This is a genomic window from Agromyces lapidis (assembly GCF_009749405.1).
In the GTDB taxonomy this organism is placed as follows: domain Bacteria; phylum Actinomycetota; class Actinomycetes; order Actinomycetales; family Microbacteriaceae; genus Agromyces; species Agromyces lapidis.
The window spans coordinates 56126-506853 of sequence record NZ_WBIQ01000002.1; the positions used below are offsets into that span (position 1 = coordinate 56126).

446 protein-coding genes, 5 tRNA genes and 1 riboswitch (1 of these 452 cut by a window edge) are annotated in these 450728 nt (G+C 69.8%); of the genes, 306 read left to right on the forward strand and 145 right to left on the reverse strand.

Annotation, left to right across the window (positions count from 1 at the left end; all coding sequences use genetic code 11):
- The 4 genes in view from GQQ93_RS03475 to GQQ93_RS03490 are tightly spaced (at most 4 nt apart) and all read right to left on the reverse strand, a layout consistent with a single transcriptional unit that may run on beyond the window.
- Positions 1-666, reverse strand: the 5' portion of a protein-coding gene (locus GQQ93_RS03475) for an ABC transporter ATP-binding protein (RefSeq protein WP_157422856.1). It extends 39 nt beyond the left edge of the window; 666 of the gene's 705 nt are visible here — the first part of the coding sequence; it begins with the start codon at positions 664-666; its stop codon lies off the left edge, out of view.
- On the reverse strand, positions 663-2693 hold the full coding sequence (locus GQQ93_RS03480; RefSeq protein ID WP_157422857.1) for a branched-chain amino acid ABC transporter ATP-binding protein/permease: 2031 nt from the start codon (positions 2691-2693) through the stop codon (positions 663-665). Before GQQ93_RS03480 ends, GQQ93_RS03475 begins: the two co-directional genes overlap by 4 nt.
- Position 2694: 1 nt before the next feature.
- Positions 2695-3564, reverse strand: coding sequence for a branched-chain amino acid ABC transporter permease (locus GQQ93_RS03485; RefSeq protein ID WP_157422858.1), 870 nt, complete (start codon positions 3562-3564; stop codon positions 2695-2697).
- A 4-nt stretch (positions 3565-3568) separates the two neighbouring features.
- Complete coding sequence (locus GQQ93_RS03490) at positions 3569-4762, reverse strand: ABC transporter substrate-binding protein (RefSeq protein WP_170296110.1); 1194 nt, start codon at positions 4760-4762, stop codon at positions 3569-3571.
- A gap of 186 nt (positions 4763-4948) precedes the next feature.
- On the opposite strand from GQQ93_RS03490, the gene GQQ93_RS03495 reads away from it, so the two are divergent.
- Complete coding sequence (locus GQQ93_RS03495; protein ID WP_212277244.1) at positions 4949-5818, forward strand: sulfurtransferase; 870 nt, start codon at positions 4949-4951, stop codon at positions 5816-5818.
- Positions 5819-5839: 21 nt separating this feature from the next.
- Here GQQ93_RS03495 and GQQ93_RS03500 read toward each other — a convergent pair whose 3' ends face one another.
- Positions 5840-6655 carry a class I SAM-dependent methyltransferase gene (locus GQQ93_RS03500; RefSeq protein ID WP_157422861.1) on the reverse strand — a complete coding sequence of 272 codons (816 nt, stop codon included), beginning with the start codon at positions 6653-6655 and terminating at the stop codon, positions 5840-5842.
- Positions 6656-6768: 113 nt separating this feature from the next.
- Here GQQ93_RS03500 and GQQ93_RS03505 point away from each other — a divergent pair, with 113 nt between their 5' ends.
- Positions 6769-7731 (forward strand): FKBP-type peptidyl-prolyl cis-trans isomerase, encoded by a 963-nt coding sequence (locus GQQ93_RS03505; protein ID WP_157422862.1) that lies wholly within the window; start codon positions 6769-6771, stop codon positions 7729-7731.
- 195 nt (positions 7732-7926) lie between these two features.
- Here the strand turns inward: GQQ93_RS03505 and GQQ93_RS03510 are convergent, their stop codons facing one another.
- Both GQQ93_RS03510 and GQQ93_RS03515 read right to left on the reverse strand, forming a co-directional pair.
- Complete coding sequence (locus GQQ93_RS03510; protein WP_376862905.1) at positions 7927-8781, reverse strand: energy-coupling factor transporter transmembrane component T family protein; 855 nt, start codon at positions 8779-8781, stop codon at positions 7927-7929.
- Complete coding sequence (locus GQQ93_RS03515) at positions 8778-10553, reverse strand: ABC transporter ATP-binding protein (RefSeq protein ID WP_157422863.1); 1776 nt, start codon at positions 10551-10553, stop codon at positions 8778-8780. Before GQQ93_RS03515 ends, GQQ93_RS03510 begins: the two co-directional genes overlap by 4 nt.
- Positions 10554-10736: 183 nt before the next feature.
- Here GQQ93_RS03515 and GQQ93_RS03520 point away from each other — a divergent pair, with 183 nt between their 5' ends.
- A complete protein-coding gene (locus tag GQQ93_RS03520; protein ID WP_170296111.1) occupies positions 10737-11153 on the forward strand; it encodes a transferase in 417 nt (138 codons plus the stop codon).
- Between the two features lie 78 nt (positions 11154-11231).
- On the opposite strand, the gene GQQ93_RS03525 is transcribed toward GQQ93_RS03520, so the two are convergent.
- On the reverse strand, positions 11232-13598 hold the full coding sequence (locus GQQ93_RS03525) for an arylsulfatase (RefSeq protein WP_157422865.1): 2367 nt from the start codon (positions 13596-13598) through the stop codon (positions 11232-11234).
- 132 nt (positions 13599-13730) lie between these two features.
- Positions 13731-14780 carry an LLM class flavin-dependent oxidoreductase gene (locus GQQ93_RS03530; RefSeq protein WP_157422866.1) on the reverse strand — a complete coding sequence of 350 codons (1050 nt, stop codon included), beginning with the start codon at positions 14778-14780 and terminating at the stop codon, positions 13731-13733.
- Positions 14781-15042: 262 nt separating this feature from the next.
- Between GQQ93_RS03530 and GQQ93_RS03535 the strand changes: the two genes are divergently transcribed.
- On the forward strand, positions 15043-16515 hold the full coding sequence (locus tag GQQ93_RS03535) for an FAD-binding oxidoreductase (protein WP_157422867.1): 1473 nt from the start codon (positions 15043-15045) through the stop codon (positions 16513-16515).
- Positions 16516-16631: 116 nt separating this feature from the next.
- A complete protein-coding gene (locus tag GQQ93_RS03540) occupies positions 16632-17831 on the forward strand; it encodes a baeRF11 domain-containing protein (RefSeq protein ID WP_157422868.1) in 1200 nt (399 codons plus the stop codon).
- A 169-nt stretch (positions 17832-18000) separates the two neighbouring features.
- Here the strand turns inward: GQQ93_RS03540 and GQQ93_RS03545 are convergent, their stop codons facing one another.
- Positions 18001-18345, reverse strand: coding sequence for a hypothetical protein (locus tag GQQ93_RS03545; RefSeq protein ID WP_157422869.1), 345 nt, complete (start codon positions 18343-18345; stop codon positions 18001-18003).
- Positions 18346-18463: 118 nt separating this feature from the next.
- Here GQQ93_RS03545 and GQQ93_RS03550 point away from each other — a divergent pair, with 118 nt between their 5' ends.
- Positions 18464-19468 carry an LLM class F420-dependent oxidoreductase gene (locus tag GQQ93_RS03550; protein WP_157422870.1) on the forward strand — a complete coding sequence of 335 codons (1005 nt, stop codon included), beginning with the start codon at positions 18464-18466 and terminating at the stop codon, positions 19466-19468.
- Between the two features lie 21 nt (positions 19469-19489).
- On the opposite strand, the gene GQQ93_RS03555 is transcribed toward GQQ93_RS03550, so the two are convergent.
- On the reverse strand, positions 19490-20017 hold the full coding sequence (locus GQQ93_RS03555) for a hypothetical protein (protein ID WP_157422871.1): 528 nt from the start codon (positions 20015-20017) through the stop codon (positions 19490-19492).
- 109 nt (positions 20018-20126) lie between these two features.
- The gene (locus GQQ93_RS03560) at positions 20127-20360 is read right to left on the reverse strand and encodes a glutaredoxin family protein (protein ID WP_246192118.1); all 234 of its coding nucleotides are present in this window, start codon (positions 20358-20360) and stop codon (positions 20127-20129) included.
- A 143-nt stretch (positions 20361-20503) separates the two neighbouring features.
- Between GQQ93_RS03560 and GQQ93_RS03565 the strand changes: the two genes are divergently transcribed.
- Positions 20504-20962, forward strand: coding sequence for a PPOX class F420-dependent oxidoreductase (locus tag GQQ93_RS03565; protein ID WP_157422873.1), 459 nt, complete (start codon positions 20504-20506; stop codon positions 20960-20962).
- A 65-nt stretch (positions 20963-21027) separates the two neighbouring features.
- Here GQQ93_RS03565 and GQQ93_RS03570 read toward each other — a convergent pair whose 3' ends face one another.
- Both GQQ93_RS03570 and GQQ93_RS03575 read right to left on the reverse strand, forming a co-directional pair.
- Positions 21028-24699 (reverse strand): TM0106 family RecB-like putative nuclease, encoded by a 3672-nt coding sequence (locus GQQ93_RS03570; protein ID WP_157422874.1) that lies wholly within the window; start codon positions 24697-24699, stop codon positions 21028-21030.
- An 84-nt stretch (positions 24700-24783) separates the two neighbouring features.
- Positions 24784-25428, reverse strand: a complete 645-nt coding sequence (locus GQQ93_RS03575; protein ID WP_157422875.1) for a TetR/AcrR family transcriptional regulator — start codon at positions 25426-25428, stop codon at positions 24784-24786.
- Positions 25429-25518: 90 nt separating this feature from the next.
- Between GQQ93_RS03575 and GQQ93_RS03580 the strand changes: the two genes are divergently transcribed.
- Complete coding sequence (locus GQQ93_RS03580) at positions 25519-26553, forward strand: agmatine deiminase family protein (RefSeq protein ID WP_157422876.1); 1035 nt, start codon at positions 25519-25521, stop codon at positions 26551-26553.
- Complete coding sequence (locus tag GQQ93_RS03585) at positions 26550-28274, forward strand: amidase (RefSeq protein ID WP_157422877.1); 1725 nt, start codon at positions 26550-26552, stop codon at positions 28272-28274. Before GQQ93_RS03580 ends, GQQ93_RS03585 begins: the two co-directional genes overlap by 4 nt.
- Here the strand turns inward: GQQ93_RS03585 and GQQ93_RS03590 are convergent.
- From GQQ93_RS03590 to GQQ93_RS03605, 4 genes are all read right to left on the reverse strand, one after another.
- Entirely contained in the window at positions 28271-28837 is a 567-nt protein-coding gene (locus GQQ93_RS03590; RefSeq protein ID WP_157422878.1) for a hypothetical protein, read from the reverse strand. The genes GQQ93_RS03585 and GQQ93_RS03590 overlap by 4 nt on opposite strands.
- Before the next feature lie 271 nt (positions 28838-29108).
- Positions 29109-30728 (reverse strand): molybdopterin-dependent oxidoreductase, encoded by a 1620-nt coding sequence (locus GQQ93_RS03595; RefSeq protein WP_157422879.1) that lies wholly within the window; start codon positions 30726-30728, stop codon positions 29109-29111.
- 29 nt (positions 30729-30757) lie between these two features.
- On the reverse strand, positions 30758-31447 hold the full coding sequence (locus GQQ93_RS03600) for an alpha/beta hydrolase family protein (protein WP_157423364.1): 690 nt from the start codon (positions 31445-31447) through the stop codon (positions 30758-30760).
- An 8-nt stretch (positions 31448-31455) separates the two neighbouring features.
- Entirely contained in the window at positions 31456-32538 is a 1083-nt protein-coding gene (locus GQQ93_RS03605; protein WP_157422880.1) for a DUF2207 family protein, read from the reverse strand.
- Positions 32539-32628: 90 nt separating this feature from the next.
- Between GQQ93_RS03605 and GQQ93_RS03610 the strand changes: the two genes are divergently transcribed.
- Positions 32629-32847, forward strand: a complete 219-nt coding sequence (locus GQQ93_RS03610) for a hypothetical protein (RefSeq protein ID WP_157422881.1) — start codon at positions 32629-32631, stop codon at positions 32845-32847.
- A 72-nt stretch (positions 32848-32919) separates the two neighbouring features.
- Here GQQ93_RS03610 and GQQ93_RS03615 read toward each other — a convergent pair whose 3' ends face one another.
- The 4 genes from GQQ93_RS03615 to GQQ93_RS03630 all read right to left on the reverse strand — a co-directional run bounded on the left by GQQ93_RS03615 (position 32920) and on the right by GQQ93_RS03630 (position 39349).
- Complete coding sequence (locus tag GQQ93_RS03615; protein ID WP_157422882.1) at positions 32920-35856, reverse strand: aminotransferase class III-fold pyridoxal phosphate-dependent enzyme; 2937 nt, start codon at positions 35854-35856, stop codon at positions 32920-32922.
- 69 nt (positions 35857-35925) lie between these two features.
- The gene (locus GQQ93_RS03620; protein ID WP_246192071.1) at positions 35926-36216 is read right to left on the reverse strand and encodes a response regulator transcription factor; all 291 of its coding nucleotides are present in this window, start codon (positions 36214-36216) and stop codon (positions 35926-35928) included.
- A gap of 192 nt (positions 36217-36408) precedes the next feature.
- Positions 36409-37446 (reverse strand): FUSC family protein, encoded by a 1038-nt coding sequence (locus GQQ93_RS03625; RefSeq protein WP_157422884.1) that lies wholly within the window; start codon positions 37444-37446, stop codon positions 36409-36411.
- A 19-nt stretch (positions 37447-37465) separates the two neighbouring features.
- Entirely contained in the window at positions 37466-39349 is a 1884-nt protein-coding gene (locus GQQ93_RS03630) for a BCCT family transporter (RefSeq protein ID WP_157422885.1), read from the reverse strand.
- A 62-nt stretch (positions 39350-39411) separates the two neighbouring features.
- Between GQQ93_RS03630 and GQQ93_RS03635 the strand changes: the two genes are divergently transcribed.
- Positions 39412-40335: a 5'-3' exonuclease gene (locus GQQ93_RS03635; RefSeq protein ID WP_157423365.1), complete on the forward strand. Its 924-nt coding sequence runs from the start codon at positions 39412-39414 to the stop codon at positions 40333-40335.
- 181 nt (positions 40336-40516) lie between these two features.
- On the opposite strand, the gene GQQ93_RS03640 is transcribed toward GQQ93_RS03635, so the two are convergent.
- Both GQQ93_RS03640 and GQQ93_RS03645 read right to left on the reverse strand, forming a co-directional pair.
- Positions 40517-40963 (reverse strand): hypothetical protein, encoded by a 447-nt coding sequence (locus tag GQQ93_RS03640; RefSeq protein WP_157422886.1) that lies wholly within the window; start codon positions 40961-40963, stop codon positions 40517-40519.
- Entirely contained in the window at positions 40960-41958 is a 999-nt protein-coding gene (locus tag GQQ93_RS03645) for a hypothetical protein (RefSeq protein WP_157422887.1), read from the reverse strand. Before GQQ93_RS03645 ends, GQQ93_RS03640 begins: the two co-directional genes overlap by 4 nt.
- 119 nt (positions 41959-42077) lie before the next feature.
- Between GQQ93_RS03645 and GQQ93_RS03650 the strand changes: the two genes are divergently transcribed.
- Entirely contained in the window at positions 42078-43031 is a 954-nt protein-coding gene (locus GQQ93_RS03650) for a GlxA family transcriptional regulator (RefSeq protein WP_157422888.1), read from the forward strand.
- Positions 43032-43049: 18 nt separating this feature from the next.
- Here the strand turns inward: GQQ93_RS03650 and GQQ93_RS03655 are convergent, their stop codons facing one another.
- Positions 43050-43595 carry a GNAT family N-acetyltransferase gene (locus GQQ93_RS03655; protein WP_157422889.1) on the reverse strand — a complete coding sequence of 182 codons (546 nt, stop codon included), beginning with the start codon at positions 43593-43595 and terminating at the stop codon, positions 43050-43052.
- Between the two features lie 131 nt (positions 43596-43726).
- Here GQQ93_RS03655 and gap point away from each other — a divergent pair, with 131 nt between their 5' ends.
- Positions 43727-44728 carry a type I glyceraldehyde-3-phosphate dehydrogenase gene (gap, locus tag GQQ93_RS03660; protein ID WP_157422890.1) on the forward strand — a complete coding sequence of 334 codons (1002 nt, stop codon included), beginning with the start codon at positions 43727-43729 and terminating at the stop codon, positions 44726-44728.
- A gap of 163 nt (positions 44729-44891) precedes the next feature.
- Here gap and GQQ93_RS03665 read toward each other — a convergent pair whose 3' ends face one another.
- Together GQQ93_RS03665 and GQQ93_RS03670 are read right to left on the reverse strand one after the other, a co-directional pair.
- The gene (locus GQQ93_RS03665) at positions 44892-45938 is read right to left on the reverse strand and encodes a DUF389 domain-containing protein (RefSeq protein WP_170296112.1); all 1047 of its coding nucleotides are present in this window, start codon (positions 45936-45938) and stop codon (positions 44892-44894) included.
- Positions 45939-46054: 116 nt separating this feature from the next.
- A complete protein-coding gene (locus GQQ93_RS03670) occupies positions 46055-46909 on the reverse strand; it encodes an NAD(P)H-binding protein (RefSeq protein WP_157422892.1) in 855 nt (284 codons plus the stop codon).
- 112 nt (positions 46910-47021) lie between these two features.
- On the opposite strand from GQQ93_RS03670, the gene GQQ93_RS03675 reads away from it, so the two are divergent.
- Together GQQ93_RS03675 and GQQ93_RS03680 are read left to right on the forward strand one after the other, a co-directional pair.
- Entirely contained in the window at positions 47022-47393 is a 372-nt protein-coding gene (locus GQQ93_RS03675) for a winged helix-turn-helix transcriptional regulator (RefSeq protein ID WP_157422893.1), read from the forward strand.
- Between the two features lie 484 nt (positions 47394-47877).
- Complete coding sequence (locus GQQ93_RS03680; RefSeq protein ID WP_157422894.1) at positions 47878-48405, forward strand: hypothetical protein; 528 nt, start codon at positions 47878-47880, stop codon at positions 48403-48405.
- A gap of 92 nt (positions 48406-48497) precedes the next feature.
- On the opposite strand, the gene GQQ93_RS03685 is transcribed toward GQQ93_RS03680, so the two are convergent.
- The 4 genes from GQQ93_RS03685 to thiM form a co-directional block, all read right to left on the reverse strand.
- A complete protein-coding gene (locus tag GQQ93_RS03685) occupies positions 48498-49841 on the reverse strand; it encodes an MFS transporter (RefSeq protein ID WP_157422895.1) in 1344 nt (447 codons plus the stop codon).
- On the reverse strand, positions 49838-51469 hold the full coding sequence (locus tag GQQ93_RS03690) for a bifunctional hydroxymethylpyrimidine kinase/phosphomethylpyrimidine kinase (RefSeq protein WP_157422896.1): 1632 nt from the start codon (positions 51467-51469) through the stop codon (positions 49838-49840). Before GQQ93_RS03690 ends, GQQ93_RS03685 begins: the two co-directional genes overlap by 4 nt.
- The gene (thiE, locus tag GQQ93_RS03695; RefSeq protein ID WP_157422897.1) at positions 51466-52128 is read right to left on the reverse strand and encodes a thiamine phosphate synthase; all 663 of its coding nucleotides are present in this window, start codon (positions 52126-52128) and stop codon (positions 51466-51468) included. Before thiE ends, GQQ93_RS03690 begins: the two co-directional genes overlap by 4 nt.
- Positions 52125-52991, reverse strand: a complete 867-nt coding sequence (gene thiM / locus GQQ93_RS03700; RefSeq protein WP_157422898.1) for a hydroxyethylthiazole kinase — start codon at positions 52989-52991, stop codon at positions 52125-52127. Before thiM ends, thiE begins: the two co-directional genes overlap by 4 nt.
- Positions 52982-53077, reverse strand: a riboswitch (TPP riboswitch). It overlaps the preceding gene by 10 nt.
- Positions 53078-53197: 120 nt before the next feature.
- On the opposite strand from thiM, the gene GQQ93_RS03705 reads away from it, so the two are divergent.
- Together GQQ93_RS03705 and GQQ93_RS03710 are read left to right on the forward strand one after the other, a co-directional pair.
- Positions 53198-53770, forward strand: coding sequence for a dihydrofolate reductase family protein (locus GQQ93_RS03705; protein WP_157422899.1), 573 nt, complete (start codon positions 53198-53200; stop codon positions 53768-53770).
- Positions 53771-54097: 327 nt separating this feature from the next.
- Positions 54098-55822, forward strand: coding sequence for an LVIVD repeat-containing protein (locus GQQ93_RS03710; protein ID WP_170296113.1), 1725 nt, complete (start codon positions 54098-54100; stop codon positions 55820-55822).
- A gap of 87 nt (positions 55823-55909) precedes the next feature.
- Here the strand turns inward: GQQ93_RS03710 and GQQ93_RS03715 are convergent, their stop codons facing one another.
- A complete protein-coding gene (locus GQQ93_RS03715; RefSeq protein ID WP_170296114.1) occupies positions 55910-56563 on the reverse strand; it encodes a DUF305 domain-containing protein in 654 nt (217 codons plus the stop codon).
- A 99-nt stretch (positions 56564-56662) separates the two neighbouring features.
- Positions 56663-57136, reverse strand: a complete 474-nt coding sequence (locus GQQ93_RS03720) for a DUF4442 domain-containing protein (RefSeq protein WP_157422902.1) — start codon at positions 57134-57136, stop codon at positions 56663-56665.
- Between the two features lie 146 nt (positions 57137-57282).
- Between GQQ93_RS03720 and GQQ93_RS03725 the strand changes: the two genes are divergently transcribed.
- The 3 genes from GQQ93_RS03725 (at position 57283) to GQQ93_RS03735 (ending at position 61090) form a co-directional block, all read left to right on the forward strand.
- Positions 57283-57723 (forward strand): VOC family protein, encoded by a 441-nt coding sequence (locus tag GQQ93_RS03725; RefSeq protein WP_157422903.1) that lies wholly within the window; start codon positions 57283-57285, stop codon positions 57721-57723.
- A 149-nt stretch (positions 57724-57872) separates the two neighbouring features.
- Positions 57873-59957, forward strand: coding sequence for a hypothetical protein (locus GQQ93_RS18025; protein ID WP_246192073.1), 2085 nt, complete (start codon positions 57873-57875; stop codon positions 59955-59957).
- 320 nt (positions 59958-60277) lie between these two features.
- Positions 60278-61090 carry a CPBP family intramembrane glutamic endopeptidase gene (locus GQQ93_RS03735; RefSeq protein ID WP_157422904.1) on the forward strand — a complete coding sequence of 271 codons (813 nt, stop codon included), beginning with the start codon at positions 60278-60280 and terminating at the stop codon, positions 61088-61090.
- A 51-nt stretch (positions 61091-61141) separates the two neighbouring features.
- On the opposite strand, the gene GQQ93_RS03740 is transcribed toward GQQ93_RS03735, so the two are convergent.
- Complete coding sequence (locus tag GQQ93_RS03740; protein WP_157422905.1) at positions 61142-63613, reverse strand: cellulase family glycosylhydrolase; 2472 nt, start codon at positions 63611-63613, stop codon at positions 61142-61144.
- Positions 63614-63834: 221 nt separating this feature from the next.
- On the opposite strand from GQQ93_RS03740, the gene GQQ93_RS03745 reads away from it, so the two are divergent.
- The 4 genes from GQQ93_RS03745 (at position 63835) to GQQ93_RS03760 (ending at position 67835) form a co-directional block, all read left to right on the forward strand.
- Positions 63835-64305 carry a pyridoxamine 5'-phosphate oxidase family protein gene (locus GQQ93_RS03745; protein ID WP_212277245.1) on the forward strand — a complete coding sequence of 157 codons (471 nt, stop codon included), beginning with the start codon at positions 63835-63837 and terminating at the stop codon, positions 64303-64305.
- Between the two features lie 228 nt (positions 64306-64533).
- Positions 64534-65880 (forward strand): hypothetical protein, encoded by a 1347-nt coding sequence (locus GQQ93_RS03750; protein ID WP_157422906.1) that lies wholly within the window; start codon positions 64534-64536, stop codon positions 65878-65880.
- Between the two features lie 133 nt (positions 65881-66013).
- Positions 66014-67270 (forward strand): hypothetical protein, encoded by a 1257-nt coding sequence (locus GQQ93_RS03755; protein WP_157422907.1) that lies wholly within the window; start codon positions 66014-66016, stop codon positions 67268-67270.
- A 190-nt stretch (positions 67271-67460) separates the two neighbouring features.
- Positions 67461-67835 carry a PH domain-containing protein gene (locus GQQ93_RS03760; RefSeq protein WP_157422908.1) on the forward strand — a complete coding sequence of 125 codons (375 nt, stop codon included), beginning with the start codon at positions 67461-67463 and terminating at the stop codon, positions 67833-67835.
- Positions 67836-67864: 29 nt separating this feature from the next.
- On the opposite strand, the gene GQQ93_RS03765 is transcribed toward GQQ93_RS03760, so the two are convergent.
- Positions 67865-68629, reverse strand: a complete 765-nt coding sequence (locus GQQ93_RS03765) for a hypothetical protein (protein WP_157422909.1) — start codon at positions 68627-68629, stop codon at positions 67865-67867.
- 207 nt (positions 68630-68836) lie between these two features.
- On the opposite strand from GQQ93_RS03765, the gene GQQ93_RS03770 reads away from it, so the two are divergent.
- The 3 genes from GQQ93_RS03770 (at position 68837) to GQQ93_RS03780 (ending at position 71448) form a co-directional block, all read left to right on the forward strand.
- Positions 68837-69757, forward strand: a complete 921-nt coding sequence (locus GQQ93_RS03770; RefSeq protein WP_157422910.1) for a DMT family transporter — start codon at positions 68837-68839, stop codon at positions 69755-69757.
- Positions 69758-69910: 153 nt separating this feature from the next.
- A complete protein-coding gene (locus GQQ93_RS03775) occupies positions 69911-70597 on the forward strand; it encodes a hypothetical protein (protein ID WP_157422911.1) in 687 nt (228 codons plus the stop codon).
- 107 nt (positions 70598-70704) lie between these two features.
- Positions 70705-71448 (forward strand): DUF429 domain-containing protein, encoded by a 744-nt coding sequence (locus GQQ93_RS03780; protein ID WP_157422912.1) that lies wholly within the window; start codon positions 70705-70707, stop codon positions 71446-71448.
- A 27-nt stretch (positions 71449-71475) separates the two neighbouring features.
- On the opposite strand, the gene GQQ93_RS03785 is transcribed toward GQQ93_RS03780, so the two are convergent.
- On the reverse strand, positions 71476-71658 hold the full coding sequence (locus GQQ93_RS03785; RefSeq protein WP_157422913.1) for a hypothetical protein: 183 nt from the start codon (positions 71656-71658) through the stop codon (positions 71476-71478).
- 125 nt (positions 71659-71783) lie between these two features.
- On the opposite strand from GQQ93_RS03785, the gene GQQ93_RS03790 reads away from it, so the two are divergent.
- From GQQ93_RS03790 to GQQ93_RS03800, 3 genes are all read left to right on the forward strand, one after another.
- On the forward strand, positions 71784-73082 hold the full coding sequence (locus tag GQQ93_RS03790; RefSeq protein WP_157422914.1) for an FAD-binding oxidoreductase: 1299 nt from the start codon (positions 71784-71786) through the stop codon (positions 73080-73082).
- Between the two features lie 80 nt (positions 73083-73162).
- On the forward strand, positions 73163-73483 hold the full coding sequence (locus GQQ93_RS03795) for a nucleotide pyrophosphohydrolase (protein WP_157422915.1): 321 nt from the start codon (positions 73163-73165) through the stop codon (positions 73481-73483).
- A complete protein-coding gene (locus GQQ93_RS03800; protein ID WP_343032738.1) occupies positions 73386-75191 on the forward strand; it encodes a DNA/RNA helicase domain-containing protein in 1806 nt (601 codons plus the stop codon). Before GQQ93_RS03795 ends, GQQ93_RS03800 begins: the two co-directional genes overlap by 98 nt.
- 406 nt (positions 75192-75597) lie before the next feature.
- On the opposite strand, the gene GQQ93_RS03805 is transcribed toward GQQ93_RS03800, so the two are convergent.
- Positions 75598-76761 (reverse strand): DNA cytosine methyltransferase, encoded by a 1164-nt coding sequence (locus GQQ93_RS03805; RefSeq protein ID WP_157422916.1) that lies wholly within the window; start codon positions 76759-76761, stop codon positions 75598-75600.
- Between the two features lie 138 nt (positions 76762-76899).
- Between GQQ93_RS03805 and GQQ93_RS03810 the strand changes: the two genes are divergently transcribed.
- Positions 76900-78102 carry a hypothetical protein gene (locus GQQ93_RS03810; RefSeq protein ID WP_212277246.1) on the forward strand — a complete coding sequence of 401 codons (1203 nt, stop codon included), beginning with the start codon at positions 76900-76902 and terminating at the stop codon, positions 78100-78102.
- Positions 78099-79790 carry an ATP-dependent nuclease gene (locus tag GQQ93_RS03815; protein WP_157422917.1) on the forward strand — a complete coding sequence of 564 codons (1692 nt, stop codon included), beginning with the start codon at positions 78099-78101 and terminating at the stop codon, positions 79788-79790. Before GQQ93_RS03810 ends, GQQ93_RS03815 begins: the two co-directional genes overlap by 4 nt.
- Positions 79791-80307: 517 nt before the next feature.
- Here GQQ93_RS03815 and GQQ93_RS03820 read toward each other — a convergent pair.
- Positions 80308-80850 carry a hypothetical protein gene (locus GQQ93_RS03820; protein ID WP_157423369.1) on the reverse strand — a complete coding sequence of 181 codons (543 nt, stop codon included), beginning with the start codon at positions 80848-80850 and terminating at the stop codon, positions 80308-80310.
- A gap of 174 nt (positions 80851-81024) precedes the next feature.
- Here GQQ93_RS03820 and GQQ93_RS03825 point away from each other — a divergent pair, with 174 nt between their 5' ends.
- Both GQQ93_RS03825 and GQQ93_RS03830 read left to right on the forward strand, forming a co-directional pair.
- Complete coding sequence (locus GQQ93_RS03825; protein WP_157422918.1) at positions 81025-82287, forward strand: sensor histidine kinase; 1263 nt, start codon at positions 81025-81027, stop codon at positions 82285-82287.
- A complete protein-coding gene (locus GQQ93_RS03830) occupies positions 82284-82931 on the forward strand; it encodes a response regulator transcription factor (RefSeq protein ID WP_157422919.1) in 648 nt (215 codons plus the stop codon). The genes GQQ93_RS03825 and GQQ93_RS03830 overlap by 4 nt, the downstream gene beginning before the upstream one ends.
- Here the strand turns inward: GQQ93_RS03830 and GQQ93_RS03835 are convergent.
- On the reverse strand, positions 82889-83398 hold the full coding sequence (locus GQQ93_RS03835) for a hypothetical protein (RefSeq protein ID WP_157422920.1): 510 nt from the start codon (positions 83396-83398) through the stop codon (positions 82889-82891). The two genes, GQQ93_RS03830 and GQQ93_RS03835, sit on opposite strands and share 43 nt — an antisense overlap.
- Positions 83399-83645: 247 nt before the next feature.
- Between GQQ93_RS03835 and GQQ93_RS03840 the strand changes: the two genes are divergently transcribed.
- Together GQQ93_RS03840 and GQQ93_RS03845 are read left to right on the forward strand one after the other, a co-directional pair.
- Positions 83646-83939: a helix-turn-helix transcriptional regulator gene (locus GQQ93_RS03840; protein WP_157422921.1), complete on the forward strand. Its 294-nt coding sequence runs from the start codon at positions 83646-83648 to the stop codon at positions 83937-83939.
- Complete coding sequence (locus GQQ93_RS03845; protein ID WP_157422922.1) at positions 83936-85234, forward strand: type II toxin-antitoxin system HipA family toxin; 1299 nt, start codon at positions 83936-83938, stop codon at positions 85232-85234. The genes GQQ93_RS03840 and GQQ93_RS03845 overlap by 4 nt, the downstream gene beginning before the upstream one ends.
- A 110-nt stretch (positions 85235-85344) precedes the next feature.
- Here GQQ93_RS03845 and GQQ93_RS03850 read toward each other — a convergent pair whose 3' ends face one another.
- The 3 genes from GQQ93_RS03850 to GQQ93_RS03860 form a co-directional block, all read right to left on the reverse strand.
- Complete coding sequence (locus tag GQQ93_RS03850) at positions 85345-86688, reverse strand: hypothetical protein (RefSeq protein ID WP_212277247.1); 1344 nt, start codon at positions 86686-86688, stop codon at positions 85345-85347.
- Between the two features lie 336 nt (positions 86689-87024).
- Complete coding sequence (locus GQQ93_RS03855) at positions 87025-87837, reverse strand: alpha/beta fold hydrolase (protein WP_157422924.1); 813 nt, start codon at positions 87835-87837, stop codon at positions 87025-87027.
- A 120-nt stretch (positions 87838-87957) separates the two neighbouring features.
- Complete coding sequence (locus tag GQQ93_RS03860; RefSeq protein ID WP_157422925.1) at positions 87958-88227, reverse strand: DUF1876 domain-containing protein; 270 nt, start codon at positions 88225-88227, stop codon at positions 87958-87960.
- Between the two features lie 267 nt (positions 88228-88494).
- Here GQQ93_RS03860 and GQQ93_RS03865 point away from each other — a divergent pair, with 267 nt between their 5' ends.
- The 3 genes from GQQ93_RS03865 (at position 88495) to GQQ93_RS03875 (ending at position 90125) form a co-directional block, all read left to right on the forward strand.
- Complete coding sequence (locus GQQ93_RS03865; protein ID WP_157422926.1) at positions 88495-88680, forward strand: hypothetical protein; 186 nt, start codon at positions 88495-88497, stop codon at positions 88678-88680.
- 150 nt (positions 88681-88830) lie between these two features.
- Positions 88831-89604, forward strand: coding sequence for a hypothetical protein (locus GQQ93_RS03870; RefSeq protein ID WP_157422927.1), 774 nt, complete (start codon positions 88831-88833; stop codon positions 89602-89604).
- Positions 89601-90125, forward strand: coding sequence for a DUF5684 domain-containing protein (locus GQQ93_RS03875; protein ID WP_157422928.1), 525 nt, complete (start codon positions 89601-89603; stop codon positions 90123-90125). The genes GQQ93_RS03870 and GQQ93_RS03875 overlap by 4 nt, the downstream gene beginning before the upstream one ends.
- A 21-nt stretch (positions 90126-90146) precedes the next feature.
- Here the strand turns inward: GQQ93_RS03875 and GQQ93_RS03880 are convergent, their stop codons facing one another.
- Positions 90147-90569 (reverse strand): nitroreductase/quinone reductase family protein, encoded by a 423-nt coding sequence (locus GQQ93_RS03880; RefSeq protein WP_157422929.1) that lies wholly within the window; start codon positions 90567-90569, stop codon positions 90147-90149.
- A 127-nt stretch (positions 90570-90696) separates the two neighbouring features.
- Between GQQ93_RS03880 and GQQ93_RS03885 the strand changes: the two genes are divergently transcribed.
- Complete coding sequence (locus GQQ93_RS03885; protein WP_157422930.1) at positions 90697-91116, forward strand: hypothetical protein; 420 nt, start codon at positions 90697-90699, stop codon at positions 91114-91116.
- A gap of 227 nt (positions 91117-91343) precedes the next feature.
- On the opposite strand, the gene glsA is transcribed toward GQQ93_RS03885, so the two are convergent.
- Positions 91344-92585: a glutaminase A gene (glsA, locus tag GQQ93_RS03890; RefSeq protein WP_157422931.1), complete on the reverse strand. Its 1242-nt coding sequence runs from the start codon at positions 92583-92585 to the stop codon at positions 91344-91346.
- Positions 92586-92649: 64 nt separating this feature from the next.
- Complete coding sequence (locus GQQ93_RS03895; protein ID WP_157422932.1) at positions 92650-93150, reverse strand: hypothetical protein; 501 nt, start codon at positions 93148-93150, stop codon at positions 92650-92652.
- A 324-nt stretch (positions 93151-93474) separates the two neighbouring features.
- On the opposite strand from GQQ93_RS03895, the gene GQQ93_RS03900 reads away from it, so the two are divergent.
- Positions 93475-94125: an NADPH-dependent F420 reductase gene (locus tag GQQ93_RS03900; RefSeq protein ID WP_157422933.1), complete on the forward strand. Its 651-nt coding sequence runs from the start codon at positions 93475-93477 to the stop codon at positions 94123-94125.
- 331 nt (positions 94126-94456) lie between these two features.
- Positions 94457-98017 (forward strand): alpha-L-fucosidase, encoded by a 3561-nt coding sequence (locus tag GQQ93_RS03905; protein ID WP_157422934.1) that lies wholly within the window; start codon positions 94457-94459, stop codon positions 98015-98017.
- 141 nt (positions 98018-98158) lie between these two features.
- Here GQQ93_RS03905 and GQQ93_RS03910 read toward each other — a convergent pair whose 3' ends face one another.
- Positions 98159-99268 carry an epoxide hydrolase family protein gene (locus GQQ93_RS03910; protein ID WP_157422935.1) on the reverse strand — a complete coding sequence of 370 codons (1110 nt, stop codon included), beginning with the start codon at positions 99266-99268 and terminating at the stop codon, positions 98159-98161.
- 246 nt (positions 99269-99514) lie between these two features.
- Here GQQ93_RS03910 and GQQ93_RS03915 point away from each other — a divergent pair, with 246 nt between their 5' ends.
- The 7 genes from GQQ93_RS03915 to GQQ93_RS03945 all read left to right on the forward strand — a co-directional run bounded on the left by GQQ93_RS03915 (position 99515) and on the right by GQQ93_RS03945 (position 108164).
- Positions 99515-99736, forward strand: coding sequence for a hypothetical protein (locus tag GQQ93_RS03915; RefSeq protein WP_157422936.1), 222 nt, complete (start codon positions 99515-99517; stop codon positions 99734-99736).
- A 98-nt stretch (positions 99737-99834) separates the two neighbouring features.
- Positions 99835-100200: a hypothetical protein gene (locus tag GQQ93_RS03920; protein WP_157422937.1), complete on the forward strand. Its 366-nt coding sequence runs from the start codon at positions 99835-99837 to the stop codon at positions 100198-100200.
- Positions 100201-100346: 146 nt separating this feature from the next.
- Positions 100347-101549: an ROK family protein gene (locus tag GQQ93_RS03925; protein WP_157422938.1), complete on the forward strand. Its 1203-nt coding sequence runs from the start codon at positions 100347-100349 to the stop codon at positions 101547-101549.
- Between the two features lie 295 nt (positions 101550-101844).
- Positions 101845-103197 (forward strand): extracellular solute-binding protein, encoded by a 1353-nt coding sequence (locus GQQ93_RS03930; RefSeq protein ID WP_157422939.1) that lies wholly within the window; start codon positions 101845-101847, stop codon positions 103195-103197.
- Between the two features lie 4 nt (positions 103198-103201).
- A complete protein-coding gene (locus GQQ93_RS03935; RefSeq protein ID WP_157422940.1) occupies positions 103202-104161 on the forward strand; it encodes a carbohydrate ABC transporter permease in 960 nt (319 codons plus the stop codon).
- Positions 104158-104994 (forward strand): carbohydrate ABC transporter permease, encoded by an 837-nt coding sequence (locus GQQ93_RS03940; protein WP_157422941.1) that lies wholly within the window; start codon positions 104158-104160, stop codon positions 104992-104994. The genes GQQ93_RS03935 and GQQ93_RS03940 overlap by 4 nt, the downstream gene beginning before the upstream one ends.
- A gap of 8 nt (positions 104995-105002) precedes the next feature.
- Positions 105003-108164, forward strand: coding sequence for an alpha-mannosidase (locus GQQ93_RS03945; protein WP_157422942.1), 3162 nt, complete (start codon positions 105003-105005; stop codon positions 108162-108164).
- Between the two features lie 239 nt (positions 108165-108403).
- Here GQQ93_RS03945 and GQQ93_RS03950 read toward each other — a convergent pair whose 3' ends face one another.
- Together GQQ93_RS03950 and GQQ93_RS03955 are read right to left on the reverse strand one after the other, a co-directional pair.
- Complete coding sequence (locus GQQ93_RS03950; protein WP_157422943.1) at positions 108404-109504, reverse strand: hypothetical protein; 1101 nt, start codon at positions 109502-109504, stop codon at positions 108404-108406.
- 91 nt (positions 109505-109595) lie between these two features.
- Positions 109596-109910, reverse strand: a complete 315-nt coding sequence (locus GQQ93_RS03955; protein WP_246192075.1) for a DUF1905 domain-containing protein — start codon at positions 109908-109910, stop codon at positions 109596-109598.
- 124 nt (positions 109911-110034) lie between these two features.
- On the opposite strand from GQQ93_RS03955, the gene GQQ93_RS03960 reads away from it, so the two are divergent.
- The 3 genes from GQQ93_RS03960 (at position 110035) to GQQ93_RS03970 (ending at position 112100) form a co-directional block, all read left to right on the forward strand.
- Positions 110035-110547, forward strand: coding sequence for a methylated-DNA--[protein]-cysteine S-methyltransferase (locus GQQ93_RS03960; RefSeq protein ID WP_157422944.1), 513 nt, complete (start codon positions 110035-110037; stop codon positions 110545-110547).
- A 144-nt stretch (positions 110548-110691) separates the two neighbouring features.
- On the forward strand, positions 110692-111171 hold the full coding sequence (locus tag GQQ93_RS03965) for a MarR family winged helix-turn-helix transcriptional regulator (RefSeq protein ID WP_157422945.1): 480 nt from the start codon (positions 110692-110694) through the stop codon (positions 111169-111171).
- Between the two features lie 68 nt (positions 111172-111239).
- Positions 111240-112100, forward strand: a complete 861-nt coding sequence (locus tag GQQ93_RS03970; protein WP_157422946.1) for a 3-hydroxyacyl-CoA dehydrogenase — start codon at positions 111240-111242, stop codon at positions 112098-112100.
- An 86-nt stretch (positions 112101-112186) separates the two neighbouring features.
- Here the strand turns inward: GQQ93_RS03970 and GQQ93_RS03975 are convergent, their stop codons facing one another.
- The 4 genes from GQQ93_RS03975 to GQQ93_RS03990 form a co-directional block, all read right to left on the reverse strand.
- Positions 112187-115288 carry a M14 family metallopeptidase gene (locus tag GQQ93_RS03975; protein WP_157422947.1) on the reverse strand — a complete coding sequence of 1034 codons (3102 nt, stop codon included), beginning with the start codon at positions 115286-115288 and terminating at the stop codon, positions 112187-112189.
- Between the two features lie 167 nt (positions 115289-115455).
- Positions 115456-116799 (reverse strand): MFS transporter, encoded by a 1344-nt coding sequence (locus GQQ93_RS03980; RefSeq protein ID WP_246192076.1) that lies wholly within the window; start codon positions 116797-116799, stop codon positions 115456-115458.
- A gap of 89 nt (positions 116800-116888) precedes the next feature.
- Positions 116889-119024 (reverse strand): ABC transporter ATP-binding protein, encoded by a 2136-nt coding sequence (locus tag GQQ93_RS03985; RefSeq protein WP_157422948.1) that lies wholly within the window; start codon positions 119022-119024, stop codon positions 116889-116891.
- Positions 119021-120754 (reverse strand): ABC transporter ATP-binding protein, encoded by a 1734-nt coding sequence (locus tag GQQ93_RS03990; protein ID WP_157422949.1) that lies wholly within the window; start codon positions 120752-120754, stop codon positions 119021-119023. The genes GQQ93_RS03985 and GQQ93_RS03990 overlap by 4 nt, the downstream gene beginning before the upstream one ends.
- A 397-nt stretch (positions 120755-121151) precedes the next feature.
- Between GQQ93_RS03990 and GQQ93_RS03995 the strand changes: the two genes are divergently transcribed.
- The 3 genes from GQQ93_RS03995 (at position 121152) to GQQ93_RS04005 (ending at position 122930) form a co-directional block, all read left to right on the forward strand.
- The gene (locus GQQ93_RS03995; RefSeq protein ID WP_157422950.1) at positions 121152-121718 is read left to right on the forward strand and encodes a hypothetical protein; all 567 of its coding nucleotides are present in this window, start codon (positions 121152-121154) and stop codon (positions 121716-121718) included.
- 470 nt (positions 121719-122188) lie between these two features.
- A complete protein-coding gene (locus tag GQQ93_RS04000) occupies positions 122189-122572 on the forward strand; it encodes a PKD domain-containing protein (RefSeq protein ID WP_157422951.1) in 384 nt (127 codons plus the stop codon).
- A 55-nt stretch (positions 122573-122627) separates the two neighbouring features.
- Entirely contained in the window at positions 122628-122930 is a 303-nt protein-coding gene (locus GQQ93_RS04005; protein ID WP_157422952.1) for a putative quinol monooxygenase, read from the forward strand.
- Positions 122931-123041: 111 nt separating this feature from the next.
- On the opposite strand, the gene GQQ93_RS04010 is transcribed toward GQQ93_RS04005, so the two are convergent.
- A complete protein-coding gene (locus tag GQQ93_RS04010) occupies positions 123042-123992 on the reverse strand; it encodes an N-acetylglucosamine kinase (RefSeq protein WP_246192078.1) in 951 nt (316 codons plus the stop codon).
- 152 nt (positions 123993-124144) lie between these two features.
- Between GQQ93_RS04010 and GQQ93_RS04015 the strand changes: the two genes are divergently transcribed.
- The 7 genes from GQQ93_RS04015 (at position 124145) to GQQ93_RS04045 (ending at position 131910) form a co-directional block, all read left to right on the forward strand.
- On the forward strand, positions 124145-125437 hold the full coding sequence (locus GQQ93_RS04015) for a sugar ABC transporter substrate-binding protein (RefSeq protein WP_157422954.1): 1293 nt from the start codon (positions 124145-124147) through the stop codon (positions 125435-125437).
- 4 nt (positions 125438-125441) lie between these two features.
- A complete protein-coding gene (locus tag GQQ93_RS04020) occupies positions 125442-126410 on the forward strand; it encodes a carbohydrate ABC transporter permease (protein WP_157422955.1) in 969 nt (322 codons plus the stop codon).
- A gap of 74 nt (positions 126411-126484) precedes the next feature.
- Positions 126485-127330 carry a carbohydrate ABC transporter permease gene (locus GQQ93_RS04025; RefSeq protein WP_157423372.1) on the forward strand — a complete coding sequence of 282 codons (846 nt, stop codon included), beginning with the start codon at positions 126485-126487 and terminating at the stop codon, positions 127328-127330.
- Positions 127327-128784 carry a glycoside hydrolase family 3 protein gene (locus GQQ93_RS04030; protein ID WP_246192079.1) on the forward strand — a complete coding sequence of 486 codons (1458 nt, stop codon included), beginning with the start codon at positions 127327-127329 and terminating at the stop codon, positions 128782-128784. The genes GQQ93_RS04025 and GQQ93_RS04030 overlap by 4 nt, the downstream gene beginning before the upstream one ends.
- Positions 128781-130025 carry an anhydro-N-acetylmuramic acid kinase gene (locus GQQ93_RS04035; protein ID WP_157422956.1) on the forward strand — a complete coding sequence of 415 codons (1245 nt, stop codon included), beginning with the start codon at positions 128781-128783 and terminating at the stop codon, positions 130023-130025. The genes GQQ93_RS04030 and GQQ93_RS04035 overlap by 4 nt, the downstream gene beginning before the upstream one ends.
- Entirely contained in the window at positions 130022-130984 is a 963-nt protein-coding gene (gene murQ / locus GQQ93_RS04040; RefSeq protein ID WP_157422957.1) for an N-acetylmuramic acid 6-phosphate etherase, read from the forward strand. Before GQQ93_RS04035 ends, murQ begins: the two co-directional genes overlap by 4 nt.
- Positions 130985-131025: 41 nt before the next feature.
- The gene (locus tag GQQ93_RS04045) at positions 131026-131910 is read left to right on the forward strand and encodes a MurR/RpiR family transcriptional regulator (protein WP_157422958.1); all 885 of its coding nucleotides are present in this window, start codon (positions 131026-131028) and stop codon (positions 131908-131910) included.
- 65 nt (positions 131911-131975) lie between these two features.
- Here the strand turns inward: GQQ93_RS04045 and GQQ93_RS04050 are convergent, their stop codons facing one another.
- From GQQ93_RS04050 to GQQ93_RS17830, 3 genes are all read right to left on the reverse strand, one after another.
- Positions 131976-133088 carry a carboxylate-amine ligase gene (locus GQQ93_RS04050; protein WP_157422959.1) on the reverse strand — a complete coding sequence of 371 codons (1113 nt, stop codon included), beginning with the start codon at positions 133086-133088 and terminating at the stop codon, positions 131976-131978.
- Positions 133089-133160: 72 nt separating this feature from the next.
- Positions 133161-133604: a DUF2510 domain-containing protein gene (locus GQQ93_RS04055; protein ID WP_157422960.1), complete on the reverse strand. Its 444-nt coding sequence runs from the start codon at positions 133602-133604 to the stop codon at positions 133161-133163.
- Between the two features lie 50 nt (positions 133605-133654).
- On the reverse strand, positions 133655-134215 hold the full coding sequence (locus GQQ93_RS17830) for a VanZ family protein (protein ID WP_170296115.1): 561 nt from the start codon (positions 134213-134215) through the stop codon (positions 133655-133657).
- 341 nt (positions 134216-134556) lie between these two features.
- Here GQQ93_RS17830 and GQQ93_RS04065 point away from each other — a divergent pair, with 341 nt between their 5' ends.
- From GQQ93_RS04065 to GQQ93_RS04075, 3 genes are all read left to right on the forward strand, one after another.
- Positions 134557-134760 (forward strand): cold-shock protein, encoded by a 204-nt coding sequence (locus GQQ93_RS04065; protein ID WP_022888560.1) that lies wholly within the window; start codon positions 134557-134559, stop codon positions 134758-134760.
- A gap of 228 nt (positions 134761-134988) precedes the next feature.
- Positions 134989-135195 carry a cold-shock protein gene (locus GQQ93_RS04070; protein WP_022888559.1) on the forward strand — a complete coding sequence of 69 codons (207 nt, stop codon included), beginning with the start codon at positions 134989-134991 and terminating at the stop codon, positions 135193-135195.
- 172 nt (positions 135196-135367) lie between these two features.
- Positions 135368-135715 carry a TFIIB-type zinc ribbon-containing protein gene (locus GQQ93_RS04075; protein ID WP_157422962.1) on the forward strand — a complete coding sequence of 116 codons (348 nt, stop codon included), beginning with the start codon at positions 135368-135370 and terminating at the stop codon, positions 135713-135715.
- 70 nt (positions 135716-135785) lie between these two features.
- Here the strand turns inward: GQQ93_RS04075 and GQQ93_RS04080 are convergent, their stop codons facing one another.
- Positions 135786-136619, reverse strand: coding sequence for an aldo/keto reductase (locus tag GQQ93_RS04080; protein WP_157422963.1), 834 nt, complete (start codon positions 136617-136619; stop codon positions 135786-135788).
- 35 nt (positions 136620-136654) lie between these two features.
- Positions 136655-137896, reverse strand: a complete 1242-nt coding sequence (locus GQQ93_RS04085; protein ID WP_157422964.1) for an MFS transporter — start codon at positions 137894-137896, stop codon at positions 136655-136657.
- A 120-nt stretch (positions 137897-138016) separates the two neighbouring features.
- On the opposite strand from GQQ93_RS04085, the gene GQQ93_RS04090 reads away from it, so the two are divergent.
- Positions 138017-138469 (forward strand): MarR family winged helix-turn-helix transcriptional regulator, encoded by a 453-nt coding sequence (locus GQQ93_RS04090; protein ID WP_157422965.1) that lies wholly within the window; start codon positions 138017-138019, stop codon positions 138467-138469.
- Positions 138470-138531: 62 nt separating this feature from the next.
- Here GQQ93_RS04090 and GQQ93_RS04095 read toward each other — a convergent pair whose 3' ends face one another.
- Positions 138532-138957 (reverse strand): VOC family protein, encoded by a 426-nt coding sequence (locus GQQ93_RS04095; RefSeq protein ID WP_157422966.1) that lies wholly within the window; start codon positions 138955-138957, stop codon positions 138532-138534.
- A 194-nt stretch (positions 138958-139151) separates the two neighbouring features.
- Between GQQ93_RS04095 and GQQ93_RS04100 the strand changes: the two genes are divergently transcribed.
- From GQQ93_RS04100 to GQQ93_RS04110, 3 genes are read left to right on the forward strand one after another with little or no spacing between them, the layout of a single operon-like run.
- Positions 139152-139562, forward strand: a complete 411-nt coding sequence (locus tag GQQ93_RS04100) for an ArsR/SmtB family transcription factor (protein ID WP_157422967.1) — start codon at positions 139152-139154, stop codon at positions 139560-139562.
- The gene (locus GQQ93_RS04105; protein WP_157422968.1) at positions 139559-140029 is read left to right on the forward strand and encodes an SRPBCC family protein; all 471 of its coding nucleotides are present in this window, start codon (positions 139559-139561) and stop codon (positions 140027-140029) included. The genes GQQ93_RS04100 and GQQ93_RS04105 overlap by 4 nt, the downstream gene beginning before the upstream one ends.
- Before the next feature lie 28 nt (positions 140030-140057).
- The gene (locus GQQ93_RS04110; protein WP_157422969.1) at positions 140058-140498 is read left to right on the forward strand and encodes a VOC family protein; all 441 of its coding nucleotides are present in this window, start codon (positions 140058-140060) and stop codon (positions 140496-140498) included.
- 118 nt (positions 140499-140616) lie between these two features.
- On the opposite strand, the gene GQQ93_RS04115 is transcribed toward GQQ93_RS04110, so the two are convergent.
- From GQQ93_RS04115 to GQQ93_RS04125, 3 genes are all read right to left on the reverse strand, one after another.
- Positions 140617-141231, reverse strand: coding sequence for a GyrI-like domain-containing protein (locus GQQ93_RS04115; RefSeq protein WP_157422970.1), 615 nt, complete (start codon positions 141229-141231; stop codon positions 140617-140619).
- Positions 141232-141363: 132 nt separating this feature from the next.
- Positions 141364-142608 carry an MFS transporter gene (locus GQQ93_RS04120; RefSeq protein WP_170296116.1) on the reverse strand — a complete coding sequence of 415 codons (1245 nt, stop codon included), beginning with the start codon at positions 142606-142608 and terminating at the stop codon, positions 141364-141366.
- A gap of 97 nt (positions 142609-142705) precedes the next feature.
- Entirely contained in the window at positions 142706-145174 is a 2469-nt protein-coding gene (locus GQQ93_RS04125; protein ID WP_157422972.1) for a phosphoketolase family protein, read from the reverse strand.
- 112 nt (positions 145175-145286) lie between these two features.
- On the opposite strand from GQQ93_RS04125, the gene GQQ93_RS04130 reads away from it, so the two are divergent.
- From GQQ93_RS04130 to GQQ93_RS04145, 4 genes are all read left to right on the forward strand, one after another.
- Positions 145287-146207: an AEC family transporter gene (locus GQQ93_RS04130; RefSeq protein ID WP_157422973.1), complete on the forward strand. Its 921-nt coding sequence runs from the start codon at positions 145287-145289 to the stop codon at positions 146205-146207.
- Positions 146208-146252: 45 nt separating this feature from the next.
- Entirely contained in the window at positions 146253-147005 is a 753-nt protein-coding gene (locus GQQ93_RS04135; RefSeq protein ID WP_157422974.1) for a DUF1353 domain-containing protein, read from the forward strand.
- A 207-nt stretch (positions 147006-147212) separates the two neighbouring features.
- Positions 147213-147905 (forward strand): LGFP repeat-containing protein, encoded by a 693-nt coding sequence (locus GQQ93_RS04140; protein ID WP_170296117.1) that lies wholly within the window; start codon positions 147213-147215, stop codon positions 147903-147905.
- Between the two features lie 35 nt (positions 147906-147940).
- The gene (locus tag GQQ93_RS04145; RefSeq protein WP_376862950.1) at positions 147941-150487 is read left to right on the forward strand and encodes a DEAD/DEAH box helicase; all 2547 of its coding nucleotides are present in this window, start codon (positions 147941-147943) and stop codon (positions 150485-150487) included.
- A gap of 34 nt (positions 150488-150521) precedes the next feature.
- Here GQQ93_RS04145 and GQQ93_RS04150 read toward each other — a convergent pair whose 3' ends face one another.
- Positions 150522-151418, reverse strand: coding sequence for an EamA family transporter (locus GQQ93_RS04150; RefSeq protein WP_157422976.1), 897 nt, complete (start codon positions 151416-151418; stop codon positions 150522-150524).
- 246 nt (positions 151419-151664) lie between these two features.
- Here GQQ93_RS04150 and GQQ93_RS04155 point away from each other — a divergent pair, with 246 nt between their 5' ends.
- Positions 151665-155942 carry an ExeM/NucH family extracellular endonuclease gene (locus GQQ93_RS04155; RefSeq protein WP_170296118.1) on the forward strand — a complete coding sequence of 1426 codons (4278 nt, stop codon included), beginning with the start codon at positions 151665-151667 and terminating at the stop codon, positions 155940-155942.
- Positions 155943-156038: 96 nt separating this feature from the next.
- Positions 156039-158090 carry a DNA helicase RecQ gene (gene recQ, locus GQQ93_RS04160; RefSeq protein ID WP_157422978.1) on the forward strand — a complete coding sequence of 684 codons (2052 nt, stop codon included), beginning with the start codon at positions 156039-156041 and terminating at the stop codon, positions 158088-158090.
- Between the two features lie 16 nt (positions 158091-158106).
- On the opposite strand, the gene GQQ93_RS04165 is transcribed toward recQ, so the two are convergent.
- Positions 158107-159399, reverse strand: a complete 1293-nt coding sequence (locus tag GQQ93_RS04165; protein WP_157422979.1) for a TetR/AcrR family transcriptional regulator — start codon at positions 159397-159399, stop codon at positions 158107-158109.
- A gap of 124 nt (positions 159400-159523) precedes the next feature.
- Here GQQ93_RS04165 and GQQ93_RS04170 point away from each other — a divergent pair, with 124 nt between their 5' ends.
- The 6 genes from GQQ93_RS04170 to GQQ93_RS04195 all read left to right on the forward strand — a co-directional run bounded on the left by GQQ93_RS04170 (position 159524) and on the right by GQQ93_RS04195 (position 166921).
- The gene (locus tag GQQ93_RS04170; protein WP_170296119.1) at positions 159524-160330 is read left to right on the forward strand and encodes a histidine phosphatase family protein; all 807 of its coding nucleotides are present in this window, start codon (positions 159524-159526) and stop codon (positions 160328-160330) included.
- 123 nt (positions 160331-160453) lie between these two features.
- Positions 160454-162292, forward strand: coding sequence for a glycoside hydrolase family 3 protein (locus GQQ93_RS04175; RefSeq protein ID WP_157422981.1), 1839 nt, complete (start codon positions 160454-160456; stop codon positions 162290-162292).
- Between the two features lie 104 nt (positions 162293-162396).
- On the forward strand, positions 162397-162792 hold the full coding sequence (locus tag GQQ93_RS04180; RefSeq protein ID WP_157422982.1) for a DUF7144 family membrane protein: 396 nt from the start codon (positions 162397-162399) through the stop codon (positions 162790-162792).
- Positions 162793-163037: 245 nt separating this feature from the next.
- The gene (locus GQQ93_RS04185) at positions 163038-165155 is read left to right on the forward strand and encodes an acyl-CoA dehydrogenase family protein (RefSeq protein ID WP_157422983.1); all 2118 of its coding nucleotides are present in this window, start codon (positions 163038-163040) and stop codon (positions 165153-165155) included.
- Positions 165156-165304: 149 nt separating this feature from the next.
- Positions 165305-166048 (forward strand): alpha/beta hydrolase, encoded by a 744-nt coding sequence (locus GQQ93_RS04190; protein WP_157422984.1) that lies wholly within the window; start codon positions 165305-165307, stop codon positions 166046-166048.
- Positions 166049-166150: 102 nt separating this feature from the next.
- Positions 166151-166921, forward strand: coding sequence for a TetR/AcrR family transcriptional regulator (locus GQQ93_RS04195; protein ID WP_157422985.1), 771 nt, complete (start codon positions 166151-166153; stop codon positions 166919-166921).
- Between the two features lie 9 nt (positions 166922-166930).
- On the opposite strand, the gene GQQ93_RS04200 is transcribed toward GQQ93_RS04195, so the two are convergent.
- The 3 genes from GQQ93_RS04200 to GQQ93_RS04210 form a co-directional block, all read right to left on the reverse strand.
- On the reverse strand, positions 166931-167104 hold the full coding sequence (locus GQQ93_RS04200; protein ID WP_157422986.1) for an HPP family protein: 174 nt from the start codon (positions 167102-167104) through the stop codon (positions 166931-166933).
- Between the two features lie 38 nt (positions 167105-167142).
- Positions 167143-167484, reverse strand: coding sequence for an SHOCT domain-containing protein (locus GQQ93_RS04205; RefSeq protein ID WP_157422987.1), 342 nt, complete (start codon positions 167482-167484; stop codon positions 167143-167145).
- Between the two features lie 74 nt (positions 167485-167558).
- Positions 167559-168569: a malate dehydrogenase gene (locus GQQ93_RS04210; RefSeq protein ID WP_157422988.1), complete on the reverse strand. Its 1011-nt coding sequence runs from the start codon at positions 168567-168569 to the stop codon at positions 167559-167561.
- An 82-nt stretch (positions 168570-168651) separates the two neighbouring features.
- On the opposite strand from GQQ93_RS04210, the gene pip reads away from it, so the two are divergent.
- From pip to GQQ93_RS04225, 3 genes are all read left to right on the forward strand, one after another.
- Positions 168652-169746, forward strand: a complete 1095-nt coding sequence (pip, locus tag GQQ93_RS04215) for a prolyl aminopeptidase (protein WP_157422989.1) — start codon at positions 168652-168654, stop codon at positions 169744-169746.
- Between the two features lie 9 nt (positions 169747-169755).
- Positions 169756-170634, forward strand: coding sequence for a KPN_02809 family neutral zinc metallopeptidase (gene ypfJ / locus GQQ93_RS04220; protein WP_157422990.1), 879 nt, complete (start codon positions 169756-169758; stop codon positions 170632-170634).
- Positions 170635-170730: 96 nt separating this feature from the next.
- Complete coding sequence (locus tag GQQ93_RS04225) at positions 170731-170961, forward strand: hypothetical protein (protein ID WP_157422991.1); 231 nt, start codon at positions 170731-170733, stop codon at positions 170959-170961.
- Here the strand turns inward: GQQ93_RS04225 and GQQ93_RS04230 are convergent.
- The gene (locus GQQ93_RS04230; RefSeq protein ID WP_157422992.1) at positions 170951-171649 is read right to left on the reverse strand and encodes an alpha/beta fold hydrolase; all 699 of its coding nucleotides are present in this window, start codon (positions 171647-171649) and stop codon (positions 170951-170953) included. The two genes, GQQ93_RS04225 and GQQ93_RS04230, sit on opposite strands and share 11 nt — an antisense overlap.
- A 134-nt stretch (positions 171650-171783) precedes the next feature.
- Here GQQ93_RS04230 and GQQ93_RS04235 point away from each other — a divergent pair, with 134 nt between their 5' ends.
- Both GQQ93_RS04235 and GQQ93_RS04240 read left to right on the forward strand, forming a co-directional pair.
- Positions 171784-172776: an NAD-dependent epimerase/dehydratase family protein gene (locus GQQ93_RS04235; protein ID WP_157422993.1), complete on the forward strand. Its 993-nt coding sequence runs from the start codon at positions 171784-171786 to the stop codon at positions 172774-172776.
- Positions 172773-173897, forward strand: a complete 1125-nt coding sequence (locus GQQ93_RS04240) for a DegT/DnrJ/EryC1/StrS family aminotransferase (protein WP_157422994.1) — start codon at positions 172773-172775, stop codon at positions 173895-173897. Before GQQ93_RS04235 ends, GQQ93_RS04240 begins: the two co-directional genes overlap by 4 nt.
- Positions 173898-173942: 45 nt before the next feature.
- Here the strand turns inward: GQQ93_RS04240 and GQQ93_RS04245 are convergent, their stop codons facing one another.
- Positions 173943-175112 carry a DegT/DnrJ/EryC1/StrS family aminotransferase gene (locus GQQ93_RS04245; protein WP_157422995.1) on the reverse strand — a complete coding sequence of 390 codons (1170 nt, stop codon included), beginning with the start codon at positions 175110-175112 and terminating at the stop codon, positions 173943-173945.
- A gap of 108 nt (positions 175113-175220) precedes the next feature.
- On the opposite strand from GQQ93_RS04245, the gene GQQ93_RS04250 reads away from it, so the two are divergent.
- From GQQ93_RS04250 to GQQ93_RS04300, 11 genes are all read left to right on the forward strand, one after another.
- Complete coding sequence (locus GQQ93_RS04250) at positions 175221-175721, forward strand: VanZ family protein (RefSeq protein ID WP_157422996.1); 501 nt, start codon at positions 175221-175223, stop codon at positions 175719-175721.
- 90 nt (positions 175722-175811) lie between these two features.
- A complete protein-coding gene (locus GQQ93_RS04255; RefSeq protein WP_157422997.1) occupies positions 175812-176651 on the forward strand; it encodes a glucose-1-phosphate cytidylyltransferase in 840 nt (279 codons plus the stop codon).
- The gene (locus GQQ93_RS04260) at positions 176648-177739 is read left to right on the forward strand and encodes an NAD-dependent epimerase/dehydratase family protein (RefSeq protein ID WP_212277248.1); all 1092 of its coding nucleotides are present in this window, start codon (positions 176648-176650) and stop codon (positions 177737-177739) included. The genes GQQ93_RS04255 and GQQ93_RS04260 overlap by 4 nt, the downstream gene beginning before the upstream one ends.
- Positions 177736-179073, forward strand: a complete 1338-nt coding sequence (locus tag GQQ93_RS04265) for a UDP-glucose dehydrogenase family protein (protein WP_157422998.1) — start codon at positions 177736-177738, stop codon at positions 179071-179073. Before GQQ93_RS04260 ends, GQQ93_RS04265 begins: the two co-directional genes overlap by 4 nt.
- The gene (locus GQQ93_RS04270; RefSeq protein WP_157422999.1) at positions 179070-179621 is read left to right on the forward strand and encodes a dTDP-4-dehydrorhamnose 3,5-epimerase family protein; all 552 of its coding nucleotides are present in this window, start codon (positions 179070-179072) and stop codon (positions 179619-179621) included. The genes GQQ93_RS04265 and GQQ93_RS04270 overlap by 4 nt, the downstream gene beginning before the upstream one ends.
- Before the next feature lie 23 nt (positions 179622-179644).
- Positions 179645-180565 carry an NAD-dependent epimerase/dehydratase family protein gene (locus tag GQQ93_RS04275; RefSeq protein ID WP_170296120.1) on the forward strand — a complete coding sequence of 307 codons (921 nt, stop codon included), beginning with the start codon at positions 179645-179647 and terminating at the stop codon, positions 180563-180565.
- Positions 180566-180653: 88 nt separating this feature from the next.
- Positions 180654-181706: a Gfo/Idh/MocA family protein gene (locus GQQ93_RS04280; protein WP_157423001.1), complete on the forward strand. Its 1053-nt coding sequence runs from the start codon at positions 180654-180656 to the stop codon at positions 181704-181706.
- Complete coding sequence (locus tag GQQ93_RS04285; RefSeq protein ID WP_157423002.1) at positions 181703-182356, forward strand: NeuD/PglB/VioB family sugar acetyltransferase; 654 nt, start codon at positions 181703-181705, stop codon at positions 182354-182356. The genes GQQ93_RS04280 and GQQ93_RS04285 overlap by 4 nt, the downstream gene beginning before the upstream one ends.
- Entirely contained in the window at positions 182353-186900 is a 4548-nt protein-coding gene (locus GQQ93_RS04290; protein WP_212277249.1) for a DUF4082 domain-containing protein, read from the forward strand. Before GQQ93_RS04285 ends, GQQ93_RS04290 begins: the two co-directional genes overlap by 4 nt.
- The gene (locus GQQ93_RS04295; RefSeq protein ID WP_157423003.1) at positions 186900-188135 is read left to right on the forward strand and encodes a glycosyltransferase family 4 protein; all 1236 of its coding nucleotides are present in this window, start codon (positions 186900-186902) and stop codon (positions 188133-188135) included. The genes GQQ93_RS04290 and GQQ93_RS04295 overlap by 1 nt, the downstream gene beginning before the upstream one ends.
- Positions 188132-189622, forward strand: a complete 1491-nt coding sequence (locus GQQ93_RS04300; RefSeq protein WP_157423004.1) for an oligosaccharide flippase family protein — start codon at positions 188132-188134, stop codon at positions 189620-189622. The genes GQQ93_RS04295 and GQQ93_RS04300 overlap by 4 nt, the downstream gene beginning before the upstream one ends.
- On the opposite strand, the gene GQQ93_RS04305 is transcribed toward GQQ93_RS04300, so the two are convergent.
- Together GQQ93_RS04305 and GQQ93_RS04310 are read right to left on the reverse strand one after the other, a co-directional pair.
- Positions 189534-190955, reverse strand: coding sequence for an O-antigen ligase family protein (locus tag GQQ93_RS04305; RefSeq protein WP_157423005.1), 1422 nt, complete (start codon positions 190953-190955; stop codon positions 189534-189536). The two genes, GQQ93_RS04300 and GQQ93_RS04305, sit on opposite strands and share 89 nt — an antisense overlap.
- Before the next feature lie 4 nt (positions 190956-190959).
- Complete coding sequence (locus GQQ93_RS04310) at positions 190960-191946, reverse strand: hypothetical protein (RefSeq protein ID WP_157423006.1); 987 nt, start codon at positions 191944-191946, stop codon at positions 190960-190962.
- An 86-nt stretch (positions 191947-192032) separates the two neighbouring features.
- Between GQQ93_RS04310 and GQQ93_RS04315 the strand changes: the two genes are divergently transcribed.
- Complete coding sequence (locus GQQ93_RS04315; protein WP_157423007.1) at positions 192033-192686, forward strand: hypothetical protein; 654 nt, start codon at positions 192033-192035, stop codon at positions 192684-192686.
- Here GQQ93_RS04315 and GQQ93_RS04320 read toward each other — a convergent pair.
- A complete protein-coding gene (locus GQQ93_RS04320; RefSeq protein WP_157423008.1) occupies positions 192669-193847 on the reverse strand; it encodes a glycosyltransferase in 1179 nt (392 codons plus the stop codon). The two genes, GQQ93_RS04315 and GQQ93_RS04320, sit on opposite strands and share 18 nt — an antisense overlap.
- On the reverse strand, positions 193844-194695 hold the full coding sequence (locus GQQ93_RS04325; protein WP_157423009.1) for a glycosyltransferase family 2 protein: 852 nt from the start codon (positions 194693-194695) through the stop codon (positions 193844-193846). Before GQQ93_RS04325 ends, GQQ93_RS04320 begins: the two co-directional genes overlap by 4 nt.
- A 101-nt stretch (positions 194696-194796) precedes the next feature.
- On the opposite strand from GQQ93_RS04325, the gene GQQ93_RS04330 reads away from it, so the two are divergent.
- On the forward strand, positions 194797-195978 hold the full coding sequence (locus GQQ93_RS04330; RefSeq protein WP_157423010.1) for a glycosyltransferase: 1182 nt from the start codon (positions 194797-194799) through the stop codon (positions 195976-195978).
- A gap of 3 nt (positions 195979-195981) precedes the next feature.
- On the opposite strand, the gene GQQ93_RS04335 is transcribed toward GQQ93_RS04330, so the two are convergent.
- A complete protein-coding gene (locus GQQ93_RS04335) occupies positions 195982-197187 on the reverse strand; it encodes a GNAT family N-acetyltransferase (RefSeq protein WP_157423011.1) in 1206 nt (401 codons plus the stop codon).
- Positions 197188-197297: 110 nt separating this feature from the next.
- On the opposite strand from GQQ93_RS04335, the gene GQQ93_RS04340 reads away from it, so the two are divergent.
- On the forward strand, positions 197298-198206 hold the full coding sequence (locus GQQ93_RS04340) for a glycosyltransferase family 2 protein (RefSeq protein ID WP_170296121.1): 909 nt from the start codon (positions 197298-197300) through the stop codon (positions 198204-198206).
- Positions 198207-198258: 52 nt separating this feature from the next.
- Here GQQ93_RS04340 and GQQ93_RS17835 read toward each other — a convergent pair whose 3' ends face one another.
- The 10 genes from GQQ93_RS17835 to GQQ93_RS04400 form a co-directional block, all read right to left on the reverse strand.
- Entirely contained in the window at positions 198259-199818 is a 1560-nt protein-coding gene (locus GQQ93_RS17835) for a DUF4082 domain-containing protein (protein WP_170296122.1), read from the reverse strand.
- A 134-nt stretch (positions 199819-199952) separates the two neighbouring features.
- A complete protein-coding gene (wecB, locus tag GQQ93_RS04360) occupies positions 199953-201233 on the reverse strand; it encodes a non-hydrolyzing UDP-N-acetylglucosamine 2-epimerase (protein WP_157423015.1) in 1281 nt (426 codons plus the stop codon).
- Between the two features lie 14 nt (positions 201234-201247).
- A complete protein-coding gene (gene wecC, locus GQQ93_RS04365; RefSeq protein ID WP_157423016.1) occupies positions 201248-202504 on the reverse strand; it encodes a UDP-N-acetyl-D-mannosamine dehydrogenase in 1257 nt (418 codons plus the stop codon).
- The gene (locus GQQ93_RS04370; protein ID WP_157423017.1) at positions 202497-203327 is read right to left on the reverse strand and encodes a WecB/TagA/CpsF family glycosyltransferase; all 831 of its coding nucleotides are present in this window, start codon (positions 203325-203327) and stop codon (positions 202497-202499) included. Before GQQ93_RS04370 ends, wecC begins: the two co-directional genes overlap by 8 nt.
- A complete protein-coding gene (locus GQQ93_RS04375) occupies positions 203324-204484 on the reverse strand; it encodes a prenyltransferase/squalene oxidase repeat-containing protein (RefSeq protein WP_157423018.1) in 1161 nt (386 codons plus the stop codon). Before GQQ93_RS04375 ends, GQQ93_RS04370 begins: the two co-directional genes overlap by 4 nt.
- Before the next feature lie 231 nt (positions 204485-204715).
- Positions 204716-205723, reverse strand: coding sequence for a TolB-like translocation protein (locus GQQ93_RS04380; RefSeq protein ID WP_170296123.1), 1008 nt, complete (start codon positions 205721-205723; stop codon positions 204716-204718).
- Positions 205720-206970 (reverse strand): MFS transporter, encoded by a 1251-nt coding sequence (locus GQQ93_RS04385; protein WP_157423019.1) that lies wholly within the window; start codon positions 206968-206970, stop codon positions 205720-205722. Before GQQ93_RS04385 ends, GQQ93_RS04380 begins: the two co-directional genes overlap by 4 nt.
- Before the next feature lie 9 nt (positions 206971-206979).
- Entirely contained in the window at positions 206980-207642 is a 663-nt protein-coding gene (locus GQQ93_RS04390; RefSeq protein WP_157423020.1) for a hypothetical protein, read from the reverse strand.
- A gap of 21 nt (positions 207643-207663) precedes the next feature.
- Entirely contained in the window at positions 207664-209220 is a 1557-nt protein-coding gene (locus GQQ93_RS04395; RefSeq protein ID WP_157423021.1) for a sugar transferase, read from the reverse strand.
- A 320-nt stretch (positions 209221-209540) separates the two neighbouring features.
- The gene (locus tag GQQ93_RS04400) at positions 209541-210533 is read right to left on the reverse strand and encodes an EamA family transporter (RefSeq protein WP_157423022.1); all 993 of its coding nucleotides are present in this window, start codon (positions 210531-210533) and stop codon (positions 209541-209543) included.
- Between the two features lie 87 nt (positions 210534-210620).
- Here GQQ93_RS04400 and GQQ93_RS04405 point away from each other — a divergent pair, with 87 nt between their 5' ends.
- The 4 genes from GQQ93_RS04405 (at position 210621) to GQQ93_RS04420 (ending at position 213092) form a co-directional block, all read left to right on the forward strand.
- Positions 210621-210857: a hypothetical protein gene (locus GQQ93_RS04405; RefSeq protein ID WP_157423023.1), complete on the forward strand. Its 237-nt coding sequence runs from the start codon at positions 210621-210623 to the stop codon at positions 210855-210857.
- Between the two features lie 160 nt (positions 210858-211017).
- Complete coding sequence (locus GQQ93_RS04410; protein WP_157423024.1) at positions 211018-212058, forward strand: zinc-dependent alcohol dehydrogenase family protein; 1041 nt, start codon at positions 211018-211020, stop codon at positions 212056-212058.
- Between the two features lie 74 nt (positions 212059-212132).
- Positions 212133-212843 (forward strand): DUF2510 domain-containing protein, encoded by a 711-nt coding sequence (locus GQQ93_RS04415; RefSeq protein WP_212277250.1) that lies wholly within the window; start codon positions 212133-212135, stop codon positions 212841-212843.
- Between the two features lie 48 nt (positions 212844-212891).
- Positions 212892-213092, forward strand: a complete 201-nt coding sequence (locus GQQ93_RS04420; protein WP_157423026.1) for a hypothetical protein — start codon at positions 212892-212894, stop codon at positions 213090-213092.
- 63 nt (positions 213093-213155) lie between these two features.
- Here the strand turns inward: GQQ93_RS04420 and GQQ93_RS04425 are convergent, their stop codons facing one another.
- Positions 213156-214595, reverse strand: a complete 1440-nt coding sequence (locus GQQ93_RS04425; RefSeq protein ID WP_157423027.1) for an MFS transporter — start codon at positions 214593-214595, stop codon at positions 213156-213158.
- Positions 214596-214701: 106 nt separating this feature from the next.
- Between GQQ93_RS04425 and GQQ93_RS04430 the strand changes: the two genes are divergently transcribed.
- From GQQ93_RS04430 to GQQ93_RS04440, 3 genes are all read left to right on the forward strand, one after another.
- The gene (locus tag GQQ93_RS04430) at positions 214702-215721 is read left to right on the forward strand and encodes a PHP domain-containing protein (RefSeq protein WP_157423028.1); all 1020 of its coding nucleotides are present in this window, start codon (positions 214702-214704) and stop codon (positions 215719-215721) included.
- Between the two features lie 71 nt (positions 215722-215792).
- Positions 215793-216698 (forward strand): hypothetical protein, encoded by a 906-nt coding sequence (locus GQQ93_RS04435; protein ID WP_157423029.1) that lies wholly within the window; start codon positions 215793-215795, stop codon positions 216696-216698.
- Positions 216699-216857: 159 nt separating this feature from the next.
- Positions 216858-218783, forward strand: coding sequence for a glycoside hydrolase family 5 protein (locus GQQ93_RS04440; RefSeq protein ID WP_157423030.1), 1926 nt, complete (start codon positions 216858-216860; stop codon positions 218781-218783).
- A 61-nt stretch (positions 218784-218844) separates the two neighbouring features.
- On the opposite strand, the gene GQQ93_RS04445 is transcribed toward GQQ93_RS04440, so the two are convergent.
- From GQQ93_RS04445 to GQQ93_RS04455, 3 genes are read right to left on the reverse strand one after another with little or no spacing between them, the layout of a single operon-like run.
- A complete protein-coding gene (locus GQQ93_RS04445) occupies positions 218845-219963 on the reverse strand; it encodes a metallophosphoesterase family protein (RefSeq protein ID WP_157423031.1) in 1119 nt (372 codons plus the stop codon).
- A complete protein-coding gene (locus tag GQQ93_RS04450) occupies positions 219960-222044 on the reverse strand; it encodes a DUF5054 domain-containing protein (protein ID WP_157423032.1) in 2085 nt (694 codons plus the stop codon). Before GQQ93_RS04450 ends, GQQ93_RS04445 begins: the two co-directional genes overlap by 4 nt.
- Positions 222041-223711 carry a glycoside hydrolase family 13 protein gene (locus GQQ93_RS04455; RefSeq protein ID WP_157423033.1) on the reverse strand — a complete coding sequence of 557 codons (1671 nt, stop codon included), beginning with the start codon at positions 223709-223711 and terminating at the stop codon, positions 222041-222043. Before GQQ93_RS04455 ends, GQQ93_RS04450 begins: the two co-directional genes overlap by 4 nt.
- Positions 223712-223863: 152 nt before the next feature.
- Here GQQ93_RS04455 and GQQ93_RS04460 point away from each other — a divergent pair, with 152 nt between their 5' ends.
- From GQQ93_RS04460 to GQQ93_RS04475, 4 genes are all read left to right on the forward strand, one after another.
- Positions 223864-224847 carry a carbohydrate ABC transporter permease gene (locus tag GQQ93_RS04460; protein WP_157423034.1) on the forward strand — a complete coding sequence of 328 codons (984 nt, stop codon included), beginning with the start codon at positions 223864-223866 and terminating at the stop codon, positions 224845-224847.
- On the forward strand, positions 224844-225788 hold the full coding sequence (locus GQQ93_RS04465) for a carbohydrate ABC transporter permease (RefSeq protein WP_157423035.1): 945 nt from the start codon (positions 224844-224846) through the stop codon (positions 225786-225788). Before GQQ93_RS04460 ends, GQQ93_RS04465 begins: the two co-directional genes overlap by 4 nt.
- Before the next feature lie 51 nt (positions 225789-225839).
- Positions 225840-227171, forward strand: coding sequence for an extracellular solute-binding protein (locus tag GQQ93_RS04470; RefSeq protein WP_157423036.1), 1332 nt, complete (start codon positions 225840-225842; stop codon positions 227169-227171).
- A gap of 79 nt (positions 227172-227250) precedes the next feature.
- Positions 227251-229026, forward strand: coding sequence for a glycoside hydrolase family 35 protein (locus tag GQQ93_RS04475; protein WP_157423037.1), 1776 nt, complete (start codon positions 227251-227253; stop codon positions 229024-229026).
- 53 nt (positions 229027-229079) lie between these two features.
- On the opposite strand, the gene GQQ93_RS04480 is transcribed toward GQQ93_RS04475, so the two are convergent.
- The gene (locus GQQ93_RS04480) at positions 229080-230132 is read right to left on the reverse strand and encodes a LacI family DNA-binding transcriptional regulator (RefSeq protein WP_157423038.1); all 1053 of its coding nucleotides are present in this window, start codon (positions 230130-230132) and stop codon (positions 229080-229082) included.
- A 46-nt stretch (positions 230133-230178) separates the two neighbouring features.
- Here GQQ93_RS04480 and GQQ93_RS04485 point away from each other — a divergent pair, with 46 nt between their 5' ends.
- The 3 genes from GQQ93_RS04485 (at position 230179) to GQQ93_RS04495 (ending at position 233999) form a co-directional block, all read left to right on the forward strand.
- Entirely contained in the window at positions 230179-232392 is a 2214-nt protein-coding gene (locus GQQ93_RS04485; RefSeq protein WP_157423039.1) for an alpha-galactosidase, read from the forward strand.
- A complete protein-coding gene (locus GQQ93_RS04490) occupies positions 232389-233264 on the forward strand; it encodes a DMT family transporter (RefSeq protein WP_157423040.1) in 876 nt (291 codons plus the stop codon). Before GQQ93_RS04485 ends, GQQ93_RS04490 begins: the two co-directional genes overlap by 4 nt.
- 102 nt (positions 233265-233366) lie before the next feature.
- Positions 233367-233999: a VOC family protein gene (locus GQQ93_RS04495; protein WP_157423041.1), complete on the forward strand. Its 633-nt coding sequence runs from the start codon at positions 233367-233369 to the stop codon at positions 233997-233999.
- 93 nt (positions 234000-234092) lie between these two features.
- On the opposite strand, the gene GQQ93_RS04500 is transcribed toward GQQ93_RS04495, so the two are convergent.
- Positions 234093-234428, reverse strand: a complete 336-nt coding sequence (locus GQQ93_RS04500) for a DUF3467 domain-containing protein (protein WP_157423042.1) — start codon at positions 234426-234428, stop codon at positions 234093-234095.
- A 355-nt stretch (positions 234429-234783) separates the two neighbouring features.
- On the opposite strand from GQQ93_RS04500, the gene cls (GQQ93_RS04505) reads away from it, so the two are divergent.
- Entirely contained in the window at positions 234784-236256 is a 1473-nt protein-coding gene (gene cls / locus GQQ93_RS04505; protein WP_376862976.1) for a cardiolipin synthase, read from the forward strand.
- A 61-nt stretch (positions 236257-236317) separates the two neighbouring features.
- The gene (locus tag GQQ93_RS04510) at positions 236318-237379 is read left to right on the forward strand and encodes a hypothetical protein (RefSeq protein ID WP_157423043.1); all 1062 of its coding nucleotides are present in this window, start codon (positions 236318-236320) and stop codon (positions 237377-237379) included.
- A gap of 107 nt (positions 237380-237486) precedes the next feature.
- On the opposite strand, the gene GQQ93_RS04515 is transcribed toward GQQ93_RS04510, so the two are convergent.
- Genes GQQ93_RS04515 through GQQ93_RS04525 form a run of 3 tightly spaced genes read right to left on the reverse strand, consistent with a single transcriptional unit; the run spans position 237487 to position 239335 of the window.
- Positions 237487-238227, reverse strand: a complete 741-nt coding sequence (locus GQQ93_RS04515) for a hypothetical protein (protein ID WP_157423044.1) — start codon at positions 238225-238227, stop codon at positions 237487-237489.
- Positions 238224-238985, reverse strand: a complete 762-nt coding sequence (locus tag GQQ93_RS04520) for a hypothetical protein (protein ID WP_157423045.1) — start codon at positions 238983-238985, stop codon at positions 238224-238226. Before GQQ93_RS04520 ends, GQQ93_RS04515 begins: the two co-directional genes overlap by 4 nt.
- Positions 238982-239335, reverse strand: coding sequence for a PadR family transcriptional regulator (locus GQQ93_RS04525; protein WP_157423046.1), 354 nt, complete (start codon positions 239333-239335; stop codon positions 238982-238984). Before GQQ93_RS04525 ends, GQQ93_RS04520 begins: the two co-directional genes overlap by 4 nt.
- Positions 239336-239461: 126 nt before the next feature.
- On the opposite strand from GQQ93_RS04525, the gene GQQ93_RS04530 reads away from it, so the two are divergent.
- The 7 genes from GQQ93_RS04530 to GQQ93_RS04560 all read left to right on the forward strand — a co-directional run bounded on the left by GQQ93_RS04530 (position 239462) and on the right by GQQ93_RS04560 (position 249410).
- On the forward strand, positions 239462-240625 hold the full coding sequence (locus tag GQQ93_RS04530) for a DUF4232 domain-containing protein (protein ID WP_157423047.1): 1164 nt from the start codon (positions 239462-239464) through the stop codon (positions 240623-240625).
- A 169-nt stretch (positions 240626-240794) separates the two neighbouring features.
- The gene (locus GQQ93_RS04535) at positions 240795-244001 is read left to right on the forward strand and encodes an ABC transporter permease family protein (RefSeq protein WP_157423048.1); all 3207 of its coding nucleotides are present in this window, start codon (positions 240795-240797) and stop codon (positions 243999-244001) included.
- Positions 244002-244902: 901 nt separating this feature from the next.
- Positions 244903-245868: a PstS family phosphate ABC transporter substrate-binding protein gene (locus GQQ93_RS04540; RefSeq protein ID WP_157423049.1), complete on the forward strand. Its 966-nt coding sequence runs from the start codon at positions 244903-244905 to the stop codon at positions 245866-245868.
- A gap of 8 nt (positions 245869-245876) precedes the next feature.
- Positions 245877-246863: a phosphate ABC transporter permease subunit PstC gene (gene pstC / locus GQQ93_RS04545; RefSeq protein ID WP_157423050.1), complete on the forward strand. Its 987-nt coding sequence runs from the start codon at positions 245877-245879 to the stop codon at positions 246861-246863.
- Positions 246864-246865: 2 nt separating this feature from the next.
- Positions 246866-247777, forward strand: a complete 912-nt coding sequence (gene pstA / locus GQQ93_RS04550) for a phosphate ABC transporter permease PstA (RefSeq protein WP_157423051.1) — start codon at positions 246866-246868, stop codon at positions 247775-247777.
- An 89-nt stretch (positions 247778-247866) separates the two neighbouring features.
- The gene (gene pstB, locus GQQ93_RS04555; protein WP_246192126.1) at positions 247867-248637 is read left to right on the forward strand and encodes a phosphate ABC transporter ATP-binding protein PstB; all 771 of its coding nucleotides are present in this window, start codon (positions 247867-247869) and stop codon (positions 248635-248637) included.
- The gene (locus tag GQQ93_RS04560; RefSeq protein ID WP_157423053.1) at positions 248634-249410 is read left to right on the forward strand and encodes a winged helix-turn-helix transcriptional regulator; all 777 of its coding nucleotides are present in this window, start codon (positions 248634-248636) and stop codon (positions 249408-249410) included. The genes pstB and GQQ93_RS04560 overlap by 4 nt, the downstream gene beginning before the upstream one ends.
- Positions 249411-249413: 3 nt before the next feature.
- On the opposite strand, the gene GQQ93_RS04565 is transcribed toward GQQ93_RS04560, so the two are convergent.
- The 7 genes from GQQ93_RS04565 to GQQ93_RS04595 all read right to left on the reverse strand — a co-directional run bounded on the left by GQQ93_RS04565 (position 249414) and on the right by GQQ93_RS04595 (position 254507).
- A complete protein-coding gene (locus tag GQQ93_RS04565) occupies positions 249414-250379 on the reverse strand; it encodes an arsenate reductase/protein-tyrosine-phosphatase family protein (RefSeq protein WP_157423054.1) in 966 nt (321 codons plus the stop codon).
- Positions 250380-250382: 3 nt separating this feature from the next.
- Positions 250383-250706 (reverse strand): ArsR/SmtB family transcription factor, encoded by a 324-nt coding sequence (locus GQQ93_RS04570; protein WP_157423055.1) that lies wholly within the window; start codon positions 250704-250706, stop codon positions 250383-250385.
- 86 nt (positions 250707-250792) lie between these two features.
- A complete protein-coding gene (trxB, locus tag GQQ93_RS04575) occupies positions 250793-251779 on the reverse strand; it encodes a thioredoxin-disulfide reductase (RefSeq protein ID WP_157423056.1) in 987 nt (328 codons plus the stop codon).
- Positions 251776-252438: an arsenate reductase ArsC gene (locus GQQ93_RS04580; protein WP_246192083.1), complete on the reverse strand. Its 663-nt coding sequence runs from the start codon at positions 252436-252438 to the stop codon at positions 251776-251778. Before GQQ93_RS04580 ends, trxB begins: the two co-directional genes overlap by 4 nt.
- Before the next feature lie 2 nt (positions 252439-252440).
- Complete coding sequence (locus GQQ93_RS04585) at positions 252441-252851, reverse strand: arsenate reductase ArsC (RefSeq protein ID WP_157423057.1); 411 nt, start codon at positions 252849-252851, stop codon at positions 252441-252443.
- A gap of 22 nt (positions 252852-252873) precedes the next feature.
- The gene (locus tag GQQ93_RS04590; RefSeq protein ID WP_157423058.1) at positions 252874-253644 is read right to left on the reverse strand and encodes an MIP/aquaporin family protein; all 771 of its coding nucleotides are present in this window, start codon (positions 253642-253644) and stop codon (positions 252874-252876) included.
- Positions 253644-254507: a metalloregulator ArsR/SmtB family transcription factor gene (locus GQQ93_RS04595; RefSeq protein ID WP_246192085.1), complete on the reverse strand. Its 864-nt coding sequence runs from the start codon at positions 254505-254507 to the stop codon at positions 253644-253646. Before GQQ93_RS04595 ends, GQQ93_RS04590 begins: the two co-directional genes overlap by 1 nt.
- A gap of 178 nt (positions 254508-254685) precedes the next feature.
- Here GQQ93_RS04595 and GQQ93_RS04600 point away from each other — a divergent pair, with 178 nt between their 5' ends.
- Together GQQ93_RS04600 and GQQ93_RS04605 are read left to right on the forward strand one after the other, a co-directional pair.
- A complete protein-coding gene (locus GQQ93_RS04600; RefSeq protein WP_157423060.1) occupies positions 254686-256071 on the forward strand; it encodes an FAD-dependent oxidoreductase in 1386 nt (461 codons plus the stop codon).
- On the forward strand, positions 256068-256463 hold the full coding sequence (locus GQQ93_RS04605; protein WP_157423061.1) for an arsenate-mycothiol transferase ArsC: 396 nt from the start codon (positions 256068-256070) through the stop codon (positions 256461-256463). Before GQQ93_RS04600 ends, GQQ93_RS04605 begins: the two co-directional genes overlap by 4 nt.
- Before the next feature lie 72 nt (positions 256464-256535).
- On the opposite strand, the gene GQQ93_RS04610 is transcribed toward GQQ93_RS04605, so the two are convergent.
- Both GQQ93_RS04610 and GQQ93_RS04615 read right to left on the reverse strand, forming a co-directional pair.
- Positions 256536-257042 (reverse strand): GNAT family N-acetyltransferase, encoded by a 507-nt coding sequence (locus GQQ93_RS04610; protein ID WP_212277251.1) that lies wholly within the window; start codon positions 257040-257042, stop codon positions 256536-256538.
- A gap of 14 nt (positions 257043-257056) precedes the next feature.
- Positions 257057-258409 (reverse strand): NAD(P)-binding domain-containing protein, encoded by a 1353-nt coding sequence (locus GQQ93_RS04615; RefSeq protein ID WP_157423063.1) that lies wholly within the window; start codon positions 258407-258409, stop codon positions 257057-257059.
- Between the two features lie 89 nt (positions 258410-258498).
- On the opposite strand from GQQ93_RS04615, the gene GQQ93_RS04620 reads away from it, so the two are divergent.
- The gene (locus tag GQQ93_RS04620) at positions 258499-258861 is read left to right on the forward strand and encodes an ArsR/SmtB family transcription factor (protein ID WP_212277252.1); all 363 of its coding nucleotides are present in this window, start codon (positions 258499-258501) and stop codon (positions 258859-258861) included.
- 19 nt (positions 258862-258880) lie between these two features.
- Positions 258881-260044, forward strand: a complete 1164-nt coding sequence (locus GQQ93_RS04625) for an MFS transporter (RefSeq protein ID WP_170296125.1) — start codon at positions 258881-258883, stop codon at positions 260042-260044.
- A 209-nt stretch (positions 260045-260253) separates the two neighbouring features.
- Here GQQ93_RS04625 and GQQ93_RS04630 read toward each other — a convergent pair whose 3' ends face one another.
- On the reverse strand, positions 260254-260562 hold the full coding sequence (locus GQQ93_RS04630; protein ID WP_157423066.1) for a thioredoxin family protein: 309 nt from the start codon (positions 260560-260562) through the stop codon (positions 260254-260256).
- 138 nt (positions 260563-260700) lie between these two features.
- Here GQQ93_RS04630 and GQQ93_RS04635 point away from each other — a divergent pair, with 138 nt between their 5' ends.
- A complete protein-coding gene (locus GQQ93_RS04635; RefSeq protein ID WP_157423067.1) occupies positions 260701-261168 on the forward strand; it encodes a MerR family transcriptional regulator in 468 nt (155 codons plus the stop codon).
- Here GQQ93_RS04635 and GQQ93_RS04640 read toward each other — a convergent pair.
- Together GQQ93_RS04640 and GQQ93_RS04645 are read right to left on the reverse strand one after the other, a co-directional pair.
- The gene (locus GQQ93_RS04640; RefSeq protein WP_157423068.1) at positions 261140-261460 is read right to left on the reverse strand and encodes a hypothetical protein; all 321 of its coding nucleotides are present in this window, start codon (positions 261458-261460) and stop codon (positions 261140-261142) included. The two genes, GQQ93_RS04635 and GQQ93_RS04640, sit on opposite strands and share 29 nt — an antisense overlap.
- Positions 261457-261696 carry a hypothetical protein gene (locus GQQ93_RS04645; protein ID WP_212277253.1) on the reverse strand — a complete coding sequence of 80 codons (240 nt, stop codon included), beginning with the start codon at positions 261694-261696 and terminating at the stop codon, positions 261457-261459. Before GQQ93_RS04645 ends, GQQ93_RS04640 begins: the two co-directional genes overlap by 4 nt.
- A 163-nt stretch (positions 261697-261859) precedes the next feature.
- Between GQQ93_RS04645 and GQQ93_RS04650 the strand changes: the two genes are divergently transcribed.
- Complete coding sequence (locus tag GQQ93_RS04650) at positions 261860-262843, forward strand: arsenic resistance protein (RefSeq protein WP_157423070.1); 984 nt, start codon at positions 261860-261862, stop codon at positions 262841-262843.
- Positions 262844-262936: 93 nt separating this feature from the next.
- Here the strand turns inward: GQQ93_RS04650 and mobF are convergent, their stop codons facing one another.
- Positions 262937-265636, reverse strand: coding sequence for a MobF family relaxase (mobF, locus tag GQQ93_RS04655; RefSeq protein WP_157423071.1), 2700 nt, complete (start codon positions 265634-265636; stop codon positions 262937-262939).
- A 364-nt stretch (positions 265637-266000) separates the two neighbouring features.
- On the opposite strand from mobF, the gene GQQ93_RS04660 reads away from it, so the two are divergent.
- Positions 266001-266813, forward strand: coding sequence for a Hachiman antiphage defense system protein HamA (locus GQQ93_RS04660; RefSeq protein ID WP_157423072.1), 813 nt, complete (start codon positions 266001-266003; stop codon positions 266811-266813).
- Positions 266810-269776 (forward strand): DEAD/DEAH box helicase, encoded by a 2967-nt coding sequence (locus tag GQQ93_RS04665; protein ID WP_157423073.1) that lies wholly within the window; start codon positions 266810-266812, stop codon positions 269774-269776. The genes GQQ93_RS04660 and GQQ93_RS04665 overlap by 4 nt, the downstream gene beginning before the upstream one ends.
- Before the next feature lie 114 nt (positions 269777-269890).
- On the opposite strand, the gene GQQ93_RS04670 is transcribed toward GQQ93_RS04665, so the two are convergent.
- The 3 genes from GQQ93_RS04670 to GQQ93_RS04680 form a co-directional block, all read right to left on the reverse strand.
- Positions 269891-271000 carry an XRE family transcriptional regulator gene (locus tag GQQ93_RS04670; RefSeq protein ID WP_212277254.1) on the reverse strand — a complete coding sequence of 370 codons (1110 nt, stop codon included), beginning with the start codon at positions 270998-271000 and terminating at the stop codon, positions 269891-269893.
- Between the two features lie 29 nt (positions 271001-271029).
- Positions 271030-271740, reverse strand: a complete 711-nt coding sequence (locus GQQ93_RS04675; protein WP_157423075.1) for a hypothetical protein — start codon at positions 271738-271740, stop codon at positions 271030-271032.
- Positions 271741-271887: 147 nt separating this feature from the next.
- Complete coding sequence (locus tag GQQ93_RS04680; RefSeq protein ID WP_157423076.1) at positions 271888-272577, reverse strand: hypothetical protein; 690 nt, start codon at positions 272575-272577, stop codon at positions 271888-271890.
- Positions 272578-272717: 140 nt separating this feature from the next.
- Between GQQ93_RS04680 and GQQ93_RS04685 the strand changes: the two genes are divergently transcribed.
- The 3 genes from GQQ93_RS04685 (at position 272718) to GQQ93_RS04695 (ending at position 275563) form a co-directional block, all read left to right on the forward strand.
- Complete coding sequence (locus tag GQQ93_RS04685; RefSeq protein ID WP_157423077.1) at positions 272718-272915, forward strand: XRE family transcriptional regulator; 198 nt, start codon at positions 272718-272720, stop codon at positions 272913-272915.
- Positions 272915-274144 (forward strand): tyrosine-type recombinase/integrase, encoded by a 1230-nt coding sequence (locus GQQ93_RS04690; RefSeq protein WP_157423078.1) that lies wholly within the window; start codon positions 272915-272917, stop codon positions 274142-274144. Before GQQ93_RS04685 ends, GQQ93_RS04690 begins: the two co-directional genes overlap by 1 nt.
- Positions 274145-274360: 216 nt before the next feature.
- Positions 274361-275563 (forward strand): site-specific integrase, encoded by a 1203-nt coding sequence (locus tag GQQ93_RS04695; RefSeq protein WP_157423079.1) that lies wholly within the window; start codon positions 274361-274363, stop codon positions 275561-275563.
- Here GQQ93_RS04695 and GQQ93_RS04700 read toward each other — a convergent pair.
- The gene (locus GQQ93_RS04700) at positions 275547-275789 is read right to left on the reverse strand and encodes a helix-turn-helix domain-containing protein (RefSeq protein WP_212277255.1); all 243 of its coding nucleotides are present in this window, start codon (positions 275787-275789) and stop codon (positions 275547-275549) included. The genes GQQ93_RS04695 and GQQ93_RS04700 overlap by 17 nt on opposite strands.
- 239 nt (positions 275790-276028) lie before the next feature.
- Positions 276029-276292, reverse strand: a complete 264-nt coding sequence (locus GQQ93_RS04705; protein ID WP_157423080.1) for a helix-turn-helix domain-containing protein — start codon at positions 276290-276292, stop codon at positions 276029-276031.
- A gap of 142 nt (positions 276293-276434) precedes the next feature.
- Here GQQ93_RS04705 and GQQ93_RS18180 point away from each other — a divergent pair, with 142 nt between their 5' ends.
- The 18 genes from GQQ93_RS18180 (at position 276435) to GQQ93_RS18225 (ending at position 284312) form a co-directional block, all read left to right on the forward strand.
- A complete protein-coding gene (locus GQQ93_RS18180) occupies positions 276435-276563 on the forward strand; it encodes a hypothetical protein (protein WP_281349873.1) in 129 nt (42 codons plus the stop codon).
- Positions 276563-276757 carry a hypothetical protein gene (locus tag GQQ93_RS04710; protein ID WP_157423081.1) on the forward strand — a complete coding sequence of 65 codons (195 nt, stop codon included), beginning with the start codon at positions 276563-276565 and terminating at the stop codon, positions 276755-276757. The genes GQQ93_RS18180 and GQQ93_RS04710 overlap by 1 nt, the downstream gene beginning before the upstream one ends.
- Positions 276757-277146 (forward strand): GIY-YIG nuclease family protein, encoded by a 390-nt coding sequence (locus GQQ93_RS04715; protein WP_157423082.1) that lies wholly within the window; start codon positions 276757-276759, stop codon positions 277144-277146. Before GQQ93_RS04710 ends, GQQ93_RS04715 begins: the two co-directional genes overlap by 1 nt.
- A 343-nt stretch (positions 277147-277489) precedes the next feature.
- A complete protein-coding gene (locus GQQ93_RS04720) occupies positions 277490-278143 on the forward strand; it encodes a DNA cytosine methyltransferase (RefSeq protein WP_157423083.1) in 654 nt (217 codons plus the stop codon).
- Between the two features lie 120 nt (positions 278144-278263).
- A complete protein-coding gene (locus GQQ93_RS04725) occupies positions 278264-278500 on the forward strand; it encodes a hypothetical protein (RefSeq protein WP_157423084.1) in 237 nt (78 codons plus the stop codon).
- Positions 278500-278706 (forward strand): hypothetical protein, encoded by a 207-nt coding sequence (locus tag GQQ93_RS04730; RefSeq protein WP_157423085.1) that lies wholly within the window; start codon positions 278500-278502, stop codon positions 278704-278706. Before GQQ93_RS04725 ends, GQQ93_RS04730 begins: the two co-directional genes overlap by 1 nt.
- A gap of 472 nt (positions 278707-279178) precedes the next feature.
- Positions 279179-279553: a hypothetical protein gene (locus GQQ93_RS04735; RefSeq protein WP_157423086.1), complete on the forward strand. Its 375-nt coding sequence runs from the start codon at positions 279179-279181 to the stop codon at positions 279551-279553.
- A complete protein-coding gene (locus tag GQQ93_RS04740; protein WP_157423087.1) occupies positions 279546-279914 on the forward strand; it encodes a hypothetical protein in 369 nt (122 codons plus the stop codon). Before GQQ93_RS04735 ends, GQQ93_RS04740 begins: the two co-directional genes overlap by 8 nt.
- 144 nt (positions 279915-280058) lie before the next feature.
- Positions 280059-280433 carry a hypothetical protein gene (locus GQQ93_RS04745; protein ID WP_157423088.1) on the forward strand — a complete coding sequence of 125 codons (375 nt, stop codon included), beginning with the start codon at positions 280059-280061 and terminating at the stop codon, positions 280431-280433.
- Positions 280430-280657, forward strand: a complete 228-nt coding sequence (locus GQQ93_RS04750; protein ID WP_157423089.1) for a hypothetical protein — start codon at positions 280430-280432, stop codon at positions 280655-280657. The genes GQQ93_RS04745 and GQQ93_RS04750 overlap by 4 nt, the downstream gene beginning before the upstream one ends.
- Positions 280658-280897: 240 nt before the next feature.
- Positions 280898-281191, forward strand: a complete 294-nt coding sequence (locus tag GQQ93_RS04755) for a hypothetical protein (protein WP_157423090.1) — start codon at positions 280898-280900, stop codon at positions 281189-281191.
- Positions 281192-281359: 168 nt separating this feature from the next.
- Positions 281360-281719 (forward strand): RusA family crossover junction endodeoxyribonuclease, encoded by a 360-nt coding sequence (locus GQQ93_RS04760; protein ID WP_157423091.1) that lies wholly within the window; start codon positions 281360-281362, stop codon positions 281717-281719.
- Entirely contained in the window at positions 281716-281883 is a 168-nt protein-coding gene (locus GQQ93_RS04765) for a hypothetical protein (protein WP_157423092.1), read from the forward strand. Before GQQ93_RS04760 ends, GQQ93_RS04765 begins: the two co-directional genes overlap by 4 nt.
- Entirely contained in the window at positions 281880-282251 is a 372-nt protein-coding gene (locus GQQ93_RS04770) for a hypothetical protein (RefSeq protein ID WP_157423093.1), read from the forward strand. Before GQQ93_RS04765 ends, GQQ93_RS04770 begins: the two co-directional genes overlap by 4 nt.
- A 103-nt stretch (positions 282252-282354) precedes the next feature.
- Positions 282355-282978, forward strand: a complete 624-nt coding sequence (locus tag GQQ93_RS04775; RefSeq protein WP_157423094.1) for a hypothetical protein — start codon at positions 282355-282357, stop codon at positions 282976-282978.
- Positions 282979-282988: 10 nt separating this feature from the next.
- Positions 282989-283771 (forward strand): recombinase RecT, encoded by a 783-nt coding sequence (locus GQQ93_RS04780; protein WP_157423095.1) that lies wholly within the window; start codon positions 282989-282991, stop codon positions 283769-283771.
- Entirely contained in the window at positions 283768-284022 is a 255-nt protein-coding gene (locus tag GQQ93_RS04785) for a hypothetical protein (protein ID WP_157423096.1), read from the forward strand. Before GQQ93_RS04780 ends, GQQ93_RS04785 begins: the two co-directional genes overlap by 4 nt.
- Positions 284023-284096: 74 nt before the next feature.
- Positions 284097-284312 (forward strand): WhiB family transcriptional regulator, encoded by a 216-nt coding sequence (locus GQQ93_RS18225; RefSeq protein ID WP_376863396.1) that lies wholly within the window; start codon positions 284097-284099, stop codon positions 284310-284312.
- Here GQQ93_RS18225 and GQQ93_RS18030 read toward each other — a convergent pair.
- The gene (locus GQQ93_RS18030; RefSeq protein WP_246192087.1) at positions 284235-284462 is read right to left on the reverse strand and encodes a hypothetical protein; all 228 of its coding nucleotides are present in this window, start codon (positions 284460-284462) and stop codon (positions 284235-284237) included. The genes GQQ93_RS18225 and GQQ93_RS18030 overlap by 78 nt on opposite strands.
- Between GQQ93_RS18030 and GQQ93_RS18230 the strand changes: the two genes are divergently transcribed.
- The 38 genes from GQQ93_RS18230 (at position 284376) to GQQ93_RS04975 (ending at position 312089) form a co-directional block, all read left to right on the forward strand.
- On the forward strand, positions 284376-285107 hold the full coding sequence (locus GQQ93_RS18230) for a DNA cytosine methyltransferase (RefSeq protein ID WP_376863398.1): 732 nt from the start codon (positions 284376-284378) through the stop codon (positions 285105-285107). The two genes, GQQ93_RS18030 and GQQ93_RS18230, sit on opposite strands and share 87 nt — an antisense overlap.
- On the forward strand, positions 285073-285411 hold the full coding sequence (locus GQQ93_RS04800; protein WP_157423098.1) for a hypothetical protein: 339 nt from the start codon (positions 285073-285075) through the stop codon (positions 285409-285411). The genes GQQ93_RS18230 and GQQ93_RS04800 overlap by 35 nt, the downstream gene beginning before the upstream one ends.
- A gap of 111 nt (positions 285412-285522) precedes the next feature.
- The gene (locus GQQ93_RS04805; RefSeq protein WP_157423099.1) at positions 285523-286242 is read left to right on the forward strand and encodes a hypothetical protein; all 720 of its coding nucleotides are present in this window, start codon (positions 285523-285525) and stop codon (positions 286240-286242) included.
- Entirely contained in the window at positions 286239-286379 is a 141-nt protein-coding gene (locus GQQ93_RS04810) for a hypothetical protein (RefSeq protein WP_157423100.1), read from the forward strand. Before GQQ93_RS04805 ends, GQQ93_RS04810 begins: the two co-directional genes overlap by 4 nt.
- Before the next feature lie 682 nt (positions 286380-287061).
- The gene (locus GQQ93_RS04815) at positions 287062-287418 is read left to right on the forward strand and encodes a hypothetical protein (RefSeq protein ID WP_157423101.1); all 357 of its coding nucleotides are present in this window, start codon (positions 287062-287064) and stop codon (positions 287416-287418) included.
- 10 nt (positions 287419-287428) lie between these two features.
- The gene (locus tag GQQ93_RS04820) at positions 287429-287626 is read left to right on the forward strand and encodes a hypothetical protein (RefSeq protein WP_157423102.1); all 198 of its coding nucleotides are present in this window, start codon (positions 287429-287431) and stop codon (positions 287624-287626) included.
- A gap of 3 nt (positions 287627-287629) precedes the next feature.
- Positions 287630-287797: a hypothetical protein gene (locus GQQ93_RS04825; RefSeq protein WP_157423103.1), complete on the forward strand. Its 168-nt coding sequence runs from the start codon at positions 287630-287632 to the stop codon at positions 287795-287797.
- A 217-nt stretch (positions 287798-288014) separates the two neighbouring features.
- Positions 288015-288155, forward strand: coding sequence for a hypothetical protein (locus GQQ93_RS04830; RefSeq protein ID WP_157423104.1), 141 nt, complete (start codon positions 288015-288017; stop codon positions 288153-288155).
- Positions 288148-288387, forward strand: coding sequence for a hypothetical protein (locus GQQ93_RS04835; RefSeq protein WP_157423105.1), 240 nt, complete (start codon positions 288148-288150; stop codon positions 288385-288387). The genes GQQ93_RS04830 and GQQ93_RS04835 overlap by 8 nt, the downstream gene beginning before the upstream one ends.
- Entirely contained in the window at positions 288384-289001 is a 618-nt protein-coding gene (locus GQQ93_RS04840; protein WP_157423106.1) for a DUF7341 domain-containing protein, read from the forward strand. Before GQQ93_RS04835 ends, GQQ93_RS04840 begins: the two co-directional genes overlap by 4 nt.
- The gene (locus GQQ93_RS04845) at positions 288998-289342 is read left to right on the forward strand and encodes a hypothetical protein (protein WP_157423107.1); all 345 of its coding nucleotides are present in this window, start codon (positions 288998-289000) and stop codon (positions 289340-289342) included. The genes GQQ93_RS04840 and GQQ93_RS04845 overlap by 4 nt, the downstream gene beginning before the upstream one ends.
- Before the next feature lie 424 nt (positions 289343-289766).
- A tRNA-Leu gene (locus tag GQQ93_RS04850) sits at positions 289767-289850 on the forward strand.
- A 219-nt stretch (positions 289851-290069) separates the two neighbouring features.
- Positions 290070-290537: an HNH endonuclease signature motif containing protein gene (locus GQQ93_RS04855; RefSeq protein WP_157423108.1), complete on the forward strand. Its 468-nt coding sequence runs from the start codon at positions 290070-290072 to the stop codon at positions 290535-290537.
- Positions 290538-290708: 171 nt separating this feature from the next.
- Positions 290709-291920: a hypothetical protein gene (locus GQQ93_RS04860; RefSeq protein WP_157423109.1), complete on the forward strand. Its 1212-nt coding sequence runs from the start codon at positions 290709-290711 to the stop codon at positions 291918-291920.
- 123 nt (positions 291921-292043) lie between these two features.
- Positions 292044-292238, forward strand: a complete 195-nt coding sequence (locus tag GQQ93_RS18235) for a DUF7455 domain-containing protein (protein ID WP_425482259.1) — start codon at positions 292044-292046, stop codon at positions 292236-292238.
- On the forward strand, positions 292226-292567 hold the full coding sequence (locus GQQ93_RS04865) for a hypothetical protein (protein WP_157423110.1): 342 nt from the start codon (positions 292226-292228) through the stop codon (positions 292565-292567). The genes GQQ93_RS18235 and GQQ93_RS04865 overlap by 13 nt, the downstream gene beginning before the upstream one ends.
- 427 nt (positions 292568-292994) lie before the next feature.
- Positions 292995-293273: a hypothetical protein gene (locus tag GQQ93_RS04870; RefSeq protein ID WP_157423111.1), complete on the forward strand. Its 279-nt coding sequence runs from the start codon at positions 292995-292997 to the stop codon at positions 293271-293273.
- 84 nt (positions 293274-293357) lie between these two features.
- Positions 293358-293792 carry a hypothetical protein gene (locus GQQ93_RS04875; protein ID WP_157423112.1) on the forward strand — a complete coding sequence of 145 codons (435 nt, stop codon included), beginning with the start codon at positions 293358-293360 and terminating at the stop codon, positions 293790-293792.
- 84 nt (positions 293793-293876) lie between these two features.
- Positions 293877-294086 carry a hypothetical protein gene (locus GQQ93_RS04880; RefSeq protein ID WP_157423113.1) on the forward strand — a complete coding sequence of 70 codons (210 nt, stop codon included), beginning with the start codon at positions 293877-293879 and terminating at the stop codon, positions 294084-294086.
- Complete coding sequence (locus tag GQQ93_RS04885) at positions 294086-294310, forward strand: hypothetical protein (protein WP_157423114.1); 225 nt, start codon at positions 294086-294088, stop codon at positions 294308-294310. Before GQQ93_RS04880 ends, GQQ93_RS04885 begins: the two co-directional genes overlap by 1 nt.
- Before the next feature lie 362 nt (positions 294311-294672).
- On the forward strand, positions 294673-295011 hold the full coding sequence (locus tag GQQ93_RS04890) for a DUF2510 domain-containing protein (RefSeq protein ID WP_157423115.1): 339 nt from the start codon (positions 294673-294675) through the stop codon (positions 295009-295011).
- Between the two features lie 689 nt (positions 295012-295700).
- Entirely contained in the window at positions 295701-297155 is a 1455-nt protein-coding gene (locus tag GQQ93_RS04895) for a terminase large subunit domain-containing protein (protein WP_157423116.1), read from the forward strand.
- Positions 297156-297311: 156 nt separating this feature from the next.
- Positions 297312-298463, forward strand: a complete 1152-nt coding sequence (locus GQQ93_RS04900; protein WP_157423117.1) for a phage portal protein — start codon at positions 297312-297314, stop codon at positions 298461-298463.
- Positions 298456-299148, forward strand: coding sequence for an HK97 family phage prohead protease (locus GQQ93_RS04905; protein ID WP_157423118.1), 693 nt, complete (start codon positions 298456-298458; stop codon positions 299146-299148). Before GQQ93_RS04900 ends, GQQ93_RS04905 begins: the two co-directional genes overlap by 8 nt.
- Positions 299149-299234: 86 nt before the next feature.
- Positions 299235-300431: a phage major capsid protein gene (locus GQQ93_RS04910; protein WP_170296126.1), complete on the forward strand. Its 1197-nt coding sequence runs from the start codon at positions 299235-299237 to the stop codon at positions 300429-300431.
- A gap of 293 nt (positions 300432-300724) precedes the next feature.
- Positions 300725-301285, forward strand: a complete 561-nt coding sequence (locus GQQ93_RS04915) for a hypothetical protein (protein ID WP_157423120.1) — start codon at positions 300725-300727, stop codon at positions 301283-301285.
- Between the two features lie 26 nt (positions 301286-301311).
- Entirely contained in the window at positions 301312-301743 is a 432-nt protein-coding gene (locus GQQ93_RS04920) for a hypothetical protein (protein WP_157423121.1), read from the forward strand.
- 172 nt (positions 301744-301915) lie between these two features.
- A complete protein-coding gene (locus GQQ93_RS04925; protein ID WP_157423122.1) occupies positions 301916-302935 on the forward strand; it encodes a phage tail tube protein in 1020 nt (339 codons plus the stop codon).
- Positions 302935-303423: a hypothetical protein gene (locus GQQ93_RS04930; RefSeq protein WP_157423123.1), complete on the forward strand. Its 489-nt coding sequence runs from the start codon at positions 302935-302937 to the stop codon at positions 303421-303423. Before GQQ93_RS04925 ends, GQQ93_RS04930 begins: the two co-directional genes overlap by 1 nt.
- Before the next feature lie 17 nt (positions 303424-303440).
- Positions 303441-303791 carry a hypothetical protein gene (locus tag GQQ93_RS04935; RefSeq protein WP_157423124.1) on the forward strand — a complete coding sequence of 117 codons (351 nt, stop codon included), beginning with the start codon at positions 303441-303443 and terminating at the stop codon, positions 303789-303791.
- Positions 303792-304015: 224 nt separating this feature from the next.
- Positions 304016-305725 carry a phage tail tape measure protein gene (locus GQQ93_RS04940; protein ID WP_157423125.1) on the forward strand — a complete coding sequence of 570 codons (1710 nt, stop codon included), beginning with the start codon at positions 304016-304018 and terminating at the stop codon, positions 305723-305725.
- A gap of 9 nt (positions 305726-305734) precedes the next feature.
- Positions 305735-306553, forward strand: a complete 819-nt coding sequence (locus tag GQQ93_RS04945; RefSeq protein WP_157423126.1) for a hypothetical protein — start codon at positions 305735-305737, stop codon at positions 306551-306553.
- A 15-nt stretch (positions 306554-306568) separates the two neighbouring features.
- Positions 306569-307855, forward strand: a complete 1287-nt coding sequence (locus GQQ93_RS04950; RefSeq protein ID WP_157423127.1) for a phage tail protein — start codon at positions 306569-306571, stop codon at positions 307853-307855.
- A gap of 931 nt (positions 307856-308786) precedes the next feature.
- On the forward strand, positions 308787-309365 hold the full coding sequence (locus GQQ93_RS04955) for a hypothetical protein (RefSeq protein WP_157423128.1): 579 nt from the start codon (positions 308787-308789) through the stop codon (positions 309363-309365).
- 10 nt (positions 309366-309375) lie between these two features.
- Positions 309376-310227 (forward strand): peptidoglycan recognition protein family protein, encoded by an 852-nt coding sequence (locus GQQ93_RS04960; protein WP_170296127.1) that lies wholly within the window; start codon positions 309376-309378, stop codon positions 310225-310227.
- Between the two features lie 3 nt (positions 310228-310230).
- Positions 310231-310422 carry a hypothetical protein gene (locus tag GQQ93_RS04965; protein ID WP_157423130.1) on the forward strand — a complete coding sequence of 64 codons (192 nt, stop codon included), beginning with the start codon at positions 310231-310233 and terminating at the stop codon, positions 310420-310422.
- A 3-nt stretch (positions 310423-310425) separates the two neighbouring features.
- Complete coding sequence (locus GQQ93_RS04970; RefSeq protein WP_157423131.1) at positions 310426-310644, forward strand: holin; 219 nt, start codon at positions 310426-310428, stop codon at positions 310642-310644.
- 65 nt (positions 310645-310709) lie between these two features.
- Complete coding sequence (locus tag GQQ93_RS04975) at positions 310710-312089, forward strand: glycosyl hydrolase family 28-related protein (RefSeq protein ID WP_157423132.1); 1380 nt, start codon at positions 310710-310712, stop codon at positions 312087-312089.
- A 7-nt stretch (positions 312090-312096) separates the two neighbouring features.
- On the opposite strand, the gene GQQ93_RS04980 is transcribed toward GQQ93_RS04975, so the two are convergent.
- From GQQ93_RS04980 to GQQ93_RS04995, 4 genes are all read right to left on the reverse strand, one after another.
- Positions 312097-312303 (reverse strand): hypothetical protein, encoded by a 207-nt coding sequence (locus tag GQQ93_RS04980; RefSeq protein ID WP_157423133.1) that lies wholly within the window; start codon positions 312301-312303, stop codon positions 312097-312099.
- Between the two features lie 250 nt (positions 312304-312553).
- Positions 312554-312626 (reverse strand) — tRNA-Phe (locus GQQ93_RS04985).
- Between the two features lie 71 nt (positions 312627-312697).
- Positions 312698-312771, reverse strand: a tRNA-Asp gene (locus GQQ93_RS04990).
- Positions 312772-312809: 38 nt separating this feature from the next.
- Positions 312810-312882, reverse strand: a tRNA-Glu gene (locus GQQ93_RS04995).
- A 247-nt stretch (positions 312883-313129) separates the two neighbouring features.
- Between GQQ93_RS04995 and GQQ93_RS05000 the strand changes: the two genes are divergently transcribed.
- Both GQQ93_RS05000 and GQQ93_RS05005 read left to right on the forward strand, forming a co-directional pair.
- Entirely contained in the window at positions 313130-314446 is a 1317-nt protein-coding gene (locus tag GQQ93_RS05000) for a M23 family metallopeptidase (RefSeq protein ID WP_157423134.1), read from the forward strand.
- Positions 314439-315773: a C40 family peptidase gene (locus GQQ93_RS05005; RefSeq protein ID WP_157423135.1), complete on the forward strand. Its 1335-nt coding sequence runs from the start codon at positions 314439-314441 to the stop codon at positions 315771-315773. The genes GQQ93_RS05000 and GQQ93_RS05005 overlap by 8 nt, the downstream gene beginning before the upstream one ends.
- Before the next feature lie 88 nt (positions 315774-315861).
- Here GQQ93_RS05005 and ppa read toward each other — a convergent pair whose 3' ends face one another.
- Positions 315862-316347: an inorganic diphosphatase gene (ppa, locus tag GQQ93_RS05010; protein ID WP_157423136.1), complete on the reverse strand. Its 486-nt coding sequence runs from the start codon at positions 316345-316347 to the stop codon at positions 315862-315864.
- Positions 316348-316414: 67 nt separating this feature from the next.
- Here ppa and tilS point away from each other — a divergent pair, with 67 nt between their 5' ends.
- From tilS to GQQ93_RS05090, 16 genes are all read left to right on the forward strand, one after another.
- Complete coding sequence (tilS, locus tag GQQ93_RS05015; RefSeq protein WP_246192089.1) at positions 316415-317488, forward strand: tRNA lysidine(34) synthetase TilS; 1074 nt, start codon at positions 316415-316417, stop codon at positions 317486-317488.
- 49 nt (positions 317489-317537) lie between these two features.
- Positions 317538-318089: a hypoxanthine phosphoribosyltransferase gene (gene hpt, locus GQQ93_RS05020; protein ID WP_157423137.1), complete on the forward strand. Its 552-nt coding sequence runs from the start codon at positions 317538-317540 to the stop codon at positions 318087-318089.
- Positions 318090-318169: 80 nt separating this feature from the next.
- Entirely contained in the window at positions 318170-319873 is a 1704-nt protein-coding gene (locus tag GQQ93_RS05025; protein ID WP_157423138.1) for an MFS transporter, read from the forward strand.
- A gap of 31 nt (positions 319874-319904) precedes the next feature.
- Complete coding sequence (locus GQQ93_RS05030; protein WP_157423139.1) at positions 319905-320624, forward strand: DUF2652 domain-containing protein; 720 nt, start codon at positions 319905-319907, stop codon at positions 320622-320624.
- 108 nt (positions 320625-320732) lie between these two features.
- A complete protein-coding gene (gene ftsH, locus GQQ93_RS05035) occupies positions 320733-322748 on the forward strand; it encodes an ATP-dependent zinc metalloprotease FtsH (protein ID WP_157423140.1) in 2016 nt (671 codons plus the stop codon).
- Between the two features lie 23 nt (positions 322749-322771).
- On the forward strand, positions 322772-323365 hold the full coding sequence (gene folE, locus GQQ93_RS05040; protein ID WP_157423141.1) for a GTP cyclohydrolase I: 594 nt from the start codon (positions 322772-322774) through the stop codon (positions 323363-323365).
- Complete coding sequence (gene folP / locus GQQ93_RS05045) at positions 323358-324176, forward strand: dihydropteroate synthase (RefSeq protein ID WP_212277257.1); 819 nt, start codon at positions 323358-323360, stop codon at positions 324174-324176. Before folE ends, folP begins: the two co-directional genes overlap by 8 nt.
- Positions 324169-324555: a dihydroneopterin aldolase gene (gene folB / locus GQQ93_RS05050; protein WP_157423142.1), complete on the forward strand. Its 387-nt coding sequence runs from the start codon at positions 324169-324171 to the stop codon at positions 324553-324555. Before folP ends, folB begins: the two co-directional genes overlap by 8 nt.
- Positions 324552-325037, forward strand: coding sequence for a 2-amino-4-hydroxy-6-hydroxymethyldihydropteridine diphosphokinase (gene folK / locus GQQ93_RS05055; RefSeq protein WP_157423143.1), 486 nt, complete (start codon positions 324552-324554; stop codon positions 325035-325037). The genes folB and folK overlap by 4 nt, the downstream gene beginning before the upstream one ends.
- Entirely contained in the window at positions 325034-325507 is a 474-nt protein-coding gene (locus GQQ93_RS05060) for a DUF3180 domain-containing protein (protein WP_157423144.1), read from the forward strand. Before folK ends, GQQ93_RS05060 begins: the two co-directional genes overlap by 4 nt.
- Positions 325500-326042: a PH domain-containing protein gene (locus GQQ93_RS05065; protein WP_157423145.1), complete on the forward strand. Its 543-nt coding sequence runs from the start codon at positions 325500-325502 to the stop codon at positions 326040-326042. Before GQQ93_RS05060 ends, GQQ93_RS05065 begins: the two co-directional genes overlap by 8 nt.
- Positions 326039-327841 (forward strand): PH domain-containing protein, encoded by a 1803-nt coding sequence (locus GQQ93_RS05070; RefSeq protein ID WP_157423146.1) that lies wholly within the window; start codon positions 326039-326041, stop codon positions 327839-327841. Before GQQ93_RS05065 ends, GQQ93_RS05070 begins: the two co-directional genes overlap by 4 nt.
- Entirely contained in the window at positions 327831-328589 is a 759-nt protein-coding gene (locus tag GQQ93_RS05075; RefSeq protein ID WP_157423147.1) for a Rossmann-like and DUF2520 domain-containing protein, read from the forward strand. The genes GQQ93_RS05070 and GQQ93_RS05075 overlap by 11 nt, the downstream gene beginning before the upstream one ends.
- The gene (panC, locus tag GQQ93_RS05080; RefSeq protein WP_246192090.1) at positions 328586-329464 is read left to right on the forward strand and encodes a pantoate--beta-alanine ligase; all 879 of its coding nucleotides are present in this window, start codon (positions 328586-328588) and stop codon (positions 329462-329464) included. Before GQQ93_RS05075 ends, panC begins: the two co-directional genes overlap by 4 nt.
- Before the next feature lie 170 nt (positions 329465-329634).
- Positions 329635-331152, forward strand: a complete 1518-nt coding sequence (gene lysS, locus GQQ93_RS05085; protein WP_157423148.1) for a lysine--tRNA ligase — start codon at positions 329635-329637, stop codon at positions 331150-331152.
- A 24-nt stretch (positions 331153-331176) separates the two neighbouring features.
- Positions 331177-331326 (forward strand): hypothetical protein, encoded by a 150-nt coding sequence (locus GQQ93_RS05090; RefSeq protein ID WP_157423149.1) that lies wholly within the window; start codon positions 331177-331179, stop codon positions 331324-331326.
- A 70-nt stretch (positions 331327-331396) separates the two neighbouring features.
- On the opposite strand, the gene GQQ93_RS05095 is transcribed toward GQQ93_RS05090, so the two are convergent.
- The 5 genes from GQQ93_RS05095 to GQQ93_RS05115 are packed head-to-tail and all read right to left on the reverse strand — an operon-like array spanning position 331397 to position 338637.
- Complete coding sequence (locus tag GQQ93_RS05095) at positions 331397-332515, reverse strand: peptidase C39 family protein (protein ID WP_157423150.1); 1119 nt, start codon at positions 332513-332515, stop codon at positions 331397-331399.
- Positions 332512-334131: an ATP-binding cassette domain-containing protein gene (locus GQQ93_RS05100; RefSeq protein ID WP_157423151.1), complete on the reverse strand. Its 1620-nt coding sequence runs from the start codon at positions 334129-334131 to the stop codon at positions 332512-332514. The genes GQQ93_RS05095 and GQQ93_RS05100 overlap by 4 nt, the downstream gene beginning before the upstream one ends.
- Positions 334128-334985 carry an ABC transporter permease gene (locus tag GQQ93_RS05105; RefSeq protein ID WP_157423152.1) on the reverse strand — a complete coding sequence of 286 codons (858 nt, stop codon included), beginning with the start codon at positions 334983-334985 and terminating at the stop codon, positions 334128-334130. Before GQQ93_RS05105 ends, GQQ93_RS05100 begins: the two co-directional genes overlap by 4 nt.
- Complete coding sequence (locus tag GQQ93_RS05110) at positions 334982-335974, reverse strand: ABC transporter permease (protein WP_246192092.1); 993 nt, start codon at positions 335972-335974, stop codon at positions 334982-334984. The genes GQQ93_RS05105 and GQQ93_RS05110 overlap by 4 nt, the downstream gene beginning before the upstream one ends.
- Positions 335971-338637, reverse strand: a complete 2667-nt coding sequence (locus GQQ93_RS05115) for an ABC transporter substrate-binding protein (RefSeq protein WP_170296128.1) — start codon at positions 338635-338637, stop codon at positions 335971-335973. Before GQQ93_RS05115 ends, GQQ93_RS05110 begins: the two co-directional genes overlap by 4 nt.
- A 92-nt stretch (positions 338638-338729) precedes the next feature.
- On the opposite strand from GQQ93_RS05115, the gene GQQ93_RS05120 reads away from it, so the two are divergent.
- The 3 genes from GQQ93_RS05120 to cls (GQQ93_RS05125) are packed head-to-tail and all read left to right on the forward strand — an operon-like array spanning position 338730 to position 341148.
- Positions 338730-339437, forward strand: coding sequence for a DUF1684 domain-containing protein (locus tag GQQ93_RS05120; protein WP_157423153.1), 708 nt, complete (start codon positions 338730-338732; stop codon positions 339435-339437).
- A 55-nt stretch (positions 339438-339492) separates the two neighbouring features.
- Positions 339493-339669 (forward strand): hypothetical protein, encoded by a 177-nt coding sequence (locus GQQ93_RS17840; protein WP_170296129.1) that lies wholly within the window; start codon positions 339493-339495, stop codon positions 339667-339669.
- Between the two features lie 6 nt (positions 339670-339675).
- Positions 339676-341148 (forward strand): cardiolipin synthase, encoded by a 1473-nt coding sequence (gene cls / locus GQQ93_RS05125; protein ID WP_157423154.1) that lies wholly within the window; start codon positions 339676-339678, stop codon positions 341146-341148.
- A gap of 28 nt (positions 341149-341176) precedes the next feature.
- On the opposite strand, the gene GQQ93_RS05130 is transcribed toward cls (GQQ93_RS05125), so the two are convergent.
- Entirely contained in the window at positions 341177-342226 is a 1050-nt protein-coding gene (locus GQQ93_RS05130; RefSeq protein ID WP_157423155.1) for a pirin family protein, read from the reverse strand.
- Positions 342227-342304: 78 nt separating this feature from the next.
- Between GQQ93_RS05130 and GQQ93_RS05135 the strand changes: the two genes are divergently transcribed.
- Both GQQ93_RS05135 and GQQ93_RS05140 read left to right on the forward strand, forming a co-directional pair.
- Positions 342305-342754: a hypothetical protein gene (locus GQQ93_RS05135; protein ID WP_157423156.1), complete on the forward strand. Its 450-nt coding sequence runs from the start codon at positions 342305-342307 to the stop codon at positions 342752-342754.
- Between the two features lie 176 nt (positions 342755-342930).
- Entirely contained in the window at positions 342931-346311 is a 3381-nt protein-coding gene (locus tag GQQ93_RS05140; RefSeq protein WP_157423157.1) for a prealbumin-like fold domain-containing protein, read from the forward strand.
- A 52-nt stretch (positions 346312-346363) separates the two neighbouring features.
- Here the strand turns inward: GQQ93_RS05140 and GQQ93_RS05145 are convergent, their stop codons facing one another.
- Together GQQ93_RS05145 and GQQ93_RS05150 are read right to left on the reverse strand one after the other, a co-directional pair.
- Entirely contained in the window at positions 346364-346597 is a 234-nt protein-coding gene (locus GQQ93_RS05145; RefSeq protein ID WP_157423158.1) for a helix-turn-helix domain-containing protein, read from the reverse strand.
- Positions 346597-347217, reverse strand: a complete 621-nt coding sequence (locus GQQ93_RS05150; protein WP_157423159.1) for a hypothetical protein — start codon at positions 347215-347217, stop codon at positions 346597-346599. The genes GQQ93_RS05145 and GQQ93_RS05150 overlap by 1 nt, the downstream gene beginning before the upstream one ends.
- Positions 347218-347407: 190 nt before the next feature.
- On the opposite strand from GQQ93_RS05150, the gene GQQ93_RS05155 reads away from it, so the two are divergent.
- The 6 genes from GQQ93_RS05155 (at position 347408) to GQQ93_RS05175 (ending at position 352794) form a co-directional block, all read left to right on the forward strand.
- On the forward strand, positions 347408-349936 hold the full coding sequence (locus GQQ93_RS05155; protein ID WP_157423160.1) for an ATP-dependent Clp protease ATP-binding subunit: 2529 nt from the start codon (positions 347408-347410) through the stop codon (positions 349934-349936).
- A 99-nt stretch (positions 349937-350035) separates the two neighbouring features.
- Positions 350036-350533: a hypothetical protein gene (locus GQQ93_RS17845; RefSeq protein WP_170296130.1), complete on the forward strand. Its 498-nt coding sequence runs from the start codon at positions 350036-350038 to the stop codon at positions 350531-350533.
- The gene (locus GQQ93_RS17850) at positions 350485-350910 is read left to right on the forward strand and encodes a MerR family transcriptional regulator (protein WP_170296131.1); all 426 of its coding nucleotides are present in this window, start codon (positions 350485-350487) and stop codon (positions 350908-350910) included. Before GQQ93_RS17845 ends, GQQ93_RS17850 begins: the two co-directional genes overlap by 49 nt.
- 110 nt (positions 350911-351020) lie before the next feature.
- Positions 351021-351527 (forward strand): amino-acid N-acetyltransferase, encoded by a 507-nt coding sequence (locus GQQ93_RS05165; protein WP_157423162.1) that lies wholly within the window; start codon positions 351021-351023, stop codon positions 351525-351527.
- Between the two features lie 63 nt (positions 351528-351590).
- Positions 351591-352220: a hypothetical protein gene (locus tag GQQ93_RS05170; protein WP_157423163.1), complete on the forward strand. Its 630-nt coding sequence runs from the start codon at positions 351591-351593 to the stop codon at positions 352218-352220.
- A gap of 163 nt (positions 352221-352383) precedes the next feature.
- A complete protein-coding gene (locus tag GQQ93_RS05175) occupies positions 352384-352794 on the forward strand; it encodes a dehydrogenase (protein WP_157423164.1) in 411 nt (136 codons plus the stop codon).
- Positions 352795-352827: 33 nt separating this feature from the next.
- Here the strand turns inward: GQQ93_RS05175 and radA are convergent, their stop codons facing one another.
- Both radA and GQQ93_RS05185 read right to left on the reverse strand, forming a co-directional pair.
- A complete protein-coding gene (radA, locus tag GQQ93_RS05180) occupies positions 352828-354192 on the reverse strand; it encodes a DNA repair protein RadA (RefSeq protein ID WP_157423165.1) in 1365 nt (454 codons plus the stop codon).
- A 9-nt stretch (positions 354193-354201) separates the two neighbouring features.
- A complete protein-coding gene (locus GQQ93_RS05185) occupies positions 354202-355032 on the reverse strand; it encodes an SGNH/GDSL hydrolase family protein (RefSeq protein ID WP_246192094.1) in 831 nt (276 codons plus the stop codon).
- Positions 355033-355128: 96 nt separating this feature from the next.
- On the opposite strand from GQQ93_RS05185, the gene GQQ93_RS05190 reads away from it, so the two are divergent.
- Together GQQ93_RS05190 and GQQ93_RS05195 are read left to right on the forward strand one after the other, a co-directional pair.
- Positions 355129-355266 (forward strand): hypothetical protein, encoded by a 138-nt coding sequence (locus tag GQQ93_RS05190; RefSeq protein ID WP_157423166.1) that lies wholly within the window; start codon positions 355129-355131, stop codon positions 355264-355266.
- 4 nt (positions 355267-355270) lie between these two features.
- Positions 355271-355360, forward strand: a tRNA-Ser gene (locus tag GQQ93_RS05195).
- Between the two features lie 61 nt (positions 355361-355421).
- Here GQQ93_RS05195 and GQQ93_RS05200 read toward each other — a convergent pair.
- Positions 355422-355907 (reverse strand): DUF6326 family protein, encoded by a 486-nt coding sequence (locus tag GQQ93_RS05200; RefSeq protein WP_157423167.1) that lies wholly within the window; start codon positions 355905-355907, stop codon positions 355422-355424.
- Positions 355908-356047: 140 nt separating this feature from the next.
- Between GQQ93_RS05200 and GQQ93_RS05205 the strand changes: the two genes are divergently transcribed.
- From GQQ93_RS05205 to GQQ93_RS05225, 5 genes are all read left to right on the forward strand, one after another.
- On the forward strand, positions 356048-356725 hold the full coding sequence (locus GQQ93_RS05205) for a TetR/AcrR family transcriptional regulator (protein WP_157423168.1): 678 nt from the start codon (positions 356048-356050) through the stop codon (positions 356723-356725).
- Positions 356726-356788: 63 nt separating this feature from the next.
- A complete protein-coding gene (locus GQQ93_RS05210) occupies positions 356789-357328 on the forward strand; it encodes a GNAT family N-acetyltransferase (protein WP_246192096.1) in 540 nt (179 codons plus the stop codon).
- 66 nt (positions 357329-357394) lie between these two features.
- Entirely contained in the window at positions 357395-357688 is a 294-nt protein-coding gene (locus GQQ93_RS05215) for a DUF6412 domain-containing protein (RefSeq protein WP_157423169.1), read from the forward strand.
- A 129-nt stretch (positions 357689-357817) separates the two neighbouring features.
- Positions 357818-358633, forward strand: a complete 816-nt coding sequence (locus GQQ93_RS05220) for a YidC/Oxa1 family membrane protein insertase (protein ID WP_157423170.1) — start codon at positions 357818-357820, stop codon at positions 358631-358633.
- 105 nt (positions 358634-358738) lie between these two features.
- Positions 358739-359011 (forward strand): GlsB/YeaQ/YmgE family stress response membrane protein, encoded by a 273-nt coding sequence (locus GQQ93_RS05225; protein ID WP_157423171.1) that lies wholly within the window; start codon positions 358739-358741, stop codon positions 359009-359011.
- A gap of 56 nt (positions 359012-359067) precedes the next feature.
- Here GQQ93_RS05225 and GQQ93_RS05230 read toward each other — a convergent pair whose 3' ends face one another.
- Together GQQ93_RS05230 and GQQ93_RS05235 are read right to left on the reverse strand one after the other, a co-directional pair.
- On the reverse strand, positions 359068-359817 hold the full coding sequence (locus GQQ93_RS05230; protein WP_157423172.1) for a glutamine amidotransferase: 750 nt from the start codon (positions 359815-359817) through the stop codon (positions 359068-359070).
- Complete coding sequence (locus tag GQQ93_RS05235; protein ID WP_157423173.1) at positions 359814-360554, reverse strand: LysR family substrate-binding domain-containing protein; 741 nt, start codon at positions 360552-360554, stop codon at positions 359814-359816. The genes GQQ93_RS05230 and GQQ93_RS05235 overlap by 4 nt, the downstream gene beginning before the upstream one ends.
- 87 nt (positions 360555-360641) lie before the next feature.
- On the opposite strand from GQQ93_RS05235, the gene GQQ93_RS05240 reads away from it, so the two are divergent.
- A complete protein-coding gene (locus GQQ93_RS05240) occupies positions 360642-361049 on the forward strand; it encodes a DUF5997 family protein (protein ID WP_157423388.1) in 408 nt (135 codons plus the stop codon).
- Between the two features lie 14 nt (positions 361050-361063).
- On the opposite strand, the gene GQQ93_RS05245 is transcribed toward GQQ93_RS05240, so the two are convergent.
- Complete coding sequence (locus GQQ93_RS05245; RefSeq protein ID WP_157423174.1) at positions 361064-361714, reverse strand: alpha/beta hydrolase; 651 nt, start codon at positions 361712-361714, stop codon at positions 361064-361066.
- A 36-nt stretch (positions 361715-361750) separates the two neighbouring features.
- On the opposite strand from GQQ93_RS05245, the gene GQQ93_RS05250 reads away from it, so the two are divergent.
- A complete protein-coding gene (locus GQQ93_RS05250; protein ID WP_157423175.1) occupies positions 361751-362332 on the forward strand; it encodes an NUDIX hydrolase family protein in 582 nt (193 codons plus the stop codon).
- Positions 362333-362359: 27 nt separating this feature from the next.
- On the opposite strand, the gene GQQ93_RS05255 is transcribed toward GQQ93_RS05250, so the two are convergent.
- The gene (locus tag GQQ93_RS05255; protein ID WP_157423176.1) at positions 362360-362863 is read right to left on the reverse strand and encodes a GNAT family N-acetyltransferase; all 504 of its coding nucleotides are present in this window, start codon (positions 362861-362863) and stop codon (positions 362360-362362) included.
- 148 nt (positions 362864-363011) lie between these two features.
- On the opposite strand from GQQ93_RS05255, the gene GQQ93_RS05260 reads away from it, so the two are divergent.
- Together GQQ93_RS05260 and GQQ93_RS05265 are read left to right on the forward strand one after the other, a co-directional pair.
- Positions 363012-363647 carry an RNA polymerase sigma factor gene (locus tag GQQ93_RS05260; RefSeq protein WP_157423177.1) on the forward strand — a complete coding sequence of 212 codons (636 nt, stop codon included), beginning with the start codon at positions 363012-363014 and terminating at the stop codon, positions 363645-363647.
- On the forward strand, positions 363644-364141 hold the full coding sequence (locus tag GQQ93_RS05265) for a hypothetical protein (RefSeq protein ID WP_157423178.1): 498 nt from the start codon (positions 363644-363646) through the stop codon (positions 364139-364141). Before GQQ93_RS05260 ends, GQQ93_RS05265 begins: the two co-directional genes overlap by 4 nt.
- A 27-nt stretch (positions 364142-364168) precedes the next feature.
- Here GQQ93_RS05265 and GQQ93_RS05270 read toward each other — a convergent pair whose 3' ends face one another.
- The 4 genes from GQQ93_RS05270 to GQQ93_RS18035 form a co-directional block, all read right to left on the reverse strand.
- Complete coding sequence (locus GQQ93_RS05270) at positions 364169-364777, reverse strand: hypothetical protein (protein WP_157423179.1); 609 nt, start codon at positions 364775-364777, stop codon at positions 364169-364171.
- Between the two features lie 410 nt (positions 364778-365187).
- Entirely contained in the window at positions 365188-366795 is a 1608-nt protein-coding gene (locus tag GQQ93_RS05275) for a DEAD/DEAH box helicase (protein ID WP_157423180.1), read from the reverse strand.
- Positions 366796-367015: 220 nt separating this feature from the next.
- Positions 367016-367645, reverse strand: coding sequence for a DUF1684 domain-containing protein (locus GQQ93_RS05280; protein ID WP_246192098.1), 630 nt, complete (start codon positions 367643-367645; stop codon positions 367016-367018).
- Positions 367642-368157: a hypothetical protein gene (locus GQQ93_RS18035; protein WP_246192100.1), complete on the reverse strand. Its 516-nt coding sequence runs from the start codon at positions 368155-368157 to the stop codon at positions 367642-367644. Before GQQ93_RS18035 ends, GQQ93_RS05280 begins: the two co-directional genes overlap by 4 nt.
- Before the next feature lie 90 nt (positions 368158-368247).
- Here GQQ93_RS18035 and GQQ93_RS05285 point away from each other — a divergent pair, with 90 nt between their 5' ends.
- The 3 genes from GQQ93_RS05285 to GQQ93_RS05295 are packed head-to-tail and all read left to right on the forward strand — an operon-like array spanning position 368248 to position 373347.
- Positions 368248-369507 (forward strand): hypothetical protein, encoded by a 1260-nt coding sequence (locus tag GQQ93_RS05285; protein ID WP_157423182.1) that lies wholly within the window; start codon positions 368248-368250, stop codon positions 369505-369507.
- A gap of 9 nt (positions 369508-369516) precedes the next feature.
- Positions 369517-370302: a 2-phosphosulfolactate phosphatase gene (locus tag GQQ93_RS05290; protein ID WP_157423183.1), complete on the forward strand. Its 786-nt coding sequence runs from the start codon at positions 369517-369519 to the stop codon at positions 370300-370302.
- 9 nt (positions 370303-370311) lie between these two features.
- A complete protein-coding gene (locus GQQ93_RS05295; RefSeq protein ID WP_157423184.1) occupies positions 370312-373347 on the forward strand; it encodes a hypothetical protein in 3036 nt (1011 codons plus the stop codon).
- 112 nt (positions 373348-373459) lie between these two features.
- Here the strand turns inward: GQQ93_RS05295 and GQQ93_RS05300 are convergent, their stop codons facing one another.
- The 3 genes from GQQ93_RS05300 to GQQ93_RS05310 form a co-directional block, all read right to left on the reverse strand.
- A complete protein-coding gene (locus tag GQQ93_RS05300) occupies positions 373460-374164 on the reverse strand; it encodes a CGNR zinc finger domain-containing protein (protein WP_157423185.1) in 705 nt (234 codons plus the stop codon).
- 26 nt (positions 374165-374190) lie between these two features.
- Complete coding sequence (locus tag GQQ93_RS05305; protein WP_157423186.1) at positions 374191-374688, reverse strand: SprT-like domain-containing protein; 498 nt, start codon at positions 374686-374688, stop codon at positions 374191-374193.
- Between the two features lie 154 nt (positions 374689-374842).
- A complete protein-coding gene (locus GQQ93_RS05310) occupies positions 374843-376078 on the reverse strand; it encodes a PQQ-dependent sugar dehydrogenase (protein ID WP_157423187.1) in 1236 nt (411 codons plus the stop codon).
- A 47-nt stretch (positions 376079-376125) separates the two neighbouring features.
- Between GQQ93_RS05310 and GQQ93_RS05315 the strand changes: the two genes are divergently transcribed.
- From GQQ93_RS05315 to GQQ93_RS05335, 5 genes are all read left to right on the forward strand, one after another.
- Positions 376126-376887: a LamB/YcsF family protein gene (locus GQQ93_RS05315; protein WP_157423188.1), complete on the forward strand. Its 762-nt coding sequence runs from the start codon at positions 376126-376128 to the stop codon at positions 376885-376887.
- Entirely contained in the window at positions 376884-377513 is a 630-nt protein-coding gene (locus GQQ93_RS05320; RefSeq protein WP_157423189.1) for a 5-oxoprolinase subunit B family protein, read from the forward strand. Before GQQ93_RS05315 ends, GQQ93_RS05320 begins: the two co-directional genes overlap by 4 nt.
- A complete protein-coding gene (locus tag GQQ93_RS05325) occupies positions 377510-377656 on the forward strand; it encodes a hypothetical protein (RefSeq protein WP_157423190.1) in 147 nt (48 codons plus the stop codon). Before GQQ93_RS05320 ends, GQQ93_RS05325 begins: the two co-directional genes overlap by 4 nt.
- The gene (locus GQQ93_RS05330; RefSeq protein WP_157423191.1) at positions 377653-378519 is read left to right on the forward strand and encodes a 5-oxoprolinase subunit C family protein; all 867 of its coding nucleotides are present in this window, start codon (positions 377653-377655) and stop codon (positions 378517-378519) included. The genes GQQ93_RS05325 and GQQ93_RS05330 overlap by 4 nt, the downstream gene beginning before the upstream one ends.
- Positions 378520-378597: 78 nt before the next feature.
- On the forward strand, positions 378598-380277 hold the full coding sequence (locus GQQ93_RS05335) for a glycoside hydrolase family 10-like protein (protein WP_157423192.1): 1680 nt from the start codon (positions 378598-378600) through the stop codon (positions 380275-380277).
- A gap of 112 nt (positions 380278-380389) precedes the next feature.
- Here the strand turns inward: GQQ93_RS05335 and GQQ93_RS05340 are convergent, their stop codons facing one another.
- Positions 380390-381259, reverse strand: a complete 870-nt coding sequence (locus tag GQQ93_RS05340) for a spermidine synthase (protein WP_157423193.1) — start codon at positions 381257-381259, stop codon at positions 380390-380392.
- 52 nt (positions 381260-381311) lie between these two features.
- Positions 381312-382121: a spermidine synthase gene (locus GQQ93_RS05345; protein WP_343032743.1), complete on the reverse strand. Its 810-nt coding sequence runs from the start codon at positions 382119-382121 to the stop codon at positions 381312-381314.
- Positions 382122-382181: 60 nt separating this feature from the next.
- Here GQQ93_RS05345 and GQQ93_RS05350 point away from each other — a divergent pair, with 60 nt between their 5' ends.
- Positions 382182-382538: a group I truncated hemoglobin gene (locus GQQ93_RS05350; protein WP_157423195.1), complete on the forward strand. Its 357-nt coding sequence runs from the start codon at positions 382182-382184 to the stop codon at positions 382536-382538.
- An 80-nt stretch (positions 382539-382618) separates the two neighbouring features.
- Here GQQ93_RS05350 and GQQ93_RS05355 read toward each other — a convergent pair whose 3' ends face one another.
- Positions 382619-385270: a helix-turn-helix transcriptional regulator gene (locus GQQ93_RS05355; protein WP_170296132.1), complete on the reverse strand. Its 2652-nt coding sequence runs from the start codon at positions 385268-385270 to the stop codon at positions 382619-382621.
- A 260-nt stretch (positions 385271-385530) separates the two neighbouring features.
- Between GQQ93_RS05355 and GQQ93_RS05360 the strand changes: the two genes are divergently transcribed.
- The 22 genes from GQQ93_RS05360 (at position 385531) to GQQ93_RS05465 (ending at position 416555) form a co-directional block, all read left to right on the forward strand.
- Complete coding sequence (locus GQQ93_RS05360; RefSeq protein ID WP_157423197.1) at positions 385531-385908, forward strand: hypothetical protein; 378 nt, start codon at positions 385531-385533, stop codon at positions 385906-385908.
- Position 385909: 1 nt separating this feature from the next.
- A complete protein-coding gene (locus tag GQQ93_RS05365; RefSeq protein ID WP_157423198.1) occupies positions 385910-386311 on the forward strand; it encodes a hypothetical protein in 402 nt (133 codons plus the stop codon).
- A gap of 79 nt (positions 386312-386390) precedes the next feature.
- The gene (locus GQQ93_RS05370) at positions 386391-388943 is read left to right on the forward strand and encodes an Ig-like domain-containing protein (RefSeq protein ID WP_157423199.1); all 2553 of its coding nucleotides are present in this window, start codon (positions 386391-386393) and stop codon (positions 388941-388943) included.
- A gap of 298 nt (positions 388944-389241) precedes the next feature.
- Entirely contained in the window at positions 389242-392733 is a 3492-nt protein-coding gene (gene rpoB, locus GQQ93_RS05375; protein ID WP_157423200.1) for a DNA-directed RNA polymerase subunit beta, read from the forward strand.
- 43 nt (positions 392734-392776) lie between these two features.
- Positions 392777-396673, forward strand: coding sequence for a DNA-directed RNA polymerase subunit beta' (gene rpoC, locus GQQ93_RS05380; protein ID WP_157423201.1), 3897 nt, complete (start codon positions 392777-392779; stop codon positions 396671-396673).
- Positions 396674-396843: 170 nt separating this feature from the next.
- The gene (locus tag GQQ93_RS05385; RefSeq protein WP_157423202.1) at positions 396844-397959 is read left to right on the forward strand and encodes a hypothetical protein; all 1116 of its coding nucleotides are present in this window, start codon (positions 396844-396846) and stop codon (positions 397957-397959) included.
- A 163-nt stretch (positions 397960-398122) separates the two neighbouring features.
- Positions 398123-399379 (forward strand): RDD family protein, encoded by a 1257-nt coding sequence (locus GQQ93_RS05390; RefSeq protein ID WP_157423203.1) that lies wholly within the window; start codon positions 398123-398125, stop codon positions 399377-399379.
- Between the two features lie 3 nt (positions 399380-399382).
- Positions 399383-403873 carry a type VII secretion EssC family protein gene (locus tag GQQ93_RS05395; RefSeq protein WP_157423204.1) on the forward strand — a complete coding sequence of 1497 codons (4491 nt, stop codon included), beginning with the start codon at positions 399383-399385 and terminating at the stop codon, positions 403871-403873.
- The gene (locus GQQ93_RS05400) at positions 403870-404829 is read left to right on the forward strand and encodes a hypothetical protein (protein ID WP_157423205.1); all 960 of its coding nucleotides are present in this window, start codon (positions 403870-403872) and stop codon (positions 404827-404829) included. The genes GQQ93_RS05395 and GQQ93_RS05400 overlap by 4 nt, the downstream gene beginning before the upstream one ends.
- Positions 404830-404959: 130 nt before the next feature.
- Positions 404960-405250 (forward strand): WXG100 family type VII secretion target, encoded by a 291-nt coding sequence (locus GQQ93_RS05405; RefSeq protein WP_246192102.1) that lies wholly within the window; start codon positions 404960-404962, stop codon positions 405248-405250.
- 93 nt (positions 405251-405343) lie between these two features.
- Entirely contained in the window at positions 405344-405619 is a 276-nt protein-coding gene (locus GQQ93_RS05410) for a hypothetical protein (protein WP_157423206.1), read from the forward strand.
- Positions 405619-407445, forward strand: a complete 1827-nt coding sequence (locus tag GQQ93_RS05415; protein WP_157423207.1) for a hypothetical protein — start codon at positions 405619-405621, stop codon at positions 407443-407445. The genes GQQ93_RS05410 and GQQ93_RS05415 overlap by 1 nt, the downstream gene beginning before the upstream one ends.
- The gene (locus GQQ93_RS05420; protein ID WP_157423208.1) at positions 407446-407907 is read left to right on the forward strand and encodes a hypothetical protein; all 462 of its coding nucleotides are present in this window, start codon (positions 407446-407448) and stop codon (positions 407905-407907) included.
- Positions 407904-408572, forward strand: a complete 669-nt coding sequence (locus tag GQQ93_RS05425; protein WP_157423209.1) for a hypothetical protein — start codon at positions 407904-407906, stop codon at positions 408570-408572. Before GQQ93_RS05420 ends, GQQ93_RS05425 begins: the two co-directional genes overlap by 4 nt.
- 34 nt (positions 408573-408606) lie before the next feature.
- Positions 408607-409161, forward strand: a complete 555-nt coding sequence (locus GQQ93_RS05430; RefSeq protein WP_157423210.1) for a hypothetical protein — start codon at positions 408607-408609, stop codon at positions 409159-409161.
- A 35-nt stretch (positions 409162-409196) separates the two neighbouring features.
- The gene (locus GQQ93_RS05435; protein WP_157423211.1) at positions 409197-409700 is read left to right on the forward strand and encodes a DUF6121 family protein; all 504 of its coding nucleotides are present in this window, start codon (positions 409197-409199) and stop codon (positions 409698-409700) included.
- A gap of 6 nt (positions 409701-409706) precedes the next feature.
- Entirely contained in the window at positions 409707-410453 is a 747-nt protein-coding gene (locus GQQ93_RS05440; protein ID WP_343032740.1) for a spermidine/putrescine ABC transporter substrate-binding protein, read from the forward strand.
- Between the two features lie 283 nt (positions 410454-410736).
- Positions 410737-411111 (forward strand): 30S ribosomal protein S12, encoded by a 375-nt coding sequence (rpsL, locus tag GQQ93_RS05445; RefSeq protein WP_022889720.1) that lies wholly within the window; start codon positions 410737-410739, stop codon positions 411109-411111.
- Positions 411111-411581, forward strand: coding sequence for a 30S ribosomal protein S7 (gene rpsG / locus GQQ93_RS05450; protein ID WP_156999941.1), 471 nt, complete (start codon positions 411111-411113; stop codon positions 411579-411581). The genes rpsL and rpsG overlap by 1 nt, the downstream gene beginning before the upstream one ends.
- 203 nt (positions 411582-411784) lie before the next feature.
- A complete protein-coding gene (fusA, locus tag GQQ93_RS05455) occupies positions 411785-413899 on the forward strand; it encodes an elongation factor G (RefSeq protein WP_157423212.1) in 2115 nt (704 codons plus the stop codon).
- A gap of 112 nt (positions 413900-414011) precedes the next feature.
- Positions 414012-415205: an elongation factor Tu gene (gene tuf, locus GQQ93_RS05460; protein WP_157423213.1), complete on the forward strand. Its 1194-nt coding sequence runs from the start codon at positions 414012-414014 to the stop codon at positions 415203-415205.
- A gap of 135 nt (positions 415206-415340) precedes the next feature.
- Positions 415341-416555 (forward strand): acyltransferase family protein, encoded by a 1215-nt coding sequence (locus GQQ93_RS05465; protein WP_157423214.1) that lies wholly within the window; start codon positions 415341-415343, stop codon positions 416553-416555.
- Between the two features lie 16 nt (positions 416556-416571).
- On the opposite strand, the gene GQQ93_RS05470 is transcribed toward GQQ93_RS05465, so the two are convergent.
- Positions 416572-417027: an OsmC family protein gene (locus GQQ93_RS05470; protein ID WP_157423215.1), complete on the reverse strand. Its 456-nt coding sequence runs from the start codon at positions 417025-417027 to the stop codon at positions 416572-416574.
- A 531-nt stretch (positions 417028-417558) separates the two neighbouring features.
- On the opposite strand from GQQ93_RS05470, the gene rpsJ reads away from it, so the two are divergent.
- The 35 genes from rpsJ to glmM all read left to right on the forward strand — a co-directional run bounded on the left by rpsJ (position 417559) and on the right by glmM (position 440105).
- Positions 417559-417867, forward strand: a complete 309-nt coding sequence (gene rpsJ, locus GQQ93_RS05475) for a 30S ribosomal protein S10 (RefSeq protein WP_017201594.1) — start codon at positions 417559-417561, stop codon at positions 417865-417867.
- A gap of 8 nt (positions 417868-417875) precedes the next feature.
- A complete protein-coding gene (rplC, locus tag GQQ93_RS05480) occupies positions 417876-418532 on the forward strand; it encodes a 50S ribosomal protein L3 (protein WP_157423216.1) in 657 nt (218 codons plus the stop codon).
- Positions 418533-418535: 3 nt separating this feature from the next.
- Entirely contained in the window at positions 418536-419195 is a 660-nt protein-coding gene (gene rplD, locus GQQ93_RS05485; protein WP_157423217.1) for a 50S ribosomal protein L4, read from the forward strand.
- On the forward strand, positions 419192-419494 hold the full coding sequence (rplW, locus tag GQQ93_RS05490; protein WP_022889726.1) for a 50S ribosomal protein L23: 303 nt from the start codon (positions 419192-419194) through the stop codon (positions 419492-419494). The genes rplD and rplW overlap by 4 nt, the downstream gene beginning before the upstream one ends.
- Positions 419495-419510: 16 nt before the next feature.
- Positions 419511-420350, forward strand: a complete 840-nt coding sequence (gene rplB, locus GQQ93_RS05495) for a 50S ribosomal protein L2 (RefSeq protein WP_157423218.1) — start codon at positions 419511-419513, stop codon at positions 420348-420350.
- 12 nt (positions 420351-420362) lie between these two features.
- Positions 420363-420644 (forward strand): 30S ribosomal protein S19, encoded by a 282-nt coding sequence (gene rpsS / locus GQQ93_RS05500; RefSeq protein WP_022889728.1) that lies wholly within the window; start codon positions 420363-420365, stop codon positions 420642-420644.
- Positions 420645-420669: 25 nt separating this feature from the next.
- Complete coding sequence (gene rplV, locus GQQ93_RS05505; RefSeq protein WP_026378675.1) at positions 420670-421035, forward strand: 50S ribosomal protein L22; 366 nt, start codon at positions 420670-420672, stop codon at positions 421033-421035.
- Positions 421035-421787, forward strand: coding sequence for a 30S ribosomal protein S3 (gene rpsC / locus GQQ93_RS05510; protein ID WP_157423219.1), 753 nt, complete (start codon positions 421035-421037; stop codon positions 421785-421787). Before rplV ends, rpsC begins: the two co-directional genes overlap by 1 nt.
- Positions 421788-421789: 2 nt before the next feature.
- The gene (gene rplP, locus GQQ93_RS05515) at positions 421790-422209 is read left to right on the forward strand and encodes a 50S ribosomal protein L16 (protein WP_022889731.1); all 420 of its coding nucleotides are present in this window, start codon (positions 421790-421792) and stop codon (positions 422207-422209) included.
- Entirely contained in the window at positions 422209-422550 is a 342-nt protein-coding gene (gene rpmC / locus GQQ93_RS05520; RefSeq protein WP_157423220.1) for a 50S ribosomal protein L29, read from the forward strand. Before rplP ends, rpmC begins: the two co-directional genes overlap by 1 nt.
- A gap of 2 nt (positions 422551-422552) precedes the next feature.
- Positions 422553-422873 (forward strand): 30S ribosomal protein S17, encoded by a 321-nt coding sequence (gene rpsQ, locus GQQ93_RS05525; RefSeq protein WP_022889733.1) that lies wholly within the window; start codon positions 422553-422555, stop codon positions 422871-422873.
- A gap of 32 nt (positions 422874-422905) precedes the next feature.
- Positions 422906-423274, forward strand: coding sequence for a 50S ribosomal protein L14 (gene rplN, locus GQQ93_RS05530; protein WP_157423221.1), 369 nt, complete (start codon positions 422906-422908; stop codon positions 423272-423274).
- Positions 423275-423278: 4 nt separating this feature from the next.
- Positions 423279-423638, forward strand: coding sequence for a 50S ribosomal protein L24 (gene rplX / locus GQQ93_RS05535; protein WP_157423222.1), 360 nt, complete (start codon positions 423279-423281; stop codon positions 423636-423638).
- Positions 423638-424222, forward strand: a complete 585-nt coding sequence (rplE, locus tag GQQ93_RS05540) for a 50S ribosomal protein L5 (RefSeq protein WP_157423223.1) — start codon at positions 423638-423640, stop codon at positions 424220-424222. The genes rplX and rplE overlap by 1 nt, the downstream gene beginning before the upstream one ends.
- Before the next feature lie 157 nt (positions 424223-424379).
- On the forward strand, positions 424380-424778 hold the full coding sequence (gene rpsH / locus GQQ93_RS05545) for a 30S ribosomal protein S8 (RefSeq protein ID WP_157423224.1): 399 nt from the start codon (positions 424380-424382) through the stop codon (positions 424776-424778).
- A gap of 4 nt (positions 424779-424782) precedes the next feature.
- Entirely contained in the window at positions 424783-425319 is a 537-nt protein-coding gene (gene rplF, locus GQQ93_RS05550; RefSeq protein WP_157423225.1) for a 50S ribosomal protein L6, read from the forward strand.
- Positions 425320-425321: 2 nt separating this feature from the next.
- A complete protein-coding gene (rplR, locus tag GQQ93_RS05555; RefSeq protein WP_157423226.1) occupies positions 425322-425681 on the forward strand; it encodes a 50S ribosomal protein L18 in 360 nt (119 codons plus the stop codon).
- Positions 425678-426376 carry a 30S ribosomal protein S5 gene (rpsE, locus tag GQQ93_RS05560; protein ID WP_157423227.1) on the forward strand — a complete coding sequence of 233 codons (699 nt, stop codon included), beginning with the start codon at positions 425678-425680 and terminating at the stop codon, positions 426374-426376. The genes rplR and rpsE overlap by 4 nt, the downstream gene beginning before the upstream one ends.
- Positions 426376-426561 (forward strand): 50S ribosomal protein L30, encoded by a 186-nt coding sequence (gene rpmD, locus GQQ93_RS05565; protein ID WP_022889741.1) that lies wholly within the window; start codon positions 426376-426378, stop codon positions 426559-426561. Before rpsE ends, rpmD begins: the two co-directional genes overlap by 1 nt.
- Entirely contained in the window at positions 426561-427229 is a 669-nt protein-coding gene (gene rplO, locus GQQ93_RS05570) for a 50S ribosomal protein L15 (RefSeq protein ID WP_157423228.1), read from the forward strand. Before rpmD ends, rplO begins: the two co-directional genes overlap by 1 nt.
- Before the next feature lie 132 nt (positions 427230-427361).
- Positions 427362-428687, forward strand: coding sequence for a preprotein translocase subunit SecY (secY, locus tag GQQ93_RS05575; protein ID WP_157423229.1), 1326 nt, complete (start codon positions 427362-427364; stop codon positions 428685-428687).
- Complete coding sequence (locus GQQ93_RS05580; RefSeq protein WP_157423230.1) at positions 428684-429325, forward strand: adenylate kinase; 642 nt, start codon at positions 428684-428686, stop codon at positions 429323-429325. Before secY ends, GQQ93_RS05580 begins: the two co-directional genes overlap by 4 nt.
- A 3-nt stretch (positions 429326-429328) precedes the next feature.
- Complete coding sequence (gene map / locus GQQ93_RS05585; RefSeq protein WP_157423231.1) at positions 429329-430156, forward strand: type I methionyl aminopeptidase; 828 nt, start codon at positions 429329-429331, stop codon at positions 430154-430156.
- A 91-nt stretch (positions 430157-430247) separates the two neighbouring features.
- Entirely contained in the window at positions 430248-431900 is a 1653-nt protein-coding gene (gene ptsP, locus GQQ93_RS05590) for a phosphoenolpyruvate--protein phosphotransferase (RefSeq protein ID WP_170296133.1), read from the forward strand.
- 208 nt (positions 431901-432108) lie between these two features.
- The gene (gene infA, locus GQQ93_RS05595; protein WP_011186713.1) at positions 432109-432330 is read left to right on the forward strand and encodes a translation initiation factor IF-1; all 222 of its coding nucleotides are present in this window, start codon (positions 432109-432111) and stop codon (positions 432328-432330) included.
- A gap of 67 nt (positions 432331-432397) precedes the next feature.
- Positions 432398-432511, forward strand: coding sequence for a 50S ribosomal protein L36 (gene rpmJ, locus GQQ93_RS05600; protein ID WP_022889747.1), 114 nt, complete (start codon positions 432398-432400; stop codon positions 432509-432511).
- A 156-nt stretch (positions 432512-432667) separates the two neighbouring features.
- On the forward strand, positions 432668-433048 hold the full coding sequence (gene rpsM / locus GQQ93_RS05605) for a 30S ribosomal protein S13 (RefSeq protein WP_157423232.1): 381 nt from the start codon (positions 432668-432670) through the stop codon (positions 433046-433048).
- 32 nt (positions 433049-433080) lie between these two features.
- Positions 433081-433479: a 30S ribosomal protein S11 gene (rpsK, locus tag GQQ93_RS05610; protein WP_022889749.1), complete on the forward strand. Its 399-nt coding sequence runs from the start codon at positions 433081-433083 to the stop codon at positions 433477-433479.
- 132 nt (positions 433480-433611) lie between these two features.
- Positions 433612-434598 carry a DNA-directed RNA polymerase subunit alpha gene (locus tag GQQ93_RS05615; RefSeq protein WP_022889750.1) on the forward strand — a complete coding sequence of 329 codons (987 nt, stop codon included), beginning with the start codon at positions 433612-433614 and terminating at the stop codon, positions 434596-434598.
- 47 nt (positions 434599-434645) lie between these two features.
- Positions 434646-435167: a 50S ribosomal protein L17 gene (rplQ, locus tag GQQ93_RS05620; RefSeq protein ID WP_157423233.1), complete on the forward strand. Its 522-nt coding sequence runs from the start codon at positions 434646-434648 to the stop codon at positions 435165-435167.
- A 138-nt stretch (positions 435168-435305) separates the two neighbouring features.
- Entirely contained in the window at positions 435306-436607 is a 1302-nt protein-coding gene (locus GQQ93_RS05625) for an acyltransferase family protein (RefSeq protein WP_157423234.1), read from the forward strand.
- 9 nt (positions 436608-436616) lie between these two features.
- Positions 436617-437594 carry a tRNA pseudouridine(38-40) synthase TruA gene (truA, locus tag GQQ93_RS05630; protein WP_157423235.1) on the forward strand — a complete coding sequence of 326 codons (978 nt, stop codon included), beginning with the start codon at positions 436617-436619 and terminating at the stop codon, positions 437592-437594.
- Positions 437595-437749: 155 nt separating this feature from the next.
- Positions 437750-438196 (forward strand): 50S ribosomal protein L13, encoded by a 447-nt coding sequence (gene rplM, locus GQQ93_RS05635; RefSeq protein ID WP_157423236.1) that lies wholly within the window; start codon positions 437750-437752, stop codon positions 438194-438196.
- A gap of 43 nt (positions 438197-438239) precedes the next feature.
- Complete coding sequence (gene rpsI / locus GQQ93_RS05640) at positions 438240-438725, forward strand: 30S ribosomal protein S9 (RefSeq protein WP_157423237.1); 486 nt, start codon at positions 438240-438242, stop codon at positions 438723-438725.
- A gap of 18 nt (positions 438726-438743) precedes the next feature.
- On the forward strand, positions 438744-440105 hold the full coding sequence (gene glmM, locus GQQ93_RS05645; RefSeq protein ID WP_157423238.1) for a phosphoglucosamine mutase: 1362 nt from the start codon (positions 438744-438746) through the stop codon (positions 440103-440105).
- A gap of 106 nt (positions 440106-440211) precedes the next feature.
- On the opposite strand, the gene coaA is transcribed toward glmM, so the two are convergent.
- Positions 440212-441168, reverse strand: coding sequence for a type I pantothenate kinase (gene coaA, locus GQQ93_RS05650; RefSeq protein ID WP_157423239.1), 957 nt, complete (start codon positions 441166-441168; stop codon positions 440212-440214).
- 83 nt (positions 441169-441251) lie between these two features.
- Here coaA and glmS point away from each other — a divergent pair, with 83 nt between their 5' ends.
- The 10 genes from glmS to GQQ93_RS05700 all read left to right on the forward strand — a co-directional run bounded on the left by glmS (position 441252) and on the right by GQQ93_RS05700 (position 449345).
- Positions 441252-443102 (forward strand): glutamine--fructose-6-phosphate transaminase (isomerizing), encoded by a 1851-nt coding sequence (glmS, locus tag GQQ93_RS05655; RefSeq protein ID WP_157423240.1) that lies wholly within the window; start codon positions 441252-441254, stop codon positions 443100-443102.
- Between the two features lie 19 nt (positions 443103-443121).
- Entirely contained in the window at positions 443122-443484 is a 363-nt protein-coding gene (locus tag GQQ93_RS05660; protein WP_157423241.1) for a holo-ACP synthase, read from the forward strand.
- Entirely contained in the window at positions 443481-444677 is a 1197-nt protein-coding gene (gene alr / locus GQQ93_RS05665; RefSeq protein ID WP_157423242.1) for an alanine racemase, read from the forward strand. Before GQQ93_RS05660 ends, alr begins: the two co-directional genes overlap by 4 nt.
- Positions 444674-445210, forward strand: coding sequence for a tRNA (adenosine(37)-N6)-threonylcarbamoyltransferase complex ATPase subunit type 1 TsaE (tsaE, locus tag GQQ93_RS05670; RefSeq protein ID WP_157423243.1), 537 nt, complete (start codon positions 444674-444676; stop codon positions 445208-445210). The genes alr and tsaE overlap by 4 nt, the downstream gene beginning before the upstream one ends.
- A 10-nt stretch (positions 445211-445220) precedes the next feature.
- Positions 445221-445856 (forward strand): tRNA (adenosine(37)-N6)-threonylcarbamoyltransferase complex dimerization subunit type 1 TsaB, encoded by a 636-nt coding sequence (gene tsaB / locus GQQ93_RS05675; protein ID WP_157423244.1) that lies wholly within the window; start codon positions 445221-445223, stop codon positions 445854-445856.
- Complete coding sequence (locus tag GQQ93_RS05680; RefSeq protein WP_157423245.1) at positions 445853-446461, forward strand: GNAT family N-acetyltransferase; 609 nt, start codon at positions 445853-445855, stop codon at positions 446459-446461. The genes tsaB and GQQ93_RS05680 overlap by 4 nt, the downstream gene beginning before the upstream one ends.
- Positions 446458-447513: a tRNA (adenosine(37)-N6)-threonylcarbamoyltransferase complex transferase subunit TsaD gene (gene tsaD, locus GQQ93_RS05685; RefSeq protein WP_157423246.1), complete on the forward strand. Its 1056-nt coding sequence runs from the start codon at positions 446458-446460 to the stop codon at positions 447511-447513. The genes GQQ93_RS05680 and tsaD overlap by 4 nt, the downstream gene beginning before the upstream one ends.
- 137 nt (positions 447514-447650) lie before the next feature.
- Positions 447651-448052, forward strand: a complete 402-nt coding sequence (locus tag GQQ93_RS05690) for a DUF4190 domain-containing protein (RefSeq protein ID WP_157423247.1) — start codon at positions 447651-447653, stop codon at positions 448050-448052.
- Positions 448053-448090: 38 nt separating this feature from the next.
- On the forward strand, positions 448091-448657 hold the full coding sequence (locus GQQ93_RS05695) for a DUF4190 domain-containing protein (RefSeq protein ID WP_157423248.1): 567 nt from the start codon (positions 448091-448093) through the stop codon (positions 448655-448657).
- Between the two features lie 40 nt (positions 448658-448697).
- Positions 448698-449345 (forward strand): hypothetical protein, encoded by a 648-nt coding sequence (locus GQQ93_RS05700; protein WP_157423249.1) that lies wholly within the window; start codon positions 448698-448700, stop codon positions 449343-449345.
- A 48-nt stretch (positions 449346-449393) separates the two neighbouring features.
- On the opposite strand, the gene GQQ93_RS05705 is transcribed toward GQQ93_RS05700, so the two are convergent.
- Positions 449394-450581: a class I SAM-dependent methyltransferase gene (locus GQQ93_RS05705; RefSeq protein ID WP_157423250.1), complete on the reverse strand. Its 1188-nt coding sequence runs from the start codon at positions 450579-450581 to the stop codon at positions 449394-449396.
- Positions 450582-450728 lie beyond the last annotated feature (147 nt).

The following is a 450728-nucleotide window of genomic DNA, read 5'->3' on the forward strand; positions in this document are numbered from 1 at the left end:
GGGCAGTTCGACGAGCTCGGCGGGCGTGCCCTCGAGCACGACGCGTCCGCGCTGCATGACGACCGCTCGGTCGGCGATGCCGAACGAGGCGCGCACGTTCTGCTCGACGAGCAGCACCGCGAGGCCGCGCGAGCGCAGCTCGGTGAGCACCTTCATGATCTCGGCGACGACCTTCGGGGCGAGCCCGATGGAGGGCTCGTCGAGCATGATCGCCTTCGGAGCTGCCATCATGCCGCGGCCGATCGCGACCATCTGCTGCTCGCCGCCCGAGAGCGTGCCCGCCGCCTGACCGAGCCGCGGCTTCAGCCGCGGGAACAGCTCGAGCACGGCGTCGAGGTCGCCCTTGCCGCCCTTGCTCCACGCACCGAGCGAGAGGTTGTCGCGCACCGAGAGCGTGGGGAAGCAGAGGCGGTTCTCGGGCACGTGGGTGAGCCCGAGCGACGCCATCTTCTCGGTCGGGCGGCCCGTGAGCTCGGTGCCGTCGAGCGTCACCGTGCCGCCGGTCGGACGGATCAGCCCGTTGACGGCGCGGAGCAGGGTCGTCTTGCCCGCGCCGTTCGACCCGACGACGGTCACGATCTCACCGGCGGCGACCTCGAGGCTCACCTCGTGCAGGATTGCGAGCTTGCCGTAGCCCGCGTCGAGCGACTTCACCGAGAGCGTCATGCGTGCTCCTCCAGTTCCTTGAGCTCGGCCTCGGCCTCCTCGGCGTCGGTGCCGAGGTAGGCGACGATGACCGCCGGGTCGTTGCGCACCGACTCGGGGTCGCCGTGCGCGATGAGCACGCCGTCGTCGAGCACCGCGACCGAGTCGGCGAGCGCCATGACCTGCGCCACGTCGTGCTCGACGAGCACGATCGTGAGCCCGGCGTCGCGGAGGCGCCGGAGCAGCGTCGCGAGCATCTCGCGCTCGCGGCCCGAGAGGCCCGCCATCGGCTCGTCGAGCAGCAGCAGCGCGGGCTCTGAGGCGAGCGCGCGGCACACCTCCATCATGCGCTGGCGGCCGAACGGCAGGTCGCCCGCGGCGAGGCCCGAGACGTCGCCGAGCTGCATCGTCTCGAGGATGTCGCGGGCGATCTCCTCGTGGCGATACTGCTCGCGGCCCTGCAGCCCGAGCATGCCGCGGAGGATGCCCGCGCGCCCCTTGCGGTAGCGGCCCATGTAGACGTTGCCGAGCACATCGGTCGACGAGAACACCTGCAGGTTCTGGAACGTACGGGTGAGGCCCGCCTCGGCCCCGACGTGGGGCTTGCGCCCCTGGATCTCGGACCCGAGGAAGGAGACTGTGCCCGAGGTCGGCGCGATCGCGCCCGTGATCATGTTGAAGCACGTCGTCTTGCCCGCGCCGTTCGGCCCGATGAGGCCCATGATCTGCCCGGCCGGAACGGTGAGCGTCACGTCGTCGACGGCGACGACGCCGCCGTAGCGCTTCGTGAGCCCGCGCACCTCGAGGATCGGGGTGCCCGCGGCCACCGGCGTCGAGACGGTCGGCACGGGGGCGGATCCCTCTGCGTCGTCGTCGCTCGTCGCCGCGACGTCATTCGCATCGGAGCCAGAGCGCCCCTCGCCCGGCAGTCCGCCGAACGCACGCGTGGGCGCCTCGCCCGTGCCCCCGTCGGCCGCGCCGCCGGGGAGTGCGGCCGCACCGGCCGGGCCCGTGGCATCCGCCCGCCTCGCGGCGATGCGGGAGGTGATCGCCGCCCAGGCCGTCTTGACGACCTGGTAGAGGCCGCCCGGCAGCAGGATGATCACGAGGATCAGCACGAGGCCGTAGCCGATGAGCTGCACCTCGCCCGTCGCGCCCGGGATGATCGCGGGGATCAGGTCGCGCAGGCCCTCGGAGAGCAGCTCGACGATGAAGGCGCCGGCGATGGCGCCCCACACCGAGCCGAGTCCGCCGATGACGACCATGAGCAGCAGCTCGACGGAGACGTGGAACTCGGCGACCTGCGGCGAGACGATCTGCACCTGGTAGGCGTAGAACACGCCGCCGAGGCCCGCGAACCCGGCCGACAGGGTGAACACCTTGACGCGCAGCGCGTAGGTGTTCACGCCGAGCGACTCGGCAGCGAGCTCGGAGTCGTTGACCGCCGAGAGCGCCCGGCCCGCCCGCGAGCGGGTGAGGTTCAGGGCGAGCACGAGGCCGAGCAGCACGAACGGCGCGACGAACCAGAAGAACAGCCCGTTGTTGTCGATCGGGACGCCGAACACCTCGGGCCGGCCGTAGCCGTAGATGCCCGTCGTGCGCCCGGTGAACTCCCACTCGCGCACCGCGATCATCACGATGAACCCGAGCCCGAGCGTCGCGAGGGCGAGGTAGTGACCGCGCAGGCGCAGCATCGGCAGGCCGACGAGCAGCGCCGCGAGCATCGCCGCGACGACTCCGCCGACCGCGGCGACGAGGCCCGGCATCTCGAACTTCTGCAGCAGGATCGCGTGCGTGTACGCGCCGATCGCGAAGAACGCCGCCTGCCCGAGCGACACCTGCCCGGCGAGGCCCATGAGCAGCGACAGGCCGATCGCGGGCAGCGCGAAGATCAGGGAGAAGACGGCGATGTTCATCATCGCCGGGGTCGCCGTGAACGGCACGATCAAGATGACCACCGCGAGCAGCGTCACCCCGATGATCGTGCCGCGGTTGTTGGGCCAGAAGCCGGTCTTCGACCGGAGTGCGGCCTTGTTCAGATACGACATCTCAGACCCTTACCGCGTTCGGGCGCAGCACGAGGCCGGCCGGCCGGATGATCAGCACGATGATGAGGATGAAGAACGCGACCGCGTCCTTCCAGCCGGATGCCACGTAGCCGGCCACGTACGACTCGATGATGCCGAGCAGCAGCGCGCCGACGATCGCGGCCCGGAACGAGACGAGCCCGCCGAGCACCGCCGCGACGAAGCCCTTGAGCCCGAGCAGCAGGCCCCCCGACCAGATCGAGAGGTAGATCGGCGAGGAGACGACGCCCGCCGCGGCGCCGACGAAACCGGCGATCGCGAAGGCGATGATCGAGGCCGCGGCCGGCGAGATGCCGACGATGCGGGCGGCCACCGGCTGCTCGGCGCTCGCGCGGAGCGCCTTGCCCCAGCGGGTCTTCTCGTAGAAGAGCAGCACGCCGCCGCCGACGACGACGAGGGCGCCGAGCATCCAGAGCTCCTGCGAGCGGATGCTGACGCCGCCGAGATTCAGGTCGCTGCCGGGGAACGCGGGGAGCCGCTTGGCCTCGGCGCCCCAGACGAGCAGCATGATCGCCTGCAACAGGGTCGAGACGCCGAGCGTGAGGATGATCGAGACGAGCGTCGTGAGGTTCTTCACGCGGGAGATCACGAGGCGTTCGATGAGCACCGAGGCGAGCGTGACCGAGACGAGCGCGATGAGGATCGCGACGGGCAGCGGCACGCCGGCCGTGACGAGCGAGATGCTCCCCAGGCCGGCCAGCGTCGCGTAGTCGCCCTGGGCGATGTTCACGACGTGCCGCACCGTGTAGGTGGCGATGAGGCCGACGGCGAGCAGGGCGTACACCGAGCCCTGCGAGAGCCCTGCCACCGTCAGCTGGAGGAAGTCGGTCAACGGATCACTCTTCGTAGAGCGTCCAGCGGCCGCCCTCGGCGAGCGCCATGATGAGGGCGTCGGCCGTGAGGCCCGAGTGGTTCTCGGGGGTCATCGTGAAGATGCCCGAGATGCCGACGACGTCGCTCGTCGCCTCGATCGCGTCGCGAAGCGCCTCGGGGTCGGTGCCGGCCTCCTCGATGGCCTTCGTGCCGACGAGCCACGCGTCGTAGGCGTGCCCGGCGAAGCTCGAGGGCGCCGAGTCGAACGACTCGGTGTAGTCGGCGATGAACTGGTCGATGACGGCCTTCTGGGGGTCGTCGTCGCTCAGCTGGTCGGCGACCAGCAGGCGGCCCATCGGGGCGATGACGCCGTCGGCGGCGGGGCCTGCGGCCTCGAAGAAGGCGTCGTTCGCGACGCCGTGCGACTGGTAGACCGGCTTGTCGACGCCGAGCTGCACGTAGGCGGCCTGCGCGAGGCCGGCCGACGGGGTGATGCCCCAGATGATGACGGCGTCGGCGTCGGCGGCGCGGATGTTCGTCATCTGCGCGGTGAAGTCGGTGGCGCTCGGCTCGAACGACTCGGTCGCGGTGAGGGTGATGCCGCGCTCGGAGCCGAGCTCGGTGATGATGTCGGCGATGCCCTCGCCGAAGCCGGTGGCGTCGCGCACGAGGGCGACCTTCGTGTAGCCCTTCGCCTCGGCGTCGTCGAGGATGCGCTCGAGCACGACGAGGTCGTTCTGCGCCGTCTTGAAGACCCAGTCGGAGCCTTCGACGATCGCGGCGTTCGCGGCGACCGAGATGGTCGGCACCTGCGCGGCCTCGACGAGGGGGCGCATGGCGAGCGAGGGGCCGGTGCGCGAGGAGCCGATGATGAGGTCGACGTCGTCGTTCTCGATCAGCTGGGTGGTCGCCTTCGCGGCGCCGTCCTCGGTGGACTGGTTGTCCTTGATGATGAGCTCGACCTCGCGGCCGTCGATGCCGCCGGCCTCGTTGAGCTGCTCGGCGAGCATGTTCAGGGTGTTCTGCTCGGGAACGCCGAGGTTCGCGCCGACGCCGGTGATGTCGAGCACGGCGCCGATCTTGATGGGGCCCTCTTCCGAGGCGCCGTCGCCGCCGGAGTCGCCGCCGAAGTTCGACGTCGAGCAGCCGGTGAAGGCGAGGGCGATGGCGGCCGCGGTCGCGGCGGGGATGAGCAGGCGGCGCTGCGCACGGTGCATGGGTGAACTCTCCTTTGAGCCCGCAGGGGGTTCTCGTCGTTGAGGCAGGGGACCAAATTCATGACCGACCATTCGGTCACTAATTCGACTCTGTCGAGAGTACGTTGCGTGGCGAGCGGTTCGCAAGCGGTCGTTATGCAACAGAGACGCGGATGCTGCGTGCCGAACGTCCTGCAGGATGGAGGAATGCCGATCTTGATTCAGCACGACGAACTCCGGGAGCGCCTCGCGGGCGAGCGGCTCGCCGCCGAGCGCGGAGCCGAGGCGGGCACCCGCACCGTGGTGCTCGACGTGCGCTGGTCGCTCGCCGTGCCCGACGGCACCGAGGCCTACCTCGCCGGGCACGTGCCCGGCGCCGTGTACGTCGACCTCGACCGCGAGCTCGCCGACCACGACGCCGTCGGCGAGGGCCGGCACCCGCTGCCGAGCGAGCAGGCGCTCACCGCGGCGATGCGCCGCTGGGGTCTTCGCGACGGCGACACCGTCGTCGTCACCGACGACCTCGGCAACCAGTCGGCGGCCCGAGCGTGGTGGCTGCTGCGCCACGCGGGTCTCGCCGACGTGCGGATGCTCGACGGCGCGCTCGCCGCATGGCGGGCGGCGGGGCATCCGCTCGACACCGGCTGGGTCTCGCCCGAGCCGGGAGACGCGACCGCCCGCTTCGGCGGCATGCCGGTGATCGACGCCGATGCGGCCGCCGCGCTGCCGAGCGGGGGAGTGCTGCTCGACGCTCGCGCGGGCGAGCGCTACCGCGGCGAGGTCGAGCCGATCGACCCGCGTGCCGGCCACATCCCCGGCGCGCGCTCCGCGCCGAGCGGCGGCAGCCTCGACGCGAGCGGCCGGTTCCTGCCCGCCGACGCGCTGCGTGAGCGGTTCGCCGCGCTCGGCGCCGTACCCGGCGTCGCCGTCGGTGCGTACTGCGGATCGGGCGTCACCGCCGCGCACGCCGTCGCCGCGCTCGCGATCGCCGGCGTCGACGCCGCGCTCTACCCCGGCTCCTGGAGCCAGTGGTCGCGTGAGGAGGGGCGCCCGGTGGCGACGGGGCCCGAGACCTGACTCAGCCGGCCCTGAACCGACTCAGCCCGCCCTGAAGCCCACGGCGACGAGCGTCGTCAGATCGACCGTACGCACGCCGCGCCCGGCGAGGCCGGCGAGATAGCGCTCGCGCACCGCCTCGAACTCGTCGTCGTCGAGCCCGACGAGGAACGCGCGCAGCCCCGTGCCCGTCACGAGCGACCACGCCAGCGCGTCGTCGAGGTCGAGGCGGCGGCGCACGATCTCGGCGCGCACCCGAACGAGGCCGAGCCCCGTGAGCCACTGCGCGAGCGTGCCGGGCGTGTCGACGTCGCTGATCGTCGGCGAGGCGGCACCGCCCTGCAGCCGGAGCGCGAGATCGGCCGGCAGTGCCGTCGCGAGCACCTCGGGCACCGGCTCGAGGGCGCCGCGCGCCCACACCGCGACCGCCATGCGCCCACCCGGCTTCGCCCGCTCGACCAGGTGCCGGGCCCCCGCGTCGGGGTCGTCGAAGAAGTGCACCCCGAGCACGCACTGCACGAGGTCGTAGCCCGTCGGCTCCCACTCCGTGACGTCGCCGACGTGGAGCCGGAGCTGCGGCAACCGATCGGTCGCGCGCTCGCGTGCGATGTCGACGAGCCCGGCGGTCAGGTCGACCGCGTCGACGATGCCGCCGGGGCCGACGAGCTCGGCCGTCGGCAACGCCGAGGCCCCGTCGCCCGAGCACGCGTCGAGCACCAGCTCGTCGAATCGTGGTCTCGACCGGGCCACCGTCGCCGTCGAGATCGGATTCCAGACCGCCTCGTCGAGTTCGGCGTAGGACTCGGCGGCAGCCGTGAACCCCCCGACGAAATCAGGCTCGCTCGTCGTCTCCCCCATGGGCCCATTCTGGCCCTGATCGGCCGGAATCGTGGGATTCAGGCAATCGAAAGCCGAACGGTGCAGACTGGGTGCACTTGCATCACGTCCTCCGATCGAATCGAGTCACCCCCATGAATCGTGCCCTGCGCCGCGGCGCGCCCCTCGCGCTCGCCACCGCAGCCGCCCTGCTCCTCGCCGGCTGCGCCAGCACCCCCGACGAGCCCGAGGCGTCGAAGACGCCCGATGCGGCCGACTGCCTCGAGGTCGAGTCCGGCGCGCTCAGCGATGCGGTGACCGTCGAGGGCGAGTACCCCGGCGAGGCGAAGGCGACGTTCACCGCCCCGCTCGAGGCCGACGAGCTCCAGCGCACCCTCGTGATCGAGGGCGACGGCGACGAGACCGAGACCGGCCAGAAGATCAACGCCGTCGTGAGCCTGTACTCGGGCGCCTCGGGCGAGCAGCTCTTCTCCCAGCCCGCCCAGATCACGGCGGGCGACGCGACCGTGTTCGACGCGTTCCGCGCGGGCATCGACTGCGTTCCGCTCGGCTCGCGCACCGTCGTCGTGGCGCCGGCCTCCGCGCTCTACGACGGCGCGGGCAACGAGCAGATCGGCCTCGAGGCCGACGACGACGTCGTCATCGTCATCGACGCCGTCGAGGTGCAGGAGCCGCTGAAGCCCGCCGAGTGGACCGAGAACGTGCCAGAGGTGAAGTTCGGCGCCGAGGGCGAGGCCCCCACCGTCACCCTGCCGAAGGTCGACGCGCCGACCGAGCTCCAGATGAAGGTGCTCGAAGAGGGCGACGGCGACACCGTCGGCGAAGGCGACAGCGTGACCGTTCAGTACCAGGGCATCAGCTGGGACAGCGGTGAGGTCTTCGACCAGAGCTACACCCGTGGCGAGCCCTCGACGTTCACGACCGACGGCGTCATCCAGGGCTTCGGCGCCGCGCTCGTCGGCCAGAAGGTCGGCACCAAGCTGATCGTCGTGATCCCGCCGGAGTACGCCTACGGCACCGACCCCGCCGCGCACGACCTCGGCGGGCAGACGCTCGTGTTCCTCGTCGAGATCGAGGACACCGCGCCCGCGGCGTAAGCGCGCGGCACGTACGCGAAGGGCCGGATGCCGCGTGGTGTCCGGCCCTTCGTCGTGCGCGCTTCAGGTGCACCGACGTTTCAGGACATCGCACGCCGCTCAGGACGATTCCGCGCGAATCATCCTGAGCGGCGTGCGTCTTCCTGAATGCATGACGGAACGGGCCGGCGTGGGCCGGTGCGGGCCGGCGCGGACTCAGCGGCCCCAGGTCGCCCAGACGATGAGCGCGCTCACCGCGACGAAGCCCGCGACGAAGAGCGTGTCGCGCACCCGCCACGGGCTCAGCACTCGCTCGGTGCGGGTGGTGTGGGCGCCGAAGGCGCGGGCGTCCATCGCGAGGGCGACCCGTTCGGCGTGCCGGATCGCCGAGGCGAGCAGCGGCACCGCCGTGCCGAACGCCCGGCGGGTGGCCGCGATCGGGCCGCGGCCGCGCACGGTGCCGCGCACCCGGTGCGCCGCACGGATGATCTCGAGCTCGTGCCCGAATCGGGGCACGAAGCGCAGCGCCGCGAGCGCCGTGTAGCCGATGCGGTACGGCACCCGCAGGTTCTGCACCATCGCGCGCACGAACTCGGGCCCGGTCGAGGTCATGCCGGCCATGAGCGAGAGCAGCAGGATGGCGAGGATGCGCAGGCCCGTCGTGAACCCGACGAGGTAGGCGGCGAGCGTGAAGCTCCACTCGCCGATCGAGAAGAGCACGATGGATGTCTCGGGGCCGGAGAGCCTCGACGGGTCGACCCACACGCCGAAGCTGACGCCGAGCACGATCGCCGCGAGCGGAGTGCCGATGAGGAGCGCCGCGACGACCCGGCCGGGAAGACGGGCGCCGATGAGCAGCACGAGGAGCGCGAGCACGATGAACGCGGTCGGCAGCAGGAGGTCGCGACTGAACACGACCACGAGCATCGCGGGCAGCGGAGCGGCGAGCTTCGCGAGCGGGTTCAGCGTCGCGAGCGGGCCGCGCCGGGTCGCGATCGCGCCCGTCGCGGGGATCGCGCCGGTCGTGACGATCGCGTCGGCCGCGGGCAGCGGTCCCGCCGTGCCGCTCACCTCGCCCCTCCCGTGGCGACCGGCAGCTGCGACATGCGGGTGACGGTGTGCCACTCGGGGTGGTGCTCGAGCCCGCGCGTCGCGCGCGCGAGCGGCGGGTGCCGCAGACCGGCCTGCTCGATGAGGGGGCCCGCGAGCACCTCGCCGGTCGCGCCGACGCCGAGAAGGCGCCCGCCCCGCATGACCGCGAGCCGGGTCGCGTAGTCGGCGACGAGCTGCAGGTCGTGCGTCACGACGAGCACCGTGGTGCCCTCGTCGTTGAGCGAACGGAGCATGTCGAGCAGCTCGGCGGCGCGGGCGCGATCCTGCCCGAAGGTGGGCTCGTCGAGGGCGAGCACCGGGGCGCCCGCCACGAGTGCGGTGCCCACCGAGAGCCGGCGCTTCTGCCCGCCCGAGAGCAGGAAGGGGTGCTGCTCGGCGAGCTCCTCGAGGCCGAACCGGCGAAGCATCCGATCGCATGCCTCGGTCACCTCGGCGTCGCCGAGACCCTGCAGCCGAAGTCCCTGCTCGAGCTCGTCGCGCGCCGAGCCCGCGATGAACTGGTGCTCGGGATTCTGGAAGACGAAGCCCACCCGACGCGCGCGCTCGCGCGCGTCGGCGCGGGCCGGGTCGACGCCGAGCACCTCGACGGTGCCACGGGGCGCCTCGACGACGCCGGCGAGCGCCTGCAGCAACGAGGTCTTGCCTGCGCCGTTCGTGCCGACGATCGCGAGGAACTCGCCCGCCGCGACCTCGAGGTCGACGTCGTGCACGACCACCGGGCCGCGGCGCCCGCCGCGCCGCACCGAGACCCCGCGCGCGCGGATCACCGGGGCGGTCACCGCCGCGAGGCCGCCCGTGGCGGTCGCGAGCGACGGGGTCGGTGCGAGCGCCGTCGAACGCACGGGGGAGGAGGAGCTGAGCGGCGCGGGCAGGTGCGGCAGTGCGTCGAGCGCCTCCGCGAGCTCGGCCGGAGTGAGCGGCAGCGGCCCGATCGGCACGCCCGCGTCGCGGAGGCGCATCGCCGCGAGCGTCGAGACCGGCAGCCAGACGCCGAGTGCGGCGAGCTCGTCGGCGCGTTCGCGCAGCGTCTCGCGGGCGGGGCCGTCGATCACGAGCCGGCCCCCGGCGTCGAGCACGATCACCCGGTCGACGAGGTCGACGGCCGAATCGAGGTTGTGCTCGACCAGCACGATCGCGTGATCGTCGTCGTCGGCGAGCTCGCGGAGCACGGCGTACACCTCGTCGATGCCGGCGGGGTCGAGGTTCGCCGTCGGCTCGTCGAGCACGAGCACGGGCGCCGCCATCGCGAGGGCGCAGGCGATCGCGAGTCGCTGCCGCCCGCCGCCCGAGAGGGTGTCGGGGCTCTCGGTGCGACGGTCCCAGAGGCCGACGAGCTTGAGCGCGCGTTCGGCGCGCGCGAGCACCTCGGGTGCCTCGACGAGCTGGTTCTCGGGGGCGAAGCACACCTCGTCGAGCACGCTGCCGGTGACGATCTGCGCGTCGGGATCCTGGAAGACCATCGCCACGTGCTCGCTCAGCACGCCGACCGGGTGCTCGCGGCTGTCGAGGCCCGCGACCCGCACCGTGCCCTCGAGCTCGGCCGGCACGGCGTGCGGCACGAGGCCGTCGAGCGCCAGCGCCAGGGTCGACTTGCCGCATCCGCTCGGCCCGAGGATGAGCACGACCTCGCCCGGTGCCACGTCGAACGACACCCCGGCCGGGGTCGGTCGGTTCGCGCCCTCGTGGCGGATGCTCACGCGGTCGAGCTCGATGATGGGCGGAGTGCGCATGACAGGGCCTGGGTCGGAGTGGACGGACGCTCGCGACGCGGCATCCGTGGGGCTTAGGACAGCCTAACCTCGCGGTCGGCCCCACGTCGGCGCTCGCGTCGGCGACGCACGGGAATACCCCGGTCAGCCGCGATGTTGTGTCTATGTTCGGACGTGGAGCCACCACGCCGGAAGGAGGAGAACGTGGGCATCAGTTATGTCGAGTTCGAGGACGAAGCCGGGATCCTGCGTCGCTACCGCAAGCACGCGAACGGTCGTGGCCTCGTCGCCACCACCGCCAAGGTCGACCCGAGCGCGTTCGTCGACCCGACGGCCTACGTCGACCCCGGCGCCGAAGTGCAACGCGGCGCCCAGATCGGCCCGGGCGGCTGGATCGAGGGCGACGCGATCGTCGCCGAGCGCGCCGTGGTCGGCGTGAACGCCCATATCGGGCGACGCGCCGTCGTCGGCCGCAACGCCGTCATCGGCCCGTACGCGACGATCGGCATCGGCGCGAAGGTGCAGAACGGGGCGCGCGTGCCCCGCGAGACGACCATCGCCGACGGCGACGAGTACCGCGCTTCGACCGAGGACCTGCGCCGGCTCGGCCTCGCGGCCTGAGCCGGTCGCCCGGTCGGTCGGCTGCCGGTCGCCCGGTCGGCGCCGCCGACCGGGCGATGAGCGGCTACCGTCTCGCGATCACTGCCGCGCCATGGCGATGCGCATGCGCTCGTCGGGGTCGATGAAGTGGTCGTGGTCGTCGTCGCCGAGGTCGATCTGCACCCAGTGCAGCTTGCCGGTGAACCGGCTCGACTGCGTCGTGTAGTCGTCGGTCACCGGCGTGCCCGACTCGTAGCCGATGTCGGTCGTCTCGTCGGCCGAGAAGACCAGCGGCTGGGTCGCGCCGACCCGACCGGTTCCGACCTCGGCACCGTCGTGGAACAGGGTGACGGTGCCGCCCTTGGCCAGGCCTCCGCCGTCGTAGGCGAACTCCATGCGCACCTGATGCGTGCCGGCGGGCACCGCGCTCGTCGCCGCCGTGGCGAACTCCTGGATGCCCAGCACGTTGTAGACGAATTTCAGCGTGCCGTCCTTCACGTAGAGGCTCCAGCCGCCGAAGCGCCCGCCCTGTGCGATGATCACGCCGTTCGCGCCGCCCTCGGGCACCTCGACCTCCGCCGTCACCGAGAACGACTTGTTCTTGATGCTGACGACACTGTTCTCCGAGAGCCGGCCCATGCCGGGGAAGAACTGCTGCGACGTGCCGTGCACGAGCGTCGGTCGGCCGGCGAGCTCGGGGCTGAGGCGCTCGGCCGTGCGGTCGTCGAGCGGCAGCACGTTGTACTTGGCCGCCTCGATGAGCCAGAGGCGTTGCATCTCGTGCAGTCGGTCGGGGTGCTCGGCGCTGAGGTCGCGGGCCTGGCTGAAGTCGACGTCGCCGTCGTAGAGCTCCCAGACGTCGTCGTCGAACGCGACGAGCGAACCGCCGACCATGACCCACGGGGTGCGGTGTTTCGTGACGGCGCTCCACCCCTTGTGGTAGACGCCGCGGTTGCCGAACATCTCGAAGTACTGCAGATCGTGCCGCTCGGGGGCCTCGCCGTCGTCGAAGGAGTAGAGCATGCTGGTGCCCTCCATCGGCGACTGCTGCACCCCGTTCACCATCGTCGGTTCGGGCAGGCCGGCCGCCTCGAGGATGGTGGGAGCGACGTCGATGACGTGGGTGAACTGGCTGCGCAGGCCGCCCTGATCGGTGATGCCCGCAGGCCACGAGACGATGGTGCCGTTGCGCGTGCCGCCCCAGTGCGAGGCGACCTGCTTGGTCCACTGGAACGGGGCGTCCATGGCCCACGCCCAGCCGACGGCGTAGTGGTTGTACGACGTCGGCGAACCGAACTCGTCCATCTTCGAGCGCATGAACTCGGGCGTCTCGAGGGCGGCCATGCCGTTGAAGTTCGCCATCTCGTTGAAGGCGCCGTTCACGGTGCCCTCTGCCGAGGCCCCGTTGTCGCCGATGATGTAGAAGATCAGCGTGTTCTCGAGCACGCCCAGATCCTCGATCGCATCGATGACCCGGCCGACGTGGTGGTCGGTGTGCTCGAGGAAGCCGGCGTAGACCTCCATCTCCCGCTCGAGCACGGGCTTGAGCTCGTCGGGCATGTCGTCCCACGCCGGGATCTCCGCGTGCCGGGCCGTGAGCTCGGCGTCCGGCGGGATGACCCCGAGCTCCTTCTGCCGTGCGAAGGTCTTCTCGCGCTGGGCGTCCCAGCCGTCGGCGAACGCGCCCTGGTACTTGTCGGCCCACTCCTTCGGCACGTGATGCGGCGCGTGCGTCGCGCCCGGGGCGAAGTAGACGAAGAACGGCTTCTCGGGCATGAGCGCCTTCTGCGTGCGGATCCAGCTGACGGCGTGGTCGGCGAGGTCCTCGGTCAGGTGGTAGCCCTCCTCGGCAGTCGCCGGCGGCTCGATCGGGGTGGTGCCGTCGTAGAGCGCCGGATCCCACTGGTTGTTCTCGCCGCCGATGAACCCGTAGAAGGTCTCGAACCCGCCGCCGCCCGTCGGCCAGGCGTCGAACGGCCCCATCGGCGATGACTGCCAGACGGGCACCTCGTGGCACTTGCCGAACTGCGCGGTCGAGTACCCGTTCAGTTTCAGCGTCATCGCGACGGGTGCCTTGGTGTTCGGCTTCAGCGAGCTGTTGCCGGGGGCGGAGGTCGCCGTCTCGGTGATGCTGCCCATGCCGACCGAGTGGTGGTTGCGACCGCTGAGCATCGCCGCGCGGGTGGGGGCGCAGAGCGCCGTCGTGTGGAAGCGGTTGTACCTGAGACCGCGGGCGGCGAGCTTCTCGGCGTTCGGTGTGCGACACGGGCCGCCGAAGACGCTCGACGCACCGAAGCCGGTGTCGTCGATGAGCACGATGAGCACGTTGGGGGCGCCGTCGGGCGGCATCAGCGGCTCGATCGGCGGGTACGAGGTCTCGGGGTCCTTCGCGTCGTACGTGGTGAGCCCGGGCGCCGGGCGATCGGGAATCGGCAGCATCGTACGTGCGTGACGATCAGGCTTCATGACATTCCCCCGTGTCGGTGGTCGAGCGGATCCGTCGACACCGCGTCGCAGTCGAGTCGGCGCCGACTCGGGTCACGGTACCGAAGTCCGCTCCGCACCGAATCACCCAGATCGGGGTATGCGGCCGCCGCGCTACTCTGCGAGCGCGCCCGCCAGCAGTTCGAGGGTCTGCTCGCGACCCTGCGTGCGGTCGAGCGGCTCGGACGCGTACGACCCCGCGATCGGCGCCACCATGATCTCGTCGATGCCGTGGCGGGCGGCGAGCGTCCGCAGCTCCGAGGCCGCGCCCGCGGCATCCGCGATCACCCAGCGTCGCTCCATCGCCGTGATGAGCTCCGCCGCCTGCGAGTCGGCGGGCGCCGCCTGCGCCTCGTCGACCGTCTCGAGCGGGCGCATCGGCCGGCCGAGCTGCAGCCTGGCCATCGAACGCAGCTGCGGCAGCGCCCGTGCGCGGGCCTCGTCGAGGGTCGGCGCGACCGAGGCGTTCGCCGTGAGGAACGTCTCGGGCTCGGGGTGCGCCTCGCTCGGGCGGTAGCCGGTGCGGTAGAGCTCGAGCGCGCGCTCGAGACCCTGGCCCGAGAAGTGGTTCGCGAAGACGTAGGGCAGGCCGAGCTCGGCCGCGAGCTTCGCCGAGTAGTCGCTCGAGCCGAGCAGCCAGAGCGGCGGCACGGCCGAAGCGGCGGGCGTCGCGGTGATCGCGTACTCGCGACCGCTCGTGAGGCGCAGCGTCGCGCCGTCGGGCGAGAGCAGCGAGAGGATGTCGGCCAGGTGGTCGGGGAAGCGGTCGACCTCCGCAGTGGGACCCGAGATGCGCAGCAGCTGCGTGATCACCGGGTCGCTGCCCGGCGCGCGCCCGATGCCGAGGTCGATGCGGCCGGGGGCGAGCGCCTCGAGGGCCGCGAACTGCTCGGCGACGACGAGCGGCGCGTGGTTCGGCAGCATCACGCCGCCGGACCCCACCCTGATCCGCTCGGTCTGCGTCGCGATCGCGGCGATCAGCACGGGCGGCGTCGTCGAGGCGACGGCCGGCATGTTGTGGTGCTCGGCGAACCAGTAGCGGGTGAAGCCCAGCCGATCGGCGAGCTGCGCCAGGCGAACGGATGCCGCGACGGCACCTCGGCTCGTCTGGGCGCTGCGAACCGGAACGAGGTCGAGTACGGACAGGCGCGGCGAGATGTTCATCGCTTTCGGCAACCGCCCCGCGGCATCCGGTATTCCGAGACCGCGGCGGGCTCCCGCGTGCTCCCGCGTGATCCGGTGCGCTCCGCGGCAGGGATACCCCTGAGCGCATCGGAGGGGGTTCACTGACGCGGCGGCCCGGCCGCCGCCGTTGGATGGGGTCTCGTTGCGAGCGCCGTGCAGATCTGCTCGGCCGTCGGAACGGCTGATCCGCCTCAGTGCCGAAGCCGCCCGGCCCGCACCGGAATCCTGAAAGGAACCACCTGTGAACACCCCTGTGCCTTCCGCACCCTCGGTGGCCGCCGCCACGCTCGAGGCGTCGGCTGCCGACCTCGCCACCCTCTCGCTCCGCGAGGCCCTCGCCCTGCTCGACGAGCAGCTGGACGGGCGCGTGCACCTGTCGGGCGACCCCGACTGGGACGACGCCCGCGCCGCCTGGAACCTCGACGTCGACCAGCGCCCCGCGGTGGTCGTCACGGCCCGCTCGACCGAGGACCTCGTGCGCACCGTCGGGTTCGGCGCCCGCTACGGACTCGCCGTCGCCCCGCAGGGCACCGGCCACAACGCCGGGCCGCTCGCGGCCGACAACGGGCTCGCCGACGCGATCCTGCTGCGCACCCACGAACTGCGCGGCGTCGAGATCGACGCCCGGCGCCGCACCGCCCGGGTCGAGGCGGGTGCGCTCTGGGGCGACGTCGTCGCCGCGGCCGCGCCGCACGGGCTCGCCGCGCTCGCCGGATCGTCGCACGACGTCGGCGTCGTCGGGTACACCCTCGGCGGCGGTGTCAGCTGGCTCGCCCGCACGCACGGCCTCGCGGCCAACCAGGTGCTCGCCGTCGAGATCGTGACTGCCGACGGCCGTCACCGCCGTATCGACGAGGAGCACGACTCCGAGCTGTTCTGGGCCGTGCGCGGCGGCGGCGGCGACTTCGGCGTCGTGACGGCGCTCGAGTTCCGCCTGTTCCCGATCACCGAGGTCGTCGCGGGCATGCTGCTCTGGCCCGTGGAGCGGGCCGACGAGGTCGCCACGGCCTGGGCCGACTGGACGAACACCGTGCCCGACGCGGTGCAGAGCGTGGTGCGCATCATGCACCTGCCGCCGCTGCCCGAGCTCCCGCCGTTCCTCTCGGGCCGCTCGGTCGTGATCGTCGAGGCCGTCGTGCTCGACTCCCCGGCGCGGGCCGACGAGCTGCTCGCCCCGCTGCGGGCGCTGGCCCCCGAACTCGACACCGTGCACCCGCAGGCGCCCGCCGAGCTGCTCGCCCTGCACATGGACCCGCCCGGGCCCGTGCCGGGCCGCGGTGACGGCATGATGCTCCGCGAGCTGCCGGCCGCCGCGGTGCGCGCCTTCGTCGACGCCGTCGGCGCCGGGTCGGGTACCGCCCTGTTCACGACCGAGATCCGCCACCTCGGCGGTGCGGTCGAGCCCGATGCGGCCGTGCAGCGCTCGGCCGAGCTCGGACTGCCCGTGCCCGGTGCGACCGCCGGGTTCGAGGCGAACTATCTCGTGTTCGCCGGGGCCATGGCGATGCCGGGCGCCGACGAGGCGATCGCCCGTTCGCTGGGCCGTCTGTTCTCGAAGATCGAGCCGTGGCGCGCCCCGGAGGAGTACCTGAACTTCGCCGAGCAGCGTCGCGACGCGGCGCAGTTCTTCGGCGGTCGACTCGCGCGTCTGCGCGCACTCAAGCGAGCGGTCGATCCGACCCGCGTCATCCGCTCGAACCACCCCGTGGGGTGACCCGCGGTCATCGGGTTCCGACCCGCCGACCCGGCAGTTGGGGGTGTCGCTCGCGCCCCGGCCTTCATAGGCTGGGAGCGAGCGACATCGTCGTCGCGATCTCGGGGGAGGAACGAATGACCGTCCACTACGAATTGCCCACCACTGCCGATTTCGCGGCCCTCGCGGGTGCGCATCACCCCGCGATCACCGTCTACCTCTCGACCTCGCCGGTCGTGAGCGAGCGCGAGCGCGCCGAGGTCGCCGCGCGCAGCGCCTTCGACGAGGCCATCGAGCAGGTGCGCTCGAACGGGGCCTCCTCGGCCGAGGTCGCAGAGCTCCGCGCCGAGCGCGATGCGATCATCGGCGACCAGCGGCTCTGGGGGGCCCTCGCGCGTTCGATGGCGATCTTCGTCGCACCGGGGTTCAGCGAGGTGTTCGTGCTGCCGAACCGGCTCGACGACGCCTGGCACGTCGGCTCGCACTTCACGCTCGGGCAGCTGCTGCGGGCGCCCAGTCAAGACCAGGAGGCGTTCGCACTCACCCTCTCGGCGCACGAGTGGTCGCTGTGGCACGCGACGCCCACCGACCGGGCGGCGAAGCTCGAGATCGACCAGTCGGGCGCGGCGAACCTCGATGAGGCCACCAACCGCGAGCCCGGAGAGGACCGGCCCCGCGGTGCGAACCGCGGCACCTCCAGCCAGGGGGGCGCGAGTCGCCTGATGGGCGACGAGGGTCGCAAGACCCTGCTCGACCAGTACTCGAAGCGCGTCATCGAGATCGCCCGTCGTGAACTGCTCGCCCGCGACCCCGACGAGCGGGTGCCGGTGTTCGTGTTCGCCGCCGAGCCGCTGCTCAGCCTCTTCCTCGCGAACACCCGCAACTCGCGCCGGGTCGTCGCGGTGCCCGGTTCGCCCGACCGGCTCGGGCCGGCCGAGGTCGACGAGGCGCTGCGCCAGCAGCTCGCGAAGCTGAACGTGCACGAGGCCGAGCAGACCCTGCGCGTGCTCACCGAGGGCACCGCCGGCCGGATCGAACGCGACCTCGCGGCGATCGGCCGTGAAGCGGCCGACGGGGCCGTCGAGACCCTCTGGTTCGACTTCACCACCTCGGTGAACGGCACCCTCGACCAGCAGTCGGGCGCCATCGAGTTCGCGAGCGACCACGGCTCGGGCGAGACCCTCGTCGACGGCACCCGTGCTGGCGACCTGCTGCCGCAGCTCGCGCTGCTCGTCATCTCGAAGGGCGGCAAGGTCGTCACGGTGCGCAGCGACGACCTCGACGGAACGGTGTGGGCCGGCCCGGCGATGGCCGAGCTCCGCTTCGCGCTCGCCTAGCGGGCACGACCACGGGTCGAACGACGGATGCCACGGGGCGCGCCCCGTGGCATCCGTCATGTCGACCCCGTGCTGCAGCACCGCACCGTTTCAGGAGAACGTCACCCAGTCAGGACGGAATCGAGCTGATCGTCCTGAGCAGCCGACGTTCTCCTGAAACGGTGACGGGTCAGCGGAACGAGGGCACCCGTTCGCGGAGCGGCAGGCGGAAGCCCTCGCGCCAGCGGAAGCGGACGACGATCTCTCGAGCCTGCAGGTCTTCGATGATCGCCTCGACCGGCACCTCGGAGAGCACGCGCGGGCGGGGTTCCGCGGGCGGGGTCTCGCGGACCTCGAGCCAGAGGCTCTCGGGGTGCGGCACGACGCCGGGGTTCGCGGCGACGAGTTCGAGCCGCCAGCCGCTCGACGGGGCGAGCCCGTGACCGGTGACGCGGATGAGGCGTGCGTCGCAGGTCTCGACGACGGTCGCGTCGAAATCGGCGACGGCGTATTCGCAATGGAGCTGACCGTTCATTGTGCCGAAGCTACGCCCGTGCCCTCGCGGCGGCCTCAGTGCTGACGCTGAAACGAGGTGCGCCGTACGGAGTATGCGTGGCCCGGCGACGCCGTGGTCCTCTCCTAGGCTGTACCCCATGCGTTTCGGAATGTTCGTTCCCCAGGGCTGGCGTTACGACCTCGTCGGCATCGATCCCGCCGAGCAGTGGGCGGCCATGCGAGGCCTCGCCGAGTTCGCCGATGCGGCGGAGTCGCCCTTCGAGTCGATCTGGGTCTACGACCACTTCCACACCACCCCGGTGCCGTCGCTGACCGAGGCCACCCACGAGGCCTGGACCCTCATGGCCGCGTTCGCCGCCGCGACCAGTCGGGTGCGCCTCGGTCAGATGTGCACGTGCATGGGCTACCGCGAACCCGCGTACCTCGCGAAGGTCGCGGCGACGGCCGACCTCATCTCGGGCGGGCGCATCGAGATGGGCATCGGCGGCGGCTGGTACGAGCACGAGTGGCGGGCGTACGGCTACGGGTTCCCGTCGATCCCCGAGCGGCTCGGGATGCTGCGCGAGGGCGTCGAGATCATGCGCCAGGCGTGGACCACCGGGCAGGCGACGCTCGACGGACGCTACTACCGGGTCGACGGCGCCATCGTGCAGCCGCAGCCCCTCCAGCCCGGCGGCATCCCCTTCTGGGTCGCGGGCGGCGGCGAGCAGGTGACGCTGAAGATCGCAGCGAAGTACGCCTCCTACACGAACTTCACCGGCTCGCTCGAGGAGTTCGCCCACAAGGGCGAGGTGCTGCGCGGGCACTGCGAGGCGATCGGGCGGGATGCCTCGGAGATCACCCGCTCGATGAACTTCAACACGGTGATCGGCACGTCGGCCGCCGATGTCGAGGCGCGGCTCGCGCGCATCGAGGCCCGGGTCGCCCCGCACCTCGGGGCCGAGGGCGCGGCGAAGTACGTCGAGAACTACTTCATCACCCCGCCGGGCGCGCTCGTCGGCACGCCCGACGAGGTCGTTGCGAAGCTCGAGGAGCGGCGCTCCGTCGGGCTGGACTACGCGATCCTGTACGCCCCGGAGGCCGCCTACGACCGCTCGGGACTCGAACTGTTCGCGACGCAGGTCGCCCCGGCGCTGCGCTGACCCGCGGCGCTCGCAACGAGCTCAGGCGCGCAGGGCGGGCTCGACGAGCTGAACGGGATTCTGGGGCACGGCGTCGCTGATCGTGACGCGATCCGCCTCGATCGGCACGGCGATGAGGTCGCCGGCCACGAGATCGCCGGGCAGTTCGAGCCGCGCGAGCGCGTGGCATCCCCCTGCCGCGAACCGCACCGAGACCGTCACGACCTTCGCGACCGACACGCGGCCGATGAGTCGGGCCTCGGCCCAGTCGGGCCGGTGGGGGCCGCTCTCGCCGTCGATCGCGACGAGCGGCAGGCCCGCGCCCGCTGAGACCTCGCGCACCGTCGCGACCGCGACCCCGCGGTGGCGCACCTGCTCATCGTGACGGCCGGTCGGCGTCGGGGCGAGGTGCGCGAGCGGGGTGCCGTCGCGCTCCGCGAGTCGCGTCATCGAGAATCCGCCGACGATCACGTCGGTCGTCGTGACGCGGGTGCCCGCAGGCCAGCGTTCGGGCGCGATCGGGTCGGGGATCGAGCGCCGCAGCGTCGGCAGCAGACGGGTGAGCGTCATGCGAGTGGCCGGGCGATCGAGGGCATGCATCCGTTCTACGCCGACTCGAGGTCGCTCGCGCGATTGTTACGCGATCCGAACGGCGAGCGCCCGTTCGCTCATGCGCCGCTTACGCGGCGAGCGTCTCGTCGAGCTTGGCGCCCAGTTCGGCGTCGGTGGGCTCGGTGAAGTGGGTTCCGTCGGGGAAGACGACGACGGGGATGTTCGTGCGCCCCGAGATCGACTTGGCGACGTCGGCGGCCTCGACGTTCACCTCGAGGTCGACGTACTCGTAGTCGACGCCGCGACCGTCGAGCAGTCGCTTCGAGCGACGGCAGTCGCCGCACCAGGCGGCGCCGTACATGGTGATGCGTTCGGGGGTCGATGCAGGGGAGGAAGTCACACAGATACTGTACGCATTACCGGTCTGGGGTATTCCCCGACGAAGGATGGCGTCATATGCGCGGCGGCAGGAATGCATCGGCTGCGCAACAGGTTCGCCCTGACATGACGAAGAACGCCGGGCCCGTCCCGCTCACCGAGAACGAAGCCTCCGAGCTGCTCGCCGCACAGAGTTTCGGGGTGCTCGCCACGCTGAAGCGCGACGGGCAGCCCCACCTGACCACCATGCTCTACGGCTGGGACCCGTCGGAGCGCATCGCGCGTTTCTCGACGACGAGCACGCGTCTGAAGACGACGCACCTGAAGCGCGATCCGCGGGCGACCCTGCACGTCTCGGCCGACGATCGCTGGTCGTTCGCCGCGGTCGAGGGCCGCGCGGAGGTTTCTGCGCCGACCGTCGAGCCGGGCGATGCGGTCGGGATCGAGCTGCTGTCGATGGTGCCGGAGGCCGCGCGCCCCGCCGACCCGAGCGCATTCTTCGCCGAAGCGGTGGCCGAGGGCCGGGTCGTCATCCGGCTGCGTCCCGAGCGGCTCGGCGGAACCCGTCTCGACTTCGGCGACTGACCGCGCGGGCGGCCTCGCCCGGGCTCGCGCGCGGCCGCTCAGCTCGCCGGGCTCGACGCGGCCGCTCAGCTCGCCGGGCTCGGCGCGGCGAGCTGCGACGCGTCGACGTCGGCGATGTCGGACTCGCGCGGGCCGGCGGGGCGCGGTGCCTCCGCTCCGACGAGGCGCATGAACGCGCTGAGCTGCGCGACGCCCTCGGCGCGGTGGGGGAGTCCTTCGAGGAGCCCCGGCGAGTAGACGAGGTACGCCGCCCACTTCGCCCGTGAGATGGCCACGTTGAGCCGGTTCTTCAGCAGCAGGAACTCGAGACCGCGCGGTGCGGAGCTCGCCGAGGACGCCGCGAGCGAGACGATCGCGACGACCGCCTCCTGGCCCTGGAACTTGTCGACGGTGCCGACCGGCACCTCGGTGAAGCCCGCCGCGTCGAGCGCCTCCCGCACGGTGCCGAGCTGCGCGTTGTAGGGCGTCACGACGATGAGATCGCGCTGGTCGAGCGGCCGCGGCAGCGCAGTGACCGGGCCGGTCGAGGAGTCGGCGGCATCGGTCCATTCGCGGCCGACGAGCGAACGCACGAGATGCACGACCGACTCGGCCTCTTCGGGCGAGAAGGTCGAGTTGCCCTCGTGCACGACGGGGATCGGGGCGACCCCGGGCGCGACGCCCTCGAGCGAACGGCGCTCGGCCACCGGGTGCGAGTGCAGCTCGCCCTCGTACGAGAGCCGTGACACCGGGCCGGCGACGGCCGGGTGCATGCGCCGGCTCTCGGCGAGGAAGTAGCCGTACTCGGCGGGCAGCACGTCGTGGCCGTCGGCCACCCAGCCGAGCGCCGAGGCGTCGACGGGTTCGGGGTGCAGAGCCTGGCTCACCTGCGGCAGCTGTTGCGGGTCGCCGAGCAGCAGCAGCCGCTTGGTCGAGACCGAGACCGCGATCGTCGAGGCCAGCGAGAACTGGCCGGCCTCGTCGATGACGAGCAGGTCGAGCGAACCGCGGGGCACCCGGCGGACGTTGCAGAAGTCCCAGGCCGTTCCGCCGACGACGTAGCCGCCCGGGCGCTCGCTCGTGAAGGCGGCGATGCCGTCTTTGCTGTTCAGTGCGGTGAAGCCGTGCCGGCCGGCGTCGCCGGCGTCTTTCAGGTGCTTCGCGACGAGACCGCGATCGAGCCCGGCGGCGTTCACCACCGCGTCGAGCACGTTCTCGACGACCGAGTGCGACTGGGCGACGACCCCGATGCGCCAGCCGTGATCGCGCACGAGCGCGGCGATCACGTGCGCGGCGAGGTACGTCTTGCCGGTGCCGGGAGGGCCCTGCACCGCGAGGTACGAACGATCGAGTCGCCTCACCGACTCGACGACGGCCGGGACGTAGTCGTGGTCGGCGCCGAGCGGGACGAGCCCGCCCGCCGCGCGCGGCGGCCTGCGCCGCAGCACGTCGATCGCGGGGCCGGGCGGCAGATCGGGAACGCGTGCGGGGATCGGCGCCGCCCACTCGGCGATCGCATCGCGCAGCGCGTCGGCACGGGGCGGTGCACCCGGCGCGATCGCGACCGGGAGCTCGGGCCAGGTGATGCCGGGCTGGCCGCGCTCCTCGACGCGCACTCCCTCGTCGGTGACCTCGACGACGGTCGCGTTCGACCACGCCCGCTGGCCCGGCCGGGTCGATTGCGAGGGGAACGGGGCCGGCCAGTCGTACAGCAGGAACACGTCGCCGCCGACGCTGAATCGCGACCCCGGAGCGACGCGGCCGTCGAGCTGCAGTTCGCGACGTGCGCTCTGCCACCGGGGCTCCTCGTACCACCGGCCGATCGCACCCGAGCGGGCGGGATCGACGACGAGGACGTCGCGGTGCTCCTCCCAGCTCTCGAGCGGCTGGTCGCAGCGGAGGTAGTGGGACCACCAGAAGCTCTTCGCCTCTCGTGCGTGGTAGTCGATCGCCGCGGAGGCGAGGGCGAGGGCCTCGGTGTCGGCGTCGCGCACCGAGGCGCCGAGCGGCTGGCCGGGTGCCGCGGTCGCCTGCTCGTCGCGCTCGCGCACGATCGCCCTGAGCTGCTGCGCGAGCGGCGAGGCCTCGTAGACCTTGCCCTCTGCGCGGTCGGCGAGCATCGACGCTGCGACCGGGCGGATGCCCTCGCGGGCGCCGAGCGCGAGGAGCCAGTCACGGAGGCGCAGCGTCGAGACGCAGTCGTAGCGGTTGTAGTCGGCGAGGTCGGCGAGGATGCGGGCGGCCTCGTCTTCGGACGCGCGGTCGCCCGTCTCGACCGCCGACGCGCGCAGCTCGATGGCGCGCACGTACTCGGTGATGGAGTCGGCGCCCGATTTCACGTCGGCCTCGCGCAGCTCGGTGCCCATGTACAGGGGTTCGAGCTTCTTGATGGAGTACGAGCGGCTGCCCACGCGGACCGCGCGCTTCACGATCGGGTAGAGGTCGACGAGCACGCCGTCGGCGAGCAGCTGGTCGACCTCGGCCTCGCCGACGCCGTGCCGTGCCGCGATCGCGGTGAGATGCGTGCGCTCGTAGCTCGCGTAGTGGAAGATGTGCAGCTCGGGATGCACCTGGCGGCGCAGCTTCACGAACTCGAGGAAGCGCACGAGCGCCTCGCGCTCTTCGGCGAACGAGTGCGCCCAGAAGGCCGTGTAGGTCTCGGCGTTGTCGACCATGCCCCAGAGGTAGTCGAGGTTCCACTTCGTGCCGTCGCCCTCGGTGTAGAGCGGGTCGCCCTCGAAGTCGAAGAACAGGTCGCCGGGGTTCGGCTCGGGGATCGCCGCGATCGCGCGGGCGTCGCGCACCCCGACGGGTGGGGCGAGAGGCGGGTCGCCCTCGTGCCATGCGCCTGACGCCGCCGCCGCGCTCGCCGCGGCTTCGGCCCGAAGCTGCAGCGACGCCTGCGCGCGCAGGTTCTCGAGCGTCGCCTCCATCAGGTGCGGCACGGGACCCTGCGAGGCCGCGAGCGCGTCGATGGTCGTGATGCCGGCCGCAGCGAGCGGTTCGCGCTGCGTCACCCGCATGCCGCCGACCATGAGCACGTCGCGATTCGCCTGCACCTCGAGCTCGCAGGTCGGGCAGCGGCCGTCGTGGCTGTAGCGCGGGTCGCCCCAGGCGACGGGGCCGGTGTCGGCGACCCGGTCGGCGACGATGCGCTGCAGTCGGGCGACGCGCTCGAGGTACACCGGCAGGATGTCGTCGAGCCGGTGCGGGCTCACCGATCCGTCGCCGAGCAGCAGCTCGACGGTGTCGTCGAGCGGCACTTCGAGGCGGCGGAGCTGCTCGGCATAGGCGGCGAGCTGGAGCAGGGCGGTCACCCGGGCTCGCCGGGCGAGCTTCGCGTCTTGCACGCGATAGCGGCCGTCGGGCTGACGCACGATGAAGTCGGCGAAGCCGATGAACCCCTGCCCCGGCACCGGCTCGTCGCTGAACGTCGCCTGGAACACCACGGGCGCCCCGGCGCGGAACGCGGCGACCGTCGCGTCGACCGCGGCGGCGACCGCCTCGGCGTCGCGCACGTCTGGCCGCTCGATCTCGACGACGGCGTCGCCGAACTCGGCGCGGTAGCCCTCGAGCAGGCGGATCTCGTGCGCGTCGCCGAGCTCGCCGGCGCGGCGCAGCATCGGGTCGTCGAGGGGGGCGAACAGCGTGTCGCGCCCGAGCTTCACGTCGAGCTCGCGCAGGAACGCGAACTCGCAGTCGCTCGCCTTCTTCAGGTCGCTCGCGCTCGTGACGACGAGGCCGTTCTGCCGATACATCGAGCTCCTCTCGCCGGGCGTGCTCCCACGGTATCGGCAGGGTGCGACATCGGCCGTGCGCGGGCCGGGCGCGAACGACGGCGGCTACCGGGCCGCCGGATCCGACGACGAGTCGAGCGCCCCGCGCGGCAGGCCGAGCATGCCTTCGACGGCGTGGCTGATGAGCGAGCCGCGGTCGGTCGCGTCGCCCCAGCGCACGAGCGCCTGGGCGTTGAGCCCGTCGATCATGCCGAGCAGCTGCCAGGCGACGCCCGGGGCATCCGCAGTGTCGAAGTCGCCCGATCGCACGCCGTCCTCGATGACGCCCTGCAGCACCGACTGCCACGCATCCATCTGCTCGCGCACCGCGCGGGCGAGGCTCTCGCTGCGCCGGCCGAGCGCCCAGGCCTCGACCCAGACGACGGTGACGTCGTCGCGGGTGCCGTCGAGCAGGGTGCGGATGAGCCGGCCGAGCCTCGCACGCGGCCCGTCGAGCGGGGCGATGAGCGCCTCGACCTCGGCGATCTCGGCGCCGACGACGGTCTCGAAGGTGTTCGCGATGAGCGACTCCATGCTCGGCACGTAGTGGGCGACGAGGGCGGGCGCGACACCGGCACGGGCGGCGACGGCGCGAAGGGTGACGGCCGCGAGCCCCTCTTCGAGCGCGAGCTCGCGGGCGGCACCGGCGATGTCGCGGGTGCGCTCGTCGGGCGCTTTGCGGGCGGCGCGGGGCCGGGGCGTCGTTGACATGATCCCCCATCATAGGTAGTCTCGCAGCAATATTGATCATTTGATCAATAGACCTCGGACGCAACGTACATCTCGAAGGGGAGAACCCGCATGGCTTGGCGCATGCCCGCTGAAACCGCACCGCACGAGCGCACCTGGATGGCGTTCCCGGTGGCCGACAACGTCGCCGACACCTCGCCCGAGGAGACCGCACTGACCTTCGCCGCGTGGGCCGCCGTCGCGAACGCGGTGGTCGAGTTCGAGCCCGTGACGATCCTCGTCGACGCGAGCGCGCTCGGCGAGGCCCGCGGACTGCTCGACCCGCGGGTCGAGGTCGTCGAGTGCCCGGTCGACGAGTTCTGGATGCGCGACCACGGCCCCACCTTCGTCGTCGACGACGAGCGTCCCGGTGTGCTCGGCGCCGTCGACTGGACCTTCAACGGCTGGGGTGCGCCGGCCTGGGCGCACTGGGAGAAGTCGGCCGAGCACGCCCGATTCGTCGCCGAGCGCGTCGGCGCCGAGCTCGTCTCGAGCGCGCTCGTGAACGAGGGCGGCGGCATCCACGTCGACGGCGAGGGCACGGTGCTGCTCACCGAGACCGTGCAGCTCGACCCGCGTCGCAACCCCTACGCCGACAAGCGTCGCGTCGAGGCCGAGATGGCGCGCACGATCGGCGCGTCGAAGGCGATCTGGCTGCCCCGCGGCCTCACCCGCGACTACGACGAGTTCGGCACGAACGGGCACGTCGACATCGTCGCGACGCTGACCGCGCCCGGCAAGGTGCTCGTGCACTCGCAGCGCAACCCCGAGCACCCCGACTTCGAGGTCAGCCGCGAGATCATCGCGCTGCTCTCGGCGTCGACGGATGCCTCGGGGCGCACCCTCGAGGTCACCGAGATCCCCGCGCCGTCGACGATCCGCGACGACGAGGGCTTCGTCGACTACAGCTACGTCAACCACCTGGTCGTGAACGGCGGGGTCATCGCGTGCGGCTTCGGCGACGACGAGGCGGATGCCACGGCGCGCGAGATCCTCGAAGCGGTCTACCCGGGCCGGCGTGCAGTGACGGTCGACGCGCGCCAGATCTTCGCCGGCGGCGGGGGCATCCACTGCATCACCCAGCAGCAGCCGGCGGTCGCCCGATGAGCCTCGACGTCGTCGAGGCCTCGATCGCCGAGCTGCGCGGTGCGCTCGAGCGCGGAGAGACGACCTCCGTGGAGCTGCTCGACGCGTACCTCGCCCGCATCACGGCGTACGACGCACCCGGTACGGCGACGGCGCTCAACGCGCTCGTGGTCATGAACCCCGAGGCGCGTGCCGACGCGCTCGCGGCCGACGAGCGTCGCGCGCGCGGCGAGGTGCGGGGCCCGCTCGACGGGATCCCGTACTCCGCGAAGGACAGCTACCTCGCGAAGGGCCTCACGGCCGCCGCGGGCTCGCCCGCGTTCGAGCACCTCGTCGCGCAGCGCGACGCGTTCACGATCGAGCGCCTGCGGGCGGCGGGCGCCGTGCTCATCGGGCTCACGAACATGCCCCCGATGGCGAACGGCGGCATGCAGCGCGGCGTCTACGGACGCGCCGAGAGCCCGTACAACGCCGAGTTCCTGACGGCGGCGTTCGGCTCGGGCTCGTCGAACGGTTCGGGCACGGCGACGGCCGCGTCGTTCGCGGCGTTCGGACTCGGCGAGGAGACCTGGTCGAGCGGGCGGGCGCCGGCGTCGAACAACGGACTGTGCGCCTACACGCCGTCGCGCGGCGTCATCTCGACCCGCGGCAACTGGCCGCTCGTGCCGACGATGGACGTCGTCGTGCCGCACACGCGCAGCATGGCCGACCTGCTCGAGGTGCTCGACGTCATCGTCGCCGACGACGCCGAGACGCGGGGCGACTTCTGGCGAGCGCAGCCGTGGGTGGCGCTGCCGGCGGCGTCCGAGGTGCGGCCCGCGTCGTACCCGGCGCTCCGGGCCGGGGATGCCTCGGCCGGGCGTGCGGCGCTCGCGGGCAAGCGGTTCGGGGTGCCGGCGATGTACGTCAACGCCGACCCGCTCGCCGGCACCGGCGAGCACGTCGGCATCGGCGGCCCGACCGGCCGGCGTATCGAGACCCGCGCCTCGGTCATCGCCCTGTGGGAGGCGGCGCGCCGCGACCTCGAGGCGGCCGGCGCCGAGGTCGTCGAGGTCGACTTCCCGGTGGTGTCGAACTACGAGGGCGATCGTCCGGGTGCGCCGACCCTCGCGACCCGCGGCCTCGTCTCGCCCGAGTTCCTGCACCGCGAGATCATCGACCTGTCGGCGTGGGCGTGGGAGGACTTCCTCGCGGCGAACGGCGACCCTGAGCTCTCGACGCTCGCGGGCGTCGACGGGGCGTCGATCTTCCCGCATCCCGAGGGCGCGCTGCCCGATCGCTACGACGGGTTCGACGACGACATCGCGACGTATCCGGCGCAGGTGCGCGAGCACCCCGTGGCCTCGCTCGCCGAGATCCCCGAGCTCGAGCAGGGACTGCGCGGACTCGAGGAGACACGCCGCATCGACCTCGAGCAGTGGATGGACGAGCTCGGTCTCGACGCGGTCGTGTTTCCGGCGGCGGCCGACGTCGGCCCCGCCGACATGGACGTGAACGAGGCCTCTGCCGACCTGGGCTGGCGCAACGGCGTGTGGGTCTCGAACGGCAATCTCGTGCCGCGCCACCTCGGCATCCCGACCGTGACGGTGCCGATGGGCACGATGGCCGACATCGGCATGCCCGTCGGCCTCACCTTCGCCGGGCGCGCCTACGACGACACGGCGCTGCTGACGCTCGCCGCGGCCTTCGAGGCGACCGGCTCGCGCCGCACCGAGCCGCCGCGCACGCCGCGTCTCTCCTAGCTCCGGGAGGAGCCGGGCTCGACGCCCCTCGTCCACTCGGAGAGGGGCGTCGAGTTCGCCCGTGCGCGCTCGAGCGCGGGCCGATCGAACAGTTCGAGTCGCGTCGCCGATTCGACGTGGACGCGCGTGCGCAGCAGTTTCGCGGCGATGCGCTCCAGCTCGTACGACTCCCCGCCGCCGCGGTGCAGTGCGGTCGTGACGAGGAGTTCGAGTGGGCGCGGCGGCATCCACGGTGTCTCGTCATCGATCTCGTCGTCGATCACCCCGTCGTCGCGTGCGACGCCATCGGTGCCGTCGTCGCCGAGGTGGAGGATCCTGACGTCGGTCGCCTCGCGCTTCGCGAACACCCGGATCAGCTCGTCACGACGAAGCATGAGGCGCTCGGCGACCGGAAGCTCGTCGAACGTCACCCGACCGTCGATCCTCACCACCGAGCCTCGACGCTGGGCGTACTCTGCGATCGCGTCGGCGACGAGATACGACCTGGTCGTATCGAGGAGATACGCCAGGTCGGTGATCGCGCGGTGCGTCTGGTCATCGACTCGGATGGTTCGTGTCGGCATGCTGCTCCTCGATTGCGTGGTTCCGTGCCGTCAGCGAGCTGGGAGGTCCGCTTGGCGGACGGCGTGCACAAGTGGCCTTGTGGACGCCCGGGGTGTGGAGTTGTGGAACTGTGGACGCCCGGGGTGTGGAGTTGTGGAACTGTGGACGTCGTCCACGGAGCGATACTCCCTCCGGACGCGACTCCGGACCACGTCGAACAGGATCCTGTGGAGCCTCGGGGGACCACCCAGGATGTCGAGGACCGGTGCCACGACCGACCCGTGGAGGCGATCAGCGCACGTCGAACGAGATCTCGTGGAGACCGGTGGCCCCGTCGGGAACGACGCCCTGCTCGTCCGCGATCTGCACCGCTCCGTCGGCCCCGATCGCACGCACGCGGGCGGTGTGGGTGCCGGGCGAGGCATCCGGCCATTCGTAGCGCCACTGCACCCAGGTGTCGCTCGAGATCGCGGTCGCGAGCGTCGCCGGGCGCCAGTCGCCGTCGTCGAGCTGCACCTCGACGGCGTCGATGCCGACGTGCTGGTGCCAGGCGACGCCGGCGAGCACCGCCGCGCCGGCATCGACGGGCCGTCCGCCGCGGGGCACGTCGATGCGTGACGACAGCTTGATCGGGCCCTGCGCGCTCCAGCCGCGATCGGTCCAGTAGGCGTTGACGGCGTCGAAGCGGGTCACCTCGAGCTCGACCACCCATTTCGTCGCCGAGACGTAGCCGTAGAGGCCCGGCACGACCATGCGCACCGGGAACCCGTGCTCGACCGGCAGCGGCTCGCCGTTCATGCCGACCGCGAGGATCGCGGCCCGGTCGTCCTGCAGCACCTCGAGCGGCGTCGACGCGGTGAACCCGTCGACGCTGCGCGAGAGCACCATGTCGGCCCCGGCGAGCGGGCGGGCCCGGGCGAGCAGTTCGCGAATCGGATGCCCCAACCACACCGCATTGCCGATGAGGCTGCCGCCCACCTCGTTCGAGACGCACGCGAGGGTCGTGACGCTCTCGTCGAGGGGGAGGGCGAGCAACTCGTCCCAGGTGAGCTCGACCTCGCGCTCGACCATGCCGTGGATGCGCAGGCGCCACTCGGCCGGATCGACGAGCGGCACGGCGAGTGCGGTGTCGATGCGGTAGAACTCCGCGTTCGGGGTGATCACCGGGGCGAGGCCGTCGATGCCGAGCTCGGCGCCCGACGGCACCGACGCGGTCGTCGCCGGAGCCGGCAGCCTGATCGCGTCGCGCACGGCAGAGAGCGCCCGTCCGCCCGCACGCAATGCCGAGCCCGCGACCGTCGCGAGCACCCCGATGGCGGCCGCCCCGCCGGCCCACACGAGGAAGCCGCGTCGCGTCGCCCCATCAGCGGTCGCGTCGGCTCCGTCGCCGTCGGCCCCAACGCCGTCAGCTCCGCGGGCCGCTGCTCCGTCGGCCGGGGAGCGATCTCCGGCGCCCGCGCCGCCTCGGCGCAACCGCCCGATCAGCACTCGCAGCGCCAGCACCGCCGCGACCCCCGCGACGAGCGACGGCACCACGGCGAGCATCGGCGCGTTCGCCCGCGTCGCCGCCGCCAGCGCGCCGACGGCGCCGAACAGGCCGAGCACGACCTGCCCCCACGGCGGGCGGCGCGCCTCGAGCACCCCGGCGGCGCCCGAGACCACGAGCAGCACGATGCCGATGCCGATGAGCAGCGCGGGCTTGTCGCCGGTGCCGAAGAGTGCGATCGCCGTGTCCTTCGCCCACGGCGGCGCGAGGTCGATGAGCGCGGCGCCGACCACCACGAACGGCCCCGACTCGGGTGCGATGATCGCCGCGGTCAGCTCGCCGAGCCCCGCACCGAAGACGGCCGCGCCGGCGCCGGCGGCGGCCGGGAGCACCCAGCGGCGGGTTCGGGAGCGCGTCTCGCCCATGTGTTCAGCGTACGCGCGAGCCGGCGGGATCAGTGCGCGCGCACGAACTCCGCGGTCGGCAGCGCGAGCCCCGCCCCGATCTCGGCCGCCGGGCGCTTCGCGCCCTTCACCTCGAACGAGTGGTTGCCGCCCTCGATCCAGTCGACGACGGCGTTCGCGCCGACCCGCTCGGCCACCTCGTCGAGCTGCTCGTTCGGAATCGCGAAGGGGTCGTTGCGCCCCTGCAGGAAGAGCATCGGCACGGTGATTCCGGGCAGGTGCTCGTCGCGCGGCTTCTCGGGCTTGCCCGGCGCGTGCAGCGGATACCCGAGGAAGACGAGCCCCGCGACCTCCAGGCCCTCGGCGACCGCCATCGACGCCATGCGTCCGCCGAAGGACTTGCCGGCCGCCCAGATCGGCGCGCCGGCGAGGCCCGCGGCCGCCGCGCGCGCGGTCGCGACCGCGACGACCTCGCGCCAGGCGGCGATCGCTGCCGGTGGCCGGTCGGGGAACTTCCGCCCGGCCTCCCGATAGGCGAAGTTGAAGCGCAGGGTCGCGAATCCGGCGTCGTTCAGCGCGCGCGTGTAGCCCGACATGAAGGGATGCTCCATGCCCGCCCCCGCGCCATGGGCGACGACGATCGTGGCCGCAGCCGGCGATGCGCCCGCAGCGCGCCCGGCGACCGCCGACACGGGCCCGCCGTCGAGTTCGACGGTGAGGCGCTCCTCGACTTCGGTCAGCACGTCGCTCACGATCCGAACGTCTCGAAGATGCCGCCGACGCCCTCGACGACCGCGCCTGCGCCGTCGACGAGGTCGCCGACCGCCGCCGTCAGCTCGACCACGCTGCCGACCGCATCGATCGCCACCGCGATGTCGGCGGTCACCTCGACGAGGTCGCCGAGGGTAGCGAGATTCGTGTGCGAGAGCGTCTCGGCCTCGAGCTTCAGCTTCGCGATCCACTCGCGCTCGAGTCCGAACAGCACCGCGTACGGCAGCAGGCGCTCATTGAGGTGGAACCGCGCGAGGGGTGCGGATGCCTCGCCGTCGGCGTCGCCGTGCGGCGGCGGCGCCGTGGCATCCGATCGCAGCTCGGCGCCGCTCGGCGACTGCAGCGCCCGCAGCCGATCGGCCTCGGCGACCTCGAGGTAGCGGCGCAAGCCGGCGAGATGCTCGCGGATCGGCGTCGCCGCGGGCAGGTACCTGCGCCACCACGCCGGCGTGATGAAGATCGTCGCGATCGTCGCGGCGAGGGCGATGAGCGTCGCGATGAGCGCCGGCAGCTCGCCGCCGATCAGGGCGAAGACGATGAACAGCCCCTCGACGAGCATGCCGAGGTAGGCGAGCACGGTCAGCGTCGTGCCCGGCCAGCTCGCCCGCCGCTCGGCGATGAGCCCGTCGCGGGCGAGCGCGTGCTCGGTGTTGAGCAGCAGCGTCTTCAGCCGGCCGGCGAGTGCCCGCCGGTCGGCGGAGAAACGACGCAGGCGCGTGCCGGTGTGCTCGGGGCCGAACAGCATCTCGAGCAGCGCCGTCTCGTCGGCCGTGAGCATGGCGCCGTCGACGAGCTCGACGCCGACCGGCTCGCGCGTGCCCGGCGCCCCGGCGATGAGGCGCACCTTGCGCTTGACGGCGAGATCGATGAGCGCCGCCGACGGCGCGCGGCGGTCGGCGTCGACGAGCAGCGCGTCGCGGAAGACCGTCGACCCGCGCGGGGGCGTGTACTGCACGACCAGGGCGTTCACGCGCTGCGCCGCGACCGCGCGGGCGACGATCCCGAGCAGCAGGATGACGCCGGCCGGGACGACGGCGAGGAGGACGACGGCGGTGAGCACGCGCCCATTCTAGGGATGTCGGCGCGGGCGGTGACGGACTCGCCCGCGCGATGGCGCGCGATGTCGGAGGCGCGGCGTACCGTGACTGCCATGACGAACCAGGCGCAGACCGAAGCCCCCATCGAGGTGCTCGACGAGCCCTGCCCGCGGTGCGGGTCGGGGTCGGTGCGGGCGATCGTCTACGGCCCGCTCGACCTCGCGGTCGAGGCCGAGTCGGTCGACCCGTTCCGCTCCGACGACGCCCCCATCTTCGACTGCCGCGAGTGCGGCTTCGAATGGGGGCTCGCGGTCCGCGACCTGCTCGCCTGACGCACACCGGTCGGTCGAGTAGCGCGCGACGAAGGAGCACGCGTATCGAGACCCCCCGACCGACGCCCGCACTCACCACCCTTCGGTGAGCACCCGGTCGAGCATCTCGACGAAGTAGTCGGCCGAGCCGGGCTCGATGCACAGCGGAGGCTTCGTCTTCAGCACGTTCTGGTGATCGCCCGTCGGCTGCATGATCACGCCGAGCTCGAGCAGTCGGTCGCAGATCGCCCGCGTCTCCTCGGTCGCGGGTTCGAGGGTCTCGCGGTCGCGCACGAACTCGACGCCGAGGTAGAGGCCGAGCCCGTGCACCGTGCCGATGAGCGGGTGACGGGTCGCGAGCTCCTCGAGGTCTCGCTTGAGCTGCCGCCCCAGTGCAGCGGCGTGTGCCTGCAGACCGTCGGCGGCGTACGCGTCGAGCACCGCCATTCCCGCGACCGATGACGCGGGGCTGCCGCCGGTCGACGAGAAGAAGTACCCCTGCGTGCGGAACCGCGCCGCGATCTCGCGGGTCGTGATGACCGCCCCGAGCGGGTGGCCGTTGCCCATCGCCTTCGCGACGGCGATGACGTCGGGCACCACACCCTGCTGCTCGAAGCCCCAGAACCAGTCGCCGAGCCGGCCGTACCCGGCCTGCACCTCGTCGGCGATGGCGAGCCCGCCGGCCTCGCGCACCGCGGCGTACACCTCGGCGAGGTAGCCGTCGGGCAGCGGGATGCCTCCGGCGTTGCCGGTGAAGGTCTCGGCGATGAATGCGGCCGGGGGTCGGCCCGAGTCCGCGAGCTCGCGGATCCGCGCCGCGGCCTCGGGCGCGTAGCGCGTGGCATCCGCCCCTCTGTACCGGCCGCGGAACGGGTTCGGCGCCTCGACCGCGTGCACCCAGTCGGGGCGGGTCTCGAGCGCGTTGGGGTTGTCGGCGGTCGAGGTCGAGACGGCATCGGACGCGTACGTCCATCCGTGGTACGCCTCGAGCACGCTCACCACATCGCGCCGGCCGGTCGCCGCGAGCGCCACGCGGATCGCGAGGTCGGCGGCCTCCGACCCCGAGTTCACGAGGAACACGGTGTCGAGCGGCTCGGGCACGAGCCCGGCGAGCCGCTCGCTGAACTCGACGACGGCCTCGTAGTTGAAGCGCGAGTTCGTGTTGAGCCGGCGCAGCTGGCGGTTCACCGCGGCGGCGACGCCGAGGTGGCCGTGCCCGAGCGGGGTGACGTTGTTCACCATGTCGAGGTACACGCGGGCGTCGGTGTCGACGAGGTGCTCGCGCCAGCCGCGCTCGATCTGCGGCGGGGCGTCGTAGTAGTGCTCCTGCACCTCCGCGAAGGCGGCGTTGCGGCGCTCGAGGAGCTCGCGCCGGCCGGTCGAGTCGGGAGCGCCGGCGAGCGTGTCGAGACCGCCGCCCGTCTCATCCAGCCCGAGCATCGGCGCCGGGTCGAGGGTCACCGCGAGCCATCCGGTCGCGTACTCGGGGCGCACCAGGTGCGGTGCGTCGCCCCGGCCGAGCCGCGCCCTGATTCGCGTGCGGGCGGGCACGACCCAGTCGCCGTCGGCGTCCTGCGCGGCGCCGTCGATGTCGAGATGCTCGGATGCCTCGAGCCGCTGCGGCTCGGCATACCAGACATCGACGCCGAGCGGCACGGTCGCGGGCGAGACGGGGGAGAGCGTGCGGCTCGCCGTGAGGCGCGGCGTGCCGCGCGGCAGCCAGGCCGCCGGGGCGCCGGCGTCGAGCGCCGCCAGTCCCAGGCGCTCCTCGAACGCCTCGCCGTCGAGCCAGGCGCCGCCGTCGACCTCGTCGGCGAAGACCGAGACGTCGAGTCGCACGGGCTCGCCGGTCGCGGCGGTCGGGCGCGCCACTTCGCCGTGCTCTGCGCCACGCGACGCGGCGCGGGCGCGGTGCACCTGGCGCGGCGGCGCGCCGACGCCGACGCCGAGTGCGTCGGCGATCAGCGCCGTCATCACCTCGGCGGGCACCGAGCACGCCTGCTCGAAGATGCGCCACTCGCGGGCGAGGCCCGCCTCGGCGTAGGCGTTCGCCCCGCCGTCGAGCTGCACCTGGTGCTCGCCGCTGACGACGAGCACGGCGCCGCGCAGCACGACGAGCGGCCACAGGGCGGCGAGTTCGGCGGGCGAGAGCGGCCGCAGCTCGTGGAAGGCTCGCACGGCGGGCAGCACCGAAACGGGTTCGGCGCCCGCGTGGTGCAGCACCGAGGAGATCGTGATGGCGAGCTCGGCGACCGCCCAGCTGCGGGTCACGTCGCCGAAGTCGATCATGCCGTCGGGCAGGCGCCGCCCGCCTTCGGCGCGGCACACCACGTTGTCGTCGGTGAGGTCGAGGTGCACGGCCTGCCGCGGCAGGGCGTCGGCGAGCGAGGCGACGGTCGCCCAGGCCGCCTCGGCCGCCGCGACGAGCTGCTCGCGCCGCACGGGGTCGGGGTGATGCGGGGCGAGCAGCGACACGACGCGGTCGGCGAAGCGAGGGTCCCACTGCAGCACCCGGTCGAGACCCGGGTGCTCGAGTCCCGCGAGGGCGAGGCTCGCCTTCGCCGCGAGCTCGCCCAGGCGGGCGACGGCCTGCGGGGCGAGGTGGCCGTCGCCGGTGAGCGTGCCCCCGTCGAGGAAGCTCAGGAGGCGCATCGCGAGGCGGCCCTCGCTCGTCTCGGCGACGATCGAGCGGGCCGAGCCGCTGCCGCTCTCCGCGGCCTCGCTCGTCGTCGTGGCGATGCGCAGCTCGGGCCACGCGGCCGCGATTCGCGCTGCCGCGGCGTCCTGCGCGGCCAGCTCGCTCGCGCTGAAGGCGGGATTCGTGATCTTCACGACCCCGATCGGCGAGGGGTCGTCGAGGCCGACGGCGTGCGCGAGGAAGTTCTGATCCTGCTGGCTTCCGAGCGGCTCGAGTTCGACCTCGAGCCCCCACTCGGCGGCGACGATCGCCGCGACCTCGGCCGCCGGCAGATTCGGTGCGGGCAGCTCGCCGACGGCGAAGAAGTCGAATCCGGTGGCGGCAGTGCTCATGCTCGGAAGCGTACGCGAGAGGCCCGCCCGACGCGGCCCGCAGGCGGCGTCGGCCGGGCGAGGTGCCGCCTACGCCGCCGATCGCGTCCAGACGACGGCGGCGATGACACGACGGTTCTCGTCGGCGCACTGCAGGAGTCCGAGCTTCACGAAGATCGATCGGACGTGCGACTCGACGGTGCGCTCCGACACGCAGAGCGCCGTTGCGATGGCCGTGTTCGACGAGCCCGTCGCGAGGGCGCGCAGCACGGTCGTCTCACCGACGCTGAGCGCGGCGAGATCGGGGACCCTGGCATCGATCCAGTCGAACTCGGTCCGCTCGGTTTGGGGTTGGGGTTGGGGTTGGAGAAGCAGCCGCACGTTCGCCTCCTCGTTGGACGCGGCGTTCCGCGACAAGGCACATCCGTCGGGGCGACGGGGTACGGGGAGCCGGCCTGCCACGGTGCTCGGGGTCAGTCTGCACCCGATCGGGCCAGGCGGTGAGCCCCAGTCCGGGGGGAGCGCCTGAGCGCCGCCGCCCGAACTCCGCTCGTCTCCCGCCGCAGGCTCGGACTACTCGTCGTCGAGCAGTTCGCCGCGGATACGGCGGAGATCCTCCATGAGGGAGCCCACGAGGATCCAATGACCCGAACGCGGCGGCGTGATCACGAGCGGGGCGGTGAGCGCCGGGATCACCGAGGTCATCGGCTCGGGTTCGGGCTCGATGTCGGCCAGGTGCACGGCGAGGCGCACGTCGTGGGCGGCGCGGCGCAGCTGCTCGGCGATCGCCTGCACCGTCGGCTCCTCGGAGAGTGCGTCGTCGTAATGGTCGAAGAACGCCCGGGTCATGCCGATGACCTGGGTGACGATCGGGCTCAACCGTTCGACGAGCGCCCGCATGTCGGCGAGGTCGGTGCGGTGCGCCGAGCGCCTGGGGTTCAGGGTCAGCGACTCCTCGCCGGCGGAGATCGCCGCGTCCGCGGCATCCCGCATCGGCCGCATCAGGCGCGCCTCGAGCATGAGCTGCTGCAGTTGGGCGGGCGATTGCGGCGTCTCGAGCGCGCTCGCGAGGCGGTCGAGGGATGCCGCGAGCTCGCCGCCGAGCAGCGCCAGGTCGCGCCGGGCCGGGGCGACCGCGACGGGCGGCACGATGAGGGTGTTCACGACGATGCCGATCAGTGCGCCGATGAGCGTCTCGAGCACTCGGTCGATCGCGTACTCGGGCGAGGAGGCGCCGAGCGCGAGCACGAGCATCGCGCTGATCGCGACCTGGTTCGAGGTGCCGGGCGTCATCTTGAGCGACCAGGCGACGAGCATCGCCACGACGATCGCGACGAGGATGACCACGCTGTTCTGCCCGAACGCGAGCGAGATGCCCGTGGCGATGAGCACCCCGAGGATGACGCCGATCGATCGCTCGATCGCCTTGCCGAACGACTGGTTGACGCTCGGCTGCACGACGAGCAGGGCAGCGATGGCCGCGAACACGGGCAGCTGTCCGGGGATCAGCCAGCCGGCGACGAGCCAGGCGGAGATCGTCGCGACCGCCGCCTTCGCGACCTGCAGGATCGGTACCCGCTTCGTCGCCCGGAAGGTCGAGGTGATCCCCATGCGCTCCATTGTGGCGCGGCTACTGCGGAAGCGCGCGCGGGTCGTTCTCGCCGTGCTCGGGGATGTCGGGGTCGTCGCCGCTCGAGAGCGGGTCGTGATCGACGACGGCGTCGACGTCGTCGGTCGGCACGTTGTCGGGGAGCGCGTTCTCGGCCGACAGCGCGCGCGCCGAGGCGTGCCGCGGCGACCCCGTGGCATCCGCGTGGAGGCCGAGCCGTCGCCGCAACCCCCGCACCCATGCCGGCGGGGCGGCGACGATGCCGCGCTCGAGCGGCTCCTCGACCTCGAGCCCGTAGTACTCGCCGATGTGGTCGATGAACTGCGCCCGCTCGGCCTTCGCGTAGGCGCGTCGCTCGCGCGTGAACGCGATGATCGTCGACCAGCAGATGAGGAGCATCACGACGCTGAACGGCAGGGCGATGATGATCGCCGCGGTCTGCAGCGCCTTCAGCCCACCCGAGAGCAGCAGCGCGATCGCGAGCGCGGCCGTGATCGCGGTGAAGAAGGTGCGGATCCAGCGCTTCGGGTTGAGCTGGCCGCCCGTCGCGATCATGCCCATGACGAGGGCGCCCGAATCGGCCGAGGTGACGAAGAATATGCCGATGAGGATGATGACCCCCACGGTGAGCACCTGGGTGCCGGGGATGTGCTGGAGCAGCTCGAACAGCGCGCCCTCGACGTCGACCGAGCCGTCGGGCTGCGTGAGGGCGCCGGGGTCGGCCATCTCGATCGCGAGGGCCGAGCCGCCGAGCACCGCGAACCAGAGGATGCCGATCAGGGTCGGCACGAGGATCACGCCCATCACGAACTGGCGCACCGTGCGCCCCTTCGAGACGCGCGCGATGAAGATGCCGACGAACGGGGCCCACGAGATCCACCATCCCCAGTAGAAGGAGGTCCAGCTCGCCTGCCACGCCTCGCCGGCCTCGCCCTGGAACGCGCTCACGTTGAACGACATGCCGATGAAGCCCTGCACGTAGTTGCCGATCGACTGCACGAACTCGCGCAGCAGGAACTCGGTCGAGCCGAACACGAGCAGGTACAGCACGAGCAGACCGGCGAGCACGAGGTTCGCCGTCGAGAGCCACTTCATGCCCTTCGTGACGCCCGAGAGCACCGACATGAGCACGAACACCGAGATGATGAGGATGAGCACGACCTCGGTGAACTCGTTCGGCTCCACGATGCCGGCCGAATCGAGCCCGGCGCTGATCTGCAGCACGCCGAGCCCGAGCGAGGTCGCGACGCCGAAGAGGGTGCCGACGAGGGCGATGACGTCGATCGCGTGGCCCCAGCCGCCCTCGACGCGCTTGCCGAGGATCGGCTCGAGGGTCCAGCGGATCGAGATCGGCCGCCGCCGCCGGTGGATCGCGTAGGCGAGCGCGAGGCCGATCACGACGTAGATCGACCAGGCGTGCACTCCCCAGTGCAGGTAGGTCTGGCTGAGGGCGGCCTGCGCGAGCTCGGGCGGCGTGCCCTCGACGCCCGGCCGGGGCGAGACGTAGTGGCTGAGCGGTTCGCTCACGCCGTAGAAGACGAGCCCGATGCCCATGCCGGCGGCGAACAGCAGCGAGAACCAGGCGAGCAGCGAGAACTCGGGCTCGTCGTCGTCGCGGCCGAGGCGGATATCGCCGAAGCGGCTGAAGCCGACGAACAGGCTGAACGCCACGAAGAACGCGGCGATGAGCACGTAGTACCAGTTGAACGCGTTGACGATGCCCGACTGAATCGCCCCGAACATCGCCTCGGCCGCCTTCGGGGCGATGAGCGCGAACGCGACGAACACGACGATGACGATCGCGGCGGGCCAGAACACCCAGCGCTGGACGGCCGGGAGGGACCGCGTCGCACGGGGAGGCGTCTCGGAACTGCTGGTCGGACGGTCGTTCGGTTCGCCGCTCATCGTCCCACGGTATCGAGGATGCCGCGGGTCCGTGCCAAGATCGCGGTGTGGCCGACCGACTGATGCTCCTCGACACCGCCTCGCTCTACTTCCGCGCCTTCTACGGCGTGCCCGATTCGCTGAAGCGCGCCGACGGCACTCCAGTCAACGCGGTGCGGGGCCTGCTCGACATGATCGCGAAGCTCGTCGCCGAGTTCGAGCCCACCGAGCTCGTCGCCTGCTGGGACGACGACTGGCGTCCGGCGTGGCGGGTCGCCCTCATCCCGAGCTACAAGGGGCACCGGGTCGAACGGGCGGTGCCCGGCGGCGTCGACGTCGAGGAGACGCCGCCCGGGCTGGTGCGCCAGATCCCGCTCATCCGCGAGACGCTCGGGCTCCTGGGCATCCCGATCGTCGGCGCCGCAGAGCACGAGGCCGACGACGTCATCGGCACCCTCGCGACCGGTGCGGGCCGGCCCGTCGACGTCGTCACGGGCGACCGCGACCTCTTCCAGCTCGTCGACGACGAGGCATCCGTTCGCGTGATCTACACGGCGCGCGGCATGTCGAAGCTCGAGCTCGTGACCGACGCGGTCGTCGTCGGCAAGTACGGCGTGCTGCCGCAGCAGTACGCCGACTTCGCGGCGCTGCGCGGCGACTCCTCCGACGGTCTGCCGGGTGTCACCGGTGTCGGCGAGAAGACGGCGGCCGGGCTGATCCAGCAGTTCGTCGACCTCGACGGCATCGTCGAAGCGGCAGCGGATGCCTCGGCGCCGATGTCGGCCGGAGTGCGCGCCAAGCTCGCGGCCTCCGCCGACTACCTCGCGGTGGCGCCGCGGGTCGTCGAGGTCGTGCGCGACCTCGAACTGCCCGAGGTCGATGCGCGACTGCGCCCCGTCGCGGGCGAGCGTCGCGCCGCACTCGAGGGGCTCGTCGACGAGTGGAACCTCGGCGGCTCGATCGGTCGCGTGCTCGCGGCGCTCGACGCGGTCGGGTCGGTCGAGTAGCGCGAAGCGCGTATCGAGACCCTCTGCCAGGTCGGTCGATTGGCGCGCAGCGCGTATCGAGACCACCGCGGCCGTCATGCCCCGGGCCGACCTCGCACAGCGGGTGTGGTCATGCGGTCGCGGTGGTGTGGTCATGTGGTCGCGACCACAGCCCGCGAGAACGGCACCTCCGCCGGGATGCCTACCCGCCGGCGAGAGCGTCGAGCGGCGTCACCCCGAGCGCGGTCACCCCGAGCGCGGTGACCCCGACCGTCGGCTGCTCGGGCGGCAGCCAGTACGCGGGCGCCGGCAGTTCGACTCCCGTCGAGGCGAGCCAGATGACGAGGAACGCGTAGGCGGCGACGAGCACCGCGAGACCCCCGAGCACGAACGCCGTGCGCACGACCCACGAGGTGCGGACGCCCGAGCGCCGGTAGCGCGGCATCGCCATCGCGGCGACCCAGATCGCGGCGCACCCGAAGCCCACGATCCACACCGTGCGCAGCGCCTGGCCCTCGAGTGGTGCGAACAGCGCGATGACGAGTGCGCCGGCGCCGAGCAGCAGGCCGGTCCACGCGAAGAAGCGGGCGAAGCCGAGGCCGCCGATGTCGTCCTCGCCGGTCCACCAGGGGCGCGTGGGGTCGCTCATGCTCCGATCGTAGGGGCATCGGATGCCTCGCTGCGGGCCCGCGAGGAGCGGCCGAGCAGGGCGCGGCCGATCAGCCCGACGCCGGCGACGCAGACGGCGACCACCAGGGGAGGGACGACGAGCGCGGGATCGGTCAGCGCCAGCTCGAAGACGCGCCGGCCGTAGTCGAGCATCTCGGCGGGCTCCCGGGCGAGCACCCGCGTGCCCGCGGCGGCCGACACGGCCGTGATGAGGGCCGGCCCGATCCAGAGGATCGCGAGGCTCGCGAGAGCGGCGATCACCCGGCCGATCGTGCCCACCCCGCCCCAGGCGATCGCCGCCCCGACGAGCACGGCCGGCACCCAGCGGACCGCGGTCCAGAGCCAGGCGGGTTCGCCGGCGAACGCGGGTTCGGGTGCGAGCAGCAGGTGCAGCCATCCCGAGACGAGCACCGCGGCGATCGCGAGCCCGATCACGGCGCCCGCACGCGGGGCCCTCGCGATGAGCCAGAGCACGAGCACGGCGACGAGGAGGGCGAGGATCGCGACGGCGAGCACGGCGGTGAGGTAGATCTGCGACCAGGTGTCGTCACGGAGACCTGCCCCGACGATCGTCGCGGTCTGGACGATCGCGACGACATCGACGAGCAGCACTCCGAAGAGGAGCAGTGCGAAGCCGCCGTGAGGGCTCCGGCCGCGCAGCGCGCGGGCGGTGATGCCCGCGGCGGCCGCACCGACGACGAGGAGCGACGCGATGACCGACAACCGGTACTGGCTGAACGGCAGCAGCACGAGGGGCATGTTTTCAGGCATCGTGTCGCTCGCCCACAGGTTCTGCAGGGGCAGGCGCATGCCGGTGACGAGCCACGGCAGCAGGCCGATGACCGCCGCGGCGACGCCGATGAGGATGAAGGGCCAGCGGGGGAGCGGCGACGGGGCCGCGGCGGATGCCTCGTGGCCGTCGGAGCCGGCGGGAGCGGCGCCGGGCGTTGCCGGCGTGGTCGCGGACGGTTGCATGGCACCTCGTCGATCGTCGGGTCGACCCGCGTCGGCCGACCCGCCCCACCCTACGCCCGGCGGCTTTCCGTCGGCCTCGCCATTGGCCGAATCCTTGTGAGTCATGGCATTCTGGCCGGATGACTCGTCGCCATCATCGCGTCGCCGTGCTCGTGCTGCCGGGGGCGAAGCCGCTCGACGTCGGCATCCCCGCGCAGGTGTTCTCGACCCGGGCGAGCATGCCCTACGCGGTGCGCGTGTGCGGCGCCGCACCCGGGCTCGTGACCGGCGGCGACGGCCTCTCGTATCACGTGGCCGACGGGCTCGACGCGCTCGCCTGGGCGGAGACCGTCTTCATTCCGGGCTACCGCCGCCCCGACCTCGACGACCCGCCCGCCGAGGTGGTCGAGGCGCTGCGCGCCGCGCACGCGCGCGGCGCCCGGCTCGCCGCGATCTCGACGGGGGCGTTCGCGCTCGCCGCGACGGGGCTGCTCGACGGCCGTCGGGCCACGACCCACTGGCACTACACGAGGGAGCTGGCCACGAGGCATCCGCTCGTGAACGTCGACGCCAACGTGCTCTTCGTCGACGAGGGCACCGTGCTCACCAGCGCCGGGGCCGCTTCGGGCCTCGACCTCTGCCTCCACCTCGTGCGCCGCGACCACGGCGTCGCCGTCGCGAACCATGCGGCCCGTCGCCTCGTCGCCGCTCCCTACCGCTCGGGCGGCCAGGCGCAGTTCGTGCCGCGGAGCCTTCCGCCCGAGCTCGGCGCGGTGTTCGCCGACACCCGCGAGTGGGCGCTGCGTCGACTCGACGAGCCGCTCACGCTCGACGCGCTCGCCCGGCACGCGAACGTGTCGGCACGCACCTTCTCGCGCCGCTTCGTCGACGACACGGGCTACACGCCGATGCAGTGGGTGCTGCGCGCCCGGGTCGACATGGCGCGCGAGCTGCTCGAGCGCAGCGAGCTCGGCATCGACCAGATCGCGGCGCGCGCCGGCCTCGGCACCGGGGCCAACCTGCGGCTGCACTTCAAGCGCATCCTCGGCACCTCGCCGAGCGATTACCGCGAGACCTTCGCGCGCGGCGAGTAGCGCGCGCCCGGCTCCCGGTCACGACAGGTCGAGCACGGTCCAGACGATCTCGCCGGCCTGATCGTCGATCGTCGTGCGATCGCGACGGAACCCGAGCTTCTCCAGCACCCGGAACGACGGCGCGTTCCAGCTGCCGACCGTCGCCCAGAGCCGCTCCCGGCCGGTCGCGCGCGCCGCCTCGACGACGGCGGCCGCCGCCTCGGTCGCGTAGCCGTGGCCGTGCGCGCTGCGCAGCAGCTCGTAGGCGAGTTCGGGCTCGTCGATCGTCGACCGCCCGATGACGAGTCCGCAGTAGCCGAGGAACTCGTCACTGCCCCGGGGGTGCAGGGTCAGCAGATGGATGCCTCGCGCCGGCGCGCTCTCCCGCGCGCCGCGGATGTCGGCGAGCGCCTCGTCGAGGCTCATCGGCTCGTCGACGTGCCCGTCGAGCCCGCCCGTGCGCTCGGCGTGATCGCGCTTGCGCTCGACGACGAGCCGCCGGTAGCCGTCGGCGTCGGACTCCTCCCAGAGCTGCAGCGTCAGGCGTTCGGTCTCGAGGGCGAAGGGGAGGGGTCCGTAGGGCATGCGATCACGCTAGCGCCGGCGCGGGCCGACGTTGGCGAGATTCTTTCGAGTACTGGCTTGCGTGCCACTCGCGCGCGAGGCATCCGACCGCGAGGGTGGAACCATCGCGGAATGAAAGGACCCACCCCGCCATGACCACCCGCATCGCCATCAACGGCTTCGGACGCATCGGACGCAACGTCGTGCGCGCACTCGTCGAGCGCGGCGCCGACTTCGAACTCGTCGCCGTGAACGACCTCACCGACCCGGCCGGCCTCGCCCGCCTGCTGAAGTTCGACAGCACCGCAGGCCGCTTCGGCTACCCCGTCGAGGTCGACGGCGATGTGCTCGTCATCGACGGCCGCCGCGTGAAGGTGCTCGCCGAGCGCGACCCCGCGAAGCTGCCCTGGGGCGAGCTCAACGTCGAGATCGTGCTCGAGTCGACCGGTCGCTTCACCTCCAAGGAGGCGGCTTCGGCGCACCTCGCCGCGGGTGCCAAGAAGGTGCTCGTGAGCGCGCCGGCGTCGGGTGCCGACGTCACGCTCGTCTACGGCGTCAACACCGACGCGTACGACGCCGAGCTGCACACGATCGTCTCGAACGCCTCGTGCACCACGAACGCGCTCGCACCGCTCGCGAAGGTGCTCGACGACCTCGCCGGCATCGAGCACGGCTTCATGACGACCATCCACGCGTACACGCAGGACCAGAACCTGCAGGACGCCCCGCACTCCGACGCGCGTCGCGCCCGTGCCGCCGCCGTCAACATCGTGCCGTCGTCGACCGGTGCCGCGAAGGCGATCGGCCTCGTGCTGCCGAACCTCGACGGCAAGCTCAACGGCGACTCGATGCGCGTGCCCGTGCCGGTCGGCTCGATCGTCGAGCTCAACGCGACCGTCTCGAAGGACGTCACCCGCGACGAGGTGCTCGCCGCGTACCGGGCCGCCGCGACCGAGGGCCCGCTCGTCGGCGTGCTCGAGTACTCCGAGGAGGCGCTCGTCTCGAGCGACATCGTCGGCAACCCGCACTCGTCGATCTTCGACTCCGAGCTGACCCGCGTCGACGGCAAGCACATCAAGGTCGTCGCCTGGTACGACAACGAGTGGGGCTTCTCGAACCGCGTGATCGACTCGCTCGGCCTGCTCGCGAGCTGAGCCGGCAGAACCCCCGCCGCCGCACGGTGCGCGGAACTGCGGCGCACCTCCTGCCCCGCGTCGCAGCAGAACGGGCCCGCCTCCTCGGAGGCGGGCCCGTTCGCGTACCCGGTCGGTGTCGCCCGCGGGCGACCCGCGGTCGCTCAGCCCGCGGCGTCAGCGCTCAGTCGCCGACGACGACACGGGTGGTCGGCACCCACTCGACCGCGACCGTCGCGGGGTCGATGCCATCGGCCTCGAGGGCGCTACGCAGCGACGAGATATCGGGCATCGAGTCGCCCCCGGTCACTCGCACCACGTAGCCCGTCGGCTCGGCCGCGATGCCGAGCACCTCGAGGTCCTCGTCGTCGACCCACGACCTCGCGGCCGAGTCGACGTCGGACGAGGCCATCGTGGTCGCGACCGTTCGGTAGGTCGAGATGGTCAACGGAATCGCGATGAGCACGAGCAGCACCGCGATCGTGATGTGCGAGCGGCGTCGGTTGACCGTCGCGAGCGGCCGGATCGATCCGGTCGCCGTCTTCGCCTGGGCCCCGTCGCCGACCGGGAACGATCCCCAGCGCTGCACCCGGTAGAACGCCATCACGACGACCCCGGTGCCGAGGATCGCCGCGACGTTCGCCACGAAGAGCAGCAGCGAGCCGATCGACGCGGCATAGTCGCCCGACTCCGCGGCGACGCCGACGACGACGAGCGGCGGCACGAGCGAGATGGCGATCGCGACGCCCGGCAGGGTGTCCGAGATGTCCTTGCGGACGAGCGCGATCGAGGCGACGGCGCCGGTGGCGAGTGCCCCGAACAGGCTCATGAGGTCGGGGGTCGCCCGTTCGCCGATCTGCGGGTTCGTCGCCGCGGTCTGCGGAACGACGACGAGCAGTCCGACGAGGTAGCCGATCGCGATCGCCGCGGCCGCGCCCGCGATCATCGTGAAGAGCGAGCGCCCGAAGTTGACGCGCTCGCCGAGCACGGTCGCGAGCATCGTGCCCTGGATCGGCAGCATCATCGGCGCGACGATCATCGCGCCGATCACCGTGGCGGTCGAGTCGCCGACGACGCCGCTCGCGGCGATGGCCGACGAGAGCACGAGCAGGATCCAGAACCGCTGCACTCGGCGCGCGCGCCCCGGCTCGTCGAAGAAGACGGCGTCGCGCATGTGCTCGATCGTGTTGAGCGCATCCGACGGTGGCGGCGGGTACATGGGCGCGGTCATCTGCGGCTCCTTCACGTCTGCCTGCCCAGCTCCTGCGCTGCTGCGAGCGCAGGAGAATGGGCGCCATCTCCGCTGTGGGCGAGGGATAGCGCCCATTCTCCTGCAGAAGCCGCGACTCAGACGGCGGCGCGCAGCCCCTCCACGAGCGAGGTCGTCGGCCGGCCGATGAGGCGGGCGAGCGTGTCGTCGGCGTTCGCGAGCACGCCGCGGCGGATGCCGTCGTCGATGCCCGCGACGAAGCCCGCGGTGCCGGCGTCGAGGCCGGCCGATTCGAGCGCCGCGATGTGCGCCTCGGGGGTGAGGGCCGCGTACACGACCTCGCGTCCGGTGAGTTCGGATGCCGCGGACGCGAGGTCTTCGAACGACCACGCGGTGTCGCCGGTGAAGTCGTAGGTCTCACCGAGGTGGCCGTCGTCGGTGAGCAGGGCGGCGAGGCCGGCGGCGAGGTCTGCGCGGGTGGCGCTCGCCACCAGGCCGTCGCCGGCGCTCGCAGCGATCACGCCCGTCTCGGCGGCACGCGCCACGTCGGCCGTGTAGTTCTCGGTGTACCAGTTGTGCCGGGCGATGACCGCCGGAACGCCGGAGGCGACGATCGCCTCCTCGGTGGCCTTGTGGTCGGGCGCGAGCACGAACTCGGCCGTCGTGGCCTGCGGCACGCTCGTGTAGACGAGCTTCGCCACGCCCGCCGCGGCCGCGGCGTCGATGACGTTGCGGTGGCCCTGCACGCGCGAGCCCGGCGCGTTGCCCGAGATGAGCAGCACGGTGTCGACGCCGTCGAGCGCCGCGGCGATGGTCTCGGGGCGGTCGTAGTCGAGTTCGGCGGTGCGCACGCCTCGCGCCGTGGCATCCGCGAGCTTCGAGGTGTCGCGTGCGGTCGCGACGATCTCGACGGGGGCGACGCCGCGCTCGAGCAGTGCGTCGACGACGAGGCGGCCGAGCTGGCCGGAGGCGGCGGTGACGAGGATGGTCATGGGTTCGGTTCCTTCCGACGAGTGCACCGATCGGTGCGTCACCGAGGGTCAACCGGATGCCCCGTGCATACCTTCCCTCGAACTGGTACCCACTTTGACGTAAGGTACCCACATGACGGTAAGTCTTGCGGAGATCCGGGAGCAGTCCGGTGAAGTCTTCACCGACGGCTGCCCGACGCGCGTCGTGCTCGACCACATCATGAGCAAGTGGGGCGTGCTCGTGCTGCTCGCCCTCACCGACGGCACGCACCGTTGGGGCGAGCTGCGCCGCGAGGTCGAGGGCATCAGCGAGAAGATGCTCGCCTCGACGTTGCGCACGCTCGAGGCCGACGGGCTCGTGGTGCGCACCGCGCACCCCGAGGTGCCGCCGCGGGTCGATTACGCGCTCACCGAGCTCGGCCACGACCTCATGGAGCACATGCTGCCGCTCGTCGGGTGGGTCGCGCGCGAGTCCGACGGAATCGTCGGGCGCAGCGCGGACTGAGCGGGCCGCGCACGCGGTGCCCGCGCTCGCCTGCGCGGCACGGTCGCGTCACGTCGGAGCCCGAAAACCCGACTCCCAGCGATTCGCGCACGAGTCGGGGCCTCGTCGCGCCACGATGGTGGCAAGCACGCAAGACCCATGAGGTCTTCGGGGGGCAGCGCGATCAGGGGGACTGATCGCCTGAGCGGGTGAGGGGTGGATGTGTTCTCCTCTGTGAGGAACGGGGCTTCGGGCACCTCGGAGGCCGGCCTTGCCGCCATACGCACGCCCCCGCACTCGGGTCGCGATCCGACCTGAGCAGCAGAGTCTCGAGCGGCGACCCCGATCGCCGACCCAGGTGGGCCCGTCGCAGCGCCCGCGAGCCGTGCAACCCGATCTCATCGCCGGCTCGTGGCGCGGCAGAACCTGCGCCGACCCGCACGACCAGCACGACCGCAACACCGTACGACAGCACGATCATCCCTAATAACGATTGGGCCGTCATATGAGATCACTCGTCATCATCGCCGCGATCGCATTCGGCGCGGTGCTGCTGCCGACCGCGAACTCGGCCGCCGTCGACGCGCCGAGCCCCTCCGCGGCCGGGGCGGATTCCTCGGCGTCGCCGAGCGCGAACCCCGAGCACGACACCGCGGCCTTCCTGGCCGCGGCTGCCGCTGACCGTGAGGCACGCGAGGCCGCGGCGGCCGTGGAAGCTGCGCGCATCGCCGCCGAGGCCGAGGCGGCGCGTCTGGCTGCCGAGCAGGCGGCGGCCGACGCTGCCGCAGCCGAGGCGGCCGAGATCGCCGAAGCCGAGGCCGAGGCCGAAGCCGAGGCGTGGGTCGAGGACGAGCCCGTCGCGGAGGCGGCACCCGCCGACGAGCCCGTCGCCGAGGCGCCCGCCGAGAGCGCGCCCGTGCCGCAGCCGACCGAGGGTCCGCGCGACGACGACGGCTGCGGCCCGTGCCCGGGCGAGACGCTCGTCTGGTACGTCTACGAGGGCGAAGGGTATTGGGCGTGCCCGACGTCGTGATCGCGCGCACCTCGCGGTGAGACGACGAAGCCCCCGGTCGCAGCGACCGGGGGCTTCGTCGTCGGCGGCCCGACCAGGCCGGGCCGCCGACCCTACTCGCGCGGCGCGATCGCCGTGCCGACGAGCCCGACCCCGGCCGCGACCGCCATCATGACGGCGATCGGCCACCAGTGCCCCGTCCACGCGAGCAGCGCGGTCGCCGCGAGCGGCGCGAGCCCGCCGCCGACGATGGCGCCCGCCTCGCGCCCGATCGAGATGCCCGAGTAGCGCACACGCGTGTCGAACATCGCGGTGAAGTACGCCGGCTGCACGCCGTCGGCCGCCGAGTTCACGATGCCGATCGCGGCGACCACGACGCCGATGACGAGCGCCGCCGACCCCGTGTCGAGCACGAGGAAGAGGGGCGCGGCGAGCACGGCGAACGCCACCAGGGCGCCGATGACGAGCCGGCGCGGGCGCACCCGGTCGCCGAGGGCACCCCAGAACGGGCACAGCACCGCGGCGACCGCGGCGCCGGCCAGTAGCGCGGTGAGGGTGAGCTCGCGAGGCATCCCGGCGACCGTCGACGCATAGCTCAGGCAGAACACCGAGACGACGTAGAAGGTCGTGTTCACCCCGACGCGCACGAGGAACACGGCGAGCACGCCGCGCGGACGTCGCAGCACCTCGGCGACGGGTCGCCGCGACTGCCGGCGGGCCTCGAGCATCGCGACGAACTCGGGCGACTCGTCGACCCGGCGCCGCAGCCGCCACCCGATCGCGACGAGCACGAGGCTCGCGACGAACGGCACCCGCCAGCCCCAGTCGAGCAGTGCCGGCTCGTCGAGCACGGCGACGAGCACCACGAAGGCGAGGTTGCCGAGGATGAGTCCGAGGTAGACCGCGCTCGAGATGAACGCGCCGCGCAACCCGCGCCGCAGCGGCGACTGCTCGAGGGCGAGCAGCACGGCGCCGCTCCACTCGCCGCCCGTCGCGAGGCCCTGCACGAGGCGCAGGGCGACGAGCAGCACGGGTGCGGCCGCCCCGATCTGCGCGTGCGTCGGCAGCAGCCCGATGAGGGTCGTGGCGAGGCCCATCGTGAGCAGCGTCGCCACGAGCACGCGGCGGCGGCCGAAGCGATCGCCGAGGTACCCCGAGACGAGTCCGCCGAGCGGGCGCGCGACGAACCCCGTCGCGAAGACGGCGAACGAGAGCAGCAGGCTCGTGAGCGGGTCGTCGCCGGGAAAGAACAGCGTCGGGAAGACGAGCGCCGCCGCAGTGCCGTAGAGGAAGAAGTCGTACCACTCGAGCACGGTGCCGAACGCGGCCGCGGTCAGGGCGCGGCGGGCGCGGGCCGCGCCGGCGGGCGACGGTGCAGACCCGGCGGGCTCGATCGGCCCGGCGGGCCCGGCCTGGGCGGTGGTCGCCGGTACCGAGACCGGCGCCCCGCCGCTCATGCGGTCACCGCCGCCGCGTGCGACTCGCCGTCCACAGGCTCGGCCCGCGCCGCGAGCGGCGCTGCGAAGAACGCGAGTTCGTGCCGGGCCGAGGCGACGAACGCCCGGTGCATCCGCTCGCGGTGCTCGGGCGTCGCGCCCGCCGCGGCGCGCGTCACGAAGCCGATCGCCTCGCGCGTCGCGACGGCGAAGCCGGGGTCGGCGTAGGTCGCGAGCCACGAGGCGTACGGGTGCGCTGGGTCGAGCGCCGCTTCGCCGAACCCGCCCGCGGCGAGGCGCTCGCCGAGGTCGGTGTAGATCCAGAAGCACGGCAGCAGCGCCGCGACGAGCACGGCGTGATCGCCGCGCTGCGCGGTCGCCAGCAGGTGATCGAGGTACGCCGTGGTGGTCGCGTCGGGCGGTGCGGATGTCTCGGTGCCGGCCTCGCGGCCGAGCCATCCCGTGTGCAGTTCGAGCTCGCCGATGATCGAGCCGTGGGCCGAATTCGCCCAGAAGGCCTGCCCCGCGGCATCCGGTGCGAGGCGCGAGGCCTCGGCGAGCACCCGGGCGTAGTCGCGGAGGTAGTGGGCGTCCTGCGCGAGATAGCCGAGGAAGGGCTCGCGGGCGAGCGTGCCGTCGGCGAGGCCGCGGATGAAGGGCAGTGCGTCGATGTCGTCGCGGATGCCGCGGATCGACGCCCACCACTCGGCCTCGACCTCGGCCGGGGTCGGCGCGGTGCGGGTGCCGCCGCGCGCCCAGAGCCCGGCGAAGTGGCTGATCGGGCCGTGCCCGCCGCCGACGCCGAGCGCCTCGCCGTGCCGCAGCGACTCGCGCAGCCAGCGGCGGGCCTCGGCGACGGCGGTGGGCCACGGGTCGCCGCGCTCCCCGGTGTTCCCACCGTCGCCGTCGGCTCCGCCCGCTGCGGCCGCTCGGCCGTCGGCTCCGCCCTCGGCGGCGAGCGTCGCGATCGCGGAGGAGAGGGAGCATCCGGTGCCGTGCGTCGCCGTCGTCTCGATGCGCTCGCCGGGGAACTCGACGGTCGTCGCGCTCGCGGCGTCGACGAGGGCGTCGGGCGCGGTGTCGCCGCCGAGGTGCCCGCCCTTCGCGAGCACGCGCACGCCGAACCGGGCCGAGACGGTCTCGGCCTGGGCGATCGCCTCGGCCCAGGTGGACGCGACCGGGGGAGCGGCATCCCCGCTTCCCCCGCCGAGCCCAGCGAGCACCGCGAGCTCGGCGAGATTCGGGGTCACGAGGTCGGCGAGCGGCAGCAGTTGCCGCATCGCCTGCTCGGCCTCGGGCGCGAGCAGCCGGTCGCCGCTCGTCGCGACCATGACGGGATCGAGCACGACGACCGGCGGCCGCACCCGGGCGAGCCACTCGGCGACCACGCCGATGACCTCGGCGTTCGCGAGCATGCCGAGCTTCACGGCGTCGATCTCGATGTCGTCGGCGACCGCGTCGAGCTGCTCGGCGAGGAACGCCGCCGGCGGCACGTGCACCGACCGCACGCCGTGGGTGTTCTGCGCGGTGAGCGCCGCGATCGCGGCCATGCCGTAGCCGCCGACCGCGGCGATCGACTTGAGGTCGGCCTGGATCCCCGCACCGCCCGAGGGGTCGCTGCCGGCGATGCTGAGCACGCGCGCGGTCATCGGGCGAGCTCCCACTCGGCGGCGAACGCCTGCGCCGCGGTGCGCGGGTCATCGGCCGCGCAGAGCGCCGAGACGACGGCGACGCCCGCGGCGCCCGCCGCACGCAGCGGGGCGAGGTCGGCGATGCCGATGCCGCCGATCGCGACGCACGGCAGCTCGGTCTCGGCGGCGACGCGGGCGAAGCCGTCGACCCCGAGCGCCGGCGGATGGTCGGGCTTCGTCGCGGTCGGGCGGATCACGCCGACGCCGAGGTAGTCGACGGTGCCGCGGGGCAGCCGCGCGACCGCCTCGAGGTGGGCCGGGCTGTTGGCGGTGAGCCCGACGATCGCGTCGGCCCCGAGCCGCTCGCGCGCGACCACGACGGTCGCGTCGCCCTGGCCGAGGTGCACGCCGTCGACGCGAACGCCCGCGGCGCGCGCCGCGAGCGCAACGTCGAGCCGGTCGTTCACGAGCAACGTCGCGCGCCCGTCGATCGCCTCGGCGAGGGCCTCGATCAGTTCGAGCAGGGCGGATGCCTCGGCGTGCTTGTCGCGCAACTGCACGACCCGCACCCCGCCGGCGACGGCACAGGCGACGACGTCGACGACGCCGCGCTCGCCGCAGAGCACCGGATCGGTGACGAGGTAGAGGGAGAGGTCGAGGGCGGTGCGGGCGCTCATGCGCGGATTCCCGCAGCGGCGAGGGCGGAGGCATCCGCGAGCCCTGCGACCGCGACGCTCACCCGCGCCCGCTCGGCGAGCGTCGACGCATCGACCGCCGCGAGCGCGTCGATGAAACGCGGTGCGAAGCTGCCGGGGCCGTTCGCGCCATCGGCCGCGAGCTCCGCCGCGACGGTGTAGACGAGGTTCGCCGCGACCGTCGCCTCGAACGGGTCGTCGCTCGTCGCGAGGAACGCCGCGGTCACCGCGCCGAGCGCGCAGCCGCCGCCGGTCACCCGGGTGAGCAGGGGGTCGCCGTTCGCGATGCGCGCCGTGCGCATGCCGTCGGTGATGAGGTCGACCGGGCCCGAGACGGCGACGACCGCGCCGAAGCGGGCTGCGAGCTGCGCCGCGGCGCCCGCCGCGGCCTCCGTCTCGTCGGCGGCATCGACGCCGCGACCGCCGGCGCCGCCGCTCGCGAGCGCGAGGATCTCGCTCGCGTTGCCCCGGATCGCCGTCGGCCCGAACTCGACGAGCTCGTGCGCGAGCGCGGTGCGGATCGGCAGCGCGCCGATCGCGACGGGGTCGAGCACCCACGGTGTCCCCGCGTCGCGTGCGGCGGCGACCGCTTCGCGGGAGGCATCCCGCTGCTGCGGATTCGGCGTGCCCAGGTTCACGAGCAGAGCGCTCGCGATGCGCGCGAAGGCGCCCGCCTCGCCGACGATGTCGACCATCGCGGGGGCCGCGCCGGCGGCGAGCAGCACGTTCGCCGTGAAGTTCGTCACCACCGTGTTCGTGATGCACTGCACGAGCGGCGTGCTCGTGCGCAGTCGATCGAGCAGCACTGCGCTCGAGTGGGCAGGGTCGTACAGGCGCGCGCTCATGGCGACATCCCTTCGCTAGTCCGAACTAGATCAGGTTCGACGGGTGTGATCTCAGCCGCGCAGGCGCGGCACCCCGTGTCACTGCGAGCGAGCCTAGTGCAGCTCGAAGAGGTTCCGGGGTGGATGTCGCGAACGATGTCGATATCGCGGTCCGCCGTTCGACGTCAGAATGAGACGGAGATTCCGTCGCCGCGAAAGGACACCTCATGCGCACCCTCATCGTCAGCGAGTTCATCAGCCTCGACGGCGTCGTCGACTCTCCCGGGGGCGGCTCGCACCCGCGCGCGGGCTGGACCTTCACGGAGGTGCCGTTCGTCGAGGAGGCCTACGCGATCAAGGGCTCGGAGCAGCTCGAGGCCACCGCGATGCTGCTCGGCCGGGTGAGCTACGACGAGTTCGCCCCGGTCTGGCCGACCATGGTCGACGATTTCGCCGAGTACAACGCCATGCCGAAGTACGTGGTGTCGTCGACCCTGACCGACGAGGCGCTGCTGCCCGAGTGGCAGAACTGCCACGTGCTGCGGAGCCTCGACGACGTCGCCGAGCTCAAGGCCGGCGACGGCGGCCCCATCATCGTGCACGGCAGCGCGACCCTCGCGCAGGGGCTCGCGGCGGCCGGCCTCGTCGACCGCTACCACCTGCTCGTCTTCCCCGTGCTGCTCGGCAGCGGCAAGCGGCTCTTCGGCGACGACCCGGGGCTCACCACGAAGCTCGATCTCGTCGAGCACGAGGCCTACTCGAACGGCATCGTGAAGGCCGTCTACGACGTGGCGCGCTGAGCCGGCGAAGCGTCGAGACGCCCCGGGCGGGCTTCCGGGCGGGGCCGGGCGGGGCATCCCGTCCGGCCCCGCCGCTGCTTTTCCGAGATTTCTGCTGCGGCGACCACGCCCTTGTCGATACGTTGGGGGAATTGGTCGGCCTTCCGGGGCCGCGGGCGGGCACGGGGGTGTGGTCGCTCGTCCATCGGAGGGCTCGATCGTCTGTTGCAACGAAGAAGTTCAGTCATGACGAGATGAGGGCCAGCGATGAGATTCCACCACCGACCCCCGCGAGGGCGAACACGCGCGCTCGCCGCCGCCGGAGCGCTGCTGCTCGGCGCATCCCTGATGACCGCCACCGCGGCGGTCGCAGACGAAGACGATCCCCGCGTCGACCTGACGCCCGGCCTCTACGACGCCGGCCTCGCCACGAGCAACGTCGACCTGCTCACGACCACGCCGAGCCTGGCGCCGTTCACCCTGGGGCCCAACTCCGACCTCGCCTTCAGCGGTGACAATGCCATCGTCGGCAACTACAACGGGTTCCAGGTGTACGACGTGTCCGATCCGGCGGCCGCCGAACTGCGCTCGTCGTTCGTGTGCCCGGGCGGCCAGGGCGACGTGTCGGTCTACGGAGACCTGCTGTTCATGTCGGTCGAGCAGACCCTCGGGCGCATCGACTGCGGCACCCAGGGCGCCCCGGGCTCGGTGAACCCCGAGCGATTCCGCGGGGTGCGCATCTTCGACATCAGCGACATCGACAACCCGGTGCAGCTGCCTGGTGTGCAGACCTGCCGCGGATCGCACACGCACACCGTGGTGGCCGACCCCGACGATGCCGAGAACATCTACATCTACAACTCGGGCACGTCGGGCGTGCGCTCGCCGCTCGAGCTCGCGGGCTGCCAGAACGCCGCTCTGACCAAGGACCCGGTGACCACGGGTGACCCGACGCAGTGGCGCATCGACGTCATCAAGGTGCCGCTCGACGCCCCCGAGACGGCCGCGGTCGTCAGCCAGCCGAGGATCTTCACCAACCCCGACACGGGCGCGTACAACGGACTGCAGAACACCCTCCCGGTTCCCTTCGGGCAGACCCCGACGCCCGAGCAGACTCACCCGAGCGGGGTCGCCTACAGCCCGACGCCGAACACCAACACCTGCCATGACATCACCGCGTACCCCGAGATCGGGCTCGCGGCGGGCGCGTGCCAGGGCAACGGCATCCTGCTCGACATCAGCGACCCGGTGAACCCGGTTCGCATCGACGCGGTCGCCGACCCGAACTTCTCGTACTGGCACTCGGCGACGTTCAACAACGACGGCACGAAGGTCATCTTCACCGATGAGTGGGGCGGCGGATCCGGCGCTCGCTGCCGTGCGACCGACCAGCCCGAGTGGGGCGCGAACGCGCTGTTCGACATCGTCGACGGCAAGCTGGAGTTCGCGAGCTACTACAAGCTGCCGGTGCCGCAGACGGCGCAGGAGAACTGCGTCGCGCACAACGGTTCGCTCATCCCGGTGCCGGGTCGCGACATCATGGTGCAGGCGTGGTACCAGGGCGGTCTGTCGATCATCGACTTCACCGACACGGCGAACCCGACCGAGATCGCCTACCTCGACCGCGGCCCGATCAACGGGTCGTCGCTGGCGCTCGGCGGCTACTGGTCGACCTACTGGTACAACGGCAACGTGCTCGGCAGCGAGATCGCGCGCGGCTTCGACACCATGGCGCTCACCGCGAGCGACATGATGAGCGAGAACGAGATCGCGGCCGCCGGCGAGGTGCAGCTCGGTGAGTTCAACGCGCAGGCGCAGACCGCGATCGAGCACGAGCCGAGCTTCGCCGTGGCACGGTCGTACGTCGACCAGGCCGAGCGCGCCGGCACCTTGAGCGGCGCGGCCCTCGCCGAGGTGCGCAAGCACATCGACAAGGCCGAGAAGCTCGCCGACGGTCCGGCCGCGGGCAGTGCCGTCGCGGCCCAGCTCGACAACGCGGCCCGCAAGTCGGGCGCTCCGGCCGACTCGAACGTCGTGCAGGGGCTGACCGCGCTCGCGGCGACATTCGGTTGAACCGGTGAGGGGGCCGGGTGACGGCCCCCTCACCTCGAGCGGGCCCGGCGGTCGACGACCGCCGGGCCCGTTCGCGTCGGGATCGGGTCAGCCCGCCCGCTCGGCGAGCATCTGCTGCATGCGGGCGATCTCGATGCCCTGGTCGGATTCGACGTGGCGGGCGAACTGGTCGGTCGCCGGCTCCTGCCCGCCGCCCGCGGCGTAGAGCTCGTCGACCATCTGCACCGCGCCCTCGTGGTGCTGGATCATGTACACGAGGAACAACCGGTCGAACGCGTCACCTTCGGCAGCCTCGAGTTCGGCCATCTGCTCGTCGCTGAGCATGCCCGGCATCGCGCCCTCGCCGCTCGCGTGCGCGTCGTGCCCCTGGTCGTTGACCGGCACCCCGCGCTCCTGCAGCCAGCTCACCATCAGCGTGCGTTCGTCCTGCTGGCTCGCCGACATGCGTTCGGCGAGCAGGTGGATGTCCCGGTCGTCGGTGCGCTTCTCGACGAGGGCGGTCATCTCGATCGCCTGGTCGTGGTGGTGGATCATGTCGAGCATGAAGTCCGCGTCGAGCTCGGTGTGCTGCGGCTCGGTGATCGCGCCGGCCTCGTCGGGCGAGAGGGTGCGGTTCGGCTCGCCCGGCGCGCCGAGCTGCACGACGGGGCTCGTCGGTGCGGGCGAGTCGGGCGTCGTCGTGCACGCGGCCAGTCCGAGCGCGAGCGCGAGCGCGGTACCGATTCCGAGGGTTCGCCGCATCGCCGTCATCCATCGACCTCGTCTTCGTTGAGTGGCACGTGGCATCCATCTAATCAGGTGCCTCGCCGATGTCACCCGTCGAGTTCGGGCGAGCTGCTGCTACTCGGCGGCCGCCTCGGTCACGCGCTGCTTCTCGCGCACGTACACCTCGCGGCGCACGCGGGCGACGATGTCGCCGTCGCGGTCGGTGATCTCGGTCTCGAACCACTCGAGCACCTTCGCGCCGCCGCGGGCCCGCTCGCGCAGCTCTTCGGCCTTGGCCTTCGGCACCTCGAAGTGCGCAGTGAGCACCCCGCGGCCGGGCTTCACGAGCTCGATCTCGCCGCGGGTGTCCCACACGACGTAGTCGCGTCCGAGCTGGTGCATGATCAGCATGAAGTAGTAGGGGTCGGTCATCGCCGACATCGAGCCGCCGAAGGCCGTGCCCACGTAGTTGCGGGTGATCGGGTTCACGTGCAGTTCGACGGTGGCGCTCGTCCAGTCGTCGGCGAATCGTCTGATGCGGATGCCCGACCACAGGTTGGGAGCCCAGAGGCTCATGCCGATGGCGAGTCGTCGAGGCGTGATGCGCATGCCTCGATTGTGTGCGAATCAGGATGCCTCGGGCGAATCTCTTGTCGGATGTCGCCAGCTTGCTCGCATCGACGCGCGGCGGGAGGTGTCGTTCTGCAGAAGCTGTCGCGGTGCAGCGTCGTGGCCGTGCGGCGTAGGGTGCCGTCATGGGCAGTCCAGCAGACGGCGCTCCGCGCCGGGTACGTCAGCTCCGTCTCGTCGTCGAGGCCGAGGACTGGGAGGCGGCGGTCGCGTTCTACCGCGACGTGCTCGGCCTCGCCGAGGAGGAGGCGTACGACGGCGACGACGGCGCCCGGGTGATGATCCTCGACGCGGGGCGGGCGACGCTCGAACTCTCGAACCCGGCTCAGGTGCGGCTCATCGACCGGGTCGAGACCGACGGGGTGCAGAGTCCGCACGTGCGGGTGGCCTTCGAGGTCGATGACACGGCCGCGGTCACCGACGAGCTCGTCGATGCGGGGGCCGAGCTGCTCGCCACCCCGCGTGAGACGCCGTGGCGCTCGATCAACTCGCGGCTCGCGGGGCCGGCCGGGCTGCAGCTCACCGTCTTCCAGGAGCCCGACGACGGGGTGACCGCGCCGGGCTGATTCGCACATCCTTCGCCGGGTTCCTCGTTTCCCGGCGGCGAACGGCTTAGCATCGGAGAGGCGTGCCGCACCCGAGCGCTCGCCGACCCCGCCCGCCCCGGCGCCCACCCCCAGGAGCCAGATTGACGATCCCCGCCGACGATCAGTCCATGCCCGGGTTGCCAGGAGCGGCCGAGCCCGAGTCGCGCGCCGCGCGTCGCAGCGCAGAACTCGGCGGAACGCTGCGGCCGCGCCGCATGCCCGATCGTGCGAGCGTGTGGGCGCCGCCCGCGCCCGAGCAGGGTGGGGGCGCTGCGGGGTCGCCGGCGGCCGTGTCGCCTGTGCCGCCCGCGGTGCCCGCGCAGGTGCCGCCCGCCGCCGTGCCCGCCGAGGTCGAGCGCTACTACCTCTGCTGCGAGGTGCCGAGCGGCGACTTCGTCGAGGTCATCCTCGCGGTCAGCGACGGCGGTCGTCGTCGCTACTTCACGACCAGCGACGGCGACCGCCTCGCCGAGGTCGACGAGTACTACTTCGTGCGCCGCAGCCTCGGCGACGCCCGGTCGATGCTCGAGCTCGACGCCCGCGAGATGGCCGAGCTCGAGGCCGAGCTGAACTTCGTGCGGCCGCTGCGCGGCCGTGATCCGCTCGCCGAGCTCGCGGCCGAGGCGGCGGGTGGGGCGCCCGCCCCCGAGATCACGACGGCGGATGCCACGCAGCCGACCGCACCGCAGACGCCGATCGACTCCGTGGTCGCCGCCGAGACGCCGTCGGCGCCCGAGCCCACGACTGAGGTCGCACCGGTCGTGGGGCCGACGCCGGTCGCGGAGGCCGCCGCGCCCGCTCCGGTCGCTGACCCCGCCGCGCGCGTCGACGCGGCCGCGCACGCCGTACCGGGACCGGTGGAACCTGCCGCGCCTGCCTCGCCTGCCGCGCCCGCCGAGCCCGCGCCGGCAGCCGAGTCGCCCCGCTCCGCCGAGGCACCGCCGGTCGCCGAGCCAGCGCCGGGCGCGTCCGTTCCCCAGCCCACCGCGGCGCCCGAGACCGATGCCGAGGCATGGGCCGAACTGCTGCGTCGCGCCGGGTTCGAGCCGCCCGAGTTCGGTCTCGACCAGGTGGACGCCGAGCCGGCCGAACCGGAACCCGCGCCCGCCCCGGTCTCGCACCCCGACGCACTGATGACCGAACCGGTGCTCATGCAGTGGGCGGAGACGATCGACCGGCAGCCCGAGCCCGAGCCGTCGCCCGAGGTCATCGCTGAGTCTGCGTCCGCGTCTGAGGCGCTGCCCGTGAACGAGCCGTCGCCGGCGGCGGAGGCGGCCGCCGATACCGCCCCCGCCCCCGCGGCTGTGCCCACTTCCTCTCCCGAGGCCGAGGCCGAGGCCGCGGCCGAGGCTGCGACCACGCCGGGAGTTGCGCCCGCGCCGGAGACCGAGCCCTCGCCCGTGTCGGCGCCCGAGACCGCGGCGACGCACCCGGACCTGGCTCCGCCGGCACCTCTCGCGCCGCCGAAGCTCTCGCTGGTGCCCGAGCCGCCCGTCGTGGCTCCGGTGGTCTCGACCCCGAGGCTGACGCTCGTGCCCGGCCCGCCGCCAGAACAACCCCCCACTCCCGCGTCGGCGTTCCCGCCGATCGCGGAGGTCATTCCCGAGGCGGTGCCCGCCCCTGACGCGGCACCCGCCTCCGACCCCGACTCGAACGAGGAGACGAACCCTGTGGCGATGATGACGAACCCGACGGATGCGCTCGCGCCCGCGGCATCCGTGACCCCGATCGCGGCGCCCGCCGCCCTGCATTCCGCGCCCGCCCGCGCGGTCGACGCCGATACGGCGGCGCAGGTCGCGCTCGCCAAGGGCATCGCCTTCGTGGCGCACCGCGGCCAGGTCGACCAGGTCGGTGCCGACTACATCGACCACCCCGGTCGTGTCGCCGAGCACTTCGATGCGGCGACCGAGCCGGTCGCGACCGCGGCCGCTTGGCTGCACGACGTGGTCGAGCGCAGCGCAGTCTCCGAGCAGGAGCTGCTCGAAGCGGGGGTGCGACCCGACATCGTCGAGATCGTGGTGCTGCTCACCCGCACCTCGGGCATGAGCGACGACGAGTACTTCGCACGGATCCGCAGCAACCCGCTGGCCCGCCGCGTGAAGCTCGCCGACGTCGCCGACAACTCGTCGCCGTGGCGCGTGCGCAAGCTCGACTACGACGCCCAGCAGCGCCTGGCCGCCAAGTACCGCCACGCCCGCGAGGCGCTCGGGTAGTCGCTCCGGCACCCAGGGGACGCTCCCGGCAGTGGCGTCGCGCGAAGACGGTACCGAGCGGCCGCAGGGCTGAACGTACTACGTCACTGATACGCGCTCGGTATCGCGATACCGGAGGCGGATCAGTGACGTAGTCGGCCGAGCGCCGAGGTGCCGAGGTGTCGACGTACCCGGCCCGATAGTGGATGGTCGACTCACTCCATGCGGGCGGCGTGCGCACCGTCGCGTGCGCGTGCGCGCCGAACGACGTCGTACATCTGGTGACCGATATCTTCGAATGCGGGCAGTTCGGGCCCGCTGAGATGAATGACGGGGTGGACATGGTCGAGCACGAGCGCCGATCGGGCTGGAAGCGATTCTGGGAGAAGGGCGACTGGTGGCGGGCGCTGATCCTCGTCGCCGGGTACTTCGTGCTCTACCAGCTCGCCTCGCTCTCCGTGTTGCCCCTGCTCGGAGACCTCGATCCTGAGAGCGCGGGCTACATCCTGACGGTCTACGCACTGCCGATCTTCATCGGGTGCGTCATCCTCGTGGTCTTCGGGCTCTCGGTGGGATGGCTCGGTGAACTGTTCGCACGTCAGCCGATACGGGGCAGCTGGTGGATGTGGATCGCGGTCGGCGTGGTGCTCCTGTTCAACGTGCTCCGGTTCGCCACGATCGACTACGGCGCGACCGACTTCGGCTTCGTGGCCGCCTGGCTGCTGGCCGGCCTCTTCATCGGCTTCGCCGAGGAGACGCTGACCCGCGGCTACGTCGTGAACCTCATGCGCAAGGCCGGCCACGGCGAGCTGGCCGTGGCGACCGTCTCGGCGGCGGTGTTCGCCGCCCTGCACGCCGGCAACCTCCTCTCGGGGCAGTCCCTGTTCGCGACGCTCGTGCAGCTCGGGTACACCTTCGCGTTCGGCATCTGCATGTACCTCGCGCTGCGGGTGACCGGAAACCTCATCTGGCCGATCCTGCTGCACGCGACGACCGACCCGAGCATCTTCCTGCAGACCGAGTTCCCGGCCGACGGGTCGCTGACCGCGTTCGCCGGACTCGGGAACGTCGCGGTGATCATCACCGGGCTCGTGCTGCTGATCTTCATCCGGGGCAAGGTCGGCTCTCGCGACACCCTGCTCGCCTCCCGGTGACGTGACTCGGGGCCGCGTCGTGGACGACGCGGCCCCGAGGCATCCGGCTCGCTATTCGGAGGCGAGCGCGTACTCGCCGTCGGCGCAGCCCGTGACGAGCCAGCCGCCGTCGACCTGCTCGAGCTCGACGCGGCTGAGGCCGCGCTCTTCCGAGAACTCCGGCTCCGCCGTACCGGGGACCCACACCTGGAGTCCGCACGTCGGCTGGTCGACGACGCCCGTGAGTGTGAACTCGGCGCGGTCGTCGCCCGCGACTCCGGCGCGAAGGCTCGTCAGCGCGCCGGGCGCCTGCTGCGGGTATGCCCGCGACAGGATGCTCAGCAAGTGCTCCTTGCGGGGCGCCTCCTCGCCGGTCGCGCAGAGCTCGGAGAGCAACCCGTTGCCGAGCTCCTGGATGCCGTTCTGCGGGTCGCCGCACGCCTGCTTCCACACCCAGTAGGCGCTGCCGAGCATGCGCCGGTCCTCTTCGGCGGCGTACCGCTCGAGGTGCGCCGTGGTCGACGCGTCGTCGCCCCAGTAGCCGTACTCGCCCGACCACATCGGCATGCCGAGCTCGTCGGCCACGCGCTGGCCGAGCTCGAACTGCCGCTCGGTGCTGACGATCGTGGGCAGGCCGAGCGAGGCATCCATGGTGATCGACTCGGCGTAGAGGTGGGGCGAGAACGCCACGTTCAGGTCGTCGGTGAAGCCGCGCGACGGCCCCGAGTCGAAGCCGAGGCCCGACCAGAGGATGCTGGGCTCGACGAAGACGATCTGCGGCGCGCCCGCCTCCCGGATCGCCGCGATCGCCTTCGCCGAGTACTCGCCGTTCTTCTTCGACGTCGTCACGGGCGCGGTCTCGCCGAAGCCGGGCTCGTTGAGCAGGTCGAAGCCCGCCACCGCCTTCTCGTCGGCGAACTCGCCCGCGAGCTCGCCCCACGTGCGGGCGAGCGCCGTCTGGATGCCGTCGGTGTCGAACCAGAAGTGCTCGAAGGCGCGGTCGCCCGCGGGGGAGATGTCGCGGCCCGTGAACGAGCAGCGCGGCGTGCCGTCCCAGTGGGTCGCCCACTCGGGGGCGCCGTCGTAGCCCCACATCGGGTCGGTGCCCGGCCGGCACACGGTGCCTTCGGCGGTCGGCAGGTTCGACCACCCGTCCTGGTGCATGTCGAGCACCGTGCGGATGCCGTGCTGCTCGCCCCAGGCGACGGCCTGCTTCACCGTCGCGAGGTACTCGGGGTCGAGCTCGCCCTGCGTCGGCTCGAGGGCCGACCACGACATGCCGAGCCGTACGACGTTGAAGCCGTACGTGGCCATGTCGGCGAAGTCCTGCTCGGTGAGCTCGCGGGTCACGGGCACCTCGGGGCGCGCCTGGTAGAAGTCGACGAGCTGGTTCACGTTGACGCCGCGCAGCAGCACTTGGTGTCCCTCGCCGTCGGTGAAGCGCCCGTCTTCGACGCGCAGGAACCCGACGGGCACGGAAGCCTCGTTGTCGGCGGTCGCGACGGCCGGCGCCGCGGGGGCGATGAGCGTCGCGGCGATCGCGGCCACCGCCACGACGGCCACGCCGACGCCCGCGCCGGCCGCGATGCGTGCCGGCGAGACATCCCGCTGCTCGTTCGCCGCGTCGCCTGCCGCGCTGTCTGCGAGGCCGGCGCTGCGCGCCGCGCGCTGCGCGACCACGCGGTCGGCGATGAGGGCGACGATCGCCGCGATCCAGCCGGTGCAGGCGCCGACGGCGAGCCCGTCGGCGACGTGGATGTAGGTGGCCATGAGCGGCCAGAGGTCGCCGCGGAACCCGTCGTCGACGACGAGGCCGATGACGCCCTGCGCGAGGCCGAGGAGTCCGCCCGCGACGAGCGCGCCGAGCCAGGTGCCGAGGAACCCGGGCACGCGCCGGCGCATCCACCGGATGCCGAGCCACGCGGCGCCGATGAGCAGCGCGATCGCGACGAGCATGCCGACGATGCCGAGCGCGTCGGTGCCGGGCCGCGGCGTCGGGATGCCGGGGGCGTAGGTCGCACCGGTCCACCACGAGCCGGCGAGCAGCGGTGCCACCGCGCCGACCGTGATGGCGGCGGGCCAGACGGTCGCGCCCTTCGTTCCGTCGGTCGAGTAGGCGCGCATCGCCGTATCGAGACCACGTCGCCGCGCCACCATCCGCTCGACCACCCTCACGACGCCGGCCACGATCAGCGCGGTCGGCACCGCCTTCGCGGTGACGTAGCCGCCGGCCCAGGCCGCGAGTGCGAGGTCGCCGGTCATCGCGAAGCACGCGGCGAACTGCGCGAGCTGCGCCGCGAGCACGACGCCCGCGGTCAGCGTCCAGAAGCGGTCGCCCGCACGAACGGCCGCCCACCAGACGACGGCGAGCATGACCGGCACGAACACGATGTACCGGGCGACGGGCCACCACAGGTCGAAGCGCGGTGTCCCGCCGGGCCACCCGACGAGGGCGAGCAGCCCGGTCGGGTCGATCACCGCCTGAATGATCAGCAGCAGGGAGGTCGCGGCGACGGCGACGATCGGACGGCGCAACGCGCGCATGGCACTCCATCGTGTCTCGGGGGTCGGGTCTGACCAGCATCCGTACTGCTTGCTGGCCGGTCAAGAGGAATGTGGGACAAGTGACCCACTTGTGACCTTCGGGCGCTCGCCCGTCGGTCGAGGAGCGATGATTCCTTCGCCGGTCGAGTAGCGACGAAGGAGCGTATCGAGACCACGGCGCCACCCCACCCCCTTTCGGCAGAATCCCGGAGCTGATACCCATGAACATGCCCACCGACGACGTGAACGCCGCACCGCTCGACGCCGCCCGCCGCGTCATCGACGCGAACACCTACCTGACTCTCGCGACCGCCGATGTCTCGGGAACACCCTGGGCGACCCCCGTCTGGTTCGCCGAGCACGAGCTGCGCGAGTACTTCTGGGTCTCGCGCCTCGAGACCCGCCACTCGCAGAACATCGCGGCCCGCCCCGAGGTGGCGCTCGCCGTCTTCGACTCGACAGTCGCCGTCGGCAGCGCGATCGCGGTGTACGTCGACGGCGTGGCCGGCGAGGTTTCGGCTGACGACCTCGAGGCGGGCCTCGAGGTCTACGGCGCGAAGTCGGAGGCGAGGGGCATCCGCCGGTGGACGGCAGCCGACGTGACCGGATCGGCGCCGTTCCGTCTCTTCCGTGCGACGGCCTCGCAGGTGTTCGTGCTCGACGAGCGCGAGCGGCGCGTGCCGGTGCTGTAGGCGCGGAACGCGCGCAGACCGAGCGCCGAAGAGCGCCTCCCGGCGGCGGGACTTCCCCGACAGAAGCTGTGCACAAGTGGCGTTGTGGCCTCGAGTGCTGTGGAGTTGTGGAATTGTGGCGCGGTTCGTCGGCCGACACCCTCCGGCCGGCCGAGATCAACACGTCGAGCAGACGGGGGTCAAGGGTTCCCGAGCCCGCTTCCAGCCCCCGCCCCTAGGATCGATCGCATGGCTGGATTCTGGGGCAAGCGCAAGCGCGAAGATCAGGAACTGCAGGCCCAGGACGCCGATCTGGCGAAGCGGGCGGGCACTGCGCTGGTCGCCGCCGACGAGCGCGTGCGCGTCACGGCCGACGAGCTCGCCTTCGCCGAGGCCGAGCTCGGGCACGACGCCACGGTCGAGCTGAGCGAGGGACTCGCCGCGGTGCGCGAGCATCTCGGCGAGGCGTTCCGCCTGAACCAGCTGAACTACGACGAGATCCCCGACACCGCCGACGAGCTGCGCGCCCGCAACGCGCGCATCGTGCAGCTCTGCGACTGGGCCGAAGACGTGCTCGACGAGCGCACCGCGGTGCTCGCCGACAAGATCGCGCGGGCGCGTCGCGCCCCCGAGATCATCGCCGGCGTCCGAGCGGATGCCACGCGCCTCCGCGCACTCGTGCCGCACGCACGCGAGACCATCGAACGGCTCGCCGCCCGCTACTCGCGCGAGGCGCTCGCCCAGGTCGACGTCAACCCGAGAGAGGCCGAGCAGCTGCTCGGATTCGCCGAGCACGGTGCCGCCGTGGCCGAGCGCCGACGCGAGGCCGGCCAGCGCGAGCAGGCCAACCTCGCCCTCGAGGCGGCGACCGAGTCGACGCGACGCGCGGCGACCCTGCTCGACGCGGTCGAGACCTTCGAGATCGAGGCGCTGCGCGCCGAGTCGACCTTGGCCGCGATCGTCGAGGACTCCCGCGGCGACCTCGTCGTCGCGCAGCGCGAACCGCAGACGCCCGCGGTCACGGCCGCGATGGCCGCGTTGCAGTCCGCCCTCGCCGCACTGCCCGCAGCAGGGGTCAACACCGACCCGTTCGCGCAGCTGACCCAGCTGCGCGACGCGAACGCCGGGCTCGACGCCGCGATCGCCGCCGCACGCGAGCGCGCTGCGCGCCCCATCCCGCCGCTCGAGCACGTGCACCACGCCATCGACGACGCCGACCGCCAGCTCGCGGTCGCCCGCGACGTCATCGCGGGCCACCGCGGCTGGATCGGCGCCGACGCCCGCACCCGCCTCGCCGAGGCCGAGCGGGTGCGCATCGACCTCGACCACTTTCTCGGCGCACCCGCGGCGACCGTCTCGGTCATCGGCGAGGATCACCGCGAGCAGGCGATGGCGATGGCCCGCCGGGTCGCGCACCTCGCCGCTGAGGCGCTGCAGCTCGCCAAGCGCGACATCGACTCCTCGCGCCCGCAGGGGCCCGGTGGGTGGGGCGACTCCGGCTGGGGCGGCGGCCGGCGGGGCGGAAGCTCAGACGTGATGGGCGGCATCCTCGGCGGCCTCGTCATCGGCAGCGTGCTCGACGGCATCTTCGACTGACCCCCTCACCGGTCGAGGAGCGAAACCCCGGTTGCCGGTCGAGCAGCGAAGCGTATCGAGACCCCGGACCGCGCCGCCGCGACGATCCCGACAGCCCGTAGCGGGTTCTGCGCGCCGAACGTAAGATCGCAGCATGGCCGGGTTCCGGGTCAGGCGCCGACTCGGCGCGCACCAACTCGAGGCACACGACGCCGATCTGGCGAAGCGGGCCGGGGCGGCCCTGTTCGCCGCCGATGAGCGCGTCCGCGCCGCCGCCGATGAGCTCGGCTTCGCCGAGGCCGAGCTGGGTGCCGGTGCGATTCAGCAGCCGGGCGAAGCGCTCGCTGAGGTACGCCGACAGTTGGGCATCGCGTTCCTCTTGAACCGGCTCAATCACGATGCGATGCCCGGCACGGCCGACGAGGTGCGTGCTCGATACGAGCGCGTCGTGCAGCTGTGCGAATCCGCCGAGCACGTGCTCGATGAGCAGCTCACCGCGATCGCCGAGCGGATCACACGGGCGCGCCGCGAACCCGAGTTCATCGACGGTCTGCGGGCCGAGCTCGAGCGTCTGCGCGCTCGCGTCCCGTTCGTCGGCGAAGCGATCGGATGCCTCGCCGCCCGCTATGCGCGCGAGGCGCTCGTCACGGTCGAGGCCGATGCCGCCGAGGCCGAGCAACTCCTCGCATTCGCGGAGCACAGCCTGCGCGTGGCCGAGCGACGTCGCGAGGCGGGGGCGCGTGAGCAGGCGCAGCTCGCGCTCGAGGCATCCGCTGAATCGGTGCGCCGTGCGGCCGCGATGCTCGACGCCGTGGAGGCCTTCGAGGTCGAGGCGCTGCGCGCCGAATCCGCCTTGGCTGCGATCGTCGAGGAGTCCCGTCGGCACCTCGCCGTGGCGCTCGACGCGCCCCCATCTCGCAGCCTCGCGACCGCGATCGACGAACTGCGGGCGGCCCTCGCGGGCCTTCCAGCCGGGGTCAACACCGATCCGTTCGCCCATCTGAGTCGAGTGCGCTCGGCGCATACCGCGTTGGAATCGGCGATGGCGGCGGCTCGCGAGCGCGCGATGATTCCGACCCCGCCCGTCGAACAGGTGAGCCCCGCGATCGAGGCCGCCGACCGACGGCTCGATGTCGCCCGCGACGCAATCGCCCGCAACCCGGGCCGCATCGGCGCCGAGGCCATGAAGGTGCTGGCCGAGTCCGAACGCATCCGCACCGATCTCGGGCACTACCTCGGCAGCCCCGCGGTGACGGTCGCGGTGACCGACCACGATCACCAGGCGCAGGTGGTGGCCATGGCCCGGCGTGCCGCGTTCCTCGCGAGCGAGGCCCTCTTCCTGGCGCGGCGCGACATCGAAGCATCCCGACGCCACGCCCTCGGCCGCGGGGCGATGTCGGCGGTCTCGTGACCCCGTCGGTCGAGTAGCGAAGCGTATCGAGACCACCCGCCCCGCGCGCCAGTGAGCGCACCGCACCCCAGAACAGGGGCGCCACGCCCCTAAAGCGGCGTAGTCGCGAATCCCTGCGCGTCGCGTCGATAGGCTGCGACGAATGTGCGCCGCGTCGAGCGGGCACGTCACCTCGAAAGAAAGGCCCCCGATGGTGGAGACCGCACCGATGCTCGCGTGGACGTTGCAGAACGAGATCCCGATCCCGGAGGACGTGCACGCGCTGCTCGTGGAGGGCGAGCAGGCCGTCGCCTCGTTCAAGACCTTCCGCGACTCGGCGACCTTCACCACCAAGCGGCTCATCGTGCGCGACGCGCAGGGCATCACCGGCAAGAAGATCGAGATCTACTCGCTGCCGTACAGCTCGATCAACATGTGGTCGACCGAGAACGCGGGTGGCTTCCTCGATCGCGACGCCGAGGTCGAACTCTGGACTCGTGCCGGCCACATCAAGGTCAAGCTCACGAAGGGCGCCGACATCCGCCGCATCGACAGCCTGCTCGCGTGGGCCGTGCTGCAGCGCTAGTCGGCGGCGGGTGCCTCCGAGTTCCTCCGCTACCCGAGGGATGACTGCGAGCGATTGTCGCCGATCTTGGCACGCTGTTTGTAGATGGAGTGGCTCGGGTCGAGGAGATCCATGAGGTCGACCAGCCGATTCTGGACATCGGCGAGGCGAGATCGTCCGGCGTCACCAATGCCGTTCGTGATCGGTTCCAACAACGCGTCGAACCAAGCGCGAAAGTCATTGTCGCGGCGGAATCGAGCCACGAACGTCGCGTACCGCATCACCGACGGGAATCTGCGCTCGCCGACCACCTCCCACCTGAACATCAGCTCTCCAATGGCGTGCTGTTCTCCTGCGAAGAGCATGAGCTCTTTGCCGTAGGCGTCGGTCTTCAACGCATCGCTCACCTCCCTGATCACGCTTGTAATACTCGTGGCATCGGCTTTGGAACCATTGGACGAGCCGATGAGCTCGAGCGACTCCTTGAACAGCGCCGCCTGTCGTGTTGCCTCTGCCCACCCGAAGTACTGCGCGAACAGGAAGCACGTGTACTCGGTGGCGTTGGCGCGCCAGCGGTCTTCCGGCCCGCTCCCGTAGGTTTCGAGGAACCCCTGCTTGAGGATGTTGTAGATCCGGCTCTGCAGGTCTGAGGCCGCGTAGAGGAGGGGTTCTATCGACTGCTGCATGACGTCGCGCTGGCGCGCCTGAGCGGCAGCGTGCTGCTCCGATCGCTTTGCCCTGCCTGCCGCAATCACCGAAATGATCGCTGCCGCAAAACCAAGCAGAGGGGCGATCCAGAGCACGACTTGATCCATGATCGGATGCTAGACATCGGCGAGGCATCGCCCGAGTTGGCGCGCCGAACGGCTGACGGGCGGCAGGTCGGGCAACGGCGTCGACCGTGCCGCCTCACTAGCTACGAAGCGTGCGCCACCCTTATGACTGGTGAGCATGGCGGGATCTCTCGACTTGTTGACCGATGCGGACTGCTGGATTCACTGCCTCAGCGCCACAATGATCGAGTGACTCGCCGCGGACTGCTCCTCTTCATCGCGCTCGGAATCGCGTGGGGCATCCCATATCTCTTCATCAAGGTCGCCGTGTCGGAGCTCGACCCGGGCATGGTGGTGCTCGCCCGCTCGGGGCTCGCGGCGATCCTGCTGCTGCCGCTCGCGCTGTTCCGGCACGAGGTCGGCCCGGTGCTCCGCCGCTGGAAGCCGATGCTCGCGTACACCCTCGTCGAAATCGTGCTGCCCTGGTACTTCTTGAGCTCGGCCGAGCAGACGCTGCCGAGCTCGACCGCCGGGCTGCTGCTCGCCGCGGTGCCGCTCGCGGGCGTCGCCATCGCGTTCCTCATGGGGCGCCCCGAGCGCCTCTCGGGCACGAACTGGATCGGCATCGCGCTCGGCATGCTCGGCGTCGCCGCCCTCGTCGGCTTGGATGTCGCGGGCTCCGACCTGTTCGCCGTCGCCCAGATGGCCGTGGTCGTCGTCGGCTACGCGCTCGGCCCGGCGATCCTCGCGCGCTGGATGCCAGACCTGCCGGGCATCGGCATCGTGGCAGTCTCGCTCGCGGGCGCCGCCGTCGCGTATGTGCCGTTCGTGCTGCTCACCGGCGGCGTGCCGACCGCTTGGCCGTCGCCGCCCGTCATCGTCTCGGTGATCGTGCTCGCGGTGATCTGCAGCGCGCTCGCGTTCCTGCTCATGGTCGGCCTCATCGCCGAGATCGGCCCGGTGAAGGCGACCACGATCACGTACGTGAACCCGGCCGTCGCGATCATCGCCGGCGTGGTGGTGCTGGGGGAGCGGGTGACCGTGTGGACGGTCGTGGGGTTCGTGCTGGTGCTGGCCGGGTCGTATCTGGTGACGAAGAAGCACTCCGGCGAGACCGGCTCTGTCGGAGCTCAGCGCCAAGGGCAGGCTTCAGCTCCGCTGGTGGAGTAGGCCGGTATCACCGGCTCTATGGGCATCGTGGATGTTGTACGGATGCCACGTGATTCGTCTGGCACCAGAACGGGGGTGCGTCGGCGCTGCCTCAAGCCATGTCCGAGGTTCTAGTGTCCTCTTGAGACCTTCCGATGCCGACTGAGGAGCCCCGTGGTCGAAACCCTGCGCACTGGGCGATGGATTGTCGCCGTCGTCGTGGTCACATCGATTCTCCTTCTCACGGGTTGCGGCTACGGGAGCAGCAGTAGTGCCTCGTACCAAGCGCCTGATTGCGACGGAGTCCTCGCGAGCGCGCTGCAGGGCGTGCGTGCCGACGATACCTCTGGCGATACTGACTCGAAATTCCAATGGCTGACGGAGAACTGCTCGCAGGAGTTCGAAATCCTCGTCGACTACACCTCGGCACGGGCTTCGGCACAAGGGCAGTTCGGACCCGATGCCTGCGACGAGCTCAGCCAATACCTCGTGCCGGAAGCCATCGATCTGTTGCGCGCCGACGGACTATGCACGAGTGGAACCGGCGCGGTCGCTGCACCGGCGCCCGCCGAACAGCCCGGCGGCGGAGTTGCGTGGAATGAGGCGGCCGGCTTGGCGGGAACCGAGCAACGAGTCTGCGGACCGCTCGCCGGCGACGGCTACTCCGAAGACGACGTTTTCCTCAATCTTGGGCTCGACTATCCGGATCCCGGGCGCTTCCAGATCGTCGTGTGGGACGTCGGCGGTCTAGAACCTATCGCGTACGGTTCGACGCTCTGCACGTCGGGTGTCATCACCTTGTACAACGGTGTTGCGCAGATCGAACTGGAGGACCCGGGCCTCATCGCGATCTACGAGTAGACGCGCAGCGTTCAGCCTTGAGGCCGGCGAACCACAGGTTTCGAAGGGATGTGTTGGCGCAAGCCGGTTCAGGAAGGTTCGGCTGGACCGGTCGCTACACTTCGAGCGTGCGCACCGCCGGAGTCGATCTCGCCGCAGACACCAAGAAGACCGCGATCGCGGTCATCCAGTGGGAGCGGGATCGGGCAATGGTCGAGCGGGTCGAGCTCGGAGCATCCGACGAGGTCATCGTGGAGATCGCGGCCACCGTCGACCGGATGGGAATCGACTGCGCGTTCGGGTGGCCCGATGACTTCGTGGAGTTCGTGAGCCGACATGCGCAGGGCGCCCGCGTCGATCTCTCGCGCGACCGCGGAATCGACTGGCGCCGGCGCCTCGCGTATCGCGAGACCGACCGCGAGGTGCTGCGCCGTACCGGGCGCGCTCCGTTGAGTGTGGCGACTGATCGGCTCGGCCTCACAGCCATGCATTGCGCGGCACTCCTCGACGCGCTCGCCGACCGCATCGGACCGATCCGGCGCGGCGGCTCGGGCCGCGTAGTCGAGGTGTACCCGGCCGCCGCCCTGCGTCTGTGGGAGCTCAGCCGGCCGGGCTACAAAGCCGATGCCGACGTGCGAGCCGCGCTCGTCGTGAGCCTCGAGGAGCAGGCCCCGTGGCTCGACCTCGAATCGGTCAGGCGCCAGCTGATCGAGTCGGACGACGCGTTCGATGCGGTCATCGCGGCGCTGATCGCGCGGGCGCACGCGCTCGGCGAGACGCATCCGGTGCCGTCGACGGTTCGAGAGCGGGCGGATCGCGAAGGATGGATCGTGCTGCCAAGCGGCACGGTCGGAGCGCTCGCGGTTTCGTGACGGGGTGCGGTCTGATGCCGACCCAAGTCAGTCGCCGTCGGCGGCGTCGCCGAGATCGCCGGCCTCGGCGGCCGACGGTTCCCACCTTTCGATGACCGAGGCAGTCGTGCTGTCGAGCGAATCCCCGGCGCGCAGGCTTGCCGCCTCGAGCGCCCGCTGAATCGCGAGATCGGCCTCAGATCCCGGGTCGACGTGGTGATCGACTGACATGGTTCCTCCTGCGGCCACGGTAGCCCTCGATCGGTGACCCGACTTACCCTTCGTCGAAGAGCCCGCTCTTGACGCCGGCGCCCGACCGCGGCATCCTCGGGCCCGAGGCAGGCGGGGGATTTCGCATGAAAACGCTCGAACCAGGTGACGACGGCTACGACGACGCGCGGCGCGTCTGGAACGCGATGATCGACCGCCGACCCCGGTACATCGTCGCCTGCTCGAGTGCCGTGGAAGTCGCCGAGGCGATCCGCTTCGCGCGGGCGAACGACCTCGAGATCGGCGTGCGCTGCGGCGGCCACAGCATCGTCGGGCACGCCGTGCCCGACGGCGGGCTGATGATCGACCTGCGCCCGATGGGTTCGGTCGAGGTGGATGCCTCGGCTCGCCGAGCCCGCGTGCAAGGCGGTGCGCTGCTCGGGGCTCTCGACCGCGCGGCGCAGGCCCACGGCCTCGCGACGACCGCGGGCAACGTGTCACACACCGGCATCGGCGGGCTTGCGCTCGGCGGTGGCATGGGCTGGCTCGCCCGTCAGCACGGACTCACCTGCGACAACGTCGTCTCGTTCGAGGTCGTGACCGCCGACAGTGAGATCCTGCGGGTCGACCGCGACCATCACCCCGACCTGTTCTGGGCGCTGCGCGGTGGCGGCGGCAACTTCGGCGTCGTGACCGAGTTCGAGCTGGTGCTGCACCCCGAGCCGGGCGACGTGCTCTCGGTCGAGTACCTCTACCCCGTAGCATCCGGCGCGGCGGCGATGCGTCGCTGGCGCGACGAGAGCACCCGAGCCGATCGGCGCGCGACCTACAACGCGACCATCTCCGACGGCACGCTGTCGCTCGGGTTCGTCTGGGTCGGCGACCTGGTCGACGGCGAGGCCGCGGCATCCGCGCTCGCGACGAGTCTCGCCGAGGTCGACGCCGGCTTCGAACGCGTGATCGTGCCGATGACCTACCTCGAGCTGCAGACCCGCGAAGACGACGTCGAGGCGCATGAGTGGCGCCGGTACTGGAAGGGCCACTACTTCAGCGAGCTGACCGACGACGTCATCGACGCGGTGCTCGCGCGTGATGGTGCCGATCTGCCGAACGCTAGCTTGCAGGCGTACGGGGGAGCGATCGCCGATGTGGCTCAGGGGGAGACGGCGTTCTCGCGGCGGGATACGGCGTTCGAGTTCGTGTGTGCGTCGAAATGGATCGACTCCGCCGATGACGAGGCGCGCGTCGCGGGGGCGCGCCGGTACGCCGCAAGGATGGAGCCGTTCGCGAGTGGCGCGTACGTCAATGCGCTCTCGGATGAAGGCTCAGCAGGCGTGCGCCGCGCGTACGCCCCTACGCACCTTGCTCGGCTGGCTGCGGTGAAGGAACGCTACGACCCCACGAACGCGTTTCACCTGAATCAGAACATCGTGCCCTCGGTGTGACACGGCGCCGCGTGCTCTCGCTCCGAGACACCAAGCGGCCGCGATCAGCTGATGACTGTGTCTCGGTGTACGCTCCGACCGTGGCTGAACAACGGGTGATACGCGAGCTGAAGGCGTTCGTCGATGAGCGTGATTGGGCGCAGTTCCACTCGCCAGAGAACCTCGCGAAGAGCATCAGCATCGAGGCGGCCGAGCTCCTTGAATGCTTCCAATGGGGGCCGGACCCCTCGGCCGAGCGTGTTACCGAAGAACTCGCCGACGTGCTGACGTACTGCCTGTTGCTCGCCGAAAAGCTCGACGTCGATGCCGACCAGATCGTGCTCAACAAGCTCGAGCAGACGCGGCGCAAGTACCCGGCCGACCAGTCCCGCGGGCGGAGCACGAAGTATGACCAGCTTTAGGGTCGAACACTTCCCGTTCACCCGGCCCGCGATCAAGTCGTGGGCCGAGCCCGACGGCAGGCACGCGAACTGGCCGGTCGTGTACACGCTTAGCAGCAACCGCGAGATCTACGTCGGTGAAACTCTGAATGCGATCGGCCGGCTTCGCCAGCACATCGACTCCGACGCGAAGCAGCATCTCGAGGCCGCGCGCATCGTCATCGACGAAACGTTCAACAAGTCGGTGTGCCTCGACCTCGAGTCGTACCTGATCCGGCTGTTCGCGGGCGACGGCAAGTACACGGTCGTGAACCGCAACGAGGGCATCACGAACGCCGACTACTTCGACCGAGTGCGATACCGGGCCACTTTCGACGAGATATTCGAGCAGCTTCGCGCCGCGGGTATGTTCACTCGCGACATCCCCGATATCGAGAACAACGATCTGTTCAAGTTGTCGCCATTCAAGGCGCTGAACCCCGAGCAGGCTGTTGTGATGGAGGGGATTCTCGAGGGCCTGTTCGACGACATCGACACGGGCCGGCACGGCACGATCGTTGTGCAGGGCGACCCCGGCACGGGCAAGACGATCGTGGGCATCTTCCTCGTGAAGTTGCTCCGCGACATCGAGCACGCCGATCTCGATGACCGCACCGAGAATGACTCGCTCTTCTCCGACTTCTTCACCGCCGGCTACGTCGAGATGCTGAAGGACTTCAAGATCGGCATCGTCGTTCCGCAGCAGTCACTGCGCAAATCAGTGCAGAAGGTCTTCGCGAAGACGCCGCAGCTCGAGAAGGGTATGGTGCTGACGCCGTTCCAAGTCGGTGAGAGCGATGAGCAGTTCGATCTGCTCGTCGTCGATGAGGCGCACCGGCTCAACCAACGCGCGAACCAGCCATCGGGCGGGCTCAACAAGAAGTTCCGCGAGATCAACGAGAAGCTGTTCGGCATCGACGACCTCACGAAGACTCAGCTCGACTGGATCCGTGCCAAGAGCCGCCACCAGGTACTGCTGCTCGATCAGGCGCAGACCGTGCGGCCGGCCGACCTGCCCGGCCGGGTCGTCGGCCCACTCGTGACGCAGGCCAAAGAACAGGGCCGCTTTTACCCGCTCGCCTCCCAGATGAGGGTTGCGGGCGGCGCCGACTACATCGACTTCATCAGGCGGATGCTTCGTGCCGAAGTCAGCGAACCACGCGAGTTCGCCGGCTACGACCTGCGAATCTTCGACGACCTCGGCGAGATGCATGCGGCGATCCGCGCGCGCGACGACGAGCACGGGCTCGCGCGGCTGGCGGCCGGCTTCGCCTGGGAGTGGAAGAGCAAGAAGGATGCCACAGCCTTCGACATCTCGATCGGTGGCGTCGAGCTGCGGTGGAACGGTACTCAGACCGACTGGGTCAACTCGCCGGGCGCCCTCGAAGAGGTCGGGTCGATCCACACCCTCCAGGGCTACGACCTGAACTACGCCGGCGTGATCATCGGCCCCGACCTGCGCCTCGACCCGGCGACCGGCCACGTCGTCGCAGACCTCGACTCCTACTTCGACAAGAAGGGCAAGGAAGCGAACCCCAAGCTCGGGCTCACTTATGACGCCGATGACGTGCTGCAGTTCATCGTCAACATCTATGCGGTGTTGCTTACGCGGGGGATGAAGGGCACGTATGTGTACGTGTGTGATCCGGCGCTCAAGCGTTATCTGCGCGGTGTGCTGCCGATTGCGTGAACCCCGATGGGCCACCAGCTCTCGTGGTCAGTTGGGCCGTGTTGCTCAAGTGATGTCGGGTCCCGAGCGTGGTCGTGTACCCACACGACCTCGTCTTGACATTGGCCAATGTCGTCGCGACGGTCGGGACTGCTGATTGCCCTAGTTGGCAAAGCAGTGCGGCCATCGCGAATGTCTAGTTGCCGAGCTTCTCCTAATGCCGGTTAAGTCGATGCCAGAGCGTCTTCCATCCGGCCGTCGGGTCCTCACGAGTTGGAAAGAAGTCACAAGGAAATGTTTGCGAGTTCATCCGTGGTAAGACTCAGCAGCACGAATGCGCTCGCAATTCTGACCGACGAGTTCCTCGAAGGTGTCACACGTGTCAAGTGCTGCCTTCGCTCGAGAGCCCGCATCGCTCACTTCCGTTCTAGCCGAAAGCGATCATCTTCTGGTGTGCAGTCTCTTCTGGCAGGTAGCCGAGCTGCGTCATGAGAGCACGAACGACAGCCTTGCCGAGTTCGACCGGGACGGCGTTGCCGAGCTGTCGCTGTACGTCGGCACGACTACCCGAGATCTTGAAGTCATCGGGGAACGACATCAGCCGGAGCATCTCGTTGACGCGGAGCCGGCGAGCGCGAAGCGAGCCCGATTCCGTCCGAACATTCTCCCAGTGGAACGGCCCGACCCACGGCCCAGGTTGCGCCTGAAGGGTCGTTGAGGGACGGTTCGGGTCGAGGCGCAGAAGGAATGTCCAGTATCGGCTACGCCACTCAAAGTGGTTGCGGCCGCCGTAACGGTCTGTGTGCCACAAGTAGTTCTGGCCAGGGGGGATCTCGGCAGCCAGCTCGCCGTACGTGCCGTCAACAATCTCGTCATCCGAGGCGATGGCGAGGTGGGGGAGACCCTCAAACGCCTGGGCAGCAGTCACATGCGGAATCTTGGTCGGGTCGATTCTCCGATCCCGCTCTGTCCAGCCTGAGTGAGTCGGTTCGGGGAACTTGAACGCAACACCGTCCCGTCGACCAACGACGAAGACGCGCCGACGTAGCTGGGGCACTCCGTAGTCTGCGGCCAGAAGCACCTTCCACTGCGGGTTGTAGCCAAGATCTCGAAGGCTGCTCAGCAGGCGATCAAACTGCGCGCGGTGGGTCTTGTACGTCAAGCCTTGGACGTTCTCGAGGATGAACGCCTCCGGCTGCGTCTCCCGCACAACGCGGACGTATTCGTCGAGTAGCGAAGCGTTTGGATCGCGGCTCTCACGCTTCTGCTCGAGCCAGAATCCTGACTTGCTGAACGGCGTGCAGGGCGGGCCGCCGATGACGAGAACCGGTTCCTTCGGCTTTAGGCCGGCCTTCTCGAGGATCTGCTCCGAGGAGATCACACGAATGTCTCCCTCAAGTGTCTTCGTCGAGTTGAAGTTGGACACGAGGGTCTCGAGGGCTGGGGCGTTGTAGTCAGTCGCGGCTGCGACGTGAAGGAGTCCGCTTCCTTTGTCGTTCGAGTCGAGCGCTGGAGCATCCGCGCGCTCGACCGCGAGGTCGAGACCGCCAGCCCCAGAGAACAAGCTCACTACCGGGAGCATCTCGCCCATTTCCCACCTCAAATGTCTCGAGGGCTGTCGCCGAGGCGAAGCCCTTGAACAAGTATCGACCATCAGAATCTCTCAGTAGCCGCCGACACTCGATGCCCAGCCTCGATACTGTGGGGATTCGGCGAGGAAGGGAGCCCTGTGGAGGAGCAGTTGGCGGGGCGTGCAGTTCCGGCGATCTACAACTCACGGCGCAAGGACATCTACGCGTACCTCCTGGACGCCTTTGGTCGCGCCGGAGCTCGAGTACTCTACGCGAGCCAGTCCAATCGATCGCCTCACTTCTTTGGCCTACTTCTCGACAATGAGGAGCGGATCGGTGTGCTTGTCTATCCATATCGGCTCACGAAACGAGTCACCAAGAGTCGTCCGGCTGATGAACTACGCGCGGAGCTTCGTAACGGCGGTGAAGCGCAGTGGGCAGAGCGCCCGCTCGGCCGGGACATCGCAGGCGTCGATGCAACAGTGATCTTGTTGGTCGATCTGCAGAACGACATGATCTTCGGCATCGATGCCCAACTGTACGACCCGATTCCCCTGGGGATCTCTGCCTACGTGAAGGACGCCCAGGTCAACGAAGTTCGGGCGACCGGGTGGTACGTCTGGGAGAAAGAAGTCCGTCCCGGTCAACGTCGCGATGCTCGGTCGCCGAGCAACCTCGAGACCATCGTTGGATTCCGGCCCGATCGGATCATCGACTATGTGCGCTTGGAGCGCAGGGCGGCGCTCCTTGGTCTTGACACACCCCTCCGGTTCGCTGCTGCAGCGCTTATTGGCGCAGGGAACGGTGGCGAGCCGGTTCGACACGTCCTCGAGCAAGAGTTTGATCTGTCGAGCCAGCAGATTCTGGACGTAATCCGCAACGCGAAACGACTCTCTGTGGCTGTCCGCGGCGGAGTCGCCGAGATACACCTGGAAACGCTTCTAAACGCCTCGTCTGATGTCGCAAGGGTCGTCCCAATCGATGAGGATGGCAGACATGACTTCGATGTGACACTGACGACCGGCGAGTTCTTCCGTGTTGAGTGTAAGAACGCGAGCCCGAAGCAGTACGCAAACGGTGACTACAAGGTCGAGTTGCAGAAGACGAGGGATCCGAAGGGCGAGCCCGGCGGGCGTCTCTACTCTGCGGACGCGTTTGATGTGACGGCAGCCTGCTTGTTTTCAGCTACAGGAAGGTGGGAGTTCCGCTTTGCTCTCACGGCGAGCCTTCCTCGAGATGAGCATCATCCGGACAAACTCGCGGCTATGCAGCACGTCGATAGCAACTGGGCGATGCGCTTGTCGGACCTAGTCCGACGGCCTTTGGCCGTTGGCCCAGGGGTGGATAGCGTGACGACGTGAGATTGACGCACCTCCATATCGCCCACTTTCGCGCGATACGAAATGCCGATATCGACGTCGGGAGCGAGGTCGCGCTCGTCGGTCAGAACAGTGCTGGCAAGACATCAGTGCTTCGCGCGCTCAACGCGTTCTTCAATTTCGAACAAGAGCGAGAAGCGTTTGAAAGCGGTCAGCATACGTTCCAGAAGTCGTCGTTTGCTGTAATCGAAGTTACTCTCTCCGGTGCGCCCGCTTCATGCACTCTCCCGAGAGTTGCCGGAACGAACGACATTCGCGCGAGGCTTCGCTTTCGGAAGCAGTCACAGTGGCAGATAGTCGATGGGCAATCGTGGGCCACGGCCCCGGTCGATCTTCACACGATTCTTCGCCAGTTCATCTCATACGCCTTCGTGCCATTGAGGCGGGATCACGAGGTAGCGGGGTGGGGGCCAGGGGGCTTGATGGAGCGTGTCGTCGAAGCGTCAGTCAGAGCAAGTCGGCAACGTGATCACATCACTCCCGGAATTCAACGTCTTGGCGAGCGTCTGCAGAAGCAGGCCCTGAACAAACTTGTTGGTCAACTTCGTGAAAAGACCCCATTGCGCGGGAGCTTCGAGTACACGCTCGGTTACGACGTCGCCCCTGACTACTCGGTGCTCCTGAGGAACTTAATGTTGCGGGTCAAAGAGGGCAATCAAACGGTGAGTTTGGCAGACAGCGGGAGCGGTACCCAGAGCCTCGCCGTCTTCGCGCTCTATTCGTATCTTGCGGAGATTGAACACAGTACCTACATCCTTGGGTTCGAGGAGCCAGAACAAAATCTGCATCCTCAAGCTCAGGTCCAATTGCTACAGCGTCTAAAGACGCTTGGCCTTCAAGTGATCTTCACGACACATTCGCCGACGATGATTGACGCGCTCGATCACGAGCAGGTTGTTCTGTGTCGACGAGTTCCCTCCGCAACCCGAGATGTAGAGACACGCTTGACGCAACTGCCGAGCACGTTCTTCAGTGCGCGATCGCTCGACCGCGACGATTACTACAGATTTCACCGTCGCCGAAACTCGGAGTTCTTCTTTGCGGACTTCGTCTTAGTGACCGAGAGCCCAATCGACGCAGCCGTAATGCAGCAGGTATTCGCGGACGCCGGAGTTGATCTCGCTTCAGCGAGCATCACGCTGCTCTCCTTGGACGGAGTTGGAAGCCTGAGCTACGTCTTTCACCTGCTTCAAGGGCTCGACATCGACTCGGGATTCGTCGTCGACAAGGATTACTTTGTTCCGTACTCCAAATCGGAACTTGAACTAAGTCGGAACGCGCATGGGTATCCGCAATACGGGAAGACTCTGAAGGGCACATCGGTCGTCTCCTGGCTGTTTCCCAAAGCGCATGATCGGGCTCGCCTCGAGGCTGCGTTAGCCACCGACCATGCCAGAGCGTCGTCAATGCTCGAAGGTGTGGGCTTCTATTGCTTCAGGTGGTCGCTAGAAGCGGATCTGGTTGCCTCACCGACCACGAGGAAGCGCCTCTTTAAGGAACTCGGTGTCCCGCCAGCACTACAGACCGAACATGAGTTGCTGGTCGGGCGGAAGAAGTCACTGAAGAAGCAGGCCACTCTCGTAAAGGCCGTCACCGGAGTGCCCACCACTGGCTTGCCAAAGACCTATCGAGCGGTTCGTCGTGCCGTGATGGAGAAGGCTTCCAGCTAGTTCGTGAGAACCTCCCCGATTCGTTTCAAGCGCTGGCTGCAAGCGGCCGGACGGCCCGACAGGTCGTGGTGCATCCGGTATTTATTTCGCTGCGGTCCGGGCGTTCCCCATCCACCGGATCGAGGTCGTGGGCGTCCGAAGCGGACGGCATGCATGAACTGCGGTGGCGTGTGCCCCGTATGTGCTGCGGTCGACGGCAGGAGTTTTGACGCTCTGGCCGGCGGTCCCGTCCTGTCGGCCGCAGGCGCTCCTTGTCGGCCCCCGGCCTGACGAAGCTACCCGACTATTCGCGCGCATCCTGACTCCATGGGGATTGTGCGGGCTCTTGGATTCGCATTGCGATCGCGGTCACGAATGCGGGCTCGACGATGGGCGCCCGCACGCGAACTTGATCTCTCGTGCTCACCAGGCTCCGAGCTCGACGGCACCGGCTGTCGACGCGGATAGGGATACGTGCGGGAGAGTCTCGCTTTCGTCGCTCTCGGGAGTGAGTCGAACTTGACCGCCGAGTGTGCAGTCATTTCGCCAACGCCACCCCGAGCGACGCCGCCACCCCGAACACCATGCCCCAGATCACGATCGACACGATCTGCCACGCGATCACCGCGTTCCGGTTTGCCCCGAATGACACCATCGCCGCCGAGGTGAACTGGCTGGGCAGGATGAACGGGCCGAGCAGGCTCACGCCGGCGACGCCGTACTTGTCGAAGGCGCGGCGCACCTTCTCGTTGCGAGACGACGAAGCGTCGACAGCACCAGCCGAAGCAGTTGAGACCGAACTGGCCGAAGCGCCAGCCCCGGCACCAGCCGCAGCCGTAGCGGGCCTCCCCGCCACCACCTTCGACCGCACCCCGCTCGCGGCGAACACGAACCCGAGCATCGAGATCACGTTGCCGATCACGGCAACGCCGATCGCGACCGCCGGCGGCAGGCCGATCAGAACGCCGACGACCGAGCCGAAGTACGAGTCGACGAACGGGATCGCGGAGATGAGCATCACCCCGAGCCACTGCATGACGCCGGGAAGCGAGCTGGCGAAGTCCTGGAGTGCGTCGATCATGACGAGTCCTTTCAGAAGGTGAACCGAGAAGCCGGAGCCGCAGGAGGAGCGGCGAGCTGATGCTTCAAGCCTCTGAGAACTGACCGATCCGCGGCAGTGTCGTCGCGTCACGCGTTCCCGTGCGAAAGTGCACGCGCCCGGCGTGACAAATGTCACTGGCATAGGCTCGGCCCCATGCCTGCCGAACCAGCCGCCCGCAGCGTGCACACGACGTGGCTGTACACGCTCGCGTCGATCGTGTTCTTCTTCGGGTTCTTCGATCTGATCGTGGTGCTCGCGATGGGGGAGACGGTGATGAGTGCGGGCGGGGGTCTCGATACGCTTCGCTACTCGACCGGCGAGACCGACCGCATCCTTGCGATCTTGTTGCTCGTGCTCACCCTCGTTGCCACCGCGACGCAGCTGCGGTACTGCTGGTTCCTCCGCGTCGGACGCGGCGGCGGACTGCCCCACCCCGGCTGGACGGCAGCACTCATCGCCCCCGCCGCACTCGTCTGGCTGCTCGGCCTCGCAGCTCCGGGCGAGGCGCTCACCGCGGCCGTGCCGCTGTGGGCCGCGGCATCCCTCGTCGCCGCCCTGCTGCCGAAGACGCCGCGGCGACTCGTGCTGCTCGCAGCCCTCGTCCTGACGGTTGCGCACGTGGCGATCTTCACCGCGCTGCACGGTGCACCCGACGGGCCGCAGAGCTCGAACACCTTCATGATCGGCCTCTTCGCCGTGATGCTGCCGATCATGCTGCTCACGAGCCTCTGGTGGTGGGAAGTCGTCGTGCAGCTCGACCGCAACCGGCGCACGGCCGCCGAGCTCGCCGTCACGCAGGAGCGGCTGCGCTTCGCCTCCGACCTGCACGACATCCAGGGGCACCACTTGCAGGTCATCTCGCTGAAGTCCGAACTCGCCGAGCGACTGCTCGAGCGCGACCCGGCGGCCGCGCGCGAGCTCGTGCACGAGACCCGCATGATCGCGAAGGAGGCCCTCGAAGAGACCCGCTCGCTCGTCGCCGGCTACCGCCAGGTCGCCTTCGACGACGAGCTCGAGAACGCCCGCGAGGTGCTCACCGCCTCGGGCGCCGCGTGCGAGCTGCGGCTCGGCCCACTTTCCGCGGACGCCGCCGCGCAGAGCGCGCTCGCCTCGGTCGTGCGCGAGGCGACGACGAACATTCTGCGCCACAGCGAGGCCACGGCGGTCACCATCGCGCTCACCACCGAGGGTGGGCGCTGCGAGCTGCGCATCGTCAACGACGGCATTTCGAACATGGATGCCTCGGCACCGGCCACCGCTCGCAACACCGGGTCGCGCGCGCCCGGGTCGGGGCTCGCGGGCCTGCGCGAGCGGCTCGCCGCCGTCGGCGGCACCCTCGAGCACGACGAGGATGCCTCGGCCGGCACCTTCGAGCTCAGAGCCACCGTGCCCGTGCGAGCGGGGGTCGCGGCATGAGCGGGGCACCGGCCGGTGCGGTCGAGAGTGATGCGGCACGTGGCATCCGCCTGATGATCGCCGACGACGAGCACCTCATACGCGGGGCGCTCGTCGCGCTGCTGAACCTCGAGCCCGACATCGAGGTCGTAGCTCACGCCGACAACGGCGTCGCCGCCGTCGAGCAGGCGATCGCGGCGCGGCCCGACGTGTGCCTGCTCGACCTCGAGATGCCGGGTGCCGACGGCATCGAGGCGGCCGCGCGCATCCTCGCCCAGGTCTCGACGCGGGTCGTCATCGTCACCCGGCATGCCCGCCCGGGCGTGCTGCGACGGGCGCTCGCGTCGAAGGTGTCGGGGTTCGTGCCGAAGTCGACGCCGGCGGAGGAGCTCGCGCACGTCATCCGCGATGTCGCCGGCGGGCGCCGCTACATCGACCCCGAGATCGCGGCCGCCGCCCTCACCGCCGAACGCTGCCCGCTCACCGACCGCGAACTCGACGCGCTGCGCTTCAGCCGCGGGGCGATGAGCGTGCAGCAGATCGCCGAGCGCCTGCACCTCGCGCAGGGCACCGTGCGCAACTACCTCTCGTCGGCGATGACGAAGCTCGACGCCACCTCGCGTCACGACGCCGCCGAGAAGGCGTGGCAGCAGGGGTGGATCTGAGGGTGTCCCTCGCGTCGACCCGACGCGCTCGAGGGATCGCCGTCGGTCTGGTCGACACGATCGTCGCCGCGACGGAACGTCGACGACTTCCCCGACATATCGACTGTGTACCCGTGGATGACGAGCGACGCGTGACGTGTGACGCCAGGCTGCATGATCGCCGGCCGGGGCGGGAATCGTCCCGTCTGGCGGGCGCGACCACACGACCATATGACCACACCGTTCGTGACCACACGACCACTTGACCACACGCTCTCCAGAGAGACCATCCGGTCCCATGGGCCGCAGAGCAGACGTGAACGCTGACTCCCGACCTGGCCGCAGGGTTTGCCGTTGCCGACGTACTTGATCCCGGGCGCGCGCCGGGTGTGCTCGATGAGAACCGTGTCTTCGAGGTCGGCGACGGTGACGGTGGGGTCGCCCTCGTTGATGAGCGCGTCTTCGCCCGCGTGTCGGCGGTTGAGCATGCAGGTGTCCTTGCGTAGACGGGTCCTTTCCGTTTCACGGTGTCCTGCGACATGACAGCCAGCCAGCCAGCCAGCCAGCCCGCCAGCCAGCCCGGCCGCTGAGCGGAGGCTCCGCCGGATCTCTCGTTCCGCGTGCGGATCTCCGCAGGGAGGGCAACTGTACGCATTGACGTACACCCCTCGAGCTGTCAGAATTTTCGTACATGCTTTGAATGTGCGAGTTCTCGTACATCGTGAAACTGAGGACATGACTTGCGAACAGGAGGCGACCATGTTCGTCGGCACACCGAGAGACTGGGGCAATGTCGTGCGCGAGCGGCGCGTCGAACTCGGGATCACTCAGGGGGAGCTTGCCGAGCGTGTCGGGCGTGCGCGCCAGTGGGTCGTGCGTTTCGAGTCGGGTCACGCCGGAAGTGCGAGCGTCGACAGCCTGACCAAGTTGCTTGACGCGCTCGACCTCTATGTCGACGTGAATGCGACAAGCGAAGATCCGGACCCAATGTTCACGGATCTGGACGGAACGGACCACTTCGACCGATGAGACTCTCCGCCTATCTCAACGGCGCCCGCGTCGGCTGGTTCGAGCAGCGGGTCGATGGTGCGATCACGCTCGACTTCGACGACGCCTGGCGCCGCCGGGCCGGCCGCATGGAGCTGTCCTTGTCGCTGCCGAAGAGCCGCCGCCACCACGACGGCCCAGCGCCGGGCAACTATCTGTGGAACCTGCTGCCCGACAACGACGAGGTTCTCGCGCGGTGGGGTCGAAGGTTCGGCGTTTCGCCGCGCAACCCGATGGCGCTGCTCGCGAACGTCGGGCTGGATGCCGCGGGCGCGGTGCAACTGCTCTCCAGCGACGACTACGACGAGCCGGAACTCTCGGACGACGGCGGCGTCGAGCCCATCGACGAGACCGGCATCGGCGATCACCTGCGCGAGCTGCGGAAGGACCGGTCGGCTTGGATCGCATCGGACTACGACGGCGGGTACTTCTCGCTCGCCGGCGCGCAGTCGAAGTTCACGCTCGCCCGCATCGGAAGCGGCGCCTGGGGCCTCCCTACAGGAGGCACTCCATCAACACATATCGTCAAGCCCGGAGTTGCGGGGTTCGCCCGGAGCGACCTGAATGAGCATCTGACGATGCGAGCGGGGCATCTTCTCGGCCTGCAGGTGGCGCAGAGCGAAGTGACGCAGTTCGACGGCGAGACGGCGATCGTCGTCACCCGGTTCGACCGCGCCCGCACTCGGGAGGGTGGCATCGTGCGTCGGCACCAGGAGGATTTCGCCCAAGCGACGGGGACGCACCCATCAGCGAAGTATCAGAACGAGGGCGGACCGGGCATCGCCGAAATCGGAAGGTTGATGCGGCAGTATCTCGGAAGCGGAGCGAATGACGACGTTGCCCGGTTCTTCACGGCGACGCTGTTCAATTGGGCCGCACTCGGCACCGACGCGCATGCGAAGAACTATGCGCTCGTCTATTCGGCAAGCCGGCTCAGGCCGCCGACACTCGCTTCGCTGTACGACGTCGGCTCCGCCCTGGTGTACCCCGAGATCAACAACCGCAAAGCGAGGCTGGCGATGTCGTATGCCGGGCACTATCGGACGTTCGAGATCGAGCCCAGGCATATCGTCCGAGAGGCGGCGCAGCTGGGGCTCGCCGAAGAATGGGTGATCGATCGAGCGCGGCACCTGGTTGACGGGCTGCCGGGCGCGTTGAGCGAAGCGGCCCATGAGGCGGCGCTGGTCGGTGACGACGCGGAGTTCGCCGGCAGGTTCATCGATCGCGCCCGCGAGCGCACCGTGGAACTCAGCGCGCAGCTGGCTCGTCGGCTGTAGCCGCGCCGGGGCCGCCATTCGAAGACCCACTGACCACACGCTCCGCCGAGGGATACCCCGGGCCCGAGGGACGAGAAGAATTCTGAGTCCGCACTCGCCCGTTGCTTCCGTCAGTTGCGAAGCGCGAGCCGGGCGAACCGCATCGCGGCCGCCGGGTCAGGGTCGGGCGTGAGGCCGCCGCAGGTTTCGAGAAAGAGGTGACTGCGTGCAGCCGATTCGTGCTCGACGGCGGTCCAGCTCTCGCCGGCGACGAACGCGTCGACAGTCTGTCCGGTGGCGATCGCGAAGGCGACGGCGAGTCGCACCGACCGGTCGCTCGCCGTCGACCAGTACGCTTCGGCGCACGCCCGCACGATGCCCATCGGATCGGCGAGCGCGTCGTCGCCGCGGCGCGCGCGAACGGTGAAACCGCTGCGACGGTAGGCGAGGCGAAGGCGGCGAAGCAGTGCCTCGTGGCCGGCGTCGATCTCGAGACGCGCCGACGCACCGTCGCCGGTCAACCGCGCGAGATCGCGTGAACTCGGCAGCGCAGTGAGGCCGGCGCGCAAAGCGGTCGTCAATGCAGCGGCCCACTCAGCGCCCGCCGGATCGGCGAGCTCCGGCCCGGCGATCTCCGCACTGACCGCGATCGCCTGCTGCGCGGCTGCCAGCTGCTCGTACTTCGGCCACGACGATGATTCGTCGAGTGCCCGACCGATGAGCGCATCATCGTGCCGAAAGCCGTAGCGATTCTCGCTGCGTCGCCACTCGATCAGCGCGCGGAGCGCAGCCGGATCGAGCGGTCGTTCTGCGCGTGGCCCGAGCGCATCGGACCACCCGGTCGAGGCCGTGCGGGACAGCAGGTCGGGGCAGCAACCGTACTCGTACTCGTACTCGTACTCGTACTCGTACCCGTCGCCGGCACCCCCATCGTCGTCACCGTCGAAGTCGCGGTCCATCCGTGGCGGCCAGCCCGCAGCATCCACGAGGTGCGGCAGCAGGGCCTTCGTCCTCACACGCGGAACCGCCGACGGCCTGATTCGCACGACCGCACGTGGCGCGGGAAGCGGGTCTTCACGACCGCCGTCGTACCTCGACCCCCGCGGCGCTCGATTGCACGTGCGACAGAGCGACGTGCCGTATTCGTAGTACAGCGGTGAGCCGGCACCGAGCGCATGGTCGATCGCGTCGACCCACGCGCATTCACTGACATGACCCGCGCTCGCCGAACTGGAGCCGTGCGACAGCTCCCAGACGCGATGATGAACTGGCGGCCGCCCCCGGTATGTGCCGGCGAAGAAGCCGGTGTCAGCATCGTCGTCATGGTCTTCGTCGTCATCATGGTCATGGTCGTCGGAGACGAGCTGATCGGTGAAGCGATGCGGGGCGTCGGCGCTCCACCCGAAGGCCTCGGTGATGACACGATGCAGTGCGGTCATACGTGTCGACGGGTCCACCTCGACGACACGGCGCACGGCGACGGGGTCATCGACGAGGTCGAGTTGGATCGAGAGGGCAGGCACAGCAGGCGGCATGGATGGCAGCATCACGTACCCCGGCACGCGACGGCGCAGCGATGGCCGGCAATGAGGATGTCGCGGCGAGTGCTCGACCTGTGAAGGAGAGGTCGAACTCGTCGGCAGTGTCGTCTACATGACCACACGACCACACCGTTCGCGACCACACGACCACACGACCACACGCTCTCCAGAGGGAATATCCGGCCCCGTGGGCCGCGGAGCACACGAGAACGCTGACTCCCGACCTGCCCGCGGGGCTGACGATCTCAGCGCGTCGCGCTGATCCCCGGTCTACCTGTCGCGGTGCGCGATGACGCGTTCGATCCACCCCGACACGATCGCATCGTACGCTTTCGCCCCCTCGGTGCGCTCAGCCGTGGGGTCTTCGGGCCAGGCGGCGAGCGGGTGGGCGACGCCGTCGACGAACCGCACCTCGCCGATGCCGAGACGCTCGAACTCGCGCACCGCGTCGATGAACGCCGGTTCGTCGTCGGCCCCTTCGACGATGAGGAGCGAGCCCCCGGCGCCCGCGAGCTCGCCAGCTCGTGCGACGAAGTCCATGCGGGCGGCCACCGCATCGGCCGCGGGACTCCATGCGTAGGGCTCGGGCAGGAACTCGGCCATCGCGTCGATCATCGGCCGCAGCCGCAGCATGGGGTTCAGCAGCACGCACGCGGCGATGCGGTGCGAGGCGGCGTGGGTCGCGAACACCTCGGCAGCCACGGATGCCCCGGCCGAACCGCCGAGCACGGCGAGCGCCGAGTCATCCGAGGCGCCGAGCGTGCTGCGCAGCTCGGCGAGGGCCGCCGGAAACTCTGCGGGCGCCTGCTCGTGCATCGGGCCGAAGTACTCGGTCACCATGTCGATGCCGCTCATCAGCAGCGCCTCGAAGTCGGGGTGCGGTGCGCGCTCGCCGCTGAGCGGCAGCCCGAGGTAGATCACGTGCGCGTCGAGCCCATCGAGCGGCAGCGCCGCGGCCATGCCGGCGGGCGTCGACGGAGGGTCGAGCAGGTGCCAGCCGACGACGATCGGGGCCTCGGGGCGGGTCGCGGTGCGAGCCGAGTAGGGCACGCCGGCGGAGGTGGTGCCGTGCATCCAGGTCATGGGCGCGAGGTTAGCGCGTGCGGGGGAGCGCGGCCAGTGCCTGCTGCCGAGGGCAGCAGCGACCGACCTGCACGGCCGACGCCTGCTGGTGGCACCACGGGCGAGGGCCAGGCGAAGCCGTCAGCGATGCACGTGCGACGGCTGCCCGGTGATGCCCGAGATGTCCTTCTCGGTCGTGTGCCGCAGCCGCTCCGAGAGGTCGTGCAGCGCGCGGGCGACCGCGAGCTCGTCGCCGATGGCGGGCACGTTCGGATCGAGTGGGTTGCGGTCCGCCTTGCCGATGCCGGTCACCTCCCGACCCGCGGGTGTGCGCACTGTGGCCTCGGCCATCGTCGTGTTCTCTTCTTCGTCGATATCGACGGTGACGCTCCACTGCTTCGTCGCATCCATGGAACTCACCACCTTCCGGTCTGGTTCCACCTTTCAGGGTACCGACCCGCCGCCTGCGCGGCGAGGGGATGTCGCGCTTCCGACACGCGGCCGTGCTCGGCGAGATCGGCGACCGTGCACACCATCTGAGGTACCTCAGACGCGATGGCTTCGCCGTGCCCCGCGAAGATAGGGCACCCGCCCGATACAGTCGCGCCACCTCAGCGACGAATCTGATCTCAGGCGGCCGGAGACTCGGCCGCGAAGCATCCGAAAGGGATCGGAACCATGGACCTCGCAGCCGGCTTCATCGCCACCACCCTCAACCGCAACGACGCCGAGTTCGCCTCGGGCGCGAATGAGCGCCGCCGCACCACGGGCGAGCGCCGCACTGTCGAGCGCGCCGACCGAGCGGCGCGCGCCGGCCGTCTGCACCGCCTCGCCGACCGCCTGCACCTGCACGCGGCGCACTGACCGAGGCATCCGGTTCACCGTTCGAGCCGGATGCCTCGGCCCACCGGGTCACGATGGGCGAGTTGGCGCAGCAGGGAGCGTGGCGGCCGCCGGATCGGCACTACGATCGATCCTCAGCGCGTCGACGCGCACCCACCCGACGGAGACCCTGTGACCCTCGACCCGAACCATGCTCCGCAGCCTGCCCTGCAGCCGCCGGTGCCACCGGCGCCCGCCCCGGAGCATCCTGCTCGCCCGAAGGGGCTCGCGGCGGCGCTCACCGCGGCGATCCTCGTCTCGGCGCTGCCGCTGCTCGGGATGCCGGTGTTCTTCGTCTGGATCTTCGCGGTGGCGTTCGACCAGGTGGCGGCGTACTCCTCCGAGGCGGAGGCGGCCGAGCACTCGACGAGCACGCTCGCCGCCGACATCCCGATCGACCTGCCGTGGGACGTGCGACTCGGCGGTGACGCGTACACCTGGTGGCTCGACTCGTTGCCGTACGACGATGCCTGGGTGCCGGGGGACGGGGCGGGCGAGCGCGACGGCAACTTCACGAACGCCACGTACGAGAACGTCGAGAGCGGATGCACCGTCTGGTTCTCGAATGCGCCGTTGGAGTCGATCGACGGCGTCACCGACGGCGACCGGGCCGCGAGCATCGCCTTCCTCGAGTTCACGCTGGGCGTCGCGACCGACGACGACGACGTGATCGACGCCGCAATCTCGACGGTCGATGCCGAGGAGGGAACCGAATGGGGCCTGACCGACGCGGTCGCGGTCGACGTCAGCGACGACGTGCGCCAGCGGATCGCCGTCGCTCGAGCCTTCCCGAGCATCGGCGAGGGCGTCATCTACACGGTCGACTGCGCTGACCGAGCGAGCCTCGAATCCTCGCTCGAGAACGTCGAGTTGCTGCTCACCCTCGCACTCACCTCCGCGCAATGACGAACGGACTGATCGACATGCTCCTCCTCGAGGCTCAAATACCGGAGTTCGACTTCGCCGCGTTGCTGCTGCCGTACCTCGCGTTGTGGGGCTTCCTGATGCTCTGCAGCCTGCTCGTCTACGTGCTCAACGGCATCTTCGTCTCGAAGATCTTCGTGAAGACCGGCGCCGAGGGGTGGCCGGCGTGGTTGCCGATCTACAACTCGTGGCGCCTGCTCGAGATCGGCGGCCAAGCGGGCTGGCTCGCGCTGCTCGCGCTGGTGCCGGGCGGCAGCATCGTCACGGTCGTGTTCCTCATCATCGCCGTCAACAACATCAACCGGGGCTTCGGCAAGACCACCGGGTGGACGGTGCTGTACTTCTTCCTGCCGCTGGTCTGGGGTGCGTACCTGGCCTACGGCCGTACCGAGCCGTGGCGCGCACCTGCGCCGGCCGGCAGCTGGGCGCCGCCCCCGCCGGCGCAACCGCCGGCGCAGCAGTGGCCGGCACCGTACCCGCCGCAGCCGACGCAGTCGATCTGAGCGGTAGGCGCCGGCGGTCGGTCAGGATGCCTCGCCCTCCGGGCGGACTTGCGGCGCCTCCCGCAGCAACCGGAACTCCTGCCGCCGCAGCAGCGTCAGCACCCACGAGGCCGGCGGTCCGAAGGCGCGCAGACCCGCCTTCGTCTCGATCTCCTCGATCCCGTCGACGTCGAACTCGCGCCCCTGCCAGATGACGGTCGCCCGGTTCGCCGCGACGACGTTGCGGTACCAGTTCACCTCGGGCCCGTAGGTGAGCTCGGCGACGAACCCCTCGGGCACGCGCGCGAGGATGAGCGGCGTCTCGAAGGTGCGGCCGCTCTTGCGCCCCGAGTGACGGATCAGCGCGAACGGGCCGAGGCCGCGCCGGGCCATCCCGAGCGTGAACGGGTTGAGCGTGTACTTGATCAGCGTCAGCCAACCGCGCTTGAACCACCCCATCGCCATGCTCCGATTCTCGCGAGATCGCGAGGTCGTGTGAAGCCCGGGCCGACGTCGTCGATGACCGGATGTCGGTGGGCCGGTCTAGCGTCGTGATCTTCGGCTCAGTCCGGAGTCACTTCAGGAGACGACCATGGGGTTCGACTCTTCGCGCACGGTGCCGACGGCGCCGCCCGCCCACGTGCCCTCAACTGCGACCGCAGCCGCGCTCGAGCTCGCCGTCACCTCGGCGCGGCTCACGGTGGCGGCACGCGACCGCCTCGAACGAACTCGGTTCTTGTCCGATGTCAAGGAGCTCGAACTGCGACTCGCGATCTTCGACGATCGCTTCGAGCGGCTCGCCGCCCGGCCCGACGAGCCCTACCAGGCCTGGCGCCGCGACCTCGTCGGACGCATCCGCTCGCTCGCCCAGAAAGCCGCCGATCTCGAGGCCGCCGCCCTGCTCGAGCCGCACCACCGCGACCGGGTCGCGGCGCTGCTCCTCACCCTGCGCCACCGTCTCGAGGCGCTCGACGCCCGTCACGCGGCGCTGTTCGAGCGCCGCCGGCGCTGAGCGTGAAGTCTCGGGCGATCAGCGCGGGAGGTGCGCCTTCGGAAGAGGCGACCACATGACCACATGACCACACGTCCCGCCAAGGGGAACTCCCGCCGGGACGGGGCAGTCGGCGGCGGCCGGTTCGCACGAGCGGGTCGCCGGGTTTCGATACGCGTCCGGCTTCGTCGGGCGCTCCTCAACCAACGGGGTGGTTTCGATACGCGTCCGACTTCGTCGGGCGCCCCTCAACCAGCAGACGGGCCGGCCAGAACTCCGTCGGGGTCGCGCACCTCGACCCGAGCCCGCCCGTCGTCGAGTCGCCCCACCGTCTCGGGCAGCGCGCTGAAGATCTTGCGCGACCCCGCCGCCACCCGTGTCACCGCGGTGAAGTCGAGCACGAGGCATCCGTGATCGCCCACCAACGGGCCGAGGCGGGTCATGATCTCCTCGGCCTCCGCGAACAGGATCTCGCCGCGCAGCACGGCCACCGTGTCACCACCACCGTCGGCGCCCTCGCGCGAGAGCGACGCGATCGGCGAGAGCGAAGCCCCGTGGTGCTGCAGCATGTGCAGGCCGTGCCGCTGCGACAGCAGCTCGAGCGTCGCGACGCCCCGCACGCTGTTGCCGCGTGCGTCGAGGCGCGGACTGAACGTTCCGATGCCGAACTGGCCGGGCTGCACCGCGGCGATGCCGCCGCCGACGCCGCTCTTCGCGGGCAGGCCGACCCGCACCATCCAGTCGCCCGACTCGTCGTACATGCCGCAACTCGTCATGACGGCGGTGGTCCAGCGCGCGGCATCCTCGCTGATGACGCGCTCGTCGGTCACGGGGTTCACGCCGCCGGTCGCGAGCGTGGCGGCCATGATCGCGAGGTCGCGCGCGTTCACGGTGAGCGAGCACTGCCGGAAGTACGCCGTCGTCGCGACCTCGGCGCTCGACCCGAGGGTGCCGGCCGACCGGGTCAGGTAGGCAAGCGCGCGGTTGCGATCCCCGGTGGATGCCTCGGAGGAGAACACCTCCTCGTCGACGAGCAGGTCGTGACCGGCGAACCGCTCGAGGCCCGCGCGCACGACGGCGAACTTCTCGTCGGCGCTGTCGCCCCGCATGAGCGAGGTCATCACGATGGCGCCCGCGTTGATCATGGGGTTGCGAGGGCGACCGGATGCCTCGTCGAGGCTGATGGCGTTGAACGGTTCGCCGCTCGGCTCGAGATCGACGTGCCGGCGCACCTCGTCGAGCCCGAGAGCGTCGACCGCGAGCGCGAACACGAACGGCTTCGACACCGACTGGATCGTGAACTCCGACTCGACGTCGCCCGCCTCATGCACCACGCCGTGGGTGCTCGCGAGCGCGGCACCGAGCTGCTCGGGCTCGACCGTCGCGAGCTCGGGAATGTACGACGCCACGTCGCCGTCGGTGCGATCTCGAACGGCATCGAGCACCGACTCGAGCGCGTGACGAACCGGATCCCCCAGAGCGGCAGCCATGCGGTCAGCCTACGGCCGCACCGGCGGTTTGAGTAGGGCCCACGGGGAGCTCCGACGCGTACCGTCAGAGCGGAGTCGAGTCGGCCCGCGCTCGTTCGAGCGCCGGCTTGTCGAACAGCTCGAGGCGCGTCGCCGATTCGACGCGCACGCGCGTGCGCAGCAGCTTCGAGGCGATCGTCTCGAGTTGGTAGGCCTCCCCGCTGCCGCGGTGCAGCGCGGTCGTGACGAGCAGCTCGAGCGGGCGCGGGGGAGTCCAGGGAGCATCGTCGTCAGGATCGTTCTCGCCGTCGCCGAACTCGTCGCCCAGGTGGAGCACGCGGATGTCGGTCGCCTCGCGCCTCGCGAACACGCGGATGAGTTCGTCACGTCGGAGTGCGAGCCGATCGGCGACCGGAAGCTCGTCGAACGTCACCTTTCCTTCGATGCGGACGATCGACCCGCGACGCTCGGCGTACTCAGCGATCGCGTCGGCGACGACGTACGTCTTCGTGGCGTCGAGGAGGTACGCGAGCTCGGTGATCGCACGGTGGGTCTCGTCATCGACCCGGATCGATCGTGTCGGCATGGTGCTCCTCTGCGCTCTCCGTCTCGACGGCTCGTGGTGGTGGTCTGCACGGGTCGAGGTGTCTCTCAGCGGACCGTGTGGAGAAGTGGAATTGTGGTCGGCCCGGGTGTGGTCATGTGGAATTGTGGTCGGCCCCCGCGAATGGATGCTCCCACTCCGGCCACGCGCGGAAATGAGACGGCGCGTCGACCGGGCCACATCTCGTGAAGCGTTCGCTGGGGAGGACGAGTCGACGACGGTCGGGGTCGGCCGGCGGGATGCGTCGAGCGGTGCGCACCCCCACGCAGCCGGGAACATCGACGCGCAGGCCGCGTTGCACTCACCATGACCACTCTCGGAATCATCGGTGCAGGACACATCGGCAGCCAGGTCGCGCGCGCGGCCGTCAAGAGCGGATACGAGGTGGTGATCGCGAACTCGCGCGGACCCGAGACGCTCGAGGGCCTCATCGCCGAGCTCGGACCGTCGGCGCGCGCCGCCACCGCGAGCGAGGCCGCCTCCGCCGCCGACATCGCCGTCGTGACCGTGCCGTTCAAGGCGTACGCGTCGATCCCGGTCGAGCCGCTCGCCGGCAAGATCGTGATCGACACCGACAACTACTACTGGGAGCGCGACGGTCACGTGCCCGCCCTCGACGAGGCCCGCGACACCGTGACCGGCATGCTGCAGAAGCACCTGCCGACGAGCCGCGTCGCGAAGGGCTTCAACCACATCACCGCCGCCGACATCACGACCGACGGGCGCCCGGCGGGCGACCCGGCCCGTCGCGCGCTCGCCACGTCGAGCGACCACGAGGATGCCGCGGCCTTCGTCACCGCCCTCTACGACGAGTTCGGCTTCGACACGGTCAACGTCGGCCCGCTCGACGACAGTTGGCGCGTCGACCGCGACCAGCCCGCCTACTCCGCCGGTGCGCAGACCCGCGACGAGCTCGTCGCGAACCTCGCCAAGGCCGAGCGCACGACGACCGCATAGCCTCGCTCGACTGCGGCCCGGACCCGACGGTTCCGGGCCGCAGTCGTGTCCGGAGACATCCGGAATGATCGTAAAGATCCGATCTCAATCATCGACACTTCCGCCGAATGCTGCCGGAATAAAGCCTGTGAAGCGAAGGCGACGTCGCATCGTTGCTTAAACATCGGATAACTACTACGCTCCCCGGCAGGGCGGCAGTGCCGCCGCCCGCGAGTGATCCGCTACTGGAGTGACGTTGACGATGACCGAGCCGAGTACCACGACCGCACCACGAACACCACGAACTTCACGATCCCGCCGCCGAGTCCTCGCCCTCGTCGCCGCACTCGGCGTGACCCTGACGGGGCTCGCCCCAGCGGGCATCGCGAGCGCCGCCGAGGGCGACGACCTCGACATCCGCTTCGGCGGCTCCCTCGTCGGCACGACCGCGTACACGACGACCGAGGGCGAGTCGATGCGCGGTGTCGTGCGTCGCCTGGCCGGCGGTGAAGAGCAGCTCGCGGCCGGGGGAGTCCGCCTCCACGGCGGCACCGAGGGCATCCGCTTCGAGGCGGCCGACTTCTCGTTCGGCGGCGCGACGCCGACGTCGGGCTTCCTCGCCGAGGTCGAGTTCACGCCGACCGCCGCGCAGTCCGACATGTCGACGATCCTCTCGGCGGCGGGCAACCTCTACGTGCGCACCCAGGGCGGCAAGCTCGTCTACGGATTCGACTCGTACGACGGATCGAGCTGGTCGAGCCACCGCGCCGAGGCGCCGGCCCCGGCCGCGGGCGTCGCCCACCAGCTCTCGGTGCAGTACGTCACGACCGACGACGGCGCCGAGCTGCACACCTGGCTCGACGGTGTCGAACTGCAGACCCTCGCCGCGGATGCGGGCGTCGGCGTGCAGGCCGCCTCGACGAACGCCTTCGGCTTCGGCAACGAGGTGCACCCCGCGGGCGCCGGCCGCGGCATCGTCGGCGAGCTCGGCCACGTGCGCGTCGTCGGCGACGTCACCGCGTACGACCCCGAGCTCTTCGAGTTCCAGCCGGCCCCGATCACGACGACCCTGCTCGACGTGCAGTTCGACGGCTCGGTGGATGCCTCGGCGTACACGCCGGCCGCCGGCGAACGCCTCGACGGGGCCGTCGCCCTGCGCAGCACCGCGAGCGTGAGCGGCGGCGACCTGCAGCTCGGCGGCGCGAACCAGGCCGCCGACTTCACGGCGAGCGAGGAGCTCTTCACCGGGGCATCCCTCGACCGCGCTTTCGTGATCGAGACCGAGTTCACCGCCTCGGGCGCGCAGGCCGACCTCGCGACCGTGGCCGCCGTCGGCGGCAACCTGAGCGCGCGCTACCGCAGCGACGGGCTGCAGTACGGATTCAGCGCGAACATCGGCGGCACCTGGCACGACTACCTGGGCAAGGTCGCCCTGCCCGCCGCCGGGCAGGCGCACGTGCTCTCGCTCGCCTACGTGCCCGGCGCCACCGAGACGAAGGTCATCGCCTGGCTCGACGGCAAGGAGCTGCCCGAAGTCACCGCACCTGCGCCCTCGACCCGCAACGCCAAGGCGACGCAGACCCTCGCGATCGGCAACGAAGTGGCCGCGATCGGCAACCGCGGCTTCAAGGGCACCGTCGAGCGCACGCGCTTCGCGCTGCTCAACGGCGAGTTCGACGACGCGGCCTTCCGCTACCAGGAGCTCGACGAGCCGATGCCGTGCCTGCCGCTCGGCGAGATCTCGCCCGCGAACTACATCCAGGTGACCAGCGCCGACTGCCCGGCGAACGTGCTCGCGAAGGCCGCGCTCGTGCGGCCCACCGAGGCCCAGCTCGACTGGCAGGAGCTCGGGCTCACCGCCTTCGTGCACTTCGGCATCAACACCTTCTACAACCAGGAGTGGGGCCACGGCACCGAGGACCTCGGGCGGTTCCAGCCGACCGGCGAGCTCGATGTCGACGCGTGGGTGAAGTCGCTGCGCGACAGCGGCCACCGCATGGCGATCCTGACGCTGAAGCACCACGACGGGTTCCTGCTCTACCCCTCGCGCTACTCCGACTTCGACGTCGCCTCGACGCCGTGGAAGGACGGCCAGGGCGACATCGTGCGCGACTTCACGACCGCCGCGCACAAGTACGGCATGAAGGTCGGCCTCTACATGTCGCCCGCCGACTCGCACGAGGAGCAGTTCGGGGTGTTCGGCAACGGCAGCGCCAAGACGCCGCGCACGATCCCGACCCTCGTCGAGGGCGACGACCGTGCCGGTGAGGACCTGCCGAGCTTCGAGTACCCGGCGACCGACTACGGCGCCTTCTTCCTCAACACCCTCTACGAGGTGCTCACCCAGTACGGCGAGGTCGACGAGGTCTGGTTCGACGGCGCCCAGGGCAACACGGGCAAGCAGGAGTTCTACGACTACCCCGCCTTCTACGACCTCATCTCGAAGCTGCAGCCGAACGCGGTCGTCGCGGTCGGCGGACGCGACGTGCGCTGGGTCGGCAACGAGAGCGGCACCGCCCGCCAGGACGAGTGGGCGCCCGTGCCGATCAGCGACGCCGGCGACGGCGGCAAGATCGGCGTCGTCGGCGGCGGCACGTTCGAGCAGGTCGGCTCGGCCGCGATGCTGCAGTCGGCCGTGCAGAGCGGTGCGAACGCGCTGCACTGGTGGCCGACCGAGGCCGACATGAAGCTCACGCAGGGCTGGTTCGCGCACCCGACCGATACGCCGAAGACGCCGTCGGCGCTGCTCGGCCATTACCTCGGCACGACCGGACGCAACTCGGTCATGCTGCTCAACACCCCGCCGACGACCACCGGCACCTTCGCACCCGCCTCGGTCACCGCGCTCGACGGGTTCGCGGCCGAGCGGCGCAAGGCGCTCACGCTCGACCACGCGCTCGGCGTGCCGGTCGCGGTCGGCGCCGACGGCGAGGCATCCGCCGCCCTGACCGACGGCAGCAGCCGTTCGTCGTGGCTCAGCGCGAGCGCCGAGCCGGGTGACGTGACGATCGACCTCGGGGCACCGGCGTCGGTGCGGCGCATCGAGCTCGGCGAGGGCGTGCTCGACCACGGGCAGGTCGTCGAGAAGTTCTCGATCGACGCCGAGGTCGACGGCGCGTGGGTCGAGGTCGCGAAGGCGGGCACGATCGGCGTGAGCCGCATCGTCACGCTGCCGCAGGCGGTCACGGCGCAGAAGTTCCGCGTCTCGATCGACCAGGCGCGGGCGCCCTACTCGCTCGCGAAGCTCGCCCTCTACGAGCAGCTGGCCGACGACCCGGGCAAGCTCACCGAGGCCTACCTCGACTGCGCGGCGCCCGTCGCGGGCGACGGCAGCGCCGAGCGCCCGTTCACCTCGCTCGAGCAGTTCCGCACCGCCGAGCTCGCGGTCGGCGCGCAGGTGAAGGTGAAGTCGGGCAGCGAGTGCGCCGACTCGTCGACGCCCTTCTGGGGTTACGGCACCGCTGACGACCCGATCACCGTGTCGGTGTACGACGGCGAAGTCGAGCCGAGCTTCGGCGACCGCACGCTCGAGGAGGTGTTCGGCCCGCTCGCCGCGCAGGGCTGGGTCGTCGAGCTGCCGAACCCGGTCGAGCCCGGCGCCGAGACGGTCACGCTCACGGTGTGCAAGGCCGCCATGGGCGAGGAGCTCGAGGTCTCCGTCGCCGGGTTCGCCCGCGGCGCGACCGTCGAGCTCGCGCTCGCCCCGAAGACGCCGAAGCACGGCCTGGCCGTCGAGCTCGGCACCGTCACCGCCGGCACCGATGGAACCGGCACGGCGACCGTCGCGCTGCCGACCACCAAGCCCGGCATGCGCACACTGACGGCCACCGCAGAGGATGCCTCGGCGAGCACCCGGCTCATCGTGACCCCCGCCGCGGCGGCCGGGTCGGGCGACGGCTGCGGCACCGACTGATCGCGAGGTGAGATGGGGATGCCCCGGGCTCCGGCCCGGGGCATCCCTTTGTCTGTGGGTCTGTGGGTCTGTGGGTCTGTGGGTCTGTGGGTCTGTGGGTCTGTGGGTCTGTGGGTCTGTGGGTCTGTGGATCCGGTGTGCTCAGCCGAGCTCGGCGACGAACGACCGCACGCGGGCCGCGAGGTCGTCGGGCGCCTCGGCCGCGGCGAAGTGCCCGCCGGCCTCGAGCCGGTCGAAGACCCGCAGGCCGAGGTAGTGGCGGCGCGCGAGCGACTCGGGGTAGCCGCCCTCGTGGCGCTGGATGAACACCGCAGCGGGCACGCCCGTCGACGGGATCGGGCCGTCGCCCTCACCCTCGTAGTACGGCCGGAACGAGCTCGCGATCGACTGCGTGACCCAGTAGATCATCGCCTCGGTGAGGATGCGCTCGCGGGAGATGCGGCGCTCGACGAGACGCGGGTCGCCCGGCGGGGTGTCGCTCCACGCCACGAGCTTCTCGGCGATCCAGGCGAGGAGACCGACGGGGGAGTCGTTGAGCGCGGCCGCGAGCACGTCGGGCCGGGTATTCTGCACGTGGCCGTACGCGCCCTCGGGCCATTCGCGCTCGGCGAGCGAGGCGAAGAACTCGAGCTCGCCCGGATCGGTGAGGGCGGCGCGCTCGTCGGAGGTCGGGAAGTGCGCGTGCGTCGCGACGATGCCGGCGACGTGCTCGGGATAGCTCGCGGCGATGAGGTCGCTCACGTTGGCCGAGACGTCCTCGCCGTAGGTGAAGTAGCGCTCGTAGCCGAGCACCTCGGTCATGAGCGCGTGCAACGTGGCTGCCAGCCGCGGTTCTGAGAGCTGGCCCTCGGCGTACGGCGACGAGAAGGCGAAGCCCGGCAGGCTCGCGACGACCACGTCGAACTCGGCCAGCCGGTCGGCGAAGTCGAGCTGCAGCGCGAAGGTGTGCGGCCAGCCGTGCATCACGAGCAGGGCCGGGGCGTCGGGCTGCGCCGACCGCAGGTGGGCGAAGTGCACCTGGGCGCCGTCGATCGGAGCGATGAACTGCGGGTGCGAGTTGAGCCACGCCTCGCGGGCCCGCCAGTCCCAGGCCTGCCACGACTCGACGAGCTCGCGCAGGTACGCCGCGTTCATGCCAGAGGGCGGCACGCGGGGCGAATCGTCGAGCAGGCGCGTGCGACCCAGGCGATCGCGAAGATCGTCGAGGACGGCGTCGGAGACATGCAGTTCGAACCGCTCGAGGTCACTCATGCGCCCGACGGTACTGGGTGCCGCCGACACGAATACCGGTGAACGCGACCGGGCCCGCCCGGCGGCCTGAGGCTCCCCGCCCGGAGATCTGAGGTACCCGGGCCGGCGGTCTGAGGTACCCGGGCAGGCGATCTGAGGTACTCGGCGCCGGCGAAATAGGGCACTCGCCCGATCTGCCCGCCCCACCTCAGCGAGGAGTCTGAAGTCAGGCAGCCACCAGGCCGCCGCACCGAAGGGAATCGGGACATGAACCTCGCAGTCGGCTACATCGCACAGACACTCCAGACCGCCGACGAGCGCGAAGCCGCGATCGTGAACGAGCGTCGCCGCCGCGCCCACGAGCGCCGCCTCGACGAGGCCGAGCGCGCCGAGCGCGCGGCGGGACGCCGAGGCATCCTGCACCGCACCGGCGGGGGAGCGCCGTCGCGCGGTCGCAGCGGAGCCGCCGCACCTCGCCCGGCCGCCTGAGCGCGGACCCGGGCGGTGCGGTCACGGGCCGCCCGCTCGCGGTAGTGTCGTCTCGCCGATTCCGGCGACACCCGACGACCCGAACAGGACCCTTCTCCATGACCCAGCTCATCCTCTCCGGCGACGACCAGCTGACCGTGCCCGTCGTCATCTCGATCGCCGAGGGGCTCGGGTACACGGCGACCACCCCGTCGGAGGGCAGCATCAAGCTCGAGCGGGGCAGCCTGCACAAGACGCTCTGGCTCGGCGCGATGGCCGGCAAGGGCTTCCACATCTCCTTCACCTTCGCGATCGGCGTCGACCAGTACGGCAACACCTGGCTGCGCTTCGACGAGAAGGGCGGCCTCGGCGCGGTCAAGGGCGGCGCGATCGGCTACGCGAAGAGCAAGTCGGCCTTCGAGGAGTTCGTCGCCGCGGTGCGCGCGCAGACCAGCGAGCGCGGCATCCTCATCGGCGAGCAGTAGGCGCAGAAAGAACAACCATCCCAATTTCTCCATCGATGTGACAAACTCGACGGAGAAGCGCACTCGCGCGTGACGGCGGTGGGAGGTGGCTGGCGATGGCCGGTACAGCACCTCCTGCCGCACGTCGCGGAACCAACCTCCCGCGCATGGGCGACTTCAACCGCTCGGTCATCTTCGACGCCATCCGGCGGGAGCCCGAGGGTCGCAGCCGGGTCGAGCTCGTCGAGATCACCGGGCTCTCGACGCAGACCGTGTCGAACATCGCCCGACGCCTGCTCGACGACGAACTCATCGTCGAGGCGGGCAAGACGAGCGCCGCGGGGCTCGGCAAGCCCCGCACCATCCTGCGCCTGAACCCTGCGGGGCTCTACGCCGCGGGGGTGCACATCGACCCGGCGGTGATGACCTACGTGCTGCTCGACCTCACCGGGCGGGTCGTCGCCCACGCTCGTGACCGCACGCCCGAGGCGAGCAACCCCGAGCAGGTGATGGCGCACATCCGCGACCACGTCGAACGACTCGTCGCCGACTCGGGCATCGCCCGCGAGAAGCTCGTCGGCCTGGGGCTCGCCGCCCCCGGCCCGATCGACCAGGAGCGCGGCACGATCGTCGACCCGCCGAACCTGCGCGGCTGGCACAGCGTCCCGCTCCGCGATGCGCTCGAGGATGCCACGGGCCTCCCCGTGCTCGTCGACAAAGATGTGACCGCCGCGGCCGTGGCCGAGACCTGGGTGGGCGGCGCGAGCGGCACCGGATCCTTCGTCTTCCTCTATCTCGGCACGGGCATCGGCGCGGGGCTCGCCCTCGGCGACGAGCTCATGCGCGGCGTATCCGGCAACGCCGGCGAGATCGGCCACATCGTCGCCGACCCCGACGGTCCGCCCTGCGCGTGCGGGCAGCGCGGATGCATCGCGGTCACCATCACGCCGCAGGCGATGGTCGAAGAGGCCGAGCGGCTCGGCGTGCTGCGAGCGGATGCCCCGTTCGAGTCGCCGCCCGAGATCGACGCGCAGTTCGCCCGGTTGTGCACGGCCGCCGAGGCGGGTGACACGGTGGCCGGAGGCATCCTCGACCGCGCGGCCGACCGCACCGCGCGGGCCGTCGCCGTGATCACGAACCTGCTCGACGTCGACCGCGTCGTGTTCGGCGGGCCGTTCTGGGCGCGCCTCGAGGCGCGGTACCTCGAGCGGGTTCCGCCGCGTCTCGCGGAGTACAGCGCGACCATCGCCCTTCGCGAGCTCGAGGTCGTCGGCACCGGCGTCGGCGAGGACGTCGCGGCGATCGGCGCCGCCAGCCTCGTGCTCGAGCGCACCTTCGCGCCGACGGCGAACCGCCTGCTGCTCGGGTAGGTCCTTCCCGTCGGTCGAGTAGCGCCGACGCGGAGCGGCGACGCGTATCGAGACCTCTGGCGCGAGGGTGGGGGTTTCGATACGCGTCCTCCTCCGTCGGGCGCTGCTCAACCGGCGAACGGAACTTGGGGGTTGCCGAGTAATTCCATTCGATTTACTATGTCGGAGTGGGGATTGCGATCGCCCCGTGGAGCACGGTTCGGGGGAGCCGGCTTGCTCCCCGGGGCGTATCGCGTCTGCCCGCCCGAACCGGAGCATCCGCACTGCAGTACTCGAGCAAGGGAGCACGAGCACCATGCAACGAACCCGCGCCACCCTGTCGTTCGCGGTCATCGCCGCGGCATCCGTCGCGCTCATCGGTTGCAGCGCCGACTCGGGCGGCGGTGACGACCAGACGATCCGCATCGTGTACCAGAAGACCGACGCGTTCGTCGCACTCGACGACCTCTTCACGAAGGTGAAGCCGGCCTTCGAAGACGCGAACCCGGGCATCACCGTCGAGCTCGAGCCCATCGTCGCCGACGAGGGCGACTACGCCACGAAGCTCGCGCTCATGCAGCAGAGCCCCGACACCGCGCCCGACGTGTTCTACGAAGACACCTTCAAGGTGCGCAGCGACGTCGACGCGGGCTACCTGCTGAACCTCGACGAGTACCTCGCCGACTGGGACGACTGGTCGAAGTTCAACGAGGGCGCGAAGGAGGCAGGGCGCGCCGACGACGGCAGCGTCTACGCGGTGCCGCTCGGCACCGACACCCGCGGCATCTGGTACTCGAAGTCGGTGCTCGAATCGGCCGGCGTCGCCCTGCCGTGGGAGCCGAAGAGCTGGGACGAGATCCTCGAGACGGCCCGCAAGGTGCACGCCGCCCAGCCCGACAAGGTCGCGTTCAACGTGTACTCGGGAAAGCCTGCGGGCGAGGGGTCGGTCATGCAGGGCTTCGGCATGCTGATGTACGGCACCGACGACGAGCTGTACGACGCCGACGAGAAGAAGTGGGTCACGGGCTCGCAGGGCTTCGTCGACTCGCTCGCCTTCATCGAGACGCTCTACTCCGAGGGCCTCGCGCCCGCGCCCGACGTCGCGCTCGACGGTTCGATGTGGCAGAAGCTCTTCGGCGAGTGGTTCCCCGGCGGGCAGATCGCGGGCACGATCGAGGGTTCGTGGTCGCCGTCGTTCTGGATGGAGGGCGGCCAGTACGCCTGGCCCGAGTACGTCGACGACATCGGCGTCGCCGCGTTCCCGACGCAGGAGGGCCAGGGCGACGGCGCCGTCAGCCTCTCGGGCGGATGGACCCTCGCGGTCGGCGCGAACAGCGGCAACCCCGACGCCGCGTTCGACTTCCTCGCGATGGCGCTGAACCAGGAGAACTCGCTGCAGTACAACATCGCGAACTCGCAGATCGCGGTGCGAACGGATGTCGCGGAGGATCCCTCGTACCTCGAGGCGAACCCCTTCATCGGCTTCTTCACCGATCTCGTGAGCTACACCCACTTCCGGCCGGCCACTGCCGACTACCCCGAGATCTCGGCTGAGATCCAGGCGGCCACCGAGGCCGTCATGACGGGGCAGATGACGCCGGAGGAGGCGGCCGCCGCCTATGACGAGGCGGTGGTCGGGATCGTCGGCGAAGAGAACGTGACCGGCTAGGAGCATGGTCGCGGTCTCGTCGCCCACGATCGAAGGCGGCCGGCCGACGCGGGACGACCCGAACTTCCGCGCCGGCCGGCAACCCCCTCGGGCGGGGCGACGGGCGTTCTTCCGGCTGCTGCCGATCGTTCCGTCGATCCTGCTGCTCGCGCTCTTCATGGCGGGTCCGGTGATCTGGGCCGTCGTCATCTCGTTCACCGACACGGCGCTCACCGGGCGCTCGGCACGCGAACCGCAGTGGGTCGGGCTCGACAACTACGTCGAGCTCGTCACCGACCGCGACTTCCCCGTCTCGCTCGTGCTCACGGTCGTCTTCGTGCTCGGCTCGGCCGTGATCGGGCAGAACCTCGTCGGACTCGGGCTCGCGCTGCTCATGGCGAAGGCGAACCGCACCGTGCGGGGGATCGTCGGCACCACGGTCGTCGCCGCGTGGGTGCTGCCCGAGATCGTCGCGGCGTTCGCCGCCTACGCCTATTTCGCCGACGACGGCACGCTCAACCAGCTGCTCGGCGCGATCGGCATCGACGGGGCGAACTGGCTCTACGACTTCCCGATGCTCGCCGTGATCCTCGCGAACGTGTGGCGCGGCACCGCGTTCTCGATGCTCGTCTACGAGGCCGCCTTGAACGACGTGCCGCCCGAGATCACCGAGGCCGCGATCGTCGACGGCGCGAGCGGCGCGAAGCGCCTCTGGTGGGTGACGATCCCGATGATCCGCCCCTCGATCGCCACGAACCTCATGCTCATCACCCTGCAGACCCTCGCCGTGTTCACCCTCATCTGGGTGATGACGAAGGGCGGACCGGGCATGGCCAGCTCGACGCTGCCGGTATTCGCCTACCAGGAGGCGTTCAAGTTCCAGCAGATCGGGTACGGCTCGGCCATCGCGGTCGTCATGATCGTCGTCGGCGCGGTCTTCTCGATCGCGTACATCAGGATGCTCCGCCCGGAGCGCCGCTCATGAGCCTCGCGTCGCCGCGCCGTGCCGTGGCATCCACTGCTCGAAACCTGGCGCTCGCCCTCATCGGCGTCTGCTTCGTCGTGCCGCTCGCGTGGCTCGTGCTCGCCTCGATCGACACGAACCCGAGCCAGCGCACCGAACTGCCCGAGGGCTTCACGCTCGACCACTACGCCGCCGTGCTCACCCCCGAGGGCACGCTGCTGCCGCTGTGGAACTCGATGCTGCTCTCGACCGGTTCGGCCGTCATCACCGTCGTCGTCGCCGTGCTCGCCGCGTACCCGCTGTCGCGGTACCGGTCGCGGTTCAACACGCCGTACCTCTACGCGATCCTCTTCGGAACCTGCTTGCCGATCACCGCGATCATGGTGCCCGTGTACAGCCTGTTCGTGCGGCTCGGCTACCTCGACAACCTCGCCGCGGTGACGTTCTTCATGGCGGCGACGAGCCTGCCGATGGCGATCTGGATGATGAAGAACTTCATGGACTCGGTACCCGTGTCGCTCGAGGAGGCCGCCTGGGTCGACGGGGCGTCGGCGATGGGCACCCTGCGGCGCATCGTCGTGCCGCTCATGCGGCCCGGCATCGCGGTGGTGTTCATCTTCGTGTTCATCCAGGCCTGGGGAAACTTCTTCGTGCCGTTCATCCTGCTGCTGAGCCCGGCGAAGCAGCCGGCCGCCGTCAGCATCTACAGCTTCTTCGGGCAGTACGGCACCGTCGCCTACGGCGAGCTCGCCGCCTTCTCACTGCTCTACTCGTTGCCGGTCATCGCGCTGTATGTGCTCGTCTCGCGCGGCATCGGCGGATCATTCGCGCTGCAGGGCGCGGTCAAGGGATAGGAGCCCCCATGCACGACGACGCCGCGCTGGTCGAGACGCGCATCGCGCGCTTCGTGCGCGAACGGCTCGAGCCCGCGCGCTACCGCGAGCGGGTGCCCGCGACGCTCGAACGGTGGGAGGCGCCGGGAGAACCCGTGCCGTTCGCCGAGGCCGTGGCGCAGCGCTTCGAGCCGGTGTCGGCGGGCACGCCGTGGGGGCGGGCGTGGGGCACGACGTGGTTCAGGGTGACGTTGCCGCCGGTGGCGGAACTGCAAGGCGTGGTCTCGATCGACGGCGGGCGCCCCGAGCTCGTCGTCGATCTCGGCTTCTCGTCGGTGACGCCGGGGTTCCAGGCCGAGGCGCTCGTGTGGCGGCCCGACGGCACGATCGTCAAGGCCGTCGAGCCGCGCAACCGGGCGGTGCCGCTCGTGCTGATCGGTGCCGCCGACGGGCAGGCGGTCGTGTACCTCGAGGCCGCGTCGAACCCCGACGTGATGCAGGACTGGACCTTCGCGCCCACGCTCCGAGGCGAGTGGGAGACCGCGGGCGACGAACCGCTCTACGTGCTCGGCGCCGTCGAGCTCGCGCTCCGCGACGTGGCCGTCGACGAGCTCCTGCACGATGTCCGCGTGCTCCGCCAGCTCGCCGCGCAGCTGCCCGCCGACTCGACTCGCCGCGCGCAGATCCTGCGCGCCCTCGAGCGCATGGTCGACGCGATGGACCCCGACGACGTCGCCGGCACCGCGGCGGAGGGCCGTGGCATCCTCGCCCCTGTGCTCGCGGCGCCCGCCTGGGCGAGTTCGCACCGCGTGCACGCCGTCGGCCACGCGCACATCGACAGCGCCTGGCTGTGGCCCGTGCGCGAGACGGTGCGCAAGGTCGCCCGCACCTTCTCGAACGTCGACGCGCTCATCGCCGAGCATCCCGATTTCGTGTTCGCCGCTTCGTCGGCGCAGCAGTACGCGTGGCTGCAGCGCGACTACCCAGAGCTCTTCGAGCGCGTGCGGGCGCGCGTGCGCGAGGGCTCCTTCGTGCCGGTCGGCGGCATGTGGGTCGAGTCCGACACGAACCTGCCTGGCGGCGAGGCGCTCGCGCGCCAGTTCGTCGCGGGCAAGCGCTTCTTCATGGATGAGCTCGGCGTCGAACCGCTCGAGGTCTGGCTGCCCGACTCCTTCGGCTACTCGGCGGCGCTGCCGCAGATCGTGCGCGCGGTGGGGTCGCGGTGGTTCCTCACGCAGAAGATCTCGTGGAACGAGACGAACCGATTCCCCCACCACACCTTCCGTTGGCAGGGCCTCGACGGCACCGAGGTGTTCACGCACTTCCCGCCGGTCGACACGTACAACGCCGAGCTCACGGGGGAGGAGCTCGCCCGTGCCGAACGCCAGTACGCCGAGAAGGGTGTCGCGAACACCTCGCTCGTGCCGTTCGGCTACGGCGACGGCGGCGGCGGACCCACCCGCGAGATGCTCGCCTCGGCGCATCGCACGGCGTCGCTCGAGGGGTCGCCGCAGGTGCGGCTCTCGTCGCCGCGCGAGTTCTTCGAGACGGCGGAGGCCGAGTACCCGGCGCCGCCGGTGTGGGCGGGCGAGCTCTACCTCGAGTTCCATCGCGGCACGTACACCTCGCAGGCCCGCACGAAGCGCGGCAACCGGCGCTGCGAGCACCTGCTGCGCGAGGCCGAGCTGTGGGCGACGACGGCCGCGGTGCGCGGCGTGTCGGAGTACCCGCGCGCCGAGCTCGACGAGGCCTGGCAGACGGTGCTGCTGCAGCAGTTCCACGACATCCTGCCGGGGTCGTCGATCGCGTGGGTGCATCGCGAGGCCGAGCGCCGCTACGCCGAGGTCGCCGAGGTGCTCGACGAGATCATCGAGCGCTCGGTGCGCGCGCTCGCCGGGCAGGGCGATCGGATGCTCCGCCTGAACGCCGGGCCGTACGAGGTCTCGGGCGTGCCGGGGCTGGGCGGGGCGTCTGCACCTCCCCGTCGGTCGAGTAGCGAAGCATCTCGAAACCGCGAGGCGAGCGCTGAGGCTCTCGATACGCTCGCTGGCGCTCGCTACTCGACCGCCGAGGGTCATCACATCTTGTCGAACGCCCATCTCGCGGCCGTCCTCGACGCCGACGGGCTCCTCATTTCGCTTCGCGACCACGCTTCGGGTCGCGAGGCGATCGCGCCGGGCCGTGCCGGCAATCTGCTCCAGCTCTTCCGCGACACCCCCAACCAGTGGGATGCCTGGGACATCGACGCCCACTACGCCCGCAACGTCGTCGAACTGCGCGAGGTCGAATCGATCGAGGTCCTGCCCGCGGGCGGGTCGCCGGCGACCGCGGACAGCGGTGTCGCGGTGCGCATCACGCGCCGCTTCGGGGCATCCCGCATCGTCGAGACCGTGTCGCTGGGGGCCGACGCGCGCGCTCTCGAGCTCGAGTTCGAGATCGACTGGCACGAGCGGCAGAAGCTCGTGAAGCTCGCCTTCCCGCTCGACGTGCACGCCGAACGGGCGACGAGCGAGATCCAGTTCGGGCACATCCACCGGCCCACTCACGCGAACACCTCGTGGGACGCCGCCCGCTTCGAGACGGTCGCCCACCGCTGGGTGCACGTCGGCGAGCCCGGCTACGGCGTCGCGATCGCGAACGACTCGACCTACGGGCACGACCTCCGCCGCGAGGCCGATGACGCGCGCCCGGGCGCCACCGTGACGACGGCGCGGCTCTCGCTGCTGCGGGCCCCGCGCTACCCCGATCCCGAGGCCGACCAGGGCGAGCACCGCCTGCGCGTCTCGATCCTGCCGGGAGCCGGAATCCCCGACGCAGTCGCCGAGGGCTACCGCATGAACCTGCCGCTGCGCGAGATCGGCGGCGTGGATGCCTCGGCGATCGAGCCGCTCGTCGGCCTGACCGGCGCGGTCGTCGAAGCGGTCAAGCTCGCCGAGGATGCCTCGGGCGACGTCATCGTTCGCCTCTACGAGCCGCACGGCGCTCGCGCACACGCGCGGCTCGAGGCATCCTTCGCGGCCGACGCGGTGGCGACCGACCTGCTCGAGCGCCCGTTCGACGCGGCCGACCCGACCGGAGGCGGGGTGGGCGTCGCGCTCGCCGGTGCCGGTCCGAACGCGTGGGAGTTCGAGCTCCGCCCGTTCCAGATCGTGACGCTGCGCCTCAGCCCCTCGATCGCGGAGGTCGAGTAGGCGCCCGCAGCACTCCTCCGAGGCGATCGGGTGACGCTGTCAGAGCCCGCGGGAGGCGGGCATCCGGGCGCGGCCTCGGGCCGATCGATACTCGGAATCGCACGAAGGCAGCCGCTGTTCGCGCGACTACGTCACTGATACGCCAGTGGTATCGGTGGGGGAGAGCGCGCTGATACCCCAGTCGTATCAGTGACGTAATGCTTCAGCGCAGTGGGTGCCGCGAGCGGTCGGTCGCCGCGCTACGGGCGCGTCGCGGCGGCAATCACCTCGTGGTGCAGGGCGAGCAGGCCCGCGGTGCGCTCGGCCGGGCCGCGTCCGAAGCCGCACTCGGTGCCGACACCGAACGAGGCGACGCCCGCCCGGGCGAAGGCCTCTTGGGCCGGGGCGATGCGGGCGAGTGCGCCGTCGACCCCGTCCTCGTGGTGCACGAGCCCGAGGTAGGGGGTCGTCGCGGCGGGCAGCGCCCACTCGGCGAGCGGGGCGTAGTATTCGGCGTCGGTACGCTCGATCGGCACGGGGAGGTGCACCCAGTCGATGGGGCGCTCGACCTGCGCGGCCAGCGCATTCGCGACGGCGACGAGCCGGCCGGCGTCGGTCGGCTCGACGAAGTGCTTCTCGGCGACGTCGCCGTAGCAGAGGTGGAATCCGAGCTGCGCGGCCCCGGGCACCCGGTCGGCGAGCTCCGCGGCGAGCGAGGCGATCGCCGTGACGAGCGCCGGGGCATCCGCGCCGCCGTCGGCGAAGAACGCCTCGAGCGGTCCGCCGCCGAGGCTCACGCCCTCGAGGTAGGCGAACTCGGTCGCGAGGTCGATCTGCACGGCGAGGTCGTCGGCCGGCACGAGCTCCGCGATGCGGTCGAGCTCGGCGGCGAGGGCGGCGGCGTACGCCGGATACACGGCGGCCCGATGGGCCGGCGCGACGAAGGTGGTGATCGGCGCGAGCGGCGAGGGCAGACACACCTGGAAGCGGGTGCCGTCGGCGATGACGCCCTCCTCGCGCAGGCGCACGAAGTCGGCATAGCTCGCGGCCGCGGCGTCGGCGTAGCCGAGCGGACCGAACGCGAGGGCTGCGGCCTCGACCGTGCCGTCGAGCACCGTCGGGCGCAGGTCGAACCCGGCGACGACGATCGGGTCGATCGGCACCCGGCTGAGGCCGTCGACCGCGTCGAAGGCCGCACCCTGGAAGAGGATCCAGTGGAACCGCTCGCCGACCTCGCCGTCGGGAATACGGGCGAGGTCGTCGCCGAGTTCCTCGGCGACGACACGGAACGTCGCCTCCGCGCTCGGCTGGTTGATCGATCCGACGAGGTGCGCGCCGGCGACGCGGGGGAGTTCGGGCATCCCGCAATCGTAGATCGACACCGCTGCACCGCGGACTCGTGTTACCCGCGCTGACGCGGAACGGCGCCCCGCGATCGGCCGCCTCGGCCGCTCAGCCGTCGTGCACGACGAGCGCGATCTCGATCTCGTCGCCCTCGCCGATGCCCTCGGCCTGCAGCACCGCCCGCTTCAGCGGGAGCGCGTAGGTGCCCCCTCCGGGGAAGATCGAAGTGCTCCACGTCGTTGCGCCGACCGTGGCGGTGACGCGCACCGAGTCGAAGCCCCGAGGCATCCGAGGGCGATCGGAGATGTCGGCGCTCGGCTCGGGCGGCACGTCGACGAAGAACCAGTTGCGCCTGGCCGACCACTCGTAGATCACGGCGGTGAAGTCGACGCGCATGCCGGAGGCCGGGCGAGGATCACGCATGCGGTCATCCTAGATCGCGCCACCGTCACGGCTCGGAGTCGCGACAGCACCAGCACGGTGACGACGTCCGATTCCCGCTGCCGATTCGCGCCCGCTGCCCGCGCGTCGCGGGCAGGATGGAGTCATGTCCCGCCGCCACGCCACCCTGTCGACGCCGCTCGGCGAGCTGCTCGTGGTCGCAGAGGGCGAGGCACTCCTCGGCATCTACTTCCCTGGGCACTGGCACCCGCCGGCCGCCGGCACGATCGGCGTCGAGGTCTCGGCCCGCGATGACGCCCTCATCACGCGGCTCGGCGTCGAACTCGACGAGTACCTCGCCGGTGCACGGACCGGATTCGAGCTGCCGACCGCGGCCGACGGCGACGAGTTCCAGCACCTCGTCTGGGGCATGCTGCGCGAGATCCCGCTCGGCACGACGGTGACGTACGGCGAGCTCGCGGTGCGCCTCGGCGACCGCAACCTGGCGCGACGGGTGGGCAACGCCGTCGGCCGCAATCCGCTCAGCATCATCGTGCCGTGCCACCGCGTCGTGGGGGCCGACGGTTCGCTCACCGGCTACGCGGGCGGCCTCGAGCGCAAGCGGTTCCTGCTCGAACTCGAGGGCGCCGCGGTCGTCGCGCAGGCTCGCCTGTTCTAGATTCACCGACCCGAGCGGCAACGAGCTCGGCGTCTGGTCGCAGCAGTAGGGGGCGCAGCCTCCTCGACACCGCGTCCGACTTCTTCTGTTGCGGAATGCAACGCCCAGGCGTAGCGTTGCATATGACAACAGAAGGAGTCGGGCATGGCGAGACGCACACCCCGCGACGAGCACGCCGCAGCGATCCTGCGCGAGCTCATCGTCATCACCCGACGCGGTGTCGCCGACGCGCGCACCGCGCCGCTCAGCCTGAGCATGACCGACCAGTCGATCCTCGGGTACATCGTCGACCACCCCGAATGCCGCTCGGTCGACATCGCCGAGGCGTTCCGCCTCAACCGTTCGACCGTGTCGCGCCAGCTCGCGGGGCTCACCCGGCTCGGCGTCGTGCGTGAGATCACGGATGCCTCGGGTCGAGGCCGCCCGCTCGAACTCACCGAGACGGGCTGGGCCGCGTACCGCGAGGCGATCGACCTCCTGCAGACGGTGGTCGACCGGCACCTCGGCGACTGGCGCGACGACGAGGTCGCGCGATTCGCGACCGACCTCACCCGCTTCAACGACGCGGCGAGCGACGGCGATCGGCCGAGGCATCCCGAGACGAACGCGCCGGCCGACGACTGACGCGCGCGAGGCCCCACGAGGGCATCGACCAGAGCCCCACGAGGGCACGACAGGAAGAAGGAAACATCATGACCGCAGTGCAGCACGTGACCGTGCTCGGAACCGGAGTGCTCGGCTCGCAGATCGCGTACCAGACCGCGTTCAGCGGACTCGAGGTCGTCGCGTACGACCTCGACGAGACCGCGCTCGCCGCGGCGAGGCAGCGCTTCGAGAAGCTCGCCGCCACCTACGTCGAGGAGGGCGTCACGGGCGCAGCCGACGGCGGTGCGCAGGCCGCCCTGGCGCGCGTGAGCTATTCGGCCGACCTCGCCGCGGCCGTCGCGAACGCCGACCTCGTCATCGAGGCCGTTCCCGAGAGCATCGAGATCAAGCGCGACACCTACGAGAAGCTCGCCGCCGTCGCGCCCGAGCGCACGATCTTCGCCACCAACTCCTCGACCCTGCTGCCGAGCGCGATCGCCGATGCGACCGGTCGGCCCGACCGGTTCCTCGCCCTGCACTTCGCGAACCGCATCTGGGCGCACAACACCGCCGAGATCATGGGCACGCCCGCGACCGACCCCGCGGTCTACGCCACGGTCGTCGAGTTCGCCGAGACCATCGGCATGGTGCCGATCGAGATCAAGAAGGAGCAGCCGGGTTACGTGCTCAACTCGCTGCTCGTGCCGTTCCTCTCGGCGGCCGGCCAGCTGCTCGTCGACGGCATCGCCGAGCCCGAGGCGATCGACGCGACCTGGCGCATCGGCACCGGTGCGCCGATGGGCCCCTTCCAGATCTACGACATCGTCGGGCTGACGACCGCGTACAACATCTCGAAGATGGGCGGGCCGAAGCAGCAGGAGTTCGCCGCGCTCATCAAGGAGCGCTACATCGACCAGGGCAAGCTCGGCGTCGCCACCGGCGAGGGCTTCTACCGCTACGGCGCCTGAGCCGCCCGGCCGCAGCGGAGCGTATCGAGACCGAACGCGAGGTCTCGATACGCTCCTTCGTCGCTACTCGACCGCCGGAACGACGTTCAGTCGAGCAGGTGGTCCAGCGCTCGGCCCATCCAGTCGGCCCGAGTGGCGGCATCGTCGATGCCCTCGAAGCCGAACCCGGTCATGAGCGAACCCGGGGTCGCCACGACCGCCGCCTCGGGGAACCCGGCGGCCGTCGTGATGATGAAGTCGTTCGGGTTCGGCGCGCTGCCCGGCGGCGGTCCGGCGACCTCCCATCCGCCGGTGTCACCGCCCTCGAACGACGTCGAGCCCTCGCCGGTCGACACCTCGATGTCGTCGACGAAGACGCCCAGCCCCTGCGTGGACCAGTCGTTGATGTACGCGATCGACACCTCGACCTGGCCGCCTGCGAAGGCACCCAGATCGACCGACCACTGCTGCCAGCCGCCCGAGTTGCCCGACGCGGCCTGCCAGACTCCCGAGGTCCCGGTCGGCTCGCAGCTCGCCGCCGCCTCGTCGTACGTCTGGTACTGATCGAGGTGCGGATGCAGCTCGCGCCACCCGGCAGGGCAGCTCTCGCCGACGCTGTCCGACGTGCTCCCGCCCAGGTCGGGCAGCGTCGTCCAGTCGTCCTCGCCGGGCGTGTGCGCCTCGACGGCGACGTAGTCCCAGTCGGCCTCGGTGTCGTACGAGGTCCAGAACGAGAGGTCGGCGCCGCCGGCGGGCACGTCGATCGTGCGCGTCAGCCGCTTGTACGCGACGTCGCCGATCTGCGAGTACGCGTAGGCGTCGCCCGTGTGCGGCTCGAACGGACCGCCCTCGCGGTCCCATCGGCCCGCGACCCAGCTGTCGAACTGCGGGTACTGCTGCGGATCGAGGATGCCGCTCGTCGTGATGAACGAGTTGCTGTGATCCTGGTTCTGCGCGCTGTCGGCACCGCCGAAGCCCCAGTCGAGGCCGGTCAACGGGGTGTCGACGCCGAGCACGTCGAGCAGCTCGCCGTCCTCGGCCGTGCCGGCGTTGTCGATCACCAGGTAGGCGCCCAGCCAGTACTGCAGCGTGTCGTTCATGCCGTCGCCCGATCCGCCGAGCGGGCGGCAGCGTGCTGCCACGGCAGGGTCGGCGCTGCACTGCGCGTTGGCGGCGGTCGGGTCGTACAACTGCGCGGCCGCGTACTGGGTGCCCGCGTACTTGCCGGTGTAGAGAACCTGCCCGCCCTCGTTGAGGAAGTCGCGCACCTCGAGGGTCTCGTCCAGCGCGAGCCGCGAGGCGTTGCCGCCGCCCCAGCCCGGTTCTCGGGTGATGATGTCATCGCCCGTGTACCAGACGACGGCGTCGTAGTGCGAGAGCACGCCGAGGGCGTCAGGTGCGGTCCTGCCTCGTGCGTCGACGTCGTAGACGTCGTAGCCGGTGCCGTTCGCGTCGAGCGCGTCCTCGTAGTAGGCGAGGTAGTTCGGTCCGCCGGCCTGCACCGGTGAGGCGCCCGTGTAGTCCTCCGACGCGAGGATCAGCACGTCGTCGGTCGACTCCTCGACGGCCTCGTAGGTGAAGGACTCGCTCGTCTCGCCGCCGCCCTCGAACCAGACCTCGACCTCGTCGCCGGGCTCGGTGCCCGTCACGAACCCGGTCATGACCCGGTAGTGCACGCCGGTCGTGCCGCCGTATCGCTCACCTCCGGTCCATTCCTCGGTCGTGGCGCTCACCGCGGGGTCGCCGTTGATCGAGTACTTCAGCGTGACGTCGCCCAGGTTGCGCCGCGCGGTGACGCGCACCTCCTGGGGGTCGCCGTAGGAGTAGTCGAACGTGAAGTTCACGAGCGGCAGGCCCGCCTTGTACGTGTCGTCGCTCTCGAGGTAGAAGGGCTTCGTCTCGAGGCCGAGGTGCGACACCGGTTCGGCGGGGTTCGCCGCCGACTTCGCGACGTCGAGCGCGAACGGCAGCGCGCGCTCGAACTCGGCCTGCACCTGCGCCTCGTCGTCGGGGAACACGAACCCGCCGCCGTCGGAGCCTTCGCCGAGCTCGGGCGTCCAGGCGAGCGTGCCGCGCTGGGAGTGGGCGTAGTCGGTCGTCTCGCCGTTGGTCACGTACAGCACGTCCGACGACAGACCCGGTTCGAAGTCGTCGATGGCCGGGTTGTCGCGGTTGCCCGAGAGTGCGTAGTAGATCGGGTCATCCGCGGTCGGCGTGCCGGTCTGCCAGCCCTCGGCGTACAGCAGCCACTGACCGAACGAGTGGTAGTTGACCTGGAACGAGAAGTCGGCCCGATCGAACAGCGACATCATCGCCTGCGTCTCGGGCTCGGACCCGGCCGACGGGCCGCGGTAGGTGTCGCTCGAGCTCTGCGAAGACGACCCCTCCTCGTCGTAGCCGAAGTGCTCGGGATAGTTGCGGTTGGGGTCGACGCCGTCGGCCCGCGTGATCTGGCCGTCGCCGTCGTTGTCCCGCAGGTTCTTGCGCCACAGCCGCTCGTGGTCGAACGTGTACTGGTAGCCGTCGGGGTTGGCCACGACGACGAACCACAGCTCGTTGTTCTTGAGGAGGTTCTTGATCTCCTTGTCGTTGTTCTTCCAGCCGTCGATGTAGTAGTTCATCAGCCGCCGGTTGACCTCGGTGGAGATCCATTCGCGTGCGTGCTGGGTCGAGCTGTACAGCACGGCCGGTCGTGCGCCGTCGGGTGTGCCCTTCGCCGCCTGGGTGACCTTCATGGCGATGATCTCGCGGCCCTCGTAGGTGTGGCCGATCACCTGCAGCTTCACCACCTGGGGGTATCGCTTCGCGAGCTGGTACAGCTCGTCGCGGATGCCTCCCGGTTCGTCCCACGACCGGAAGACCGTGTAGCCCTCGGCCGCCTGTTCGTCCGCCAGCTGCTTGGCCGACTTGCCGTTCTTGTTCTTCTTGAGCCTGACGTCGAGACCGCGGGCGTTGAGCGCCTTCGCCTCGTCGGCGGTGAGCACCAGGTCGATGCTCACCCCGGTCTCGGTCACTGTGCGGTTCGCGACGTCGAACCCGCCTGCGGCGATCTCGGCGGCTTCGTCGCCGCTGACCTCCGCCGTGTACATGTCGAGGGCGTCGTCGTCCTCCGCGGCATTGGCGCCGACGGGACTCAGCACCGTGAATGCCAGTGCGAGTGCGGCGACGACGACGGCGACGCGAGTACGAATGGAGCGATTTCCAGCCATGAGCGGACTACTTCGGCCCGTCCCTCGGCCGAGGTCGGATCGTGACGTCTGAGTCATGTCTGATCGTCACGCCTCAGGCGCTCTGCGGACCCTACGGGATAGCATTCCGCTGCCCGCGCGCGCCTGTCAAGGTCATCTTGAGGATTGCTCGCAGGAGCCCGGACGAGTCAACCGGGATCGCGGTCGCGACCGCGCCGGCGTGGGCGCGGCTCGTCGATTCCCATCCGCACGCGGGTGCGTCGACGCTCGACGACGATGAAGGCGGCGCCGACGATCCAGAGCGGCACCTGCGTGAGGAACGCGAGACGGAACGCCTCGAGCGAGTAGGTCTCGGGGGTTCCGGCGCCCTGCAGGTCCATCGCGAGGCCGATCAGGAAGATCGCGATGAGTCCCGCGATGAATCCGCCGCCGTTGACGATTCCGGTGGCGGTGCTGAGGCGGTGGCTCGGATTGTGGGTGCGCGCGTGATCGAAGGCGATCATCGACGCCGGCCCGCCCGTCGCGAGCGCGAGCGCGAGCGCGAAGAGCAGCCACAGCGGTGCCGGGCCGGGCCACGAGATGACCACGAGCCACACGACCGCCTGGATCGCGATGGTCGGCAGCACGAGCATGCGCGAGCGACGCAGCGGATGCCGGCTCGAGAGCGCCCCCATCACCGGTCCGACGAGCATGCCGAACACGACGAACGCGCTGAGCACGAGCGACGCCATCGCCGGGGTCAGGCCCTCCCCGGCGGTCAGGAACGGGAAACCCCAGAGCATCACGAACGCGGTGCCCGCGAACGGCGTCGTGAAGTGCGACCAGAACGCGAGTCGGGTGCCCGGGTGCCCCCACGACTCGCGGAAGCCCTGACGCAGATCGGCCGAGGAGCGGACGACGGCGATCGCCCCGGTCTCGGTGTTCACCGAGACATCCGCATCGCTCGTCGGCGGGTGGTTGCGCACGATCGCGAACGTCAGGATCGTGAAGAGCACGCCGAGCCCGGCGAGGCTGCCGAACGCGACCGTCCAGCTCGTCGCGTGCAGGAGCGCCGCCATCGGCAGGAGGGCGAGCAGCTGCCCCGTCTGCCCGAGGATGCCCGTGAGCTGCACCATGAGCGGTGCGCGCTGCTGCGGGAACCAGGTGGCGACGACGCGCAGCACACTCGGGAAGATCGCGGCGTCGCCGGCGCCGAGCAGCACGCGAGCGATGATCGCCGTGCCGACGTCGGTCGACAGCGCCATCACGAGCTGGCCCGACGCCATGAGCGCCATGCCGGCCGTGACGATGGGGCGCGCTCCGAAGCGGTCGAGCAGGATGCCCACGGGAATCTGCATGCCGCCGTACACGAACAGCTGGATCACCGCGAACATCGACAGCGTCGAGGCATCCGCGTCGAACCTGACCGCCGCGTCGGCGCCGACCGCTGAGAGCGAGGTGCGGTTGGTCACCGAGACGATGTAGGCGGCGACGCTGACGCCCCACACCAGCCACAAACGCCACGGGCGGACCGGCTGGGGAAGGAGCGTCACCGTTCCATTCTCCCCCTCTGCGACGCGGCGCAAGACACGACGAGCGGATGCCCCGTGGGGCACCCGCTCATCGTGTCGCCGTGTTCGGACTACTCGATCTCTTCGGCCATCTCCGCTTCGATGCCCTTCAGAAGACCGGCCTGCGGCTCGGCGTCGGAGGCCGTGACGACCGTCGCGTCGCCGAGCGCCTGCTCGGCGTCGAGGTCGGTCGCCGCCTGCTCGAACTGCGAGTTGTAGAGGCGGTAGTATGCGCCCTTCGCGGCGATGAGCTGCTCGTGGTCGCCCTGCTCGACGATGTCGCCGTGCTCCATCACGAGGATGAGGTCGGCGTCGCGGATCGTCGAGAGACGGTGCGCGATCACGAACGAGGTGCGACCCTCGCGGAGCGCGGCCATCGCGTGCTGCAGCAGCAGCTCGGTGCGGGTGTCGACCGAGCTCGTCGCCTCGTCGAGGATGAGCACGCTCGGCTGCGCCACGAACGCGCGGGCGATCGTGATGAGCTGCTTCTCACCCGCCGAGACGTTCGAGGCGTCTTCGTCGAGCTTCGTGTCGTAGCCGTCGGGCAGCGAGTGCACGAAGCGGTCGACGTAGGTCGCCTTGGCGGCAGCGAGCACCTCGTCGTCGGTCGCCGACTGGCGCCCGTAGCGGATGTTCTCGCGGATCGAGCCGGCGAACAGCCACGGGTCCTGCAGGACCATGCCGGTCTTCGCCCGCACGTCGTGGCGGGTGAGGTCGGCGATGTTCTGGCCGTTGAGCAGGATGCGGCCACCGTCGAGCTCGTAGAACCGCATGATGAGGTTCACGAGCGTCGTCTTGCCGGCGCCGGTCGGACCGACGATCGCGACCGTCTGCCCGGGCTCGACCCGGAACGACAGGTCGGTGATCAGCGGGTGCTCGGGCGAGTACGAGAACGCCACGTGATCGAACACGATGGTGCCGTCACCGTCGACCGGTGCCGGGGCGTTCTTCGCGTCGGGCTCCTGCTCGTCTTCGTCGAGCAGTTCGAAGACGCGCTCGGCCGAGGCGGTGCCCGACTGCACGACCGCCGCCATGCCGCCGAGCTCCGAGAGGGGCTGGGTGAACTGCTGCGAGTACATGATGAACGCCTGCACGTCGCCCAGTCGCAGCTGGCCGCTCGCGACCATGAGGCCGCCGAGCACGGCGATGCCCACGTAGGTGAGGTTTCCGATGAACATCATGCCGGGCATGATGATGCCCGAGAGGAACTGCGCCTTGAAGCTGGCTTCGTAGAGCTCCTGGTTCTCGGCCTTGAACGCCGCGCGCGAGGTCTCTTCGCGACCGAAGACCTTGACGAGTGCGTGGCCCGAGAAGGACTCTTCGACGCGGGCGTTGAGTCGCCCGACCTTGCGCCACTGGATGCCGAAGGCCTTCTGCGACTTCGGCCCGATGACGCCGAAGATCACGCCCATGAGCGGCAGCGAGACGAGGGCGACGAGCGAGAGCTGCCACGAGATCGAGAACATCATGATGAGCACGCCGACGACGGTGAGCACCGAGGTGACCACGGTAGAGAGCGACTGCTGCATCGTCTGGGTGATGTTGTCGATGTCGTTCGTGACGCGCGAGATCAGCTCGCCGCGCTGCACCTTGTCGAAGTAGCTGAGCGGCAGGCGGTTGATCTTCGCCTCGACCGACTCGCGCAGGCGGTACATCGTCTTCACCATGATGACGTTGATGACGTAGCCCTGCAGCCAGGTGAGCACCGAGGCGAGGAAGTACAGCCCGAGCACGATGATGACGACCTGGCTCAGGCGCACGAAGTCGACGCCCGCGCCGACCTGGAAGTTCTCCATCGCGGCGACCATATTCGCGAAGTCGGTCTGGCCGGCGGCGCGCAGCGCCTCGACGACCTGCTCTTGCGAGGTGCCCGCGGGGAACTGCTGGCCGAGTGCGGTCGAGGCGGCGCCCTCGAAGACGATGTTGGTCGCCTCGCCGAGCACCTTCGGTGCGAGCACCGTGAGCACGACGCCGAGGGCGCCGAGGATGGAGACGAAGACGAACGCGAAGGCGTGCGGCTTCAGGAGGCCGATGAGGCGGCCGAAGCTCTGGCCGAAGTTCTTCGCCTTGCCCGGCGCGACGGCGCCCGACCAGTCGTCGGCGTTGATGCGCGCCTGCTCGCCGAGCTCGATCTCGAGGCGCTCCTCTTCGGTGAGCTCGGGCTCGGGCTTGGCCTTCTTGTTCGCTTCTGCGGTACGGGAGCTCATGCGCCGGCCTCCACTCCGAGCTGGGATTCGACGATCTCGCGGTAGGTCGCACTCGAGACGAGCAGTTCGTCGTGGGTGCCGAGGCCGACGATGCCGCCGTCATCGAGCACGACGATGCGGTCGGCGTCGGTGATGGTCGAGACGCGCTGCGCGACGACGATCTTCGTCACGTTCGGCAACTCCCTCCAGAGTGCTTGCCTGAGTCTGGCGTCGGTCGTCAGGTCGAGCGCCGAGAACGAGTCGTCGAAGACGAGGATGCCGGGGTTGTGCACGATCGCCCGAGCGATCGCGAGGCGCTGCCGCTGGCCGCCCGAGACGTTGGTGCCGCCCTGCGAGATCTTCGCGTTGAGCCCGCCCTCCATCTCTTCGACGAAGTCGCGGCCCTGGGCGATCTCGAGCGCGTGCCACAGCTCGTCGTCGGTGGCCTCCTCGCGACCGAATCGCAGATTGGATGCCACGGTGCCGGTGAACAGGAACGGTCGCTGCGGCACGAGTCCGATGGTGGACCACAGGTGCTCGAGGTCGACCTCGCGCACGTCGACGCCGCCGACCTTCACGCTGCCGCCCGTCACGTCGAACAGGCGGGGGATGAGCGAGACGAGGGTCGTCTTGCCTGCGCCGGTCGAGCCGACGATCGCGACGGTCTCGCCGGGTGCGGCCCCGAAGGTGATGCCCGAGAGCACCGGGTGCTCGGCGCCGGGGTAGGTGAACTCGGCGTCGGCGAACTCGATCGTGCCGGGCGACGGGAACTCGGTGATCGGGTTCGCCGGACGCTCGAGGGAGGTGTCGGCGTCGAGCACCTCGCTGATGCGCTCGGCCGAGACCGCGGCGCGCGGGATCATGATCGTCATGAAGCTCGCCATGAGCACGCCGGTGAGAATGAGCATCACGTACTGCATGAAGGCGAAGAGCGTGCCGATCTGCACGGTGCCCGCGTCGACCTCGATCGCGCCGAACCAGACGACGCCGACGACGGTGACGTTGAGCACGAGCATGAACATTGGGAACAGCAGCACGAACAGCGAGCCGACCTTGCGGCCGATCACCATGATGTCGGTGTTCGCCTCGCTGAAGCGCTCCTCCTCGATGGGCTCGCGCACGAAGGCGCGCACCACGCGGATGCCGGTCAGCTGCTCGCGCATGATGCGGTTCACGTTGTCGAGCTTGTGCTGGTAGCTGCGGAAGAGCGGCACCATGCGGCTGATGACGACGACCGCGATGACGAGCAGCACCGGAACGGCGACCGCGATGAGCCACGAGAGCTCGACGTTCTGCCGGAGCGCCATGATGATGCCGCCGACCGCGAGGATCGGGGCGGTCACGAGGAACGTGGCGCCCATCATCGCGAGCATCTGCACCTGCTGCACGTCGTTCGTGTTGCGGGTGATGAGCGAGCCGGGGCCGAACTTCGACACCTCGCGCTCGGAGAAGCTCGAGACGCGCTCGAAGACGTCGTCGCGGATGTCGCGGCCTGCCTGCATGGCGGCCTTCGCCGCGAAGTAGGTGGCGATGATCGACGCCGTGATCTGACCGAGCGAGATGGCGAGCATCACGAGGCCGGTCGACCAGATGTATTCGGTGTCGCCCTTCGAGACGCCGTTGTCGATGATGTCGGCGTTCAGACTGGGCAGGTTGAAGGTCGCGATGGCCGAGGCGAACTGGAAGACCAGAACGCCGACGAGGAGCAACCAGTAGGGCTTGAGGTATTTGAACAGGAGTCTTCTGAGCATGTGATCTCCAGGAATCGGCGAAGCGGCGGATGCCTCGACCACGACGCATTCGTGCGCGCGCGACCGCTGCGGAGCTGGCGGCTCCTCCACCCGAACTGCATCGTCGCACCCCCGTCCGACATTGCAGCGTTACAGCCAAACACGGCCCTGATCAGGAATCAAGCGCACCGGGTCATCCGACCCATAGCGTTCACCGATGGCGAAATCGAGGCGGCCGCGGGGGCGCTCACCGGTCGAGCGCGGGATGTCACGGTCTGGTCCGACGGGGCGGAAGGGATCTCCCTCTTGCAGGAGCCCGGTACTTCGGTACTCCGGTACCGACGTTGATGGGAGGGCCGTGCGCAGCCCTGTGGATAACCGACTCGGCACGGTGCGCTGCTCACCTATGGTGGACGCCATGTCGATCCCGAGCACGCGCGTCGTCGCGCTCGCCGCAGCAGGCGCGCTGGCGCTCGTACTGAGTGCGTGCACGCCCGAGGCCGAGCCCGCACCCGAGCCGACGGCGACCGCGAGCACGGCACCGATCTTCGCCTCCGACGAGGAGGCCCTCGCCGCTGCGGTGGAGGCGTATGAGGCGTATGCGGCTGCATCTGATGCCATCGCAGCGGACGGAGGTGCCGGGCCCGAACGCATAGATGCCTTCGTGACCTCCGCATTCGCCGAGATCTTGTATGAAGAGTTCAGGGCATTGCGAACCGCGGGCGGTCACCTTGAAGGGTCCGGGACATTTGACACCGTTTCCTTGGCGCAGCACGAGCAAGTCGATGGCGCTGTGCACGTCACCCTCTATTTCTGTCAGGACGTGACGAACGTTCGAGCGATCTCCGCGGACGGCAAGGACGTTACCCCGGCGAGTCGTCCCGACCGGGTCCCGTCACAGGGGAACTTTGTGACCAACGGGTTGGACCCTGACGCCCTAGTCGTGGATGGAATCACACAATGGTCCGGCAGCGACTTCTGCTGATTGCGGCGTCCGTCGGGGTGGTTGTCTTCCTCGCCACGAGTGGGCCCGCCGCCGCCGGAACCGATGGTAGTTGTTCGCGAGTGCTTGCGAGCTTTGGATGCGGAAGCTTCGACGCGGAGGTGGATGATGGAAGCGTAGTTCTTGATGCGTACGTTCATCCCAACGACTTGCCAAGTCGAGAAACAGATACTCCGGGGCTGGGCGACGAGTCCGGGAGTTCTTCAAACGACGCGCTGGTAGACACACCACCACCCGGCGAAGCCGACGTCTGGTCCGGCGAGGACTGGGCCCGGCTGTGCGACGCCAACTTCCAGGCGGCGTGCGCGCGGCCGGAGACCCCACCTCCGCCGGCGACCCCCGGGGCACCTGCGGCGATCACCCTCCGCGACATCGCCTCCTTTCGGCCGGCGCAGCCGGGCAACGAGATGCAGCCAGGCGGGTGGGCCGTCGCGGGGCTCCCGGCGAACTTCGTGGCTGAAGCCTCGGTGGAGGTCGTGGCGGGCACGCTGCTCGGGCGCCCCGCCGAGGTGCGGTTCACCCCGGTCGGGTACCGATGGGTGCACAGCGACGGGGCGACCGTGACCAGTTCGACCCCGGGCGCGAGCTGGGAGCGGCTCGGGCTGCGCGAGTTCAGTCCGACCGCCACGAGCCATGTCTACGCCGAGCCCGGCGAGTACACGGTGACGGTCGAGGTCGCGCTCGCCGCGGAGTACCGCTTCGGCGGGTCGGGCTGGCAGGGCATCGCCGGAACGCTCGCCGTCGCAGGGCCGGCGCAGCAGGTCCTCGTGGGGGAGGTCGACACCGTGCTCACGAAGGACGACTGCGACGCGAATCCCGAGGGCCCGGGCTGCTGAGCGCGTTCGAGACCGCGCCGCGCGCGGTGTCGGAGGGGCGCGCCAGAATCGCGGCATGACCTTCGCGAATGTCGGGCGGCTCGGCGTGCAGCCGGGTGCCCGCGACCAGGTGATCGAGATGCTCACGCGGCCGGGCGCCGAGCTCGGCCGGCACGGCTGCCTCCTCTACGAGGTCGGGTTCAACGACGAGCAGCCCGACTCCGTCTTCGTCAGCGAGCTCTGGGAGTCGGCCGAGGCTCACCGGGCCTCGCTGCAACTCCCCGAGGTGCGCGCCGCCATCGCCGAGGTCATGCCGTTGCTCAGCGGCGACCACGACGGCCATCGTTTCGAGGTCATCGGCTCACCCCTCCGCGGTTGATCCGATTCGGCAGCTTGAACAGGATGAGCCATTCGGCACCCTCCCCAGCGGGCCCGCCGGCGCGCTCATCCTGCTCGAGCCCCGACGCGCGGCCAGCCCGCGGCGGGCGCCTCACAACCAGAGGAACGGCGGGTGCCCTGCAGGCACCTCACCGGCGGCGACGAGTCGCGCCAGTCTTACCGCGCCGCCGAGCGGCGTCGCCCGGCCGACGACGAGCGAGGCGTCGGGGGCGAGTCGGGCGAACTCCGCCGTGAACGCCGCGGTGAACTCGCCGCCGGCGGCGAACACGCCGCCGATGCCCGCCGCCCTCCGGGGGAGCGCCGGGTCGAGGGCTGCGGCGAGCGTGCGGGCGACGAGCGTGCCCGCGTCCGACATGATCCGTGCGGCGACGGGGTCGCCGACCGCGGCGAGCCCCGCGACATCCGCCGCGAACCCTGCGAGCACCGAGCCGCGATCGTCGCGCGTGTAGAGCTGGGCGGGCCAGCTCGGCGCCGGTCCGAAGCGCGACTCCGCCGCCGAGAGCAGCGCCGAGGCATCCGTGGTGATGCCGTCGTGCGTCTGGATCGCGGCCTTCAGGCCCTCGATGCCGATCCAGGCGCCCGAGCCGCGATCGTCGTAGAGATGCCCCCAACCGCCGACGCGACGCCACACCTCGTGCAGGTCGGTGCCGAGGGCGATCGCGCCGGTGCCGACGGCGACGACCGCGCCGGGCTCGCCCGCGAGGGCACCGAGATGGGCGGTCACCGCATCGATCGCGAGGGCGACGGGGCTGCCGCCGGCCGCCTCCGACAGGGCGGCGAGCGAGGCGGCGGGATTCGTCACGAGAGAGGCGACGCCGGTCGCACCGATCGCGACCGCGGCGATCCGCCCATCGGGCCACCGCACCTGCAGTGCCGCGCGCGCCTCCTCGATGAGCGAACCTGTCACGGCGAGTGCCGAACTCCCGCCCGAGGTGATCGCGACCGGCGGCCCGTCGAGCAGCACGCGCTCCGCGCCGAACGCCCCGGAGAGCGGCTCGAGCGCGGCCCGGCCCCCGGTGCCGCCGATGTCGATGCCCAGCACGACTTCCGAGCGTTCGGAAGTTTCTTGCAATCTTGGCGCCATTCCCGAATACTACTTCCAGAGAGTCGATCTGTTCGCGGATCACGTCTGTCCAGAGAATCACAGCCAGGGCCCCTGCGCCCACGACCAGTTTCAACGAGGAGACCATCCTGATGAACAAGCGCTTCCTCCCGATCGCCGCGCTCGGCGTCGCCGCCGCGCTCGGCTTGACCGCCTGCTCGGGCGGTTCCGGCGACAACGGCGACGGCGGTACGAACGCCGAAGGCCAGACGCTCACCGTCTGGATCATGGAAGGCACCAACCCCGACTCGGACGCCTACTTCGAAGAGGTCGCCGACGCCTTCACCGAGAAGACCGGCGCCGAGCTCGACGTCGAGTTCGTGCAGTGGGCCGACGCCCACGACCGCTTCGTCACGTCGATCGCGGGCGGCACCACGCCCGACGTCGCCGAGACCGGCACCACCTGGACCGCCGAGTTCGCCGATGCCGGCGCACTCGCACCGATCGACGAGTACGTCGCCGCCGACGACCTCGGTGACGACCTGGTCGAGGGTCTCGTCGCTGCGGGCACCTACGACGACGAGCTCTACGGCATGCCCTGGTACGCCGGCGTTCGCTCGCTCGTCTACCGCTCCGACATCTTCGAGGAGCTCGGCCTCGCGGCTCCGACCACCTGGGACGAGATCGTCGCCGCCGGCGACAAGATCAAGGCCGCCCACCCCGAGATGATGCCGTTCGCCGTTCCCGGCGACGCCGAGTTCGGCGTCTACCCCTGGGTCTGGGGTGCGGGCGGCGAGGTCTCGACGCTCGAGGGCGACGAGTGGGTCTCCGGTATGGCGAGCCGCGAGTCGCAGGAGGGCATCGGCTTCTACACCGGCCTCGCGACCGAGCACGGCTTCTCGTCGGCCGGCGCCACCACGTGGAAGGAGACCGACGTGCTCGACAACTTCGCACAGGGCAACGTCGCCATGGCCCTCATGGGCTCGTGGACTCCCGCCGCGATCGTCGAGAAGAACGCCGAGCTCGAGGGCAAGTTCGCCGCCACCCCGATCCCCGGCAAGGACGGCGGCATCGCCCCGTCGGTGCTCGGCGGCTCGCACCTCTCGATGTTCGAGACGGCCGAGAACAAGGACCTCGCCTGGGAGTTCATCAAGCTGATGACCACGGGTGACTTCGCCAAGCAGTGGGGCGACGAGACCGGGTACTTCCCCGGCCAGACCTCGCTCCTCGACGAGGCGATCGCCTCCGACGACCCGCTGGTGCGCCCCTTCGCGCAGCAGATGGTCGAGGGCGGCGGCACCCCGCCGGTGACCCCGAAGTTCGGCGCCGTCCAGGCGAAGAAGACCACCAACACCGCCATCCAGGCGATCCTCTCCGGGCAGAAGTCGGTCGAGCAGGCGCTCACCGACGCCGCCGCGGAGATGGACGAGATCATGAACGGCTGACCTCGTGTCGAACACCCTTCAGGTTCCGACGGCCGCGCCGGGAGCTTCGGCTCCCCGCGCGGCCGGCGGGGCCGCCCGCAAGAGCCTCCTGACCCGGAGCCGCCCCTGGCTCCTCCTCGCCCCCGCGCTCGCGGTGCTCGCCGTGCTGCTGCTGTGGCCGCTCGTGCGGGTGCTCCTCTTCTCCCTCCAGGACTACGGCCTGCGCGAGATCGTCTCGGGCGAGCCGAACTGGATCGGCCTCGCCAACTACGGCGAGATCTTCACGAGCCCCGAGCTCTACACCGTCGTGCTGCCGAACACGGTCGGCTTCGCGGTGCTGGCGGTCGCCGGCACCGTCGCCCTCGGCACCGCCGTCGCCGTGCTCATGGCGAGTCTCGGCGGCTTCTGGCGCACCGTCGTCGGCAGCGCCATCATGATCGCCTGGGCCATGCCCGCGGTCACCGGCACCTACGTCTGGATCTGGATCTTCGACGCCGACCGCGGCATCGTCAACGAGACCCTCCAGGCCCTCGGACTCCAGGACGAACCCGTCAACTGGTTCACCAACCGCTACACCTTCTACGGCATCGTCCTCCTCAACGTCATCCACCACGGCTTCCCGTTCGTCGCCATCACGATCCTCGCCGGCCTCCTCGGTGTGCCGAAGGAGATGCTCGAGGCCGCGGAGATGGACGGTGCGGGCCCCTGGCGCCGCTTCTGGCGCATCATCGTGCCGAACCTCAAGCAGGTCTTCGCGGTCGTCATCATCCTGTCGACCATCTGGGACTTCAAGGTCTTCGCGCAGGTCTACCTCATGCCAGGCGGCGCCGGCTCGAACCGCGAGGCGCTGAACCTCGGCGTCTGGTCGTACGTCGAGTCGTTCGGCCAGAACCGCTACGGCTTCGGCTCGGCGATCGCCGTGCTGCTCACCCTCGTACTGCTCGGCATCACCGTCGTGTACGTGCGCACCATGCTGAAGGAGGAGGAGCTGTGAGCACCGTCACCACCGAAGAGCGGTCGGATGCCTCGCGCGGCACCCGGCCCGAGGCATCCAGCGATGTGGCGCGGCTGCGCAAGGGCCGCACGTCGGCGCGCAAGGCGCGCGTCGCGGGCGGCAAGGCGGTGCTCGTCGTGCTGCTGCTCGGCTTCACCCTGTTCCCCGCGTTCTGGATGCTCTCGAGCGCCTTCGACGCGCAGGCCGGCGCCGGCGGGCAGCAGCTGCTGCCCCGCGAGTGGTCGCTGTCGAACTTCGAGTACGTGCTCACCGAGGGCGGATTCGACGTGTTCCTGCGCAACTCGGCGATCGTCGCCGTCGTGACGGTGCTCGCGAGCGCGCTGCTGGCCCTCCTCGCCTCGGTCGCGGTCGCACGCTTCCGATTCAAGTTCCGCACGGCGATGCTCCTCATGATCCTGATCGTGCAGATGGTGCCGCTCGAGGCGCTCGTGATCCCGCTGTTCGTGCAGGTGCGCGACCTCCAGCTGCTGAACACGCTGCTCGGCCTCATGGTCGTCTACGTCGCCCTTTCGCTGCCCTTCGGCATCTGGATGCTGCGCGGCTTCGTCGCCGCGGTGCCCGTCGAGCTCGAGGAGGCCGCCTACATCGACGGCGCCAGCTGGGGGCGGATGTTCCGTTCGGTGCTGCTGCCTCTCGTCATGCCCGGACTCGTCGCGACGAGCGTGTTCTCGTTCATCACCGCGTGGAACGAGTTCATCTTCGCCATGACCCTGCTCGGCGGGGCCAGCGAGAACTACACGGTCGCGATCGGCCTCAAGCAGTTCTTCGGCGAGCACTCCAACGAGTGGGGCTACATCATGGCCGCATCGACGATCATCACGATCCCGGTCATGATCTTCTTCGTCATCGTCCAGCGTCGCTTGTCGAGCGGCCTCGTGGCCGGCGCGGTGAAGGGGTGACCGCCGCGGACGATCCCACCATCAGGGACTTGGTGGGCGGAGTGCTCTGGCCCGGCTTCCTCGGCCGGAGCATTCCGGACTGGCTTCGCCGCGAGCTCGACTCGGGCCTCGCGGGCGCCGTGCTCTTCGCGCACAACCTGCACGGTGAGCCCGCAGGCGCTCTCGCGGCCGAGTTCGCCGCGTACTCGGCCGAGACCCGGCCCCTCCTCGTCGGCATCGACGAGGAGGGCGGCAACGTCACCCGCGTCGACGCGGCGCTCGGTTCGACGCTGCCGGGCGCGGCGCAGCTCGGCTTCGTCGACGACCTCGGGGCGACCGAGGCGGTGGGCGAGCAGCTCGCCGACCGGTCGCGCGCGGTCGGGGCGAACGTGGTGCTCGGCCCGGTCGCCGACGTCAACACCGACCCGCGCAACCCGGTCATCGGCGTGCGCTCCTTCGGCGCCGACCCCGAGCTCGTCTCGCGGCACGCGGTGGCGCAGCTCCGCGGCATCCAGCGGGCCGGTGCGGCCGCATGCGTGAAGCACTTCCCGGGGCACGGCGACACGCACCTCGATTCGCACCACGCGATGCCCGAGCTCACGATCGGGCTCGACGAGCTCGAGCGCATCCACCTTCCCCCGTTCCGTGCGGCGATCGCCGCGGGCGTCGCCGCCGTCATGACGGCGCACATCATCGTTCCCGAGTGGGGCACCGCGCCGGCGACCCTGAACCCGGTCGCGCTCGCCCACCTACGCGGGCTCGGCTTCGAGGGCGTCATCATCACCGACGCGCTCGACATGGCGGCGGTGCGCGAATCGGTCGGTGCCGGGCCCGGTGCCGTGCAGGCGCTCCGCGCGGGCGCCGACCTGCTCTGCATCTCGAACCCGACGAACCCGGGCGCGGCGGCCGCAGCCGACCAGGACGTGCGCGACTTCCGCGAGGTCCAGCAGGCGATCTTCGCCGCGCTCGACGACGGAACGCTCGACGTCGCGATCGTCGCGCGCGCGGCCGAGCGGGTGCGCAGGCTCGCGGTCTCGCTCGACGCGGCCCCGTCGAACGAGCGGATGCCACTGGACACGCGCCGGGTCGCCCGCGAGGCGATCACCGTGGACGCCGAGATTCCGGCGCTGCCGGGCGCGCGAGCGGTGCTCGACGTGCGCGGTCGTTCGACGCTCGCCGTCGACAGCGACGCCGACTACGTCGAGCGGGCGCTGGCCGCCGGCGGGCGGGTGCTGCGCGGCGACGCCGCGGTGCCGGGCGGCGGCCCGCTCGTCGTGATCGTCGACGCCGTCGGCGCTCCCGGCCCGCAGCGCGACCGCGTCGCGAACATCGCGGCGATCCGCCCCGACGCCGTCGTGGTCGACACCGGCATGCCGGGCGAGCCCCTGCCGCTGCCGACGCTGCACACCCGCGCCGCGAGCCGCCTCGCGGCCGAGGTCGCGAGCGAACTGCTCGAGTCGGGGGCCGGCGCGTGATCGTGCTCTCCCTGCAGTCGGGCACCTCGGCGGACGGCATCGACGTCGCCGTCGTCGAGATCCGACCCGCGCACGACGCCGTGGACCCGAGCACCCCGCCGCTGCAGCTGACGCCGCTGCACACGAGCACGATCGACTGGGAATCCGCGCTCCGCGCGAGGATCCTGGCGGTCGCGGCCGGGGAGGCCCTCGACGCGGGCGGGTGGACCCGGCTCACCACGGAGCTCGGCCAGGCCTTCGCCGAAGCGGCGGCACGTGGCATCCGCGCATCGGGTTCGACGCCCGATCTCATCGTCTCGCACGGCCAGACCGTGCACCACTGGGTCGAGGGCGGGCATGCCCGCGGCACCATGCAGCTCGGGGAGCCCGCGTGGATCGCCGAGCGCGCGGACGTGCCCGTCCTCTCCGACGTGCGCATGGCCGACATCGCCGCGGGCGGTGAGGGGGCGCCGCTCATGGCGTTCTTCGACCGCCTGTGGCTGGGCGACGAAGCCCGGGCCGCTGGGCGCACGCTCGCGACCGTGAATCTCGGCGGCATCGCGAACGTGCAGCTCGTGGGTGCCGACGGTTCCGTCGTCGCCTTCGACACCGGCCCCGGCAACTGTCTCATCGACGCCGTGGTCGACCGGCACTCGGCGGGCGCGCAGGGCTACGACGACGGCGGTCGGCTCGCCTCCGCCGGGCGGGTGCACGAGGGGCTCCTCGCCGAACTGCTCGCGCACCCGTACTTCGCGGCCCCTGCACCGAAGTCGACCGGACGCGAGACCTTCGACCTCGGGGTCGTCGACGCCGCGGTCGCCGCGGCCGCCGGGCCCGACGCGCTGCCCGTCGCCGACCTGGTCGCGACGCTCACCGAGCTCACCGCGCGCTCGGTGGTCGACGCGCTCGCCGAGGCCGCACCGGCGACGCTCATCTGCTCGGGCGGCGGCGCCCTGAACCCGGTGCTGCTCGCCCGCATCGCCGAGCACGCCACTGCTCGCGGAATCGCCGTCGAGTCGAGCGCCGCGCGCGGCCTCGACCCGGCGTTCAAGGAGTCGCTCATGTTCGCGCTGCTCGGGTACTGCAGCCGGCACGGCGTGCCGATCCAGCTCGGCCCCGAGCCGGCGGGAGCCCGCGTGCTCGGGCGGTTCTCGCCCGGGCCGGCACCGCTCGAACCGACCGCGCCGCTCGCCGGCGTGGCATCCGTCACCATCGAACACCGCACCATCGAACACCGCACCAACGGGGGAGCAACACCATGAGCGGTCACCCACCGCAGCAGTCGGCCGAGCATCGCGCGCTGCGCGAGCTGCTCGGCGAACTCTCGACCGAGCAGGTCAACGACGCGCACGCCGGATTCGACCTGCTCTCGACCGAGGCGCAGCTCGCCGCCATGCAGGCCGAGAGCGCCCAGGCCGTCGCGGCGGTCACCGAGGCGACCCCCCAGATCGCCGCCGCCGTCGACGCCATCGTCGCGCGCCTGCGCAGCGGCGGCCGCCTCGTGTACGCGGGGGCCGGCACCGCGGGCCGCATGGGCGTGCTCGACGCGAGCGAGATCCCGCCGACCTTCGGCACCGATCCCGCCCTCGTCGTCGGGCTCATCGCGGGCGGTGACGGCGCGCTGCGCTCGGCCGTCGAGAACGCCGAGGACGACGCGGCGCTCGGCGCCGCCGACCTCGAGGCGATCGGGCTCGGCCCGTCCGATGCGTTCATCGGCATCTCGGCGTCGGGGCGCACCCCGTACGTGCTCGGCGCCATCGAGTACGCCAAGCGCGTCGGCGCGCTCAGCATCGGTTTCGCCTGCAACGCGGACTCGGCGATCGGCGCGGCGGCCGACCTCGCGATCGAGACCGTCGTCGGCCCCGAGATCGTGGCCGGGTCCACCCGGCTGAAGGGCGGCACCGCGCAGAAGCTCGTGCTCAACGCGATCTCGACGATCGCCATGGTGCGGCTCGGCAAGGTGCACGGCAACCTCATGGTCGACGTGCAGGCCACCAACGCCAAGCTCCGCGCACGAGCCGAGCGCATCGTCATGCAGGCGACGGGCGTCGACGCCGCCACGGCCTCCGCGGCACTCGCCTCCGTCGACGGGCATGTGAAGGCCGCGATCCTCGTCACCATGACTGGGGTGGATCCGCAACTCGCGCTGGCGCGCCTCGCCGCCGAAGATGGAGTGCTGCGCGATGCTCTCTCCAGTGTGCGCGACACGACCGTCGAATAGGGGCGGCTGCCATCACGAGGAGAAGGAACGGAAGGCTGGAGATGTCGTCGAACGTGCTCTCGACCGTACGTGAGGCGGTGCCGCGCCTGAGCTCGTCCGAAGCGCGCGTGGCCGAGGCGATCATCGCCGATCCCACGCTCGTGGTCGACCTCACCATCACCGACCTCGCGCGCGTCTGCGGCACCTCGCTCTCGACCGTCGCCCGGTTCTGTCAGACGCTCGGGTACTCGGGCTACCGCGAGTTCCGCATGGAGGTCGCGAGCGCCGTGAGCCGCGAGGCCGCGGAACGCGACCGCTTCGGCATCGCGAACGCCGACATCGACCCCGACGACACCGCGGCCGACGTCGTGGCGAAGATCGCCTTCCACGAGGTGCTCGCCATCGAGCAGACGGTGGGCGGCCTCGACATGGCGGTGCTCGACGGGGTCGTCGACGCGATCGTGGCCGGTGCGCACGTCGACCTCTACGGCTTCGGCTCGAGCGGGCTCACCGCCCAGGACCTGCAGCAGAAGCTCTTCCGCATCGGCATCTCGGCGTTCTGCTCGGTCGACGTGCACCTCGCGCTCGTCTCGGCGGCGCTGCGCGGGCCGGGGGATGTCGCGATCGGCATCTCGCACTCGGGGCTCACCGCCGAGACGAATCACGCGCTCGAAGTCGCCCGTGAGGCTGGTGCGACGACCGTCGCCGTGACGAACTCGCCCGAGTCGCCGATCGCCGAGCTCGCCGAATTCGTGCTCATGACGCACGCCCGCGAGTCGAGCTACCGGGTCGGAGCGATGTCGAGCAGGATCGCCCAGCTGGCCGTCGTCGACTTCCTGTTCGTGCGGCTGGCGCAGCGCATGGGGGACTCGGTCGCAGAGCCGCTGCAGCGCACCTTCGAGGTCACCGCGACCCATCGGGTCGGGCCGCGGCGCCGGCCGGTCTAGCCGGTTCGGTGCCGTCGAGTAGGCGGCCGTGAACGTCGAGCTAGTACGCGGCCGTGAACGTCGAGCTAGTACGCGGCCGTGAACGTCGAGGTGTAGAGCTCGCGGAGCGCGGGCATCCCGCCGGCCGCGAAGGCCGCCCGCTGCCGTGATCCGCCCGTGCCCTGCTCGAGCAGGCGCGCGAGGCCGGATGCGACGAGCTCGGCATCGCCGCTCGCATCGAGCGCGGGAGCGAGCAGCGCCTGCGCGCGGTCGAGCACCTCGAGCGCCGGGCGGAGTTCGCCGAGCACCGGGTCGAGCACGAGCGCGTCGAGCCCGCTGTGCGCCGAGTGCAGCAGTGCGGCGTTCAGGAGCTCGGGGCCGGGGGCGGCCTCGGTCGTCGGCACGACGGAGGCCGCGGCACCGAGGGAGGTGTCGATCACGCTGTCGACGAGCGCCCGGAACACCGCCGCGAGGAGCACGGTCGACCACGCCTCGAGCTGGGCGTCGGCGATCCTGATCTCGATGGTGGGCACGTGAGCCGAGAGCCGAGCAGCCCACATGATGATCGCGCGGTCCTTCATGCCGCCGATGCCCACGAGCCGCTCGAGCCGCCGGTCGTAGTCGGCGGCGTCGCGGAACTCGGGCGGGCACCCCGCCGTCGTCCAACGGCGCTGCCCTACGTTTCGCCAGCTCTCGTAACCGGTGTCGTGACCGCGCCAGATGGGCGAGTTGCCGGTGAGGGCCGACAGCAGCGGCAACCAGTTGCGGACGGCGTTGAGGGCACGCACCCCGGCGTCGCGATCGACGATCCCGACGTGCACGTGCAGCCCTTGGATCTGATGGTCGGCGACCACACCCTCCATGTCGTGGACGATGCGCTGGTACCGCGGGGTGTCGGTGATCGTCGGGAAGGGCAGCGCGTCGGGCGGGCAGCCGACGCTCGCCGCGACCACGCCGTACCGGTCGGCCTCCGCGGCGACCCCGCGGCGGAAGTCGACGAGCGCCTCCCGTGCGTCCGACATGCGCGTGAACACGGCCGAGGCGTGCTCGACCTGCGCGGCGAGGAACTCGCGATGGGCGAGGGGCCGCCACCTGGGGTCGGCGGAGAGGTGCGCGAAGGCACCGTCGGCCACGTCGGCCGGGCGCAGTGTCTCCCGGTCGAGGAAGACGAACTCCTCCTCGACGCCGAAGGTGGTCATCGCGGCTCCCTCTCGCTGCTCACACTCTCCTCAGGGGGCGGTCGCGCGTCAAGGGCTCGCCCCCATCGGGGGTCAGAAGAGCAGCAGCATCGCCACGCTCGACGCGAGCGTCACGACGAGCGAGCCCGCCACGAGCGCGGCCACGACGATCAGCGCCACGCGCCCGCGGGGGAGACGGTCGCCCGAGTGCACCGGCCTGGTCACGAACGGCGATGCGGATGCCACGGCGCTGCCGTGCACGGTCGGTACGGTCGTGTGCTCGGGCACGAGGCGCATGGTCTGCATGAGGGGCTGGGCGAGTTCGTCGGCGCCGTCGGCGGTCGCGGCGAATGTGCCGGCCGGTGCCGGGATGAGCGCCGTGACGAGGCCCGGCGCCAGCGGCGGTGCGCCCGCTGCGGCGGGTGACGGGGCACCCGCCTTGCGGGCCGTGTGCGGGGTCCAGCTGCGACCGTCCCAATAGCGCAGCCACGTGGCATCCGCTTCGTCGTCGTACCAGCCCGCCGGGTGCTCAGCCATACGCGGCCGCGGCGTCGGGGGAGGTCATCCGCCCACTGTAGAGCCGCGCGTCAGGCCGCGCGATCGGCAGAACTCCCCATGGCGGCGAGCACGCGTTCGTGGTCGTGCCGGCTCGCTCCGGCGACGGCGACGGCGCCGGCGTCGACCGGTGCGTCGGGGCCGAGCGCCGCGGTCGGCGGGATGACCTCGGATGCGGCGACGGCACCGGCTCGGCGCACCATGCGGGCCGCCTGCACGAGCACCACGCCGAGTACGGCCCCGGCCGTGTTCATGACGAGGTCGCGCGGGTCGGAGATGCGATCGGGCTCGGGCACCTGGATGAGTTCGATGACCGTCGTGAAGGCGAAGCCGACGAGCAGTGCGAGCGGCCAGGCCCGACGGGGCAGCAGCAGGGCCGCCAGCACGCCCACCGGAATGAACAGTGCGACGTTGAACGCGATCTCGGCCAGATAGCCGGTGGTCCACGTCACCTGGGCCGTCCACGCGTCGAGGTTCAGGATGCCGCCGTCGAGCTGGTTGCCGGTCGTGCGCCAGGGCGCCGGACCGACCGTCACCCACAGCACGAGGGCCGCGTACGCGGCAGCGACGAGACCGAGGGGGCGGCGATCCATGGCCCGATTCTCCTCCTCCGAGCCTTCGAACGGGCTGGATTCGCCCCGGGAGTCCGATCCGAACGTCACAATCCGGTCGCGACCGGTGTGCTGCGGCGCAGAAATCGATAGTGTATCTTCACTGATTCCTCCATCAAGCGGGCGCCTGCCCGCGCCTCCATTCGATTGCCCGGAGGCGGACCGATCCGCGTGGCATGACCCGATACGAGACGGCGGATGCCTGCATGGCATTCCTCCCCTCGCCCCCCGCTCCGTCTGGCAACCCGCCGTGCGGGGCAGCGATCGACCGTCGATCGCATCGGGCCCGCAACAGCGGCCCATAAGGACAGAAGGACAGCAGTATGGCAACTGGAACCGTCAAGTGGTTCAACGCCGAAAAGGGCTTCGGCTTCATCGCTCCCGACGACGGCTCGGCCGACGTCTTCGCGCACTTCAGCGCGATCTCGGGCAACGGCTACCGCTCGCTCGAAGAGGGCCAGAAGGTCGAGTTCGACGTCGCGCAGGGCCCGAAGGGCCTGCAGGCGGAGAACATTCGCGGCCTCTGAGTCATCGGCAGAGTCGAACGCCGTCGCGGCACCAGCTGCGGCGGCGTTCGTCGTATCCGGGCGGTATCACAGGTTCACCGTCTAGTGTTGAGCCCGCGAGCCCTCGTCATCTGCACGAGCGGCACGCGAGCTCCCGGTGACGGACGTCGTCGCTGGGAACCCGCACGACTTGGAAGTCGTGCACGTCGCAGTCGCCTCGGCGACTCGGCTCTACAGAAGGAAATGAATATGGCAACCGGAACCGTCAAGTGGTTCAACGCCGACAAGGGCTTCGGCTTCATCGCCCCCGACGACGGCACCGCCGATGTCTTCGCGCACTTCAGCGCGATCGCGTCGGGCGGCTACCGCTCGCTCGAGGAGAACCAGAAGGTCGAGTTCGAGACCGCCCGCGGCCCCAAGGGCCTGCAGGCCGAGAACATCACCGTCATCGGTTAGTTCTCCCAGCGCGTTTCAGACGACGGATGCCTCGGCGCCCTCCCGTTCCCGGGAGATGCGCCGGGGCATCCGTCGTTGAAGCGCACCCGCCGCTGAGCGTCTTCAAAGCTTCGGTGCCTACGATCGGAGCAGATCGACCCCGGCCCGCGGTCGGCCCCGAAGGAGGAGCCCCATGCAATGCCCCAGTGACGGAACCGTGCTCGTGATGAGCGAGCGCAGCGGCATCGAGATCGACTACTGCCCGACGTGCCGAGGGGTCTGGCTCGACCGCGGCGAACTCGACAAGATCGTCGAGCGGGCCGGCCGCGAGTTCGGCGGCGCCCCCTCCGCGCCCGCCGCGCCCCAGGCTCCGTCTGCACCGGTGCCGCCCCAGCAGCCGGCCTACGGCCAGCAGGCGTACCAGCAGCCCTACGACAACCGCGGGTACGACAACCGCGGCTACGACAACCGCGGGTACGGCGACCAGGGGTACGGCCGCAAGAAGAAGAAGGAGAGCTGGCTCTCCGAGCTCTTCGACTGAGTCGTCGAACACGAATGCCGCGCGGGCCCACTCGGGTGCCCGTGCGGCATTCGTCGTCGATGGACCCGGATCAGGCCGCGTTGAACTCGACCGGGTGCGGGCCGGTGCGGCCGTCGCGCTCGAGCGCGTCGATCGCCGCCAGCTCGTCTGCGGAGAGCTCGAATCCGAAGACGTCGAAGTTCTCGGCGATCCGCGAGGGCGTCACCGACTTCGGGATCACGACGCGCCCCTGCTGCAGGTGCCAGCGCAGCACGACCTGCGCCGGGGTCGCGTCGTGTCGCGCGGCGATCGAGGTGACGGATGCCTCGCCGAGCACGGCGCCCTGCGCGAGCGGGCTCCACGCCTCGGTGACGATGCCGTGGCGATGGTTCGCCGCGACGGTCGCGCGGTTCTGCAGGGCGGGGTGCAGTTCGACCTGGTTCACCGCAGGCACGAGGCCGGTCTCGGCGATCAGCCGTTCGAGGTGGGCCGGCTCGAAGTTCGAGACGCCGACGGCGCGCACGCGGCCCTCGTCGAGCAGACGTCCGAGTGCTCGCCAGGTGTCGACGAAGAGCTCGCGCTCGGGCGTCGGCCAGTGGATCAGGTACAGGTCGAGACGGTCGAGCCCGAGCTTGCCGAGGCTCGTGTCGAACGCGCGGAGCGTCGAGTCGAAGCCCTGATCGGAGTTCCAGACCTTCGTCGTGACGAACAGCTGCTCGCGGTCGATGCCCGATTCGGCGAGCGCGCGGCCGACGCCCGCCTCGTTGCCGTAGATCGCGGCGGTGTCGATGCTCCGATATCCGGCGTCGAGTGCTGCGGCGACCGCTGCGGTCGTCTCGGGGTCGGGAACCTGGAAGACGCCGAAGCCGAGCTGCGGCATCTGCACGCCGTTGTTGAGGGTGACGTCGGGGACGGTGGGGTTCATGTGATCGCTTTCAGTGGTGAGCAGGGCGGACGGGGTCAGTGGGCCGCGGCCGGTGCGGGCGCGGTCGGGGGTGCCGCCGGTGCCGTGGCATCCGGCTGCTCGGCGGCGAGCGGTGCGGTCCGGCGAGCCGTCGCGGCGGCGATCGCCATCACGACGAGCGCGGCGACCGTGATCGCGGCACCGACCCAGATGGGCGAGGTGAAGCCCAGACCGGCGGCGATGGTGAGGCCGCCCGCCCAGGCTCCGAGCGCGTTGCCGAGGTTGAACGCCGCGATGTTCGCGCCGGAGGCGAGGGTCGGCGCCTCGGCGGCGTAGCGCATGACCCGGCTCTGCAGGCCCGGCACGGTGCCGAAGCCGAACGCGCCCATGAGCACGAGCAGCACGATCGTCGCGACCGGGCTGAATGCGAGCCAGGCGAACAGGGCGAGCACGACGACGAGGGCGCCGATGAAGGCGAGCAGGGTGCCGTCGATCGAGCGGTCGGCGAGCCGGCCGCCGGCCCAGTTGCCGGCCACGAGCCCGGCGCCGAAGAGCACGAGCAGCCACGGCACGGTTGCGGTGTCGAAGCCGCTGACCTCGGTCAGCGTGTAGGCGATGTAGGTGAACGCACCGAACATGCCGCCGAAGCCGAGCACGGTGACGGCGAGCGAGAGCCAGACCTGGCCCGAGCGGAACGCGGAGAGCTCGCGGCGCAGGCTCGGGGCCGCTGCGGCGCCTGCGGCGCCCGTGCGGTCGAGTCTCGGCACGAGGGTCGCGATGCCGACGAGGGCGATGACGCCGATCACCGAGATCGCCCAGAAGGTCGCGCGCCAGCCGTACTGCTGGCCGATGAAGGTGCCGAACGGCACACCGAGCACGTTCGCGGCGGTGAGGCCGGTGAACATGATCGCGATCGCGCCGGCCGCCTTCTCGGGGGCGACGAGTCCGGCGGCCACGACGGAGCCGATTCCGAAGAAGGCGCCGTGGCAGAGCGCGGCGATGATGCGACCGCTCATCATGAGTTCGTAGCTCGGGGCCATCGCCGAGACGGCGTTGCCGGCGATGAAGAGCACGAGGAGGCCCATGAGCACGGGTTTGCGGGGGAGGCGGGTCGTCGCGGCGGTGAGGCCGAGCGCGCCGACGACCACGGCGAGGGCGTAGCCCGAGATGAACCAGCCTGCGGCGGCCTCGCTCACGCCGAAGTCGGCGGCCACCTCGGGCAGCAGCCCCATGATGACGAATTCGGTGAGGCCGATGCCGAAGCCGCCGATGGCGAGTGCGATGAGGCCGAGTGGCATGCGCGGTACTCCTGATACAGTAGAGACAATTAGTTGCAGACGCGTTCTATTGCGCAAGCGACGTTAATACTTGCACACGCAAATACAAAGCGCAAGCAACTATCTTTCGAAGGAGGCAGCATGGGCATCGCCGACGACGCCGTCGAGGTGCGCGCGCAGGGATGGCGCACGCTCGCGGCCCTGCACGGGCTCATCGAATCCGAGCTCGAACGCGCACTCGGGGCATCCGTCGACCTCTCGGTCGTCGAGTACACCGTGCTCGATGCGCTGAACCGCCAAGACGGCTGGCACATGCGCATGCAGCAGCTCGCCCGCGCGACGGCGCTCAGTCCGAGCGCGACGACCCGGCTCGTCAATCGACTCGAAGACCGGGCGCTGCTCACCCGCATCCTCTGCGCCGACGACCGGCGCGGCATCTACACCGAGCTCACGGCGGCCGGGCTGGCGCTCTACGAGCAGGCGCGCCCGATCCATGACGAGACCCTCGAGCGCGTGCTCGCCGAGGCGGCCGGGCAGCCCGAGCTCGCCCCGGTCGTCGACGCGCTGCACGCCGCGGTGCCCGTCGCCGGCTGACCCGCCACGGCACCCCGCCCGGGCGGGAGGCCCGGGCGCGCTTCACGGTCGTGGCGCGGCGATCAGCCCTGCGCCGGGCCGCCGATGTTCACGAGCCAGGTCACGCCGTAGCCGTCGGTGCACATGCCGAAGGCGTCGCCCCAGGGGGCGACCTCGAGCGGCACGATCTCGGAGCCCGAGGCCAGCAGCTTCTCCCAGTAGCCGCGCAGCGTCGCGTCGTCCTCGTAGCCGCCCGAGAGCGAGACCGAGATGTTGCTCGTCTCGGGTACGGGCGGCATGTGGCTGGGCGTGTCGGCGACCATGAGCACGATGCCGCCGTCGCCCTCGAGCTGACCGTGCATGACCTTGTCGGCGTCGGCGGGGTCGTCGGCCTGCCCGAACTCGGCGAAGGTGTTGACGGTGAGCTCGCCGCCGAATACCGAGTGGTAGAACTCGAGCGCCGCGCGCGCATCGTCCTTGAGGTTGATGTAGGGGTTGAGCCGTGCCATGGTGCGTTCCCTTCGCTGGGTGAGCGGTCAGTGCCGATGATTCCCGCACGCGCGGCCCGCCGCAAGACCCCGTCCCCGCCACGGATGCCTCGTGCTCGACGATGTCCGAGCAGAAGACCCTTGACGTCATCGCGGGATCGTCGTATCTTGTAATCAACCAAATGGTTGATCAATGAACTGATTGAGGAGGGGCGATGATCGTGGACCCGAGTGCGGACGACCGGCTCGATCGCGCGTTCATGGCCCTCGCCGATCCGGTCCGCCGGCGTATCATCGCCCGACTCAGTCGGGGCCCGGCGACCGTCAATGAACTGGCCGACCCGTTCGAGATCAGCAAGCAGGCCGTCTCCAAGCACATCCAGGTACTCGAGCACGCCGGTCTCGTCACGCGAACGCGCGACGCCCAGCGACGCCCCGTGCACCTCGACCCGGCGGCCCTCGAAGCCCTCACCGCGTGGATCGACCGATACCGGTTGATCCACGAGCAGCAGTTCCGCTCGTTGGACTCGCTGCTCGCCGAAAGCACCACCGCGGAGGCCTCGTCCGAGGCGTCCGACCCCGCGGTCGGCGAAGCCGGCCGCCGAACGGAAGAAGAACGATCATGACGAACCCCGTCAGCATCACCGCCCCCGAGGGGCTGCCCTTCATCGACATCGACCGCGAGTTCGACGCGCCCGTCGCCGCCGTCTTCGAGGCCCACCGCGACCCCGCGCTCGTGAAGCAGTGGCTCGGGCCCGACGGCTACGAGATGGCCGTCGAGCGGTGGGACTTCGTGCCGCAGGGCGGCTACCGCTACGTGCACACCGACACCGACGGCGCGAAGTGGGCCTTCAACGGCACCTTCCACTCGGTGCGCGAGAACGAGATCGCGATCCAGACCTTCGAGTTCGAGGGCTACCCCGATGTCGTCGCGATCGAGACGCTGCGCTTCGAAGATCTCGGCGGCGGCCGCACCCGCCTCCGCATCCACTCGGTCTACCCCGATGTGCAGAGCCGCGACGGCATGGTCGCGAGCGGCATGGAGACCGGACTCACCGAGGGCTACGCGCGCCTCGATGCGCTCGTCGCCTGACGTGCCGACCCTCGGAGAGGAGCAGAACATGGACTGGACGCTCGAAGTGGTCATCGTGCCGGTGGCCGACCTCGACCGGTCGATCGAGTTCTACCGCGATCGCGTCGGGTTCGAGCTCGACCACCGCACGGTCACCGAGCACATGGACGTCGCGCAGCTCACGCCGCGAGGGTCGGGCTGCTCGATCGTCATCGGCACGCTGCCCTCGCAGCGGGAGATGGCGCCCGGCTCGCTCAAGGGCCTGCAACTCGTCGTCGCCGACGCCGAGGCGGCTCGCGCCGAACTCGTCGAACGCGGCATCGATGCGAGCCCGATCCAGGTGATCGACCCGCGCGACGGCGGCACGTTCTTCGGCTTCGCCGACCCAGACGGCAACACGTGGGCGGTGCAGCAGATCACGGCCAGGGCCGAGCGCCCGCTCATCCCGGTCGAGGCGCGGCAGCGCTTCGGCGCCGAGCAGGAGGCCTGAGCCGGCTCGTGCCGCCGCCACGGTCTCGGAGATCACCACGACCTCGGAGCGCTTCGCGAGAATCGTCCGATCGTGCGCAGACCCCCGAGGCCGTGGCGCGCGGCCGAGCCGTCGCGTGTCAGGCGCGGGCGACCGGCTGCCGCAGGATCGTGCGGAGCTTCTCGGGCGCGGAGCGCCGCGGGTCGCCGAAGTAGACCTCGTGGTGCCGCCCGTTGAAGCGCAGGCCCTGAGCGGGCATGAACTCGTCGTGCAGCCGGGCGAGCGTCGGGCCCTCGTCGTCGTAGGCGCCGCGGTGCAGCGTTTGCACGCAGAGCCCCTCGGTGAGGGTCTCGAACCGCAGCCGGGCGACGGCGGGCGCCTTCGCGAGCGCCTTGGCGAGCGCGGCCTGCTGCATGCCGGGCGTCAGCCAGTCGGGCTGCCAGATCATCATCGTCCAGCTCCAGGCCGACTTCTCGCGGGTCACGAAGACCGACGGGTCGGCTGCGCTCCACAGCCCCTCGAGCGGGCCGACGACGTAGTCGCGCTCGAGCTCGCGCTTGCTCTGGAACTTCGCCGCGTACGAGACCGCGTAGAGCGCCTCGACCGCTGCGGTGTACTCGGGCGCCGTGTTCGGGTCGCCCTCGCCGTCGACCATCGCGTAGCGCAAGGGCGGCACTTCGACGAGGTCGAAGGCGCCGTGCGCGGCGGTGTAGCTCGGGATCTCTCGTTTCGGATCGAACTTCGTCGTCGCCATCACGCCATCATCGCGCGACCCGGCGACACGGCGACCCGGCCGCGCCAGAACTTCGGGGATCACCGCAGTCTCGGACGGGTTCCGCGTTCCGCGACCGATCGGGCGGCGTTCTCCGATGAGGCGGCGTGCGCGTCAGGCGTCGACGGCGGCGGCCGGGGCCGGCTCGGCTGCAGGTGCCGGGCGTCGGCGCGCCTGCCCGGCGACGGCGAGGCTCAAGATGATCACTGCGCCCACCACGAGCAGCGCCGAGCGCGCCCCGACCTCGTCGGCGAGCAGTCCGAACAGCGGCGGCGCGGCGAGCGAGGAGATCGTCGAGAAGCTGGTCACGACCGAGACCCGCTGCCCGGCCCGGTCGGGGTCGTCGGAGGCCGCGGAGATCGCGATCGGGTTGCCGAGCGCGGTGCCGCACCCCCAGAGCACCAGGCCGATCCACGCCACCGCGAGATCGGGGCCGAAGACGAAGAGCAGCAGGCCCGCGAGCGACGAGAACCCCGAGACGCGCAGCACGGCGACCCGGCCGAATCGGTCGATGAGCCCGGTGCCGACGAATCGGAACACCGTCATCGCCCCGACGAAGGTGCCGTACGCCATCGCGCCCGTCGCCTCCGCGGCGGCGAAGCCGTCGACGACCGCGAGCGAGATCCAGGTGGTGGCCGCCCCTTCGGCGAGCGAGGCCGCGAGCAGCACCACGCCGAGCAGCAGCGTGCGCGGTTCGAGCCACGCGCCGAGCGCCGACCGCACGGCGTTCCGGTTGCGGTCGCGGGTCGAGTCCGCGTCGACCGATCCGGTCGCGGTGGTGACCGGCGACTGCGGGGTGAGGCGCATCGAGGGCGCAACGAGCAAGGCGCGCAGCAGGGTCACGACGGCGGTGACGATCAGGATCTGCGTCGCGACGTGCGCTCCGGCGAACGCGAAGCCCGCCGCGACGAGCGCGCCGAGCGCGGCCCCGATCGAGAAGGCCGCGTGGAACTGCGGCAGCACGGCCTTTCCGAGGCGCTGCTCGACGGCGGCCGCGTTGATGTTGATCGGCACGTTCACGAGTGCGCCGCACACGCCGTTGATCGCCATCCCGGCGATGAAGAACCCGAGTCCGAAGCCGAGCAGCCCCGTGGCATCCAGGCCGAAACCGACGACGTTGCCCACGATGCCCGCGATGAGCACGTTGCGGCTGCCGAAGCGCGCGATGATCGCACCGACCGTGAGCGCGCCGACGAGCGAGCCGAGCCCGCCGATGATGAGCAGCGAGCCGAGCTGCAGCGAGGTGAGCTCGAGGGCGTCGCGGATCGACGGCATCCGGCTCATCCACGAGACCTGGATGAGGCCGAACAGGGCGAACTGGGCCATGAGCGCCCAGCGGGCGGATGAGACGGTCGGCATTCGTCGAACGTAGCAGTAAGGATTCCTTACCCGATGGCGGGATCCGGCCATCGAGGCGGGACATCCTGCCGCACCGCCGACCGGCCCTCGGCGACCCTCACTCGCCGCGTGGCACCTCGAACCGCCAGCCGGTGATCCACTCGGGGTCCTCGCCGTGCTCGTAGGCGTACGCCCGCGCCGCCGTTCGGGCCGCCTGCCACTCCTCGACGAGCTCTTCCACGCGCGGGCGCGACGCGAGCCCGGGCACCCGGTGCACGACGTCGAGGGCCAGCCGGTACCGGTCGAGGTCGTTGAGGTGCAGCATGTCGAACGGCGTCGTGGTCGTGCCCCGCTCGGCGAAGCCGCGCACGTGCAGGTTCGCATGGTTCGTGCGGCGGTAGGCGAGCTGGTGGATGAGCGACGGATAGCCGTGGAACGCGAAGATCACGGGCTGCGTCCGGGTGAAGACGGCGTCGAACTCCTCGTCGGTCAGCCCGTGCGGATGCCGCGACCGGTCCTGCAGGCGCATCAGGTCGACGACGTTGACGAGGCGCACCCGCAGCGCGGGCAGCTGCAGGCGCAGCAGCTGCGCCGCGGCGATCGCCTCGACGGTGGGCACGTCGCCCGCGCAGGCGATGACGACATCCGGCAGGGATGCCCCGGGGTCGCCGGCGTCGAAGCCCGGCTCGTTGCCCGCCCAGGCCCACACCCCGAGCCCGGCGCCCACGTGCGCGTCGGCCTCGTCGGGCGAGAGCCACTGCTGCTGCGGCTGCTTGCCGGCCACGACGACGTTGACACGATTGCGGGTGCCGAAGACGTGCCGCATCGTTGCCAGGAGGGTGTTCGCGTCGGGCGGCAGGTACACCCGCACGATCTCCGCCTGCTTGTTGACGACGACGTTCAGGAAGCCGGGGTCCTGGTGCGAGAAGCCGTTGTGGTCCTGGCGCCACACGTGCGACGAGAGCAGGTAGCTGAGGCTCGCGACGTCGGCACGCCACGGCACCTCGCGGGCCGACTCGAGCCACTTCGCGTGCTGGTTGAACATCGAGTCGACGATGTGGATGAACGCCTCGTAGCTCGTGATGAGCCCGTGCCGACCGGTGAGCAGGTACCCCTCGAGCAGGCCCTGCATGAGGTGCTCGCTGAGCGCTTCGATCACCCGGCCGCGCCGGGCGAGGTGCTCGTCGAGCGGGTGCAGGGCCTCGGCCCACACCCGGTCGGTGACCTCGAACACGGCGCCGAGCCGGTTCGACAGCACCTCGTCGGGGCCGAACAGCCGGAACGTGTCGGGGTTCTCGCGCACGACATCGGCGAGCCAGGCGCCGAACACCCGGGTCGCCTCGCCGCTGAGCCCGCGCCCGTCGGACGGCACGTCGAGGGCGTGCGGACGGGTCGGGGGCAGCTCGATCGGGCGCACGATGCCGCCGTTCGCGTGGGGGCTCGCACTCATCCGCAGCGCGCCCGACGGTCGCAGCGCGTCGAGCTCGGCCACCGGGCGGCCGTCGTCGTCGAACAGCTCCTCGGCTCGGTACGACCGCAGCCAGTCGTCGAGCATCGCGAGGTGCGCGGGGTTCTCGCGCACGCCCGCGAGCGGCACCTGGTGGGCGTGGAACGTGCCCTCGACCTGCACGCCGTCGACGACGCGCGGCCCGGTCCAGCCCTTCGGGGTGCGCAGCACGATCGCGGGCCATCGGGCTGCGCGCGCCGCGAAGGCCCCGGCCGCGGCATCCGCCCGGATCGCGGCGATGCGGTCGTACGCGACGTCGATCGCGTCGGCCATGCGCGCGTGCACCGCCATCGGATCCTCGCCGTCGAATCCGCCCGTGACGAGCAGCGGCTCGTAGCCGTGGCCCCGGAAGAAGTCGACGAGCTCGGACTCGGGGATGCGGTCGAGCAGCGTCGGGTTCGCGATCTTGTAGCCGTTGAGATGCAGGATCGGCAGCACCGCGCCGTCGGTCTCGGGGTCGAGGAAGGCATGGCCCCGCCAGCTCGCCGCAAGCGGCCCGGTCTCGGCCTCGCCGTCGCCGATGACGCACGCGACGACGAGGCCGGGGTTGTCGAGCGCCGCGCCGTAGGCGTGCATGAGCGCGTAGCCGAGCTCGCCGCCCTCGTTGATCGAACCGGGCGTCTCGGGCGCCGCGTGCGACGGGATGCCGCCCGGGAACGAGAACTGCCGGAAGAGCCGCGCCATGCCCTCGCGGTCGGTCGTGACCTGCGGGAACAGCTCGGAGTAGGTGCCGTCGAGCCAGGTGTTCGCGACCATCGCCGGTCCGCCGTGGCCCGGGCCGCACACGTACAGCGTCGGGGTGCCGCGCTCGACGATCGCCCGGTTGAGGTGCGCATAGACGAGGTTGAGCCCGGGCGAGGTTCCCCAGTGGCCGAGCAGGCGCGGCTTGATGTCGTCGCGCGCGAGCGGTTCGTCGAGCAGCGGGTTGCGCATCAGGTAGATCTGCCCGACGCTCAGGTAGTTCGCGGCCCGCCACCAGCGATCGACGAGTTCGAGCGGGACGGTGTCGCGAGGCGCATGGTCGGATGCCTCGTGCTCGCCGCCCGTCGGTCGTGCCCGTCGTCCCTCAGCTCCGGCCATCGTCGCCACCCCGTTCGATCGTCCGCCACCCCGAGCCTAGGTCGGTGTCATGACGCCTGGCCAGCGCTCCGCCCGCCGGGCGCGCCGTCGCGCGCGGGTTAGGCTCGGGGCGATGGGATCGGTGTTCACGGGGTTCGCGGTGATCGCGCTCGCCGTGTTCGTGGGATGGCTGGCGGGGCGCACCGGGGTCGTGGGGCCCGAGGCGCGGCCCATCCTCGCCCGGCTGACCTTCAGCGTGCTCGCGCCGTTCCTCTTGTTCTCGGTGCTCGCGACCGCCGACGTGCGGGCCCTGTTCTCCGTGCTGCTGCCGGTCTCGGCGCTCGCCGCCGTCGCGATGATGCTCGTGTTCGGGCTCGTCGCGATGCTCGTCTGGCGGCGCGACCTCGCCCGCACCGTGGTCGGTTCGCTCGCCTCGGGATACGTGAACGGCAACAACTTCGGCATCCCCATCGCGGTGTACATGCTCGGCGACGCGGCCTATTCGGCGCCGATCGTGCTGCTGCAGCTGCTGCTCTTCGCCCCGGTCGCCCTCGCGATCCTGGGCGCCAGGGTCGAGGGGCGCACCTCGGCCGTGCAGATCGTGCGCGGCACCTTCACCAACCCGATCATCGTCGGCTCGCTCGCCGGGGTCGCGGTCGCGGTGGCGGGCATCGAGCTGCCGCCGATCGTGCTCGAACCGGTCGAACTGCTCGGCCACGCCGCGGTGCCCCTCATGCTCATCTCGTTCGGGCTCTCGCTGAACGGCCGGCGGATGCTCGCCGCGGGCAGCGGCCGGCGCGAGGTGCTGCTGGCGTCGACGCTGAAGCTCGTCGCGATGCCCGCGGTCGCATGGCTGCTCGGCCGCTTCGTCTTCGGGCTCGACGACACCGCGCTGTACGCGGTCACCGTGCTCGCGGCGCTGCCGACGGCGCAGAACGTCTTCAACTTCGCACAGCGCTACGACACCGCCGAGATCGTCGCGCGCGACACCGTGTTCATCACGACGATCGGCTGCCTGCCGGTTCTGCTCGCACTGGCGTTGCTGCTCGGCTGACGTCGGCCGCCCGCGGCATGATGGGTCGCGAGCCGAGGAGGTCGCATGCCCTTCCACACCGACGACGGCGAGCGTCTCGCCGAGCTCGGCCTCGCGCAGCGACCCGCGGATGCCCCGAGCTTCGAGCTGACCGCGGCGCTCGTGTACCTCGACCCCGAGACGGGCCGTCGCTACCGGGTGCCCGCCCGCGGCGAGGCATCCGCCGCCCCGACCGACCTCGCCTCGGTGCCGACGCCGCTCTGGGGGCTCATCGCGAGCCACGGTCGGCAGTCCGCGCCCGCGGTGCTGCACGACGCGAGGTCGCGCGAGGCGGCCGCGCTCGGCGACCGTCGGGCGGCGCTCGCGCAGCGGCGCGAAGACGACCGCGTGTTCCGCACGGCGCTTCGCGAGCAGGGCGTGCCTCGCGTGCGCGCGAGCCTGATGTGGGCGTGGGTGTCGGCCGATCGCGAGCGGGAGTTCGGCGGCGTTCCGGGATGGCTCGTGCTCGTCCAGTCGGGCATCGGGGCGCTCGTGCTCGTTGGGGCCGTGATCGCGGCGTTCTCGAATCCGATCTGGCTCGTCGCCTGGCCCGTCGTCGGGCTGGTCTCGCTCGTGCGCGGGCGGCTCGCGCCGCTCGTCGCGACGCTCACCTTCTCGCTCGCCCTACTCGGGCCGCTCGTCATCGTGCAGCTGGCCGTGCTCGTGCCGTTCCGGCTCGTCGAGGCAGCGGTCGAGCTCGTCACCGGCGGCGACCCCGGCGGGGTGTGGCGGCCGACCCTGCGCGCCGATCGACCCCGCGACGGCGAAGTTCAGGGTTAACCCTGATTCTCGCGCGTGCACCCGTCGGTACTTTGGGAACCGATCGCCGCCCGTGCACCGCAGGGGGAACTGTCAGCACGGACCCTCGGTGATCTCAGGCCGGCCAGCGCCTCGTTCCCGAACACGAGGTGCGGGCCGGCTTTCCCTGTTCCACCGGGGCACGATCCCGGTTCGCGCACGATGCTCGAGCGAACGAGAGGATCGGCCATGGCCGAATGGATGACGGCGCCCGTGCGGGCCGAGCGGGTCGCGGGCGACGGCGAGCACCGGCCCGCCGATCTCTTCCTGATCGCGGTCGCCGCGATCGGTGCGAAGCGCGCCGAGCACGACTGGCTCGGCGAGCCGCGGGGCCCCCACGAACGGCTCGGCGACGGTCAGCAGTACCTGCGCCGCTTCGACGGTGGCGCGGTGTGCTGGTCGAGTCGCACGGGCGCGCACGAGGTGCACGGGCCCGTCGCCGACCGGTGGGAGGCCCTCGGCGCCGAGACCTCGATCCTGGGCTTCCCGATCACCGATTCCGCGCCGGTCGCGAGGCCCGACGGCACGCCCCGCCCCGGCGGGCACGCCCACTTCGAGGGCGGCTCGGTCTACTGGAGCCCCGAGCACGGCGCTCGCGTGGTCCGGGGCATGGTGCGCGACATCTGGGCGCTCCTCGGGTGGGAGCGCGGGGCGCTCGGCATGCCCGTGGGCGACACCGAGGTCGGCGACGAAGGGCTGATGTCGGCGCGCTTCGAGCGCGGCCGCATCGCCTGGTCGTCGGCCGCGGGCCCGCTGGTGGAGATCTCGGGCGCCGAGGCATCCTCGACCCCGCTCGGGGCGCACGGCGAGACGGGCGCGCTCGACCCGGCGAGCGAGCGCCTGCTCGAACGACTGACCCCGGGCTTCGCACCGCGCGACTGACCGGTGCGCGCCCGTGCGCGTGACAGACTCGACGGGTGACCCAGCCCCTGCTCGACCGTGCCCCGCGCCCGTACGACGCCGATGCGATGTACGACGCCTTCGTCGAGTGGGCCGACGATCGGGGCTTCGGGCTCTACCCCGCGCAGGACGAGGCGGTCATCGAGATCGTCTCGGGCGCGAACGTCATCCTCTCGACGCCGACCGGCACCGGCAAGTCGCTCGTCGCCGTCGCGGCGCACGCGACGTGCGTCGCGCGCGGCGGTCGCTCGTACTACACGGCGCCGATCAAGGCGCTCGTGAGCGAGAAGTTCTTCCAGCTGGTCGAGATCTTCGGGGCGGCGAACGTCGGCATGGTCACGGGTGACAGCTCGGTGAACTCCGACGCGCCGATCATCTGCTGCACGGCCGAGATCCTCGCGAACCTCGCGCTGCGGCACGGCGCCGACGCCGAGGTCGACCAGGTCGTGATGGACGAGTTCCACTTCTACGGCGACCCCGACCGCGGCTGGGCCTGGCAGGTGCCGCTCATCACGCTGCCGCGCGTGCAGTTCGTGCTGATGTCTGCGACGCTCGGCGACGTCGACGCGATCGCCGACGACCTCTCCCGTCGCACCGGACGTCCGACGGCCCAGGTCACGGGCGTCGAGCGGCCGGTGCCGCTGCACTACTCGTACGCGAAGACCCCCGTGCAGGAGACCGTCGAGGAGCTGCTCGAGACCCGGCAGGCGCCGGTCTACATCGTGCACTTCTCGCAGGCGGCCGCGATGGAGCGCGCGCAGGCGCTCTCCTCGATCCGCGTCGTCACGCGCGAGCAGCGCGACGAGATCGCCGAGGCGATCGGCGGGTTCCGCTTCACGACGGCGTTCGGCAAGACCCTCTCGCGTCTCGTGCGGGCGGGCATCGGCGTGCACCACGCCGGGATGCTTCCCCGCTACCGCCGGCTCGTCGAGACCCTCGCGCAGCGCGGGCTCCTCAGGGTCATCTGCGGCACCGATACCCTCGGCGTCGGCATCAACGTGCCGATCCGCTCGGTGCTCATCACCGCGCTGTCGAAGTTCGACGGTCAGCGGATGCGGCAGCTCAGCGCCCGCGAGTTCCACCAGATCGCCGGGCGGGCCGGCCGCGCCGGCTACGACACCGCCGGCACGGTGATCGTGCTCGCGCCCGACCACGAGATCGAGAACGAGACGGCCGTACGCAAGGCCGGCGACGACCCGAAGAAGCTCAAGAAGGTCGTGCGCAAGAAGGCGCCGGCCGGCTTCGTGACGTGGAGCGAGGTCTCGTTCGACCGGCTCATCGTGGCCGTGCCCGAGGCCCTCACCCCGCACCTGAAGCTCACCGCGGCGATGCTCATCAACGTGATCGCGCGGGGCGGCGACGTCGTCGGAGACATCCGTGCGCTCGTGTTCGACAACCACGAGTCGCGGGCGCGACGCTTCGAGCTCGCCCGGCGGGCGCTCGAGATCCTGCGCACCCTCCGCGACGCCGAGGTCGTCGTGATCGCACCGGCCGCGGATACCGAGGCGCACCCGCTCGGCGTCGAGCTGCACCTCACCGTCGACCTCCAGCCGAACTTCGCGCTCAACCAGCCGCTCTCGCCCTTCGCGCTCGCGGCGATCGAACTCCTCGACCCCGACGCGGCGCCCGGAACCGGCATCGCGACGGGCCACTACGCGCTCGACGTCGTCTCGGTCATCGAGTCGACGCTCGACGACCCGCGGCCGATCCTCTCGCAGCAGCAGTACAAGGCCCGCGGCGAGGCCGTCGCCGCCATGAAGCAGGACGGCGTCGAGTACGAGCAGCGTATGGAGGCGCTCGAGGAGGTCACCTGGCCGAAGCCGCTCGACGAGCTGCTGCACCAGGCGTTCGAGACCTTCGCGTCGAGCCAGCCGTGGGTGCGCGACTTCGCGCTCTCGCCCAAGTCGGTCGTGCGCGACATGTTCGAGCGCAGCATGTCGTTCGGGGAATACGTCTCGTACTACCAGCTCGCGCGCAGCGAGGGCCTCGTGCTGCGCTACCTCTCCGACGCGTTCCGCGCCGTGCGCCAGACGGTGCCCGACGACGCGAAGGACGAGGAGCTGCTCGACGTCATCGAGTGGCTCGGCGAGCTCGTGCGCCAGGTCGACTCCAGCCTCGTCGACGAGTGGGCCGAGCTCATCGATCCGTCGGCGCACCTCCCCGAGGACGAGCAGGCCGTCGTGCCGCCCGCGCCGCCGTCGGTCGTCACGAATCGCCGCGCCTTCACCGTGCTCGTGCGCAACGAGTTGTTCCGACGGGTGCAGCTCGCCGCCCTCGAACGCGACGAGGAGCTCGCAGAGCTCGACCCCGAGGTCGACTGGCCCGGCGCGCTCGACCGCTACTACGACGAGCACGACGAGATCGGCACCGGACCCGCGGCGCGCTCGCCGCGGCTGGTCGCGATCGACGAGTCGGATGCCTCGAGCGGAATCTGGCGCGTCGAGCAGACGATCGACGACCCGGCCGGCGACCACGACTGGCGCATCCGCGCCGAGGTCGACCTCGAGGCCTCGGCCGAGGAGGGCGTCGCCGTCGTGAAGGTGACCGGGGTCGTCCGGCTCTGAGCCGGTTCGCCCGGGCGAACCGGCGCGACACCGGTCAGGCGACCGCGAGCATGGCCGCCGAGGCCAGGGCGAGCACCAGGCCGGCCCACTGCACCGGCGCGATGCGCTCCTTCAGCACGATCGCAGCGAGCAGGATCGTGCCGGCCGGGTACATCGCGCCGAGCACGGCGGCGATCGCCAGCTCGCCGGCGCGGATGCCGAACAGGATCAGGGCGTTCGCGGCCGCGTTGACGAGCCCGCCGACGGCGGCGAGGCGGATGCCCCGTGCCCGGTCCCGAGCGGCGGGGGCGGCGTCCGGCGACTCGTCGGCGCGCGGCATCCTCGACCGCTTCGCGCGGGCGCGGAGCGCGAGCCCGCCGACCACGGCGAACATGACGACCGCGGTGACCGCGGAGTTGACCGCGAGGGGCGCGAGGCCGCTCTCGTCCGAGGTCCGGTCGATGAGGATGTAGAACGCGCCGATCGCGGTGCCCGACCCGACGCCCATGACGATGCCGGTGAGGCTCGGCCGGACGGCGCCGCGTTCGGGCACGAAGCCGACGAGCACGACCGCGACGAGCGCCAGGCCGAGCGCCCAGGGCGCGAGCGGGCCGAGCCGGGCCCCCGTCGCGAGGCCCCAGAGCATCGGCACGATCGCCGAGACGACCGCGGTGAGCGGCGAGAGGATCGACATGGGGCCGATGGCGAGACAGGCGTAGAGGAGTCCGATCGCGGCGGCGCCGACGACTCCTGCCGCGGCGCCCCACCAGAGGTCGGCGGCGGTCCACTCGCCGCCCGACAGCGGCGTCACGACGGCGAGGCCCACGAAGCCGGCGACGGCGGCGACCGCGGTGGCGAGCACGGCGCCGACCCGTTTCGCGGCGAGCCCGCCGAGGAAGTCCGCCGCCCCGAACACGAGCGCTCCGGTGAGCGAGAGGACGGCGGTGAGCATGGTGCTGTTCAGCGTATCGGGCGCCGTCGGAGGACAGGGACCGCTCATCCGTGCGGATCCCGACGACCCAACTGCTCATCTGAGCAAGCGGTGTGAACTCCGCGTGAAATCAGGGCGAGCGGGTGGTGCGAATCCCTTGGCAGCGGCTCAGGGCGGTCATATGCTACGGAGCAATCGTCCCGCCGCCGGCGCGCTCGCTTCAGCGTCGAATCCGAGGTGGGGTGTGGTCGTTCGATGAGGAGAGTCATGCAACGTCTCACCAGAAACTGCCTGTCCGCGGTGGCCCTCGCCGCTGCGGGCACGCTCGTCGCCGGGTTCCTCGGCGCCGCGCCCGCGGTCGCCGCGGTCGACGGCTCGGGCGTCGTGATCAACGAGGTCTACGCGCGCGGAGGCAGCGCGAACCAGCCGTTCCAGAACAAGTTCGTCGAGCTCTACAACCCGACCAACGCCGACGTCTCCCTCGCGGGCTGGTCGATCCAGTACCGCTCGGCCACGAGCACCGGCGCCTCGAGCGGCGTCGGTGCGTTGAGCGGCACGATCAAGTCGGGCGGCTACTACCTCATCGGCCTCAACAGCAACGGCGGAACCGGGGCCGCCCTGCCCACCGCCGACGCGAGCTTCTCGATCGCGCCGAGCGGCACGAACGGCTCGCTCTTCCTCGCCAAGGTGCCGGGTGCGATCAACCCGGGCACCGGCTCGATCGTGGGCAACGCGCAGGTCGCCGACTACGTGGGCTACGGCACCTCGGTGAACTTCGAGACCGCGGCCGCCGCGTACCCGGGCGCCAACGACGTGCCCGGCAGCATCGTGCGCTCCGGCTTCAAGGACACCGACGACAACTCGAAGGACTTCGGCTTCGCGTCGACGCCGACGCCGCAGAACTCGGGCAGCCCCGGCGGACCGGTCCTGCCCGTCGCGAGGACCATCGCGCAGATCCAGGGCACGGCAGCGGCATCGAGCCCGCTCGCCGGCCAGGCGGTCGTCACCGAGGGCGTCGTGACCGCCGACCACCGCGTGGGCGGCTACGACGGCATCTACATCCAGACGCCCGGCCCCGACACCACGCCCAACGCCTCCGATGGCGTGTTCGTCTACCTCCACGGCGAGAACCCGGCCGTCGCGATCGGCGACAAGGTGCGGGTCACCGGCGTCGTCGAGGAGTTCAACGGCCAGACGCAGGTCAAGCCCGAGAAGGCGGAGAACGTCGAACTCGTGCAGGCCGGCGTCGGCGTGCCCGCGGTGACCCAGCTGCCCGCGACGGCGGTCGGCAACACGGCTCGTGAGGCCTTCGAGGGCATGCTCGTCGCACCGAGCGGCACCTACAAGGTCGTCTCGAGCCACAACCTCAACCGCTTCGGCGAGCTCTGGCTGAACGCCGGTGCTGCCCTGCCGGTCAAGTCGACCGAGACGCAGGCGCCGGCATCGGCGGGCGCCAACGCGATCGCCGCGGCCAACAAGGCGAGCCGCATCCTGCTCGACGACGGCTACAGCATCGCCGTGCGCAACTCGAACGGCACCGACAACCCGGCGCACCCCGGCGACCAGCCGTACTTCACGAAGGGCACCGTCGTGCGCAACGGCGACGTCGTGAAGTTCCCGACCGGCGGGTACGTGCTGGGATGGGGCTTCAACGAGTGGCGCCTGCAGCCGACGCAGCCGATCAACGACGCGAGCCCGGCTTCGGCGAAGCCGACGTTCACGCCCACCAACCTGCGGCCGACTGCGGCTCCCGCCGTCGGCGGTGACATCACGGTCGCCGCGTTCAACGTGCTGAACTACTTCACGACGCTCACGTCCGAGAACCCCGAGGCGCGCGGTGCCGACACCGCCGAGGAGTTCGCGGTGCAGAAGGCGAAGATCGTGAAGGCGATCAACGGACTCGATGCCGACGTCGTCGCCCTGCAGGAGATCGAGAACTCGGTCGCGCTCGGCGAGAAGCCCGACGAGGCGCTCGCCGACCTCGTCGCGGGCCTCAACGCCGCGGCGGGCGCCGGTACGTGGAAGTACGTGAAGACGCCCGAATCGCTGCACGACCCCGCGATCACCGACGTCATCACGAACGCGATCATCTACAAGCCCGCCTCGGTGAAGCCGAGCGGCGAGGCGCAGACGATCATCGACGAGACCGTGTGGGACATCGCGCGCGAGCCGATCGCCCAGACCTTCAAGCACGGCAAGCAGTTCGTGACCGTGATCGCGAACCACTTCAAGTCGAAGAGCGGCACCGACCCGTCGCCGCAGCCCGGCCAGGACGCCTTCAACGACGAGCGCACGGCGCAGGCCGAGTCGCTGCTGGACTTCGCGAACGAGCTCTCCGAAGGCCGCAAGAACGCGATCTACCTCGTCGGCGACTTCAACTCGTATGCCAAGGAGGACCCGATCAAGGTCTTCACCGACGCGGGCTGGAGCGACCTCGTCTTCAGCAAGGCGCGCGGCCAGTACACCTACACCTTCGACGGCGAGCTCGGCTCGCTCGACCACGTCATCGCGTCGCCCGCGGCGACCAGCCGCGTCACGAAGACCGCGGTCTGGTCGATCAACTCGCCCGAGTGGGCGGGCCGCGAGTACTGGGGTCCCGCTGCCGAGACGGTCGCAGAGGCCACGCCGTTCCGTTCGAGCGACCACGACCCGATCCTCGTCGGTGTCGGTTCCGAGAGCGTGCCCGGCAAAGTCGACATCGACCTCGTCACGGTCAACGACTTCCACGGCCGCATCGAGCAGTCGGCCCCGGCGGGCGGCATCGCGGCGCTCTCCAGTGCCGTGAAGCAGATCCGCGCGGGCAACCCGAACACGGTGTTCGCCGCAGCGGGCGACATGATCGGGGCGTCGACCTTCACGTCGTTCATCCAGCAGGACGAGCCGACCATCGAGGCCCTCAACGCCGCCGGTCTGGACGTGAGCTCGGTCGGCAACCACGAGTTCGACCAGGGCTTCGCCGACCTCACCGACCGAGTGATGCCGATGGCCGACTGGGAGTACCTCGGCGCCAACATCCGAGACAAGGAGACCGGAGACGCGGCACTGCCCGAGTACTACACCGAGACCTTCGATGGGGTGACGATCGGCTTCGTCGGTGCGGTCACCGATGAGCTGACGTCGCTCGTGAGCCCGGCGGGCATCGCCGACATCACGGTGGAGGACCCGACGGAGGCGATCAACCGAGTCGCCGACCAGCTGAGCGACGGCAAGCGAGGGAACGGCGAGGCCGACATCATCGTGGCGCTCGTGCACGAGGGCGCGGCGACGACCGCCAAGTCGTCGGCGGTCGACGCGGAATCGCGCTTCGGCAATATCGTGCTCGGCGTCGACGCGAACGTCGATGCGATCGTCTCGGGTCACACCCACCTCGCGTACAACCACGTGGTCACCACTGCCGACTCGGCGCTGTTCGATCACGCCCCGATGCCCGTCATCTCGAGCGGCCAGTACGGCGAGCGGTACAGCAAGATGGACATCCAGTACGACCGCAAGACGAAGTCGTTCACCATGAAGAACGAGATCTTCAGCCTCATGGACGGCACGACGGCGCTCTTCCCCGACGACCCCGCGGTGAAGCCCATCGTCGACGACGCGGTCGAGGTCGCGAACGAGCTCGGCAGCGTCGAGCTCGGCAAGGCCGACGGTGCCTTCGGCCGTGCGGTCGCCTCCGACCCGGCGGGTGCATCGTCGTTCCCCGAGAACCGTGGCGGTGAGTCGACGCTCGGCAACCTGGTCGCCGACGCGCAGCTGTGGTCGCTGAACGAGGACGGCAGCCGTGAGGTCGACATCGCCTTCATGAACCCGGGCGGTCTTCGCGCCGACCTGGCATCGGGTCCGGTCACCTACCGCCAGGCCGCCAACGTGCAGCCCTTCGCGAACACGCTCGTGACGCTCGACCTCACCGGTGCGCAGATCAAGCAGGTCCTCGAGGAGCAGTGGCAGCCGACGGGCTCGTCGCGTCCGTTCCTGAAGCTCGGCGTCAACAAGGAGTTCACCTACACCTACGATCCGTCGGCTCCGGCCGGCTCGCACATCACCGAGATGCGCTTGAACGGCGAGGCGATCCTCCCCGATACGGTCTACCTGGTCGGTGCGAACTCGTTCCTCGCTGCAGGTGGAGACAACTTCTTCACCCTCGGCGCGGGCGCGAACAAGGCCGACTCGGGCAAGATCGACCTCGAGTCGATGGTCGACTACTTCGAGGCCGCGCCCGAGCACACCATCACGCCCGACACCGCTCAGCGCGCGGTCGGCGTCCATGTCGACGGCGACGGCACCTACGCGCCGGGCGAATCGGTCACCGTGCAGCTGTCGTCGCTCGACTTCAGCCGCACCGAGCCGGCCGCGGGCACCGTCGTCGTCTCGTTCGGCGGAACGCAGCTCACGACGGCCGCGGTGAACCGGGCGTACACGCCGACGGTCGACGAGATCGGCAAGGCGACCGTGACCTTCACGGTGCCGGCGGGCCTCAGCGGCGTGCAGCGCTTCGACATCGCGGTGCCCTCGACGGGTACGGCGAGCTCGTTCACGCTGAACATCGGCTGAGCCCGAGTACTCCTCCACGGTGGGGCGAGCGGATCGAGTCCGCTCGCCCCACCGGCGTCTCCGGGCCGGGTCGGCGGTGCTCAGTAGACTCGACGGGTGAGCTGGAACGCCGAACCCGATCGGGCCGAAGAGGCCGCGTGGAACCTCGACGAACTCGCTCCGCCGCCCGACCACGACTGGGCGGCCCCGCCTCCCCCCGACGACTACGTCGGCGGGCCGGTCGATTGGGGTACCCCGACCGACCGCGCCACGTCGGGCTCCTCGGCGGAGCCGCCTCGCACCGCGGCATCCGGCCTGCAGCGTGCGGCGACCGCCGCACCCGCCCGCTTCGCGAGCGCCCACGAGGCGCTGCACACCGTCTTCGGCTACGACGCGTTCCGCGGCGAGCAGGCCGAGATCATCGAGCAGGTGGCCTCGGGCGGCGATGCGGTCGTGCTCATGCCGACGGGTGGCGGCAAGAGCCTCTGCTACCAGATCCCCGCGTTGCTCCGCGAGGGCACCGGCGTGGTCGTGTCGCCGCTCATCGCCCTCATGCACGACCAGGTCGACGCGCTCGTGCGCAACGGCGTTCGCGCCGCCTACCTCAACTCGAGCCAGCTGGCGGGTGAGCGTGCGGCCGTCGAGCGCGCCTTCCTCGACGGCGAGCTCGACCTGCTCTACATCGCCCCCGAACGCCTGAACACCGAGGGCGCCAAGCATCTGCTCGCCCGCGGCACCGTGTCGCTGTTCGCGATCGACGAGGCGCATTGCGTGGCGCAGTGGGGTCACGACTTCCGCCCCGACTACCTCGCACTCGCCGAACTCGCCGAGCGCTGGCCCGAGGTGCCGCGCATCGCCCTCACGGCGACCGCGACCGAGGCGACGCATCGCGAGATCACCGAGCGGCTCTCGCTCGGCGGGGCGAAGCACTTCGTCTCGAGCTTCGACCGGCCGAACATCCAGTACCGCATCGCGCCGAAGCTCGAGGTGCGCCGCCAGTTGCTCGACTTCGTGCGCAGCGAGGGCGTCGACGCCGAGGGCCGGCCGGTGCCGGGCATCGTGTACGCGCTGAGCCGGGCGACCACCGAGAAGATCGCCGCCTTCCTCGCCGCGAACGGCGTCAACGCGCTGCCGTACCACGCCGGGCTCGACCCCGAGCTGCGCCGCTCGACGCAAGACCGCTTCCTCCGCGAAGACGGGGTGGTGGTCGTGGCGACGATCGCCTTCGGCATGGGCATCGACAAGCCCGATGTGCGATTCGTCGCCCACGTCGACCTGCCGAAGTCGGTCGAGGGGTACTACCAGGAGACGGGGCGCGCGGGCCGCGACGGCGCCCCCGCGACGGCGTGGCTCGCCTACGGCCTGCAAGACGTCGTGCAGCAGCGACGCATGATCGACGACAGCCCGGGCGATCTCGCGCATCGACGCCGACTGTCGGCGCACCTCGACGCGATGCTCGCGCTCTGCGAGACCGTGCAGTGCCGCAGGCAGAACCTGCTCGCCTACTTCGGCGAGGCGAGCGAACCCTGCGGCAACTGCGACACCTGTCTCGAGCCGCCCGCCTCATGGGACGGCACGGTTCCCGCCCAGAAGCTCATGTCGACGATCGTCCGCCTGCAGCGCGAGCGGCGCCAGAAGTTCGGGGCCGGCCACCTCATCGACATCCTGCGGGGCAAAGAGACGCCGCGGGTGCGCCAGTACGGCCACGACTCGCTCTCGACGTGGGGGCTCGGCGCCGACCTCAGCGATCAGCAGTGGCGCGGCGTCGTGCGCCAGCTGCTCGCCCAGGGCCTCCTCGCCACGCACGGCGAGTACGGCACGCTCACCATCACCGACGCCGCCGGCGAGGTGCTCTCGGGGCGACGCAGCGTGATGCTGCGCACCGAGGTCGAGCGCGCACCGCGCTCGCGGGGCGCCAAGGCCGCTCCGGCGGCAGCCGATCTCGAGCCCGCCCAGGCCGAGTTGTTCGAGCAGCTCCGCGCGTGGCGCGCGGGGGAGGCGCGCGAGCAGGGGGTGCCCGCCTACATCGTGTTCGGCGACGCCACCCTGCGGGCGGTCGCCGTCGCGAAGCCGGCGAGTCTCGGCGAGCTCGACGGCATCACGGGCATCGGCGCCAAGAAGCTCGAGGCCTACGGCGAGGCCCTGCTCGCGGTGGTCGCCGCGGCCTGAGCCGCCAGACCCCGAGTCAGCGCGCCTCGGCGCCCCTCGAAGGGTCGAGAGCCGCGGGGCCGGGGTCGAACCCCGGCACCACGAGTTCTCGGAAGTACGCACGGAGGTGCGCTCCGACATCGATCGAGTGATCGTACGACCACTGGATCTGGAGCCCGTCCCACACCGCGGGCAGCCAGGCGGATTCGTGAGCCGGGTCGCGATCGTCACGCAGGGTGCCTTCGTCGCGCATTCGGCGGAGGAGACTCAGGAAGTAGCGTCGGCTCTCTCGGAATCGGCGCGCGAAGTAGTCGTGCGCCGGATGCCCCGGGGTCGCCCCCTCGCAGGAGAGCACCGCGTACAGCTCGATCAGTCCTGGCTCGTCGCGGGCCGTGCGGTCGGCCGCGTCGGCGAGGGCGAACAGGTGCTCGGCCGCCGTCGCGGCTCCGGGCGGCTCGGGCGTGATCGTGCGCCGGTCGCGCAGGCGCAGCACCGCGGTGAGCAGTTCGTCCTTCGTTCCGATGTGGTGCACGAGCGTCGATTTCGAGATGCCGGCACGCTCGGCGAGCTCGCGCAGGCTCGTGCCGTGGTACCCGTCGCGGGCGAACAGCTCGATCGCGCTCGCCGCGATGCTCGCGCGGCGCTCGCGGCCGAGCCGGCCTGCCGGCTCCTCCTCGACGACCACCGTCGGCGGGATGGGCTCGGCCGGTGCGGAGCGTTCGACCGGGTCGACGGGCGGCGGGTCGCCGAGGAGGCGCCGCTCGTGCCGTTCGAGGTGGGTGACGAGATCGAGGGCGGGAGCGTAGCGCTGCTGCAGCTGGAGGCCGTCCCAGGCCGCGATGAGGAGCGTCGCCTCGGTGGCCGGAACGAGGTCGCCGCCGAGCGGCAGCGCCGCGAGCTGCTCGGTGACGGAGGCGCGCACCCGCGCGTAGCGCTCGCGCAGGTGCTCGTGGGCCGGGTGGGTCGTGCTGGTTGCCTCGCCGGCGAGCGCCGTGTACAGCTCGAGGTAGCCCGGTGTGCGGGTGTTGCGCTCGGCGAGTGCCGCCATGCCGAGGGTGCTGGGCGCGGGCTCGACCGCGTCGATCCAGTCGGTGTTCGCGCGGTCGAGGCGTTCGACCACGGCGCCGAGCAGCGCATCCTTCGAGGCGAAGTGGCGGAGCAGTCCCGGGTGGGTGACCCCGGCGAGCCCCGCCACGTCGCGCAGCGACACCGCGGCGATGCCGTCGCGAACGAAGGCGGCGGTCGCGGCGTCGAGGATTCGCGTACGGGTCTCTGCGGATCGCGCCTGCCGGGTCGGTGCGGCGGCGCCGCCGAATCCGGCCGTGCTCATCGGGTCATCCTCATCGTTCTCGAGGCTACCGCCGCGGTTGATCGAAATTTTGTTACCAAGCGGTCGAAACTCCGCTAGGCTCCCTGCAATCGCACCCCCACCTGATCTGAAAGGTCACCGGACAATGTCGTCTCGTCGTTTCATCCGCCTCGCCGCGGCCGGCACCGTCGCCGTCGCCCTCTGCTCGCTCGCCGCGATGTCGGCGCAGGCGGTCGAACCCGTCGCCAAGAAGCCCAAGGCCCAGCCCGTCACGATCTACCTCACCCGCCACGGCGAGACCATGCTCAACGCGCTCGAGCGCGTGCAGGGCTGGTCGGACTCGCCGCTCACCGACGAAGGGCGCGAGGTCGCCGAGCACCTCGGCGCCGGGCTCGCCGAAGCCGGTATCGACTTCGATGCCGCCTATTCGGCCGACATGGTGCGCCATTGGGAGACGGTGTCGCTCGCGCTCGACGAGGTCGGCTACCGCGGCGAGGCCGTGCGCGACGAGCGCCTGCGCGAGATCTCCTTCGGCAAGTACGAGGGTGGCGACGGCTTGGAGATGTGGAACGAGATCGCCGTCGAACTCGGCTACGCCCACGTCGGCGAACTCTTCGCGGACCCCGAGTTCGACATGGGCACGGCGCTCGACGCGATGGCGCGGCTGAACGAGGGCTCGGGTCTCAAGGCCGAGACCTCGGACGAGGTCGCCGACCGGGCGCTCGCGGCGCTCGAGGAGATCGCGGCCGGGCAGTCGAAGAAGGGCGGCGACGTGCTCGTCGTCTCGAGCGGCATCACGATCATGGCGGCGCTCGAGGCGCTCGGTGCCGACCTCAGCGAGGTCACTGCGGGCATCGAGAACGGTGCGGTGTCGGAGCTCGTCTACCGGGGTGGCGAGTGGACGGTGCGCACCGTCAACGACCTGAGCTATGTCGAGGCCGGCTCCGACTGAGTCGTCCGAGAGCCCACTGGGAATCGACCGAGCGGCATTCAATACCGAATGCTGCTCGGTTTATGATCGAGGGGTGCCGCCACCGCGGCGGCACCCCAGCCCCAAGCATGAAGGAGTGCCGGCATGACCGATCTGCAGAACCGGGATGCCGCGGCATCCGTCGACGACACCGCCCCCATCGACGCGCGCTACCGCGATGTGAGCCTGCCGATCGCCGAGCGCGTCGAGATCCTGCTCGCCCAGATGACCCTCGAGGAGAAGGCCGGCCTGTTCTTCCAGACGGTCATCGGGATAGGCCCCGACGGCACACTCGCCGAGGAGGCGGGCGTCGCCGGCGGCGGGTCCACCGACGGGTTCGTCAACGGGCTCAAGATGAACCACTTCAACATCCACCAGGCACCGACAGACCCCGGAACCTTCGCCGAGTGGCACAACCGGCTGCAAGAGCTCGCGGCCCAGACCCGTCTCGGCATCCCGGTGACGATCTCGAGCGACCCGCGCAACTCGTACAGCGACAACCCGCTCGCCGCGCTGTTCGCCGGCACCTTCTCGGTGTGGCCCGAGCCGATGGGCCTCGCGGCGATCGGCGACGAGGCGACCGTCGAGCGCTTCGCCGACATCGCCCGCCAGGAGTACACGGCCGTCGGCATCCGCGTCGCGCTGCACCCGCAGATCGACCTCGCGACCGAGCCGCGCTGGTCGCGGGCCCTGCAGACCTTCGGCGAGGACGTCGAGCTCGCATCGCGGCTCGGCGCCGCCTACATCCGCGGCTTCCAGGGCGAGACCCTCGGCCACGACTCGGTCGCGACGATGACGAAGCACTTCCCGGGCGGTGGACCGCAGCAGGACGGCGAGGACCCGCACTTCGCGCACGGCCGCGAGCAGGTCTACCCCGGCGGCGAGTTCGAACTGCACCTGAAGCCCTTCGAGGCGGCGTTCGAGGCCGGCACGAGCCAGATCATGCCCTACTACGGCATGCCCGTCGGCACCGAGTTCGAGGAGGTCGGCTTCGGCTTCAACAAGTCGGTCGTCACGGGCCTGCTGCGCGAGCGCTACGGCTTCGACGGCATCGTCTGCACCGACTGGGGCCTCATCACCGACGACGCGATCATGGGCGAGCCGTTCCCGGCGCGTGCGTGGGGCGTCGAACACCTGAGCCCGCGCGAGCGGGTGAAGAAGGTCATCGACGCCGGCTGCGACCAGTTCGGCGGCGAGGCGTGCCCCGAGCTCCTCATCGAGCTCGTGCGCGACGGCGAGATCACCGAAGATCGAGTGGATGCCTCGGCGAGGCGCCTGCTCCGCGAGAAGTTCGTGCTCGGGCTCTTCGATCACCGCTTCGTCGACGTCGAACGGGCGAAGCGCGTCGTCGGCTCCGCCGAGTTCGTCGCCGCGGGCGAGGCGGCGCAGCGCGCGGCGATCACCCTGCTGGTCAACCGCGAACGTTCGGATGCCTCCGGCGCTGCCGCGCCGACCCTGCCGCTCGCTCGTGGGCTGAAGCTCTACGTGGAGGGCGTCGCACCCGAGGTCGCGGGCGAGTATGGCGAGGTCGTGGCGAGCCCGGCCGAGGCCGATGTCGCGATCCTGCGTCTCGCCGCGCCGTTCGAGGAGCGCCCCACCTTCTTCGAGAACTTCTTCCACTCGGGTTCGCTCGACTTCCCGGCCGAGCGCCTCGCGCACGTCCGCGAGGTCGCCGCGGCCGTGCCGACCGTCGTCGACGTGTTCCTCGACCGCCCGGCGATCCTCAGCCCGATCGTCGACGAGCTCGCGGCGCTGACCGGCAACTGGGGCGCGAGCGACCGGGCGCTGCTCGACGTGCTGACCGGGGCCGCAGCGCCCAAGGGCCGCCTGCCGTTCGACCTCCCGCGCAGCATGGCCGCCGTCGAGGCGAGCCGGCCCGACGTGCCGTTCGACACGGCCGACCCGCTCTTCCCCCACGGGTTCGGGCTCAGCTACGAGGCCTGACCCTCCGCCCCGCGCACCGTCGCCCCGGCCGGCTCCGATGACCGGACTCGCCGAGATCGACGGTTCGCGGGGCTTTTCGGCCGGCCGGGGGATAGCATCGCGGCATGGCTGGGAATCGACCCTTCGGTGTCACGCTCGTCGCCGTGCTCACCTGGATCTCGGGGCTGCTCGACATCATCGGCGGCAGTCTCCTGCTCTTCCAGACGAGCGTCGCCTCGACCGTCGAGATGTTCGGAGGGGCGAGCCAGCTCATCACCTCCGCCATCATCTCCATCCTCATCGGAGCGATCGTGATGGTCGTCGGCGTCGGGCTCCTGCGCGGCAGCAGCGGGGCGCGCCTCGTCATCACGATCGTCCAGATCCTCTCGATCGGGGCGTCGGTCTACCTCGCGATCACCTACCCGCCGAACGCGATCGGCGAGTACTTCAGCGCGGCGATCTCGCTGATCGTGATCGCGCTCCTCTGGACGGGCCGGGCCCGCGACTTCTTCGGCAGCTAGCCGCAGGCCCAGCCGCAGCCCGCCCAGCCGCAGCTCGCGCCGTCGACGTCAGCCAGTCGGTCTTGTGGATGCCCCAACGCTCGCTCCCCTCCTCTTTGTAGAGGGTGCACAGCCCGATCCGAGCGGCCTCCGCTCTCGTTTGTCGGGACCGAACGCACTGTTTCGGGCGGGCAGGGCACCGTCCTACCGTGGAAGAGGGCGCGCACCGGCCGCGCCCGGACCGCAGACGAAGGACGAGACCGACGATGGTTGACACGGCACCCCGCACCTCGAAGCAGAGCCCCGCGCCGGCGCGCGCCGCCGCCCCGACCCCGCAGGCCCCCGCGAAGACGGCCGGCGCCGAGGCATCCGCGCCCCGCATCGACGTCGCGTCGCTCGGCCGCCAGCTCCTCGGGACCTGGCCCGACATCCGAATGGCGGCGCGCGAGCGCGCCGCGATGCCCGAGCTGCAGCGCATCGAGGGCCAGCCGATGGCCGAGCACCGCGAGCGCGTGCTCGGGCAGTTGAAGATCCTCGTCGAGCAGGGCGCAGTGCACCGGGCGTTCCCGAAGTCGCTCGGCGGCCAGGAGGACCACGGTGGCAACATCGCCGCCTTCGAGGAGCTCGTCATCGCCGACCCGAGCCTGCAGATCAAGTCGGGCGTGCAGTGGGGCCTCTTCGGCGCCGCGGTGCTGCACCTCGGCACGAAGCCCCACCACGACAAGTGGCTGCCCGCGATCATGTCGCTCGAGGTGCCCGGCGCGTTCGCGATGACCGAGATCGGCCACGGGTCCGACGTCGCCGCCATCGCGACGACCGCGACGTACGACGAGGCCACCCAGGAGTTCGTCATCCACACGCCGTTCCGCGCGGCGTGGAAGGAGTACCTCGGCAACGCCGGCCTCCACGGCAAGCACGCGACCGTCTTCGCCCAGCTCATCACCAAGGGCGTGAACCACGGCGTGCACTGCTTCTACGTGCCGATCCGCGATGACGAGGGCGAGTTCCTGCCGGGCGTCGGCGGTGAGGACGACGGCCTCAAGGGCGGGCTCAACGGCATCGACAACGGCCGGCTGCACTTCACGAACGTGCGCGTCCCGCGCGAGAACCTGCTCAACCGCTACGGCGACGTCGCGGCCGACGGCACCTACTCGTCGCCGATCGAGAGCCCCGGACGCCGCTTCTTCACGATGCTCGGCACCCTCGTGCAGGGGCGGGTCTCGCTCGACGGCGCCGCGACCGTCGCGAGCGCGATGGGCCTCACGATCGCCATCACCTACGGCAACCAGCGCCGCCAGTTCAACGCGTCGAGCGACACCGACGAAGAGGTGCTGCTCGACTACCAGCGCCACCAGCGCCGCCTGCTGCCGCGCCTCGCCACGACGTACGCGCAGGTCTTCGCGCACGACGAGTTCCTCGTGAAGTTCGACGCCGTGTTCAGCGGCGAGGCCGACACCGACGACGACCGCCAGGACCTCGAGACGATCGCGGCCGCGCTGAAGCCGCTCTCGACCTGGCACGCGCTCGACACCCTGCAGGAGGCCCGCGAGGCCTGCGGCGGCGCCGGCTTCATCGCCGAGAATCGTCTCGTCGGCCTCCGCCAGGACCTCGACATCTACGTGACGTTCGAGGGCGACAACAACGTGCTGCTCCAGCTCGTGGCGAAGCGCCTGCTGACCGACTTCTCGAAGCAGTTCAAGGACGCCGACGCCGGCGCGATGGCCCGCTACGTGGTCTCGCAGACCGCCGAGCGCGCGTATCACGGCACCGGCCTTCGCCGCCTCGCCCAGACCATCGCCGACTTCGGTTCGACCGCCCGCTCGGTGAGCGAGCTCCGCGACGAGAAGTCGCAGCGCGAGCTGCTCACCGACCGCGTCGAGACGATGATCGCGGAGATCGCCGGTCGCCTGCGCGACGCGCGCAAGCTGCCGAAGGCCGACGCCGCGGCCGCGTTCAACCGCAATCAGAACGAGCTCATCGAGGCCGCGCGCGCCCACGGCGAACTGCTGCAGTGGGAGGCGTTCACGCGCGGTCTCGCGAAGGTCTCCGACCCCGACACCAAGCAGGTGCTGACCTGGGTGCGCGACCTCTTCGGTCTCGGCCTGATCGAGAAGCACGCCGCCTGGTACCTGATGAACGGGCGCCTCTCGCCGCAGCGCGCGCAGTCGGTGACGGCGTACATCGACCGGCTGATCGAGCGCCTGCGGCCGCACGCGCAGGACCTCGTCGACGCATTCGGCTTCGCGCCCGAGCACCTGCGCGCGACGATCGCGACCGGCATCGAGCAGGAGCGGCAGGACGAAGCGCGCGCGTACTTCGACGAGCAGCGCCGTGCGGGCACGCTGCCCGTGCCCGAGAAGGCGAAGTCGAAGAAGAAGAAGTAGCCGCGGCCGCAGGGCCGGCGCACGGGGCCGGGGCATTCGAATCGAGGATGCCCCGGCCCCGTGTCGTTCACGAGGGCACACCGCTCATTCCCGACGTCGGTGCCGCGCCGACCGCGCCGACCGCGTCCCTCCGGCGGCAGACTGGACGCATGACGCGTTTCGTCCGGATCCTCATCGCCGTCGCCGCGGTGATCGCCCTGCTCGTCATCGTGTTCCTGGCCTACGCCCACACGGTGATGCAGGGCGAGCGGCCCGAGGCGCTCGAGGCCTGGCGCGACGACGCCGTCGAGATCACCTCGGCCGAGGCCGGCATCGTGATCGAGCCCGTCGAGGGAGCCACCGGTGAGGGGCTCGTGTTCATACCGGGTGCGAAGGTCGACCCGTACGCCTACCTGTACAAGCTCTCCGGGGTGGCCGAGGCATCCGGTCTGACCGTCGTCATCACGAAGCCGACGCTGAACCTCGCGTTCTTCGATCAGCGCCCCCTGTCGACGTTCACGGCGCTCGCGCCGGGCGTCGACGACTGGTACGTCGGCGGGCACTCGCTCGGCGGGGTGCGCGCCTGCCAGATCGCCGCCGACGGTGCCGGCGGTACGAGCGGCGAGCCGGTCGCCGGTCTCGTGCTGTTCGGCTCGTATTGCGCGAACGACCTCTCGGGCTCGGGGCTCGCGGTGCTCAGCATCTCGGGCGAGCACGACGGGCTCTCGACGCCCGAGAAGATCGCGGAGGCGGCGCACCTGCTGCCGTCCGACGCCGAGTCCGTCGTGCTCGAGGGGGCGAACCACGCCGATTTCGGCGACTACGGAGTGCAGCCCGGCGACGGCGTCTCCACGCGCGACGACGCGGAAGTGCGGCAGGAGATCGCGGAGGCCGTCGCCCGGTTCGTCGGCTGAGCCCGTCGTGACTCGACGTTCGGCACCGGTCGTCGGGGCGACTCGGACGGTCGGTTCCGGTATGAACGGCGTGACCCGTACGGAGATTGTAGGCTGGCCCGCATGGCCGCTGACACGACCGGGCTCGACGAGCCCGACCTGACGCTCCGACTGCTCTGGCGCGAGCGGCTCGGCCGCCCTGTGGGCAGCCGCGGTCCGAAGCAGAGTTCGAGCATCGACGAGGTGCTCGACGCGGCCATCCGGCTCGCCGATGACGAGGGGATCGAGGCGCTCTCGATGCGCCGCGTCGCCGACCGGCTCGGGCTCAAGCCGATGTCGGTCTACACCTACGTGCCCGGCCGCGCCGAGCTCATCGACCTCATGGTCGACCACGTCGCGGGCGAGGCGCCGCTGCCGCGTCCGCGCGGCTCCCTGCGCGACCGGCTCGCGCTGATCGCCAGGCTCCAGTGGGACGAGTACCTGCGTCACCCCTGGCTGCTCGAGATCGACACCAGCCGCCCTCCGCTCGGCCCCCACATCTCGGACCACTGGGAATGGTGCCTGCGTACGCTCGACGGCTTCGGCCTCGATGACGTCGACCTCGATCGCGTGCTCACGATGCTGCTCGGCTTCGTCGCCGGCCCCGCGCGGTCGCACCTCGACGCCGAGCGGCTGCAGCGCAGTTCGGCCGAGACCGACGACGACTGGTGGGCGCGCAACGCGCCGCTGCTCGACCGCATCATGGACCCCGAGCGCTACCCCGTCTCAGGCAGGGTCGGCCAGGCGGCCGGTGCCGTCGTGAGCGCGCCGAACGACGCGTTCGAGTTCGGGCTCGCCCGCCTCATCGACGGCATCGAGGCCTACGTGCGGTCGGGGCTGCGCGAGTCGGCGTAGCGAGGCGGCTCACTCGGCGGGCGGGCGCATCAGCAGGCCAGCGACCGCGCCGACGACCGCGCCGGCGGCGAGCCAGAGCCAGAACCCCGTCCAGAGGCTGACGCCCACGCCGACCAGCAGGCCGACGATGAGGCCGACGATGAGCTGCTTGCGACGGGCTGCGGGCGAGGGGGATTCGGCCATGCCCCCAGTCTAGGAGGCCGGCCGCCGCCGCTCGGCGGTCACCGGCCGGAGAGCAGCTCGGTGCGTGCGGCGGCGCGCTCCTCGCTCGTGATGACCCCGCGCGTGGCGAGGTCGTCGAGTTCGGCGAGCCGCTGCTCGAGCGTCTGCTTCGGCGCGAGCAGCTCGCTGTCGAGCGCACGGGTCGCGAGGTCGGTCTGCAGGGTGAACGGGTCGTGCCCGGCCGAGCGGGCCTTGTTGTAGTTGCGGATCGCCAGCACGATCGACACGACGATTCCGCCGGCGACGATCAGGCAGGCGAGCACGAAGACCGTGCCGAAGGCGCCGGAGGCGGCCACGAACGGGTCGGGGGCGACGGGGGAGGGCAGGAAGGGTTCGTCCACGGGGATCCTGACGTGAGCGCTCGGATGGGTGGGCTCAGCATAGGGGCCGTCGACGGACGGAGGGAAGGGTCTCGTCAGATGAGCCCGAGCGCGCGCACCGCCGCGCGCTCCTCCTCGAGTTCGGCGACGGATGCCGCGATGCGGCCGCGTGCGAACTCATCGACGTCGAGGCCCGGCACGATGCGCCACGCGCCGTCGACCGACTCGACCGGGAAGGAGGAGATCAGCCCCTCGGGAACGCCGTACGAGCCGTCGGAGACGACCGCCGCGCTCGTCCACCCGTCAGGGGTGCCGAGCACCCAGTCGTGCAGGTGGTCGATCGTCGCCGAAGCGGCCGACGCCACCGACGACGAGCCGCGCACCTCGATGATCTCGGCGCCGCGCTTGGCGACACGCGGGATGAACTCCTCGACGAGCCACGCGCGGTAGCCGTCGGCGCCGAGGCGCGCCGTGAGCAGTGCCGACACCGAGTCGCCCGCCGCCGTGGCATGGGCGAGGTCGGGGAACTGGGTGGCCGAGTGGTTGCCCCAGATCGTCACGCCGCGGAGTTCGCCGACGCGTGAGCCGACGGTCGCGGCGAGCTGGCCGAGTGCCCGGTTGTGGTCGAGGCGGGTGAGCGCGGTGAAGCGCTCGGCCGGGACATCCGGAGCGTTCGATGCGGCGATGAGCGCGTTCGTGTTCGCCGGATTGCCGACGACGACGACCCTGATGTCGTCGGCGGCGCCCGCGTTGATGGCCGCGCCCTGCGGGCCGAAGATGCCGCCGTTCGCGGCGAGCAGGTCGCCGCGCTCCATGCCGGCCGCACGCGGCCGAGCTCCGACGAGCAGCGCGACGTTCGCGCCGTCGAAGGCCGGGTTCGGGTCGTCGAACACCTCGACGCCGTGCAGGAGCGGGAAGGCGGAGTCCTGCAGCTCGAGCGCCGCGCCCTCGGCCGCCCGCACCCCCTGCGGGATCTCGAGCAGGTTCAGCCGCACCGGGGTGTCGGGTCCGAGCATCGCCCCGGAGGCGATGCGGAACAGGAGTGCGTACCCGATCTGGCCGCCCGCGCCCGTGAGCGTGACGGTGACCGGCTTCTTCGCTGCCATGGTTCGAGCCTAGCCGCGACCGCGGGGTGCCCTGCGGCGCGGCGCCGGGATGCGGCATCCGGCGCTCGCTAGCGTTGCCCGCATGCGAGAGATGTATCCGGAGATCGAGCCGCTGGAGACCGGCATGCTCGACGTGGGGGACGGCCAGCACATCTACTGGGAGGTGTCGGGCAACCGCGAGGGCAAACCCGTCGTGTTCCTGCACGGGGGCCCCGGGGGAGGCACGAGCCCGTCGCACCGACGCCTGTTCGACCCCGAGCGCTACCGGATCGTGCTGTTCGACCAGCGCGGTTGCGGCTTCTCCATCCCGCACGCCTCCGAGCCCGACGCCGACCTCTCGGCCAACACGACCTGGCACCTCGTCGCCGACATGGAGCGGCTGCGCGGGCACCTCGGCATCGATCGCTGGCAGGTGTTCGGCGGCTCGTGGGGGAGCGCGCTCGCCCTCGCCTACGCGCAGACCCACCCCGAGCGGGTGACCGAGATGGTGCTGCGCGGCATCTTCACGCTGCGCCGGCAGGAGCTCGACTGGTTCTACGAGGGCGGCGCCTCGGCGATCTTCCCCGACCTGTGGGAGGAGTTCCTCGCGCCGGTGCCGCCGGCTGATCGCGCGCACCTCATCGAGGCGTACGGGCGGCTCCTGACCGACCCCGATCCGCTCGTCTACGAGCCCGCCGCGATCGCGTGGTCGCGCTGGGAGTCGTCGACGATTACCCTGCTGCCGCAGGTCGAGACCATCGCCCGGTTCACCGCGCCCGAGTACGCGGCGGCGTTCGCGCGCATCGAGAACCACTACTTCCGGCACGGCGGCTGGTGGGAGGAGGGGCAGCTCATCCGGGATGCCTCGCGCCTCCGCGACATCCCCGCGGTGATCGTGCAGGGCCGCTACGACATGTGCACGCCCGTGATGACCGCCTGGGATCTGCACCGCGCCTGGCCGGAGGCCGAGTTCACCATCGTCGACGACGCCGGGCACGCCTTCGACGAACCCGGCATCCTCGACGCGCTCATCACCGCCACCGATCGCTTCGCCGAGGAGTCCGCGCTCGCCGAACGCGCCGTTCGCGCCGATCGCGAGGACCCGGCCGACGCCGAAGCTCCCGCGGATGACGCGGATCACGCGTCGGACTCGGCGGACCCCGGGCCGGATGACCCCACCGACGCCGAGTCGGAGTAGCGTCGGGCCATGACCTTCAACCCCGACGCGGACATCAGCGGCGGCAAGGCCTCGAAGCGCGGACGCAACACGGGCATCGCCGTCGGCGGCGGCCTCGGCGTCATCGCGCTCTTCGTGCTCTCCCAGTTCCTCGGCGTCGACCTCACCGGGCTCCTCGGCGACGGGGGCGGTGCGCCGGCGGCGAGCGACTCGTCACTCGAGCAGTGCCAGACCGGTGCCGACGCGAACGAGAACGTCGAGTGCCGCATGCAGGGCGCCTCGGCGTCGCTCGAGGAGTACTGGGAACGGGAGTCGGCGGACCTCGGGTTCGACTACGCCGGCCCGCAGGCGTTCATCCTCTTCGACCAGGCCACGTCGACGGGGTGCGGCAGCGCGTCGTCGGCGACCGGCCCGTTTTACTGCCCGCCCGACCAGACCGTCTACATCGACGTCACGTTCTACGACGAGCTGCGCCAGCGCTTCGGCTCGAGCGGCGGACCGCTCGCCGAGATGTACGTGATCGCCCACGAGTGGGGCCACCACGTGCAGAACGTGCTGGGCATCCTCGAGCGCGCGCAGGACGGTCAGACCGGGCCGGCGTCGAACGCCGTGCGCGTCGAGCTGCAGGCCGACTGCTTCGCGGGGGCGTGGGCGGCGGATGCCTCGACGGTCCCCGATGACAACGGAGTGCCGTTCCTCCAGCCGATCAGCCAGTCCGAGTACCGCGACGCGCTGAGCGCCGCCGCCGCCGTCGGCGACGACCGGATCCAGCAGGCCGCGCAGGGGCAGGTGAACCCGCACACCTTCACGCACGGCTCGAGCGAGCAGCGCGTGCGCTGGTTCGAGACCGGCTTCGAGCAGGGGGCCTCGGCGTGCGACACCTTCTCGGTGTCGGGTTCGCAGCTCTGAGGCGACGAATCCGATGATCGGCGTCATGATCGGGGCGTCGCACGGTCTCTTCTGATGAGGGACGCCATGGAGCGCGTCCGACGGGAGATCCGAGCCATGCGACGACGACGTGCTGTTCCGGTTCCGCACCGCGAGTTCTTCCGCGCGGTGACCATCGAGGAGACCGTCGCGCTCGCCTGCAGCTGCCCCAGGGGCGTGGACCACTGGTACGCGGAGGCGCGCGCCGGAGCCGAGCGGGGTGCGCCGCGCCAGGCGCCGGCCGACGGTCGGGCGGGAGATCCGCTCGACGAGTCGATCGCCGCCCTCGTGCCGCGCCCTACTCGCTGATCGCGGCCGCGATCGCCTGGCCGAGCTGCACGGGCTTCGTGAACTGGGGCCAGTGGCCGGTCGGCAGATCGACGTAGTCGACGCGCTTCACCTTCGCGAGCTCGCGGGTGAAGGGCACCTCCCCGGCGATCCACTCGGTCAGCATCGCGCTCGGGAACTCGCAGGCGATCACCGTGACCGGAACGTCGTAGCGGCGCTCGTCGGAGAGCTCGATGCCGTCGGTGGCGACCGCGGCCGGCTCGGGGATCGCCCGCGCGCGGAACTCGGCGCGCAGCGTCTCGTCGAGGTCGACGAGGTCTTCGTCGCCGAAGAGCTCCCAGGGGGGCAGCGGGATCTCGCCGTCCACGATCGGCAGTTCGTCGTTGATGGAGTCGCCGTGCGCGAGAGGGCCCGCGTCGACGTAGACGACCCGGCCGATGCGATCGGGGCGGGCGTCGGCGACGCCGTGGGCGATCGCGCCCCCGCCGGAATGGCCGACGAGCACGACCGGTCCGGGCAGCGCGTCGACCGCCGCGACGACCGCGTCGATGTGGGTGCGCAGCCCGATGCCCGCGCGCTCGGCGTCGCGCGACTCGAGGCCGGGCAGCGTGAGTGCGTGCACCGTGTGGCCCGCCTCTTCGATGAGTGGGGTCACCCGCTGCCATGACGAGGCATCGAGCCAGAATCCGGGGATGAGGATGACGTCCATGCTCCGACGTTAGCGGGGCCCGCCGACACGGGAGGGCGGCGGTGCTCGACACCTTAACTGGGGCAGACGCGGGGCATCCCGATGTGAGACCATCGGCGCATCGGGATGGCTCGACCGCTGGAGCGGAGGATGTCATGACAGGACTCGAAGGGGCGAACGTGCTCGTGACCGGCGGTGCCGGCACGGTCGGATCGACCCTGGTCGACCGACTGCTCGACCAGGGGGTCGGCTCGGTCGTCGTGCTCGACAACCTGGTGCGCGGCAGGCTCGCGAACCTCGACCGGGCGAGATCGACCGGCCGGGTCACCCTCGTCGAGGGCGACATCCGGGATCGGGACCTCGTCCACGACGTGACCCGGGGCCGGGACCTCGTGTTCCACGAAGCCGCGATCAGGATCACCCAGTGCGCCGAGGAACCCCGTCTGGCGCTCGAGGTGCTCGTCGACGGGACCTACAACGTCGTCGAGGCCGCCGCGGACGCGGGCGTCTCGAAGCTCGTGGCGGCCTCGAGCGCCTCGGTCTACGGCATGGCCGAGGAGTTCCCGACCGGCGAGCGCCACCACCACCACAACAACGACACCATGTACGGCGCGGCGAAGTCGTTCAACGAGGGGCTCATCCGCAGCTTCCGTGCGATGCGCGGGCTCGATTTCGTCGTGCTCCGGTACTTCAATGTCTACGGTCCGCGGATGGACGTGCACGGGCTGTACACCGAGGTGCTCGTCCGCTGGATGGAGCGGATCGCGGACGGCCTCCCGCCGCTGGTCTTCGGCGACGGCCGGCAGACGATGGACTTCGTCTTCACGGACGACGTCGCCCGGGCGAACGTCCTCGCCGCCGCGAGCCCCGTCACCGAGGGCGTCTACAACATCGCGAGCGGCACCGAGACGAGCCTGCTCGAGCTCGCGCAGGCACTGATCCGGGTGATGGGCGCCGACCTCGAGGTCGAGCACGGGCCTGAGCGCGAGGTGAACGGCGTGGTCCGACGCCTCGCCGACACCCGCGCCGCCCGCCGCGACCTCGGCTTCGAGGCGCACGTCGGGCTCGAGGACGGCCTGCGGAGCCTCGTCGAGTGGTGGCGGCCGCTCCGCGAGGAGATCGCGCTCGGGCGCGGACTCGTCTCATGACCGACCGCGTGAACGTGATGCTCCCGTGGCTCGGCGAGGAGGAGATCGCGGCGGTCGCGGCGGTGATCGCGAGCGGGTGGGTCGCCCAGGGCCCGAAGGTCGCCGAGTTCGAGACGCGGTTCGCCGCGGCGATGCAGGCCGACCACGCGGTCGCGACGACGAGCTGCACGACGGCCCTGCACCTCGCGCTCGTCGTCGCCGGGATCGGCCCGGGCGACGAGGTCGTGATCCCCTCGTTCTCGTTCGTGGCGACGGCCAACGCGGTGCGGTACGTGGGCGCCGTGCCCGTCTTCGCCGACGTCGACGCCGCCACAGGCGACCTCGACGCCGCCACCGTCGCCGCGGCGCTGACCCCGGCCACGCGGGGCGTCATCGTGGTCGACCAGGGCGGAGTGCCGGTCGACGTGGAGGCGATCCGCGCGGTCGTCCCCCGGGAGGTCGTGCTCATCGAGGATGCGGCCTGCGGTGCGGGCTCGACGTACCGGGGCGCGCCGGTCGGGCGCGGCGCCGACGTCGCGGCGTGGTCGTTCCACCCCCGCAAGCTCCTGACGACCGGGGAGGGCGGGATGCTCACGACCGGCCGGCGCGAGTGGGCGGACCGGGCGCGCCGGCTGAGGGAGCACGCGATGAGCGTGTCGGCGGCTGAACGGCATCGCTCGGTGCTCCCCGCGCTCGAGGTCTACGAGGAGGTCGGCTTCAACTACCGGATGACCGACCTGCAGGCCGCGGTCGGGATCGTGCAGCTCGGCCGGCTCCCCGAGATCGTCGCGCGTCGTCGCGAGCTCGCCGCACGCTACGCGGAGGCAGTGGCCGACCGGCCGGGCCTCCGGCTCGTCGGCGACCCCGAGTGGGGCGAGGGCAACTTCCAGTCGTGCTGGCTCGAGGTCGGCCCCGAATCCGGTCGGACCCGGGAGGGCCTGCTCGAGGCGCTCGCCGCGAGCGACGTCTCGGCGCGCCGGGGGATCATGGCCATCCATCGGCAGCCGCCGTACCGCGACGCGGTCGCCCCCGGTCGCCTGCCGGTGACCGAGCGGCTGACCGACCGGACGCTGATCCTGCCGCTGTTCCACCAGCTCACCGAGGCGCAGCAGGACCGGGTCATCGCGGTGCTGACCGAGTGAGCCGCGACACCCGTCGACCGGTCGGGCGCCCTGGCGCGGTCGTCGTCACCCGGCGCGCACCGCGGCGATGAGCGCCTCGGCGACGCGCTCCTGCTGCGCCCTGGTGAGGTGGGGCGACATCGGCAGCGAGAGCAGCCGTGGCGCCTCGGTCTCGCTCACCGTGAGCGGGACGGTCCGAGGGTGGTCCCGGAACGCGGGCGTGCGGTGGATCGGCGAGGGGTAGTGGATGCCGGCGCCGATGCCGGCGGCGGCGAGCTCGCCGAGGACGCGGTCGCGCTCGTCGAGGCGGACGACGTAGAGGTGCCAGGCGTCCTCGTTGCCCGGCAGGACCGTCGGGAGGACGACCTCGTCGATCCCGCCCAGCAGTTCGGCGTAGTACGCGGCGGCGGCACGACGTCGGGCGTTCCACTCGGGGAGCCGGCTGAGCTTCACGTCGAGCACGACGGCCTGCAGGGCATCGAGCCGGGAGTTGAAGCCGACCAGGTCGTGGGCGTACTTCGTGCGGCTGCCGTGCGCGGCGAGGGTGCGCACCGTGTCGGCCAGCTTCTCGTCGTCGGTCGTGACCGCACCGCCGTCGCCGGCCGCGCCGAGGTTCTTCCCCGGGTAGAAGCTGGTCGCGGCGATCGCGCCGAGCCCGCCCGCCGTACGGCCGAACCGCGTCGCGCCCTGCGCCTGCGCGGCATCCTCGACGACGACCGCGCCGCACGCCTCGGCGATCGGGGAGTAGCGCTCGATCGGCGCCACCTGCCCGAAGAGGTGCACGGGGACGATCGCCCGGGTGCGATCGGTGACGGCGGCCGCCGCGCTCGCCGGGTCGAGGAGCAGCACATCGGGCAGTGCATCGGCGAAGACCGGCGTCGCGCCGGCACGCACCACCGCCTCGGCGGTGGCGATGAATGAGTTCGCGGGAAGGATCACCTCGTCGCCGGCGCCGAGGCCGAGCGCCCGGAGGGCGAGCTCGAGCGCATCGGTCCCGTTCGCGACGCCCACGCAGGAGCGGACCCCGACGCTCTGCGCGTACGCCGTCTCGAACGCGGCGACGTTCGGACCGCCGATGAAGGTCGCCGTGCGGAGCACCTCGAGGAGCGCGGGCTCGAGCTCGTCGCGGATCTCCTCGAACTGGGCCGCGAGGTCGAGGAACGGGACCGGTTCGGGTGCTCCCGACGCAGTCGGGTGCTGGGCGGGCGAGGGTCCGTCACGGGTGCCGGTGGGCATGGCCGCCTCCAAGGGTCGTGCTGCTGCCATCGTCCTCGCACGTCGTTGCGACGACGACCCCCCGTACGGGTAGGTGCGGCCGACGACAGTCGGGCCTACGCTGCACGGATGGGGGAGGCGACCCCGACGAGCGGCGCCCCGGACGAGCCCGTCGGCGACGAGGGCGCGACCGGATCGTCGCGACTCCGGCGGGCCGCCGCGGTCGCGTTGGTGCTCTACGCCGTCGCGCTCGCGGCATTCCTGCTCGTGCCCGGCGCACCCAGCACGGCGCTCGACGCGTCGTTGGGCGTCGTCAGGGAGGGACTCGGCTGGTCGAGCGTGCCCCGCGGGGCGATCGAGGTCGCCGCGAACGTCGCCGTCTTCATCCCGCTCGGGTTCCTGATCGCCGCCGTCACCGGGCGGCGATCGATCGGCATCCTCCTTCCGGCCGCGCTCTCGCTCCTCGCCGAGGCGGTGCAGCTGATGCTGCCCGATCGCACGGCGAGCCTCCGGGATGTCGCGGCGAACGTGACGGGAGCCGTGCTCGGAGCGCTGCTCGCGTGGGCGGTCGTGCCGCATCGCCGTCGACCGACGCGTCCTCCCGCCGAGATTTCGCCCTCGAACGGGTGACGTGCGCGCCGGGCGCGCACGGACGATAATCGGCAGCAGAGCCATTCCGAGCAATCCTCAGCTCATTCCCGGAGTGACGGGAGGAACCCCATGAGCATCGAAGACGTCCCGGTCTTCATCCTCGCAGGCGGACTGGGAACGAGGTTCCGGGAGCAGACCCACCTGCTGCCGAAGCCCATGATCGAGGTCGGCGGCAAGCCGATCCTGTGGCACATCATGGACACCTACGCGGGCTTCGGCTTCCGCCGTTTCGTGGTGTGCGCCGGCTACAAGGCCGAAGTGATCAAGGACTACTTCCTCAACTACCAGAAGATCCACTCGGATTTCACGGTCGACATGCGCCGGCGAACCGTGACGTTCCACTCCAACGGAGTGGAGGACTGGTCGGTGACGGTCGCGGACACCGGGGCGACGACCATGACCGGGTACCGCGTGCACGACGCGACCGACCGATTCCTCGCCGACTGCGACACGTTCGCGCTCACCTACGGCGACGGGCTGACCGACGCGAACCTCGGGGCGGAACTCGCGTTCCACCGTGCGCACGGCAAGATCGGCACCGTGCTCGGGATCCACCCGCCCTCCCGCTTCGGCGAGCTGAAGGCGAAGAACGACGCCGTCACCACGTTCGCCGAGAAACGACCGCTCGCGAACAGCTGGATCTCGGGCGGGTTCTTCTTCCTCGACCGCCGCTTCACCTCCTACCTGTCGTCCGACCCCGATCTCGTCCTCGAGGAGTCGCCGATGCGGTCGCTCGTCGCAGACCACGAGCTCATGATGTACCGGCACGAAGGATTCTGGGCCTGCATGGACACCCAGCGCGACCGCGACCAGCTCGACGCCCTCGCGAACGGGCCGAACCCGCCGTGGCGCCCGGAGCTCCAGATCCAGTCGGACCGGCCCCTGCGCATCACGGTCGGTGCCCGTTGACGCCGGTCGATCCCCGGGCGGAGGACCTCGCCGGGATCCACGAGCGCTTCACCTCCCGCGCCGCCCTCAGGGACAGCACGGTGGTCGTCACCGGCGCAGGCGGGTTCCTCGGCTACTACCTCGTGGGCTACCTCGTCGAGTACGCGGCCGAGCTCGGTCTCGCGGGCGTGATCGCGGTCGACAACGGGGTGGCCTCCGAGGAGCACTGGCTCGCCCGACTGGCCGCACGGAATCCGCGCCTCGAGGTCGTCGTGGGCGATGCCGCCGAGTTCGCCCGTGGGCGGCTCGCCGAGGTCCGGGGCCGTGTGCATCTCGTGCACGCCGCCTCGATCGCGTCGCCGACCACGTATCGACGGTTCCCGCTCGAGACGATCGACGCGAACGTGTGGGGCCTGCGGGCGATGCTCGACGCCGCGCGAGAGGCGGACCTCGGCGGCTTCCTCTTCTACTCGAGCAGCGAGATCTACGGTGATCCCCCGCCGGAGGCGATCCCCACGCCGGAGGACTACCTCGGCAACGTCTCGTGCGTCGGCCCCCGTGCCTGCTATGACGAATCGAAGCGGATCGGGGAGACGCTCTGCTGGGTCTACGCCACGCAGTTCGGCATGCCCGTCACCGTCGTGCGCCCCTTCAACAACTTCGGCCCCGGCATGCGCCCGACGGATCGGCGGCTGCCCGCCGACCTCGCCGCACGCGTCCTCGCCGGCGAAGACCTCGAGCTGTTCTCGTCGGGGGCCCCGAGCCGGACCTTCTGCTACGTTGCCGACGCCGTCGTCGGCTACCTGCTCGCGCTGACGCACGGCCGCTACGACTGCTTCAACATCGGGGCCGATCGGCCGGAGCTCTCCGTCGAGGCGTTCGCCGATCGCTTCCGCGCCGTCGCCGCCGAGCTGCTCGGCTACGGGGGCTCCGTCGTCCGGCGAATCTCCGACGACCCCGACTATCTGACCGGCAACCCGCAGCGCCGGTGCCCCGACCTCTCGAAGGCGCGCGCGGTGCTCGGCTACGAGCCCCGCGTCGACGTCGACGCGGGGATCGCCCGCTTCCTCTCGCACCTCGTGCTCGAGCGCGACGGGGCGATGGCATGAACGTCACGATCATCGGCACGGGCTACGTCGGGCTCGTCACGGGGCTCGGCCTCGCAGCGGCCGGGCACACCGTGCTCGGCGTCGACTCCCGCCCCGAGGTCGTCGAGCGGCTGAACGCCGGACGCCCCCACATCTACGAGGACGGGGTCTCCGAGGCCCTCGAGCGGATGCTCCTGGCCAGGCGCATCCGATTCGCGGAGCCCGACGTGGAGCAGATCGCGGCGACCGATGTCGTGCTGATCGCCGTCGGCACGCCGTCGACCGCGGACGGCATCGACCTCGCCCAGGTGCGCAGCGCGGTGGAGCTCGCCGCCCACGCGCTCCGACGGTCGGCCACCCCGATGAGCGTGATCATGAAGAGCACCGTCGTGCCTGGGACCACCCGCGAACTCGTGCCACGCGTCATCCGGGAGACCACGGGCATGGAGCCGGACGAGTACGGGCTCGGGATGACGCCGGAGTTCCTCCGCGAGGGCTCCGCGCTCGCCGACTTCTCGACGCCGGACCGCCTCGTGCTCGGATACGAGAACGAGCGGGGGCTCGACGCGCTGCGGGAGCTCTTCGCGCGCTTCGAGGCGCCTCGACTCGAGGTGAACACGTCGACGGCCGAGCTCATCAAGTACGCGAACAACCTCTTCCTGGCGCTGCAGATCTCGGCCTCGAACGAGATCGCCGCCGTGGCATCCTCATTGGGCGACGTCGACCCCCGCGTCGTGATGCAGGGCGTGCTCGCCGACCACCGCTGGAGCGGTGCGCCGCAGCCGGGCAAGGCCGCACCGCCGATCGAGCGGTACCTCGTGCCGGGGCCGGGGTTCGGCGGGAGCTGCTTCCCGAAGGACGTGCAGGCGATCCGCGAGTTCGGACGGCAGCTGGGGGTGCCCATGGCGATGGCCACGGCCATCCTCGAGGTGAACCGCCGTCAACCGCGCGCGAGCCTCGACGCCATGCTCGACGGACTCGACGCGATCGCCGGCGCCGAGGCGCTCGTGCTCGGCCTCGCTTTCAAGCCGGGAACGGACGACGTCCGCGAGACGCCGGCGGCGGAGATCGTCCGCGGTCTCCTCGACCGCGCCGCCTCCGTGCGGGTGCACGACCCGATGGCGGCGCGCACGTTCACCGAGGCGTTCGGCCCGTCGGTGCGGGTCGCCGAGCGTTGGGAGGAGGCCGCGCGGACCGCCGACGTCGTCGTGGTCGTGACCCCGTGGCGGGAGTACGTCCGCCTGCCGGAGTTCGTCGGCGGCGGGGCGATCGTGCTCGACCCGCGGCGGGCGTTCGAACCCGAATGGTTCGCGGTCGGCGTGCGCTACCGATCGATCGGGGTGCGTGCGCCATGACGGAGGTCCGGGAGACGCCGATCCCGGGGTGCGTCGTCGTCGGCTTCCACCGGGCGCACGACGACCGCGGGTCGTTCGAGCGGGCCTACAGCGCCGACGAGCTCGCCGAGGTCGGCCACGGGTTCTGGATCGTGCAGGCGAACGTCGCGACGACCACGCGCGCCGGGACGGTCCGCGGCCTGCACTACCAGCTCGCGCCGTACGGCGAGCAGAAGCTCGTGCGCTGCGTCCGCGGCGCGGTCTTCGACGTCGCCGTCGACCTGCGCGAGGGGAGCCCCGCGCGCGGGCGATGGTTCGGGATCGAGCTCACGCCGGAGAACGGACTGGCGATCCTGATCCCGCGCGGATGCGCGCACGGGTATCTCAGCCTGCTGCCCGACAGCCAGATGGTCTACTTCAGCGACGCCGCCTACTGGCCTGCGGCCGAGCGCGTGCTCGCGGCGGAGCACGAGGAGACCGGGATCGTCTGGCCGATCCCGGTCGTCGAGTCGAGTGCGAAGGACGCCGCGGCGTCGCGCACCGACCGGCCGGAGTGGTCGGGCTACTGATGTCCCGCCCCGTTCGGCTGCTGATGACCGGGGCGACCTCGTTCAGCGGTGCCTGGATGGCCCGCGCCTGCGCCGACGCGGGCATCGAGGTGCATGCGGCGATCCGGTCGGACCGGTCGACGTACGACGGGGTGCGCTCGCATCGGCTCGCCATGCTCGGCGGCTCGGTGACCCTGCACACCGGTGCGGTGCACCGGGCCGGGGCGCTCGCGGCGCTCATCACCGAGGTCGGGGCGGATGTCGTCGGGTACCACGGGTACCCGATGGAGGGCTTCCGCTCGCCGGACTACGACGCCCTCGGGGCCGCGGCGGCGGTGACCGCCGATCTCGACGCCGAGCTCGCCGCCGCCGCCGATGCCGGGTCCGTGATCGTGTACACGGGGACCGTGTACGAGCCCGGCCCGGTCGCCGGGGCTGAGGCCCGCGCCGCGGTGTCGGCCTACGGGCTCTCGAAGCGCGTCGCGTACGAGCGGCTCCGTCTGGCCGGAAGCCGCGCCGGGGTGCCGGTGCACCGCTTCGTCATCCCCAACCCGTTCGGGCCGCTCGAGGAGGGCCGCTTCGGCAACCACCTCGCGACCGCCTGGGGACGCGGCGAGACGCCCGTGGTGCGCACGCCGCGCCTCGTCCGCGACAACATCCCGGTGCGGGAGCTCGCCGTGCGGTACGCCGCCTTCGTCCTCGCAGGGGACGGGCGGGCCGTCTCGCTCGAGCCCTCCGGGTACATCGAGAGCCAGTTCGCCTTCGCCGGCCGTCTGGCCGAGGCGGTCGGCGTCCGCCTCGGCCGCGTCCTCCCGCTCGAGGCGCTGTGGGATGCCCCGATCGAGGAGCCGCTCGTCGTGGTGAACGACGGGCGGACCTCGGCCACGTTCGCCGCGAACGAGGCCGCCTACTGGGACGAGTACGCCGAGCACCTCCGCCAGCTCATGGCGGCGAGCGTTTCGTGAGCGCCGATGCACCCGTTCGGGGGGACGCGAAGACGCGGGAATCGTGACATGTTCGAACTGAGTAATTCTCATTGAAGGGTTGGGTTCCGTGACCGACTCGCTGGGCATCGCCGTCATCGGCGCAGGGTACTGGGGACCGAACCTCGCGCGGAATCTCCACGCGAGCGCCGACTGGCGCCTCGACGTGATCTGCGACCTGGATCCCGATCGGGCGGCGGCGCTCGCCGCCCGATTCGGCGGAGCACGACCGGAGACGGACGTCGGGGCGGTGCTCGCCGACCCGCGCATCGACGCCGTCGCGATCGCGACTCCGGCGCGCACGCACGCGTCCCTCGCGTGCGCCGCGCTCGAGGCGGGCAAGCACGTGCTCGTCGAGAAGCCGCTCGCGGACAGCGGCGCCCACGCGGAATCGATGATCGAGGCGGCGGCCGCGAACCGCCTCGTGCTCATGGCCGACCACACCTACTGCTACACGCCCGCCGTCCTCAAGATCCGCGAGCTCATCGCCGAGGGGGCGCTCGGCGACATCCTGTTCCTCGACTCCGTCCGCATCAACCTCGGTCTCATCCAGCCCGACGTCGACGTCTTCTGGGATCTCGCCCCGCACGACCTGTCGGTGATCGACTTCGTCCTGCCCGACGGGCTCCGACCCGAGTCGGTCTCCGCGATCGGCGCCGACCCGCTGGGAGCGGGTCGGGCCTGCCTCGGATACCTCACGCTTCCGCTCGGCGGCGGGGCGGTCGCCCACGTCCACGTCAACTGGCTCAGCCCGACGAAGGTCCGGCAGATGATCATCGGCGGAACGCGTCGCACGCTCGTCTGGGACGACCTCAACCCGCAGCAGCGGCTCAGCGTCTACGACCGCGGCGTGGACCTGGAGCTCCAGACGCTCGACGGCGTGGAGCGGGCCGAGGCGACCGTGTCGTACCGGCTCGGCGACACCTGGTCTCCTGCCCTTCCGGAACGCGAGGCGATCGCAGTCATGGTCGGCGAGTTCGCCGCGAGCATCCGCGAGGGCCGCGCCGCCCGCACCGACGGCGCCGCCGGTGTGCGGGTGCTGCGCGTGCTCGAGGCCGCGACCGCGAGCGCCGCCGACGGCGGAGCGCCCGTCGCCGTCCGCATCCCGGAGCCGGTGTCATGAACGAGGTCGTGCTCATCGGGGCGAGCGGGCTCGCACGTGAGGTCGTCGCCTCCGTGCAGGGCGCGAACCGCTACATCGGCATCCTCGACGACGACCCGGCGACCCACGGCCGGACGATCGCGGGGCTTCCCGTGCTCGGCGGAGTCGAGCTCGCCGCCGACCGCGCCGAGCGTCTCCTCGTGTGCGTCGGGGCCGGCGTGCTCCGGCGCGCGATCGTGCGACGGCTCGCCCTGCTCGGCGTCGGCGCGGATCGCTACGCCGCCCACGTCGCCGACCACGCCGTGATCGGCGCCGGCAGTCGCATCGGGGCCGGCGCCGTCCTCCTCGACGGCGTCGTCGTCACCGCCGACGCCGTCGTCGGCCACCACGTCGTGGTGATGCCGAACACGGTGGTGACCCACGACGACGTCGTCGGCGACTTCGTCACGCTCGCCGCCGGCGTGGCCCTCGGTGGCGGCGTCAGCCTCGGCGAGGCCGCCTTCCTCGGCATGAACGCCGCCGTCGCCCCCGGCGTCGTCATCGGACGGGACGCCGTCATCGGCATGGGCGCGGTCGTGCTCGCCGATGTGCCCCCCGCGCAGACCTGGGCCGGTGTACCGGCCCACCCCCTCACCCGCAATGACCCGAAGATCGCGAGGTCGGGACCGTGAGCGTTCCCCGTTCTCCCAAGAGCCTGGTGGCAGCCCTCGCCGCCGTCGCACTCACGGCGGTGTCGCTCGTCGTCGCCCCCACCGCCGCGACCGCGGCAGCCGGCTGCGGCACGGCGCCGAACCCCATCGTCTGCGAGAACGCGCTGCCCGGAACCGACCCGTCGGTCTGGGACATCGACGGCGCGGGCGACAGCGGCATCCAGGGATTCCCCACGGACATCAGCGTCAACGTCGGCGGCACGATCGGGTTCAAGATCGACACCTCGGCGAGCAGCTACACGATCCAGATCTTCCGGATCGGGTACTACCAGGGCGACGGCGCCAGAAAGATCGCGGATGTCACGCCGTCGGCGACCCTGCCGCAGCACCAGCCCGCGTGCGTGACCGACCCGGCCACTGAGCTCTACGACTGCGGCAACTGGGGCCTCTCGGCCTCATGGGCGGTGCCGGCGGATGCCGTCTCCGGGGTGTACATCGCGCTGCTCGAGCGGCCCGACAACCAGGACTCCAGCCACATCACGTTCATCGTCCGCAAGGACGGCAGCCATGCGCCGGTGCTGTTCCAGACCTCCGATCCCACCTGGCAGGCCTACAACACATACGGCGGCTCGGACTTCTACCAGGGCGCCGCGAACGGGCGAGCGTACAAGATCAGCTACAACCGTCCGATCGTCACCCGGGACGCCCAACGCGGCCGCGACTTCTTCTTCGCGAACGAGTACCCGATGGTGCGGTTCCTCGAGCAGAACGGCTACGACACCGCCTACATCAGCGGGATCGACACGGACCGGCGAGGCGGCGAGCTGCTGAACCACGAGGTGTTCCTCTCGGTCGGACACGACGAGTACTGGTCGGGCGCGCAGCGGGCGAACATCACGGCGGCGAGGGACGCGGGCGTCAACCTGCAGTTCCTCTCGGGGAACGAGGGCTACTGGCGCACCCGCTACGAGCCGTCCACCGTCGGAGGTTCGACGCCCTACCGCACGCTCGTCTCCTACAAGGAGACCTGGTCGAACGAGAAGATCGACCCCGCGCCGGAGTGGACCGGAACCTGGCGCGACCCGAGGTTCGCCGGACCCGCCGCCGGCGGCGGCCTTCCGGAGAACGCTCTGACGGGAACCGCGTACCAGTCGAACTTCACCGACCTGCCGATCAAGGTCTCCGCGGCGGAGGGGAAGGCGCGACTCTGGCGCAGTACCAACCTCGCGTCGCTGGCGGCCGGCACGACCGCGACACTCGCCGCGCACACCATCGGCTACGAGTCCGACGAGGACGTCGCCAACGGGTTCCGGCCGCCGGGCCTCATCCGGCTCTCGACCACGGTCGGCCCGACCCCCCAGTACCTGCAGGACTTCGGCAACGACGTCGCCGAGGGCACCACGACGCACAACGTGACCCTCTACCGGGCGGCGAGCGGCGCGCTCGTGTTCGGCGCGGGCACGGTGCAGTGGACCTGGGGGCTCGACGCCACGCACGACGGCGACGGCGCGGCCGCCGATTCGCGGATGCGGCAGGCGCAGGTCAACCTGTTCGCCGACATGGGCGCGAGTCCGGGGTCGTTGGCGAGCGGACTGGTCGCGACCGCCGCCAGCACCGACCAGACCGCTCCGACCGCGACGATCACCGCTCCGACGTCGGGCGCGATCGCGCACGGCACCGCGGTGACGGTCTCCGGCACCGCGTCCGACGTCGGCGGCGGCATCGTCGCGGGCGTCGAGGTCTCGACCGACGGCGGCACATCCTGGCGTGCGGCCAACGGCACCACCTCGTGGTCGTACTCGTACGTCCAGAAGGGCGCGGGGGCGCAGACGATCCTCGCGCGGGCGATCGACGACAGCGCGAACGCCTCGACCCCGGCGTCGCGCTCGATCACCGTGGGCGGGCCGTACTCGGTGTTCGGCGCCACCGTGCCGCCCGTGCCGGATTCGGGCGACACCTCGAGCGTCGAGCTCGGACTCCGTTTCACGCCATCGCAGGACGGGTACGTCTCCGGTGTCCGCTTCTACAAGAGCACGGCGAACGCGGGCACCCACGTCGGGTCGCTCTGGAGCAGCAACGGCACCCGTCTCGCGACCGTGACCTTCTCCGCGGAGAGCGCCTCGGGTTGGCAGACGGCGACGTTCACGAACGCCGTCGAAGTGCTGTCGGGGCAGACGTACGCCGTCTCCTACACGGCGCCGAGGGGGCACTACGCGGTGACCCAGTACGCGTTCGCGTACCGCGGCGAGAACGCCGGGCCGCTCCTGGTCGCGGGCGGGTTCGGTGCCGCATCGGCCGGCGTGTACGGCGATCCCGGGGCGTTCCCGGCGGCGAGCTATCGCGGCGGCAACTACTTCGTCGACGCCGTCTACACGACGACCGACGGCTCGCCGCTCACCGCCCGGTCCCAGTCGCCGCTGCCCTCGTCGTCGAGCGTGCCGACCGACACCGTCATCTCCGCCGTGTTCTCCAAGCCGGTGCAGCCCGCCTCGATCGACCTCCGGGTCGTCGACCAGAACGGCGCGGCGATCGCCGGCACCACGAGTTACGCGGCCACCACCCGTACCGTCACCTTCACGCCCGCGGCTCCCCTCAGCGGCAACACCACGTACACGGCGAGCCTCAGCGCGACCGATACGACCGGGAGCACGCTGAGCTCCGGCGGCTCGTGGAGCTTCCTCACGGTGAAACCGGCTCCTCCGGTCGGCACCTGCCCGTGCGGGGTCTTCACCGACGCCACGACGCCGGGCGTGCTCGAGGTGAACGACGCGGTGCCGCTCTCGCTCGGCATGCGGTTCACGAGCTCGGTCGGCGGCACAGTGACCGGGATGCGCTTCTACAAGAGCGTGAACAACACCGGCGCGCACGTCGGCACGCTGTGGTCGGGCACCGGCACTCAGCTGGCGACGGTCACCTTCGGGTCGGAGTCGACGGCCGGCTGGCAGAGCGCGAGCTTCTCGTCGCCGATCGAGATCACCGCAGGCACCGAGTACATGGTGTCGTACCGCAACACGACGGGGATCTACCCGGTCACAGCCGGCGTCTTCACCGGCGGCGGAGTGACCCGGACGCCCCTCACGGCCGGTAACGGTGCGGGCGCGTACACCTACGGAACCGGGTTCCCGGCGTCGACCTCCACGGCGAGCTATCTCGTCGACGTGATCTTCGAACGCGGCCCGGAGCCGATCTCGCTCGTCTCGACCAGTCCGGTCGACGGGGCGATGAGCGTCGCGGTCGACACCACGGTTTCGGCGACGGTCAGCACCGCGATCGTCGCGGGCTACGCGCTCACCGTGCGGCGAGCCGGCACCGCCGTCCCTGGAGCCACCACGCTCTCGGCCGACGGCAGGACGGTCATCTTCACCCCGGCGTCCCCACTCGCCGACGGCGCCACCTTCGAGGCCTCGCTCACGAACGCGACGACTTCGCAGGGGGTGAAGCTGCCGACGCAGACCTGGACGTTCTCGACCGGCGGTCCCGGCGCCACGAGCACGACGCTGCTCGGCGACCGGACACCTGCGGTGACCGCGTCGGACGACTCCGCGGCGGTCTCGCTCGGGATGGCCTTCCGGCCGAGCGTCGACGGTGCGGTCACGGCGATCCGGTTCTTCAAGGGCACCGGCAACACCGGCACGCACACGGGCACGTTGTGGTCGGCCGCGGGCACGGCGCTCGGCCAGGTGACGTTCGAGAACGAGTCGGCGCTCGGCTGGCAGACCGCGACGCTGGCGGCACCGGTGCTGTTGAGCGCGGGACAGGACTACCTGGTCTCGTACCACGCGCCGAACGGCCACTACGCGTACACGAGCGGGGCCTTCACCGATCCGCTGACGGTCGGGCCGCTGACCGCGCTCGGGGGCGACAACGGCCGCTACCTGTACGGTGCGACGCCGGGACTCCCGGTGAACTCGTGGCGCTCGACGAACTACTTCGTCGATGTCGTCTTCTCGCCGACGGCCGGGCCGACGCCGCCTCCGACACCCACGCCGACCCCGACCCCGACGCCCACGCCGACGCCCACCCCGACCCCGACGCCCACCCCGACGCCGACGCCCACCCCGACGCCGACGCCGACGCCGACGCCGACCCCGACGCCCGTACCGACGGTCACGCTCTTCGCGACCTCCGCAGTGCCGGCGCAGGCGAGCCGGCTCGACCTTCGGGCCGCGACCCGGGCCGTCCGCTTCCGCACGAGCGCCGCGGGCGTCGTGACCGGCCTGCGGTACTACCGCGGCCCCACCGACACCGCGCAGCACGTCGGCCGGCTGTGGAGCGCGACGGGCGCCTCCCTCGCCACCGCGACGTTCCCGGCCTCGTCGACACCCGGGTGGCAGGAGGTCTCGTTCGCGACCCCGGTGAGGCTGACCGTCGGTGCCGAGTACCGCGCGAGCTACGTCTCGGGCACGAGATACGCCTACACCGGCAGCGCGCTCTCCGCCGCCGTGCAGAACGGAGTGCTCTCGACGATCCCGAACGGCGGCGCGTACATCTACAGCAGCACCGTGTTCCCGAACAACCTCACCGCGCACAAGTACTGGATCGACGTGAGGTTCAGGCCCGATTGATGCGCATCGTGATCTGCCCGCATTCGCTCGAGCTCGGGGGAAGCCAGCGGAACGCGATCGACCTCGCGACCGCGTTCGTGCGACGCGGTCACGACGTGACGGTGTTCGGCCCGGACGGTGAGCTCGTCGAGGTGCTCGAGGCACGGGGCATCCCGTTCGTCGAAGCGCCGCGGCCGCGGATCAGACCGTCGTACGCCGTCATGGACGCCCTGTGCGAGCTCGTCGACCATTCGTTCGCCGACCTCGTGCACGCCTTCGAATGGCCGCCGATCACCGAGGCCGTGTACGGGCCGTACGCACGCCGGCGCATCCCGGTCGTCGGGACCGTCATGTCGATGTCGGTCGCCCCGTTCATTCCCGACCGGCTGCCGCTCACGGTCGGGACGCGGCACCTCCTCGAGACCGAGTCGGGCGTGCGCCGGAGACTGCACCTGCTCGAGCCGCCCATCGACACCGCCCACGACCGTCCCCGCGATGTCCGTGAGGCTCGCGCGAGCCTGTCGATCCCCGACGGCGAGCTCGTCCTCGTCATCGTGGCCCGCCTCGTCAGGGAACTGAAGCTGGAGGGCATCCTGAGCGCGATTGCCGCGGTCGGCGTGCTCGGGCGCGAGCGACCCGTCCGGCTGGTCGTGGCCGGCGACGGGCCCGAGTCGGAGGAGGTGACCGCCGCGGCCGCCGCGCAGAACGACCGCCTCGGCAGGCGCGCCGTCGTCCTGCTCGGCAATGTGCCCGACCCTCGCCAGGTCTACGCCGCCGCCGACGTCGTGCTCGGGATGGGGGGCTCCGCGCTGCGCGGGATGGCATTCGCCAAGCCGGTGGTCGTCCAGGGCGAGCTCGGATTCTGGCGCACGCTGACGCCGGAGAGCGTCGATGGGTTCCTGGTCGACGGATGGTACGGCCGGGGCGAGGGCGACGACGGTGTCGGCGCGCTCCTCGGGGAGCTGGGCCCGCTGCTCGCCTCGGCCGCCACCCGCAGGGAGCTCGGTGAGTTCTCGCGGTCGGTGGTGGAGCGGCACTACAGCCTCGATGCGGCCGCGGATCGCATGGAGGAGCTCTACGTCGACGCCATCGTCAGGGGCCCGGAGATCGCGCGCTGGAGGCTGCTCCGGCCGTATCTCGCCGTCACGGCGTACGACCTCGACCGCAAGGTCCGCCGCCGGTTCGGCGCCGGCGTCGCCCGTGACGACTTCAACGCCCGCCCTGCGATCCGCGCGGCGCGCGAGGTGGCGCCATGACCGACCCGGCGGAAGGCGAACTTGAATCGGCGATCGGCCGCGGCCTCGCCTGGAGCCTCGTCAACACCGCGACCGCCCGCCTCGGCTCGTTCCTCACGGGCATCGTGCTCGCCCGGATCATCGCGCCCGAGGCGTTCGGGGTGTACGCCGTCGCCCTGGTGGCGCTCAACGTGCTGCTCAGTGCGAACGAGCTCGGCGTCAGCGTCGCGCTGGTGCGCCATCCCGGCAACGTCGACCGGATCGCCCCCACGGTGGCGACCCTCTCCATGGCCTCCAGCCTCGTCCTGTTCCTCGGGGCGCTCCTGGTGGCCGGCCCGTTCGCCGCGGCGCTCGGCGCGCCCGAGGCGACCGGTGTCGTCCAGGTGATGAGCGTCGCCGTGCTCCTCGACGGCATCGCGGCCGTCCCGAACGCGATGCTCACCCGGGCGTTCGCGCAGCGCGTGCGGCTCAGGATCGACCTCATCGCCTTCGCCGTGAGCACCCCGGTGACGATCGGGCTCGCGCTCGCCGGATTCGGCGTCTGGAGCCTCGCATGGGGTGCCGTCGTCGGGAACGCGACCGCTGCGCTCCTCGCCCTCGTGTGGACGCCGAAGCGCTACGGCCTCGGATTCGATCGGGCGGTCGCGGCCGAGGTACTGCGGTTCGGGCTTCCGCTCGCGGGGTCGAGCCTGCTGCTGCTCGTGCTCGTGAACGTGGACTTCGCGGTCGTCGGCCGAGTGCTCGGCACCGAGGAGCTCGGGTTCTACTTCATGGCGTTCAATCTCGCAGCTTGGCCGCTGATGCTCGTCTCCTCGATCGTGCGCCGCATCACGACGGCGAGCTACGCCCGCATGAGCGACCGGGGCGACGGCGGCGAGACCTTCCGTGCCTCGCTGCGGCTGGTCATGGGGGTCGCAGTGCTCCTCTGCACGCTGCTGGCCGTCTACGCACCGGCGATCGTCGTCTTCCTCTACGGCGAGCGATGGCGTCCTGCGGCCGCGGCGATCCCCGCTCTCGTCGTGCTGAGCCTCGGGCGGATCATCGTCGAACTGTCGTACGACTTCCTCTCGGCCATCGGCCGGACCATCGGGACGATGTGGCTGCACGCCGCCTGGCTCGTGGTGCTCGTGCCCGCGCTGTGGCTGGGCGCCGAGCTCCTCGGGATCCGCGGGGTGGCCGTGGCGCATGCCGTCGTCGTCGTCGCGGTCGTGCTGCCCGGGGTCGGGATCGTGCTGCGACGAAGCGGTGTGCCGATCCTCCCGCTCCTGCGCGACCTCCTGCTCCCGGTCACGGGGGCCGCGGCCGTGGCGGTCACCGCGTGGCTCCTGACCTCGACGCTGGAGGAGGGGTTCCTGCTGCTTGCGGTGGGCGGGGTGGTCGGCGGACTCGCCTACGCGGCGATCGTCGGCCCATGGTGGCTCAGGACGGGCCGGACGTTCGCCGGCCGGCCGGCCGGCCCGCCGCGCGCTCGCCCGCCGCGCTCGCGGAGGGCCCGATCGGGGCGCTGAGCAGGCTCTCCTGCCGCATCGTGTTCGAGAGGGCGCCGATCGCGCCGATCCCGAGGAACAGCGCGGCGGTCACCTGCGGGAACCCGAAGGCGTCGAAGGTCGCGAACCCGCAGGCGGCCGCGGCGACGAGTGCGAGGAGCGCCTGCGCGAGGCTCCGGGTGCGCGGATCGGCGCTTCCCCGTCGGCTGAGGACGGCGGTGCGCATCACGACGACGAGGAGGCCGACGAATGCCGCCGTGCCGATGACTCCGAGCTCGATCAGCAGTCCGAGGTACTGGTTGTCGAGGATCCGGTACTGGGGGAGGAACGTCGAGAAGCCCCGGCCGAAGAACGGATGCTTCTCGATGAACTCCCATGCGAGCGCGTAGCTGTCGGTGCGCGAGCGCGCACTCCCGTCATCGGAGATTCCCGTGAACAGCCGGGTCAGCGTCCCGAGCATTCCGGGGATCGCGACGTAGACGAACACGAGCAGGGCGCCGATCGCCCCGTAGGCGACCCTCCGTCGGACGCGCGGCCACGTCGGCAGGACGATCACGAGCACGACGACGACGGCGAGCACCGCCGAACGCGACACCGTGATGGGCACCGCGATGGCGATCGCGGCGACTGGAAACCAGCGCAGGACGAGACTGCGATGCGTGTCGAGGATCGCGAAGTGGAGTGCGAGCGGGAGGACCATCGAGAGCAGCACGCCGAACTCGAGCGGATGGATCGAGGTGCCGGCGGCACGGTTGAAGCCGCCGCGGTCGTAGACGCTCGTGAGGTCGGTGTTCGGCGACAGGCCCGGGATCTGGATGACGTCGACGAGTGCGGCGCCGGTCGCGAACTGGAGGATGCCGATCACCCCGACGACGCCGCCGAGGAAGACCAGCAGACGCAGCGGCGACTCCATCCGGCGAAGGCCGACGAGCCCGTCCGAGGCGAGCAGCGCGACGCCGAGCAGCGACGCGATCTGCAGCAGTCCGCGGTCCGCCCCGCTCAGCTCGAGCGCCTCGATCGGGCGGGTGGTCGCGGCGACGTAGCTGGCGAGCACGGCGACGGCGAAGACGAGCAGTGCACGGCGAACCGGCTGCGCGGGGGCGAGCGTCGCCGAGCTGCGATTGAGCTGCGCTCCGATCCACCAGACGAGCGCGATCAGGCCGATGACCGACGACGGCTGGCCGGCGGCGCCGAGTGCGGGGATCGTGAGGTTCGAGGGCAGCGCCATCACCGCCACGACGTACGCGCCGAAGAACCATCCGGCATCGAGGCCGCCTCGCGGCTCGGCCTCGGAGCGGAAGTACCCCGCCGCCGGGAGGGCCTCGGCGTGGTGCGCGCGATCCGTCGCGGTCACGCGGTCACCGCCCGGGTGCGAGTGACGGTGCGCCGGGCTCCGGTGCCTCGGACTCGGCCGCTGACTCGGACTCGGAGTCGTCGGCCTCGGCGTCGACACCGGGCTCGTCGATGTCGGGCTCGTCGGAGTCGGTTTCGCCGACCTCCGCCTCGACCTCGGCTTCCGCCTCGACCTCGGCTTCCGCCTCGGGCGCGTCGACGTCCACGTCGACGTGGTCGGGTTCCTCGGCGTCGGGTGCGCGGGCAGGCGGACCCTCGGCCGCCGAACGGTCGTCGGCGGAGACCTCCGCGGGGTCGACGGACGCCTCCGCCGCCCAGGGGGCGCTCGTCGTCTCCGACCGCGTCTCGGCAGCCATCGCGGCCGCGGCGCGCGAGGCGCGGTGGCGCCGGATGATCGCGTCGATCGACACGGCGACGAGCAGCGTGAGGGCGATGCCCCCGGCGCCGACGATGATGAGCGCGCGAGCCGTGTCGGCGTAGTTCGGCACCGCGATCGTGTTGTCGGTCACCGTCATCACGCGGAGCTGGAACGCGTCGGCGGCGTCGACGGAGGCCTGCAGTTCGCCGAGCCTGGTCGTGCCGACGTCGAGCAGTTCGGCGAGCGCGGCTCGCGCAGCCTCCTCGCTCCGTGCGTTCACCGCGAACTCGAGCACCGAGCCGGACACGCTCGCGTCCTCCTGGACCGTGTACTCGATCCCCGACCCCTCCGGTGCGATCAGCTCGGCGGTGCGGGTGTCGCTCAGCGAGTTGGCGAGCACGCCCGCGGCGACGTCGAGTCCGCCGAGATCGAGGAACGGGTTCTGCACCGGCTTCGTCTCCCCGCTCGGGGTCACCGCATTCGCCGGGGGGAGGAGCAGCACCGAGGCCGTCAGATCGTAGGTCACCGGAACGTACCTCGGGACGAGCAGCATCAGCCCGACCGTGGCGATGAGGCCGATGAGGACGATGTACCACCGTCGACCGGCCGCCCGCAGCAGTTCGCCGAGTTCCACACCACCCCCACGATTTCGTGTCGATGTACTGTTGAGTATATGAGGTGCCCTCATGTCGAGTGGAGCCCCGTCTCCGGGGGGCGACGATGACGGTGTGGGACCTCGTCGCGCGGCTCGGGCGGCGCTGGTACGTCCTCGTCGCCGGGGTGCTCCTGACGGGCCTGGCGCTGGTCGTCGTGCTCTCGGTGACGCCGACCTACTTCGCGCACGTGCATGTCGTCTTCGTTCCGCCGGCCTCGAGCGAGCAGAACATCCTCGTCAGGCCCACGGATTCGCTCGTGAATCTCGCCGGGGTCGTCGCGCGGTCGGTCCAGTCCGGGGGCAGCGCCCAGCCCGTCTCGGCCGAGGTGACGCTGCTCGGGGAGGGCGAGACCGAGGGCTTCCTCGTCAGGCAGCCCAACCGCGGCGGGCAGTGGCAGTACGAGTTCGTCGAGCCGGTGATCGACGTTCAGGCCGTCGGGGCGACGCCGGACGAGGCGATGGCGAGCCTCGACCGGGCGCTCGCCGAGATCGACGCCGCGACCACCGAGCTGCAGGACGCGCAGGGCGTGCCGGAGTCGGCGCGGGTCGTCACCACCCTGAATCCGTCGACGCCCCAGCTCGAGAGCCAGTCGGGGAGCCGGGTGAGAGCGGTCACCGCGACCGTGCTGATCGGGGTCATCCTCACGCTCTCGGCCGCGGGACTCGGCGGGGCGGTGCCCCGCCGGCTCGGGGCGAAGTCGTCAGCCCGGGGAGCCTGAGTTCGCGGTGATGAGCGCCGCGAAGTCGTTCGCGCGCTCGGCCCAGCTCTGCGTACGCGCATAGGCGGTGCGCCGGGCGGCCGCCTCCGGGTCGGGCGGCGCCTCGAGGGCTTCGACGGTCAGCTCGCCGAACGCGGCGGGGTCGGCTGCGATCCGCACGAGTCCGTCGGGGATCACGCGCGAGGCGGGCAGGTCGCTCACCACGGCGGGTCGTCCGGCCGCGAGGTACTCGAGGGTCTTCAGCGGATGGCTCGCCCGATTGAAGGCGCTGTCGGCGTACGGGGTCAGACCGACGGAGATCCGCCGCAGATAGGACGGGAGGCGTTCGAACGGTTGCGGTCCGACCCACTGCACGTTCGGCCGTGCGAAGAGGGCCCCGACCCGCTCGAGGTCGAACGTGAGCTGCCGCGGACCGACGACGAGGAGCGACGCCCCCGCGTCGGCGACGGCCTCGAGCATCGCCAGGTCGATCCGATCGGAGAGATGTCCGACGAATCCCGCGATCGGCTCGGGGAGGACGACATCGGTGGCCGCCTCCGCCGTGTCGACCGCCGCGAACAGCTCGGTGTCGCAGCCGTTGCCGATCACCTCGACGGGCCGCCCCGGCGCCTCCCAGCGATTCGCGATGACGTCGGAGACGGCGACGACGACGTCGGCGAGTTCGAGCTGGCGCGCCTCCCGCCGGCGCAGCCACGATTCGGAGATGCGGAGGATCCCCGCCCCGGCCGTCCAGTCGTCGGTTCCGTAGAGGATGCGGAGATCGGCGGGGCACGCGCCGAACACGTCGTCGAGGGATGCCACGACGAAGGCGCGCGGGCGGGCGCCGAGCCGCGCGACGGCGTGGGCGATCGCGCGCCGCGTCGCCCATTCGCCGGCCTCCCGCAGGCCCGGCCGCGAGATCCCCGGAAGCGTGACGGGCGTCAGCCGGGCGAGGCCGGGGGCGAGTCGCCGCAGGCGCGGCCCGCCGCCCTCGCGCCGGAGCCCCGGCTTGCGCAGCGGCGTGAGCATCGACATCGGCGGGTCGACGAACAGCACGGGCATGAGGCGCGAGAGATGGATCGCGAGGTGCTTCTCCGACAGCCACGTGTCGTCCCAGGAGGTGCCGGAGGCGATGACGACCAGCCCGTCCCACGACTGGTCGTCGAGCCCGTCGCCGCTCATGCCGTCCGACTCGTGTCGTCGCGGAGCCACTTCTCGCCCCCCGTACGGCGAACGCGTCGCTCGGCCGCGCGGGCCTCCACCGTCATCAGGAGGAACGCGGGCATCCGCAGCGCCATGCTCGGCTCGTGGGCGACGATCGCGAGCAGATCGCGCGGATGGGTTGCCGAGGAGGCGGGGGAGCGCCCGTCGCGCCGGAGCTCCCGCATACCCTGGATCGCCCGGATGCGGCGGCGGCGCAGGGCGCGCCAGGTGCGGGCGGGCCGGACGCGCGACTCGGCGCCGCCCGTGATGCTGCGCTCCGCCGGGGTGAACGCATCGGAGAAGGCGGCGTCGTCGGAGAGGTACCGCGGCAGTCGGGAGATGCGCGCGAACCCCGCCTCCGACACCGCGATCACCCCGCGTCCGAACAGCCCGGAGCGAACCTGCGGCAGGCGCTCCCAGATGTCGTAGTACCAGCGGGCCGGCGCGGAGACGCCGGTCCGGTCGAGGTGGAGCCGCGGCGAGGTCGCGAGCACCTCGCCGCGCCCGAGCGTCTCGACGAGCGCCCGGAGCCCGGCCGTGTCGATCGCGACGTCGGCGTCGACGAACACGATCGGGAAGGCATCGGCGCGGGCCGCCCCCACCTCGAGCGCGGCCGCCTTCGAGGCCTCGGGGATGCTGACGACCTCGACGCCGGGGAACGTCGCGGCGACCGCCGCGGTGTCGTCGGAGCATCCGTTGCAGACGACGATCACCGCGAACTCGTCGTAATGCGCCTCGGCGAGCAGCGGTCGCAGCAGCCGGGGGAGCGACACCTCTTCGTCGTGTGCGGGGATCACCACGCTGCACGATCGCTCACGCGGAACCATGTGGGGACTCCTCCCGCAAACGGTGGGGTACAGAGTACACTAACGACCGCGTCCGGGGCAGTGGTTCCGGCCTTCGGCCGCCGGGCTGGAGGGCGGAGGCCATGACCGTCTCGGGGACGAGCGCAGCACCGCTCCGGGTGCTCTACAGCTTCCCCCATGCGATCGGCGCCCCCGGCATCGGCACCACTGCGCTGCAGCAGGTCGTGGCGCTCCGCCGTGCCGGCGCCGTCGTGGTCGTCGTGTGCGCCTCGGTGGCGCCGGGCGTCGCGCTCGAAGACACGATCACGACGCTCGTCATCGCGGGACGTCGGATCCCGCACAGGGCATTCGGGCGCATCGACGACGCCCTCGCCTTCCATGATCGGCGCGTCGCCCGGATGTTGCGGGGCGGGGGCTTCGACGTGGTGCACACGTGGCCGAGCGGGGCGCTCCGCACCTTGCTGGCGGCGCAGTCCACCGGCGTCCTCGGCACCCGCGAGTCGCCGAACACGCACACCGCGCACGCGTACGCCGTCGCGCGGGACGAGGCCCTCCGGGTCGGATCGCCTTCGGTACGCGGCCAGTCGCATCATCCGAACCCCCGTCGCCTCGCCCGGGAGGAGGCGGAGTTCCGTGCGGCACGGCTCATCCTCGTGCCGTCCGAGCGGGTGTCCGAGACCTTCGTCGAAGCCGGTGTCGACGAGGCGAAGCTCGCGCGCCATCGGTACGGCTTCGACCCGGCCGTGTTCCATCCGATCGGCCGTACGGATGACGGATCGCGGCCGTTCACCGCGGTGTTCGCCGGTTCGGCGGAGCCGAGGAAGGGGCTGCACTACGCGCTCGAGGCCTGGCGGCGATCCGGCATCGGCGCCGACGGGCGGTTCCGCATCCTCGGCCGGTTCGCCCCGGGCTACCGCGAGCGGCTCGGGTCGCTGCTCGAGCAGCCGGGGGTGGAGGTCGCCGGCTTCAGCGACGACCTCGCGGGCGAGTTCCGCGCCGCGGACGTGCTGGTGCTCCCCTCCGTCGAGGAGGGGAGCGCGCTCGTCGGCTACGAGGCGCAGGCGTGCGGCTGCGTCCCGCTGCTCTCGCGATCGGCGGGCGGGCAGTTCCGCCCCGGCCTCGACGGCTTCCTCCACGAGGACCGCGATGCGGAGACGCTCGCCGAGCAGCTTCGGCTCCTGCACGGGGACCCGGGCACACTGCGACGGATGCGCGAGAGCTGCCTCGACGGCGCGGCCGCATTGACCTGGGATGCCGCGGGGGTGCGCATGCTCGAGATCTTCTCGGCAGCGCTCGGTCGCTGAGCGTCAGGCGTTCGGGCCGTCGTCCGCCGCCGCGGCGGTGCCGCGACGCGACTCGCGCTGTCGCCGTGCCCACGCGGTACCGCCGAGCAGGCGGTACGCGGCCGCACGGCCGGAGTTGGCGAGCGTGAGTACGGCACCGACCGCAAGAGCTCGCGGCCGGGCGGCGAGCAGCACGACGTCGCGCTGCTCGACCCCGCGATCGGCGTAGTCGCGCTTGTACTCGGCGTCGCCGTGGCCGAAGTCGATGGTCCGCACCTCGGGGTCGCGGCAGAGCTCGTCGAACAGGGCGTGCAGCACGACGGTGCCGACCCGCTCCTTGGCGTACGCGCGGTCGAACGCCGTCGTGTCGACCGAGTACGTGCCCGCGTAGACGTTGCCCCACCAGAATGCGACGGGTCGGTCGTGAAGGTAGAGCATCCGGACCCTCGCCCAGCCCCGGTCGACGGCGAGCGCAGTGCGGGCCTCGGCGAGCGGCGTCCGCCGGACGCCGACGCCCATCGCGCGCTGGTACGACGCCGCGGCGACCGTCTCGACGTCGGCCCAGAGCAGCTCGACGTCGCCCTCCTCGAGCCGTTCGAGGCGGACCTCGTCGTCGTAGCGGCGACGGAGCCGGCGCTCCTTGTAGCGGGCGTCCTTCGGCGTGCCCTCCGAACGACGGCGCAGGAGCTCATCGGGGTCGGCCGGAAGCTCGGCGAGCCAGCGGGTCGCCCGCGGCAGCGCGTGAACTCGGGTGAAAGGGGTCGAGACGGCGCGTGCCGCCGCATCGGCGGGCCCGTCGCAGCTCAGCTTCTGGAGGAGCACGGCGTCCGCGGCGCCGCTGGCGAGCGTGCCTCGGAGCGCCCGCACGACCGTCTCGTGATCGGCGGCGGATCGGGCCCCGAGAATCCCGTCGAACGAGACGACGATCGTGCGGAGCCCGAGGTCGGCGATGGTCCGGCTGCCGGCGCTGACGCGGAACCGGTGGCGCTCGAGGCGGGCGACGACCATGAGGGGCGGGTCGGGTTCGCGCTCGATGATCAGCACATGCGGCGTGGTGCCTGGGACTCGGGCGGCGAGGAGGAGCCAGTCGAGATCGGCATCGAGGTTCTCGGCGTGCAGTGTTTCCCAGATCGGGCGGAGCGACTCGACCCCCTCGGGCGTGGTCGCGGACCGCAGGCGGGTGGCGGCGGCCTGCGGCGACGTCGGGCGTGAGGCTGTCGGCCGCACCATGAGCCCGACTATACTTGCCCTGCCTTTCCGCGGCGAGCGGCCCCGGCGCGCGATCCGCGGCATCCGATGCATCAGGGGGCATGATGGCGCGCAGCGCACGGATCGGGGTCGTGGCCGTCACCTGGAACTGCGCCGACGACATCCCGGGGCTCGTCGAGTCGCTCGTCGCGTCGCGCGTCGCGGACGCGGTGATCGACGTCGTTGTCGTCGACAACGATTCGAGCGACGACACGCTCGATCGGGTGCGTGCCGGAGCCCCGTCGTTCGCGATCGTGCAGCTCGGACGCGACGCCGGCTACGCGGCGGGTGCCAACGCCGGCATGGCCGCCCTCGGTGAGTGCGACGCATACCTCATCCTGAATCCCGACATCCGGTTCCGGCCGGATGCGATCGAGGCGCTCTGGACCCAGATGCGCGACTCGGGTGCGGGCATTACGGTCCCGCTGCTCACGGACGGTGACGGCCGGGTGAGGCACTCACTGCGACGTGAGCCGACGATCGCGCGGGCGTGGGGCGAGGCACTGCTCGGCGGCGCACGGGCGTCTCGCGTCGCGGCCCTCGGAGAGGTGGTCTCGGATGCATCGGCCTACACCGGCGCCAGCCGCGCGGATTGGGCGACCGGGGCGATCATGCTCATCTCGGAGGAATGCCGAGCGGCCGTCGGCCCGTGGGACGAGTCGTACTTCTTCTACTCGGAGGAGACGGACTTCGCACTCCGCGCGCGGGATCTCGGGTACGCGTTGGTGCTCGCGCCGGATGCCGTCGCGATGCACGACGAGGGCGAGTCTCACGAGTCGCCCTCGTTGTATGCCCGCTTGAGCATCAACCGCGTGAAACTGTACCGCTCCCGGCATGGAGGTCTCGCGACCACGTTCTTCTCGTGGGGCGTCGGGGCCGGGCTGGCGCTCCGCGCCCGGCGGCCGACCCACCGGGCGGCGCTGCGCGCCCTGCTCGGAGTCGAGGGCATCGCCGAGGAGCCGGCGCCGCCGTCCTCGATCGGCGAGCGCGCCGCTGAGTGACGGGAGGCCGCCCGCCGGCACGGCGGACGGCCTCCCGGAGTCGGCTGGGGACTCAGCCTCGGATGGTGCCACCCGCGGTGACACCGTCGGAGGTGTACGCGTTACCCGACCAGGCGGTACCTCCACCGACGTGCGCGTGGGTGCCGTAGTAGCCGACCTTCGACGAGAACTTCGTCCAGAAGAGGTTGTTCCGGATGGTCGTGCCGTCACCGCCGCCGTACAGCGTGTAGTTGCCGCCGGCGAGCAGGTTGTGCTCGGCCACGAGCCCGGGCGAGGAGGCCGGCAGGCCGAGCGCGGCGGTCATACCGCTCGAGCCCGCATTCGTGATCCACATCTCGACCGTGTTGTCGGCGATCCTCGCGGGACCGCTGATGCGGTCCCCGGGGTAGTGGAGCGCGTCGTAGTGCACGCCGTCGGTGCGGACCACGAAGTCGTGGATCCAGTTGCCGATGACCCGGGCGCCCTCGCCGTACAGGCTGATGCCGTCGCCGGCGATCCAGCTCACGTCGTTGCGGCTGAACTCGACGTCGTCGCCGACCAGCTTCACGCCGCTCGCCGGGGACTTCCACCAGTCGGTCCCGGAGGTGCCGCGGATGATGTTGTCGACGATCTTCGCGCGGTCGCCGGTCACGTGGATCGCGGCCTGGTCCCAGGACACGTCGGTCGCACCTGCGATGAGGTTGCCCTGGATCGTGACGTCGTCGGCCTCGATGCGCAGCCCGGCGGGGATCACCTTCCCGGTGATGACGGTACCCGCCTTCGTGATCGTCATCGGCCCGGTGTACGCGTCGCGGGGGGTGAACCCGGCCGCGGCGGGGCCGGTGTTCGACGAGCCGGCGAATGCCGAGGAGCCGCCGGTCGGCGGCGTCGGCGTGGGCGTCGGCGTGGGCGTCGGCGTGGGCGTCGGCGTCGGCGTGGGCGTGGGAGTCGGCGTGGGGGTGGGGGTGGGGGTCGGCGTCGGCGTCGGCTTGACGGCCTGGTCGGGCCGGAAGACCACGTCGACCAAGTACGTGCTCGAGCGCCAGTTCTTCGTGGGGAATGAACCCGCACCGCCGTAGGCGTAGACGCCGCCCGCTCCCGCGCCGACGGTGGTGAGGGAGGCCGAGGTCGTCGTCGTCGTCACGTCGAGCTTCGTCGCATACCGGCCGTTGGGTGCGTGGTAGGACGCGACGTACTGCCGGCCGGCGGTCACCGTGACGGGCTTGTCGAAGTACACGGTCTGCCAGCCGGTCACCCCCTCGTTGGTGAAGGTCGCCTTGGCGAGCCGCTTGCCCGACGCGCTCCAGAGGCTGCCGACATGGGTGCCGGTGTTGGTGCTCGTCTTCCAGTAACGCACGCCGAGCACGGCGCCGTCCCGGCTCGCCCGGAAGGTCGTGCCGAGCTCGACGGACGCGCGGTCGGCATCGATGGACACTCCGCGGGGCGATGCCGTGCCGTAGAGGCTCTCGGCGGTCGTCAGGGTGCCGGCGGACGGCAGTCCGGCGACGGAGTCGACGGTCGGCGCAGCGGCGATCGCGGCGGTCGCGGATCCGCCGACGGCGATGCCGAACGCCAGGATGAGGGCGGCGGTCGCCGAGGTGCGAGGTCGATGAATCGAAGAGGGATGGGGCAAAACGTGGTTCTCCTGTGCAATGCATGGACGATGGTCTGTCCGGAAGCAGCTCGTACCGGTAGGGCGGAAGGGCCGAGCCGCCAGACCACCCTTTCAGGGGGGTCGGACGACCGCAACATGAATTGAGGATTCTTTCAGTTTTGCGGTGAGTTCGCGGCGGTGCGCTGCTGCCGCTGCTCGCGCGCGCCCCACCAGAGGTGGGCGAGCGCGGGATGCATCGCCGGCGCACCCGCTCTCCGGTGGCGTCGGCTCTCGGCCTCGGCCTCGGTCTCGACGGGCGCGATGAACTCCTCAGGCGGTTCCCGAAGCCCGAAGTGCGCGCCGAGCGCTGCGACCACACGGTCCGCCGCCCGGCCGTCGCCGTAGGGATTGACCGCGCGAGCCATCTCGAAGTATCGGTCGGGCTCGTCGAGGAGTTCGCTCGCGGTGTCCACGATCCGATCCTCGTCGGTGCCGACGAGGGCGACCGTGCCGGCTTCGACCGCCTCGGGGCGCTCGGTGGTCTCGCGGAGCACGAGCACCGGCTTGCCGAGGCTCGGCGCCTCCTCCTGGACGCCGCCGCTGTCGGTGAGCACGATCGTCGACGCAGCGACCGCGTGCGCCATGTCGACGTAGTCGAGCGGGGCGGTCACGACCACGTTGTCCAGCCCCTCGAGCGGGGGCAGCAGCGACTCCCGCACGATCGGGTTGAGGTGGGCGGGCAGCAGCACCTTCGCCTGGGGGTACCGCCGTGCGAGGCGGGCGACGGCGCGCCCGATCCGCTCCATCGGAGCCCCCCAGTTCTCCCTGCGGTGGCTCGTGACGAGGATGAGTCGTTCCGCGCCCCCGATCCGGTCGAGCGCCGGCTCGGTCGTCGGCAGGTGCATCCCGTGCACCTGGAGCAGTGCGTCGATGACGGTGTTGCCCGTCACGTGGATGCTCGCCGGATCCACGCCCTCGTGCTCGAGATTGCGGCGGGCGTTGGAGGTCGGCGCGAGGTGCAGGGAGGCGAGCACCGTCGCGAGCCGCCGGTTGATCTCCTCGGGGTAGGGGTCGTAGCGGTGCGAGGTGCGGAGTCCCGCCTCGAGATGCGCGACGGGCACCTGCGCGTAGAAGGCGGCGAGCGCGGCCGCGAACACCGTCGTGGTGTCGCCCTGGACGAGCATCATGTCGGGCTTGTGCTTGGCGAGCAGAGGTTCGATCCCCTCGATCGTGCCGGCGGTGATCCCGGTGAGGTTCGGTCGATCGCGCAGCAGGTCGAGGTCGTGATCGGGTCTGATGCCGAAGATCTCGTTGACCTGGTCGAGCATGAGCCGATGCTGGGCGGTGACCGCGACCACGGTCTCGAAGCAGTGCGTCCGTCGGAGCGCGGTCACGACCGGGGCGAGCTTGATCGCCTCGGGGCGTGTGCCGTAGACGACGAGGATGCGGGGCATGGGTCCTCCGTTCGTCACCGCCACGCGCCCCGGGTGTCGAACACCACCCGGCCTTCCAGACGCGATCGCGGAATGGATGTGAATTGGGAATGGTCGACGAGGAGCACCACGATGTCGGCCTCATCGATGGCCTCGCCGACGGGCTGCATGCGCACGTTCGGCCGCCCCGAGAGGGCGGCCGGCAGCTCTCGGGCGAACGGTTCCGAGACGCGGATGTCGAGTTCGGGGGCGAGGTCGGCGAGCGTCTCCACGACGTCGACCGCGGGCGACTCGCGGAGGTCGTCGATGTCGGCCTTGAACGCGAGGCCCAGGCAGGCGACGGTCGGCTGCCGGAAGCGCGCGGCGCGCTCGAGCACCATCTCGGCGACGTGCCGCGGCTTGGAGTCGTTCACCTCGCGTGCCGTGCGGATGAGGCGCGAGAGCTCCGGTGCCATGCCCACGATGAACCAGGGGTCCACCGCGATGCAGTGGCCGCCGACACCCGGGCCGGGGTTCAAGATCTGCACGCGCGGGTGGCGGTTCGCCAGGCGGATGACCTCCCATACGTCGAGCTTGGCCTGCTCGCAGATGAGCGAGAGCTCGTTGGCGAAGGCGATGTTCACGTCGCGGCTGGCGTTCTCGACGAGCTTCGCCATCTCGGCGCTCGCGGCGTCGGTGGTGAAGATCTCGCCCTGGGTGAAGACGCGGTAGAGCGCGGCCGCCCGCGCCGCGCAGCGTGGCGTCACGCCGCCGATCACGCGGTCGTTCGTGATCATCTCGATCATGATCCGGCCCGGCAGCACCCGCTCGGGGCAGTGCGCGACGTGCACGTCGGGCACGCCCTCGTCCTCGTGGGGCATGGCGAGGTCGGGGCGGAGGCCCTTGATCCAGCGGCTGACCTGCTCGGTCGTGCCCGGCGGCGATGTCGACTCGAGCACGACGAGCTCGCCGCCGCGGAGCTTCGGCGCGATCGAGGCCGCCGCCGCGCGCACGAAGGAGAGGTCGGCGGTCCGGTCGCCGTTGAAGGGCGTGGGCACGGCGATCACGTAGGCGTCGGCCTCGGGCACCGTCGTCGTCGCGGTGAGCCGCCCCATGCCGACCGCGCCGCTCACGCCGATCGCGAGATCGGGCTCGACGAACGGGATGCGTCCGGCCGCGACGGCTTCGACGGTCGCGTCGTCGACGTCCACGCCGATGACGTCGACCCCCCTGGTCGCGAGGGCGACCGCGGTCGGGAGCCCGATGTAGCCGAGCCCGAGGATCGCGACGGTGCCGCTGAAGGGTTCATCCATCGGAGTCTCCGGAGTCTCGTGCGCCGGCCGGGTGGGCGGGGTGGGCCGCCGGGCGGTAGGGCGGGGTCGCGTGCAGCCGTTCCCGCACGGTGAGGACGATGAAGGCCGTGTTGGTCGACAGGTATCGTCCGGCGAGCCGCCGGGGCTCCTGCAGCAGCCGGTAGAGCCACTCGAAGCCGAGCCGCTGCCACCGGTCGGGCGCTCGCCGGGTCACCCCGGCGAGCACGTCGAACGAGCCGCCGACGCCGTGCAGGATCGGCACGTCGAGCTCGTCGCCGAAGTGTGCGAGGAACTTCTCCTTCTTCGGGGAGGTGATCCCGAGGAACAGCATGTCGGCGCCGCTCTCGGCGATCTCGTGGGCGAGGTCGCCCGCCGAGGCATCCGGGAAGTAGCCGTCGTGCGCGCCCGCGATGCGGACGCCGGGGAACCGGGCGCGCACCTCCTCGAGCATCCGATCGAGCACCTCCGCTCGGGCGCCGAGGAAGTAGACGGCTCGGTGGTCCGCATCGGCCACCGCGAGCAGGCGCTCGAACAAGTCGCAGCCCGCCACCCGCTCCGGAAGCGGATGGCCGAGGAAACGGCTCGCCCAGACGACCGACTGGCCGTCGGCGAGCAGGACGTCGGGCTCGAGCAGGGAGTCGCGCAGTTCGTCGTCGGCGCGCATGTGCACGATCTTGGCGGCGTTGACGACGCCGACGAGCAGCCGGCGATGCGCGCTGATCGCCTCGCGCGCCCTCGCCAGGACGTCGTCCATCGTCAGCGGGTCGAACTCGAGGCCGAAGAGGGGTTGGCGGCGGGGGGAGTCGAGGTTGGTCGTCGTCATCGGATCCGCCCCTCCTCGAGAATCGGATGCCACGCGTAGAGCGCCCAGCCGAGCTCGTAGGGCCGGCACTCGTGATCGATGCGCTCAGGGGGGAAGGCCGCGTCGAGGCCGGGCAGGTGCCAGCCGGGCCGCAGCGCGGTCGTCGCCGCCGAGATCGTGCGCACGGCCTTCCGCGGCTCCCTCCGGCCGAGCTTGCGCCAGACGAGCGAGTGCGACTCTGCGACGAGCTCGCCCGCGCCGGGTCGGTCGAGCCAGCCCATGCCGCGCTCGATCGGGGCGAGGTGCTCGACGCCGCCCGCGCGCGCGAGGTCGAAGAGCGCCATGGGCGCCATCGCGTGCTGGTGGACGCTGTACACGGGGTAGCGCTCGACCACCTCCCCGGTCCGCGCGTCGTAGTGCCACCACCACTCGCCCGACCCGCCCTGCAGTCCGATGATCCTGCGTGCGGTGCGCTCGGCCCGCTCGAGGGCGTCGGCGTCGCCGGTCAGCGAGGCGAGTCGTGCGAACGCCTGGAGCGGGTAGACCTGGTCGGCGAAGCTGCCGACGTGCGCGCGGAGCCGCCCGCCGCGTCCCGCGGGGACGGTGTGCGGATAGCATCCGTGCTCGCCCTGCGCCTCGGCGAGGCGTCGGGCGGACGACTCGGCGAGGCGGGCGGCGTCGGCGTCGGCCGGGTCCAGGCGGAGGGCGGCGACGGCGGCGGTGAGCATCCACGCGAGGTCGACCGTCGGGGTCGCGTCGGCGGCGTCGGCGGCGTCGGCGAGGCGGGCGAGCGGCGCGGGCTCGATCCGGCCGAGCGCTTCCGCGGTCGCCCATACCGACAGGGCGACGGCGCCGAGGTCGCCGCCCGCCATGACCGGACCGCGGAGCCGGAGCAGCAGCGCTTCGAGCGAGCCGCCGTCGAGCGCGGACTCACGGGCTGCGGCCGGGGCGACGGAGAGTCCGAGCACCGCGATCGCCGTGTAGCGCAGGCTCGTCCCCTCCGCGCGGAGCGCCGATCCGGCGCGATCCGGTACGAGGCGGACGGTGTGCGCGAAGGTCTCGGAGCGGGGGTCGTAGGCGAGGCGAAGCCCGGCCGGAGCGAGGCGGAGGATCCGCTCGGCGGTGCGCCGGGTCGTCGGCGAGAGTCGGGACTCAGTGCTCTGCTGCGACTCGCTCATGGGGGATCCGACCGGCGGGAGTGCCGACGCCTCGGCACGCGTTTCGGGGACGCTGGGTATCGATCGAAGTCGGGCTCACGGGTGCTGCCTCTCCGTACGCGATGGAGTCGGGTGGGGGCGTGGGCTCGGGTCGCTCACCGGTGGGTACCGAGGGTGAAGAAAACTCACGTATTCCCTGTCGTCACGGTAGCCCCTCGTGCCCCCGGTCCTCGCGCCCCAAGTCGGGGGGCACTAGCGGACGACCGAGGGGGAGGAGGCGTGCCTGAGGTACTCCGACGCCTCGGAGCGGCCGTCGGCGGCGATCCGCCAGACGTCGCCGTCGCCCACCTCGGCGCCGGGCATGCCGTAGAGCAGCGTCTCCTCGTCGAGCCACTCGACCTGGTCGTCGACGCTCCGCTGTTCGGGCAGGATCGTCACCTCGCCGCTGTCGAGGTCGAGCACTGCGATCCGCCAGTCGGGGACCGTCGATTCGGAGACGTCCCGCTTGAAGGCGATGCGGCTGCCGTCGGGCGACAGGGACGGGCACTCGGCGTCCGCCTCGATCGAGGTGAGCGTCCGCGCCGCCACGTCGCCCTTCACGAGCCACGTCCGGCCCCCCGAGGCCGCCGTCGCGTAGAAGGTCGCCCCGTCCTCGGCGAAGGTGACGCCCCAGAGGTTCCGGTCGACCGCGTCGAGACGGCTGCCGTCGACGGTCAGCGCGAAGTCCTCGAGGTTCTCGCGGGCGTCGCCGTCGACGGGGCCGACGACGGTCTGGGTCGAGAACCCGGTCGTGGCGTAGGAGTGCCCGGTCACGAACGCCGTCGTCGCGACCAGCTCGCCGTCGGGAGAGAGGCGCGCCCGGCTCGGAATGCCGGCGAGCGGCCAGCTTCGCACGGCCTGCCAGTCGGCGGTGTACAGCGTGGCACCGAACGTCGTGACGACGCCGCGATCGGTGTGGAGGCAGATGGCGGCCGCGTCGCTCGCGTCGATGCGGTCGCACGCGATCGGCAGGATCGTGCGCGCCCCTGCGGGGTCGTCGAGGGCCACGAGGGCGGCGTTGCCGTATCCCTGGCCGGCCGCGGTGTTGCGGAACACCAGGCGCGGCTCGTCCGCGGCCGGCGCGTCGGTGGTCGTCACCGCCTCGCTGGGAGACGAGGCGCGGGCGAGCTGCGCGAAGTAGGCGGTGAGTCCGTACGCGAGGGCGCCGGCGAACAGCGCGATCGCGACCAGCGCGATGGTGAGTCGTCGTCGGCCGGTCACGACGTCGTCCCCGCCTTCCGGCGCAGCAGCACCGCGATGACGGGGATGGCCACGGCCAGGCCGCACGCCATCACGAGCACGGCGGTGGTCGGGCCGAGCAGGTACCAGAGCACGCCGAATCCGGTCGAGGCGATGAGGCGTGCGAGCGCGACGACGGTCTGGGCGGCTGCGATCCCGGTGGCGCGCGCCTCGGGCGGGGTGACCATGGCGGCGATGGCCGCGAGGATGCCGTCGGTCGAGGCGTAGAAGACCCCCAGGAGGACGAGGCAGAGCAGCGTCGACGCGAGGCCGAACGAGGGGGCCGCGGCCGCGAGGTACGCCGCGAGCAGGGCGACGTAGCCGAGCACGAACACCCGCGTGCGGCCGAACCGGTCGGCGAGCCGGCCGATGGGCACCGCGAGCGCCAGGAACACCACGTTGGTGCCGACGTAGAGGAGTGGGAAGAACTCGGCGGCGAAGCCGTCGCGCGCCTGCAGCAGCAGGTAGAGGAAGCCGTCGCCGATGGTGAGCAGGCCGAGCACGCCGGTGACGACGAGGAGCCGCCGGAGTTCGGGAGCGAGCAGCGACCGCCAGCGGAACGGAGTGCGCGGTGCTTGCGTCCGCGCGGCGCGGTCGGCACGCGGGCGCAGGTTCGGCACGGCGAGTCCGAGCAGGACCACGCCCATGACGGCGAACGCGAGGGACACGACGAAGACCGTGCTGAAGCCGTCGGGGATGAGGAAGAGGATGAGGAAGGCGATCAGCGGGCCGGCGGCGGCGCCGACGGTGTCGAGCATGCGATGGACGCCGAACGACCGCCCCAGGTCCGACGGATCGGACGCCGCCGAGATGAGGGCGTCGCGAGGGCCGGTGCGGATCCCCTTGCCGATCCGGTCGGCCGTGATCACCGCGAGCAGCGCGCCGAACCCGGTCGCGAAGACGAGGGCGATGCGGGCGAGCGCCGAGCATCCGTAGCCGATGAAGGCGATCCACTTCGGCTGGTCGCTCCGATCGGCCGCCCAGCCGCCGGTGATCCTGACGAGCGCGCTGACGCCCTGATACAGCCCGTCGAGGAACCCGAACGCGATCATGCCGAGACCGAGCACGCTCGTCACGTAGAGCGGCAGGACGGCCGCGGTCGACTCGGAGGAGACGTCGGTGAGGAGGCTGACCACACCGAGCACGACCACGGTGGCGGAGACCCGCGCGCCCGAACCGCCGCGGGTCCCGTCCCCGGTGGCCGGGGTGTTCGAGAACGAGATGTACATGGGCGCCGCTCACCCGCCGCCCGAGGTGAGCGTGCCGAAGAGCTCGTAGCTCGAGCCGCTCCCGTCCGGGGTGATCACGAGCGTGACCTGGTCGTCGCCGCGGGTGAAGGCGACGGCGGTGGAGCCGGAGGCGGTCTCCGCGGGCAGCTCGACCATCCCGTAGGCGGCGAGGGCCGTGCGGTAGTGGACGAGCAGCTCGTCCACTCCGCTCGTGGAGCTCCCCGTGAGCGAGGCCTGCACCCGGCCGTCGTCGGTGCTGAGCGAGCTGTGCTCCACCGTCGACGCCGGTGGGGGCTCGAGGCCTTCGGGGAACCCGTCGACCACCTCGCCGTCCGCCGCGGCGTCCCGCGGGGCGGGCCCGGGGACGAGCGTCGGTGCGGCGGTCACCGGCGGCAGCGTGTACCCGGCGGGCGCTTCGGATCCGTCCTGATCGCCGTCCGACGCGTCGCCCTCGGGGTCGGCCGCCTCCGCGGTGGAATCACCCGCGGGCGTCTCGCCGTCGACCGCAGCTCCTCCGTCCTGCGGCTCCGCACCGGGATCCGCCGTCCCGGATGCGGCGGTCCCGCCGGTGTCGGATGCGGTGCCCGCCTGCCACACCGCGAGGCCGACGCCGCCCGCGGCGAAGAGCACGGCGACGAGTACGGCGACGACGATCGCGGTCGAACGTTTCATGAGCGGCAGCCTTCCGGTCTCTCAGTACGCGCCCTTCGGACGGACGAACACCTTCACCGTCCTCCACACGATCACCAGGTCGCCCATCAGCGACCAGTTCTCGACGTAGTAGAGGTCGAGTCGCACGCTCTCCTCCCAGCAGAGGTCGGAGCGGCCGTTGATCTGCCAGAGCCCGGTGAGGCCGGGCTTGATCAGGAGTCTCCGCGAGACCGGGCCCTCGTACCCCGCCGCCTCGGTCTCGAGGGGCGGGCGGGGGCCGACGACGCTCATGTCGCCGACGAGCACGTTCCAGAACTGCGGCAGCTCGTCGAGCGAGTACTTGCGCAGGAAAGCGCCGACTCTCGTCACCCGGGGGTCGTCCCGGATCTTGAAGAGGGCGCCGGCGCCCTCGTCGAGCGCGCGGAGCTCTGCCAGCCGCTGTTCGGCGTCCGGCACCATGGTCCGGAACTTCAGCATCCGGAAAGTCCGGCCGTCACGGCCGCACCTCGTCTGCCGGAAGAGGATCGGCCCGGGGCCGTCGAGGCGGATCAGGAGGGCGACCGCGAGGTAGACGGGGATGAGCAGCACCAGCGCGACCGAGGCGAACGCGACGTCGAAGCTGCGCTTCAGCGAGTGCCGCCACCCGTCGAAACGCGGAATCTCGACGTGGAGGAGGGGGAGCCCCTCGACGGGGCGGAAGTGGAGCCGCGGTCCGGCGACGTCGGCGAGCCGCGATGAGAGCACGAGTTCGGCGCCGGTCCCTTCGAGATCCCAGCCGAGCTGCCGCAGCCGGGCGCCGTCCTCGCTCAGGCGTCCGCTCACGATCACCGCGTCGGCGCGGAGGACTGAGACCGCCTCGGCCACGCCGTCGAGGTTCGCGAGCCGGGGGATCGCCGCGAGTTCGGGGGAGTCGGCGGAGCGATCGACGTCGGTGGGCGACGGAGGCTGCTCGACCGCACCGTCGTCGACGGCCACCCCGACGACGCGGAATCCCGCGGCGGGGCTCCGCCCGATCTGCGCGACGGCCCACGAGACGTCGGCCGGCCCGCCGACGACGACCGCGCGGGAGAGGTAGCGTCCGGCCAGGCGCTCGGCCATGAGCCACTTGCGCCAGAGCCACCGGGAGAGGATGAGCAGGACGCCGCCGAGCGGCACGGCCACGATGAGATACCAGCGGGCGTCGCGGGCGTCGGCGAGCTGGAGTGCGATGGCGATGAGGGCGAACGCGGTCGCGGTCGCGTTCAGCGTGCGACGGTACTCGCTCGCGCCCACCCCGATCACGTGGCTCGCCCTGGTGTGGAAGTTCGCCAGGGCGAGCAGCCAGGTCACGGTGATCAGCACGGGGATGACGACCGTGGACGGCGTCGGCCGCGTCGCGACCGCGGTGTCGCCGAGCATCGCCATGCGGACGCTCGCGGCGGCGAGCGTCGCGCCGGCGACGATGAGCGTGTCGGTGATGCGGAGCCGGGCGCGGTAGTGGCGGTGCCAGTCGGTGGCGAGTTCTGCCGTGTCGGTCTGCTCCGACGGATGCCGGCGCCGCTCCGCATGGGGGCGGACGAGCCCGCCGATCCGGCGGGCCGAACCGGGCATCGTGCTCATGGCCGTGGCTGTGGCGGTCGGGTGAGCGGGCTGCGGGGCTGGTGGGGGCGGGGCGTGGCGTCGGCCATCGGGGAGTCCATCGCTTTCGGGCAAAGGGGGCGTCGCCGCATCCGGGCGGCGCCGTTCGCGCCCCAAGGCGCCGGGGTGTGCCGGTGGGACGGCCGAGCGTGCGTCGCCCTGCGACCGTTGCCGGTCGGGCGAATGCGGTGTCGAGGTTGGCGAGTACTCGAATATGAAGATAGCTCAGAAACAGATCTTTCGGCTCACCCAAAACGGGGGTGCCCGGCCGGTGTCCGGCTGAGCAGATCGTCGATCCCGGGTCACGCCCCGGCGGAGCTCGTGCTCGCTGCCGCAGGTCGTCCTAGGGGTTGATCCGCGCGCCCGCTGCGCCCCGCGGTGCCCGTCGCGAGCACCACGATGCCGGTCGCGAGCACGGCGAGGCCGAGCACGGCGCCGGTGGGGAGGTGCTCGCCGAGCACGAGTACGCCGAGCAGTCCCGCGGTCAGCGGCTCGGCGAGGGTCAGCGTCGAGACGGTCGCGGGGGCGAGGCCCGTGAGGCCGAATCCGAAGAGGAGGTAGGCGATCGTCACCGTCACGAGTCCGAGCCAGAGTGCCATCGCGAGGCCCGCGGGCTGCGCGAGCCACGAGGCATCCGTGGCGATGAGCAGGGGGAGTGCGAAGACCGCACCCGTGCCGAAGAGCGCGCCCATGCTGCCGGTGGCGCTCCAGCCGCGATCGATGAGCGCCTTCGCGGCGAGGGTGTAGACCGCGTACGAGGCGCCGGCGCCGAGCGAGGCGACGAGTCCGAGCGGGTCTGCCGAGCCGGCGGCCCCGCCGCCGGGTGCGCTCGCCGCGGCGATGACCGCGACGCCCACGGTGGCGATCGCGGTGGCGACGGCCCATCGGTGGCCCGGGTAGCAGCGCCGGAGCAGCCAGTCGAACGCACCGGTGATGACCGGCGCCGAGCCGAGGGCGACGACGGTGCCGATGGCGACGCCGTTCGCCTCGGTCCCGGCGAAGAACGCCGGTTGGTAGGCGAGCACGCCGGCGGCGCCCGCCGCGACGAGGAGCAGCTCGGCGAGCGGATGACGCGTGGTCGCGTGGGTGCCGGTCGGCGACGCGACGGGTGTCCCGTCCGCGCCGCGTCGCCGACCGAGTCGAAGGGCGAGCGCGAGTGCGCCGAGCACTCCGCCGCCGATGACGAGCCGCGCCGCGCCGAGCGAGGCCGGGTCGGCCTCGGGGCCGAGCGCCTGCGCCGTGCCGGTGGTGCCGAAGCACACCGAGGCGAGGAGCACGGCGATGACGAAGCGCATGCGGAATTGTTACACAATGGCGCCTGGTCCACGAGTCCTTGCGGACGAATATTGATTAGTGTACTAATCATCAGTACACTTAACGCCATGAGCAGCGCGATGAACCCGTACAAGGGCCGCCCCGGCTTCTGGAACCGTCTGAGCGCTGCGATCTACCCGATCACCGGGCCGGCCGAGGTCGGCATCGGCATCGGTGTCACCGAGGCGCCGTACGAGCCGCCGGCGAACCCGATGTGCCCGATCTGCGCCGCACCGATGGCCGAGCACGACATCAAGCGCGGCGACGCCTCGACGCCCACGTACTTCACCTGCCCTCGCCCGTAGCGCGAGCACTCTCGGCACGGCGGCCGCGGCCGGCGCGTGCGACGTTCCGCCGCGGTGCCGGTAGGCTCACGGATGTCGCGCACGCGGCGGTGAGGGGGCCGCCCGGTCACGCGGCATCCCGGCCCGACCCGACGGGCCCGCCTGAACCGAGAGGACCCCTGTGCGCGCCGTGCTCTTCACCGAATTCGGTGCCCGGCCCGAACTCGCCGAAGTCCCCGAGCCCGTCTGCCCGCCGCGCGGCGCCGTGATCCGCGTGCGCGCCACCGGCGTCTGCCGCAGCGACTGGCACGCCTGGATGGGCCACGACGAGGGCGTCAGCCTGCCGCACGTGCCCGGCCACGAGTTCGCGGGCGAGATCGCGGCCCTCGGCTCGGAGGTGTCGGCCGACAGCGGCTGGAACGTCGGCGACCGGGTCACCGCCCCCTTCATCTGCGCCTGCGGGCGATGCGGCGAGTGCCTGTCGGGCAACGAGCAGGTCTGCGACCACCAGTCGCAGCCGGGCTTCACGCACTGGGGCTCGTTCGCCGAGCTCGTCGCGATCGACGAGGCCGAGCTCAACCTCATCCGGCTGCCCGACTCGCTCGGCTTCGTCGAGGCCGCGTCGCTCGGCTGCCGCTTCGCGACCGCGTACCGCGCGATCGTCTCGCGCAGCAGGCTCGCCCCCGGCGAGCGCATCGCCGTGCACGGCTGCGGCGGCGTCGGGCTCTCGGCGATCATGATCGCCGTCGCCGCCGGGGTCGAGGTCTACGGCGTGGATGTCTCGGACGCCGCGCTCGCCGCGGCCGCCAAGCTCGGCGCGGTGCCGGTGCAGGGCGGCGACGGCGCCGCCGAGCGCATCATCGAGGCCTCCGGCGGCGGGGTGGATGTCTCGGTCGACGCCTTCGGCTCGAGCCAGACCTCGTTCGCCTCGGTGCGGAGCCTGAAGAAGCGCGGCCGCCACGTGCAGATCGGCCTCATGGTCGGCGACTCGGCCCTCTCGGCGATGCCGATGGACGCGGTCATCGCCGGCGAGCTCGAGATCCTCGGCAGCCACGGCATGTCCGCGCACGAGTACCCGTCGATGCTCGGGGCCGTCGCCTCGGGTGACTTCCGCCCGATCGAGCTCGTCGGCCGGCGCATCGCGCTCGACGAGGTGCCCGATGCGCTCATCGCGATGGGCACCGGCTCGGGCGGTTCGGGCATGACGGTCGTCGAGCTGTAGGGGGCCTTTCACGGGCGACGTCCCTCTCGGAGCCGGTGCGCCCTACGATGGGCTGGACCCGACAGGAGCAACGCATGAGCGACCCCCGAACGGCCCCGGCCGGCTGGTACCCCGAACCGAGCGGCGCCGAAGGCCAGCGCTGGTGGGACGGCACGCAGTGGACCGAGTACGCGACGCCGCTCGCGGCGCCGCCGGTCGTGCCGCAACCGGTGCCACCGCAGCCGGCGTACGGGCAGTACGCGCCGCAGCCGGCGCCGCAGCCTCTGCCGTACGGTCAGGTGGCGGTGTCGTCGGTCGACGCGACGACGCCGACCTCGACGGTCTGGATCTGGCTCATCGTCGCGCTGCCGGCGCTCGGCTTCGTGCCGTTCCTCCTCATCGACTGGCAGCGGGTGCTCGAACTGGGCATGGACGCGCAATACTCGTCGTCTCCGGCGGCGCAGCTCGCCGTGTACTCCGACCCCTGGTACGTCGTGAGTTCACTGGCGGGCTGGGTGATCGCCGCCCTCATCGTGCTGTTCGCGTACTTCGACCGACGCGAACTGCTCAGGCGCGGGTTCGAGCGGCCGTTCCACTGGGCGTGGGCGTTCTTCGCGCTGTTCACCTCCCTCGTCTACGTGATCGGCCGCAGCATCGTCGTGAAGCGTCGTTCGGGGCGCGGCATGGCGCCGATGTGGGTCGCGATCGCGGTCACGGTCGTGATCATGGTCGCGGGCATCGCGTGGTTCGCGATCTTCATGACGATGGTGTTCGAGACGGCCTACGAGCAGGCGACCCTGTACTGACCCTTCGCGACGCGGTACCGTGACGCCATACCGTTGGGAGGTCGGCTCATGGATCTCGGCATCATCCCGATGATCGCCGTGGCGGTCGGCATCGTGGCCGCCGCCATCTGGCTCGCGATCCGCGCGCGACGCACCCGCTCGCTGCCGGGCGACCCCCAGGCGGCCTACCACGGCGATCATACGAACGCCGAGGCGGCCGCCCGGGCGTACGGCGTCGACTCGGCGCGCGACGGCGGCGGCGCGTTCTGAGCTGAGGCGCGACGCGGCGCCCGCACCGGTCGACCCGGGTGCGAGCGCCGCGCACGGTGCAGATCAGGCGTCGACCGTCGCCCGGGCCGCCGCGTCGTCGGCAGCCGAGGCCGTCGAGCGGGCCCCGCGCAGCAGGGCGGCGGCGGCGAGGAGCCCGATGAGGGCGACGACGCCGGCCCCGAGGAACGCCGCCGAGAACCCGCTCGTCAGCGCCGTGGCATCCGTACCGCCCGCCGTCACCGCGGCGCCGACCGCGGTGAGCACCGCGAGCCCGACCGCGGAGCCGATCTGGTAGCTCGTGTTCACGAGGCCCGAGGCGACGCCGGTCTCCTCGGGGCGAGCGGCGCCGATGGCGGTGCCGAGCGAGGGTACGAAGGCGAGCGCCATGCCGAGCGCGGCGACGAGTGACGCCGGCAGCACGTCGGCGACGTAGCTGCCGTCGGGGCGCACGAGCGCCAGCCAGCCGAGTCCTGCGGCGAGCAGGGCGAAGCCCGCCACGATCAGCGGCTTCGCACCGAAGCGCGCCTGGAGACGCGGGGCGAGTGCGACCATTCCGATCACGATGAGGGCCGTCATCGGCAGGAGCGCGGCGCCCGAGGCGAACGCGCCGGCGCCGAGCACCTGCTGCAGGTAGAGGTTCAGGAAGAACCACATCGGCACCCACGCCGCACCGAGCAGCAGCTGCGCGAGGTTCGCCGCACCGAGCTGCGGGGCGCGGAAGATGCCGAGCCGCAGCAGCGGCTGGCGGCTCTTGGCCTGGATCACGAAGAACGCGACGAGGAGGGCGGCGCCGACGGCCAGTGCGGTGATCGTCTCGAGCGAGCCCCACCCGACCTCGGGTGCGCGTACGACTCCGTAGACCACGGCCGCGAGACCGGCGGTCGCGGTGATCGCGCCGGCGAGGTCGACGGATCCCCGTCCGCCGCGGACGGCGGGCAGTGCGAACGGCGTGAGTACGAGCACGAGGGCTGCGATCGGCACGGTCACGTAGAACACCCACGGCCAGCTCGCGTACTCGGTGAGCACGCCGCCGAGGAACACGCCCGCGGTGCCGCCGATCGGCGCTGCCGCACCGTAGACGGCGAAGGCGCGGGGGAGCTCGGGGGTGCCGCCGAAGAGCACCATCAGCAGCGTGAGCGCGGCGGGGGCGATGAGCGCCGCCCCGGCGCCCTGCACGGCGCGGCCGGCGATCTCGAGCCCGACGTTCGTGGCGGCGCCGGCGAGCACCGAGCCGAGCGCCAGGGTCACCCAGCCGGCGATGAACACGCGGCGGGCGCCGAACACGTCGGAGAGCCGGCCGCCGAGCAGCAGCAGTCCGCCGAAGGCGACGACGTAGGCGTTGAACACCCAGGAGAGCGATTCGGGCGTGAAGCCGAGCTCGGCCTGGATATCGGGCAGGGCGACGCCGATGATCGACGTGTCCATGATGACGACGAACTGGGCCGCCGCGATGAGTGCGAGGCCGAGCCACCGGCGTGGCGCCGGTGCGGTGGAGGTGGACATGGTCTGGTTCCTTCTCTCGATCTGAATACCCCTAGGGGGTATAGATATACCGAGGAATTCGGGCGGAGTCAAGCGCGAGCGGCCCCGCTCGCGGCAGAATCGAGCTATGGACCCGGTGGCGGCGCTCGAGGAGATCGCCTTCCTGCTCGAGCGCGATCGCGCCTCGGCGTACAAGTCGAAGGCGTTCCGCCGGGCCGCCGACGCGATCCGCGACCTCGCGCCCGACGACCTCGCCGCACGCGCCGTCGACGGCCGGCTGCGGCGCACGGCCGGTATCGGCGACTCGACCTTCGCGGTGATCGAGCAGGCCCTCGCCAGCGCGGTGCCCGAGCGCCTCGGCGCCCTGCGTGTCGAGGTCGGGCTGTCTGCCGAAGGTTCGGTCGCGGGCCTGCGCGCCGAGCTCCGCGGCGACCTGCACAGCCACACCGAATGGTCCGACGGCACGACGAGCCTCGCCGTGATGGCGAAGGCCGCCGAGGCGCAGGGGCTCGAGTACCTCGCAGTCACCGACCACTCGCCGAGCCTGAGGGTCGCGAACGGCCTCAGCGCCGAACGGCTCGCCGAGCAGCAGGAGCTCATCGAGGTCGTGCAGCAGGGCCTGCCGAAGCTGCGGCTGCTCGCGGGCATCGAGGTCGACATCCTGCAGGACGGCGCGCTCGACCAGACCCCCGAGATGCTCGATCGGCTCGACGTCGTCGTCGGCAGCGTGCACTCGAAACTCCGCATGGAGCGCGCCGAGATGACCAGGCGGATGCTCCGTGCCATCGCCGACCCGCAGCTGAACGTGCTGGGTCACTGCACCGGACGGCTCGTCGAGGGCGCCCGCGGCACGAGGCCGCAGTCGACCTTCGATGCCGAGGCGGTGTTCGCCGCCTGCGCCGAGCACGCGGTCGCCGTCGAGATCAACTCGCGCCCCGAGCGGCAGGACCCGCCCGACGAGCTCATCGCGCTCGCGCTCGACGCCGGCTGCCTCTTCTCGATCGACAGCGATGCGCACGCACCGGGCCATCTGTCGTTCCTCGAGCTCGGCGCCGCACGCGCCGAGGCGAACGGGGTGCCGGCAGAGCGCATCGTCACGACGTGGCCGGTCGAGCGTCTGCTCGCGTGGGCGAGCGGGCGGGGTTGAGCTCGGTCCGCGCCACGCGGAGTTCGCCTCTGCTCTTGTCGGTGCCGTCGCGGGCCTGCAGGATCGTGGGCATGGGACGCCGACGGGATGGGGCGGGGCGAACGTCGCCGAGCGAGACGCGCGCCGCACAGCTCGCGCTCGTACGCGAACAGGCGGGGCGTCGGCGGCTCGTCGACGTCGCGCGGCAATACGACACCGACGCCTTCGTCGCGCCGGCGCCGATCGGGCTGCGCCTCGCGAACACGCTCGATCGGCTCGCCCTCGACGCAGCATCCGGTTTCGAGCCGCTCCTGCTCTCGCCGCTTGCGCCGCTCGGCGCGAGCTCGGTCATGGCGCCCGGTTCGCAGGACCGAGTCGTCTCGACGACTCGCACGACCGAGGTGGTCGCCGACCCGACGAACGTCCTCGCCCTCGAGTGCGCGCGGCGGCTCGGGAGCGGGTCCGAGCTCGGGAGCGCCGGCGAGCTGCGGCTCGCGACGGTGCAGCAGACCGTGCGGGCGCAGCCGCTTCCCGTCGGGGGGCGATCGTCCCTCTCGCGGCACTTCAAGATGTTCGCGCTCGCCGAGGCGGGTCGCGGCCGGCCCGACGACGGCTTCGAGGTCGACGCGGTCGCGCGCCAGCTCGCCGTCCACGATCGACTGCTCGACGCCTGCGCAGCCGAACTGCCGGTGGAGGCCGGAAGGCGACGTGCGATCGTTCGGACGGCGCCCGGCGCTGAGGCCCTCGGTGCGCGGGTGCGCGATCGCATCACGGAGGCCATGCCGCACGTCGACGTCGTCTCCGAGGCGATGGATTCGCCCTACTACGACGGTCTCCGAGTGGGCTTCGGCGCGTTCGACGCGAGCGGCGGCTTCGTCGAGATCGCCGACCTCGGGCGGTTCGACTGGGTCGCCAGGCTCCGCAGCGATCACCGGCTGCGTTTCGTCGCGAGCGGGTTCGGGCTCCAGCTCGTACCGCTGCTGTTCGCGGCCCCCTGAATGTCGTCCGTACCCGTCTGCGCCACCAAATGTTCACGTTGCCATGTTTACGTTGACATTCGCTTGCTCCCGCCCATAGCCTGACCATTCAGGAGCCGGATCGGCGTCCGCGCACGCCAGCGTCGGCGCTGTCCACGGCAGAACAGAGAGGTTCGCAGAATGCATCGTCGTCTCCTCAGGGCAGCGGTCGGTCTCACGACCGCCGTCGTCGCGATATCGGTCGCGAGTCCCGTGTACGCAGCGTCACCCGACGACCCGATCCCCGTGCTCACCGGCCCAGAGCTCGCCGCGTCGTGGACGGCGCCGCTCAGCACGGTCGGCCGCTACATCGTCGACGCCGACGGAGACCGGTTCAAGCTGAAGTCCGCCAACTGGGACGGTGCACAGGGGCACTGGAGCGGCAGCGGCGACAAGAACGATCCCGCCAACCACAACAGCGGCATGAGCTACGACATCCCGATGGGACTCGACCGGGTGCCGATGGCGACCCTCATGAGCGACTTCCACGGCCTCGGCATCAACAGCATCCGCCTGTCGTTCTCGAACGAGATGCTCGGCATGACGGCACCGGTGCCCGATGTCGCGGTGGCCGCGAACCCCCAGCTCGAGGGCAAGACGCCGCTGCAGGTCTTCGACGCGGTCGTCGAGGCGCTCACCGCCGACGGCTTCGCCGTGATCCTCAACAACCACACGACCACCTCGCACTGGTGCTGCGGCACCAACGACGGCAACGAGCGGTGGAACAGCAGCCAGACCACCGAGAAGTGGATCAGCGACTGGGTCATGCTCACCACGCGTTACCAGGACAACGCGCGTGTGGTCGGCATGGACCTCCGCAACGAGGTGCGGCGCGACATCCTGAACGACGCGAACTGGGGCTGGGGCAACGACTACGACCTGTACCAGGCCTACCAGCGAGCCGGCATCGCCATCCAGCAGGCGGACCCCGACGTGCTCGTCATCATGGAGGGCATCAACTGGCAGGGCATCCCGACCGACCTGACCCCCCACGAGCGGCCGCACCTGAAGCCCGTCGCAAACCTCTCGAACGCGCTGCCGTATCCCGACAAGCTCGTCTACGCCGCGCACATCTACGGCTTCACCGGCCCGAACCACACCGGCGCGACCGGCCTCGGCGAGACCACCGACCCGCGCTACCGAGACATGACCGCGGCAGAGCTCGAGGCCTCGGTGACCGAGGCGGCGCTCTTCGTCAACACGGCGAACCAGCACTACACCGCACCCGTGTGGTTCAGCGAGTTCGGCACCACCGGCGCCGGCCAGACGAACGACAAGGAGAAGGCGTGGTGGGCGAACTTCACCGACATCCTGATCGAGAACGACAGCGACTTCGCAGCCTGGCCGCTCGTCGCCCACGCCAGGGATGACGGCTCCTTCGTCGACACCTTCTCGCTGCTGGCCTACAAGACCGACGGCACGAAGCTGAGCATCGCCGACGACTGGCGCTACCCGCAGTGGAAGAAGCTCATCAATGCCTCGGGCAAGACCGGCCCCGTGGCCTCCGTGCCGCGCTGGAACATGCTCGGCAGCGGCAGCTTCGTCGACAGCCAGTCGTCGTTGCGCATGCTGCAGGCGGGCGACTGGTCGCCCGGCCAGTGGAAGGGCACCTGCCCCGACAGCCAGCGCCTGCAGGGCATCGCCCGCAGCACCAACCGCGCGCTCTGCACCGACATCGGAGGCATCGCCACCTCGAACCCGCGCGTGCAGAGCGGCGAGGGCAACATCACGAGCGACTGGGCCTCGGGCTACAGCAAGCTGCAGTGCAACCCCGGCGAGGTCGCCGTCGGCTACAGCCTGGGCACCGGTGGCAGCACCAAGGCTGCGATGTGGAACCTCGTCTGCGCGACGAGCACCACGGCGCTGCCGGCGAGCCAGGGCCGCAAGGTCTGGTTCGACAACGGCGACAACCGCCCCGCCGGCGGCGGCTCCGTCGCGAGCGACTGGGCCCCCGGGTACTACAAGGGCCAGTGCAACGACACCGAGTACATCGCCGGCGTCGCGTTCACCTACCGATGGAACCACGGCGGCGTGCCCGACGCGCTGCTCTGCAAGCCGCTGAGCTGATCGGCGGATGACGAAGGGGCCGGGTCGCAGTCGCGACCCGGCCCCCTTCCGTCGTGCGGCGTCAGCCGAGCGGTGCGAGCCGCACCTCGTGCAGCACGCGGCCGCCGAGGTCGCGCATCGTGAGCACCAGCTCGTCGGCGCTCGCCTCGCCGTCGATCCACGCGGCCGCCTCGTCGGAGGCCGTGTCGGCATCGGGCCCGCCGCTGATGAGCTGGGCGTAGGGGAACTCCTCGGTCGCCGGCAGCCACGTCTGGTAGTGCGTGTGACCGGACACGACGATCTGGGCGCCCCAGCCGACGAGGGCGTCGTGCCACGCGTCGCGGCTCCTGCGGCTGAACCAGTCGTAGCCGTCGGCGTCGTAGTCGACGACGGCCTCGTCGGTCCAGCGCAGCGGGATGTGGCAGAAGACGACGCGGTACGGGGCATCCGCGATCTCGGGCCGTGCCGTGACCTCGCGCAGCCACTCGGCCTGCTCGGCGCGCAGGGGCTCGAACGCCACGCGTCCCTCGAACGTCGGGTGGTCGTCGGGCTTGTCCTCGCCGGTGTGCAGCACGATGCACGCGACCGGCCCGATGCGGAAGGCCGTGAACGGCCGCCCCTCGGGCGTGGCCACGAAGTCCTCGAGCTGGTACGCCCAGGTGCCGCGCACGTCGTGGTTGCCGACGACGACCGCGAGCGGCCTGCCCGCACTCACGTCGAGGCCGGCGGGGTTCAGCACCGTCGTGGGGAACTCCGCCGGGTCCGTCCAGTCGTTGCAGAGGTCGCCGTTCCACACGAGCACGTCGACCTCGGGCGTGGCCTCGTGCAGCCCCCGCAGGGTGTCGTCGCGCTGGTGGGTGTCGTTCCAGACGGCGAAGCGAGCGGTGTCGGATGCCGCGTCGAACGTGCGCACCGGCTTCCACTCGCTCTCGTGCCGCTCCTTCGGCGCCTCGACCGCCTCGGTGACCGAGCGCACCCTGAGCGAGGTGCCGGCGGACCATCCGCTCGCGCGGACGCGAAGCACGCGGTCGCCCTGCGGCACCATGCCGAACGCATCGCCCGTCACGGTGCCGCTCGTGCCGTCGGCGGCCTCCCACTCGATCCAGCCGCGGCTCAGGCGGCTGACGCCCCAGACGACCTCGAAGCCGTCGGCGCGCGGCGCCATCACGACCGGGGGGCTCGTCACGAGCGCCGCGGTCATCGTGCCGCTCCGAGCTCGAGCACGAAGCGGAACCGCAGGTCGTCGTCGAACCACATGGTGAAGTTCGTGCCCCACATGTTGTTGTGCAGGTTCACGTGCATGCCGTCGTTCGGGTCGGGCACCGTGTTGTCGAAGCGGTAGAGCGCGGGACGGCCGACCGCGACGAGCGCCGCGTCGACGGGGCGCAGCGAGAAGGCCTTCGCGGCCGTGTGCGTCACCTCGGCGACGGCGTGCAGGCTGCGGTTGCCGTTGCGCACGACGGACTGCGGGTCGACGGGGGTCTCGATCTTCGTGAGGCGCCAGTCGCCGGGTTCGACGCGCGGGCGGAACCCGAGCCAGCTCGCCTCGGGCAGACGCGAGGCGTCCTTGCCGCGGAGATCGAGCGTGACCTCGATCGGTCCGGGTTCTGCGGGGAACCGGTACCCGAGCCGGATGTCGCGCGCCCCGCCCCAGGCCTCGCACGCGGCCTCGGGCAGCGCGAGCTTCAGGGTCACGACCGTGTCGGTGCCGTCGTCGCGGCGCTCGGCCGAGACGACGCTCGGCGCGAACGTCGTCGCCGGCAGCGTGTCGGCGATCGCGAGGCCCGGCTTGGCCTGGTCGGGCACGGCCCACATGGCGTTCTCGTCCATGTTGCGGCAGTACTCCTCGAGCCAGCGCGCCTCGTCGCGCTCGTCGAACGTCTCGTAGCGGTACGCGGCGAGCGGATGCTCCGGCCCCGCCCAGTCGGTTCCGTCGGCGTCGACGAGAGAGACGAGGGAACCGTCGGCACCGATCCGCACCCGGTAGGCGCCGGCCGTGAGCTCGGCCTCGAGGTCGACCTCGGCGCCGGCGGTCGCCGGCGCGTCGTCGTCGGCGGGGCGGGTCGCGGCGATCGCCGCCTCCGCCTCGGCGCGACGCTCGGGCGAGAGCGCCGCGAGCGCGCGGTCGAGGTGGGCGCGTTGCTCGGCCCATGAGCGCTCGAACGCCGAGTAGCCGAGGCCCTGCGGGCTCGGGTGCTCGGTGTATGCCCAGGCGTAGACGTCGAATTCGGCGGGGTTCTGCGACGGGTCGACGACATCGGCTGCGCGCGCCCGCTGGAAGTCGGCCTTCTCGTAGTTCACGTAGTCGGGCAGATAGGTCTTCAGGTCTTCGCCCCAGGTGTGCTCGGGCACGAGCAGCAGGCCGTCGCTGAAGGCGTCGCACTCCTCGGTGCCGGGCACGAGCGTGCCCGAAGACAGCCACTCGGTGCGCAGCCGCAGCAGCGCCCGCAGCCGGGCCGTCTGCACGGGGTCGCTCGCGACGCCGTGGATCCAGGAGTCGCCGATCTCCTGCTCGACCACCGGAAGGTTCGCGCGGGCGGCGACCGCCTCGCGGCTGAAGGCGTCGAGCGTCGAGGCGATCACGCGCGCGCCGGGGTAGGCGGCCTGCAGCTCGGCGAACAGCGCCTCGACCTCTTCGACGGGCGGGGGCCCGAAGTTGTCGCCGGTGTGCGCGAGGTGGAGGGCATCGGTGCCGCCGGGCACCACGGCGACGCCGAGCTCGGTCGCGCCGTAGCTCTGGGCGTAGTTCACGACGACCTCGCTGCCGTCGGGCGCGCGCCAGACGAAGAACTCGGGCACCTCGGGCACCGCGGACGCCCCGTTGACGCCGAGGTGCAGGAAGTCGAGGCCGCCCCGGGCGAGGAAGGGCACGAGGCCGATGGTGTGGCCCGGGACATCCGTCATCTTCGCGGCCTTCGTGCTGTGGCCGAACCGGGCGTCGAGCTTGCGCCCGATCGCGATGCCGTGCTCGACGAGACCGGCGTCCATGAGCTCGGTGTGCGTCGTCATCGGCAGGCCGTGCCAGGTCACGTGGCCGGCGCGGATCGCGCGCTCGAGGGCCGCGCGCTCGTCGTCGTCGCCGAGGCGGAGCGCCTCGTGGATCATCCAGGACCCGGTGGTCCAGATGAAGCGGGCCTCGGCGCCGCGGCGTTCGAGCTCCTCGGCCAGCGCGATCGCACGGGGGAGGTACTCGTGCACGTAGCGGTCGGTCACGTTCGCGGCGGTGTCGGTGAAGCCGAGGTCGAGGTGCGTCTTGAAGACGACGTGGACGGTGGTGATCATGCGTGCATCCAAACGGCGGTGTCGGGCAGGAGGGTGTCGGTCTGGGTGGGAGAGCTTGCGAGCAGCACCTCGCCCGCGGGGAGCGGGGCCGGTTCGCTGCCCATGTTGATGAGCACGGTCGTGTTGCCGTTCCGGAAGGCGAGGACGTGCGACGGGTGGCCGGGCAGCCACTCGAGATCTCCCGCGCCGAGCGTACGCGAACGGCGCAGCGCGACCGCATCCTGGTAGAGGGTGAGGGTCGAGTCTGCGGCGTTCTGCTGGCGGTCGCGTGCCAGCCGCCCCCAGATCGCGGGCTGCGGCAGCCACGACGCCGCGCTCGGGCCGAAACCGTACGAGGGGGCATCGGACGCCCAGGGCAGGGGCACGCGGCATCCGTCGCGGCCGTATTGTTCGCCCTCGGTCCGTGCGAACGTCGGATCCTGGCGGGCCTCGTCGGGAATGTCCGCGACCTCGGGCAGGCCGAGCTCCTCGCCCTGGTAGATGTAGGCGGCGCCCGGAAGGGACAGCGTGAGCAGCGCGAGCGCCCGAGCACGGGGGAGGGTGTCGTCGTACGGCGGGATGCCGATCGAGCTCGGCCCGAGGCCGTTGGGGCGCACCGCGCGCGGGAGTGAGAGGCGAGTGGCCTGCCGCACGATGTCGTGGTTGGATGCGACCCAGCTGGAGGGGGCGCCGACCGCCGAGAAGGCCGAGAGGGTGTCGTCGATGATGCCGCGGAGCTTGGGGGCGTCCCAGTCGTCGAAGAGGTCGTTGAACGCCTTGTGCAGCTCATCGGGGCGCACCCACAGGGCGCGGCGGGTGAGGGGCTTGATCCAGGACTCGGCGACGAGCACGCGGTCGCCGTCGTAGCCGTCGACGATCGACCGCCAGTCGCGGTAGATCTCGTGCACGCCGGGCTGGCCGGTGTACGGTGCGAGGTCCTCGTCGATCGCGTAGTCGCGGTCGGGCAGTCCCTCGGCCTTGACCAGGCTGCTCGCGACGTCGATGCGGAACCCGTCGATGCCGCGGTCGAGCCAGAAACGCAGGATGCGCCGGAACTCCTCGCGCACCTCCTCGTTCGTCCAGTCGAAGTCGGGCTGCGAGCTGTCGAAGAGGTGCAGGTACCACTCGCCAGGCGTGCCGTCGGCCTCGATCACGCGAGTCCACGCGGGTCCGCCGAAGTGCGACGGCCAGTTGTTCGGCGGTTCGGTGCCGTCGACGCCGCGGCCCTCGCGGAAGAGGTATCGGGCGCGCTCGGGGCTGCCGGGTGCTGCGGCGAGCGCCGCCTGGAACCACGGATGCTCCGAGCTGGAGTGATTGGGCACGATGTCGGCGATCACGCGCATGCCGCGGGCGTGCGCCTCGCGCAGCAGCTCGTCGAAGTCGGCGAGCGTGCCGAACAGCGGGTCGACGTCGCGGTAGTCGGCCACGTCGTAGCCACCGTCGCGCTGCGGCGAGGTGAAGAAGGGGGAGAGCCAGACCGCATCGATCCCGAGCTCCTGCAGCGCGTCGAGGCGCGAGGTGATGCCGGGCAGGTCGCCGATGCCGTCGCCGTCGGCGTCGGCGAACGAGCGCGGGTACACCTGGTAGATCACGGCGGAGCGCCACCACTCGTCGTGCCGGCGCGGTCTCGCGGAGGTCGGGGCGGGAAGTTCCCCGGAATCCTGCGCCGTTTCGACGGTCGTGGTCATGCGTGACTCCTTTGTGACATTCGGATCATCCGATTCTGTTTGCGCAAACATCATCCTCGCCTATACTGCGATGGGAACGCAAACATTCACGAAGGAGTGCGGACGCGAATGACGAAGACGTCGCCGACCCGAGGCGCGAGAGAAGGCCGCAGATGACCGTGGCGCATGTCCACCCCCAGCAGCCCGCCGGAGTCTCGACCGAGACCTATGCCACGGTCGCCGTGGGGCGCACCGCATCGACCGGAGCCGCCGGCGGCCGCCGCAGGCGCGTGCGTCGCGACTGGTCGGGCTGGTGGTTCGTCGGGCCCTTCATGCTCGTCTTCGGGCTCGTCTTCGTCGCGCCGCTGGTGTACGCGATGTACCTCTCGTTCTTCCGCGAGACGCTCATGGGCGGCAACTCCTTCGTCGGGCTCGAGAACTACGCGCAGGCGCTGGTCGACCCGAAGTTCTGGGAGGCGATGGGCCGCGTCTCGATCTTCCTGCTCGTGCAGGTGCCGATCATGCTCGGGCTCGCGCTCTTCGCCGCCCTCGCGCTCGACAGCGCGCGGCTGCGCTGGGTGCCGTTCTACCGGCTCTCGATCTTCCTGCCGTACGCCGTTCCCGGCGTCGTCGCGGTCATGATCTGGGGCTACATGTACGGCTCGCAGTTCGGACTCGTCGCCGACCTCAACCGGTTCTTCGGCGTGGAGCTGCCCTCACCGCTGTCCGAGAACCTGATCCTGCTGTCGATCGGCAACATCGTCACGTGGGAGTTCGTCGGCTACAACATGCTGATCTTCTTCTCCGCGCTGAAGGCCGTGCCGCAAGAGCTGTACGAGGCGGCTGAGATCGACGGCGCCGGCACCTTCCGCACCATCTTCTCGATCAAGCTCCCGTCGATTCGCGGCGCGCTCGTCATCGCCACGATCTTCTCGGTCATCGGCAGCTTCCAGCTGTTCAACGAGCCGTCGATCCTGCAGACCATCGCCCCGAACTCGATCACGACCTACTTCACGCCGAACCTCTACGCCTTCAACCTGTCGTTCGCCGGCTCGCAGTTCAACTACGCCGCCGCGATCGCGATCGTCTCGGGAGTCATCACCATGGTGGTCGCCTACCTCGTCCAGCTCGCCGGCGAGAAGAAGGAAAAGGCATGAGCGCCGTCGACACGGGAGCCCGGTCCGGCCACGCACCGAGCCGGCTGGCGAGCGGCAAGGTCGCGCCCACGCCGCCCAAGCGGGCGAAGGCGACGCCGCGTCACAAGCGCGCCTCCATCACCCTCGGCATCCTCATGACGCTGATGCTGCTCTACTGCCTCGTGCCGCTGTGGTGGCTCGTCGTGAACTCGACCAAGGCGATGGACTCGCTCTACAACTCCTTCGCCTTCTGGTTCAGCGGCGAGTTCTCGCTCTTCCAGAACATCGTCGACACGTTCACCTACCAAGACGGCATCTTCCTGCGCTGGCTCGGCAACACCCTCGTCTACGTGGTCATCGGCGCCGGTGGCGCGACGCTCCTCGCGACGCTGGCCGGGTACGGTCTCGCGAAGTACAACTTCCCCGGCCGCAAGTGGGTCTTCGCGATCATCCTCGGGGCGATGGCCATTCCCGGCTCGGCGCTCGCGGTGCCGCAGTTCCTGCTCTTCAGCGGGCTCGGGCTCACGAACACGCCGTGGTCGGTGATCATCCCCTCGATGGTGAGCGCCTTCGGCCTCTACCTCGTGTGGGTCTACGCCCGCGAGGCGATCCCCGACGAACTGCTCGAGGCCGCACGTCTCGACGGTGCCGGCGAGATCCGCATCTTCTTCGTGATCGCGCTGCGCCAGCTGGCGCCGGCATTGATCACCGTGCTGATGTTCACGGTCGTCGCGACCTGGAACAACTACTTCCTGCCCCTGATCATGCTGAGCGACTCCGCCTGGTACCCGCTCCCGGTCGGGTTGGCCCAGTGGTCGGCGCAGTCGAGCGCGATCGGCGGGCAGGCGATCCCGAACCTCGTCATCACGGGTTCACTGCTCACCGTCATCCCGATCTCGGCGGCATTCCTCTACCTGCAGCGCTACTGGCAGTCGGGACTGACCGCCGGGAGCGTCAAGTAGTCCGGCTCGTCCGGCGAAACCCCCAACACCCAGCGAAGGGAAAACACAGCAATGGAACGAAACACCACCCGCCGATGGGCGCGTCTCGGTGCCGCAGTCGGCACCGGTGCGCTGCTCGTCGGAGTGCTCGCGGGCTGCAGTGGCGCAGCACCGGGCGCCGACAGCGGTTCGACCGACACCGACGCGGCGCTCGAGGAAGACGTCACGCTCACCTGGTGGACCTGGAGCGACGCCACCCAGGACCAGGCCGACGCCATCTCCAAGGTGTACCCGAACGTCACGTTCGACGTCGTGAAGCTCGAGAACCCCGACGCCGTCGTCACGAAGCTGCAGAACGCGATCAAGGCGGGCAAGGGCGCGCCCGACATCGTGCCCGTCGAGTACCAGACGCTGCCGCAGCTCACCCTCGGCGACGCGCTCGCCGACCTGACCCCGTACGGCCTCGGCGAGTACGAAGAGGCCTTCACGGCGTCGACCTGGAACTCGGTCAACGTGCAGGACCAGCTCGTCGCGCTGCCTGGCGACTCCGGCCCGATGGTCATGATCTACAACAAGGCCCTGTACGAGAAGGCCGGCATCACCGAGGCGCCCACGACGTGGGACGAGTTCGCGGTGGCCTCTGCCGCGATCCACGCCGCCGACCCCGAGGCCTACATCGCGAACAGCGGTGACGCGGGCTTCTTCACCAGCATGATCTGGGCGTCGGGCGGTCAGCCGTTCAAGACCGACGGCGAGAACGTCACGATCGACCTGCAGGACGAGGGCACCAAGAAGTTCGCGGACTTCTGGAGCGAGCGCCTCGACGCCGGCGAGCTCTCGGGCCTCGCGACCTGGTCGGACGAGTGGACCAAGGCCCTCACCCAGGACAAGCTCGGCACCCTGCTGATGGGCTCCTGGATGATCAGCGGCGGCATGGAGGACTACGGCCCCGTGGGTCGCTTCAAGGTCGCGCCGATGCCGACGTGGGACGGCGAGCCGGCTTCGGCCGAGAACGGCGGCAGCGGCATCGCCGTCACCTCGCAGAGCGAGAACAAGGCGGCCGCGGCCGGCATCCTCAAGTACCTCGCCGAGGGCGAGGGCCGCGCGCTGCTGAACGCGAACGGCTTCCCGTCGACGGTCGCCGACCTCGAGAACCCCGAGTGGCTCGACTACGAGTTCCCCGGGTACAGCAACCAGCCCGCCAACCAGATCGGTGCGGCGTCGGCCGAGTCGGTCATCCCCGGTTGGCAGTACCTGCCCTACCAGGGCTACGCCAACAACGTGTTCTCCGACTCGGTCGGCAAGGCGCTCGGCTCGGGCGGCGACCTGAACGAGGCACTCCTCGAGTGGCAGGACACCCTGGTCCAGTTCGGCAACGAGCAGGGCTTCTCGGTCAACAAGTAGCACCCGACGCACCACTCCGCGGGGCAGTCGCCGTCACGGCGGCCGCCCCGCGGTCCGTTTCTCGACCCAGGATCAGCGAATGCCCACCTTCTCCATCGGTGACACCGACTTCCTCCTCGACGGCTCGCCGTACCGCGTGCTCTCCGGCGCGCTGCACTACTTCCGGGTGCACCCCGACCAGTGGAGCGATCGCATCCGCAAGGCCAAGCTCATGGGCCTCAACACCATCGAGACGTACGTGCCGTGGAACGAGCACTCCCCGACGCGCGGCGAGTTCCGCACCGCGGGCGGGCTCGACCTGGCGCGGTTCCTCGACCTGGTCCACGCCGAGGGCATGCACGCGATCGTGCGCCCCGGCCCCTACATCTGCGCCGAGTGGCACGACGGCGGCCTGCCCTCCTGGCTGATCGCCGACGAGGCCGTCGTGCTCCGCTCGAACGACGCGGCCTACCTCGACGCCATCGCCGAGTACCTCGACGCGGTCTACGCCATCGTGCGGCCCCGCCAGGTCCAGCACGACGGCCCGGTGATCCTCGTGCAGGTCGAGAACGAGTACGGCGCCTACGGCGCCGACCCCGAGTACCTCCGCCGCCTCACCGAGCTCACGCGGGCGCACGGCATCGACGTGCCGCTGACCACGGTCGACCAGCCCCTCGAGCAGATGCTCGAGCGCGGCGGCCTCGACGAACTGCACCGCACCGGCTCATTCGGCTCGCGGGTGGGGGAGCGGCTCGCCACCCTGCGCCGCCATCAGCCGACCGGTCCGCTCATGTGCTCCGAGTTCTGGTGCGGATGGTTCGACAGCTGGGGCGAGATCCACCACACGACCTCGGCCGAGGACTCCGCCCGCGAGCTCGACGAGCTGCTCGCGGCCGGGGCATCCGTCAACGTCTACATGTTCCACGGCGGCACGAACTTCGCCTTCACGGGCGGTGCGAACGACAAGGGCACCTATCGCCCGATCGCGACCTCGTACGATTACGACGCGCCGCTCGCCGAAGACGGCACGCCGACCGAGAAGTACTGGCGATTCCGCGAGGTCATCGCGAAGTACGCGCCCGTTCCCGACGAGGTGCCGGCAGCGCGCATGGATGCCCCGGAGTTCGACGTGCTCCTCGACCGCAGCGCGTCGCTGTGGTCCCTCCCGATCGTCGCCTCGCAGCGCTTCGACCGCTTGCCCGTCGCCGCGGAGTTCGGATCGACGCGGGGCTTCGCGTGCTACTCGACCCGCATCGAGCACGGGGGGCTCCTCGCCTTCGGCGAGGTGCGCGACCGGGCGCAGGTGTACCTCGACGGGGCGCTGGTCGGCACGCTCGACCGCGAACTCCACGAGCGCGTGCTCCCGCTGCCCGACGACGCCAGGGGCGAGCTCACCGTGCTCGTCGAGAACCTCGGCGGCGTGAACTACGGGCCCCGCCTCGGCGAGGCCAAGGGCCTCATCGCACCCGCGACGCTCGACGGCGTGCCGCTCGTCGAGTGGTCGGCCGGGTCGGTGCTGCTCGACGACCTCGCACCGATCCGTGCGGTGCTCGCCGGGGCGCAGCCCACCGAGCCCGCCTCGCCCGGCACCGAAGCGGCGCCCCTCTCGGGGCCGGTGTTCGCGAGCGGCACGTTCACGCTCGACGAGGCCGCCGATCTGCAGTTGCAGCTGCCCGGCTGGACCAAGGGCGTCGTGTGGGTGAACGGCGTGAACCTCGGTCGCTACTGGAGCCGCGGCCCGCAGCGCACGCTCTACGTGCCGGCGCCCGTCGTGCGCGCCGGGGCGAATGAGCTCGTGATCTTCGAGACCGTCGGTGCGGCGTCGTCGGCGGTGCGCTTCGTCGCGCGCCCCGAACTCGGCCAGACCGAGGCGTGACCGTGCTCACTCGGCGTCGGCCGCGGCGGCGCCCGGCGCCGCCTCGGCCGGCGTCAGGCCGTGGGCACGGGGCCGGTGCTGTCGCGCACGACGAGACGCGTCGTGATCAGGATCTTCTGCTTCGTGTTGGCCTCGCCGTCGATGAGCGAGAGCAGCAGCGACGTCGCGTGACGCCCGACCTGGTCGAAGTTCTGGTGCACGGTGGTCAGCGCGGGCCAGTAGACCTCGGCCTCTTCGGTGTCGTCGAAGCCGACGACGCTGATGTCGCCGGGCACGCTCCAGCCGCGCTCGTGGATCGCGTGCATCACGCCGAGCGCCATCTGGTCGTTGCTGGCGAACACGGCGGTCGGGGGGTTGTCCGCCGCGAAGAGCTCGCGCGCGAGCGCGAGACCCGAGGCGGCGCTCCAGTCGCCGACGAGCACGGGCCGCGTCGGCAGGCCCGCGTCGGCCATCGTCTGCCGGTAGGCGTCGGCACGACGGCGCGACGAGAACGAGTCGGCCGGGCCCGAGATGTGCACGATGTCGCGGTGCCCGAGATCGAGCAGGTGCTCCAGGGCGATCCGTGCGCCCTGCTCCTGGTCGGTGTCGACGATCGTGTAGGGCAGGTTCGCGTCGGAGTCGACGATCACGAGGGGGAGCCCGGCGGTGATGCCCAGCTCGTCGAGCGAGCCGACCTCGGAGGACATCACGAGGATGATGCCGTCGACGGCCTGCTCCTCGAGGCGGCCGAAGGCGCCGGCGACGTCGAGCTGCGTCGGGTCGATGACCGGCAGCAGCGTGGTCGTGTAGCCCGCGGCCTCGGATGCCTCGGCGACGGCGTTCAGCGTGCGCTCGTTGCCGAGCGTGGCGAGGTTGAAGGTGACGAAGCCGATGCTCCGGAACCTGCCCGACTTCAGGTTGCGCGCGGCGCTGTTGGGGCGGTACCCGAGGGCCTGCATCGAGGCCTGCACCCGCTCGCGCGTCGACTGGCGCACGTTGCTCTGGCCGTTCGCGACCCGCGAGACCGTCTGCGCCGAGACACCGGCATGCACGGCGACGTCGTTGATCGACGCGCGCGCCCTGGGTTGCGATGCGTGGCCGGACAGACTGTTCGATACATGCGTCATGGTGACGTAAACACTACTCCGAAGCCCTGCTTGAAAGGAATCTTGAATGACTGAAACCCCCGACTTCGGCGTCGTGTTGCGCGCGGGCGGCGTCGCCCTCGTGCTCGACCTCAGCGACGGCGGCCTGCCCGCCGTGGTGCACTGGGGAGCCGACTACGGCGCGCTCGACGGCCGGGGGTACGCCGCGCTCCTCCGGAGCGGGGTGCTTCCGGTCGCCGCGAGCGAGGTCGACCTGCCGGTGCGCATCGCGATCCTCCCCGAGCACGCGCGCGGCTGGATGGGGCGCCCAGGGCTCAGCGGCTCGAGGGCCGGTGCCGCCTGGTCGCCGCTCTGGCGAGTCACGGGGGCGACGCTCGACGGCGCGGTGCTCGACGTGGCATCCGCTCGCACCGTCGTGAACCACGGCGCCGGAACGCTCGTCGTCACCGCGGTCGACGACGACGCCCGGCTCGCGGTGACGCTGACGATCGAGCTCAGCGAGGCCGGCATCGTGCGGGCGCGCGCCGAGCTCGAGAACCTCGGCGACGAGGCCTACCAGATCGACGAGCTCCTGCTCTGCCTGCCGACGCCGGCCATCGCGAGCGAGGTGCTCGACTTCGCCGGCCGCTGGGGCGGCGAACGCGCACCGCAGCGCCGCGCCATGGCGATCGGCGCCCATCGGCGCGAGGGGCGTCGCGGCCGCACGGGACTCGATGCGCCGATGATCCTCTCGGTGGGCACGCCGGGCTTCGGGTTCGGCAACGGCGAGGTCTGGGGCATCCACACCGCCTGGTCGGGCAACCACGTGCACCAGGTCGAGCGCGTGCTGAGCGGCGAGCAGCTGCTCGGCGGCGGCGAGCTGCTGCTTCCGGGCGAGGTGAGCCTCGCGCGGGGCGAGCGCTACGAGAGCCCGTGGGTGTACGGCATCTACGGCGTCGGGCTCGACGACTCGGCGAGACGGATGCACCGACACCTCCGTGCACGTCCGCAGCACCCGCGTTCGGCCCGGCCCGTCACCCTCAACGTGTGGGAGGCGGTCTACTTCGACCACGACCTCGACACCCTCCTCGAGCTCGCCGACCGGGCGGCCGAGCTCGGCATCGAACGCTTCGTGCTCGACGACGGATGGTTCGGCGCCCGCCGCAACGACCGGGCGGGGCTCGGCGACTGGACGGTCTCGAGCGAGGTCTGGCCGAACGGGCTGCACCCGCTCGTCGACCGCGTGCGCGGGCTCGGCATGGAGTTCGGCCTCTGGTTCGAACCCGAGATGGTGAACATCGACTCCGAGCTCGCCCGCACCCACCCCGAGTGGATCATGGCGACCGGCGGCCGGCTGCCGGTCGAGTCGCGGCACCAGCAGGTGCTGAACCTCGGCATCCCCGAGGCCTACGCCTACGTCCGCGATGCCATGTGCGCCATCCTCGACGAGTACGACATCGCGTACATCAAGTGGGACCACAACCGCGACCTCGTCGACGCCGGCACGCAGCCGTTCGGACGGGCGGGCGTGCACGAGCAGACGCTCGCCTTCTACCGGCTCGTCGACGAGCTGAAGGCGCGCTACCCCGAGCTCGAGATCGAGTCGTGCTCGTCGGGCGGCGGGCGCGTCGACCTCGGCGCCCTCGACCGCACCGACCGCATCTGGGTCTCCGACAACAACGACCCGATCGACCGGCAGCAGGCGAACCGGTGGACGACCCAGCTCGTGCCGCCGGAGCTGATGGGAACCCACATCGCCTCGGGTGCCTCGCACATCACCAATCGGCTCCACGCGCTCTCCTTCCGGGCGATCACCGCGCTGTTCGGGCACCTCGGGGTGGAGTGGGACCTGCGCACCTCCGACCCGGTCGAGCTCGCCGAGCTCGGCGACTGGATCCGGCTGCACAAGGCGAACCGCGAGCTGCTGCACGGCGGCGAGCTCGTGCGCCTCGACCACCCCGACCGCACCGTCTCGGTCAACGGCGTCGTCGCGGCAGACGGCTCGGCCGCCCTCTTCGCGTACGTGTCGCTCGCCCGCGCGTCGGTGGCGAGCCCCGGCCGCATCCGCCTGCCAGGGCTCCTGCCGGGCGCCGTCTACCGGATGGAGCCGGCGCTCATCGGCGGCGTGCCGCACGGCGCCGACCCGGCCCCGTGGTGGGAGGAGGGCCCGCTCGAGCTGAGCGGCGCGGCGCTCGCCTCGGTCGGCGTCGTCATGCCGGCCCTGCGCCCCGAGCAGGCGGTGCTGCTGCGCGTCGACCGCGTCGACGACGACGGGCGGGACTCGCACGGTTCCGCCACATGAGCGGAGGCATCGTGCTCGCCGTGCTCGGCGCGGCGCTGCTGCACGGCAGCTGGAACGCGATCGCCAAGGCGATTCCGGCCCGGCTCGTCTCCTCGGCGCTCATCGGTGTGGTCTACCTGCTGGTGGGGGCGATCGGATGCCTCGTCTTCCCGCTCCCGCCGCAGGAGGTCTGGCCGTACCTCCTGATCTCCGCCGCCGTGCAGACCGCGTACCTCGTGCTGTTGACCGCGGCCTACGCGAAGACCGAGTTCGGTCGCACCTATCCCCTCACCCGCGGCATCGCCGTGCTCGGCATCGCGCTGATCTCGACGGTCTTCCTCGGCGAGCGGATGACGCCGGCCCAGATCGGCGGCGTGGCGGTCGTCGCCATCGCGCTCTTCGCGCTGTCGTGGTCGCCGAAGGGTCGGGGCGGGAGCGGGAACGGGAGCGGGAGCGGGGGCGGCGCGGCCGGCACGCTCATGGCGGTCGCGGTCGGCATCACGATCACCGCGTACTCGGTGATCGACGGGATGGGCGTGCGGATCTCGGGGGAGCCGTTCGGCTACGCGTCGTGGCTGTTCCTCCTGCAGGGCATCTCGATCCCGCTCGTCTGCCTCGTGCTCTCGCGCGACAAGGTCGAGATGCTCCGCGGGATGCGACGGCACGCGCCGATGGGCGCGCTCGGCGGCATCCTCTCGCTCGTGGCGTACACGATCGTGGTGTGGGCGCAGTCGCTCGCGCCGCTCGCGGTCGTCTCGGCGCTGCGCGAGACCGGGGTGCTCGCGGCCGGGGCGATCGGCTACCTCGTGTTCCGCGAGCCGTTCAGCCGGTGGCGGATGACGGCGACGGCGTGCGCGGTCGCCGGCATCGTCGCGATCCGGCTCGGGGGATGACGGCGGGCCGGCGACGGTCTCGCCGGCATCGCCGCACCCCGCCGGATCATCGGTCAGGATTCGAGAAGCAGCCCGACGGGGCCCCGAAATAGCGTGAACGACATGAACACGATCACCGCATCCACCGCCATCGACTCCATCGTCATCGAGGCCGCCGACCCGGCCGCGGCCGAGCGCTTCTACGCCGAGGCCTTCGGCCTCGGCGCCCGCATCCGCGTGCGTGCGACGGACTCGCCGTCCACCGGGTTCCGCGGATACGTGGCCTCGCTCGTCGTCTCGCAGCCCGCAGCCGTGCGTCGTCTCGTCGCCGCGGCGGTCGCCGCCGGCGCCACCGTCGTGAAGCCCGTCGCGAAGTCGATGTGGGGCGTCGGCGGCGTCGTGCAGGCGCCCGACGGCAGCGTCTGGAAGATCGCGACCTCCGCGAAGAAGGACACCGCGCCCGACACCGGCGAGATCGAGCGGATCGTGCTGCTGCTCGGCGGCGACGACATCCTCGCGAGCAAGCGCTTCTACGTCGAGCAGGGCTTCCGCGTCGGCAAGAGCTTCGGCCGCAGCTACGTCGAGTTCGAGAACCAGGGCGGAGCGATCCAGCTCGGCCTCTACCGCCGTGGCCCGCTCGCGAAGGACGCCGGGGTCCCCGAGGAAGGTTCGGGCTCGCACCGCCTCGTCCTCGTCGGGGGCGACTCGACCACGACCGACCCCGACGGGTTCGAGTGGGAGCCCGCCGGGCGTTGAGCCCCCGACCGCTTCGACGCTCGGTGCCGCCTCGCGGCGCCGAGCGTCGTTCCATGCCGGCCGGGCGGATCGGTGGCGGCTGCGGCGCTGCCTCTACCCCGCCGAGTGCCCGCCGTCGAACAGGGGCCGCTCGGGCGGCTTGCGCCCGGTCTCCTGCTCCCACGCCTCGAGCTGCTGGGTGAGCGCCTTGGCGAGTTCGAACACCTGCTCGGGTGGAATGCGGATCCGGCTCACGATCTGGCCCGGCACGGCGACCTCGCGCGTCCCGTCGGCGGCTTCGACGGTGGCGGGCGGCTGCGTCAGCGCGACGTAGTCCATGACGAAGACGTTCGGCGTGTGCCAGACCCGCGCGAAGTCGGCGAACACGCCCTGTGCCCGGGCGGCCGGCAGTTCGATCTGGAATCTGCGCGGGAGGTGCTCGTCGTTCATGGTGCTCCTTCGCGATCACTCTGCGACATGACGCCGCACGTCGTCGCATTCTCGCCGAGCTCCGGTGGCGCGACAAGCGGGCGAGCGCGTGGCGCTGGCAAGGTGGTGGGGTGGATGCCACGGACGAGCCCCAGGAGATCGAACTCTCCGGCGGCAACATGGAGCCCGCGGATCGCGGGGGCGCGCACCCGATCGTGAACTGAGCCGAACGCATCCGGGTCGCGCGTCGCCGCGCGAATCCCGGGAAGGGCGCGTGAACGTCGCTATCGTGGAGGCGACCCGCAGGCGAGCCGACCGACGGGCGGCGCCCCTCGAGGAGGACCATGTCCCGCGAACTCTCCGACGGTGTCGGCTCGTGAACATCGATCCCGCGGTCGTCACGACCATCGCGCTCGTCGTCGCCGACTGGACCATCCGCATCGTCGCGCTCATCGTCATCCCGCGCGACCGCAAGCCGACCGCCGCGATGGCGTGGCTGCTCGCCGTCTTCCTCATCCCGTTCGTCGGCGTCGCCCTCTACCTCCTCATCGGCAACGTGCGCCTGCCGAAGCGGCGCATCGAGCGCCAGCGCGAGATCGACGCCGAGATCGCCGCGCGCACCGTCGACCTCGCGCCGGTCGACGGGCGTGACGAGTGGCCGGCCGCGTTCCGCTCGATCACCGAGCAGAGCCGCGTGCTCACCGAACTGCCGGCCGTCGGGGGCAACAACGCCGAGCTCATCGGCGACTACCAGGCCTCGATCGATCGCATGGCCGCCGAGATCGACACCGCCAGGCACTTCGTGAACATCGAGTTCTACATCGTGGCCTTCGACGAGACGACGCGCGGGTTCTTCGCCGCGATGGAGCGCGCGGTGGCGCGCGGCGTCGCGGTGCGACTGCTCGCCGACCACGTGGCATCCCGCCGGGTGACCGTGGCCGACGCGACCGCCGCCGAGCTCGACCGCATCGGGCTCGAGTGGCACTATATGCTGCCGGTGCGCCCGTTGAAGGGCCAGTTCCAGCGGCCCGACCTGCGCAACCACCGCAAGCTCGTCGTCGTCGACGGGCGCGTCGCGTTCACTGGATCGCAGAACCTCATCTCGCGCGACTACGACTCGCCGAAGAACCAGAAGCGCGGGCTCATGTGGCAGGAGCTCGTCACCCGCGTCACCGGTCCCGTCGTGGCATCCGTGAACGCCGTCTTCTGCTCGGACTGGTACATGGAGACGGGGGAGTCGCTCATCGAGACCGCCCACGTGCCGGCCGCCGAGGTCGAAGCCGACGGCGGCCCGGGCGCCCTCGTCTGCCAGATCGTGCCGAGCGGTCCGTCGTTCGCGCAGGAGAACAACCTGCGGCTCTTCCTCTCGCTCGTGAACTCGGCGCAGGAGCGCGTGATCATCACGAGCCCCTACTTCGTGCCCGACGAGGCGATGATGTACGCCATCACCTCCGCCCGCTACCGCGGCCTCGAGGTGCAGCTCTTCGTCTCGGAGATCGGCGACCAGGGGTCGGTGTGGCATGCGCAGCGCTCGTACTACGCGCCGCTGCTCGAGGCCGGCGTGCGCATCTTCCAGTACCCCGGCCCCTACATCCTGCACTCGAAGCACCTCTCGATCGACGACGAGGTCGCGGTCATCGGCTCGAGCAACATGGACATCCGCTCGTTCAACTTGAACTTCGAGATCTCGATGCTCGTGCACGGCGCCTCGTTCGTGCGCGACATGCGCGAGGTCGAGCAGGGGTACCGCTCGATCAGCCGCGAACTCACCCTCGAGGAGTGGCGGCAGGAGCCCGCGACCGCGACGTTCCTCGACGGGGTGGCGCGGCTGACGTCGGCGCTGCAGTAGGGCGGATGCCGCGGGGCGCGGGCCGCTCGCGACGACCCGCGATGCGTGGCAGGCTCGGTGCATGGATCGCAGGGACCTGCCGCAGATCGGACCGCTCGAGGTCGAGCCCGAAGCGATCGAGGCGCACGGCGAACCGCTGGACGGGCTGCTTGCGCGGCTCGGGGCGGTCGTGCCCGACGCGCAGCTGTCGACCGGTGCGTCCGGTGGAGCAGCCGTGGCTCGCGGCGAGACGCCGCCGATGCCGGGCGAGGGGTGGAGGGTGCTCCACACCGACCGCGCGGTCGTCCTCGGCGCGCCGATCGATGACGCCCGACGGTTCTGGCGTCTCGCCAGCCTGCAGCAGCCCTCATCGCAGCGGCCCTCATCGCAGCAGCCGAACGCCCGGTTCGACCTGCACCCCGACCGCCATCCGCTTCGGCCGAGTCGCGCTGAACGGGGCCGGGGCCTCGTGCTGCGCTGGCCCGGCGTGACGACCTCGGCGCCTGACGTCGACTCGCTCTGGATCGACATCGTGAACGAGGGTGACGCGCCATGGGTTCCGAACGGCGACGGGTTCCACGTCGCAGCCGCGGTCGTTCGACCGGATCGCGACCGTGGCGTGTACTTCGGATTCGTCGCCGGTCATGACGGCGCGTTCCCCCTCGATCCGGGCGAGTACGGGCGGGTGCGCGCGCACTTCGACCAGAGCTCGCTCGACGGACTCGAGCCCGGCGAGGTGGAGGTGCACGCCTGGCTCATCGACCTCTCCATACGCACGAGCGAGCCGCTCCTGGTGCGCGTCGAGCCCGAGACGATCGAGCGCCGCCGCAATGCGGTACTCGATGCGCGCCCTGGGCCCTCGCGGGATGCCGCCGAGCAGACGCGCACGCGGATCGCCCTGCTGCGTACACTCGTCGGCGCGCGCGAGATGCTCCCCGAGCTCATCGACGCGCTCGACGGGCCGGGCGACCGCGAGCAGGGAATCGCGCGCATCGCCGAGGTGCTGGGCTGCACGCCCGACGAGGCTCGCGGCGTCGCCGCAATGCCGCTCGCGCGTTTCGGGCGCGCACAGCGCGAGTCGATGTCGGCAGAGCTGCGGGAACTCGAGCAGGTGCTCGGAAAGCTCGAGGAACGGGACCGGTGAGTCGGCCGGTCGCTCATCGGCGCCGAAGCGACCGCTGATCGCGGGGAGTTCGACGCCTGCAGGGCGGCGGAGCTGCGAGCGTCGAGCTCGGTGTCGCGGGCGCCAGGTCAGTGCATGTTGTCGTTGCCGGTGACATGGGTGGCGTAGCCCGCGCACCCCGCATCCTCCCAGCGATAGGCGGCCCCTGCGCCGGTGTCGCCCCACATCGCGAGCTCCCACGCGGCGGTGCCGTCGTCATCGACGCCGAAGCCGTGTTCGGTCATGCACGCGTCGACCTCTGCCTGGTAGACCGCGGCGGCCTCCTCCCAGGTGAGTGCTTCGGGGTCGGGCTCGGGCAGGGGCGCTGACAGCGGGGTCCCTGCTGCGCGTGCGACGGCGACCGCGTGATCGCCGACCCCGAGGCATCCACGTCGCTCCCACTCGGAAGCGGGGACCGACCAGCCGTCGCGCTGCTCGCCGTAGTAGGCGTTCAACCAGATGACCGACTGTTCGAAGCTCAGCCCCCTGGGCTGCTTGTTCTGGTTCAGCCATGGCGCGGCGGGCAGGTACTCGACGCCCTGCCCGCTCATGCACTCGGCGATGACCTGCTCGCGGCCCATGTACTCCGAGCGCTCCTCGGTCGACTCGAGCTCAGAGCTGAACGGCTCGACGACCACGACATCGTCGTCGGTCGATGCGCTCGCCGCGGCGGCGTCGAGCCCGCCCGACACACCCGCCGACTGGACCTCGCCGAACGGCGGTTCGAACGGCGCGACTCCGTACGCACCGGCGACGGTGAGCCCGGCGGCGGCGGCGCACACGACGAGGCCGCCGATCGCGAGGGGGGCCAAGAGTCGTCTGAGGTTCATCGCGACCCCTCGTCGGGCTCGGGGGCAGCGGGCGTCGGTGCCGCCCACCACGCGCTCATCGAGAGGAAGAAGAGCACCGCCGCGCCCGTCGCCACCCGGTTCAAGAGCACCATCTGCGCGGTCGACGACGCGAAGAACTCGGTGAACGTCACGCTCGTGTCGACGAGCGCGTACGTGCCGAAACGGATGAGCAGATAGGCCGCGACCGCGAGCACGAGCCCCGCGAAGCCGCGATGTCGCGCGACCATGAGCAGCCACGAACCGACGAGGGCGAGCACGAGGCCCACCGCCGTGAGCTCGGCCACGTCGGCCGCGCCGTGCCAGTCGCCGAGCAGCACGCTGCGCGCAACCCGCCAGACGACGAACACACCCCATGCCACGAGCGCGATCGCGGCGAGGTGCGCGAGCGCCGGCATCGCGAGCGGGAACGTGCCCCGCGGGGCACCGAGCGCGCCGCCGCGCAGACGAGCGCCGCGCCAGGCGAGGTCGGCGGGGATGCCGCGGATCGCCCGGCCGAGGATCGATGCGGTCGCGCCCGCCCCCGAGTGCGCGCGCTCCTCGAAGAGGTCGGAGGCGAGCTCGGCCCGACGACCGGCGGCGACCTCGTCGGGCAGGTCGGCGGTGTACCAGCGGCACCAGCCGATCACGGCGGCGTCGATGCGCCCGGCCGCGGGGTGCAGCGGGCGAGCGGATGCCTCGAGCCCGAGTGCTCGGTCGGCTTCGAGCGCTCCCTCGGGCTCGAGCCTGGCGTCGCTCATGCGAACGCCGACCGGGGGCTGGGTGCAGGCGCGGTGCGCTGCTCGGTCTCGGTGCGACACGCGGCCACGCCGGCGCCGGTCACCCGGTAGAGCCGCCGTCGTGGGCGGCCTTCTGCCGCGGCGATCGCGGGATCCTCCCACTCGGATTCGACCAGGCCGCGCTCGGCGAGGCGACCGAGCGCCTTGTAGAGCGTGCCGTGGGCGGTGAGTGCCGAGGCTCCGGAACGGTCGGCGATGCGCTTCGCGAGAGCGAATCCGTAGAAGTCGCCGCCGTCGGCCTGAAGTTCGATACCCGCGCCGAGGATGTCGACCTCGAGGTCGACCAGTCGGCCTTCTCGTCTGCGTGGCATGGAGCCAGTATAGGAAGATATCCCCGAGACGTATAGGAAGATATCGGACTTCCTATAGGAAGATATCTGCCCATATGCTAGCGTCCCCCTCGAGCCGCCTGAACGGGCGGCGCAGAAGGGAACGACATGAACACCAAGAGGGTGATGTTCCAAGCGGTCGCCGGCGTGGCGTTGACGGTGATGCTCACCGGGGGATCAGCGCTCGTCGCGGGCGCGCTCGACGTCGGCGGCGCGAAGACGCCGGCCGCAGCATCCGCGCCTGCCGCGGCATCGCCGGCCGTCGACATCGTGACGGCCGACGCCCGCGCGACCTCCGCCGCAGTGACGGCGGCGAACGCGAATCGGGGGCAGGCGGCAGCCCAGGTGCAGCAGAACGACCGCGCCGCACCGGCCGGCCCCGTCCACTGCGAAGACGTGCAGCTCACCATGGACTACGTGGAGCGCCCCGACCGCTCGACATCGACGACGAACGCCTTCGACCTCGTCTTCACGAACACCGCGTCGCAGCCGTGCTCGTTCGACGGGTGGCCGGGTCTCGTCGCAGAGGACGCCGAGGGCGCGACCCTGACCTGGGCGCTCGCCTCGGGAACGACGAGCACGCTGGCCGTGGTGCCCCCGAACGGCGGCCGTGCCGTCGCCGAGGGCACGGCCGAGCTTCCCGCCGCGATCGGGTGCGCCGAGGCGACCTCCGACCGTCTGCGCGCCTACATCTCGTCGGACGGCGCGGGCGGCGGCATCGTCGACGACGTGCAGCTCCCGGTCTGCATCGACGGAACCTGGACGCTGTCGCTCGGATCGCTGACCGCGCTCCACGGCGCACCCGGTGAGGTGACCACGCCGACCGAGCCCGAGCCGCAGCCCGAGCCTGAGCCGCAGCCGGTCAAGTGCCAGGACGAGCAGCTGAGCCTCGAGTTCGTCTCGCGGCCCGATCGCTCGGCCGACGGCGCGGAGGCGTTCGAGCTCGTCTTCACGAACGCGAGCGAGACGCCCTGTGCGATGTGGGGATGGCCCGGACTGGTCGTGGAGGCGGCCGACGGAACCCGCATCGGCTCGTCGTGGGCGGTCGGGGAGGACGACGAGCCGTTCGTCCTCGCGAACGGCGATGTCGCCACCGTGTTCGCCACCGCCCTCACTCCCAAGTCGTTGAGCTGCGAGGCGATCACCGCCGACCACGTGCGGGCGTACATCACCTCCGACGGTGCCGGGCCCGGCGTCGTCGCCGCTGCTCCGTTCGAGGTCTGCGCCGACGGCTCGAGCGTGCTCGAGATCGGGGCGCTCACCCCGGCCTGAGTGGGGTCGCACTGCAGGAACGGCGTCGCGAGTCCGCTCGCGGCGCCGTTCCTGCATCGGAGCCGACGTGAACGTCGCCGCAACCCTCGAACTGGGGCTATCTAACTCTGAGTCTTCCTCAGCAGTATCGGCAGTAGCAGCAGTATCGGTCTGAGCGGGGGCGACGACGATGGCTGACACGATCGCGAACGACACCGAAAGCGACCCTGACGCCGGCGACGATGTCGACGTCGGAGGCGATGGCGGCAGCGGCATCCCGGGCGACATCGCCGACATCACGAAGTGGGTCGGCAAGTGGCGCGCGCACGCCGTCGATCTCCTCCGTCTCGTCACGCTCACCCTCGTCGCACTGATCGCGCTCGCCGAGATCGACCGGCTCATCGCGGGCAGCCTCGGCACCGGTGAAGAACTGCGCGGAAGCAGCGCACCGCTCACGGGCGTGATCGGGCCCCTGTCGTTCTCGGATCGAGCCTCGTGGGAGATCTGGTTCGACAACGCGGCGACGCGAGGCTCGGTGGGCGGATGGATCATCGCCTCGGCGCTGATCGACGTCGCCTTCATCTACGCCTACGCCCGGTTCTTCCTGATGCTGATCGATTCGAAGCGCGTCACGGCCGACCGTCGGCCGACGCAGCTGGGCTTCCTCATCGTGCTGCTCATCGCGGACGGCGCCGAGAACGTGCTGCTCCTCCTCGGCGGCGGATCGCTCGTCCTGGGCATCGGACTCTCCGAAGAGGGGATCCTGCCAGTCCTGGTCGCGAGTGCGGCACTCGCGAAGTGGGTGGCCCTCGCGCTCCTCCTCGTCGCGCTCGCGCGCGATCCGAAGGTGCGGCACCTGACGTGGGCGGTGCTGCGCCGGCTCGCCCAGGCGTTCTGGCTGCACCGCCTCTCGGCGGTGCTCGTGGCGACCCTCTTCCTCGTCTCCTGCCTCCCGTTCGACGGCGTGCTCGACCAGCTGCCCGACATCCAGCGCCAATGGGTCACCACGGGCGCCTGGGGCCATGGTCTGATCGCCGCCCTCAGCATCGCGATCGCCTCCTTCGCGGCGTTCGGGCTGGGGCGCGCGCGCACGCGCGCCTTCATCGACGTCAACGTGCGGGAGTTGAAACGGTTCCGTGCACCGGTCACCACGTCCCTCGCATGGTGGGCGATCCCGGTGGTCATCTGGCTCGTCGTCGTGCTGTACTCCGTCATCACCGCAGGCGACTGGGCGATCCACTGGCCCGGCGCCGCGGTGTTCCTGGCGATCCCGATCGCGGTCTTCCTCCTCGCGTTGCTTCCGAAAGGGGCGCCTGAGCCGGAGGCGCGCCCCGACGCGCGAGTGCGGGCGCAATACGCCTGGCTCACGGGCGATGTGATCGCCGTGCTGCTCTGGGCGATCGCCGGACTCGGGCTCGTGCGCTCCCTCACCGGTCCGGTCTTCCTCGGCCCGGTCGCGGTGGCCGACACCGCACCCGACTGGGGCATCTGGTCGTGGGCGGTCGGAGCCCTCGCGGTCGGCGTGGCCGTCGCCATCGCGTCGCCGTGGCTGATGCTCCTCCTCACGAGGGCGCCCAAGTGGGCCGACCCGACCGAGTCGCTTGAGGTGCCCGCCCCGAAGATCTCGCTTCGCGAGCGCCGAACCTCGTCGAGCTGGCACACGTGGCGCTGGCACCGTCGTCGCCTCTGGGGGATCATGGCCGTCGGAGTCGCACTGCTCTTCGCGCTCCTGATCTGGCCGATCCAGATCGCGACCTTCATCGGTGCCGTCGCCACCACGGTCATCGCGCTCAGCGCGTGGGGTGCGGTGCTCGGCGCCTTCACGCTCGCCCTGCAGGACTACCTCCCGCCCGAGGTCTTCCTGCGGATGCGCCTGCGGGCTACGCCGGTGCTCACGCTCGCGATCACGATCCCGCTGGTCGCCGCGACCGTGTTCGCCCAGGTGCACTGGGGCGACCCATCGCTCCACGCCGTGCGGCAGGCGGGCAGCAGCGTCACGTCGGCATCGGATGGCGGTGGTGGGCGCCCGGGCTCCGATGCGCCGGAGGACACCTCGCGCACGAGCGTCGCGGATGACCCCGAAGCCTTCGACGACCTCGAGCGCGCCCTCACGGCGCAGGTGCAACGTCTCGGCCTCCAGCACTGCACTCTCGCCGAGTCCTCGGCGATCCCCGTCGTGATCTTCGTCGCCGAAGGCGGAGGCATCCGCGCCGCCTATTGGACCACTCGCGTGCTCGACGAGCTGCAGCGATCGGGCGGATGCTTCGCGAAGTCGACGCTGCTCTCGAGCGGAGTCAGCGGCGGTTCAGTCGGGCTGGCCCTCACGCACACCGCTGCCAGTCGAGTCGATGCCAAGGCCGCGCTGCTCGACGTGGCTTCGCCCGACACGGTCGCGACCGGCGTGACCGGCCTCTTGGTGGGCGACATGGTGGCCTCGGCGACCGGGGTGCGAGTGCCCTCGCTCGTCGGCGGCGAGTTCGGCTGGCGCGACCGGGCGGGCCTCATCGAGCTCACCTGGCAGCACGATATCGAGGCGTTGAAGAAGCCGGCGCGCATGTTCGCGGATCCCGTGGTCGGGCTACCCATCCTCAACTCGACGGATGCCGCGTCGAAATGCCGGGTGCCGGTCACCCGGCTGCCGATCGTCGGCGACGGCGACGGGTGCGCACAGCCGACCGGTGCGCCGGCGGCGACCATTCCGATGCTCGACGCGTGCGTGCGCTCGCTCGACTGGGCCTCGGCGGCGATGCTGTCGGCGCGCTTTCCCATCATCACGCCCGCCGGTCGACTCGGCGACCCCGACGGCGACGACGCGGGTGCCTGCGGGTTCACGACCCGGCAGCTCATCGATGGAGGTTATGCCGAAGGATCGGGCCTCGGCACCGCCGCCGATCTCGCGCCGCTCATCGCCTCCACCGTGCGCGAGAGGAACGCCACCGGGCAGCGCGACGCGTTCCTCGTGCCGATCCTCGTCTTCGCCCAGAACTCGGCCGGCTACGACCTCGCCGACGATCTGCGCGGCGTCTCGGCGGAACCGCTGGTGCCCCTGGTCGGCACGGCGGCCGAATCGACGCTGACCGCGAAGAGCAGCTGGGTGCAGCGCATCTCGACCGCGTTCTCGCAGGTGTGCCCGTCGCGTGCCGAGGCGGGCGAGACACGGGCAGCGGCCTGCGCCGAGGCGCTCGCCTCGGTGCAGGCGGCGCTTCCGGCGCAGTTCGTCGCGGTCGCCCCATCGACGAAGCCGACGGTGGTGCCGCCGCTCGGCTGGGCCCTGTCGTCGTTCAGCATCGACAGCCTCGAGCGATCACTGCAGGACCAGCTCGACGGTCGCGTCGAGGGTCGGGCCGACCTCAAGGGGCTGCTCGAGTTGAGCCCGTCGCCGAGCGGCGACGAGTGATCGACCATCGCAGGGCCGGCGTGGGTCGCGAGTGGTCGGCGGCGGAGAGCAGAAGGCCCCCGGTCTCCCGGAGGGTTCGATGGTGGCTCCGACCGGCATCGATCCGGTGACCTTTCGATTTTCAGTGAGCCTGGGCGGTTTTTGCTCAATTCTTATGGACATGATATCGCGCTGATCAGGGATTCTTCTGAATGGTCACAGTTGGTTTCAGTTCGTTTTCCCACACTTAATGGCACATTAATGGCACAGATTTGGCACAAGATCGGGGCGGCGGGACCACGTCAGCGAACGATCCGAGCCGACCAAGTCGGGGCCGGATGCCTCGTCCGTGTGTCGGGCAGTTTGGGACGCTCACCTCGGTCGCAGGGCCCTGCGACGATACCGGCTCGGTGGCGCGCAGTTGTTCTTCGAGCTGGGAGGCGCACTCGAATAATCCGACGGTGCGAGCCCTTCGTCACGCCGCTCGACGCGAATGTGCGTGGGTGCTCGAGGTGCCGCGCGGCCACGAGGCTGGCGAGCGACGGGATCGAGGCAAGGTTTACCCCGATACCGTGTTGCGGTTGGCGTCCCCGTGCGTGCGTCTTCATCCGGCGGGGGTAAACGGGCCGCCTCAAGCCTCTTTGCGTGAACTTGAATCGCCAGCGGCAGCCCGCAGCCCGACCGGCAATCGGGCGTCCCAGCGAATCCGCTTGCTGACGTCCCATAGCGGGCCGGACATCGGGAGCAGATCCGTGAGTCACCACCTCCCATCCGACCGAGTTGGAGACGGTCGCGCACATGTAGACGAACAGAAAGCTGCCGTTCACCACGCGTTCATTTAGACGACCTTCTATATGTTGTGCCGGGTTCGACCGGCATCACATTCATCGATGAGGCGAAATCCTCTCCCGGAAGGATCACAGTGTCTTACCGTTCTCTCAAGCTCGCGGGGCTCAGCGCCACCATCGCTGTCGCCGCCCTTGTTCTCACCGCGTGTGGCGGACAGCCCGCCGCCGGCGGCGACTCGGCCGATGGAGGGGTCAGCGGCTCAGTCGTCGCCGACGGCTCATCGACCGTCGCCCCGCTCACGGAGGCCGCCGCGGACTTCTTCCGCGACGAAGCCCCCGACGTCAACGTCACGGTCGCCACCTCCGGCACCGGCGGCGGGTTCGCAAAGTTCTGCGCCGAGGAGACAGACATCTCCAACGCCTCACGCCCGATCAAGGACGAAGAGATCACCCTCTGCGAAGAGGCCGGTATCGAGTACACCGAGATCGTCATCGCGAACGACGGCCTCTCAGTCGTCGTGAACCCCGAGAACGACTTCGCCAAGTGCCTGACCGTCGAACAGCTCAACACCATCTGGGGCCCGGAGGCCGAGGGCACGGTCACGAATTGGAACCAGGTCGACCCGTCGTTCCCCGACCTCGAGCTCGCGCTGTTCGGTGCCGGCACCGATTCGGGCACGTTCGACTACTTCACCGACGCGATCAACGGCGAAGAGGGCGCGATCCGCACGGACTACAGCCCCTCCGAGGACGACAACATCACCGTGCAGGGTGTCGCGGGTGATGAGGGCGCGATCGGGTTCCTCGGTCTCTCGTACGTCGAGGAGAACCCCGACTCGATGAAGGCTGTCGAGGTCGACGGCGGTGCAGGCTGCGTCGCTCCGACCGCGGAGACCGTGCAGGACGGCACCTACTCGCCCCTCGGCCGCGAACTGTTCATCTACGTGAACAACGCCTCGTACGCCGAGAAGCCGCAGGTCAAGTCGTTCGTCGACTTCTACGTCGAGTCCGAGGCCGAGGTCGCCGAGGCGGCGCTCTTCATCGGTCTGACCGAGGAGCAGAAGACCACGGCTCAGGACGAGCTCGCGACCCTCGGCTGACGACGCTGATGCTGGCCAACACCACGGCCTCGGACACCGAGGCCACCACGACCGCCAGCACGGGCGGCCCGACGACTCCGTCGGGCCGCCCGCCTCGGTCATCGCTCGCAGGGCGTGCACGGCCAGGCGAGGCAGTCATCAAGCTCGTGCTCCGTCTCGCGGCAGCCGTCGCGGTCCTCACCACCATCGGCATCGTCATCGCCCTGCTGGTGCCCGCCATCGGATTCTTCCGCGAAGTGCAGGTCTTCGACTTCCTCTTCGGCGATCGATGGGCGCCGCGATTCGCGGATGCATCCTTCGGCGTCATCCCGCTTGTCACCGCCACGCTCTGGACTACTGCGATCGCTTTGCTTGTCGCCGTGCCGCTCGGCCTCGGCGCCGCGATCTTCCTCTCCGAGTACGCGCGCCCGAGGGTACGGAACACGCTGAAGCCGATCCTCGAGTTGCTCGCGGGAATTCCGACCGTCGTCTATGGGCTCTTCGCACTCCAGTTCATCCAGACGACCGTGTTCCGTGAATGGCTGCGGCTGGACACCGGCGCGTTCAGCGTCCTCGCGGCCGGCCTCGTCATGGGCGTCATGATCATCCCAACCGTGGCGTCCATCTCTGAGGACGCCATGTCGGCCGTGCCGATGTCGCTTCGTCAGGGCTCGTTCGCGCTCGGCGCGAACCGCATGCAGACCAGCCTGCGCGTCGTGTTTCCCGCTGCACTCTCCGGCGTTATGGCCGCCGTCGTCCTCGGCATCTCCCGCGCCGTCGGCGAGACGATGATCGTGGCGATCGCTGCCGGCAGCCAGGCTCGCATCGTCACCGGACCCCTCGAGCAGGGGCAAACCATGACCGGATTCATCGCGAACGCTGCTCTCGGCGACTCCCGGGTCGGCTCGCTCGAGTACGACACGCTCTACGCCGTCGGCCTGCTTCTGTTCCTGATCACGCTGATCGTGAACTTCATCAGCATCCGACTCGTCCGCCGATTCCGACAGGCCTACTGACCATGCGAACACTCCAGGACTCCCTCGCCGGTGCGCCGACGATGCCCCTCAAGACCGGCAAGGCACACGGTGAGCGTCGAGCCGGCCCGCTCATCTTCCTGATCGTGCTCTGGCTCAGCCTTGCGGTCGCGGTGATCTTTCTCCTCACGCTCATCGTGAACCTCCTCCTCGAGGGCGGGAGCCGGTTCGGGATGCCGCTGTTCACCGAGTACCCGTCCTCCTCTCCCGACCGTGCCGGTGCACGCCCGGCGATTCTCGGGTCGATCTGGGTGATCGCCACCACGGCGCTGCTCACCATCCCCCTTGGTGTCGCCGCCGCGCTGCACCTCGAGGAGTTCGCCGACAAGAAGCACTGGTTCAACCGGATCATCGAGCTGAACGTGCAGAACCTCGCCGCGGTTCCCTCGATCGTCTACGGTCTGCTCGCTCTCGCGTTCCTCGCGCTGATCGGGGTGCGTGACAAGAACATCGTCATCGGCGGCGCGCTTGCCCTGAGCCTGCTCATCCTTCCGGTGATCATCATCGCCACCCGCGAGGCGATCCGCGCGGTGCCCTCTGAGATCCGCGACGGCTCTCTTGCCCTCGGCGCGACCAAGTGGCAGACCACCTGGCGACAGGTCCTCCCGGCATCGGTACCGGGTATCGCGACCGGCTCCATCCTCGCCCTCTCGCGCGCGCTTGGCGAGGCGGCACCGCTCCTGCTTCTCGGCGCGCTCGTGTTCGTCAGCTTCGACCCCAATGGCCTGCTCAGCGGCTTCACGACCCTCCCGATCCAGATCTTCAACTGGACGGGGCGCCCGCAGGAGGGGTTCCACGAACTCGCCGCCGCGGCGAGCATTCTCCTCCTCGGCCTCCTGCTCCTCATGAACGGGCTCGCCATCTTCATCCGCAACCGATACCAGAAACGGTGGTAATCCACATGGCCAGCGCTCCCGACAACGCACCCATGCACCTGCACGCCACGCACCCCGGCCAGGTCCCCGACTACATCGCCCGGCCCATCATGCGCGTCGAGAACGTGGACGTCTACTACGGTGACTTCCGCGCCGTGACCGAAGTGAACCTCGAATTCGGCCTCCACGAGATCACCGCACTCATCGGCCCGTCCGGATGCGGCAAGTCGACCCTTCTACGCTCACTCAACCGCATGAACGACCTCATCGACGGCGCCCGAGTCGACGGTGAGATCCTCTTCCACGGCGAGAACATCTACAGCAAGGGCGTCGACCCGATCGAGGTTCGCCGTCGCATCGGAATGGTGTTCCAGAAGCCCAACCCCTTCCCGAAGTCGATCTACGACAACATCGCCTATGGGCCCCGGGTCACCGGCATGAAGGTGGAGTCCATGGACGACCTCGTCGAGGAGTCGCTCACCCGCGCGGCGCTCTGGGACGAGGTCAAGGACAAGCTCAAGCAGTCGGCCATCGGCCTGTCAGGTGGGCAGCAGCAGCGTCTTTGCATCGCCCGAGCGATCTCCGTACGCCCGGACGTGATCTTGATGGATGAGCCGTGCGCGTCGCTGGACCCCATCGCGACCATGCGCATCGAGGACCTCATGCAGGAGTTGCGGGAGCAGTACACGATCGTGATCGTCACGCACAACATGCAGCAGGCAGCACGGGTCGCGGACCGCACCGCATTCTTCACCGCTCAGGTGTCGGAGGGGACCGGGGCACGCACTGGAGTGCTCGTCGAGTACGGCACCACGACCCAGATCTTCGAGGATCCGAACGATCAGCGCACCGAAGACTACATCTCCGGTCGTTTCGGATGAGCACCGTCAGCCCAGGGCAGGCCACCGCGTCCCTCGCGAACGATTTCGCGTACGCGCACCCTGGAGCGTCGAAGCACTCGATCGGCGCCCCCCGGTGGCCGGCTCGCGTCCTGTTCATCGAATCCCGATCCTCTCCGGGCTATCCTGCGGAGTCCTTCGAAACCCACGGATTCGAGATCCAGGGCTACAGCGATGCCATCGGCGCCCTCCTGGCCGTCAGGCTCGAGGAGCCAGCCGCGATCGTCGCCCCGACCGACATGATCAACGTCGACTTCCTCAGTTTCATCGAAGCGATGACGGTGTGGAGCGAAGTCCCTGTGATCGTCGGCATCGCCAGTCATGCGGGGGCCACCGACCTTGCCTATGAGGCCATCGATCGGGGTGCGCGATCGATTCTCGCCTTGCCGTGCCGGGCGGACCAGCTCGTCGCGGCTGTCCGCGCGTGCGGAATCCGATCAGATGTGACCGCGCGCCCGATCGAGATCGGCAGATTGCTCGTCGATCCGCAGGCGTTCAAATGCACGATCAACGGGCGCACGGTGCCGCTCACCGCACGCGAGTTCCTGTGCATGCACCACCTGATGCTGGCTTCACCTCGAGTGGTCAGCGTCGAGGAACTCACTCGTGCCCTGACCACCTATGACGAAGGCAGTATCTCCGCTACCCGCGTCCTCGTGACCCGTGTGCGGAAGAAGTTCGCAGCGGCCTCTCCAGGCTCGGCGAAGGTTCTCGAGACGATTCGCGGCATCGGATATCGGATCGCTGCCGAGTAGTCCTCACCGGAGATCGAGACTCGCCATCAGCGCTTCGACATGCGTCCGGACTTCATCGCGGATGCGGCGGACCTCGTCGATCGGCAGGCCGAGCGGGTCCGGGATCTTCCAGTCCATGTATTGGCGCCCTGGATATACCGGGCACGCGTCGCCACAACCCATGGTGACGATCACGTCAGCGGCCTGCACGACCTCATCGGTCAACGGTTTGGGGAACTCCGCAACGGTCGGGACGCCGATCTCTCCGAGCGCCTCCGCCACCACCTGATCGATCGCGTCGGCCGGCTTGGAACCGGCGGTCCGGACATGCACACGCTCGCCGGCGAGGGTGCGGAGCAGCCCGGCCGCCATCTGAGAACGGCCCGAGTTCTGCACGCAGACGAAGAGCACCTCCGGGACGCCGGTCAGATCGAATCCTTGCGCTGACGCAAGGGCACCGAGCCGGTCAGTTGCAAACCTGCTGGTCAACGACGGAAGATGCCGAGTCGTCTTCGCCCGCGAGTACAGCAACTGGTAGCTCTCAGCGACATACCGCTCAACCGTCTCCCGCGAGAACTGGGCGCTGAACCGGTAGGCGAGACGATCTGCGATGCGCTGAATGACCGACGGGAGTGCGCTCACGTCGATCTCTCCACCGGCGGGTTCCACCGGTTCATAGATGGGTTTTCCCGCGAGAAGGCGTCCAAACCGAACCCACGCCTCAGCGGACGGAATCAACTGGGATGCAGACGCCCCGGGCCGTGGCACCAGCAACCCAGACTCTTCCAGCACCCCGAGGTGCGCGAGGACGGATCCGGCGTCGACTTCAAGCTGCGCCCCCAACTCTGTCGGGCTCCAGGGCCGATCTGGATCGCTTGCGAGGATGCTCAGCAAGCGGAGTCGAACCGGGTCTGCGAGCGCCGTGATCTGTATGGCGCGGCTCTCTGCTGATGCCGCATCCAGAGGTCCAGGCGAGCCGGGCGCGCTCATACGTCACCGCAGCAGGTCGTCGATCTCCGTCGCGCGATCCGCGACCACGGAGAACCAGACATGCTTGCCGCGCTGGTCGCGGACGAGAAGACCATCGTCGACCATGATTCGCAGGTGATGGCTGACCGTCGGTTGCGTGAGCTGCAAGCGATCGGCGAGTTCGCCCCCGGTCGCTTCTGCGTTGGGACTGCTTCGGATGAGGCTGAGGAGCTGCAAGCGGGTCGGATCTGCGATCGCACGAAGGGTACGAGCAAGCGATTCTGCAGCTTCCCGGTCGAGCGCCGTGGACGGCTGTCCCTGCGGGATCCGGAGCGGACGGGCACCCATATGTCGAATTCTACCGGAGCGGCCACGCCCCGGCCGTCGGACCCACGCGACGATGCCGCGATCGCGGCCGTGACCCTGCCCATGTCCTAGGACGTCTCGAGGATGATCGCTGCTTGTTCCTCCACCGGCTCGGCGAGCCCGTGCGCGGCGAGGTAGTGCTCGGCGTCGAGGGCCGCGGCGCATCCGGTGCCTGCGGCCGTGATGGCCTGACGGTAACGCTTGTCGACCAGGTCACCGCACGCGAAGACGCCCTTGAGGTTCGTGTGGGTCGACGGATGTGCCACCTTCACGTAGCCGTCGTCGTCGAGGTCGACCTGGCCGGCGACGAGCTCGCTGCGCGGGTCGTGCCCGATCGCGATGAACAATCCGGTCGCGTCGAGCGCGGCATCCTCACCGGTCGTGGTGTCGCGGAGTCGGAGACGCTCGAGGCCGTCGTCGCCTTCGACGGCGATGACTTCCGCGTTCCAGTAGGGGCGGATCTTCGGGTTGGCGAAGGCGCGTTCCTGCATGATGCGCGAGCCGCGGAGCGAGTCACGGCGATGCACGAGGGTGACGGAGTCGGCGAAGCGAGTGAGGAACATGGCCTCCTCGAGCGCGGAGTCGCCGCCGCCGACGACGGCGATGTCCTTGCCCTTGAAGAAGAACCCGTCGCAGGTCGCGCACCAGGAGACGCCGCGGCCCGTCAGCCGTTCCTCGCCCTCGATGCCGAGCTTGCGGTAGGCCGAGCCCATCGCGAGGACGACGGCGTGGGCGCGGTATTCGACGCCGTTGATGGTGCGGATGGTCTTGACTGCGCTGGTGAGTTCGACTTCGGTGGCGTCGTCGTAGACGATGCGGGCGCCGAAGCGTTCGGCCTGTTCGCGCATCTGGTCCATGAGTTCGGGGCCCATGATGCCCGTGGAGAAGCCGGGGTAGTTCTCGACTTCGGTCGTGGTGACCAGGGCGCCGCCGGCTTCGACCGAGCTCGCGAGCACGACGGGAGACAGGCCGGCGCGGGCGAGGTACACGGCCGCTGTGTATCCAGACGGGCCGGAGCCGATCACGACGACGTTCTCAATGGACTGCTCGCTCATGAAACGACCTCCAAGGTCTGCAGCAGGTCTTCGATGTGGGCACGAATCTCCTCGCGGACCCGCCGGACGTCATCGAGCACGAGATGCTCAGGGTCATCGAGGTGCCAGTCAAGGTACTGCTTGCCCGGATAGATCGGGCACGCGTCACCGCAACCCATCGTGACCACGACATCTGCGGCCTGCACCACGTCATCGGTCAGCGGCTTCGGGAACTCTCGGCTCGAGTCGAGCCCAAGTTCGTTGAGCACCACCACCACGGCAGGATTCAGTTCGGCGGCCGGCATCGAACCCGCCGATCGCACGTGCACCCGATCACCGGCGATGCTGTGCGTCAGCACAGCTGCCATCTGGGAACGGCCGGAGTTCTGCTCGCAGACGAACAGCACCTCCGGCACATCGTGGGCGAGCGCGCCTTTCGCCTGGGCGAGGGCAGTCAAGCGGTCGGTCGCGAATCGTCGGACGTTGTTGGTGAGGTGAGCCTTGACGGTCGCGGTGCGCAGTAGGGCGGTGTACGACTCGAGCACGTACCGCTCAACCGTTTCGCCGTTGAAGGTGCCGTCGAAGCGCTCGGTCAATTGGAGCGCGAGATCGTGAAGGTAGCGCTCCGGATAGCTGATACCTGGCATACCCCGCCGACCGGAGGTGTCGAGTCCGGACATGGCTACGCGGCCGGCGCGATCTCAGCGAGGAGGGCCTCGACGCGGCCCCGAATGTCATCGCGGACACGGCGCACCGTCTCGATGCTTTTGCCCGCAGGGTCTTCGAGTTCCCAGTCCTCGTACCGCTTGCCGGGAAAAATGGGGCACGCGTCGCCGCAGCCCATCGTGATCACGACATCCGATTCCTTCACAGCGTCGACGGTCAGGATCTTCGGAGTGTTGCCGGCGATGTCGATGCCCTCTTCCGCCATCGCCTCGACGGCGACGGGGTTGATCTGGTCCTTCGGCTCCGAGCCCGCGGACAAGACGTCGACACGGCCGCCACCGAGTTCACGGAGGTAACCGGCGGCCATCTGCGAGCGACCCGCGTTGTGGACGCAGACGAACAGGACCGCGGGCTTTTCAGTAGTCATGCCGCTAATGATAGACGCAAATCTATGGTTTGGCTATTCCGAGTCTCCTGTTCGTGCCGTCCAGGTCTGCGTCGGCGACGACCGGTATGCGGCCCGGAAAGAGAATGCTCACGAGAAGGATGCCCATCAAACCGCCGACGAGCTGCGCGCCGAGGAACGGCGCGACGGACACCGGGGCGATGCCGGCGAACGTGTCGGAGAAGACACGACCGATGGTGACGGCCGGATTGGCGAACGAGGTGGAGCTGGTGAACCAGTACGCCGCACCGATGTACGCCCCGACCGCTGCCGGGATGATGCGCGTGTTGCCAGCTCGAACGAGCGCGAAGATCACGAAGACGAGCCCGGCGGTCGCGACGACCTCGGCCAGCAGCGTGGATGGCGTTGCCCGATCGGTCGACGAGATCGCGGTGGGCACGCCGAACATGGCGTTCGCCAGGAGAGCGCCGGCGATGGCGCCAACCACCTGCGCGACGATGTACGGTCCGATGTCGCGAGCCGGGAATCCGGGCGTGCCGGTACGTCGGGCCAGGAACCAGTCCGCCAGCGACACAACCGGGTTGAAGTGCGCACCTGAGAGCGGTGCGAGCACGGCGATCAGCACCGCGAGGCCGAGCGTCGTCGCGAGGCTGTTCTCGAGGAGCTGGAGGCCGACGTCGTCCGGTGAGAGCTCGGATGCGGCAATGCCTGAGCCGACGACGATTGCGACGAGAAGTCCTGTGCCGAGGAATTCGGCGACCAGGCGACGTGCGAGTGGGGCGGTATCTGGCCGGGGCGATTCGTCTGTGGTCATCAGTCCTGTCGATCTTCGAGGGTGGCGAGCAGTTCGCGGATGCGGCGCTCGATGTCGTCCCGGATATCCCGCACCTCGGCGAGGGGCTTGCCCACCGGGTCGGGGAGGTCCCAGTCGAGGTAGCGGCGGCCCGGGTAGATCGGGCATGCGTCGCCGCAGCCCATCGTGATGACGACATCAGCTGCGCGGACGACTTCGTCCGTCAACGGTTTCGGGTACTCACCGGCCAATGGGACGCCGATCTCGTCAAGTGCGGTGAGGACCGAGCTGCGCACCTCGCTCGCCGGGTCCGAGCCCGCGGTTCGCACGTGCACCCGGTCGCCGGCCAGATGTCGGAGGATCGCCGAAGCCATCTGCGAGCGTCCGGCGTTCTGCACGCACACGAACAGCACCTCGGGTACGTTCGTGTTCGGCGAGGCGTCAGCGCGAGCCAGTGCCTCGAGGCGGTCGGCTGCGAACTGCGCCGTCAGCGAGGGCACCCTCGGACCCGGGACGGGTCGTGCTGCGAGAAGCTCGTAACTCTCGCGGACGTATCTCTCGACCGTCTCTCTGCCGAAGACGCCTCGGAAGCGTTCGCTGAGGTCCCGGATGACGCGGTCGAGGATCGGATCGACGGCCACCTCGGACGTTGGCCTGCCGAGCATTTCGGCGATGCGATCGGCATGAGCCGGGGCCAGCGAGTACCAGGTCCGTCGCCCGTCCGGTTCGCGAGTCAGCAGCCCCTCGTCCATCAGCGCCTTCACGTGATGGCTGACCGTCGGCTGCCTGAGCTCGAGCTCCTCGGCGAGGCGGCCCACGAGCACGCGACCGTCGGGTGCAGCCAAGATGCTCCGGAGAATGTGTCCGCGCGTCGGGTCGGCCACGAGCCGGAGCTCTCGAGTGCCTTCGGCCGTCGAATTCATAGATGGAAGTCTATGTCAGAACGCCGAAGGCAGGTACCGTACATACCGTGCTTCTCCTTCGTTCAGCGTCTCCGTTCTGTCAGCGACCTGGTCGGACCGCTCTGACTCAAAGCCCGGCTGACTCGAGGGGCCTCCTCTGATGCACGTCGTAATCATCGGTGGGAGCGACGCGGGTATCTCCGCTGCGCTGCGCGCCCGCGAACTCGACCCGAGCGCCGACGTCACCGTGGTCGTGGCCGATTCATACCCGAACTTCTCGATCTGCGGCATCCCGTACTACTTCTCCCGCGAGGTCCATCCCTGGCAGTCCCTCGCCCACCGCACACACGCCGACCTCGAAGCCACTGGGATGCGTTTGCGCCTGAACACGTTCGCGACCGACATTGACGTGGCAGCGCAGCAGCTCGTCGTTCGCGATGAGGACGGGTTGCATTCCCACATCGCGTACGACGAGCTGATCGTGGGCACCGGCGCCCTCCCTTCGAGCGTCGGCATCACGGGCCTCGAAACGCTCACCTCTCGTGACGGCGTACACGTCCTGCACTCAATGGGAGACACCTTCGCGCTCGAGCGCTACCTCGACGAACATGATCCACAGACCGCGATCATCGTCGGCGCCGGATACGTCGGCCTCGAAATGGCCGAAGCCCTCACCGTCCGTGGCCTCCACGTCACCCAGCTGCAACGCGGGGCAGAAGTGCTCAGCACGCTCGACCCCGAACTCGGCGCCCTCGTGCACGCCGAGCTCACCGAGCGCGGCGTCGAAGTGCTCACCCGCACGACCGTCGCATCGATCGAGAAAACCGCCACCGGACTCGCCGTACACGCCCTCCACGATGGAACGCCGCTCACCCGAGTCGCCGAAATCGTGCTTCTCGTCGTCGGCGTCCAGCCCAACACCGACCTCCTCGTCCGAGCCGGCGCAACCCTGGGCGCCGGCCGCGCGATCCGCGTCGATGAATCGATGCGCACCGGACTCCCGCACGTCTTCGCCGCGGGTGACGGCGTCACCACCCACCATCGCCTCCTTGGCAGCACCTACCTCCCGCTCGGTACCACCGCGCACAAGCAGGGCCGGGTGGCCAGGGAGAACGCGGTCGGCGGCAGGACTCACTTCGCCGGCTCGGTTGGGACGCAGGTCGTCAAGGTCTTCGACCTCGTCGCCGCCCGCACCGGGCTCAGCGAGCACGAAGCCCGCGCCACCGGATACTCCCCGGCAAGCACCAGCACCGTTGCCGACGATCACAAGCGCTACTACCCGGGCGCCCAGCCCATCAACATCCGGATCACCGGCGACACCGGCACCGGCCTCCTTCTCGGCGCACAACTCGTCGGCCGTCTCGGAACCGAGACCGCCAAGCGTGTCGACACCTACGCGACCGCGCTGTTCGCAGGCCTCACCGTCGACCAGATCAGCGAACTCGACCTCTCATACACACCGCCGCTCGGCGCCCCTTGGGACGCCGTGCAAATCGCAACGCAGACCTGGACCCGCACCCACCACGAAAGCAGCAGACCCACATGAGCAACCCCACCGTCCTCTTCCTCTGCCAGCACAACGCCGGCCGCTCCCAGCTCGGCGCCGCTCTCCTCGAAATCCTCGCCGGCGACCGCTACACCATCACGTCTGCCGGACTCTCGCCAGCCGACACGGTGAACCCGGCGATCGCCTCGACCGTCGCAGAGCTTGGCCTCGACATCACGGATCGGACCCCTCGCGCAGTCACCGTCGACGACCTCCAACACGCCGATATCGTCATCGCGATGAAGCCAGGGCTCGACCTTCCAGCGGTTCCCTCGGGCCGGCTCCTCGAATGGAAGTTCCCCGACCCAACGGACTGGAGCACCGAGAACGTTCGCCCACTGCGCGAAGCCGTGGCCCTGCGAATCCAATCAGAGCTGCTCGACGAGGGGTAACCGCTGCCGCACGAACCCCCATCGCGTCGGAGCGGCACCCAGATGAGCACGTCCGGGATTGCGGGCTCGGTCTCAGACGCCCGCGCCCGCTTCTGCGTCATCGTCGCGCCGCAGTTCGATGAGGATCGTGTCCCGCCACCGACCGGCGTGTGGGCCGTAGCCCATGCGTGCGATGCGTTCGCGTCGGCCGACGGTGCGGAAGCCGGCGCGTTCGTGGAGGGTCAGGCTCGCGACGTTCTCGGGGAAGATCGAGGACTGGATCATCCAGTAGCCGGCCGCGTTCGTCGTCTCGATGAACGCGGCGAGCAACTGCCGTCCAGCGCCGGTTCCCTGCGCGGCCGGGTCGACGTAGATCGAGTGCTCGATCACGCCGCGGTACACCTCACGCGCCGAGACCCGGGATGCCGCCGCCCATCCGATCACGCTGCCACCCGGGTCACAGGCGACCAATCGGGCATCGGGCACCCGGGATTGGTCGAAGGCGTGCCAGCTCGGCGGTTCTGCCTCGAATGTGGCGTTGCCGGTGCCGATACCCGCGGCGTAGATCGCCTGCACGGCCGGCCAGTCCGATGCCGCCATCGGCCGAACGGATGTCACGAGCAGCAGCTCGAGGCGCCGGTCGAGGCGTCGCCCGTGCCGCAGGACGACCCGTCGGGCGCAAGGCTCGTCGAGCAGACACCCGTCTCGGGTAGCACGAGCTCGACATTGCTGGCCGCGGTGATGTCGCCGGCGAGCCAGGCCGTGATCGAACGCACCTGCTCGTACCCGGTCGCGAGGAGGAAGGTCGGCGCACGACCGTAACTCTTCATCCCGGCGAGGAAGAATCCGGGCTCAGGGTGCGTGAGCTCGGCGAAGCCGTGCGGCTCGACCGTGCCGCAGGTGTGCACGTTCGGGTCGATCAGCGGCGCGAGGCGCTTGGGCGCCTCGACGATCTCGTCGAGGTCGAGGCGGATCTCCCGGAGCATCTGGAGGTCGGGGCGGAAGCCCGTGGCGCTGACGACGAGGTCGGTGTCGTGCTCGACGAGCTCGCCGGCGCGCGCGCCGATGAGCCGGACGCCGTCATCGGTGCGGCCGAGGCGCACGATCTCGAACCGGTCGAGCACCGTGATGCGGCCGGCGGCCACGAGGGCGTCGACGCGCCGACCGATCGATGCCCGAGCCGCGAGTCCGTCGTCGTCGGAGGTCGTGACGCGGACGGCGCTCGCGTTGCGGATCAGCCAGGTGATGCGGGTCTCAGGTTCCTGCTCGGCGAGCTCCGCCAGGGCCAGGAGCGTGTTCGCGGCGGAGTGCCCGGCGCCGACGACGGTCGTGTGGCGTCCGGCGAAGCGGTGGCGTTCGCGGCCGAGGACATCGGGCAGGGCGTGGCTGACCCGGTCGGTCACGTCGGGCAGGCCCAGCGGGTCCAAGCCAGAGGAGCCGAGGCTGTTGGGGTGCGCGTAGGTGCCCGAGGTGTCGATCACGGCGCGCGCGGTGAACTCCTCGACGCCGTCGGGCGTGGTCGCGCGGAGCAGGAACGGGGTGGATGCACGCCGCGCCGTGCGAGTGCGGTCCATGCCCCGACGAGTGACGGCTTCGACCCGGATTCCGGTGCGGATGCGGCCGGCGATCGCGTCCAGCGCCGCGAGCGGCTCGAGGTACCGCTCGACGAGTTCGGTGCCCGTGGGAAGGCTCTCGGGCGCCGGGAGCTGCCATCCGGTCGCTTCGAGCAGGCGACGCGAGGCGGGGTCGACGACGTGCTTCCACGGCGAGAACAGCCGCGTGTGCCCCCACTGCCGGATGCTGGACCCGATCTGGTCGCCCGACTCGTACACGACGAAGTCGATGCCGCGTTCGACGAGGTTCGCCGCCGCGGCCAGCCCGACCGGGCCGGCGCCGATGATCGCGACCGGCAGGGTGTCGAGACCACGTCGCTGCAGACTCGGGACGGTGAGATCGATCAACGTCATGACAGGCGCCTCCTCAGGCATCGATGAACTTCGATATTGAGTGTGGCCACTTCATCGATGTTTGTCAATATTGGAGTACGATGGCTGACATGTCCACCACGCTGCTGCCCGTGATCCAGCCCGACGCTGCCGTGTGCTGCACGCCCCTGACCAGCGAGGCGATGGACGCGGAGCGTGCAGACACCCTCGCGAAGAAGCTGAAAGCCCTGGCCGACCCCACCCGCCTCCGGCTGGTGTCCATCGTCGCGGCATCCGAGGGCACTGAGGCGTGCGTCTGCGACCTCACCGAACCCGTCGGCCTCAGCCAGCCGACCGTTTCGCACCATTTGAAGATCCTCATGGAGGCCGGGTTCCTGAGCCGCAGCAAGCGCGGAACCTGGGCGTATTACAAGCTCGTGCCGGGAGCCCTCGGGGAACTCTCGCAACTGCTCGACGTCACCGCCTCACGCTGAGTCCGCCCCCACGCAGGCCGTGTCGACGCATCCGCTCGGAGTCCGCCTTGCCGCGCTTTCCGTCGGGCAGGTCATCAGCTGGGGCATCCTCTATTACGCGCTGATCATCGCCGCTCCCGCGATCGCGGACGAGACCGGCTGGAGCGTCGCGACCATCACGCTCTGCTTCTCGGGCGGGCTCATCGTCTCGGCCGCGGCGGGTATCGTCGTCGGCCGCTGGCTGGATGATCGGGGACCGCGCCTGATCATGAGCGTCGGTGCCGTCGTCGGAACGCTCGGCTTGATCATCGTGAGCGCTGCACCCGACCTCATCGTCTTCACGCTCGGCTGGGTCGTCTGCGGGCTCGCCCAGTCTGCGGTGCTCTACCAAGCCGCGTTCACGGTCATCGCCCGCCGCCACGGCGACGCCCGACGGGGTGCGATGACGATCCTGACCTTTGCGGGCGGTCTCGCCTCGACCGTGTTCGCGCCGGTCGTGGCGGGTCTGCTGGCCGTGCTGGACTGGCGCGCGACGTTCCTCATCCTCGCGGTCATCCTGCTCGCCCTGACCCTGCCACTGCATTGGATATTCCTCGAACGCACCTGGGCACCGCTCCCACCCGCGCACGACGGCGAGCAGGTCCACAACGTCGGGACCGTCATCCGCACCCGCCGGTTCTGGATGCTCGAGATCTCCATGCTCGCCCTTGCCGCCGCGCTCTTCAGCGTCACCCTTGCCATCATTCCGCTCTACATGGAGAAGGGTATGAGCTACGAGCTCGCCGCCTGGGCACTCGGGCTCCTCGGCGCCGGCCAGGTAGTCGGCCGACTCCTCTACGTCGCCATCCCACACGGAACCGCACCTTGGATCCCGCTGGCGATCACCTCGGGCCTCGCAGCACTCCTGCTCGCCCTGATGGGTCTCGTGCCCGGCCCGCCCTGGCTCCTCATCGTGGTCGGCGTCATCACCGGCGCCGTCCGCGGCGCGCAGACCCTCGTGCAAGGCTCCGCGGTGGCCGACCGGTGGGGCGTCCGAAACTACGGCACCATCAACGGCGTCTTCGCCGCACCCATCACCGCGATCACCGCACTCGGCCCCGCCCTCGGCCCGGTCATCGCGATCGCCGTCGGCGGTTACTCGACGATGGCCCTCGTCATGGCAGGCCTCGCGCTCATCGCGGTGGTCACGGCGCGATTCTCATGACGGTGTGTACTCGGATCCAATGTCGCGTGTTCGGCGGGAACAGCTGGCGAACCTCCGAGAATGACTACTACTCGGGCTTGTCGGTGCGAAGGCGGAGCGCAATCCAGAGGCCGCAGCGGCGGCACACGTATGCAGTTCCGCCGCCGAGAGCGTGCACTTTTCGTCGCGGTAGGGTTCTGCCGCAACATCCGCACGGAACTGGCGTGTTGCTACTCACGCGAGACCAATGCCTCGACGAGCTGTTCCGTTGTCGGCATCCCGGCTAGCCCACTTGGGGTTGCGTAGACCCGACATGCCAGGTCGGACGTTCGCGGGTTCGACGGGAAGAGATCCTTGCCGTCGAGGAGAATCGTCGGGGAGCCGGCGAAGTTGACGGCCGCGGCATGGTCGGCCGTTCTGAGAACTCGATATGTGATTTCGGTGTCATCGAGTCCTGCAGCGGCCAATGCATCATTGACGCGGTTGCCTGCTTCCTGCCAGCTCGGGCAGTCGTCGATATAGAGGAGCTCGATGTTCACTTCTCCATCATCCTCCTGACTTCACATGCCGAGCTAGCCGAAGCTGGATCGGGGTCCCGCTCTTCCGACCGGCGTCGGATAACGAGGCGAACCCGACTGAGTTGAGCTTCGAGCTACTTGAAGGTTTACGGTGGCCCTATGGGCGGGTTGCGTATCTCTGAGGTGGCGGAGCGGACCGGGCTGCCGGCGAGCACGATCCGGTATTACGAGTCGGCGGGGTTGATCGAGCCGGCTGAGCGTGGTTCGAACGGGTACCGGCGGTACGGCGACGTCGAGGTGGAGCGATTGGCGTTCATCGCGGGTGCGAAGCGATTGAACCTCGGCCTCGCGGAAGTGCGGCAGTTGGTCGCTGCGCGGGAGTCTGACCTGTGTGAGCACGTGCAGCGCGACATGCGGGCCGTCGTCGCCACCCGATTGGCAGAGACGCGGGCGCAGATCGCTGAGCTCGTGCGGCTTTCCGATGAGTTACAGCGCGCCGAGGGTCGCCTGTCGGAGCCGGCGACCGGCGGCGTCTGCTCGGACGCCTGTGCCTGCTCCGTGATCACTGGCGACGAGGCCGTGCGGCCTCCGGCCGGCGCTACGGTGCTTTCAGTCCGGCACCGCTGAGCGCGGCCTCATCGTCCTGGCTCCGCGTCGGCTGGATCTCGACGTCAACTCGGCTGGCGGGAAGTCGACAGGCTTTCGCACGGCGCCGACGGACGAGCAGGACCGTCACGACGATCCCCGCGAGCACGGCGACCACCAGGAGACCGGGGACCCAATACGCACCGAGGAGGGACGCCGCGCCGACGCTTCCGACGATCGCCAGCAACGGCCCGGCACAGCACGCCGCACAGGCGAGCACCGCAGCGCCGATGACCGCGGCGGTCGATGCGAGAGATCTCTTGTCGCGTTTCATGCCGCACCCTCCGCCGTCAGTCCGGCGTCACGCGTCGCGGCCGCGACGAGCGCCTCGAGCACGGCCGTGTGCTGCTCGGGCACGGTGATGCGCATCGTGAGCGAGTCCGCGGCCGACTCGAACTCGAACGTGAAGAACGAGCAGCACGACGACTCACCCGCCGCGAGGTCACGGGCGACCGTCTCACTCGCCGGATCGAGGATGAGGTCGGCGCGGGCGCCATCCACCTGGCGCACCGCGCGAAGACTGCTGGCGAACAGGGCACTGAACTCCCTTTCGCGGAGCGGGCGCTCAACGGTCGGGAGCGTGCAAGCGGTTGGGGCCCAATCAAGTTCGGTCATGGCATCGACGCTAAAGCTTCGACCGGCTTGAAGGTCAAGCCTTGTCTAGGCTGAACGGATGCAGCGACTCGTGGACTGGTGGGACCGGCACCAAGTCGCTCTCTACGTTGCCGCGATCATCCTCGGCGGCGTGTTCGGCGTCCTGGCACCGGGCGCGGCCCCGGTGCTCACGGCCGCGACGAACCCGGTGCTTGCGGTGCTGCTGTTCGCGACGTTCCTCGGCGTCCCGCTAATCGAGGTCGGCCGATCGTTCCGAGACCTCCGGTTCCTGGGCACCGTGCTCGCCGTGAACTTCGTCATCGTCCCCCTGATCGTCTGGGGGCTCTCCCAATTCGTGGCCGACGACCGTGGGCTGTTGATCGGTGTGCTGCTCGTTCTGCTTACTCCCTGCGTGGACTACGTGATCGTGTTCACCGGACTCGCCGGCGGCGCGAAAGCGCGCCTGCTCGCCGCGACCCCGCTCCTGATGCTGCTGCAGATCCTCCTGCTGCCCGTGTACCTGTGGGTGTTCGCCGGCGGTGAGGTGGTCGCGCACATCGAGCTCGAGCCGTTCATCGAGGCGTTCGTGATCATCATCGTCATCCCGCTCATTGCGGCCGCGATCGTGCAAGCCGTGGCCCGCCGGCACCGCGCCGGTCGCGCCATCGAACACGTCATGGCGGGGGCGATGGTGCCGCTCATGATGCTCACCCTTGCGGTCGTGATCGGATCCCAGATCGCCGCCGTCGGCAGCGAAGCCCTCACCCTCCTGCGCGTCGTCCCGCTCTACATCGCGTTCCTCATCGTCATGCTCCTCGTCGGCCTCGCGGCCGGCCGACTTGCCCGGCTCGAGGTGCCCGAAACCCGCGCCGTGATCTTCAGCGGCGCCACCCGAAACTCGCTCGTCGTGCTCCCGCTCGCCCTCGCCCTCCCGGCCGAGCTCGCGATCGCGCCACTCGCCGTCGTGACACAGACCCTCATCGAGCTCGTCGGCATGGTCGTGTTCGTCCGGCTGGTTCCGAAGCTCATCCCGATCGCCCGCCGTGAGCAGACGCTCCGATAAGAGCCTCAGGTCGGGCGGGTTCTGTGTCCCGACATTCCTCAGGACGAACGTCGTCTCAGCTGTTCGCCTGGACCACGGCAGGGGCAGCCTGGACTATCGCTCCAGCCCAGGGGGCGGTGCGTTCCGCTCCCGCTCACGCCCGGAAGCAATGGTTTGCAGGATATGGGAGGCAGGCCCCCACGGATCGGTTCTGACGACGAGACCGCGCACGGACTCTCGCGCAGCAGCCGTCGCCTTCACGAGTCCGCGATCAGCGCGATCGCGTTCAAGCGCCAGCACGAACTGCTCTCTGGCATCGTCCAGGCCACCTGCGACGAGGTGCAGGCGATTGCCATCGCGTGCACGAGTCATGCCGACATAGACGCCGGCCGCGTCGATGGCGTCGCTGATCACGGTGTGTGATTCGGGCACGGTGCTGCCCTGCATGCCGTAGGCGGTTGACGCATACGCCAGATGGGTGTGCTCGGCGACATACTCCGCCGGCAGTCGCACGGTGCGTTTTCTTCGAGCCGAAGAGTGCTCCTTTGCCCACACCGCGCCATCGTCACTCACTCTCTGGACGGTCCATGTCTGCCGGTTCGCGACGCGCAGTGCCGAGTCATTCTTCCGCGTCTGGATCACGTCGCCGCATCCGATGCACTCTCCGTCGGCGCCGGTCGCGATGTCGACGTCGTCCACCAGGCCGGCGCGCACCCGCTCCTCGCGAACACGCGCATTCAGCTCGCACGCTTCGTCGTTCGTCGCGACGGTGACCGCATCCCCATCGCGCCACTCACGAGCGAGCGCCTCCTGCAACGCATCCGGGCTCTCATGCAACACGACGAGCCCGAGCGCATGCAGCCGATCGAACACCGCCTCGGAATGTTCGCCGCGCCGCATCTGCACGGTGAGCGCGGCGTACGCGGGGTCGGTGAACCGGTGCACGGTCGTCATGCTGTGCACGCGGGGGAGGAGTTGCGCCGCCATATCGAGCACACCGCCGCGCCCGACCGCTGCGAGTTGCGCGCGGTCGCCGACCAGGGCGACGGTTGCGCCGTGCTCATTGGCAACGGTCAGGAGCGCGAGCGCCGTGTCCTGGTCGAGCATCCCCGCTTCATCGACGAGGATGCGCTCACCACGAGCAAGACGAGCGGATGCCGCGGGGCCTGCATACGTGGCATCCGTATCGGGATCTGTGTCGCCGACGGCGAGCCGGGTCCAGACGCCGTCGCGGTTCCACCGCCAGCCGTGCTCGTGCACGAGCTTCGCCACGCTGTCGGTCGCAACGCCAAGTTCCTGGTGCGCAACGTCGGCCGCCTTCTTCGTCGGCGTGACCACGCGGGTCGCGCGGCCATACGCGGCGGCGGTCCCGATCGCGGCGGCGAGCATCGTCGTCTTGCCCGCGCCGGCGGCGCCCTCCACGACGACGAGCGGCTCGGTGGATGCCACGGCCGAGGCCGCTCGCACCTGCGCGGCGTCGAGCCGGTGCCGGCGTGCCACGTACGTCAGGTTCGGCGTGCGCCGGCGGCCGGCGTGCGCGGCCAGTGCCGTGAGCAGGTCGCGCAACCGGGTCTCGGCGGTGATGACGTGCAGGCTCGTGAGGTGTGCGACGTGTTCGGGATGCGGGCTGTCGGGTGGCAAGACCGAAACGCAGTCATCCGCGGCCAGCCGCGTCATGAGCACGATGAACTCTCGCAGCGGTTTCGCGTCGGCGCGCACGCCGGTCTCCGTGATGATGCGCGTGGCCTGCTCCTGGATGTCGTGCACCGTCCACGTCGACGCTGCGGCCGCGCAACGGTCGAGCGCACGCGATGCGACATTCCGAATACTCACGTCGTCCAGCGACGTCGGCGCCGGCGCAGGACGGCGCTCGAGGTCGGGGCGGTAGCCGGCGTCCGTAAGCTCGGCCCGCCATGCCGCCTCGCTGCCGAGGGAGGACGGCCGCTTGTGCGGCCGCTCGTGATCCCACGCCATCGCGATCAGCCGCGACATCGCCGCCGGGCCAGGCTCCGCGTCAGGATGCGTTGCACGCCACTCCTTCTCGAAGTGCGCGAGGTTGCGCGCGACCTGCTCGGCCCGCTTGCTCATCACGGCGTTGAAGGGTTGAAGCTCCGCGACCTCCCCGGTCACAGGGTCGAGGGTCAGACCGTGGGCATCGAGGACGGTCGCGAGCTGGGGGTGTGCGGCGATGACGGCCGTGCCCAGCGAACGGATCGCGCCCTGCTGTCGGAACAGCGCCGCAGTGTCGAGGCCGCGCCATGTTCCGGCTGCCCACACCCGCGTCCCGATCTGGAAATGGGTGTGCCGGTGCGGGTCTCCCGCGCGCGAGGTCTTGTGCGAGACGGCGACCGTTTCCAACTGCTCGACGGGTACGACCCGCTGCCGCCCGCGCGGGCCGACCCTCGTGACCGAGTGCTGGCCGAGCCACGAGCGAATCGCGGCGACCGCGTCGCGCTGCGCAGCATCGAGAGCGACGGATACCTCGGGGTGCAACGCCGCGGCAATCGACAGGGACTTCGGCGCATTCACGACCATCTCCGCGAATCGCGGCGATCCTTGCCGGCCGTCGCCCGGCAGGCGGGGCTTGCCCATCGACTCACTGGTGAGCGGGTTGATCCAGTCCACCCAGTTCGCGTATTGGTCTGGGGTGAGCGCGCCTTCGCCGATCCCCTCGCCATCGATGCCGACGACCGAGAACTCGGCGAGGGATGTCCCGCCCTCGAGGTAGTAGTCGTCGGCGCGGGAGCGATCTGACTCGAGGTATCGGCGCGCGTCGGCCCCGGAACCCCGATACAGGATCACGCCACCCTTCATTGCCTTCCTCCGAGCTAGCTCAGGTTCTTGCAACTACCTACGGTAGCATACGTCCATTCATTTGAGGTGCATTCAGTTGAGGTGCATTCAGTTGAGGTGCCGACGGGCCAAGAAGGTCGTGGCGGAGCAGGCCTCATACGGCTTGTTGGTTGGCGGTCGCTTGGGTGTGGCCTTATGGCCCAAGCTGGCCCCGTCGTTGGATAAGCGAGCAGGACGCGCGCTGAGATACTCATCGATGACATGGCCGACGCCGTGGGTCATAACTTGCCTCAGAGGGCGTCTCGCGACGCAGTGTACGTCCCCGAGGCGGCATGATGGGCCATGAGCTTGACGTCAGTTTGGGAAAAGGGGCAGGTGGGCCGAGGTGCACGAACTTGAGGTCGACCTCGAAGCGTTCGGAGAACTCTTCGCGACCATTCAGAGCAGTCCCTTCACACTCGTTGAGATCGACGCAGAGCAGGCGGCCGCGCTTGCCGGGCAGCTCGGTGTTCCCGTTCGCCGGTGCTATATCGGCGACGGCGCTCTTCACGAGCGCATGGTGAACACTGGGGCATCCGCACAGGCGATCATCGCGGCTAAGCTTCCCGATCGTGGGTCGACGATGGCGGGCGACTTCGGGGAGATTCTCACCGCCCTCTTTCAGGCCGCTCGCGAACATCCGGGCGAGGTGCTCGACTCGAAGAAGTGGCGGTTGAAGCAGGATCGCACGAAGCCAGCGCCGGGCTCCGATGTGGTGCAGCTGATCCTTCCGTACTGGCCGGACCCATCTGATGAGGACCGTGTCATCTGTTCCGAGGTGAAGACGAAGTCGACTCCGGGGGACTCGAAGCCTGTTGCAAGTGCGATCGAGGACTCGAAGAAGGACAGCTCTCGACGCTTCGTAAGGACGTTGAACTGGTTGAAAGAGCGAGCGCTGGACACGGGCCTGTCCACGGTCTCCGTCGAGCAACTGGATCGGTTCATTCATGCGGTCGACTATCCGGCGGCACGACGTGAGTTCAGGGCCGTCGCTGTGATCTCTGCCGCTCTGGTCGAGGCAGAGCTGGAAGGGGTCGAGGCTCCGCCTGGGGATGAGAGGGCCCTGATTGTGATCTCCGTGCCCGACTTGAAGGCGAACTACGAGTCGGCGTATGACGCGGCGTTGGTCAGTGCTGACGAGTCTGAGGCCGTCGCATGAGGGAGATCCTGGGACGTTGGATCGCGGATGCGGAGACGAACCACGCGATTGAGGACTTCCGGCTCGACGCGCGCCTGGGTCAGCTCGACTACCTCGACAATCGCGGCACGGACCTGTATTACTCGCTTGTCGGTGAGCTGTTCGACATGGTGAGAGACGGAGCCAGCGATCCGGCCGACTGGGCGTCGGTCGGTCGAGGTCTTGATTCGGTGAGCCACGAGCTTCAGGACGGCGCCAAAGCGGATGCCCTGTTCTTCTCTTCAGTTGCGTTTTATTTGGGTGGTTATCCTGCTTCTGCCGTAATGACGATGCGTCGCGCTGATCCTCAGTATTGGGAAACCCACGTCGAGGCGGCGTCATATGAGCTCCTGACTCGTTCCACGAATCCGCGCTCGCCGCTCACAGGTGCTCTCCTGGCGTCGGTGCGTGCCGGTGAACTCCAGATGGTTGACGCCGCGGTTGTCGCAGCGGAGGGCGGCGTTGCCCAGGCCCTCGATGCCGGACCTGAGGAATGGGTGGCGCACCGGCTGTACTTGGCGCTGTTGCAGCGGTTCCAGCAGACTAATCTGCGCGCGGTTCTACCGGATGGCGTGCTCGAGAGGTGGGATCCTCTTGTCGAGTCGTTCCTCGATAGGCAGCAGCCGGTCTGGGACTTCTTTCCTTCGCAGATCGAGGCCATCGATGCGGGCCTCCTGACGAGTTCCGAGTCCTACTCGCTGCAGATGCCCACCGGAGCTGGGAAGACCGCGCTCACCGAAACCCTCATTTTCGATCACCTTACGCGCTCGTCCGACAGCAAGGCGGTCCTGCTCGTGCCGTACCGTGCGCTGGCGCGGGAGCTGCGGGGAAGCGTCGGCCGGCACCTGACCTCGATGGGTCTTCTTTCTCGGACGGTGTACGGGGGCACCGTACCTGGCACCGAAGAGAGCGAGGATCTGGACGATGTTCGCGTCATCATCGCAACACCCGAGGCGCTCACCGGTCTCATCGGAGCGCACCCGGAACTGTTGTCGGTCATCTCGCTCGTGGTGTGTGACGAAGGACACCTCCTTGACAGCGGCGCGCGCGGCGTGGGGCTTGAGCTTCTGCTCGCACGTATGAAGGCGCGGGACCCGAGCCCACGGACTGTCTTCGTATCCGCGATCGTCCCGAACATCGAGGAGATCAACAGCTGGCTCGGCGGATCCGACGCATCCGTGGTGAGAAGCCATTATCGACCCGCCATCGCCGAGTTCGCGGTGTTGCGTCCGGTCGGCTCTGGTCGAACGGCGACGATTGGGCTGGAGCTTCACGAGCCAGTCACGTCGGTCCCGTCTCACACATTGCCGGAGTTCCTGCGACCCACCGACTTCCAGTACACGAACCCGACCACAGGTAGACGCAACACCTACGCCTATTCGTCGACGAAGACGAGGGCTGTAGCGGCTGCGCGGAAGGCGCTCGCACTTGGGCCGGTCGCAGTGTTCGCGACAGAAAAGGGAGGGGAGCGAGGTGTCCTTGGGTTGGCAAACGAGCTCCTCAAACAGATCGACGCCGGTCTCGCATTACCCGCGCCCTTGAACTACGTGAACGACACGGAGCTGGTCGAGTCGGTGGTGGCCTACTTGTCTCACGAGTTCGGCGACGGCTGGGTGGGAACGATGGTGCTTCGCGCTGGGGCGATCGTGCACCACGGCGACGTCCCACAGGAGACCCGCGAGGTGCTCGAGGAGTTGGTCTCGGACCGTCACGTCTCGATGGTGATGTGCACCAGCACCCTGGCTGAGGGAGTCAATCTTCCGTTGCGGACGATGGTGTTGTACTCGGTGAAGCGCAGCTCGGACGGTAGCGCACCCGAGCCGATGTTGGCGCGAGACATCAAGAACCTCGTCGGCCGCGCGGGCCGGGCAGGAAGCTCCACCCGCGGGCTCGTGATTTGCGCCAACCCTGACGACTGGCGGGTGGTCAGTCCGGTCGCCGAAGGGCAACCCGGTGAGCCGGTCGAGGGTGCCGTCATCGAGCTGATCCGTCGTCTCGCGCGAGCACTTGCCAGCAATCAGCGACAGTTGACCAACCGGGCGCTAGAAGCGAGCGCACCACTACTCCCGCTCGTGGATGGCGTCGATGCCGCGCTCATCGAGCTCATACGAGACGAGCTAGGCGAAGACGAGTTCATCCAGATCGCGGAGGCTCTCGCCGCGGAGACATTCGCGGCCGCGAAGGCGAATAGCAACGAGCGTGCACTGCTGCAGACCGTGTTCGAACTGCGCGCACGTCGAATTGTCGAGATGCGATCGACAGGGCGTCTCGTACTCGCGCGCAACACTTCCGCCCGACCGCGACTGGTGGATCGGGTGATCAACGACCTGATACCGCGCTACGAACACTGGAGTTCCACGGACTCAGCCGTGGACGCAGAGTTCATTCGTGTTCTCGTGGACTGGGCGCTGGAGCAGCCCGGGTTTACGAGCGACGTTGAGACCGAGTACCGCCGCACCATTATCACGGACTTTGGCGGTTCGCTGACCACTCTGGTGCTCGCCTGGCTGGAGGGCCGCTCGTACGAGCACATCGCCGAGGAGGTCGGTGTCAGCACAGACGTGCTACTGCGAATTCACACCAAAGTCGTGTTGTACAACTTCGTCACTCTCGTTGAACAAGCCGTCGCGCTGGTCCAGGAGTACCTCACCGAGACAGGAGACGAAACTCTTGCCCCGGTCATCGGTTCCCTTCCTGACTTCCTCCGTTTCGGGGTATCCACACCGGCCGCGCGAGAACTGATGGCCCGTGGCATGCGGCACCGGCTCGCAGCGATCGCGCTCGGCACGGATCCGGCCATGCGAACCTCCACCAACATCTTCGCGACCCCGCGGTCGATCGCAAGGGACCTGCTCATGGACGAAGACACCTGGCGTCCCCGGCTTGGTGCACTGGTTTATCGCCGAACCGTCTCAGACGTCGCCGTAAGAGGTTGGGGGACATAGGGCGCGTCGGCGGGGTCATGATTGCCGTCGCCCGCAGCTGCGTATTGAATCAATCGTGAGTTCAGGTCGCGTTCGAAAAACGCGTGCTCGGCACCACCTTTCAGTGCGAGCTCGTCACGTTACGAGTGAGAGTCGGGGCCGCTCATCGTGCTCGCCGAGCATTCGGCGGACATGTGCTGGCGACCATGACAGCTCGTTCGCGAGGTCGCGGACCGTAATACCACGCTGCTCGGCGAGTTCAACCGCCTTCGACAGTAGGGCTGGCTGCTCGCCCGGGAACTTTACGACGGGTTCGTGCATGACGCCGATCTGGTTCAACCGGATGTAGCCGCGCCGGGCCGTCGCTTCGGAGATCTTTCCTAGCTCCCGACTGCGAAGGATGATCGAGCTGGGCTCCACGCCCCACTGCTGGCTTTGGCGAATGACCACCGACATCTCAAGACGGGACTTCAGCTCGACTTCCATAACTCGGCGCGGTGTGAGGAACTCTGCGGCGAAGCGGTCGGCCTGACGCTCGATGTCGACCGTTCCCGAGGTGCGGCCGCCATGAAGGATGATGTGCCCGAGCTCGTGCGCGGCGCTGAACCGATGACGGTAAACGTCGTCAGCCCGGTCAGGGGAAAGGACCATGACAGGCCTGCCGAATGAGACAGTCGAGAACGCATCGATCCGAGCAACCTCGGCCTCGACCATCGGAACCAGAACCGTGATGATCCCCTTCGACTCGACTAGTCGGACCATCTGCGGCACTGGCCCGTCGCCCAGCTGCCACGCATCTCGCAGCTGTTGTGCCGCAAGGACTGGGTCGTCGGAAAAAGTGCCGGGGGTGATCTCGCCGCCGGAGAATCCGGGGATGTCCACATGCGGAAATCGCACGTGGGCTTCGAGAGCATTCGAGAGTTCCCACACATGCTCTGTGTAGGCCACAGCCTTGTTCCGCTGCTTTGCTGTTGTTGCACGGAGGCTCCGGAAGAACACGCTTCCGGATTCCAGCGCTTCGCGCGGTCGGCCCGCTGCGAAGAACGCTGCCGGCACTCTCAGGTAGGCCGCGAGCTTTTCGATGACGTCAGGGCGGGGCGCGATGATGCCCGCTTCGAATTGGCCCACCGCCGCAGGCGAAACCTTGACCGCGTTCGCGACGTCCTGTTTGGTGCGCAAAGCCAACTGGCGTGCCTGACGGAGTCGCTCAGGATCGAAGATCCGCGCGACGTCCGTGGCGGTCAAGCCGTTCGGCCGACTAGGTGTTACAGGCTTCATCGGCCACCTTCGGCAGCGTCATCATCTACATAGAGACCCATGTCGAGGTCCGGCATCGGGGCGTCGTCGAAGCGACCCGCCTGCTCGGCCGACGTCACGCCCGTGCCCATCTCGGCGGGCCCCACCGACAGTTCTTCGTAGTACACCCAGTGCACATGCCCCTCAGCGTCGAGGTAGCCGTCCCCGATGTAGATGCGCTCAAGACCACCACGATCGCTGGCCACATACGCGACGAGGATGACTGCGTTTGCGGCGGAGCTCGGTGTCTCGATTCGACTTGTTTCCGGCTCCCACTCGGGCAGGGGCAGGTGCATGGCGTCCGGGCGTTCGACGTTGTCGAACAAGCGCTCACGGAAGTTCGACCATCGGATCATCAAGCGGTCCGCCTGGGGGCCGGACTGTGACGCGCACTTAGCTGCGTACAGGATCGTGCCGTTCACCACGGGGAGTTCGAACCGGCTGCCCTTCGGCTTCGTGGTCTGTACGCCCTGGATACCAGAGAGCTCCTCGACGGTAGACAGAGCCAGGATCTGCCAGAAGGTCGCGCCGTATGGCTCATCGGTCCTCAGCTTGCTGGCTGCCTTCGAGTCAGCAGCCGTCTCATGTGCGTTCCGTCCAGCACGGACGAGTGCTTCAGCGACTTCGTCTGCCACCGTCCCGAAACGCCCCTGAAACCATTCGCTTCCACCCAGAACCACACCCGTCACGACCACTCCCTCTGAAGAACTCAACCGATAACCACAATGATTACTTTAGTTCCATGCGCCAAACATGCACAAGTGCTTCAGAAGGCGTGTCTTGCTGTCGGCCAGCCAATATTCAGTAGTCGGCCATCATCGGGTTAGCGGCAGTGTTCAGCCCGCCCGCCCTCGCCTTCCAGGCGGCAGCAGGCCGCGGTCGCGGGCCTTCGTGATCCAGCCCTGAGCGGTGGAGAGCGCGACACCGTTGATCTGCGCCATCGTCGCACTCGGGTTCTTGTCGCCCTTCCGGGAGAGGTGGCCGTGCTGCAGGGCGACCAGCTCGTAGAAGTCGGGCGTCTTCTTCGGGTCGCCGAGCGGGTTGAGCAGGTCGCGCTCGCTGATCTTGTGGCCTGAGGGCAGCACGATCTTGCCGCCGGTGATCGTCTCGGTGCGCTTCATCGCGAAGAGGCGCTTGTTGATCGCTGCCTCGATGCGGGCGGTCGGGAGCTCGCGGAGGAGCTGGCTTGTGATTGGGTCGCCAGGGCGCCACGGCAGGTAGATGACGCCGGTGATGCGGATCTCCTCGGGCACGGCGAAGAGCTGGCGCTGCAGGCGGATCATCACACGGGTGTGGGTGGCCTCGTGCTCGAGGTAGCGCCAGCGTCCGTCGGTGGTCTCGTTCTGGTCGGAACCAGCCGGCGAGCCCTGATCGTTGTACCCGAGAACCTGGTCGATCTGCTCGCTCGCGTCGTCGTCGCGCTCGCCGGGGAACCGGCTGGGCAGATACCAGCCTTCGGGCAGGTCGTCTGCGACGAGCAGGCCGTCGTAGGACTGGTCGCCGGGGCGGGGTGTCGAGGCGGGCATGCGTCGAGTCTAACCACTCAACTCAGGTACTTGCCGAAATGCGCGAAGCGATGATATTCTCAGGTACTTGCAAATAGCCGCGCTTGCGTTGGCATGCACGAGATGCCAGCACAGCGGTGCAACAGCCGAAGGGGTGCATCATGGTCGACGTCGTGCTGAGGGTCGAGTATCTGAGCCGAGTGGAGGCGGCCGAGCGGTGCCGCATCCCGGTCTCGAGCTTCGACAAGCTGCGCCACGACGGCCTCATCCCCGAACCTGACGCCCGCATGGGCAAGCACCTGCTCTGGAGTGCCGACACGATCGACGAGCTGCTCGCCCGGGGTGGAACGGAACACTGATGGCCGGTCGGCCGAACCGCGATACTCCGAGCCGTGTCGATCCGCGCACGGGCCGCCCGCTGCCCGAGGGCATCCGTTGGCGCGCCGATCGGCAGCGCTACCAGATCCGCGTCGTCGGTCCGAGTGTTGACGGGGGAGCGGCCGAGCGATCGCGCACGTTCCTGACGCTCGCCGAGGCGAAGCGCGAGCTCGCGAAAGCGGTCGCCGGCCGCAACCCGAACGGGTCGATGACCCTCGAGCAGTGGCACGAGAAGTACTGGCCGGCGATCGCGTCATCCGTCCGTCCGGCGACCGGGCGCAGCTACGGCGTCGCCTGGCGGCTGCGAGTGAAGCCGAGCCTCGGCAGGCACCGGCTGGAGGACATCACCTCGCCGATGATCGAGTCGGCGATGGTCGCGTGGTCGGGCGGAGCATCTGCCAAGAACGACGCACTCGCCGTCCTGTCACGCCTGCTCGACGGCGCGCGCCGCTCCCGGTTCATCGACTACAACCCGGCGCGCGAGGTCAAGCGACCGAGCATGCGCGACTCCATCTCGCCGGTCTCGAGGGCGCTCACGCTCGAGCAGATCCAGACGCTGCTCGACCTCGTTCCCGAAGGCGCCTACCGCGGCTACCTCGCCGCGCTCGTCTACACCGGCATGCGCGCGGGGGAGGCGACCGCCCTCCGCGTCGGCGACGTCGACTTCGAGCGCGGCATCATCCGCGTCAGCCGATCGCTGAGCCCAGGCCAGCGCGGCGAGCTGATCGAGCAGTCGCCGAAGAGCCACAAGTCCCGCGACGTCCCGCTGATCGACGCGCTTCGTCCGTACGCGGAAAGAGCTGCAAGAGGCAAGCAATCCAGCGACCTGCTCTTCGCCGGACCCGACGGCGGCCGGCTCACCAACCACAACGCCCGCCGCGGCGCCGACTGGGAGACGCTTCGCGAGGCGATCGGCCGACCCGACCTTCGCATCCACGACCTCCGGCACACGTTCGCGACCATCCTGTTCGATGCCGGCGCCAGCGCACCAGACGTGCAGGCGACCCTCGGGCACTCGAGCTTGCAGGTCACCGAGCGCTACTCCCGTGCCCGTGAGGGCGTCGCCCTCCGTGCCGGCGCGGCCCTGAACGACGCACTGAAGAGTGCGGCCGGCGAACCACCGAAACGAACCAGGCGGCAGGCCTCGGCCGACCTTAATGGCACATTAATGGCACAGCCCCACGGGCGGCCCGGCGAAATCGCCCGCTGAAACAAGAAAACCCCCGGTTACCCGGGGGTTTCGATGGTGGCTCCGACCGGCATCGATCCGGTGACCTTTCGATTTTCAGTCGAACGCATGAGGTAGAATGAGAGGCGGGAATGCGCAAGATCCGCGTAATTCCGGGCGAACACGGATGCACAAAAGTGCACGGTTGCGCATAGGGTGGGGTGTAGTTCGGGTGTAGTAATCCACTAAGGGGGACCAATGGAGATCAGCGACAAGCTTCGCAAGGCACTCGGCCCGAACGCGACCGCGTTCTACTCGGAAACCAAGGGCCTGTTCATTGGGCGTATCGAACTCCCGTCGTCCGACCCGAAGAAGCGTCGGCGGCGCGAGTTCACCGCGAAGGATGAGGGAGAGTTCCTCCGCAAGGCACGAACGCTTCTCAACCGCTACCGAGAAGCGGGCGACCTCGCCACCTCGTCACCGACCGTGCGGACATGGATGACGTACTGGCTCGAAAACATTGCCGCCAAACGGGTGAGGCCGAAGACGCTCGCCGGGTACCGGTCCGTGGTCAACCGGCAGATCGTGGAGGCAATCGGAAACGTCAAGCTCGAGAAGCTGACCGGTGTGCACATCCGCCTCGTCCACGACTACATCACCGACAACGGCGGCAGCTCGACCTATGCCCTCAACGCCCACAGGGTGCTGTCTAAGGCGCTCGAAGACGCGGTCCGGGAGGGGAAGATCAACCGCAACCCTGCCGGCCTCGTAGACGCCCCCCGGAAGTCACGCACCCAACTGCAAGCGCTCGACCTCAACGAGGCAAAGGTGATCATCAAGCGCGCATTCCTCGCCCTCGACGCACCCATCTACGACCCGGAGCCGGTTCGATGGGCGGCGTATCTTCTCACCGGGCAACGCCGGGGCGAAATCATCGGACTCGAATGGGACCGTGTGGGCGACCTCATCGATATGTCGTGGCAGTTGCAGCGCCTGTCCGAGGAGGAGCTAGCGGCAGCGCCAGCCGACTTCGAGTGGCGCGACCTCGACGGGTACGGGCTGTACTGGACCCGTCCGAAGTCAGAAGCCGGCAAGCGCATGCTCCCTGTCGTCGCGGCACTAAGCTTCCTGCTCGAAGAACACCGGAAACGAGTGGCCCCGAACCCGTGGGGGCTCGTGTTCACACACAAGGGCCGCCCGATCGACCCCGACTGGGAGACGAAGCGGTGGCCGAAAGCACTCGCCGAGATGAAGGTCACCAACAAGAAGATCCGCGTGCACGACCTTCGCCACACGGCCGTGGACATGCTGCTCGAGGCGGGCGTGCCCGAGGATGTCGTCATGGAACTGGTTGGTCATTCAGAGGTGGCGATGACGCGACGCTACAAAGACCCTACGAAGATGGAGCGGCGCACCCAGGGGATGCTGCAACTGTCAGCGTTCCTCAATCCCGACGGGTGATAACGTCGGCTTCGTGGATCACGGAGATGAGCTGTAACCCGAGCGCGTCGCAAACCCGGTCGAGTTGATCCAGCGTGAACACGGTCTTCCCGTTGAACACGTTCGAGATGTGGGGTTGGGAGATGCCCGAGCGTCGCGCAAGTTCCGACTGAGAGACGTAGGTTTCTTCCGTGTAGTTGCGGACGATCGTCGCTACCGCATCTGAAAGCGTCCCCACCCGAGTCACGGGCAGACGATACGCGCGGACGTGTCCCCCATAAGGGAACCTAGCGTCTCTATTGCGATTCACATAGAGTCCCCTCAACCCTTCGAGGTGGCCCTACACGCCATCCCCGAGGGATGAAAGCGCCCACATCATCGGGGATCGGGCGCAATCCGGGGAAACGGGGAATGGCGATGACCGCATTGGAGCACGTCACGATTGGGCAAGTTCGCGCCGCGGGCCGGGCGATGGGGGACGATCAGCTACTGATCCGAGTCCTCGAGGGTAGCGAGCTGGCTTGCTACCAGGCGTGCGCCTTCTTCGCGAGTGAGCTGAAGGACTGTGCGGATTGCGTGGTACGCGCCGACTGTCATCGCGCGCTCGCTCGCTAGGTAGTACTTCACGGTCCGTTCTGAGATTCCAGTTCTGCGCGCAAGTTCCGCTTTGCTCATGCCGAGTTCGGCGCGTCGGGTTTCGAGCACGATGCTCGCCGCACGATCCTCCAGTGTCATAGCCAAAGCGGTCATGCTCCCAGTTCTAGTACATATGTGCACGGTTCCGTAATTAGGTTGCCTCAATTTAAGGGCTGACACCTAGACCCATTTAGGGGTCAAAACGGATACGCGCACACCCTTGACTATGCACGTACGTGCACGGTATCGTGTACATATGAACACGATGACGGCACGGGAACTGGCCCAGAAGCTGGCGAACCCGAACATGTTTACCGTTGGTGAGCTTGCCGCTATCGCCCGCATCTTCTCGGTTTCTCCGGCTGATCTGCTGGCGGTGGTCTAGTGGCTCGCATCGCATACGACCTGAAGGGGGCGGCGGAAACCTCCTCCCTCTCGGTTCGTGAGATCCAGTACTCGATCGATGAGGGGTCGCTGATCGCCCACTACGGCGGACGGCAGAACACGAAGCCCCTGATCCATCACGAAGACCTCTCCGAATACATCAAGCGCCTACCCACCACCAGGAGGGCCGGCTGATGCACGACTTCAAAGCGTTTGGCATCCAGGACGAGGTGTACGCAATCCAGTTCTCATCCGGAGTGGTGAAGGTGGGACGCACACAGGACTATGGCCGTCGCATCTACGAGCACACGAAGGCGGCCAAGGCTCGAGGCCAGTTCGTCACTGGCGAATGGCACATGTTCGTTGACGACTCTCACCATGCCGAACTTCAACTCATGGGGTTCGCTACGGCACTCGGGGGCGTGGCCCTGCCGCGCAAGGCCGAGTTCTACAACGGGGTCGACTTCGACGCGCTCGTGAAACTCGCCACCGACCAGTACGGCGACTTCGACTCGTGGATGCACGAGCAGGATGTGCTCATCGCCCAGGGGATGAACGCCTGGTTCGCCATTCCTGACGCGTAGCGCGTCCCTGTTCTTCCACTGCTTTCGGGTGGTGGGTGGTGCTCAGTGCACCCAAAAACTACATAGGACTGGTGACCGGAAGAGGCCCCGAAGTACAGGGGACAGATACGGCAACCGAATGGTTGAAGCCCCCTGAATAGGTTCGCGATGACCACCACGTCCACTCATATAGGCACGAACGATTAGCAGCTCGGTCGTGTCAAGCCTCTGGCGTCGTTGGGCGTACGCAGCAAAGCAACCAGAGGCACGGGAGGCAGGAGCGATGACCGTTCCTGCCTTGGGTTTCATAATCCGGGCCGTCCTCTTTATGGGGTGTGGCCCTTTCTCATAAGGAGGAACGGCAATGAGAATCCTCGATTTGTTCTGTTGTGCTGGCGGCGCAGGCATGGGTTACTCTCGCGCCGGCTTTGACGTTGTTGGGGTTGATATTAATCCGCAACCCAACTACCCGTTCGAGTTCCATCAGGCGGACGCGCTCAAGTTCCTGCTCGAGCATCACGAAGAGTTCGATGCGTTCCATGCGTCGCCCCCGTGCCAGGCGTTCACGAATGCGCAGAAGATCCAGAAGAACGACCACCCCGACTATGTGACCGCGATCCGTGCGGCGTTCCAACTCATCGGGAAACCGTGGGTCATCGAGAACGTCCCCGGCTCACCACTGAACGACCCGGTGGAACTCTGCGGGTGCATGTTTCCCGAGTTGGGGACGTACCGCCCGCGACTGTTCGAGACGAGCTGGAAGGCGGCTCCTGCTGCGCACCGCACCCATGTGGCGCGGACGGCGAAGATGGGCCGGCCTCCCCTCGACGGCGAGTTCATGCACGTCGTCGGGAACTTCTCTGGCGTCGCCAAGGGCCGCAAGGCAATGGGCATCGACTGGATGACCCGCGACGAGCTGCGCGAGGCAATCCCACCTATCTACACCGAGCACATCGGGCACGCATTGGTGGGGCAGCTCAGGTTCACAGACCACCGAGGGGTGACGACTGATGGATGAGTACCGGGATGCGTTTCGTGATGGTTGGAACGCCGCACTAGAGGAGATGGAGCGCCGGTGTTCACGTATGTGGCATCAGAACGGGGACACCGTTCAGGGCGTGACGAACGTGGATTTGGTGTGGATGCGATTCCCCACCGAGAAAACAGGAAGAGAGAAGCAGACATGAGTGTTCCGGGGCACGTCACTGTTCTGAGTGTTCAGAAGATATCGGGCGGCTGGGCGAAGGTCATGAGCTTTCACGGCGGCGACTCTGGGTCGCAGCTTGGACGAGCGGTCGAGCATGCGAACAGCTTGGTCGAAATCAACAACATGCCGGTTCGCATCGTTCTGGAATGGGAAGAGGAGATGGGCTGATGTCGAAGCTTGGTGCGGCGGAGTGGGTGACTCAACCCGACGACCGGTTGGGTTCGAAGAACGTGTTGGATGGGGCGTTTGACCCGATCCCGGACGACGTACAACGGGCGGCGCTCGCGACGGTGACCCGGTTTGCTGAGTCGGCGTCGTTGGCGGAACTCGTTGCAATGCTCGGACTCAGCGCAAGGGGCGGGGCTGATGCGTGACTCAATCAACGATGTTGTAGCGGCGTACGCGGCACGACACGCAATGGAACCCGTCGAAGCGGAAACACACGCACACCTCATCGCACACCGAATCCTCGAAGGCATGGAAGAACCCGTGTGCGAGTTCGGCCACACAGCAACCACATGCACTCGTTCGGTGACGCACCGGCTGGTGTCGTGTGAGGGGCCGGCGAACATTTGCCAGGGTGCGCGTGCGTTCGCGGATGAGGTGCGGGCTGACCCGAACATGCGGTGTAAGAAGTGTCGCCGCCCGTTGGGTGTGTGTTGGCGGATGTGGGTGATCTGATGTCCGAAACGTCTGGTATTTACCGGTCCAACATTGATCTGACCATCGAATGTGATTGCGGGTTTGAGGGTGACGTGGTCGGTGTTGAAGACCGTGAGGATCTCACGTTGTGGTGGACGTGCCCGAACTGTGGTCACCCCGAAACCGAACACTTCGGAGACGACCGTGACTGAGATCGGCGATGCGGCGCAGAAGCGTCTCGATGAGATTCGCGAAGATAACGACGGACAGTGGGGGCCAGCATTTCAGGATGAGCCCTCCGCGTTCGTCGATGGGTTCGAGGCGGGAGCGCTGTGGATGGCTGACGCGCTGGCGGACTGGATTCGCGGTGACGCCAACCGATCCGCAATCGCGCAGCGGGCACATGACGACGCGGAGGGAATCGAGCCCGTCGGGACGAGCACGCCGAACGAAGTCGAGTGGTATCAGGCGGGCAACTGGGCACACTCGCGGCTCCGCGCAAGAGCCCGCGAACTGGGCGGAATCATCCCCCAACCCACCCCTGAACCCGACACCACCGAGGAGGACGACTGTGGCTGACCCCGTGACGATCCCTACGTGCATGGTCTGCACGATCAAGGCACACGGAGGCGACCGCTTCCCCGAGCCGCTGCCGGATCACGTTTGGATGTGCCCGCAGCACTGGAACATCTATCTCGCGTTGGCGCTCGGCCCGATGGATCTGCACCTCCCGACCCGCGTGAGCGTGATCGCTGAACCCGACACCACCACCACGAACGAAGACCTGATCGCCGAGGTGCGGGCGCACTCGAAGTACCTCGAAGACGGTACGGGGCTCCACTACGAGGCCAAGATGCTCACCCGCCTTGCCGACGCCCTCGAAGCCGCCGCGATCCGCACCGCTGAACCCGACACTTCCGAGATTGACGCTCGTGAGTAGCGGCCGGTTCACTCTCGCCATCTGTTTCACCGCCGCACTCACTTTTTGTGTGTTGGGCAGGCAGTGGCAGTTCGCTGGGGTCGTGTTCGCGGCCCTCCTCATCATTGTGGGCGTCCGTTGGGGCGCAGACAGGAAAACAAGACCATGACTATCAACAGTGTCGCGAGCGCCAGGAAACTGACTGCCGAAGCCAGCACCCCCGCCAACAAGTATCTGGGGCTGACCATCTCTGGTGGCGAGGGGGCCTTGACCATCAATGTCGCCCCGGAGGATTTCGCACGCGAGATCAACGCGGCTGGTATTCCCGGGTTGACCGTCACATACGAGAAGCCCGTTGAGATGCCCACCGAACCCGGCGCATACCACGACAAGGACGGCGACCTCTGGGTTCGCGACCGCGACGGCAACTGGATCGACTTCAGCCTGGGGGTGCGCCTCGACCGCCGACCGGGAACGAACCCGCCGAAGCAGTACGGCCCCTACACCCGACTGATTCCCGAAACGGAGGCCGACCTGTGAACACCGTCGAACACCTCACAGACGCCCTCACCGCGGCACGCAAAGACAGCGAATACACGCGCACCATCGTCGCGAACCTTGAACAGGCCCGCGACCACCACCGACACCACGCATCAATGGCAGACGCGGAACTCGTGACCGCATACCACGACCGTGACGCCACCGAACAGCGTGTCCGTGAACTCGAATCACAACTCATCGCCGCATGGGGAGAACCATCGTGAGCGACCGGCGAGAGTTCGTCGGCGCGGGCTGCTTCAAGTACCGATGCCCGGCTCCCATCGCGTGGATCGTCTACGAGAACATTCACGATGGCGAGAGCGACTGGATGCTGACTTGCGACGCCCACAGGACGTGGGCCTGGTCATGAGGTTCCTCGAACTGGTCGCCGTCCTGTGCACGGTCGTGTTCTGCACGTACTGCATGTTCCTACTCGTCACCGTACGACCGAAAGAGGTGAAGTGATGGGCGTCGATACCACGATGGGCATCCTCGATCAGCGCGAGCACGAGATCGAGACACTCGACGCGCTGATTGCTCAGGGGCACGTGAGAGTCGAGCAGGCACGGGAGCTTGCCGCGAGCATGAGGGAGAGCGCGGAGCTTGCGGACAGGCGCGCCCGTGGCGAGGAGAACAACCTTCGCCGCGAGTGCAACGGCGTGAACGCGCTCGTCGCTGCGCGTGAAGCGCTCATGGCGGCGGATGCGGCGTACCGAGGATGGGCATCATCTGAATCACGCGACGCCGAGTCCTCATGACTTTCCTTTCTTACAACACCGGGCAGATCACATACGTGGTCTGCCCCACCTGCTGGGCGTGGGCGAACACGACAACCCAGCTCAACCGTCACCACTGCGACCGCGACTGGCCGCGGTTCCTTCGAACATGCAACTGCGGCGACTGCCGTGCGTTTAGGGGATGGGCCGATGTTCACGAAGACGTTTGAGTTCGAGTGGACGAAACCGCCCCTCTCGCTCAACTACCGGATGCACCGAATGCAGGAAGCAAAGATCGTCAAGGAAGTCCGCACCCTCATGCACGCATCCGCACGACACATGCCCGACCTCGGACGGTGCGAAGTGCGACTCGTGTGGTTCGTGAAAGACCGACGACGCCGCGACGACGAGAACCCCGTCTCCACCCTCAAGGCGCTCTGCGATGGACTCGTTGACGCCGAGGTAGTGCCTGACGACACGCACGAATACATGGTCAAGCACATGCCCGAGATTCGGTACGTGCCTGGTTGCACACCGCACTTCGAGTTCACCGTTACGGAGATCCCATGAACGCCCTGTACTACACGATCGAATCCCGTAGTGACGCCACGTCTGAGGACTGGTCGCGCTACCTCGGACCGTGGTCGTTTGATGACGTGGTGCAATTCGTCTCCTACTGGAACCGCGCGCTCGGATACAACAAGTTCCGCTATGTCAAGGGGGAGTCATCGTGAACGCTGTTGAGACGTTGGAAGCCGCAATCACGAAACTCGAACGCATCAAGTCGGACAGTTTCCCCGGACCTTGGGCACACTGGCCCGAGGCAGGCGACATCGAGATCATGAACGAATCCTTCTCGCACGTGGTCGTCTCAAAGGTTCGGCCACGTGACGGTTGGCGAGGACCGATTTACCGGGAGAACTACGAACCGAACGCGGAACTGATCGTCACCTTGCATCGCACGATCGACGCACAACTCGCGATCCTGCGGGACTCGTATCTGATCGCGAGCAGTCTGCCGCCCAGCGTGGCATTCCCGAGCACAAACACACCGGACATTCGAGCACTCGCGTTGGCACGCGCAATTTTGGGGGACTCATGACACACCCACACACCCCAGACGAATGGGACGACCTCACACTCATCGACCCCGACGAACACTGGCAACACATCATCGACCACGCCGACAACACGAGAGGCGACACATGATCGACCGCATCCTCTGTGACGGAACCGACCGCGACATGTGGAAACACGCACGCGAATCCGTCATTGGTGCGTCAGACGCCGCCCGCCTGTCAAAACTTGGATCAGTGCCGCTGTACCTCGCGGCAAAACTCAAACGCGACATCTTCACCGGGAACGTGTTCACCGAATCGGGATACCGGTGGGAACCAATGATCCTCGGGTGGGGTGGCTACGAACACAACGTCGCACTCTTCCACGCACCAGACGAGACCGGGTTCGCCGCGACCCCTGACGGAATCAAAGTCAATGCCGCTGATACTTCCATTTCGCTGGCCGAAGTGAAAGTAAAACACGTTCTGCTTTCAAAGCGAACCAAAGGCCCAACGTTGGCCGAATGGCGTCAGCTCGCATGGCAGTTCCGCGTCATCCCCGAAGCCGAACACATCGACTGGTTGTGGGGCGACATCGACAAAACGGGTGACGGTGAAGACCTCATCGACGACGAACCCCAATTCATTCGCGTCTACCCAGACGACCCCAAGATCGTCCAACTGCAAGAGCATTTGGAACCGATCGCCACTGACCTTCTGAGCCGCCTCCGGGCGGCTCTCGCATTTGAACGGGAGCTTGAGAGTGTCTAACGAAGTTGTGTTGGTTCCGCAGTCCGCTGACCCCGCAAAGTGGTCGCTCGAGCAGGGCGCGCTCCTCGAGTTCGCCGGCCTTGTGAAGACCGTCATGAAGGACGGGCAACGCGTCAAAGAGTACGCACCCGTCAGCGTCACGCAGGCGTTCATTCAAGCCGTCCAGCGAAGCGGTCTCGACCCGTTCGCCCGGCAGATTTACGCCGCCGAAATGGGCGGCAAGTGGACAATCCTGGGCGCGATCGACGGATTCCGTGCCGTTGCTGCCGCGTCGAAGGAGTACGAGGGTCGCACGCCGATCCAGTACACCGCAGACGGGGTCACATGGACTGACGTTTGGCTGTCGCAGGACAACCCTGCCGCCGCCCGCGTGGGAGTCAAACGCAAGGGGTACAACGACTACGCGTACACGGTCGTGACATGGGCCGAGTTCGGCAGGACAACGGGACAGTGGCGGTCACAACCCGCACACATGCTCGGAATCCGCGTGCTCTCGCACGCTCTCCGCGACGCCTTCCCGCAACTCCTCGGCGGCATCTACACCCCAGAAGACTTCGACCACCAAGCAGACGCAATCGTCATCGAACCATCCGAAGACTGGGGGGCACTCATCGCGGTTGCGACCACCAAGGAAGACCTTTCCGTCATCGCCGAACGGGCACGCAACCGCAACGAATACTCCGACGACGTGAGAACCCTCGTCCTCACCCGTGCAGGAGCAATCAGCCGCGGCGAGATCGAGTCGGAACCGGTCATCACGCAGGCATACCACGACGCAAAGGAGGAATCATGAGCGCACTCACGGAAGCAATGCAGGAGTACGCAAACGCGATTCGGGGCGACTGGTCTGACTTCGATGGCCGCTCCGAGCGGGATGTGATCGAGGACTGGATCGGCGAGATCGACAACCCCTCAGATAAGACGCTCGAGCAGTGGCGGGATCAGCTCGGACTGTGCCCGGACGGCAACGGACACTGGGCTGGTTTCAAGTGGGGGAACTGTCGCCGCGAGGACTGCCCGACTCAGGTGGCGAGGGAATCGTGAGCGTCGTGAATCTGAACCCGCCCACCTTCCACGCCTGGATGGACTCGGCCGCCTGTGCCGAATACCCCGGTGACATGTGGTTCGCCGAAAACGGTGGAACCGACCGCCTCGAAAACGCACGCCGCATATGCGAAACCTGCCCCGTCCAACAAGCATGCCTACAACACGCACTCAACAACAACGAACCACACGGCATGTGGGGCGGCAAAACGTCACGGCAACGCAAAGCAATCCGCCACAACGAACACGAACGCCGACGACAACTCAAAGCACAACGAGAAGCCAGCTAACCCGGAAGAGAGACAGATATGGGCGACATGAACGTGCTCTCGCTCTTCGCTGGCATCGGTGGGATCGAGCTTGGACTTGAACGCGCCGGAATGAAAACAGTTGGGCAAGTCGAGATCGACCCGTGGTGCAGGACGGTCCTTGAACATCATTGGCCCGATACGCCGCGGCACGACGACGTACTCACTACGCCCCAATGGTGGGCATCAAAGGAGCGACCGAATGTCGATCTCGTCTGCGGGGGATTCCCTTGCCAGCCGTTCAGCCTTGCCGGCTTCCAACTCGGAGTCTTCGACGAACGATGGATGTGGCCCGCATTCGCGGATGTCATACGCGCAGTACGACCCCGCTACGTCCTCGTGGAGAACGTCTCAGCTCTCGTTCGAGATGCCGGAGCTTGGGGAACCGTCCTTGCCGACCTTCACGCCCTCGGGTTCGATGCAGAGTGGGCGACTCTACGAGCGTCCGACTTCGGCGCACCCCATAACCGTGAACGGGTCTACCTCGTGGCCTACCCCCAGGGCGAGCATGGGCAAGCACGGGATCGCTTGGGCGCGAGCCGAGTCGGGGGAGCACCGCTCACAGCTCGAGGACTATCTGGCTTGGCGGTACCTGCGCGCCGGCGGGCAGCGAGTGAGTGGCTTGCTCGTGAACCCCGAGTGGACCGACTGGCTGATGGGATTCCCCGACAGGTGGACCGCCTGCGAGGAGCCGGCAACGCTGTCGTCCCTCCCGTCATCGAACACATTGGAGGGCTGATCGTTGAGCACGCCGAAAGCACTGCTCAAGCAGCTTGAGGCTCGTGACGGTCATGTGTCTGCTTGGACTGGTGAGGATTGTCCGGAACTTGTTCCGCAGCATCGTCAGGGTGGTATGGGTGGCCGGCGGGGGAAGCATCGTCTGTCGAATGTGGTGTGGCTTGAGTCGTCGCTGAACGGCTTGATCGAGTCAGACCCGGAGTTTCAGGCGGAAGCAGTACGCCGGGGCATCAAGGTGTCTGGGTTTGAGGAGCCGTCGTTGGTGCCGATCGTGCATGCCGTTCATGGGCGTTGTCTGCTTGCGGATGACGGCACCGTGCATACGGGTTTGGAGGTGTTCTGATGCGTGAGTTGCCGTGTCCGTGGTGCGGGTGCAGAACCAACCCGGAGGAAGTGTTTTGTCGTCCGTGCGTGCTGGTGGCGCGCGAATACATGGCCCTATGGAGGTGAGCTAGTGCAGAAAGACGATCGCTTGTATGGGCGATTCACACTCGATTTCGCTGACTCACCGAAGATTGCCCCCTTGTCGGATCAGGCGTTTCGGACGCTCGTTGAGATGACGTTGCATTCGCGTCGCATGTTGGATGACGGGTTCGTTGATGCACGTATTGCGTCGAAAAAGTGGCGGAAGAAATCAATTGATGAACTGTGTACGAACGACACAGAGAAGCCGTCACTGATTCGCGTGGATGGCGGTTTTCGTATCCATGATTTCGAGCAGCATCAGCAGACCCGCGCGGACATTGAGAAGAAGCGGGAGGCAGGCCGAAAAGGTGGTCAAGCACGTGCTCAAGCACATGCTAAGGCGGATGCTCAAGCACCTTCCAAGCTAACAACAGAGACAGAGACAGAGACATCTTCTTCTACGAAGAAGAGAGAGAGCGCTTCGCGCGGGTCTCGACTTGATCCGTCTTGGCTTCCCTCTGCCGGGGATGTCGCGAAGATTCGTTCGGAGTGCCCCGATGTTGACCCTCAGCGAGAGCATGCGGCGTTCGTGGATTACTGGATTGCTCAGCCTGGACAGCGGGGGGTGAAGGTCGATTGGTCGGCGACGTGGAGGAATTGGATGCGTCGGAAGCAGTCGGATGCAACCCGTGGTGTGAAGGCGACGCCGTCTGAGAAGGCTCGGCGGACTGTGATGTTGGCAACGGAACTGTTGGAGGTGGAGTCATGAGCGGGTACAACGACGATGGCTTCCTTGTCGACGAAGACGGCAATGAATGGGGCTATTGCAACTCGTGTGGCGAGGAAGCGCTGGCCGGTTCTGAGTGCTGCGAAGACGGCGAGGTGGTGCCCAGTGAACAGGGCTGAGTGTGCGAAGGTGTTGGCGAAGATCCAGTTGGGTGATAACCGGCAGGTTGATCAGCTCACGTTGGATGAGTGGTTTGACACGATCGGGCACCTCGAGTTCGGTGATGCTGTGGCGGCGGTTCGCCTGCATCGGCAGGAGTCGGATAAGTGGTTGATGCCGGCGCATGTGATCGCGAACGCTGCCCGTGCACGTCGCGACCGTCTGCCGTTGCGTGCTGTTGAGGCGGCTGCTCGTGAGTGCCCTATGCATGCGGGGTATCCGTTGCCGTGTCTCAGATGCGAGGCATTCTGATGGAACTCGAGCAGACGTACTACCTCGATGACGATGGCGACGCGGTGTGCATCTTCCATGACGAACTGATCGACTGGCGGTATGGGTGCCGTATCTGGCCTAAGGGGTTCGACGAATGAGGTTGGAGATTGAGCTCCCGGATCGTGTGTGGGGGCATCTGGTGTCGAAGGCCGATGCGCAGGGGATCACGTCACGCGAACTAGTGACGGCAGCGCTCGAGGGTCTAGTGCCTGCCGTGTCTGGTCGTGACGCGTTGTCGCAGTTGTGGTCTCAGGGCATGTCGGATGCGGAGATTGGTGCCGCGTTGGGTTGGACGAATTCGGCGGTCGCGGCCATGCGTCGTCGTAAACATCTTCCCGCGAACAAGCGGGTTTGGAAGGAAGGCAAGTAATGGCAATCGTGCAGCTCAGGGATGTAACGGTGTCGCGTGTGAATCGCACGGGCAACGGGTTGAAGGTGTTGGAGGAGAACGAGTCGGGCGGGAAGACGTACAAGACGTACTACAGCGTGTGGTTCAAGGAGCCGCATGGTCTGTCCGAGGGCGACAAGGTTTCGCTGTCTGGTTTTCTGGGGGCGAAGATTGGTGACCCGTGGACTGACCGGGAGGGGAATGAGCGCACGTCGGTTGAGTTGTCAGTGAACAGTCCGCGACTGTCGGGCGAGACTGCAGCACCCGATACTGCTCCTGCTGCGTCGTGGGAGACTTCCCCTGCGAGCGGCGAGTACGATTCCACCGTCCCGTTCTGAGAGGTGAATCGTGGCTGAGACGAACTACAGAGCAACTGTTGTACGTAGCGATGGCAACAAAGAGGACTGGGGCTTCTTCGCATTCCGCGTGAATGATGCTGGTGTTGCCGCGTTCCGGTCGAACGAGTCAACGAGAGACGGCGACTTTGATCACTTCCTCGCACCCGGATCTTGGGTGGAGATCCGCGACATCTACCCGGAGGCTTAGCGCATGACTGAGGAAGCACGAGAAGCGGCGAGGCTGGACATCCAGGCTGCCGAAGCCGCAATCACTGAGGCGCGGGCGCGACTGACTGCCGCGATCAACGAGGGGGCTCGCGCGCACAACGTTCTGAACGATCTTAACTACGCGGAACAGCGCGCCCGCACTCGCGACTAACTGAACACACATCCTTTTTCCGGGTCGCATCTCTTCGGGGGTGCGACTTTTTCGTGTCCCTTAGTGCAGATTTTCGAGGCGGTTTGATGAAGGTTTTGGAGCGGTTGCAAGTGTTCAAAGCACCGCCTCGATGGGTGGTGTTTCATCCGTCTGGTTTGTGTTTGTGGGCGGGCTGTTCGTGGGTGGATGCGATTGGGTTCGCAACAGGGAGGAAACAATGAGCGAGGACGTTGAGGCAGAGATTCGTTTGATCGTGTCTGACTGGCAGTTGGGCGCGTTCTCATCTCGCCACTTCGGTGCGCATCTGGCGATGTCGAAGCTCGTTGCACTTTTGGCCGAGGGGAAGGCGCATGAGTGAATGGCCGGAAACGCTGGTCGAGAAGGTGGCAATCGCGATCTTCCAGTGGGACATCGAGGAGCATGACGAACCAAAGCCGATCTGGACTGGGCTGAACGACGTGCAGCGTGACGTGTGGCGCTCCGGTGCGACTGCCGCCCTCGACGCCCTCGGGCTGCGAGAAGAGACGCGGGACAGCTGGAATCCGCGAGATATCGAACGCCGTTTCGTGACTCCTTGGGAGGACGTATGACGACCGAACTGGCCGAGGCAGTCGAAGCCCTCACGAAACCGTCTCGTACGAAAGTGATCCGCGACGACGGGTCAACGATTGTGGTTGAGCATGAACCGTTGTTGGTGCAACTCGAGACTGCTGTCACGTCTGCGATTGGGAATGGTGGCGGTGGTGGTACAGCAACAGGGTCGGTGATCAATGATGCGGCTTTGTATCAACTGTTGTTGATCAAAACGCAGATTGGTGACTGGTGTCGGTTGGCGGGTGTTCGACCTGACCGGCAGAACACGACCGTGACACTTGAACGGTGGTTCGCGGCGCAGGTCAACGAGTCAACGTTTCACACGCGAACCCTCGAAACGTGGGCTGACACCATCACCGAACTCCTCGACCCGCCCAAGACCGTCCCACTCGCCGGCCCCTGCCCCGTCTGCAAACAAACCAACTGGGTCGGGTTGGACGGGTCACTACGCGCGTCACCTGTAGCCGTCCTGTACGACCAGGCAACCTTGCATGCGTCGTTGCGGGCTGTGTGCCGTGTTGTTGAGTGTTCGGCTGAATGGTCGGGTGCAGATGCCGTACAAGAACTCATCGAAGAAATGATCGAGGACGACCCCGAGGGGGAACAATGAGCGACGAGAACACGATCACTACCACCGAGGCACTCGAAGATGTCGCGATCGGCCAATGGGTGCAGGATGCCGAGGGCGAGGCGTGGTGCCTCGTGAATACTCACGTCATGCACCCGCAGATCATGTGGATGCGTGCGAAGGGGCGCTCGTTTCAAGCCGTCGACCAGATCGCGCTGCCGGTGCACCTCGCCGACTTCGAGGGCGGCTGCGAGCACCGTTGGGGCACCAACGAATGCGGGCACTGCCGGCGCTGCGGTCAGGTCTCCGCACCCGAGGACGACCACAGCGCGAAGGTGTGGGGCACGATCGGCATCCGCATCGAGGGCGGACATGCGCTGTGACGAGTGTGGCAAGTTCCGCAAGGAGGCAGACGTGAAGATCGTCTACACGGGCGGCCCGACGCCCGAGCCCGACCACTACGCCTGCGCAAACGGATGCGTCTGACACGCGACTACCACATGTTGCGGTGTAACACAAAATCTGGCACAATAGAAGCAAGCCGATGTCGCGCGCCTAGAAGCCGCAAACACCGGCTTTTTCTATGTCTTCCCTCGGCACACGCGGTTACCTTCGCTATAGCCAGCCAACACGGCTGAGCTGATGAACACAGCGCGCTTTGTGGCCTTGAGGGATCATCGTCCTCGCCATCCTCACAAGGGTTGGTGGGAGACCGGCGCGGGAATCCACCCCGCTTGTTGCGTACGGCGCGCCGCCAATAGCCGCGTGGGGGCAGTCTTCTCGGATGGTTGACGAGCCCCCACCTTTGCCTGTCTGGCGGAATTGGCAGACGCGCTCGACTCAAAATCGAGTTCCCTCACGGGAGTCCGAGTTCAATTCTCGGGACAGGTACGCGGTTGGCGTCCACACACGTGGGTTGCGCTTACCTGCTGTCAACTTCATAAGTGCTGGGCCGGCAGACGCCAATCCGGTCACCCCAATACATTAGAAACTCCCGCGCTGCGTCAACAGCCGGGAGCATGACCAACTCGGCAAGGAGTTGATGTGAGCAATTCTACATGCACCGTAACGGACTGCGGGTCGGGCGCGAGGGCGCGCGGACTCTGCAACATGCACTACAAGCGCATCCGGAAGACCGGGCATGCCGACTCAATCAACGACCTGAGCATCGAGGAACGATTCTGGTCGAAGACCGAGCGAGACGGCGATTGCATCGTCTGGAGCGCGGGCAGGTCCGACACCGGTTATGGCACGGTCAAGCTCGATGGCAGGACTCAGCTTGTTCACCGCGTCGCGTACGAGTGGTCTGGTCGCACGATCCCAGAGGGCCTTGTGCTTGACCACCTGTGCCGAAATCGTGCATGCGTCAACGTCGAGCATCTTGAACCTGTAACCCAGGCGGAGAACGTAGCCCGCGGGGTGTCACCCCTTGCCCGGTACATCACCGACGTGCCCCAGGATCTCTGCTCCAAGGGCCACAAACTCACGTCGGAGAACGTGTACGTCCATCGCCGGCCCGGTCGGCAACGTCCGACCCTCGCGTGCAAGACGTGCAGGCGGATTCGTGCCGCCGCGTAGTCACAACTGAAAACAAAACTCCATAGATGGTTCCGCTGTATAGCGCCCGGAAGGGGTGTTGTTGTGTCTCATTCCCCGTTGTTCAATGACCCCCTGTTCGTGGCTGACCTGTTGGACTCTCGCATCTCGAGTTCCAAGGTTCAGGCGAAGTGGGGTTTGGCTAAGTCCGCTGTGAACAAGTACCGCCGTCGCGTTCGTGATGGTGAGCAGCTTCCCAGCGCCGGCACCTCGGCACACAAGGTTGCCTCGGCGATCCTGGCTGATGATGTCCAGCTCGACTCCGAAGATCGCATCCTTTCCGCCGTCCGCATGTCTTCTACTGCGTGGGGTCGTGATGACTGGCGTGAGTTCATCCGTGCGAAGGGTCAAGACCCTGACACGGTGACGTTCACGTACGGTGTCACGTCGAATCCTGGTGGCGGTTACTGGAACAAGCTTCTGAATGTTCGCCCGCTCGCACAGAGCATGGCTGAACTGTTCACGGATGCTGATGTTGAGGCGGCGCAAAAGCGTGTCCGACTGTGGAAGCTTCCGACCCGTACCCCTGGTACTGGTTTGGGTGCCCCTGTCGCTGCGGTGTTGAACCTTGCTGACATGCAGCTCGGTAAGTCTGAGGGTGGCGGGGTCGAAGCGACCGAGCAGCGCCTGTACGACGGTCTCGAGAACTTTCAGCGATGGGTTGCCCGTCAACGCAAGGGTGGCCGCAACATTGATGAGGTTGTCATCGTCAACAACGGTGACCCCGGTGAGGGCATCGCGGGCAACTATGCTTCGCAGACTCACACTGTGGAGAAGAACCTTCGCGGCCAGATGAACCTTGTTTTGGATGTGTGGCAGGCGTACGCACGCAACTTGTACCCCCAGTTCGATAAGGGCCAGTTCGTGTCGGTGTTGTGTAACCACATGGAGTTTGGTCGTCAGGGTGGTGCGAAGAACTCGATCACGGGGGATTCGGATAACGGGTCAGCGTTCCTCGCTGAAACTCTGCGTCGTGTCTTGTCTGGCCGGTCTGAGTTTGATCATGTTGAGTTCACGATCCCGCATGACGAGATGAACGTGTACACGACGGTTGCTGGTATCCCGATGGGGTTCAATCACGGTCATAAGATCCCTGGCTCGGATGCTGCGGGGTTTGAGAAGTGGTTGAACGGTCAGGTGCGTGGTGACCGGCAGGCGTATGAGGCGCGCATTTGGGTGACGGCTCATAAGCACAATTTCCAGCAGTGGGAGATGGGTTCTACCCATGTGTTCCAGTGTCCGTCGTGTGATGGCGGGTCGAAGTGGTTGCGTGATGCGACTGGCCGGTTCTCACGTTCGGGGATTTTGGCGTTCCTTGTTGGGGAGCATGAGCCGTTGTCGTGGTCGGATCCGGCGTTCCTGTAATGGCGACCGTGCACGCCGTTAGCCCACGTAGTGGCGGCATTGATCGTCGTTGCGGTCTTCTGCCGCACTTGTTTCTGCCGTTCCTCGTCCTCTGGGGGTTGCTGATGTGTGTTTGGCGTGGTCGTGGTAACCGGTGAGCCGCGCCGGATTCTGAAAGCTGGCGACAGGTGCGATACCCGAAATTGTGGTGCTGCGGCGTATCACCGGGTCTTGTTCTCGAAGGGGTTGCTGGATTTCTGCCATCACCACTACGACGAGGCGCCGGACAGCTTGTTGGCGAAGGCCGTGTACGAGATAGATGAGTCGTGGGCGATCTAGTGAAGGGTCTCGCAAAACTATTGCAAAACCCCTTCTCGGTGACTCGCCGTCATATCGTGTTCCTTTTTGGGGATCGGCTAAAGCACCAAAAAGCACCTAACCGTGAGGAGACGGTCGTGACACGCGCAGAGCGTCTAGTCGAAAGCATCCGAGCGATGCCCATTGAGGCGGTTCGCGAACGTATCTCATCAGCGCAGGCTATGACTACCGAAGAGCTTGTTGAGCGTCAGCGTCTTGAGCGTCGTGAGTGGGCGCAGGCAGCAGCAGATTCGCTTGCTGGTGATTGGCAGTTGCCGCCGTCTGATGAGTCAAAGGTCGGCGAAGACTGATGAGCACCCGTGCCGTCCAGGTGAAGGATCTCGCACCCTACATCAGTCGTCACGTCTCATTCACCTTCTGTGACGGTTGGGAATACTGGCCCATGTCGGGGATTCTCCTCGGGATTGATAAACCAGAAGGCTTCCACCTCACATACCTCACGTACTGTGACTGCGGGGATGATCCGTGCGAGCTCATAGCCGATGAACACGGTGCGGTCGCGATGTCTGACGATGATCTCGTCCGCGTAAACGTGGGTGGCCGTTCGTGATGGTCGTCACTCGTGATGGGTTCCCGCATGGTGTGTTGTGTGGCACGTGTCGCACCCCGATCCCGGACGGCCACCCTTACAGCCTGGCTCCGGAAGCGATGACACGTGACGGTATCCCCATCGAAACCATCAACTGTGTGACCTGCCACCCGTAGGGAGGTGCATGAATGTCCGACGTTCTCGAACAGGTTGACTTCATCCTCCTCGAAGACGAGTTGCACGCCACCACCTGCGAATCCGTGTACGAACAAGAAAACGGTTGGCCCGAACACGAAGCCCACTGGTATGCGGGTGCACCGTGTGGCGACATTATTGCCGTGTGCGACAAGAGGCGTGCGAAAGCTCGTCGTGATGGTGGTTGGTGGTGCACGGTGAAAACGGGTTCCGGGTGTTCCGGGTATCACGACTATGCGGTGCTCGAGTTCCGGAGGATCACGCAGCACTAGGTAACTCAACAGGGGGCGCTGATGCTCACAGGTCAGGTTGGTATCTGTCGGAGTGAGCACTGGTTCTCCCGCATCGTGCAAATCGTGACCGGCTCCTACTGGGGGCATGTTGTTGTGGCGGTATCGAACGACCGTTGTGTCAGTGCAGAACCTGGTGGTGTGCGTTACCGGCCCATCAGTTACTACGCCGACAACGAAGAAATCGTGTGGTCTCGTTTCGAGCTGACGCCCGCACAACGGAAAACGATCCAACGGTGGGCTGTCAACCACGTCCGCACAAAATACAACTGGGCCGACTACTACGCCATCGGGTTCGCAATGATCACCAAATCCGCGACACCCGCACGGTTGCGACGGTGGCTCAGCTCCACCGACTCGTTGCAATGCGCACAACTCGCCGACCAAGCACTACAAGCAGCCGGCATCCACCTCTTCAAAGACGACCGAGTCCCAGGTGCCGTGTACCCGGGATCATTCGGGAAACACTTCCACGCGATGGGGTGGGCACACAAACCGTGATGTCAGACAAGGCGTACACCGCGCTGGTTGTACGACGGGTCGTACACGCATACGAACACCTCGAAGAGTGGGCAGGAATCAACAATGACTGATCGCGACCTCATCATCGAGGAACTACGCAAATGCGGCATCGCCGAGGAAGACATCGAAGCAATGGCAACAGTCACAGCCGAACTGGTCGCAGCGCTCGAGTCACCCGAACTCGCATGGACACCTGACGTTCACGACACAAGTACTGACACGGCCACCATCACGGACGCCGCCGACAACCTCAACCACAAACTGGAGGGCTGATGCTCACGCTCACTGAGCACGTGAAGGTTCTTGACACGCAGGCTCGCACGATCGTCAGCATCGTGAATCGCAAGGGTGAACTGGCCATCGATGATGTCCTCGCTCGGGTGGCGAACGTCTATCGCACAACCCCCAGCCAAGTGAAGTACGCCCTCAGCTACGGGAACGCAAAGGACATGTACGTCATCGACTACGGGTCCGCGACCGTGAAGCCGAATGTCTGAGTTTCGGTGTGAGTTCTGCGACTCCGACTGCAACAGCGCATCCGAACTCTTGGCATGCGAGATCCGGTGCGAAGAAGAACGACGACAACACCGCTCATGGACTGCACGATACAACCCGCACCGCAAAGACTGAGAGACTAAACAAGGGTCGTAAGTCCGGGCCTACAGGGGCGCTAACCACACCTCTCGGATTAGCCCGGTTGATAAGGGATGCTATGCCCCTGAAAGGGGGAGCGGTTCGAATCCGCAACGACCACTAACGCTTGGTTAGTAACACCCAGGACGTTACAAACCAAGCACGCAACCAAACCTAAGAGACAGCACTGATGACAAACACGTCACCCCTCTGCCACAATGCGACCATGACCACCACACAGCAAGCACCCGCAGGCTGGTATCCAGACCCCGAACACACAGGGCAGATGCGATGGTGGGACGGCAACCAATGGGCAGCACCACAACCCGCCCCCATACCCGCGAAGAACACGCCCGCGCTCGTGGGCACCATCATCGGTGGGGCTGCGATCCTGTTCATCTGGGCACCCGTCATCGCATGGGCACTGGCACTCACAGCCATGGTGTTCGCAACAGTAGGCAACCACAAGTCGCGCACCATCCGAGTAGGTAGAGGGCTGGCGTTCATCGGCCTCACGCTCGCGACCATCGCAGTAGTGGTCAGCATCATCATGCTCACCCTCTGAGCCACACCGCCCTCGCAACCCCTACACCTCACGGTGTGGGGGTTGTCTGCGTTAAGAGGGGGTAGCCATGGGTGACCCCCGCAAGACCAGGCGCTACCAACAATGCGTGCGCAACCTCAAAGCACAGGGCGACGCATACTGTTGGCGAGGATGCGGCACATACCTGTACGCCAACGCACCATGGCCGCACCCACAATGCATGACCCTCGGGCACATCATCGCCCTCGAGGATGACCCCTCACTGTTCTATGAGGCGAGTAACCACGCCCCCGAGTGCATCAAATGCAACATGGGTGACGGTGCACGACGCACAAACCGCAAACGCAAAGGCGAGTCGACCTCTCATCGCTCCCGAATTTTTTAGCGATTCGATGCACAGAAGACCGCGCCCTCTTCACTTTTCTATCTACCACGTTTTTCCACCACCAAGGGAGGTGCGCTGATGGTTGCGCGTAAGAACCTCCGAGCGGTCGAAGACGACGAGAAGGCGATCCCGACAAAGTCGGTGTCCCAGGCTGCGGCCACAGGTGATCATCGGTCTCTGCTGGTGGCGATGCGGGAGCGGATTGCTAGGGCCGTGTCTGACCCGGAGTGTCCGCCTCGTGATCTGGCTTCGTTGACGCGTCGCTTGCAGGACATTTCGAAGGAAATCGGGGCGATCGACCTTCGCGCTAAGGAGGCAGGAGCGGATGCTGCCGACGTCGCAGCGGACGAAGACTGGTCCGCCGAAGCTCTCTGATCTGGCGAAGCATTTGCATGTGCCGACTGACATTACGTCGACCGGTTGGCCGGCTGTTCGGAAGACTTGTGTCGAGAAGCTGGGCGCGAAGTTCGATCCGTGGCAGGACGGTGCCGGTCGTGTGATGCTCGCCAAGCGGTCGGACGGCAACCTTGCGGCGATGATCGATGGCGTCGGCATGTCGCTGCCTCGGCAGGTTGGCAAGACTCACCTGGTCGGCTACACGGTGTTCGCGTTGTGTGTGAACATTCCGGGTCTCCTGGTTATCTGGACGGCGCACCACTCGGCCACGTCGAGTGAGACGTTCCTGTCGATGCAGGGCATGGCGCAGCGGGAGAAGGTCGCGCCTCACATCAAGCAGGTGTACACGGGGTCGGGTGATGAGGAGATCCGTTTCCACAATGGTTCGCGGATTCTGTTCGGTGCGCGGGAGCGTGGCTTCGGTCGAGGCATTCCGGGCGTGGACATTCTGATTTTCGATGAGGCGCAGATCCTCTCCGACAAGGCGATGTCGAACATGCTCGCGACGATGAATACTTCGGCGTTCGGGTTGCAGCTCTACATTGGTACGCCTCCGAAGCCGGAGGACATGTCGGAGTCGTTCAAGCGGATGCGTCGTGAGGCGTTGGCTGGCACGCTCGCTGATGGGGCTTGGATTGAGTTTGGTGCGGATGAGGACGCCAGCCCTGATGACAGGAAGCAGTGGGCGAAGGCGAATCCGTCGTATCCGAAGAGGACTCCCGCGGAGTCGATTCTTCGGTTGAAGCGGAAGCTGACTGCGAGTGACTTTTCTCGTGAGGGTTTGGGTATTTGGGATGACGATTCGTCAGATGCTGAGTTCCCGAACTGGGCTGACGCGAAGGTGTCTATCGATGCGTTGACTGGGTCTCCGGTGGTTGCACTTGATGTCCGTATGGGATTGAAGCAGTCTGTGTCGCTCGTGGCGGTAGGGGATTCGACCGAGGGTGTTGTTGGCACCGTCAGTTTGTATGAGCAGCGTGCTGGCGCTCAGTGGTCTGATGCTGAGGTTGTCGGCTGGGTTGTCGCGGAGCTTGAGCAGCGGGGCGTCGCGCGTCTCGTTGTTGACGAGTATGGCGAGAATGGCCCGCTGATTCCTTTGCTTGAGCAGGCCGGTATCAAGGTTGTGCGTTTGAAGACGCGGGACATGCGTGACGCGTGCATGGGTATCCATACTGCGTTCCTGAATGGGCAGGTGAAGCATCTCGGCGAAGGCCCGTTGGATACGGCTGTGCATGGGGCGCGGCGTCGTAAGTCGATGGAGGGCTGGTTGTGGTCACGGCTGAAATCTGTGACCGATATTGGCCCGTTGATGGCGTTCGCAGCAGCATGGTGGGTTTTGACCTCGGGCGACGCTGAATATGACGTGATGGATTCGTTCTACTAGGGGGTTTCGAGTGAGCGTGTTGACGACAGTGCTCGAGCTTCTTGGGCTTGGGCTGATCGTGCTTGGTGTGGTGTTCGTGTTCTGGCCGGCTGCGTTGGTGGTTGCTGGGGCTGGACTTCTTTGGGTGGCGCGTGGTCTGAGTAGGCGGGGGGCGGTATGAGCATCCTCTTCGGTAAGCCTTCTGTGGAGCAGCGTTCGGTTTCGTTTCAGGATGTTTGGGGGTCTGGCGGGTCGACGACTCGTGGTGTGAATCCGTTGTCGATCGTTCCTGTGTATTCGGCGACTGGGTTGATTGCGGATCAGTTTGCGTCGTCGCCGTGTTCGGTGTTCGACAAGGGTGATTCGGATGTGCCGGTGCGGGCGAAGGAGCAGCCGCAGTTGGTTCGTGATCCTGGTGTGAACGGGTTGGATATTTACTCGTGGAAGCATCAGGCGATTTCGTCGGCGTTGCTTCGGGGCAACGCGTACGGCTACATCTTGGCGTGGGATAAGCGGGGTGTTCCGTCGAGTGTTGTGTGGTTGAACCCGAACGATGTTGATGTTGATGAGTCGGGTTCGTCTCCGGTGTTTCTGTTCAAGGGGAATGTGATTCCTCGGGAGCGGCTGATTCATGTGCCGGCGTATGTGCAGGCTGGGTCGATTGTCGGGTTGTCGCCGTTGGCGTTGTTCAAGGCGCAGATTGAGACGGCGGATGCGGCGCAGACGTATGGCAAGACGTGGTTCAAGCGGGGCGGAATTCCTTCGGGTGTGTTGAAGAACACGCAGAAGGCGTTGCTGCCGGCGCAGGCGCAGGAGGCTAAGTCTCGGTTCAAGGCGTCGGTTTCGTCGTCTGACCCGTTTGTGACGGGCATGGATTGGTCGTATGAGGCGATTGCGATTCCTGGTTCGGAGGTGCAGTTCATTTCGGCGTTGAAGTTGACGGCGAATCAGTGGGCTGCGATCTATCGGGTTGCGCCTGAGGATGTGGGCGGCGAGTCGTCTGGTTCGTCGTTGACGTACAAGTCGCTTGAGCAGGATCAGATCAAGTTTGCGATGCGGACGATGCGTCCGTGGACGACACGGTTTGAGGCTGTCCTGGACCGGTACTTGTTTGGGTCGCAGTATGTGCGGTTCAACTTGGATGCTTCTGCTCGAGCGGATCTGACGACGCGTATGGCTGCCCATAAGACGGCCATCGATGCGGGTGTTGAGACGGTTGATGAGGCTCGAGCGCTTGAGGAGCGTGCACCGCTGACAGATGAGCAGTGGGCGCAGTTCCAATCTATGAGAAGTAAGGCACCGCAGACCGGGGGAGGCACCGATGCGTGATCTTGAGATGCGGCACGTGTCGCAACCTGTTGAGTTCCGTTCGGCGGATGATGGGCCTGGAACGTTGGACGGGTACGCGATCGTGTTCAACAAGTATTCGCAGAACCTGGGTGGGTTCGTTGAGCGGGTTGATCCGTCTGCTGCGACGAAGTCCGTTTCCGACAAGCTGCCTGTGGTGGCTCGCTACAACCATGACGACAACTTCCTGCTTGGCACGATCGAGGCCGGCACGTTGCGGCTCGAGGTTGATGACGTGGGGGTGCGGTACATCGTGGATCTGCCGGATACGTCTGCGGGTCGTGATGTTGCGGCGCTCGCGAAGCGTGGTGACCTCCGGTATTCGTCGTTCGCGTTCCACACTCTTGAAGATGAGTGGGGTGTGACCGAGCAGGGGTTCCCGTTGCGGACTCTGCGCAGTATCCAGCTGGTGGACGTTGCCCCGGTTGTGAATCCCGCGTACCGGGATTCGACGGTGGGTGTTCGGTCGTTGGCTGAGCATCTGCATATTGAGGTTGATGCGGTTGCGGCTGCGTCGACTGAGGAGCTTCGGTCGCTGTTGTCTGGCGAGCCGGTTGAGTCGCCCGTTGAGGTTCGGGCAGAAGAGCAGGAGGAAGAGGGGCAGAGCGAAACTCACCCTTCGATTTCTTTGCGTCAGCGCCTTTTGGAGCTGGACAACCTCAAGTAGCACGTGAGCAGGTAGACGACCACTCGCAAACCCCTTCATTCATTTAGACGCCCCTTGAGGGGCGTTTTGCATTTAAGGAGATCACATTGAGTGATTTGGCGAAGCACCTGCTTGAGCAGCGTGCGAACACTTGGGAGCAGGCTAAGGCTCTGCTCGACAACGCGGCGGAACAGAAGCGTGACCTGACCGCGGAAGAGAACGTGCAGTACGACCGGATGACGGCTGACATTGAGTCGCTTCGTTCGCGTGCGGACAAGCTCGTTGAGGATGAGGCGAACTCGGAGGCTGCCGCGGCGTCGCTGCGTTCGCTTGCTAAGGTTCCTGAGCGTCGCGAGGTTGTCCCGACCGAAAACGAGGAGCTTCGCAAGTTCCTCTCGGGCGAGGTCAAGGCGTACGAACTCCGTGCACTGTCGAAGGGCACCGCAACGGCTGGTGGCAACACCGTGCCTACGTCGTTCCGTTCGCAGCTCTGGGAGCACCTGGTTGAGACTGCAACCCTCATGGGTGGCGGTGCAACCATCTGGACGACTGACTCTGGTGAGTCGTTCGAGGTTCCGATCACGCTGACCCACGGTGCCGCTGCTGCGGTCTCTGAGGGTGTCGCGATTGCCGGCACCGACCCGACGTTCTCGAAGCGCACTCTTGGTGCGTTCAAGTTCGGCCAGCTCATCAAGGTGTCGCGTGAACTCGTTGAGGACACTGGTGTCGACCTTGAGGGTTACCTTGCCCGTGCTGTGGGTCGCAACATTGGTAACGCGTTCGGCGCGAAGCTGATCTCTGGTGTTGGTACCACGGAGCCGACCGGTATCACCGTGTCGTCGACGCTGGGCAAGACGGGTTCGGCTTCGGTCGCGGGTGTTCCTAACCTGGACGATCTGATCGACCTGTTCTACTCGGTGACGCCCCCGTACCGTAACCAGTCGACGGCCAAGTGGCTGTTGAAGGACTCGACGGCTGCGGTTATCCGCAAGTTCCGTGAGGGCGCGGGCACCGGCCAGTACCTCTGGCAGCCCTCGGTTATCGCCGGCCAGCCTGACTTGCTTCTCTCGAAGCCGGTTCTGACTGACCCGAACGTCGCGGGCACTGGCCTTGCGGCGAAGTCGGTTCTGTTCGGTGACCTGTCGGCGTACGCGGTGCGTGTCGTCAACGGGATCAAGTTCGAGCGTTCGGACGAGTTCGCGTTCGACACCGACCAGATCACGTTCCGTGCGACGATCCGCGGCGATGGTCTGCTCGTCGACCAGACGGGTGCTGTGAAGCACTTCATCGGTAACGCGGCTTGATCTAGTTCGGTTCTGGTGTGGGGGCGGCTTCGGTCGCCCCCACACCGTTTCCTAAGACTTCGAGGAGATGGCGGAATGCCGAAGGTTGAAATGGTCGTCCTGATCAGTGGGACGCGGAACGGTGTTGATTGGCCTGCTGTTGGTGGGTTCATCGATGTGCCGGCGCAGGAAGCTGCGGAGTTGATTGCGAACGGTTTTGCTCGCGCCCCGGAGGGTAAGTCTGCTGAATCGGAGAAGGCGACTGCGCGGCGTAAGCCTGAGCAGCGTGGCGGGCTTACGAAGGCGTCCCTCGGATGACGGTTATCGAGGGCGGCCTGATCACCCTCGAGTACGCCCGCGAGGGGTTGAATTTCAAGTCTGCTGATGCGACGCGTGATGCGGATCTGACTACGTATGTGCAGGCTGCGACGCCTGTGATTGAGTCGCTTGTTGGTCCTGTGTTGCCGGTGACGCGCACTAAGCGGTTCGCGGGCGGCAACGTCGCTGTCGTGCTGCCTGAGGTTGCGTTGACGATCGTCGAGGTTGCTGAGGATGGTGTCGCGACCACAGATTTCGTGTTCGATTCGGACGCGAACGTTGTGTACGCGGGCGATCCTGCTGGGTCGCGGTCTTTCGTCGATGGGGTGCTTGCCGTGTCGGTTGAGTACACCGCTGGTTTCGCGTCGGTCCCGTTGACGTTGCAGTTGGCTGCGCGCGAGTTGGTGCGTCATTGGTGGCAGCAGGGGAAGCAGTCGAACCGTCCTGCGTTCGATGACGTGCCTGATGCTGTTGCTGGTGTCCCGTTGGGGTTTGCGGTGCCGCGTCGTGTTGTTGAGCTGTGTCAGCCGTATGTGAGAGTGCCGGGGTTCATCTGATGGGTACTGCTACTGCTGCGTATGAGGTGAAGAACGCACTCTATGACGCCGCGTCTACGTTGTTCGCTGCGGATGATGTTGTTGTGTCGTGGGGGTTCCCGATCGCACGTGACTTTGACGACTATGTCGTGTTCACGGGGATGCGTACGGAGCAGGAGCCGGGGCCGATGGGTGCCAGGCGCGCCCGTAACGAGAACGTGTTCATCACTGCGTCGTTTGATTTCTTCCGTGCGGGTGAGGCCGATGATGACCGGGTTGTCACGGATGCTGCGGTTGATGCCGTTCGCCGGCTCGAGGAGTACGTGCGTGTCACCGACACGACCCTCGGGGGGCTTTGTGAGTGGTGCTTTCTTGAGTCGATTGATTCGGAAGGTTTCACCGATATGGGGATGCTCGCGCGAGGCCGTCAGGCTGTCGTCGAAGTGGTGTTCCACGCGTTTGTTCGGATTACGAGCTAGGGGGCCTTGTGAGGCTGGTTCATAAGTCGCCGTTTGGCGCATTGGAAATTGTTGGTGTGCCGGGGCGTCATGAACCGGGGGAGCCGTTCGAGGTGTCGGAAGAGCAGGCCGAAAGTCTGCTCGAGCAGGCCGACTTGTACGCAGTGTTCGTTGAGCCGAAGGGGAAGAAGGCATGACCACACAGTTGGATGCTTCTGTTGGTTTCAAGAAGGAGACCACGTTCGGCACGTATGTGGCACCGGACAAGTTTGTTGAGCACATCTCGCAGGAATTCGCTTGGGAGCCTGAGTTCTCGGAGGGTCCGGCGTTCCGGTACGGGCGGCGTATGCAGCGTGCTGACCGGCGCGTGAAGGTGAAGGAGTCCGTCTCGGGTTCCGTTGAGGTTGAGGCGACCACGAAGTGTCTGGGCGCATTGTTCGAGGCGGCGTTGGGTGCCGCTACGTCGACGGTCGCCTCCGGTGCGGCGTACCAACAGCTCTTCACGCCGACCGCTACGGACCCGCTGCCGTCGTACACGATTCAGACGGGTGTCCCGCTGGTTGGTGGTGGCGCGAATCAGCCGGTCTCCTACCTGGGGATGGTGTGTTCTGGGTTTGAGTTGTCGGCACAGAATGGCGCGGTTCCGACGCTCAAGTTCAATTTCGTTGGCAAGGGTGCTGATACTGCGCAGTCGTTCGCGACGCCGTCGTATCCGGCATCGTATGAGCTGCTGGACTTTGTTGGGTCGTCGATTCGAATTGGTGGGTCGGTGACGCCGCCGACGACTACTGCGCTTGCCTCGGGTGGTACTGCCGCGGCGAACGTGACTGACATTGACATGACGTTTGAGAATGGTCTTGACGACGGCGGCTTCTACCTTGGCGGTTCCGGTAAGCGTGGTCGTAAGCCTGTTGTGGGTGCGCGAACGTTGACGGGGACGATGACGGTTGAGTACGACTCGAACACGTTGCGGGATGCGTTCCTGAACCAGACGGACCTTGCTTTGGTGCTGAAGTTCGCTCACCCGGTTGCGATCACTGGGGCGTTCTATCCGACGTTGGAAATCACGATCCCCGTCATTCGACTTGATGGTGAGGTTCCGAAGCCGTCCGGTGACGGCGTCGTGACTCAGTCGATCGGGTTCACGGCACTTGAGGGCGCCGCGGCGCATCCCATCTATGTCGCGATTGTGACGGCTGAGACGGCGATCTGATGCCGGTTCAGGTTGTCATCGATCCGACTGTTTGGAATCGGCTCGCGGGTGACCTGAAAGCGTACGACAAGAAGTTGTATGCGCAGATGCGGAAGCGCATCCGTGATGCGGGGAAGATCGCGGTCGACAAGGTTCGTGACGAGCTGGGTAAGCCGGCCCCGTCACGCGGCAACCATTCGGTGGGTGCGCGTGCGGGGCTGGCTGCCGGCACACGGTTCTCGTTGTCGTTTTCTGCAAAGCGTGCGGGTGTCCGCATTGTGACTTCACCTTCGCGGTTGGCTGCGGGTCACAAGGGTTTCGCTTTGGCGTACAACAAGCCGAATTGGCGTCACCCGGTGTATGGCAGCAACGAGTGGGTGTCTCAGGAGGGCCGTCCCTATTTCGGGAAGGTCATCGGCAAGGCGCTCAACAAGGAAATTCTCGATGAGATCCAGTCGGCGATCGATGACTCGTTGACTCTCATCTCCAAGTACGACGATGTCCTGTAGCTAAAGGGGGAAGCACTTTGACGAATCTGACCGTTGATGGGGTCTCGTATGACCTTGAGCGGGCCATTCAGCATGCCGCGATCCGTGACCTTGTGGATTTGAAGCGGGCCACACAGGTCGGTGGTGTGGGGGGTATTTCGATCAAGTCGATTGTGACTGCTCTTGAGGCGATGCAGGAGTTCGATTCACCGATGGACATGTTCGATTCGGTGGAGACGTTGGAGACGTTCGCCGCGTTGGTGTTCCTCTGCAAGCGGCGTGCGGGGGAACCGGTCACGTTCGATGAGGCATGTTCGGTGTCTCTCGCTTCCGTGGGGCTTGAGGTTGAGGATGGCGAGGCGGTAGAGGTCGACCCAAAAGACCAGTAAATGCCCGCAGGCAACGTCAACGCGAGGCGAATGACCTGGACGAGATCGATGACATTGAGGCGTCGATGGATAAGTGGTTGCCGGCGATCTCGCACCACTTCCCTGGGATTCATCCGGGGACTGTTTATGACTTGCCGCTTCATTGGTGGCGGGTGTATCTGGCGTCTATTAAGGCGATCGACGCGGAAGTCAACAAGCGCAAGTAAATAGGGTTCGGGGGCGGCATGGCAACCAAGTCTCTGACGTTCGACATTTACGGTCGGGATAAGACCGCGTCGAAGACGATGAAGGGTGTTGGCCGCGAGGCTGAATCCCTCGGTAAGAAGTTCTCGGGGGTGGCGAAGGGCATCGGCATGGCTGCCGCTGCCGGTATCGCCGCATTGACGGTTGCTGCTACGGCGTTCGCGGTGGAGTCGGTGAAGGCGTTCGCTGAGGCCGAGGAGCAGCAGAGGAAGCTCGAGGATGCTTTCGAGCGGTTCCCGGCTCTCGCGGATACGAACATTGAAGCGATTCGCCGGATGAATTCGGCGCTTGCGAAGAAGACCCGGTTTGATGATGACGCCATTGCGGTGGGTCAGGCTCAGCTTGCACAGTACGGGTTGACTGGTGAGCAGCTCAAGGATCTGACACCGTTGCTGCTCGACTATGCGGCACGCACGGGTAAGGATCTTCCGACTGCGGCGGGCGATCTGGGTAAGGCGTTGCTTGGGCAGGGTCGCGCGCTCAAGGACATTGGTATCGACTTCAAAGACACCGGGACTGTGGCGGGGAACCTGGCGCAGTTGGTTGCCGGGTTGGGTTCGCAGGTTTCCGGGTTTGCTGAGAAGGATGCGGCGACCGCGGCGGGTCAGCTCGAGATTCTTCGGAACCGTTTCGGTGAGATCCAGGAGAAGATCGGCGAGGCGCTGATGCCCGCCCTCGGCAAGCTCATGGACTTCTTCGAGTCTGACGTAATGCCGGGGCTTGAGGACTTCGCGACATGGTTGGCAGATACCGGTATCCCTGCGGTGCAGGAGTTCGGTGCGTGGTTGGGCGGCAACAAGGACATCCTTGGGCCGGCTGCAATCGCGATTGGCGGGGTGACCGCCGCGGTCTGGTTGCTGAACGCGGCGATGGCCGCAAACCCGGTCACGTGGATCGCGGCTGCCGTTATCGCCGTGATTGCTTTGGCGACCGCGGTGACCGTCTTCTACGAAGACATCAAGAAGTTCATCGACGAGAACCCGTGGGCGGGCGTCGTTCTGGCGTTCATCGGGGGCACTGCGGCTATCGCGTTCGCGATCAACTGGATCATCAGAGAGTGGGACACGCTGGTTGCGGCGTTCAACCAAGCCGGGGCGGTCATCGGCGGAATTGTGAGCCGGATCGTTGGCGTCGTGCAGGGCATGGCTTCTGTGGTGCGTTCAAGGGTTGAAGACATTGTCGGATTCTTCCGGAGCATCCCGTCGCGAATCATGGCGTTCTTCGGGGGCGCGGGTTCTTGGCTGGTCTCCGCTGGTCGGGATTTGATCGGCGGCTTCGTGGACGGTATCCGCAGCATGCTCGGGTCGGTCGGTTCCGCGGTGGGCGACGTGATGTCGTTTGTGGCTGGGTTCTTCCCCCATTCGCCGGCTAAGCGTGGCCCGTTCTCTGGGGCGGGCTGGCGGCGCGTGCTCGAGGGTGGTGTCGCGTTGGGTGAGCAGTTCACGACAGGTCTTCAATCTGTCACGGGCGGCATGGCCTTCGGTTCCATTGCAACTGCGACAGCAACGCCGCCCCGCTCTGTTGCGGGTGGGCCTTCTATCGCTTCGGTGTCAGCGGTCCCGTTGAGCGGCATGTCCATCTCTGGTCGGCTCGAGATCGGTGGCGATGGGTTTGCCCGCCTCGTTGATGGGCGAATCAACAGTTACGACGCGTCCTCTTCGCGGGCACAGGTACAAGGTTTCCGACCCTAGGGAGGGTTCATGGTTTCGACGGTGACACCGCACACGGACATGGACCCAACCCCTCGGGTTGACCTGTTCGTCGATGTGGCTGACGTGGACCCTTCGGCGGTGACGATCACCGTGCATCAGATTTCGGTTGCCGGTGATATTGAGGTCCGGAACATGCGTGGCGTGTCCATCGCGGGAGGGTTCGCGCAGACGGACTATTGGGTGCCGTTTGGTGTGCCGGTGACGTACAAGGTGCAGCAGTTCGATGCTTCTGGGGCGGAACTTGGGTATGTGCTCGAGTTGGTCACGCAGGTAGATATTGAGCAGGGGCTTGCGGTGTTGTCCGATCCGTTGGCCCCGGCGACTGCCGTTGCGGTAAATGCGCTCGGAACGTACGGGGGTGAACTGCACCGGCCTCGCCCGACGAAGGTGTATCGGGCGGGATATCAGACACGTGCGTTGATGGGGTTGCAGTCACTCCTCGAGGATGTGCCGCTGCACTGCGAAACGTTGACCCTCGATGATGCCGACCGGCTCGGTGAAGTCCTTGCGGCGGGACAGTTCCTGGTTCGCGTAATGCCTCCGACCCGCCTGCCGCTACTGTTGCATGTCGTTGTTCCTGATCCGGTTGAGAAGCCCATTGATGTGCAGTTCGGTGGCGAGCTGATCGAGTGGGAGATGTCAGGCACGGAGGTGACGCGTCCGGAGATTGACGTGCTTGTTGCGGTGATCAACTATGGCCGGTTCCAGGCGTACATGAACACGCTCCCGGATAACACGTATGGCAATGCGGCAACGGAATGGTCGACGTACTTGGATGCGTCTTTGAATCCTCCGCCCGAGGTCTGAACACAGGGGGTTTGCATGCTGTCTCATACCGACGAACTGTTGGAGTATTTGCGGGGTTCGGCGGTGGTGTCGTTCAACCGTGGTGTGGCCCGGTATGGGGATGTGCAGGTTGAGTTGCAGATTGCGGACACGGGGTCGGTGTCGTTTACGGGGTCGGGGCAGGTGCAGGCGGCGGGTTCGTTCACCGTGTTTGGTGATGGGGATTCGTTGGTGCCGAAGTCTCGTACTGACGTGTTGGCACCGTATGGGCAGGAGGTTGCCCTGTTCCGCAGTGTCATGTTTGGTGATGTGGAGTACCCGTTCGCGTTGGGTGTGTTCCGGGTGGTTGGGAATTCGAACCATTTCGAGGACGTGTACTTGGTTGGTGAGCCGACTGTTGTCGCACCGGCTGACGCGTTGGCTGAGGCCGAACCGGGCATGTACTTCCTGCCGGTCGGGTGGGTGGAGGATCCGCCCGGGTCGGGACTGTATCCGATTCCCCCGGGGTGGGTGGAAGACCCGCCTGGTTCTGGGTTGTACTTGTTTCCGTCGATGGCGGATCAGATGAATGCGATGCGTTCTGTGGTGCGTGGCTGGTCGGTTGATGTTGATGTTGCTGACCGGTTGCGCATGTTGGAGCGTGCTTCACTGTTGGAGTCGAAGTCGCCTCAGACGGGCACCATGTATTCGGAGTTGCAACGGTTGGCGCTGTTCCCGGTGCAGGTGAATCCGATCATCCCTGACGTGAACATTCCTGCAGGCATGATTTATGAGGACGGCCTCGTGGGTGCCGTGTATGCGTTGGCCGAGTTGGCTGGTGCGGTGCCGCATATGACTCGTGATGGTGTGTTGACGTTGCGGGTGAAGGATGCGTGGGCTGAACCCGATCTTGACCCCGTGTTTGATTTTGACGGGACGATTGAGTGGCGTGACGCACAGTCCGATGATTTCCATAACCGGGTTCGGGTGTCTGACCCTGACGGGAAGTATGTTGCGTGGGCGGTGCTTGATGATGATTCGAACCCGTTGTCGGTGGATCGTGCTGGCCCGTCTGATTTTGAGCACGTGTCGCCCGTGTACACGTCGCTGGCTGCGGCGAGGGCTGGTGCGGCGACGACTCTTGAGCGGGTGCTGAATCGGCGTTCGCGGGAGGTCAGGGTTGAGCTTGGCCTTGAGGGGTTGTTGCTCGAGCTGGGTGATGTGGGTTGGGTTCGTGATCCGACGCAGGGTCGTGCCGTGTTGGGTGAGGTGTCTCGTATTGAGGTGCCGTTCGATGTGACTTCGCCTGTTGGGGTGACGTTGATTGTTGCGGAGGCCGCATGAGCACGTCTGAGGAGAATACTCAGCGCCGGTTGGCGGCGATGGCGCAGAAGCTTGGTGCGTCGGCCGAGGGTTTGGTGACCGCACAGGACTGGGATAACCAAGTGGTGACAGTCAGCCTTGGCGGCACCCCGCAGGTGGTGAAGTGGGTTGGTGGTGCACCGTGGCCGGGTGACACGGTTCGTGTGATCACGTCAGCGGGTAACACTTGGTGTGAGCTGGTTGAGGGCGCCCCGATGGGTACCGTTCAGTCGGTTGCGTCTTCTCGCGCGACCGTGCTGGGGGATGACAGCCGCACTTACACGTACCCGTACATTGGGTCGGTTCCCGGGCCGGGTGACCGGGTGGGGCTGTTGCATTCGCACCGACTGGTGGTTGGTGCGTATTCTGCGGAGCCTGCCGATTCTGAGTATTCGGCACCGCCTGCACCGCCAACCCCGACCGTGCGTAGGCGATCGTTTTACCCGACATGGTCGGGCAATTGGCGTTCCGGTTCCTATCAGGGGACGGCTGCTGAGATCTCGACCACCCGGACAGCAGCGTACGGGTATGGGACGCAGATTCGCGACACCATCCCCAATGGGGCGACGATCACGAAAGCCGTCCTGTATTTGACGGAGAACTGGGACAACGTTCCCGGTGTGCCGTCGTCGATGGGGACACATTCGTTCAACGAACGCCCGTCGTCTTTGACAAACGGGTCACTCTCAGGGGCGTACTCGGTTCCCGGGACCACGTTGAACATCATCGGCACGGTTGCGAACGCGTTGAAAACGGGTTCCGCGTTGGGTGTCGGGTTCCGGTCTGGTTCTGATGGTTGGCGCCAGTACGGTGTCGCACCAATCTCCGGTCGCATTTACATCGAGTGGCGACCCTAACCCCCTTTCCGTTTTCGAGCCTCCTTCGGGAGGCTTTCTGCTTTTAAGGAGCACACATGGCAGACGTGACCGGGGGTACCCCTCCCACGAACGCTTCACCCTTCGATGTGGCCGGTGACATCAAAGCGGTGTACGACCACTTCGGTGATCCGAGCATGTTCAGCGTTTCAACCCCTTCCTCGCTCCCGGTATCAGACAACTGGACGGGCCGGCGACTGTGGGTAGCTGATGAGTCGACCTTCTACATTTGGTCGGGATCAGGGTGGGTGGGCGATGGGAATGTTGTTTCCCCCTTGTCTCCGTCCGGGTATTCGGTCACGGGCGGAATCGAGGTCGGGCGCGCCGGGACATTGAAGAAGGTGACGTACAGCCTCCTGGTCACCCGGACGGGGGCCGATACGACCATCTCGGATGGTTCGTGGCTGAGTATCGGAACCGTGATTCCCACAGTTGCCCGTTTCGGCTCGGGGTCTTCGAAGTATGTGACATCTGAGTGTTGGAACTCGGCGCAGTGGGAGCCGGTCGCCGTGTCGCTCGGACTGGTTTCGGGTGGCTTGTCTGTTCGCGCCTCGGTTGCGGCGATTGCGTTCAGCACGAGCGGATATTTCATGGTCGATGGTGTCGCGTACGGATAGGAGGGGCGAGATGACTGACTATAACGAGACGCCTGTGTCCCGGCCGGCTCACCCGAACAATCGCCCGGGCCGTAAGCGTCAGGGCGGCCGACCACTTGGGTATGTGGATCATCACATTGTTGGTTCCCTGCCTGGTTGCACCGCCCACTTCCAGAACCCTGAAACGGGTTACGCCACGAACTACGGCATCGGCTCCGGTGACGGGCGCGGCGGTGGCGGTTGGTGGATTCACGAGTATGTGCCCGCCGATCAGGTTGCGTGGGGCAACGGCAACACGTTCCTCAACGAGTACGGCGTATCCGTCGAACACGAGAACAACCTTGCGGTCGCGATCAACGGCAAGCCCCGCATGGAGGTTCACGAACTGTCGGCACGGTTCCTCGCGTATCTCGCGAAGAAGTGGGACTGGCGCATCAACGGGAAAGTGCAGCTTGTTGTCCGCGACTTCCCCAACCACGACTACTACGGCGAATCGATCCCAGGGTTCGGGACAGAGTTCAACGTCATCACCCACCGGTCGGTGGCACTCAAGGACTGCCCCGGACAGTTCGACATTCACTGGCAGGTTGCCCGAGCAAACGAACTACTCGCCGGAGACGCCGGCAAGACTGACGAGTCCGAGGAGGACGACATGAAGCCTTTTCTGATCTGGAAGCGTAACCCGAACGGCACCCGTCAGTGGGCGCACATCTCTGGCGACCTCGCCCGCATGGTCCCGATCTGGAAGCTTGCGACCGCGAACGCGCTCGGAACGGTATTCGGCCCGGCGATCCCCGTCGATCAGACCGAGTGGGACGGATACGTGGCTGCGTCCGAGATTGAAGTCAAACTGATCGACGCAACAGAACCGGACGAAAACTGAACCATGACCGAGCCGGAGGAACCATTCACGAAGGTAACCCTTGGAATGGTCTACACGGAAGTCAAGAGCCTCCGTGAAGAGATCGGCGGCGAGCTGGCGAAAATCAAAGCGCAGCTCGCCGCCCAATGGGTTGTTGTCGGCATTGTCATTGTCGCGCTCGGCGTGGTCGCTGGGCGCTCATTTCTTGGGGGTTGAAGCATGGCATCGAAGTATGCAGATAAGGCGTTCTGGGTCGACACGTTCGACCGGGCGGTATCCACTGTCGCACAGGCGGGTGTCGCCACCCTGACCGCAGGGGCAACCGGCATCCTCGAGGTCGACTGGGTGCAAGCCGCATCCGTCGCGGGTCTCGCGGGGGCCGTGTCGGTCCTCACGTCGGTTGCGTTCCGCGGCGGCAACACCAACAAGGTTCAGTAGCCCAAAACCACCCTGACCCTATTCGCCACCCCCTTGCGGGTGGTTTCTTCATTTAAGGAGCCAGCATGGCGAACCGTGTCCCCGCTGTAGACAACTCGTCGTACCAGTTGCCGTCCTCCGTCCGCGAACGCACGCGAGACAACCTGTTCGACCCCGCCGAGATCGAGGGTGCTGCCATGCAATCCCTCATTGGGTCTGTGAACGCGTTGAGCTACGGTGCGGTGGGAGATGGTGTTGTCGACGACTCGGCGGCGATTCAAGCTGCCGCCGATGCGGCGGCACTGCTCGGCAAGGACGCCCGACTGATCCTCCCCGCCCGCACCTACCGAACCACGACCACCATCGAAATCCGGTCGAACGTGGATGCGTCGCAGGCGACGTTGGAGTACGCCGGGTCGGGTACTGCGCTCGTACTGGGCGACAACGCGTCAGGGTCGTTGACGAGCCGTCTGGTCGCGTTCCTCCCGCACGTCGTAAAAGCGGCAGCGGACTGGTCTGGTTCATCGACTGGTGTGCGCCTAGTGAACTTGAACACGTGCGAGGTGCATGTTCCGTTCGTGCAAGGGTTCGCGACCGGGCTTGTGTTGTACGGGTGGGACGGCGGCTGCGCATACAACGTCATCCACCTAGGGGCGTTGTGGCAGAACCGGAAGAACCTCGTTCTCGACACGGACGCGTCAGGCTGGTGTAACCAGAACACCATCATCGGCGGACGGTTGCAGCAAACCCTTGGCGGTTCAGCAACCGATGAGGATGCGTCCTCGAATCAGATCGTGTTGGGGTTGACGACAGGTGCGGCACCGAACAACAATCTATTCCTGAACACGTCGCTCGAGGGCGACAACCCGTCGTACTACCGCCTAGACGTTGCGGGCCGCTTTAACCGGTTCGTGAACTGCCGGTGGGAACGATTCTCGGCACAGTCGCGGGTGCGGTGGCGCGCCACGGCAATGTACAACGTTATTGACGGCGGGTATGACGCTGACGGGCTGGTCGAGACTGTTGTCGCGGGTGCGGTGGGGAACGAGATTTACGACCGGTTCGGCGCGTATGTGGAGGCGACGAACGTTTCGGGCATGTCGATCCCGAACAACGCGTTCACGGTGGTAACGGGTTGGACGGTCGATTCGCGGCGGTGTGCGTACGACGTGGGCACGGGTGGGTTCACCCCCCGTCAGGGGCGGTGGCGCTTCACTGCCGCGTTGACGTACACGAACAATGCGACGGGGAACCGTAGGGTCGGCTTGTACGTGTCGGGGGCGCAGGTCGCTGTCGGCGACATTCCGAACAACGGCAGCACGGCGCAGGCGGTCGTGACGATGAACCGTCGCTTTGATGGGGCCGAGCAGGTGACGGTGCGCGCGTTCCAGGCATCTGGCGGGGCGTTGGCGTTGTCTGCGTCGGCGAACTTTTCGTACGTGTATGCCGAGTATCTTGGCCCGTGATGGCCTGTCAGGTTGGGGTTTCTCCTTCGGGGGGAACCCCAACCTTTTCTGCGTTAAGGCGGTCCGCACGGTAGAACCGGATCTCACCTGCGGCGGTCTCAACACCCCACACGGGCGTGTTGTCAACGTTCGTGAGGGGGCCGGGGCCGGCAACGTTCACAATGGTGCCGGTGATGCCGTCGCCCGTGACGGGGTCGCCGTGTTTGAAAGTCATGTTCGCCACCTTATCGGTGGGTCGGCGGTGCGGGTCAAGCCGGGTTTGCTAACCGCAAATAGCGCGCCCCTTAGTAGCAGTTACGCCCCCATTCTCCTTCGGGAGGGTGGGGGCGTTTTTGTGTTGCCCGGAAACGGTGTGGGCTTTACCGGGTGCGGGGTAAGGGTGACGGGTGTGCGGGAAGACTTCCCCCGGGTGTACTTCTGGGTGGAGTTGGAATCTTGCTGATTCCCGTTCCCAGCGTTTACGGTGGCTCCGACCGGCATCGATCCGGTGACCTTTCGATTTTCAGTCGAACGCTCTACCAACTGAGCTACAGAGCCTCGAGGTGGAAAGACCGCCTCGAAAGGAGAAAAGCCCCTTCTCTCGTAAGGGAAAGGGCTTGTCGCCTGAGCGACCCTGACGGGACTTGAACCCGCGACCTCCGCCGTGACAGGGCGGCACGCTAACCAACTGCGCTACAGGGCCTCGAAGTGAAGCTGTTCAATTATATACGCCTTGCAAAGTGACCCCAACGGGATTCGAACCCGTGCTGCCGCCGTGAAAGGGCGGTGTCCTAGGCCACTAAACGATGGGGCCGGAGGTCTCGCTCTGCAGCGCGACCGCCGAGAAGCAAGCATACGTGCTGATTCGCTTCTGCGCAAAACGAGTGCTGCGACGGCGTGAGACGCGCGCGCGGGATGCCTCGCGGCAGCTGCCGCGCATCCGCGGACATGCCCGTCAAATCCCCGGAAACAGTTGCCGCCGTGCCTATCGTGAAGGCTGCCAGTGCCCGGAAACGAGAGCGAGGAGCGCGGGGTCCCGAAGCCCGCGTGGACGGGGAACCATGCACCGCACCACACGACGATCGCAGACCGCCCGAGCCCGAACGAGCCTGCAGGGGCCACCGAGCCTGGTGCGGCGCACCCTCGCCGGAGCCGCGCTCATCGCGCTGGCGCTCGTCGGCTCGGTGGCGGTGCCGCAGGGCGCCTACGCCGCCGACTACCCCAGTTGGGACGAGGTCGAGCAGGCGAAGGCCGACACCGCCGCGGGCGCCGCAGCGGTCGAGCAGATCGTCGGGCTCATCGGCGAGCTCGAGGCGAACGTCGAGCGCACGCGGATCGAGGCGCAGCGACGCACCGACGAACTGCTCGTCGCGCAGCAGAAGTACGACGACGCCGTGCGCAAGGCTGAGCAGATCCAGGCCGAGGCCGACGCCTCCGCCGCCGAGGCGGCCGAGGCCGAGCAGAACGCCGGGCAGGTCGCTGCGCAGCTCTACCGCACGGGCACCGGCGACCTCAGCGTGAACCTCTTCCTCGAAGCCGGCAACGCCACGTCGACCGATGCGCTGCTCTCGAAGCTCGGCAACATGAGCCAGATGGTCGAGCGCAGCTCCGAGGTGTACCGCACCGCCCAGGAGAAGGCGAACTCGGCCCAGTCGCTCGGCGACCAGGCCGAGGTCGCCCAGGGCGAGCGCGAGAAGCTGCGGGTCGCCGCAGAGGCCGCACTGCAGGCGGCGCAGGAGGCGCAGGCGGCCGCCGAGGCGGCGCTCGCCGAGTCGCAGGCGAAGAAGGTCGAACTCGAAGCGCAGCTGAGCTTCCTGAAGGACGCCGAGGCGAAGACCACGGCGGCCTACGAGGAGGGCGAGCGCAAGCGCAAGGAGGAAGAGGAGCGTCGCCGCAAGGAGGAGGAGCGCCGTCGCAAGGAGGCGATGGAGAACGGCTCGCCCGGCGGGGTCGCGACCTCGGGCTGGGCGCTGCCCGCCTCGGGCTGGATCTCGGGCGACTACGGCCCCCGCGAGGTCATCTGCGGCGGCGGCTACTGCTCGAACCCCTTCCACTACGCCACCGACCTCGCGACCGGCTGCTGGTCGCCGATCTACGCCGCCAACAGCGGCACCGTCACCTACTCGGGCTGGTCGGGCAGCTACGGCAACTTCGTGAAGATCGACCACGGCGGCGGCATCTCGACGGGCTACGCGCACATCGTCGAGGGCGGACTGCTCGTCGGGTACGGCCAGTGGGTCTCGGCCGGGCAGCAGATCGCCTGGTCGGGAACGACCGGCGCCTCGACCGGGTGCCACCTGCACTTCGAGGTCTACGACGGCTGGAACCGCATCGATCCGGTGCCGTTCATGGCGAACCGGGGCGTGTACCTTGGCTGACCACCGCACGAGGCCCATCTCGCGGGTGAAGCCCGCGACCGTGTTCTCTGCCGTGGCCGTCGGCGCGGTGACCGCCTCGATCGGCCTCGTCGGCCCGCCCGCGGCGGCCGAGCCCGACTACCCGTCGTGGGGCGAGATCGAGCAGGCCAAGCAGAACGAGGCGACGAAGCAGGCCGAGATCGGCCGGCTGGGTGCGCTGCTCGCCGGGTTGCAGCAGACGGCGGATGCCGCGGTGCAGGTCTCGATGGTCGCGGATGAGGCCTATCGCGTGGCCGTCGACGAGCGCGATCGCGCGGCCGAGCGGGTGCAGACCCTCGGCAAGCAGGCCGAGGAGGCCGAGGCGGTCGCCGAGATCTCGAGGATGCGCGCGGGCCTGATCGCCGCGCACCTCGCCCGCACCGCCGGCAAGGACCTCTCGGCCGAACTCGTCTTCAGCGGCGACGACGCCGAGGGGCTGCTGAAGCAGCTCGGCATCGCATCGAAGCTCGGCGAGCAGTCGCAGGGCCTCTACGAGCAGGCCGAGACCGACCGCAACGCGGCCGAGTCGCTGCGGGCGCAGGCGGTCGAGGCCGAGGCCGAGCACGAACGGCTCACCGCCCTCGCCGAGACCCGGGCCGACGAGGCCAGGGCGGCCGCCGACGAGGCCCTCGCCGCGGTCGCCGCGGCCGAGCAGCGGTCGGCCGAGCTGTACGCGCAGCTCGCCTCGCTGAAGGACACGACAGCGGCGCTCGAGCGCGAGCGCGTCGAAGGGCAGGCCCGCGAAGCCGCGGAGGCCGCGCTCGAAGAGGCGGAGGAAGCCGAGTCCGGCGGCGGCTCGAACGGCGGCGGCTCGAACGGCGGCGGCTCGAACGGCGGCGGCTCGAACGGCGGCGGTTCCAACGGCGGTGGCTCGGGCGGCGGCTCGAACGGCGGAGGCTCGAACCCGAATCCCAACCCGAACCCGAAGCCGCCGAACCAGAACGCCGTCGAGTCGGCGATCGCGTTCGCGAGGCAGCAGCTCGGCGAGCGGTACGTGCTCGGCGGCGCCGGCCCCGACGTGTGGGACTGCTCGGGCCTCACCCGCGAGGCCTACGGCTACGCGGGCATCGGCATCGGCACGCACTCGGCGACGAACCAGTACTACACGCTCGCCGAGCGCGGCAAGGCCGTCTCGCTCGGCAGCATCCAGCGCGGCGACCTGCTCTTCTGGGGGTCCGGCGGCGACTACTACCACGTCGCGATCTACCTCGGCGGCGGCCGCATCCTCGAGGCCCCGCGCGAGGGCGTGCCGGTGCGCGAGTACTTCATCTGGGGCAGCCCCTCGGCCGCGGCGCGGCCGGCCGGCTGAGGCACCGCAGACGACGAAGGGGGCGAGCCGTGCGGCTCGCCCCCTTCGCTGCGTCGGATGCCACGTGGCATCCGCGGAGCTCGTTCGCTCAGTGACCGGGGAAGGCCTCGATCGCCTTCTGGATGAGGGCCTCGGCCTCGGCGGCGTTCGCCCAGCCCTCGGTCTTGACCCACTTGCCGGGCTCGAGGTCCTTGTAGTGCTCGAAGAAGTGCTCGATCTCCTTGCGGGTGTACTCGGGGATCGAGTCGACGTCCTGGATGTGGTTCCAGCGCGGGTCGCCCGCGGGCACCGCGATGACCTTGGCGTCGCCGCCGCCGTCGTCGGTCATGTGGAAGACGCCGACCGGGCGGACCTTCACGCCGACGCCCGGGAAGAGCGGGTACTCGAGGAGCACGAGCACGTCGAGCGGGTCGCCGTCGTCGCCGAGGGTGTTCTCGAAGAAGCCGTAGTCGGTCGGGTAGACGAAGCCGGTGTAGAGCACGCGGTCGAGGAACACCCGGCCGGTCTCGTGGTCGACCTCGTACTTGTTGCGGCTCCCCTTGGGGATCTCGATGACGGCGTTGTACTCGCCCATGCGTTGGGTTCTCCTGTTCTGGAAGTCTCGCCGGGCGCTCGGCACGCGGCGGAATAAGGTTACCCCGATGCCTTCTGACCAGCACATGGATGCCGCGGGCCCCCGCCGCCCGCGATTGACCCCGCCGATCGCCGACGTGCGCCGCGCGGTGCGCGAGGCCGTCGGTCGAGTAGCGACGAAGGAGCGTATCGAGACCACGACCCCGCCGCCGCTCGTGCTCGTCGCCCTCTCGGGCGGCGCCGACTCGCTCGCGCTCGCCGCGGCCGCCGCCTTCGAGGCGCCGCGCGCCGGGCTCCGCGCCGGTGCGGTGATCGTCGACCACGGCCTCCAGCCGGGCTCAGCGGATGCCGCGTCCGCAGCAGCGGCGCAGGCTCGCGAACTCGGACTCGACCCGGTGCTCGTGCGGCGGGTCGAGGTGGGCGACGAGGGCGGGCCCGAGGCATCCGCCCGCGCCGCCCGGTACGCCGCGCTCGACGAGGCCGCCCGCGAGACGGGCGCCGCGCTCGTGCTGCTCGGGCACACCCTCGACGACCAGGCCGAGACCGTGCTGCTCGGGCTCGCCCGCGGTTCGGGTGCTGCGAGCCTCTCGGGCATGGCGCCCGTCACCGGGCGATACGCGCGGCCCCTTCTCGGCATCCGGCGCACGACGACCCGGCAGGCGTGCCTCGATGCGGGCCTCGAGCCGTGGGACGACCCGCACAACCTCGACCCGGCCTACGCGCGGGTGCGGGTGCGCGAGCGCGTGCTGCCCGTGCTCGAGGCCGAGCTCGGCCCCGGCATCGCCGAGGCGCTCGCACGCACCGCCGAGCAGCTGCGCGAAGACGACGCGGCGTTCGCCGAGCAGATCGAGGAGTTCATCGAGGAGATCTGCGAACCCGCCGAGGCCGGCATCGCGATCTCGGTCGCCGCGCTCGCCGCGAACCCGGCCGCACTCCGGCAGCGGGTCATCCGGCACGTCGTCGCGAGCGAGTTCGGGGTGTCGCTGAGCCGCACGCAGACGCTCGAGGTGGCGAGGCTCGTCACCGAGTGGCACGGACAGGGGCCGATCGACCTGCCCGGCGGAGCGCTCGTCACCCGCGCCGGTGCGCACCTCGTGTTCTCGACGACCGGGTCGACCGAGGTGCTCGAGCACGACCACTGAGCGGCTGCCGCTCGTGTGGGGCTCAGGAACGCTCGTCTAGGATTTACGCATGGATGCGCGCGAGATTCAGGCCGACCTCACCGAGACCCTCGTCACCGAAGCTGAGATCCACGCGAAACTCGCCGAGCTCGCCCGACGGATCGAAGCCGACTACGACGGCAAGGACCTGCTGCTCGTCGGCGTGCTGAAGGGCGCCGTCATGGTCATGGCCGACCTCGCCCGCGAGCTCAAGAGCCACGTCAACATGGACTGGATGGCCGTCTCCTCCTACGGCGCAGGCACGCAGTCGAGCGGTGTCGTCCGCATCCTGAAGGACCTCGACGCCGACCTCACCGGCCGCCATGTGCTCATCGTCGAGGACATCATCGACTCGGGCCTCACGCTCAGCTGGCTGCTCGGCAACCTCGAGTCGCGCGGCGCCGAGTCGGTCGAGATCTGCGCCCTGTTCCGCAAGCCCGAAGCGGCCAAGGTCGAGGTCGGCGTGAAGTACCTCGGCTTCGACATCCCGAACCAGTTCGTCGTCGGCTACGGCCTCGACTACGCCGAGCGCTACCGCAACCTGCGCGACGTCGCGATCCTCGCACCGCACGTCTACAGCTGAGCCGGGCGGCGCCGAGGCCACCCGGACTGGGGTGGACCCCAGCCCCTGCGGCACGGCGACCGACGCCCTAGAGTCGTGCCATGGGCGAGGGCATGCGCCGGAGCAGACTGCGTGACGCTGCCGCCGCCTTCGCGAGCAACGCGCAGAACCCGAACCTCCGGCGCGCCCAGCTGAGCTTCCTCGGCGCCTGGACGGCCGAATGGGCGTTCACCGTCGCGCTCGGCATCGTCGCCTACCGCGACGGCGGCGCCGCGGCGCTCGGGCTCGTGGGCCTGCTCAGAATGCTCCCGTCGGCGATCCTGGCTCCGCTGCTCTCGCCGATCGCCGACCGCGGCCGACGCGAGCGCGTGCTCATCCTCGTCTCGGTCGTGCGCGGCATCGCGACCGCGGCCGCGGCGGTGGTCGTCGCCGTGGCCGGACCTCCGGCGGTCGTCTACGCACTCGCCGTGCTGTCGACGATCGCGGCGACGCTCTACCGGCCGGCGCACTCCGCGCTCCTGCCCTCGCTCTGCCGCACCGGCCACGAACTCGCGAGCGCCAACATGGTGCGCGGGCTCCTCGACTCCGCCGCGACCCTCGTCGGCCCGCTGCTCGCCGCGGTGCTGCTGCAGTTCGCCGGCGTCGACCTCGTGTTCGCGGTCGCGGCGGCCGCCTCCTTCTGGGCGGCGGCGCTCCTCGTCCGGCTCCGCTACGAGGCGCCGCCGCGCCCGGCCGCTCCGGCACGCCGCAACCTCGCCGTCGAAGCGCTCGACGGCCTCCGGGCGGTCGCCCGGAGCCGCGGCCTGCTGCTCATCCTCGGGCTCGCCTCGGCGCAGGCGCTCACGCGCGGCGCGCTGACCGTGCTCTCCGTCGTGGTCGCGATCGAGCTGCTCGGCACCGGCGAACCCGGGGTCGGCGCCCTCATGACCGCGGTCGGCGTCGGCGCCGTGCTCGGCTCGCTCGCCGCCTCCCTGCTCGTCGGCACCGGACGCCTGGGCGCCTGGTTCGCGGTCGGCGTCGGCCTCTGGGGCCTCCCGCTGACGCTGGTCGGCCTCGCCCCGCACGGATCGACCGCACTCGGGCTGCTCGCCTTCATCGGCGTCGGCAACGCGCTGATCGACGTCGCAGGGTTCACCCTGATCGGCCGCATGGCGCCCGACGACGTGCTCGCGCGCGTCTTCGGCGTGCTCGAGAGCCTCGTCGCCGTCTTCATCGGCATCGGCGCCGTCGTCGCGTCGACGATGGTCGACCTGTTCGGCGTGCAGACCGCGCTCATCGCCATCGGACTCGTGTGCCCGGTGCTCGCAGTGCTGACGTGGCATCCGCTGCACCGCCTCGACCGCTCGGTGGGCGTGCTCGACGAAGAGGTGCGCCTGCTGCGGGAGGTCGCGATGTTCCGCCCCCTGCCGCTTCCCGCCGTCGAGCAGCTCGCCCGCGGCCTCGAACCCGTCACGGTCGCGAGCGGCGGCACGGTGTTCAGGCAGGGCGAGCTGGGCGATCGCTACTACCTGATCGAGTCCGGCCGGGCCGAAGTGGTGGGCGACGGGCGGGTGGTGGCGACACTCGGGCCGGGGGAGGGCTTCGGCGAGATCGCGCTGCTGCGTCGCTCGCGCCGCACGGCGACCGTCACGGCCGGCACCGAGCTCCGGCTGCGGGCGCTCGCCTCCGATCGCTTCCTCCCGGTCGTGCTCGGCTACACGCCGAGCGCGCAGCAGGCCGCCGCCGAGATCGACGACCGCCTCGAACGCTACGAACCCAGCGAGCAGCCGGACGAACCGCCGGCCACCCCCGATTCGCGGGGTTGAGGCCCTCCGGGATCGGTGACACGCTGAGCCAATGGAGTCAGGCCGAGCGGTACTGCTGATCGCCGACATCGGCGGCTACACCGACTACATGAGCTCCCACCGGTTCAGCCTCGCGCACGCCGAGGTCAACACCGCGCGCATGCTCGACAAGATGATCGACGCCGCGCCCGACTACGACCTCATCGAGATCGAGGGCGATGCGGCCTTCCTCTCGCGACAGGCGGCCGACGGGCACGATTCGGATGCCGCGGTCACCGAGATCCTGCGGACCGCCGCCGCGATGCATCGGGCGTTCCACCTCGAGCGCCAGAACGTCGCCGCGAACCTCTGCCCCTGCGCGGGGTGCAAGGAGGCCGCCGAGCTCAAGCTCAAGTTCGTCGCGCACGTCGGCGACGTGGCCACCCAGACGATCCGCGAACGTATCAAGCTCGTCGGCATCGACGTCATCCACGTGCATCGCATGCTCAAGAATCCCGTCTCGATCCCCGAGTACGTGCTGCTCTCCGACGAACTCCACCGCAGCGGTGCAGGCGCTCTGCCCGCCGAGGTGCACGAGATCTCTCAGGACCTCGAGGGCATCGGCACCGTGCGCGCGTACTTCGTCGACGTCGGAGACCTCGACGGCGACCTCCCGCCGCTGCCCGGGCCATCCGTTCGCGGGCGCCTGGGGCGCACCTTCGCCGCGGCCGGACTCGGCATGCCGTATCTGCTGGGACTGCGCCGGAGCCGTCGCGAGGCTGCGGCGAGCTGAGCGCTGCGCGCTTTCAGCGGCGGCGCCGGTCGGTCCGCTTCACGCGCTGCGCGCTTTCAGCGAACAGGCAGCCGCCGTCCAGTACCGCCGATGTAGCCTTGCAGGATCATGAACATGAAGAAGGTCTTCCGCGGGCCGATCATCTACATCCTGCTCGCGATCGTCGCCGTGTGGATCGGCTCGAGCCTCATCACCGCGTCCGGCTTCAAAGAGGTGTCGACGCAGCAGGGCCTCGAGCTGCTGAGCGACGACAAGGTCGCGGCCGTGAAGATCGTCGACGGCGAGAACCGCGTCGACCTCACCCTCGCCGAAGAAGACGAGAAGCTCGGCAAGCAGGTGCAGTTCTACTACGTCACGCCCCGCGGCGCCGACGTGGTCGCCGCGGTCGACGCGGCCGACCCGAAGGACGGCTACAACGACGAGGTGCCGCAGCCGAACTGGTTCATGTCGATGCTCGGCATCCTGCTTCCGCTGCTGCTCATCGGCGTCTTCTTCTGGATCATGCTGTCGGGCATGCAGGGCGGCGGCAACCGCGTCATGCAGTTCGGCAAGTCGAAGGCGAAGCTGGTCTCGAAGGAGAGCCCGAAGGTCACCTTCGACGACGTCGCCGGCGCGAGCGAGGCGATCGAAGAGCTCCACGAGATCAAGGAGTTCCTGAAGGAGCCCGCGAAGTTCCAGGCCGTCGGCGCCCGCATCCCGAAGGGCGTGCTGCTGTACGGCCCTCCCGGCACCGGCAAGACCCTGCTCGCGCGCGCCGTCGCCGGCGAGGCGGGCGTTCCCTTCTACTCGATCTCGGGCTCCGACTTCGTCGAGATGTTCGTCGGCGTCGGCGCGAGCCGCGTGCGCGACCTGTTCGACCAGGCCAAGCAGAACGCGCCGGCCATCATCTTCGTCGACGAGATCGACGCCGTCGGCCGTCACCGCGGCGCAGGCCTCGGCGGCGGGCACGACGAGCGCGAGCAGACCCTGAACCAGCTGCTCGTCGAGATGGACGGCTTCGACCCGAAGACCAACGTCATCCTGATCGCGGCGACCAACCGCCCCGACATCCTCGACCCCGCGCTGCTGCGCCCCGGCCGCTTCGACCGCCAGATCGGCGTCGACGCCCCCGACCTCAAGGGCCGCCAGAAGATCCTCGAGGTGCACTCGAAGGGCAAGCCGCTCGCGAACGGCGTCGACCTCGAGGTGCTCGCGCGCAAGACGCCCGGCTTCACGGGCGCCGACCTCGCGAACGTGCTCAACGAGGCCGCGCTGCTCACCGCCCGGTCGAACGCGCAGCTCATCGACAACCGGGCCCTCGACGAGGCCGTCGACCGGGTCATCGCCGGCCCGCAGCGCCGCTCCCGTGTCATGAAAGACAAGGAGAAGCTGATCACCGCCTACCACGAGGGCGGGCACGCCCTCGCCGCGGCGGCGATGAACTACACCGACCCCGTGACGAAGATCACGATCCTGCCGCGCGGACGCGCCCTCGGCTACACGATGGTCATGCCGCTCGAAGACAAGTACTCCGTCACCCGCAACGAGCTGCTCGACCAGCTCACCTACGCCATGGGCGGCCGCGTCGCCGAAGAGATCGTGTTCCACGACCCGTCGACCGGCGCCTCGAACGACATCGAGAAGGCCACCTCGACGGCCCGCAAGATGGTCACCGAGTACGGCATGTCGGCGAACGTCGGTGCGGTGAAGCTCGGCCAGTCGCAGGGCGAGGTCTTCCTCGGCCGAGACATGGGGCACCAGCGCGACTACTCCGAGGAGATCGCCGAGCGCGTCGACCTCGAGGTGCGAACCCTCATCGAGCAGGCGCACGACGAGGCGTGGCAGGTGCTCAACGACAACCGCGACATCCTCGACCGGCTCGCGGCCGAACTGCTCGAGAACGAGACCCTCGACCACCACCAGATCGCCGAGATCTTCAAAGACGTGCGCAAGCTGCCCGAGCGCCCGCTGTGGCTCTCGAGCGACAAGCGCCCGGTCTCCGACATCCCGCCGATCTCGTTCCCGACCGAGAAGATGCCCATCGACCAGGGCGCCGTCGACGGCGGCGTCGACTCGGGCCAGGTGCCCGAAGAGGCGCCCGCGGCTCGCTCACCGCGGTCGAACCCGCGACCGGCGACGGCGTGACCGTCGCCGCCTGAAGGGCTGACATGGCCGGAGTGGATGCCGAACGCATCGAGCGGGCCGTGCTCGAGATCCTCCTCGCGATCGGGGAGGATCCCGCGCGTCCCGGGCTCGAGCGCACCCCGCAGCGGGTCGCCGAGGCGTACGCCGACTTCTTCGGCGGGCTCGACGTCGACCCGCTGAGCCACCTCGCCGACACCGTGCCCCTCGGCTCGACCGAAGCCGGGGTGCCCGCGACGTCCGACGCGGTGATCCTGCGCGACCTCGCGTTCCGCTCGGTCTGCGAGCACCACCTGCTGCCGTTCGTGGGCACGGCCCACGTGGCCTACCTGCCCGGCGACCGGGTCGTCGGCCTCGGCCGCATCCCCGCCGTCGTCGACACGCTGGCCCGCCGGCCGCAGCTGCAGGAGCGCCTCGCCGAGGAGATCGCCGATGCGCTCGTGACCGGCCTCGAGCCGAAGGGCGTGCTCGTGGTGCTCGACGCGCAGCACCGCTGCGTCACGACCCGCGGCTCCCGGCAGGAGCGCAGCTCGACCGTGACCATCGCGAGCCGCGGCGCGCTCGCCGAACCGGCCGGCCGCGCCGAGATCATCGCCCTCATCGGAGTGCGCGATGCCTGAGGCGCCGTCGACGCTCGTCATGGGCGTCGTCAACGTCACCCCCGACTCCTTCAGCGACGGCGGCCGATGGTTCGACGCAGAGGCGGCCATCGCCCACGGGGTCGAACTCGTCGCGCAGGGCGCCGACCTCGTCGATGTCGGCGGGGAGTCGACGCGGCCGGGTGCCGCCCGCGTCGAACCCGAGGAGGAGCTGCGCCGCGTGGTCCCGGTGATCCGCGAGCTCGTCGGCCGGGGCATCCGGGTCAGCGTCGACACGATGCGCGCGGCGACCGCGCGCGCCGCGGTCGAGGCCGGCGCCGAGATCATCAACGACGTCTCCGCCGGACTCGCCGACGCCGAGATGGCGCGGGTCGCGGCCGAGACGGGCGCGCACTACGTCGCGATGCACTGGCGGGGCCACTCCGACCGCATGGACCAGCTCGCCGAGTACGACGACGTGGCGACCGAGGTGCGCGACGAGCTCGCCGCACGGGTCGAGGCGCTGCTGGGCGCCGGCATCGCCGCCGACCGGCTCATCCTCGACCCCGGCCTCGGGTTCTCCAAGCGCGGCGAGCAGAACTGGCAGCTGCTCGGCCGGCTCGACGTGCTCGGCGGGCTCGGGCTGCCGATCCTCGTCGGCGCGTCGCGCAAGCGGTTCCTCGGCGCGCTGCTGCCCGACGGGGCATCCATCGCCGAACGCGACCTGCCGACCGCCGTCGTGAGCGTGCTCTCGGCGCAGGCCGGTGCGTGGGGGGTGCGCGTGCACGACGTCGTCGGCACCCGGCGCGCCCTCGACGTCCTCGGGGCGTGGCAGAGTGGACGACGTGGCTGAGCAGCGGGAACTTCGGCGGGGCGACCGCATCACCCTGACCGGGCTGCGCGTGCGCGCCCACCACGGCGTGTTCGACTTCGAACGCGCCGAGGGGCAGGAGTTCGTGATCGACGTCGTCGTCGCCGTCGACCTCGCCGCCGCAGCCTCGGGCGACGACCTCGCCCGCACCGTGCACTACGGTGAACTCGCCGAACAGGTCGTGGCCGCGGTCGAGCGCGACCCCGTCGACCTCATCGAGACCGTCGCCGAGCGGGTCGCCGCCGTGGCGCTCTCGTTCGACGCGGCCGACGAGGTCGAGGTCACGGTGCACAAGCCGCAGGCGCCCATCACCGTGCCCTTCGCGGATGTCTCGGTCACGATCGTCAGGCGCCGGGCATGAGCCGGGCCGTCATCGCCTTCGGCGCGAACCTCGGCGACCGCGAGCAGACGATCGCCGCCGCCGCACGAGCACTGGCCGACGCCGACGGCGTCGAGCTCCTCGCCGTCTCGCCGCTCTACGAGACGCCGGCGCTGAAGACGACCGGGGTCGATCACGACGCTCCCGGATACCTCAACGGGGTGCTCATCGTCGAGACCGCGCTCGAGCCGCACGCGCTGCTCGACGTGCTGCAGGGCATCGAGACGGCGCAGGGCCGGGTGCGCGCCGAGCGCTGGGGCGATCGCACCCTCGACCTCGACCTCATCGACGTCGACGGGCGCGAGCTCGCCGACGCGCGACTCGAGCTGCCCCACCCTCGGGCATGGCAGCGCGCCTTCGTGCTCGCGCCCTGGCTCGACCTCGAACCCGATGCCGTGCTGCCCGGGCGGGGCCCGGTGGCGGCGCTCCGCGCCGAGGCATCCGACGAGGTGGTCAGGCGATGAAGCGCACGCACTTCTCGACGCTGCTCGCCTTCGTGCTCGGCGGGCTCGTCATCGGCTACCTCGGCGACCTCGCGATCGTGAACACCGGCGCGAAGGCGCTGGTGCCGCCGCTCTCGCTGCCGATCACCCTCGTGGGCGTGGCGGCGATCGTCGTGCTGCTCGCCTGGCCCATCCGGCGTGCGGTGAAGGGCAAGGCCACGAAGCACCTCGATCCCTTCCGCGCGATGCGGGTCGCGGTGCTCGCGAAGGCCTGCAGCCTCAGCGGGGCGCTCGTGCTCGGCGTGGGTCTCGGCATCGGGCTGTTCCTGCTGACCCGCAGCGTCATGCCGCCCGCCGGAACGGTGTGGCTGGCGTTCGCGACCGCCATCGGCGCGGCGCTGCTGCTCGTCGGCGGGCTCGTCGCCGAGTGGTGCTGCACGCTGCCGCCCGACGACCCCGAGAACGAGAAGGAAGAGCACGCACATGCCTGAGCACGACGCGGCCGAGCACGCCGCCCCGACCGAGCACGACGGCATCGCCGCCGGGCCGGCCGAGACGGGCCGCTCCGACGAGTGGCGACGGGTCTCCCCGAAGTACATCGTGGTCGAAGTGGTCGGCTCGCTCATCGGCATGGTGGTCTTCGTCGGTGCCGCGCTCGTGGTGCACTTCCTCTGGCACCAGCAGTGGGCGCTGTGGGCGGCCGTCGCGATCGGCGTGCTCTCGCTCATCGGCATCGCGTTCGAGCCGCGTCGGGTGCGCTCGATCCAGTACCGGCTTCGCGCCGACGATCTCGTCTTCCGCCGCGGGATCATGTTCCAGCGACAGGTGGCCGTGCCCTACGGCCGCATGCAGCTCGTCGACATCACTCGCGGCCCCGTCGCGCGCGCGCTCGGCCTCGCCGACCTCAAGTTCGTCACGGCGGCGGCGGCGACCGCGGTCACCGTGCCCGGGCTGCCGATGGAGGAGGCCGACCGGCTCCGCGACGAGCTCGTCGCCCTGGCCGAGACCCGTCGGGCGGGGCTGTGAGCGCACCGGTCCGTCCGGCACCGGTGCAGTCGCTCGCCGACGGCGAGTGGCATCGACTGCACCCGGCGAGCCCCTTGCTGCGAGGCGGGCTCGTGTTCATCGCGGTGCTCGGCTTCGTGATCGCGAACCTGCGCGAGCGGGTGGTCGACTTCTTCCTCACGGTGTTCGCGCCGTCCACCCGCGACGCCTTCGGCGATCGATACGGTTCCGGCCAGGACGACTGGGCGAACGACCCGATCGGCGGCATCGTGAACCACGGCCTCGTCGGGTGGGCGCTGCTCGGCGTCGTTGCGGTGCTCATCGTGGTCATCGCGGCGTTCTGGCTGTCGTGGCGCATGCACACCTTCCGGGTGACGCCCGAGGCGGTCGAGGTGCGCAGCGGCATCCTCTTCCGCTCGCACCGCAGCGCCCGCCTCGACCGCATCCAGGGCATCAACGTCAACCGACCCCTCTTCGCCCGCCTCTTCGGCACCGCGAAGCTCGAGGTCTCGGTCGCCGGACAGTCGGCGAACGTGCAGTTGGCGTACCTCGGTTCCGCCCTCGCCGACCGGCTGCGCGCCGACGTGCTCCGGCTCGCCTCGGGCGCGCGCGCCGAGCGGGCGGCGGCACGCGGTGAGACGGCGGCGACGAACGGCGTGCCGGTGGCCGCCGGCACTGAAGCGTCGCTCAGCAACGGTGCGCCGCTTCCCGCGGCAGTCGACGCAGCAGACGTCGCGACGGCCCCGTCGGCGAGCGAGACCGCGCCGGCCCGCGTTGCGGCGGCCGCGCGCGCCGGGGCCCTCGTCGGTCAGCGCGTCGACGAGTTCCTCGCCCCAGAGCTCGACCCCGATCTCGCCCCGCCCGAGTCGGTCGTGCACCTGCCGTTCGGCCGGGTGATCGGGTCGACCCTGCTCGGCGGTTCGACGATCTGGGCGATCATCCTGGTCGCGATCATCGTGATCGGCGTCACCACCGGTCAGGCCTGGGTGCTGTTCAGCTTCGTGCCCGCGGCGATCGGTCTGGTGAGCTACATGTGGTCGCGCATCACGAAGTCGCTGCGCTACTCGATCGCGGGCACGCCCGACGGGGTCCGCATCGGCCACGGGCTGCTCTCGACCGGCAACCAGACCATTCCGCCGGGCCGCATCCACGCGGTCGAGGCGACGCAGTGGATCTTCTGGCGGCCCTTCGGCTGGTGGTCGATCCGCATCAACGTCGCCGGCCACTCGGTGAGCGCCTCGAACGAGGCGGCGCAGCGCACCACGGTGCTGCCCGTCGGCACGGCGGCTGACGTGCAGCGGGTGCTCGCACTGCTGATCCCCGATGCCGCAGCCGACCTCGAGCCGCTCGCCGCAGCCGGTCTCACGGGCCGCGGCGGTGCGGGCGGCTTCTCGCTCACGCCGCGCCGCGGCGCCTGGCTGCGCCCGTTCTCGTGGCGCCGCATCGGCTGGGCGGCGACGTCCGGGGTCGCACTCATCCGACGGGGCGCGCTGGTGCGCAGCCTCACCCTCGTGCCGCTCGCGCGGATGCAGTCGGTGGCGATCTCGGTCGGCCCGATCGACCGATGGCTCCGGCTCGCCGGCATCCGGCTGCACACCGTCACCGGCCCCGTGAGCGCGGTGCTGCCGGTCGTCGACCGCGACGAGGCCGAGCGGCTGTTCGAGCGCCTCGCCGAAGAGGCGGTCGACCGTGCCGCGATCGACACCACGCACCACTGGGGCGCCGTCGAACCCGTGCGCCCCGAGGCATCCCCGACGCCCGAGCCCGCTGCCGCCCCGACGGCGGCGCCCGACGAGACGGGCGCCGATCATGCCCGCTGAGCGCGCAGGCCGACTCGGCGTCGGCACGATCGGCGCGGGCCGGGTGGGCGCCGTGCTCGCCGCCGCCCTCGGCGGTGCGGGCCACGCCCTCACCGGGGTCGCCGCCGTCTCGGAGTCGAGCCGCGAACGCGCCTCGGTCATGCTGCCGGGCGTGCCGGTGCTCGCGGTGCCCGAGATCGTCGAGCGCAGCGAGCTCGTGCTGCTGGCCGTGCCCGACGACGAGCTCGAGGCGCTCGTCTCGGGGCTCGCCGATGCCGGGGTCTGGCAGCCGGGGCAGCTCGTGCTGCACACCTCTGCGAAGTTCGGCACGGGCGTGCTCGACCCCGCCCGACGATCGGGCGTGATCCCGCTCGCCGTACACCCGGCGATGACCTTCACCGGCACGAGCCTCGACCTCGCGCGACTTCCCGGCACGTGGTTCGCCGTGAGCGCGCCTGCGCCCGTCCTGCCGATCGGCCAGGCGCTCGTCGTCGAGATGGGCGGCGAGCCGTTCATCGTGGCCGAGGGCGACCGGGCCGCCTACGGCGAGGCCGTCGACACCGTCGTCTCCTTCTCGAGCGCGATCGTCGATCAGGCGAGCGCCCAGCTCGCCGGTCTCGGCGTCCCGCGCCCCGGTGCGGTGCTCGCCTCGCTCGCGCGCAGCGCCGTCGAGAACGCGCTCGCCCGGCACGACACCGGGCCGTTGCCCGAGGGGGCCGGTACGATCGACGAGGCCGGATTCGACCGGCCGCTGGGAGGTGGCTCGTGAGCGGGATCGTGGTCGAGCCGACCGCCGGCACCCGGGTCGTGACGACGATCGCCGAACTCCGGGGGCTCCTCGCGGGGCGGCGGGCGGCCGGGGCGTCCATCGCGCTCGTGCCGACCATGGGGGCGCTGCACGACGGCCACTTCGCCCTCGTGCGCCGCGCGCGCGAGCTCGCCGACGTCGTCGTCGTGTCGATCTTCGTGAACCCGCTGCAGTTCGGGCCCGCCGAAGACCTCGATCGCTACCCGCGCACGCTCGACGCCGACGTCGACGCCCTCGCCACGCTGGGCGTCGAGCTCGTGTTCGCTCCGTCGGCCGCCGAGATGTATCCCGACGGCCCGAGCTCGACGCGCGTCGTCGCGGGCGCCGTCGGCGGGCTCTACGAGGGCGCGTCGCGGCCGGGCCACTTCGACGGCATGCTCACGGTCGTGGCGAAGCTCTTCAACATCGTCGCTCCCGAGTTCGCGGTGTTCGGCCAGAAGGACGCGCAGCAGGTCTTCCTCGTGCGCCGCATGGTGCGCGACCTCGACCTGCCGCTCGCGATCGAGGTGGTGCCGACCGTGCGCGAGCACGACGGGCTCGCGCTCTCGAGCCGAAACCGGTTCCTCGGCGATGCCGAGCGCACGACGGCGCTGGCGCTCTCCGAAGCGCTCGGCGCCGCGGCCGAGTCGGCCGACGAGGGGCCCGCCGAGGCGCTCGCCGAGGCGGCGGCGGCGTTCGGCGACCACGACGGCGCCGAGCTCGACTACTTCGTGATCGTCGACCCCGAGACCCTGCTGCCGGTCGCGGGCGATGCGACAGGTCCCGCGCTCGCGCTCGTCGCGGCGCGCATCGGTGCGACCCGGCTCATCGACAACCGGGTGATCGAGCTCGGGTAGCGGCGCGCCGGTGCTGCGGTGCTGCGGTGCTGCGGTGCTGCGGTGCTGCGGAGCACCACGCCGCCTGCGGTCCGACGCTGTGGTGACCGCCGAAGTTCTGGCGCGGCGGCCGCGCAAGTAGGCTGGTGCACGCACGATTCCGCCCGCCAGGGCGCCGACGAGAGAGAACCATGGCCGACGAGACGCCGAACCTGCCCGCCGAACCCACTGCCGAAGAGATCAGTGAGCAGAAGGCCGTGCGGCTCGCCAAGCGCGCGCGGCTCATCGACGAGGCATCCGACCTCGGGCTCGGCGCCTACCCGGTGCGACTGCCGATCACCGCGACGATCCCCGAGGTGCGCGACCGCTTCGTCGGCCTCGGCGTCGACGAGGCCTCCGGCGAGACCGTCGGGCTCGCCGGCCGCGTCGTGTTCTCGCGCAACACCGGCAAGCTCTGCTTCGCGACCCTGCAGTCGGGCGACGGCAACCGCATCCAGGCGATGGTCTCCCTCGCCGAGGTCGGCGAGGAGTCGCTCGCCGCGTGGAAGGAGCTCGTCGACCTCGGCGACCACGTCTTCGTCGCCGGCGAGGTGATCACGAGCCGTCGTGGCGAGCTCTCGATCATGGTGCGCGAGTGGCGCATCGCCTCGAAGGCGATCCTGCCGCTGCCGAACCTGCACAACGAGCTCAGCGAAGAGAACCGGGTGCGTTCGCGCTACCTCGACCTCATCGCCCGCGACCAGGCGCGCCGCAACGTGATCGACCGCGCGAAGGTCAACGCGAGCCTGCGGGCCACCTTCACCGGCCTCGGCTTCATCGAGGTCGAGACGCCGATGCTGCAGGTCATGCACGGCGGCGCCTCGGCCCGCCCGTTCGTCACGCACTCCAACGCCTTCGACACCGAGCTCTACCTGCGCATCGCACCCGAGCTGTACCTCAAGCGCGCCGTGGTGGGCGGCATCGAGCGCGTCTACGAGATCAACCGCAACTTCCGCAACGAGGGCGCCGACTCGACGCACTCGCCCGAGTTCGCGATGCTCGAGGCCTACGAGGCCTACGGCGACTACAACACGATCGCCGACCTGACGCAGCAGCTCATCCAGGATGCCGCGAAGTCGGTGTCGGGTTCGCACGTCGTCACCTGGGCCGACGGCACCGAGTACGACCTCGGCGGCGAGTGGGACCGCATCTCGATGTACGGCTCGCTCTCGCAGGCGGTCGGCGAGGAGATCACGCCCGAGACCCCGATGTCGCGCCTGAAGGAGCTCGCCGACGAGGCCGGGATCGAGATCGACCACCCGATCCCGGGCAAGTTCGTCGAAGAGCTCTGGGAGCACCACATCAAGGGCGGCCTCGTGCGTCCGACCTTCGTCATGGACTTCCCCGAAGACACCTCGCCCCTCGTGCGCGGCCACCGCGAGATCGCCGGCGTCGTCGAGAAGTGGGACCTCTACATCCGCGGATTCGAGCTCGCCACCGGCTACTCCGAGCTCGTCGACCCCGTGATCCAGCGCGACCGCTTCGTCGAGCAGGCGAAGCTCGCCGCGGGCGGCGACCCCGAGGCGATGCGCCTCGACGAGGAGTTCCTGCGGGCGCTCGAGTTCGGCATGCCGCCGTCGGGCGGCATGGGCATGGGCATCGACCGACTGCTCATGGCGATCACGGGTCTCGGCATCCGTGAGACGATCCTCTTCCCGCTCGTCAAGTAGCGACCAGAGACGGATGTCACGGCGATGAACGACTACCTCCCGAAGGACCAGCTCGAACCCGAGCAGGATCCGAAGCGACCGTCGAACACGCGGCTCGCGATCTGGATCGTGGTCGGGGCGATCGGGCTCTACCTCGTCGGCTCGGGCGTCTGGGGTCTGCTCACCCGGGGGTGACGAACCGCCGTGCGCATCCGTCGTGCACCGGCGCCGGGCAGGGAGCCCGGCGCCGCCGCACGGCCGGCGGTCAGCGGCGCCCGACGAAGACGACGCCGCGGTAGCCGGCTTCGCCCCACGCCACCATGCGGTCGAGGTCGGCATGGGCGACCGGCAGCTCGTGCGAGTCGACCCAGGTCTCGCCCTCGTCCGAGCTGATCCACGGGTCTTCGATCACGATGACGCCCTCACCCGCCGCATGCGCGAGCACCCAGTGCGGGCCCGTCTCGCCGTGCATCGGCGCTTCGTCGACGAGCAGCAGGGCGAGCTCGCCGCCGGCGATGCGCCGCGCGATCTCGTCGATCGAGATCCGGCTGCGGCGCACCGGCAGCCCGGCCGCCTCGGCCTGGCGCAGCGACTCCGCCTGCAGCTCCGCCCGGAAGTCGCGCTCGAACCCGGTGTACGCCTCGATCAGCACGGGCCCGTCGTGGTCGAGGAACACCTCGACGCTGACCTCGCCGGGCAGCGTCTCGCGCATGACCACACCGAGGCCGACGGGTTCGATGGCCGGGTAGTTGCTCGCCCGCCGCCAGAACGCGAGCTCGAGGTCGCGGTCGGCGAGGGACGGCGTGGGGAGGCCGTCGACCGAGGCGTCGGATGACTCGCCCGACGCGACATCCGACGTATCGCCGAAGCCGGCCGCGCCGATCGCCTCGGTCGCGAGCAGTCCGCTCACCGCGCCGCAGGTGTAGAGCGTGGTCTGCGCATAGTAGGGCGCTTCGTCATGGGGCACGTCGCGCAACCAGCGCACGTACCCGCGCGATCCGAGCGTGCCGGGTGCCGAGGGGTGCGGCGCGGCAAGGGGCACGAAGCCCTGTTCGACGGCGAACGCCGGCAGCTCCTGGCCGAACGGCACCTCCCACTTCACGGCGGCGTCACCTGCCGCCACCGCGCGAGCGAGGATCTCGTCGACGAGGGTCGCGGCGGCCACGGAATCCGCCTCCGTGCGCCACCAGACATCGACGATCTTGACCGCGGCGGTCGCACTCCGTCGAGAGGTGAGGGCCGCCGCCGCGGGACCGTCGTCGCGATGGACGACGTCGACCCGCGGCGAGTACGGCGTTCGCGGCGAGCCCCATCGTTCGGCGCGGATCTCGCCGAGCGCCGCTCGCAGCTCATCGTCGAGCAGGGGATCGGTGATGGTCGTCATGCGACGGTGGTCCTTCCTGTGCTGTCGCGGCGCGCTGCCGCGACCAAGAGTTTCGTGTAGTCCTCGGACGGCTCGTCGAGCACCTGTGCGCACGTGCCGTGCTCGACGACGCGCCCCTGCCAGACGACCGTCACCGTGTCGGCGATGCGGCGCACGACGGCGAGGTCGTGCGAGATGAACAGGATCGCGATGTCGAGCTCGTCGCGCAGCCTCCCGAGCAGGTCGAGGATCTGCGCCTGCACCTGCACGTCGAGGGCCGAGACCGACTCATCGCAGATCAGCAGGCGCGGTCGCGGCGCGAGCGCGCGGGCGATCGCCACGCGCTGGCGCTGCCCGCCCGACAGCTGAGCCGGTCGCTTGGCCGCTGCGTCCGCGGGCAGGCCGACGAGCTCGAGCAGGGCGGGCACCTCCTCGGGCCGGCGACCGCCGACCGCGAGCGCCTCCCGCAGGATCGCCCCGATCGTCATCATCGGGTTGAGCGACGAGTACGGATCCTGGAACACGATCTGCATCTGTTCGGGCGTGCGCGAGCGACGGCCCGGCGCGAGCGGCCGACCGTCGAAGACGATCGACCCGCCGTCCTCGCGTTCGAGGCCGGCGATGCAGCGGGCCAGCGTCGACTTGCCCGAACCCGATTCGCCGACGACGCCGACGACCTGTCCGGGGGCGATCGAGAGGTCCACCCCGTCGAGCACCGTGCGCAGGCCGAAGCGCTTCACGACGCCGGTGGCCGAGATGAGCGGTATGCGGCCGGAGACCCCGATGTCCGCACCGTGCCCGAGCGCATCGCCGGGCCGATCGGGCCGATCGGGCCGATCGGGCCGGTCGTGCCGGTCGGCCTCGATGGCGAGCACCGGGTCGGCGGCGATGAGCGCGCGGGTGTACGCGTGCTCCGGCGACGAGAGCACCGTCGCTGTGGCGCCGCGTTCGACGACCTCGCCGTGCCGCATGACGAGCACGTCGTCCGTCCGACCGCGGACGAGGCCGAGATCGTGCGAGATCAGGAGCATGGCCATGCCGCGCTCGATCTGCAGCGCGCGGAGGAGGTCGAGGATTTCGGCCTGGTTGGACGCGTCGAGCGCGGTCGTCGGCTCGTCGGCGATGAGCAGCCGGGGGTCGCTCGCGAGCGCGGCGGCGATCGCGACCCGCTGCCGCATGCCGCCCGACAGCTCGTGCGGATACGCTCGGGCCACCCGCGCCGGCAGGTTGACCTCGGCGAGGCGCTTCGCGACGGCGAGGTCGAGCTCGCGCTTCGGAAGCCGTCGGCCCGCCTGCGCCTCCAGCGTCCACGCGATCTGGGGCCCGCACCGGTGCACCGGCGAGAGGCTCGTGAACGGGTCCTGCAGCAGGAGCGAGACCTCGCGGCCGCGCACGCGGCGCCACGAGGCATCCGTCGCGTCGAGGGGGTGCGCGCGGCCGTCGACGCGCAGCACGCCCCGAGCGACGAAGCCGTTCGGAAGCAGGCCCACGAGGCTCTTGGCCGTGAGCGTCTTGCCCGAGCCCGACTCGCCGATGAGCGCGAGCGAGGCGCCCGGCTCGATGCCGAAGGCGACCGCCGCGACCATCGGCCCGGTGGGGCCGTCGATGCCGTCGATCGCAACGTCGATGCCGGTCATGCGAGACCTCCCGAGCGGGTCAGGCGCTGGCCGAGCCAGTCGCCGACCAGGTTGACGCAGCACGCCACCGCGATGATGAGCACCGCCGGCACGATCACCGCAGCCGGGTTGTCGAACATGATCGCCCGGTTGTCGGTGAGCTGGCGGCCCCAGTCGGCCGTGCCCGGCGGCACGCCGACGCCGAGGAACGACAGCGACGAGAACGCGACGAGCGCGAACGCGACGTTGAGCATCGCATTCGTGATGACGAGCGAGGAGACGTTCGGCAGGATGTGCCGGAACATCACCCGCCAGCGCGAGAGCGAGAGCATCTGCGCGGCCTCGATGTACGGTCGCGCCGCCTGCTCGAGCACGCCGGCGCGCACGATGCGGATGTCGGACGGCGAGAAGAGCAGGATGAGCAGCGCGACCGTGGTCCAGTAGCCGCCGCCGAAGACGCCCGAGACGACGATGGCGGCGAGCAGCACAGGGAGCGCGAGCAGCAGGTCGGTCCACCGGCTGATCGCGAAGTCGAGCGGGCCGCGCTCGTACCCCGCGAGCGTGCCGAGCAGGATCCCGAGGAGCATCGAGCCGACCGCGACGCAGACCGGGCCGACGAGCGCCGACGCGGCCCCGGCGACGGTGAGGGCGAGGATGTCCCGGCCGAGCTCGTCGGTTCCGAGGGGATGCCCGGGGGAGCCCGCGGGCATGAGACTCGAGAGGATGTCCTGCTCGGTCGCGTCGGGGAAGAGCAGCGGTCCGAGGAGCACGGCGAGCAGCGCGACGGCGAGCACCGCGAGGCAGACGACGATGGTCACCGGGATGCGTCGGCGGGAGCGGAAGCCGACGCCGACGGGGCCGAGCGCGGCGGTCATGCGGCACCTCCCTGAGCGCGGACGCGCGGATCGAGCATCAGGTAGGCGAGGTCGGCGAGCAGCGCGATCATGGCGATGACGAGGGCGACGAGCAGCGTGAGCGCCTGCACGACGGCGAGGTCCTTGAACAGCACCGAGTCCTGCAGCAGGGTGCCGAGGCCGGGGAGCGCGTAGGTCGTCTCGGCGAGCACGGTGCCGCCGACGAGGAAGGTGAGCAGCAGGCTCGCGCCGGTGACGATCGGGATGGCGGCGTTGCGGAGCGCGAGCCGGCGGGTGCGCGACTCGGGGATACCGCGGGCGCGGGCCGAGGTGACGTAGTCGGCGTCGAGCTCGCGCAACATCGCCGTGCGGGTGAGCTTCAGCACGATGGCGCCGAGGCCCGCCGCGAGGGTGACGGCCGGGAGAACCAGGTGGTAGAGCGTGTCGAGCGGGCCGCGTCCACCTCCGTATACCGGGAAGATCGGCAGGTAGTAGGCGAAGACGTAGAGCAGCAGCAGCCCGACCGCGAAGGTGGGTGCGCTGAGCCCGATGACCCCGAGGGTCGTGCCGGCGCGGTCGAGCACGCCGCCGGCTCGAACGGCGCTCTGCACGCCGAGCGGAACACCGACGGCGAGTGCGATCGCGAAGGCGAGCCCGCACAGGGCGAGCGTCAGTCCGAGTCGCGCGGCGATCGCGTCGGAGACGGAGGTCTGCAGACGGATGGACTCGCCGAGGTCACCGCTCAGCACGCCGCCGAGCCAGCGCAGGTACTGCACCGGCAGCGGGTCGTCGAGGTGGTACTGCTCTCGGATGGCGGCGACGGCCTCGGGCGAGGCGGGACGTGTGCCGAGGAGCGTCTTGACGAGATCGCCGGGCGCGAGGTGCAGCATCGAGAAGACGATGATCGAGAGCACGAACAGGATCGCCGCCGTGCCCAGCACGCGCACCGCGAGCATCCGGCCGATCGGCCGGAGTCGCGGTGCGCGTGCCGTAGGAGTGGACTCGGTCACGGCGCGGTGCGGTAGATCTGGGTCGGCCACGACGAGATGAAGGCGAACGAGCTGTAGTCGTCGAAGCCGAGATCGTTGCCGAACGCAGTGGCCGACTGGCCCCACCAGAGCGGCACGTTCACGACGTCCTCGGCCTGCAGCGTCTCGGCCTGCACGAGCAGCTCGACGCGCGCTGCCGGGTCGGACTCGGTTCCGGCCTGCGCGAGCAGTTCATCGATCTCGGGGTTCGAGTACGCCGAGGGGTTGCCGGCGCCGAGCAGGTAGCTCGGCACCTCGGCGGGGTCGCCGAGCGTCGAGAAGTACCACATCATCCCGGCGCCATAGCTCGACGAGGCGTCGAGGCTCGCGAGCCACTCCTCGATGGGAACCTCGCGCACGTTCAGCGTGATGCCGATCGACGAGAGGTTCTCGGCGAGCGACTGCGCGGCCGTGCCGAGCTGCGGGCCGGTCGAGGGCGTCAGCAGCTCCGCCTCGAAGCCGTCGGGGTGCTCGGAGGCGGCGAGCGCCTCCTTCGCCGCGCTCAGGTCGAAGTCGTACTGCGGGATGCCGGCGAGCACCTCGCGTGCCTCGTCGGCGTCGTACGCCTTGCCGAGCGACTCGGGCGTCATGATGGCGGTCGCAGCCTCGCCGTGCCCACGCAGCAGCTTCTCGACGACGGCGTCTCGGTCGACGGCGTGCGCGAAGGCCTCGCGGACCTTGGGGTCGTCGAACGGCGCGAGCGAGGTGTTGAAGTAGAGCCCGACGTACGACAGGTCGTTCACGTACTCGACGCGCATGGTCTGCAGCTGCTCCCACTGCGTCGACTGGGCGAGCGGCACGTTGAAGGCGATGTCGACGTCGCCCGCCTGCGCGGCGAGCAGCCGGGTCGACTCGTCGGGGATGAACTCGACGGTGATCGACTTCACCTTGGGCAGCTCGCCCCACCAGGTGTCGACCCGCTCGAACTGCACGTGCGAATCGGGCACGAACTCGGTCACCTGGTACGGCCCGGTGCCGAGCAGCATCGCATCGGCCGTGCCGACCTTGCCGCCGTGCTCCTCCCAGAATGCCTGCGAGGTGATGAAGGCGGCGCCGCCCGAGCTCATGTTGGCGGCGAAGGCGGCGTCGGGCGCGGTGAGCGTGATCGTCACCTCGTTCTCGTCGGTCTTCTCGATCGTGTCGACGCCGGCCAGGTAGTACGCGAGGCCAGGGGAGGCGGTCTCGTCGCGCGCCTGCTCGAGACTGAACACCACGTCATCGGCGGTGACGGGCGTGCCGTCCTGGAACTCGGCGTCGTCGCGGAGTTCGTAGACGTAGGTGACGTCGTCGGTCTGCTCCCACGATTCGGCGAGGCCCGGCTGCACCCGACCCTGGGCATCGACCGAGACGAGGCCCTCCTGGGTGATCGAGGCGATGTAGTAGTTCAGGATGCCGGCCTCCTGGCCGACGTAGAGATTCGACAGCGAGCCCGGCAGGGCGACGCTGATGTGGTCGATCTCCTCACCGGTATCGGTGCCGGTGCTCGACTCTGCAGCCCCGCTCGTGCAGGCGGCCAGCAGCAGCACTCCGGCTGCGGCGGCGCCCGCGCGCGCGATGCGGGAACGGGATGTTGCGGACATGAGGGGGTCCTCCTCTTGCAATCGGGGGAGTGTTGCGAGGGCGATCGGACGCGCGAAGCGCGCGCGGTGACCGTTCGAGCGACGACGGGCGTCGGCGAGTGCCTCCACCTCGTAGCCGCTCGGACGGCGCGCGGCGAGCATGCGCAGGCTCGCCGCGACGGCGGGGATCTCGCTCGCCTCGGCGAGCGTGACGGCGACGGTGCGAAGGCTCAGCGCCGGGCTGAGCCCGAGGACTCGCACTCCGGCCGGCGGAGCCGCCGCGAAGGCGCTCTCGGGCAGGAAGGCGACGCCGACGCCTCCCGCGACGAGCGCGAGCGCCGCGTCGGGGCGGCTGACCGCGAGGTCGGCCGGGCCGCCCGTACGGCCGACGGCCTCGGCGACGACCGCCGAGCGGGTGCCGTCGCCGAAGATCCAGGGCAGGTGGGCGAGCGCGGATGCCTCGACGCGCACCCCGGGCTGGGGCATCTCGTCGAACGGGAGCACGGCGATGAGCTCCTCGCCGTAGAGGAACGTCGATCGGAGGCCCTCGCGACGCAGACGCTGCCCGCGCTCGCCAGGAGCGCCTGCGGCCCCGGTGGTCACGGCGACGTCGACCCGGCCGGAGCGCACGAGCTCGAGTGCCTCGTCGGTCTCCGCCTCGACGAAGCGCACCTCGATGCCGGGGATGTCGGCCGCGATGCGCGCGAGCGCCGGGGCGATCGTGCCGACGACGGCTTCGGCGGGGGCGGCGATGCGAACGGTGCCGACGCGATGTCCGAGGGCCCTGGCGAGCTCGGTCGCGGCGGCCGTCAGGCTCGCGTCGATGCGGGGCGCATGGGCGGCGAGGAGCTGCCCGATCGCGGTGAGGCTGGCGGAGCGTGCGGTGCGGGCGACGAGCGGGGTGCCGAGGCGCGACTCGAGGCGCTGCACGTGCTGGGTGATGGTGGGCTGGCTGAAGCCGAGCGAGCGCGCGGCCGCGCTGATGGACCCGGTCCGGTCGATCGCGACCAGGATCCGGAGCGAGTGGACGTCGAGCACACGGGTGAGGGCATCGATCTCGATGAGTCCTGCGTTCTCCAGCTCCATAGGCACAGGCTATATATCCGAAGGTTTCGATGGTGTAACAATATGTACACGGACGTCATGTGACGTCGAAGCCGGAGGACGACGGGAACCGTATGGAACTGCGAGCGGCGCACGAAGACTGGATGGACGAGCGGGAGACGCGCGTATGGGGCGAGTGGGGACTCGCGACGCTCGCCGCGACGCACTGGCTCACGGCCGACGCCACCGAGCTCGAGGGGCTGCCCGGCCGCTGGCGTGCGAGCGACGGCGAGGTGCGAGGCGAGGTGCACGGCGAGGACGTGCGGCTCGCACCGGGGCAGCAGCTCGAGGCGGCGGGCGTGCTGCTGCGCGGGTTCGAGCGCGACGGCTCGCTCGCGCTGCGGGTGCTCGATCCCGCGGCGCCCGCGGCCCGCGGCATCTCGTCGATCGAGCGATTCGAGTTCTCGGAGGCCGCCCGGCTCCACGGCCGGGTGCGAGGTGAGGCGGCCACGGCGGAGACGCGATCGGTCGACGACCACGCCGCCACGCTGTCTTTCGACGCGATCGTCGAGCTCGAGTGGGAGGGCGAGCCCTTCTCGTTGACCGTGCAGGAGGACGACGGCTGGTACTTCGCGGCCTTCGCCGATGCGACGGCCGGGCGGGAGAGCCACGCCTTCCGGTTCATCCGATTCCCGGTGCCGGTCGACGGCGAGGCCGTCGTGGACTTCAACCGCGCCTACCTGCCTCCGTGCGCGTTCTCGGACCACTACGTCTGCGTGATGCCGGTGCCGGGCAACCGGTGGTCGGTGCCGATCCGGGCGGGCGAGCGCCTCGTGCGGTGACCACGGCCCGCACGCCGGTGGAACTCGCAGGGAAGCCGTATATCCTGAGTCCACTATGGACGATTACTGGGCGAACGCGATCTGGTCGCTTGCGCCGACCGTGCTCATCGGACTCATCTTCTGGTTCGTGATGCGCTCGATCATCCGCGCCGACCGCACCGAGCGCAAGGCGTATTCGCGCATCGAAGCCGAGGAGCGCGCGAAGCTCGGTCGCGAACGGCCGACGGCCTAGCCCGGCATGGAGCCGGGGCTCTCGCAGACGACGCTCGTCGTCGGCGCGCTCGTCCTCGTCCTCGACCTCATCGTCCGCGTGATCGCGGTGATCGTGGTGCCGCGCAACCGCCGCCCGACGGCGGGCATGGCGTGGCTCCTCGCGATCTTCTTCATCCCGTTCCTCGGGGTGCTGTTCTTCGTGCTCATCGGCAATCCGAAGCTGCCGAAGCATCGCCGCGAGAAGCAGGCCGAGGTCGACCGCTACATCCGCGAGTCCACGCACGGCGTCGAACGCGTGAGCGACTCGAGCGCGTGGCCGAGCTGGTTCGAGGGCGTGGTGCGCCTGAACCGCAACCTCGGGTCGATGCCGCTCATCGGCCAGAACAGTGCGAGCCTCATCGGCGACTACGAGGGCTCGCTCGCGGCGATGACCGACGCGATAGGCGATGCGAAGCGCTACGTGCACGTCGAGTTCTACATCTTCGCGCTCGACGCCACGACGGAGCCCTTCTTCGAGGCGCTCGGCGATGCGGTCGCCCGCGGCGTCGAGGTGCGGGTGCTGCTCGACCACGTCGCGTCGCGCCGTGCGGCCGGATACCGCAAGACCCTGAAGCGGCTCGACGCGATGCGGGTGCCCTGGCAGCTGATGCTCCCGGTGCAGCCGCTCAAGGGCAAGTACCAGCGGCCCGACCTGCGCAACCACCGCAAGATCCTCGTCGTCGACGGCGAGGTGGGGTTCATGGGGTCGCAGAACGTCATCGACCGCAGCTACAACAAGCGCAGCAATCAGCGGCGCGGGCTGAAGTGGAAGGAGCTCGTCGCCCGGGTCGAGGGCCCGATCGTCGCCGGACTCGATGCGATCTTCGCCACCGACTGGTACCTCGAGACGGGCGAGGAGCCCACGCGCGATCTCGCCGCGTCGCTCACCCAGCCCGGCGAGGCGCAGGATCTCGACTGCCAGGTCGTGCCGAGCGGTCCGGGGTTCCGCAGCGAGAACAACCTCAAGCTCTTCCTCGCGCTGCTCTATGCGGCGCGGGAGCGGATCATCATCACGAGCCCGTACTTCGTGCCCGACGAGGCGATGCTGTACGCGATCAGCGGGGCGACCCAGCGGGGCATCCATGTCGAACTCTTCGTCTCGGAGATCGGCGACCAGGCGCTCGTCTACCACGCGCAGCGCTCGTACTACGAGGCGCTGCTGCGGGCGGGCGTCAAGATCTACATGTACAAGGCGCCGTACATCCTGCACGCGAAGCACTTCACGATCGACGACGACGTCGCGGTGATCGGGTCGAGCAACATGGACATCCGCTCGTTCGAGCTCAACATGGAGGTGTCGCTGCTCGTGCGCGGCCGCTCGTTCGTGCGCGAGATGCGCGCCGTCGAAGACGGTTACCGGCGCGACAGCCGCGAGCTCACCCTCGACGAGTGGCTGAAGCAGCCGCTCGGCGCGACGGTGCTCGACAACCTCGCGCGGTTGACCTCGGCCTTGCAGTAGGCGAGGGCCGGATGCCTCGGGGCCGGTCTCAGCCGCGGGGCTTCAGCCGGACGGTCGGCAGCTCGGGGGCGGGCAGCGGCTCACCCTCGTAGTCGACGCGACCGAAGCGGCCGTCGGGATTGTCGCGGCCGATGACCTCGGACTGCCACTGCCTGCGGGACTCGGCGATCTCGTCGTGGTCGCGGCCGATGAAGTTCCACCACATGACGATCTCTTCGCCGAAGGGAACGCCGCCGAGCAGGATCACCCGCACCGGGCCGTCGTTCGCGGTCAGGCGCACGCCGTCGTGACCGGTCGGCAGGTACCCGAGCTCGCTCCATCCGAGCGTCGCCGCGTGGCCCGCGACGGTGAGCCCGTCGGCGTCGGCGGGGGAGTCGTCGACCTCGTCGTCGGTCGCGGCGATCGTGACCCTGACGGGCCCCGCATCGACGAGCACGCCGTGCTCGAAGGCGGGGTCGAGGTCGATCCAGGCCTCGCCGCCCGCGGGCAGGTCGATCTGGGCGCCGACGAGGGGGCTGAAGAGCGTGACGGATGCCTCGTCGCCGACGCCGGGCAAGGAGCCCGCGAACACGTGGACGACGGCGTCGTCGACCGTCTCGGGGGCGATCTCGTCGTGCTCGAAGAAGGGGGCGACGTCGCGGGAGGCGTCGGGGAGGGCGACCCAGAGCTGGACGCCGTGCAGACGGGTCGTGGCGGGAGTGGAGACCTCGGAGTGCGAGATGCCCCGACCGGCGGTCATGAGGTTCACCTGCCCGGGGCGCACGAGCTCGCGGCTGCCGGTGGAGTCGCGGTGCTCGATCTCGCCCTCGAAGAGCCAGCTGACGGTCTGCAGCCCGGTGTGCGGATGAGGCGGCACGACCATGCCGCCCGATTCGGCGACGTCGTCGGGCCCGTAGTGGTCGGCGAAGCACCAGGCGCCGATCGTGGTGCGCCCGCGCTGCGGGAGGGTGCGCCGCACGTTCATCGCGCGCGGCCCCCCGAGCGGCACCTCGCGCGGCGCGAGCACCTGCACGGCCGGGCCCTGCCGCCCTTCGGGCGGGCAGAGCAGCTCGAGCGGGTCCTTCTCGAGATTGCTCATGATGCAAGCGTAATCCGGGCGTCCGACGACGCCGGTGAAAGGCGGTGGCGGGTGCGCCCGAACCGATACCATTACGGCATGGCTACCTCCGTGCGTCTCCGTCGTGCCGGCCTCGCTGCCGCGGCCCTCGCTTCCGTGTTCCTCCTCGCCGCGTGCGCACCGCCCACGCGAGCGGCCGAGAACTTCCCGGGCGAGCCGGTCGTCGAGCACGGTGAAGAGGGCGGTCACGAGGAGGAGAACGTCGACGGCGCGCCGCAGGCGGCGTGGGTCGGCCAGGGCGGCCAGATCGCGGTGACGATCTGGGGCAGCTCGACGTGCCCGGTCGTCGGCGACGACATCCGCGTGCTCGAGCCGGCCGGCGAGGGCAACCGGGTCGCGATCGACCTGGTCGAGCGCCCCGCCGACGAGATGTGCACGATGGACCTCGTGCCGCACACCACCGTCTTCTGGACGCCGATGAACGTCACCACGACCGAGCCGCTGGCGGTCGAGGTGCAGGACACCGAGGTCACGGTCCCGATCAAGTAAGGGGCGATTCGCCCCCCGACGCCGATTCGGGTGTCCCCCAGCGCGAAAATGGCCCCTGAACTGGGGTCGAGACGCATGGCACCTCACGGGTTCGTGAGGAATCCTGTTCGATTAGCGTTGCCCGCACGTGAGCCGTCCACCCGGGACGGCAATCCGACACGTGAGGACGCTTGCCCGTGCCCCGACGCAGACTGCCCGCTGCCACCGTCGCCATCACCACGATGGTCGGCGCGCTCCTGACCCCCTTGCTCATCGCCTCGCCGGCGGTCGCCGTGACGCTTCCGAGTGGACTCGCGACCGGGTTCGAGATCGACGGTGATCGAACCGGCGGCACGCCGCCGGACACGTACGACTGGAACAGCTTCCTGACGCCGCTCGCCGATGACGGGACGTACACCTTCACGCCGACCGGCCCGTACACGACGAGCCAGGGCTTCGATTCCACCGGAATCGTCGACGGCAAGGAGGGCTGGGACAACGGTTCCCTCGCGACGTCCTGCGACGTGCTCGACGCGACCGGCTCTCCCGGCAGCCAGACCCAGGCCACGAATCCCTGGATGCCCGGCCCGCAGAACGTCAACGCCAAGGGCGACGTGTGCAGTGGCGGTGCTGCGTACGAGATCATCACCGACGACCAGGGTGTCGAGCACGTCGTGTTCTACCTGTACTGGACGCGGTTCGAGGGCAACGGCGACATGAGCACCTTCACGACGCTCGAGGGTCCCGACGCCGGTCGCTGCGACGACTACGCGATCGAGTTCAACTACGACTCGGCCGGCGATGTCACGACCGCCAGCGTCCTGCGGTGGTTCCCCTTCGGGGGTGACGACTGCGCCGACCCCGACGGGCCGGGCGTGTGGGTCGAGACCGACATCGAGCTCGACTTCGCCGCGGAGGTCGGCCAGCGAACCGAGGGGCCGGGCACACTGCCCGGCGACCCCGAGACCTTCGGCGAGCTCGCCGTCGACCTGACGGCCGCGGGGCTGTTCGAGCCCGACTCCTGCGAGGGATTCGCGACCGGCACCTCGTTCTCGCGCACCGGCAACGCGCCGACGGCCCAGATCCAGGACTTCTTCGAGCCGCAGGACGCGCTCGTCATCAGCAACTGCGGCGGTCTGAGCATCCAGAAGCTCTCCGATCCGCCGGCGATCGCGAGCACCGACGACTTCGACTACGAGGTCGTGCGCACGAGTGGGGGCCCGATCTTCCAGGGCGGTGCCACGGCCATCAACGACACCCTCCGCATCGGCGAGACCGACGTCTGGCCCGAGGTGCTGGCCGGCGACGACTACACGCTCGACGAGACGATCGCAGCAGGGTTGCCGTGGGAGGAGGTCTCCATCACGTGCGAGGTCGGCGGGGAGACCTTCGAGATCACCTCGCCGACGACGGAGTTCCCGGTCGTCACGGGCGAGGTGACCGAATGCAAGATCGTCAACACGACCTCATGGGTCACGGTCGAGAAGCAGACGCTGCCCGACGGCTCCGACGAGACGTTCACCTTCGACGTCGACGGCACGGAGGTGCAGCTGACCGACGGACAGACGAGTGCCCCGATCTACTACCTGCCCGGCACCGAGGTGCCGGTGACCGAGACGGTTCCCGAGGGCTGGAGCCTCACCGACGTGACCTGCACCCCTGCGGGTACGGCGATCGAGGACGGCGAGACCGTGACCACGGTCGCGGGTGAGGGCGTGAACTGCGTCTTCACGAACACGCAGAACGGCCAGGTCCAGGTGCACAAGATCGTCGACGGCCCCGAGGGCGCCGTCTTCGAGTACACGGGCAGCTGGCTGGAGGACCCGTCGACCTTCACGATCGACGCGAGCGACGGTTCGGGCGACAGCGAGGTCTTCTCGGTCGAGCCCGGCAGCTACGACCTGGCCGAGACCCCGCTCGAGGGCTACGACACGACCGACCTCATCTGCATCGATCCCGATGACGGCACGCTCGTCGACGGGGAGGCGCTGACGGCAGTGCTCGACGTCGACCCCGGTGAGTTCGTGGAGTGCACGTACACCAACACCCAGCGCGGCGAGATCCGCGTCGACAAGGAGACCATCCCCGACGAGTGGGACCAGGCGTTCGACTTCTCGCTCGCCGGCATGGACACCGACGAGCAGTTCTCGCTCAACGACTCGACCGACGACGAGGCGAACCCGTGGAGCACGGGGCTCGTCGTCCCCGGCGACTACACCGTGACCGAGACGGTGCCCGCGCACTGGGAGCTCGACTCGATCAGCTGCGGCACCCCCGAGGGCGCGTCGACCGCGATCGTGCTCGAGCCCGGCGCCGTGATCACCTGCGTGTTCACGAACCGCGCGCTGCCCGGCTCGGTCGTCGTCGAGAAGAGCGTGGAAGGTGTCGCCGAGGGCTTCGAATGGGCGTTCGACCTCACGATCTCCCCGGTTCCCGGCGAGCAGGCGGGCACCCAGACGGTGAGCGGTGCCGGCGAGGCATCCGACTCGGCGACCTGGACCGACCTCGTACCCGGCGAGAGCTACACGATCACCGAGTCGGCGGTCGACGGTTGGGAGATGGGTGAGATCACCTGCAGCTTCGGCGAGGGCACGCTCGAGGACCTGAACGGTGACGAGCCCGGCTTCGAGTTCATCGCCGAGATCGACGCGCAGATCGACTGCAGCCTCACCAACACGGCCGAGCCGGGCATGATCGAGGTGACGAAGACGGCCGTCGGCGGTGACGGAACCTTCGACTTCGAGCTCACCCCGCTCGACGCCGAGGGCGCTCCCGCGGGCGAGCCGATCGTCTCGAGCGTCACGACCGAGGGCGGCGCGGGCACCGCGGTGTTCGACGACGTGCTGCCCGGCGGGCGCTTCTCCCTCGCCGAGGCCGACCCGGGCGAGGCCTGGGTGCCGGGCGAGCTCGAGTGCACCGTCGACCCGGTCGGCGAGGCCGGGCCGTCGCCGATCGACGCGAGCGACTTCACCGTTCAGCCGGGCGATCTCATCGCCTGCGAGATCGTGAACACCGCCAGGGGTCCGCTCGACATCGTCAAGACGGTCGACGGTCCGGCCGTCGACAACGGCGACGGCACCTGGGATGTCTCGTACACGATCACGGTGACCAGCAGCTCCGCCACGGACGAGGCCTACGACCTCACCGACGAGTTGAAGTTCGGCGCCGGAATCACGCCGACCTCCGCCGTGATCACCGGCCCCGAGGGCGTGGTCGTCAACCCCGACTGGAACGGGATCGACGTCGTCGACGTGACGACCGCGCTACTGCCGGCGGGCGGTGAGCATGTCTACGCGGTCGAGGTGACCGCCGAGGTCGCCGCGGACGTCGCCGCCGATCAGGCCGATTGCACCGTCGGCATGGGTGAGGACGGCAGCGGCCTCCTCAACACCGCGACGATCGAATTCTGGAGCGGTTCGGCCTCGAGCGAGGACTGCGCGCCGGTCACGCCCGAGCAGCCGTCGCTGCCGGCGACCGGTGCGAGCCTCACGGCCGGCTGGATCGGCCTCTCGGTGCTCGCAGTCGGCGCCGTGCTGCTGCTCCTCCGTCGCCGTCGGCAGACGGTGAAGGCCGAGTAGCCGCGCAACGATCGACGGGCCGTCGGGGGAGACCCCGGCGGCCCGTGGTGGTTCACCGCGGACGGACGACGAGCAGTTCGCCGACCTCGCACCCGAGCGTCTGGCAGATCGCCTGCAGGGTCGAGAACCGGATGGCACGGGCCCGATCGTTCTTCAGCACGCTGAGATTCACGAGCGAGACCCCGACGAGTTCTGCCAGGCGAGTGAGGGTCATGCCCCGCTCTTCGAGCAGCTCGTCGAGCCGGCAGTGGATGTCGGTCGCCTCGTCGGGTTCGGCGGGCGGCATCAGACGAGGCCCTCGGCGTCGCGCTGGAGGCGCTCGCCGACGGCGAAGACCGTGCCGAGCAGCGCCGCCACGAACGCGGCGAGGATGAGCGGGAACGGTTCGACCGAGAGGATCACGTTGTCGAAGGTGCGTTCGCTGAGCACGGCGAACGCACCGTTCGCGGCCATGTTGCCGAGGAACGGCACCGCGAAGTAGCCGACGAGTCCGGTGAGGCCGGCGGTGGTGACGAGAACGGTGTTGGTTCGGCTGAACACGATGCTGCGGCTGACGTTGCGGGCGAGCCAGACGAGGCAGACGACCACGCCGACCACCGCGACGACCACGACGAGCTGCTGCAGGACGAGCGCCCAGAGCGACGCGACGGGCAGCGATGGGGCGGTGATGAACGCGCGATCGAGTTCGACGGGGATCGGGGCGCCGTCGACTCCGATCGGCGCCTCGGCGGTCGTGCCGGCGAACTCGGCGAGCACCGGCACGTCGCGATTCGGCAGCACTTCGATGATGCGGGCGACGGCCGACCAGGCGGCCCAGACGGCGATGCCGATGCCGGCAACCATGAAGAGCCACAGGGCGACGGCGTCGCCCCGAGAGACGGCGGGAGCGTTGAGAGTGGTGGCCATCGGTCGATCCTAACGATTATCGATAATAACGAATATCGATAACTTAGACACCTGGTCGGCCCGGCGTCAACCCCTGGCCCGAGCCTGAACCGCGATGCGCCCACGGCGAACAGGGCCCCACGGGGCATCCGGCTTGTTTACGCTCGTTGTAACGACGTCCCCTGCCCAGTGGGGCCGTGAGGAGTAGAGCATGTTCGAGAGATTCACCGACCGAGCCCGTCGTGTCGTCGTCCTGGCCCAAGAAGAGGCCAAGATGCTCAACCACAACTACATCGGCACCGAGCACATCCTGCTCGGGCTCATCCACGAGGGTGAGGGCGTCGCCGCCAAGGCGCTCGAGTCGCTCGGAATCTCGCTCGACGCGGTGCGCGAGCAGGTCCAGGACATCATCGGCCAGGGCCAGCAGCAGCCGACGGGGCACATCCCGTTCACGCCGCGCGCCAAGAAGGTGCTCGAGCTCTCGCTCCGCGAGGCGCTGCAGCTGGGCCACAACTACATCGGCACCGAGCACATCCTCCTCGGCCTCATCCGCGAGGGCGAGGGCGTCGCCGCGCAGGTGCTCGTCAAGCTCGGCGCCGACCTCAACCGGGTGCGCCAGCAGGTCATCCAGCTGCTCTCGGGCTACCAGGGCAAAGAGCAGGTGCAGGTCGGCGCGAACGAGCAGCAGACCCCGCAGGGCGGCTCGCAGATCCTCGACCAGTTCGGCCGCAACCTCACGCAGGCCGCCCGTGAGTCGAAGCTCGACCCGGTGATCGGCCGTGAGAAGGAGATCGAGCGGGTCATGCAGATCCTCTCGCGCCGCTCGAAGAACAACCCCGTGCTCATCGGCGAGCCCGGCGTCGGCAAGACCGCCGTCGTCGAGGGCCTCGCCCAGGCCATCGTCAAGGGCGAGGTGCCCGAGACGTTGAAGGACAAGCAGCTCTACTCGCTCGACCTCGGTTCGCTCATCGCCGGCTCCCGCTACCGCGGCGACTTCGAAGAGCGCCTGAAGAAGGTCACGAAAGAGATCCGCACGCGCGGCGACATCATCGTCTTCATCGACGAGATCCACACCCTCGTCGGTGCGGGTGCCGCCGAGGGTGCGATCGACGCCGCCTCGATCTTGAAGCCGCTCCTCGCGCGCGGCGAGCTGCAGACCATCGGTGCGACCACGCTCGACGAGTACCGCAAGCACTTCGAGAAGGACGCCGCGCTCGAGCGCCGCTTCCAGCCGATCCAGGTCGCCGAGCCCTCGCTGCCCCACGCGATCAACATCCTCAAGGGCCTCCGCGACCGTTACGAGGCGCACCACAAGGTGTCGATCACCGACGGCGCGATCGTCGCCGCGGCGAACCTCGCCGACCGCTACATCTCCGACCGCTTCCTGCCCGACAAGGCCATCGACCTGATCGACGAGGCCGGCGCCCGCCTCCGCCTCTCGATCCTCTCGTCGCCGCCCGAGCTGCGCGAGTTCGACGAGAAGATCGCCGTCGTCCGCGCCGCGAAGGAGACCGCGATCGAGGAGCAGGACTTCGAGAAGGCCGCGTCGCTGCGCGACGAGGAGAAGAACCTCCTCGGCGAGCGTCTGCGTCTCGAGAAGCAGTGGAAGTCGGGCGACGTCAAGACCACCGCGGTCGTCGACGAGGGCCTGATCGCCGAGGTGCTCGCACAGGCCACGGGCATCCCCGTCTTCAAGCTCACCGAAGAGGAGTCGTCGCGACTCGTCTTCATGGAGAAGGCGCTGCACGAGCGCGTCATCGGCCAGGAGGAGGCGATCTCCGCCCTGTCGAAGACGATTCGCCGCACCCGCGCCGGCCTCAAGGACCCGAAGCGTCCCTCGGGCTCGTTCATCTTCGCCGGCCCCACCGGCGTCGGCAAGACCGAGCTCGCCAAGGCGCTCGCCGAGTTCCTCTTCGACGACGAGGCCGCGATGATCTCGCTCGACATGTCGGAGTACGGCGAGAAGCACACCGTCTCGCGGCTGTTCGGCGCCCCTCCCGGGTTCGTCGGCTTCGAGGAGGGCGGCCAGCTCACCGAGAAGGTGCGTCGCAAGCCGTTCAGCGTGGTGCTCTTCGACGAGATCGAGAAGGCCCACCCCGACATCTTCAACTCGCTTCTGCAGATCCTCGAAGAGGGCCGCCTGACCGACGGGCAGGGCCGTGTCGTCGACTTCAAGAACACCGTCATCATCATGACGACGAACCTCGGCACGAAGGACATCTCGAGCGGCCCCGTCGGCTTCGCGCTCGAGGGCGACACCCGCACGGGGTACGACCTCATGCGCGGCAAGGTGAACGAAGAGCTGAAGAAGCACTTCAAGCCCGAGTTCCTGAACCGCGTCGACGAGATCATCGTGTTCCCGCAGCTCTCGAAGCCCGAACTGCTGCAGATCGTCGACCTGTTCCTGAAGCGGCTCAGCGAGCGCATGCTCGACCGCGACATGACCGTCGAGCTCACCGTGCCGGCGAAGGAGCGCCTCATCGAGGTCGGCTTCGACCCGGCCCTCGGCGCCCGCCCGCTGCGCCGCGCGGTGCAGCACGAGGTCGAAGACCGCCTCTCCGAGAAGATCCTGCACGGCGAGCTCAACTCGGGCGACCACGTGCACGTCGACTTCAAGGACGGCGAGTTCGTCTTCACGACCACCCAGCGCGAGCTGCCGGCGAGCGTGGGCGTGAACACCAACGCCGCGATCGGCACGGGGCCGGCGACGCCCGACCTCGCCGCGGCATCCGGCGACTAGACGCGAACGACACGAAGGGGCGGATGCTTGCGCATCCGCCCCTTCGTCGTACAGCGACGATTTGACCCTGCACCATGGTGCAGGGTCGACGATGACGGTATGACCACCTCCACCGCCTCGGGCGGCACCGCAGACCCCATCGCCCTCACCACGCCGACCCCCGCTGCGTTCCCGGCACACACCGCGACCGCGGACTTCGCACGACCCCGATGGGGCCGAGCCGGCGCGATCTACGACCTCATCGTGACGATCGGTTTCGCGACCCCGTTCACGGCCGCAGCGCTGTTCGAGCTCTCCCGATGGGCGCACGACGCGCTCGGCCTTCCGGGAGCGCAGGTGCCCGCGTTCGACGCGGCGGCCCTGATGTTCACGAGCATGTTCGGCACGGCGGTGACCATGTGGGCGATCGCCCGGATCCTGCGCCCCGAGCCGCGCTTCATCGCGATAGACACGTTCGTCGGACGTGTGCTGTTCTCGTTCTGGATGATCTGGGCACTGTTGAATGGGCAGAGCGCGACGATCGTCGTGTTCCTGATCGGGGAGGTCGCATGGTTCACCCTGCAGCTCAGCGGGCTGATGCGGCTGCGCCGACGCTGACGATCGGCGCGCTCGCCGCCGCCGCCGGCGTCGCGATCAGCACGGTTCGCTTCTACGAGCGCGAAGGCCTCGTGCAGCCGATCGAGCGCTCCCGGGCGGGATATCGGCACTTCTCCTCGGAGGAGCTCCGGCGCGTCCGGTTCATCCGGCGGGCCCAGGAACTCGGATTCACGCTGCGCGAAGTGCGCGACGTGCTCCGGCTCTCCGACGAACCCGAGCTCATCACCTTCTCGGACGTCGCGCAGCAGGTCGAGGAGAAGCTCGCCGAACTCGAGCAGCGGATCATCGACCTGGGCCGGGTCCGCGACGCGCTCGCCCTCCTCGTCGAGACCGGTCCGACCCATCCGCGATGCCCGGTCGTTGAGGCCGTCGTCTGAGCGGCGGAGCAGCACGTGCACGTGCGCGTGCGCGTGGGTGTGCACGTGCACGTGCACGCGCGGGCGCAGCGTGGGCCGGGCGGTCGCGCGCCGAGGAATACGATGGGCGGATGACGACCCAGTTCCAGGTGCGCCGGGCGCGCACGAGCGATGTGCCGAAGATCATCGACGTCGTGGAGCCGCTCGTCAGCCGACGGATCCTGCTCGGCAAGGAGCGGGTCGACCTGTACGGCGCGATCCAGGAGTTCCGCGTCGCCGAGGACGCCGACGGGCGAGTGATCGGGGCCGGCGCGCTGCACGTGATGTGGGAGGACCTCGGCGAGGTGCGCACGCTCGCCGTCGACGACGACTGGCTCGGCCGGGGCGTCGGGCACGCGCTGCTGAGCGCACTCGAGCAGGAGGCCCGCGAACTGGGGCTCAGCCGGCTGTTCTGCCTCACGTTCGAGACCTCGTTCTTCGGACGGCACGGCTTCGAGGACATGGGCGCCGAGACCGTCGACCCCGAGGTCTACGCCGAGCTCGTGCGTTCGCACGACGAGGGTGTCGCCGAGTTCCTCGACCTCGCGCGAGTGAAGCAGAACACCCTCGGCAACACGCGCATGCTGAAGCGCCTCTGAACACACCCCGGCGCGCCGGGCGGATGCCTCGGGGGCGGGCTCCTGCGGCCGTACCCTGTGAGCATGTCGACGAATTCCGCACCGTCCGGGCGCCAGACGCCGCAGGTGTACCGTCGGCGCCGGTTGCTGGTGCTGCTCGGAATCGTCGCCGTGCTCGTCGCGATCGTCCTGATCATCGTGCGGCCGGGGGCGAGCGAGGGCGGCGAGGTCACGCCGACGTCGCCGGCCGAAACCGAGTCGGCCTCGCCGCAGACCGCCATTCCGACCGAGCCCACCGCGGCCGACGGCGACCCGTGCGGTCCCGAGCAGGTCACGGTCGAGGCGATCACCGACACGAGCTCGTATGCGGCCGGTGAACAGCCGCAGCTCTCCGTCACGATCACGAACACCGGCAAGAACGTCTGCGTGCTCAACGCGGGCACGAAGGCGCAGGTCTTCACCATCACGAGCGGCGACGAGGTCTACTGGACCTCGACGGACTGCCAGAGCGACGCGATCGACGCGGAGGTCTCGCTCACCCCAGGGACGCCGGTCAGTTCGAGCGCGCCGATCGTCTGGGATCGGACCCGTTCGACCCCTGAGACCTGCGACGGCCCCCGCGAGGCGGTGCCGGCGGACGGTGCGTCGTACCACCTCGCCGTGTCGGTCGACGGCTTCGAGTCGGCCGAGCAGAAGCAGTTCCTGCTGTACTGAGCGGGCGGACGCCGCCGCGCGCGTCCGTGTGCCGGGGCGTGTTGCTTCTGCAGGAGATTCGGCCCTATGCCCGGCTGAGGGCTGGGTTCAGTGCAGATCTCCTGCGGAAGCAGCACACATGGTCGCTGCGGTACTCGGGACGAACGCTGGGTAGCCTTGAAGCATGGCAGGCAAGTCACGCAAGAAGCCCACGGGCGAACCGCTCGAGTTCCGTTCCCAGGCGCTCGCCGAGGCGCTCGAGCGGCAGGACATGGCGGCCGTCGCGCTCGCGCTGCGCAACGGCAACACGATCGTGCCGCTCATCAAGCCGGGCCCGCGTGACAAGCCGCTCGACGGCGGCGAGGTGTGGACCTTCCGCGACCCGAAGACGGGGGAGGTCGCGCTGCTGCTCTTCAGCGATGCCGCGAACAAGCCCGCGAACCTGCCGCCGGCCGTCGGCCTGCAGAGCCCGGCCTGGCTGCGCACGTTCTTGAGGCGGTACGAGTCGACGATCACCACGGTGTTCCTCGACATCGCCGGCCCCCACCCGATGCAGGCGCCGCCCGGAGAACTGCTGCGGGCGCTCGAGGCCTGAACCGGCACCGGGAACCCCGGAGCCGGACCGGGCCTAGAACGCGGCGTCGAGCTCTCGCGTGCGGGCGTCGTTCGCGACGAGCATCGCCTGCGTGACGGCCGCCCGAACGCTGCCCGCCTCGACGTCGAGGATCGTCGTGTAGCCGAGCCGCCGGGCCTCGGCGGCCCGCTGCTTGGCGGCCGTGACTGGGCGCACCTCGCCGGCGAGGCTGATCTCGCCGAAGGCGGCGAGCTCGTGCGGCACGGCGGAGTCGCGCATGGCCGAGGCGATGGCGACGGCGATCGCGAGGTCGGCGCCCGGCTCGCTCAGCCGCACCCCGCCCACGGTCGAGACGTAGACATCGTGCTCGCCGAGCGCCTTGAGGCCGGCGCGACGCTCGAGCACGGCGATGATCATCGCGACGCGGGCGGGGTCGACCCCGTTGACCACGCGGCGGGGCTGCGGCGCCTTCGTCGACACGACGAGTGCCTGCACCTCGACGGGGAGCGCACGGCGGCCCTCGAGCGCGACGGTGACGCAGGTGCCGCTGACGAGGCTGCGGCCGCTCGAGAGGAAGAGCCCCGAGGGGTCGGGTACCTCGGCGATGCCGTCGCCCGTCATCTCGAAGCAGCCGACCTCGTCGGTCGGACCGAAGCGGTTCTTGAGCGCCCGCACGAAGCGCAACGCCGTCTGGCGGTCGCCCTCGAACTGGCAGACGACGTCGACGAGGTGCTCGAGTAGGCGCGGGCCCGCGATGGAGCCGTCTTTCGTGACGTGCCCGACGAGCAGCACGGGCAGGTGCCGCTCTTTCGCGACGCGGATCAGGGTCGACGCGACCTCGCGCACCTGGCTCGGCTGCCCGGGCAGCCCGTCGGAGAGCGAGGACGACACCGTCTGCACGGAGTCGACGATGAGCAGATCGGGTCGGGTGGCGTCGACCTGCCCGAGGATCGTCGCGAGGTCGGTCTCGGCGGCGAGGTACAGCTCGCCGTGCAGGGCGCCGGTGCGACCGGCGCGCAGCCGCACCTGGGCCACCGACTCTTCTGCCGTGACGTAGAGCACGCGGCGACCGGTCGCGGCGACCCGCGCGGCGACCTCGAGCAGCAGGGTCGACTTGCCGACGCCGGGTTCGCCCGAGAGCAGGATCGCGGCACCCGCGACGATGCCGCCGCCCAGCACGCGGTCGAACTCGCCGATACCGCTCGGCCGGTGGGCGGCGTCGGCCGTCTCGACGTCGACGATCGGCCGCGCGGTGCGCGCCTCGCCGAGCTGCACGGCCTGCACCGCACGCACGATGCCGGTCTTCTCGGCCGCCTCGACGACGGTGCCCCATTGCTGGCATTCGACGCAGCGGCCGACCCACTTGACGGTCGACCAACCGCACTCGGTGCAACGGAACGCGGAGGTGGGTCGGGCCATGCCCCGAGACTACCGGCGGCCTCCGACAACGGCGGAGGCGGCGAGGGCGGCCGGCTCAGGGCCGAGCGCGTCGAGCCGGGCCGCGACGAGCGGCCGGAAGGCCTCCGCCCAGACGGCATACCCGCTGTCGTTCGGGTGGAACATGTCGCGCGCGAACTGCGTCAGGATGCCCGGCAGTCCCTGGCGGCGGGTCGCCTGGTGCAGGGGCGCCACCGCGAGTCCGCGCGAGCGGGCGGCGGCACGGAGCATCCGATTCGCCTCGGCGACCCTGCGCTCGTTGCGCGGGAAGTGGAAGCACGGCAGCTCGCCGACGATCGCATGCCCCGGCAGCTCGTCGAGGATGGTCCGCAGATTGCGGTCGAAGGCGGAGGCGTCCCATTCCGCGATGTCGTTGGCGCCGATCGCGACCGTGACGACGTCGGGCGAGAGGGTTCGGAGGCGCGGCAGCTGGTCGCGCACGGCGAGCCCGGTGGTCGCGCCCGAGACGCTGAGGTTCACGGTGCGGATGCTCCGCGCCGAGGCCGCGCGCATCCCCTCCGCGAGCACGCCGACGTAGCTGCGATCGGGCCGGGACGCGCCGATGCCCTGGGCGGCCGAGTCGCCGAGGGCGACGTAGAGCAGCTCGCCGTCGGCCGCACCGTGCTCGCGCCACCACTTCGAGTGCACGGGCAGGGTGTCGTTGAGCGCACCGCGGCGGAGCTCCATCCGCTCGCGGAAGGGGCGAACTCCCGCCGTGCCGAGCACCGTCGACATCGCGAGCGAGGTGCCCGCGGCGAGTGCGCGTGCCGAGTTGCGCGGCCGGGGCGGCGCGAAGGCGGTGGCGAGGGGAGCGGTGGTCATGCCGTGACGGTATCCGCGCCCGCTTCGAGGTCGCTGGGCGGCGGCTGGGCGCCGGCTGGGCTTTCGATGACGAAACGATCACGGCGAGGATGCCACGTGGCCGACGAGCGCGCGAACTCGCTGAACTCGCCGCTGATCAGGGGAGAAGTGCCCGAAGCGGCGATGCCCGAACCGAACCGAGGCCCCGGGGCGTCCACTCGTTTTGGCAGTCTTGCTCTCGTCGCCTACTATTGATCCCGGTACCGTGTCCGAGCGGCCGAAGGTGCAACTCTCGAAAAGTTGTGTGCGTGAAAGCGCACCGTGGGTTCAAATCCCACCGGTACCGCCACAGAACCCCGCGATCGTCATGATCGCGGGGTTCTTCTGTATCCGGGCAGGAGTTCGAGATCTCACTGCACGGGCTGTCGAAGCTCGGTCGTCGCGGCACCGGCAGGAACGGCGGCGGAACGGGGCCAGGTCCAGGCGGAGCGCAGGACGAAGGCCAGGAGCAGCAACTCGAGCCCGATGGAGATGCCGTAGAAGCCGGCCCACTCCCAGGTCGTCCCTGCCGCGTTGAAGACCGTGTAGGGGATGAGGAGCGATGCGACGACGAGGTTCGCGGCGCGGTTCACCCGGGCGGGCAGCGTCATGGAGAGCGCGACCATCATCGCCGGGATCGAGACGGACACGAGGACGACGGTCAGCAGCGTCGAGCTGACGTCGAACCGCCACATGAGCCCGTTCAGGATGCCGTCGACGACACCCGGCTTGTAGAAGTTGAGGACGTCGACGTAGACGTAGAGGAACATGAAGCTGGCCCATGCGGCGGCGAGCTTGGCCTGCACCGGGAGAGGCCGGTCGTCGAGCGGGCGCGGGGTGTTCGTTCGGATGGTCATCGGTTCTTCCTTCGAGGCGAGCGGTCCGTCCGCCGGATGCCAGGAGGTCTGGGCGGCCGACGCGTACGCCGTACGCGTACACTGTACTCTCGCGCGTACGGTGTACGCTTGTCAAGCAGATCGAGAGGGTGAGGAGACCCGTGACTGCGATGGAGCAACGCCAGATCGCGTCGGACGCGGGGCTGAGCAGGCAGCGGGTGGTCGACGAGGCGATCCGGCTCGCCGACCGCGAGGGGGCCGACGGGCTGAGCATGCGCCGGCTGGCCGGCGCGCTCGGCGCGGGTGCGATGTCCCTCTACCGCTACGTGGCGAGCAAGGAGGAGCTGCTGGACTCCATGATCGACCTCGTCTTCGACGAGATCGAACTCCCGTCCACGGCGACCGACTGGCAGTCGGCGATGCGACGGCGCGCGGTCTCCGCCCGACAGGTGCTCGCTCGCCACCCGTGGGCGATCCCGCTGATGGAGTCGCGGACATCGCCGGGGCCCGCGAACCTCCGCCACCGCGAAGCGGTCACCGCCTGTCTGCGGAGGGCCGGCTTCACGGTGGTGATGGCGACGCACGCCAACTGGTTGCTCGACAGCTACGTCTACGGATTCGCCCTGCAGGAGGCGAGCCTGCCGTACGACACCGCCGAGGTGCTCGCGGACCTGGCCGAGAACGTCTTCCTGCCCCAGCTCCCTCCCGACGAATACCCCTACCTCAACGAGTCCGCCGCGGCCCTCGTCGCTGCCGGCTACGACCCCGCGGAGGAGTTCGTCTTCGGCCTCGACCTCCTCCTCGCCGGCCTCGAGCCGCTGCGAGCCTCTGCAGGGTGATGCTCACTGAGCGTCGCGCTCCGATCGTATGATCGCGGGGTTCGTTGTTTCTCGGGAGGCGCCATGTTCGACGCGGTGGAACTCGACGACGGGGTCGTCATGCGGCTGCTCGCTGCCGGCGACGGTCCGGCGCTCGCCGCGGCCTACTCGCGCAATCGCGAGCACCTCGCCCCCTGGGAGCCGCTGCGCACACCCGAGTTCTTCACCCCGGCCTGGCACCACCGCGACGTCGCCGGGGCGATCGCTCGCATCCATGCCGGCACCTCGGTGCCGTTCGTGCTCGCCCAGGGCGAGCAGATCGTCGGGCGCGTGAACCTCTCCGATCTCGTGCGCGGCGTGTTCGAGAGCGCCCACCTCGGCTACTGGGTCGATGAGCGCTTCGTCGGGCGGGGGCTCGCCACGACGGCGGTCGGCGTCGCCCTGCACCACGCCCGCGCCGCCGGACTGCATCGGGTGCAGGCCGGCACGCTCGTGCACAACACGGGATCGCAGCGGGTGCTCGAGCGCAACGGCTTCGAACGGTTCGGGCTCGCCCGCCGCTACCTGCGCATCGCGGGGGAGTGGCAGGACCACGTGATGTACGAGCGGCTGCTCGACGAATGAGCCGACACCTGGGGGCGTGCGATCACGGGCGCCGGTGGTAGCGTGACACCGTCGGGAGGAGGCGTCGTGATCGAGTTCATCGGCGCGCTGCTGCGCTCGCTGCAGGCTTCGCTCGAGCTCTCGCTCGCCTCGAACGGCCTGCTCGCGGTGCTCCTCATGGGCGTCGTCGGCGCCGCGGCCGTCGCGGTCGTGGTCATCGCGTGCCGTGCACTGCCCGTGCTCGTCGCGGCCGACGCCAGCGGCGCCGCGCGCCGGCTCCGGCAGACCGCCGACCCCGGGCTCCTGCTCTCCCAGAGCGACCCCGATGCGCCGGGGCGTGCCCGGCCGAGGGCACCGGGTCGCGGCCTCGCGGCCGCGTAGCGCCCGTCCCGCCTCCGCCGACCCGCATCGTCGTCTCATGACGTGCGCCGCCGGCGACTCCTCGGCGATGTTCGGCGACCCTTCGCGGCCAGACGGAATCCCGTTTCGCCGACCGCAAAGGACTCACCCATGGATCTCTACGCCTTCCCGCCCATCGCCGCACTCCTCGACGGAGCGCACGCCCTCCTCATGGGCCTCGCCGACCTCCTCGCGCCGTTCACCGGGGCCGCGAGTGCCGCAGCAGCCATCGTGCTCGTCACGCTCCTCGTCCGTACCGCGCTCATCCCCGTCGGCGTTTCGCAGGCGAAGGCCGAGCAGGGGCGAGCCCGGCTCGCACCGAGGCTCGCCGAACTGCAGCGCAAGCACGCCAAGCACCCCGAACGCCTGCAACGGGAGATGATGGCGCTCTACCGCGACGAGGGCACGAGCCCGTTCGCGGGCTGCCTGCCGATGCTCGCCCAGGCGCCCGTCGTCGGCGTCATCTACGCCCTCTTCATCCTGCCCACGATCGCCGGCCACGAGAACGCGCTGCTCCAGGAGACGCTCGCGGGCGTTCCGCTCGGCTCGAGCCTCGCGGGTTCGGTCTTCGACGGCACGCTCACGGCCGGGGGCTTCGCGGAGTTCGCCACGATCATCCTCTCGATCGCGCTCGTCGGCGAGGTGACGAGGCGGGTGTTCCGGGCGCAGGCGCCGGCGGTGCCCGCGGCCTCCTCGGCACCCGCACGGCGGCCGGCGGGCGGCGCGCGGGACGCGGCATCCCTCTCGCCCCTCTCGACCGCCGGCGCCCAACGGATGCTCGGCCTCCTGCAGTTCGTCACCGCGGTCATCGCGGTGTTCGTGCCGCTCGCCGCGGGCCTCTACCTGCTCGTCACGGTCGCGTGGACGCTCGCGCAGCGCATGCTGCTCCGTCGGGTCTACCCGCTGCCACAGCCGAATCCGGCCTGATCCGGGTGTTCCGCCCAGCCGTCGCGTGCGGACGACACGCGCGGCAAGGGCTTGCCCCGCAGACGCCGCGGTGCCAACGTTGGACCATCGAACGAAGGAGCAACCATGAGTTTCCTCGCGTTTCTGATCCTCGGCCTGATCGCCGGGGCCATCGCCAAGCTGATCCTGCCCGGCAAGCAGGCGGGCGGCTGGTTCATCACCCTGCTGCTCGGCGTCGTCGGGGCCCTCCTCGGCGGCTGGCTGGGCAGCCTCATCCTCAATCGCCCCCTGACGGAGTTCTGGGACCTCGGTACCTGGCTCCTCGCGATCGGCGGCTCGATCATCGTGCTGCTCATCTGGGGACTCGCCACGCGCGGAAGCCGCAACAGCGCGGCCTAGTCGCCGTGGGGGAAGCGGATGCTCCGTGGGCATCCGCTTCCTCTCGGCGCGCCGGCTCAGCGCCAGTCGCCGTCGGCGAGCTCGACGAAGCGGGCGAGCAGTCGCTGCGGTTCGGTGACGCTCGCGGAGTCGAGCCGCGCGCTCACCTCGCGCAGCTCGCTCGCCGGGAAGTAGCCGTGGTGGCGGTAGACCTGCGCCCGGGCGATGAAGTCGGCCGTGGTCACCTCGGGATGGAACTGCGTCGCGTAGAGACGGGCGCCGGCCCGATAGATCTGCACGGGGCATCCGGCCGAACTCGCGAGGAGCACGGCGCCGTCGGGCAGCTCCTCGACCGACTCCTTGTGGCCGACGAGCGCATCGAACCGGCGCGGCAGCGCCCCGACGAGCGGGTCGGCGGCGCCCTCCTCGGTCAGGGTGATCTCGACCGCCGCGGCGTTCTCGCCGTGCAGGGTGCCGACGGCACCGCCGAGCACCCGGGTGAGCACGCCGATGCCGTAGCAGGTGAAGAGCAGCGGGAACCCCGACTCGAGCGCCCACTCGGCCAGCTCGGAGAGCTCCGCCTCGACCCTGCGCTGCACCGCGTGCTTGTTCGCCTCGGGCGTCGTCACGTTGTACGGGCTGCCGCCGACGACGATGCCGGCGTACGCGGCGAGCGGCAGCTGCCTGAGCGACTCGACGTCGAGACGGTGGTGCTCGAGCCGGCTCGCATCGAGCCCGGTCGCCCGCCGCACCGACTCGTACTCGGGGCCGACCGCCTCGATCTCGGGGCGCGCCGAGATGAACAGGAACGGCGCGGGCGCGGTCATCGACCCTTCCTCCGGCCGCGCTGCGAGGCGGCCCGGGCGGATGCGCTCTTGCTTGACCGCCCGGACGCGCTCTTGCCGGTGCTCTTGCCCGAGCCCTTGCCGGTCTTCCCGGTGCCCTTGCCGCCGCCGCGGGCCGCCTCGGCCGCACGGCGTTCGGCGGCCGCCTTCTTCGCCGCCTTCGCAGGCGAGAGCTCCGGCGTCTCGTCGGCGCGCGAGCTGCGGGCGGTGCGGCCCCGCACCACGCCGACGAACTCCTGGATGTCGTCGTCGTCGCGCTCCGTGCGCCAGACGAGGGCGATCCGCGTCGACGGCGCGTCGACGAGCGGGATCGCGACGACGTCGCGCCGCTGGTGGAGCCGTGCGATCGAGTGCGGCACGATCGCGTAGCCGGTACCGGCCGCGACGAGCTCGAGCGTCATCGCCGGGTCGGGCTGCACGGGGGCGAGCGCCTCTCCGGCGAGATCGGCCAGGGCGAGCTCGGCCTCGTCGGCGAAGGGATGCTCCTTCGGCAGCGCGACGACGGCGAGCTCCTCCCAGAGCCGGATGAGGTGGAGCCCGTCGGTCTCGACCGGCAGCCGCACGAAGGCGAGGTCGACCTCGCCCTGCCGCAGGCGCTCGAGCTGCACGTGCTCATCGACCCTGGCGGCCTCGAGCGGCAGGTCGGGGCGACGCTCGCCCCATGCGCGCAGCCACTTCGCCGGCGAGACGCCTGCAACGTAATCGAGCCGCAATGCCATTCGGCTCCCCCTTGTTCCCTGCGTGCGGATGCCTCTCAGGCTACCGTCGGCTACGGTTGCAGGGTGAGCGAGAAGCAGCCGAAGGCCATGAAGCCGCAGTCCATGAAAGCGGAGACCGCGGCGAAGAAGCTCGGCATCCTCCTCGACGCCGCGCCCGAGGAGTTCCGGGCCGCCGTGATCACGCGCGACGAGCTCGCCGCGCTGCAGGCCGATCCGCCCGAGTGGCTCGAGACCCTGCGCCGCGAAGGGCCGCACCCCCGCAACGTGGTCGCCGCGAAACTCGGCGTCTCGAACTCGGGTCTCGCCCGCGGCGGCGTCACCGAGCCGATCACCACGGCCGAGATCAAGGCCCTCCTCGAGGCGCCGCCCGCGTGGCTCGTGCAGGAGCGTGCCACGCAGGCCGCTGTTCGCGCCGAGAAGATCCGCGTCGCCGATCGCGACAAGGAGCGCGCCGCGCGTCGTGCCGCCGGCGGTGGAGGCGGCAGCGGGGTCTGACCCGTGCGGCGGGCCTACGCGCGCAGGTCGGCGTAGCGCTCGCGCAGGAAGCCCGCGACGTCGGCGAGCTCGCGCTCGGACACCGAGTGCCCGAGCCCCTCGTAGATGCGAGCGTCGAGCGTCGAGTGCTCGGGCAGCCACGCCAGCGTTCGCGAGACGGATGCCTCGGGGATCACCTCGTCGTCGGTGCCGCGACCCCAGAACACGTGCGGCGCGAGCCGTGACATCCGTTCGTCGCCCTCGCGATCGCCCGGCAGGGCGAAGCCGGCGAGGCTGACCGCGAACGAGAACCGATCGGGCGCCCTTCGCAGCAGTTCGAGCGCCATCGCACCGCCTTGGGAGAAGCCGAGGAGGCCGACCGGCTCGGAGCCGGGCACGGCGCGGTCGAGCCAGGCGAGCAGGGCGTCGACGGCTGCGTCGGCACCCTCCACCGAGAGCTCGGCGCCCTCGGCGAGGAGCGGGAACCACGCGTAGCCGTACCCCGCGAACAGCGGCGCCCGCAGCGAGGCGACGGCGGGCTCGAGCGGCAGGTACGGCGTGAGCCCGAAGAGGTCGCCCTCGTTCGAGTTGTAGCCGTGCAGCAGCACGAGGAGCGGACGCCCCTCGCGGTCGGCCTGGGAGGCCGACCAGAGCACCGCTTCGTCGTCGATCAGCACACTCGTCATGCGACAACGCTAGCGGCGTGGGGCAGAATCGAGGGCATGAGCGTGCGCACCCCAGATCCCGACTGGAATCCCGGCGACGAGCCCGTCGTGCGTCCACCGGCGAACCCGGGCTGGCTGAGCGACCTCGAGCTCGCCGAGGTGCGCGGCCGGCTGCCGCTGCTCTACGTCGAAGCCGTGCCGGTGCGCGTCGACGGCCTCGGGCAGGTCACCGAGGTCGGGGTGCTGCTGCGCGCGAACGCCGTCGGCGAGATGACCCGCACGCTCGTGTCGGGGCGGGTGATGTACGGGGAGACGATCCGCGATGCCCTGTTCCGGCACCTCGAGAAGGATCTCGGGCCGATGGCGTTCCCGCTGCTGCCGGCGAGCCCGGTGCCGTTCACCGTCGCGGAGTACTTCCCGCTGCCGGGCATCACGCCGTTCACCGACGAACGACAGCACGCGGTGTCGCTCGCCTTCGTCGTGCCCGTCACCGGCACCTGCGAGCCGCGCCAGGACGCGCTCGAGGTGACCTGGATGACGCCGGCGGAGGCGGTCGGCGAGACGGTCACGAGCGAGATGGAGGGCGGGCGCGGGCTCCTCGTCAAGCAGGGCCTCGCCTCGGTCGGCGCGCTGCGCTGATCGATCGAGGCGGCCCCGCCGCCGGCCTCAGCGGACCAGCCGCACCTCGTGGATCTCTTCGCCGAGGAACGGCACGTGCTGGTCGGCGCCGTCGGCGGTGAAGCCGTTGCGCGTGTAGAAGCGGTGCGCGCGGGGATTGTCGGAGGCGACCCAGAGGTAGACCGGGTCGGTGCCGACGGCCGCGTCGAAGAGCTTCTGGCCGATGCCGGTGCCGTGGTAGGCGTCGAGCAGGTAGATGAAGTACAGCTCGCGCTCACGGGGGGCGTTCTCGTCGCGGGCGGGGCCCGAGCCGACGAAACCGACGATCTCGCCGTCGACGAGGGCGGCGAACTGCGCGTACTCCTCGCCGCGCTCGGCGTAGTGGTTCCAGAGCTCGGCCATGCGGCGCGGCGAGAGCTTCTCGAACGCGGCGGAGCTGATCAGGTGGTCGTACGTCTCGTGCCAGCAGGTCGCGTGAACCCGGCCCAGCGCTTCGACGTCGGAATCGCGGATGGGACGGACGACGACTTCGGCAACGACTTCGGTGCTCATGTTCCCGAGACTAAGCCAGTCCGTCGCCGCCGCGAAATCGAGGACCCCCGACGGATCGGGAACCTCGATGGGGCATCCGGACATAACACTGCATGGCCACTCTCACGAATCCGCGATCGGCGGGTCGCCCGGTTAGGCTGGGCCGACCATGGGCGAAGACGGGCGGACCGATGCAGCGCTCTGGCTCGAGGCGACCTCGGGCACAGAGGCGTCGTTCGGCGTGGTCTTCGACCGCTACCGCGCGCGCATCTTCCGTCGCGCCTACGCGCAGGTGCGCCACGTCCCCGACGCGGAGGACATCGTGGCTGTGGTGTTCCTCGAGGCCTGGCGACGTCGCAAAGACGTGCGCTTCGTCGACGGCTCGCTGCTGCCGTGGCTGCTCATCGTGACCACCAACGTGACCCTCAACACCCAGCGCGCCGCGCGGCGGCACAAGCGGCTCCTCGCGGCCATCCCCGCCGCCCCGCACGCCGTCGATCCCGGGCACGAGATCGAGGAGCGCCTCGACGGAGGTCTCCTCACGGGCCGCCTGCAGGAGGCGCTGCAACGGCTGAACCCGGCCGAGCGCCGCGTGGTCGAGCTGTGCTTCATCGAAGAGCTGCCGCTCGCCGACGCGGCGGCCGCGCTCGACGTGCCGCTCGGCTCGGTCAAGTCGCGGCTGTCCCGCGCCCGCCGCAAGCTGCAGGCCGAACTCGGCGACTCGGCGTGGCCCGGAGAACGGCAGACGAGCGAGGCGCCGGAGCGAAGCGGGCGCGCCCCCGACGGCCTGGAGGTGATCGGATGACCGGCCCCGAGATGCGCCCCGAGCGCGCCGACGCGATCCGGGCGATGCTCGTCGAGCATGCACGCACCGAGCCGGCCGTGCGCGTGCGACGACGTCGCAACCGCGTCATCGGCTGGGGCGGCCTCGGCGTGCTCGCGGTCGGCGTTGCGGCGACCGCTGGCACGATGCTGCTCGCCCCCGGTCCCGTGACCGAGAACGGGTTCGTGCAGTGCCTGAGCGAACCGAGTCGCAATCCCGACGGCACCTACCCGGGTTCGGGTGCGGCGGTCGCCGAGGGCAGTGGCCTGCCGACCGATCCGATCGAGCTGTGCACGCTGATGTGGGAGCAGGGCCTCTTCGAGCCCGACTTCGACCCCCTCGCCATGACCAACCCGCCGGGCCGGGTGCCCGACGAGCTGCAGCTCTGCGTCATGGCCGACGGCGCGGCCGCGGTGGTGCCGTCGCCCAACGAGTCGATCTGCGCCGCGCTGGGCATGGCGCCAGCGACGGACTGAGCGCGGCCGGGCCGACGCCCGCCGGCGTTACCCGACCGAGCCGGTCGGCCGGAAGACGAGCGACCTGACCCGGTCGTTGAGGCCGCCGAGGCTGCTGCAGTACGGCATGCAGTTCACGCGTGCACCGCTGTAGCTCGTGGCGGCGTAGGCGGTCGCCCAGCACCCGCTGAGGCCCGTGAGCGAGCTCACCGAGGTGCTCCAGCTCGAGGAGAGCGACGGGAAGCCGAAGCTTGCGCCCGCGCAGCCGCTCGACCCCCAGAACGTCAGGCTCGAGCCGCCCTTGTCGGCGTCCTTGTAGATGCGCCCGACCGCGATCGAGGCCGTCGCGGCCAACCGCGAGTCGGCCGCGGCGACCGAGCGGCGCTCGAGGTATCGCTCGACCTCCTCGATGGACGAGAAGCAGATGGGCTCGGGCGCCTCGAGGCCGAGCTCCTCGGCCGAGGCCGCGACGCCGATGTCGAGCGCGCAGTGCTCCTCGGCCGCGGCCGGGGCGAGAACCGACCGCTCGATCGAGGCGGAGCCCGTGGCCCGGACCTCGGCCGGGGTCTCGGCGCTCGCGGGTATCGCCGGAGCGAGCGCTCCGGTGCTCAGGGCGAGTGCGGCGGCGGCGGTCATGACGGCACGGCGGATCGGCATGGAAGGCTCCCTCGGGTCGGATGTGCGCCGTCTCGGAAGACGGGTCGAACAGATATGTCCGGATGCCAGAAGAAAGTTCCGCGAATCGGGAACCTTTTCCGCGCACCCGGACATACCTGTGATGAGGGAAGGGGAGTGGCGATGCGACGCACGAAGGCGACGGCCACCGCGCTGCTGGCGTTCGCCGCCGCGGCGATGGTCGCATTGGCGACGGTCGTCGGCGGAGAGATCGGCCGCGCGGTCATGCTGAGCGGCTGACGCGGCGCATCGCGACCGACCCGGGCCGAGGGGACGCGGCCCGATCCCGTCGGGGGACGGGAACGCGGTACGGCGATCGGGGGAACGCCGAACCGCAGCAACGGGGCCCGTGGAGTCGAACTCCACGGGCCCCGTTGCATGCTCGGAAGGGCTCAGCCCTGCGCGCGCCGATTGCTGCGCGTGTTGCGCGACGGCGAGACGAGGCTGCCCACCCGGATCGGCTGCTTGGCGCCGCCGCGCGAGCTGCTGCTGCGCTGGGCGCCGGTGGTCTGGCTGCCCCGGCTCTGCCCCGAGCCCTGCTTGGGCGCGTTCGACTTGGTCTCGGCGGGTCGGCCCGAGCGGTCGCGGCGCGGGGCGCCCGCCGAGACATCCGACTGGCCGGAGCGGCCGCGCCCGCGGCCGCCCTGCGACTGGCCCTGGCGTTCGCTGCCCTGACCCTCGCGGGCCGCGCGCTTGCCCTGCGACTGGCCCTGGCGTTCGCTGCCCTGACCCTCGCGGGCCGCGCGCTTGCGCTGGGCGTTCGCGCCCTGCGAGCGGCCGCCGCCCTGCTGCGGCGCAGCCGCGCGGGGAGCGGGCTTCACGTACGGTGCGACGTCGCCGACGAGCTTCACGACCTCGGGGGTGGTGGGCACGGCGGGCGACGGGGTCACGGTGATGGCCGCCTTGCGGAGCAGCTGCTTGAGGTCCTGGAGCTGGCCGGGCATCGCGATCGTCACGACGTCGCCCTCGCTGCCGGCGCGGGCCGTGCGGCCCGAGCGGTGCAGGTACGCCTTGTGCTCCATGGGCGGGTCCACGTGCACCACGAGCTCGATGTCGTCGACGTGGACGCCGCGGGCTGCGACATCCGTCGCGACCATGACCTTGGCCGAGCCGTCGGCGAACGCCGCGAGGTTGCGGTCGCGCTGCGGCTGCGAGAGGTTGCCGTGCAGGTCGACGGCGGGGATGCCCTGCTCGGTGAGCTTCTTCGCGAGCTTCTTCGCGTGGTGCTTCGTGCGCATGAAGAGGATGCGGCGGCCCATGCCGCTCGCGAGCGTCTTCACGAGCTCGAACTTCGTGTCGGCGTCCTCGGTGAGGAAGACGTGGTGGGTCATCGCGGCGACGGGCGAGTTGGCCTCGTCGACCGAGTGCAGCACCTCGTTCTCGAGGTAGCGCTTCACGAGCTTGTCGACCCCGTTGTCGAGGGTCGCCGAGAACAGCAGGCGCTGCCCGCCGCGCGGGGTCTTGTCGAGGATGCGGGTGACCACGGGGAGGAATCCGAGGTCGGCCATGTGGTCGGCTTCGTCGAGCACGGTGATCTCGACGGCGTCGAGGTGCACGAAGCCCTGCTTCATGAGGTCCTCGAGGCGGCCGGGCGCCGCGACGACGATGTCGACGCCGGCTCGCAGCGCCTCGACCTGGCGCTTCTGGTTGATGCCGCCGAAGATCGTGGTGACCTTGAGGCCGTACGCCTCGGCGAGCGGCTCGATGGTGCGGGCGATCTGGGTGACGAGCTCGCGGGTCGGGGCGAGCACGAGGCCGAGCGGCCGGCCGGCGCGGCGCTGGCCGCCAGCGAGGGTGGTGCCGAGGCGCGCGACCATGGGCAGCGCGAAGGCGATGGTCTTGCCCGAGCCGGTCTTGCCGCGGCCGAGCACGTCGCGTCCGGCGAGGGTGTCGGGCAGGGAGTCGGCCTGGATGGGGGTGGGGACGGTCTTGCCGTCGGCCGTCAGGACCGCCACGAGGGGGGCGGGCACGCCGAGCGTTGCGAAGGTGATGTCGGTCACTGGTGCCTTTCAGGGCATGGTTCACCGCGCGCCGATGCGATCGGCATCGGACCCGGCGGTGGGAGTGTGGCGAAGGCGCCGGTCGGCGCATCCGTTCGCCGTATGAGAGTCATCGGGCGGCTCGGTGAGGAGCCCGCCCGGAAGCGTTTCTACGACGCAGGCGGCGCGATCGTCGCGCTCGCCGTCCGCCAGCATAGCGGATGCCCCTGTGCAGACGCCGTCAGCGGGGCATCCGCTCGCCGACCGGAACTTCGACGCGAAGCGTGCTGCCCTCCTGCGCGAGCGGGCACGACCACGACGGGTCGTAGGCGCACGAGGGGTTGTAGGCGAAGTTGAAGTCGACGACGAGGGTGTCGGTGTCGGCACCCGGTCCGAGGTCGGCGCCCTTGACCGTGTCGAGCAGGTAGCGGCCGCCGCCGTAGGTGCCGCCCGGTGCGCCCGCGAGCGCGTCCTTCACGGGCAGGAACAGGCCGCCGCCGTACCCGGTGAGACGCCAGACGTCGAGCGTGCCGAGGTAGGGCAGCCGCACGGTGCCGACGAGCGCGAACGGGATGACGCCGTCGGTCGCGCTGTCGACGGTCATCCGCTGCGGCTCCTCGGCGCGGCGCACCTCGAGCTCGAATCGCCAGTCGGGGTCGTAGCGGGCGACGGTGAGGCCGGTGAATCGGGCGCGGTCGTCGGGCAGCAACGGCGATTGCGGATGCCCCGCGAACAGCTCGTCGCGGCCCGAGATCCAGAGCGCGTGGCCGGCCGCGGGGTCGTGCACGCTGAGCTGGCGCACGCCGGCATAGAGGCCGAACACGCGTCGGCGCCAGTCGGCGAGCTGGAGCGCCCCGATGGTGGCGGTCACGCCGCCCCCGCCGCGGCGGCATCGGCGGTGCCCGGCGGATCGTACGACCAACCGGGCGCGAGTTCGCGGAGCCGTCTTCCTCGCCACTGCCAGAACAGCCAGGTCGGGTACCAGGCGGCCGGCTCCCAGGGGCCCGCGCTCGCGAGCAGCCGGTCGCGGTAGAGCGTCCGTCCGTCGGGGAGGGCGGAGACCGCCATCCGGTGATCCCATCGGCGGAACACCGCGAGCGGCCCGGTGATCGCACCGCCGCCGTCGCGGAGCATCCGCACTCCCTCGGGCAGCCCGCCCGGGTAGTCGATGTCGACGAACTCGTCGCCGGCGGGGTAGCGCCGGAAGGCGAGGGCGCGTACCCGGTGCCGGCCCTCCGGCCAGACCGGCGGGAGCCCGCCCGGTTCGAGGGACTCGAAGTCGAGCCAGGGCGCGACCACCTCGCGCAGCACGGCGGGGCTCCGGATGGCACGCCACGCGGCATCCGGCGTGCAGTCGAGCGTGAGTCTCAGGAGCACCCGCATGTGCCGAGAGTAGGCCGGAGCACTCGTCACTGCCAAGGGATCCGGGGCGATTCCCGGCTCACGCGCGGGGCCACCGCCTAGACTCGCGCCATGCCCGATGCCCTCTCGTGGTTGCCCGCGCTCGTCGTCTTCGGGGCGGCCGCGCTCGCCCTCGCCGGCGCCGTGGTGGGCCTGCGCCGGCTCGGCGACCGACGCGAGCGCGCCGAGCTCGCGGCCGGGCGCGACGCCGAGGTGCGTGCGAAGCAGCTCATCGTGCAGGCCGACGAGGCGGTGCGCGACGCCGAGCGCGAGATCGCCTTCGCCGAGGCGCAGTTCGGCGCGGCAGCGGCGCGCGACACCCGCGCAGCCGTCGAACGCGCCAGGGCGTGGCTGCGCGAGGCGTTCCTGCTCCAGCAGCGACTCGACGACGCCGAATCCGACACCGCCGCGGAGCGCCGGACCTGGAGCGCACGCATCGACGACCTCTGCCGCTCCGCCCTCGTCGCGATCGACGACGTCACCGTCGAGCTCGGCCGTCGACGGCGGCAGGAGCGCGGCGCGGGCGTCGAGCTGCCGGCGCTGCGCGACGACGTGGCCGGGCTCGCACGACGCCTGGACGCAGCAGAGCCGCTCCTCGCCGACCTCGCCTCGCGCTTCGCGGCCGCCGCGCTCGCCGGGGCGCAGGCCGCCCGTTCGCGTGCCGCGGCGAGCCTCGCCCGCGTCGATGCGGCGCTCGCCGAGGGCGAGGCGCTCGTCGCGCGAGCGCAGCCCACCGCTCCGCTGCTGGCCGAGGCGGCCGACGGGCTCGAGCGGGCCGGGCGCGATCTCGACGAGGTCGAGTCGATCGAGGGCGAGCTCGAGGCCGCACGCACCGCTGCCGACGAGGACGCGGCGCGGCTCGGCGAGGAGCTCGCAGCCGCGCGCTCAGAACGCGACCGTCATGCCGTCGCCGACTCGGCGGCGGCGCTCGCCGCAGCGGTGGGCGAGGCGTCCGAGGTGCTCGCCGCACGCACCGCGCACCGCGGCGACCCGGTGCTCGATCGAGACCGGCTGCGCGCCGCCCGAGACCGGCTCGAGGTCGCCCGGGCGACCGCGCGAACCGCGCAGAGCCGGATCGACGGCGCCCGGGGCGCGCTCGGCGGAGCGATCTCGATCGCCGAGAGCCAGCTGCGCGTCGCCGAGGCGGCGATCGCCCGCGGCCGCAGCGGCGTGGGGGCCACCGCGCGCACGCGGCTCGCCGAGGCGGAGCGGCAGCTCCTGATCGCGCGGCAGGAGTCGGATCCCGTGCTCGCGCTCGACGCAGCGCGGCGGGCGAGCGCCCGGGCGAGCGACGCCGAGGCACTCGCGCTCTACGATGCGCTCGGCCGGTAGCCTGTCGCGATGACCGATTCGACGTCGCCCTTCGGCCAGGGCAAGTACCAGGTCCGGTTCGACTGGGGGCTCGACGGCGCGGAGCGCATCCTGCCCGGAGCGCACGCGGTCGTCGTCGTCGACGCGCTCTCGTTCACGACCACCGCGGTCGTCGCGGCCGAGCACGGGGTCGCCGTCGCGCCGTGGCCCGCCGGGCCCGATGCGCGTGCGAGTGCCGAGGTCTTCGCCGCAGAGCGCGGCGGGCTCGTCGCCGGCCGCCGCAACGAGCCCGGGGGCCCGACGCTGTCGCCCGAGAGCTGGACGGGGGTCGGGGCATCGCCGGTCGTCGTCCCCTCGCCGAACGGCGGCGCGCTCGCGCACGCCCTCGGCGACCGCGGGGTCGTCGTGATCGCCGCGGCGATGCGCAACCGGAGCGCGGTCGCCGAGCATCTGCTCGCCCTTCAGGGCGAGCGCGGCGAACGGCTGATGATCGCGATCGTCGCCGCGGGAGAACTGGGGCGCGAGGCGGACGGGCCCGGCGGCGGCCTGCGATTCGGCATCGAGGACCTGCTGGTCGCCGGAGCCGTCGTCGACGCGCTCGTCGCGCGCGGCATCGACCACACCTCGCCGGAGGCGGCCGTCGCCTGCGCGGCGTTCGAGGCCCTCTCACGGGCGACCGGGCACCTCATCAGCGCCTCGGGCAGCGGCGTCGAACTCCGCGAGCTCGGCTTCGCGGGCGACGTGCGCGCCGCCGCCGCGCGCGACGTCACCGACGTCGTGCCCGTGCTGCGCGACGGGGTCTTCGTCGCCGAATAGGATCTGCTCATGACGACGGCGACCAGGCGAGGGTTCTTCGCCGTCGTCACCGCCCTCGTGCTCGTCGCCCTCGGTCTCGGCGTCGCCTTCGCAGTGGGCGACGCGCTCGGCATCCGCACCGAGCCGAGCGAGCAGATGCAGCCGGCCGCAGCGGTCGTGCCCGAGGTCGCACCGCCGGCGACGCCGCCCGAGTTCACCTTCGACGTGCCCGAGACGGCGCGGTTCGGCGTCGCGGTCGATGAACTGCTCGACGCCGTCGCCGACGCGCCGGCGCGCGACGGCGAGGCCCGGGTCACGGTCGAGCTGATTCCGGGCCAGGAGGCCGATTCGGGGCCCGGGGACGACGGGTACGAACTGCGCGGGGAGGCCTCGGCGCTGCACATCTTCGCGTTCACCGAGGTCGGCGCGGTGCGCGCGATCTACGACCTCGCGGCGCAGGTGCGCGCCGCCGCGCCGATCACCGACCTCCTCGGCGTGCACGAGCGTTCCCGGCTTCCGCTGCGCATGACCGACCTCGGCGCGGTGGGCGTCGAGCCCGACCCGGCCGAGTGGGAGTCGGGCGACGACTACTCGCACGCGTCGAAGGCCTTCGCCGCCGTCGTGCAGCCCGAGGCGCCGTACATCGACGAGACCGCGCTCGGCGCGGCCTACGACGACTTCGAGGTGTTCCTGCGGCACTCGCTCGCGAACGGCTCCAACGCCGTCGCGTTCCCGGGGTTCGTCGAGTTCGTGACCTTCGACGACGCGCCGGGGGGCCCGGTCTACGCCGACGGCGACGAGCACCGCGATCGTGCACTCGCGCTGCGCGCGGCGTTCGCCCCGTTCTGGGAGCGTGCCGACGAGCTCGGCGTGCAGGTGTTCCTGCGCACCGACATGCTCGCCCTCACCGGACCGCTCGAGCGGGCTCTCACCGACCGCTTCGGCTCCCTCGACACCGAGGACCCCGAGTTCTGGCAGGTCTACACCGCTGGTCTCGGCGAGCTCTACGAGGCGGTGCCCGCGCTCGACGGCGTGCTCATCCGCATCGGCGAGGCCGGGGCGATCTACGACGTCGGCGGCTGGGACTATTACTCGGCGCTGAAGGTGACGACGGTCGACGCCGTCCGGGCGATGCTCGGGGCGTTCACCGGGCAGGCCGAGGCGTCCGGCCGCGAGGTCGTCTTCCGCACGTGGAGCGTCGGGGTCGGCGCCGTCGGCGACATGCACACGAACGACGCGTCGTACGAGGCGGTGCTCGGCGGCATCGACTCGCCCGCGCTCATCGTGTCGACGAAGTACACGCTCGGCGACTTCTACAGCTGGCTCCCGCTCAACCACACGCTCGAGCAGGGGTCCCAGCGTCGCATCGTCGAGTTTCAGAGCCGGCGCGAGTTCGAGAACTTCGGTGCCTTTCCCAACGACCTCGGTCCGCAGTACCAGTGGGCGCTGCAGCAGCTGCTGGCGGCGAACGACCGCATCGAGGGCGTCTGGGTGTGGACGCAGGACGGCGGCCCGTGGCGGGCGGGCCCGATGTCGCTCACCCTCAAATCGGGGTTCTGGCAGTTGTACGAGCTCAACACCCAGCTCGCGGTCGAGCTCGCGCGCGATCCCGACGCCGACGTCGCCGCGATCACCGCGGCCTGGGCGCGCGAGTGGTTCTCCGACGACCCAGACACGGTCGAGGCGATCGCCCAGGCGATGACCCGCTCGCGCGAGGCCATCGAGCAGGGCATGTACGTCGAGCAGTTCGCGCAACAGCGGGTGTTCGCCATCGGCCTCGAGCCGCCGCCCATGATGTGGATCTTCGAGTGGGACATCCTCACCGGCGACTCGGCGGTGCTCGACGTCATGTACTCGATCGTGCGCGACTCGGGCGGCGGCGGCGTCGACGCCGCGATCGCGAGCGGCGCCGAGGCGGTGGGCGCGGTCGAGCAGATGCGCGAGATCGTCTCGGCGACGGATGCCTCGAGCTGGCGCTCTCCGGAGATGCGGGAATCGTTCATCTCGACGCTCGACTACGAGCTCGACACCCTGCGACTCCTCGAGGCGTATCGCGCGATGATCCTGCACCAGGGGCAGTGGCACGACACGCGCTCGCCTGCGGCCCGCGAGGAGTGGGAGGCCGACCGCGCCCGCTTCGACGAGCTGGCGGCCGGGCACCTCGCCCGGTACGAGGGCGACCTCGACCATCCCGCGTTCAACCTCACGGCCGCGCAGCTCGGCGTCGATCGCGCCGAGCGCGACCCCGCCATGGCCTGGGCGGCACGAGTACTGCTCGTGCTCGCGCTCGCCTGGGTGGTGATCGGCGTGCTCTCCGCGCGCACGCGACTCGTCGCGAAGCCCGGTGCCGCGGCGGCGTGCGCGACCTGGGTCGCGTCGATGCGGCCGTGGCGGGCCCGCGAGACGACGCTCGGCCTGTACGACCTCGACCGCTGGCTGCTCATGCTCGTCCCGGTGGCGCTGCTCGTCGGCACCCGTGCCGTGCAGACCTCGTTCCTGTCGTGGACTCACCTCGCGGCCGTGCTCGGCGCGTGGACGGTGTTCGCGCTCGTCCTGCGGTGGTGCGTGGGGCGGCGTTCGCCCTGGCCGGTGATCGCCGCGGTCGGCGGGGTCGTCGTGCTCCGCTGCATCGTGACGCTCGTCGCCCTGTCGTTCACCGGGCCTGGCGGGTACTGGTTCGCATTCTGGACCGACCCGGTGCTGCGCACCGCCTACGTCGCGCTCGCCTTCACGCTCTTCGTCTGGGTGTTCGTCGCCGCCGGATGGGCGCTCGCGACGCAGGTCGGGGCGCGGCGGGCCGCCGGCTTCGTGCTCGCCGCAGTCGGCGCGGGGCTGCTCGTGCCGTCGCTCGTCGTCGGTGCGATCGGCCTCGAGCGGGCGCTGACGCTCTGGAACGACGAGATGGGCCTGCTTCCGTGGGGACTCGCGAGGATCCTCGGCATCACGACCTACCTCGAGATCCCGGGCGAGACGGCATGGTACGCGGCCGGTGTCGCCGCGGTGCTGCTCGGCGCCGGGGTGCTGCTGGCGCTGCCGGCCCGCCGCGGCGCGGACTCGCGCGGCTGAGGCGCGCCGCCCACGCTCGTCGCGGGCCGGGTGGCGCGGTTGGGCCGTCGCCCGCGACGCCGGGGCTGCGGACCCGCTCGACCCGGGCGCGCTCGACCCGGACGCGAGACCGTCAGGCCGCGCGTTCGGGTTCTGCGGGTGCGGGTGCCGGCTCTGCGAGGAGGGGCTCGTCGAAGAGCGGTTCGGCGGGGTCGGCCGAGGCGGGCGAGCGCCGGCTCTTGCGGGCTCGGTGCGCCCGCACCTTGGCGCGGTTGCCGCAGCGCTGCATCGAGCACCAGCGGCGGGTCGCGGCGCGCGAGGTGTCGAGGTACACGATGTCGCAGTCGTCGCCCGAGCATTCGCGGATGCGCTCGAGGTTCGCCGGTCCGAACAGGTCGACCGCGTCGCGCGCGATCGTCGACAGCGCCTGCGGCACGGTGTGCACCGAGCGGCCCGCCTGGCGCGAGCCGCCGGTGAGCGACGGCGGCACGTCGGGCGTCGCCGCATAGAGGTTCACGAGGTCGATGTCGCCCGATCGCGGCGCCTCGCGCCGACTGGCGGCGAAGGCCATGCGCGCGATCGCGTCGCGGAGCGCGACGGCGTCGAACAGGTCGCGGGAACGCGCGGCGCCGACGGGGACCGGGAACCGTTCGCGCAGCCAGGCGGTGAGGTCGTCGGGGGAGTGGAGACGTTCGACGCCGGCTCCGGCCGCGGTGCCCCCGATCGACCCGGTCGTCGCGAAATCGAGCGCGAACGAACCTGAGTCGAACCACCAGCGGACGCCCTCGGCGGGAATGAGCCACTGCCCGATGGGGATCGAGACGGTGGAGACGGGCATCCGTCCAGCGTAGTGGTATCGGCAGGTCAGCCGACGGCCGCGCTCGCAGCCCTGCGGCGCACCGCCGGCGTGATCTCGCGGTGGCGCCAGACGATGAGATTCGCCCGATCGAAGCCCCGCCGGCAGAGCCCGCAACTGAGGGGCCTGGTCGGCTGCCGGTACCGGAAGTGCTCGTGGCCGGCCGGGCACGAGCCGACCCAGGGTGCGAGTTCGTGAGCGACCTCGCCGTCGTGCGTGCGCCGTCCGACATAGCCGAGCTCGGCGCCGACGGCGGCCCATTTCGGCCCGTGCGCCGCACGGGGGCCCGCGATCGCGTGCGCGACCTCGTGCAGCAGGATCTGGTGGATCTCGTCGTCGTCGTAGCGGGCGGCGAGGTACCGGGACACCGAGATGCGCTTGGCCGTGTAGTTGCAGAGGCCGGCGCGCTTCTTGGCGTTGTCGAACTCGAAGGTCCACACCGCGGGGTCGAGATGCAGCACGATGAGCGCCTCGGCCCAGCGCCGCACTCGATCGAGATCCGCCATGGGATGAGAATAACCCCGGCCGCCCCCGCCGGGGAGGGCCGCGGCACCCCCGAACGGGGCAGAGCCTCCCCGCATCGGCGTTCGCCACGATGTCGGGCGGTGCAGGGGGGAACGGTCCGATCCTCTGCAGATCTCCGATGGCGCGGCGGCGCGATCAGCCCGAGGGAGCCAGCCCGACGGCGAACAGCCGGTCGTCGCCGTCGCGCGGCGAACCCCGCCCGTCGGTGTTGTTGCCGATGAACCAGAGCCCGCCGTCGGGCGCCGCGGCGACATCGCGGATCCGTCCGAACTCGCCCGCGAACCACGGCGTCGCGACGAGTGCGGTCGCCCCGTCGGCGCCGGAGCCGGCCGCCGGTGCGACCGCCCAGACCCGCTCGCCGCGGAGCGCGGCGAGGAAGAGCGTGTCGCCGACCACCGCGAGTCCGCTGGGGCTCGCCTCGCCGGTCGACCACTGCTGCACGGGGTCGGTGAAGCGCGGGTCGCCCGCCGCGCCCTCGACGACGGGCCAGCCGTAGTTCGCCCCGCGGCCGATGCGGTTGAGCTCGTCCCACGTGTCCTGGCCGAACTCCGCGGCCCACATGCCGCCCGAGGCATCCCACGCGAGGCCCTGGGGATTGCGATGCCCGAGCGACCAGGTGCGGTTGCCGAACGGATTGCCGGGGGCGGGGTCGCCCTCGGGGGTCATCCGCAGGATCTTGCCCGAGAGCGAGTCGGGATCCTGCGCGGCGTCGCGGTTCCCGGCGTCGCCCGCGGTCGCGTAGAGCATGCCGTCGGGTCCGAACGCGAGCCGCCCGCCGTTGTGGTTGCCGGCCTTGGGGATGCCGGTGAGCACCTCCTCGGGCGCCCCCAGCGAGAGCGTTCCCCGCGCGCCGCCGAGCGGCATCCGCACGATCCGGTTGTCGTTCGCGGCGGTGAAGTACGCGTACACGTACGGCGTGCGGTCGGCGTCGCCGGGCAGCAGCGCGAGTCCGAGCAGCCCGCCCTCGCCGCCGGCGACGACCCCCGGCACGGCGGTCACGACGCGGAGGCCGCCGCTCGGCAGCACCTCGACGATGTCGCCCCGATCGCGCTGCGAGACGAGGGTGCCGCCGCCCGGCAGCACGAGGATCGACCACGGCGCGTCGAGTCCTTCGGCGACGACCGACACCGCGCCCGTCGGCTGCAGCACCTCGGGTGCGGGCGTCGCGGTCGGCGTCGCGCTCGCCGACGGCGCGGGCGTCGCCGTACGGGTGGGGGTGGGCACCGGCGGCGCCGTCGTGCAGCCGAGGAGCGCCGCGGCGACGAACGCTGAGTACACGGTGACGACGAGTGCGCCGCCCCGGATCGGGCGGTGGGCGGGCCCGTGGGGCCGGCGCGAGGCATCCGCCCTGTCGCCGCCCGTGCGTCTCATGCCGCCTCCCACCCCCAGTCTGCGCGTCGCGGCGGCAGAATGGGAGCATGCGGCCCGCGATCGACCTCAACAGCGACCTCGGCGAGTCGTTCGGCGCCTGGCGCGTCGGCGACGACGAGACGATGTTCGGCCTCGTGTCGAGTGCGAACGTCGCCTGCGGGTTCCACGCCGGCGACCCGATCACGATGCTCGAGAGCGCCCGGCGTGCGGTGCAGCACGGGGTCGCGCTCGGCGCGCACCCCGGCTATCGCGATCTCGTGGGCTTCGGCCGGCGGGCGCTCGACGTGGCCCCCGGCGAGATCGCCGCCGAGGTCGTGGCGCAGCTCGGGGCGCTCGACGCGCTCGCCCGTCTCGCGGGCACGCGGGTGCGCTACGTCAAGGCGCACGGGGCGCTCTACCACCGCCTCGTCGCCGACCGGGCCGCGGCGTACGCCGTCGTCGAGGCGATCGCTGCCGCCGACCCGACGCTCGCGGTGCTCGGCCCGCGCGCGAGCGAGATCGAGGCCGCCGCGGTGGCCACCGGTCTCGTCTTCGCCCGCGAGGCGTTCGTCGATCGCGGCTACACGGCCGACGGCTCGCTCAGCCCGCGCGGCGAGCCGGGCGCGATCGTCGACGACCCGGCCGCGGCCGCCGACCGGGCGCTCGAGCTCGTCGAGACGGGCGGCATCACCGCCGACGACGGCAGCCGGCTCGAGCTCGCCCCCGACTCGCTCTGCGTGCACGGCGACACTCCGGGTGCCGTGGCGATCGCTCGTGCCGTGCGCGTCGCGCTCGAGGGCTCGGGGCTTCGCATCGAGGCCTTCGCGTGACCAGGCGCCTCCTGCCGAGCGGCGAGTCCGCGCTCCTCGTCGAGTGCGACGGCCTCGACGAGGTGCTGGCGCTCCACGACGCGCTCGCCGCCGAGCGTCGGCCCGGCGTGGTCGAACTCGTGCCGGCCGCTCGCACGGTGCTCGTCGCCGTCGATCCGGCGGTGCTGCCCCTCGAGTCGCTCGCGACGTGGCTGCGGCGCATCCGGGTGGAGGAGGCGCCGGCCGCGACGGCCTCCGCGCTCGGCGAGGCGGTGATCCGCGTGGTCTACGACGGCGACGACCTCGACGAGACCGCGGCGCTGCTCGGCATCTCGCCCGAGGCGCTCGTCGCGCGTCATCTGGCCGCGTCGTGGCGGGTCGCATTCGGCGGATTCGCCCCCGGTTTCGGCTATCTCGTGAGCGACGACTGGGTGTTCGACGTGCCGCGCCTCGGCGCACCTCGGGCCCGCGTGCCCGCGGGATCCGTCGCGCTCGCCGGGGCCTTCGCGGGCGTCTATCCGCGCCAGAGCCCCGGTGGCTGGCGGCTCATCGGCCGCACCGATGCGGTGCTCTGGGATGCCGGACGGCCCGAGCCCGCCCTGCTCGCGCCCGGCCGACGGGTGCGTTTCGAACGGGCGAGCGGATGACCCGCGCCCTCGTCGTCGAGACGGGTGAGCGGATGACCCGCGCCCTCGTCGTCGAGACGGGTGAGCGGATGCCCCGCGCCCTCGTCGTCGAGACGGGTGAGCGGATGCCCCGCGCCCTCGTCGTCGAACGGGCGAGCGGATGACCCGCGCCCTCGTCGTCGAGACGCCAGGCCCGCTCGCGCTCGTCGAGGACCTCGGCCGGCCGGGATTCGCCCACCTCGGGGTGACGGGCTCGGGCGCCCTCGACCGCGGCGCCGCCCGGCTCGCGAACCGGCTCGTGGGCAACCCCGACGGCGCAGCGATCGTCGAGGTGCTCGTCGGCGGGTTCCGTGCGCGGTTCACCGGCGGTGCCTGCTGGTTCGCGGTCACGGGCGCCTGGGGCGCGGTCGCGCTCGACGGGCGGGACGTGGCGCCCTACACGGCCGTGCGCGCCCCCGACGGCGGGGTGCTCGAACTCGGGCCTGCGGTTCGCGGACTCCGGTACTCGCTGGCCGTGCGCGGAGGGGTCGACGAGCCGCCGGTGCTCGGCTCGCGCTCTCGCGACACGCTCGCCGGCCTCGGCCCCGAGCCGCTCGGGCCGGGGAGGGTGCTCGCGATCGGCGCCGAGCCCGGGGCATCCGTGCCGCTCATCGACCAGGAGGCCGCGTTCGCGCCGCCCGACGGCGCGGTGACGGTGGCCCTGCGTCCGGGGCCGCGCACCGACTGGTTCACCGACGCGGCGCAGGCGACGCTCTTCGAGGCACCCTGGCGGCTCTCGGAGCAGGCCGACCGCATCGGCGCCCGGCTCGTCGGCCCGGCGCTCGCTCGGCGCGAGGCAGGAGAGCTCGCGAGCGAGGCGACGGTGCCCGGCTCGGTGCAGGTCGCGGGCGACGGGCGGCCGACGATCCTGCTCGCCGACCGGCCGGTGACCGGCGGGTACCCCGTGATCGCGATCGTCGCCGACTCGTCGCTCGACGCGGTGGCGCAATCGCGGCCTGGGCAGGAGCTGCGGTTCCGGCACGCCTGACCGTCCGGAAATTACTCTTCACAACTTCGAGCAGGTATGGAAGTATCTTCCAAAACCCTACGACTCGGAGGTCCGAAGATGCCCCTCGACGACACGCGCGACGACCACGCGACCCACCGCGGAGGCGCCGAGCCTCCCGCCATCGCCCGTGACGGCCTGCACCGGCGCGGGTTCCTCACCCTGGCCGTCGCGGGGGTCGCGGCCTCGGCGCTCACCGTGACCGTGGGCAGCCTCGCGCCGACCCCGGCGTTCGCCGCGGGCGCTGCAGTCGGCGCGGCGAGCGCCGGCGCCGCGAGCGCGGGCCCGCGCAAGCGCGAGCTGCGCGCCATGTGGATCTCCTCGGTCGTCAACATCGACTGGCCGAGCCGCACCGGCCTCACGGCCGACGAGCAGCGCGCCGAGTTCCTGCACTGGCTCGACGTCGCCGAGCAGTTCAACCTCAACGCGGTCTTCGTGCAGGTGCGGCCCACGGCCGACGCGTTCTGGCCGAGCCCGCTCGAGCCCTGGTCGCAGTACCTCACGGGCGTGCAGGGGCAGGACCCGGGCTACGACCCCCTCGCCTTCATCGTCGAAGAGGCGCACGCCCGCAACCTCGAACTCCACGCCTGGTACAACCCGTACCGCGTCTCGATGCAGGCCGACCCGGCGAAGCTCGTGCCCGAGCATCCGGCGCGCGTGCACCCCGAGTGGGTGTGGGCGTACGGCGGCAAGCTCTACTTCGACCCCGGCCTGCCCGAGGTGCAGGAGCACATCCAGCGGGCCATCCTGCACTCGGTCGAGCACTACGACCTCGACGGTGTGCACTTCGACGACTACTTCTACCCCTACCCGGTCGCCGGGCAGACGATCCCCGACGCGGCGACCTTCGCCGCGCACGGCGCCGGCTTCGGCGACATCGCCGACTGGCGGCGCCACAACGTCGACACCTTCGTGAGCTCGATCTCCGAGCGCATCAAGGCGCTGAAGCCCTGGGTGAAGTTCGGCATCAGCCCGTTCGGCATCTGGCGAAACCGCTCGACCGACCCGCTCGGCTCCGAGACCGGCGGGTCGCAGTCGTACGACCTGCAGTTCGCCGACACCCGCAAGTGGGTGCTCGAGGGCTGGCTCGACTACATCAACCCGCAGATCTACTGGCAGATCGGCCTCGCCGTCGCCGACTACGCGAAGCTCGCACCCTGGTGGGCCGACGTCGCCGCCACCTCGGGCACGCATCTCTACATCGGCGAGGCGCTCTACAAGGTGACCTCGGGCGCCTTCACCGACCCTGCCGAGCTCTCGAACCACCTCACGATGGACCGCGGGATCGACGCGGCGGGAACGCCCGTGCACGGCAACGTGTACTTCTCGGCGAAGCACGTGCCGGCCGATCCGCAGGGCTCGATGTCGCGGGTGCTCGCCGACCACTACGCTCACCCGGCGATCGTGCCGGCCATGGAGTGGCTGCCGGCGACGGCGGTGCGGGCCCCGGTGCTCACGCCGCCCGTGCGCGGCGACGCGGGCGTCGTGCTGCAGTGGCAGGATGCGGCGCCGCCCACGAGGCGGGCGACCTCCTTCGCCGTCTACCGGGTCGAGGGCGACGGCGCGATCGACGTCGAGGATGCCACGTCGCTCATCGCGACCGTTCGTGCGGGTGCGGGCGTGGTGCAGCGATTCACCGACGGCTCGGCTGAGGCGAGCCGCTCGTACTCCTACGCGGTGACGGCGCTCGACCGGGTCTGGAACGAGAGCGCGCCGAGCCGGGTGCGCACGGTCGGCTGAGGCGCCACGGAATCGGTGATCACCGCGGGAGCGGCTCGGATCGGGGGAATCGTTCCGATCTCGTGGTGATCGCCGATCTCGTGGCGGGTGCGGTGCGGTACGGCCCGTCGCGTCAGCGCCCGGGCTTCGCGAGGAAGATCGAACGCGCGGGCGGCGGGGACGGCACCGCCGTGGCGTCGGTCACGATCGGCGCACCGGCGATGAATCGGCGCAGCTCGTCGCCGTCGACGAGCTTCGCGGGCGCCGGGTCGCTCGCGAGTCGGCGGGGCATCTCGTCGAACGGCAGCGGCGCGTTCGAGGCGTACATGACCACGTTGCCGAAGCGGCGGCCCTTCAGCATGCTCGCGTCGGCGGCGATCGCCACGTGCGCGAAGACGTGCGCGAGGGTCGCCGCCTGCGAGCGGGCGAAGGCGAGCCCCGCGCCGTCGGCGACGTTCACGGCGACGATGCCGCCGGGGGCGAGCCGCGGCGCGATGAGCCCGTAGAACTCGACGCTCGTGACGTGCGCGGGCGTGCGGGCTCCGGAGAAGATGTCGACGATCGCGAGGTCGACGGCGCCGTCGAGCCCGCCGGGCAGCTTCGCGACGACCTCGCGGGCGTCGCCGTGGCGGATGCGGAGCTGCGCCCCGCGGGGCAGCGGCAGGTGCTCGCGCACGAGGTCGACGAGTTCGGACTCGAGCTCGACGACCTGCTGGCGCGAGCCCGGCCGGGTCGCGATGACGTAGCGCGGCAGGGTGAGCGCGCCGCCGCCGAGGTGCACCGCCGTGATCGCCTCGCCCTCGGCGCGCACGAGGTCGGCCGCGTGCCCGATGCGGCGCACGTACTCGAAGCCGAGCCACTCGGGGTTCTCGAGCTCGACGTGCGACTGCGGGGTGCCGTCGACGTAGAGGGTCCACGAACCCGGCGTCTGGCGCGACTCCTCGAGGTGCGCGAGGTGCCCGCTCACGGCGAGGCGGCGTTCGAGCGAGGGGTCGGCGGTCACACGACCACGCTACCCGCAGCGGCCGGTGCGCCCGTGCGCCCGGGCACGAAGCTCAGCACGCTCCCCAGAGCGCGAAGTCGAGCCGGTCGCCCTCGAGCACCGCGGCCGGGTGCGGGCCGAGCGCCGCGAGCCGTTCGTCGAGGCCGCCCGACATGCCGCGGGGCGCCGCCACGAGCACGGTGTTGCCCTCCTCGGCACCCGAGACGACGTTCGCGTCGCCCGCGACGAGCAGCTCGGCGCTCGGGTCGGCCCGCGCGATCGCGCGGGCCTGCGCACGCAGGCGCGCGAGACCCGCTGCGTCGGCCACGTTCACGACGAGCAGGCCGCGATCGGCGAGCAACTCGAGGCATCCGCCCATGAACGCCGCCGTCTCGACGAAGGCCGGCGCCTCGAGCCGGTCGTACAGGTCGACGATCACGAGATCGAAGGGCGCACCGCCCGCGAGTTCGCCGACGACGGATGCCGCGTCGCCGACCCGCACGGCGATGTCGGCGCCGGCCGGCAGCGGCAGGCGATGCCGCACGATCCGGGCGAGCTCGCCGTCGATCTCGACCACGAGCTGCGCCGAGTCGGGACGGGTCGCTTCGATGTAGCGGGGCAGCGTCATCGCGCCGCCGCCGAGATGCAGGGCGCGAAGCGGTTCGCCGGGCAGGCCCATCGCATCGACCACGTGGCCGATGCGGCGCACGTACTCGAAGAAGAGCCGGGTCGCGTCGGCTGCGTCGACGTGCGACTGGGCGACGTCGTCGACGAGCAGCGTGAACCCGGTCGACGAGAACACGTCGGTCTCGAACTCGATGCGGCGGGGGCTCGTCGGCACGGAGGCATCGTCGCACAGATCGGGGGAGGAATGAGCAACGATTGCTCAGGCGTCCGCAGGCGGCATCCGCCATGATCGATTCACGACCGATGAGGAGAACGGATGCACGCGATCTATGACGAGCTCGGCGGCAGCGACGGGGTGCGCACGGCGGTGGCGGTCATGTACCACCGCGTCGTCGCCGATCCCGAGCTCGCGCCGTGGTTCGAGGGCATCGACGTCGACCGGCTGCAGGCGCACCAGCGCGCGTTCCTCGCCGCGGCGTTCGGCGGCCCGCAGGTCTTCAGCGGCCGGTCGATCGGCGAGGCCCACCACGGCATGGCGATCACCGACGCCGCGTTCGACCGGGTGGTCGCCTCGCTCATGACCGCGCTCGCCGACCTCGGCGTCGCGAAGGAGGCCGTCGGCGCCGTCGGCGAGCGGCTCGAGGACCTGCGCGCCGACATCGTGACGGCGTAGGCGTCGCCGCTCCAGCTGCGCGCCGCCGCCTGGCAGCGCGCCGCCTGGCAGCGCGCCGCCGGGCAGCGCCGCCGCCTGGACTACAGCTGCAGCTCGCGCCGGCCGCGGATGCCGAGCTTCGTGTACGTCGACTGCAGGTGGTTGTTCACCGTGCGCGGCGAGAGGAACAGCCGCTGCGCGATCTCGTTCGAACTCAGCCCCTGGGCCGCGAGCGACGCGATCTCGCGTTCGCGCGGCGTGAGCGGCTCGGTGCCGTCGGTGAACGCGAGCAGCGGCGTGCGCGCGCCCTCGCAGGCTGCGGCCAGCGCACCTGCACGCTGCAGGTCGGCGGAAGACTCGCGCCCGCGCCCCTCGGCACGCGCCGCCTGCCCGGCCGAGGCGAACGCCTCCGCCGCGAACAGCAGCGCACCGAGGCGCTCCCAGTCGGCACCGACCGAGCGCAGCTCCGACGCGTCGGCGGAGGCCTGTGCCCGGGCGTGGCGTGCACGCAGCGACACACCGGTCGACGGCACGAGCGAGCGCAGCGCCTCGAGCCGGGTGGCGGCGCGCGCGGTGTGTTCGGGGGCGCCGAAGCGGGCGATGTGGTGCAGGAACGACGCAGCGGGGTAGTTCGCCCCGTGCGCGACGAACACGTCGACGCGTTCGAGCAGGATGCGCACCGCGTCGTCGATGCGACCCTCGACGCGTGCCAGCCAGGCGTCGGCGATCGCGGTCGTCGCGTCGTCGGTCGCGTAGCCGACGCCGATGCGTGCCCGGAACGCTGCGGCGGACTCGAGGTCGCCCTGCTCGCAGGCGATGACGGTGAGGAAGGCGAGGGCGGGACTGCCCACGGAGGCCGGCCCGCGCAGCTCGGCGCCGCTGGCGGCGTCGCGGAACCAGCGCGATGCCGTGTCGAGGCGCCCCATCGCCCAGAACACACGCCCCATCATCAGCTCGTCGATGCGAGCCGTGACCTCGTCGCGGTCGGCGATCGCGCTGTGCAGCGACGACACGAGCACCTCCCGGGCGTCGGTATGGCGTTCGTCTTCGAACAACGCGTACGCGTAGGCGAGCTGGGCGCGGCGCTTCGGGATGATCGCGCCCTCGGTGGCGGCGTAGTCGACGGCGAACTTCGCGGCGTCGATCGCCTCCTCGCAGCGCTGCATGTGCGACAGGGGCATCGAGCGGGCGACGGCGACGAGTGCCCGCTCGGGAAGGCTGTCGCCGATGCCCCGCTCGGCCTGCTCGACGACCTCGAGCGCCTCGTCCACCCGAGAGAGGTGGCGCAGCAGCGTGGCCCTGCTCAGTCGCAGCAGCGGTCGTTGCTGCGGCAGCCGGTCCTCGAGGTCTTGCAGCAGCCGGATGCCGCGCTCACTGCCGAGGGGATCGCCGCCGTAGATCTCGGCACGTTTCGCGGCGATCGCCGCGAGCGTCGAGTCGGGGCGGTCGATCGCGTGCGCCGCGACCTCTGCGTCGGCGAGGGCTTGGAGCGCGTCAGCGCCCCGGCCGAGCGACCACAACAGCTCGGCGTGCAGCATGTGCGCCGAGGCATCCCTCGCGCCGGCGCCGATCGCGGCCGCCGCGAGACGCTCGGCGGCGCGGTGATCGTGGGCGCGGCGCGCGAGGTCGGCCGAGCGGATCAGCAGCTCGGGGTCGGAGGGCCGGCCGGCGTCGAGTCGCCACATCGCGATGCGCAATTCGTCGACGACGGTCATCGGGCCGCGCTCGACGACGTCGGCCTGCTCGGTGAGCAGTGAGATCGCCTTGATGCGGGGCAGTGACTCGCGCACGGCGCCCGCGTACTGCGGGTGCGCGAGCGTGATGGCGATGCCGTGGCCCGACTCGTCGACCCTGATCATGCCGCGCAGTTCGAGCTCGGCGAGGGCTTCGGGCGCGCCGGGGCGCACGAACTCGTCGATGCCGAGCGGCTGGCAGAGCGCGAGCCGTTCGATCGCGTCGCGCTCCTCCGTGCCGAGGCCGCGCAACCGCGCGCGGATGAGGTCGCGGAGTGCGGGCGTGCCGACCGGGTCGCCCTCGAGCTGCCAGCGCTCGCCGGCGCGCACGAGGGCGCCGGTCTCGACCGCGCCGATCACGAGCTCGCGGAGAAAGAGCGGATTGCCATGCGATGCACGGTGCAGCTCGACGGCGTCGCGGTGCGCGATCGGGGCGCCGAGCACCAGCCCGACGAGCTCGGTGACCTCGTCGAGGTCGAGTGCCGGCACGTCGATGCGCACCGAGTCGGCCGACGAAGCGATCGGCAGCACCCCGTCGGGCACCGGTTCGCCCTCGGGGAGCGTCGCGATGAGCGAGAGCGAGCCCGCCGCGACGAGCTGGGCGATGAGCCCCACCGACACGCTGTCTGCAGACGAGAGGTCGTCGACCGCGATGAGCGCGCGCCGGCCGCCGGCGAGTTCGGCGATCGTCGCGCTCGTCGACGCGAAGAGCGCGAGCGGATCGCCCACCTTCGGCATCGCCGGGTCGTCGATGCCGCGGGCCAGCGCCGGGGCGACCGTCGCGAACGGCACGGCCGAGAGTGCGGGGTTGCCGCTCGCCGTCAGTACGAGCCAGCCGGCCTCGTCGAGCAGTTCGCCGACCGCCGACTGGATGCGGCTCTTTCCGACACCGGACGGGCCGTAGAGGAAGACCGAACGCGTCTGCCCGCCCTGCAGCGCGCCCGCGGCGCGCTCGACCTGGCCGTCGCGGCCGATGAGCGGCCACGCGCCGTCGAGGTCGGGCTCGGGGCCGGCTGCCACATCGGGATCGTTCGAGGCCATCGGTGCCTTTCGGTGATCGGGACGATTCACTGTACGGCCCGGATGCCTCGGCGCGCAGTACCCCGCACAGGGGGGTGTCCGCCCCCGGTCCGCAGGCCCGGCTGAGCAATCCGCCGCACCGTCTGAGTAACGACGCCCGCACTGATTGAGCAGCGACTGCCCATCCGGCAGCCCCGGCCGCCGCGGGAACCTTCTGGCATCACCCGGTGAGCACCGGGCCGTACCGGAAGGAAACGACGATGAACCTCTTCAAGCAGTTCGGCGACATGGCCCAGATGGTCAAGGCGGCCCCCGGCCTCATCGACCAGGCGAACGCCCTGCAGGCGCAGTCCGCGCAGTACCAGCAGCAGATGAACGCGCAGGCGGTGCACGCGATGACCGCCGAGGCCGCCCCCGGCGCCCTCGAGCCGATCGCCGGCGTCGACCTCGAGCGCTACGCCCGCATCTCCAAGGGCATCGCCGCGTACGGCTACGACGCGGCCATGCTGCCGACCGTCGCGGCGATGTTCGGCGTCGACGGCCCGTCGTGGGAGACCGCCGCAGCCGGCTGGAGCGCCCGCATCCAGGCCGACCGCGGCGTCGGACGCCGCTTCAACGAGCTCTACTCGGCGGTGTGACATGGGATTCCTCAAAGACCTCGCGACGTTGACCCGCCAGGGGTACGAAGCGCAGCAGCGCATGGACGTCGGCGCCTCCATGGCGCAGGCCCAGGCTTCGATGGCCGAGGCGAGCCGCATCATGGCCGCCACGACGCCCGCCGCCACCGCGCCCCACCTCGAGGCGCAGCGCCTCCGCACGACCGCGAGCGTGCTCGACGCGCGCCAGCTGCCGATGATGTTCGGCATGAACGCGGTCGTCGACCTCGAACTCCACGTGCTCATGCCGGGCGGCGTGCCGATGCCCGTCACCCGCACCGAGCAGCTCGCGCCGCTCCACCTCGCCCGGGCGGTGCCCGGCGCGACCCTCGACGTCAGCCTCGTGCCCGGCCGCCCCGACACCCTGCGGATCGAGTGGGCCTGATCGCCCCCGAAGACCCGACCACCGACCGAATCATCAGAGAAGTGAGAGAAACGTGAACAGCACAGAGTCCGAAGAACCGATGTTCCGCCGCAGACCGGTCGTCGCGCGCCTCGCGAGCCTCGCGCTCGCGGCCGCCCTCGGCGGAGCGGCGATCGCCGCACCGCTCGGCGCGGCCGCAGAGGAGGCGTCGATCCCGGCAGGTTCCGCCGAGCAGGTGGATGCCTCGGGCGAGAATGCGGTGAGCGACGACGCCGACGCGCAGGCGGAGAGCGAAGCCGTGACCGAAGCCGCAGCCGAAGCCGAGACCGAAGCCGCAGCCGAGTCAGGTGCCGAGACCTCCTCCGCGGACCCGGCAGAGCCGCCCGCCGAGCCGGAGAACGCGGAGAGCGCATCGGCCGCTGCCGTGGGCGAGCCCGGCGACGTCCGCGACGAGGACGTCGCCGAGGCATCCGCCCCCGGCCCTTCGTCCGTCGAGGCGACGGCGAAGTCGATCGAAGGCGGGCCGCAGGAGCTCGGCGGTGCGAACAGTGCGCCGGTCGCGGTCGACGACAACTGGCAGATGGTGCAGGACACGACGCTGCAGGTTTCCAGCCCGAGCGTGTTGCAGAACGACTTCGACCCCGACGGCGACTGGTTCAACCTGGTCGACTCCACCGTCCCGTCGGTGGGCGACCGTGAAGGTTGGGGAGGGTTCCCCGGCTTCGCGTACTCGCCGCCGGCCGGCTTCACGGGCACGGTGACCTGGCAGTACCAGATCCGCGACGACCACGACGACGCAGACCTCGAGAGCGAGTGGGCCACGGTCAGCGTCGAGGTGCTGCCCACCGGCAGCGACGTCGCGCTGCCGCCGGTCGCCGCCGACGACACCTATCTGTTCACACCGGGCAGCCCGCTCTACATCGCGGACTTCCAGGGCCTCCTCGCGAACGACGAGCTCGACGGGCAGGCCGTCACCTCGATCGAGCTCCCGTACGGTGACGACATCGGCAACGGCCGGGTGACGATGCTGGGCGACGGCGGAGCCTTCCTCGCCGACGCGGGGGACGCAGCCCCGGCGAGCCACGACCTCCAGTACCGCGTCTGCACGGCGATCGGCTGCAGCTTCGCGACCCTCTGGCTCTCCCCGACCGACACGGGGGTCGAACCCTCGGGGCCCGACGCGATCCCCGAAGCGCCCGTCGCCGCGCCCGATGTCTACGGCGTCGTGAAGGACACGCCGCGCACCGTCTCAGCCGGCGAAGGCCTGCTGGTGAACGACACCGACGTCGAGCTCGGCCAGCCCGGCGAGTCGCTCGAGGCGATCGTCGACACGGCCGGTCTCCAGGGTGCGCTGCAGTGGTCGACCGACGGGTCGTTCACGTACACGCCGCCAGCGGGCTTCTCGGGCACCGACACGTTCCACTACTTCGCGAACGACCAGCACGCCTACGCGAGCAAGACCGTCGTGGTCGAGCTGCAGGTCGGCGACGGCTCGGTGAACCACCGCCCGGTCGCGGTACCCGACCACTACACCGTCGCCGCGGGCGAATCGCTCTACATCCCTGCACCGAGCCAAGTCGCGAACGACATCGACGCCGACGGCGACGACGTCGAGTGGGCCGGCGCCGGCGACTCGCCCCAGGGCAGCTGGAAGACCTTCAGCGACGGATGGTCGGTGTACACGCCGCCCGTCGGATTCGTCGGCACCGACCGCCTGACGTACCGGGTGCGCGACGAGCACGGCCTCATGGGCGCCGACGAGGGCGAGATCACGATCGACGTGGTCCAGTCGGACGGCCAGGCCAACACCCCGCCCGTGCCGGTGGCGGATCGCTACTTCGTGCAGTCGGGCGAGTCGATCACCGTCCCCGCCTCGGAAGGAGTCCTCCTGAACGACACCGATGCCGATGGCGACGTGATCGAGGTCCTGGCTTCCAGCGGAGCCTACAAGGGCGATGCGAAGCTCGCGGCGGACGGCTCGTTCAGCTACACGGCGCCGGTGGGATTCACGGGTTCCGACTGGCTCGAGTTCTCGATCACCGACGGACGGAGCAAGGTCGTCTCGATGGCCGTGCAGCTCGTGGTGTACGCGGAGGGCGAGGAGCCGCTGTACGGCGCCGACGACGTCTACACCACCACGCAGGGCGTCACGCTCGACGTCGCCGCACCCGGTCTGCTCGAGAACGACCACGCGCCCGACGGTTCCGCCAAGGTCGTTGCCTACCTGCTCACCGAACCGGGCCACGGCAGTGTCGACTGGAACGCGGACGGCTCGTTCACCTACACGCCGGAAGCAGGGTTCACGGGAAGCGACTCCTTCCGATACACCGTGACGGCCGACGACCAGTGGTCGTACCCGACGGTGACGATCGAGGTGCTCCCGGCCGAGCCGGGCGAGGGCACGCCCACCGAACCCGGGACGCCGACCGAGCCCGGCGGCGACGACACCCCCGTCACCGAGGAGCCGGCGGTCGCGCCCGCCCGCCAAGAGGAGGCAGGCCCGGCCGCGGCGCCGGCGGCCGGCGCCGAGTCTGCGCTCGCCGAGACCGGCGCCGAGGTGCGGGGCGCGGCCGAGGCATCCGCCCTCGCGCTGCTGCTCGGGCTCATGGCGCTCGCCGCAGCCCGATTCCGTCGGCGCGGCAGCGCTCGCTGAACCCCGTCACGAGGGGCCGATCTCACGGAGTTCGGCCCCTCGTGGCATCCTCGAAACGGGCCCGACGCGCGGTTATACCGGACATCTGCGAACAAATCAAGAATCGGACTGGACTTGGCGCGTCGGATCGCATATAGTTGACGTTTGCGCTCCCAGACCCTGCATGCCTTCATATTGCGGTCGGCTTCGTGTGTGTCGAGATCCTGCGATCTTCGACGTCGCACCATGTCTGAGGGGTACTGAACTCTCTCCGCTACCGACAGTGAACCGGCCCGACGGGGCCATGGAGGTTATTCACTTGGCTGCTGCGCGCAACGCGACCACGCCCACCCCCAAGAACGGACGCGGTGCAAGCCGCCTCTCGTTCGCGAAGATCGCCGATACCCTCACGGTACCCGACCTCCTCGCACTCCAGACCGAGAGCTTCGACTGGCTCGTCGGCAACGACGCGTGGAAGGCACGCGTCGCCGAGGCACAGACGGCCGGTCGCAAGGACCTGCCCGAGACCACCGGTCTCGAGGAGATCTTCGAGGAGATCTCTCCCATCGAGGACCTCGGCGAGACCATGCAGCTCTCGTTCACGAACCCCGAGCTCGAGCCTCCGAAGTACACGATCGACGAGTGCAAGGAGAAGTCGAAGACCTACTCCGCACCGCTCTACGTGAACGCGGAGTTCATGAACCACCTCACGGGTGAGATCAAGACCCAGACGGTCTTCATGGGCGACTTCCCGCTCATGACCCCCAAGGGCACCTTCGTCATCAACGGCACCGAGCGCGTCGTCGTCTCGCAGCTCGTCCGTTCGCCCGGCGTCTACTTCGAGCGCACCCCCGAGAAGACCTCCGACAAGGACATCTACTCGGCCCGCGTCATCCCGAGCCGCGGTGCCTGGCTCGAGTTCGAGATCGACAAGCGCGACCAGGTCGGCGTCCGCATCGACCGCAAGCGCAAGCAGTCGGTCACGGTCTTCCTGAAGGCCCTCGGCCTCACCTCCGAGGAGATCCTCGAGGAGTTCGCCGGCTACGAGTCGATCGCCCTCACCCTCGAGAAGGACAACATCCTCACGAAGGAAGAGGCGCTCAAGGACATCTACCGCAAGCTGCGCCCGGGCGAGCAGGTCGCCGCCGAGGCCGCGCGTGCGCTCCTCGACAACTTCTACTTCAACCCGAAGCGCTACGACCTCGCGAAGGTCGGCCGGTACAAGATCAACCAGAAGCTCGGTCTCGAGGCGCCGCTCACCGACTCGGTGCTGACGGTCCAGGACATCGTCGCCACGATCAAGTACCTCGTCGCCCTCCACGACGAGCGCGAGACGCTGCCCGGCCGCCGTGGCGGCAAGGCGGTCGACCTCCGCCTCGACGTCGACGACATCGACAACTTCGGCAACCGTCGCATCCGCGCGGTCGGCGAGCTCATCCAGAACCAGGTGCGCACCGGCCTCAGCCGCATGGAGCGCGTCGTGCGCGAGCGCATGACGACGCAGGACATCGAGGCGATCACCCCGCAGACCCTGATCAACGTGCGACCCGTCGTCGCCGCGATCAAGGAGTTCTTCGGCACCTCGCAGCTGTCGCAGTTCATGGACCAGAACAACCCGCTCGCGGGTCTGACCCACAAGCGCCGCCTCTCGGCGCTCGGCCCCGGCGGTCTCTCGCGAGACCGCGCCGGCGTCGAGGTCCGTGACGTCCACCCCTCGCACTACGGCCGCATGTGCCCGATCGAGACGCCTGAAGGCCCGAACATCGGCCTCATCGGCTCGCTCGCGTCGTTCGCGCGCATCAACTCCTTCGGCTTCATCGAGACGCCGTACCGCAAGGTCGTCGCCGGCAAGGTCACCGACCAGATCGACTACCTGACCGCGATGGAGGAGAACGACTACATCGTCGCCCAGGCCAACGCGCCGCTCAAGGCCGACGGCCACTTCTCGGAGGAGCGCGTGCTCGCCCGTCAGAAGGGCGGCGAGGTCGACCTGATCCCCGCCGACGAGATCGGCTACATGGACGTCTCGCCGCGCCAGATGGTGTCGGTCGGCACCTCGCTCATCCCTTTCCTCGAGCACGACGACGCGAACCGCGCCCTCATGGGTGCGAACATGCAGCGTCAGGCCGTGCCGCTGCTCCGCAGCGACTCGCCCTACGTCGGCACCGGTATGGAGGGCTACGCCGCGATCGACGCCGGTGACGTCATCACCGCCGACAAGGCCGGTGTCGTCGCCGAGGTCTCGGCCGACTCCGTCACGGTCCAGCTCGACGAGGGCGGCACGCAGACCTACTTCCTGCGCAAGTTCGACCGCTCGAACCAGGGCACCTCGTACAACAACCGCGTCATCGTGAACACGGGCGACCGCATCGAGGCCGGCGAGGTCATCGCCGACGGCCCCGCGACCGACAACGGCGAGCTCGCGCTCGGCAAGAACCTGCTCGTCGCGTTCATGCCGTGGGAGGGTCACAACTTCGAGGACGCGATCATCCTCAGCCAGAACCTGGTGAAGGACGACGTCCTCTCCTCGATCCACATCGAGGAGTACGAGGTCGACGCCCGCGACACCAAGCTCGGCAAGGAGGAGATCACCCGTGATCTCCCGAACGTGAGCCCCGACCTGCTGGCCGACCTCGACGAGCGCGGCATCATCCGCATCGGCGCCGAGGTCCGCCCCGGCGACATCCTCGTCGGCAAGGTCACGCCGAAGGGCGAGACCGAGCTCTCGGCGGAAGAGCGCCTCCTCCGCGCGATCTTCAACGAGAAGAGCCGCGAAGTGCGCGACACCTCGCTCAAGGTTCCCCACGGCGAGCAGGGCACGATCATCGCCGTCAAGGTGTTCGACTCGCAGGACGGCGACGACGAGCTCGGCTCGGGCGTCAACCAGCGCGTGGTCGTCTACATCGCCCAGAAGCGCAAGATCACCGAGGGCGACAAGCTCGCCGGCCGCCACGGCAACAAGGGCGTCATCTCGAAGATCCTCCCGGTCGAGGACATGCCGTTCCTCGCGGACGGCACGCCGGTCGACGTCGTGCTCAACCCGCTCGGCATCCCCGGTCGAATGAACTTCGGCCAGGTGCTCGAGACCCACCTCGGCTGGGTCGCGAAGCAGGGCTGGAAGGTCGAGGGCAAGCCTTCGTGGGCCAAGCGCCTGCCCGAGGCCGCCCACGAGGCCGATCCCGGCACCAAGGTCGCCACCCCGGTGTTCGACGGCGCGTTCGAGGAGGAGATCGCGGGTCTGCTCGACTCCACCCTCCCCAACCGCGACGGCGAGCGACTCATCGACTCGAGCGGCAAGACGCAGCTCTTCGACGGTCGCTCCGGCGAGCCCTTCCCGTACCCGGTCTCGGTCGGCTACATGTACATCCTGAAGCTGCACCACCTCGTCGACGACAAGATCCACGCGCGTTCGACGGGCCCGTACTCGATGATCACCCAGCAGCCGCTCGGTGGTAAGGCGCAGTTCGGTGGCCAGCGATTCGGTGAGATGGAGGTCTGGGCGCTCCAGGCCTACGGCGCGGCCTACGCGCTGCAGGAGCTCCTCACGATCAAGTCCGACGACATCCTCGGCCGCGTCAAGGTGTACGAGGCGATCGTCAAGGGCGAGAACATCCAGGAGCCCGGCATCCCCGAGTCGTTCAAGGTGCTCATGAAGGAGATGCAGTCGCTCTGCCTGAACGTCGAGGTCCTCTCGGCCGACGGCACCGCGGTCTCCCTCCGCGACACCGACGACGAGGCCTTCCGCGCTGCGGAAGAGCTCGGCATCAACATCTCCGCGCGCTTCGAGTCGTCGAACATCGACGAGATCTAAGCCAGGCCAGTAGACGACTACAGAGACTTTCCAAGGAGAGAAATTGCTCGACGCAACTACTTTTGACGAGCTTCGGATCGGCCTGGCCACCGCAGAGGACATCCGCAAGTGGTCCTACGGCGAAGTGAAGAAGCCGGAGACCATCAACTACCGCACCCTCAAGCCCGAGAAGGACGGTCTGTTCGGTGAGCAGATCTTCGGCCCGAGCCGCGACTGGGAGTGCGCCTGCGGCAAGTACAAGCGCGTGCGCTTCAAGGGCATCGTGTGCGAGCGCTGCGGCGTGGAGGTCACCAAGTCCTCCGTCCGCCGTGAGCGCATGGGCCACATCGAGCTCGCCGCCCCGGTCACGCACATCTGGTACTTCAAGGGTGTGCCCAGCCGCCTCGGCTACCTGCTCGACATGGCGCCCAAAGACCTCGAGAAGGTCATCTACTTCGCCGCCTACATGGTGATCGACGTCGATGACGAGGGCCGCCACGCCGACATGCCCGGCCTCGAGAACGAGCTCCGGCTCGAGATCAAGACCATCGGCGACCAGCGCGACGCCCGCATCGCGACGCTCATGGCCCGCAAGGAGGAGGAGCTCGCGACGCTCGAGGCCGAGGGCGCCAAGAGCGACCAGCGCAAGCGCGCCGAGGCCGCCGCCGACAAGGAGATGACGCAGGTCCGCAAGTCGGGCGACGAGCAGATCGCGCACCTCGAGCGCGTGTGGGAGGCCTTCCGCACCCTCAAGGTCGGCGACCTCAAGCCCGAGGACGCGGACTTCCACGAGCTCCAGGACCGCTTCGGCATGTACTTCGACGCCTACATGGGCGCCGAGGCCATCAAGAAGCGCCTCGAGGCGTTCGACCTGGCCGCCGAGGCGGAGGATCTGCACCTGCAGATCGCCGAGGGCAAGGGCCAGAAGAAGATCCGCGCGATCAAGCGCCTCCGCGTCGTCAACTCGTTCCTCGCGACGGGCAACTCGCCCGCTGCGATGGTGCTCGACGTCGTCCCGGTGATCCCGCCCGAGCTCCGCCCGATGGTGCAGCTCGACGGCGGCCGCTTCGCGACCAGCGATCTCAACGACCTCTACCGTCGTGTGATCAACCGCAACAACCGTCTTCGTCGTCTGCTCGACCTCGGTGCCCCCGAGATCATCGTCAACAACGAGAAGCGCATGCTGCAGGAGGCCGTCGACGCGCTGTTCGACAACGGCCGCCGCGGTCGCCCCGTCACCGGTACCGGCAACCGCGCCCTCAAGTCCCTGAGCGACATGCTCAAGGGCAAGCAAGGTCGCTTCCGCCAGAACCTGCTCGGCAAGCGCGTCGACTACTCGGGCCGTTCGGTCATCGTCGTCGGCCCGCAGCTGAAGCTGCACCAGTGCGGTCTGCCCAAGCAGATGGCGCTCGAGCTCTTCAAGCCGTTCGTGATCAAGCGCCTGATCGACCTGAGCCACGCTCAGAACATCAAGGCGGCCAAGCGCATGGTCGAGCGTTCGCGCCCGCAGGTGTGGGACGTCCTCGAGGAGATCATCCGCGAGCGCCCCGTGCTGCTGAACCGTGCACCCACCCTGCACCGTCTCGGCATCCAGGCGTTCGAGCCGCAGCTCGTCGAGGGCAAGGCCATCCAGCTCCACCCGCTCGTCTGCGCCGCCTTCAACGCGGACTTCGACGGCGACCAGATGGCCGTGCACCTTCCGCTCTCGGTCGAGGCCCAGGCCGAGGCGCGCATCCTCATGCTCGCCTCGAACAACATCCTGAAGCCGTCGGACGGCCGTCCGGTGACCCTGCCCTCGCAGGACATGATCATCGGTCTGCACCACCTGACGACCGAGAAGCCCGGCGCAGCCGGCGAGGGCCGCGCGTTCTCGTCGATCGCCGAGGCCATCCTCGCGTTCGACCAGAACCGTCCCGGCGACCTCGAGCTCGACCTCGGCGCCAAGGTGAAGATCCGTCTCGACGGTCTCTACTTCGGCGAGGGCGACGAGCCCGAGGGCTTCGTGCAGGGCAAGCCGTTCCTCATGGAGACGACCCTCGGTCGCGCGCTCTTCAACGAGGCGCTCCCGGTCGACTACCCGTACTTCAACCGTCAGGCCGGCAAGGGCCAGATCTCGGAGATCGTCAACGACCTCGCCGAGCGCTACCCGAAGACCGAGGTGGCCGCGACCCTCGACCGCATCAAGGACGCCGGCTTCCGCTGGGCGACCCGTTCGGGCGTCACCGTCGCGCTCTCCGACATCATCACGCCCCCGAGCAAGGGCGAGATCGTGTCGAAGTACGAGAAGCAGGCCGCCAAGGTGCAGTCGCAGTTCGAGAAGGGTCTCACGACCGACCTCGAGCGTCGTCAGGAGCTCATCCAGATCTGGACCAAGGCCACCGACGAGGTCGCCAAGGCCATGCAGGAGAACTTCCCGACCGACAACACCATCAACCGCATGGTGACCTCGGGTGCTCGTGGTAACTGGCTGCAGGTGCGCAACATCGCCGGTATGCGAGGCCTCGTGAACAACCCGAAGGGTGAGATCATCCCTCGCCCGATCATCTCGAGCTACCGCGAGGGCCTCTCGGTCGCCGAGTACTTCATCGCGACGCACGGTGCCCGAAAGGGTCTGGCCGACACGGCCCTCCGTACGGCCGACTCGGGTTACCTCACGCGTCGTCTGGTGGATGTCTCGCAGGACGTCATCATCCGCGAGGAGGACTGCGGCACGTCGAAGGGCCTCGAGCTCCCGATCGCCGCGGTCGACTCCTCGGGCGAGCTCGTCCGCGACCCGAACGTCGAGAACTCGGTGTTCGCCCGTTCGCTCGCCGCTGACGCGGTGAACGCCAAGGGCGAGGTCGTCGCCGAGGCCGGCAGCGACGTCGGCGACGTGCTCATCAACGAGCTCATCGCCGCGGGCGTCGAGTCGATCCGGGTCCGCTCGGTGCTCACCTGCGAGTCGGCCGTCGGTGTCTGCGCGAAGTGCTACGGCCGTTCGCTCGCGACCGGCAAGCTCGTCGACATCGGCGAGGCCGTCGGCATCATCGCGGCCCAGTCGATCGGTGAGCCCGGTACGCAGCTGACGATGCGTACCTTCCACACCGGTGGTTCGGCCTCGGCCGACGACATCACGCAGGGTCTTCCCCGCGTGCAGGAGCTCTTCGAGGCCCGTACCCCCAAGGGTGCGTCGCCCATCGTCGAGGCCCCCGGTCGCATCACGATCGACGAGACCGACAAGCAGCGCAAGGTCATCCTCACGCCCGACAACGGCGACGAGCCGATCGCGTACAACGTGCTCAAGCGTTCGACGCTGCTCGTCGAGGACGGCCAGCACGTCGAGCTCGGTCAGCAGCTGATCGTCGGCACCGTCGACCCGAAGGAGGTCCTCCGGGTCAAGGGCGTCCGCGAGGTGCAGAAGCACCTCGTGAACGGCGTGCAGGACGTGTACCGCTCGCAGGGCGTGCCGATCCACGACAAGCACATCGAGGTCATCGTGCGCCAGATGCTGCGCAAGGTCACCGTCGTCGACCACGGCGACACCGACCTGCTGCCCGGTGAGCTCGTCGACCGCTTGAAGTACAACGAGATCAACCGCGCGACGCTCACCGAGGGCAAGAAGACGGCATCGGCCCGTCAGGAGGTCATGGGTATCACCAAGGCCTCGCTGGCGACCGAGTCGTGGCTGTCGGCCGCGTCCTTCCAGGAGACGACCCGCGTGCTCACGCAGGCCGCCATGGAGGGCAAGAGCGACCCGCTGGTCGGCCTCAAGGAGAACGTGATCATCGGAAAGCTGATCCCGGCAGGTACCGGCCTCGGCAAGTACCGGAACGTCGCGGTCGAGGCCACGGAGGAGGCGAAGGCGGAGCGCTACCCGAACCGCATCTTCACCGACGACGCGGCCTTCAGCGAGGGCGACCTCAGCTTCGTCGACTTCGACGCGTTCTCGAGCGACGACTTCACGCCCGGCAACTACAGCTAAGGCGCGAATCGTACGAACGGCCCCCGATCCCAGCGGATCGGGGGCCGTTCGGCGTTCCGGGGCGCGATCGGGAAACGCCGAACGATCCGCGCGGCGCGGGGCGGCGGCGGCCACGCGGCGTTACAGTTGGCGCACCGCGGGTGCGAGGTGTACCCGAAAGGAGCGCGATCATGAGCAGCACGACTCCCGGATCCGAGTCGGACGACGAGGCGCGGCGCGACGAGGTGAGCGAGCCCGCGGAGGTCGTCGACGCCGACGAGACCGCTGAGGCTTCGACCGAGCCCGTGGGCGCGACCGAGCCCGGCACCGTCGAGGCGGACGAGCCCATCGCGCCGGCTGCGACCGCCGTTCCCGTCGACGCGGCCGAGCCTGCGGTCGGCGATGAAGCCGCTGCGGCCACTGCGACGACGACCGATCCCGTCGCTCCGGATGCCGCGGTGCCCGCCCCGCTCGACGAGCCCGAGCCTTCCGACGCGGCGGAGACGAGCGCGCTCGACGCCGCCGTGCTGCGGGCGAACGCAGGCGCTGAGACCTCCGCCGACCTCGACGACGAGCCCAACGGCATCGACGACGCGGATTCGGCGCCGCAGCCCGTGCCCGCGGGTTCCGTGCGTCGTGAGACCTACGTGCCCGCCTCGACGGCCGCCACCGCGGCCGCGGCCGGCGCGGCCACCCTCGCTCCCGAGCCCGCCACCGAGCTCGCACCCCAGTTCGGCGCGCAGACGGTCTACGTGCAGGCGCCCGAGCCGCCGCGTGCCAAGGGCAATCGGGCGTTCGGAGCCCTCGTCGCGCTCATCGGCGCCGCGCTGTTCGCAGCGCTCTACGCGGGGATCGCCTATCTGCTGCTCCTCAGCCAGGGCGACGCCGCCGAGGTGAACACCGTCTTCGTCGAGCGGTTCCTGGCGAAGCCCGTCTACTGGGTGCCGATCGTGGCCTTCTTCGTCGGCTTCGCGCTGCTCGCAGCGATCGTGAATCGCGGTCGCTGGTGGGCGTACGTCGTGTTCGGCCTGCTCGTCGGGGTCTTCGTGTACTTCGCGTACCTCGGCGGCGCACTGCTCACGGTCGAGGCGTGGACGCTCACCTTCGAGGAAGCGCAGTCGTTCATCGCGCAGCGCTGGCTCGATCCCTTCGCGATCGTCGCGGCCCTGATCGCCCGTGAGATCCCGATCTGGCTCGGCGGGTGGGTCGCCGCGCGCGGGCGCACGGTGACCGAGCGCAATCGCGTCGCGCTCGAGGCGTACGACCGCGAGCTCGCCGCAGGCCCGCAGCCGCAACCGCTGCGCTGATCGGGGCCGCTGCGGGCGGCTGTGCACAACGCACGGCGGAGCCTGGGGCTGCGGGTACGCTCGTCAGACGGGGATGGTGACTCCTCCCCATCGACAGCGTGCCCACGATCGGGTTGGGTAGCAGCTTGGACCACCCTGCCGACCTGCCGATTCGAGGAGCGACGTGAGCGTCACCATGGACATCGACGACGAGCCGACGCCCGGCCTCCGACCCGATGGTCGTCCCGATCCCGAGTACGCGCGCGCGCTCGGCCTCGTGCCCGCGCCGACCGGTCGACGAGCCGGAGCCTTCGCGCTCGACGCCGCCATCTGGGCGGTGCTCGCGGCGCCGACCCTGATCGGGGTGCTGCTGCTCGTCGACCCCGTGCTCGCCTCTGGCGGCGACCCGAGCCGGCTCGGCTCGGCCGCGATCGGACCGCTCATCGCGATCGCGGTCGGCGAGGCGCTCACCGTCGTCTTCGGCCTCGTGCAGCTCGTCTTGCACGGCCGGTTCGGCGTCACCGTCGGCAAGGCCGCGTCGGGGCTCCGTTCCGTGAGCGTGCGCGACTTCGGGCCTGCCGGCTTCTGGCGGGTCGTGCTGCGTGCCCTGGTGCTCGGCGCCGGTCAGCTCGTGCTGCCGTTCATCGGACCGGCGATCCTGTTCGCCTCGGGTTCCTGGGATCCCGAGCAGCGCGGCCGCTCCTGGCTCGATCGGGTGGGCGGATGCTACGTCGTCGACGCCCGTCGCGCGCTCGACCCGTTCGACGCCCGGGCGATGCGACGGGCCCGACGCGTCGCGGCCGCGCCGCCCGAGGCCGAGGCGGTCCGACTCCCGTCGCTCGCGAGCGACCGCCCGCTCGGTGAGGTGTTCCAGATCCCGGCAGAGCGCTCCAGCTCGGGGGTCGTGTCGCCCGGGGCGACGAGCATCGACTCGTGGACTCCGCCGCCGATCGGCGGCGATGCCGCGGCGGCGCCGCCGGCGCCCCCGGCCTTCACCCCGCCTGCACCGGCTCAGCCGGCACCGCCTCCAGCCGCACCGGCACCGCTCCCGGTGCCCGCGCCGGCGGTGTCGGGCACCGCTCCGGGCGCCGGCCCGTCGGCGCCGGCCCGGATCGTGCTCCGCTTCGACGACGGCACCGCTGTCGAGGCATCCGCATTCGGCCTGCTCGGCCGCGCCCCCGATGCCGGACCCGGAGCGACCGCCCAGCTGCTGCCCGTCGACGATCCTTCGAAGCGGATCTCGAAGGTGCACGCGGAGTTCGGAGCCGTCGACGGGGGATTCTGGATCGCCGACCGCGGCTCGACCAACGGCACCGAGGTGCGCCTGCCCGACGGCCGCGTCGTCGAACTCGTGCCCGGCGTGCGCACCCCGCTCGCACCGGGTGCGCTCGTGGTCGTCGGCGGTCGCAGTTTCACCATCACGAGCGAGCCCGGAAGGTAAGGCATGAAGCTCAAACTCGGACTCCGCCGTCAGCAGGGCGCGCCGGTCGATCTCGTCATCACCGCCGACGCGACCGCGACCGTCGGCGACGTCGCGCGCGCGATCGCCACGAACGATCCGAGCACCCCGGTGCTCGGCGGCACCGCCGGGGTGACCCTCGCGGTCGCGCCCCCGACCTCGAGCGAGCCCGTCGTGCTCGACCCGCAGGTGCTCATCGGCGACGCGCCGATCGGCTCGGGCTTCAACGCCGCCGTCGTGGCCCATGCGCCTCGGCCGAACGGCGCGACTGCCGAGGCGGTCGCCGTGATGCGGGTGCACTCCGGCGCCGACGCGGGCCGAGAGTTCGGCCTGCCCCGCGGGGCGAGCATCATCGGGCGCGGCGCCGACGCCGATCTCGTGCTCGCCGACTCGCTCGTCTCGAAGCGGCACGCCCGCATCGAGGTCGATCACTCGATCGAGCTGGTCGACCTGAATTCCGCCAACGGGCTGCTCGTCGACGGCGGGCTGGTTCAGCGCGTCAGAGTCATCCCGGGCCAGGTCATCACCATCGGCGCCACCGAGGTCTCCTTCGACCTCGCCGCGAGCGCGGCGGGCGCCCCCGACGCCTCGGTGCTCGAGCGCGGCGGCGCGCTCATGTTCAACCGCTCACCGCGGGTCGAGGTGCGCTACCCGGGCACCGAGCACCGCCATCCGGTGATCCCCTCCGAAGCCGAGCCCCGCATGTTCCCGTGGCCGATGATCATGGCGCCGGTGCTGCTCGGGCTCGCGATGTTCGCGATGACCCAACGCCCGACCTCCCTCCTCATCGTGGTCATGGCGCCGCTCATGATGCTCGGCAACTTCGTCGGGCAGCGCACCCAGCAGGGCAAGAAACTGCGGCTCGAGATCGAGACCTTCGAGACGCAGATCGAAGACCTCGAGGAGTCGCTCCGCGCCGAGACCATCGTCGAGCGCGAGCGCAGGCACGACGAGGCCCCCGCGGTCGCGCACGTCTACGAGCAGGCGATGCGCCTCGGCCCGCTGCTCTGGACCAGGCGCCCCGAGCACTGGAACTTCCTCGGGCTGCGGCTCGGCGTCGGCCGGGCGCGCAGCCGCAACACGATCGCCGAATCGAACGACCAGCGGGGCATCGCCCGCTACGCGAAGCAGGTCGACGTGCTCCGTAACCGGCACGAGCGCATCGACGATGTGCCGCTCATCGAGCTGCTGCCGGTCTCGGGCGCCATCGGCATCGCAGGTCCCCGGCACCTCGCCGCCGACGTGCTCCGAGGCCTCGGCGTGCAGCTGTTCGGCCTGCACGCGCCGAACGAACTCATCACCACGGCGATCGTCGACCCGGCATGGGCGAAGGAGCTCGAGTGGATGAAGTGGCTCCCGCACACCACGAGCCCCCGCTCGCCGTTCGCCGAGATGGCCCTCGCCGACAGCCAGTCGGCGGGCACGGCGCTGCTGAACGGGCTCGAGGAGTCGATCATGTCGCGGCTGTCGGGATCGCCCGGACGGCGCGGGCCGCTGCGGCTGCCCGATACGAGCATGGAGCGCGGCGCCAAGGTCGGCGAGGAGATCGGCGCGAATCGGGATGCCGCGTCCGACCTCGCCCTCGTGCTCGTCGCCTCGAACGACGCGCCCGTCGACCGCCCCCGCCTCACCCAGCTGATCGAGCGCGGTGCCGACGTCGGCGTCTACACGATCTTCCTCGCCCCCACGGTCGAGTCGCTGCCCGCCGCCTGCCGCACCTACATCGACGCGAGCGACGGCCTCGACCGCGCCAAGGTCGGCTACGTCCGCGCCGGCGAGCAGTACGAGCGGGTCGCCATCGAAGGCGTCTCGAACCAGTACGCCGAGGTCTTCGCGAAGCGATTGGCGCCCGTCGCGGACTCGAGCTCGGTCACCGCCGACTCGTCCGACCTGCCGCGGAGCGTCTCCTTCCTGAAGCTCATCGGCACCGAGATGGCCGCCCAGCCGCTCTCGGTGGCCGAGCGCTGGCGGCAGAACAACTCGATCCTCGACCGATCGCGCGGCCAGCGCCCCAGGTTGAAGCGCGCCGGCACGCTGAAGGCGTACATCGGCCAGGGGAGCCCCGACGCGATGTCGCTCGACCTGCGAACGCAGGGCCCGCACGCCCTCGTCGGCGGCACCACGGGTTCGGGCAAGTCCGAGTTCCTGCAGGCCTGGGTGCTCGGCATGGCGGCCGAGTACAGCCCCGACCGGGTCACCTTCCTCTTCGTCGACTACAAGGGCGGTTCGGCGTTCGCCGACTGCGTCGAGCTGCCGCACTGCGTCGGGCTCGTCACCGACCTGAGCCCGCACCTCGTGCGTCGCGCGCTGACGAGCCTTCGAGCCGAGCTGCACCATCGCGAGCACCTCTTCAATCGCAAGAAGGCGAAGGACCTCCTCGAGCTCGAGAAGCGCCAGGATCCCGAGACTCCGCCGGCGCTCGTGCTCGTGATCGACGAGTTCGCGGCGCTCGCGGGTGAGGTGCCCGAGTTCGTCGACGGCGTCGTCGACATCGCCCAGCGCGGTCGCTCGCTCGGCATCCACCTGATCATGGCGACGCAGCGCCCCGCAGGTGTCATCAAAGACAACCTGCGGGCGAACACCAACCTCCGCGTCGCGCTGCGCATGGCCGACGAATCCGACTCGAACGACGTCGTCGGCGACCCGGTCGCGGGCACCTTCGACCCCTCCATCCCCGGTCGCGGCATCGCGAAGACGGGTCCGGGGCGTCTCGTGCCCTTCCAGTCGGGTTACGCGGGCGGGTGGACGTCGGACACCCCTGAGCAGGCGCAGGTGAAGGTCGCCGAGCTGCGCTTCGGGTCGATCACGCTCTGGGAGTCCGACAACGATCAGGAGTCGGACTCGCATGACGACGACCTCGGTCCGAACGATCAGAAGCGCCTCGTCGCCTCGCTCGTGTCGGCGGCCTCGGACAGTCGCATCCCGGCGCCGCGGCGGCCGTGGCTCGACGAGCTCGCGACGACCGTCGATCTCGCCGAGCTCGCCCTCGAGGGCGATGCGCGCATCCCGCTCGGTCGCGCCGACATTCCTGAGCGGCAGTTGCAGGAGGCGGTCTACTTCGAGCCCGACACCGATGGGCACCTGCTCGTCTACGGCACGAGCGGCGCCGGAAAGACGACCGTGCTGCGCACGATCGCCGTGGCGGCGGGGGCTCGGCCCGAGCGCGGGCGCGTGCACGTCTACGGCCTCGACTTCGGCACCGGCTCGCTGCGTTCGCTCGAGTCGCTTCCTCAGGTCGGATCGATCGTCCCCGGTGATGACGCGGAGCGCGTTCAGCGCCTGCTGAAGACGCTGCGCGGCACGCTCGACGACCGTGCGAAGCGCTTCTCCGCGGTGAACGCCGCGAGCCTCACGGAGTATCGCTCGATCACGGGTCGCGACGAACCGCGCCTGCTCGTGCTCATCGACGGCTTCGGCACGTTCAAGCAGGAGTGGGAGGGCACGTCGGCGCGTGCGCCGTACTACAACGTGTTCATGCGCATGCTCGGCGAGGGGCGTCCGCTCGGCATCCACGCGGTCGCAACGGCCGACCGCTACGGCGCCGTTCCCACGGCGGTGAGCGCGAACGTCAACCGCCGTGTGGTGCTGCGGCTCGCCGACGAGAGCTCGTACGCGATCCTCGGCGCCCCGAAGGACGTCCTGAACGAGCGCAGCGCCCCCGGGCGCGCGATCGTCGACGGGCTCGAGACGCAGATCGCGGTGCTCGGCGGTACCACGAACGTCGCCGAGCAGACCCAGGCGATGGAGGCATTCGCCGCCTCGCTGCGGGAGCGCGGGGCATCCGAGGCGCCCGAGATCGGCTCGCTGCCGACCGAACTCCGCGCCGACGAACTGCCCGACTCGATCGACGGGGCGCCGGTGATCGGCGTCGCCGACGACGTGCTCGGCCCCAAGGGCTTCGAGCCGATGGGCACCTTCGTGGTGGCCGGCCCGCCCCAGAGCGGCAAGACCAACGCGCTGCGCGCGCTCATCGAGGCGGTCGCCCGCTTCGATCCCGAGACGGAGTTCTTCCACTTCGGCGGGCGCCGGGCCGCCCTGCGCGACGCGCGCGCATGGCGGCGCACGGCGTCGTCGATCGAAGACGCGCGGGCGCTTGCGAAGGAGCTCAAGGAGCTCGTCGCCGACGAGTCGATCACCAAGCGCATCATGATCGTCGTCGAGAACATCACCGAGTTCGGCGACACCGATGCCGAGCGCCCCATGAAGGAGCTCTTCCAGGCGGTCAACCGCAGCGAGCACTTCCTCATCGGCGACGGGGACGTCTCGCAGCTCTCGAGCGGGTACGGCCTCGTCGGCGAACTCAAGGCCGGACGCCGTGGCATCGCGCTGCGTCCCGAGACGTACGACGGCGACTCGCTCTTCAAGGTGCCGTTCCCGAAGGTCGCGCGTCATGAGTTCCCGGCCGGGCGAGGCATCTTCGTCGAGAACGGGCGCTTCGTGACGGTGCAACTGCCGTTGGTCGAGGTCGCCCGATGAGCCGCGGTGACCACGGCGACATCGCCGACGATTCGACGACCACGCCATGGATCACGGTCGTCGAGCGCGTCGCCCCGGCCGCGCGCGCCGTGGCCGTGCTCGGTGACGGCGGCGAAGGCCGGCGCCGGGCCGTGCGCAGCTACGCCGAAGGCGACCGGATCGACGGACCCGAGCTCGTGCCGATCATGCTCGGCCTCCAGCGCGAGGCGGCATCGGACGCGTTGCGTCCGGCGCTCGCGGCCCTCGCCGAGCGCGACGCCGAGGCTCGCCGGGGCGCGAACCGCCGGGCGGACGACGCATTCCTCGGCGGCGTCTCCGCTGCGGGTTCCGGCTCCGCGCGCAGCGCATCCCTGTGGCCCCTCGCGCTCGCAGTCCTCGCCGCCATCGTCGGACCGGTGCTCGCGTTCCCCGCGAAGAACGGGGGATACCTCCTCGAGTCCGAACCGGCGGCCCTCTGGGGCGGCGCGCTGTCGCTGGCCGCAGCACTCTGGATGGCGTTCGCCGAACCCAGGCGCCGCAACGTGCTCGCGATGCACTATCCGCCGAAGCTCCTCATCCTCCTCGCGGTGCTCGCGGCGATCGGGCTCGCGCTCCTCTGGTGGCAGGTCTCGCGCGACGGCTGGTGGGTGACCTGGCCGATCGTCGTCGGCACCCTGATGTTCGCGGGGGCGATCGTGCTCGAGCTCCGCGCCTTCGTCGAGTTCCGCGCCTGGCAGCGCGAGCACGTCCCCGCGGCGATCGCCGAGGCGGAGCGCGCCGTTGCGGCCGCCCACGACGAGGTGGAGCGGATCGACGCAGATTCGCTGCGCGAACTCGAGAGGCTCCTGGCCGAGGAGCCCGAGGCAGAGGGCCTCATGCGGAGGGCGGCCGTCGTCGACGGGCTCGGCGTCCTCTACCTCCGCCGCCTGCTGGACAGCGCGACCGCGGAGGAGTGCCTGGTCCGAGGGCTCGCCTGAGCTGCATGCCGTCGGATCTCACCGGCCCTGCCAGCTCATGGGGAGTGCTGCCCATTCTCCGGGTTTCGGGGGACGGTTAGTCTCATGAGGGTCGCCCGTCCGGGCGGCGAGGATTCTGAGGATGGGGTTGATGATGGCTGATTTCAAGGCGTCGTACGGTGAGATGGAGTCGATGGCCGGTCGTCTCGACTCGGGCCGTGAGGAGATCGGCGACGTGCTGCGTCGTCTGAAGGACGATGTGGACCGTCTGCTCGGTGACGACTTCAAGACGCAGCACGCGTCGGGCAAGTTCGGCGAGGGCTACACGGAGCTGACCACCGGTCTCGAGAAGGCGATCGAGGGCATCTCCGACATGGGCGAGTCGCTGCGCAAGATGATGCAGGCGATCAAGGACACCGACCAGGCACTGGCCGGCAACTAGTCCTCCGCATCTCGGCGGGCGCGGCAGCGGCCGCGCCCGCCGAGGACTGCTCGGCCCGGCCGAACGCCGCGCCCGTATCGAGAGGACCCGCTGATGGGCATGATCAGACTCGACCTCGCCGTGATCGGCGAGGGGGCGCGCAACGCGAGCTCGCTCGCGAACGCCTTCGACGGCACCGACGGCGTCGCAGGGGCGGCAGCCGACGCGTGCGGCCACGGGGGCCTGGCCGGCACGATCCGCGACTTCGAATCGACCTGGTCGCATCGCCGCGACGAGTTCGCCGAGCAGCTCGACACGGTCGCGTCGGCGCTCGTCGCGGTGCACGACGCATTCACGACGCTCGACCGCGATCTGGCATCGGAGGGGTGATGGACCCGATCCACGGAGAACCCGCGATCGTGCGCCGCAGCGGCGCGCGACTCGTCGACACCGCGCAGGCGATCCGCAACGCGGTCGCCGAACTCGAGGCGATCGCGAGCCCCGACGACATGCGCAGCCTCGCGCTCGACCGGATCCGCCGCGAGGCCGGCGCCCTCGCCGACGAGATCAAGCGGGCCGAGTCCCGATACTCCGAGACCGGTCGTGCGCTGCTCGACTTCGCGGCGGTCCACGAGCAGGCGCAGGCCGACGCGGCAACGGCGATCGACGACGCCGAGGCGGCGGAGGCCGCAGCCGATCGCGCCGCGGACGTGCGTCGTGCGGCGCTCCTCGAACTTCGGGCGCTCCCGCCCGCATCGGACGCAGATGAACGGCGGGCCGCGGAGCGCAGGGTGGGCCGCGCCGGTGCGGCCGCCGACGAGCACGGCGCCGATGCCGCCGCCGCGGAACGCCGCCATGCGCAGGCGGTCGCGGAGTTCGAGCAGGCTGCGCGCCGGGCGATGGAACGGATCGAGAACGTCGTCGAGGGCAGCGAACTCAACGACTCGCTCTGGGACCGCTTCACGGGCGCGCTCGACGGGCTCTTCGACTTCGTGCGAGACGCGATCACTGCCGTCTTCGAAGCCGTCACGGCCGTCATCAAGGCCATCGTCGAGCTCATCACGGCCGTGCTCATCGTCATCGCCGCGCTCGTCCTGCTCGGAGTGCTCGCCCTGCTGGCACTCGCGGTGCTCGCACTCGCGGTCATCGCCCTCCTCGCGGTGATCGCACTGGTCGCCCTCGCCGCGATGGTCCTGCTGGCCATCGGCATCGCACTCGTCGGCGTGGTGCTCCTGCTCGTCGCCCTCGTGACGGCGGCCGTGGTCGGGCTGATCCTCACCGTGGTCATGTTCACCGCGGTGAACCTGATGACGGGCATGGACCCGGTCGAAGCGCTCACCCAGGCGCTCATCGTGGCCCTGTTCACGCTCGCACCCGCGCTCTGGCTCGTCGTCAAGCTCGCCTCGGGCGCCGAGACCGGCGACCCGGTCTTCGTCGATCGCACCGAGGGATGGAAGCCCGAACAGGACCAGGGCCTCGCCGACCTGTTCGAGGACCTCCAGGACATCGACGACGCCGGCCACCTCGACCCGAACGACCCCGACACCAATCACGAGTCCGTCGTCCGCATCGTGCCGTGCGTCGCGGAGGACGGCACCATCGTCTACCGGGTGCACATCCCGAGCACCCAGCAGTGGACGCCGGGCGGCGAGAGCGGCAACGACGTCACGAGCGATATCGTCGCCAAGATGGACCAGGCCCAGCAGACCCAGCTCGAGAAGATGGTGATCGCGGCGATGAAGGAGCACGGCATCCCACCGGGGTCGCACGTCATGCTCGCGGGCTGGAGCCTCGGCGGCATCACGGCGGGCAACCTCGCCTCGGACCCCGACTTCACCTCCACGTACAAGGTCGATGCGATCGCGGTCGCCGGGTCGTCGGTCGACGACCTCCCGATCCCGCCGAGCGTGCGCGTGCTCGACGTCTCGCACACGACCGATCCGGTGCCGCGCACCGAGAATCCCTGGGCGCCCGACTACTCCAACGAGCCGAACCGCTACAAGATCGACGTCCCACCGCCCGGCGGCGCGGACGCGCTCGGTCACGATTCCGAGAAGTACAAGACGACCATGCAGGACCAGGTCGACCAGGGCGGGTCGCCGCAGGGCAGCGCGTTCATGGCCGACGACCCCGACGCCGATGACGGGATCCAGATCTCGGACTACTTCCGGGAGCCGACGGGCAGCACCGACTACGCGTACACGAGGGGCGACTAGATGCGGGCCCGCAGCTTCCGCATGCTGCTCGGTGGAGCCGTCGTGCTCGCCGCGCTGACCGGGTGCACACCGCCCACGACGGAGGGAACCGAGATGAAGATCGACGCGACGGCGATCGAGCGCGAACTCGAATCGATCGACGGGGTCGCCTCGGCGACGATCGGGACCGCGAGTACCGGCACCCCGGGTTCGTACCGGCTCAGCGCGAAGATCGAGCTCGACGAACAGGGCGACGCTGCGCTCGGCGAGGTGCTGCTCGGTGCGGTGCACGCGGTCGAGGCGGGCGCCGACGGCTTCACGACGTACGCCTTCTACGTGGCGGCCCCCGATCCCGCCGGCGGCGATGCCCCGGCCGAGCAGCGTCTGAACGACCGTCGATCGGAGATCCCGATCGACGTCGGTGCGTACCGCGGCAGCGGGCTGGTCTTCACCGAAGAAGAACTCGCCGAGGCGGCGGGGTGACGGCGGCGCGGGCCGCGCTGGAGTTCCGGCTTCCGGGGGAGTGGTGGGAGGTGCAGCTCGGTTCGGAGGCGCAAGCCGCCGAATCCATCCGCGAGCTCGTCCGACGCGAGTACGGTCGGCGCGACGACGATGCGGCGATCCGGGCTGCGCACCGCCGACGCCTGACGGATGCCGCGGGGCGGGCGATCTCCGCCGGGGCCACGCAGCAGCACATCGCGCTGCGGCTGGCCGCGCGGGCATCGCTCGCGACGACGCTCATCGAGTATCGGCCTGCGCTCCCGCTCGGTGATCGCGCCGAACCGGCGCTCGTCGCCGAGCAGCTCGTCGCGGGCCTCTTCGGGGGTCGCGCGGGAACCGACTCCGCTCGCCTCTGGTCGGACTTCGCCGACGACGGGGGAGTCGCGTTCGAGAAGGGCGACTCGATCGTGCTGCGTCGCTCGCGCCTCATCGCATCGGGATCGGGCCGCGACGAGGCGGAGGCGCTGCAGGTCGACTACTGGCTGACGGAGCCCGGCCGGCCCGCCGCGGTACTCGTCGGACTCTCGACGATCCTCGTCGACGCCGGCCCGATGATGGTCGAGTTGTTCGACGCGATCATCGCGGCCGCCGAGTGGCGCTCGGCGGGACGCGCGGGCGATCTGCGAGCCGAGCTCGCCTCCGGGTGACGCGGCGGCCCGACGCGCGTGCGATGCTGTCCTGATGAGACTCGAACTCGACGCCCCGAGCAGCGCATGGGTGCGTGTGCCCACCGACCTCCCGAGCGAGCATGGCGAGGCCTGGGCCGACGAGGCGCTCGAGGGGGTCCGTCGCCGGCATCCCGATGCATCGGCCGAGCAGCTCGCGGCCGTCCGCCAGCTGGTGCTGCGGGCCCGCGACGGGTTGCTGCCCGGCGCCGCGGTCGGGCTCCTCTACCTGCCCGAGCCGCGGCCGTTCGGCCTTCTCGTGAGCATCGGCGTCTCCGAGCCGGAGGCCGTCGAGGGTTCGCTCGTCCGGGCCCTGCTCGGCGAGGCAGAGCTCGTGGGGCGCCCGATCGTCGACCCGGTGGAGGTTCCGGCGATCGGCAGCGGCATCTCGGTACGCTGCCTGTTCGCGCCCGCGGCAGCCGACCGCAAGCCGGCCGCAGGGCTCGCTTACCTGCTCCAGGGCGAGCGGGCGACCGTGCGTGTGATGGCGAGCCCTGCGCCGCAGGAACTCGTCGCCCACGCCGCGCCCTCGCTCGGCAAGATCGTCGCGTCGCTGCGCCTCGTCGACTGAACACCTCGACCGTCGAACCGGCGTAGCCTCGGATCATGGCCGACGACCCGCGCGGGAGCGAACCGCAGCCGACGCGCGACGCATGGGTCGTCGCGAGCTTCGCCGCGGCACTCGACCTCGCGCTGGTGGTCTGCGGGTTCGGTTTCGTGAGCCTGCTGCTCGATCTCGAGGTCGTCGGGGATCCGGCGGTCGGCCTCCTCGTCGGGCCGGCGGCGGTCGGGGCATCCGTCGTCGCGGTCTTCATCGCGCTGGGCGTGCTGCTCCGCCGTCCGGAGCGCATGGCCGGCACCGTGCTCGTCGCCGCCGTCGCGAGCTGGATCGCCTTCGTCGCGGTCGCCGCGATCGGCCACCTGCTCGGCTCGTCGTCGGCGGTGTTCGCGAGCCTGCGGTTCGCGTTCGTCCTCGGCGCGGGCTGGTTCGGGCTGCTCGTGCCGGCGTGCGCGGCGCTCACGGCGTCGCTCGCGGTGCTCGTCGCGCGCGGCCGTCGGGGTGGAATGGAGCGCCCGCGCTGGCCGTGGGAGCGCGACGAGGAGGAGTAGCGAGGGGTGCCGGGCCAGGCGATCGCGGGCCGCGCGGCCGTCGCGGCACGCCACTCGTTCGCCGACGCGGCCCGCCGAGGCATCCGGCGCAGTATCGTGAACCCGATGGAGGGTTCGGTCGAGGCGCGCGTGAGCCACGAGGTCGACCGCTGGCTGCAATGGCTGCCGCGGTGGCGACCCGGCACCCATCGTGCGCGCGTGCGACTCTGCCAGCGCTGCTTCGGCTCGCCGATCCTCGCCGCGGCGGGTCTCGACGTCGACATCCCGCACCCGGTGCAGCACGCCTTCTCGATGCGCATGAAGGGGGTCATCGACGTCTCCGTCGACGACTACACCGCGCGCAACCTGCCGATGCTGCACCGAGAGATCCGGCTCGCCGAAGAGCGCAAGGCCCGGCGTCCGTACCGTGCCGGGGAGGGGCTCGACCCCGAGTACCTCGGCCTCGAGGTCGACCCCGAGCCGGTGCCGGACCAGCCGTTCCTCTTCACGCTCGGCGGCCTCGAGGCCGTCACCGCGGCCGAGGCGAACGAGCCGGCACCGCGCCCGTTCACCCTCGAGGAGAAGGAGGCGCTGCGCGAGGAGGTGCGACTCGCCGACGAGTTCGCGAAGCAGCTCGGCCGCCGCATCTGCATCGAGCTCGCCCAGCACCGCTACCGCATCGGCAACGCGATCGAGCGGCTCGTCGAGCCGCAGGTCGCCGAGATGCTCGCCGATCTCGACCGCGAACTCGATGCTCCGGGGTGGCCCGGTTGAGCGCGGCGTGCGCCTGCATCGCGCTCCGCTCCGGAGAGGAACAGGGTTCCGAGCGCCGGCGACGGGGGCGTTCGGCATCCGCCGTCATTTGACCGCAAGGTTACGTGGCATTACCATAGATCGGGTGTGTGCGCTCTTGCGCGCACATTCGGGTGCCCGCGCTGTTCAGCGGGTCACCCCCACGGCATATCCACCACTGAAGGCTCCGCTGCTCTGCGGTGCCGGTGGGTCTGATGTGAAATCCATCACCGCTGTCACCGTGCAGCACCAACAAGGAGAAGCAGTGCCAACCATTCAGCAGTTGGTCCGCAAGGGTCGCTCGCCGAAGGTCACCAAGACCAAGGCTCCCGCCCTGAAGGCCAACCCCCAGCAGCGCGGCGTGTGCACGCGTGTGTACACCACCACCCCGAAGAAGCCGAACTCCGCGCTCCGCAAGGTCGCACGTGTGAAGCTCTCGAACGGCACCGAGGTCACCGCCTACATCCCCGGTGAGGGCCACAACCTGCAGGAGCACTCGATGGTGCTCGTTCGCGGCGGTCGTGTGAAGGACCTCCCGGGTGTCCGTTACAAGATCATCCGCGGCGCCCTCGACACGCAGGCCGTGAAGAACCGCAAGCAGGCTCGCAGCCGCTACGGCGCGAAGATGGAGAAGAAGTAATGCCTCGCAAGGGACCCGCTCCGAAGCGCCCCGTCGTCGCAGACCCCGTCTACGGCTCGCCGGTCGTCAGCCAGCTCGTCAACAAGATCCTCGTCGACGGCAAGAAGGACCTCGCGCAGCGCATCGTCTACGAAGCGCTCGAGAACGTCGCCGCCAAGTCGGGCCAGGACGCCGTCACGGTGCTCAAGAAGGCGCTCGACAACGTGCGCCCGACCCTCGAGGTGCGTTCGCGCCGCGTCGGCGGTTCGACCTACCAGGTCCCCGTCGAGGTCAAGCCGCACCGTGCGAACACCCTGGCGCTCCGCTGGCTCACCAGCTACGCCAAGGCTCGCCGCGAGAAGACCATGACCGAGCGTCTCACCAACGAGATCCTCGACGCGTCGAACAGCCTGGGTGCTGCGGTCAAGCGCCGCGAAGACACACACAAGATGGCTGAGTCGAACCGCGCCTTCGCCCACTACCGCTGGTAGTAGGCCGGGTGGATGCCTCCGCACCGCGGCGGCATCCGTCAGGCCCACTGCCGCTGGGAGTAGGCCGGGTGGATGCCCCGCACCGCGGCGGCATCCGTCAGGCCCACTGCCGCTGGCAGTAGGCCGGGTGGATGCCCCGGCATCGCGCCGAGGCATCCACCCGCCCCCCACCTTCGCTTCCTGAATCCTCCGGAGGAACCCCCGTGGCACAAGACGTGCTCACCGACCTGAACAAGGTCCGCAACATCGGCATCATGGCGCACATCGATGCCGGCAAGACCACCACGACCGAGCGCATCCTGTTCTACACGGGCGTCAACCACAAGATCGGCGAGACCCACGACGGCGCCTCGACGACCGACTGGATGGAGCAGGAGAAGGAGCGCGGCATCACGATCACGTCTGCCGCCGTGACCTGCTTCTGGAACAAGAACCAGATCAACATCATCGACACCCCCGGCCACGTGGACTTCACGGTCGAGGTGGAGCGCTCGCTCCGCGTGCTCGACGGTGCGGTCGCCGTCTTCGACGGCAAGGAGGGCGTCGAGCCCCAGTCCGAGACCGTCTGGCGCCAGGCCGACAAGTACAACGTCCCGCGCATCTGCTTCGTCAACAAGATGGACAAGCTCGGCGCCGACTTCTACTTCACGGTCGACACGATCATCTCGCGCCTCGGCGCGAAGCCGCTCGTGCTGCAGCTCCCGATCGGTGCGGAGTCCTCCTTCGAGGGCGTCGTCGACCTGGTCGAGATGCGTGCGCTCACGTGGCGCGGCGACGCCAAGGGCGACGTGCAGATGGGCGCCAAGTACGCCGTCGAGGAGATCCCCGCCGACCTCGTCGAGAAGGCCGCCGAGTACCGCACCGCGCTGCTCGAGACCGTCGCCGAGACGAGCGACGAGCTCATGGAGAAGTACTTCGGCGGCGAAGAGCTGACCGTGGCCGAGATCAAGGCCGCGATCCGCAAGCTCACCGTCAACTCCGAGATCTACCCCGTGCTCTGCGGCTCCGCGTTCAAGAACCGCGGCGTCCAGCCGATGCTCGACGCGGTCATCGACTTCCTGCCGTCGCCGCTCGACGTGCCGGCCGTCGAGGCCCGCGACCCGCGCGACGAGGAGAAGATCATCCTCCGTCACGCCGACGCGAAGGACCCCTTCGCCGCCCTCGCGTTCAAGGTCGCCGTGCACCCGTTCTTCGGTCGCCTCACCTACGTGCGCGTCTACTCGGGTCGTCTCGACTCGGGCGGGCAGGTCGTGAACTCGACCAAGGGCCGCAAGGAGCGCATCGGCAAGATCTTCCAGATGCACGCCAACAAGGAGAACCCGGTCGACTTCCTGACCGCGGGCAACATCTACGCCGTCATCGGTCTGAAGGACACGACGACCGGTGACACGCTGTGCGACCCCGACAACCAGGTCGTGCTCGAGTCGATGACCTTCCCCGACCCCGTGATCGAGGTCGCGATCGAGCCGAAGACCAAGGCCGACCAGGAGAAGCTCGGCACCGCGATCCAGAAGCTCGCCGAGGAGGACCCGACCTTCCGCACCGAGCAGAACCAGGAGACCGGTCAGACGGTCATCAAGGGCATGGGCGAGCTCCACCTCGACATCCTCGTCGACCGCATGAAGCGCGAGTTCAACGTCGAGGCGAACGTCGGCAAGCCCCAGGTCGCGTACCGCGAGACGATCAAGCGCGCGGTCGAGAAGCACGACTACACCCACAAGAAGCAGACCGGTGGTTCCGGCCAGTTCGCGAAGATCCAGTTCGCGCTCGAGCCGCTCGAGATCGAAGGCGACAAGACCTACGAGTTCGAGAACAAGGTCACCGGTGGCCGCGTGCCCCGCGAGTACATCCCCTCGGTCGACGCCGGTTTCCAGGACGCCATGCAGTACGGCATCCTCGCCGGCTACCCGATGGTGGGCGTGAAGGCCAGCCTGCTCGACGGTGCCGCCCACGACGTCGACTCCTCGGAGATGGCGTTCAAGATCGCCGGTTCGATGGGCTTCAAGGAAGCCGCTCGCAAGGCGAACCCCGTTCTGCTCGAACCGCTGATGAGCGTCGAGGTCCGTACTCCCGAGGAGTACATGGGCGACGTCATCGGCGACCTGAACTCGCGCCGCGGCCAGATCCAGTCCATGGAGGACGCCGCCGGTGTGAAGGTCGTGCGTGCGCACGTCCCGCTCTCGGAGATGTTCGGCTACATCGGTGACCTGCGGTCGAAGACCTCGGGCCGTGCGGTGTACTCGATGGAGTTCGAGAGCTACGCGGAGGTCCCGAAGGCTGTCGCCGACGAGATCGTCCAGAAGAACAAGGGCGAATAGCCCTGCCCGCACGAACCTTCCGGTTCGCGTAACATATCAACACAACCCCCGTAGGCCACCGGTCGCAATCCAGCGCCCGGCGGCTCTACACGAGTCCTGAGGAGGACCCACAGTGGCTAAGGCCAAGTTCGAGCGGACCAAGCCGCACGTCAACATCGGAACGATCGGTCACGTCGACCACGGCAAGACCACGCTCACCGCTGCGATCTCGAAGGTGCTTGCTGACAAGTACCCCTCGGCGACCAACGTTCAGCGCGACTTCGCGTCGATCGACTCGGCTCCCGAAGAGCGTCAGCGCGGCATCACGATCAACATCTCGCACGTCGAGTACGAGACGCCGAAGCGCCACTACGCGCACGTCGACGCCCCTGGTCACGCCGACTACATCAAGAACATGATCACCGGTGCGGCTCAGATGGACGGCGCGATCCTCGTGGTCGCCGCCACCGACGGCCCGATGGCTCAGACGCGTGAGCACGTGCTGCTCGCCAAGCAGGTCGGCGTGCCCTACCTGCTCGTCGCGCTCAACAAGAGCGACATGGTCGACGACGAGGAGATCCTGGAGCTCGTCGAGCTCGAGGTTCGCGAGCTGCTCTCGTCGCAGGGCTTCCCCGGCGACGACGCTCCGGTCGTTCGCGTCTCGGGCCTCAAGGCGCTCGAGGGCGACGAGAAGTGGGTCCAGTCGGTCCTCGACCTCATGGAGGCCGTCGACGAGTCCGTTCCGGACCCGGTGCGCGACCGCGACAAGCCGTTCCTCATGCCCGTCGAGGACGTCTTCACCATCACCGGTCGTGGCACGGTCGTCACGGGCCGCGCCGAGCGTGGCACGCTGAAGATCAACTCCGAGGTCGAGATCGTCGGCATCCGCCCGACGCAGAAGACCACCGTCACCGGTATCGAGATGTTCCACAAGCAGCTCGACGAGGCATGGGCCGGCGAGAACTGCGGTCTCCTGCTCCGTGGCACCAAGCGCGAGGACGTCGAGCGCGGCCAGGTCGTCGTGGCGCCGGGTTCGGTCACCCCCCACACCAACTTCGAGGGCACTGCCTACATCCTCTCGAAGGACGAGGGCGGCCGTCACAACCCGTTCTACGCGAACTACCGTCCGCAGTTCTACTTCCGCACCACCGACGTCACCGGCGTCATCACGCTGCCCGAGGGCACCGAGATGGTCATGCCCGGCGACACCACCGACATGGTCGTCGAGCTGATCCAGCCGATCGCCATGGAGGAGGGCCTCGGCTTCGCCATCCGCGAGGGTGGCCGCACCGTCGGCGCCGGTACCGTCACGAAGATCATCAAGTAATCTTCGCGATACGCGACCTGTGAGGGGGTCGGGCTTCGGCCCGGCCCCCTTCGTCGTCCCCGCGGCGCCTTCGTCGGGTCCTGATCTTCGAGAATCCCTTGGGCCGAGGATCGGCTTCGCCGTAGGGTTGAGCCGATGGCCGATTCACCCTCGCCATTCGCTCGATCCACGGTACGTCCCGAGATCCAGGCTCTCCGGGCCGTCGCCGTGGGGGCGGTCGTGCTCCACCACGGGTGGCCCGCCGTGGCACCGGCTGGGTACATGGGCGTCGACGTCTTCTTCGTCGTCTCGGGGTTTCTCATCACGGGCCTGCTCATGCGGGAGATCGAGCGGACCGATCGGCTCTCGCTGCGCGACTTCTACCTGCGCAGGGCCCGACGCATCCTGCCCGCGGCGATCGCGACCCTCGCGACCGTCTCGGTGCTCACACTGCTGCTCGTCCCGCAGCGGGAGTGGCGTGCGTGGTTCCGCGAGATCGTCGCGTCCACCCTCTACTACGAGAACTGGCAGCTCGCCGTCGACTCGCAGATCCCACAGCGCGCAGACCTCGAGTCGACGCCGGTGCAGCACTTCTGGTCGCTGTCGGTCGAGGAGCAGTTCTACCTGTTCTGGCCGCTGCTGATGATCGTCGCGCTCTGGATCGCGGCGCGGCGCGGCGCGGCGTCCACCACCGTGATGCTCGTGACGCTCTCCGTCGTCACCGTCGCCTCGTTCGTGCACTCGGTGGTCCTCACCGTGCAGGATCCGAACCTCGCCTACTTCTCGACCTTCGCGCGCACGTGGGAGTTCGGCGTCGGCGGGATCCTCGCGATCGTGAGCCGTGCGCCGATCGCCGGCCGTGCGGGGCTGCGCTCCGTCGTCTCGTGGGCGGGCCTCGTGATCATCGTGGTGCCGATCGTCATCTTCCGTTCGCCCGAGGTGTTCCCGGGCGTCTTCGTGCTCCTCCCGGTGGTCGGAACGCTCGCGGTCATCTGGGCGGGGATGCCGGAGCGCGTCTGGTCGCCCGCGATCGTCGCGCGGCTGCGTCCGGTGCAGTGGACCGGCGACGTCTCCTACTCGCTGTACCTCTGGCACTGGCCGATCTTCATGTTCACCCCGTACCTGACCGGGATGCCGAGTCCTCCGTGGCTGATGGTGGTCCTCGTCGGGGTGTCGGTGCTCGTCGCCGGGCTGTCGAAGCGCTGGATCGAGGATCCGTTCCGTCAGGGACGCCGAGGACTCGGGCTCCGTCCCGTGTTCCTGCTGAGCGGACTGGCCGGGTTGATCGCCCTCATCGTGGGGGCCGGCGTCGTCGCCCCGAGCATGGCGGACGAGCGGGCGGTCGCGTGCGAGCGCTCCGACGAGGAATGAGGGACGGCGGGCCCGGCTACGCCGGGGAACCGTCGATGGTGGTGTCGAGCTCGATGCTGTCCTCGACGCTGCGCGCCACGGTGCATCCCCGCTCGATCGCTCTCGCCATGATCTCGATGAGCTTGGTGCGATCGGATGCCTCGAGTCCGCCGAGATCGACGAGCAGCTCCTCGTCGACCCGGGTGTACCGGTTCGACTCGGGGTCGCTCATGCCGTGCGCCCAGATCGTGATCGCGTAGTCGTCGCCGAGCCGCCGGGCGGCGACCCGATCGGTGCTGAGCCCGGCGCAGCCGATGAGGGCGAGCTTCAGCAGCTCGCCCGGCGAGAAGTGCTCGCCCTCGAGTTCGTCGCCGCCGATGCGCACCGTGGCGCCGCGCTCGTTCAGGCCCTCGTAGCTGCGGGGGCCGGTGCGCGTCACCGAGACGCTCCCCGGACCGATCCGATCGCTGACCTGATGTGCGTGCTCGCTCATTGCGCCTCCAGACGGGGTCGTGGCTCCTTCACCCATCATGGGCCATCGGGCCGGAACGGGGCCGGAGCGGGCCTGGATCGGGGCGGCCGCGGGGCCGCAGCGGGCCCCATTCCTGCGACGTCCCTGTGAGGACCGGTGGGCGCGACACGCCCGGGTTGCACGGACGTCCCGACTGTGGCAAACTCGTTGAGTTCAACATTTCGAACGTGTGCCCTCGTGCGCGCGTTCGAATCACTGTCAGGCAGTGCATAACCACCCGAAGCGCAGCTCCGGGGTCAGGTTAGGCGGCAGGCAGCAGAACACACAACCGACAACCACTTGGCATGGGCCTTCCCATGTTGCGTGCGCGCCGATTGGGGCTCGAAGGTCGAGCGTGTCGAGGGCACCGCCCCGGGTCATCCGGGCGGGTGGCTTCGACAGGCTCGATCACCGGCCTTTGACAGAAGAACAGTGGTGCTTCACACGGAGTAGCTACGCGGCGTCCGATGCCCTCGGAAGGGGTAAGACGCCTTGACAGAGAGAGAGTCAGCAATGGCGGGACAGAAGATCCGCATTCGACTGAAGTCGTATGACCACGAGGTCATCGACACCTCGGCGCGCAAGATCGTCGACACGGTGACCCGCGCGGGCGCCACGGTCGTCGGCCCCGTGCCGCTTCCGACGGAGAAGAACGTGGTGTGCGTCATCCGCTCGCCCCACAAGTACAAGGACAGCCGCGAGCACTTCGAGATGCGCACCCACAAGCGCCTCATCGACATCGTGGACCCGACGCCCAAGGCCGTCGACTCGCTGATGCGTCTCGACCTGCCGGCCGACGTCAACATCGAGATCAAGCTCTGAGGTAACAGATGTCTTCCGCTACCAAGAACGTGAAGGGTCTGCTCGGCACCAAGCTCGGCATGACCCAGGTGTGGGACGAGAACAACAAGCTCGTTCCGGTCACTGTCATCGAGATCGCTCCGAACGTGGTCACCCAGCTCCGCACCGTCGAGAAGGACGGCTACGAGGCTGTGCAGATCGCCGCAGGCGCCATCGACCCGCGCAAGGTGAACCAGCCCGCCGCCGGTCACTTCCGTGAGGCAGGGGTGACCCCGCGTCGCCACCTCACCGAGGTCCGCACGGCCGACGCCGCCTCGTACGAGCGCGGCCAGGAGCTCACCGTCGACGGCACCTTCGAGGCCGGCCAGCTCGTCGACGTCGTCGGCACGAGCAAGGGCAAGGGCTTCGCCGGTGTCATGAAGCGCCACAACTTCAAGGGCGTCTCGGCTTCGCACGGTTCGCACCGCAACCACCGCAAGCCCGGCTCGATCGGTGCTTCGTCGACCCCCAGCCGTGTCTTCAAGGGCATGCGCATGGCCGGTCGCATGGGTGGCGAGCGCGTGACCGTGCTCAACCTCCGCGTGCACGCCGTCGACGCCGAGAAGGGCCTGCTGCTCGTCAAGGGCGCGGTTCCCGGTGCTCGCGGCCGTCTCGTTTTCGTCCGCAACGCAGTGAAGGGGGCGTAGTCCATGGCTACCGCCAACACCATCGACGTGCTCGACGCGACCGGCAAGAAGTCCGGCTCGTTCGAGCTGCCCGCCGAGCTCTTCGACGTGCAGACCAACGTCCCGCTCATCCACCAGGTCGTCGTCGCACAGCTCGCTGCGGCACGCCAGGGCACGCACAAGACCAAGACCCGCGGCGAGGTCTCGGGCGCCGGTCGCAAGCCGTTCAAGCAGAAGGGCACCGGCCGCGCTCGTCAGGGCTCGATCCGCGCTCCGCACATGACCGGCGGTGGCGTCGTGCACGGCCCGCAGCCGCGCGACTACTCGCAGCGCACCCCCAAGAAGATGATCGCCGCGGCTCTGCTCGGCGCTCTCTCGGACCGCGCCCGCGGCGGCCGCATCCACGCGGTCTCCGGGTTCGTCCCCGGTGACGCCCCCCGCACGAAGGACGCCCTGGCGCTCCTCGGCGGCATCGCCCCGGCCAAGCACTTCCTGATCGTGCTCACGCGCGACGAGGAGCTCGCCGAGCGCGCCGTCCGCAACATCCCGACCGTGCACGTGCTGCCGGTCGACCAGCTCAACGCCTACGACGTGCTCGTCGCCGACGACATCGTCTTCAGCGCCGCCGCGCTCGAGGCCTTCGTGGCCGCGAAGTCGGCGAAGAAGGAAGAGGTCTCCGCATGAGCGCCGCACACAACAAGGACCCGCGCGACATCATCATCGCGCCGGTCGTCTCGGAGAAGAGCTACGGCCTGATCGACGAGGGCAAGTACACGTTCACCGTGGACCCCCGCTCGAACAAGACCGAGATCAAGCTCGCCATCGAGAAGATCTTCAACGTCCAGGTGGCGTCGATCAACACCCTGAACCGTCAGGGCAAGACCCGCCGCACCCGGTTCGGCATGGGCAAGCGCAAGGACACGAAGCGCGCGATCGTCACCCTCAAGTCCGGCTCGATCGACATCTTCACGGCTGTCGGCTAAGGAGCAGAGGTAGAAAATGGCTATTCGTAAGTACAAGCCCACGACCCCGGGTCGTCGCGGTTCGTCGGTCGCCGACTTCGCGGAGATCACGCGTTCGACTCCTGAGAAGTCGCTGCTCCGCCCCCTGTCGAAGACCGGTGGTCGTAACAACCAGGGCCGCATCACGACCCGTCACATCGGTGGTGGCCACAAGCGCCAGTACCGCGTGATCGACTTCCGTCGCAACGACAAGGACGGCGTCAACGCCAAGGTCGCTCACATCGAGTACGACCCCAACCGCACCGCGCGCATCGCGCTGCTGCACTTCGTCGACGGCACCAAGCGTTACATCCTGGCTCCGAACAAGCTCTCGCAGGGCGACATCGTCGAGTCGGGCCCGAACGCCGACATCAAGCCGGGCAACAACCTGCCGCTGAAGAACATCCCCACCGGTACCGTCGTGCACGCCATCGAGCTGCGCCCCGGTGGCGGTGCCAAGATGGCTCGCTCGGCCGGCGCCTCGGTGCGTCTCGTCGCCAAGGACGGCCCCTACGCGCAGCTCCGTCTGCCCTCGGGCGAGATCCGCAACGTCGACGCGCGCTGCCGCGCGACCGTCGGCGAGGTCGGCAACGCCGAGCAGTCGAACATCAACTGGGGCAAGGCCGGCCGCAAGCGCTGGAAGGGCGTCCGCCCGACCGTCCGCGGTGTCGCGATGAACCCGATCGACCACCCGCACGGTGGTGGTGAGGGCAAGACCTCCGGTGGTCGCCACCCGGTCAGCCCCTGGGGCAAGTCCGAGGGCCGCACTCGTCGCCCCAACAAGGAAAGCGACAAGCTCATCGTCCGTCGTCGCACCGTCGGCAAGAAGCGCAAGTAGGAGTAAGAGAAGATGCCTCGCAGTCTCAAGAAGGGCCCCTTCGTCGACGAGCACCTGCTTCGCAAGGTCGTCGTCCAGAACGAAGCCGGTTCGAAGAACGTCATCAAGACGTGGTCGCGCCGCTCGATGATCATCCCGGCCATGCTCGGGCACACGATCGCCGTGCACGACGGCCGCAAGCACATCCCGGTGTTCGTCACCGAGACCATGGTGGGTCACAAGCTCGGCGAGTTCGCCCCCACCCGCACCTTCCGTGGTCACGTGAAGGACGACAAGAAGGGCCGCCGCCGCTGACGCGGTGGCGTGAAGGAGGAAAGAAATGGTGGAGTCGATCGCACGCGTGCGTCACATCCGCGTGACCCCCATGAAGGCCCGTCGTGTCGTCAACATGATCCGCGGCAAGCAGGCTCAGGAGGCCCTGGCCATCCTGAAGTTCGCCCCCCAGGGTGCGAGCGAGCCCGTGTACAAGCTCGTCGCCTCGGCCATCGCGAACGCTCGCGTCAAGGCCGATGCAACGAACACCTATCTGGACGAGCAGGACCTCTACATCAGCCGCGCATTCGTCGATGAGGGCACCACCCTCAAGCGATTCCAGCCGCGTGCGCAGGGTCGTGCCTTCCGCATCAACAAGCGAACGAGCCACATCACCGTCGTGCTCGCCACGCCCGAGGAGGGTACGAAGTAATGGGTCAGAAGGTCAACCCGTACGGCTTCCGTCTCGGCATCACCACCGACCACGTGTCGCGGTGGTTCTCCGACTCGACGAAGCCCGGACAGCGCTACGCCGACTACCTCGCCGAGGATGTCAAGATCCGTCGTCTGCTGCAGACATCGCTCGACCGCGCGGGTGTCTCGCGCATCGAGATCGAGCGCACCCGTGACCGCGTCCGCGTGGACATCCACACGGCGCGTCCCGGCATCGTGATCGGCCGCCGCGGCGCCGAGGCCGAGCGCATCCGCGCCGACCTCGAGAAGCTCACCGGCAAGCAGATCCAGCTCAACATCCTCGAGGTCAAGAACCCCGAGGCCGACGCCCAGCTCGTCGCGCAGGGCATCGCCGAGCAGCTCTCCGCTCGTGTGGCGTTCCGCCGCGCGATGCGCAAGGGCCTGCAGGGCGCGCAGCGCGCCGGTGCCAAGGGTGTCCGCATCCAGGTGTCGGGCCGTCTCGGCGGCGCCGAGATGAGCCGCTCGGAGTTCTACCGCGAAGGCCGTGTGCCCCTGCACACGCTCCGCGCGAACATCGACTACGGCTTCTACGAGGCCAAGACCACCTTCGGCCGCATCGGCGTGAAGGTCTGGATCTACAAGGGCGACATCACCAACAAGGAACTCGCGCGCGAGCAGGCGGCCCAGAAGCCGTCCCGCGACCGCAACGACCGTCCCCGTCGCGACCGCGCCCCCAAGGCCGAGCCGGCGACCGCAGGAGTTGAGGCATAACCATGTTGATTCCCCGTCGAGTCAAGTACCGCAAGCAGCACCACCCCGGCCGCTCGGGCCAGGCCACCGGTGGCACCAAGGTGTCGTTCGGTGAGTACGGCATCCAGGCGCTCACGCCCGCTTACGTGACCAACCGTCAGATCGAGTCCGCTCGTATCGCGATGACGCGTCACATCAAGCGTGGCGGCAAGGTGTGGATCAACATCTACCCCGACCGTCCGCTCACGAAGAAGCCGGCCGAAACCCGAATGGGTTCCGGTAAGGGTTCGCCCGAGTGGTGGGTCGCCAACGTCAAGCCGGGTCGCGTCCTCTTCGAGGTCTCGGGCGTCTCCGAGGAGCTCGCCCGCGAAGCCATGACCCGTGCCATCCACAAGCTGCCCCTCAAGGCACGCATCATCAAGCGCGAGGAGGGCGACGCATAATGGCCGTCGGCACCAAGGAGCTCAGCCCCGCAGAGCTCGACACCTTTGAAGACGAGCGACTCGTCGACGAGCTGAAGAAGGCCAAGGAAGAGCTGTTCAACCTGCGCTTCCAGTCGGCCACCGGTCAGCTCGAGAGCCACGGCCGCCTCCGTGCGGTCAAGCGCGACATCGCCCGCATCTACACGGTCATCCGTGAGCGCGAGCTCGGCATCCGTGCCACGCCCGCGCCGGTCGAGGCGGCCCCCGCCAAGGCCGAGAAGAAGACGAAGAAGGCCAAGGCCGAGGCGACTGTGCAAGCTGACAGTGGCCCGGCTGACGCCGCAGAGACGAAGGAGGCCTGATCATGGCTGAGACCAAGAAGGCTGCGAAGCCCGCGGTCGAGACCGCGACCGACCTCGCGGAGTCCAACGAGGTTCGCGGCTACCGCAAGGTCCGCCGCGGCTACGTCGTCAGCGACAAGATGGAGAAGACCATCGTCGTCGAGGTCGAGGACCGCGTGAAGCACCCGCTGTACGGCAAGGTCATCCGCCGTACGTCGAAGGTCAAGGCGCACGACGAGCAGAACACCGCCGGCATCGGCGACCTCGTCGTGATCAGCGAGACCCGCCCCCTTTCCGCCACGAAGCGCTGGCGTCTCGTCGAGATCGTCGAGAAGGCCAAGTAAGCCTCGGGCTTGCTTGAAAGAAGGAGTTCGAAGTGCTTCAGCAGGAATCACGAGTCAAGGTCGCCGACAACACCGGCGCCAAGGAGCTGCTCACGATCCGCGTTCTCGGCGGTTCGAAGCGTCGTTACGCGGGTGTCGGTGACGTCATCGTCGCCACCGTCAAGGACGCTATCCCCGGCGGCAACGTCAAGAAGGGCGATGTGGTCAAGGCCGTCATCGTCCGCACCGTCAAGGAGACCCGTCGTCCCGACGGCTCGTACATCAAGTTCGACGAGAACGCCGCGGTCATCCTGAAGAACGACGGTGACCCCCGCGGCACCCGTATCTTCGGGCCGGTCGGTCGCGAGCTGCGCGACAAGAAGTTCATGAAGATCATCTCGCTGGCACCGGAGGTGCTGTAAAAACATGGCCAAGATCAAGAAGGGCGACCTCGTCCAGGTCATCTCGGGCCGCAGCCAGGCTCGCGGCGGAGACCGCGGCAAGCAGGGCAAGGTCCTCGAGGTGCTCGTCGCCGAGAACCGCGTCGTCGTCGAAGGCGTGAACTTCGTCACGAAGCACGTGCGCGTCGGTCAGACGCAGCGCGGCTCGAAGACCGGCGGCATCGAGACCCACGAGGCGCCGATCCACGTTTCGAACGTCGCGATCGTCGACCCCGAGACGAAGAAGCCGACCCGTGTCGGCTTCCGCACCGAGCAGGTGACGAAGGACGGCGTCACGAAGACCGTCCGCGTCCGCTACGCCAAGAAGTCAGGTAAGGACCTGTAATGACCGACACGGCTACGCAGGCTGGCAAAATCCAGCCGCGACTGAAGACCAAGTACCGCGGCGAGATCGCCAAGGGCCTCACCGAGCAGTTCGAGTACACGAACCCGCACCAGGTGCCCGGCCTCGTGAAGATCGTCGTGAACATGGGTGTCGGCGAGGCCGCCCGCGATGGCAAGGTCATCGACGGCGCGATCGCCGACCTCATCAAGATCACCGGCCAGAAGCCGCAGGTGACCAAGGCCCGCAAGTCGATCGCGCAGTTCAAGCTGCGCGAGGGTCAGCCGATCGGTGCGCACGTCACGCTCCGCGGCGACCGCATGTGGGAGTTCCTCGACCGCCTGCTCTCGCTCGCCCTGCCCCGCATCCGCGACTTCCGCGGACTCAGCGACCAGCAGTTCGACGGCAACGGCAACTACACCTTCGGTCTCACGGAGCAGTCGATGTTCCACGAGATCGACCAGGACAAGATCGACCGCGTTCGCGGCATGGACATCACCGTGGTGACCACCGCCAAGAACGACGACGAGGGTCGTGCGCTGCTCAAGGCGCTCGGCTTCCCGTTCAAGTCGACCGACAACGCGTAGTAGACTCTACGAGTTTGTGCTCGCATTCGCCGGTCTCCGATCACTCGGAGGCCGGCGGGTGCGGGACTTCGGTCTCATGCAATCGCTGAGACCACACCACAGGTCAGTCCCCGTGTAACGGGTCCTGAAACCTGGTGAACGTAAGGAACGAATCGTCATGACGATGACCGACCCGGTCGCTGACATGCTGACCCGCCTGCGGAATGCGAACTCCGCGCACCACGACTCCGTGTCGATGCCCAACTCGAAGCTCAAGGCGCACATCGCCGAGATCCTCAAGCGCGAGGGCTACATCGCCGACTTCGAGGTCACCGACGCTCGCGTGGGCAAGACCCTCACGCTGAAGCTCAAGTTCGGCCCGAACCGCGAGCGCTCGATCGCCGGTATCAAGCGCGTCTCGAAGCCCGGCCTCCGCGTGTACGCGAAGTCGACCGAGCTGCCCAAGGTCCTCGGCGGCCTCGGCGTTGCGATCCTGTCCACTTCCAGCGGTCTGCTGACCGACCGCCAGGCCGAGAAGAAGGGCGTGGGTGGGGAAGTCCTCGCCTACGTGTGGTAATTCCATGTCACGAATCGGACGACTTCCCATCGTCATCCCCGCGGGTGTCGACGTCAAGGTCGACGGCTCCGCCGTCACCGTCAAGGGACCGAAGGGCGAGCTCTCGCTCAACGTCGCCTCGCCCATCGAGGTCAAGCTCGAAGAGAACCAGGTCGTCGTGACGCGTCCCGACGACGAGCGCGCCTCGCGTTCGCTGCACGGCCTCACGCGCACCCTGATCGCCAACGACATCATCGGTGTGACCGAGGGCTACTCCAAGGGCCTCGAGATCGTCGGCACCGGTTACCGCGTCGCGCAGAAGGGCAGCGCGGTCGAATTCGCGCTCGGCTTCTCGCACCCGGTCACGGTCGAGGCGCCCGAGGGCATCACGCTGACCGTCGAGGGCAACAACAAGCTCACGGTCGCGGGCATCTCGAAGCAGGCCGTCGGCGAGACCGCCGCCAACATCCGCAAGATCAAGAAGCCCGAGCCGTACAAGGGCAAGGGCATCCGCTACGCCGGCGAGGTCGTGCGTCGCAAGGCCGGAAAGTCAGGTAAGTAATCATGGCTGTGAAGAGCAAGACGGCCGCGCGTTCGCGCCGCCACACCCGCCTTCGCAAGAAGATCGTCGGCACGGAGCTCCGCCCCCGTCTCGTCGTCACCCGCTCGGCCCGCCACGTCTTCGTGCAGGTCGTCGACGACGCCAAGGGTCACACCGTCGCGTCGGCGTCGACCATGGAGGCCGACCTCCGTGCGTTCGAGGGTGACAAGACTGCGAAGGCGAAGAAGGTCGGCGAACTCGTCGCCGAGCGCGCCAAGCAGGCCGGTGTCGAGTCCGTCGTCTTCGACCGCGGCGGCAACAAGTACGCCGGTCGCGTCGCAGCGATCGCCGATGGAGCGCGAGAGGCAGGACTGAGCCTGTGAGCGAGAACACTGTGAAGGAGACCGAGGTGACCGCAGAGGCACCCGTCGAGACGGCAGCGGCGTCCGAGCCCGCCCGCAACGAGCGCGACTCGCGCCGTGGCGGCGGTCGCGACCGCAACCAGGGCCGTGACCGTGGTGGTCGCGACGCTGAGAAGAGCCAGTTCCTCGAGCGAGTCGTCACCATCAACCGCGTGTCGAAGGTCGTCAAGGGCGGCCGTCGCTTCAGCTTCACGGCGCTCGTCGTCGTGGGTGACGGCAACGGACTCGTCGGCGTCGGCTACGGCAAGGCGCGCGAGGTCCCGACCGCGATCTCGAAGGGCGTCGAGGAGGCGAAGAAGAACTTCTTCCGCGTTCCCCGCGTCGGTTCGACCATCCCCCACCCCGTCCAGGGTGAGGCTGCCGCCGGTGTGGTGCTCCTGCGCCCGGCGTCGCCCGGTACCGGTGTCATCGCCGGTGGTCCGGTGCGCGCCGTGCTCGAGTGCGCCGGCATCCACGACGTGCTCTCGAAGTCGCTCGGCTCGTCGAACACGATCAACATCGTGCACGCCACGGTCGAGTCGCTGAAGCAGCTCGAAGAGCCCCGTGCGGTCGCCGCACGTCGTGGTCTCGACTACGACGAGGTCGCGCCCGCGCGCCTCATCCGTGCCGAGGCACAGGCGGCCGAGGCCGCCGCAGCAGCGAAGGCAGGTGCCTGATGGCCAAGCAGCTGAAGGTGACCCAGATCAAGTCCAAGGTGAGCGAGAAGCAGTACCAGCGTGACACGCTGCGCAGCCTCGGGCTCAAGCGAATCGGCCAGTCGGTCGTGCGTGAGGACACCCCGCAGAACCGCGGGTACGTCAACACCGTCGCTCACCTCGTGAAGGTTGAGGAGATTGACTAATGGCTGACGAGAAGAACGACGCCACCACCGAGGCCCCGAAGAAGGCCCCGGCGAAGAAGGCCGCCGAGAAGCCCGCCGCCGAGAAGGCCGCCCCCAAGGCGGCTGCAGCGAAGAAGGCTCCGGCCAAGGCCGCTGCCGCGAAGGCCGACGACGCGAAGGCCGAGAAGGCCCCCGCGAAGAAGGCTCCCGCGAAGAAGGCGGCTCCCAAGGCCGACGTCGCGGAGAAGCGCGAGCAGGTGCTGAAGGTCCACCACCTCCGCCCCGCTCCCGGTGCCAAGAAGGACAAGACCCGCGTCGGACGCGGTGAGGGTTCGAAGGGCAAGACCGCCGGTCGCGGCACCAAGGGTTCGAAGGCCCGCAACAACATCCGCCCCGGCTTCGAGGGTGGCCAGCTTCCGTACCACATGCGTGCGCCGAAGCTCCGCGGCTTCAAGAACCCGTTCCGCGTCGAGTACCAGGTCGTGAACCTCGACAAGCTCGCCGAGCTCTACCCGAAGGGCGGCGATGTCACCATCGCCGACCTCATCGAGAAGGGCGCCGTCCGCAAGAACGAGCGCGTCAAGGTGCTCGGCAACGGCGACATCCAGGTGAAGCTCAACGTGGCCGTCGACAAGGTCTCCGGCTCGGCCGAGCAGAAGATCGTCGCCGCCGGCGGCTCGGTCAAGTAAGACCGACAGCACGATTGGTTCGAGCCAGTCGGGACCTCGCGTAGGATAAGCGGGGTCTCGACTGGCTCGAGTCGTATAACGAACCAACTCCCTGCGGGCGCTGAGGCATCGCACGGAGCAACAGGAGGACGAGTGTTCAACGCCATCGGGCGGATCTTCCGCACGCCGGATCTTCGCCGCAAGCTCGGTTTCACGCTGGGCATCGTCGCCCTGTTCCGGCTCGGTTCATTCATCCCTGCACCCTTCGTCGACTTCGGCAACGTGCAGCAGTGCCTCGCGGCGAACCAGGCCGCCGGGGCATCCGGCCTCTACGATCTCGTGAACCTCTTCTCGGGCGGTGCACTGCTGCAGCTCTCGATCTTCGCGCTGGGCATCATGCCCTACATCACGGCGTCGATCATCGTGCAGCTGCTGCGCGTGGTCATCCCTCACTTCGAGACCCTCTACAAGGAGGGCCAGGCGGGCCAGGGCAAGCTCACCCAGTACACCCGCTACCTCACCATCGCCCTCGGCGTGCTCCAGTCGACGACGCTCATCACGGTGGCCCGCTCGGGCGCGCTGTTCCCGAACAGCGACCCCTCGTGCTCGGCGCTGATCACGAACGACGCGTGGTACGCGATCCTGCTCATGGTCATCACGATGACCGCCGGCACCGGCCTCATCATGTGGATGGGCGAGCTCATCACCGAGCGCGGCATCGGCAACGGCATGTCGCTGCTCATCTTCACGTCGATCGCCGCGACGTTCCCCGGCTCGCTCTGGGCGATCGGTATCGCCCGCGGCTGGGACATCTTCGCGATCGTCCTGCTGATCGGTCTCGCGATCGTCGTCGCGGTCGTCTTCGTCGAGCAGAGCCAGCGGCGCATCCCGGTGCAGTACGCCAAGCGCATGGTCGGCCGGCGCACGTACGGCGGCAACAACACGTACATCCCGATCAAGGTGAACATGGCCGGCGTCGTGCCCGTCATCTTCGCCTCGTCGCTCCTGTACCTGCCGGCGCTCATCGCCCAGTTCAACCAGCCGGCGGCCGGCGAGGACCCGCAGCCCTGGGTGCTCTGGATCACGAACTACCTGACCCAGGGCGACCACCCGCTCTACATGCTGCTGTACTTCCTGCTCATCGTCGGCTTCACGTACTTCTACGTCGCGATCACCTTCAACCCCGACGAGGTGGCCGAGAACATGAAGAAGTACGGCGGGTTCATCCCCGGCATCCGCGCGGGCCGCCCGACGGCCGAGTACCTCGACTACGTGCTCACCCGCATCACGGCTCCCGGCTCGCTCTACCTCGGCCTGGTCGCGCTCATCCCGCTGATCGCGTTCGTCTGGGTCGGCGCCAACCAGAACTTCCCGTTCGGCGGCGCGTCCATCCTGATTATCGTCGGCGTCGGGCTCGAGACGGTCAAGCAGATCGACGCCCAACTCCAGCAGCGACACTACGAAGGACTTCTCCGATGACCCCTGCCGCCTCGAACGGCACCGCCGCCACCAGCTCCGCCCGCTTCCTGATCGTCGGCCCCCAGGGCTCGGGCAAGGGAACCCAGGGCGTGCTCGTCGCGGAGGCGTTCGGAGTGCCGCAGGTCGCCACGGGAGACATCTTCCGCGCCAACGTCGCGGGCGGCACCGAGCTCGGCAAGCGGGTCCAGGCGATCATCGAGGCGGGCGATCTCGTGCCCGACGCGCTCACGAGCGAGCTCGTGCGCGATCGCCTCGCGCAGGCGGATGCCTCGGAGGGCTTCCTGCTCGACGGCTACCCCCGCAACCGCGGCCAGGTCGACGACCTCGACACGTTCCTCACCGAGCGCGGCGAACAGCTCGACGCCGTGATCGAACTCGAGGTGCCGCGCGAGGAGTCGATCACGCGAATCCACCAGCGCGCGGTCGAGCAGGGCCGCACCGACGACACCGAAGAGGTCATCGCGAACCGCCTGGCGATCTACGAGCGCGAGACCGCGCCGATCCTCGACGTGTACCGCGCACGCGGTCTCGTCGTCCGCATCGACGGCGTCGGCACGCTCGCCGAGGTGACCGCGCGCATCTTCGAGGCGCTCGCCGCTCGGGGCCTCGCACCCCGGCACCCCGGCGCCGCGGCCTGAGTCGTGTTCCGGCGGTCGATCTACAAGTCGCCGGCCCAGCTGCGCTCGATGGTCGCGGCGGGCCGTGCGACGGCGGCGGCGCTCGCTGAGGCCCGGCGCCTCGCCGTGGCCGGCGCCACCGGTCTCGAGCTCGACGCCGCTGCCGAGCGCACGATCACGGCCGCCGGCGGCCGCTCGAACTTCAAGCTCGTGCCCGGCTACCGGCACACCCTGTGCGTCTCGGTGAACGACGACGTGGTGCACGGCATCCCGGGGGAGCGCCGGTTCCAGCCCGGTGACATCGTCTCGGTCGACGGCGGGGCCGAGGTCGACGGATGGAACGGCGACTCGGCGTTCACGGTCGTGCTGCCCGACCCGTCGCGCCCCGAGATCGTCGCGGCGCGAGAGACGCTCTCGACGGTGACCGAGCACGCGCTCTGGCACGGCATCGCGACGCTCGCCCGCGCCTCCCACCTCAACGAGGTCGGGGCGGCGATCGAGGACTACGTGCGCGGGGAGGGCGAGTACGGCATCCTCACCGACTACGTGGGGCACGGCATCGGTCGCACGATGCACGAGGAGCCGCCGGTGTTCAACTACCGCGTCGACCGACGCGGTCCCGCCGTCAAGCCCGGCCTCGTCGTCGCGATCGAACCCATGCTCGTCGCCGGCGCGGTCGACAGCTTCGTGCGCGACGACGACTGGACCGTCACGACCGCCGACGGCGCCGATGCGGCGCACTGGGAGCACAGCGTCGCGGTGCACGCCGGGGGCATCTGGGTGCTCACCGCCCCCGATGGCGGGGCCGAGGGCCTCGCTCCCTTCGGCATCGTGCCGATGCCGATCGACTGAGCGTTCCCGAACCGTCGCGGCGCCCGCGAGGATAGGCTGAACGGAGGCGCCGGAAGGTGGCCGGACGCCGATCGAGCCGGGGGTGGTCGAGGTGGAGTTCATCGGGATCGGGGTCGGTCGCGGCATCGCGGTCGGGCAGGTGGCCTGGATGGCCCCGCCGCCGGCGGAGCCGTCGACCGCGGCGAGCGGGCGCGGCCCCGAACGTGAGCTCGAGCGGGCGCAGACCGCTGCGGCGGAGGTCGCGCGCGAGCTCCGCCGTCGGGCGGACGCAGTGGAGGGGACCGCGGCCGAGGTGCTCGGCGCCCAGGCGCTCATGCTCGAGGACCCGGCCGTGCACGGAAGCGTCGCCGAGCATGTTGCCCGGGGAGCGACGGCCGAACGTGCCGTCTTCGAGGCCTTCGCCGCATACCGCGAGCTGCTCACCGGCATGGGCGGATACCTCGCCGAACGCGCCGCCGACCTCGCCGACGTCGCGAATCGGGTGATCGCCGAACTGTCGGGGGCGGCCGCGCCCGGCGTGCCCGACCCGGGGCACCCCTTCGTGCTCGTGGCGAACGACCTGGCCCCCGCCGACACCGCGACCCTCGACCTCGATCGCGTGCTCGCGGTGGTGACGCTCGAGGGCGGGCCGACGTCGCACACGGCGATCCTCGCGCGCGAGAAGTCGCTCGTCGCGATCGTCGGCGCGGATGCCTCGGGGCTCGTGGAGGGGGAGACGGTGATCGTCGACGCGGCGAACGGACGCATCGTGCGCGACCCCTCCGATGACGACCTCGCCGCCGCGGCGGCGCGACAGGCGGAACTGGCGGCGGAGGCCATGGCGCCGATCGCTCCGGGGCGGCTCGCCGACGGCACGTCCGTCCCGCTGCTCGCGAACCTCGGCGATCCGGCCGGGGCGGAGGAGGCGGTGCGCCTCGGCGCCGAGGGGGTCGGGCTGTTCCGGACCGAGTTCCTCTTCCTCGGCTCGGAGACCGCACCGACGGGCGCGGTGCAGGAGGAGGCCTACGAGCGACTGCTCGCCGCATTCCCCGAGCGGAAGGTCGTGGTGCGGGTGCTCGACGCCGGGGCCGACAAGCCGCTCGCCTTCCTCGGCGGGAAGCACGAGGAGAACCCGGCACTCGGACTACGGGGCATCCGTGCGCTGCGACGTACCGAGCCGGTCCTGCGAGAGCAGCTTCGCGCGCTCGCGGCGGCCGCTTCGCGCACGTACGCCCGGGTGGAGGTGATGGCGCCGATGGTCGCGACGGTCGAGGAGGCCGCCTGGTTCGCGGAGGCCGCCCACGGCGCGGGACTTCCGGTCGCGGGCGTCATGGTCGAGGTGCCCGCAGCCGCGCTGCTCGCGGACCGGCTGCTCGCCGCGGTCGACTTCGCCTCGATCGGCACGAACGACCTCACGCAGTACACGATGGCGGCCGACCGCCTGCTCGGCGACGTGGCCGAGCTGCAGGATCCGTGGCATCCCGCCGTGCTCCGCCTCGTCGGCGCGGTGGGCGACGCCGGGGCGGCGCTCGGCAAGCCGGTCGGCATCTGCGGCGAGGCCGCGGCGGATCCGCTCCTCGCGGTCGTGCTCGTCGGGCTCGGCGCGACGAGCCTGTCGATGTCGCCGTCGGCGCTCGCTGGGGTGCGGGCGGAGCTCCTCCGCCACTCGGCGGTGCAGGCCCGAGCCGTCGCGGAGGCGGCGCTCGGTGCGGACGGGGCGGCATCGGCACGGTCTGCGGCGGCCGAGGCCGTCGCGCTCCGCTGAGCGGCGCCCGGAGCGTCGCCGGCGCCGTCGAACGCCCTGGTCGCGGGCTCGACTGGCGAAAGCAGCGGAAATGACCTAAAGTTGACCCTTGGTGTTCTGCACGCCTGCCTTGGCATGCCCGACGACCTCGTCCGAGGGCATCGCGCAAGGCTCGCGCGCAGCAGTCATCGCACGACCAGCATCCCAAACTCCAAGCGATAGTGAGGCTATGGCCAAGAAAGACGGCGTCATCGAGATCGAGGGCTCGGTCATCGAGGCCCTCCCGAACGCGATGTTCCGGGTGGAGCTCACGAACGGGCACAAGGTTCTCGCGCACATCTCAGGGAAGATGCGCCAGCACTACATCCGCATCCTCCCCGAGGACCGCGTGATCGTGGAGCTGAGCCCCTACGACCTGACGCGCGGGCGCATCGTCTACCGCTACAAGTAAGGGCTGTCGGAAAGTAACGGCCCGCGGCATCCCGCGGGTACGAGGACAGCGAATCAGAGGAACCACTGTGAAGGTCAACCCCAGCGTCAAGCGGATCTGCGAGAAGTGCAAGGTCATCCGCCGTCACGGCCGCGTGATGGTCATCTGCGAGAACCCGCGCCACAAGCAGCGCCAGGGCTAATCTCCTGACGCGGGGCCCGCCGAGTGCGCGGCCCCGACGCACAACTGAATACGAATCGGCACTGTCAGATCCCGCTCACGCGGGGGACACCTCGGGACGGAGGCCCGGGCACCGGCAGTGCTCCACACCTCCACTTCGAAACAGGAGAAGCCACACATGGCACGTCTGGCAGGAGTCGACATCCCGCGCGAGAAGCGCGTGGAGATCGCACTGACTTACATTTTCGGCGTCGGCCGCACTCGCGCGCTGCAGACGCTCGCGGAGACCGGCATCGACGGGAACATCCGCGTGAAGGACCTCAGCGACGACCAGCTCGTCGCCCTTCGTGACTACATCGAGGGCAACTTCAAGGTCGAGGGCGACCTCCGCCGCGAGGTCGCCGCCGACATCCGCCGCAAGGTCGAGATCGGCTCGTACGAGGGCCTGCGCCACCGTCGCGGCCTTCCGGTCCGCGGTCAGCGCACCAAGACCAACGCTCGTACCCGCAAGGGCCCGAAGCGCACCGTCGCCGGCAAGAAGAAGCCCGGCCGCAAGTAACCGCTCGTCGCCAGATCTAGGAGATTTCACACATGGCAGCACCCAAGGCGGCTACTCGCAAGCCGCGCAAGAAGGAAAAGAAGAACATCGCCGTGGGCCAGGCCCACATCAAGTCGACGTTCAACAACACGATCGTCTCGATCACCGACACCAACGGTGCCGTGATCAGCTGGGCCTCCTCGGGCGGCGTCGGCTTCAAGGGCTCGCGCAAGTCGACCCCGTTCGCCGCGCAGCTCGCTGCCGAGTCCGCTGCGCGTCAGGCGCAGGAGCACGGCATGAAGAAGGTCGACGTCTTCGTCAAGGGCCCCGGCTCGGGCCGTGAGACCGCCATCCGTTCGCTCCAGGCCGCGGGCCTCGAGGTCGGCAGCATCAACGACGTGACGCCGCAGGCGCACAACGGCTGCCGCCCGCCGAAGCGCCGCCGCGTCTAAGGCTCTCCGGACCGGTGGTCGGGCCGGGCTCTGCGGAGCCGGCCCGGCCACCGGGCATCCGTTCTCACACAACTCAAGATCCTCGACCTCGCAGGTGTCATATAGCGGACACCCTGCCGAAAGGAATCAACAGTGCTGATCGCACAGCGCCCGACGCTCACCGAAGAGAACATCTCGGAGTTCCGTTCGCGTTTCGTGATCGAGCCCCTCGAGCCGGGCTTCGGTTACACCCTCGGCAACTCGCTTCGCCGCACCCTCCTCTCCTCGATCCCCGGCGCGGCCGTGACGAGCATCCGCATCGACGGCGTGCTCCACGAGTTCTCGACGGTTCCGGGTGTGAAGGAGGATGTCACCGAGATCATCCTGAACATCAAGAACCTGGTCGTCTCCAGCGAGCACGACGAGCCCATCACCGCCTACCTGCGCAAGCAGGGCGCCGGTGAGGTCACCGCCGCCGACATCTCGGCTCCGGCCGGTGTCGAGGTGCACAACCCCGAACTGGTCATCGCGACGCTCAACGACTCGGCGAAGTTCGAGCTCGAGCTCACGATCGAGCGCGGCCGCGGCTACGTCTCGGCCAGCCAGAACCGCAACGAGTACTCCGAGGCCGGCCAGATCCCGGTCGACTCGATCTACTCGCCGGTGCTCAAGGTCACGTACCGCGTCGAGGCCACCCGTGCCGGCGAGCGCACCGACTTCGACCGCCTCGTGGTCGACGTCGAGTCGAAGCCGGCCATCTCGCCGCGCGACGCGATCGCTTCGGCCGGCCGCACCCTCACCGAGCTGTTCGGTCTCGCCCGCGAGCTGAACACCGCGGCCGAGGGCATCGAGATCGGCCCCGCGCCGGTCGACGCCGTGCTCTCGAGCGAGCTCTCGATCCCGATCGAAGACCTCGACCTCTCGGTGCGCAGCTACAACTGCCTGAAGCGCGAAGGCATCAACACGGTGTCGGAGCTGGTCGCCCTGAGCGAGTCGCAGCTCATGAACATCCGCAACTTCGGTCAGAAGTCGGTCGACGAGGTGAAGGACAAGCTCACCGAGATGAACCTGTCCCTCAAGGACTCGGTGCCCGGTTTCGACGGCGCCCACTTCTACACCGGCTTCGACGACGAGAACTAGTCGCTCGCGCACGTAGCACCGACCCCACACACTGGAGATAACGAACCATGCCGAAGCCCACCAAGGGCCCCCGCCTCGGAGGCGGACCCGCGCACGAGCGACTCCTGCTCGCGAACCTCGCGGCTGCGCTCTACACGCACAAGAGCATCACCACCACCGAGACCAAGGCGAAGCGGCTCCGTCCGCTCGCCGAGCGTCTCATCACGTTCGCGAAGCGCGGCGACCTGCACGCCCGCCGTCGCGTGCTCGCCGTGATCGGCGACAAGGCCGTCGTGCACGAGCTGTTCGCGGTCATCGCCCCGCAGGTCGCCGACCGTGAGGGCGGCTACACCCGCATCACGAAGATCGGCAACCGCAAGGGCGACAACGCCCCCATGGCGGTCATCGAGCTCGTGCTCGAGCCGGTCGTCAAGAAGCAGCGCGCCGCGAAGCCCGTCGCCGAGGCGCCCGTCGCCGACGAGCCCGAGGTCGTCGAGGAGGCCCCCGAGGCCCCCGTCGCCGAGGAGACCACCGAGGCTGCGGCCGACGAGGCTCCCGTCGAGGAGACCGAGGCAGCCGAGGCCAAGTAGTCTCGCTTCCCGCAGAACGGGCCCCTGTGCACAACGCACGGGGGCCCGTTCGCGTCTCTCGCTAGACTCGCGTCGGCCCGCGAAGGCGGGCTCGATGCCGCGGTCGCTTCCGACGGCGTCCGTCGACGGAAGGACGAGATGGTCGCGAGCACGATGGTCCCGGTCGATCGGGATCTCTCGATCGATTTCGCCCGGGCGTTCTGCCTGCCCGTGGTCGTGCTGCTGCACGCGCTGCAGATGGGCATCGGCGGCGACCCGCTCCGGGCGTTCAACGCGCTCGACGGGTTCGAGCCGCTCGCGTGGGCGACCTGGCCGCTGATGATCATGCCGGTGTTCTTCATCTGCGGCGGCTTCGCGGCGATCACGCAATGGCGCAGGCTCCGCGGTCACGGCGAGACCGTCGCGCACTACCTCCGGCTCCGTGCGATCCGCCTCGCCCAGCCCGTGATCGGCGTCGTCGCCGCGGTCGGTGCGGTGCTGGGGGTCATGGTCGCCGCGGGAGCCGACCCCGAGTTCGTGCGCAGCTTCGCGGTCCGCCTGGCCGAGCCGCTCTGGTTCATTCCGGTGTACCTGATCTGCACGGCCTTCGTGCCGCTCATGAGCCGCTTGCACCGCCACGCCCCGTGGCCGACGTACCTCGGGCTCACGGGCGCGGTCGTCGTGGTCGACGTCGTGAGCCGCGGTTTCGGGGTTCCGCTCGGCGCGGTCAACTGGGTCTTGGTGTGGTTGTTCGCCCAGCAGCTCGGATTCGGTCTGCGCGACGGATGGTTCGCGCGACGGTCGAAGCTCGTGCTCGCCGCCGTCGCGGTCGGCGCGTACGGGGCGATCGCTGTACTCGTCACGGTGTTCGGCTACTCGCACGACATGCTCGACAACCTCAACCCCCCGACGCTCTGCATCCTTGCCCTCTCGCTCGGGCAGGCGTGCCTGTTCGCCCTCGCGCAGCCGATGATCCGGCGGGCCATGCGGTGGCGTGCGATGCTCGGTGCGGTGTACGTCTTCGGCGTCTACGGCATGGTCATCTACCTCTGGCACACCTTCGCCATGGCAGTCGTGACCGGGGTGCAGCTGGCCGTCGGCGCGCCCTTCCCGCCCGTGCTGTCGCCCGCCTGGTGGGCGACCCGCCCGCTGTGGGTGCTCGCGATCGCGGCCGTCGTCGCCGTCTGCTGCGTGATCGTGCCCCGCGTCGAGCGACGGTGGCCGGCGCCGGTCGATCGTGCGACCCCCCTGCCGGCGGTCCTCGTGTGGACGCTCCTCGCCGTCGGCGGAGTCGGCGTGCTGCTGACGCTCGGGTACGTGCCCTGGCCGAACGGACTGCTCGGTTGGTCGCTCGTACTGGTCGCGGTCGTCGCGCTGCTCATCGGCGGTCCGGGCGCGAGGCGCCCGAGCGGCGGCGCCGATGAGCGCGCGCGGCCGGAGGCCGACCCGGTGCGCGCCTAAACTCGACACATGCCCGAATCCGTTCCCGCGTCGACGCCCGAGCGCGACGGTGCAGCGGCCGACGCGAGCGATGAGACCATCCGGATCAGGTTGGGGATCGCCTACGACGGCACCGAGTTCAAGGGATGGAGCCGCCAGCCGGGTCTGCGCACGGTGCAGGGCGTCGTCGAAGACGCGCTCGCGACGCTGTTCCGCCGTGAGCACGTCGTTCCGAGACTGACGGTGGCGGGCCGCACCGACGCCGGCGTCCACGCACTCGGTCAGGTCGCGCACTTCGATGTGCCGCTCGTCGCATACGCCTCGGTGACGAGGCCGCGCCGGGGGGAGGACGACGGCGCCTCCACCGCCGACGCCTCGGCCGTGCTGCTCCGCCGCCTCGGCGGCATCATCGGCGCCGCCGACGCCGATGTCGTCGTCACGGGCGCAGAGCCCGCGCCGGTCGGATTCGACGCCCGCTTCTCGGCGGTCTGGCGGCGCTACGAGTACCGCGTCGCCGACGCGTCGGCGACGAGGGACCCGCTGCAGCGGCTGCGCACGGTCTGGTCGCCGCGCGAGCTCGATGCGGGTGCCATGGATGCCGCGGCCGCGACCCTCACCGGACTCCACGACTTCGCCGCGTTCTGCAAGCCGCGGCCCGAGGCGACGACGATCCGAACACTGCAGGAGTTCTCCTGGCATCGCGAGCCCGACGGCGTGCTCGTCGCGCGGCTGCAGGCCGACGCGTTCTGCCACTCGATGGTCCGGGCGCTCGTGGGTGCCTGCGTCGCCGTGGGGGAGGGGCGGCTCGAACCGGGCGATCCACGAGCGCTCCTCGCCGCGCAACGGCGCACGAGCGACTTCAAGGTCATGCCCGCCAAGGGGCTCGTGCTCACCGAGGTCGGCTATCCCGACGACGCCGAGCTCGAGGCCCGCGCCGTGCAGACGCGAGCACGACGGGAGCTTCGCCAGCGCGGCATCCCCGACCCGGTGGCGGAGCCGCGATTCTGAATCGCGAGGCGAAGCTGCTAGAATCTCTCTTTGGTGCCGTTCTCTGCAGCGGTACCCGAAGTTGAGCCCTCCACCAGGCGTTCGCACGCATCGCGTTCGAACTCCCCCGGAGTGGGATTCACGAACCCCTCACTCGATCAGAAAGCAGCACTTCCGTGACGCGCACCTATACCCCGAAGTCGAACGAGATCCAGCGCGACTGGGTCGTCATCGACGCGACCGACATCGTCCTCGGTCGTCTCGCCAGCCACTCCGCAGCCCTGCTGCGCGGCAAGCACAAGGCGATCTTCGCCAACCACGTCGACACCGGTGACTTCGTCATCATCGTCAACGCCGACAAGGTGGCCCTCACCGGCCAGAAGCTCGAGCAGAAGAAGGCGTACCGCCACTCGGGCTACCCGGGCGGCCTCAAGGCCGTCGGCTACGCCGAACTCCTCGAGAAGAACCCCGTTCGCGCCGTCGAGAAGGCGATCCGCGGCATGCTCCCGAAGAACTCGCTCGGTCGGGCACAGCTGAAGAAGCTCAAGGTCTACGCAGGCCCCGAGCACCCGCACGCCGCGCAGCAGCCCAAGCCGTACACCCTCACCCAGGTCGCCCAGTAATTCCGGCACCCTCGACGTTCTCGAAATAAGGATTCACACCAAAATGGCGAAGATCGCAGACCAGATCGAAGCGGCTCCCGAGAGCTACACGACCGAGAGCGCCCCCGAGGCCGCTCCCACCACCCCCCGTCCCGTGCTCAACGTCTCGGGCGCAGCCGTCGGCCGCCGCAAGCAGGCCATCGCCCGCGTGCGCGTCGTCCCCGGCGCCGGCACCATCACGGTCAACGGCCGTGAATTCGCGGCGTACTTCCCGAACAAGCTGCACCAGCAGCTCATCACCGACCCGTTCACCGTGCTCGAGCTCACCGGCTCGTACGACGTGATCGCGAAGATCACCGGCGGCGGCCCCTCGGGCCAGGCCGGTGCGCTCCGCCTCGCGATCGCGCGCGCGCTCAACGAGGTCGACCGCGAGAACAACCGCCCGACCCTGAAGAAGGCCGGCTTCCTCACGCGCGACGCCCGCGTCATCGAGCGCAAGAAGGCCGGTCTCAAGAAGGCCCGCAAGGCTCCGCAGTTCTCGAAGCGTTAATCCGCTCCGCGAATCCGTATGCCTCGGCTTTTCGGAACGGACGGGGTCCGGGGCCTGGCCAACCGTGAACTCACGGCTGACCTGGCCCTGGGCCTCTCCCAGGCGGCTGCGGCCGTCCTCACGCAGGGTCGCCACGCCGACGAGAACCGCGCCGCCGGTCGGCGGCCCGTCGCCGTCGTCGCGCGCGACCCCCGCGTCTCCGGTGAGTTCCTCACCGCCGCGGTCTCCGCGGGTCTCGCGAGCTCCGGTGTCGACGTGCTCGACGCCGGGGTCATCCCGACCCCCGCGACCGCCTTCCTCATCGACTCGATCAAGGCCGACTTCGGCGTCATGATCTCGGCGTCGCACAACCCGGCGCCCGACAACGGCATCAAGTTCTTCTCCTTCGGCGGCACCAAGCTGCCCGACGAGGTCGAGGACCGCATCGAGTCCTACCTCGGCAAGCAGAAGCTGGCGCCGGTCGGCGACGGCGTCGGCCGCATCCGCCGCTTCGCCGATGCCGAAGACCGCTACGTCGTGCACCTGCTCGGCACGCTGCCCAACCGCCTCGACGGCATCAAGGTCGTGCTCGACTGCGCCCACGGTGCGGCAGCCGGCGTCTCGCCCCAGACCTTCGCTGACGCGGGCGCAGAACTCGTCGTCATCGGCGCCGACCCCGACGGCATCAACATCAACGACGGCGTCGGTTCGACGCACCTCGACAAGCTGCAGGCCGCCGTGCTCGCGCACGGCGCCGACGTGGGCATCGCTCACGACGGCGACGCCGACCGCTGTCTCGCGGTCGACGCCGACGGCAACATCGTCGACGGCGACATGATCATGGCGATCCTCGCGGTCTCGATGAAGGAGCGAGGGAAGCTCACCGACGACACGCTCGTCGTCACGGTCATGTCGAACCTCGGCCTGAAGCGCGCGATGGCCGAGCACGGCATCGAGGTCGTCGAGACGAAGGTCGGCGACCGCTACGTGCTCGAGGCGCTCGGCGCGGGCGGCTTCGCCCTCGGCGGCGAGCAGTCGGGGCACGTGATCATGAGCGAGTACGCGACCACCGGTGACGGCGTGCTGACCGGCCTCCACCTGGTGGCCGAGATGGCGCGCACCGGCAAGACGCTCGCCGAGCTCGCCTCGGTGATGACGGTGTACCCCCAGGTGCTCGTGAACGTGCGCGGCGTCGACCACCACCGGCTCGGCGAGAACGCGCGGATCGCCGAAGCCGTGACCGAGGTCGAATCGGAACTCGGCGACTCGGGCCGGGTGCTCCTGCGCCCCTCCGGCACCGAGCCCATGGTTCGGGTGATGGTCGAGGCGGCCGACCAGCCTGCGGCCGACCGGCACGCGGCGGCGCTCGCCGACGTGGTGAAGGCCGAACTCGCGCTCTGACACGCGACCGCTCTCGATCAGGAGCACGCACGCGGTTCAGGACGATTCCCGCGGAATCGTCCTGAACCGCGCACCTCTTCCTGAAACAGTGTCGCCGCGCGGTGGATCAGAGCTTGCGCAGCAGCACGCTCGAGACCGCGTGGTCCGACCCCTTGCGCAGCACGAGCGAGGCCCGTGAGCGGGTCGGCCGGATGTTCTGCAGCAGGTTCGGCTCGTTGATCGAGTGCCAGATCTCGCGCGCCCGGTGCCTCGCCTCGTCCTCCGAGAGCGAGGCGTAGCGGTGGAAGTACGATCGCGGGTTCGCGAACGCGCCCCGCTGGAGCTTCAGGAACCGCTCCTCGTACCAGCGTGCGATGTCGCTCGTGCGAGCGTCGACGTAGATCGTGAAGTCGAAGAGATCGCTCACCGCGAGACGGTGCCCCGGGCCGGGCGGCTGCAGCACGTTGAGCCCCTCGACGATGAGCACGTCGGGGCGGCGCACGGTCACCTGCGCGTCGGGCACGATGTCGTAGGCCAGGTGCGAGTAGAAGGGGGCCCGGACCTCGGCGGCGCCCGCCTTCACCTCGCTCACGAAGCGAAGGAGGGCGCGGCGGTCGTACGACTCGGGGAACCCCTTGCGGGCCATGAGCCCCCGGCGCTCGAGCTCGGCGTTCGGGAAGAGGAAGCCGTCGGTCGTCACGAGTTCGACCCGGGGCGTGTGCTCCCATCGGGCGAGGAGCTCGCGCAGGAGCCGCGCGATCGTGGACTTGCCCACCGCGACCGATCCCGCGACGCCGATCACGAACGGCGTCGACTCGAAGCGCTCTCGCAGGAACTCGCTCGCGACCTTGTGCAGCGACTTCGTGCCGCCGACGTAGAGGTTCAGGAGGCGGCTGAGGGGCAGATAGACCTCGGCCACCTCGGTCGGGTCGAGCGGCTCGCCGAGACCCCGCAACTGCACGATCTCGGTCTCGCGGAGGGGCGAGGGCATCGACGGCGCGAGCGCCGCCCAGTCGGCTCGGTCGAGTTCGATGAACGGCGAGATCTGCGTCGGGTGCGACGACGGGCTCTGCTGATCCGGCACCGTGCCAGTGTAGTGCGGGCGCGCGGGGCGTCGGCTTCGCGCTCGGGGCGGGCGCACAGATGTTCGCCAGTAGAATCGCCACCATGTGTGGAATCGTCGGATACGTCGGAGAGCGCAACAGCCTCGACGTCCTCATGGGTGGCCTGCGCCGCCTCGAATACCGTGGCTACGACTCGGCGGGGGTGGCGGTCGTCGACGACGACGGCGCCATGGAGACCGCGAAGCGCGCCGGCAAGCTGAAGGTCCTCGCGGACGAGCTCGAGCGCAACCCGCTGCATCACGGCGGAACCGGCATCGGCCATACCCGTTGGGCCACCCACGGCGGGCCGACCGACCGCAACGCGCACCCGCACCTCGGCGACGAGGGGCGCCTCGCGCTCATCCACAACGGCATCATCGAGAACTTCTCCGAGCTGAAAGAGGAGCTCCTCGCCGAGGGGCACAGCTTCGAGTCCGAGACCGACACCGAGGTCGCCGCAGTGCTCCTCGGTCGCGAGTACCGTGCAGCGGGCGACCTCCGCACGGCCTTCCGCAACACCGTCTCGCGCCTCGAGGGCGCCTTCACGCTGCTCGCCGTGCACCGTTCCGAGCCCGGCGTCGTCGTCGGCGCTCGTCGCAACTCGCCGCTCGTGATCGGGCTCGGCGAGGGCGAGAACTTCCTCGGTTCCGACGTCGCCGCGTTCGTGGAGTACACCAAGAGCGCCGTCGCCGTCGGCCAGGACCAGATCGTCGCGATCACCGCCGATGAGGTCGTCGTCACCGACTTCGCCGGCGAGCCCGTCGAGTTCGAGAGCTTCGAGGTCGCCTGGGACGCCTCGGCCGCGGAGAAGGGCGGATGGTCGTCGTTCATGCGCAAGGAGGTCTCGGAGCAGCCCGAGGCCGTCGCCAACACGCTCCGCGGCCGCGTGGTCGACGGTGCCGTCGTGATCCCCGAGCTCGAGGGCTTCGGAGACGACGAGCTCCGTGGCATCCGTCGCATCACCGTCATCGCCTGCGGCACCGCCTCCTACGCCGGCATGGTCGCGAAGTACGCGATCGAGCAGTGGGCGCGGATCCCGGTCGAGGTCGAGCTCAGCCACGAGTTCCGCTACCGCGAGCCGGTGCTCGACGCCGACACGCTCGTCGTCTCGATCAGCCAGTCGGGCGAGACGATGGACACGCTCATGGCGGTCAAGTACGCCCGCGAACAGGGCGCACGCACGATCTCGATCTGCAACACGCAGGGAGCCACGATTCCGCGCGAGTCCGACGCGGTGGTCTACACCCACGCCGGACCGGAGGTCGCGGTCGCCTCGACGAAGGCGTTCGTCGCGCAGATCACGGCGCTCTACCTCTTCGGCCTGCATCTCGCGCGCGTGCGCGGCACGCTCGGCGAGGCCGAGCTCGCGGCGCAGCTCGCCGAGCTGACCGCGGTGCCCGAGAAGATCGAGCAGGTGCTCGGCGAGGCCGGCAAGGTCGCGCAGCTCGCCCATTGGATGGCCGACACTCGCTCGGTGCTCTTCCTCGGCCGCCACGTCGGGTACCCGATCGCGCTCGAGGGCGCGCTGAAGCTCAAGGAGCTCGCCTACATCCACGCCGAGGGATTCGCCGCCGGCGAGCTGAAGCACGGCCCGATCGCGCTCATCGAGCCCGGACTGCCGGTGTTCGTCGTCGTGCCGAGCCCGCGCCACGACCGGAGCCTGCACCCGAAGGTCGTCTCCAACATCCAGGAGATCCGCGCCCGAGGCGCCCGCGTCATCGCGATCGCCGAGGCCGGCGACGCCGCGGTGCTGCCGTTCGCCGACGAGGTCGTGCGCATCCCGCTCGCGAGCCCGCTCTTCGAGCCGCTGCTCGCGGTCGTGCCGCTGCAGATCTTCGCGATGGAGCTCTCGCAGGCGAAGGGGCTCGACGTCGACCAGCCGCGCAACCTCGCGAAGTCGGTGACGGTCGAGTGATCACGGGCGCGGGGGCCGCGTGATCGCCGGCATCGGCATCGACGTCGTGGACATCGGGCGCTTCGAGCGCTCGATCACCCGGACCCCCGCGCTCCTCGAGCGCTTGTTCGCCGAGAGCGAACGTGATCGTCCGGCGCGCTCGCTCGCCGCACGCTTCGCCGCGAAGGAGGCGCTCATCAAGGCGCTCGGCGGCCACGCCGTGATCCGCTGGCACGACATGCAGATCGTGCAGGACGCCGAGGGCAACCCCGACTTCGCGCTCTCTGGAGCGCTCGCCCGGCACGTCGCCGAGCTCGGCATCGACCGGGTGCACCTCTCGATGAGTCACGACGCGGGCATCGCGAGCGCCTTCGTCGTGCTCGAGAAGGCGAACGGGCGATGACGGGGCGGGATGCCGCGGGGCTGCCGTTCCGCGAAGCCATCGTCGATCTCGACGCGCTCGCGGGCAACGTGCGCACCCTCGCCGCGCGCATGGCGCCGGCCGAGATCATCGCCGTGGTGAAGGCCGACGCCTACGGTCACGGCGCGGTCGCCGCGGCGCGCGCGGCCCTCGCGGGCGGTGCCACGCGCCTCGGCGTCGCCGATCTCGACGAGGCGCACGAGCTGCGCGAGGCCGGTATCGACGCCCCCGTGCTCGCCTGGCTGCACGGGCCCGACCCCGACTTCGCCCGTGCCGTGCACGCCGGCATCGAGCTCGGCATCTCGAGTCGTGTGCAGCTCGATCGCGCAGCGGAGGCCGCGGCATCCGTCGTGGCCGACGGCGTCGGCGCATCGGCCCGGGTGCATCTCAAGATCGACACCGGCCTCAGTCGCAACGGCGTGCCCGAGGCCGAATGGGCCGAGGTCGTCGCCGTCGCTGCGGGCCTCGAGCGCGACGGACTGGTCGACGTGGTCGGGATCTTCAGCCACTTCGCGAACACCTCCCGCGAGGTCGACGCAGCCCAGGTCGACGCCTTCGAGCGCGCCCTCGCCGACGCGCGCGCCGCCGGACTCGCCCCGCGGATCCGGCACATCGCCTCGACCGAGCAGGCGCTGCGCGACCCGGGCGCCCGCTACGACGCCGTCCGCATCGGGATCGGCATGTACGGGCTCACGCCGTTCGGCGACGGCACCACCTCGACCGAGCTCGGCCTCACCCCGGTGATGACGCTGCGCGCGCGGGTCGCGGCGGTGCGCCGCGTCGAGGCGGGCACGGGCGCCTCGTACAGCCACATCTGGCATGCCGAGCACGCCAGCACCCTGGCCCTCGTGCCGCTCGGCTATGCCGACGGGGTACCGCGGCAGGCCTCGGGCAACGGCGCCGACGTGCTCATCGCCGGACGCCGGCGGTCCGTCGTGGGGCGCATCGCCATGGACCAGTTCATCGTCGATGTCGGCGACGACGAGGTGGCAGTCGGCGACGAGGTCGTGCTCTTCGGCGACCCGGCCACCGGTGCGCCCACCGCCGACGAGTGGGGCGCGGCCGCCGGCACGATCGGCTACGAGATCGTCACCCGCATCGGTCCGCGCGTGCCGCGGCGATACGTCGGCGGCGGCGCCGCCGCGGTCGACGACGTCGCCGAGGTGCGGTCATGACGCTGACGGCGACGTTCGACACCGCGGAAGACCTGGCCGAGTTCGGCCGCGACCTCGGGGGCGGGCTCCGCCCGGGCGACCTCCTCGTGCTCACCGGGCCGCTCGGCGCCGGGAAGACCACCCTCACCCGTGGCATCGGCGCGGGCCTCGGCGTGCGCGGCCCCGTGCAGAGCCCGACGTTCGTCATCGCCCGCACCCACCCGAACCTCGGCGACGGCCCGCCGCTCATCCACGTCGACGCCTACCGGCTCGGCGAGGCGGCACTCGTCGACGACCTCGATCTCGACGTCGCACGCTCGGTCGTCGTCGTCGAGTGGGGCGCCGGCCTCGTCGAGGAGCTCAGCGACTCGCGGCTCGAGATCGTGATCGAACGCCCGACCGGTGCGAGCGAGGCGCGAGGCGAGGCCGACGGCGAGCAGACCGACGGCGAGCAGGCCGGCGACGACGAGCTCGACGCCGACGAGCCGCGCACCGTCACCGTGCGCGGCATCGGACCCCGGTGGGCGGGCACCCCGTACGCCGTCTCGGCGTAGGCTTGATCCCATGCTCCTCGCGATCGACACCTCGACGGGCACGAGTGTCGCGATCGTCGATCGCGACGCCGTGAGCGGCGAACTGCGCGTCCTCGCCGAGACCGGCACCGACGACACCATGCGCCACGCCGAGGTGATCGGCGGGTTCATCCGCGATGCGCTCGACGAGGCCGGCATCGCCCCCGATCGCCTCTCCGGCGTCGCCGCCGGCATGGGCCCGGGGCCGTTCACCGGCCTCCGGGTCGGCATCGCCGCGGCGCACGCCTTCGCCCTCGGTATCGCCCGCCCCTTCGTGCCGGTACCGAGCCACGACGCGATCGCCTGGTCGCGGTACACCGCGGGGGAGACCGGCCCGCTGCAGGTCGTCACCGACGCGCGGCGCCGGGAGTTCGCGGTCTCCGAGTACGAGGGGCTCGACGAAGCAGGGCTCCCCGTTCGGGTGAGCGGACCCGAGCTGGCTCCGCGCGACGCCCTGCCCGAGCCACGTGGCATCCGATTCGAGGCGACCGTCGTCTCGGCCGGCGCCGTGGGCCTCGTGGCCGAGCTCGCCTATGCCGCCGGTCGTCTGCCGATCGCCGCCGACGCGCCCCTCTACCTCCGTGCGCCCGACGTCACCCCCTCGGCAGGCAAGCGGGTGCTGCAATGAGCGTGTTCATGCGCCGTGCCAGGCTCGGCGACCTCGACGCGATCATGCGGCTCGAGCGCGCGACGTTCACCGACGACGCGTGGCCCGAAGACGCGATGCGCCGCGAGCTCGAGAGCCCCCACGGGTACTACCTCGTCGCGGTCGACGACGAGCTCGCCTCGCGTCAGGCGTCGGGCGAGGCGGGCGGCGCGTCCGAGGTCGCCGACGGGGCATCCGAAGACCGGCACGACGAGTCGGATGCCGCGTGGCCGCCGTTGCTCGGCTACGCCGGCCTGCTGGCGCCCTCGGGGGGCGACCAGGGAGACATCCAGACGATCGCCGTCGATCCCGCCGCGCGCGGGATCGGGCTCGGTCGCGGGCTCATGCATGCGCTCATCACCGAGTCCCGGCGCCGGGGGGTCGCACAGCTCTTCCTCGAGGTGCGGTCCGACAACCCGATCGCCCGTTCGCTGTACGAGTCGCTCGGCTTCGTCGAGATCGGCGTGCGTCGCGGGTACTACCGGCACGGGGTCGACGCGATCATGATGCAGCTCGCCGTGCCCCCGGCCGTCACGAGGCCCGCGGGCAGCGCCGACGGCACGACGATCGGAGGGGCTGCCCGATGAACACCCGTGAGCCGCTCATCCTCGGGATCGAGACCTCCTGCGACGAGACCGGCGTGGGGATCGTGCGCGGCACGACGCTGCTCGCGAACACCATCGCCTCCTCGATGGACGAGCACGCCCGCTACGGCGGCGTCGTGCCCGAGGTCGCGGCCCGCGCGCACCTCGAGGCGATGGGCCCCACGATCCGTGCGGCGCTCGCCGAGGCATCCGTCACCCTCGACGAGATCGATGCGGTCGCCGTCACGAGCGGACCCGGCCTCGCCGGTGCGCTCATGGTCGGCGTCGGGGCGGCGAAGGCGCTCGCCCTCTCGCAGGGCGTCCCCATCTACGCGGTGAACCACCTCGTCGGACACGTCGGCGCCGATCTCCTCGACACGGCGGACCCGCTCGAGACGCCGACGGTGGCGTTGCTCGTCTCCGGCGGGCACACCTCCCTCCTGCTCGTGCGCGATCTCGTCTCCGACGTCGAACTGCTCGGCGAGACGATCGACGACGCCGCCGGCGAGGCCTTCGACAAGGTCGCGCGCGTGCTCGGCCTGCCCTACCCGGGCGGCCCCGAGATCGACCGCGCCGCGGTGGGCGGCGATCCGAAGGCGATCCGCTTCCCTCGGGGGCTCACCCGACCGAAGGACCTCGTGGCACACCGCTACGACTTCAGCTTCTCGGGGCTGAAGACCGCCGTCGCCCGCTGGGTCGAGCAGCGCGAGACCGCGGGCGAGCCCGTGCCGATCGCCGATGTCGCCGCGAGCTTCCGCGAGGCGGTCGTCGACGTGCTGGTCGCGAAGGCGATCGACGCGTGCACCGAACTCGGCGTGCCGCGGCTCCTCCTCGGCGGCGGGGTCATCGCGAACGCGCGCCTGCGCGAGGTGGCCGCCGAGCGGGCGGAGGCCGCGGGCATCGCGCTGCGCATCCCGCCGCTCTCGCTCTGCACCGACAATGGTGCGATGATCGCGGCCCTCGGCGCGCAGCTCGTCATGGCCGGTCGCGCGCCGTCCGAGCTCGGCTTCGGCGCCGACTCGACGCTTCCGGTGACCGACATCCAGGTCGTGTGACGCCCGAATCCTGTGCAGCGGGGCCCTTGCGCGATAGTGTGGGGACGAAATCACCGGAGTGCGGCGTCGATCGTGCGCGCCCGGAGCGCTCACTCATCCCGAGGGAACGCGTACTCACAGCATCGAGGGGAACCACCGTGACCGACCCGAACACTCCCGAGCAGCCCGCCGGCGCCGTCCCGCCCGTGCCCCCGGCCGCTCCCGCAGCCCCGGCCGCTCCCGCGTACGGCACGCCGCCGGCCGCCCCGGCCGCGCCGGCCTACGCCGCGCCCGCCTACGGTGCTCCCGCCTCGACCAAGACCAACGTGCTCGCGATCGTCTCGCTCGTCTCGGCGTTCTTCGTCTCGCTCGTCGCGGTCATCACCGGGCACATCGCGCTCGGACAGATCAAGAAGACCGGCGAGCAGGGCCGCGGCCTCGCGATCGCCGGCCTCATCCTCGGCTACATCGGCCTCGTGGTCGGGATCATCGTCATCGTCTTCTGGATCATCGCGGCCGTCTTCGTCGCCTCGAACCCCAACATCTCGACGACGTACTGACCGCGACAGGTGCGCGGTTCTGACGGAGAAGGAACGCCATGAGTGATCCGAACACCCCCGACGAGAGCGCCGGCGTGCCCGAGCCCGGCGTTCCCGACGCGCCGACGCCCGAGGTGCCCTCGGCGCCGGAGCCGCCGGCCGCGCCCGAGCCTCCGGCTCCGCCGGCACCGCCGGCGTACGGTGCACCCGCGCCGGGCTACGGACAGCCGACGCCGCCGGCACCGCCGGCCTACGGTGCGCCCGCTGCTCCCGGCTACGGTGCTCCCGGCTACGGCGCTCCCGCAGGTGCGCAGCCCGCCTACGGCGCTCCGGCCTACCCGGCCTACGCGCCGCAGGCGAAGCCGACTCCGACGCTGAGCATCATCTCGATGATCGGCGGCATCGTCGGCATCTTCGGCAGCTTCTTCTACGGTCTCGGGGCGTTGTTCTCGATCGCCGCGGTCGTGCTCGGGTTCATGGGCAAGAAGAAGGAGCCCGAGGCGAAGGGGTTCTGGCTCACGGGCATCATCACCGGCTTCGCCGGCATCGCGCTGAGCCTCTTGTGGATCGGGATCATCCTGCTGTTCGTGATCCTCGCGGCCGCGAGCAGCTCGGCCGGGTACTGAGCCTCGACTTCGGTACGACGAGTCGAACGTGAGCGCCGACATGGCTGAAGCAGAGGGAGTCCCGCCGAACGGCGGGGCTCCCTCTGCCCGTCCCGGCGACTCTGACGACCGGTCGCGCGCAGGCGGCGATGCGACGGGCGGGGCCGCACCCGCGCCCGACCGGCTCGAGCCTGACGAACCGGCCGGCGGATCGCCGAACGGTGCCACGGCCGAATCACCGCTCGAGTCGATGCCGGCGCACCGGCCGGCCGAGGGCGGGACCGTGTTCGACGACCCGCTCGCGCCCTACCGCCCCGCCGAACCGACGCTGCGCGCCGACCCGGCCGTGCGCGAGTTCGACGTGCCCGTCGACACCGGGCAGCTCCGGCGCATCTCGACCGGGCAGCTGCTCGTGGTGCATCGGCCCGAGTACGACCCGAGCGAAGTCGTGGAGGCGCTGCAGCAGCGCCGCGCGTACAGCTGGGTCGCCGCGGTCACGGGCATCATCGGCGCGACCGCGTCGCTGTTCGTCGGGTGGATGCTGCCACTCTCGATCGCGGCCATCGTCTTCGGCGTGCTCGGCCTGCGCCGTGAGGAGCACGGGCGGACGCTCGCGTTCATCGGCATCGGGACCGGCCTCGGCGGGCTCGTCTTCTCTGCGCTCTGGATCGGCTACTACGCGATCGTGTTCGGCGCGCTGCCGACCTGATCCTCAGCGGCGCCGCCTCGAATCTCCCGCTGCCTTCGATGAGGTCGATCAGATCCGTTCGACGAGCAGCGTCACATGTCGCCCCTGCTCGCGGGTGAGCACGATGGTGGCCCGCTCGGAGCCCTTCAGCTTCAGGCGAGTGCGGAGCGCGGCGGGGTCGACGTCGACCCCGCGCTTCTTGATCTCGAGGGTGCCGACGCCCCGCGCGTGCAGCGTCTGACGCAGTCCGCGCTCATCGGCAGGCAGGCGCTCGATCACCCGGAACCCGCGGGCGAACGGCGATTCGAACGCGGTGTCGGCCGTGAGATAGGCGATGCCCTGGCTCAGCATCCAGGCGCCGTTCGCCCGGGCGAGATCGCCGATGAGGCGAGCCCGGATGACCGCGCCGTCGGGCTCGTAGAGATAGTCGCCGAGCGGGCCGTCGTGGGCGTCGGCCGAGTCGGCCGCCGCCGTGAGCTCGTGCGCGAGCTCGCCGCGGATGACGAGCGCCGAGCGGCCGATGCCCGGCCGCGCGAGCGCGCCGAGCCAGACGCCGAGTTCGACCACGTCGCCGTCAACGGAGACCCACTGCGCCTCCGCACCTGCGGGGATCACGTCGCGGTCGGTGCCCGGCCCGAGCTTGACGCCCACCGGCAGCCGGTCGGCGAGCCCGAACGCGAAGTCGAGGCTCGGCGAGTACGCCGACGCGTCGGCGATGCGCGTCGTGGTGCCGCCCGAGGTGGTGCGCCGCGCCGGATCGAGCCAGACACCGCCGATGCCGCCGAGCGCGACGTCCTCGGCGCGCTCGTGCAGCACGCGGGCGTGCGGGAACGGGGTGAGGTTGTAGGCCGCGATCGCGGCCGTGACCTCGTCGGCTTCGGCGGCGGTGACCTCGAGGTCGATCGCGGCCATGGCCAGGGCGTCTCCGCCGATGCCGCAGCCGAGGTCGGCGACGTGCTGCACCCCGGCGCGTGAGAACCGACCGGCGTGGAGCGCGGCGACCTGCAGCCGGGTCGCCTGCTCGAGCCCGGCCTCGGTGAAGAGCATGCGCGCGGCGAACGGCCCGAACTTCGCGGAGGCCTTCGCCCGGAGCTTCGCCTGGCTGAGCACGGTGGCGACGAGCGACGCCGGATGCCCCTGGCGGCGGAGCGCGGCGACGGTCTTCACGATGTCGGCCTTCGAGTCCCATTCGGGGAGGCCGTCGAGGAGCCGCAGCCCCTCGGGGGAGAGGAGTTCGACGAGCTCGGAGCGTTCCACCCGGCCACGCTAGCACCGCGGCGAGCGGCCGCCGAGCGGCGATTGCGCGGGGCATCCGACCGTCGTGTTCGCCCCGCGTGAACGGACTGGCACTCACGTTGCACGAGTGCCAAAACGCGCCTAGACTCGGCTTAGCACTCTCACTCA

Coding starts and splice junctions, on each gene's coding strand:
- GQQ93_RS03480 (WP_157422857.1), bottom strand. CDS start 2,693: ATGTCGTATCTGAACAAGGCCGCACTCCGGTCGAAGACCGGCTTCTGG.
- GQQ93_RS03490 (WP_170296110.1), bottom strand. CDS start 4,762: ATGCACCGTGCGCAGCGCCGCCTGCTCATCCCCGCCGCGACCGCGGCC.
- GQQ93_RS03495 (WP_212277244.1), top strand. CDS start 4,949: ATGCCGATCTTGATTCAGCACGACGAACTCCGGGAGCGCCTCGCGGGC.
- GQQ93_RS03500 (WP_157422861.1), bottom strand. CDS start 6,655: ATGGGGGAGACGACGAGCGAGCCTGATTTCGTCGGGGGGTTCACGGCT.
- GQQ93_RS03505 (WP_157422862.1), top strand. CDS start 6,769: ATGAATCGTGCCCTGCGCCGCGGCGCGCCCCTCGCGCTCGCCACCGCA.
- GQQ93_RS03515 (WP_157422863.1), bottom strand. CDS start 10,553: ATGCGCACTCCGCCCATCATCGAGCTCGACCGCGTGAGCATCCGCCAC.
- GQQ93_RS03525 (WP_157422865.1), bottom strand. CDS start 13,598: ATGAAGCCTGATCGTCACGCACGTACGATGCTGCCGATTCCCGATCGC.
- GQQ93_RS03530 (WP_157422866.1), bottom strand. CDS start 14,780: ATGAACATCTCGCCGCGCCTGTCCGTACTCGACCTCGTTCCGGTTCGC.
- GQQ93_RS03540 (WP_157422868.1), top strand. CDS start 16,632: ATGACCGTCCACTACGAATTGCCCACCACTGCCGATTTCGCGGCCCTC.
- GQQ93_RS03545 (WP_157422869.1), bottom strand. CDS start 18,345: ATGAACGGTCAGCTCCATTGCGAATACGCCGTCGCCGATTTCGACGCG.
- GQQ93_RS03550 (WP_157422870.1), top strand. CDS start 18,464: ATGCGTTTCGGAATGTTCGTTCCCCAGGGCTGGCGTTACGACCTCGTC.
- GQQ93_RS03555 (WP_157422871.1), bottom strand. CDS start 20,017: ATGACGCTCACCCGTCTGCTGCCGACGCTGCGGCGCTCGATCCCCGAC.
- GQQ93_RS03560 (WP_246192118.1), bottom strand. CDS start 20,360: ATGTACGGCGCCGCCTGGTGCGGCGACTGCCGTCGCTCGAAGCGACTG.
- GQQ93_RS03565 (WP_157422873.1), top strand. CDS start 20,504: ATGACGAAGAACGCCGGGCCCGTCCCGCTCACCGAGAACGAAGCCTCC.
- GQQ93_RS03570 (WP_157422874.1), bottom strand. CDS start 24,699: ATGTATCGGCAGAACGGCCTCGTCGTCACGAGCGCGAGCGACCTGAAG.
- GQQ93_RS03575 (WP_157422875.1), bottom strand. CDS start 25,428: ATGTCAACGACGCCCCGGCCCCGCGCCGCCCGCAAAGCGCCCGACGAG.
- GQQ93_RS03580 (WP_157422876.1), top strand. CDS start 25,519: ATGGCTTGGCGCATGCCCGCTGAAACCGCACCGCACGAGCGCACCTGG.
- GQQ93_RS03585 (WP_157422877.1), top strand. CDS start 26,550: ATGAGCCTCGACGTCGTCGAGGCCTCGATCGCCGAGCTGCGCGGTGCG.
- GQQ93_RS03590 (WP_157422878.1), bottom strand. CDS start 28,837: ATGCCGACACGAACCATCCGAGTCGATGACCAGACGCACCGCGCGATC.
- GQQ93_RS03595 (WP_157422879.1), bottom strand. CDS start 30,728: ATGGGCGAGACGCGCTCCCGAACCCGCCGCTGGGTGCTCCCGGCCGCC.
- GQQ93_RS03610 (WP_157422881.1), top strand. CDS start 32,629: ATGACGAACCAGGCGCAGACCGAAGCCCCCATCGAGGTGCTCGACGAG.
- GQQ93_RS03615 (WP_157422882.1), bottom strand. CDS start 35,856: ATGAGCACTGCCGCCACCGGATTCGACTTCTTCGCCGTCGGCGAGCTG.
- GQQ93_RS03625 (WP_157422884.1), bottom strand. CDS start 37,446: ATGGGGATCACCTCGACCTTCCGGGCGACGAAGCGGGTACCGATCCTG.
- GQQ93_RS03630 (WP_157422885.1), bottom strand. CDS start 39,349: ATGAGCGGCGAACCGAACGACCGTCCGACCAGCAGTTCCGAGACGCCT.
- GQQ93_RS03635 (WP_157423365.1), top strand. CDS start 39,412: ATGCTCCTCGACACCGCCTCGCTCTACTTCCGCGCCTTCTACGGCGTG.
- GQQ93_RS03640 (WP_157422886.1), bottom strand. CDS start 40,963: ATGAGCGACCCCACGCGCCCCTGGTGGACCGGCGAGGACGACATCGGC.
- GQQ93_RS03645 (WP_157422887.1), bottom strand. CDS start 41,958: ATGCAACCGTCCGCGACCACGCCGGCAACGCCCGGCGCCGCTCCCGCC.
- GQQ93_RS03650 (WP_157422888.1), top strand. CDS start 42,078: ATGACTCGTCGCCATCATCGCGTCGCCGTGCTCGTGCTGCCGGGGGCG.
- GQQ93_RS03655 (WP_157422889.1), bottom strand. CDS start 43,595: ATGCCCTACGGACCCCTCCCCTTCGCCCTCGAGACCGAACGCCTGACG.
- gap (WP_157422890.1), top strand. CDS start 43,727: ATGACCACCCGCATCGCCATCAACGGCTTCGGACGCATCGGACGCAAC.
- GQQ93_RS03665 (WP_170296112.1), bottom strand. CDS start 45,938: ATGACCGCGCCCATGTACCCGCCGCCACCGTCGGATGCGCTCAACACG.
- GQQ93_RS03670 (WP_157422892.1), bottom strand. CDS start 46,909: ATGACCATCCTCGTCACCGCCGCCTCCGGCCAGCTCGGCCGCCTCGTC.
- GQQ93_RS03675 (WP_157422893.1), top strand. CDS start 47,022: ATGACGGTAAGTCTTGCGGAGATCCGGGAGCAGTCCGGTGAAGTCTTC.
- GQQ93_RS03680 (WP_157422894.1), top strand. CDS start 47,878: ATGAGATCACTCGTCATCATCGCCGCGATCGCATTCGGCGCGGTGCTG.
- GQQ93_RS03685 (WP_157422895.1), bottom strand. CDS start 49,841: ATGAGCGGCGGGGCGCCGGTCTCGGTACCGGCGACCACCGCCCAGGCC.
- GQQ93_RS03690 (WP_157422896.1), bottom strand. CDS start 51,469: ATGACCGCGCGCGTGCTCAGCATCGCCGGCAGCGACCCCTCGGGCGGT.
- thiE (WP_157422897.1), bottom strand. CDS start 52,128: ATGAGCGCCCGCACCGCCCTCGACCTCTCCCTCTACCTCGTCACCGAT.
- thiM (WP_157422898.1), bottom strand. CDS start 52,991: ATGAGCGCGCGCCTGTACGACCCTGCCCACTCGAGCGCAGTGCTGCTC.
- GQQ93_RS03705 (WP_157422899.1), top strand. CDS start 53,198: ATGCGCACCCTCATCGTCAGCGAGTTCATCAGCCTCGACGGCGTCGTC.
- GQQ93_RS03710 (WP_170296113.1), top strand. CDS start 54,098: ATGACCGCCACCGCGGCGGTCGCAGACGAAGACGATCCCCGCGTCGAC.
- GQQ93_RS03715 (WP_170296114.1), bottom strand. CDS start 56,563: ATGCGGCGAACCCTCGGAATCGGTACCGCGCTCGCGCTCGCGCTCGGA.
- GQQ93_RS03720 (WP_157422902.1), bottom strand. CDS start 57,136: ATGCGCATCACGCCTCGACGACTCGCCATCGGCATGAGCCTCTGGGCT.
- GQQ93_RS03725 (WP_157422903.1), top strand. CDS start 57,283: ATGGGCAGTCCAGCAGACGGCGCTCCGCGCCGGGTACGTCAGCTCCGT.
- GQQ93_RS18025 (WP_246192073.1), top strand. CDS start 57,873: ATGCCCGGGTTGCCAGGAGCGGCCGAGCCCGAGTCGCGCGCCGCGCGT.
- GQQ93_RS03735 (WP_157422904.1), top strand. CDS start 60,278: ATGGTCGAGCACGAGCGCCGATCGGGCTGGAAGCGATTCTGGGAGAAG.
- GQQ93_RS03740 (WP_157422905.1), bottom strand. CDS start 63,613: ATGCGCGCGTTGCGCCGTCCGATCGTCGCCGTCGCCGCGACCTCCCTG.
- GQQ93_RS03745 (WP_212277245.1), top strand. CDS start 63,835: ATGAACATGCCCACCGACGACGTGAACGCCGCACCGCTCGACGCCGCC.
- GQQ93_RS03750 (WP_157422906.1), top strand. CDS start 64,534: ATGGCTGGATTCTGGGGCAAGCGCAAGCGCGAAGATCAGGAACTGCAG.
- GQQ93_RS03755 (WP_157422907.1), top strand. CDS start 66,014: ATGGCCGGGTTCCGGGTCAGGCGCCGACTCGGCGCGCACCAACTCGAG.
- GQQ93_RS03760 (WP_157422908.1), top strand. CDS start 67,461: ATGGTGGAGACCGCACCGATGCTCGCGTGGACGTTGCAGAACGAGATC.
- GQQ93_RS03765 (WP_157422909.1), bottom strand. CDS start 68,629: ATGGATCAAGTCGTGCTCTGGATCGCCCCTCTGCTTGGTTTTGCGGCA.
- GQQ93_RS03785 (WP_157422913.1), bottom strand. CDS start 71,658: ATGTCAGTCGATCACCACGTCGACCCGGGATCTGAGGCCGATCTCGCG.
- GQQ93_RS03790 (WP_157422914.1), top strand. CDS start 71,784: ATGAAAACGCTCGAACCAGGTGACGACGGCTACGACGACGCGCGGCGC.
- GQQ93_RS03800 (WP_343032738.1), top strand. CDS start 73,386: ATGCCGACCAGATCGTGCTCAACAAGCTCGAGCAGACGCGGCGCAAGT.
- GQQ93_RS03805 (WP_157422916.1), bottom strand. CDS start 76,761: ATGGGCGAGATGCTCCCGGTAGTGAGCTTGTTCTCTGGGGCTGGCGGT.
- GQQ93_RS03820 (WP_157423369.1), bottom strand. CDS start 80,850: ATGATCGACGCACTCCAGGACTTCGCCAGCTCGCTTCCCGGCGTCATG.
- GQQ93_RS03825 (WP_157422918.1), top strand. CDS start 81,025: ATGCCTGCCGAACCAGCCGCCCGCAGCGTGCACACGACGTGGCTGTAC.
- GQQ93_RS03830 (WP_157422919.1), top strand. CDS start 82,284: ATGAGCGGGGCACCGGCCGGTGCGGTCGAGAGTGATGCGGCACGTGGC.
- GQQ93_RS03835 (WP_157422920.1), bottom strand. CDS start 83,398: ATGCTCAACCGCCGACACGCGGGCGAAGACGCGCTCATCAACGAGGGC.
- GQQ93_RS03840 (WP_157422921.1), top strand. CDS start 83,646: ATGACTTGCGAACAGGAGGCGACCATGTTCGTCGGCACACCGAGAGAC.
- GQQ93_RS03845 (WP_157422922.1), top strand. CDS start 83,936: ATGAGACTCTCCGCCTATCTCAACGGCGCCCGCGTCGGCTGGTTCGAG.
- GQQ93_RS03855 (WP_157422924.1), bottom strand. CDS start 87,837: ATGACCTGGATGCACGGCACCACCTCCGCCGGCGTGCCCTACTCGGCT.
- GQQ93_RS03860 (WP_157422925.1), bottom strand. CDS start 88,227: ATGGATGCGACGAAGCAGTGGAGCGTCACCGTCGATATCGACGAAGAA.
- GQQ93_RS03865 (WP_157422926.1), top strand. CDS start 88,495: ATGGACCTCGCAGCCGGCTTCATCGCCACCACCCTCAACCGCAACGAC.
- GQQ93_RS03875 (WP_157422928.1), top strand. CDS start 89,601: ATGACGAACGGACTGATCGACATGCTCCTCCTCGAGGCTCAAATACCG.
- GQQ93_RS03880 (WP_157422929.1), bottom strand. CDS start 90,569: ATGGCGATGGGGTGGTTCAAGCGCGGTTGGCTGACGCTGATCAAGTAC.
- GQQ93_RS03885 (WP_157422930.1), top strand. CDS start 90,697: ATGGGGTTCGACTCTTCGCGCACGGTGCCGACGGCGCCGCCCGCCCAC.
- glsA (WP_157422931.1), bottom strand. CDS start 92,585: ATGGCTGCCGCTCTGGGGGATCCGGTTCGTCACGCGCTCGAGTCGGTG.
- GQQ93_RS03895 (WP_157422932.1), bottom strand. CDS start 93,150: ATGCCGACACGATCGATCCGGGTCGATGACGAGACCCACCGTGCGATC.
- GQQ93_RS03900 (WP_157422933.1), top strand. CDS start 93,475: ATGACCACTCTCGGAATCATCGGTGCAGGACACATCGGCAGCCAGGTC.
- GQQ93_RS03910 (WP_157422935.1), bottom strand. CDS start 99,268: ATGAGTGACCTCGAGCGGTTCGAACTGCATGTCTCCGACGCCGTCCTC.
- GQQ93_RS03915 (WP_157422936.1), top strand. CDS start 99,515: ATGAACCTCGCAGTCGGCTACATCGCACAGACACTCCAGACCGCCGAC.
- GQQ93_RS03920 (WP_157422937.1), top strand. CDS start 99,835: ATGACCCAGCTCATCCTCTCCGGCGACGACCAGCTGACCGTGCCCGTC.
- GQQ93_RS03925 (WP_157422938.1), top strand. CDS start 100,347: ATGGGCGACTTCAACCGCTCGGTCATCTTCGACGCCATCCGGCGGGAG.
- GQQ93_RS03930 (WP_157422939.1), top strand. CDS start 101,845: ATGCAACGAACCCGCGCCACCCTGTCGTTCGCGGTCATCGCCGCGGCA.
- GQQ93_RS03935 (WP_157422940.1), top strand. CDS start 103,202: ATGGTCGCGGTCTCGTCGCCCACGATCGAAGGCGGCCGGCCGACGCGG.
- GQQ93_RS03940 (WP_157422941.1), top strand. CDS start 104,158: ATGAGCCTCGCGTCGCCGCGCCGTGCCGTGGCATCCACTGCTCGAAAC.
- GQQ93_RS03945 (WP_157422942.1), top strand. CDS start 105,003: ATGCACGACGACGCCGCGCTGGTCGAGACGCGCATCGCGCGCTTCGTG.
- GQQ93_RS03950 (WP_157422943.1), bottom strand. CDS start 109,504: ATGCCCGAACTCCCCCGCGTCGCCGGCGCGCACCTCGTCGGATCGATC.
- GQQ93_RS03955 (WP_246192075.1), bottom strand. CDS start 109,910: ATGCGTGATCCTCGCCCGGCCTCCGGCATGCGCGTCGACTTCACCGCC.
- GQQ93_RS03960 (WP_157422944.1), top strand. CDS start 110,035: ATGTCCCGCCGCCACGCCACCCTGTCGACGCCGCTCGGCGAGCTGCTC.
- GQQ93_RS03965 (WP_157422945.1), top strand. CDS start 110,692: ATGGCGAGACGCACACCCCGCGACGAGCACGCCGCAGCGATCCTGCGC.
- GQQ93_RS03970 (WP_157422946.1), top strand. CDS start 111,240: ATGACCGCAGTGCAGCACGTGACCGTGCTCGGAACCGGAGTGCTCGGC.
- GQQ93_RS03975 (WP_157422947.1), bottom strand. CDS start 115,288: ATGGCTGGAAATCGCTCCATTCGTACTCGCGTCGCCGTCGTCGTCGCC.
- GQQ93_RS03985 (WP_157422948.1), bottom strand. CDS start 119,024: ATGAGCTCCCGTACCGCAGAAGCGAACAAGAAGGCCAAGCCCGAGCCC.
- GQQ93_RS03990 (WP_157422949.1), bottom strand. CDS start 120,754: ATGCTCAGAAGACTCCTGTTCAAATACCTCAAGCCCTACTGGTTGCTC.
- GQQ93_RS03995 (WP_157422950.1), top strand. CDS start 121,152: ATGTCGATCCCGAGCACGCGCGTCGTCGCGCTCGCCGCAGCAGGCGCG.
- GQQ93_RS04005 (WP_157422952.1), top strand. CDS start 122,628: ATGACCTTCGCGAATGTCGGGCGGCTCGGCGTGCAGCCGGGTGCCCGC.
- GQQ93_RS04015 (WP_157422954.1), top strand. CDS start 124,145: ATGAACAAGCGCTTCCTCCCGATCGCCGCGCTCGGCGTCGCCGCCGCG.
- murQ (WP_157422957.1), top strand. CDS start 130,022: ATGAGCGGTCACCCACCGCAGCAGTCGGCCGAGCATCGCGCGCTGCGC.
- GQQ93_RS04045 (WP_157422958.1), top strand. CDS start 131,026: ATGTCGTCGAACGTGCTCTCGACCGTACGTGAGGCGGTGCCGCGCCTG.
- GQQ93_RS04050 (WP_157422959.1), bottom strand. CDS start 133,088: ATGACCACCTTCGGCGTCGAGGAGGAGTTCGTCTTCCTCGACCGGGAG.
- GQQ93_RS04055 (WP_157422960.1), bottom strand. CDS start 133,604: ATGGCTGAGCACCCGGCGGGCTGGTACGACGACGAAGCGGATGCCACG.
- GQQ93_RS17830 (WP_170296115.1), bottom strand. CDS start 134,215: ATGGATCGCCGCCCCCTCGGTCTCGTCGCTGCCGCGTACGCGGCCCTC.
- GQQ93_RS04065 (WP_022888560.1), top strand. CDS start 134,557: ATGGCAACTGGAACCGTCAAGTGGTTCAACGCCGAAAAGGGCTTCGGC.
- GQQ93_RS04070 (WP_022888559.1), top strand. CDS start 134,989: ATGGCAACCGGAACCGTCAAGTGGTTCAACGCCGACAAGGGCTTCGGC.
- GQQ93_RS04075 (WP_157422962.1), top strand. CDS start 135,368: ATGCAATGCCCCAGTGACGGAACCGTGCTCGTGATGAGCGAGCGCAGC.
- GQQ93_RS04080 (WP_157422963.1), bottom strand. CDS start 136,619: ATGAACCCCACCGTCCCCGACGTCACCCTCAACAACGGCGTGCAGATG.
- GQQ93_RS04085 (WP_157422964.1), bottom strand. CDS start 137,896: ATGCCACTCGGCCTCATCGCACTCGCCATCGGCGGCTTCGGCATCGGC.
- GQQ93_RS04090 (WP_157422965.1), top strand. CDS start 138,017: ATGGGCATCGCCGACGACGCCGTCGAGGTGCGCGCGCAGGGATGGCGC.
- GQQ93_RS04095 (WP_157422966.1), bottom strand. CDS start 138,957: ATGGCACGGCTCAACCCCTACATCAACCTCAAGGACGATGCGCGCGCG.
- GQQ93_RS04100 (WP_157422967.1), top strand. CDS start 139,152: ATGATCGTGGACCCGAGTGCGGACGACCGGCTCGATCGCGCGTTCATG.
- GQQ93_RS04105 (WP_157422968.1), top strand. CDS start 139,559: ATGACGAACCCCGTCAGCATCACCGCCCCCGAGGGGCTGCCCTTCATC.
- GQQ93_RS04110 (WP_157422969.1), top strand. CDS start 140,058: ATGGACTGGACGCTCGAAGTGGTCATCGTGCCGGTGGCCGACCTCGAC.
- GQQ93_RS04115 (WP_157422970.1), bottom strand. CDS start 141,231: ATGGCGACGACGAAGTTCGATCCGAAACGAGAGATCCCGAGCTACACC.
- GQQ93_RS04120 (WP_170296116.1), bottom strand. CDS start 142,608: ATGCCGACCGTCTCATCCGCCCGCTGGGCGCTCATGGCCCAGTTCGCC.
- GQQ93_RS04125 (WP_157422972.1), bottom strand. CDS start 145,174: ATGGCCGGAGCTGAGGGACGACGGGCACGACCGACGGGCGGCGAGCAC.
- GQQ93_RS04130 (WP_157422973.1), top strand. CDS start 145,287: ATGGGATCGGTGTTCACGGGGTTCGCGGTGATCGCGCTCGCCGTGTTC.
- GQQ93_RS04135 (WP_157422974.1), top strand. CDS start 146,253: ATGCCCTTCCACACCGACGACGGCGAGCGTCTCGCCGAGCTCGGCCTC.
- GQQ93_RS04140 (WP_170296117.1), top strand. CDS start 147,213: ATGGCCGAATGGATGACGGCGCCCGTGCGGGCCGAGCGGGTCGCGGGC.
- GQQ93_RS04150 (WP_157422976.1), bottom strand. CDS start 151,418: ATGCTCACCGCCGTCCTCTCGCTCACCGGAGCGCTCGTGTTCGGGGCG.
- GQQ93_RS04155 (WP_170296118.1), top strand. CDS start 151,665: ATGCAACGTCTCACCAGAAACTGCCTGTCCGCGGTGGCCCTCGCCGCT.
- GQQ93_RS04165 (WP_157422979.1), bottom strand. CDS start 159,399: ATGAGCACGGCCGGATTCGGCGGCGCCGCCGCACCGACCCGGCAGGCG.
- GQQ93_RS04170 (WP_170296119.1), top strand. CDS start 159,524: ATGTCGTCTCGTCGTTTCATCCGCCTCGCCGCGGCCGGCACCGTCGCC.
- GQQ93_RS04175 (WP_157422981.1), top strand. CDS start 160,454: ATGACCGATCTGCAGAACCGGGATGCCGCGGCATCCGTCGACGACACC.
- GQQ93_RS04180 (WP_157422982.1), top strand. CDS start 162,397: ATGGCTGGGAATCGACCCTTCGGTGTCACGCTCGTCGCCGTGCTCACC.
- GQQ93_RS04185 (WP_157422983.1), top strand. CDS start 163,038: ATGGTTGACACGGCACCCCGCACCTCGAAGCAGAGCCCCGCGCCGGCG.
- GQQ93_RS04190 (WP_157422984.1), top strand. CDS start 165,305: ATGACGCGTTTCGTCCGGATCCTCATCGCCGTCGCCGCGGTGATCGCC.
- GQQ93_RS04195 (WP_157422985.1), top strand. CDS start 166,151: ATGGCCGCTGACACGACCGGGCTCGACGAGCCCGACCTGACGCTCCGA.
- GQQ93_RS04200 (WP_157422986.1), bottom strand. CDS start 167,104: ATGGCCGAATCCCCCTCGCCCGCAGCCCGTCGCAAGCAGCTCATCGTC.
- GQQ93_RS04210 (WP_157422988.1), bottom strand. CDS start 168,569: ATGGCAGCGAAGAAGCCGGTCACCGTCACGCTCACGGGCGCGGGCGGC.
- pip (WP_157422989.1), top strand. CDS start 168,652: ATGCGAGAGATGTATCCGGAGATCGAGCCGCTGGAGACCGGCATGCTC.
- ypfJ (WP_157422990.1), top strand. CDS start 169,756: ATGACCTTCAACCCCGACGCGGACATCAGCGGCGGCAAGGCCTCGAAG.
- GQQ93_RS04225 (WP_157422991.1), top strand. CDS start 170,731: ATGCGACGACGACGTGCTGTTCCGGTTCCGCACCGCGAGTTCTTCCGC.
- GQQ93_RS04230 (WP_157422992.1), bottom strand. CDS start 171,649: ATGGACGTCATCCTCATCCCCGGATTCTGGCTCGATGCCTCGTCATGG.
- GQQ93_RS04235 (WP_157422993.1), top strand. CDS start 171,784: ATGACAGGACTCGAAGGGGCGAACGTGCTCGTGACCGGCGGTGCCGGC.
- GQQ93_RS04240 (WP_157422994.1), top strand. CDS start 172,773: ATGACCGACCGCGTGAACGTGATGCTCCCGTGGCTCGGCGAGGAGGAG.
- GQQ93_RS04245 (WP_157422995.1), bottom strand. CDS start 175,112: ATGCCCACCGGCACCCGTGACGGACCCTCGCCCGCCCAGCACCCGACT.
- GQQ93_RS04250 (WP_157422996.1), top strand. CDS start 175,221: ATGGGGGAGGCGACCCCGACGAGCGGCGCCCCGGACGAGCCCGTCGGC.
- GQQ93_RS04255 (WP_157422997.1), top strand. CDS start 175,812: ATGAGCATCGAAGACGTCCCGGTCTTCATCCTCGCAGGCGGACTGGGA.
- GQQ93_RS04265 (WP_157422998.1), top strand. CDS start 177,736: ATGAACGTCACGATCATCGGCACGGGCTACGTCGGGCTCGTCACGGGG.
- GQQ93_RS04270 (WP_157422999.1), top strand. CDS start 179,070: ATGACGGAGGTCCGGGAGACGCCGATCCCGGGGTGCGTCGTCGTCGGC.
- GQQ93_RS04275 (WP_170296120.1), top strand. CDS start 179,645: ATGACCGGGGCGACCTCGTTCAGCGGTGCCTGGATGGCCCGCGCCTGC.
- GQQ93_RS04285 (WP_157423002.1), top strand. CDS start 181,703: ATGAACGAGGTCGTGCTCATCGGGGCGAGCGGGCTCGCACGTGAGGTC.
- GQQ93_RS04295 (WP_157423003.1), top strand. CDS start 186,900: ATGCGCATCGTGATCTGCCCGCATTCGCTCGAGCTCGGGGGAAGCCAG.
- GQQ93_RS04300 (WP_157423004.1), top strand. CDS start 188,132: ATGACCGACCCGGCGGAAGGCGAACTTGAATCGGCGATCGGCCGCGGC.
- GQQ93_RS04315 (WP_157423007.1), top strand. CDS start 192,033: ATGACGGTGTGGGACCTCGTCGCGCGGCTCGGGCGGCGCTGGTACGTC.
- GQQ93_RS04320 (WP_157423008.1), bottom strand. CDS start 193,847: ATGAGCGGCGACGGGCTCGACGACCAGTCGTGGGACGGGCTGGTCGTC.
- GQQ93_RS04325 (WP_157423009.1), bottom strand. CDS start 194,695: ATGGTTCCGCGTGAGCGATCGTGCAGCGTGGTGATCCCCGCACACGAC.
- GQQ93_RS04330 (WP_157423010.1), top strand. CDS start 194,797: ATGACCGTCTCGGGGACGAGCGCAGCACCGCTCCGGGTGCTCTACAGC.
- GQQ93_RS04335 (WP_157423011.1), bottom strand. CDS start 197,187: ATGGTGCGGCCGACAGCCTCACGCCCGACGTCGCCGCAGGCCGCCGCC.
- wecB (WP_157423015.1), bottom strand. CDS start 201,233: ATGCCCCGCATCCTCGTCGTCTACGGCACACGCCCCGAGGCGATCAAG.
- wecC (WP_157423016.1), bottom strand. CDS start 202,504: ATGGATGAACCCTTCAGCGGCACCGTCGCGATCCTCGGGCTCGGCTAC.
- GQQ93_RS04370 (WP_157423017.1), bottom strand. CDS start 203,327: ATGACGACGACCAACCTCGACTCCCCCCGCCGCCAACCCCTCTTCGGC.
- GQQ93_RS04375 (WP_157423018.1), bottom strand. CDS start 204,484: ATGAGCGAGTCGCAGCAGAGCACTGAGTCCCGACTCTCGCCGACGACC.
- GQQ93_RS04385 (WP_157423019.1), bottom strand. CDS start 206,970: ATGTACATCTCGTTCTCGAACACCCCGGCCACCGGGGACGGGACCCGC.
- GQQ93_RS04390 (WP_157423020.1), bottom strand. CDS start 207,642: ATGAAACGTTCGACCGCGATCGTCGTCGCCGTACTCGTCGCCGTGCTC.
- GQQ93_RS04395 (WP_157423021.1), bottom strand. CDS start 209,220: ATGAGCACGATGCCCGGTTCGGCCCGCCGGATCGGCGGGCTCGTCCGC.
- GQQ93_RS04400 (WP_157423022.1), bottom strand. CDS start 210,533: ATGCGCTTCGTCATCGCCGTGCTCCTCGCCTCGGTGTGCTTCGGCACC.
- GQQ93_RS04405 (WP_157423023.1), top strand. CDS start 210,621: ATGAGCAGCGCGATGAACCCGTACAAGGGCCGCCCCGGCTTCTGGAAC.
- GQQ93_RS04415 (WP_212277250.1), top strand. CDS start 212,133: ATGAGCGACCCCCGAACGGCCCCGGCCGGCTGGTACCCCGAACCGAGC.
- GQQ93_RS04420 (WP_157423026.1), top strand. CDS start 212,892: ATGGATCTCGGCATCATCCCGATGATCGCCGTGGCGGTCGGCATCGTG.
- GQQ93_RS04425 (WP_157423027.1), bottom strand. CDS start 214,595: ATGTCCACCTCCACCGCACCGGCGCCACGCCGGTGGCTCGGCCTCGCA.
- GQQ93_RS04430 (WP_157423028.1), top strand. CDS start 214,702: ATGGACCCGGTGGCGGCGCTCGAGGAGATCGCCTTCCTGCTCGAGCGC.
- GQQ93_RS04435 (WP_157423029.1), top strand. CDS start 215,793: ATGGGACGCCGACGGGATGGGGCGGGGCGAACGTCGCCGAGCGAGACG.
- GQQ93_RS04440 (WP_157423030.1), top strand. CDS start 216,858: ATGCATCGTCGTCTCCTCAGGGCAGCGGTCGGTCTCACGACCGCCGTC.
- GQQ93_RS04445 (WP_157423031.1), bottom strand. CDS start 219,963: ATGACCGCGGCGCTCGTGACGAGCCCCCCGGTCGTGATGGCGCCGCGC.
- GQQ93_RS04450 (WP_157423032.1), bottom strand. CDS start 222,044: ATGATCACCACCGTCCACGTCGTCTTCAAGACGCACCTCGACCTCGGC.
- GQQ93_RS04455 (WP_157423033.1), bottom strand. CDS start 223,711: ATGACCACGACCGTCGAAACGGCGCAGGATTCCGGGGAACTTCCCGCC.
- GQQ93_RS04460 (WP_157423034.1), top strand. CDS start 223,864: ATGACCGTGGCGCATGTCCACCCCCAGCAGCCCGCCGGAGTCTCGACC.
- GQQ93_RS04465 (WP_157423035.1), top strand. CDS start 224,844: ATGAGCGCCGTCGACACGGGAGCCCGGTCCGGCCACGCACCGAGCCGG.
- GQQ93_RS04470 (WP_157423036.1), top strand. CDS start 225,840: ATGGAACGAAACACCACCCGCCGATGGGCGCGTCTCGGTGCCGCAGTC.
- GQQ93_RS04475 (WP_157423037.1), top strand. CDS start 227,251: ATGCCCACCTTCTCCATCGGTGACACCGACTTCCTCCTCGACGGCTCG.
- GQQ93_RS04480 (WP_157423038.1), bottom strand. CDS start 230,132: ATGACGCATGTATCGAACAGTCTGTCCGGCCACGCATCGCAACCCAGG.
- GQQ93_RS04485 (WP_157423039.1), top strand. CDS start 230,179: ATGACTGAAACCCCCGACTTCGGCGTCGTGTTGCGCGCGGGCGGCGTC.
- GQQ93_RS04490 (WP_157423040.1), top strand. CDS start 232,389: ATGAGCGGAGGCATCGTGCTCGCCGTGCTCGGCGCGGCGCTGCTGCAC.
- GQQ93_RS04495 (WP_157423041.1), top strand. CDS start 233,367: ATGAACACGATCACCGCATCCACCGCCATCGACTCCATCGTCATCGAG.
- GQQ93_RS04500 (WP_157423042.1), bottom strand. CDS start 234,428: ATGAACGACGAGCACCTCCCGCGCAGATTCCAGATCGAACTGCCGGCC.
- GQQ93_RS04510 (WP_157423043.1), top strand. CDS start 236,318: ATGGATCGCAGGGACCTGCCGCAGATCGGACCGCTCGAGGTCGAGCCC.
- GQQ93_RS04515 (WP_157423044.1), bottom strand. CDS start 238,227: ATGAACCTCAGACGACTCTTGGCCCCCCTCGCGATCGGCGGCCTCGTC.
- GQQ93_RS04520 (WP_157423045.1), bottom strand. CDS start 238,985: ATGAGCGACGCCAGGCTCGAGCCCGAGGGAGCGCTCGAAGCCGACCGA.
- GQQ93_RS04525 (WP_157423046.1), bottom strand. CDS start 239,335: ATGCCACGCAGACGAGAAGGCCGACTGGTCGACCTCGAGGTCGACATC.
- GQQ93_RS04530 (WP_157423047.1), top strand. CDS start 239,462: ATGAACACCAAGAGGGTGATGTTCCAAGCGGTCGCCGGCGTGGCGTTG.
- GQQ93_RS04535 (WP_157423048.1), top strand. CDS start 240,795: ATGGCTGACACGATCGCGAACGACACCGAAAGCGACCCTGACGCCGGC.
- pstC (WP_157423050.1), top strand. CDS start 245,877: ATGCTGGCCAACACCACGGCCTCGGACACCGAGGCCACCACGACCGCC.
- pstA (WP_157423051.1), top strand. CDS start 246,866: ATGCGAACACTCCAGGACTCCCTCGCCGGTGCGCCGACGATGCCCCTC.
- pstB (WP_246192126.1), top strand. CDS start 247,867: ATGCGCGTCGAGAACGTGGACGTCTACTACGGTGACTTCCGCGCCGTG.
- GQQ93_RS04560 (WP_157423053.1), top strand. CDS start 248,634: ATGAGCACCGTCAGCCCAGGGCAGGCCACCGCGTCCCTCGCGAACGAT.
- GQQ93_RS04565 (WP_157423054.1), bottom strand. CDS start 250,379: ATGAGCGCGCCCGGCTCGCCTGGACCTCTGGATGCGGCATCAGCAGAG.
- GQQ93_RS04570 (WP_157423055.1), bottom strand. CDS start 250,706: ATGGGTGCCCGTCCGCTCCGGATCCCGCAGGGACAGCCGTCCACGGCG.
- trxB (WP_157423056.1), bottom strand. CDS start 251,779: ATGAGCGAGCAGTCCATTGAGAACGTCGTCGTGATCGGCTCCGGCCCG.
- GQQ93_RS04580 (WP_246192083.1), bottom strand. CDS start 252,438: ATGTCCGGACTCGACACCTCCGGTCGGCGGGGTATGCCAGGTATCAGC.
- GQQ93_RS04585 (WP_157423057.1), bottom strand. CDS start 252,851: ATGACTACTGAAAAGCCCGCGGTCCTGTTCGTCTGCGTCCACAACGCG.
- GQQ93_RS04590 (WP_157423058.1), bottom strand. CDS start 253,644: ATGACCACAGACGAATCGCCCCGGCCAGATACCGCCCCACTCGCACGT.
- GQQ93_RS04600 (WP_157423060.1), top strand. CDS start 254,686: ATGCACGTCGTAATCATCGGTGGGAGCGACGCGGGTATCTCCGCTGCG.
- GQQ93_RS04605 (WP_157423061.1), top strand. CDS start 256,068: ATGAGCAACCCCACCGTCCTCTTCCTCTGCCAGCACAACGCCGGCCGC.
- GQQ93_RS04610 (WP_212277251.1), bottom strand. CDS start 257,042: ATGGCGGCATCGGACTGGCCGGCCGTGCAGGCGATCTACGCCGCGGGT.
- GQQ93_RS04615 (WP_157423063.1), bottom strand. CDS start 258,409: ATGACGTTGATCGATCTCACCGTCCCGAGTCTGCAGCGACGTGGTCTC.
- GQQ93_RS04620 (WP_212277252.1), top strand. CDS start 258,499: ATGTCCACCACGCTGCTGCCCGTGATCCAGCCCGACGCTGCCGTGTGC.
- GQQ93_RS04635 (WP_157423067.1), top strand. CDS start 260,701: ATGGGCGGGTTGCGTATCTCTGAGGTGGCGGAGCGGACCGGGCTGCCG.
- GQQ93_RS04640 (WP_157423068.1), bottom strand. CDS start 261,460: ATGAAACGCGACAAGAGATCTCTCGCATCGACCGCCGCGGTCATCGGC.
- GQQ93_RS04650 (WP_157423070.1), top strand. CDS start 261,860: ATGCAGCGACTCGTGGACTGGTGGGACCGGCACCAAGTCGCTCTCTAC.
- mobF (WP_157423071.1), bottom strand. CDS start 265,636: ATGAAGGGTGGCGTGATCCTGTATCGGGGTTCCGGGGCCGACGCGCGC.
- GQQ93_RS04665 (WP_157423073.1), top strand. CDS start 266,810: ATGAGGGAGATCCTGGGACGTTGGATCGCGGATGCGGAGACGAACCAC.
- GQQ93_RS04680 (WP_157423076.1), bottom strand. CDS start 272,577: ATGCCCGCCTCGACACCCCGCCCCGGCGACCAGTCCTACGACGGCCTG.
- GQQ93_RS04685 (WP_157423077.1), top strand. CDS start 272,718: ATGGTCGACGTCGTGCTGAGGGTCGAGTATCTGAGCCGAGTGGAGGCG.
- GQQ93_RS04690 (WP_157423078.1), top strand. CDS start 272,915: ATGGCCGGTCGGCCGAACCGCGATACTCCGAGCCGTGTCGATCCGCGC.
- GQQ93_RS04695 (WP_157423079.1), top strand. CDS start 274,361: ATGGAGATCAGCGACAAGCTTCGCAAGGCACTCGGCCCGAACGCGACC.
- GQQ93_RS04705 (WP_157423080.1), bottom strand. CDS start 276,292: ATGACCGCTTTGGCTATGACACTGGAGGATCGTGCGGCGAGCATCGTG.
- GQQ93_RS18180 (WP_281349873.1), top strand. CDS start 276,435: ATGAACACGATGACGGCACGGGAACTGGCCCAGAAGCTGGCGAACCCG.
- GQQ93_RS04715 (WP_157423082.1), top strand. CDS start 276,757: ATGCACGACTTCAAAGCGTTTGGCATCCAGGACGAGGTGTACGCAATC.
- GQQ93_RS04720 (WP_157423083.1), top strand. CDS start 277,490: ATGAGAATCCTCGATTTGTTCTGTTGTGCTGGCGGCGCAGGCATGGGT.
- GQQ93_RS04730 (WP_157423085.1), top strand. CDS start 278,500: ATGTCGAAGCTTGGTGCGGCGGAGTGGGTGACTCAACCCGACGACCGG.
- GQQ93_RS04745 (WP_157423088.1), top strand. CDS start 280,059: ATGACTATCAACAGTGTCGCGAGCGCCAGGAAACTGACTGCCGAAGCC.
- GQQ93_RS04755 (WP_157423090.1), top strand. CDS start 280,898: ATGGGCGTCGATACCACGATGGGCATCCTCGATCAGCGCGAGCACGAG.
- GQQ93_RS04760 (WP_157423091.1), top strand. CDS start 281,360: ATGTTCACGAAGACGTTTGAGTTCGAGTGGACGAAACCGCCCCTCTCG.
- GQQ93_RS04765 (WP_157423092.1), top strand. CDS start 281,716: ATGAACGCCCTGTACTACACGATCGAATCCCGTAGTGACGCCACGTCT.
- GQQ93_RS04775 (WP_157423094.1), top strand. CDS start 282,355: ATGATCGACCGCATCCTCTGTGACGGAACCGACCGCGACATGTGGAAA.
- GQQ93_RS04785 (WP_157423096.1), top strand. CDS start 283,768: ATGAGCGCACTCACGGAAGCAATGCAGGAGTACGCAAACGCGATTCGG.
- GQQ93_RS18225 (WP_376863396.1), top strand. CDS start 284,097: ATGTGGTTCGCCGAAAACGGTGGAACCGACCGCCTCGAAAACGCACGC.
- GQQ93_RS18030 (WP_246192087.1), bottom strand. CDS start 284,462: ATGATGTTCAAGGACCGTCCTGCACCACGGGTCGATCTCGACTTGCCC.
- GQQ93_RS04810 (WP_157423100.1), top strand. CDS start 286,239: ATGAGCGGGTACAACGACGATGGCTTCCTTGTCGACGAAGACGGCAAT.
- GQQ93_RS04815 (WP_157423101.1), top strand. CDS start 287,062: ATGGCAATCGTGCAGCTCAGGGATGTAACGGTGTCGCGTGTGAATCGC.
- GQQ93_RS04825 (WP_157423103.1), top strand. CDS start 287,630: ATGACTGAGGAAGCACGAGAAGCGGCGAGGCTGGACATCCAGGCTGCC.
- GQQ93_RS04830 (WP_157423104.1), top strand. CDS start 288,015: ATGAGCGAGGACGTTGAGGCAGAGATTCGTTTGATCGTGTCTGACTGG.
- GQQ93_RS04835 (WP_157423105.1), top strand. CDS start 288,148: ATGAGTGAATGGCCGGAAACGCTGGTCGAGAAGGTGGCAATCGCGATC.
- GQQ93_RS04840 (WP_157423106.1), top strand. CDS start 288,384: ATGACGACCGAACTGGCCGAGGCAGTCGAAGCCCTCACGAAACCGTCT.
- GQQ93_RS04845 (WP_157423107.1), top strand. CDS start 288,998: ATGAGCGACGAGAACACGATCACTACCACCGAGGCACTCGAAGATGTC.
- GQQ93_RS04855 (WP_157423108.1), top strand. CDS start 290,070: ATGCACTACAAGCGCATCCGGAAGACCGGGCATGCCGACTCAATCAAC.
- GQQ93_RS04870 (WP_157423111.1), top strand. CDS start 292,995: ATGTCCGACGTTCTCGAACAGGTTGACTTCATCCTCCTCGAAGACGAG.
- GQQ93_RS04880 (WP_157423113.1), top strand. CDS start 293,877: ATGACTGATCGCGACCTCATCATCGAGGAACTACGCAAATGCGGCATC.
- GQQ93_RS04885 (WP_157423114.1), top strand. CDS start 294,086: ATGCTCACGCTCACTGAGCACGTGAAGGTTCTTGACACGCAGGCTCGC.
- GQQ93_RS04890 (WP_157423115.1), top strand. CDS start 294,673: ATGACCACCACACAGCAAGCACCCGCAGGCTGGTATCCAGACCCCGAA.
- GQQ93_RS04895 (WP_157423116.1), top strand. CDS start 295,701: ATGCTGCCGACGTCGCAGCGGACGAAGACTGGTCCGCCGAAGCTCTCT.
- GQQ93_RS04900 (WP_157423117.1), top strand. CDS start 297,312: ATGAGCATCCTCTTCGGTAAGCCTTCTGTGGAGCAGCGTTCGGTTTCG.
- GQQ93_RS04905 (WP_157423118.1), top strand. CDS start 298,456: ATGCGTGATCTTGAGATGCGGCACGTGTCGCAACCTGTTGAGTTCCGT.
- GQQ93_RS04915 (WP_157423120.1), top strand. CDS start 300,725: ATGACGGTTATCGAGGGCGGCCTGATCACCCTCGAGTACGCCCGCGAG.
- GQQ93_RS04925 (WP_157423122.1), top strand. CDS start 301,916: ATGACCACACAGTTGGATGCTTCTGTTGGTTTCAAGAAGGAGACCACG.
- GQQ93_RS04930 (WP_157423123.1), top strand. CDS start 302,935: ATGCCGGTTCAGGTTGTCATCGATCCGACTGTTTGGAATCGGCTCGCG.
- GQQ93_RS04940 (WP_157423125.1), top strand. CDS start 304,016: ATGGCAACCAAGTCTCTGACGTTCGACATTTACGGTCGGGATAAGACC.
- GQQ93_RS04945 (WP_157423126.1), top strand. CDS start 305,735: ATGGTTTCGACGGTGACACCGCACACGGACATGGACCCAACCCCTCGG.
- GQQ93_RS04950 (WP_157423127.1), top strand. CDS start 306,569: ATGCTGTCTCATACCGACGAACTGTTGGAGTATTTGCGGGGTTCGGCG.
- GQQ93_RS04955 (WP_157423128.1), top strand. CDS start 308,787: ATGGCAGACGTGACCGGGGGTACCCCTCCCACGAACGCTTCACCCTTC.
- GQQ93_RS04960 (WP_170296127.1), top strand. CDS start 309,376: ATGACTGACTATAACGAGACGCCTGTGTCCCGGCCGGCTCACCCGAAC.
- GQQ93_RS04965 (WP_157423130.1), top strand. CDS start 310,231: ATGACCGAGCCGGAGGAACCATTCACGAAGGTAACCCTTGGAATGGTC.
- GQQ93_RS04970 (WP_157423131.1), top strand. CDS start 310,426: ATGGCATCGAAGTATGCAGATAAGGCGTTCTGGGTCGACACGTTCGAC.
- GQQ93_RS04975 (WP_157423132.1), top strand. CDS start 310,710: ATGGCGAACCGTGTCCCCGCTGTAGACAACTCGTCGTACCAGTTGCCG.
- GQQ93_RS04980 (WP_157423133.1), bottom strand. CDS start 312,303: ATGACTTTCAAACACGGCGACCCCGTCACGGGCGACGGCATCACCGGC.
- GQQ93_RS05000 (WP_157423134.1), top strand. CDS start 313,130: ATGCACCGCACCACACGACGATCGCAGACCGCCCGAGCCCGAACGAGC.
- ppa (WP_157423136.1), bottom strand. CDS start 316,347: ATGGGCGAGTACAACGCCGTCATCGAGATCCCCAAGGGGAGCCGCAAC.
- tilS (WP_246192089.1), top strand. CDS start 316,415: ATGCCTTCTGACCAGCACATGGATGCCGCGGGCCCCCGCCGCCCGCGA.
- hpt (WP_157423137.1), top strand. CDS start 317,538: ATGGATGCGCGCGAGATTCAGGCCGACCTCACCGAGACCCTCGTCACC.
- GQQ93_RS05025 (WP_157423138.1), top strand. CDS start 318,170: ATGGGCGAGGGCATGCGCCGGAGCAGACTGCGTGACGCTGCCGCCGCC.
- GQQ93_RS05030 (WP_157423139.1), top strand. CDS start 319,905: ATGGAGTCAGGCCGAGCGGTACTGCTGATCGCCGACATCGGCGGCTAC.
- ftsH (WP_157423140.1), top strand. CDS start 320,733: ATGAACATGAAGAAGGTCTTCCGCGGGCCGATCATCTACATCCTGCTC.
- folE (WP_157423141.1), top strand. CDS start 322,772: ATGGCCGGAGTGGATGCCGAACGCATCGAGCGGGCCGTGCTCGAGATC.
- folP (WP_212277257.1), top strand. CDS start 323,358: ATGCCTGAGGCGCCGTCGACGCTCGTCATGGGCGTCGTCAACGTCACC.
- folK (WP_157423143.1), top strand. CDS start 324,552: ATGAGCCGGGCCGTCATCGCCTTCGGCGCGAACCTCGGCGACCGCGAG.
- GQQ93_RS05060 (WP_157423144.1), top strand. CDS start 325,034: ATGAAGCGCACGCACTTCTCGACGCTGCTCGCCTTCGTGCTCGGCGGG.
- GQQ93_RS05065 (WP_157423145.1), top strand. CDS start 325,500: ATGCCTGAGCACGACGCGGCCGAGCACGCCGCCCCGACCGAGCACGAC.
- GQQ93_RS05075 (WP_157423147.1), top strand. CDS start 327,831: ATGCCCGCTGAGCGCGCAGGCCGACTCGGCGTCGGCACGATCGGCGCG.
- lysS (WP_157423148.1), top strand. CDS start 329,635: ATGGCCGACGAGACGCCGAACCTGCCCGCCGAACCCACTGCCGAAGAG.
- GQQ93_RS05090 (WP_157423149.1), top strand. CDS start 331,177: ATGAACGACTACCTCCCGAAGGACCAGCTCGAACCCGAGCAGGATCCG.
- GQQ93_RS05095 (WP_157423150.1), bottom strand. CDS start 332,515: ATGACGACCATCACCGATCCCCTGCTCGACGATGAGCTGCGAGCGGCG.
- GQQ93_RS05100 (WP_157423151.1), bottom strand. CDS start 334,131: ATGACCGGCATCGACGTTGCGATCGACGGCATCGACGGCCCCACCGGG.
- GQQ93_RS05105 (WP_157423152.1), bottom strand. CDS start 334,985: ATGACCGCCGCGCTCGGCCCCGTCGGCGTCGGCTTCCGCTCCCGCCGA.
- GQQ93_RS05115 (WP_170296128.1), bottom strand. CDS start 338,637: ATGGAGCTGGAGAACGCAGGACTCATCGAGATCGATGCCCTCACCCGT.
- GQQ93_RS05120 (WP_157423153.1), top strand. CDS start 338,730: ATGGAACTGCGAGCGGCGCACGAAGACTGGATGGACGAGCGGGAGACG.
- GQQ93_RS17840 (WP_170296129.1), top strand. CDS start 339,493: ATGGACGATTACTGGGCGAACGCGATCTGGTCGCTTGCGCCGACCGTG.
- cls (WP_157423154.1), top strand. CDS start 339,676: ATGGAGCCGGGGCTCTCGCAGACGACGCTCGTCGTCGGCGCGCTCGTC.
- GQQ93_RS05130 (WP_157423155.1), bottom strand. CDS start 342,226: ATGAGCAATCTCGAGAAGGACCCGCTCGAGCTGCTCTGCCCGCCCGAA.
- GQQ93_RS05135 (WP_157423156.1), top strand. CDS start 342,305: ATGGCTACCTCCGTGCGTCTCCGTCGTGCCGGCCTCGCTGCCGCGGCC.
- GQQ93_RS05145 (WP_157423158.1), bottom strand. CDS start 346,597: ATGCCGCCCGCCGAACCCGACGAGGCGACCGACATCCACTGCCGGCTC.
- GQQ93_RS05150 (WP_157423159.1), bottom strand. CDS start 347,217: ATGGCCACCACTCTCAACGCTCCCGCCGTCTCTCGGGGCGACGCCGTC.
- GQQ93_RS05155 (WP_157423160.1), top strand. CDS start 347,408: ATGTTCGAGAGATTCACCGACCGAGCCCGTCGTGTCGTCGTCCTGGCC.
- GQQ93_RS17845 (WP_170296130.1), top strand. CDS start 350,036: ATGACCACCTCCACCGCCTCGGGCGGCACCGCAGACCCCATCGCCCTC.
- GQQ93_RS17850 (WP_170296131.1), top strand. CDS start 350,485: ATGGTTCACCCTGCAGCTCAGCGGGCTGATGCGGCTGCGCCGACGCTG.
- GQQ93_RS05165 (WP_157423162.1), top strand. CDS start 351,021: ATGACGACCCAGTTCCAGGTGCGCCGGGCGCGCACGAGCGATGTGCCG.
- GQQ93_RS05170 (WP_157423163.1), top strand. CDS start 351,591: ATGTCGACGAATTCCGCACCGTCCGGGCGCCAGACGCCGCAGGTGTAC.
- GQQ93_RS05175 (WP_157423164.1), top strand. CDS start 352,384: ATGGCAGGCAAGTCACGCAAGAAGCCCACGGGCGAACCGCTCGAGTTC.
- radA (WP_157423165.1), bottom strand. CDS start 354,192: ATGGCCCGACCCACCTCCGCGTTCCGTTGCACCGAGTGCGGTTGGTCG.
- GQQ93_RS05185 (WP_246192094.1), bottom strand. CDS start 355,032: ATGACCACCGCTCCCCTCGCCACCGCCTTCGCGCCGCCCCGGCCGCGC.
- GQQ93_RS05200 (WP_157423167.1), bottom strand. CDS start 355,907: ATGACCATCCGAACGAACACCCCGCGCCCGCTCGACGACCGGCCTCTC.
- GQQ93_RS05210 (WP_246192096.1), top strand. CDS start 356,789: ATGTTCGACGCGGTGGAACTCGACGACGGGGTCGTCATGCGGCTGCTC.
- GQQ93_RS05220 (WP_157423170.1), top strand. CDS start 357,818: ATGGATCTCTACGCCTTCCCGCCCATCGCCGCACTCCTCGACGGAGCG.
- GQQ93_RS05225 (WP_157423171.1), top strand. CDS start 358,739: ATGAGTTTCCTCGCGTTTCTGATCCTCGGCCTGATCGCCGGGGCCATC.
- GQQ93_RS05230 (WP_157423172.1), bottom strand. CDS start 359,817: ATGACCGCGCCCGCGCCGTTCCTGTTCATCTCGGCGCGCCCCGAGATC.
- GQQ93_RS05235 (WP_157423173.1), bottom strand. CDS start 360,554: ATGGCATTGCGGCTCGATTACGTTGCAGGCGTCTCGCCGGCGAAGTGG.
- GQQ93_RS05240 (WP_157423388.1), top strand. CDS start 360,642: ATGAAGCCGCAGTCCATGAAAGCGGAGACCGCGGCGAAGAAGCTCGGC.
- GQQ93_RS05245 (WP_157423174.1), bottom strand. CDS start 361,714: ATGACGAGTGTGCTGATCGACGACGAAGCGGTGCTCTGGTCGGCCTCC.
- GQQ93_RS05250 (WP_157423175.1), top strand. CDS start 361,751: ATGAGCGTGCGCACCCCAGATCCCGACTGGAATCCCGGCGACGAGCCC.
- GQQ93_RS05255 (WP_157423176.1), bottom strand. CDS start 362,863: ATGAGCACCGAAGTCGTTGCCGAAGTCGTCGTCCGTCCCATCCGCGAT.
- GQQ93_RS05260 (WP_157423177.1), top strand. CDS start 363,012: ATGGGCGAAGACGGGCGGACCGATGCAGCGCTCTGGCTCGAGGCGACC.
- GQQ93_RS05265 (WP_157423178.1), top strand. CDS start 363,644: ATGACCGGCCCCGAGATGCGCCCCGAGCGCGCCGACGCGATCCGGGCG.
- GQQ93_RS05270 (WP_157423179.1), bottom strand. CDS start 364,777: ATGCCGATCCGCCGTGCCGTCATGACCGCCGCCGCCGCACTCGCCCTG.
- GQQ93_RS18035 (WP_246192100.1), bottom strand. CDS start 368,157: ATGCGGGTGCTCCTGAGACTCACGCTCGACTGCACGCCGGATGCCGCG.
- GQQ93_RS05285 (WP_157423182.1), top strand. CDS start 368,248: ATGCCCGATGCCCTCTCGTGGTTGCCCGCGCTCGTCGTCTTCGGGGCG.
- GQQ93_RS05290 (WP_157423183.1), top strand. CDS start 369,517: ATGACCGATTCGACGTCGCCCTTCGGCCAGGGCAAGTACCAGGTCCGG.
- GQQ93_RS05295 (WP_157423184.1), top strand. CDS start 370,312: ATGACGACGGCGACCAGGCGAGGGTTCTTCGCCGTCGTCACCGCCCTC.
- GQQ93_RS05300 (WP_157423185.1), bottom strand. CDS start 374,164: ATGCCCGTCTCCACCGTCTCGATCCCCATCGGGCAGTGGCTCATTCCC.
- GQQ93_RS05305 (WP_157423186.1), bottom strand. CDS start 374,688: ATGGCGGATCTCGATCGAGTGCGGCGCTGGGCCGAGGCGCTCATCGTG.
- GQQ93_RS05310 (WP_157423187.1), bottom strand. CDS start 376,078: ATGAGACGCACGGGCGGCGACAGGGCGGATGCCTCGCGCCGGCCCCAC.
- GQQ93_RS05315 (WP_157423188.1), top strand. CDS start 376,126: ATGCGGCCCGCGATCGACCTCAACAGCGACCTCGGCGAGTCGTTCGGC.
- GQQ93_RS05325 (WP_157423190.1), top strand. CDS start 377,510: ATGACCCGCGCCCTCGTCGTCGAGACGGGTGAGCGGATGACCCGCGCC.
- GQQ93_RS05330 (WP_157423191.1), top strand. CDS start 377,653: ATGACCCGCGCCCTCGTCGTCGAGACGCCAGGCCCGCTCGCGCTCGTC.
- GQQ93_RS05335 (WP_157423192.1), top strand. CDS start 378,598: ATGCCCCTCGACGACACGCGCGACGACCACGCGACCCACCGCGGAGGC.
- GQQ93_RS05350 (WP_157423195.1), top strand. CDS start 382,182: ATGCACGCGATCTATGACGAGCTCGGCGGCAGCGACGGGGTGCGCACG.
- GQQ93_RS05360 (WP_157423197.1), top strand. CDS start 385,531: ATGAACCTCTTCAAGCAGTTCGGCGACATGGCCCAGATGGTCAAGGCG.
- GQQ93_RS05365 (WP_157423198.1), top strand. CDS start 385,910: ATGGGATTCCTCAAAGACCTCGCGACGTTGACCCGCCAGGGGTACGAA.
- GQQ93_RS05370 (WP_157423199.1), top strand. CDS start 386,391: ATGTTCCGCCGCAGACCGGTCGTCGCGCGCCTCGCGAGCCTCGCGCTC.
- GQQ93_RS05385 (WP_157423202.1), top strand. CDS start 396,844: ATGAGCAGCACGACTCCCGGATCCGAGTCGGACGACGAGGCGCGGCGC.
- GQQ93_RS05395 (WP_157423204.1), top strand. CDS start 399,383: ATGAAGCTCAAACTCGGACTCCGCCGTCAGCAGGGCGCGCCGGTCGAT.
- GQQ93_RS05400 (WP_157423205.1), top strand. CDS start 403,870: ATGAGCCGCGGTGACCACGGCGACATCGCCGACGATTCGACGACCACG.
- GQQ93_RS05405 (WP_246192102.1), top strand. CDS start 404,960: ATGATGGCTGATTTCAAGGCGTCGTACGGTGAGATGGAGTCGATGGCC.
- GQQ93_RS05410 (WP_157423206.1), top strand. CDS start 405,344: ATGGGCATGATCAGACTCGACCTCGCCGTGATCGGCGAGGGGGCGCGC.
- GQQ93_RS05415 (WP_157423207.1), top strand. CDS start 405,619: ATGGACCCGATCCACGGAGAACCCGCGATCGTGCGCCGCAGCGGCGCG.
- GQQ93_RS05420 (WP_157423208.1), top strand. CDS start 407,446: ATGCGGGCCCGCAGCTTCCGCATGCTGCTCGGTGGAGCCGTCGTGCTC.
- GQQ93_RS05430 (WP_157423210.1), top strand. CDS start 408,607: ATGAGACTCGAACTCGACGCCCCGAGCAGCGCATGGGTGCGTGTGCCC.
- GQQ93_RS05435 (WP_157423211.1), top strand. CDS start 409,197: ATGGCCGACGACCCGCGCGGGAGCGAACCGCAGCCGACGCGCGACGCA.
- rpsG (WP_156999941.1), top strand. CDS start 411,111: ATGCCTCGCAAGGGACCCGCTCCGAAGCGCCCCGTCGTCGCAGACCCC.
- GQQ93_RS05465 (WP_157423214.1), top strand. CDS start 415,341: ATGGCCGATTCACCCTCGCCATTCGCTCGATCCACGGTACGTCCCGAG.
- GQQ93_RS05470 (WP_157423215.1), bottom strand. CDS start 417,027: ATGAGCGAGCACGCACATCAGGTCAGCGATCGGATCGGTCCGGGGAGC.
- rpsJ (WP_017201594.1), top strand. CDS start 417,559: ATGGCGGGACAGAAGATCCGCATTCGACTGAAGTCGTATGACCACGAG.
- rplC (WP_157423216.1), top strand. CDS start 417,876: ATGTCTTCCGCTACCAAGAACGTGAAGGGTCTGCTCGGCACCAAGCTC.
- rplD (WP_157423217.1), top strand. CDS start 418,536: ATGGCTACCGCCAACACCATCGACGTGCTCGACGCGACCGGCAAGAAG.
- rplW (WP_022889726.1), top strand. CDS start 419,192: ATGAGCGCCGCACACAACAAGGACCCGCGCGACATCATCATCGCGCCG.
- rplB (WP_157423218.1), top strand. CDS start 419,511: ATGGCTATTCGTAAGTACAAGCCCACGACCCCGGGTCGTCGCGGTTCG.
- rpsS (WP_022889728.1), top strand. CDS start 420,363: ATGCCTCGCAGTCTCAAGAAGGGCCCCTTCGTCGACGAGCACCTGCTT.
- rplV (WP_026378675.1), top strand. CDS start 420,670: ATGGTGGAGTCGATCGCACGCGTGCGTCACATCCGCGTGACCCCCATG.
- rpsC (WP_157423219.1), top strand. CDS start 421,035: ATGGGTCAGAAGGTCAACCCGTACGGCTTCCGTCTCGGCATCACCACC.
- rplP (WP_022889731.1), top strand. CDS start 421,790: ATGTTGATTCCCCGTCGAGTCAAGTACCGCAAGCAGCACCACCCCGGC.
- rpmC (WP_157423220.1), top strand. CDS start 422,209: ATGGCCGTCGGCACCAAGGAGCTCAGCCCCGCAGAGCTCGACACCTTT.
- rpsQ (WP_022889733.1), top strand. CDS start 422,553: ATGGCTGAGACCAAGAAGGCTGCGAAGCCCGCGGTCGAGACCGCGACC.
- rplX (WP_157423222.1), top strand. CDS start 423,279: ATGGCCAAGATCAAGAAGGGCGACCTCGTCCAGGTCATCTCGGGCCGC.
- rplE (WP_157423223.1), top strand. CDS start 423,638: ATGACCGACACGGCTACGCAGGCTGGCAAAATCCAGCCGCGACTGAAG.
- rpsH (WP_157423224.1), top strand. CDS start 424,380: ATGACGATGACCGACCCGGTCGCTGACATGCTGACCCGCCTGCGGAAT.
- rplF (WP_157423225.1), top strand. CDS start 424,783: ATGTCACGAATCGGACGACTTCCCATCGTCATCCCCGCGGGTGTCGAC.
- rplR (WP_157423226.1), top strand. CDS start 425,322: ATGGCTGTGAAGAGCAAGACGGCCGCGCGTTCGCGCCGCCACACCCGC.
- rpmD (WP_022889741.1), top strand. CDS start 426,376: ATGGCCAAGCAGCTGAAGGTGACCCAGATCAAGTCCAAGGTGAGCGAG.
- rplO (WP_157423228.1), top strand. CDS start 426,561: ATGGCTGACGAGAAGAACGACGCCACCACCGAGGCCCCGAAGAAGGCC.
- GQQ93_RS05580 (WP_157423230.1), top strand. CDS start 428,684: ATGACCCCTGCCGCCTCGAACGGCACCGCCGCCACCAGCTCCGCCCGC.
- infA (WP_011186713.1), top strand. CDS start 432,109: ATGGCCAAGAAAGACGGCGTCATCGAGATCGAGGGCTCGGTCATCGAG.
- rpsM (WP_157423232.1), top strand. CDS start 432,668: ATGGCACGTCTGGCAGGAGTCGACATCCCGCGCGAGAAGCGCGTGGAG.
- rpsK (WP_022889749.1), top strand. CDS start 433,081: ATGGCAGCACCCAAGGCGGCTACTCGCAAGCCGCGCAAGAAGGAAAAG.
- rplQ (WP_157423233.1), top strand. CDS start 434,646: ATGCCGAAGCCCACCAAGGGCCCCCGCCTCGGAGGCGGACCCGCGCAC.
- GQQ93_RS05625 (WP_157423234.1), top strand. CDS start 435,306: ATGGTCGCGAGCACGATGGTCCCGGTCGATCGGGATCTCTCGATCGAT.
- truA (WP_157423235.1), top strand. CDS start 436,617: ATGCCCGAATCCGTTCCCGCGTCGACGCCCGAGCGCGACGGTGCAGCG.
- rpsI (WP_157423237.1), top strand. CDS start 438,240: ATGGCGAAGATCGCAGACCAGATCGAAGCGGCTCCCGAGAGCTACACG.
- glmM (WP_157423238.1), top strand. CDS start 438,744: ATGCCTCGGCTTTTCGGAACGGACGGGGTCCGGGGCCTGGCCAACCGT.
- glmS (WP_157423240.1), top strand. CDS start 441,252: ATGTGTGGAATCGTCGGATACGTCGGAGAGCGCAACAGCCTCGACGTC.
- alr (WP_157423242.1), top strand. CDS start 443,481: ATGACGGGGCGGGATGCCGCGGGGCTGCCGTTCCGCGAAGCCATCGTC.
- tsaE (WP_157423243.1), top strand. CDS start 444,674: ATGACGCTGACGGCGACGTTCGACACCGCGGAAGACCTGGCCGAGTTC.
- tsaB (WP_157423244.1), top strand. CDS start 445,221: ATGCTCCTCGCGATCGACACCTCGACGGGCACGAGTGTCGCGATCGTC.
- GQQ93_RS05680 (WP_157423245.1), top strand. CDS start 445,853: ATGAGCGTGTTCATGCGCCGTGCCAGGCTCGGCGACCTCGACGCGATC.
- tsaD (WP_157423246.1), top strand. CDS start 446,458: ATGAACACCCGTGAGCCGCTCATCCTCGGGATCGAGACCTCCTGCGAC.
- GQQ93_RS05695 (WP_157423248.1), top strand. CDS start 448,091: ATGAGTGATCCGAACACCCCCGACGAGAGCGCCGGCGTGCCCGAGCCC.
- GQQ93_RS05700 (WP_157423249.1), top strand. CDS start 448,698: ATGGCTGAAGCAGAGGGAGTCCCGCCGAACGGCGGGGCTCCCTCTGCC.